Below are 417,266 nucleotides of genomic sequence, written 5' to 3'. Positions count from 1 at the left end.
CCTCCCCGTCTTCCGGAGCTGCGCCTCCAGCCTCTCGTGCAGGTACAGCTGGGCCTTGTTCAGCTTCAGCCGCGGCAACGCCGCCCCGGACACCTCCTTCGGGCGAATCCGCAGGCACTTCTCCGCGTAGTGCGGGAAGTCGTCCTTCAGGCGCTGACGGATGGCCTTCTCGCGCGGCGACAGCTCCTCTTGCGCGTCCTGCGCCACGGGCCGCCCACCACGCCCCCTCAGCTCGCGTGGCTGACGGCGCCGGGCCACCTGCGTCCGGAGCGAGGGACTCTTCCGCGCCTGCCGGGCCGCGCTCACTCCAGCTCCCCCAGCGCTTCCTCGTGGCTCTTCTTCACCTCCGTCAGCTCCAGCTTGTCGGTGAAGAGCTTCAGGTACTTGCCCAGCAACTCCAGCGACTTGTCCTTCGGCCAGAGCTTCAGTTTCGTGATCGTGCCGACTTGGACGCGCTCATCGCCCTTCCCCGCGAACAGCGCCTCCACCTCGATGCTGGAGATGGCCCGGCGGAAGTCCTCGGGCATGTCCTTCAGCGGCAGCACCGCCCCGCCCTCGCCCCCCCCCTGGCCGATGTCGGAGAACGCGAGGCGCTTCAGCTCGCGCAGCACATCGGCGACCTCGACCAGGACCGCGTCCTGAACCGCCTCCTCGAGCGCGGCCTGGCCGGACTCCACAGCCGCCAAGACCTTGGCATTTCTCAACAGGCGGGAGCCCTGCGACTCCGCCGAGTCCTTGGAGTACCCAGCGCGGATGGCGGCCTGCGTCGAGTTGGAGTCCTTCAGGTACTCCCGGACGAAGGCCCGCTGCTTCGCCGTCAGCGCATGCGAAGGCCCGGACGGGTCGGCCCTAGGATTTCCAATGTCGCGATGGGTGGAGCGCTCTCGTGCCACGTCCCCATCTTTGGAACTCACGCGGACGGCGTCCGTCCGTCGCAACGAGACGCTCCACCATTCGAACGCTAGAAAAAACTCGCTGTCAGGGCCCGCGACCCCTCTCGTCACCACCTGCATGGTCTGCTTGACCTGCATGGCCTGCTTGACCTGCAATGAATGCAGTGTCACTATGAGCGAAAGGAGCTACACGATGTCCACCAACGGTCTTGACGGTGTTCTTGAGCGGTTCGCCGCTATCGCTGGGGGTACGCATGTCCCGGGGCCCACGGAGCGATTCGAGTCGTACGCGGTCAGCAACTTCCGGGGAGGTATCGGGAAGACGACCCTCACCTTCAATCTCGCCTTCGAGCTCTCCCGGGAGAGATCGACGTTGTTGCTCGACCTCTGTCCCCAGCGCAGCTTTTCCGAGCTTCTTCTCGGAGACGACGTCGATCATTCGGGCCCCACCGTCTTCGACGCCCTCTTGCCGAAGGTGATGCCCGGCACCGACGAGCCGGACTACCAGGAGCTGATCCACCGCGTTTCAGTTACCTGCCCCGCCTTCAAGGGGGGCAAGGCCTGCTCGCTGGTGTCAGGTGCCAAGGAACTCTTCCTCTTCCCGTCGAGCTTCTACAACGCCCTAAATCAGGTGGCGTCGCTGTCTGATGGGAAGAAGATTAAGCAGGGCAGCAACCGGATTCTGTCTGCTCTCGCTGACGTCATCGACGAGGTCAAGACAACCACCAAGGCGTCAAAGACCCTTATCGATACGAGCCCGTTCTTCGGCGGAGGTACGCACCTCGCGTGGTCTGCGGTCGAAGCGCTCATCATTCCAGTCCGCGTGGACCAGCAGTCCATTGATGCACTGGAGCTCACGCTGGACATGCTGAAGAACCCGACCATGGACTTCATGCGCCTGAACGAACGAGCCGGTCGAACGTCGGTCCCGAAGGTTCATGCCATTGCGCTGACCCACTGTGGGTGGGCTCGTCAACAGGAGTTCACGCCTGACCAGTCGACCAAGGCGTTCGTTTCGAAGGTTCTCGACATCGCGCATGAGAATTCGGATCTCTTCTCGGCCCCCAATCCTGCCGACTGCATCTTCCTCATGGATGACTTCCACTCGGCTGGACGCATTAGCGGTAACAAGCGGATCCCGCTCTCGCATCTTGAGGTCGGGAAGTTCTTCACGATTGAGGGGATGCGCCTCCAAGTGAACGATTCGCTTGATCGCTACGTGAACGAGGTTCGCGCTCTCGCCGGCATCCTCTAACAGTCGCGTGTATCGCCGCTTCCGGCGAGGTACTTGCCGGAAGCCGGCAGCATCAGCACGCGCATCCCGGCCCCTGGTGGCACGTGTTCCCCTTCGGGATGCACGAGTCGCCACACGGCTTGCTGGTGCTCCCGCAGCGCCTGCAACACGTGCCGCCGCCGCTCCCTCCTCCCCCGCTCGAGGAGGATTCACAGGTGAAGGAGTCGCGATCGCATGGCCTGCCCCGGGGGCAGTTCTCGAAGAGCGCCCAGGAGCCACCAGCCGACGACGGTGCGCACCGAGGGACGTCCCCCTCGCCGCACGTCAGCGTGCCCACGCCGTCGCAGGTGTCTCCGACCTTCGTCTCCATGTCGCAGCCCTGCAGCGTCAACGCGGCCACCAGCAACACCAACAGCCTGGTCATGGTCCCCCCGTCAGGTGCATGGAACGAGCGCATGCTTCCATCAGCGAGCGCGCCCCACAACCTGGGGTCGCCCAGGGTGCAGGGACGGGTCTTATTGCCGAGTCGAGGCGCCACCAGCGGACAGCGTTACGGATCGTCCATCATGTCGTCCAACTGTCCCTGGGCCAAGTCTCGGTAGTACGGCACCACCTCGACGGCCAGCACGTCACGCATCTGCTGTCGGGCGCTGTCGAAGTCCCCTTCCCGCTGCAGGCGCCACATGACGTGGAGAGCATCCGTCAGGCGATTGGAGCCGTCGGTGATGCGCCGAGCAGACTCGCGCAGGAGCTCCATGGCCCCGCTCTCCGTCGCCAGTGCAGCCTGAGCGTCGCGGATGGCCACCTCTTTCGCCGTTCTCAGAAGGAGTGCGCGCACATCCTCCGTCAACACCAGTGGAGCACCAGCGCGCAGCACCTGGTGAGAGAGCGCGCGGAACGGGTCCCAATCGGGGCGATCAGCCATGGGGACTCACTTCCTCTTCCGCTTCGGCTCGCACATGTCGATGGGCCATTCGTGTTGGCCTTCGCACCGACGCATGCAGTCATAACAGGGACCAGAGAAAAGTCCGTCCTGGCAGTCGCCGTAGGCCCGAATACACCGCCGCTTCCATTCCGGGAGGGACTCATTGTGCGAGTCGTCCCACTCCGCTGGGTTGGAGGCAGCTTGGCCTCCTGCCATCAAGGTGGCCGCCTCGGATGCGGTAAGCCCACATGCCTCGGGATTGCCCCGGCTCTTCTGGAGACAGCACGAGACGGTGTCCGTGCAGGCCGCCTGCGCGTAGTAGTCGCGGCGCGCCGAAGAGTGCGCCGAACCGGAACACCCTGGGGTCAGGAGTGCCCATGCAAAGGCACACAATGTCCCCGCAAGCCGCTTTGACATGAATTACAGCCTATTCAGCCCAGTCAGACCTGTCTATGTCGTCTTCACTTCGGGTCGGGCTTTGCCGCTTCCCCGGCCACAGCTCGAGCTGGCCCTCCGCAGGCTTCTTCCGTGCCCGCGGTGGCGGGGCTGGCTCTGGGCGCAGCAGCAGTCCGCGGGAGTAGGAGATGGAGGCCTTCCGGAGCCGGTCCTTCGCCCGCGCGAACTCCTCCTCGTCGTCTCCCGCGTCCGCGTACGCCAGAGCGGCGGCGGTGAGCCTGTCCCAGGGGTTGGCGTACGTCTCCGCCAGCGGGGTGGACAGGGGCTGGCCCCGCGTCGCGCGCTTAGCATGGGCGTGGCATAGCTTCCGGCGTAGCGCAGCCTCGCGCGTGCATCCGTCCACCGTGCAGGGCTCGGAAGGACACGGCGTCATGCCCCATGGCCCTCCTGGGCAGTCGACACCGGGGGCGGCACGCCCAGGCGCTGGCACAGCTCCCGGACTCCCGCGCGGAGGGCGTCGAGCTGAACCGCGAGGCGCAGGCGCCCCACCTCGAAGTCCACACGCGCCTCGGCGGCCAGCTCCGCCTCGCCCTCTCCGCCCGCGGCAGCACGGCGCGCGTCCTTTTCCAGGTGCCAGTCGTGGATGTAGGCGTTGAGACAGGCGGGCGTCCTGCACACGAAGCGCTGCAGCCCGACGAGCTTGCCCTCGCAGTACACGCACAGCCCGGCCGGGACTTCCGCGCGCAGCACACGGATGAAACGCGGCTTCTCCTTCACGGGCCTCCCCGGGTGGCGCTCGCGCTCGCGACGCCGCCGGGTGGCGCGCCTCCGACACCTCGGCCCGCAGTAGTCCCGGGGGTTGTCGGCGACCAGGGCGGCGGCGCAGTTCTCGTCGGCGCAGACTCGCGGGCGCGGCACCTCCGCACACGGCGTCACGGCGTGCCTCCCCTCCGGTACGCGGGCGTCACGAGGTCCGCCCAGGAGCGGGCCTTCCCCTCCGACTTCGTCGCCTTCATGGTGGCCGTCCTCGCCTTCCTGGGCGCGCGCGCGGGACGCGCCCGAGGCGCCAGTGCCACAGGAGGCGGCGGGGGCGCCACAGCCTCCTGTGCGCGGACGGCCGCGATGAGCTCGTCCTCGCCCCAGGACAGCTCCACCAGCACGGACGGCTCTCCCTGCGCTTGTGCGTACAACCACCGCACCAGGGGTGAGGCATCGTCCAACCGGAGCTGCCGGGCCACCTCGTCGCGGACGCTCTTCAGCGCGGCAGGGAGGTTGTCTCCACCGTCCAGGAGCTGCGGCGAGACGCGCGTGAGGCGCACCGCCAGCACCACGGGCCCCGTCCACCCGGGCCATAGCAGCTCGAGCGCCTGGCGCTGCCCCTTCGCCCGCCGCGCGCGGGCCATGTGGTGCTCCCGGGTGTTGGTGGGGTTCTTCGTGCCCACCGGCACCTCGAAAACAAGGCGCGAGCAGCTCACGCGTCCCCTCCCTTCGGCGCCCACTGGCGCTCGACCGCGGCGAACAACTCGCCCACGCGCGCGTAGACGTCGTCCCACACGTCCCGGGCGATGACGGTGCCCTCGGGGAGGACGCCGGCCGCGGCCTCGAGCCCGGCCACGGCCTCCGACATGGCCTGGGTGTGCGGGTTGCCCAGGCGCTGCTGCTCGGCGACGTAGGCGCGGGAGACATGGGCGACGACGGCGGCGTTGCCCGCGTTGTACGGCCCGGCGGCAAGTCGCGGCGGGTGCCTCTGCGTGCTGGCTCTACTGCATCTGTTCATGGGTGCCTGCCTTCCCCGCGCACCGCGGCACGAACCCGGACTCGAAGGCCCGCCAGTGCTCTCCGAGCTTCTTCTCGCCCAGCACCAGGGCGCGGCCGTGCCGGTACAAGTACAGACTCTTCGTGAGCGAGTCGCGCACGCGCTCCGTCTCGCAGTGCTCGCAGCGTTGCACCGGCAGACCGCCCCACATGGACTCGGTCGCCTTCCAGCGGTGGCGTGTCTTCACCGCGCGCCTCCCGTGTCCGCCTGCTCCGCCAGCGAGCGGCACCCGCGCGTCCCGTGGACGAGCCCGCCCAGAGCCACCATCGTGAAGAACACCACCAGGAACCAGCTCCTCTTCGTCACGACGTGCCTCCCTCCTTCGTTGGACTGCCTTCACTCTGTGATGCGGATGCGGACACACCAGCTCATCGTGAGAGGACCTCCAGCACGACACGCACAGCCCACTTCCCGGGCGCCCCGCGGTGCCGCTCCAGCAGCTCTGCCAGCACCTGGGACTTCCACTCCTCCGCCGGTAACCACCCGCCCGCGCTCCCTGCGTTGCAGTCGTAGACGGACAGCACCCCACCGTCCCGGTGCAGGCCCACCCAGTGCGTGTGCCGGTACTGGGCGCGCTCCGGCGCGCTGTCCCACGTGCCCCGGAGCTGGAGGAAGGCCACCCCGTGGACGTCTCCGCGCGGCATGCCCTGCTGGACGCGGTGGTGCAGCCCCTGGGCGGCGAGTGCGGCCGCCATGCTGGTGGGCGTCGTCCAGGGCTTCGCGGGGAAGCTGGGGGAAGGCCGCGCGCACCAGGCGCAGGGGCACGCCCAACACCGCGGCGAGGGCGGAAGGCCCGCAGTTGGCCTTCCACGCGCCGTTGGCCTCGAGGAGGTCCGGTGGTGAGTAGAGCTCACGGCACGGCGTCATGCGGCGCCTCCTGGTGGAGCAACTCGGCGGCGGGGCTGCCCTCCGCGCGCAGCTTCACGAGCGCGTCCTCCAGCCGGAGGAAGGTGTGGATGGCCCGGGTGGTGACGTCGTAGACGGCGACGGCGTCCTGGGTGCCCAGGCGGACGAGGTGCCAGCTCCTGGACTCGGACTGGCTCCACAACCGCCGCGCGCGCCCGCCCTCGATGTCGTCCACCAGCCGGGCCAGGGCCCGCGAGGTGAGGGCAACGCGGAAGCGGATGGAGGCGTGCCGCTTCGCGCAGCGGGCCGCGCCCCGGGCACGTGCGTCTGTCGTCATGGGAAGCACTCCTCGGAGAGCAACGCGCCGTCGGGCGAGAGGAGCAGCGTGCGCCCTGGCCAGCCCTCGTCACGGCAGAGGCTAACCATGTGCCGCGTACCTCTTCCGAGGCCCGGGTCCGTGTGCGCGGCCACCCAGCCCACGGTGTAGCCGCGCCGTGCGTACCCGCGGAGGGCCTCCCGCATCAGCTCGTTCCGCGCGCGCCCCGCGCGCCTTTCCATGCCCTTCCAGTCCGCGCGAAAGCGGTCCACGCCCTCGCGGCGGAAGCGGGGCCACTCGACGGACGCCGCCACCTCCCACAGCCAGTCCGCGCCGAAGGCATCGGGCGCGTCGTCGCGTCGCGGCTCCCCTGCTCCGTGAACGAGCTGCACCTCCGACGCGCGGGCGAAGCGCCGGACGTACGCGCGAAGCGCCGGCAGGTGCGCCAGCGTCAGGCCCGAGGAGCCGCAGACGAGGAGTGCCCGGCGGCACGTCATGCCCAGCCTCCTACGGGCCAGATGGAGCGCCACCAGCCGAGCATGGCCCTGTATCGGCGCATCATGGACACGAGCCACCGCGCCTTCGCGAACTCGCGCGCCCCGTGGCGCCACGCGCGGAGTCGGCGCGCCTCCCGGGTGTTGTGAGCCCAGATGAGGTCCAGCAACACGAAGAGGAGCGGGCTCAAGGCGTCCCCCCGCGGCGCAAGTCGCGCGTGCCGCAGTCGTGCAGCAGGAAGGTGCCCTGGCGGCACATGCGCGAGACGACGCGGGCGCCCACGTGCTCGGAGAAGTCGCTGCCGGCACGCTCGGCGTCGCGCCGGACGGAGAGGTTGGTGGTGTAGGCCGTCACCATGCCCGGCCTGTCCCGCCGGTCCACGAGCTCTTCCAGCAACTCGCGGTGGCGAGGCCCCACCACCTCCCCCGGCAGTCCGCCCAAGTCATCCAGCACCAGCACGCGCGCGCGGTGGGCACGCTGGAGGAGGAACCTGTCCTCCGTCTCGTAGTCGCTGACGCGCTTGAGCTGCGACCAGCGGAGGAAGAGCCCCGCGGACGCATCCCACTCCTGCAGGCGCTGGCCCGTGCGCGTCTCCGTGCGGACAGCCGCGTGGAAGAGGTGACACGCACCCGTCGTCTTCCCAACGCCAGTGCCCCCGGACAGCAGCAGGGTGCGCAACCCCTGCTGGAGGAGCTGGCGCGCGGCGCGGAGGGCGGGCGTCTCCAGCACCTTGTCCCCGGAGAGGGCCACCACCGCCTCCGCCGGCGCGCCGCACAGCTTCAGGTGCAGGGGCCACGCGTCCACCTGGGCGGCCTGGTGCCGTGCCCGCTCCGCAGCCTCGAGCCGCTGGAGCTCCAGCTCCCGTTGCTTCCAGCCCGCCTCGAGCTGGCCCAACCCCGGGGCGGAGTGTTGCCGGGCCTGCGCCATGCCCCTGCGCAGCAGGTCCGCCAGCCGCTGGGGGCCCTGCCGCTGCGCCGCGGGCGTCTCGTTGTCGCTATTCATAGGCTGTCTACCCTCCCTTCCTCGTAGTCGTTGTTGTTGAGCGGGCGCCCCGGAGCGCGCGCGGGCGCGGCCCTCTCCTCGGGCGCGGCGTTGTCGTTCCACTTCCGCGCCAAGTCAGTCAGGTGGTCGCAGCGCTGCTTGAAGCGCGCGCGCAGCCCGTTGCTCAGCCGGCGGAGAATCTCCGGGACGCCCCCGGCGCCGGCCAGGGAGAGCAGCGTCCGGGACGCGTCGTCGTCCGCGCGGCCGCGCCAGTGGTAGTCGCAGCCCTTCGCCTCGCGGAAGACACGCGCCACCCCGTCCGGAAGGGACTCTGCGGGCGACTCCTGCTGGGGCGGCAGCTCGAATGGGAGGGTGTCTCCGGGCTCGGACACCAGGGCCGGGGGCGCGGACGGCACTTCCTCCTCGTCCTCTTCCCCCGGGACGACGAAGCGCAGCCCGACCAGGCCTTGGGCGGCCAGGAGCGCCTGCAGCACGGCGCGGTAGTGCTCCTCTGCCCACCCGCGGGCGAACCTGTCCCTCACCTCGACGACGAGGTGCCCGTCCTCCACCGTCACCGGGCGCGCGGACTGGAGCTGCTTCAGCGCCTCCACCATCCTCCGGGCCTTCAGGACATCCAGGACGCGGCCCCATGCGCGCACCGCCTCGGTGCCCTCGGGCACGTCCTCGAGGCACACGGAGACGCCGGGCTCCTCCTCGGGCACAGGCGCCTCCGGCAGCGGGTCCAGACTCCATGCGCCGCTGAGGAGCTGCTCGGCCACCTCCGCACCGGCGCGCGTCCGTCCCAGCACCCAGACGACGTTCGCGCGCATGCGGCTGTCCAGCTCGCCTCGGCACACCGGGGAGCGCGGGACGCGGGCGAACACGTCCCGCCACACCGCGAGGGGGTGGCGCGCGAGGGCAGACAGCGCGTCGTCCAGCATCTGCACGGAGGTGCGCTCACCCCAGCCGTAGAAGCCATGCGGCGCCACCAGCGTGTTCCAGGCCTCGCGCAGCGCCCGGACGTCCGGCGGGAGGCTCTCCGGCTTGCGGTGCTCGCGCAGCTCCAGCCCCATGTCACGCTGCGCCTGCGTGACACCGCGCCGCGCGCCCCTCCTCTTCCCGGCTGAGGGAGGGGGAGGAAGGGGTGAATTGTCGGCTGTCACGCTGTCGCGCTGACTGTCACGCTGGGCGTCACGCTCCCGTTGGAGCCGCTTCCTCAGCGTCGCAGGCTTCGGAAATTCTTCGGCTTTTCCCTCCCCCCCTCCCCCCTCCACCAGTTGCGTCACGCTGGCTGTCACGCTGCTGGAGGGGGTGTCACGCGGACTGTCACGCTGCATCAGCGTGACAGGGCTTGCGGGCTGCGTGACAGGCGCGACGACGGGCGCGGAGATGGACTCGGCAGCCGGGGGCTGTGCAGGGCGCGCACCAGCCCACGGGGCCAGCAGCGCGATGGCCTGGCGCCAGCCTTGGTCGACGCCGGCCGCGTAGCTCTCCGCGCGCAGCCGGGCCTCGCGCTCCGCCAGCAGCTGCGCGCGCAGCTCTGCCACCTGCTGCTGGGCGCAGGGGCACGCCTCGGCGAAGAAGTCGGGCGGCACACCCGAGTCCTCGCCGCGCGCGCGGGCGCCACTCCCCGGAGGGGGAATCACCTGCTGGGCCTGCGCCTCGGAGACGAGCTGGCCGCTCAACAGGCGCACCATGCCCGGCGGCACCTCGGACTCCGGCGGCGTGAGGGGGTTGCAGGCGGGCATGACTACGGGACCTCAAGGTGGACGGGCACGGAAGGAAGAAGGGGCGACGGCTGGGTGCAGCAGAACGGAGGGATGGGCTGGTGGCTGCACCCCGTGCGGAAGGGGGCGCCGTGCATGCACCTGGGCCACGTCGCCGACTCCCGGAAGTACACCGGCGCGGGCGTGGGCGAGTGGTACGCACGTCGCCCCATCTCAGTGAGCGCATCCCCTGCCCACTGGCGGTGGCACTCAGGACACACAGTCAGGCGCAAGCAGCGACTCATGCGGCACCTCCGAGTGGCCACAGGGAGCGCCACCAGCCGAGGCGAAGCAGGGCCCGCCGAACCTCTCGGCGCTCAAGCACGAGACGTCGGCGGTCCCCGGCCTGCCGGCTGATGTTCGCGTTGCCGCGCCACCACACGACGAGCGACTGGAGACCATCGTCAGCTAGCAGGAAAAGCAGCACGAGGTCGCGGCTCACGCTGCCCTCCGGTTCTTGAGGAAGGCCTCGGCCAGGCGCCGCACGCGGTGCTCATCCGTCTCCAGCTTCTCCATGAGGCTGGCCTGCGGATCGCGGATGCCCTCCATCTGGTCGCGCTTGATGCCCAGCACGTCGGCCACCACGGGGTCCGAGCCGCTGTCGGAGACGAGGAAGTGGGCCATGACGGGGTCCGCCTGCCCGTCGCGGTGGACGCGCCCGCACGCCTGCTCGTGGACACCCGGGCTCCAGTCCAGCTCGCCGAACACCACCGTGCGGCAGGACTGCTGCAGCCCGTCCAGGCCCGCGCCCGCGCGCAGCGACATGATGAGGATGGGCGTCGCCCCGGACTTGAAGCGCTGAGCCTCCGCCTCCTTCTGCGCGGGTGACTCCTGGCCTGTGAAGATGGCCGGGGAGAACTCCCGGAGGCGCTCCTGCCACAGCCGGTACACCTCGTGGTGCCAGCCGTAGAGCAGCACGCGCTCGCCGTTCTCAACCAGCATGCGCACGAAGTCCGCGACGAAGGGGGCCTTCGCGATGCCCGTGGCCTGCCGAAGGCGCCAGGAGAGCTCTCCGGAGGCGTGCAGCCTGTCCTCGGGCTTCACCCCGCCCTGCGCGAGGATGATGCGCGCCAGCTCCGCCGCCTTGTCCTCGACGGCGTCCAGCACCTTGGTGTCCGAGTCCACGGTGTGGAGGACGCGCGTGAGGGCGGGCAGCTCGCGGCCCACGTCCGCGCGCGTCCGGCGAAGCATGAGCCCCGTGTCCCGGAGGTACGTGCCGAAGGCCCGCGGGTCCTTGAAGGACAGCTTGTCCTCCACGCCCGTGCACCACTCGCGGCTGAACTCCTCGCGCGTGCCCAGCAAACCGGGCTTGAGCGCGTCGAGGACATGAAACATCTCCCCGCCGTAGTTGTAGATGGGGGTGGCCGATAGGCCGATGACGAAGCTCGCGCGCTCAGCAAGGTAGTGCGCAGCGCGGTACTTCTCCGAGTCAGGCCCCCGGCGCAACTCCTGGCACTCGTCGAAGACGATGGTGCGCACGCCCGCGCTGACCAGCGTCTCCGCCCAGCCGGACAGCTTGTGGTAGTTGAGGACGAGGACGTCCGGCCACGGCAGCTTTCGCCCGCCCCTCCCCTGCGTGACTTCCTCCGGCGTCGCCTTCTTCGCGACGTGGACGCGCAGCCGGGGCAGGAAGCGCGCCAGCTCCCGCTGCCACTGGCGTGGCAGGTGCGTCAGCGTCACCACCACCGCGGGCAAGGTGCGCGTGTCCGTGAAGGCCGTCAGCGCGCTGGCTGTCTTCCCCAGTCCCACGTCGTCCGCCAGCAGCAGGTGCTGCATGCGCAGGAACATGTCCGCCGCGCGCCGCTGGTACTCGCGCGGAGGGACATTCATTTGGAAGTCAGGCGCCTGGTACTCCGAGGAGAGCAGCTCGGCGACGGCGGCTTCACGCCGCGCATGCTCCCGCGCCCCGCGCTTGAGGAAGGCCTGCGCGTCCTTGCCCACCACCTCCAGCGGGTAGCGCTGGATGAACCACTCCAGCTCCCGCGCCGTCTCCTCCGTCGCCGCGAGCAGCACCTCGCCCACGTCGCCCTTGTTGGCCCTGTCGAAGACGCGCTTGATGCGCAGCGACACGTGCGGCTCGCACTGGATGACCCAGGCAGGCCTCTCACCGCCGCGCGCGCCCAGCTTCCGACTCTCCAGACGCACAGTCCCGAAGCACTTCACAGCAGACCTCCTCGCAGTACAGCGACACGGACGGGCTTGCCGCGCAGGTGCGCCGGCAGGCCGTCATGGTGAGAACGGGTGGTGACGAGCAGGAGGCCGTGGACTTCCTCCCGCTCCGCGTAGTCCAGGAGCTGCCGGGTGACGGCGGAGATGCTTCCCTCCACCTTCACCTCGAGCCCCAGGTGGCCCAGCAGGAAGTCGATGCGGCCCGCCTCGCCCAGCGTCACCTCGCGGTGGAACGACACCCCCGCGCCGGCGAGGACCTGCGCCAGCGCGGACTGCAACTGCGCCTCTCCGGTGCAGCGGTAGCGGTGGGCCAGGACGAGCGAGCGCAGTTGGCCCAACTCCTCGATGAGAGGCGTGCTCATGCCGCCCTCCTGCGCACAGCGGCGCCGCCGACATTCGCCCGGACGACAGCCGCCGCCGCGTCCGGGCACACGCTATTGCCGATGAGGCGGACCTTGTCTGCCTTCGACGTGGCCGCGCTCAAGTCGTAGCCCTCGGCGTGGTCCCCGAACTGGGCACGGAGGAGTTCGCTCGGCTCCAGCATCCGGAGGCCGATGTCGACGAGCTGGTAGTCGACGGAGGCGACCGTCACCAAGCCGAGGCGGGCCTTGGTGGTGATGGTCCGGAGGGGCTCCGTCAAGCGCTGCCCTTCGCTCCCCTCCCCGTAGTACGCGGACAGGAAGGCGCGGACCTCGCTCACGTGATTGGGAGCCGCAGCCTCGGGGCGCTCGAACGCGACGGCCGCGAGGTGATGGTGGTCCTGGGTGGTGATGGTGTCCAAGGGCCCGTCAACGCGGATGCCCGGCGATGCGTGTCCCCCGTAGCCCTTCGCGACGAAGGATGCCGCGAGGCGATGCTCTCGGAGGAAGGCGCTCACCAGGGCGTGCTTGCGCCCCTGGGCCATGATGGTGCCCAGCGGCGCGTGCAGGTCCAGCGTTCGCGCGGCCTGCCCCTTCCGCTCCCCATAGCCAACCTGGATGAGCGTGGGCGCGACGAGCGCGTGGCGAGCCTTCGTCACGATGGTGGAGAGCGGCTCGTCCACAGGACGCGCGGTGTCCCGCGTGCTCTGTTGGTCGATGGTGAGGACAAACGGCGCGGGATTCTCGAACACGTACTTGCGGATGCCCTGCGCGACGCGCCGGAGCGTGTTCGGCACGAGCGGCTTCCGCCGTCCGAAGATGCTCTGGACGGGGATGGACCAGTCGATGCACTCAGCAGCGGTCCGCACGGGCAGGAGCCCAGGCCCGTGGGTCGGCGCAGGCCAGGAGACGGGGAGTCCGTCCCGGCGTGCCACGAGGAAGAGCCGCTTTCGCTTCGTCGGCGCCCCGTGCTCGCTCGCCGTGATGAGTCGCCAGTCGACGCTGTACCCGATCAGCCGCAACTCACCGACGAACCGCTGGAAGTCCTCACCCGCGCGCTCGGGGATGGGCATATCGATGAGCTGGTCCCCTTCCTTGAGGACGCGCCCGTCGGGCATGACGTAGCCCACCGTGTACAACGGGCCCCAGTCGACGAACTCCTCGACGTTCTCCAGGAATATGAACTGCGGCTCCACGTCGCGCGCGTAGTGCGTCACGACGAAGGCCAGCGAGCGGATGTCCTTGCGCCTGGGCTTGGCACCCTTCGCCTTCGAGAAGTGGGTGCAGTCCGGGGACGCCCACAGAATCCACACGCGCTTTCCGCGACGCTTCGCGAGCGCAACCACCTGCCGCGGCGGCGTCTTCCACACGTTCTCCGGCCTGCAGATGGTGGTGGTGTGGTTGGCCTTGTAGACGGCCATCGCCACCGGGTCGTGGTTGAGGGCGATGTCCGGCTCCCGTCCGACGGCAGCGGCGATGCCAGTGCCCGCGCCACCGCCACCGGCGAACAGGTCGATGATGAGCCCCTGGTCCGTCATGGAGAACTCCGGCGGAGCGCGGTGACCACCAGGAAGGCTCCGCCGAGGAAGAGGACGAGGGCCACCAGCCCCCACCCTCCAGCTCCGACGTACGCGCAGGCGCGCCACTCAGCGTGGGCATGCGCAGCGGCAACGCCACACAGGGCCGCGGCAAGGGTGGCGAGGAGGAGACGGCGGCTCACCACCGGCCCTCCTTGAGGCGCTCCACCTTCGCGCGCTCGTCTCGGAGGCGAGCCCGCCAGAAGGAGCGAATCGCGTCATCGAAGGCGAAGGCGTGCTCAACGAAGCGGGCGCCGCGCACCGTGGCCTTGCCGCCGCAGTACGCGCACTCCATTGCGCACTCGGGGATTCCAGCCTGGCCCTGCTGGAGAGCCTCATTCAGCGCAGCCGAGGACACCGGCACCATGGCGGCGTTGCCGCACGCCTTGCACTTCGCGATGAGAGTCGAGTCGTCGGACAACCCTCCGAGCGCTACGAGCCCCCGGTCATCAACTGCACCAGGAGCTCGCCGAGCGCGCCGCATCTCGTCCCGCACGCGCACCAGGACGTCTTCGCGCAACGTCCACAGCCCCTGGGCCCCGCGGCACGGCACCGGGGTAATGGGCGTCGCATCCGCGAGCCACAGGCCCGTGTCGCCCATGTACCAGCGGCTCTCCCGGTGCTTGGTGCCACGTGTCACGGCCTCCACACGCGCCACGCCGATGATGGCGCCCGCCGGGTGCTCGTTCTCCGGAGGCACGACGAGGCCGAACTCCTCAGCCATCGCCTGCGCGTTGTCCTCGTCCCACGTCTTGCCGTTGTGGATGGCCAGCCAGGAGTCCACTGGCGGCGCGGGGAAGTTCGCACCACGGTTCTCCACGTCCTTGCCGGCGTGGAAGATGGCCCATCCCCAGGGCCGCCACAGCGTGAGTCCGCGGATGCGCTCAGCCATGCCCGCCCCCCTCCCGCGCCGGGAACAGCACCCTGGCCACGGACTCGATCTGGCCCACCTGCGCGGCGGAGAGCCCGCGGTACGTGATGAAGGAGCGCAGCCCAGCGCTCACGTCCCCCTCCTGAGGAGCGTTTTCCGGCGACAGCAGGGCCACCAGCGGCACGGCCAGTGCTTCGGACAGGGCCACCAGCGTCTGGAGGTGCGGCGCACGCTCGCCGCGCTCGAGCATGGACAGGTACGAGACGCTGATGTCAGCCCGCTCCGCGAGTTCCTCCTGAGTCAACTTGCGCTCGGCGCGCTGCTTCTGGAGGTACTTCCCCACCTGCTTGACCAACGACTTCGTGTTCTCGTTCACGGAGACCTCGGGGTAGTGCTGGCGCGCGCGCGGTTGCTGGCGCGGCGCACCGGAGGGAGAGACAGCGCTTCGACAGGGGCGGCGCTCACCAGTCCGATGCCGGCGAGCGCCAGGAAGTCGACCGCAGCGAGGAGCCAGCAGGCGCCGGCCTCGCGCGGGTGGTACTGCTGGAGGCTCGCGCCCAGCCACACCAGGACACCGGCGGACACCGCGAGCGCAACGCAGAGGGCGACGACGAAGGCGGGCTTCATGGTGCCCCCTCGTTGACGCGGTTGTACTCGTCGAAGCGCGCCGTCTGCTCTCTCAGGCACCGAGCCCGTGCGGCACGACCGTCCTCCGTCACCCGGAGGCTCCGGTGCCGGCGCTTCCGCAGCGCGACGAGCCCCCGCGCCGCCAGACGACGCAGGACGTCCGCCGCGCCGTTGGGGGACTTCCAGCCGAAGCGCTCGGCCAGCTCGTGGACACTGGGCGGCTCTCCGCGCGCGGCGATGAAGGCGCAGGTGTAGACGAGGACGGCGAGCTGGAGGCTCGTCGGCTGACCGCGCGCGGAGCCGTGCTCCGGCAGCGGCCGAGGGTTGCACGCCGTCATGCCACCCTCCTCTCCCACGCGGGCGTCATGGACGCGGCCCAACGGACGGCGGCCTTCTCCGCGTCGTTGAGGAGCTGGTGCGCGCGCTGCTTCGTCGCCCCCAGCTCCGCTCCGATTTCCTCGAGCGTGTCCCCCTGCAGATGCAGCAGGTACGTCTGCACCGCCTTGACGCGCGTGGGCTCGCGCAGCCCGGCCCGGAAGTGCAGGCACATCCGCTCGCCGATGGTGGCGCCCAGGCGGTGGGCTTCGGCCAGCCGCTCCTGCGACGGGGCGACGGTGGCGCCGAGCACGTCGTCGAGCGGCACGTACTTTCCAGCCACGGGCCTGCCGTCCTCGTCACGGACAGCGCCAACGAGGGACAACCAGCCGCGCGCCACGTCTCGGCGGATGTGCCGCTTGGCGAAGGTGCGGTAGCTGGCACCACCCTCCGGGTGCCAGCGCTGGGCCGCCGCCATCGCCCCCATCCACGCGTAGGTGGAGAGGTCATCCTCGAAGCCGCGCGCGGCCTCATGACGACGGACGAAGGAGTGGACGCACCACCAGACGACCTTCTCGGCCGTCAGCACCAGCTTCTGCTCCACCTCGGTGAGCGGGCGCCGGGTGTACTTCGCGGAAGGCTTGCTCACGGACGCCTCCTCACCGGGCGCCGGCCCAGGCTGAAGCTGCGGGGCGTCCTCGCGCGGCGAAGCTCTCCCACCAGGGCAGCCCTGGCGTCGTCCATGGCCTCCCCGCGGGTGGCCGCGTGCGCCTCCACCTCGGCGCCGGAGGCGCGCAGAGTGACGACGTGGCCCAAGGGACCGCGCGTGGAGATGCTGGCGAAGTGGGCGGAGCAGCTCATCGCGCACCGCCCTTCAGCGCCGCGAGCAGCCCCTCGGCGAGGGTGCGCACAGCCTCCTCAGCCATGCCTTGGGCCTGAAGCAGCGTCCCGGTCTCGGCCATGAAGCCGCTCGTGATGAGCCAGCCACGCCCACCCTGGGACGACGCCCCGTCGTGCAGCCCCCAGCGCCACAAGTCACTGCGCCGGGCTGGCGGGTCGACGTAGAGGGTGTGGCGAGGCCCGCACGCCGCGCACCGCGAGGCGCCTTCCGGGTCCCAGTCGAGTGGCCGCCACTCCAGCCGCAAGTCCTTGCGCGTGTAGCGCTTCATCCGCGGACTCACGTGGCACCTCCCACGCGCACCACCAGGGCCGTGCAGTTGTCACGGCTGCCCGCGTCCAGCGCGCGGCGCACCAGCACCGCGGCCGCCCAGAGCGCGCCGAAGGTGGGCAGCTCGGCCAGCACCTCGCGGAGGGCGTCGTGCTCGAGCGTGTCGCCCACCCCGTCCGTGACGAGGAGCCACACGTCTCCGGGCATGGACTCCAACACCTGGACGTCGGAATCCGCCGAGCAGTCAGGGGACGTCGCGCCCAGGCAGCGATTGAGGACGTGCCGCTCTTCCCGGTGGTCCTCGGTGAGCTGCTCCAGCGCGCCACCGCGCAGCCGGTACACCCGAGAGTCACCCACGTGGGCCACCACGGCCTGCGTGCCCGACAGCACCAGCAGGGCCAGCGTCGTGCAGCCTCCGGTGCCCAGCACCACTCGGTTGGCGGCGGACACCGCGTTGCGCGCGAGGGCGTCCAGCGCGGGCGCCGCCTCGGCCGTCGGGAGCTGCGCGAGCCCCACCACTGAGTCCACGGCGGCCTGACTGGCCACGTCCCCGTTGGGGTGCCCGCCCAGCCCGTCCGCCACGGCGAAGACGGACACCACGGGGCCCACCTCGTGGCCCAGGGCGTCTTCCTGGTTGGTGCGCGGCCCGCGCTCCGTGCAGCCGGCCGCGTCGAAAGAAAGGCGCTCAGCCATGGCTGGCCTCCATGTCGGCCACGCCGCGCGCCTGGGCGTCTTCGATGCGCCGCTGCCCCTCGTTGCGGCAGGCCCCGACGAAGGCCGCGCAGTAGGAGGTGCTGGCGTCGGGGTTGTCCTTCCGCGCGCAGGCCAACTCGTCCGCGCCGGCCAGCGTGTTGCTCATGTCCCGCCAGCACACGACGCACCCACTCCGGGGGCGCTCGCGCACCAACTCAACCAGCACCATCAGCGTCCGGGGACGGGCGAAGACGTCCCGCTGGCGCGACGTGAGGTGCAGCCACGCCACAGCGCCGAACGCGCCGGCCGGCGGTGCGGCCACGATGCGGCGAGGGGGCCTCGTTGCGCGAGGCGCGCGCATGCCATTCTTCAGGTCGACGGCGGCGCTCATCGTGCGCCCCGCCTCTTCGACTTGGCGCCCGGCGCTGTGGACACACGGGCCAGGTTGCGCAGAGCGACGACATAGGCCTCGAGCAACGAGCCCGCCTCGGCGGGCTCGGCCGCGTCGTGCTGCACGCGCCAGCGGCCGTCAGGGGTCCGCTCCTGGACGGTGGTGAAACGGTCGGGGACGGTGCCCGACGTCGCGGACGTGGGGACACTCCTGGCCTTGGACATGACAACTCCTTCGGGAGATGCGAACGACAAGAAAGGGGGGAGGGATGACCCGCTACTGGCGCGTGACGCCGAGCAGAACCAGACACGTGGGGCAAGACCGCCAGGATGCGGTCACGCCGTGCTCACGGTGGTACAGGGGCATCAGCACCGGCAGTGCCGCCAGGAGCGCAGAAGCAGAGGGCGCCTGCGTGTTCGGCGCGTGCTCAACTGCGCTCAACTGGACCGGCACTCCATCAACAACATCAACAGCCACGGCATCGGAAGTACCCGAAATGACGCCTCGGGCAACTCCATCAATCTCAGTCAACTGCTTGACTTTCTCCAAGAAGATGAAGGCCCTGGGCCTCCGGCGCGGCCAATCCGAGACGTAACCCCAAGCGTCGTCACAAATGTTTCAGCGCCACCATGCTGAAACATTTTCAAACACACTGTTGTCTCAAGCCCCTCGCGCGACGCCTTGGGGCCCCGCGGACATGCCCACGAGTTGGGCGATGAACTCGCGGCGGCTGCGGACCCTGGCCTTGGTGAAGATGGCCTTCAGGTGGTCCTGCACCGTCGCCGGGGTGATGGCCAGCGTCCGGGCGATGGTGTCCGTGGTGTGCCCCTGGGCCACCAGGATGGCCACGTCCTGCTCACGGGCCGTCAGCCCCAGGCTCATCAGGGCCATGGGCAACACCTCCGCGGGCGTGGCGGGCGCCACGACGATGGCGACCTGCCCGTCCGGACGCCCCTCCAGCAGGGACGCATGCAGCGTGAGCCACTGCCCCGTGCGCGTCCTCACCCTGGAGCGCGACGGCACGTCCCTGCGCCCCGCCGCGCCCAGGCCCCGGGCATGCTCGGCCACGGTGATGACCCCGGACGGCACCCCCGTCGACGACGGTGACGTCTCCGCGAGCTCCGCCAGCACCGCCTCCGCCCTCGGGTCCGCCGACATCAACTGCCCCCGGGGCCCCAGCACCGCGATGCCCGGCAGCGGCTGCCCCTCCCCCTTCGGCACCGTGCCCTGGTACGAACGCCACAACATCTGCCCGATGTGCGCGGAGAAGCGCTCCATCATCCCCAGCTCCCGCTCCGTGTAGGGCCCCCGGTCCGTCGCGCGGAGGAACGTCGCCGCGCCCCAACACCCCGAGGGCAAGTCGAAGTTCACCCGAAGCTCGTCCCCGAAGCCGAAGGGCGCGATGAGCTCGCGGTAGCGCGCGCTCTCGTCGAGCTTCTCCCCCGCCGCCCTCCGCAACGAGCCCACCCGCTGCCCGGACGCCCGCAGCCCCGCGAACGTCAAGGGCTCCGGCGCCCACAACTCCAGATACGCCGCCCGCTCGAACCCCCGCGGGTCCAGGTTCTCCATCACCGTCGACGTCACCAGCCCCGTCGCCGGGTCCGTGCCATGCCAACAACTCGCATCCACTCCCAGGGGCTCGCGAAGCAAGACATTCAGCCGCGTGAACAACTCCCCCAAGGGGAGCTCCGCTTCGGACAGCTCACGCAAGGCGCCCAACAACTCTCGCTCCATCCGGGAACGCGTCACCATTCCCTGACAATATCCAGCCCAGACAAGAATTCCCCACTTTTCTGGGATAGACGCGCCCGACGGGGCCAACGCACCCTGTCGGCAATCCCTGTCCCTCGTGGAGGAGCCGTGCGCAATCACCCCCGTGGTCGCGTGACGATTCGCGTTGTCGCCCGGAGTGCGGCCTTGGCACTCTGCGCGTCTGTCCCCGCGGATGTGAGCCCCCTGACAGTCCTGCATCAACAACAACAGCAATACTGCATGAAGCCAGCCATCGGGACTCCCGGCGGCAATGTCAGCGCCGCGCCTTGTCATGCCTCGGGGCTCGACTGGGAATTCGAGCCGGTGCGGGGAACCCAGGCCCACCGGGAGCGCATCCGGAATGGAAGTTTCTGTCTGGGTGCTCGCGGGCGACGTCTGGTCTCCGCGCGCTGTGATGACAGTCTCGAGCAGCAATGGGTCATCACCCCGTTCGAGACACCCGGCGCCCCTCCGCCTCCGGGGTTCCGGGGCATCCAGCTGAAGAGCGCCGCGACGGGGGAATGCGTGGAGGGGGCGCCGGAGCCCGTGGGAGGGGCGCGCATCCGCCTCCACCCGGAATGTCAGCCGCACCCCTCGCAGCAATGGAACGTCCATCGCTCGGTGTTCGAGCGGCTCCTCGTGGAAGCGCCCCCCGAGGCCCCCCGCGCCCCGCGACGAGCACTCCTGGCGTCCGGCCAGAGCGAGCGCCTCCAGTTCTACGCGGACGAGGGCCGCACCCTCCTGGTGGGATGGCGCGGCAGGGATTGCCTCGGTGCCCAGACGTCCTGGGGCGTGTCGTCCCCCCATGAGACGCGCGTGACGGCCCCCTGCCCGCACGAGGCAGGGGCCCTGGAGTGACGGCTCAGAGCGGTTCGGCCGCCGCGCAGCTCGGCGACGCGCTCTCCGCCACCTGACGCGTCAAGGACTTGCGGCTCGCGTCGGTGAACGGGGACACGCCCATCACCAGACACGTCCGGTAGAGCAGCGCCTTGCTCGCGGGGAAGGCGTCGATGGCCGTGCTGAAGTCGTTGTTGAAGTACACCGAGGTGAACGCCGAGCCGTAGAACGGGCTGGAGCCCCAGGCGAACTTCTTGCCCGTCACGCCCGTGGCCGCGTTGAGCCCGCTGTACTGCGCGGACTGGAACGGCCACTCGCCCGCGGAGAAGCCGTCGCTCAGCAGCGCCCGCCCCGTGGCGGCCTTCGTCGCGCCGTTGTTGGTGCTGTAGCCGCCGTAGACCAGCCCCGTGTCCTGGCCCAGCTTCAGCTCGACCAGGCCCAGCTCGTACAACACGCCCGTACCCGAGTGGCGCGCGAGCAGCGCGTGGTACTTGCGCGTGGCGCCGATGGGCTCGTTCCACGTCCAGTTCGCCTGGGTGGTCAGCACACCCGCCACCGGTGCCTGCGTGGTGAAGTGGTTGCGCGTGTCGCCCCACTGCACGTTGCTCAGCGGCGCCTGCGGGTCGGCGTCCGCGAACTCGACGACACCGTAGGGGCCTCGCATATCGAACGAGAGCTGCCCCGCCGTCGCCTCGCCCAGGTCCAGCCGGATGTCCAGGCGCGGGAAGTCGACGCCCTTCTGGAAGACCCAGCGCAGGGTGAGCGGCACCAGGAACTTCTGGTGGGACGCGGTGGCGGCCGGCGTCGCCGCGGTGACGTCCGCCATGGCCACCCGGGTGCCCCACTTCGGATAGGTCGTCGTGAAGGTGTGGCTGGCGGAGGTGCTCGCCGGGAGGATGGACGAGGGGACACCCCGCACCGCGAAGCCATACCCGAGCGGCGAGTCGTCCTCGCCGTTCAGCCCCGCGATGGTGCCGGACGCGCCGTTGTCGAACTGGCGGTACAGCTCATGGCCCACGAAGTAGCCGAAGCCGCGCTCGCCGCCGCCCGTGCCATCCACCGTCACCGTGCGCCAGTCGGCGCCCGCGGCGACCTGATAGGTCATCTGGACCGCGTACCCGCCATTGCCCGCGGCGGTCTGCCGCTTCAGCGACAACGTCCTCGGGCGCCCCTTCGAGTCCGTCCACGTGTAGCGGTCCACGTCGACGCCCCCCACCACGGCGGACTCGCGAGAGACACCGTCCCCCTGCTCGAAGGCGGGCACCTCGGGCCCCGCGTCCGGGGTGCCCGCGTCCGGCGTCCCCGCGTCACCACCGCCGGCATCCGGGCTGCCCGCATCGTCCTTCGAGTCACTGGAGCCGCAGGCACACAGACACAGCGCCGTCGCCAGGAGCGTCACCTCGAGCCACCGCTGATTCATTCGCATCCGTCGCGGTTATCACGCCTCACGGTGCGTCGACATCCGCCGACCGGGACGTGAAGAAATACACGCAGCGCCCGAAGGAATCCCGCCCTCGACGTTGCGCGCGGCGCCCGTCTTCGAGGGCAGCCTGACGCCCTACCCCAAGACCTACAACCAGAGCACCTGTCCCTGAACCTCACGCGCTTCGAGCACGGCTGACCTCGGCCCTGCTCGACGTGCTCACGGCACGCCGAGCAGGCGCAGCCCCGCCGCGGTCGCCGCCGCGGCCACCACCACCGCGATGAAGGGCAGCCGCAGACACGCGAGCACCGCGCCGACGAGCACCCCCGTCGGCCGGGCCCACCCGGCGAGGCCTCCCTGTGCCAGCAGCGTCGACGTGGCCACGAGCGCCGCCAGCATCGCGATGGTCGCCAGCGCCATCCGCTCCTGCACCCGCGCCGACAGCTTCAGCCGCTCGCTCAACAGCGGCCCCGCCACGCGAAAGCCATACGTCCCCAGGGCCAGCACCAGAATCGGCAGCAAGGTCATCGCAGCGCCACTCCCACGGCGAGAATCGACAGAATCACCGGCAGCCCCATGGGCAGCCACGGCGTCAGCACCAACGCGATGAGCGCGCCCACCAGCGCCACCTGGCGCGCCTTCGCCGCCCGCTCCCTCGCGCCCGCCTCCGCGTCCTGCTCCCGGGGCGGCAACAGCGATGGCAACAGCAGCGCGACCATGCACGCGGGGAACGCCGCGTCGAGCCCCAGCGACTCGGAGCTGCCCACCACGCGCCCCGCCCAGCCGCCCAGCACCACGCCCGTGTTCCACCCCACGAACAACATGCCACCGCACAACCAGTAGGCCGCCCGACGCCGTCCCGGCTCCCGCTGGGACAGGGCGAAGGCCACCGACTCGTCCACCATCAGGTGCGCGCCCAGCAGCCGCGTGGACCACCGCTTCCCCAACAGGTCCGCCACCGCCAACCCGAAGGGAAGATGCCGCGCGTTGAGCAACAGCCCCGCGACCACCGCCGCCGCCGGACTGCCCCCCGCCGCCACCATCCCCACCACCACGAACTGCGCGCCGCCCGCGAACACCACCACCGACATGAACAGCGCCATCCACACCGACATCCCCGCCGCCACCGCCAGCGCCCCGAACGACACCCCCACCACGCCCGACGCCAGCGCCACCGCCCCCACGTCCCGCACCAACACCCGGTCCACGTTCGCCATGCATCTCAATCTGGACAGAAGCCGCCCGTTCGTCAATAAGAACGACCATGCCGGTAAAACGAACACCCAAGCCCCCTCGTCCGCTGGACGCCATCGCCGTCGCCCTGCGCCGGGAGCGTGAGCGCGCGGACATGTCCCTGTCGGAGCTCGCGCGCCGCGCGGACATCTCCAAGTCCACGCTGTCGCAGCTGGAGTCGGGCGCCGGCAACCCGAGCATCGAGACGCTCTGGGCCCTGGCCGTGGCGCTGGGGGTGCCCTTCAGCCGGCTGGTGGACCCGCCCGCTCGCGAGGTGCGCGTCATCCGCGCGGGCGAGGGCGCCGCCATCCGCTCCGAGCAGGCCCACTTCACCGGCATCATGCTGTCCGCCTGCCCGCCCGGCGCACGACGGGACCTCTACGTCATCACCCTGGAGCCCGGCTCCGCCCGCCACGCCCAGGCCCACATCCCCGGCAGCGTCGAGCACCTCATCGTCAGCAAGGGTCGGCTGCGCGCGGGCCCCTCGGACCACCCGGTGGAGCTGGCCCCGGGCGACTACGCCACCTTCCCCGGCGACGTGCCCCACCTCTACGAGGCCCTCGCCCCCCACACCGTCGCCGTCATGGTGATGGAGCACGTGTAGGCGGGTGAACCGCGACTCCGAATCCCTGGAATCTCGGAGCTGAACCGCCGGGCCAGACATGGGAGACTCCGGGGCGCATGAGTACGGCCCCCATCCTCGGAATCGACTTCGGGACCACCAACACGTCGGCGGCCTTCTTCGACAAGGCGGGCAAGCTGCGGCTGGTGCCGGTGACGGACAAGAGCTTCACGCTGCCCTCGGTGGTGTGGTTCCACGCGGCGGACAAGGCCATCGTCGGCCACGCGGCCCGGCGGCAGATCATCGACGACCCGCGGCACACCGTGTTCGGCGCCAAGCGCTTCCTGGGCCGTCGCTACCAGTCCGAGTACGTCACCCAGCACAAGGACAAGTACGCCTTCGAGCTGGTGGAGGCGCCGGACGGGTACACCGCGGTGACGATGTACGGCAAGCAGACGTCGCTGACGGACGTCACCCACCTGGTCATCAAGCAGATCCTCACCCTGGCCACGCACGCGGCCGGCGAGCCCTTCAAGGAGTGCGTGCTCACGGTGCCCGCGCACGCGAGCATCCGCCAGCGCGAGGCGGTGCGGCAGGCCGCCGAGATGTGCGGCCTCAACGTGCGCGCCATCATCAACGAGCCGACGGCGGCGGCGCTCTACTACGCCAACCTGCGCAACCCCGAGCAGACGGTGATGGTGTTCGACCTGGGCGGCGGCACGTTCGACGCCACGCTGCTGGCGGTGCAGAACCGGGTGGTGAAGGTGCTCGCGACGGGCGGCGACGCGTTCCTGGGCGGCGCCAACTTCGACGAGCGCATCGTGGAGCTGCTGGTGGCGGACTTCCAGCGCCAGCACGGGTTGGACCTGCGCGGCAACCAGGTGGTGATGCAGCGGCTGGTCTTCGCCGCCGAGTCCGCGAAGATGGCGCTCAGCACGCGCGAGTCCACGGTGCTCCGCGTCCCCTGCATCGCGCAGAAGGACGGCGGCTTCATCGACTTCGACTACACGCTGACGCGCAAGCAGTTGGAGGAGATGGTGTTCCAGCTCATCGAGCGCACCGCGTCCGCGTGCGACGACGTGCTGGAGCGCGCCAGGCTCAAGGCGGAGCACATCGACGAGCTGGTGCTGGTGGGCGGCCAGACGCGCATGCCCGTCATCCGGCAGCGCTTCTCCCACTTCAAGCGGCTGTCCTCCGACAAGGAGGTCAACCCGGAGCTGGGCGTGGCGGTGGGCGCGGCCATCCTCGGGCGCAACCTGGCGCGCGGAATCACGGGCCTGTCGGACGTGGTGCCCATGCCCATCGGCATCATGGTGCCCGGCGGCGCCCAGCACGAGGTCATCCCCGCCAACACCCCCGTGCCCGCGACGAAGTCCGTGACGCTGGAGCTGCCCCTCATCCCCGGCCCCATCTCCGTCGCCCTGTTCGAGTCGCTCGACACCACCACCGTGGACCGCGAGCTGCTCGGCACCGTGCGCATCGACCTGGACTGGCGCACCACGCACAAGGGGCCCACCACCCTGGAGCTGCGCATGGGTCAGGACTTCGTCCTCGCCGCGGCCCTCGTCTCGCCCCAGGGCACCCGCCACCCGCTGCCGATTACCGATTTGCGCGCCCCCAAGCGCGCGTCCTGAGCCAGCCCGGGCGGGGAGCAGCTGTCCCCGCCTCCCACCCGGCGCTGACGACGTGGGCTACGTGCAGTTGCCGTTGTAGCCGGGGCCTCCGAAGTAGAAGTACCGGCCCCAGCCGCCCGGGTTGCTGGACTGGCTGATGTCGTAGCAGTTGCTGTCGTTGCGCCACGCGCTCAGCGAGGTGGGCTCACGATAGACATTGCCCGTGTCCACATAGAGGATGTTGCGGGTGTACGCGGCGTGGCTCCAGCCCGCGCCCGGGTACGCGCCGCTGCCCATGTCCGTGGACGTGTGGAGGTTGAGGTTGCGGTTGTCGATGATTTCGCCGCCGAAATCGATGACGTCCGCCCGGTCCGCCAGGCCCGCCGCGTCGAAGCGCGCGCGCGGGTAGTAGCCCACCCACGTGTCCTGGAACTTCAGCCACCAGGCGCCCGTGGTGCCGTCCTTGAACCACATCAACTTGAACTCGTACTGGGCGCCGCCGGCGACGCTGTAGTTGTCGAAGCCTCCGCCGATGAAGACGGACGTGTTCGTCTGCACGAACGCGCCACAGCTCAGGTTGTAGCAACCCCCGCTGCCGTAGTTGTCCGGCGTGAAGTAGATGAAGAGGCGCGAGCGGTCATCGCCGTAGAGGTCGCGGTAGCGCTGCCAGCCGACCTCCACCGTCTCCAGCGATGCGCCCGAGCCGCGCACCACCCACATCTGCGACAGGCTGAACTCGCTGCTCAGCTCCGTGTACGGGCTCCACAGGTTGAAGATGGCCTCCGCGCCCATGTTGTTCACCCACTGGGACGTGTGCGCGTACTGGTGCAGGTCCGTGGGGCCCGCGCGCAGGGACGGCGTGGGCGCCTGCTCGGAGCGCCGCTTGCCCGTCTCCACGGAGACGTTGCCCGTCAGGTGGCTGGGAATCTTGCGGCGGAAGTCGTCCAGCGACTCGAAGCGCTTGAGCGTGTCGAGCGTCAGCTTGACGATGGGCACGCTGCCTTCCGGGCAGCGCCTGCGCGCGCCCGTGGCGTCCAGCTCGTCCGCGCGGCCCTCCAGCGTCGCGGGCTCGGCGCGCCACTTCGCCGCGAGCGAGTCCCCCGGCGCCACCGGCCGCTCCGGACGCGCGATGGGCTCGGTGCCCGGCGCCAGCTGGATGCGGTGGTTCTCCATGCCCGGCTGACGCAGCGCGGGCTGCGCGTACAGCGGCACGCAGTCGATGGCCTCGCCGCCGCGACTGGTGAAGCGATGCACCACGTCCTTCTCGTCATAGAGCGACTCGGCGTAGGCCTTCATCCGGGCCAGCTCCGCCGTGTCCCGCACGCGCTCAACCAGCGCCGTGCTTCCCGTGGCCTCGGGGGCGGCGACCTCGGGCTCCGCGACACCTCCGCACGCCAGCGCGCCCAGCATCACTCCCGACACCGAGCCCAGACGCCAGCCACGCGACGACCTTCGCTGCTCGTTCATGCAATGCCCCTCTTGGTTGGTGCAATGCCCGGCCTGTTTCGTGGCGAGGCATGGAATGAACGCCTGTCATGGAATCCTTCGTTTGGAGCCTTTCATGTCTCACGAGGGGAGGTGCGGACACGCAGGAGGAGGAACGGCGGGATGGGAAGATTGGCGCGGGACTGGAGTCCGAGCCGGGGCTGAGTGTCGGGGCTTGGACATCCGTCCCGAGGACGTCAGCCCGCACGGGGCGTCCCAGCCAGACTCGGGACCATGACCTCTCTCAATCCCTTGCATCGTGTCGTGGTGGCGGTGGTCCTGGCGGTGGCGGCACTCTGGGCCTGTGGTGACGAGCCCAAGGCGGCGTCTCGAATAGACGCCGCCGCGTCCACGGATGCACCGGCGTGCGCCTTCGTCGACAACACGCCGCCCGACGTCGCCCGGCAGTTGGAGGGCGCGGTGCTGACGCCGCTCGGGGCCGCGCGAAACCACGAGGAGGACGGGAAGAGAATCTCCACCCTCTCCGTCCGCGTGGAGTTTCCCACCGCCTCGCACTCGGCCTCGAACGTGCCGCCCATCGTGATTCCCGGTGGCGAGGGGACCATCATCTGCACGGGGACGTGCATCGGCGGGAACGGGTGCCCTCCTCCCACGGGTTGCGTCGCCGTTCCGACGGGATGCTCGCAGCTCAACTGCGGCTTCTGCGACGGGGGCTGCTCCAAGACGACGATCTTCATCCCGTCCGATGCCGGCACCTCCGATGCGGGAGCGTCGGACTCGGGCACTCCGGACGCGGGGCCGCCGAACCTCCAGTAGTCGCAGGCTCGCGCCGCGCGTCGACAGGGACGGCGCGGCGCGGGCGGACGCCTCCGCTCAGGCGCCTTCCGCGCGCGAAATGAGCTCCTGGACCATGGGCTCCAGCCAGGCACCGCGCTCGATGATGTTCATGTGCGTGGTGTTGGGCAGCACGGCCAGCTTCGAGCCGGGGATGAGGCGGTACATCTCCGCCGCGTGCTTCAGGCGGGTGAAGTCGTTGTCGCCGAGCGCGAGCAGCACCGGCGCGCGGATGCCGTTGAGCTGCGCCGTGCTCCAGCCCTTCCACTCGGTCAGCAGGGTGTTCAGTCGGGCCAGCACGGACTCGAAGCTGGACGGGTCCGGGTTGTACTTGTCGAAGTTCGTCTTCCACGACACGAAGTCCGCCTCGGTGGGAAGGAGCGGAATCAGCTCGGGCGAGGGCACGTGCGTCGGGTCTCGCTGCATCTTCACCAGCTCGGGCAGCATGCCCTCGAGCGTGTACGTGACGCTCAGGAGCGTGGCGCTGGCCACGACCTCGGGATGGTGGACGCACACGCCCGTGGCGATCATCCCGCCCAGGCTGTGGCCCAGCAGGTGGGCCCGCTTCACGCCGAGGTGCGCGAGCACGCCCACGACGTCCTTCACCATGCGCTCCAGCTGGATGGGGCCCGGCCTGTCTCCCGTGTGGCCATGCCCCTGCATCTCCATGGCGATGACGGGGCGGCTCCGGGCGAAGCGCGGGAGCAGGTCCTTCGTGAAGGCCGTCTCGATGGCCAGCATTCCGCCCGGCAGCAGGACGAGCGGCGTCTTGCCTCCTTCGAGCGAGCCTCCGTGGACCTCGAAATAGACCTTCAGGTCGTCGACGGTGGCGTAGCCACCCTGCTGCGGCTTCGTGTTCATGGCGTGTCCCCGGCAAGAGAGTCCAAGACTCGCGACACACGCGGCCCCGGCCCCCAGGATGAAACGGCGGCTGAGACCTTCCCGACCCCGGTCCTTCATCGCGAATCCTCCGATGTGTTCGACTTCAGGAGGCGAACGAACGGGGCCCGCGCATTTCGACAGGGGATTTATTTTCCCGCGGCTACGCGGCCACCCGCTCCACGCAGGCCGGCACGTCGTTCGTGGGGGAGTTGACCACGCGCGCCACCTCGTAGGCGTCCAGGCCGTCGTCCGCCACGGGCACCAGCAGGGGCAGCAGGACGGAGGACTCCTGGGGCTCGGGGCGCAGCCACACCTCCTGGGCCGGGGGCGGCAGGATGACGGGCATCCGGTCGTGGATGGGCGCCATCAACGCGTTGGGGCTGGTGGTGATGATGGTGCAGGTGCGCAGTACCTCGCCGGTGTCCTGCGCCGTCCACTCCTCCCACAGCCCCGCGAGCGCCAGGGGCTTGCCGTCCGCGCGGTGGAAGTAGAAGGGCGTCTTCGGCTTCGTGGACTGCTTCCACTCGAACCAGCCGTCCACCAGTACCAGGCAGCGGCGGCGCTTGAGCGCGCTGCGGAAGCTGGGCTTCTCCGCCACCGTCTCCCCGCGCGCGTTGATGAGCTTGTTGCCGATGCTCGCGTCCTTCGCCCACGAGGGGATGAGCCCCCAGCGGAAGGCGTCCAGCATCCGCGCTCCGTCATTGGGCACCACGGGCATCAGCTGCGTGGGCGCCAGGTTGAAGCGGGGGCGGTCCACCGCCATGCGAATGCCGGCGAGGCCCAGCTCCACCACGAGCTGATCAGGAGAGGTCCGAACGGTGACACGGCCGCACATGGGTGGGGAGTATCACCTCGTCCGGAGGCGGACCCAAGCAACTCATGCGTGGCACCGGCGCTCGGTCGCCGTCCGGCGGTGCGCGCGGGGCCCGGGAATGAACGTTCGTCCTCGAGTCACCAGAAGAAGCGCATCGGGGCGACACGGGCCGGGGGGCTTGAACTACATACGCGGGCCATGACCCGCCTGACCCGCCTGTCCGTCTGCGTCGCCGCCTCGCTCGTCGCCTGCACCGAGCGCACCGCCACCCCCGCCGGGCCCGTGGACGCGGGGGCTCCCGCCTCTGCCGTGGCACCCACCCAGCCTGTCGTTCCCGACGCGCCTCCCGTCGCTCCCGGTACGGCGGGGGGCGCGGTGGACCTGGCCGACGCGGGCACGCCTGACGCGGGCCCGGGTGACGCCGGGGCGCTCGCGCAGGCGTCGGGTGGCACGGACTGCTCCGCGGCGAAGCTGAAGGCCTCCACGAAGGCCGCGCCGAAGCCGCCCCTGCCTCCCGCGGTGGAGAGCATGCGCACCCGCATCATCGCCGCCGCGCGGGCGTGCGACTACGCGGAGCTGGGCAGGCTGGTGGACGAGAAGGGCAAGAGCGTGCGCTTCAGCTTCGGCCCCGACGAGGACGCGGTGGCGTTCTGGAAGCAGGAGGAGGCGAAGGGCGAGCCCACCCTCGCGCGCATCGTCCAGGTGCTGGAGCTGCCCTACGCCCAGGAGGGAGACCTCTACTACTGGCCCTCCGTGCACATCACCGGCTTCAAGACGGAGAAGGACGTGAAGATGCTCGCCGGCGTCTACCCGAAGGCCGACCTCGAGAGCATGCGCAAGGAGCTGGGCAGCTACCTGGGCCTGCGCGTCGGCATCGACAAGGACGGGGACTGGCAGCTCGCGGTCGCGGGCGACTGAGCCCGGCGCTCCACCACTCGCCGCTCCGGGCGCGCACTTCGCCGCGCCCGTCCCGCCATTGGCTGCAAAGGCACCGGGAGCCCACGGGCGCCTCGGCATCCTGGGGGCATGAGACGAACCACTCCGCTGCTCGTGCTCCTCGGCCTGTTCCTCGCGTCCTCCGCCCTCGCGGCCGAGGACGTCGCGCGTGCCCACCTGCGGGCCTCGCTGGAGGCCATGGGGGGCGAAGCGAAGCTCCAGGCCCTCTGCGCGCTGCGCATCCAGGGCATCGGCCACTGGAACCTGATGGAGCAGTCCGAGCGCCCTGCCCCACCGTGGCTCGTCAGCTACGAGCAGGTCGACGAGGTGCGAGACCTGCGACAGCGTCGGCTGCGGATGAAGACCGAGGGCCGTGGCTCCCCGGGGCTCGAGGACTGGCAGGGCGCGACGATGGTGCTGTCCGACGGTGTGGTGATGATGGAGCGCGGCGGCCAGCGACGTCCCGCGGGAGGGGCCCAGTTGCAGGACCTGAACGAGCGGCTCGACTTCGCGCCCGAGCGCATTCTCTTCACCGCGCTGGCCGCGCCGGAGCTGCGCGCGCTGGCGGACACCCGGCTGCAGGACGTGCCGCACCACGTGGTGGCGTTCCGCCATGGCCACGCGCGGGTGAAGCTGTATCTCAACGCGCGGACGCGGCTGCCCACGATGGTGGAGACGCTGGACGCGCACCCGTCGGACTTCTTCTGGAGAGTCTGGGGTGATGTGACGACGCGGTTGTTCTTCCAGGCGTGGTCCCTGGAGCCGGGCGGGCTGCGCCATCCACGCCACTGGGAGTGGGAGCGCAAGGGGCAGGCCTACCACAGCTTCACCGTGACGCGGCTGGAGCTGGCTCCGAAGGTCTCCGAGGAGGACTTCGCCATTCCCGAGGACGTGAAGAAGGGCTTCGCGGCGCGGGGGCGGATGACCGCGGATGACCTGCCGCTGGGTCGCCCCGACCGTCCGGCCGTCGAGCTGGCGCCGGGCGTCGTGCATCTGCCTGGCGCGTGGGATGTCACGCTGGTGAAGCAGGACGATGGGCTCGTCATCATCGAGGCGCCCATCTCCTCGGGCTACTCGGCGCGAATCCTGGAGGAGGCCCAGCGTCGCTTCCCGGGCGTCAAGGTGAAGGCGGTGGTGTCCACGAGCGATGCATGGCCTCACGTGGGCGGGGTCCGGGAGTACGCCGCGCGCGGCATCCCGCTTCACGTGCTGGACCTCAACCGGCCGCTCCTGCAGGGGGTGCTCACGGCGCCTCGGACCCTCGCGCCGGACGCGCTCGCCCGTGCGCCTCGGGCCGCCTCGCTGGTCAACGTGGGGCAACGCGTGAAGCTCGGCGCCGGGAGGAACCGGTTGGAGCTGGTCCCCGTGCGCACGGAGACCGGGGAGCGGATGCTCTTCGTCGCGCTTCCCGAGCACCGGCTGCTCTACACCAGCGACCTGGTCCAGCCTCGCCCGGACGGGACTTTCTTCAACGTGCAACAGGTCTCCGAGACGATGGAGGTCATCGCGCGTGAGCGGCTGGAGGTGGCCCGTGTCTTCGGCATGCACCTGGGCGCCACGGACGTGTCCGCGCTCGCGGCCGCGGTGGAGAAGCAGAACGCCGTGGTCTCCGAGGTGAAGCCCTGAAGTGAGGCGCGTGTGCGAGGATGGCGAAGAACGCACGGGGGCGCATCCGCCATGAACGACACGATGCTGTTCACTCCGCCGTGGATGGGAGTCCTCGAACCCAAGGTCCGGGGCTTCCTCCAGCAGCGCGGTGTCCTCCAGTCGCGCACGGTGCCCATCGACACCGTGTGCGCGGAGCTGGAGGGCCTGGGCTACCAGGTCCACGACTACGCCCAGGCCGTGATGACGTTCATGGACGGGCTCGACGTGCGTGGGGTCGACCATCGCCACCTGAGGTTCGGCGCGAGCGATGCGGCGGATGGCATCGACGGATTCTGCATCCCCGACGTCAAACGGACCCTGTCCGCCACCGCGTGTCCCGTGGCCACGAGCGACTTCGCCATCCTCTTCGTGACGGCGGAGGGCGGCTGGTGGCTCCTGGATGAGACGTGGATCCTCTACATCCGGTTGAGGGACTTCAACGACGTCATCCGGCTCATCCTCTTCGGCGAGCGGAGTGTCGGGACGCGGGTGACACTCGAAGGAGAGCAGATTCCTCCCGCGTATCGACGGGACGTCTAGCGAGCCCGTCCGAGCCTGCGCTCCAGTTCCTCGCGTCGACTCCGGCTGACCCGCAGGCGCTGGCCGGTGCTCAGCACCACCACGAGTTCCGTCGCCGAGTCGTGATGCAGCTCGCGGATGCGCTCCACGTTGACGATGACCGAGCGATGGATGCGCACGAAGCGCTCCGCGTCGAGCCGGGCCTCCAGTGACGCCAGGCTCTCGCGCAGCACGTGCTCCTTGTCGCCCACGTGCAGCGTGACGCAGTAGTCGTCCGCGCCAATCCAGTCGATGTCCGACACCGGCACGAGCACCGAGCGCGCCCCCACCTTCACCACCAGTCGGCTCGGGTGCTCGTCCTGTGGCGGAGTGTCGTCCTCCTTGGGAGGAGCGTGCCCCGTGTCCGCGAGCAGGGCCGCGAGCTTTCGTCCCAACGCCAAGGCCTCGTCCTGGCGCAGTCGTTGCCGCGCCCGGCTCAGCGCCTCGTCGAAGCGTTCGTCCGCAAAGGGCTTCACCAGGTAGTCCACCGCGTGCATGTCGAAGGCGCGCACGGCGAAGGAGTCGAACGCGGTGATGAAGATGACCGCGGGCATCCGTGTCACGCCCACCTCGCGGATGACCCCGAAGCCATCCAGCTCCGGCATCTGCACGTCGAGCAGCACCAGCGCGGGCTTCAGCGCGTGGATGGCGTCCACCGCCTCGCGCCCGTCGCGGCACTCGCCGCACACCGTCACGTCCGGATGCCGCGACAGGGCCTGCCGGAGGCCACGTCGGGCGAGCGGCTCGTCATCCACCAGGAGGACGGCGAGCTCAGCCACGCGAAATCTCCGCTCCGAAGACCATGGCCCCGCGATGCGCGCCCCCGTCCCCTGGCGCCGTGCCCATGCCAACGCTCCTTCTCGGGAGGACGCTGTGCCCAACGACGCGCGGCCGCGTTTCAGAAACGGCGTTCATGCCTCCGCTGCCCATTGGGAGGACACTGAGCTCAGCCATGCGCGGCCCCCCGCCCTGAAGGAGCGTCCTCGCGCTGGAAGGGCAGCCACACGGTGGCCACGGTCCCCACGCCCTCCGGCGACACCGCCACGCTGACTCGCCCCGCCGCCCCGTAGAGTTGGGACAGCCGCGCCCGGGTGTTGGACAGCCCGATACCCGGGCTTCTCTCCATATCGAAGCCGACAGGCAACCCCGGACCGTCATCCGCCACCATCAGCTCCAGCGCCTCGCCGTGGCGCCGGGCCCGGATGCGCAGCGCTCCCGCCGCCGTGCGGGCCGACACACCGTGCCGGATGGCGTTCTCCACCAGCGGCTGGAGCACCAGGTGCGGCACCCGCGCGTCCATCAACGCCTCGTCCACATCCCAGTCCACCCGCAGCCGGTCCTGGAAGCGCAGCCGCTGTATCTCCAGGTACCGCTCCAGCACCGACAGCTCGTCCCGGAGGGACACCTCCTGCGTCGCGCCCTGCTGGAGCAGCCGGCGCAGGATGTCCCCTAGCAGCACCAGCATCCTCGCGGCCGTGTCCTTCTCCCCATCCCGCACCAGCACGACGATGGCGTTCAGGGTGTTGAACAGGAAATGAGGATGGAGCTGCACCTGGAGCGCCTGGAGCCGGGCCTCCGCCAGCTCGACGGCGAGCGCCGCGGCCTGCCGCTCCCGCTCACGCTCACGCCGCCGGGCCGCGAGTGACTGCGCCACCCCCACCGTCGCGACGTACGTCATCGCCATCATCGGCAACCAGCCCAGCGCATAGCGCGCCAGCATCCCCCCGAAGGACGCGCCTCCCATTCCCGCGCCGAAGGCCCGCTGGCACACCGTGTACACGAGCGCGAACAGCCCGCTCACGCCCAGGCACGCCAGCACGTGCCCCGCCCAGGCCCCCGCGCGGAACGGCCGCCCCAGCGGCAGCCGCCGCGCCAGCGCGAAGACCCACGGCGTGGCGGGCACCCACACATACCAGCCGGGAAGCTGCGACAGGAACGCGCGCCACGGCTCCATCGGCCGGGGCGACGACAGGCTGAAGAAGTACGTCTCCAGCGCGGACAGCGTCCCCGGCACGCTCCAGACCGCGACGAGCCCCAGCGCTCGCCGCCACAGGGGGGCAGGTGTCTCTTCCATCGGCGTCACGGTGCCCCGAGTCTAGCGGAGTCGCACCGCGCCACCCATGTCCATCCACGCGAGCCGGGAGGCGGCAGCCGCGACGCACCCTCGCTTGCGAGTCGCCCGGCCGGTGCCCACTTGTCCTCCGAGGAGGACTGACACATGGGACTGGGAAGAACGAAGGCGGTGCCCACGCTGGCGGTGACGGACCTGAAGGCGGCCCGGCGCTTCTACGGCGAGGTGCTCGGGTTCGACGAGGTCAAGGAGATCTCCGAGGAGGGCGCGGCCATGTACCGCGTGGGCGGTGAGTCCTTCCTCCTCGTCTACGAGCGCTCGTCACCGTCCGGCTCCACCGCCACTGCGTGCTCCTTCGCCGTGGAGGACGTGGAGGCCACCGTGGACGAGCTGCGACAGGCGGGCGTGAAGCTCGAGGAATACGACATCCCCGAGATGGGCATCCAGACGAAGAACGGCATCGCGACCATGGGCGACTTCAAGTCGGCGTGGTTCAGGGACCCGTCGGGGAACATCCTGGCCATCGACGACTCGCTCGCCCTGATGGAGCGACGGGGACGGCAGGCGCGCACGAGCGCTCCTTCGGAAGGGCTGCACGCCTGAGCGGCACCGGGCACCCCGCTAGGTCGGCAGCTTGATGCCGGACAGCCGCTGGTACAGCGCCACCGCGAAGCCGTCCGTCATCCCGGAGATGTAGTCCGTGACGCACAAGAGCCGCTGGTACATGGACAGCCGCGCGAGCGCGTCACCGATGTCCTCGCTGGTCAGCGGCTTGTCCGGCCGCTGGAACAGCTCCAGGGGCAGCAGCTGCCGCAGCTTCCTCTCCTCCCGGTTGGGCGTGTCCGTCACCACCGCCTGCGCGAACATGTCCAGCAGGCCGCCGAGCGTCTTGAAGCCGGCGCTCTCGATCTGCAGCACGCGCTCACTCTCGTAGCCCTTGCGACGCGTCAGCTTCTTGATGGCGTCGAGCGGCCCGCGGATGTCGTCTCGCGCGGAGACGAGCGGCTTCTCCCACTCGCCCTCCTCCATCTGCTCCACGTGCTCCAGGAACACGCGGACGCTCGCCTGGATGAGCACGCCAATCACCCGCGCGCGCGCCTGCGCCAGGCGCGTCTCCAGGTGCGCGGGTGGCAATCGCGTCGACTTCTCCGGGGGAGGCAGCACCTGGTCCAACAGCTCACAGGCCACATCCATCGGCACCAGCCCCAGCTTCGCGGAGTCCTCCAGGTCGATGACCGCGTAGCAGATGTCGTCCGCCGCCTCGACGAGGAAGGCCAGCGGGTGGCGGGAGAAGACGCCCTCCTCGCGCTCGGGCAGCCCCGCGGCACGGTAGGTCTCCAGCGCCAGCACGTGGTCGTCCTGGAAGTAACCGAACTTCTTCTCCGACACGCGCGCCTTGTTCGCCTCGCGTCCGCCTGGGAGCACCGACGGCCGAGGGTACTTGCTCATCGCCCCCAGCGTCGCCGCGGTGTAGCGCAGCCCGCCCCGCCGCTCGCGCGACTGGAGCCGGTTGAGGATGCGGAAGCCCTGCGCGTTGCCCTCGAAGCTCTCCAAATCCCTCCACTCCTCCGCCTTCGTGAAGGGGCTCGGCTTGCCCGCGAGCGTCTCACCCGGCTTCGCCAACCGCTGCGACACCCAATGCTGGATGGCCGCCTCGCCCGAGTGGCCGAAAGGCGGGTTGCCGATGTCGTGCGCCAGGCACGCCGCCGCGACGATGGTCCCCAGGTGCGAGGGCTCCACCTTCACCCCCTGCGACTTCAGCCCCAGCCCCGCCAGCTGTCCCAACGAGCGCCCCACACACGACGCCTCGATGCTGTGGGTCAACCGCGTGCGCGTGTAGTCGCTCGTCGACAGCGGGAAGACCTGCGTCTTGTCGTGCAGGCAACGGAACTCGCTGGAGAAGACGATGCGGTCGTAGTCGACGTCGAACGGCGTGCGCTCATCCAGCGGCAGGGACACCTCACCCTCGGGCGCCTTCTCCACCCGCGCCTCCACGGGCTTCGGCTCCGAGCCCACCCGGTGTCCCGACAAGAACCGCTGCCACCGCTCCGTCCGACTTCTGCCGCCCACTGAAAGTGCCTCGCTGCCGTCCCTTGGAGAAGGACGACGGGAGCATGCTGCTCCGCCCGTACGCGGAGGCAAGTTTCATGGGACGGGTGGGCACGGCGCCGTTGTCCCACCCGGCGAGCGGACGGCGCCCGGGTCGCTCGCCGGGCCTCGTGACGCTGGACGGACGCGCGTGCCCTGGGCAGCCTGCGCCCGGTTCCCTCCTCCAGCGGAACCCAAGGAGTCTCACCGTATGAAGCTCAAGGCGTTGTGCATCGCCGTGTCGCTGTTGGCCCTCCCGGGTGTGGCCGCCGCGCAGAGCCCCTTCGACAACCTCAAGAAGGCCGCGGGTGACGCGGGCAAGTCCACCGTCGAGAAGCGCGTCAACGCCAAGCTCCTCGAGGAGGGCCAGAAGAACCAGTGCAGCTTCAAGACGGGCACCGCGGAGCTGGCCGCCGGCTGCGAGGACAAGCTCAAGAAGCTGACCAACGCCCTCATCGACGCCAAGAAGCAGCTCACCGCCGGCGGGGTGAAGAGCTACAAGTTCGAGGTCTCCGGTCACACCGACTCGACGGGCGACGCGGCGAAGAACAAGAAGCTCAGCGAGCAGCGCGCGGAGGTCATCGTCAAGGAGCTGGTCGCCCGGGGCATCCCCCGCGGTGAAATCGTCGCCGTGGGCCTCGGCTCCGACCGTCCCCTGGTGAAGCCGGACAACACCGAGGCGAAGAAGGCGAAGAACCGCCGCTACGAGCTCCAGGTCCGCCTGTAGCGCACGGACTCAGGACGACAGCCGGGCGGGTCGCGGCGCTTCGTCTTCCCCGGTCCGCGCGTGGGGGATGAAGGTCATGGCTCGCTCGGCCAGCGCGGTGATGGTCAGCGAGGGATTGACGCCCGGGTTGGCGGAGATGGCCGAGCCGTCCACCACGTACAGTCCCTCGTAGCCGAAGAGCCGGTGGCGATGGTCGATGACGCCCGTCGCCGCCGAGTCTCCCATGCAGCAGCCGCCGAGGATGTGCGCGGTCGTCGGGATGCCCAGCACCGTCTCGCTCACCATCGTCATCGGATAGCCGTCCAGCTTGTCCGCCACGCGGCGCGCCAGGTCGAACGCCTCGGGCATGTTGGACGTGGGCGCGGGGCCGGACTGCAGCCCGGTGGACAGCCCGTTCTTCAGCAGCCGACCGCGCCGCATGCGCAGGTGCCCCTCCAGCGTGCGCATGTAGAGCAGGATCAGCGTGCGCTTGGCGAAGTCCGGGACGAACCACGCCTTGAGGAAGCGCAGCGGGTGGCGCGCGAGCAGGCCCACCAGCCGCGCCATCCGACCCAGCATCGACTTGCCGGGCACCTGCGGCGCCATCAGCAGGCGGAAGAAGCCGGAGCCCTCCGAGAAGCGCACGGGCTCCAGGTGCGAGCGCTCGTCGGTGTGCAGGATGGAGCCGATGGCGATGCCCTTCGACAAGTCGTGCTCCGGGCGACCGCTCACGATGCCGATGAGCGCCTCGGAGTTGGTGCGCACGCCGTCGCCCAGCCGGTCCGACAGCCGGGGCAGTCCGTCCTTGTGCTCCTTGAGCCGCAGCAGCAGCGACAGCGAGCCCAGCACGCCTCCAGCGAAGATGACGTTCTTCGCGGTGAGGCGCAGGGTCTCGCGTCCGAAGAGGCCGGCGCCCTTCTTCGCCTCCACCTCGTAGCCACCGTCCGGCAGGGGCCGCACCCACGTGGCCTCCGTGTCCGCGTGCAGCGTCAGGCCGCGCTTCTCCGCGAGGTAGAGGTAGTTGCGGTCCAGCGTGTTCTTCGCGCCGTGGCGACAGCCGAGCATGCACCCGCCGCAGGACGTGCAGCCGGTGCGCTCGGGGCCCTCTCCGCCGAAGTACGGGTCCTTCACCGTGACGCCCGGCTCACCGAAGTACACGGCGACGGTGGACGGCTCGAAGCCCGGGCGGCCCAGCTCCTGGCCCACCTGTTCGAGTACCCGGTCCGCCACGGTGCCGCGCGGGTTGGTGGTCGCGCCGAGCATCTTGCGCGCGGTGGCGTAGTGCGGCGTCAGTTCGTCCTTCCAGGAGGCCAGGTGTCCCCACGAGGAGGCCTGGAAGAAGTCGTCCTTCGGGATGGGGAGCGTGTTGGCGTAGACGAGCGAGCCGCCTCCCACGCCCACGCCGGACAGCACCGTGACGTGGCGGAAGAAGCTCATCTGGAACAGGCCCCGCCAGCCGAGCTGGGGCATCCACATCCAGCGCTTCAGGTTCCAGTTCGTCTTCGGGAAGTCGGAGGGAGCCAGCCGCCGCCCCTTCTCCAGCATCACCACGCGGTAGCCCTTCTCGGTCAACCGCAGCGCGCTGACGCTGCCGCCGAAGCCCGAGCCGATGATGAGCCAGTCGCAGTCCATGCGTCTCCCGTCCTTCGCATTCCCCGGCATCGGCACTCGCCGAGGGCACTCTATGCGAAACACGCTGGGGAACCGCGACTCGCGAAGCACGCTGCCGCCGCCGTGGCGCCCGCTCGTCCTCCGGGCCGGCGCCACGAAGCGGGTTTTCCGGGACGCTCTCCTGCCCAGGCCCGCGTCACGGCCGTGCCACTCACCGACGCCCTGGGCCGCTCGGCGACTCCCGCCACCGTCCGAAGAGGACGTCACACGGCCCTCCAGGGGCGCGCTACCAAGAGCACCGACGTACCGAGGACCTTGGAGGCACAAAGCCATGAAGCAGCACTTCAGAAGCGCAGTCGCGGTGGGCGCGGTCCTCGTGGGAGGCGTGCTCGCTTCCGGGAGCGCGCGTGGAACCCCCGCGAGCACGCAGGACGTGGTGGGCGCCCGGCGCGCGGTGGAGCTGTATCTGGAGGGTCACGCGACGGGCCAGGTGGCCCCCTTCCGCGAGGCGATGCACGACGAGATGAAGATGTTCCTCAACCGGGACGGCGTGCTCGTGCGCAGGACGGCCGCCGAGTACCTGGCCGGCGTCAGCGGGAAGCCCGCCGACGACGAAGCGAAGCGCAAGCGCCGGCTGGTCAGCCTGGACGTCACCGGCGACGTGGGCGTGGCCAAGGTCGAGCTCGACTACCCGGGCGCCTTCATGACGGACTACCTCACCGTCATCAAGACGGACGGGGGCTGGAAGATCATCAACAAGGTCGTCCACGTCCAGAAGCGGTAGCCCCCCGCCTGCGGCTGGGCGCGCGAAGTTTGTGTTTGCCGGGATGGCTCACCACAAGAGGGGCGCGAAAGATTCCCGCGGGTCATTTCCCTCCCGGGGAAGTGGCTCGGGCGGACGGCCTACGGTCGGCGCATGGCCCACGACGTCTTCATCACCAGCCTGGGGAAGTTCCTCCCGGGCGAGCCCATCCCCACGACCAGATGGAGGACGACCTCGGCAAGGTCCGGGGCAAGCCCTCCCGGGCCCGCGCCCGTGTCCTCGTCCAGAACGGCATCACCCAGCGCCACTACGCCCTCGACCGCGAGCAGCGCACCGTGCTGTGCAACTGGGACCTCGCGGCGAACGCCGTCCAGGATGCGCTGTCGCGCTCGCCCATCACCCTGGGAGAGATGGACCTGCTCGTCACGGCGTCCCCCAGGGCGACCGGGTACTGCCGGGCTTCGCCAGCCAGGTGCGCCGCGCGCTGGGTGGCCCCGCGTGTGAGGTGGCGTCACTGCATGGCATCTGCTCCAGCGGCATGCAGGCCCTGCGCGCGGCGGCGCTCCAGGTCGGAGGCGAAGAAGGCCGTCGTCTGCGCCAGCGAGCTGGTGAGCCGGCTGCTCAAGGCGCGCCACTACGAGGAAGTGACGGCGTACCCTTCGAGGGATGGAGGAGATACGGCGGAGCTTCTCCAACGACGACCTGGATGCCGGGCTCACCGTCTCCTTCATGTTGCTGCTGGCGACGGTGGCGTTCGGGGAGCGCTCCGCGCTCGCGGCCCGGCGCTCGGCGACACCCACGGCGAACGAGACGCCCTACGTCCCCGTGACGGCGGTGGAGGGGCCCTGAGATGACGACCTGGGTGGAGGTGCCGCGACGTGGCTGGCGGCAGGCCGTCCGGGTGGCTCGGCTGATGATTGGGGTGCCGGACTCCGAGGCGTATGCGCCGCACCTGCGTGCGCATCATCCAAGCGCCCCATGATGACCTACGAGGAGTTCTTCGACGAGCGAATGGCGGCGCGCCACCGGGCGCCCCTGTCCCAGGGAGCCCGAGCGGGTCACCCGCCGTGAGGTGCGAGCACGGCGGGTGACGTAGTCCCTCACCGCCGCGCCGCCACAACGCGAGCGCGACGGGGAGCCGGTACGCCTACCGCCGCGTCGCCGTCTTGCGAGCACGACGCGCGGCGGGCGTGTTCGCCACGTACTGCCGACCTCTCCGCGAGGCCGTGCGCTTGCGGCGCTCCGTGGCCTGCTTCTGACGCGCGCTGAGCCGTGACCACGCCTTCTTCGGCAGATAGCGCGCCGTCGTCGCGCCGCGGCGCGCACGCGTGCCACCGGTGCTCGTCTGCCAGGCCTCGCGCGTCCACGTCGTGAGCGACTTCTGGCTCGTGGCCTTCCGTCCGCGATATCCACCGCCGGCCTTCACGTATTCTGCGGCCAGCAGCTGGGCCTTGCGCGCACTCCACTGTCCCGCGCGCCCGCCTCGCGTCCCCGCCATGAGGCGCTTCTTGAGGCGCTCCCTCAGCGCGGGCCGGGTGTACCGGCTGCTCGTCGAGGCACGCGCCCCGGACGCCACGCGACGCCGGGGCGTGGTGGTGGCACGTCGAGGCTTCGACATGCGCGTACGAGAAACCATCCGCTTCTTGGGCATCCCACGGGTGCGCGACGTAGCGCGCGAGCTCTTCTTGGCGACCATCCAGTCTCTCCCCCTCAGTGACTGCACTGCGCGCCTCAGTTGGGGACGGCCAGCGCACCTCGCAATCACCCTGTCTTGCCGCCTGCTCCTCGCGACGAGGGCACGTTCCCTCTCCTGCCCTCGCTCCAGTTCAATCCTTCACACCCGCCAGCGCCGCGGGGCGGAAGAGCGCGCAAGCCCGCACCGGCTGCGGCGGGTACTTCCCCGGCAACAGCGGGCACATGATGAACACCGAGGTCCGTGACTGGACGTAGCGCGGTGGCGCGGCGCAGCGATGGCAGAGGCTGTCCGGGAACGGGAGCGACTCGGGAGGGGGTGTCGTCATGGGCTCTCGACGGGAGGTGAGCCGCTATAGCGCGGACTACGCGGCCAAGGCGCTGGTCGCGCAGGGCGCGGGCCAGGGCTACGACTGGGAGAAGGGCATCGACTCCGGCAAGAAGTGGGCGGACCTCAACCCCGAGCAGCAGGGCGAGCTCATCCAGGACGCGTACAAGCAGGGCTACTTCGACGGCAAGCGCCCCTTCATCGGAGAGAGCGGCAAGGACCACACCGCGTATCTCGACGAGGCGGTGAAGCAGATGCGCGCGGGCAAGGGAGACCCGAACTGGGACTTCTCCAAGGCCACGGGCAAGTGGAACGAGGTCAAGGACGCGGTGGTCGACGGCGTGAAGGACGCCGGGAAGAAGGTCTGGGACACCGTCACGGAGCCGCTCGAGCGCGTCAAGGACGGCATCCTCGACCGGCTCCCCTGGCGCTGAGGCTTACGGCACCGCGCCTGACGCGGGGCTGTCCGCCGGTGGGTTCGGTTCACGAAGCCACCGCGCGGCGGCCTGTGCGACGTCGGCCGGAATCGAGTGGCCTCCGGTGAACTCGTGGAACCGCACGTCGAAGCCCGCCGAGCGCAGCTCCGCGCCGATGCGGCGCCCCTCCTCCACGGGGATGGCCTGGTCGGCGTCGCCGTGGGCGATGAACACGCGCGGCACACCGCGAGGCTCCGCCGCGTCCACGAAGCCCGGCGCGAAGGCCACGATGCGGGAGAACACGTCACCGTTCAGGATGCCCAGCGACAACGCATAGGACGCGCCATCCGAGAACCCGGAGACGCTGACATGCTCGGGCGCCACCGCGTAGCGGGAGAAGACCCGCGCGAGCGCCATGTCGATGAAGTCCAGGTCCGCGCCGCCCGTGGCCAGCTTGTGGTCCCACGTCACGCCGCGCGACTCCGGAATCACCAGCAGGAATCCCTCCGACTCCGCGACGGGCGCCAGCGCCTGCAGCATCTGCCGCGCGTTCCCCTTCGCGCCGTGCAGCAACAGCATCAGCGGCGCGGGCTGCTCCGGACGATAGGTGCGAGGCACGTACACGAGCCCGTCACGCGCGCCTCCCAGCCCCAGCGGTTGCTCCCCGACCGCCGCGGACACGTCCGACACCGGGCCCGGACGCGAGCGCACCCGCCCATCCGTGGACACGTGGGCGATGGGCCCCGTCGCCGTGGCCTCACCCGCTGGCGCCACGCTCCGGGGCGCCACACAAGCCACGAGCCCCAGGCACATCACCACCACGAGCCAACGCAGCGAGGGCTCTCGCGGCGAGCGGACCTGAGACCTCCTCGTCGGCATCTTCACGGCGCCTCCTTCGCGGTTCCGACTCCGGGCGGAGGGGTTCCTCGAACGCGTCATCAGCAGGTCCTCGGTCAGGGGCAGCGAACACAGCGGGCGATGCTTCCCATCCAACACAGGAGCCCACGGGCTCCACGAACACTTCGTCTCTCATCCGCGGGCCGGTGAGCCACCGCGAGCCCCAGCATGCGCCCTCCGGGAGCGCGGGCCCGAGCGGTCCTTGCGCCAGGGAGGACACCCACGCGCATGGCGCGCCGCGCCTTGCCACGCCCTTCACCAGAGCGGCGCCATGTTCTCCACGTACTTGAATCCCGTGCCCGTGTTGAAGACCACCACGGACTCCTCGGGAGTCACCTGCCCGGACGCATGGAGCTTGCGCAGCGCGGCCACGCAGGCGCCGCCCTCCGGCGCCGCGAAGAGCCCCTCGGCCGAGGCCAGGTCCTTCGTCCCCTGGACGATTTCGGCCTCCGTGACGGAGACCGCCGTCCCCCCGCTCTCCTTCACCGCGCGCAGGATGAGGAAGTCGCCCAGGGCCTTGGGTACGCGAAGGCCGTGCGCATGCGTCGTCGCGCCCTGCCACATCGGCGCATCGGGCCTGCCCTCCTCGTGGGCCTTCACGATGGGCGCGCAGCCCTCCGCCTGCACCGCCACCATCCTCGGCCGCTTCGAGTCGATGAGGCCCATCGCCTCCATCTCCTCGAACGCCTTCCACATGCCGATGAGCCCGGTGCCGCCGCCCGTCGGGTACAGGATGACGTCGGGCAGCGTCCAGCCGAGCTGCTCCGCGACCTCGTAGCCCATCGTCTTCTTGCCCTCCACGCGGTAGGGCTCCTTCAACGTGGCGCACTCGTACCACCCATGCTCGCGAGCCAGCCCCGCGCACACCTTCCCCGCGTCCGTGATGAGCCCGTCCACCGTCTCGACGTGCGCGCCATAGGCCCGCGTCTCCAGGAGGAAGAGGCTCGCGATGTCGCGAGGCACGAAGACATGCGCCTCCAGGCCACCGCGCGCCGCGTACGCCGCCAGCGCACTCCCCGCGTTGCCCGCCGAGGGCAGACACACCGCCTTCGCTCCCAGCACCTTCGCCATCGACACCGCCGCCGACAGGCCGCGCGCCTTGAACGAGCCGGTGGGGTTGCCGCTCTCGTCCTTCACCCAGACCTGCTTCATCCCCAGCCGCGCCGACAGCCGGGGCGTCGCAAGCAGCGGCGTCCAGCCCTCGCCCAGGCTGAGTCGCTGAGCGGGGTCCGCCACGGGCAGCACCTCGTGGTAGCGCCACATGGAGCGCTCCCGCGTCGCCAGGGCCTCGCGGCGCAGCGTCTTCGCCGCGCGCTCCAGGTCATAGCGCGCGAACAGCGGCGCGTCGCAGGTGGTGCACAGGTTCAGCACGGCGCCCGGCGCATACGTCCGGTCGCACTTCGTACAGTCGAGTCGGAGGACGGACATGGCCCTCCGACTCTACGGCGAACCCAGGCCCGTGGCCTACCGTGCGTCCCCGGCCGTGTTCACCGGGGGCAGCCACTTGCGCAGCAGGGCGGGCGCGGTGGAGCGGTAGATGTTGTCGTGACGCAGGTCCGGTCGGGGCTCCACCTCCCACGTCAGCCCGGCGGGTGCGCTCGCCTGGAGGATGTCGTTCAGCCGCGCCACCGCCGGGACGATGTCCTCCGTCTCGTTCGCGGAGGAGACATACAGCCGCGCGCGCAGCGACGGGTGCTGCGCGAAGAACGTCCCGGCCTGCTTCACCAGCGCCTCGCCGTTCCACCAGAGGCTCGGACTCAGCGCCAGGTACGTGTCGAACAGCTCGGGCTGGAGGAAGAAGGTCTCCATGATGAACAGGCCCGCGGCCGACTCGCCGATGATGGCCCGCTCCTCGGTCACCCGATAGCGCCGGGAGATGTCGGGGAGCAGCTCGTCGCGGATGAACGCGCGGAACGCCGCCGAGCCACCCGAGACAGGGATGAGCTCCCGGTCACTCGCGAGCTCGGTGGGCCCCGTCATGTCGCGCCTGCGCACCGTGTTCTCGATGCCCACGACGATGAGCGGCCGCATCTCCCCCGCGCGGATGGCGGCGTCCACCGCGGAGGCGACGTGCGGGAAGTCCTCCTGGAGCCCACCGTCGGGCATGTACAGCACCGGGAAGCGAGCGTCCTTCGCCGTCTCGTAGCCGGGCGGCAGGTAGACGGTGATGCGCCGCTCCTCCTTCAGCACCGAGGAGGACAGGAGGTACAGCTCATGCGGCGGCACCGGCTCCGGCGCGACGGGTGGCATCCGCCGCACGGAGCAACCCGCCAGGAACAGGCTCAGCCCCACATACGCCATCCATCGTCGCGTCATCATGATGTCCCCCACCCGCTTCAATCCTGGAGCTCCAGCCACACCGGCGCGTGGTCCGAGGGCTGCTTGCCCTTGCGCGCGTCGCGGTCCGTGTCCGCGCCCGCCAGCCTGGGCACCAGCGGCGCCGACACGTAGAGGTGGTCGATGCGCAGGCCCAGGTTCTTCGGGAAGCCGAGGTTGCGGTAGTCCCACCATGAGAAGCGCTGCGTGTCGGGGTGCAGCTTGCGGTACGCATCCGTCAGGCCGAAGGCACGCAGGCGCTGGAGCGCGTCGCGCTCCTTGAGCGTGAAGAGCGTCTGCCCTTCCCACAGCTTCGGGTCGTAGGTGTCGATGTCCTCGGGCGCGACGTTCCAGTCACCGCCGAGCACCAGCGGCTCGTCCGGCTGGTGGCGCGTGTCCAGGTAGCGGCGCAGCCGGCCGTACCACTCGAGCTTGTACTCGTACTGGGGCGAGTCCACCGACTGCCCGTTGGGCGCGTACGCGCTCACCACGCGGATGCCCTTCACCGTCGCGGCGATGAGGCGCGCGTGCGTGTCATCCACGCCGTCCGACAGCCCCTTGACCACGTCGCGCGGCTCCTCCTTCGCCAGGATGGCCACGCCGTTGTAGGTCTTCTGCCCGTGGAGGGCCGCGTGGTAGCCGGCGTCGCGCACGGCCTCCAGCGGGAAGTCCGCCTCGGTGCACTTGAGCTCCTGCAAGCATACCACGTCCGGCTGCGCGCTCTTCAGCCACTCGAGCAGGCGCTCCTGCCGGGCCCGTACCGAGTTCACGTTCCAGGTCGCGATTTTCATCGCGGGCACCGTCGCACGGCACCCACGCCCCCGCCACGCTTTTCCCCTCCTCGTGCGGCTACGCGGCCACACCCCGTCCCATGCTCCGGGGCAAGGGCCCTGGCACGCGCATCGCAATGACTCCGGGTGGGAGGACGCCCACAGGTGTCCTCCCGGAGCGCCCTTCCCGGACGCCCCGCCTGGAGTCGAGGTCGCCATGAGCCCGAGGACGAAGAAGACCTCCCGCCGCACCCTGGGTTTCGCCCTGCCGCCCACGCTCAAGAAGGCCCTGGTGCCTTCCTGCCTCGCCGCCCTGGGCCTGGCCGCGTGGACCGACGTCCCCCTGCCCGCCACGCTGCGCCCCTGGCTGGCCCTGGCCGAGCACGCGCGCACCCGCGATGCGGTCATCCCCGTGGACCTCGCGCCGGCGTTCGCCGAGGCGCCCCTGCCCATCCCGGCCACCCTCCCGGCCGCCGAGGAGCTCCCGTCCACGCCCGCGCCGCGCGTGGCGGTCGAGGACGCCCTGGCCCTGCCGCACGAGCACACCCGCCGCGTGGACCACCTGGGCCGCGCCCGCGCGCTCAGGGAGCTGGGGGATGTGTCCGGCGCGCTCACCGAGGTGCGCCGCGCGCTGCACGATGAGCCATCCGACACGGAGGCGCTGATGACGACGGCCCGGCTGGCGCGGCTGCAGGGCCAGTCGGAGCTGGCGCTCGTGGCCTACGCGCGGCTGGGGAGCCTGATGCCCGAGGAGGCCGGCGCGCTCATCCAGCAGGCCCGCCTGCTGGTGTCCCTGGGGCGCCACGCGGAGGCAGTGCGCGTGGGCGAGGAGGCGGTGGTGCGCGCGCCGGAGGACGCGGAGGGCTACCAGGTGCTCGGCCGGGCCCACCTGGCCTCGGGCGAGCTGTCCCCCGCCATCCTCCGCTTCCAGCAGGCGGTGCACCTGGAGCCGGAGCACGGCTACGCGCTCAACAACCTGGGCTTCGCCTACCTGCGCGCGGGAGAGGACGCGAAGGCCGCGGAGGTGCTCGCGCGGGCGGCGGAGCTGCTGCCCCACGTCGCGTACGTGCACAACAACCTGGGCGTGGCCTGGGAGCGGCTGGGCCGCAAGGAGGAGGCCCGGGGCGCCTATGCCCAGGCCACCCGACTGTCGCCCCGCTACGTCCAGGCGCGCGTCAACGCGGACCGGATGAACCGCGTCGCCCGGGCGGACCTGGCCCCGAGCGACACCCGGACGCCGGAAGCCCTTTCACCCCTGCCCGAGCCGCATTAGTGCCTCCCCGCCTGGAGACCGACCTCCAGGCGGGCGTCGGGCCGGTTCCCGCCGCCGGCCCATCGGTCTAACGTGCGGCCCCCGTCGAGAAGCACATGACCCTGGCCCCTGTGATGCCCACTCCGCCCGAAGCCCCGCAGCCCTCCACGCCGCCGACCGCGCCCGAACCGCCCCGCCCCGGGCTGGGGGCGCGCCTCTGGAAGTGGACGAAGCGGCTCTTCATCACCGGCGTGGTGGGGCTCGTCCTGGTCCTGCTCGTGTGCGTGGGCGCGTACGTCTACTACAGCCGGGATTTGCCCTCGGTGGACGCGCTGCGCACGTACGAGCTGCCGCAGGTCACCAAGGTGACGTGCGCGGACGGCAAGGTGTGCGCCGAGTATGCCTACGAGAAGCGCACCGTGGTGCGCGTGCAGGACCTGCCTCCGCACGTGCGCGACGCATTCCTCGCCGCCGAGGACGCGGACTTCTACAAGCACGTGGGCCTGGACCCGTTCGGCATCCTCCGCGCGGCCATCAAGAACCTCATCCCCGGCAGCCGCAAGTCCGGCGCGTCCACCATCACCCAGCAGGTGGTGAAGAACCTGCTGCTGTCCCCCGAGCGCAAGCTGTCGCGCAAGATTCGCGAGTGGATCCTCACCCCGCGCGTCGAGGAGGCGCTCACCAAGGACCAGATCCTCAGCCTCTACATCAACCAGTCCTACTACGGGCAGCGCCGCTACGGCGTGGAGGAGGCCGCGCTCTATTATTTTGGCAAGCGCGCCAAGGATTTGAGCGTGGGCGAGGCGGCGGTGCTGGCGGGCACGGTGCAGATTCCCCACCGCATCAACCCGGTGACGAACATGACGCGGGCGAAGTCGCGCCAGCGCTATGTGCTGGGGCAGATGGCCGCGCAGGGCTTCGTGCCGCGCAAGGTGGTGGACGAGGAGCTGGAGAAGCCCATCGTCCTGGCGCCGCGTCCGGAGCAGGCCGTGGGCCCGTACTACGCGGAGGAGATTCGCCGCACGCTCATCGAGCGCTACGGCGAGCACGCGGTGATGCAGGGGGGCCTGCGGGTGGACATCGCCATGGTGCCCAGGCTCCAGGTCGCCGCCGAGCAGGCGGTGCGCGAGGGCCTGGAGGCGGTGGACCGTCGCCAGGGCTACCGCGGTCCCAAGGGCACGCTGGAGGACGCGCAGTGGACGCGGCTTCGGGCCATGGTGCTCACCCGCATCGAGGAGGCCGGACGTCGGCAGAAGGACCAGGGCTATGTCGCGGACCTGGAGCCCCTGGCGCGCGTCACCGCGCCGGGAGAGCCCCCCAAGGAGGTGGCCACCGCGGAGGCGGACGTGGACGGCGCGGAGGAGCAGCGGCCGGAGCTGACGCCCGAGGACGAGGCGCCTCCGTCCGAGGAGGAGCTGCTGGTGCGCGCGGTGCGCCTGAAGCCGCTGGAGGAAGGGCTGCGGTTGACGGGCTACGTGACGGAGCTGGACGAGAAGCGCAACGTGGCGCGCGTGGACCTGGTGGGCCGCACCGCGGAGGTGGCCTTCCCGGGCGTGAGCTGGGCGCGGCAGAAGGGCAAGGGCTCGCCGAAGAAGATTGGCGACGTGTTCGAGAAGGGGCAGCTGGTCTTCGTGCGCGTGCTGAAGGCCCCGCCCGCGCCAGCCTTCGTGGAGGCGACGCTGGACCAGGTGCCCGTGGTTCAGGGCGGCCTCGTGGTCATCCGCCCCGACAACCGCAACGTCGTCGCGCTGGTGGGTGGGTATGACGCGGAGCGCTCGTCGTTCAACCGCGCCACGCAGGCCCGACGTCAGCCAGGCTCGTCCTTCAAGCCGTTCCTGTACGCCGCCGCGCTCGCGAGCGGACGCTACACGCCGCTCTCCAAGGTCAACGACGCCCCCGAGACCATCCGCGACCCGTACACGGGCAAGGCGTGGAGGCCGCAGAACTATGACCGCCAGTTCGAGGGGCCGATGACGCTGCGCCAGGCGCTCACGAAGTCGAAGAACACGGTGTCGGTGCGGCTCATCGAGGCGCTCACCCCGCCCACCGTCATCGACTTCGCGCGCCGGGCGGGCATCCGCTCCGCGATGCCGGAGAACCTCACGCTGGCGCTGGGCACGGGCGAGGTGACGATGCTGGAGGCGGTGAACGCGTACGCCACGCTCCAGGCCAACGGGAAGCTGGCCGAGCCGCTCATGCTGCTGCGCGTGCGGGACTCGCGCGGCAAGCTGCTGGAGGACCACCAGCCCGCGTTCGAGGAGACGCTGCCACCGGCCGTCGCGTACCTCACCACGTCGTTGATGCGCAGCGTGGTGGAGGAAGGCACGGCCAAGGCGGTGCGCGAGCTCAACCGTCCGGCCGCGGGCAAGACGGGCACCACGCAGGAGAGCAAGGACACGTGGTTCTCCGGCTACACGGCGGACTGGGTGGCCAGCGCGTGGGTGGGCTTCGACGACAACTCGCCCTTGGGTGGCAGTGAGACGGGTGGTCGCGCCGCGCTGCCCATCTGGTTGCAGTTCATGCGCGTGGCGCACGAGGGACTTCCCGCGCGCGAGTTCGAGGTGCCTCCTGGAGTGCTCCAGGTTCGCATCGACCCCGCGACGGGGCTGCTGGCCGGCTCGTCCGTGCCGGGGCGACTGGAGCCGTTCCTCGAGGGGACGCAGCCCACCGCCGAGGCGCCGCCGCCCGGACAGGTGACGACGGATGAGTTCTTCCTCGACGACGGCAGGAAGGGTCTGTGAGCCGAACTCTCGTCCTCGCGCCGCTGCTGGCCTCGCTGGCGGCGGGCGCGGCTCCGGCCTCGGTTGGTGAGCTGGCCCCCGCCGTGCGAAGGCTGCCGCCCGAGGCTCCCGCTGCCATGTCGGTGTTCGAGGGAGCAGCCTCTGCATCTGCTGGTGGGGGCGCTACCGCCGTGGGCGCCTGGCCCGCGCTGTCCTTCGTGGCGGCGGGCGCGGCGTCTTCCTCCGCGGAGGGCACATCCGCTGTTCAGCGGCTCGCGGGTGAGCTGGCCACCGCCGTGCGGAAGCTCCCCGCCGAAGCCCCCGTGGGCCTGTACCTGTCGGGAAGCTCGGCGGAGCTGCGGCGGGCGGTGGGCAGTGTGCTCACTTCACGGCTCGCCTCGGCGAACCTCGCCCCCGTCCTGGTGGATGCGCCGAGCGCCGAGGCCGCGGAGTCCGTGGCCCGGGCGCAGGGTGCTCGCACACTGGTGCGGCTGACGCTGGATGTGGAGGCTGGCGCCCTGCGGGCTCGTGGCGATGCGCTGGGCACGTGGGTGAACTTCTGGTCGGGCCGGGTGCCGACGCGTCCGGCGAAGCCCTCGGGCGCGCTCGTCGAGTCTGTGGACGCGGACGCGGAGGTGCTCGCGCTGGCCTCGGTGGGCGCTCCCGCGACCACGCCTCCCGCCGCGGGGGTTCGGAGTGTGCGGTTGTTGGGCGCCGTGCTGGCGCGACTGGAGCAGCCCATCGCCGCGCTCGCCGCGGGCGACCTGGATGGTGATGGGCGGGATGAAATCGCGGTGCTGACAGAGGCGGAGGTCTCCGTCTTCGACGCGGACGGACGCCTGTTGGCTCGACGCGAGCTGGACGGCCTGCCCTTCTCGAATGCGCCCACGCGAGAGCCCTTCGGCGCGCTGGCGGTGCTTCCGGGGCCGCCCCGCCTCGCCGCCTGGAGCACCCGGCGGTCGCAGGGTGAGCTGCTCGTGCTCGACAAGGGGCGTGGGACGCTGCGGCCCGTGGGGACCTTGGACAGTGCCCCGCTGGGCCCCGCCGAGCGCGGGAGCTTCGTCCCCGGACAGACGGCGTTCCAGGCCGAGGTGAGGCTGGCGGACGGCAAGCCCGTGACGCTCTCCGCGCCCTTCACCACCGCCGGCTTCGCGTCCCCGAGGATGTTGTTCGTGCACCCGGATGGCACGGGCTCGCTCTATTCGCGCGCGGGGACAGCGCCCACGCGGTTGAGCGGACTGGGAGCGGGCAGCGCGCTGGGGGACCTGGATGGAGACGGCACTCCGGAGCTGCTCACCACGTCGCCCTTGTTGCAGCCCTCACCGGATGCGCTGCGGGTGCACGCGCTCAATGGCGCCGACCCCACCGTGCATGAGCCGCTGTGGCAGGGGGCGCTGCCTCCAGGACGCGCGCTGTACGTGGTGACGGCCAACCTGGACGGCGATGCGCGTCGGGAGGTGGTGGTGGGCCTGTTGAAGCCGGATGGCACCGGTGAGCTGTTCCTCCTTCGCCAGGGTGCCCCATGACGCCGCGTCTCGCGCTCGCCAGTCTGGTCCTCCTTGGCGCCTCGCCCTCGCTCGCGGCGGGGCGGACGCGCTATGGCGGAGAGGTGCGCATGGCCCACGCGGGGCCGCCCGAGGTCGGGGAGCCGTCGCTCGCGGACACGCCGCTGGAGGCCACGTTGCTGGGCCTGCTGTCGCGCCCCGTGTGCACGGTGACGCCGGAGGGCGAGGCCCATCCCGCGCTCGCCCGGGAGATGTCGCGTCCCACGCCGCAGGTCTCGCGCCTGACGCTGCCCAACGCCGCCACGGCCGGAGCGCTGGCTCGCGCGTGGATGCGGCTGTCCAGCGCGGAGGGCGCCTCGCCGTACCGTGCGCTGCTCTACCCGCTGCGGGGCGAGGGGCGACAGGTCAACGCGAGCGACGCCACGCTGGAGCTGGCGCTGTCGTTCCCCTGGCCCGACATGGAGCGCGCGCTGTGCCATCCGGCGCTGGCCGCGCCCGTGTCTGGCACTCCGGCGGGGCCGTTCTCGTCGGCGGGGCGCGGCGCGCTCGATGCGCAGACCCGCTGGCCTCGTGGGAGGCCGTACCTGGACCGGCTGCTGCTCACGGCCACCGATGAGCGGGGACTGGCGCGCCTGTGGTCCTCGCGACAGGTCCAGGTGGAGCTGGGCGTCTCGTCCGAGTCCGACACCGTGTCGGGCGCGATGCTGTACGCGACGTACCTGGCGTTCTCGCCCCGTCGGCTCCCCGCCGACTTCCGCCAGGCGGTGGAGAGCTCCATCGACCGCGAGGACCTCACGCGGCTGTTCGTGCATGGACCCGCTGTGCCCATGCCGCACCTGCTGCCTCCCGCGCTGATGCCGCAAGGTCCTCGCTCGCGGCCCACGGCGCCTCCCTCGGGCCCGTCTCGCAAGGTGACGCTCATCTACGACACGGCGCTCGAGGACCAGCGCGCGGTGGCCGAGCGCATCCAGGTGAAGCTGCATGAGCGGGGCTACACCGTGGCCCTGGAGCCCTTGTCTCGAGCGGCCCTGCGAGCGCGGTGGGCCAAGGGCGACTTCGAGCTGATGCTGCATGCGCTGATGCTGCCGCCCGCGCCGGGGCCCGCGCTGGCCGTGGTGCTGGACGCGGGTGGGCGCAAGGACTTGCTCGGCGTGGAGCTGCCCGCCATCGGCGCCCTGACGGACATGGCGGCGCGCGACGCGAGGGCCCGTGAGCGTGCGTTGGCGCTGGCCGCGACGCTGCCCCTGCTGCCGCTGTATGCACAGGGTCTGGGCGTGCGCGCCATGCCGGAGGTCGGCGGGCTGGTGATGGACACGCAGGGCCTGCCGACGCTCGACGGCGCGTTCCTGCTGCCCGCTGAAATGGCCTCCATGGGAGGGCGCCCGTGAGCGTGACGCGATGGGCTCTCCGCGCGGGTGAGCGGCGAGCCGGCGCAGCCGCCATGCGGTGGCGCATTGCCCCAGTCCACCGAGCGCGTCGCGCAGAGAGGCCATCGGTGCGCTCGGCACGACCTCCACATTGCGAAGGTGCGCGGCAACCGAGCTCCGCGGACGTGCATGGGGGCGGTCCTGCTGCCCACGGAGGGCTCCGCGATAGGACGGCATCCATGCACATGTCGCGATGCCCGAGTGGCGTGGATGAGCCACACGCTTGGAGGAGCCACTCTTGAGACTGAGGACCCGGCTGGCGCTCGCCTTCGCGCTGCTCGCGTTGGTTCCTCTCGCGGTGGTCGTCCTCCCCACGCTGTCGCGCCTGCGTGACACGCTCTCGCGCGAGCTGGATGCCCGCATGGAGGCGGCCACCCTCAGCGCGAAGGAGTCGCTGGAGCGCTCGGCCGCGACGGCCCGCCGCGCGGTGGAGGAGCTGGTCGAGAGCCCCGCCATGGAGGACCTCGCCCGCGAGGCGCGCGAGCGCCCCACCCGCGCCATCCAGGCCGGCACGGCGGAAGCGCTGATGAAGACGCGCGGCCTGACGGTGCTCGCACTCTTCGACCGAGGAGGCACGGTGCTCTCCTCGGGCCACCTGCCCGCGCGGCGCGGAGACCCGGACCCCGTCCTCTTCGCCGTCACCCGCGAGTCGTCCCCCAAGCCCGTCCCCGTCCGCGTGGAGGTGCGCACGTCGTCGGGGCTGCGGCAGATGCCCGCGCTCGTCACCGCGCGGCCCATCGACTACGGAGACCTGCGCCTGTGGGCCGTGGGCGGCGTGCTGCTCGATGACAGCCTGGCGCAGCACCTGGCGCGACTGACGCAGGCCCAGGTCACGCTGGTCTCGGGAGAGAACGAGCTGGCGCGCGCCGGCACCGCGCTGCCGCCCACGGTGGCTCGGGAGCTGCCGTTGGGGGACACGGCCACGGTGCGGCTGGTCTTCAGTCGCGCCGCCGCGCGCGAGGCCGAGGAAGGCGTCATGCGCGCGTTCGTCCTGCTCGCGGGCCTGGGCGGTGCGTTCGCGGTGCTCCTGGGACTGCTGGTGTCCCGGTGGATGACGAGGCCCGTGGAGGCACTCACGGAGGGCGCCCGCCGCGTGGCCGAGGGCGCGCTGGACGTCCAGGTGACGGCGGATGCCACGGGCGAGGTGGGCGAGCTGGTCCGGACGTTCAACCACATGACGTCCGAGCTGAAGGCCACCACGGAGCGACTGGTGGCCAGCGAGCGCATCGCCGCGTGGCAGGAGGTGGCGCGGCGGCTCGCGCATGAAATCAAGAACCCGCTCACGCCCATCCGCATGTCGCTGGAGACGTTGCTCGCCGCGCAGGAGGCACGTCATCCGCGCTTCCCGGAGCTCTTCAAGGAGAGCGCGGGCGTGGTGCTGGAGGAGGTGGACCGGCTGCGTCGCATCGTCGACGAGTTCAGCCGGTTCGCGCGGATGCCCAAGCCGCAGCTCGCGCCGGTGGACCTGTCCGAGCTGGCGCAGAGCGTGCTCGCGCTCTACGCCACGCCGCCCGAGGGCATCCAGATTCTTCCCGTCCTGCAGACGGGCGTGGTGGCGCGGGTGGACCGGGACATGCTGACGCAGGTGCTGGTCAACCTGGTGAAGAACGCCGAGGAGGCCATGGCCGGCAAGGGCGGCAACCTGCGCGTGCGCGTGAAGGGCACGGACACCGACGCGCTCATCGAGGTCGAGGACAGCGGGCCGGGCATTCCCCTCGAACACCGGGCCCGCATCTTCGAGCCGTACTTCACCACGAAAGATGGAGGCACCGGGCTCGGGCTCGCCATCGCGGCGCGCATCCTCCAGGAGCACGGCGGCAAGCTCGAGGTCGGCGGAGAGCCGGGTCAGGGCGCGCGCTTCAGCGTCGTGCTCCCCCGCGCCGAGAGCATCGGGACCGTCAGCGCCCGGTAGGCCAGGCGCCTCGAGCCACCGCCCAGCGCGCGGGCCAGGGGACACGAGGCCTCGCGCAGGCGTGGCCCTCGCGACGCACTGCATGTGTGGAACAAGGGGCGGCGAGCCTTCTGCCTCGAATCGATACGAAACGCGCGGACGTGCCTGGAGCCCAACGCACCGGACACGAGCCGCCGCGTGCCGCGGCCCCGGAAACGTACGAAGCCCGAGGCAACCCGCGCCTCGGGCTCCGACTGTCACCTCACGGTGAGCGCCGCGCTCAGTCCTTGACGGGCGTGGCCTTGAGGGCGGCCTTGCCCTCCTTCACGTAGACCTGGAAGCGCACCGTCTTGCACGCGTACTTCTGGACGAGCTGCTCCTTGTTCTTGCGCAGCTTCTGCACGAACTTGTCGTACGTCAGGCCGTCGGCCGGCTCGCCACAGCGCTCGCGCGTGGTGACGAACTCGCGGAAGACCTCCTGGAAGTGCTGCTCCTCGGAGAGCGCCACCGCGGAGTTGCCCGAGGGCCCCGCGCCCGGCAGCGGAATCGCCGCGGCAGCCGCCCCACCCCGCGCCGGCAACGGAATCGGAGCGTCGGGAGGACGCGCGCTCGCCTGGAGCAGCTCGCGAGGAATCGCCGCGACGCGCGTCGTCTCCGGGTTCTCCGGAGACTGCGCCGCCGCCAGCGCGAACGGGTTGGCCGCCTGCTGCAGCGAGTACGCCGCCGTGGGCTGGTCCTCGAAGGCGAACGCCCCCCGACGCGGCGACGCCGGCGACAGCGACTCCCCATTGGGCTCCGGCTCGAACGGCATGGACGACGCGGAGCCGAACGGCGTCGCGGGCGGCACCGCCGGAGGAGGCGGCGTCGAGGCAGGAGGCGCCGGGAACGGGAACGGCTCCGCCTGGGCGAACGGGTCCGCCCCACCGAACGGGCTGGACGGAGCCGCCGAGGGAGGCGGCAGCGCGAACGGGTCCGCCATCGGCGCGGGCGCCGCGGGAGGAGGCGGCAGCGCGAACGGGTCCGCCCCGAACGGCTGAGCCGCCGCGGGCGCCGGCGCCGCATGGGCGAACGGATCCGCCCCGAACGGCTGGGCCGCGGGAGGAGGCGGCGCGGAGGCGAACGGGTCGGGCAGCGGCCCCGGCGTCGGCACGGGAGGCAGCGGCGAGGACGCGAACGGGTCCGGCAAAGGTCCCGGCGTCGGAGCCGCGGCCACCGGCTGCGGCGGGGGCGGCGTGGAATGCGCGGCGGGCATGGCCGCCGGAGCGCTCGCCGCCATCGCGGCCGACAGGCTCAGCGTGTCGGAAGAGCCCTGGACCTCGTCACCCGAGGCCCGAGCGCCTCCCATCATCGCCGCCCACACCAGCGTCAGCACCAGCAGGCCCGCCAGGGCGAAGAGCGCGCTCTGCTGATAGTCCGCCAGCGCGCCCAGCACCGCCTGCGTCCCGGCCACGGAGAACACCTCCACCGAGGTCCCCTCCAGCGTGCGGCGAGAGGCCACCGCCAGCGGCGCCTGACCGCCCATGACGTCGCCGTCCGTGAGCATCGGCAGCGCGACGGGCCCCAGGCTCTTCACAGCCCCACGGCGCACCACCACGCCGTTCGTGTTCGCGGCCACCTGCGCGAGCGAGCCCTCCGCCAGGAGCTTGTCCGGCCCGAAAGCCGTCACCGAATCACCCTTCACCAGACCGAGCGCCGTGACGCCCGAGGCCTGCACCGCGGCCTCCAGCGCGCCCTCGTCGAACAGCGGCGCGCCCACCACCAGCGTCACCGCCGGCTGCACGCCGAAGTCCCCGCCCCACAACACCGGCACCGCGGCGAACACGTGGGTCGTCCCCAGCGCGTCCACCACCGTGGTGCCCGCCTTCACCAGCGCCGCGACATCCAGCTTCGCGCTGTCGGAGGAGGGCTCCCCGCCGACAACGGCGTGGAACGCCGCGTCCGGAGCGGCCAGCGCCACCACCGCGCCCTTGAGCTCCTTGGGCAGCACGGCCTCGGCGGCGGTGCGGACGGCGGAGAAGCGCTCGGCGGTCAGCGGCTGCAAGCCCGCCTTGTCGTCCTCCTTGTCCTTGTCGCGAGAAGAGGCGCCGTACTGGGGACGCGCGGGCGTGGCGGGCTTAGGCGGCTGCAGCGCGTGCACCGCGCTCGCCACGTCCGGCGTGGCGGCCAGCTTCAGCGCCAGCGCCTGGACCTCCGCGCGACGCGCATCCACGCGGCGCGCCACCTCCGTCACGCCCGAGGCGGACTGAGCCGTGGCTCCTTCCACCGCGCGCGCGCGAAGCGGTCCCGACAACATCGGGAGATGAGCAAGCCCCAGTCCGATGACCAGGAACGCGAAGAGGAGGAACTTGAGGCGGACCATCGCCGTCCTTTAGCCCATGGGTGAAGGGTTCCGCTTATAGCGTTCACCATTCGGACCCAGCAAGATTCGGACAGCGGACAACTGGGGCCCGGCCGCCTGGCCCACAGCCAGGAAGACCGGGCCCTACACCCTGATACGTGTTGCGCTAATAGGTGGGCACGTTCGCCGCCACGTCGTCGGGCAGCCCGTCCGTGCGCACCTCGCGGCGCCGCTCCACGGCCTTGCGCACGCTGCGCTCCAGCCGGTCACGCGCCGCGTCGATGGCCTGGAACAGCGTCTCCGCCGTCTCCGTGACGTGGATGGCCGCGAAGTTCGGCATGCGCACCGTCGCCCGACACTCCTTGTCCACCCCGCCCTTCGGGCCGTTGATGTCCACCAGCGAGATGTCGATCTCCGCCGCCTCGTCGTCCGCGTACCGCTCGATGTGGCTCACCAGATGTTCCTGCAGATAGTCCCTCAGGGAATCCGTCAGGGTCAGATGCACGCCCCGCATCAACACCTTCATGGCATCACCTCCGGGGCCAAAGATGGACAGTCCCCGGCGGATGGACAGCCCATTGCCCCGCGGTGAGGGGCGCTCTTCCGGCCGCCTGCCCTCCGAGCGGCGCGGCGCGGGTGGCGCGGCCTTCGCGGCGGACGTTTCCGACAGGTGCCAGGGTTACCCAGACGCATGGGTGCCGAGCGAATCAAGGTCCTCCTCGTCGAGGACGACGCAGACAGCCGGGAGCTCCTCGCGGAGCTGCTCGAGTTCGACTTCGACGTCGTCACGGCGAGTGACGGCCTGTCGGGCTGGAGGGCCTTCGAGAGCACGCATCCGGACGTGGTGGTGACGGACGAGTCCCTGCCGGGACTGACGGGCACGGAGCTGGCCCGGCGGGTGAAGGCCCGCTCCGCGCGCACGCGCGTCATCCTGGTGTCGGGCTACACGCAGGTGGATGGCGCCGAGCACTGCGACTTGATGCTGCGCAAACCCATCGACGTGGAGCGGCTGAGCAGCGCCGTGGGCAGGTTGGGGGCGGAGGCCCGCCACTGGTCGGGCGACGACGCCCGGCAGTGAACGGAAGGATGGGCCCCAGGTGCCGCGACGGGACAGCGGCCCTACCATGTCCCTCCAGGACATCCACGGGCAGGAGGGACGGACATGAGATACTGCACCAGCTGCGGCTCGGAGTACCGGGATGACATCGAGCAATGCTCGGACTGCCCGGGCAGCCCCCGGTTGGTCGAGGCCAGCGAGATGAGCCGGCGAGGCCTGCCGCTGCCCCACGAGCTGGACCAGCGCGTCTTCGCGCGCGCGGGCACGACGGACAACCCGCTCATGGTGGAGGTCTTCACCGGGATGCTCGAGGAGCGGGACATCCCGGTGCTCGTGCGCGCGGGACGCTCGGGCGTGGTGGACAAGCTGACCACCGGGAACCTGCTCCCCTGGTGGGAGATTCTCGTGCCCGAGGAGATGCGGGAGCGCGCGGCGCTGCTCATCGAGCGGGAGCGAGCCCAGGAGGCCGCCACCAATGACGAGGCCGCGCGGGCCGCCGAGGAGGAGGAGCGGGAGACCGAGCGCTCCTCGCCCCCGCCGCCCGCCTTCTGACGGCCCCGTCAGGGTGAGCGCACCACCGCGCTGGAAGGAGCGCTGTCCGGCCTCCGCGCCTCGAAGAGACTCACGCCGGTGACCTTCCACTTCGCGTAGCGCGAGTTGCGCGTGAGGAAGGTCTCCAGGTCCTCGTCCACCACGCGGTTGTAGCCGCCGCGAGAGGCGTGACGCAGGAAGGTGCGGTGCTTGCGCTGCACCACGAAGCCCAGGTGGGTGATGCGCGTGGCCTTGAGGGGCAGGTCCTCGCGCATCACCACGAGGATGGTGCCGGAGGGGATGTCGCGCGCGTGCGCCATCACCTTCTCCAGCGGAATCATGTCCAGCGCGAACGTGCCCGTCGGCTGACGCTCCCGGGGCAGCTGGAGCGACTGCGACGAGCGCGACTGCCAGGTGGTCTTCGTCAGCGTCTTCGTCACGCTGACGGTGTCCTCACCGCCGAGCGCGCGCGTCACGTCGCGCAGGAAGCCCTTGCGGATGTTGTTGGGCAGCCACTGCGCCTCCATCAGGTGGTTGCGGTCCTCGTACGAGGGCGTCCGGGCGTAGCGGATGTGCTCGAGCAGCGCGCCCACCTCCGGCTCGGAGCGCGCCAGCCCCAGCGCCATCGACTGCTCGACGAAGGTGAGGCAGTCCACCGCGTCCAGGCGGAAGGTCGGGTCGGGGTCCACGCCCGAGCCCTCGCCCAGCGGGGACAGCACGTAGGGCGTGTTGATGAAGCGCGCGCTCATCGACAGGAGCCGCTCGGAGAGGGGCGCCTCCGTCGCCTGGGCCACCAGGGCCGCGAAGCCGCTCGCGTCCAGGCCCGTCCAACCGTTGGCGCGCGCGGGCGTGGCCGTGGCCGCCTGGGCCGCGGCCGAACCGGATTCCACCAGCCGCGCGGCTCCGGGCGCGACGTCCTGCTTCGAGGAGGCCCCCGGCGCCTGGGTGAACAGCGCCGAGGCCAGCACCACCGCCCACGTCATGGCGCCACGCCCGCCCTTCGCAGGATCACCTTGCGGCGATCATCCGGGAGCTGGAGCGTCTCCAGCTCCTTCTCGTACGCCAGCTTCTCGTCGTTCTTGGCGTTCCACGACGCCAGCACCAGCCAGTCCAGCATGGACGGGTCGCCGCCCTGGTAGAGGATGCGCGCGGCGCCCGCGGCCAGCGTGCGGTCCTTGTCCTCCAGGAGCGGCTTGAGCGCGGGGCTCGCCTTCTTCGCCACCACGCCCTCGAACAGCTCCAGCCCCTGGCGCCGCTTGAAGCGGTCCGAGTCGCCGAGCAGCTTGTTGGCGAAGGCGAAGCCCTCCGGGGCGCCCAGCCGGCACAGGCCGCGCGCCGCCGCGAAGCGGGTGCTCTCCGAGTCGTTCTCCAGGAACTCCTTGAGGGACTTTGCCTGCTTCGCGTCCCCGGCCTCGCCGGCGGCGGCCAGCATCGCGGCGCGCACCTCCAGCTCCTGCTCCTCCTTGGCGGCCGCCATCAGCGCCTTGCCCACCTTGGGGTTGCGCGAGGCGCCCAGCGCGCGGGCCGCGTCCCGGCGCACGCCGCTGCTCTTGTCGTTCAGCAGCGGCAGCAGCACCTGCACGTTGCGGCTCTTGAGGCGGGCCAGGCCCTGCGCGGCGTACATGCGCACCGTGCTGTCCCCGTCGCCGGCGAGCTTCACCAGCGCGGGCTCCGCCGAGCGCGTGTCCAGCCCCGCGAGCACCGCGACGAGGTTGCGGCGGACCCGCTCGTCCAGGGCGCGGCGCAGGGCCTCGGTGATGAGGTCCGCGGCGAAGGGCTCCTCGCGCAGGTAGCGCAGGCGGGAGACGGCGGCGGGCACGGCGCCGCCCTGCAGGACGGTCTGGACCACCTTCTCCGTCTCGGCCTGGCGCTCGGCGCGCTTCGCGGCGGATGCCTGGGCGGACAGGGCCAGGGGGGACACGAGCAGCGTCAAGAGCAGCAGGAGGCGGGCGGGGAGGACGGGCGGGCGCACGGGAGGGGGACGATGGCAAGCCATGCGCCGGCCGTCAAAGTCCCTGGCGCCGGGCCGCCCCCCCACCAACAGGGTCTGCCCGATTCTTGACCCCCCAAGAGGCGATTGATACGACCGATGCCTCTGTCCCTCCTCTAGAGGCGCCACGCTATGAAGAAGCTGACGGTGCTGGTGTCGGTGGCCGGGGCGCTCGCCGCATGCGGCCCCGTGAAGTCCACCGCGAACATCCTCGACGCCGAAGTCCAGATTCAGGCCGCGCGCACGGCCGGAGCCGACAAGCTGGCTCCGTACGAGTGGACCGCCGCGAACCTGTACCTCGACAAGGCGCGTGAGGAGGTTGGCTACTCCGACTACCAAGCCGGCGTGGACTTCGCGGTGAAGGCGTCGCGCTTCGCCAACGAGGCGCGCGAGAAGGCCATGTCCGTGTCGGGCAGCAGCGACACCGGCGAGAGGACCCCGAACCCGTGACGCTCCGAGTGCTCCCGATGACGCGTCCCTGTCTTGTAGCGCTCCTGTCCCTCCTGCTCGCCAGCTGCGTGAGCGGCAGCAAGATTCGCGCGGACACCCAGGTGCTCGCCGCGGACGTCGAGCGCGCCCGCCGCAGCGGCGCCTTGCGCTGCGCGCCGGTGGAGCTGGCCACCGCGGAGGCCCACCTCGACTTCGCCAAGGGCGAGTTGAGCCAGGGCAACAGCGGCCGTGCCGCCTCGCACGTGCGGCTGGCCGACACGGCGGTGGACCGGGCGCTGGAGCTGTCGAAGAGCTGCGGCCCCCGGCAGGTGCTGGTGCGCGAGCGCCCCGAGGCCCCGCAGGCGACGACGCCGACGACGCCCGAGCCCCAGAAGCCGCCCCAGGTCGTGGTCCGCATCGAGGAGACGGACAGCGACGGCGACGGCGTGCTGGACAAGGACGACCCCTGCCCCGACCAGGCCGAGGACAAGGACGGCTTCCAGGACGAGGACGGCTGCCCGGACCCGGACAACGACAACGACGGCGTGCTCGACGCCAACGACAAGTGCCCGCTGGAGCCCGGCGTGCTGGAGAACCAGGGCTGCCCCGCGCTCGCGCCGACGGACCGCGACGGCGACGGCATCAACGACAACCTGGACAAGTGCCCGGACCAGCCCGAGGACAAGGACGGCTTCCAGGACGAGGACGGCTGCCCCGACCTGGACAACGACAATGACGGGGTCGTGGACATCCAGGACAAGTGCCCCAACGAGTTCGGCCCCATCCAGAACCTGGGCTGCCCGGACCGGGACAACGACGGCGTCAACGACGGCCAGGACAAGTGCCCGGACGAGCCCGAGGACAAGGACGGCTTCCAGGACGAGGACGGCTGCCCCGACCTGGACAACGACGCCGACGGTCTGGCGGACGCCCAGGACAAGTGCCCCAACGAGGCGGGCCCGCCGGAGAACTCGGGCTGCCCGGACAAGGACACGGACAACGACGGCGTGGTGGACCGCCTGGATGCGTGCGTGGACGAGCCCGGCACCAAGGAGCAGCGCGGCTGCCCGAAGCAGTACAAGAACGTGGTCATCAAGAAGGACCGCATCGAGATCAAGAAGCAGATCCTCTTCTCCTCGGGCTCCGCGAGGATCCTCGGCAACAAGCAGAACAACGGCATCCTCGACGACGTGGCGCAGGCGCTGCGTGACGCTCCGTGGATCGCCAAGGTCCGCATCGAGGGCCACACCGACTCGCTGGGCAAGGACGAGGCGAACCTGAAGCTGTCCCAGAAGCGCGCCGACGCGGTGATGGCGCAGCTGTTGCGGCGCAACATCGACCCGGGTCGGATGGAGGCGGTGGGCTTCGGTGAGACGCGGCCCATCGGCCCGAACACCACCAAGGCGGGCCGCGCGCAGAACCGCCGCACGGAGTTCAACATCATCACGCAGTAACTTCCGCTCCACGCGGAAGCAGGCACAGCGCCTCCCGGGCTTCGTCCCGCGGAGGCGCTTGGCTTTCAGGGGTGTGTCACCGCGCGGGACGGACCGCCCCTCGCGAGGACCCAAGGCGCCTGCCGCCGCGCCTGCGTCCTGGGGCCCGTCACCGCGCGGGGCGGGCATCCCTGGTGATGACGCGGGGCCTTCCAGGCGCGGCGCCCACGGCAGGGCCCGCGCCGTCATCCCGGGCGAGCGGCTGGCTGGAGCGCCCGAGCATGAGAAGGGCCTCAAACCCGACATCGGGGCCGTCATCGGATGAGCGCGGTGGCCGCGGGGCGGGCCCCCTGTCCACAGGGCCCGATGGCCCGGGAGTCAAGCCTGGTGCAAGCCAGCTCTCGCGCCGGCGGCGATATCGGAACAGGGCGGACAGCGCCGCCTCGACGCCTCCAGCTCAGTCGTCCTTGAGCAGCTCGTGGAGGACCTCGGTGGCGTACGCGCCCCGGGGCAGCTCGAAGGTGAGCCACAGGTCTTCACCCTCGGGCGTCAGCTCGGGCGAGCCCAGGCGGACGCGGTACGGCCTGCGCCCGCCCTCCGTCTCGCCGCCGCCGCGCTTGAAGTCGTCCAGCGTGACGCCCTCGCCCGCGAGCAGCCTCGCCTCCACCTCCGCCACCTCGCCCGCGGAGGCCGTCATCTTCGGGCCGAACAGCGGCCCCGCCGGGCTCACCTCGAACGCGGCGACGCGAGGCCCGTCCACCTCCGGCGCCTCACACACGAAGAGGCCACCGGTCTCCTCCTTGCGCAGCACGTCTCCCAGCAGGGCCGTGGACAAGGTGCCCGCGCGCACGCGGTCCGCGAGCGCCCGGTTGAAGATGCGCGACTGGAAGGCGGAGAGGTAGAGCTTGCGCTGGAAGCGCTCCGGCCGCTTCGGCAGCCGCTGCCCCAGCACCAGCAGGCGCCCCAGGTCCGCGTTGTCACCCGCGCGGCCGAAGCGCTGCTCGCCGAAGTAGTTGGGCACGCCGCCCGCGGACAGCCGCGTGAAGGACTCCCGCGCCGCGCCCACGTCGCGCACGCCGCGCAGGCGCAGGCGGAAGCGATTGCCCTTGAGGTGCCCGGTCCGCAGCTTGTTGCCGTGCCGTCGCGACCACAGCACCTGCACGCCCTCCAGCGCGAAGTCGCCCAGCTTGGGCTCCGCGCGCGCGGGCACCGAGATGAGCTGCCGCGTGACGGCCTGCCGGTCCTTCATGCCCGCGACGCCCACGTCGTCCTCGGACACGCCCAGCACCTGGGACAGCGCGCGCACCACCTCGCGCGTGTCCCGGCCCCGCTTCTCCAGCCACAGGTAGAGGTGCTCGCCCTCGCCCGAGGGCTGATAGGCGGGGAGCTCCTCGACCTCGAAGTCCTCGGGGACCAGCTTGAAACCACCACCACAGCCGGGGACATCCGCCGTCAACCGCGGCCAATCCGAATCCGTCGTCACGAGCCCTCGAGCGTCGCCAGCAGCTTCTTCACACGACGGGCGAGGTCCTCGTCCGCGCGCGACTCCAACAGCTCACCGGCCTGGAACAACAAGAAGAACATCACGTCGCTGAGCGCCTGCTTGAAGGAGGCCAGCGGCTCGGAGCCCAGCTGCGCGTGGTGCCGCTCGAAGGACTCCATCAGCTTCGCCTCGGCCAGGCTGCCGTCCGCCTGGAAGGACAGCCCCTCCAACACCGGCGAGGACGACAGCGCCTGCCCGGACAGCGCGGCGTTGGCGGCGGCGATGAACTCGCGGTCCATGCCCTGCTTGGCCACCTCGTCGCGAATCTCCCGGAAGATGAAGTTGAACACGCGCGCCGCCGGACGCGGGTCCACCGCGGGCGCAGCGCTCGCCGCGGGCTTGCCCTGCGCGGTGCCACCCTGCCCCACCGACTGCCCCGGCGTCGGAGCGCTCCCCGTCGCGACGGCCACGGGCACCAGCAGCGGCTTGTCCGTCACCGACGCGAAGCCGCCCTCGAGCAGGCGGAAGACGACCTTGGTGATGTCGAACTCCGACAGCCGCGCCGCGTGCCCCAGCTCCAGGATGGTGCGGCGCCCGTCGACCAGCCCCAGCACCCGGTCCTCGTCCTCCTCCAGCTTGCCGTCGGAGCCGCGCTTCTTGGCCACGTACAGCCGGCCGTGGGGGATGCGCTTCCGGAAGTGCGCCATCTCGTCGATCTTCCGGATGCTGTCCATCAGCAGGCTCTGGGTGGAGAGCTGGATGGAGTGATTCGCCTTCTCATCCACCGGCTGGTCGATGAGGAAGAAGCTCCCCTCCCGGCACAGCACGATGGCGTGGAAGATCTCACTGACCTGGTGCGTGACGCACTTGAAGAGGTCATGCGCCTGCAACAGACCCTTCTCCACCAGCGCGCGGCCCACCTTGGACGGAGGCTGGCCCTTCAGCGCGGCCTCCACCTGGGGACGCTCCACGTAGCCCAGGCGCACCAGCACCTCGCCCAGCCGGTCCGCCGGGTCATCCGACGACGCGCCCCGCACCTCGCCGTCGCGGAACGTCACCGAGCGCTCGCCGCCGGGCGAGTGCACCCGGATGATGCCGCTCCAGCGCGACTGGCTGAGGAAGGCCATCAGGTCCGACAGCGGGAAGCCGCCCGCGTCGCCGGAGAGCACCACCCGGGGCGCGGGGATGCTGCCGCCCTCGCTGGGCCCCCGGGAGAAGATGAGCAGGTCCGGCGCCGTGGGCATCAGCGCGTACGTCCCCGAGCGCCCCGCCAACGGAGAGGGGCTCTGGCGATCCTCGGGGACGAGCTGCCCCGCGTCGATGCGGAACCGTTGCGTCATCTGCCGCGTCAGTCAGCCGCCCAGGCGTTCTTGTTCGTCACCCACTCCAGCTCATCCTCCATGCTGTGGGTGAGCAGCTCCTCCTGGATGAAGCTCAAATCCAGCGCCCGGCCGTTGAAGTACACCGTCGGAGTGCCCGACAGCCCGGCCGCGCGGCCCTGGTTGCGGAAGCCCTCCAGCTCCTGCTTGTACGAGTCCGACTTGAGCACCGCCGCCAGCCGGTCCTCCTCCAACCCCAGCTTCTTCGCCAGCGCCACCAGGGCCTCCGGCTTGAGGTTGTCCTGGTTCTCGAAGAGCGCGTCGTGCATCTGCCAGAACTTGCCCTGATCTCGCGCCCACAGCGCCGCCTGGGCCGCCGGCACGGCGTTGACGTGGTTGGACAGCGGGAAGGGCAGGTAGCAGAAGCGCACCTGGGAGGCGTTCTTCTTCGCGAAGGCCTCCAGCACCGGCCGCGCCTTGGCGCAGTACGGGCACTCGAAGTCGGAGAACTCCACCACCGTCACCGGAGCGGACGCGGAGCCCATGCACATGCGCTCGTCCACCTTGAACTTCGCGCGCTGCTCGCGGAAGGCGCCGTAGTACTGGGACAGCTGGACGATGACCTCCGTGGCCGGGCTGCCCTCGGACACCATGCGCGCGGCCACCCGCGCCATGCGCTTGGCGTGGCGGCAGCCGGTGTGCGACTTCAGGCAGGCCCCCAGCGTGTGGGGGCAGCCGCAGTAGCAGAACTCATCGCTGAGGACCGTGGCCAGCTCCCGCTTGGAGGCCGCCGACAGCGAGGAGAAGTCCATGCCGGGGATGCCCAAGAGCGCCTGGGAGGGGTCCGCCGGCGGGGCCGCGGGCTCCGGGGGAGGCGCGGGGGGCCGGGCCTGGGCGGCCGGAGCGGCGGGCGCCTGGGTGGAGGCGGGCGCGGAGCCCTCCGGGTTCTTGCAACCCGAGCCGGTCAGCGCCACGGCGACCAGCAGGGGAACGACAGGCTTCCAGCAGGAGAGGAGCACGCGGCGGGTCTTAGCCACGCGCGAGGGGCTTGTAAAGCAACGCAAGCCTTGCCAAGGAGGGCCCCTTGCCCATGCCCAGAGTCCTGCTGCTGCACACCGGAGGCACGTTGGGGATGGCCGGAGGTCGGCCCTCCGCCCTGCGCCCCGCCGCCTTCTTCAAGACGCTCAAGGCCCGCGTCCCGGAGCTGTTCCAGCTCGCCGACATCGAGCTGCAGCTCTTCAGCAACCTGGACAGCTCCGAGATGCAGCCCGAGCTGTGGCAACGCATGGCCACCCACCTGCACCACCAGCTCCAGGACTTCGACGGGGCCGTGGTGACCCATGGCACGGACACGCTGGCCTACACCGCCAGCGCGCTGTCCTTCATGCTGCGCAATCCCCCCTGCCCCATCGTGCTGACGGGCTCGCAGCGGCCGCTGGGCGAGGTGCGCTCGGATGCGCGGCTCAACCTCATCGACGCGGTGCTCTCCGCGGTGAAGGGGCCGCGCGAGGTCACCATCTGCTTCGACTCGCACCTGTACCGGGGCAACCGCACGCGCAAGGTGAAGGTGTCCGAGTACGACGCCTTCGAGAGCCCCAACTGCCCGGTGCTGGGGACGCTGGGCGTGGACGCGACCTTCGAGCCGGGGCTGCGCGCCCGGGGCCCCTTCAAGCTCTACGAGAAGCTGGACCCGCGCGTCTTCATGCTCAAGGTCTATCCCGGGCTGGACCCGGCCCTGCCCCTGCAGCTGTTGCCGCACGTCCGGGGGCTGGTGCTGGAGGCGTACGGGGCGGGCAACTTCCCCATCGCGCCCGAGCTCGGACGCTCGCTCATGCCGCTGTTCGTCCAGGCGAAGGAGCGCGGCGTGCCGGTGGTGGTGGTGAGCCAGGCCCACCGCAACGGCGTGGACCTGAGCCTGTACGAGTCCGGGGCGGCGTCCCTGGCGCAGGGGGCCATCGGTGGCGCGGACATGACCCCCTCCGCGGCGCTGGTGAAGCTGATGCAGGCGCTCGCCTACCACCCCCGCTCCCCGGAGGCGCTGGCGCGGTTCATCCAGACGCCGGTGGCGGGGGAGCTGAGCGTCGGACGGAGGACAGTCGAGCCGGAGGTGCCCAGCCGGCCCCGGACGACGCGGCGGATCCACGCGGGATGAGCGATTGGGCCGCGTGGAAGCCGGCAGCATGCTTGCCGCCATGAAAAAACGGCCCATAAGATGGGTGTTGCGATGTCCGAGGAGAAAACTTCCGTCCATTCCATTTCGGACCTGCTGGGCAACGCCCAGCGGCAGAGCGCTTATTTGATTGTCATCAGCGCCAAGTCCGCGGCGGGCATCGGCCGGATGTTCAAGCTGGACCGCTCCGAGGTGGTGCTGGGGCGCAGCTCAGAGGCGCAGTTCCAGGTGGAGGACGACGGCATCTCCCGCAAGCACGCCAAGGTGGTGGCGCTCGGCGACGGGCGCTTCCAGCTGATGGACCTGGCGAGCACCAACGGCACCTACCTCAACGGCCTGAAGGTCAACGCCGCCCCGCTGTACGACGGCGACAAGATCCAGATCGGCTCCAACACCGTCCTCAAGTTCTCCATCCAGGACGAGCTGGAGGAGCAGTACCAGCGCAGCATCTACGAGTCCGCCACCCGCGACGGCCTCACCCGCGTCTACAACAAGAAGTACTTCCTGGAGACGGTGCGCAAGGAGTTCAGCTACTGCCTGCGCCACCGGGTGCCGCTGTCGCTGGTGCTCTTCGACGTGGACCACTTCAAGAAGATCAACGATGCGTACGGCCACCCGGCCGGGGACTACGTCCTGACGCGCATCGCCCAGCGGGTGACCGACACGGTGCGCACCGAGGATCTGCTCGCGCGCTACGGCGGCGAGGAGTTCGCGCTGATGCTGCGCGAGTCCGCCGAGGACCAGGCCCTGGCGTGCGCCGAGCGCTGCCGCCACGCGGTGGACAAGGCCGACTTCGTCTTTGGCGGCACGCCCATCAAGGTGACCATCAGCCTGGGCGTGGCGACGCTCCTGGACTCGGACTTCTCCCAGCCCGAGGACCTCATCGCCGCCGCGGACAAGTACCTCTACCGCGCCAAGCGCGCGGGCCGGAACCGCGCCGACGCCAAGGCCATCAGCGGCCCGTGAGTCGTCACCGTCGGGCGCGGGGACGCCCCCTCGCGCCCGGGCACCACTGACGTCGGTGCCCGAAGCCTGGCTTGCCATCGCCATCAGGCGCGGGGTTCGCGCTCTCGCCCGGACGTCTGGCCGCGCTTCTGACGTCAGTTCCCGAAGCCCAGCTTGCGCAGGCCCGCGCGGGACACGTGCTTGACGTGGGTGTCCGCGTCGCGCGCCGCCGCGTCGGAGAGCGCCGCCGCGGCATGGGGCCCGCCCAGCCTCCCCAGCGCGAGCGCCGCCGCCACGCGCACGTCCGACACCGGGTCCTCGCGCAGGCACGTGGCCAGCACCTTGACGTGGGCCGCGCGGCCGATGGCCTCCAGCGCCCGGGCCGCCGCGGCGCGCACCACCGGGTGCTCCGAGCCGAGCAGCTCCGCGGCCATGTCCCCCCGCGCCGACTGGCGCTGCCCCGCCACCACGTCCAGCGCGGCGGCGACCACCTCCGGCGAGCCGTCATCCAGCGCGCGCTCGGTGGCGTCCATCACCTCGGGCTTTCGCACCGACAGCGCGCCGAGCACCCGCACCGCGCCCGCCCGCACCACCGGCTGCGAGTCCTTCAGGAAAGGCGTCAGCGCGTCCAGCCGCAGGCTCTCACCCTCGCGGCAGTCGGAGAGCGACGTCAGCGCCTGGCCCCTGAGCGGCGCGGGCATGCGCGAGTCCCGGGCAGCCTCCAGGAAGAAGCTCCCGCAGCCCTTCTCCCGCTCCATGGCCTCCAGCCACGGCCGGGCCACCTCCAGGTCCTTGCCCTCGAGCCGGCGCTCGGCGGCCACGCGCAAGGACGTGCCCTCCGACTGGGCCATCCGCCGCGCCGCCGAACCCCGCACCTTGCGGTCCACGTCCGTGAGCGCGCGCTCCAGCTCCTTGCGCGCCAGCGGCCCATAGACGCCCAGGGCCAGCACCGCCGCGTCCCGCCGCTGGGGCTCGGGCGCCGTGAGCTCCGGCTGGAGCGACTCCAGCTCGCGCGAGTACACGGCGAACAGCCGGTTCACCAGCACCTCGTCCGCGGGCCGCGCCTCCTCCAGGAGCAGCCGCCCCACCGAGGAGTCCAGGCGCAGCGCCACCGCCTTGAGCGCCGAGGCGCCAATCCCATCCGTCTCCTCGGGCCGCGACGCCGTCGCGTCGAGCAGCACCCGGGCGGGCCTCCGCCCCAGGAAGGCCCCCAGGTGGGCGAGCGCGGTGCCCCGCTCGCGAGGGTCCTCCGAGTACAGCTCCACCTCCAGCGCCTGCCGGATGGCCTCCCGCCGCGCCCACACCCGCGCCGCCGCCTCCGGCCCCCGGGCCCCCGCGTCCCGCAGGAAGGTGGCCGTGGACTGCCCCGCCTCCGCCGCCGCGCGCGCCGCGGTGAGGCAGGCCGCCAGGTCCGAGGACGCGGGAGACCCCGCCACCCACTCGGCCAGCACGCGCTTCTCCGTCAGTTGCCGCGCCTTCGCGTCGGCGCGCACGGAGGCCCAGCGCACGCGCCAGTCGCCATCCTTGCGGGAGGAGGCCAGCGCCTCACGTGGGACGGGCCGGATGTTGCCCAAAGGCGCCACCCAGGAGTCCACCCGCCCGCCGGACAGGCACGAGCCGCACACCCGGGCACGCAGGGCGCGGTCCGCCACATGGCGCTGGCAGGAGTTCCAGCAGTCGGTCGTCCCGGTGCCACCACGCTGACCGGTCGCCAGCAGCACCATCAGGAGGAGGGCAGGGCTCACGCAGGCGACACTCTAGTCCAACCGCGCGCGGCTTTTCCCGCCAGCGTCCTTGCGTTTTACCGGCCACTGGGACATACCGCTCCCCCTTCGAAGTACGCACACATTGACGCATGGCGGAAGGAGGTGAACGCATGCCCGGTATCCGAGTGAAGGAGGGAGAGTCCATTGAGAGCGCCCTCAAGCGCTTCAAGAAGGCCACTGAAAAGGCCGGAATCCTTTCCGAGATCCGCAAGCGCGAGCACTACGAGAAGCCTTCCGTGAAGCGGAAGAAGAAGGCCCTCGCCGCCAAGAAGCGCGCGGTGAAGAAGGCCCGCAAGTCGTTCTAGTTGCGAGGCCGGCGTGTGAGCCGGGGCGCCCCCCAGTCAGGTGCCCTGGCTCCCGTCGTCTGAAATCCCCCGAATCCCAGCCAGCGGAGTTGCGAATATGGCCACCCTCAAGGAGCGGATCGACGCGGACCTCAAGGACGCGATGCGGTCCAAGAACGAGCTGCGCACCACCGTCATTCGGGCGATCAAGAGCGCCGTGAAGTACAAGGAAGTGGAGCCCGGTGCCTCCGCCCTCGACGACTCGGGCGTGATGAGCGTCATCACCGGCCTCATCAAGAAGGGCCGCGACTCCGCGGACCAGTTCAAGGCCGCGGGCCGGCCGGAGCTGGCGGAGAAGGAGGAGGCCGAGATCGCCGTCCTCCAGAGCTACCTGCCCCAGCAGCTCACCCCCGACGAGCTGGTCGCCGCCGTCCAGGCCGCCATCGCCGAGGTGGGCGCCAAGAGCGCCAAGGACATGGGCGCGGTGATGAAGAACCTCTCCCCCAAGCTCCAGGGCAAGGCCGAGGGTCGCGCCATCTCCGAGGCCGTCAAGGCGGAGCTCGCGAAGCTCGCCTGAAGTCCCCTGTCCCACCCCTCTGGAGGCCACCCGGCGCAGGCGGTGGCCCCCTGGGGTGGAAGGCCCGGGGTGAGCGGAAACTTGCTCCCCCGGCCCCCCGTCATTAAGTGCCTGGGCCAGCCCATGGTGTACCGCCCCTGTCCAGGGGAGGTACCCAACGGGCCGTAGGAGCCCCAACGTGTCCCCACACCCTCACGACGCCTCGCGCCTCCGGTCCTCCGCCCTCGTGGGCGGGGAGAGCCACCGGGTTGGCGGCCGGACGGGCGACGTCAGGCCCGGCTGGCAGGATGCCGGCGGTGCGCCCGCCCTGACGCGGGCCCATGGGTGGGCGACATGATCCCGGAGCACAAGATCCAGGAAATCCTCGAGCGGGTGGACCTGGTGGGCCTCATCTCCCGGCACGTGGAGCTGAAGAAGGCGGGCCGGGAGTGGAAGGGGCGCTGTCCCTTCCACCAGGAGAAGACACCTTCGTTCTACGTGGTGCCGGAGAAGCGCTTCTATTTCTGCCATGGCTGCCGGGCCAGCGGCGACGCGGTCTCCTTCGTCCAGCGCTACCTGGGCAAGACGTTCCTGGACGCCGTGCGGGACCTGGCGCGCGAGCTGGGCATCGACCTGGAGGCGCAGCAGGACCCCGGGCTGCGGGAGCGGCAGCAGATCAAGGAGGCCACGGACCTGGCCGCCGAGCACTTCCGCTCGCTGTTGTGGCACCAGGAGGAAGGCCGCTCCGCGCGGGCCTACATCGCCAGCCGCGGGGTGTCGGATGAAACCGCGCAGGCCTTCGGGCTGGGCTGGGCGCCCCACGCGTGGAGCCTGCTCGCGGAGCGCTGCCAGAAGTCGGGCATGCTGGAGTGGGCCATGAAGGCCGGGCTCGTGCTCAAGCGCAACACGGGGGATGGCTGCTTCGACTTCTTCCGCAGCCGGCTGATGGTGCCCATCCGCGCGCCGGAGGGCAGGCCCATCGCCTTCGGTGGCCGGCTGGTGGGCGCCGACGAGGGCCCCAAGTACCTCAACTCGCGCGAGTCGCGGCTCTACAACAAGAGCGAGACGCTGTTCGGCATGGACCTGGCGCGCGACGAGCTGCGCAAGCGCAAGGCCGCCATCCTCGTCGAGGGCTACTTCGACTGCATCGGCCTGCACCAGGTGGGGGTACGCCACGCCGTGGCGCTGTGCTCCACCAACCTCACCGCCGGCCACATGCAGCTGCTCAAGCGGGCCGAGGCGCGGGAGCTGGTGCTGCTGCTCGACGGAGACTCCGCGGGGCTCGCGGCCGTGGAGCGGCTCGCGGGCCCCCTGCTCGCCGCGGGAGCGACCGCTCGTGTGGCGCTGCTTCCGCAAGGGGATGATCCAGACACCTTCGCGCGTCGTGTGGGGCAGGACGGTGTGGAGTCGCTCATCGACGGGGCGCAATCCCTCACCACGTACCTGTTCGCCACCCTGCTCCCCCAGGGAAAGGCGGCGACGTTCGAGGAGAAGATGACGGCTCTGGAGCGACTCAAGCCCGTGGCGGCGCAGGTGCCGGTGGGGCTGGTGCGCTCCTCGCTCTTCGCCGCCCTGGCCGAGCACTTCGGCTGGCGCGCCCCGGACGTGGAGGCCGCCCTGCGCAGCAAGGTCCCCACGCCCAAGCCCGCCTCCTCCCACCCGGGTGCCCCCGACGCCGCGCCTGCCCGCCCGCTCCCCGAGAAGCCGCCTCCGCCCATGGAGGCGCTCTACGTGGCGGCCGTGCTGAGGGAGCCCCGGCTGCTCGGCCGCGACCTCTTCCGCGTGTGTGACGAGCTGTCGCACACCGGCCTTCGAATGACGCTCATGCACGCCACCTCCGGGCGGGGCTCCAACGACGCCCTCTATGAGGCCTCCGAGGGCGTGAAGCGGGCCATCGAGACCTCCTGGCGCCAGCTCCCCTCGGAAGGACAGGAGCTGGAGCAGGCGTTCTCCACCATCTGCCAGGAGATCATGGTGCGGCGCATCAACGAGCGTCTTGCTTATATAACCCGTGCGACGGAGCAGACGCTGGGCGCGTTCGACCTCACGGAGGAGACGCGCCAGCTCCAGGCGGAGCGGGTGGAACTGCTGGCGCTCAAGAAGCGTGTCCTGGAGGAGCTCAAGCCGGCCTCCGCGGGAACAAAGGCGCCCATGCAACCGGTTTGAGTTCGCGTTTGTAAGAAACCCTGACTTTGCGGTAGATCGGCCGGCTCGCCCCAGGCCTCAAGCCCCTGAATTTCTTAAGGAGAAGTACCCGAATGCCGACGCAGAAGCCCTCGAAGGCGTCCGTGAAGCCCACCAAGAAGAAGGTGGATCCGGTGATCCGCAAGAAGAAGGCTCCGGACAGTCCCGCGGCGAAGGGCGCTGGGGTGAAGGCGGGCGAGGAGGAGAAGGAAGTCCTCGAGGCGAAGGAGGCCCCCGCCGAGGCCGTCGTCGAGAAGAAGAAGAAGAAGGGCGTCGCCGCCGTCTCGGAGGACGTGGACCCCGAGGAGGCCGCCGAGGAGGCCGCCGCCGCCGTCGAGGTGGACCCGGACGCCGTCGAGGACGACGTCGAGGAGGACCCCGTCGCCGAGCGCAAGGAGGTCAAGGACCTGCTCGCCCAGGGCCGCGAGAAGGGCTTCCTCACCTACGACGAGGTGAATGACGCGCTGCCCGCCGACATCGTGTCGTCCGATCAGATCGACGACGTGATGAGCATGTTCGGCGACAACGACATCGAGATCGTCGACGCGCAGAAGGCCGCGCAGAACAACGAGATCAAGCCCACCGTCACCGTCGAGGAGGAGAAGGAAGACGTCGACGAGGACGAGAAGGACGAGGACGACGAGCCGGGCGGCAAGTCGAACGACCCGGTGCGCCTGTACCTGCGCAAGATGGGCAGCGTCAGCCTGCTCACGCGCGAGGGCGAGGTGGAGATCGCCAAGCGCATCGAGGAGGGCGAGAAGGAGGTCCTGCGCGCCCTGCTCGCCTGCAAGGTCGCCGTCGAGGAGATCCTCGACATCGGCAACAAGCTGAAGACGGCCAAGCTGCGCGTGCGCGACGTCATCAAGGACGCTCCCGAGGAGGCCCAGTCCGAGGGTGCCGAGGAGGCTCCCGAGGAGGTCGGCGAGGGTGACGCCCCGGCGCAGCTGGCGCAGAGCGAGCTCAACAAGATCGAGCAGATCTGCAAGCAGATCGAGCGCTTCCGCAAGTTCGCCAAGGACTGCGACGTCCTCGAGGAGGAGCTCGCCTCGAAGAAGAAGCTGACCGAGGTGCGCAAGAAGGAGCTCAAGCAGGAGATGAAGGACCTCCGGACCAAGATGATGGAGGTCCTGGAGGAGATGCGGCTGAACAAGAAGCAGGTCGACCGCATCGTCCTGAATCTCAAGTCGCTCATCGAGCGCGTCGAGAAGGCCGAGGACGAGCTGCGCGACCTGGAGCGCCGCTACGGCATCTCCATGAAGGAGCTTCGCCCGCAGCTGAAGGAGTCGCGGGAGAACCCCAACATCGGCAAGAAGCTGCAGAAGCAGCTCAACCTCACGCCCGAGCAGCTCGAGGTGCTGGACCGCGACGTGCGCACCGCGGTGCGGAAGATCAAGAAGGTCGAGGAGGAGGCCAACCTCCCCGTGGATGCGCTGCGCCGCAACTACGACGCCATCCGCCTGGGCGAGAAGCGCGCCGAGCGCGCCAAGAGCGAGCTGGTGGAGGCCAACCTGCGCCTCGTCGTCTCCATCGCGAAGAAGTACACGAACCGCGGCCTGCAGTTCCTGGACCTCATCCAGGAGGGCAACATCGGCCTGATGAAGGCCGTGGACAAGTTCGAGTACAAGCGCGGCTACAAGTTCTCGACCTACGCCACCTGGTGGATTCGTCAGGCCATCACCCGCGCCATCGCGGACCAGGCCCGCACCATCCGCATCCCGGTGCACATGATCGAGACCATCAACAAGCTCATCCGCACCAGCCGCTACCTGGTGCAGGAGATTGGCCGCGAGCCGACGCCGGAGGAGATCGCGGAGAAGATGGAGCTGCCGCTCGACAAGGTCCGCAAGGTCCTCAAGATCGCCAAGGAGCCCATCTCCCTGGAGACGCCGATTGGCGAGGAGGAGGATAGCCACCTGGGCGACTTCATCGAGGACAAGAGCCTGGTGTCGCCCGCGGACGCGGTCATCAACATGAACCTGGCGGAGCAGACCCGCAAGGTGCTCGCCACGCTGACGCCGCGCGAGGAGAAGGTGCTGCGCATGCGCTTCGGTATCGGCGAGAAGAGCGACCACACGCTCGAGGAGGTCGGCCAGGACTTCGAGGTGACGCGCGAGCGCATCCGTCAGATTGAAGCCAAGGCGCTGCGCAAGCTGCGCCACCCGAGCCGCTCCAAGCGCCTGCGCTCCTTCGTGGAGAGCTGACGCGGACGACAGGCCCCAAGGCCTGAAGCAAGAAGGCCCCCGCTCCCATTCGTGGACCGGGGGCCTTCGTGTTTCTAGAGTCCCGCGCGGCATGGCGCTCTTGAGACCAAGGACGAAGACGCGGGTGAAGCAGGCGGAGACAACGCCGAAGCGTGCGCCCTTCACGGAGGCGGTGTGGCGCACGGTGCGCTCGATTCCGCGCGGAGAGGTCCGCACCTACTCCCAGGTGGCGCTCTATGCGGGGCGGCCGGGCGCGGCGCGCGGCGTGGGGCGGGAGATGGCGATGCTGCCCACGGGGAAGGAAGTGCCCTGGTGGCGGGTGACGCGCGCCGGAGGGGTGCTCGCGCCCATGGTGGCCCAGGAGCAGGCGAAGCGGCTGCGCGCCGAGGGCGTCGTGGTGGAGCAGCGAGGGCAGACGTTCCGCGTCAAACGGGCCGAGGACGCGGCGCCCAAGGCCAGACGCTGACACGGGGCCGGGTGGTGCTTGCCAGACCTGTGTGCGCGGAGTTATGCCCAGGCCCACGCGGGTTGCACACGCATGAGGGCCCTTAGCTCAGCGGTTAGAGCTGTCGGCTCATAACCGATTGGTCCCTGGTTCGAATCCAGGAGGGCCCACTCCCCTCACCTTCCGCGCGGCAGAGACGTCAGCGCGGTGGAATGCCGTCGCCATGCGCGTGGTCCACTGGCAGCCCCAGGCGCGTGTATGAGAACACCAGCGACGTCTCGATGCGGCTCACCTCCGGCCGGCTCGTGAAGGACAGGATGGTCAACCGTCTCAGGTGGTCGGTGTCCCGGCACACCACGTGGACGAGGAAGTCCGTGGTGCCGCCGAGGCAGTAGACGGCCACCGTCTCCGGCAGCGAGCGCAGGTGGTCTCCGATGTTGCCGAAGGCCTCGCCGACATGGAGGCGGAGCTGGACGGCGATGAGCGCCTGCAGGCCGAGCCCCAGCGCGTTGGCGTCCAGGTCCGCCTGATACCCCTTGATGACGCCTTCCTCCTCCAGCTTCCGCACCCGCGTGAGGCACGACGAGGGCGCGAGCCCCACCTGCGCCGCCAGCTCCTTGTTGGACAGCCGAGCATTGTTCTGGAGGGCGGTCAGAATCGCGCGATCGATTCGGTCGAGCTGGGGCATCGAGGTCTCCCGGACGAATTCCATTCGATGGAGGGACGACAATCCGCACTCATATTCTGTCTTCATGCCCAAGAACAGAATCGGTGTGCTCGTCTTCCTCGTGGCGGGCCTGGCCTCCGCCGCGACTCCCGCCAACCCGTTGCTGGAGCCCTGGACGGGCCCCCATGGCGGAGTGCCCCCCTTCGACCGGGTGAAGGTCGAGCAGTTCGAGCCGGCGTTCGAGGTCGCGATGGAGGAGAACCGGCGCGAGCTCGCCGCCATCCTCCGCACGAAGGAGGCGCCGACCTTCGAGAACACCATCGCCGCGCTGGAGGACGCGGGGCGGACGTTCACCCGCGTCTACGAGGTCTACAGCGCCTGGTCCAAGGTGATGAACACGCCCGACTTCCAGCAGGTCGAGCGCACCCTGGCGCCCAGACTGGCGGCCTTCTGGGACGAGCAGTCGCAAGACCTCGCCCTCTTCCGGCGCGTCCAGGCCGTCCACGACTCGCCCGAGATGGCGCGGCTGACGCCCGAGCAGCGGCGCCTCGTCCAATACTACTACCGGGACTTCGCCCGCTCCGGCGCGAAGCTCGAGGCTCCAGGCCGCAAGCGCATCGCCGAACTCAACCAGCGCTTCGCCGCCCTCTACACCTCCTTCCGTCAAAACGTGCTCGCCGACGAGGCGAACGCGGTGGTCATCGACGACGAGGCGCTCCTCGCGGGACTGCCGGAGTCCCTGCGCAAGGCCGGGGCCACCGAAGCCGCGGCACGCGGCCTGAAGGGCCGGTGGGTGGTGTCCAATACCCGCTCGGCCGTGGCGGACTTCCTCACGTACCTGGACGACAGGGCGCTGAGGGAGAAGGTGTGGCGCAACTACGACAGCCGGGGTGACCACGGCGACGCGCACGACAACAACGCCATCGTCCGCGAAATCCTCACCCTGCGCGCCGAGCAGGCCCGGCTGCTGGGCTTCCCGACCTACGCGCACCGGCAGCTCCAGGGGACCATGGTGGCCACACCCGAGCGCGCCATGAAGCTGCTGATGGACACGTGGGCTCCATCCGTCGCGCAGGTGCGCGCGGACGTCACCGCGATGCGAGCGCTGGCGCGGCGCTCCGGCGTGACGGAGGACCTGGCTCCGTGGGACTACCGCTACTTCGCGGAGAAGGTGCGCAAGGCGAAGTACGACTTCGACGACACCGAGGTGAAGCCCTACCTCCAGTTGGAGAAGCTGCGGGAGGGCATGTTCTGGGTGGCCGGCGAGCTGTTCGGCTACACCTTCGCGCCCGCGGCCCACGTGCCCGTCTACCACCCCGACGTGCGAGTCTTCGAGGTGAAGGAGCGCGCCAGCGGGCGTCACGTGGGGCTCCTGTACTTCGACCCCTATGCACGCCAGGGCAAGTACAACGGCGGACAGACGGACCCGTACCGTGTCCAGGAGCGGTTCCGGGGAGAAGTCACCCCCATCGTGACGAACAACCTGCCCTTCGTGAAGCCAGGGCCTGGCGAGGCGGCCCTGGTCGGCTGGCGCGACGCCCAGACGCTCTTCCACGAGTTCGGCCACGCGCTGCACGTGCTGAACTCCAACGTGTCCCATCCCTCGCTGAGCGGCGGCCGCGTGGTGCGCGACTACGGGGAGTTTTCGGGCAAATTGCTGGAGCGCTGGGTGGCGACGCCCGAGGTGCTGGGACGCTTCGCGGTACACCACGAGACAGGCAAGCCGATGCCGCCGGCCCTGCTGGCGAAAATCCAGAAGGCCGCCACGTTCAATCAGGGATTCTACCTGGTGGACTTCCTCACCTCCGCGCTGGTGGAGATGAAGCTGCACCTGGCGAAGGAACAGCCCCTGGACCCGGACGCGTTCGAGCGCGACACGCTCCGGCAGCTCGGGGCCCCGGCGGAGGTCGGCATGCGCTTCCGGATGCCGCACTTCACGCATGTCTTCGAGGGCGACTCGTACGCCGCCGGCTACTACATGTACCTCTGGGCGGACGTGCTGGCCGCCGACGCGTTCGCGGCCTTCAGACAGGCGCGGCGGCTGCACGACCCCAAGGTGGCGGCGCGGCTGCGGCAGCACGTGTTCTCCGTGGGCAACACCGTGGACCCGTTCGAGAGCTACCGCGCGTTCCGCGGCCGGGACGCCACCAGCGAGGCCCTCCTGCGCGAGCGCGGCATCCGCTGACACCCGGCGCCTCGCGCCCACCTGCCCGGAAACAATCGCGGCAGGCCCTCTTCCAGGAGGGCCCGCCGCCATCCACGTGAAACGCAGGGGCCGGACTACCCGCCGTTCAGCCCCACCACCTGCACCGGCGTGACGCGCCGGACGGTGAAGCCATCTCCCAGTCGGCCGCCATCACCACTGCCCCAGGCCCACACCGTCTCATCGGAGCGCAGCGCCAGCGAGTGCAGGCGGCTCGCCGACACCGACACCACGCCCGTCAACCCCGACACCTTCACCGGGCTGCGGCTGTCGTTCATGGACCCATTCCCCAGCTGGCCGTCGTAGCCGCTGCCCCACGCCCAGACGGTGCCATCCGAGAGCACCGCCAACGAGTGCGCGTAGCCCGCCGACACCGACACCACGCCGCTCAGCCCCGGCACGCGCACCGGCGTGTGGCGGTCCACCGTGGTGCCGTCTCCCAACTGGCCATTGGAGTTGTCACCCCAGGCCCAGACACCGCCGCTCGCATGCACCGCCAAGGTGTGGTTGTCCCCGGCTGAGAGACGGGCATGGACCTGCAAGCCCTGCCGCGCGACGTTCAAAGGCTCCTGGGCTCCTGCCTCGGCAGGGGCCTGCCCACACGCCACCGCCAGAATCAATCCAAGCCAGGCCACCGACAGCCGGCCGGCCCACCTGTTCGCACCGTCTCGCATCCGCCAACCCTGTCTTTGTTTCACGACACGTTGAACTGAATCGCCCAGGGCACCCACGGATTTTTGGAAATGGATTCGGCCCGAGCGGAGCCTCGTGGGCCCTGTCACCACTGGAGAACGCAGGCCGCGGAAATGTCGCGCGCGCACTCCGCGAAAGCCCATCGACCGCGCCTTCATCAACCTGCGTGAGGCGCATCTGGAGTCGTCATGGGCGGCTCCGGGCGAAAGGCGATGGCCGCCGCATCGCCACCACCAGGTGTCACAGGTTCGCCCCCACCCACGAACAACAGCATCAAGGCCATGAGACCCAAGAGGCCTGCTCACGTTGTCATGGATGGGGCCATTCCGCGTGGCGGAGAGGCGGCGCCTCAGGGACCTGGGGGACAGAGCAGGTCGACCGACTTGATGCGCATCGCGCCATCCACGTTCGGGTCCTCGGTCTGGTCTCCGATGGCGAGGGTGCCATTCGACGTGAAGTTGATCCGCGTGAGCTTCGCGACACCGTCAACCACCGGGAACGCCGCGGACTGCGTTTCGTCCGCCCACCCGATGGCCGCGCCGTCCAGGTAGGCCATCTTCGACCGCTCCACGGCGGTGCCGAACGGGGGAGTATTCCAGCGGCCGGTCATCGAGCCGACGCCCCCGCCGCAGCCGTTGTGACACGGAACGCTACTCAGCCTGTGACACGCGACGCTACTCACCGAGAAGTCAATCAACACCCATTGTGAATACGACCTGGGACAGTCAGGCTGCATGTGCAACTCATTGACGGAGGTCACACATGTCCCCCTCGCAGTCGGGCCTGATTCGTTGCACGTCGAGGCTTTCATTGCTCGGGTTCCTCGCGACCCTGAGCGTCGTCACCTGGAGCACTCCCGCCCAGGCGCGCACGCCCGGCGGTCTCATCGGCGTCGGATATCAAGGCCACATCGGCCCACCGGAGTGGGTGGAGCGGAGCTGCAAGTACACGGCGGTCCACTTCCCCTGTCACTGCCCACCCCCTACCGTCGCCAACTTCGACACCGCGAAGGGCTGCTCCAACGAGAGCCAGGAGTGGGCCAATCGGGACGCCTTGAACTCCTGCATCAGTCTCTGCGCGAAGGCTGCCAAGGATACTCCGGGCGCCGGCGGCGGCGTCAACGGCGGCGTCCTGGGACGCCCGGGGAGCTCGACGAGGGGCGGCATCTCGATTGACGGCGCGGGCACCGTGGCGGCCCTGGGGGCGGAGGGCTTCGTGGCGTTCATCCCCTTCCGCACGGAGCCCCTCTTCGGCACGAAGAAGGAGCAGCTGGCCGACGCGGTCGCGGAAGCCACGCGCGTCCCCTGGGTGTTCCTCGATGGCATGGGCGAGTCCATCTCGTGGGAAGACCCGCACGGCTCGGCGGCCTTCGTCCAGGCCTACTGGAACGAGCACGGCGCGCCCCGCCCCATCGGCCACTGCAAGCACTCCCTCCAGGTCTCCTGTCCGCTCGAGAGCGTGAAGCTCGGTGACAGCCTCCAGGTCTGCTCGGGGGAGAGCGAGGAGGACGCCAAGACCATCGCCGAGACGAGCTGCGCGCCCCTGCGCTACGACGCGCTGAGCCGCACCTGGAAGGCGTGGGGCCTGTTCGGCATCCCCGACGAGGGGCCGTATCGCGTGCCGACCGCCACCGTCCTCGCCGTGGGTCCCCAGAAGTTCCTCGGCTTCATGCCCGCCAGCCTGGAGGCCGTGGGCCCCTACGAGGACTGGAACAAGCTGGCGGAGGAGCTGCTGGAGCGCACGGAGGGCACCACCGTGTGGCTCGCCGGCCCGGTGAAGTACTACTCTCCCCAGGAGTAGCGGCCCACCTCGGCCCGCCTCGCGGCTCCTGCGCGAGGCGGGCCCCCACACGGTGCGGCGCGGCCTGTCACGGGGTAGGAGACTCGTACGTCCTACGCTCCAGGATGACCATGACCACGCCCCCTCCCCCGCCGACCGTCGAAGACCTGCAGCGCCACCGCCCGCGGCTGCTGGGGCTCGCCTACCGGATGCTCGGTGAGCTGGCCCCCGCGGAGGACGTGGTGCAGGACGCCTTCCTGCGCTGGCACCAGGAGGGCTCGCGGGACATCCAGAGCGCGGAGGCATGGTTGGTCACGGTGGTGAGCCGGCTCGCGATCGACCGGCTGCGCCGCGCCGCCACCGAGCGCGCCGCCTACGACGGCCCCTGGCTTCCAGAACCCGTGCTGACCGAGGTGACCACTCCGGAACAGACCGCGGAGCGCGCCTCGGACCTGTCGGTCGCGCTGCTGGTGTTGCTCGAGTCGCTGAAACCCGAGGAGCGCGTGGCCTTCCTGCTGCGCGAGGTCTTCGGCGAGGAGTATGAGACGCTGGCGCGGGTGCTGGGGCGCAACGAGCCGGCGGTGCGGCAGCTGGTCCACCGGGCACGCGAGCGGGTGCGGGAGGGCCGTCCGCGCTTCCCGTCCCCACCCGGGGTGAAGGAGCAGCTCCTGCAGCGCTTCCTCTCCGCGCTCGGCACGGGAGACCAAGCGGCGCTGGTCTCGATGCTCGCTCCAGGCGTGACGTTCACCAGTGATGGAGGCGGCAAGGCGTACGCGGCGCGCAAGCGCATCGACGGCGCCGACCGCATCATCCGGATGTTGCTCGGGCTGCGGCAGAAGCTGAGCGGCACGATGGAGCACCGCATCGTGTCGCTCAACGGGCAGCCCGCCGCGCTCACCTTCCGCGACGGGCTGCTCTTCCACGCCACGATGCTCGACGTGGATGGCGAGTACATCCGCGCCATCTACCGGGTGCTCAACCCCGACAAGCTCCAGCGGCTGGAGCGCGACGCCATTCACCTCGCGTGAGTCACGGCCCCGGGTGGTGTGCGCAAGGGCACGGCGATGCGGTTGAGCGCGTTGATGAGCGCCACCTGTGCGACCAGCGCCGCGAGTGAGGCTTCATCGAACGCCGCCCGCGCCGCGTCCCACACCGCGTCCGGTACGCCCTCGGGACCCAATCGGGTCGCAGCCTCGGTGTAGGCGAGCGCGGCCCGCTCCGCGTCGGTGAAGAGCAAGGACTCGCGCCAGACGACGACCTGGTGGAGGCGCTCGTCGGATTCCCCCAGGTGGCGCGCTTCACGCACATGCATGTCCACGCACAGGACGCAGCCGTTGTGCTGTGAGGCGCGAATCTTCACCAACTCACGGATGCTCGGAGCCAACGGGCCCTCGCGGAGCGCCGCATCCACGGCGAGGAAGGCGCGGTAGGGCGCGGGGGCAAGCCGGGCGATGTCCAAACGGGGACGCGGGTGTGACGTGTCGTTTCGAGGTGTCTGCATCGGATGGTCTCCTGATGGGTTCGCCCCAAGAGACGCGCGACCCCATTCGCCCGTGACAGCCCGCCGAACCGACGCTTCCTTCCCCCAAGGCGCCCACGCCCCCTGCCCCGCCCCGGCCCAAACGGTTGCCTGCGGCAACCACTTACACCAACCAACCCCAGCCTCGGCACGCCACCCAGATTGATTGCCTCAGGCAACCACTCTCACACCCACCCTTGCCAGCCCATTGAATCCATGCTTTTCTTGATATGCCTGCATCAGTGGCGGGCGCAAGCAGCACACCCTCACCTGAAAGGAAGAGCCATGTCTGTCATGGGACTGCGTCGTCTTGCCCTGTGGGCAGGACTGGTGTTGATGGCCGCATGTGGAGGCCCCCTCCCCGAGGACGTGGACTCCTCCGAGTGGGTCTCCCAAGAGGAGATGTCCCAGGAGGAGCTCTCCCAGGAGGACCCGGACCTGGAGAGCGCGCTTTACGAGAACGCTCAGGCGACCTGCCCCTACCAGGGTGGCGAGGCGTGCAGTTGGAAGCCCATCTGCGCTGCCTATTGCTGTGATGGCTCGCGGCACCGCCGGTATCTCGCGTGTGGCGAGTGCACCGCCTTCTCCCTCAACGTGTGCGCCTCGCGAGGCGGGCTCTGGCGCATGGAGTGGCACGAGATCTGACCACCTCCGCCATGGTCACGGTCTCACCCGCCATCGCGCATTGATTACCCAGCGGAAGCATGGGGTCGCGATGGGATGTCGCGTCCCCTCGGGGGTGGCTCGCGCCAGCGGGCCATCCGCCCGCGCACGCACCTGGAGTCGCCACCCTGGGAAGAAGTTTTCCCATCCCCCTCGGGCATGCGCATTGCTGCGTATCCGGCGACGGCGGCGAAAGTCCGGGAGGATGGATGCACGGCGGATGGCGATGGGCAACGGCAGTGGGCATGGCGGTGTTCCTCGGCGCATGCGGTGAATCAGCGGACCTCGACTCACCCGACGGCCCCGGTCCCTGGCCGATGGACGCGGTGAAGGACTACGCGACGGCGTTCGGCATCGGCGCGGGGGTGCGGAGCATCGGCGTCGACGAGGGCCACAACATCTGGCTGCTGAAGGGCGACGAGATTGGCGTGCTGCGTCCCGGCGACACGGCGCCCACATGGACGCGCGGAGTGGGACAGGCGGAGGGAGGCTTCGGGCGGGATAAAAAGGCGCTCGGCTCCACCGTCATCTGCGGGGGTGAGGCGGGGCGTGCCTACGTGGGCTACCACACGTACGAATTACAGCCGGAGATACCGGACAAGCCCCACGCCTACATCCCCGCTCCTGGGGAGCCGCACTACACCGAGGCGCGCTTCGCGGAGTACCAGAAGGGCGACCTGGACGCGGTGCGCGTGGAGTCCGACGGCACGGTGGTGCTGGAGGAGCACCTGTGGCGCAGCGCGGGTGTGTCGGGTGGCCAGCAGCAGCTCGGCATCCGCAACACCAACGACTTCCACTACGACGAGGACCGCTCGGTGCTCGCCTGCCAGCGGGTGATGCGCGGCAGGGACCGGGGTGATGTCTACATCGGCACCAACCACGGCGTGACGTTGATTCGAGACCTCACGTACAACAGCCACCGCCACGCGGCCTGGTATCTCGAGACGCCTCGCGCGGACGGCAGCGTGTCCCAGTCGCTCCAGGCGGGGTTCAACTGGGGGCTCGGCATCGGACCTGGCGGAGAGGTGCTGGTGGCCAACGACTGGCTGGTGGGCATCCTGCAGCCGAACGGCGTGCTCGCGGACTTCGACCGGGAGCTCACCTGGGAGGGGCCGGTGCCCTGGAGCTACAAGGGGCACAACGCGCAGCTCAACAGCCTGGAGGCCTTCGACCACTGGCGCGCCATCGCTCGCACGAAGGCGGGGACGACCTGGGTGGGCAGCCGCGACTTCGGCCTGTGGCGCATGGAGCAGACGGACCGCTCCAGCGCGAACTACACGCGCATCACCACCCTGCCCTCCTCCAACGTGACGGCGCTCGCGGCCACGGATGGGGGCATCGTCTACGTGGGCACGCAGGACCAGGGCCTGTGGCGAATCGAGGAGGATGGGGCGACGCTCACGCGCGTGGAGACCGTGAACGGGCGACAGGTGCTCCAGCTCGTCTACGACCCCACCGTGGCACCGGCCATGCTCTATGCGCTGACCGACCAGGGGCTGACCGTGCTGCGGGAGTAGCACGCCCGGGTCGAGCCACGCGTCACGAAGCCACGAGTTCGCGCGTCGCGGGCTGCCTGCGTGACATGAGGTAGGCCACGCCGAGGTTGGGGACCCAGCAGAGCCACGCGACGATTCGGTAGGCCGTGACGAAATCGCCCAGCGCGTGGACCAGCACGGGCATCCACAACCTCAGCGTGACCGCCGCGAAGCAGGCCGCGAAGCTGTAGGTCATCATGAGCCGGTGCTCCTCGACCCGCCGGTTCCTGATGAGCCACCAGGCAACGGCCGTCGTCGCCAGCCAGATGACGCCCAGGCTGACGAAGCCCGCCGCGGCGACAATGCCTCCCGTGGCGAAGAAGCCGATGTACACGCCCGCGAGCCCGCTCAGGAAGACGGCCCCGACGTAGACCTTCCCGAGGACCCGGTGTGTCCTCGGAGACCTGAGCCGCAGCCTCGCGACGAACTGCGTCCAGCCGACCGCCAGCGCGAGCCCGCCCATCCCGATGTGGATGTAGAAGGCCGCGTTCCACACGACGTCCATCAGCAACGCCTCGTCCTTCGAGCCGCGAATCCCGAAGCTCGAACCCGCGAGGAAGTAGCTGACGGGGTACAGCCCCACCGCCACGCAGAGGAAGCCGAAGAGGAACCAGCGTGCCTTGCGTGTCATCGTGGAGACCCAGGGTTCGACGTGGAGCGGCGCCGCGCGAGAATCCATCGCCCCCGGTTACGGACCGCACCCCGCTCCATTGCATTTCACTCCTGAGCAGGGGGCGCACGCAGCTCCATCCGCAGCGGCTGCTTGCCCGCCCACTCACCTCGCAGCAGGTTCTTCCCCACCTCCAACCGCAGGCTCGCCGCCGGGTTGCCCTCCGCATCCCGCTCCTGCAGCTCCAGCTTCCCGCCCTCCACCCGGCCGTCCAGCTCGATGGGCTTGCGGTGCTTCTCGTAGAAGTACACGCCGGAGACCGAGTCGTCCCTGTGCCGCTCCAACATCATGACGATGGGCAGCTTGCCGATCCGCCCCCGCAGCACCTGGCCGAAGACGTCGCCGGACACCCCCTGCCCCTCTCCCAACAGCGCCCTCTTGCCGTAGGCCGTCAGATGGGGACGCAGCGAGGCATACGGCAGCGCCAGGGTGACGCTGTCGACGTCGTCGAGCGCACGTGAGGCGTGGTTGCTGCAACGCTCCGCGGTCATCCGCGCTTCCGTCCCGGTGAACTCCCAGCGCTCATGGAACGTGCTCCGGGTGCGCTCCTCCTCCGCGTTCGCCTCGACGCCCTCCAGGCACTCGCGATTGAACGCGAGGCGCTCCTCCAGGTCCTCCACCGTGCCGCTCGCGGGCGCCTTCTTGTTCGACGCCTTCAGCTCCCGCTCATGCTTCGCAATCTGCTCCCGGTAGAGCCGCAGCTTCTCCTTGTTCATGCGCAGGACCAGCGCGCGCACGCCAGCGGGGGTGAACAACTCCCGCGGAGTCAACTGACGCCCCGTCCGCACATCGAAGCCATAGGCCACGCTGTACGTCTCGCAGTAGGCCCCGCAGCCCTCGATGTCGAAGTGTATCGTGAGCAGGCGCCCATCGTTCCGCGTCACAGTGAAGCCCTGCTCGGAGAGCCCCGACAGGTCCAGCCCGTCGGCCGGCAGCCGCGCCTCCACCTTCGTGGGCGTCAACGCCTTGAACCGACCGATGAACAAAGCGTCGTTGATGTTGGCGGCCACCTCCGGCTTCTCGTGCGTGACGAACGCCATCTGGAGGTCCCCCACCGGGAAGACACTCTCCGCCCCCGGCTTGGGGATGACCGTGAGCGAGCGCACCTCCACCCCCTCCGCCCAGGCCCTCCCGGTGAGCAGCACGGCCAGGACGGGGAACAGCAGGAGACCCACGGGAAGACGCTTCATCGGGAGACCTCGGACAGGACGACCACGCCGGCATCCTGCCTCAAGGCCCCGCCGGAGCGCATCCCAAGGAGCGCGCCTCGAGTCATCAAAGGATGTTCACGACCTTGGCCGGGGTGTATCAGACCACCAATCCCAGACACATCGTGTCGACACGGGACGTGCGACACGCCTTGATTCACTCCACTTCGGGCGCCGCCTCATCCAAGGACTCGCGAGAATCACGGGCCGGCTGAACCCGTAGCCGATACGCACCTTCGCGGGTCCGCGCGGGAAATGCCCGCTGTGCAAGTCGCCGGCCAGGGTGGCCTCGAACCCGGGCTTGGCGCGCCCTGCGGCCAGAGTCCCCTTCGTGGCGCAAACACTCCCGAGCCCTGGGACAACGGCGCCCTGAGCCACCCCGTGGACGGGCACACTCCTCGGTTCTCCCCATCCCGAGGTCCTTCCGTGACACGCACCTATCGCACCCTAGGGCTCCTTCTCTCGACGTTGTGTCTCGCATCGCTGGCGGGTTGCGACGAGGACACACCCTCCCCGCCCGACGCGGGCCAGGACGCGGGCCTCGATTCGGGCTCCGACTCGGGACACGACGCGGGTCCCTCCGAGGACCCCGACGCGGGGCCGGACGCGGGCGGCGACGCGGGCCCCTATGTCTGGGATGGCACCTACGTCCCGCTCGAGGAGACGGGCGACATCGAAGACAAGGGCCTGCTGGCCACCTGCAAGTACGACCCGAGGACCGTCCCCGCCACCATCTGCAACGAGTTGGACCGCGCCGACCTCTTCGACTTGTCGCCATGTGACCTGACGACGCTGGGCGCGCTCCCCCAGGCGGGCATCTACCAGGCCGAGCTGCGGGGTGAGCGACTGCTGGCGGACGGCGGCACCCGCATCGTCCCGGCCGGGACCGGCTTCCACCTGAAGGACGATGGCGGGACGAGCACCCTGTATGACAACCCCCTGCTCAAGCTCGACATGGAGGGAGACCGCTTCGTCCTGCAGGGCCAGCAGGCCCGGACCCAGACCGTCATCAACCTGACGGGCTGCGAGACGAAGGCGCCCAACATCCTCACCGGCTGCTTCGCGTATTGCTCCCGCGGCAGGTTCTCCTTCGGCGGCACCTTCGAGGCCCACCGCGTGGCGCTGCAGGACGCCGAGCCCGAGTCCTCGGGCGGGCTCGAGCTGTTGTCCGAGCGCGCGGTCCCCACGGGCCACGCCGTGGACGTCCACGTCGCCAAGGGCCACGCCTACGTCGTCTCCACCTCCTTCCGGCAGGAGCAGGGAGGACTCGCCGTGTTCGACGTGAGCAACCCGCGAAGCCCCGTGCAGACCGCCGCCATCAGCCTGCCCGGGGACAACTTCTGGAACAGCGTGTGGGCCAAGGGCGACGCGCTCTACATCGCGAGCAGCGCCTCGGGCTTCATCGTCTACGACATCTCCCGGCCCGCCGAGCCGCTCTTCGTGCGCAGCGTGGCCACCGGTGGCTCAGGAGGCGCGCACACGGTGCTGGTCGAGGGCAACTTCCTCTACGCCATGGACCCCATCTCCGGGACCTTCATCTACGAGCTGACCGACCCCTTCGACCCGGTGCTGCGCGCCGTCATCCCGGGAGGCCCCCATGACGCGTTCGTCTACGAGGGGCGGCTCTACCTGAGCGACTCCTTCGACGGCTACGCCATCCACGACCTCTCCAACCTGGAGGACATCCGCGAGCTGGGCCGCTTCACCCGTCCGGACGGCTTCTCGCACCACAACGCGGTGGGCACCTTCGGCGGGAAGACCATCGCCTTCGAGGGCGGCGAGTTCAACGCCTCCCACGTGCGCGCGCTCGACGTCAGCGACCCCGCGAACATCGCGAAGATCGGCACCTACAAGCTGCGGCGGGTGACCTCCATGCACAACCTCATCCTGCGCGGCAACCTGCTGTACATCGCCTGGTACCACGAGGGCCTGCGCGTGGTGGACGTCTCCAATCCCACCCAGATGCGCGAGGTGGCGCACCACCATGTCTTCCGGGAGGCGGACCCGCGCCGGGCCGACAGCATCTTCGAGGGACTCTTCGGCGTGCGCCTGCCGGGCGACGGCTACGTCTACACCGCCGAGTCCTCGCGCGGGCTGATGATCTTCAACGAGCTGTGAGCCTTGCTGGCCCCCGGGGTGAGCCCGGGGGCCGGAGGCGAGGCGCGCCGATATCCCAGACATCGGCGGCCGCGACGGACGGGTGGGGTACGCTGCGGCCCGACTCCGTCAGCGAAGGTACCGCCATGACCGCGCAGCTCCACGACACCGTCGAGTACCGCAAGCACGTCTTCGAGCTCGCGGGCATCCAGGGCACGGACCTGTTCGAGCCCTCCGCCCACGGGCTGAGGCCCTGGGCCATGTCGACGGCCTGTCAGCGGGGCTTCCTCTGCCGCTACCGCGTCGCGGACAAGCGGCTGCTGCTGGAGGAGCTGCGCATCGGCTTGTCCGCCCAGGAGGAACAGGCCGTCCGGGAGGGCCACGGCCCGGCGCTGTCCGGGCAGCTCGCCACCTATTCCAGCGAGACGCACGAGCGGGTCGTCTACACGCGCCTGCGCGCCCCCGTGGCCTTCACCGGGGGCCTGTTGCTGGTGGACGGCTTCAACCGACGCGCGCCCTTCCACGAAGGGCTCCACCCCGCCTGGGGGCGCAAGCGCGCCCAGGAGCTCCTCTTCGAGGGAGGCCGACTGGTGGAGGAGCGGGACTGCGACGGAGTGATGGCGCGGGTGCACGAGCAGGCGCGCGAGAAGTCCCTGGAGCTGGAGCTCGCGCCCCACCGGGCGCTCGTCGCCCAGTGGCTCGCGGATGCGTTCCGCAGGAACTACGGCGCGGACTGAGCCGGGGCGCGCGCTGTCGGACCTGTCTCAGTTGCAGCCCTGGCCGGTCAGCCAGTCCACGCCCCGGGTCCGCGAGGCCGTGCCGCCCGAGCCCCCTCCATCCGTGTTGGAGAAGGACAGCGCCACGCTCGCGCCCGACGTCTGGTTCCTGATCTCCATCGTCAGGGTGTTGGGAATCAGCGCCGTGGTGTTCGGATAGCTCGCGCCGATGGTGTAGCGCAGCCGGCCGCTCGGCAGGCTCCCGCACTTGGCCATCTTGTTCTCGAGCTGCAGCCAGTTGCCGCGATTGAAGTTGGCATCCTGCGGCACCAGGTTCGCCCGGCCACCCCAGCCCCCCAGCTGCGAGCCGATGAGGTGCCCCCCGTCGTAGTCATTGCTGGGGTTCTCCGCATCGCCCCACTGCCCCACGCTCGTCTGACAGGCGTCGATGCGCGGCGCCGCGACGATGGCCGGCAGGTTCTTGTACGCCCGGCTCGGACGGCCCGCGGTGTCCAGGAAGTAATACTCGCCATCGAAGTCGTGCCAGAGGTTCCGGTCACTCGACGGGAAGTACTTCGGACAGTCCCGGATGGCCGCCCCGGTGACGTCCCCGTGGCGCACGTAGCCGACGCCGTACGGCGCCAGCGCCCCACGTATCTGCTCCTCGGTGTGGCTGTCGAAGAAGGCCATCAGGCCACCAGGCCCACCGAAGTCCTGCTCCAGCTGGCCGACGACGTCATCCCCGCCCAGCTCCAGGCCGGGGTCTCCACAGCCGCCGAGCCACAAGACAGACACCACCGCAACGGAAAGCTTGCTCAGGATGCGCATCCTCTTGGCTCCCTCTGGGCCGACCTGCGTGACATCGGGCAGCGTGTTGACCAGGAGACATAGAACCGAAATGCGTGAACTTCCAAAAAACTGAGAAGAACCGCGCCGCCCCTCCTCCAGCGCTCGTTGGCACCCGACGCTCACGGCTTCCGCCGCAGGTTCAAGGCTCCAACAGCACGCGACAGCGCGGTAGGCCGAGGTGTGCGGGCCCACGCACCGCTCACGTGCATGTCACGTCATCGCGCTTGCGAACATGCTTTCAATGTAAAACGAGAAAGCATCATTCCCCCTCCACGCAGCCCCCAGCGGCGTGAACCTGTTCGACCGGGAGAGACAACAATGCAAACACAGGCAAGCAAGTGCACAGGCCCAGGGTGGCCCAGGCCGCTCACGCTCGTGAGCGTGGCGCTTCTGCTCATCACGGGTTGTTCGACGCCGCCGACGGAGCCCTCGGAGCTCGCGGGCTCGAGGGCGGGCGCCGTCATCCAGGATGCCAACTTCGCCGACTCGGTCTTCGTCACCGGCCTGAGGGGTCCGACCACGATGACCTTCGCGCCCGACGGGCGCCTGTTCATCTCGGAGAAGAGCGGAGCGCTGCGCGTGGTCCAGAACGGCCAGCTGCTGGCGACGCCGTTCATGACGCTCGCCGTGGACACCGGCAACGAGCGGGGCCTGATGGGCGTCGCGTTCGACCCCAACTTCGAGAGCAACAACTATCTGTATGTCTATTACACGTCGGTGGACGGCACCATCCACAACCGGGTCAGCCGCTTCACCGCCAACGGCAACGTGGTGGTGCCCGGCAGCGAGCTGGTGCTCGCCGACCTCCCGACGCTCGACGCCGCCAACCACAACGGCGGCGCGGTGCGCTTCGGGCCTGACGACAAGCTCTACGTCTCCGTGGGCGAGAACGCGGTCTCCTCCAACTCGCAGAGCCTGAACACGCCGCTAGGGAAGATGCTGCGCTTCAACTCGGACGGCACCATCCCCACGGACAACCCATTCCACGCGACGGCCACCGGGCTCGCGAAGGCGACCTGGGCCATGGGGCTGCGCAATCCGTTCACCTTCGACTTCCAGCCCGGTACGGGGCTTTTGTTCATCAACGACGTGGGTGAAGGCGGCTGGGAGGAGATCAACCGCGGCCAGGCCGGGGCCAACTACGGCTGGCCGATGACGGAGGGCTACTTCACGAACCGCCCGGGGCTCACGCAGCCGTTCTACGCGTACCCGCATGGCCCCGGCACGGCCGCCGGCAACTGCATCGCCGGGGGAGCCTTCTACAACCCGCGCGTCTCCGCGTTCCCCGGTGCATACCTGGGGCAGTACTTCTTCGCGGACTACACCAACGACTGGATTTCGCGCATCAACCCGACCACCGGCGCCGTCTCCCTGTTCGCGACGGGCGTCTCGGGCCCGGTGGACCTCGATGTGGGTCCCGACGGCGCGCTCTACTATCTGGCGCGGGGCACGGGGCAGGTGGGCCGCATCGCGTACACGGCCGCGCTGCCGCCGACCATCGCGCAGCAGCCGGCGGACCTCCTGGTCTCCGTGGGCACCCCGGCGAGCTTCACGGTGTCGGCGAGCGGCGAGCAGCCCCTCACCTACCAGTGGCAGCGCAACGGCGTGGCCATCTCCGGCGCCACGTCGGCGACCTTTACGCTGAGCGCCGCGCAGCTCACCGACAACAACGCGCGCTTCCGCGTGGTCATCACCAACGGGATTGGGACGGCCACCAGCACGGAGGCCGTGCTGACGGTGACGTCCAACAAGCCGCCGGTGGCCACGATTCTCACACCGGCCGTGGGGACGACCTACACCGCCGCCACGAACCTGGTGTTCTCCGGCTCGGCCAGCGACGAGGAGGATGGCGCGCTGCCGCCGAGCGCCATGACGTGGAGCATCGTGTTCCACCACGACACCCACACGCATCCCGCCATGCCCGACACCACCGGCATCGCGAGCGGCGACTGGCCCATCCCGAACATCGGCGAGAGCTCGGCGAACGTCTGGTACCGGGTGTGGCTCACGGTGCGGGATTCGATTGGCCTCACCCACACGACGTATCGCGACGTGCACCCCGTCACCGTCCCCATCACGGTGAGCAGCGTGCCTGGCGGGCTGCAGGTGTTGATGGACGGCCGGCCCGTCCCCTCACCCCACGCCACGACGGGCGTGGTCGGCGTGCTCCGCTCGGTGGGCGTCGAGTCCCCGCAGTTCGCGAACGGGAAGCTCTGGGCGTTCTCGTCGTGGTCGGACGGCGGCGCGCAGTCCCACGCCTTCACCACGCCGGCCAGCGAGGTCAGCTTCACGGCCACGTTCACGGAGACCGCGAGCGGCAGCTGCTACCGCATCCAGAGCGAGCGCAGCGACAAGTGGCTCGCGGTGGATGGCGCTGGGAAGGTCGTGGCCAGCAGCACGGCGCAGACGGGCGGGCAGATCTTCCAGCTGGTCCCGGTGGGCTCACGGTTCAAGCTCAAGGGGACGGGTGACACGTTCATGACGGTGGTGGACAACCAGCTGTCGATGACCGGCAACTTCACCAGCGGGGAGTCGTTCACGCAGCACCCCTGTGGCTATGGCGGGCGCACGCGCGTCGGCTTCCAGGCCTCGGTGGGGACGGCGCCCCACTGGAAGGAGACGACGCCGGATGGGCCCATCCAGAGCGGCGACGGTGGCAACGGCGGCGCCTGCAACCCGGCGGATGGCGGCACGTGGGAGGGGTTCTATCTGGAGCCGGTGGCCTGCTCGGGTGGCACCACGAGCCCGGTGTGCGGCAACGGCGTCCTCGAGAGCGGCGAGCAGTGCGACGACGGCAACACCCAGTCGGGTGATGGCTGCAGCGCGACGTGCACCCTCGAGAGCGGCAGCGCGGGCTGCGTGCGCATCCAGAGCGAGCGCAGCGACAAGTGGCTCACCGTGGATGGGGCGGGCAAGGTGGCCGCCATCAGCACGACGCAGGCCGGGGGCGAGGTCTTCGAGCTCGTCACCAGCGGCACGAAGTACAAGCTCAAGGGGGCGAGCGGCGCCTACGTGGCGGTGGTGGCGGACCAGCTCACCGTGAACGCCACGCTCGGCACCGCGGAGGCGTTCACCCGCCACGCGTGCGGCACCTTCGGCGGCCGCAATCGCTACGGCTTCGAGTCCTCGACGGGCACCGCGCGCAACTGGAAGGAGAACACGCTCGCCGCGCCCATCCAGAGCGGCAACGGCGGCAACGGTGGCATCTGCAACCCCACCGACGGCGGCTCGTGGGAGGGCTTCTATGTCGAGCCCGCGACCTGCCCGGTGACGGGAGGCTGAAGGCCCACGTCCCGGGGAGGCCCGCTCAACCGCGAGCCTTCCCGGGGCGCAGCAGCGCCCAGCCCAGGCAGATGCCGTAGATGGCGGCGGAGCCGTGGACGGCGAACGCGTAGGCGAACGACACGCCCTGCCCCATCACCGTCAAGGCATCCGTGACGGGCATCACGATGGAGGCGACCACGAAGATGCCCGCCGCCTTGCGCTGACGCGCGGCCACCAGGCCGAAGAGCGCCAGCGCGATGCCGAAGTCCCGCCCGGCCTTGACGCGCATCCACGCAATCGCCTCCGTGCCCGTCAGGGGCAACCCGAAGCCACGAGCGGCTTCCACCGGGTTCAGCAGGCCGCCCACGCTGAGGTAGAGCATGAAGCCCCCCAGGAGCAGCGTGAACAGGGCCGTGGGGGAACCGAGCCTCCAGGACAAAGGCGCTGACGTCGTATCCATGGCATCTCCTCGTGCTTCGAGCCGTGTGTTCATGCGGAAAATCTGCCGCCCGGGGCTCGAGGTCGCCATCTCCGGCCGTCTCGATTCTTTGTCTGGAACGCTCATCACCTGAGCGCCTCGGGCAGCCCACGGCTATACTGGAGGCATGGACCCCACCCCTGGCTCCGACCTGCTCGGGCAGATCCTGGAACACACGCGGCTGAGGGGACGACTCTACTGCCGCACCGTCGCGCGGGCCCCCTGGGGGCTGCGCATGGCGCCCACGCGGACGGCCACCCTGCACCTGGTCGTCGCGGGCACCTCCGTCCTCGTCCAGGGAGGCGAGACGCTCCCCCTGGGCCCCGGAGATGTCGTGCTGCTGCCGCGCGGAGACGGACACGCGCTCGCGGACTCGCCGCGCAGTCCGAAGATGGCGCTGGAGACCTGGCTTGAGACCCGGAGCGAGGACGCCTCCGCCTATGTGCTGGGAGGCTCCGGCGTGGAGTCCCGCCTGCTCTGCGGCTCCTTCGCGTTCGACGACCCGGGCGCGCACCCCGTGCTCCGCCTGCTCCCCGAGCGGGTGCATCTGCGGGGCGCGTCCGAGGAGGCACGGGCGCTGCTGCCCACCGTGGCCCTGCTCGACAGCGAGGCCTCGCGGGGCGAGCGCGGCTCGTCGCTCGTGGTGTCCCGGCTGCTCGACATCCTGCTGGTCCAGGTGCTGCGCGCCTGGGCCGAGACACAGCCTCCCGGCGGCGCGGGCTGGCTGGGTGCGCTCGGGGACAGGACGCTCGCGAGCACGCTGGGCTGGATGCACGCGGAACCTGGACGGAGCTGGACGGTGGACGAGCTCGCGAAGCGCGCCGGCACGTCACGGGCCACGCTGGCGCGTCGCTTCACCCACGCGGTGGGAATGGCGCCCCTGGAGTACCTCACCCAGCTGCGGATGCAGGAGGCGTCGCGCCAGCTGCGACAGGGCCAGGAGGGGCTCGCGGCCATCGCCAGCCGGGTCGGCTATGAATCGGAGTTCGCCTTCAACCGCGCGTTCCGCCGACACATGGGCGTGCCCCCTGGCGAGTACCGGCGGACGGCCCAGGGATGACGCGCGAGTTCGGCGCCGATGGGTCAATACCTTCGCCGGCGGCACCACGATGCGAGCGGTGACGTCCCGCTCGGACTACGTCCTCAAACCCGACCACTCCTTCCAGTTCAAGGACGTGGGGGGCTCGGGGCCCGCGGGGGCGATGACCTTCGGCACCGAGTCGGACACGGGGACCTGGAGCGTGAAGCACGACGTGCTCACACTCGCCGGGGCGCAGCGCCCACGCCGCGACCTCCTGATTGGCGCGGCGCGCACGCCCGAGGGCAAACGCACGCTCTTCCTCATGCCCGAGCACTCGGGCTGGTCCCTCCAGCCCGGAGCCATCGGCATGAGCAGCGAGCTGTACGTCGAGAAGGAGTGAGGCCTCCCGCGGGGCCGCGCGGGAGCCCTCGGTCGTCACTGGATGAAGAGGACGAACGTCTCCCACGCGCCGATGGCGGAGCGGTTGGCGTTGACCGCGCCCGAGGCATTACCGCCACCGCCGTTCTCCGCCACCACGTACTGGCCATTGGAGGCCTGGAGGGCCACGCGGTCCCCGGCCTGGAAGCGGCTCCTGCCCTCCAGGTTGATGAAGCGGAAGGTCTCCCACCCCTGCGCCGCCGCGCGGTTCGCGTTGACCACGCCGCCACCACCGTTCTCCGCCACCACGAACTGGCCGTTGGCCGCGCGCAGGTTGATGAGGTCGTTGTTGAGCAGCTCGCCGCCGTTCAGGTCGACGTAGCCGAAGCGCTCCCAGTCACCGATGGCCGTCCGGTCGGCGCCCACGAACGTGCCGCCCCCATTCTCCGCGACCAGGAAGTTCCCCGTGGCGGTGCGGAAGGACAGCCGCGTGCCCGCGGCCTGCGGATACAGCGCGAGCAGCGCCGTGACGTCGCTGCCCGTGAACTCGCCCGTCTCCGCCGAGCGGAAGCACGAGTTCATGATGGAGCCCCCCACCGACGCGGTGGTCGGCGTGCCCGGGATGTGGATGGCGCCGACTCCGCCATCGCCCTCGTTGCCTCCCGTCCCGCAGCTGATGGTCCGGTTGTAGAAGTCCGTGTGGCGGAAGCCGAGGGTGTGCCCGAGCTCGTGCGTGATGACGTGCTCGATGACGTCGACACCGTACTGGCTGAGCCGTCCACCGATGGTGATGGAACCGAATGGCAGGCCATTGGCCGGGAACCCCGCGACGCCTCCGTTCATGTTCGGGTCGAGGTTGGCCTGGATGGTGAAGCTGCAGCCGGTGCTCGGCGCGCGCGCCATCGTGAAGCGTGGGGAGCGCTCGTTGTAGTTCTGGATGGCCAGGTCCAGCGCCGTGCTGAACACCCCGGTGAAGGCGGGGCCGTTGACGCAAATCCTCGTCACGGCCGCGCCGACGAGGTTCGTCGTGCGGTACTGCTCCTCGGAGGAGTCGGAGGCCGTCGACAGCTCGCGCGAGGCCTCCAGGGTGACCTCCGCGTCCCTGCCGACAAAGACCGTCTCACCGACGACCTGGATGTCATTGGCGGGGAAGCCCGCCTGAATCAGGTTGTCGACAATCTCCTGCGTGGGTGCGGGCTGCTCGCCACAGCCCCACGACAGGACACTGCTCGCGGCGATTGCGAAAACGAGAGACTTCAAGGACTTGGGGGTTGGAGACACGGGGCAACTCTTCGTGAAGGCTGGGCGACTGAAACATGCGGCTGCTCGAGCCTTCTCGCGAGCAGGCCGCCATCGCCCTATCCCTCTCCCCACGCCCGCCGCGACGAAATCGCGTGAGCCGGGTGTCCACGTGTCGACTGGCGCTCACGGCGTCACGACGCCACGCAGCCAGCTTCCTCGACTTCACAATGTATCGGTATCGCGGTCCGAGAGCGGACGCCCCCACGTCAGCTCGCGCGCGCGTAGCGCCCCGGAGACTGGCCCACATGGCGACTGAAGGCCGTGGTGAAGGTGCTCGCCGAGCTGTAGCCCACGCGCTCGGCCACCTCGTGGATGCTCAGCTCCCGGCCACACAGCAGCCCCCGCGCGACGGCCATCCGCCAACCGAGCAGGTACTCCATGGGCGCCAGCCCCACGGTGTGCGAGAAGCGGTCGAAGAACGCCGAGCGGGAGAGCGCCGCGCTCTTCGCGAGCTGCGCCACGGTCCAAGGGCGTGACAGGTGACGGTGCATCTGCCGTATCGCGGGCGCGAGCCGCGCGTCCGCCAGTCCGCGGAGCAACCCCGGAGGCATGTCGTCGCCCGACGTCGCGCGCAGCGCTTCGATGAGCAGCAGCTCCACCAGCCGCGTCAGCACGAGCTCTCGCCCCGAGCGCTGCTCGCCTGTCTCATCCCCGACGAGCCGCACCAGCATGGAGAGCCGCTCCACGCCGCGCACGTGCACCACGGCCGGGAGCAGTGACACCATCAGGGCCCCGTCCGGTGAATCGAAGACGAAGCAACCACCGAGCAGACGCACGTCCGGGCGCCCTCCCCGTCTGCCATGGCGCACCTCGCCCCGGGAGACACGGCGACCTTGGGGTCCACACGCTCGGCCATCACCGGCTCGAACCCGGAGATGGTGAAGCCCGGCGTCGCCGGCAGCAGGACGAAGTCGCCCTCCTGAAGCGCGATGGGCGCCTGTCCGTCCACGGCGAGCCGACAGCTTCCTTCCAGCACGGCGCGGAAGCTCGGCTGGCCGAAGTCCGATTAGCGGACGCCCCAGGCGCCGGCGCCGCTGATGCCCTTCGAGAAGACGGCCCTGGGCTGGAGCAGCGCGATGACTTCCGACAGCGGGGCGCTCATGGACTGGACTCTAGCAAAAGAAATCCGGACGCCGTGTGGTGGAGCGTCCGGGAGGCCGCGCGTACCTTGGGTTCATCGACGCCGCGAACCGCGGCAGGGAGTCGACATGACGGCAATGTACGAAGTCACGGGTGGATGCCATCAGGAGGCTCGCTCATGAAGACGGTGCTCATCACGGGGTGCTCCTCCGGCTACGGGCTCGAGACCGCGCGCCACTTCCTCGGCCTGGGCTGGAACGTCGTCGCCACCATGCGGACACCGCGGTAGGACCTCCTCCCGGCCTCGGAGCGGCTGCGGGTGGTGCCGCTCGACGTGACGAAGCCCGGGAGCATCGCCGCGGCGCTGGAGACGGCCGGCCCCATCGACGTGCTCGTCAACAACGCCGGCTCGGGCAGCCGACCGTTGTGACGCGCGAGTCCGACGTGGCGGAGGCCGGCTGGCGCGCCGTGAACGACACTTCAGGGGCGCTCCGTTTCCCCGCAGGCCCCGACGCGGTGGCCCTGGCCCTGGCCCGCTCGGCGTAACCGGGCTGCGGGCCGGTCCCCGCCCGTGTTTCATGAAACAGACATCCGGCGGCCGAGACACCTGGCCCGCCACCTCCCCCGCATCGCCCCAGGAGGACCGGGACGGATTGCACCAAGGTCAACTGGTTGGAGTTGCAGGCAGGACACAAACTCTCTCAATGAGTCCTCCAGGACTCGAATCCCACCTGTCTGGCCATGCGACAGGAGCCTCACCGCTCCGCCGCGGGCGCCAGGGGACTCACGGAGAGAGGAGACGCTTTGAGGCTCTCGGAATGGCTCAGTGGGACCCGCCCCAGGTCATGGCGCGGCTTCGGCATCCACGTGCTCATCTTCGTGGCCGTCGCCGCGCTGTTCACAGGATTCTGGGCGTTGAACAACCGCCCCGTATCCGCGCCGGACTGGCCGGAGCGCATCTCCGGCTTCACGTACTCGCCCTACCGGCTCGGCGAGAACCCGAGGAAGGGCCGGTACCCCACCGAGGCCGAGCTGCGCGCGGACCTGGTGCAGCTGAGCCAGTGGACCGACCACATCCGCATCTACACCGTCCAGGGCTCCCAGGCGGAGGTCCCGAGGCTGGCCGAGGAGCTCGGCCTGCGGGTGACGCTGGGCGTCTGGATCTCCGACGATTTGGAGCGCAACGAGCGGGAGCTTGAGAAGGCCATCTCGCTGACCCGCGCCCACCCGAACATCGTGCGCGTGGTGGTGGGCAACGAATCCATCTATCGCCTGGACGTCACCTTCGACGAGCTCGTCGCCTACCTCGACCGGGTGCGCGCGGCCGTCACCGTCCCCGTGACGACCAGCGAGCAGTGGCATGTCTGGCGGGGGATTCCGCAGCTGGCCGAGCATGTCGACCTCATCTCGAGCCACGTCCTGCCCTACTGGGAGGACGTGTCGATGCAGGCCGCTCCGGGCTACGTGCTCGAGCGCGTGAGCCTGCTGCGGGAGATGTTCCCGGACAAGCCCCTGCTGCTGGGGGAGGTCGGCTGGCCGAGCAACGGCGGCGTGCGCGGCAGCGCGGTCCCCTCCGGCGTCGACCAGGCCGTCTTCCTGCGCACCATGGTCGACCTGCTCAATCGACACGGCTACGACTACTTCGTCATCGAGGCCTACGACCAACCCTGGAAGGACAGCATCGAAGGAGCCGCCGGCCCCTACTGGGGCGTGTTCGATGCCTTCCGTCAGCAGAAGTTCAACTTCGTGGGCCCCGTGGTGGCCGTCCCGAAGTGGCGCTCCCTGGCGCTCGCCTCGGCCATCCTCGCGCTCGTCACCCTGGTGCTGCTGCTCATCGACGGCTCGGCCCTGCGACAACGCGGCCGCACCTTCCTGACCGTCACGGCCTACTGCTTCAGCACGGCGCTGGTCTGGATGGGCCATGACTACAGCCAGCGCTACCTCCACGGGGTCGGCCAAGCCGTCAGCCTGCTGCTGCTCCTGAGCACGTTCGGCGTCCTCCTCGTCCTGCTCACCGAGGCCCACGAGCTGGCGGAGACCGTCTGGGTCCCCAAGCGCCGCAGGGAGTTCATCCCCGTGAGGGCGGACCGGGCCTACCGGCCGAAGGTGTCGGTGCACGTGCCCTGCTACAACGAGCCGCCGGAGATGGTCCGCCAGACGCTCGACGCGCTCGCCGCCATGGACTACCCCGACTACGAGATCCTGGTCATCGACAACAACACAAAGGACCCGGCGGTGTGGAGGCCCATCGAGGCGCACTGCGCGCGGCTCGGCAGGCGCTTCCGGTTCTTCCATGTCGCCCCGCTGGCCGGGTTCAAGGGCGGCGCGTTGAACCACCTGATTCGGCACACGGCCCCGGACGCCGAGGTCATCGCCGTCATCGACTCGGACTACCGCGTCGAGCGCGACTGGCTCAAGCACATGGTGCCCCACTTCGCCGACCCGCGAATCGCCGTGGTGCAGTCACCCCAGGACTACCGGGACCACGACGAGAGCGCCTTCAAGCGGCTGTGCTACAGCGAGTACCGGGGCTTCTTCCACATCGGGATGGTCACCCGGAATGACCGCGACGCCATCATCCAGCACGGCACGATGACGATGACGCGCCGCTCGGTGCTGGAGGAGCTGGGCTGGGCCGAGTGGTGCATCTGCGAGGACGCGGAGCTGGGCCTGCGCGTGTTCGAGAAGGGCTACTCGGCCGCCTATGCGCATCAGAGCTACGGCAAGGGACTGATGCCCGACACGCTGGTCGACTACAAGAAGCAGCGCTTCCGCTGGGCGTATGGCGCCGTGCAGATCATCAAGCGGCACGCCGCCATGCTGCTGTGGGGCGGCAGGAGCGAGCTGACGGCGGGCCAGCGCTATCACTTCCTCGCCGGCTGGCTGCCGTGGCTCGCGGACGGGCTGAACCTCTTCTACACGCTCGGCGCGCTCGTCTGGTCGGTGGTGATGGTGGTGGTGCCGCACCGGGTGGCGCCGCCCATGCTCATCTTCACGATTCCGCCGCTGGCGCTGTTCCTGTTCAAGGTCGGCAAGACCTTCTTCCTCTACCGGCGCGCGGTCGGCGTCGACTTCCGGGACGCGCTGGCCGCGGCGCTGGCCGGGATGGCGCTCTCGCACACCATCGCCAAGGCGGTGGTGTATGGGTTCTTCACGAGCACCCTGCCGTTCATCCGCACGCCGAAGAACGCGGACCGCCATGGGCTGTGGATGGCCCTCTCCGAGGCGCAGGAGGAGCTGGCGCTGCTCGTCCTGCTGCTGGGGGCGGCGGCCGGCGTCTACGCGGTCCACGGGCTGACCAGCCGGGGCCTGTGGTTCTGGGAACTCCAGCTCCTGGTGCTGTCATTGCCCCATCTGGCCACGGTCATCATGGCCGTGCTGTCCAGCCAGGGGCAGCAGCAGCGCCGCGCGAGGCTCCCGCTCGGAAGCAGGAGCGTGCCGGCGGGCCACTGAGCCCACGCTCAGGGCTTGCGCCACCGGATGTCGATGCCCTTCACCCAGGCCTCGCCCCGGCCGTCACCCCGGTCCTCGGCGCGGAACACCAGCTCCCCGGCCTCGGCGTCGAAGACGAACTGCCGCGGCTGCGCCTGCGCGTCATGCACGTCGAACGTGCCGAGGACCCGCTCGCCCTGCTGGACGACGAGCCGCCCACACCACTCGTGGGCGTGCGCGTCCAACGTGAGCGTCCCGGGTCGGGCGAGCGAGAACTTCGCCGACTCGTGGGCGGCCGCGAGGACGAAGAGCATGCCGTCGCGCTTCGTGTAGTTCCCACCGAGGCCCTGGGGAGGGTTCGGCTTGCGCAAGAGGGACAGGCAATCCAGCTTCGGATTCCCACCCCAGTCGATGACCTGCTGCGACACGACGGACAGGCCCTCCTTCTGCGCGTAGTGCGCGAAGAGTTCCTGGCTCATGAAGTTGCGGATGCCGGGGTTGTCCATCCACCGCCCGCAGGGGTTCGCGGTGTAGTTCGAGTGGTGGATGAACGCGTGCGCGTCCGGCGCCAGGACGCGGAAGAACTCGCGCAGGTAGGCCCGCACCACGTCGCTGTCGAAGTGGACCATCGCGTCGAAGCAGTAGGCCAGCGTCAAGGAGCCGCTGCGCAGCGCCGCGAGGCTCGAACCGTCGTTGACGACGAAGGATATCTTCGAGTCCCGGCCCGCGAAGCGGCGACGACAGAAGTCGATGTTCTCCGGGTTGATGTCCACCACATGGACGCGCTCGGAGAGCGGCAGCAGGAATTCCGTGTTCCGGCCATGGCCCGCCGCCAGGTCCATGGTGGAGGTGAAGTCACACGCGCTGATGACGGGCCAGATGAGGTTCTTCCAGGCCTCCGGCATGAACGCCTCGACCTCGTCGTAGTACGCGTGCTCCTTCCAGTCGTCTCCAACCTCCTTGGCCAGTACGGCGACTCCCTCTTTCGACATGGATGTGGCTCTCTCCCAAAGGTTGGACGCCCCAGCAGACACAATCCGCCTCGGCGCAGCAAGCGGCCTGGGCCGTTCACCACTTGACAGCTGTGCCCCTCCATTCCAAGAACACTGAAGTGCTGCACGCATCGCGAAATGACCCCGACCCCGCGGTGGAATCAGGGCGTTGACCTGGATGCGACTTCAGGGAGGCGGGGCGCGGGTTGCGTCACGGCGAACATCGATGCTTGGCTTTGATTTCATGAACACACGTCGTGTCGGGGGGACCGCGGCGCGTTGCGCCCTGGTGGCGCTCTGCCTCCTGGGGCTGTCCTGCGTGAAGCGCCCGGTGGACTACGCCCGCGAACATGCGCAGACGCTCGCGCCGGCGAAGCTGGAGTCCACGGCCAAGGCCACGGTGGGCGCCGTCCGGAAGCTCCGGGTCCGTGTCTACGCGGATTCGGATTACCGGGAGCAGGTGGTGCGCTGGCGCAGCAGCATCGTGTCCCAGTTGCAGCGCGCGAGCGCGGTGGTGCGGGGCCCACTCGGCGTGGAGTTCGAGCTCGAGTCCACGCGTGAGTGGGCGCACCGCGGCGTCGAGGGCGAACTGGGGGGCTCGCTGAGCGCGCTGGAGTTGGTGGACCCGGGAGAAGGCGTGGACCTGGTCGTGGGGCTCGTCTCCACGCTCAAGTTCTACACCGCCTCGCACCATGAGCTGGGCATGGCGCGGCTGTTCGGACGCCACTTCGTGATTCGGGAGATGGGCAACCCCGACGAGGTCCGCGCCATCATGGAGGCGCTCGTGCACCTGCCCCAGGACGAGCAGCAGACGCTCTACCAGCAGCGCAAGCAGCACAAGGAGACGTCCGTCTTCCTCCATGAGTGGGCGCACACGCTGGGAGCGTTCCACGTGCACGACTCGCACTGGATGATGTCCCCCAACTACGGCTCGAACCAGGGCGCCTTCTCGCCGCAGACCCTGTCCTTGCTCGCCACCAGCCTGAGGCATTCCTCCAAGGCCCAGCACGACGAGGCGGCCGCGCTCGCCTGGGCGACCGAGCTGTGGGAGTTGCTGACGTCGACCTCCTGGCCGGAGTGGGAAGGGCCCCAGAAGGACGCCATCGTCGACTGGCTCGCGAAGGTCCGCGCGGGCGCCGCGCCCCTCACCCAGCAGCCTCCCAAGGCGAGCACCCTGTCCGCGGACGACCGGCGCCTGCTCGACTCCATCCTCGCGCTCGACAAGGAGGGGCGCGTCGAGGTCGCGGCGCAGCAGATGGAGCCCCTGGCGCGCTTCCATCCGGAGGACGCCCACATCCAATCGCTGGCCTGCTACCTGGGCACACGGGCCGCGCCCACGCTGCCGGCGACCCGGGAGAAGTGCGCCTCCGTCGCGGAGAAGTTCTCCAAGAACCCCTCTCCCCTGTTCCAGCTCGCCGTCCTGGACGCCCAGCAGGGCCGCCACCTGGAGGCGCAGGGTCACCTCGTGCGAGCCCGGCAGCGGATGGAGGCGGACCCAGGAACCACGCCGGACGTCTGGGGAGACCTCGCGGCGCTCTTCAAGCAGACCTCCTCGCTCACCTGGACCGAGCAGGCCCTCGCGAAGACCGGCGACGAGTCACGCACCCGGGCCGTACGGAGCTGGACCGTCCAGACCCGGCGGTGGATGGCCTTGCCGGTGGACCCTTCCGTGAGCGGCGTCGCCGTGGAGCGGGAGGGTGAGCTCATCCGCGCGGCGAAGGACGTGGAGGCGGCCCTGGACAAGGGGCCCGCGGTGAAAGCACCGACGCGCCTTGCCTGGCTGAAGCGGGAGTTTCCACGCGCGGCCGTGCGGCACGTGCTCGACTGCGAGATGAACCTGCGCGCAGGCAGGCTGGGGCCCGCGAAGACATCGTGCCGGAAGGCGGTCGCCGCGTATGACGAGGCGGTGCAGGCGCACTTCATCCTGGGCTGGATGGCCTCCATGTCCGGCGCCCGCGCGGAGGCGCGGACCCACCTGGAGCGCGTGGTGACGCTGGAGCCCCTGCACACCGAGGCGTGGCGACTGCTCGCGGAGCAGTACCGCGCCGCCGGCATGCAGGAGGCGCTGAAGACACTCCAGGGCCACTATCGCGAACAGTTCGCCCAGGAGCTGCGCTGAGACGCCCCGGGCTCCGGCCAGCCGCGAACACGAGGACACACGGCCGACTTCAACCGCGCGCCGGCCCGTCCCGGCGACGACGGCTCAGCCCCAGCACCAGCAACATCAACAGCGCGGACAGCGAGAACAGGCCGGACACACGAGAACGAACGGAGCCAGGAGGGTGCAGGGTGACTCCCTGAACGCACCCACGTGATTTGCTTCGCCCGAAAAGGCGCCCGCTACTTCGGCATCTCGGTGGGGGCCTCGCCGAAGGTCCGCCCCCTCTGGTCCCCCAACCAGAAACCGCGGTACTCGAGGCCGTACTGGACACCCCCCGAATCGAGGAACACGGGGACCGTCTTGCCGTCGGTGTCACGGGCCTCGAAGTCGGCGTAGTGGTTCTCCAGCCCCGCCCCCGCCTTCACCCGCAGGGACCTGGCGCCGCTGAGCGGCACCTCGAGCCGGCCCTTCACCTCGTTGACGGCGGGCCCGTTCGCGTCGAAGAACACATACAGCGGGCCGCTGAAGCCCTTGGGGACGATGAAGTGCACGGGCTTCGCGGTGCGCGCGGCCCACCAGGACGCGGTCAGGTCATCGAACACCACCGCGAACAGCCCCACGCCGCCCACCACCACCAGCACCAGCCCGATTCCGACCGACGCGGCCATCGACAGGTTGAAGAGCTTCTTGATGAGCAGGGCGACCCCCATCCCGACAGCGCCCCCCACGACCACCAGGAACAACATGCCCAGCATCACGCCAATGGCCATCCCACTGTCCGGACCGTTCACGTCGCACGACTCCTCGCCCCCTCGGGCTGCAATGGGCACGAGGTTATACGCAAACCGTGACACTGGGGATGACACCCCTCGGGAGACATGAGTCACCCGTGACTATCCAAGAGCCTCTGTCTTTGGGTTGAATGGCAGGATGGCCCCAGCCGCACCCCAGCCGCCGCCCGACTCCCGGAGGCGGGGCGTCGCGAAGAACCTGCTCTTCGTCATCGCCTGTCTGCTCGTGGGTGGCTCGGCGGCCTTCGTCGTGCTGCACCAGGACAGGCCCCCGGACGGCCTCCCCATCCCCGAGGTGGCCGTGCCGAAGGCCGAGGCGCCGAAGGACCCGCCCCCCGTCACGAAGCCGCTCACCGGCCCCTATCGCGACCCTCGAATCCCCCAGCGGATGCCACCAGGAGACGAGCTGCGCCGGCCCACCGAGGACGTCTGGTGCGAAGGCCTGTCCGTGGAGCGCTGCGACGACTTCCCCAAGGACTGCGAGCTCGCGGCGTATTGCGACGGCGTGAGGTTCTGCAGGACCCAGCCGATGTATCCGAACAAGGCGGAGTGCGCGGAGGAGGGCGTCCTGGGCGCCAGCGTGGCGTGCTGCCCCGGCCTCGTGCCGCGCTGTGGCGCCCTGGAGCACCACGTCGGCCCCAGGTGCGACCCCATCGAGGGAACCACCCTGGAGTCGGTCTGCGTGCGCTGCGGCGATGGCGTGTGCGGGAAGTTCGAACAGGTCTGCAACTGCCCGGAGGACTGCGCCCGATGAGCCTCGTCCATGTCCAGCGGCTCACGCCCGTGACGCTCGTCGTGCTCCTGCTCGGCGGCTTCGCCGACGCGCGTCCCAAGTACCTGTCCCAGGCCCGCTTCATCGAGGACACGCCGGTGATGCAGGCGGCGCTCGACGGGGATGCGGCGCGGATGAAGGACCTGCTCGACAACAAGTCGGCGGTCAACATCACGGGCCATGTCACGAATGGCTACCCCCACATGACCCCGCTGATGGTGTCGGGGGAGAAGGACGACGTCGCCCTCGTCCGGATGCTGCTGAAGGCGGGCGCGGACCCGCTGCTGCGAGTCCCCCGACACGACAACAGCGCCTGGCCTCCCTTCGGCTGGTCCGCGCGGTGCTTCGCGCGCTCCACGGGTGCGGCTCGCGCGGAGAAGCTGCTGGTGAAGGCGGGCTCGCGCGGTGACGAGGCGTGCCTCGTGGAAGCGGACTTCCTGGCGGCCGTGGCCAAGGAGCAGGTGCGGAAGGTCGAACAGCTGGGCCAGCGCGCGAAGGGGCGCATCCAGCAGCGCGTGCTCGCGGACGCGCTGAGCCTCGCCATGGACCAGAAGAGCGTGCCCATGGTCCGCGCCATCGAGGCGTCCGGGCTCTCCCCCCGGGGAGGACTCAACCTCAACATGGCCGTGCCCGCCGGCACCGACGTGTCGATGCGCCCCGGCTCACGCGTCACCATCACGCCCCTGCCCGCCGTGGAGGTGGCCCTGCGAGAGGACGACGAGAAGGCCCTGCTCGCCCTGGTGAAGAAGGGCGCCGCGCCGCCTCCGCTCTCCCAGCTCGTCGAGAAGCGGATGCGCTCGGTGGTGAAGCACCTGCTGAAGACGGGCGCCAATCCCAACGACACGCTGCCCTGGTCGGACACCGCCCTCATCAAGGCCGTGCAGGCCCGCGATGGGGACCTCACGGAGGCCCTGCTCGCGGCTGGCGCGGACGTCAATCTCGCGGGGGCCAGCGCGGCCACGCCCCTGCTGACCTCGATGCAAGGCAATGAGCCCGTGGACACCACGCTCGTGCGGCGCCTGGTGGAAGCGGGAGCGGACATCGACAAGAGCGACAGCACCCGGCCTCCCTTGCAGCACGCGGCGGGCATCTGCCTGCCGGACATCGTCTCCCTGCTCCTCCAGCGCGGGGCCCGGTGGAACCGGCCTCCGCGCGGCGGCACGGGGCTCTACGAAGACGCGCTGCGGCCTCGCGCCCCCTGCACCGAGGAGGACACCCTCCGCGTCGTCCAAGCCCTCCGCGCCGCAGGCGTCCTCATCCACGCACAGGAGCTCCTGGACCCGGGGTACTTCCACGAGCGCGCGCGGCAGTCCCCGGCCCTGGGCGCCGAGCTCTTCGCGGCAGGACTGGTGCCAGAGCGCAAGCAGCCGAAGCCCCGTCACCCGGAGGGCAGCCCCCTGCGAAACCTGGAGGACCTGGGTAGGGCCGTTCGGACCACAACGCCTCTCATCGAGTGGGAACGCTACAACCCCTGGCTCTGGGGAACGTGAGACCGGTGTGCGATTGACGCTCCCTGGCAATGGGCGACATAGACCCGCCCATGCCGACAAAACTGAATAGATTTACATCACTGTTTATCCTGGCAGTGACCTGCATGTCCGCGCAGGCGTTCGCCGCGACGCTGAGCTCCGCGTCCTCCACCGTCTTCACCTTCCCCAATGGGACGTTCGAAATCCCGGCGCTCGCGGCCTCGCCGGGCTACCAGTACGCCCCGGCGGGCTCGGGCTGGACGTTCGTCGATGGCGCGGGCCTCACGCGCAACGGCACCGCCTTCACGTCGGGCAACCCCAGCGCGCCGCAGGGCGCCCAGGTGCTGCTGCTGCAGGGCGTGGCCTCAGCCTCGCGGGCGGTCAACATCCCCGCCGGCTACTACGTCTTCAGCTTCGCCGCCGCGCAGCGCGGCAACATTCCGAGCACGCAGCGGGTGGAGCTGCGAGTCAACGGCGCCACGGTGCTGGGCGTCACGCCCGCGGGCAGCACGTACCAGCGCTTCACCACGGGCCCGGTGCTGCTGGGCTCGGGCGCGCACACGGTGGCGATGCACGGCACCAATCCGCAGGGCACCGACAGCACCGCCTTCGTGGACGACCTCACGGCGACGCGCGTGCGGGACATCGTCATCAGCGGCTTCGAGTCCCCCGCCCTGCCCGCCTCGCCCGGCTACGCCTACACCCCCACGGGAGGCCCGTGGTCCATCAACCCGGGCGCGGGCCTGGCCCGTAACGGCAGCGCCTTCACGGTCTCCAATCCCAACGCGCCCGAAGGGAGCCAGGTGCTCTTCCTCCAGGGAGACTCCTCCGCGTCGACGTCGGTCAACATCCCCATCACGGGCCACTACCGCCTGCGCGTCAGGGCCGCGGCGCGCGCCAACAGCCCCACGATGCCTCCCGCGAAGAACCTCCTCGTCAGCGTGGCCGGCACCCAGGTCGGCGAGTTCCGCCTGACGGCGACGCAGTACGTCGAGCAGGTGTCCATGCCCATCTACCTCGCCGCGGGGGCCACCGTGGTGAGCCTGGCGGGCCTGGACACGGCGGGCGGCGACCACACGGCGCTGGTGGATGACCTGCGGATGGAGCTGGTCCACGACTGGAGGGACCCGCAGGTCTGGGGCGGCGCGGTGCCTGGACCGAACGACACCGCCACCGTGGGGGCCGGCAGCGCCGTGTGCCTCCGGGGCTCCGTCAGCACGACGTCCATCACCGTCGGAGGGGAGCTGCTCGGCGTCCAGAACCAGGGCTTCGACGTCACCACGCGCTACGTGATGGTGATGGGCAGCGGCGCGAAGCTCGAGGTGGGGCAGGAGCTGACGCCCTTCCCCAACGCGGGCGTGTTCACGCTCGTCGGCGCGCCGGCCGACCCCGACGTCATGGGCATGGGCAACAAGTTCCTCGGCGCCATGAGCTCCGGCGTCATCCGGCTCCACGGCGAGGAGCGCGTGAGCTGGTCCCAGCTCGGCGCGAACGCGGCCGCGGGGAGCACCTCCCTCCTCCTCAAGCAAGCGGTGGACTGGCGCGTGGGAGACACCCTGGTCGTGGTCTCCAGCCACCTGAACCCGAACGAGGCGGAGAAGCGGACCATCACCGGCCTGTCGGAGGGGAACACCCGGGTGGCGCTGTCGAGCCCGCTCACCTTCGCGCATACCGGCGTGGTGAAGACCTATACCCAGGGCTCGCGCACGTGGACGGCGGATCTGCGCGCGCAGGTGGGCCTGCTCACCCACAACCTCAAGGTCCAGGGAGATGCCGCCTCCACGGCCACCCGACACGGGGGCCATGTCATGGTCATGACCGACGCGGCCGCGTACATCAGCGGCGTCGAGCTGTACAACATGGGCCAGAAGAAGCTGCTCGGCCGCTATCCGTTCCACTGGCACATGCTCGGAGCAGCGGGGGCGGGCCAGTACTTCAAGAACTCCAGCATCCACCAGTCCTACAACCGGGCCATCACCATCCACGGCACGGAGAGCACGCTGGTGGAGAACAACTTCTTCCATGACCACGTCGGGCACGGCGTGTTCCTGGAGGACGGCAGCGAGCGCTTCAACGTCATCAAGAAGAACGTGACGCTGCTCACCCGGCGCCCCGCGCCCGGCGACCAGCTGACGCCCTCCGACAACGAGTTCGTACAGCTCCAGAACCGCACGCCCGCCAGCTATTGGATCACCAACCCGCAGAACACGTTCGAGGACAACGTCGCCGCGGGGACCGAGGGCACGGGGTTCTGGTTCGCCTTCCCCAAGAAGCCCATGGGGCAGTCCGCGACCGATGGGCGCTTCAGCAGCATGGAGCCCTGGCGGCTGCCGATGATTTCGTTCAAGGGCAACAGCGCGCACAGCACCGGCTCCGGGTTCGACATCTTCGACGGGCTGTCCCCCACCCACGCCATCCAGCCCAACCTCGGCTGGGATGACCCGGCGCTCCACCTCATCGAGGACAGCACCTGGTACGCGAATGACCTGGCCATCTACACCGGCATCGGCGCGGGCGGCCCGTCCGACAACCTGGTCTTCCGCAACAACATCTTCGTCGACAACCACACCGCGGCGATGATGGCCAGCTACAGCACCATCGACCAGAGCCTGTTCGTGGCGAACTCCGGTGAGTCGCTCTACACTGGAGCGCAGCATGCCTACCGGGTGTACGACGGCGCGGGCCAGGTCCGGGACTCGCACTTCGTCGGCTGGAACGCGGCCAACGCCAACCTCCTCATCAACACCGGCGCCGCCATCAAGCACCCCAACCACCTGTTCACCGGGAACACGGTGTCGCCGGCGGGGACGCCGCGCATCAGCCTGGGCAACTACGACCTGACGCCCAAGGCGAACACCGACGCCAACGACAACGAGCACCCGCGCTTCTGGTCCATCGCGCTGCGCGACCTCACGGGCGGCATCAGCGGCAAGCCGAACACCACCATCGTCTCCAGCCATCCCTTCATGCGCGTGGGCGACGAGTTCCGTCCCGCGAACTGGGAGAACGCGTACCGCAGCGACCACCGCTTCGTGCTGTCGCGACTCACCTATGGCGTGTCCTTCGAGCAGACGCCCGACGTCGCCGTCACCCGGGAGAAGGTGGGGACGCCCACCGCGCACGTCTATTACATCCACGGCTATCGGGAGTGGCACCAGCTCCCGTTCCTGGTGAACGAGGGCTTCGAGTACACGTATGCCTATGCGTCCCTGCCCTCCGTGAGGACGGTGGCGATGAACATGGAGGACGCCAGCGTGGGCGACACCTACGTCGCCCGGTTCAAGGACTTCGGGAAGCTGGGGGGCCTGGGTGTCGCGTCGTCGCAAGCGGGCTTCGGCTCGCGCACCTCGCTGGCCAACCTGCGGGCCTCGGCCAACTCCGCGTACTTCGTGCAGCAGGGCGGGGACCTGTACATCAAGGCGGTGGCCACCGGGAGGGCGCAGAACTTCGTCATCCACTGGAGCACGGACTTCGCGGTGCCGCCGCTCGACACGGACGGGGACCAGATGTCGGACGCCGCCGAAATCGTCGCGGGTCGCCACCCGTTCGACGCGGGAGACCTGGGCGCCGAGTTCAACGCGGCGGGGGACGTCGAGGGCTGGAGCGCATCCGCGAACGTCTCCGGGCTCGCCGTCACGGGGGGCGTGCTGACCGGGACGGGCTCGGGCACCGGCGACGCGCAGGTGGTGAACACCGCCTATCACTTCCGCGCCAGCCGCGTGGCGAAGGTCCAGGTGCGGATGCGCGCGACGCAGAACACCACGCTGGAGCTCTTCTTCGCCACGGCCACCCTGCCCGGCTTCTCCGGCACGCGCGCGACGAGCACCGTCTACACCGGCAACGGCGCGTACCAGACGCTCACCTTCGAGGTGGCGGGACATGTCGACTGGACGGGCACCATCACCGACCTGCGCCTGGACCCGGTGAGCAGCGTGGGAAACCCGTTCGACATCGACTGGATTCGCGCCGTGCCCGCGCCCGGCGTCACCCGGGACTGAGCCGGACCGGGTGACGCGCGGTTTTCTTCGCCTTGCGCGTCACGAAATCGGACGTGGGGGGTGCCCCGGGAAGGGCCTTGTCGCGCACGGTGGGGCGTCGCCGTGCGAGGGGAAGTCCCGGGATGCACCGCCGGCCACCCTGCGCTCGCGAGGACCGACAGCGCGGCCACCAGGAGGCCCTCCCCGGCTGTTTTCCGAGGGGTGTCTGGCCATGTCGCGCGTCACCTCGCGCGCGGTGGGAAGGGGGTCATCAATCCCGTCGTCGCCCTTGGAGGGAGCGTGCATGATGAACGCGCGCCCCGCCCGGCTCGTCGAGGAGGTGCTCCGCGTGTGGGCGGGGCACGCTCCAGGCTCGCGTGTGGTGGCGGGTCGAGGAGACAGCGGACATGACGACGGAGCGCGGGATGGACACGGAGGTGGTGGAGCGGCTCGTGCGCGAGGAGTCGTTCGCGAACGAGACCTTCGTGGGGCTCGACCTGCAGGGCGTGGTGCTGACCGACAAGGAGTTCTATCGCTGCACGTTCGAGAACTGTCAGCTCCAGGAGAGCCGGTGGAAGGGCTCGCGGCTGGAGAACTGCGCGGTGCGCGGCAGCAACCTCACGCGGGCGCAGATGCCCTCCACCGCGCTCCGGGACGTGCGCTTCGAGGGCTCGAAGCTGATGGGCATCGACTGGAGCAACCTCGCGTCGAACCCTGAGTTGGGGTTCGTGGAGTGTGGCCTGTCGTATTGCTCGTTCGTCGGGCTGAGCCTGCGGAAGACGGACTTCCTGCGCTGCATCGCGCGGGAGTCGAACTTCTATGATTCGGACCTGACGGACTCGGACTTCACCGGCACCGACCTGAGCGGCAGCAACTTCCGGGGCTGCATGCTCGCGCGCGTGGACTTCCGGGAGACGGTGGGGACGTTCCTGGACCCACAGCACAACAAGCTCAAGGACGTGAGGGTGCCAGTGGAGACGGCGGTCGCGCTCGCGCGGAACCTGGGCATGTTGGTGGCGGGCTTCCACGACGAGGCACCCAAGCGCGCGCCGAGGAAGGCCCGGTAGGGACTCAGGGGCGGCCCGCGCGCTCCAGGAGGGGCTCGAGCACCGCGGCCAGGTCTCCCATCACGTTGATGCTCCCCGTGAGGTAGCGACGTGTCTGGGGGAGGTAGAGCATGAAGCTCTGGTAGCCCGCGGTGGTGCCCAGGTGGCCGAGGGCGACGACGCCCTGGGACTCGAGCCGCATCACGCCGAGCCCGTAGCCCACCAGACGTGACTCGGGCTCGGGCGCGGACTGGAACGCGAGCATGGACTCCAGCGTCTGCTCGCGCTCGAAGAGGGCGCCCGCGCGCAGCTTCTTCCAGAAGGTGAGCAGGTCGGCGACGGTGGTCTCCAGCGCGTGGCCACCCGAGGCCCCGGCCATGGAGGGGTCGACGACGGTGAGGTCGGCCATCTCCTCATCCATGGGGACGTAGCCGCGTGCGCAGGGCGCGGGGCAGGACAGGTCTGCGGGCTCGGGCGCACGGGTGTGGGAAAGGCCCGCGCGCTCGATGACCCGCTCGCGGACGACCTCGCGCCAGCCGCGGCCCTCCACGGCGGAGAGGATTTCGCCGAGGAGCACGTAGTTCGTGTTGGAGTAGCCATATTGGGAGCCGGGAGGGAACGCCGGGGACTGCGCGCCGGAGATGCCGAGAATCTCCTCGAGCGACCAGACGTGCTCCGGGTCCATGACGATGGCCAGGTTCGTCTCTTCGGTGACCCACTCGGGGATGCCCGAGCGGTGCGCGAGCAGCATGGCCACGGTGATGGAGGAGGCGTTCGCGATGCGCGCCGTCACGCTCGCGGGCAGGTGCTGCGTCAGCGTGTCCTCCAGGGTGAGCTTGCCCTGCTCGACGGACTGGAGCACCGCGGTGGCCCGCGAGAGCATCACGAAGAGAGGGAGCGTCTGCCACGAGCGAGGACTGCTGTACTCCAGAAGTGGATGTGCATACACAAGCAACACCGCGTCGCACCAGCGATGTCACCACTCACGTGTAACCAGACCCGCCACAGTTCGAGGCGACCATGTGGCCCGGAAGGTGACACCGCAGCGAGTCCACGTTCCGTAGTCTGAGTGCACTTGCAATGGCATACCCGATGCTTCGTGGTACGAGCCCCGCGCAACCCCGCGCGGGACTTCCCCTCGAGGCTCTTCATGCAAAGGTCCGCCCCTCCCCTGCTCAGGCTGTGCACGCTCGTGCTCACGCTCGTGCTGCCCACGGTCTCCCACGCCGCGGTGGTGACGTTCTGCGCGGGAACGCTGGCGAACTCCGGCCAGAACTTCGTGAACTACAGCGGCACCTCGTCCGGGCTCGCGACGGGGATGTACCGGATGACCCTGTCACAGTCCGGCGCCTTCACCGTGCAGAACCTCCAGGCCGCCTGGAATGGCATCGCCGTGGGCGCCTTCCAGCCCATCTCCGGCTCGGCGACCGTGTCCCTGAGCGGCATCATCCCCTCCGGACTCGCGCCGGGCCAGAGCGTCACGGTGACGCTCTCCATCCAGAACATCATGGGCCAGCTCATCGACCAGAGCACCACCACGGTCGCCGTCAACGGCCAGAGCCCCGGCTGGAACAAGGTCTGGACGGCGACGAGCCAGGGCGGCGTCGCCGCCTATGCGAAGCACTATGTCGGTGACTTCGATGGCGACGGCGCCGAGGACCTGCTCGGCGTGGACACCAATGGCTGGATGACGATGTTCCACTACCGCAACGGCGACTGGCAGTGGGGCTGGAGCAACAACGGCTCCCCCAGCGCGGGCGGCGGCATCTACGACTATCGCAACAACCTGGTCATCGGTGACTTCGACGGGGACGGCAAGGACGAGGCCCTGGGGGTCGCCTCCTGGGTCACGCTGTTCCACTTCGACAACGGCACCTGGAACTGGGGCTGGAGCAGCTACGGCAGCACGTCCGACCAGCTCTTCGCCCACTCCAACGGGGGCGGTTACCTCGTCTCCGGCAACTTCGACCTGGCGGCTCCCGCCCAGAAGGATGAGCTTGTCGGCGTGAGCGCGAGCGGGTGGATCACCCTCTTCCGCCTCAACGCGGCGGGCACGGGCTGGGATTGGCTCTGGAGCACCCAGGGCAACACGGCGCATGGCATGTACGGCTACCGCCACCACCTGCGCAACGGCGGCGACACCAACGGTGACGGCAAGGAGGAGCTGCTGGGGCTCGCCAGCTGGGCGACGACCTTCCACTACGTCAACGGCGAATTCGCGTGGGGCTGGAGCACGTACGGCGCCAACCACATCGGTGGCGTGGGCTATCCGCAGGGCCCCCAGGACGCGCTCCTGACGGGCAACCTCGACTCCGTGGATGGACGGGACGAGTGGTTCTTCATCCAGGGGGGGCCGACGGCCTCCTGGGCCATCACCGAGGACTGGGCCGGCAGCGGCTTCTCCTGGAACTGGTCCAACCACAACTTCACCCCGGCCGCGCCCTTCATCGGTGACTGGCCGCTCGCGAACAACGGCGGCAGCAACGCCAGCTACCTGCTGGTCCGCGCCGTCGCCGGACAGCCCAAGCACCTGGTCGCGCGCCGCACGTTCTGCGCCCACCGCGACATGCGCATGTACGTGATTTCCAACCCCTGGGCCAACTACTGAACCAGACGCGGGACACCTGGAGCCGGGGCCCATGCGGGCCCCGGCTTCGGCTTGTTGCCCCTCCGGCGAAAGACTCATCTCGACAGTCCCAAGTAGGGGCCCGCCTGGACAACGACAAGGGAAAGGAAGAATAGTCACCCGCAAAGGCAGTCGAACCTGCGCGAGGCCCCATGAGCGCCAGTGGACGCGTCTCGGTCGGACACCCTGTGGACGTCGCGTCAGGGGTTCTCTTCAACACCTGGCTCGACTTCGCCATCCCAGGCACGCTTCCGCTCGTCTTCGAGCGATTCTATAGCACCGCGCTCATCACCCAGACCGCCGAGGCGCCGCTGGGACCCGGGTGGCGCCATGGCTTCCAACACGAGCTCCGTCAGACATTGGAGGGGTTCGCCTATCTCGACCCGCAGGGGGTCGAACACCCGCTCGAGGACTCGAAAGGCAGCTTCGACACCTGTGGCAAGCTGCTCAGCCCTGCGCATCAGATGGAGCTGCGGGGCACCCGAGACGACCTGGAACTCCAGCACTACGGCGGCCCGCATCCCCAGTGGGTCTTGCACTTCAGGCGCCGCCCCAAGTCCACGCGCTACCGATTGGAGACCCTGGGGCTCAGTCCCCAGGCCCGATTGCGCTTCGAGTACAGCTCCACGGGCCCGCTCAAGCGGGTCATCCATGCACGCTCGGGTCGCGCGCTCCGCCTCGAATCCACCCCGCAGGGCCGACGAGGGGCCGCCCTGGAGCAGGCTGCCCCGCAAGCTTCGCATCGTCTATGCCTTCACCTCGGCCCTCGCCTATGCGGACGAAACCTCCGACGCCGAAGACCCTCCTGTCTTCGAAGTGCGACCGGAGTCACCCACGCCGGTGATGTCGTGCCCCAGCTATGTGGATGCCGTGGTCCATGCCACCATCCTGTGGGTGATGTCGCTGCGCAGGGCCCTGGTGCTGCCCGGTCCCCCGTTGAAAGGACCCGCCCCCTTCGCACCGCTCTTCACCGGCCTCTGGGAGCTGGGCGATGGCGTCTGGGGATTGGGCCACGACCCACGCCACCTCCACGGCAAGCCGCCGCCTCCCCAGGCCTTGACGAACTTCGTCTTCCGCTCGTTCGCCCACTACGTCGACTTCGCCCTCTCGGTGCCCACGGAGCAGCTCCCCACCCTGGGCCCTCCCGGCTCCGGCTTCACCTTCATGACAGACGGAGGCAAGGAGCTGGAGCCCGAGCACCCCACCCTGCCAGGACTGCGAGCCTTCACCTCCCAGTCGTCCCCGCGGGAAGCGCCGCGCCATCATGCCTTCGGCATCATCGACGGGATGCATGTCTGGATATCCCGGCATCCCCCCTCCCCCACGCTCAGCGTGCTCGTGGAGGCGCAACACGGCCCCCAGATGCTGGAATGGCTCAAGGCCCACAAGGCTCGTGTCCGGCAGAAGGTTGCTCCGAACAAGGACCCCTGGGCGGGCCCCCCACCTGAAGCACCCGCGCCCTCCACACGGGCCCCTCGGAGCAAGCGCCCCGCGAAGGCCCCTGCCGTCTCTGAGGAGGCCCTGACCATCCGTCAGGAGGCGACCGGGTTGCACCAACTGCTCGCCACCCGGCTGAAGGACTTCGCGTCGTCTCGCAGGGACGTGGAGCTGGGCGACAAGGAGCCCGCCACGCTCCGCGCCTTCTGGGAACCGGTGGGCTGGTCTCCGCTCTTCGCCGGGTTCCTCGGTGAGCCGGAGCTCGCCAAGGGCCGCAAGGAAGTGAAGCGGCTGCTGACCGAGTACCGCGCCTGGAGCGACACGTTCCGGCTCGACCTCGAGGACCTCCCCAGACAGTTCCGGCTCGCCTACGAAGACCCTCAGGGCGTCGGCTTCGCCATCACCGACGAGTCGACCCATCCCGAGCGGCCCTCCATGCTCGGAATCTCGGCGGACCGGGGCACGCTGGAGCCCAGCACCCCTGACTACCTGAGCTGGGCGGGCACGCAGCTGCTCTCCCTGGCCTTCTCCGACTGGCTTCACACGACCTGGCGGAGCAAGCCTTCACCGGACCAGTTGCCAGGGGCCACCCAGCCTTTTCCCAGACTGTCTCCCGGCACCCTCCAGCTCACCGAGGACGTGTGGGCCCTCCCCTCCGAGGCCTGGTCCCAGCGTCCCGGGGAGCGACTGGTCTTCCGGACCTTCGACGCGCTCATCCCTTGGATGACCCACGCCCAGGGGCTTCAATCCCTCTCATTCGAGCCACTCCCTGGCGACAGCATCCCGCTCCGCACGAGCCCGGGTGCCAGGGAGCTTCCCGCGACGGTGAAGCACCTGCCCGGCCTGGAACCGGGACGGTCCTACCGCGCGGGCGCATGGGAAGACATGAACATCCTCCTCGAATCGAAGGGGGCCACCGTCCGACTGGCGACCTCGCCTCGTGACCATGAGCGCCTGTCCATCCTCGTGAAGGAGCGCGGCTGGCGTTGACGGCGGGGCGGCGCGATAGAGTCACGGCATGACGTACCTGGACCACGCGGCCTCCACGCCCGTGTATGAAGCCGCACTGGAAGCCATGTTGAGCGTGATGCGCGAGGGCGCAAGCAACCCCTCCTCCGTGCACGCGGCGGGACGCAAGGCCCGCGCCGCGCTGGACCAGGCCCGCATCGAGGTGTCCAGCTACCTGGGCTGCCTCCACGCCGAGCTGCGGTGGGAAGCCAGCGGCTCGGCCGCGCTGGGACGCGCCTTGCGCTCGGCCCTGTCCCTCTGCTCGGGCCCCCTCGTCTCCAGTCGCCTGGAGCACCCCGCCGTACGAAACGTCGTCGAGGAAGCCGAGTCCTCCGGCCGTGAGGTGCGCTGGCTGTCCCAGCCGGGCGGAAGCCTGACGCCCACCGTCGCCGCTCCGCTGCTCGAGGGCGCCGCCGTGGTGGCCCTGTCCGCGATGAACCAGGAGCTGGGCACCGCCCCCGACCTCGCGCCGCTGCTGGCGCTGGCTCCCAGCGCCTGGTGGGTGGTGGACGCGGTGCAGGCGGCGGCCTGGAGAGACCTCCGCCCCCTGCTCGCGCCTCGCGTCTTCCTCGCCTGCGCCTCCCAGAAGCTCGGAGGACCTCCGGGTGTCGCGGTGCTGCGCGTGCCTCGCGAGCTGGCCTTCGCTCCCGCGGGCCGACGCGAGCCGCGCTTCCCCGAAGCCCCCGGGACACCGCCCTGGATTGCCGCCATCGGCATGGGCGCGGCCTGCCGCGTCCGCGCCCCTGCCCTGCGCGAAGGACTGCCGCGAGCGAGGGCCCAGGCGGAGCGGCTGCTCGCGGGGCTCCAGCGAAGCTGCCCGGACCTCGTCCACAACACGGGGCCCGACTGGGTGGGCCCCATCCTGGATGTCTCGGTGCCTGGCGTGGAGGCACGCAGGATGGAGACCGCGCTCGACCTGCGCGGCCTGTGCGTGGCGAGGACCTCCGCGTGTCAGCAGGCGCGCGTGGTGGCCTCTCCCGTGGTGGCCGCCGCGTTCCCCGGGGCGCCATGGCGCGCGGACTCCGCCCTGCGCTTCAGCCTGGGACTCCAGACCTCCGAGGAGGACCTCGACGCCGCGCTGGAGGCCTGGAGCTCGGCCCTGTCGGAGCTCCGCCCCGCGACGTCCACCGGGAGCACATGAAGTCCCGCACGCGCCGGTGAGGGGAATTCCGGGCGAGCTCCGTTCAGGGACAAGGGACGAGCCCATTCCGGGCACCTTCCCCGAGAAGGAGCTTCCGTCCATGTCGCCGATTCCATCCCGGCGTCTCGCGCTCGTGTGTCTCTCGTTGGTGGCCGCCACGGCCTGCATGACCGGCCCGCACAACGGCACCACCACCGGGGACCCGGTGATTGGCGAGACCTTCCGGTTCGAGGGCTACTACCCCGAACCCAACATCCCCATCTCGCTCCAGGTCATGAACAATCCAGGCCTGGACCCGACCCTGGACTCCAACTGGACCCAGTTCGCCACGGCGACGACGGTCACCACCCCCACCTCGTTCAACAGCACCGACCCGCTCTTCCACTGGAGCGTCACCGCCGCGCCGGTGCCGCACATCGGCTTCTCGCTGCGCTGGTCCACCGGCGGCCTGGTGAAGGTGCGCGCGGTGGCCAAGGACCCCGACGGCGACACCACGCTCTACACCTTCGACGACATCACCTACCCGGACTGCTTCGCCGCCAACGTCAACGAGCCCTGGAACGTGCTCGGCACCGAGTGCCAGGGCGTGGGCCTCAACCGCTCCGCGCTGGTCTCCACCCGCAACAGCCCCGTCGACGCGGCCCCGGGCGCGCGCACGGTGTTCCTGGGCAAGAAGCAGAGCAACCTCCCGAGCGCGGCCGCGGAGGAGGCGGAGACGCTGCAGTACTACGCGCAGATCCAGGCGCCCGCGACGCTCGCCGCCTTCCGCACGAAGTTCGGCTTCCCCAACAGCGAGGTCACCGCGACCTACTACAACGACGGCGACCTGGGGATTGGCCGGGAGATGCACTGCCGCTCCTTCCCCGTGCCGTCGCAGCCCAATGGCGTCGCCTGCTACGTGAGCAACTACGCCGAGCAGCTCAACGGCGTGCCCGTCTTCGGCGGCAGCTCCGCCATCGCGCTCGCGGACGCGGTGAGCCGGACGAACGAGTTCGCCACCGTGGCCATGGTCTTCACCCCGCCCGCGAACACCGCCAACAGCGTCCAGTTCATGGTGTACGACGCCCAGGGCGCGCTGGCCCCCAAGGCGCAGCTCGACAACGCGGCCGACAACACCTTCGTGCCCGGCAACTGCCTGACGTGCCATGGCATCCGGGCGACGTACAACCCGGTCAACAACTCCGTGTCCGGCCAGGCGAAGTTCCTGCCCTTCGACGTCTTCAGCTTCCGGTACTCCAACGCCCCGGGCTTCACCTACGCCGAGCAGGCCAACGCGCTGCGCTCCCTCAACGACCTCATCACCAGGACCTCGCCCACGGCGGCCATCACCGACTTCATCACCGGCATGTACGCGCCCAAGGCGGTGAGCGACGTGACGGCGATGGCCAATGACACCTACGTGCCCCCTCAGTGGAAGCAGACGAAGCAGAAGGGACTGGCGCTCTACAACGGCGTCGTGAAGCCCTACTGCCGCACCTGCCACATGTCCGCGGGGGACGGCAGCGCGTTCCTCGACCAGGCCGTCTTCGAGGCGTACGCGCCCATCATCAAGACGGAGGTCTGCGGCTCGGGCACCACGCGCACCATGCCCCAGGCGGAGCACGTGATGCGCAAGTTCTGGAAGAGCGGCGCGCGCGCCTACCTCGACCTGGGCCTGGACCTGCAATCCCACTGCAGGCCGTAGCGCCCACACGCCCCGCTCCGGAAGGCACCGTCCCTCCGGAGCGGAGGTGTCACAGGGACTACGGCCCCGTCAGCCGGCTGAAGGTGAACGACGGGCGGTTCCACGTCCCACCCGGGAAGCTCAGCGACAGGGACGAGGACACGGCGCCGGGCGCTCCCACCGAGCCGGAGACGGAGAGCGTGCCCACGGGGATGGACGACGTGGACGGCGTGCCGCCGCAGCCCGGGCAGAGGTTCGTGCCGGTGACATATGTCAGCGGGAACGACAGCGTCGTATACGGGCTGGTCGCCACGCCCTGCACCCACACGGGCGTGCTGCCCTGATAGACGGTGACGTTGGCGAAGTGGGTGTTGCCCATGCTGTGGACCGTGGCGCCCCAGCCGGACTCGGTCGCCTGGTACCAGGCCCCCGTCAGGTTCATCACCGGCGTGCCGCTGGCGAACGCGAAGAACTGCACCGGCTCACTGCCCGACAGCGCCCCCAGGCTCCAGTGGAAGGTCCACGCTCCGGCGCTGTGCGTGAAGCGCATGCCGCCCACCGTCGTCAGCGTCGCGCTCGAGCCATTCCACGACGCGCGCAGCAAAGCTCCCCGCCACTCGCCGGGCTCGGCCTGCAGGTGGCTCACGTACCAGATGGGGGTGCCCGAGGCAGTGTACGTGTACCAGGTGACGTAGAGCGCGTCGGGCGCGGTGTGCTGGATGTCCAGCCCGTTGCCCGGGCGCGAGGCGTTGTACCAGGTGCCCTGCTGGGGGCGCGGCGGCAGGTTCGTGTAGACGGCCGCGGCCGCGTTGATGAGGCCGGAGCCGCAGTGGGAGCCACAGCCCGGAACCAGCGTCGCCGTGCTCCTGAGGCGCGCGGCGACCTGCGCGGGGGTCATGGACGGCTTCTGCGACAGGATGAGCGCCGCGAGGCCCGCCACGTGCGGCGCCGCCATGGACGTCCCGCTCAGGTAGCGGTGGCAGTAATCCCCTGTCAGCAGCGCGCCGTGCGGCTTGCCGATGGCCCAGGGCGCGACAATCTGGTCCGTGCCCGAGTACGGGTCCCACGTGTTGGGGTCATTGGCGGGACAGCCGATGCCCTCGCCGAAGAAGCCGGAGCTGGCGGTGCCGCCCGGCGCCATCAGGTCCACCCGGGAGCCCCCGTTGCTCCACGCCGCCCGCGTGTTCGTCTTCGTGGTGGCGCCCACGGCGAGCACGCCGTTGCAGGAGGCCGGCGTGACGTTCGCGGCCTGGAAGCCCTGCACGCCGTCATTGCCCGCGGCGGCCACCACCACCACGTTCCTGGAGACGGCGTAGCTCACCGCGCTCTGGATGTCGGGATAGTTCGAGCAGGGATAGATGGCGGAGGGATTGCCGGCGTCATACGCCGTGCCGAAGCTCATGTTGATGACGCGCGCGCCGTGGTCCGCCGCGTACCGGATGGCCTCGTCCACGGTGGCCAGGGTGACGCCGTTGCCCGTGTTGGAGACCTTGACGGGCATGAGCTGACAGCCCCAGCAGATGCCCGCCCCGCCCACGCCGTTGTTCGCGCGCGCCGCGAGGATGCCCGCCACGTGGACGCCGTGGTGGTAGGTGTTCGTGTCGTAGGGGTCCGCGTCCCCCTCGCCGAAGTCGTAGCCCGGGGTCCACGCGCCCTGCAGGTCGGGGTGGTCCAGCCGGCCCGTGTCCAGCACGGCGATCTTCACGTTGCCCGTGACGGTGTTCCACGCCGAGGGCAGGCCGATGGCCGGGGCGTTCCACTGCAGCGGGTAGAGCGGGTCCGACGGCGTGGCGAAGAACTCCAGGTACAGGTTCTCGTGCGCGTACTCCACGCCCGGGTCCTCGCGCAGCGCGGCGATGGCCTCCAGCGTGCGCGCCTCCTCCTCCGCGATGGACGCCGCCGGGCGCCCCGCCTCCGGCTCCAATGACATCACCACCGCGCCACTCGAGAGCGCCTGGACGTGCGTGGAGCGGAACCCTCGCACGGTGGGGAGCGCGTCACCGGAGAGGCCCCGGACCGAGTCCTTGAGCTTCACGATGGCCTGCCCCGGGACGAAGCGTCGCTTCGCGGCGCTCGGGGCCGGCGGCGCCTCCGGGGGCGCGGCGGGTTCGGCGCCACAGGCGCTCCACAAGAGGGATGTCAGCATCAGCGGGACAAGACACACGCGTGCCAGGTTCGTCACTCGACCTCCACTGAGAGGGGATGGAAGAGACACCAAGCCAGACGGACACGACGTGGGTCAACCCCGCGCCAGGGTGGAAATCCTTATCATCCAGAGCAGGGCCCCTCACCCCGAACGGGGCATGGCACGTCCCAGGTCGCGTCCAATCACAGCCATCCGCCCATCCCTCAAGTCGCGCCCCCCCGAGGGGCGGCGCCCCGGTCAAGCCGTGCTTCGGCGTGAGGCCTCCCGGGTCTGTTCCACGGCGGCCAGGAGCGCCACCTTCGCTACGGCGAGGTGACACACCGTCACCTCGGAACTCGGGAGAACATGCATCCAGCACCTTGTCGCGGCACCGGTTCTCTCGCAGGCTGAGCCACGCAATACCCATCTTCAGACACCCTCCAAGGAGCAGCGGCGATGAACGTTCGCGGTTCGATGTGGATTCTGGGTTGTGGCATCCTGCTCTCATGCGGGGCTCCGATGCAGGACGAGGAAGCGGAACCGCTCGCCACGCGGAGAGAGGGGCTGTCCCAGGTCTTCACCCAGCAGGTGGACTTCACCGCGGCCACCGGGGCCACCTTGCTGCCATTCCCCGTGAATGCGTTCGACGCGTACCCCGACCATCCGTCGGGCGCCGCCTCCAGTTGCGTGCGGACGCCGCCGGGGGTCGACCTGCCGTGGGGCGCCAGCGCGCCCACCGTCAACGTCCTGGCGCCCCGCGCCAGCACGAACAACTGGCTCTGCTTCGTCGGGCCCGGCTGGAACCACAACAACACCAACCCCCTCCCCGTGAAGCCCACCCTCATCGTCAACGGCGAGGACGACTTCGAGCTGGCCTTCCTCAGGCCCGTCTCGGCGGTGGGACTGGAGTTGCTCACCAACCATCGGGCGGTGCACAAGGTGACGTTGACCTTCACGGACGCCACCCAGGAGGTCATCGAGGACGCGGCCCTCGACACGAACACCCACACCTTCGAGTTCGTGGGCTTCCAGTCGAGCAAGCCCATCCGGTCCCTCTTCGTCGACACGACGGGTGGCGCCTCCGAGAACGAAGGCATCGCCGCCATCTGGACCGCGCCCTGAGGTCCACTCCAGCGCCCGGAGCCACCCCGCTCCGGGCGCTGCCGCGCACGGCCGTCAATCGAACTCGAGCGCCCGCTGGAAGTCGGCGGGGTTGGAGGCCGCGCTCTGCGCCGTCTCCAGGGTGATGATGCCCTCGCGGTACAGCTGCGTCAGGTGCTGGTCGAAGGACTGCATGCCGAACATGTCGCGGCCCTTCTCGATGACATCCTTGAGCTCGCTGGCGCGGTCATCCCGGATGTACTGCTCCACCGTCTTGGTCTGCACCATGATCTCCAGCGCCACCGTGCGGCCCTTGCCGCTGGCGCGGGGCAACAGGCGCTGGGAGATGGTCCCCTTGAGGCAGTCCGCCAGGCGCATGCGCACCATGGTCTGCTCCTCGGCGGGGAACACCGACACCAGGCGGTTGATGGTGCGCGAGGCGTCCGTGGTGTGCACCGTGGAGAGCACCAGGTGGCCCGTCTCCGAGGCCTTCAGCGCGATGTCGATGGTCTCCGTGTCGCGCATCTCGCCCACCAGGATGACGTCCGGGTCCTGGCGCAGCGCCGCGCGCAGGGCGATGGCGAAGCCCTTGGTGTCCGGGCCGATCTCCCGCTGGGAGATGGAGGACTTGATGTTCTTGTAGATGAACTCGATGGGGTCCTCGATGGTGAGGACGTGCAGGTTCTCCGTGCGGTTGATGTGGTCGATCATCGACGCCAGCGTGGAGCTCTTGCCCGAGCCCGTCGCGCCCGTCACCAGCACCAGCCCGCGCTCGTTGCCTGCGATCTTCTTGAGCACCTGCGGCAGGCCCAGCCCGTCGATGGTGGGAATCTCATCCGGGATGATGCGCAGGATGCACGCCAGCGAGCCGCGCTGCCGGTAGATGTTGACGCGGAAGCGCGCGACCCCCGGGAGGCTGTACGAGGCGTCGCACTCCTGCAGCTGGTCGATCTGCGGCTTGATGGCCGGGTCGGAGATGACGTGGATGGCCACCTGGCGGGTGTGGTCCGCGTGGAGCTTCTCCATCTTCAGCGGGCGCAGCACGCCGTTCACCCGGTAGATGGGCGGGTCGCCGGGCCTGAAGTGGATGTCCGAAGCGCCGTTCTGTACGCCAACCGTCAGGAGCTTGTTCAGTGTTGCCAGGTCCAGGTGAAGACCTCTCGGATGTGGAAGGCTTTGACTCTAGGCGAACCCGCAAACCCTGCCCACGGTGGGCATCGGTGCGCGCCAGACGCCCTTGTCAGCGCTGACCCGCCTGGGTTGGGGAAGATTTCAAGGCCTCGCCCTTCCCGAATGATTGCCCAGACACCCCGCCCTCCCCTGGAGCCCCTCGCATGAGAAGCCTTCAACGCCTCACTTCACCTGCCCTCGTGGCGGGACTCCTCCTGCTCAAAGCCACGCCCGTGCTCGCCCAATCCCTGCACTCCGAGCGCGGAGGACTCCACACCAGTCCGCTCGCCCATCGCGCATCCCTCACCGCGACGACGCTGGACCCGCTGCGCTCGCTGGCCATCTCCGACCACGCCACCGTGTCGCCCATCACCGCGCGCCGCGTGTTCGAGCAGCTCGTGCGGCAGGCCGGGGGTACGGGCTTCACCGCGGAGCAGCTCTTCCGCCAGCTCTGGGACACGCAGAACCCCGCGCCCGGCCAGCCGGACCTTCCCGGAGGTCCCCATTGCTCCGACGACGGGAACACCGTCAACGGCGCGCCCTATCCCTGCCGGACCCTCGAGGGCACCGAGGCGAGCACCACGACGGCCGCGCTCGACCGGTATGTGCTCGTGGGCCTCTTCAACCGCTTCGACCTGGCCCCGGTGGACGGCGCCCACTGCGGCGAGTACCGCATGTCCTTCGCGCGGTTCGTCCCGGCCCCGCAGGTGCGCTCCCGCAACCGCTTCATCCTGGAGGGCGCGCTCCCCAATCCCTCACCCGAGCTGGGGCTGGAGGGTTGCCGTCCGGTAGCCCAGGCGTGGGCAGCACTCTCCACCCTGGAGGACGCCGCCGAGCGGCGGGCGCTCTTGGACGCGCTCTTCTTCGAGGGCCTGGCCCCGGGAATCCCGCCCGTCATCCACCCCCAACACTATGGGGACAACCCCGCGGGCCTCGGGCAGGTGCGCGTCAACATGTTCATGCAGGCGGGCATCGGCGCGCCCAACCCGTGGATGCTGCGCGAGTTCAAGCTGAAGCGGCAGTGCGACGCCACGGGCTGCACCTTGCGATTCCTCCCCACCACGGTGAAGTCGACGCCCCGGGGAGACTTCTTCAACCTCCAGAATACCCACCCCCTCGCGGTGGCCTTCCGGGACTTCTTCGTCACCCAGGTGGAGGCCCTCGCGGTGGATGACTTCAACCGCTTCAACTACGCCGTCCCGGACGTCTTCAACGCCGCGCAGAGCAGCTCCATGCCGTCCTTCGGCAGCGTGGACGACTTCCTCGCCGAGTTCGACAAGACCGCCGCGCCCACCCCCTTCACCGACGCGCTCCAGGCCGAGCTGCTGCGCATCGGCAGCCCGCTGACGCCCCGTCACCTGGTGGCCCGCGCCCAGGCGCTGTCCTGCGGCGGCTGCCACGACCTCAGCCGGGGCACGGAGCTGGGGGGAGCCCCGGGCGTCTTCCCTCTCGCCTTCCTGCGCTTCGTCCAGACGCAGGACATCCTGTCCCCACTGCCGACGCCCGGACCGGACTCGCACTACCCCCTGTCCCCGTCCCTGACGACGGCCTTCCTCCCCTTCCGCCAGCAATTGCTCGGCGCCTTCCTGGACACGCCCGCGCTGGACGCACGCGTCGTCACCACCGAAGGGGCGCTCGAGGTCCAGGCCGGCCAGCCGTTCCAGGGAACGGTGACGCTGGAGAACACCGGCACCACGGCCTGGAGCGACCGCGGCGGCCTGCGCGCCACGTCGCTCGACCAGACCGCGGACCTGGGACTCTCCCCGGGGGAAGCCATCCACCTGGGGCAGCGGAAGACGTTCGTCTTCACTCACACCGCGCCGACGTCACCGGGACGCACCACCTACCGGTGGAGGCTGCACCGCGACGGCCAGGCCTTCGGCCCACCGCTGTCCTTCACGGTCGACGTCCCCTGAGGCCCGCGCGCCAGGGGCCCCGCGCCTACTGGATGGTGATGGGGATGTTGTAGAGGAAGCACACGGGGACCTTCTGGGGCTTGTACTCCCAGCCCGACTTGAGCCCCTTGATGATGTCCTCATCCGCGCCGGGCACGGACTTCACCGGCGTGACCTCATAGACGCTGCCATTGGTGGCCACGCAGACCTTGTAGATGCCCTGCAGCGTCTGCCCCCGGTGGCCCTGCTTGAAGACCTCCGACAGGCGCGGCGCCGTCTGCCGCACCACGTCCCGCTGGATGACGAAGGGCGGGACGTTCTTGGGCTTCACCGGCTCGGCCGGCCCCGTGCCACCCACGGCACCGCCCACGACGCCGCCCACCACCCCACCCACCACGCCTCCGGCGACACCGCCCTCCACCCCACCCTCCACGCCGCCTTCCTCTGGCGCCGCGGGCTCCGGCTCGGGCTCCGGCTCCACCTCGACCGGCTTCTGCTCGACAACGGGTTTGACCTCAACCGGTTGACGCAGCTCCGTCTTGGGCTTCTTCACCTCCGTGCGGGGCGTCGTCTTGCGCGCCGCGGGGGGTGGAGGAGGCGGAGGGGGCGGAGGCGGGGCCTTGACGAGGTTGAGCACCACGTCGATGGGCTCCTCCGTCTCGAGGACCATGGGCTTCACGAACAACACCAGCGCGGCCACGACTCCGACGTGGACCGCGACGGAGAAGGCGGCGAAGCCGAGGATGCGTGAGGAATGAGGGTCGGTCTGCTGCGCGAACATGCCGGGCACGCCTTACCACAAGCCCGACAAGAGTCGTCGGGATGTAATCCTGCTGCATCAGCAGAATCGTGTGAGTGTCATGGAGACGGCACGCAACTGATACCTCTGGACCGGCCACTCGTGCTAGAGGGCCGCCACCTCGTCCCCATCCCCAGAGGTATTTTCCGTGCAGACAAAAATGAAGTGCGCGCTCGGGCTCGTGGCAGCCCTGAGTGTGTCCTGTGGTGAGTCGACCGATGAGGTCGGCGACCGTTACCAGGGCGTCATCGATGCCTCGACGCTCGACACCAAGTTCCGGCCGACCAGCGGCAACTACCGGCCCACGACGGCCCGGGTGCGGGGCACCAACGTGCCCTTCTACAACCTGGGACAGGTCGCCACCGAGCGCAAGGACGACCGGGGCGTCATCACCAACGCGGGCGTCCCCGTGGACGCGGACGGCCGGCCGTACGTGCCCGCCGCGCGCGCGGTGAACACCTCCTATGAGTTCGCCGAGGGCTGTGTCACCGGCAAGGCGGACTTCGACGTCCGCACCGACAACTACCCGGAGACGGTGCAGTGGCCCGTCTTCACGAACCTGCCGCTGACCGTCACGGGCAACACGACGCCGCCGGTGGTCCCGCTGGTGAAGGTGACGCGCTGGAACGGCACGTCCTCCGAGCAGTGCAACGCCATCAAGGACGCGGCCTCCCTCACCAAGGGGAACTTCGGCGGCGGCGCGGGCGACACGACGATTGCGCTGCGCGCCATCATCGACGTGTCCGCGAACCTCAACCCGCTGCGCGCCGACTCCGCCTTCACGTCCCAGGGCGGCTGGTACCGCGGCCTGCAGCTGGCGTACCTGGACGGCGGCGAAATCCCCGTGGATGACCAGGGCAACCTGAAGGTGATGGACGGCGTGCTGGTGAGCCCGCCGACGGGCGCGCCCACGTCGGAGACGCCCGTGTACCTGTTCTCCGCGCTCCCGGGCGAGGAGGGCTGGTCCCCGGTGGTGCGCCTGCGCACCTTCACCGCGACCACCGCGAAGCCCGCCTCCAGCTACACCGGCCTGTGCACGGACGTGTGCGCTGAGACGGAGCTGAACATCAGCACCCTCACCCGGTACTCCGGCGTGCTCTTCGCCGTCGGGAGCTCCCTGTGAGCGCCCCTTCCCCTGTCCCGAGCCCCTCCATGAAGACGCTTGTTTGCCGTGCCGGTGGCGCGCTCGCGCTGCTGCTGCTCGCGCTGGTCGCGAGCCTCCCTTCCCCCGCGCTCGCCGCCGGCCAGAACTACGGCCGCATGGCCGGCTATGTGTATGACCCGACGGGCGCGCCGCTCGCCGAGGTGCCGCTCACCGTCACGGGCCCCGCGCTGCAGCAGCCCCAGTCGCGCACCAGCGGCGAGGACGGCCGCTTCGAGTTCGACACCCTGCCCCCGGGCGAGGGCTACGTCCTCGAGGTGAACGTCCCAGGCTTCGCCCCCATCAAGAAGGCGGGCATCACCGTCCTCTTGGGCCAGGCCACGCAGGTGGACGTGAAGCTGGAGGTGTTCACCGAGCAGGCGGCGGTGGCCACCTACGAAATCGTGGAGAAGGTCAACCCCATCATCAACCCGGACTCCGCGCAGATGGGCGCGGTGATGACCGCGGAGAAGGCGGCCACCTCGCCCGTCTTCACCCAGGTGCAGGCCATGCCGCAGCTGGTCGCCGGCGTGGGCAACGGCAACGCGCCCAGCCTGCGCGCCGGCCTGTCGCGCTACGGCAAGTTCTTCATCGACGGCATGGACACGTCCGACGTGGTGGACGGCAGCATCAGCTCCCCGATGAGCTTCTACGCGGTGGAGAACTTCGAGGTCATGACCGGCGGTCTGGACGCACAGTACAACTCGCTGGGCCTCATCCAGAACGTCGTCAGCAAGAGCGGCTCCAACAAGTTCACCTACGACGTGACGATGATTCTGTCGCCGGCGTGGGCCAACGCGAAGTACCGGGGCGCGGCCAACCAGAACCCCAACGTGGCCAACTACACCCAGAACGAGGTGCCGCTCTCCGAGACGGCCTTCTACAGCCCGCTGGTGGGCGTGGGCGGCCCCATCATCAAGGACAAGCTGTGGTTCTACGTCTCCGGTCAGTGGAACTTCTCCAAGCGTGACACGCCGCTGGGCGAGGAGAGCCGCACGTCCGACACCCAGACGCGCCTGGCCCGTCTGAAGCTCACCTGGCAGCCCACGACGAAGGACCGCCTGTCCCTGGCGTTCAACTACGACAACAACACCATCACCAACCAGGTCTCCACCACGTTCGTGACGCCGGAGGCGGAGACGCAGGTCGACCGCGGCGGCTTCTTCGCCATCGTCAACTACGACCGCAACATCTCCGACAACGTCCTCTTCCAGCTCCAGACGGGCCTCACCTACAAGGACATCTGGAACGGGCCGATGAACGAGGACTCGCAGGACATCGCCCACATCTACAACAGCACCACGTACCGCAACGCCGGCGCGCTGCGCAACGAGGTGGGCAACCTGGTCACCGAGAAGCGCATGCGCTACCAGTTCGACCCGACGCTGCTCTTCAAAGTGAAGAACCACCAGATGAAGGCGGGCTTCCAGTTGAGCTACCTGAGCGGCGACAAGACGGCGCAGGTGATTGGCAACCAGCGCTTCAACGACCGCAACGGCGAGTGCAACCCGGACGACCCGGAGACGTTCGCCTTCTGCAACGAGCGCATCGACTTCTACAACAGCGAGGGCGTGCGCGGCCCGCTGACCACCGAGGCCGGGACACTCATCTCCGGCGCGTTCGTCCAGGACCGCTGGAACGTCAACCGCTACCTGACGCTGGTGGCGGGTCTGCGCGCGGACGTGGGCCGGCTGTACGGTGACAACAACCAGTTCATCACCAACCTGGTGGGCATCGGCCCGCGTCTGTCCGCGACGGTGGACCCGTTCGGCAACCGCACCACGCTCATCAAGGCGCACTACGGCCGCTCCAACGAAGTGGGCGACGTGTTCATCGCGCAGCACGCCAACCCGGAGCTGCTCCAGGTGCGCTCCACGTTCGCCAACGGCGCGTTCGCGGACTGTACGCCGGACACCGTGGGCAACCCGCAGTGCAGCGTGGCGGGCGGGGCGTCGGGCCGCTTCTTCGACAAGACCAACCACACGCCGCCGCACGTGGACGAGCTGGCGCTCGGCCTGCACCACGCCATCAACGAGGGCGCGGTCATCGGCATGGACCTCACCTACCGCAAGTACTCCAACATGTGGGTGGACGAGGAGGTCAACCGCATCTGGGACCCGTCCGGCACGCGCGTGGTGGACTACGCGGACGGCATCAACCACACGGTGGTGAAGATCCACAACCCGGACGACGCGTGGCGCGACTACCGCGGCATGGACCTGTGGGCGCAGGGCCGCACGGGCCCGTGGGACCTGCTGGCCAGCTACACCCTGGCGTTCAGCAACGGCACGGTGGGTGACTACTTCGACGGCTACGGCGCCAACCCGCGCTTCAAGCACTTCTTCGAGGGCCCGTCCCCCGAGGACATCCGCCACACGCTCAAGGGCGCCATCGGGTACACCACCCAGTTCGGCCTCGACTTCGGCGTGCGCTTCAACTACCGCACGGGCGCGCCCATGTGGATGTTCCAGGAAGGCTCCGTGGACCGTCAGCGCGTGGTGCGCTCGGACCGCGGCACCGGTCACTCGTACAACACCAGCACGGGCATCCCGGACTTCAATGACCCGGCGGCCATCTCCGAGCTGCGTCAGCCGAGCCAGTTCCTGTTCGACGTCCAGGCCCGCTACGACCTGAACCGCGTCATCAAGACGAAGGAGACGAAGATGGAGCTCACGCTCATCTTCTTCAACGTCCTCAACAACAGCGACGTGACCTTCGTGCAGGAACAGTGGCGCGCCACCAACAACCGGTTCGGCACCGCCACGGGCCGCCGCAGCCCGATGCAGGCCGAGCTGCTCTTGCGCGTGCGCAACTAGCCACATCGCCGCACCACACGGGGCCCTCGCTTCCATGCTGGGAGGCGAGGGCCCTTGAATCAGACGGGGCCGCGTTCTAGAGGGGCGTGTGACTTCCGCCCTCCGTCCGCTCCGCCTCGGGCTCCTGTCGGCCCTCGTCGTCTCCTGCGCCTCGCATCCGCCCGCGCCGGAGGCTCCCCCCACGGCCCCCGCCGCCGTCAAGGTCGCGCCCGAGCCGGTGCGCCTGAGCGTGGTGGGCACCAATGACTTGCACGGCTGGGTGATGCCGTCGCGCGGGAGCCTGGCGGATGGCACGGCGGTGGAGCAGGGAGGGCTCGCCACGTTCGCGGGCTACCTGTCCATCCTGCGCGCGGAGAACCCGGACGGGGTGCTGCTGCTGGATGGTGGCGATCTGTTCCAGGGCACGCTCGCGTCCAACCTGACCGAGGGCGCGGTGGTCATCGACGCGATGAACACGCTCGGGTACGTGGCCTCCGCGCTGGGCAACCACGAGTTCGACTACGGCCCGGTGGGGCCGCGCTCGGTGGCGATGGAGGGGGATGACCCGTTCGGCGCGCTCAAGGCGCGCATCACCCAGGCGCGCTTCCCGATTCTCGGGGTGAACGTCACCGACGCGCAGACGGGCGTGAGCCCCACGTGGCTGGGGAACACGGGCACGCTGCTGGTGGAGCGGCGCGGGGTGAAGGTGGGCATCGTGGGGCTGGCGACGCCGCACACGCCGGAGGTCACCAACCCCGTGAATGTGGCGAGCCTGCGCTTCGCGCCGCTGGTCTCCTCAGCGCTCGCGGCGGCCAACGATTTGCGTGCGCGCGGGGCGGAGGTGGTCATCGCGATTGCGCACGCGGGCGCTGTGTGCAAACGGCAGGACGACCCTCGGGACATCTCGTCGTGCGACCGGGGCGACAGCGAAATCATCGAGATGCTGGAGGCCCTGCCGGAGGGCACGCTGGACGCGGTGGTGGCCGGGCACACCCATCAGCCGGTGGGGCACTTCGTGCGGGGCACGCCGGTCATCGAGACGTCGGGCCGGGGCCGGGCGTTCGGCCTGGTGGAGCTGTTCGTGGACCCGACGACGCGCAAGGTGCTGACCGAGCGCACCACGCTGCAGGGCTCCGTGCCGGTGTGCGAGCGGGTGGAGGCGACGCTCGGGACGTGTGACGAGCGCAAGTTGAAGGACCGCAACAAGGTGGAGCTGGTGCCGGCGACGTTCCGTGGGCAGCCGGTGGTGGCGGACGCGGCGCTGGGGACGCAGTTGGCCGGGGCGCTCGCGAAGGTGGAGGAGATGCAGAAGCGCCCGCTGGGCGTCAACGTGCCGGCGAAGCTGACGCGCGACTACGACGCGGAGAGCCCGCTGGGCAACGTGCTGGCGGACGCGCTGAACCAGCTGGGCATGACGGGCATCGCCGTCATCAACAGCGGCGGGCTGCGCGCGGACCTGCCCGCGGGCGAGCTGACGTACGGGGCCGTCTTCGAGGTGCTCCCGTTCGACAACACGCTCTCGGTCGTCACCCTCACCGGGGCCCAGCTGACGAAGCTCCTGGAGGGGGCCTACTCGCGCAAGGGAGGCACGCTCCAGGTGGCGGGGCTGAAGGTGAACCTGGAGCAGTGCAACGGCGTGACGCGGATGGTCTCCGTCACGAAGGCGAACGGGAAGCCCCTCGAGCCCAACAAGCTCTTCCAGGTGGCCATGCCGGACTTCCTCGCGCGGGGTGGCAGCGGGATGGACGAGGTGCTCAAGACGCTGCCGCCCGGGAGCGTCAACCTGGGCGAGCAGCAGGCGCTGACGCTGCGCGACGCGCTCGTGGAGCACTGGAGGAAGCGGGGCAAGCCGCTGGTGGCGCCGACGCCCGGACGCATCCTGCGTCAGCGCGCGGCGACGGGCTGCGCCGTGAAGGCCTCGGGTCGGGACTGAGGTCGTGAGGCAGGGCGCCGCGACGTCGGCGGCGCCCCACCGAAGGCTTTTCACGCCCCCCGTTCAGGTGGCTGCAGCCCTGAACGAGGAGTCCCCCGACATGTCGAGCCACCCCGCCCCGCGCTCGCGGGCCATGCTGTCCTCCGCCCTGTGCACCCTGCTGCTCGCCGCCTGTGGTCCCCAGGGCACCGAGGCGCCTCCCGCCGAGGCCCCCGCGCCCGAGGCCACCGAGCAGGGCACCGTCCTGCACGAGCTCAAGCTCAGCAACACCCGCAGCGTGCGCTTCATCGAGTCCGCCCCGGGCGAGGTCTTCGTCGCCGAGTCGGGCCACATGGACCTCGACGCCGCCCACCTCCGCGAGGCGATGAAGACAGACTCCACCCAGGGCCAGGAGCTGGCGGACGTCTACCTCGCGCTCGTGCCCGGAGCCACCCGTGAGGACGTCCCCGCCGCCCTCGTCGCCGCCCAGGGCCGCGTCGCCATGGCCCGCCACCTCCAGGAGCGCGAGGCCGCCCGGAGCGAGGGCCGCGCCGCGGCGAACGCCCCGCTCGCCGAGGGGCCCTCCGCCCTGAACACCGAGCGCGGCCCCTTTGCCGCGAGCCTCAACGACACCTGGGATTGGGTCGGCGACAAGCAGTGGTTCACGAGCAACTTCTGTGCGACCACCGCCACCCAGGGCCGCACCTGTATCACCGACTACTGGTACGGCTCGTACAGCGGCGCGAAGGACAACACCGTCTACTTCCGCGCCGTGGGCCTCGCGGCCGGCTTCGACTCCACCGCGTACTTCTATACGCAGTACAAGTCCTGCGGCTTCTGGCCCTGGGATGGCTGTGAATGGAAGGTGAACTACAGCACCACCCTCCAGGCCCGCCACTACATGATGGTCACCTGGGACACGGGCCCGCGCTCGCGCTGGGCCGGCATCGACCAGAGCTCCGACCGCGTGTACCTCAGCACCATTTGGAGCACGTCGTCCTCCACCCCGCCGCCCGCGCAGGAGCCGTGCACCGTCTACGCCCGCGCCCACGCCACCACCTGCTACAACCTGGACGGCACCATCTCCTCCATCTCCAACACCCTGTGCGGTGACGCCTGCGCGGGCACGTACGCCACCGCCTCGCAGTGGGCCACCCAGGCCCTCGGCACCCAGACGTGCCTGGGCGCCTACGCCGGCTGCTGCCTCTACTACGTCGACCAGAACTTCAACCGCTGCGGCGGGTGAGTTGTCTGGGCTTGCTCCCCGGCGACCTGCGATGCTCCCGCCATGGAACGCTTCGTCCAGGTCGCCGAGGGAGTCTCGCTGTGGGTCGAGTCACGCGGGCCAGAAGACGCGCCCGCCATCCTGCTCATCATGGGCTCCACCGCGTCAGGCCTCGTCTGGCCCGACGCGCTGATGGACGCCCTGGCCCGACACCACCGGGTCATCCGCTATGACCACCGGGACACCGGCGCGTCCACGTGGGCCTTCGACACCCACCCCTACTCCGCGACGCGCATGGCCGAGGACGCGCTCGCCATCCTCGACGCGCTCGGAATCTCCCGCGCCCACGTCGTGGGCATGTCGCTCGGCAGCATCCTGACGCAGTGGCTGATGGTCGCCCATCCCGAGCGACTGCTCAGCGCGGCCCTCCTCGGCTCCGCCGCCCTCCAGGGCGCGCCCGAGCTCCAGGACCTGCCCGCGCGAGCCCCCATCGACCCCCGCCTGTTCGAGTTCTGGGGCCAGATGTTCGCGCCCCGCGAGCGCGAGGCCCAAATCGAGTGGCGCGTGGAGAACTGGCGCCGGCTCCACGGCACCGTGCTCCCCTTCGACGCCGAGGAGTTCCGCGCGCTCGAGCGGCGCCTCATCGACCACGCCGGCCGCCACGACACGTCCACTGCACACGCGAGGGTCGACCCCACCGGGCTCGCGCGCGGAGCCGAGCTGCCCCACGTCACCGTGCCCACGCTCGTCATCGACAGCCCGGAGGACCCGACGAACCCTCCGTCCAACTCGCGCTTCCTCGCCCGGACGCTGCCCCACTCCACCCTGGTGACGCTGGAGGGAATGGGGCACACGATTCCGAAGGCCATCGTCCCCGCGCTCGCCCAGGCGCTCCTGGGCCACGTGGAGGCCGCGGCGGCCTACCCCTTGCGCAACCCCACCACCTCGCCGTAGCCGCCGGGGATGAAGAACTGGTGCGTCTGCATGCCCATGATGCGCAGGGCCGTGGTGACGACGTCCGCGGAGCGGGGCACGCGCTTCTGCGTCTGTCCCGTCTCCTCGATGATGTCCACCGGGGTGCCGAGCCCGCGCGTCGTGTACGTGCCCACCTGCCGGTTGTGGGCCACGTTGCCACCGGCGAAGACCACCGAGGTGTACGGGTGGTGGTCGTCCGGCAGGCTGTAGCTGCCGTCACTGCCGCGTGACGCCCAGCTCCGCCCGAACTCGCTCATCACCAGCACCAGCGTGTCGTCGAGCAGCGTCTTGCCCGGCTTGCCCGGGGCGGGCGTGGCCTTCATCTCGCCCAGGAAGCGCGCCACGCAGTCCATCAACCCGCGGCCATGCGCGCAGCTGTAGGCATGCCCGCCGCCGTTGTGCGTGTCGAAGTCGAGCCTGAGCGACACGTGCACCGACGTGGCCAGGTCCGACTTGAGCAGGCGCAGCGCTATGTCCATCCGCGGGTCCAACCCCACCAGGTGGAAGTTCGCGTTGCCGAACGTGTACGTGAAGGACTCGCTCAGATAGCTCGACAGGTACGAGGGCCGGTTCGTCTTCAGCGCGTCGATGCCCTTGGTCTTCTCCAACACCGACACCACGTCCGTCGCCAGCACGCGCGAGACGCTGTTCAGCGAGCCGTGCAGCCCCTCCAGGTAGTTGTCCACCTTCGCCGTCGAGCGGCCCAGCCGGGGCCTGGCCTGCCCCAGCGAGTAGCGCTCCACCGTGGTCGTCTTCAGCTGGGCCCCGGTGGGCTCGCCCTTCGCGTTGAGCTCCGGCCCCTCGGTGCGCGCCTCCAGCCCGTTCCACCAGGCATTGTCCGCCGCCTTGCCGGAGAGCATCGGTTTGAGCGCGTCGATGGACGGCACCCCCACGGGCCCCGCGTGCGACGGCAGGCCCATGCCGGACGGCATGCCGCGCTCGCCCGCCACCACCACGAACGGCAGCGGCCGGCTCTCCCGGTGCCGCTCGTACAGGTGGTTGGCGATGACCGAGTGCACCGCCGGCGCCCGGTAGTCCGCGCCCGCCACGCCGCACATCGCGGAGATGAAGGCGCTCGCGTGGTCATTGGTGCCCTGGTCGATGCCGTGCAGCACGCTCAGCTGCTCGTGCAGCGCATAGTGCTGATAGCCATACATCAGCGGGCTGAACGAGCCGCGGGCGGCGGGGTTCGCCGGGTCCCACGACTGCCAGGTCCGCAAGGGCTTGTACGGGCCGTTGGGGGCCGCCAGGTCCACCACCTTGCTGGCGTCGAAGAAGACGGGCTCGCTGCTGAAGCCCGCGGGCGCCGGGACGCAGAGCGGAATCTCCGCGTCCTCCATCGGCGTGAAGTAGTACGCCGGACGGAAGCCGCCCGGGACATAGAGCACCACGAGCCGCGAGGGGACATCCGCGTCCGCGGCGTGCGCGGTGCCGGAGCCCAAGAGCCCCGCCTTCTCCAGGAGCGCCAGCTGGCTTGCGCCCAGGGCCCACTTGAGCAACGTGCGTCGAGAGGTGTTCAGCATGGGGTCCTCGGCTCAGTACGTAATCCACAGCGGGTGACGGATGAGCGCCGCGCAGGTGCCCACCCAGGCCAGGCGCGTGTTCTGCGCCTCCAGCGGGAGGTAGACCTGCTCGTACAGCTCCTTCAGCTCCGCGTCCGTGGGCGGCTGCCCGAGCATGCGGAGGTAGAGGTTGCGCAGGTTCTTCCGCACCGCGTCCGGGTTCTGGGTGGACGTGTCCGCGAGCGTCACGTAGCGCAGCACCGCCTTGTTGTTCTGCTTGTCCACCGCGCGCCCGCACCAGGCCTGGGACATCTGCACCAGCGCCTGACCGGCGGAGGGGCCGAACATCGGGTTCTTCTTGCGGTACTCCAGGGAGTTGCCGCCGCCCAGGGCCTCGTAGCGCTCCGGCGCGCGCGAGTCGGAGACGTACTCGCCGGAGATGCCGGGGGCCCAGTCCCCGGGCCACACGAAGAACTTGTTCCAGTTCACCACGTAGGCCCGGTTGCGCCAGTCGGGGTTGCTCGTGCTCACGAAGTCCTCGAGCGTCAGGCCCAGCTGGTCCATCAGGCTCACCACCATCTCGTCCGCGGCCAGCCGGCGGACCTGGAACTCCTTGGGGGACGGCGTGTCCATCGGCTCGGGCGGCGCCTTCAGGTCCCGAATCCAGTCCTCCACCTGGGCGATGGTCATGGTGACGCGGCCATTGGCGACCAGCTGCTCGTAGGGCTGGCCCGGCGGCATCTGCGCGTAGCTGCCCGGGGCGTTGCCCTTGAGCATCTTGATGAGCAGGCTGCCCTCCGGGTCGCCGCGCTTCACGAAGCGCTCGTCGTAGACCAGCCCGCTCTCGAACGCGGCGAGCGAGGCGAAGAAGGGCTTGTTGCCGTTGATGTGGCAGCCCTCGCACGCGGGCGCGAGCGCGAGGCGGACCGCGTCGTTGTCGCTCGCCGCGGCGCAGGTCCCCGAGTCCGGCTCATCCGAGCTGCCCTGTCGGTACGAGCTGTCACCGAAGCAGGCGCCCAGGTTGAGCGCGAGCACCGCCAGCGCGGCGGCGCACACGAAAGAAGTCGGCGTGCGCATCACAGGCCCCTCCGCAGCTCGGACTGCTCGAACAGGTAGCGGATGAAGGGGCGCAGCTTGCGCTCCCCCGCGACGAACTCGCGCGCGAGCTTGTCGATGAAGCCCTTCTCCGTGGCCGGGTTCAGCTCCCGGCCGATGAACATCGCGTAGAGCTTGCGCGCCGCGCAGCGGTCGAACTCACCCGAGCGCACCAGCAGCTTGCCGAAGCCCAGGGGGCCCATGGTGCCGTCGCCGTGCTGGCCCAGCAGCGTGTACGACTCCGGCATCGTGTCCAGCAGCACCGCCTCCGGGTTCGCCTTGAGCTCTTCGGGCGTGACGGGCGTGAGCACCGTGTTCGGCAGGAAGGCGTTTTTCCACCGCAGGCCCGGCGCGTTGCCGGTGTGCGGGTACTTGCCGGACAGCCACTCCGCGGTGACGCGCTGGTTGCCCATGCCGCCGATGAAGGGCCAGGGGACGTAGTAGCTGGGGAACGGCGTGAAGTCCCAGCGCTTGAAGGCGATGGCCGCGGGGTCCAGCGTCTTGTGGCAGTGCAGGCACGTGCCGCCCGTGGCCGGGTCGATCTCCAGCGGCGGGAAGTGCACGTCCGCGGGGGGAGGCGAGAAGTTCTGGCAGGCGAAGATTTCCAGGAAGCGCGCCGCCCGGACCCGCTCGCGCGGGAACGAGGACATGGAGCCCATCATCGTGAGCACGCCCGCGGCGGGCAGCCCCAGGGGCGCCTCCGTCGTCGTGCGCGGGTCGAAGCGGTAGGTGCGCTCCATGCCGCCAGAGCGCGACTTGTCGGGCGTGAGCGCCAGGTGGAAGGGCTCGAGCTGCTCGACGACGAACTCCCGCCACGCCTGCGGGTCGTTCGGCGTGGGGTGCATCGGGTCGCGCGGCTCGTTGCCCACGTCCGGGCGCCACCAGGTGGTGTTCTGGTCCACCACGGCGTTGCCCATCTGCCGGCCAAAGCGGACGTACAGCGCCCGGAGCCAGTTGGTGCCGACGGTGTAGTTGCCGACGACCAGGTCCGACAGCGGGCGGTCATGCCACGCCAGGTGCGCGAACAGGCGCGCGGGCTCCTCGTAGGGGTGGCGACGCTGACCGTTGAGGCTGCCGGTGCCCCCGGACCCGAGGCCCGCGAGCGGCGAGCACCAGATGAGGTTCGGTCCGCAGCCACAGCCCCGGTTCAGCGCCGGGTCGTAATAGCCGCCGGAGGCGACGCCGCAGTCCAGCACCTTGCCGGTGCGGGTGTCGGTGACGGTCTTGGTGTCACCGCCCGCCTTGCCCAGCACCTGGACGGTGGTGCCCGGAGCCCACCAGGGCTCGACGGTGTGCACCTCCGGGACGGCGGGATTGCCAGCGCCATCCTTGTCCTGGCACTGCTGGTTCGGGTTGCCGCTCTCGAACTCGTTGACCGCGTAGTACGCGCCCGGGTGCAGGCTGTTGTCGTCACAGCGGTGCAGGTGCCCGGACATGTCGCCCTGGTACGCGTCCCCCTGGGCGCCGGTGGTGAAGGCGCCCACGGTAATCCACTCGTGCCCGAAGCGGACCATGCGCTCGTAGAACTTCGGGGAGGCGAGCACCTCGTCGAGCGTGGAGCGCAGGAGCGTCGCGCGAGCCGCGGGCGTCGCCGCCGCCTCCATGGCCTCGTACTGCTCCAGGGTCGGGGTGGTCCCGGTGAGACCGAGCACGATGCGCCGCAGCACGCGCGTGTCGCTCATCGGGTCTTCGGGAGGGTCCTCCGGGGCCGTCGGCTCGGGCTCACATTGCTGCGCATGCGCGTCGGACACGATGAGCCCGGACATCGCGAACAGCACGCCCGCGAGGGCCGCGCTCTTCAGGTGCAGGTGCCAGTGCATGCGTGCGACGGTAGCATCGATTGTCGCAACGACACACAGCAGAACCCTGTCTGTCATTCAGCGAGAATGAGGGGTGGACTGCCCTCCACACCTGATTGTCTTTCCGGCCCCCCGGACGTGAGCCGGGCCCCCGCTGAGGTGGACTCCCCACCACACCTGGGGCTCCGGGCCCGCGCTCCCCGGAGTGCGTGGAGGTGTGTCTCGCGCACTCCGAGGGGACGAAGTCGCTACGGCTGGGGGAGCTCGCGGAAGACGAGCAGGCCTCGCGAGGAGTCCGCCGCGTACACATACCCGTCGCCGGGGACGCGGATGCCGAGCAGTCCCTCGAAGGGGCTGTCGGTGCGGTCCGGGTCCGAGTCTCGGAAGGAGTTGTAGTGCGCCACCTGCCGGGGCCTGGTGGGGTTGGACACGTCCAGCACGCGCACGCCGTCGTGGTACCAGGCGATGTAGAGCAGGTTGCCGCGCAGGATGATGTTGTGGATGGAGGTGAAGGGCCGGTGGGTGCGGAACTCGCCGATCTTCACGATGCGCGCCGGGTCGGTGACGTCGAGCACGCGCAGGTGGGAGTGCTGGAACTCACCGCCCTCGAACGCGAGGGTGCGGCCGGCGAAGGTGCCCACCGCGCTGTGGTGCGCGAAGCTGAAGTCCGGACGGACGTACCCGCCCAGCTCGCGGACGTCGTCCAGGTTCGTGACGTCCATCACGAAGTAGCCGCGATACGACTCGCTGACGTAGAGGCGGTTCTCGTACACGAAGGCGTCATGGGGACCGCCCAGCGTGGCCACCTCCGGCGAGGCGATGACGGTCCGCAGCTCGGGCGCCAGCGGGTCGGAGATGTCGTGCACGAACGTGCCGAGGCTGGGGGCCATGGAGTAGAGCCGGTCGCCGTCGACGAGCACCGTGTGCGTGCCCGTGGCGCCCGTCGTGAAGCTCCGGACGAAGCGGGGGTTGGCGGGCTCGGAGATGTCATAGACGAGCGTCCCCGAGTCGTTGCTGGCCACGTACAGGGCATCGCCCTTGGCCCAGACGGCGTTCCAGTAGTTGTCGTGGGGCAGGGAGAGGGTGGTCTTGAGGACGGGGGCCGCGGGGTTGCTGACGTCGAAGACCGAGAGGCCGCCCAGCCGGACCTGCTTGGGGATGGAGACGACATAGGCGTGCCCCTTGGTGACGTAGAGGTCCAGGGGGTGGCCCAGGGGGGTGTACCCCTCGCCGTGCAGCGCGAGGCCGCCGGAGGACTCGGGCTCACCGCCCCAGTGGGAGACCCGGTGGGCCTCGAAGGTACCCGCGCGGGCGAACCGGTTGCGGTAGCAGTAGGCGAAGCAGCCGGTGATGAGGTCGGGCGACTTCTGCTCACAGCCCAGATAGGTGACGGTGGCGAGCCCGTTGGCCGAAGCGCCGCGGACGTGGAAGCGCCCGGGGCCCGTGTCCTTCACGGCCAGGGGCTGGGCGAACATGGTGCCGCCATCCTCGGTGAACCGGATGCCCCCGATGTCGGTCAGTCGGTAGCCTCCGTCCGGCACGTGCCGCCCGTCCCGCATCGGCGCGAGGTAGATGGCCCCGGGCTCGACGTCGGTGAGCGTGCCCAGGTCGCAGCCGGAGAGGTCGAAGCGCGACAGCTCCGTGCAGGCCAGGCCCCCCGCATCCCGGGTATCGACGGTGCACGGGGCATAGGGGCCCGGGTCCTTGAAGTCTCCGTGCTCCTCGAGCTCGGTGTAGGTGCCGTCCCAGGCGTCGGAGCCGGCGTCGGGGGTGCCGGCGTCCGCGGGCGGCCTCGGGTCGGAGTCGTCGTCGCAGCTGGAGAGGCCCGGCGACGACAGCAGGAGACAGGTGGACAGAAGGGCGCGGAGTGACGGCGTCATGTGAGGGCCTCCCGGAAGGCCGCCACGTGACAGCGGCGGCCTTCCGGGAGGAACGTCACGGCCCCTCATCCCCCCTCAGGGAATTTATTACTGACAGTTCGGCGGTCCCATGCACGAGAAGGTCAAGAACACCTCCGCCGAGGCGGACTCTCGTGTCGCGAAGCACTCGCCTCGCTCCTCCACCGCGTTGCAGACACCCCGGGGACACTGCGCCGCCGCGGCCGCCCGGGCGTCGTCGCTGGCCCTGAGATAGGCCCCGGCACACCTGGGGTGGGTGCCGCCCCCCGCGACCGAGTGCCTCTCGGGCTGACAGGTGCAGGCGGTGACGGCGGGACACCAGGTCCGCACGCCATCGCACTGCACCCAGCCCCCATTGTCCGCCCCCGAGGCACAGATGCCGCTCGCGGAGCTGCACGACACCGCGGTGTTCGTGCACTGCTGCGTCACCTGACAGGACACCGCCGCCTCGCTGCTCTCCAGCACGAGCTCGTCCCCGGTCGGGGCGTCGCCGCCACACGCCGTCAACGTCGCCACCAGGAAGACCAACCCCGCCAGGGGCACATCGAATCGCATCCGCATGCAGGCACCCTCCCATCCTCATCGAATGGTCAATGACACACACACCGACGCTCCCACGCGTACCGATGAGCGTCGAAGGCACGCGGAGTCTGCACGCGCGCACGAGGGCGGAACAATCCCACGTTCCTGGGAGGATTCCGCCCTCGATGGCGCTGCTCAGTACATCTTCAAGTCATACGTCGGGGTGGGCCGCCAGTCGGAGCCAGCGGGGACGGTGCGCGTGTCGGTGACCTTCACGGCGTAGACGCCCGGCGCCACGTTGACCGACGTCCGGAACATCCTGCAGCTGGGCGTGAGGTCGGAGCAGACCAGGGTCTGCGTGCTGGCCAGCAGGGCCCCCAGGGTGCGGGTGGCGAAGTCATAGGCATGGACATCCACCCGAAGCTCTCCGGTGTTGCGCAGGTTGTAGACCTCCACCGTCAAGAGCTGGTGGAGGCTCGTTGCCCCGAGCACCCAGTCCGCGTCCTGCGCCTTGTGGAAGGTGTGCCCGAGCTGCGGCGTCCCCACGTAGGACGAGGCCGTGGTGTGGGAGTTATCGCTCTCGTACGCATCCGGCGGCGCGACCAGGCAATTGGCGGGCGGGCTGAACTTGCCGTTGTCGACGCAGACGTTGTTCGAGCAGGAGCAGCCCGACGCGCAGTCCGCCCCCGTCGTGCAGGCGCGCACCGGCGGCACGTCGCAGTAACCCGCGGGAGGAGGCGGACCGAAGCCCCCTCCGGAGCAGACGCCGTTGGTGCAGACACAGTTCGCGCGGCAGTCGAGCGACGTCGAACAGGCGCGCAGCTCCGCCGACTGCGCCTCCACGACCTCCGGCGGCCCCACGGCCTCGGAGGCGCCCTCGACGCTCCCACAGGCCGCGACAAACACAGACACAACACAAAGACACCAACGAACCAGATGCATGAGTCTCTCCTGGGTGGACACAACCAAGGATGGAGACCCGCGAGACGATGCGTCGGCGCAAGGGTCCATCCCGCGAGGGCTTTGACGAATGTCGAGAAACCAAGAGACAGGCCCCGTCCTTCGGGAATCCAGCGCCTCGGTTCACACAGGATAGGGGCTGCCGAGGAGATGACCATTCCCCTGAACAGGGGATAGCCTCGGGAGCATGTCGGACCTCGTCACGTGGCGCGACGCACGCAACGCCTTCCGCCTGCTCGATGAGCTGGGGCAGCTGAGTCACGACACGCTGGCGTGGAGGCGTCACCTGGTCGCCGGGACGAGCACGCTCGTGGGCGCCCAGGTCGGCATGGCGGCGGAGACTCCGGAGGCAGCGCTCCTGGATGCGTCACGACACCAGGGCAGCGTGGACCTGGGGTGGGCCACGGCGTCCGACCGCCGCGTCTGGATGCAGGTCTGCGAGCGTCACGAGGCCGCGCTGGACCCTTCCGACGCCAGAATCGCGCAGCTCGGCGAGGACACCTTCACGGCGCCGAGGCAGGAGCTCGCGAGCGACCGGAGCTGGTATGCGTCCACCATCTTCAACGAGCACTACCGCCCCGCCCGGCTCAATCACTATCTGCTGTCGGCGCTCCACGTCCCCGAGCACCGGGCCATGCACTTCGTCTTCCTCTTCAGGGAGTCCTCCTCGGGTCCGTTCGACGCACGGGAACGCCAGCTCATCCACCTGCTCCACGGCGAGCTGGGGCTCCTGTGGCAAAGCGCCCAGGCCCTGCGGCTCCCCCGGCGGCTCCAACAGGTCCTGGCGCTGTTCCAGGCGGGCCTCGGCGAGAAGGAGGTGGCCGAGCGGCTGGGGCTCAGCCCCGCGACGGTGCATGACTACAGCAAGGCCCTCCACAAGCGGCTGGATGCGCGCAGCCGCACCGAGCTGCTCGCGAAGGCCCGCGCCCTGCCCCGAGCGCCCCGCCTGTTGCTCCAGGAGGAGGACCTTCCCGCCCCGCGATGAGCGAGGGCGGGCCTTCCTCACTGCGCCGCCATCTCCTGGGCCACCAGGGGCGGCACGCCATAGCGATAGTCGAAGTGGTACCTGCCCTCCGCGTCGAGGCGGAAGAGCAGCCAGGTCCACGCCTCGCGCTGCCGCGCGGGGGTGTGCTCCTGCAAGGTGCGCAGCGCCTCCAACGCCTCCAGCGTCAGGTCCACGTCGGAGCGCTGTTCGTGAAGGAAGCCATTGGCCACGTAGATTTCAGAGGTGTCCCCGCCCCACGCGTAGCGCTCGTAGTGCACCTCGACGCGCTCCCAAGGCTCGGGGACGGACTCCAACAGTGCTTCGATGAACCGCTCCTGCAGCTCCAGCATGTCCGCTCCTGTCACCCGCGCACTGTAGACCGGGGCTGGTGGACGCGTGGTGTCGAGCACCGGAGGGCTGGCGACGGACGGGACTTCGAGGAAGCTGCGCTCGACCCACCTGGAGCCGGAGACGCGCCGTCAGGAGCCGCTGCAGCGGATCTGGAGCGGATGGCTCTCCAGCACCATGCACTCGCCGGAGCTGCACGTGAACAGGTCGCAGATGGCCGGGGACTGGACGCAGCGGATGTCACGGCCCGCCCCCAGGTCGAACCAGGCACAGGCGTAGCCCTCCGGACAGGTGAGCTCCACGCCCTCGCACTCCGGCCCCAGGACCTGGTCACCCTTCAACGACAAGGGGGAGTGGGAGGACGGGGGCGGCTCGCCTTCGGGGCCACGACAGCCGGCCAGGAACACCACCGCCACGAGCCACGTCCATCCCGGAACAGACCTGCCCGGCACCCTCGAGAGACCCTTGCTCGACGTCATGTGCGTCGCGAAAGCAAGACAGACGCCAGCAACGAACTCCGGCCGGAGGCCGCTGCCCTCGTCCGGAGCGCACCACGAACGTCACGTGGCCTCGCGTCCGGCCACGTGGAAATCCACGGCCCCCGCCCGCCCCTCTCAGTTTTCCGAGGCACCACGACGTCGAGGACCCGCCCCCGGAGCCCTGCGGCCCCGAGGGCGCAGCCGCGACCGCTCATTCACAGAGGAAGGCGTACTCGTCGTAGTACGACGTCACCACGCCGGACTGGGTGATGTAACCCAAGCAGTCCCCATGCAACGCCCCCGCCCACCGCGTCTTCGCGGCGTCGTGGTAGTACGTCCGGTGGAAGCCCTGGCGCCCCCCTCCCGGCGGCTCGGAGCGCTGCGCCACCGAGGCCGTGGTCTCCGGAGCAACCCCCTCCTCCATCTCGGCCGGTCCACCACAAGCGCCGAGCAGCAACGCGGAGAATCCAATCACCCAACGAGACAGCGTCATCCGGGGCCCCTTGTCGTGAGAACTGTGTCGAAGTTGCAGTAACAACGATATCGAGTCCGGGTCCGCCCCGTCTACCCGGAGAGGGCCGTGAAACACGGGTGAACCGTGGCCGAGCGGACTGTTTCAAGCGAGGGCGCGACCTACACTGGGGCCACTCCACCCTGCCCTCGGATTCGCTCGCACATGAAGCCCACCGTCGGTGACATCTTCGTCGTCTACACCCCTCGGCTCGCGGCCTACACCGCGGTGCAGGTCACGGCTTTGAAGCAGGAGGGGAAGGACGAGCTGGCCTGTGTGCTGTCCCTGGATTGGGTGGGGCCCGAGCTCCCGGACGCGGCGGCGGTGGCGGCGATGAAGCCCATCGTCGTCAACTTCTTCTTCTGGAAGGAGCACCACGTCCACGTCTGGGCGCCCATCGACGTGCCGCATGGCTTCGTCCACGTGGGCAACCGGCCGCCGCTGCTCACGGAGAAGAGCGTCAGCTACAGCCACTGGCCCACGGGCCGCCACATCTTCAGCCAGCATCGTTGGGAGACCATTCCCCAGGCCACCCGGGACCTCTTCAAGCAGACCATCGCCAAGGAGGACCGCAGCGAGCTGGTGACGCTGGGCGGCCTGGAGCTGCGCCGCACGACGCAGCGGCTCGACACGGACCGGCTCCGCGCCGTCTCCGACCTGGCGGTGTTCGAGGCGCTGCCCATCCTGACGTCGGTCAACGCGGATGCACCTGCCACAGGATTGTTCGACTTCATCCGGCGCAGGCCCTTCGTCTACGAGTCCCAGGTGACGAACCACGGCCAGCGCGTGGTGGACGTGCGCGGGGCGCGGCTGAGCCGATTCGTGCTGGACGTCACGGGGGTCCAGGAGGTGTATCTCAACGACGAGCTGGAGACGCTGTCGCTGCTCGGAGAGGCCTCGCCCGGGCTGAGGATCCACGCCGAGGCGGACGGGCGCTGGCTGCACCTGCACACGAAGGACACCTCCTGGGTCTGGTCCGGGCTGGATGCCCTGGACGAGCTGCACGTGCATTCCTTCCGGGAGCTGGATGCCGGGAGCATCGTCCGCCGCTTCCCCAAGCTCACGGAGCTGCGGGCCACGGGCGCGCCGGGAAACCTGCGCGACACGGCGGAGCTGGGCGCGCTCACCGGGCTTCGCGTGCTCATGTTCAACGAGGTGTTCGGGATGTCCCCCGAGGAGTTCCCCGGGCCGGAGCGCTTCCCCGACCTGGGGCGGCTGTGGCTCACCAGCCTCCCCGCCGACGTCGCCGCCAGCGTGAAGAAGGCCTACAAGGCCGCCGCGCAGCGGGGCGTGGATGTGTCGGTGCGACAGCCGCGCAAGCCCGAGTGGCTGGCGGAGAACCTGGACAATCCCTTCCGCCACTGGGACGGCGAGGACAACATCCCCCCGGCCAAGGCGAAGAAGGCGGCGGCGCTGTATCGCCAGGCGCGCTCGGCCGCGCTCGCGGCCACGCCCCAGCACGGCGGCTCACCGTCCGCGCTCGTCTCCGCGCTCACCCCCATCGTCAAGGACTACACCGAGGGCTTCAACACGCTGGATGCGCGCCACGCCTTCATCTTCACCGTGGAGCGAGAGCACATCCACGACGCGCTGATGGGCATCCTCGACGCCGTGGATGGGAAGCTGAGGGCCGCCGGTGACGCGTCCGTCGTCCCCCTGGACCGCGACGCGCTCGTGGCGGTGATGGACTCGGTTCGCGACTTCTAGCGGGTCCTGGCACCCGCCCTGTTCTCCATGGTTTTCTGTCTTTTCACCTTAGACGCCGCGCACGTAATGGGAGACACGCCCTGGAAGGCCTCGGGGCACCCCATCCGTCGCGGCAAAGGGAGACGACATGAAGAGGGCAGCATGGAGAACGACCGCCAGCAGCGGTCTGCTGATGCTGGGTTTGATGGTCACAGGGAGCACCGGCTGTTCCGGCGGTGATGGGGCGTCACCAGCGACCCACCTGGGCACCAGCACGGGTTCCCTGGTGAATGGACCGGACCTGGTCATCACCGACATGGTGGTGCCGCCGAGCTTCCGCGCCAGCAACTATCCCTACTCGCAGGCGCCGAAGGCGAAGGTCACCGTCTGCAACCAGGGCACCTCCCACAGCGACTCCACGGAGGTGGGCTTCTACATCTCCATGGACGACGTGCTGACGTCCCGGGGGCCCAGCGCGCCGCCTGTCCCCGTCACGGACCAGGCGCAGGTGGGCAACGCCTGGGTGCCGAACCTGTATCCCAGTCAGTGCGCCACGCTCACCGCGGACCTCTGGCCCCACCTGCCGCCGGACGCCAATGGCCTCCAGGGGGCCTACTACTTCGGCGCCCTCGTCGATGAGTTCGAGAACGTGGCGGAGACGCGCGAGGACAACAACGCGTTCATCCACGGCCTGGTCGGCTTCGGCGACAAGTCGGACCTCGTCATCACCGCCATGAAGGTGCCGCCCAGCCTCCACATCGGCTGGCATCCTTCGTCGCAGCCCGTGACGGGCACGGTGACGGTCTGCAACCAGGGCACGCAGGACAGCGGGTCGACGCAGGTGCGGCTGTACCTGTCCATGGACGACGTGCTGACGGCGATGGGCCCCAACGCGCCGCCCAATCCGCCCATGGACCAGTCGCCGCTGGGCTTCGTCCCCGTGCCCTCGCTGTTCGCCGGGCGCTGCGCCACGGTGTCCACCCAGCTCACGCCCCAGCTGCCTCCGGACGCACAGGGCAACAACGGCGCGTACTACGTGGGCGCCATCGTCGATGAGGACGCGAACGTCCAGGAGCTGCGCGAGGACAACAACACGTTCATCCACGGCCTCGTCGGCGCCGGCAACGGGTCCGACCTGGTCATCACCGCCATGGTGGTGCCGCCCAGTCTGCACAACAGCGGATACCCTTCGTCGCAGCAGCCCAAGGGCTCCGTGACGGTGTGCAACCTGGGCACGCAGCCCAGCGGGCCGACGCAGGTCCGGCTCTATCTCTCCATGGACGACGTGCTGACCGCCATGGGCCCCAACGCGCCGCCGCAGCCCGTCACGGACCAGGCGCCGCTCGGACATGCTCCGGTGCCCTCGCTCTTCCCTTCACAGTGCACCACCGTCTCCACGAACCTCTCGCCCGCGCTGCCTCCGGCGGCCCAGGGCCTCGAGGGCGCGTACTACGTCGGCGGCATCGTCGATGAGCAGGACGACGAGCAGGAGCTGCGCGAGGACAACAACGCGTTCATCCACGGCCTCGTCGGCTTCGGAGTCCAGGCGGACCTGGTCATCACCCGCATGGAGGTGCCGCCCAGCCTGCGCGGCAGCAGCTACCCCTCCTCGCCGGCCCCGAAGGCGAAGGTCACCGTCTGCAACCAGGGTACCTCCCACAGCGACTCCACGGAGGTCCGGCTCTACATCTCCATGGACGACCAGCTGACCTCCATGGGCTCCGGCATGCCGCCCTATCCCGTCACCGACCAGGTGTACGCGGGCAGCGCCTGGGTGCCGAACCTCTACCCCACCCAGTGCGTCACCGCCTCCGCCACGGTGACGGTCTGCAACCAGGGCACGCAGGACAGCACGTCGACGCAGGTGCGGCTGTACCTGTCCATGGATGACGTGCTGACGGCGATGGGCCCCAACGCGCCGCCCTATCCGCCCATGGACCAGTCACCGCTGGGCTTCGTCCCCGTGCCCTCGCTCTTCCCCGGACACTGCGCCACGGTGTCCACCCAGCTCGCGCCCCAGCCGCCTCCGGACGCGCAGGGCAACAACGGCGCATATTACGTGGGCGCCATCGTCGACGAGGACTCGAACGTCCAGGAGCTGCGCGAGGACAACAACACGTTCATCCATGGCCTCGTCGGCGTCGGCAACGGGTCCGACCTGGTCATCACCGGCATGGTGGTGCCGCCGAGCCTCCGGAACGGTCCTGCTTCTTCCGTGTCGGCCTCGGTGACGGTGTGCAACCAGGGCACGCAGGACAGCGGGTCGACGCAGGTCCGGCTCTATCTCTCCATGGATGACACGCTGACCGCCATGGGACCCAACATGCCGCCCTACCCCGTCATGGACCAGGCGCCGCTCGGAATGGCCCCGGTGCCTTCGCTCTTCGCCGGACGCTGCGCCACCGTGAGCGTCCCGCTCTCCTCCGTGATGCCTCCGGCGGCGCAGGGCCTCGAGGGCGCGTACTACGTCGGCGGCATCGTCGATGAGCAGGAAGACGAGCAGGAGCTGCGCGAGGACAACAACGCGTTCATCCACGGCCTCGTCGGTGTCGGCCACAGGGCCGACCTGGTCATCACCGGCATGGTGGTGCCGCCCAGCCTGCGCACCAGCGGCCCCTCCTCGCCGACCCCGACGGCCTCGGTGACGGTCTGCAACCAGGGTACCTCCCTGAGCGACTCCACGGAGGTCCGGTTCTACATCTCCATGGACGACCAGCTGACCTCCATGGGCCCCAGCATGCCGCCCTACCCCGTCACCGACCAGATGTACGCGGGCAGCGCCTGGGTGCCGAACCTGGCCTCCGGCCACTGCACCACCATCACCACGGACATCTGGCCCAACCGGCCTCCGGACGCGCAGGGCCATGACGGCGCGTACTTCATCGGCGCCATCGTCGACGAGTACGAGAACGTCCAGGAGCTGCGCGAGGACAACAACACGTTCATCCATGGCCTCGTCGGCATCGGCAGCAAGGCGGACCTCGTCATCACCGGCATGAGCGTGCCGCCGAGCTTCCAGTTGGACGGGTTCCCTTCGCAGACCGTGACGGGCACCGTGACGGTGTGCAACCAGGGCACGGAGGGCAGCACGCCGAGCCACGTGCAGCTGTACCTGTCCATGGACGACGCGCTGACGGCGATGGGCGCCAACTCGCCGCCCTATCCGCCGATGGACCAGTCGCCGCTGGGCTACGTCCCCGTGCCCTCGCTCCTCCCTGGGAACTGCACCACGGTGTCCACCCAGCTCACGCCCCATCTGCCTCCGGACGCCTACAACACCGAGGGCGCCTACTACGTGGGCGCCATCGTCGACGAGGACGCGAACGTCCAGGAGCTGCGCGAGGACAACAACATCTTCATCAAGGGGCTCGTGGGCGTCGGCAACAAGGCGGACCTGGTGGTCACCGCGCTGACGGGTCCCTCCTTCGTCCGGATGGGGAACTCCTTCACCGCCACGGTGACGGTCTGCAACCAGGGCACCCAGCCCAGCGACCCGAGCAGCGTGCACCTCTACACCTCGCTCGGCACGGTGCTCACCCCGGACTCGGTGCAGCCCGCGCCGGACCAGGCCCTCCTCGGGGTCGCGAGCCTCAACTCGCTGAACCCGAACAGCTGCAGCACCCAGCCGCTGACCGTGTCGGCCAACCTCCCGCCCGGCGCGATGGGACTGGCCGGCGCCTACCACCTGGGCGCATTCGTGGATGCCACCGAGTCACTGCACGAGCTGCGTGAGGACAACAACACCCGCGTCACCGGGCTCATCGTCACCCCGTAGCGCGCGACACTGAAGCACCGCCGGGCATCCCACGACACGGGATGCCCGGCGGAGGGTCTCACTCAGGGCTCATGGCACAAGGGGTCGCCATTGCACGGGTTGGGATTGGGGTTCGTCGGCCCGCCGCAGTACGGGGCGATGTACCCATCGCAGTTGTTGTCGATGGTGTCCCAGCAGGACTCCGCCTGTCCCGGGTTGATGGACGCATTGCTGTCGTGGCAGTCGATGCCGTTGTTCGTGTAGCCCCTCGGACGGTTGCACGCGTACTGCCAATGGCCGCCGTGCCCGTAGCCGTCCCCGTCCTGGTAGCGAGTGGTACGCCCCCGCCGCGACCCGCGCCACCGACTGCCCGCCCGCGAGCGAACCGCGCTGGGTCCGCGACTCCGACTCCGACGCGTCGATGGGCAGCGTCTCGCCACAACCCATCCCCAATGCCAACAAGGCCGCCCGACACCAGCGGAACCCTGGGGGTCCTGCTGCCACTGTCTGCCTTTCAAGAGCGCCACTCCTGACACACCTCGGCCTTCCTCCCGAGACCGGGGTATCCGTGGGGGAATCAAGACATGGGAGGGCCGGTGACCGTAACCCAAGCATCGACAATGAAACACGGGTGAGCCGTGACACCCGAGCCAGGTGTCAGTCCCCCAGTTCCGAATGACCCGGTGTGGAAGGAGCGCCGAGGCGCGCTACTGGGCCGAGAGGACTTCCGGAGGGATGGGCTCCAGCGGCACCATGACGAAGCGCTGCGCGGAGTCCACGGAGACCACGCCCTTGGCAAGGGTGGCCATCTCCCCCGCGACGCGGCGCCAGCGGCCCTCCTCGACGAGGAACTCGCCGCGCCCCACATAGGACATCTCCATGGTGGCGGGGATGGGTTTGGCCAGCGCGGGGTTCTCGTAGCGGCCGGCGTGGCGCTCCGCGACGGTGAAGTCGATGACGGCCACCGTGGTGCCCTCGGCCTCGCGCTCCAGGGACACCAGCTCCACGCGGTTGATGGCGTCACTCTCGCCGTTCCAGTTCTTCCCCATGTCGACCAGGTCGGCGCTGTGGGTCCACACGTCGCCCACGGACACCGGGCGCGACGGCAGCTCCACCATGAAGGCCACCAGGTTGCGGTGCTCGCGCTTCAAGTCGCTGGTGACCAGCCCCGAGGGCGTGAGGGTGGCCCGAATCTGCACGCCGCCCTCCATGGCCTTCAGCTGCCGGGCCAGCTCCTTGGCCTCCTTCGACGCGCGCTTCGTCTTGGGAATCTCCATCTTCGTCACCACCACCCGCGCGGCCACGTCACCCGAGGGCTTCGGGGACAGCACGAGCGCCATGGCGGACTGGGTCGGCTGCGCCATCTCGAACAGCTTCTTGCGCTTGCCGGCGGGCTCGCCCCGCAGCCGGACGCCGGAGATGTCCACCTTCATGGTGCTCGACTTCGGGGACATCGTGTCCATCGTGTACGAATAGCCGAGCGAGGACGGCGGCACCTTCCAGCGGAGCGTCACCGGCGCGCTCCCCCCGGTCGGGGACGCCGCGACGGCCCACCCTGGCACCAGCATGGACAGGGCGACCAGCAACGTGACGCGGCATTCCAGAGACCTGGGCATGACACCATCATCAAGCGTGCGCGGGTGTTTTCGATAGTCCCCGCCCGCCACGAGCCTCGCCGCCGTCTGGCACTGGCATTGCTTTATCGTGAGGGGCGCGGTCCCGTGGCCACGCTCGCCCGTCATTCCCCCAACCCGCATGAGGCCGCAATGCCACGCCGTGGCAGTCTCGCCACCCTGCTCCTGGGCCTGGCCGTGTCGTGTCCGCTCCAGCCGGCGCCCCCACTCGCCCCCCGCGTCGTCCTGTGGGCGTGGGAGCGCCCCGAGGACTTGAGCTTCCTCGCGAATCCCTCCGTCGAGGTGTCCGTCCTCCTGGCGACGCTGGAGCTGCGTGCGTCGCGATGGCGCACCCACTCGCGCCAACAGCCCATCCGGCTTCCGGCCGGCAAGCGCCCTCGCGGCACCATCCGCCTGGAGATGCGCGACGGCGCCTCACTGGCGCACTACTCGCCCGCCCAGCTGCGCGGGGTGGCCCAGCGCCTGGTCGACCTGGCCCGCGCCCGGGACGTGTCCATGCTCCAGATCGACTTCGACGCCCGCGAGTCGGAGCAGGCGGCGTATCTGGCGTTGCTGCGCCAGACGCGCGAGCTGCTGGGCGCCTCGCGTCCCTTGTCCATCACCGGGCTCGCCTCGTGGTGCACGCAGGGGAGCTGGTTGGAGCAGGCCCCCGTGGACGAGGTCGTCCCCCAGCTGTTCCGCATGGGCCCGGAGGGGCCCACGTGGCGCGCCCGGTTCGCGCGCGGCGGCGCGGCGCCGTGTGGCCGAAGCGTGGGCCTCGCGCTCGACGAGCGACACCGCGCGCCCTCCGGCGTGGACACGCTCTACCTCTTCAACCCCCGCCCCTGGACGTCGGAGTCGCTCGCCCAGGCACTGAAGGACCTGACGCCATGAAGCCCCTCCTCGCGCTCTGCCTGTGGCTCCTCCTGTTGTGGCCCGCCGCTCCGGCCGAGGCATGTGGTCCCGGGGGTGATCAGGCCAGCATGTACTCGCATCCCGACGCCCCCTTCGAGCGCTTCGCCGCGGGGCACCTGGAGATGCTCGCGGGCACACACCACCCCATGCACCTCGCCTATGCGTGGCGTTGGATGATGGGGGTGCCCACCACACCCGAGGAACAGCGCGCGGTGGTGGACACCTGGAAGCGCATGGAGGGCGAGCTGGAGCGCGGTGACACCTCGAAGGAGCAGGGGGTCTGGAACGAGGCCAGGTCGCTGGCCCTCCACTCCCTCGGCCTGGACTCCGCGAGACTCACATCCCCCCGCTCCGACATCCCGGAGGAGGAACGTCACATCCACGGCGACGCGTTCGAGCGCGCCGCGGAGACCGTGGGGACCTTGTCCCGGCTGTGGCGAAAGCACCCGGCGCTGCTGCTCGAGTGGGTCGACGCCCAGAACGCAATCTTCGCGGGCTCCTGCCAGCCCCTGCCCGCGATGAGCGCCGAGGACCTCGATGACGTCGGGCGCCCCGTTAAACCCTCCGCGCCGGTGCAGGCCCGCCGGCAGGCCGAGCGCGACTACCAGGTCGCCGCCTCGCACCTGTATTGCAGCCGCTTCGACGAGGCCCTCGCCGCGTTCCAGGCCATCGAGGGACACCGCGACACCCCCTACCGGGCCCGCGCCGCGTATCTCGTGGCCCGCACGCAGGTGCGCCGGGCCCTCAAGGAGCACAGCCCCTGGGGCAGCGGACAGCCCGAGGAGGAAGCCCGCTTCATGGCTCGCCTCGACGAGGCGGATGCGACCATCACCCGCATCCTCGCGAGGCCCCGACTGCGCGCCGTCCATGCGCAGACCCGGCGCCTGCGCAGCCTCGTCCGCTCCCGCACGCAACGCGAGGCGTGGGTCTGCACGCTGCCGACGCTCGTGCTCCAGCCCGGCACGGGGTCCGCGCTCGCGGCGGAGCTGGGCGACTTCGACCTGTCGTTCGAGCCGGGTCGCAAGTGTCCGTCGAGCCCCGCGCCCACCCAGGAGATGCTCCAGTGGATTCACGTCATGCAGCAGGCCGCCGAGACCTGGACCCCGGAGCAGGAGCAGCAGAAGCGGGAGGCCTATGTCGTGGCGCTCGCGAGATGGAAGCAGACCCACCTCGCCCCCTGGCTCGTCGCCGCGATGCTCAAGGCGCGGGGAGACTCTCCGGAGGTGGGCACGCTGCTCGTCGCGTCGGCCCGGGTGCCCCTCTCCGCCCCCCAAGGGCTGACCCTCGCGCTGCACACCGTGAGGCTGCTGCGGGAGCAGCGATTGCTGGACGCGGCACGCGAGCGCCTGGCCGCCGTGCCACTCGAGCAGGTGCGGGCACGTCCCACGAGCAACAAGTTCGTCCACGCTGAGCGGCTCCTGCTCGCCACGAGCTGGGAGGCCTTCCTGGGCATCGCCCTGGAGCGCGTCGCCGAGGAAGCACCGTGGACCCGCCCCGCCCTGGCCGACGGTCGGCTGGAGCAGCCCGCGGCCTTCAGCTACGCGGCGCTCTCCCTCCTCAACACGCCCATCACCGCGCGTCGCCTGGTCGCGCTGAGCTCTGACGAGCGGGTGCCCCCGGCCCATCGCCAGCAACTGCGATGGACCGCCTTCGTGCGAGCCGCCATCCTGGGCGATGATGAGACCCTCCAGGCCCTGGCGACAATGCTGGCCGAGTCGGAGCCCACCGCCCGGAGCGAGCTGCGCGCGATGCTCGGCAGGACGACCGTCGAGGAGCGGATGTTCGAGGCGCGGCTGCTCGTGATGGGGCTGCCCGTGCTCTCGGTCACCCTGGTGACCGACCCGAGGCGCATCTGGCACCCCGGCCTCACCACCTTCACCTCCGGGAAGGACAACTGGTGGTGCACACTGTACCCGGTGCAGGCGACACCGTTCTCCTTCGTGAGTGAGGAGGAGCGCGTGACGGCGGTCTCGGAATGGCAACGGATTGTCGAGGCGGGGAGCGCCGTGGTGTACTTCTCGAAGGTCGCGCTCGCATGGGCCAAGGAGCACCCGAAGGACCCTCGCTCGCCCATCGCCCTGTACCGCGCCGTGCGCGCCAGCAAGCGGGTCTGCAACCAGAACACCCCCGAGGCCATGGCCGCCTTCCGCCATCTGCACCGGCACTACGGCAAGAGCACCTGGGCCCAGCAGGTGCCCTATGTCTATTAGCGCCCCGTCACGGCCGGTCCGTCACTGAATCGTGGAGTTGGTGACGGTGATGGGCGTGTCCGAGTGATTCGAAATCTGGGGGTGCGTCACGTACCAGGAGCCGCCCAGGTTGTTCTGGATGACCGAGCGGTCGATGCGGATGTCGCCCGAGTGGTCATTGCTGACGAAGAAGATGGCGCTGCCGTGCGCGTTGACCTCGTTGTGCTCGATTCGCGTGCCGCACAGGGACAGCGTCATCCTGTTGCCGTCGTTGTAGATGGCGCCGCCGCTGCCGCCACCCGGCGTCCCTGGGCGCGAGGGATTGGCGCCGTTGCCGATGGCCCGGTTGTGGGAGAACAGGCTGTTGATGACGGTCCATGACACGCCGATGCTGCTGATGCCGCCGCCGTTCGAGCAGGCCCCGCCATAGCCCGCCTTGCCTCCGAAGGTCGTGTTCACCACGTACACGGGCAAGTCATTGTACTGGTCGAACACACGGAGCGCGGCGCCGCCCACGTCGGGGCCCACGTCCGCGCACGCGTTGTTGAAGAAGCGGGAGTTGATGACCTTCACGCGGCCACCGCGAACCCAGACCGCGCCGCCGCCGTCGAACTCCGTCTCGCTCTTGGAGCTGGCGTCGATGAAGGTGAGGTTCTGGAGCGTCAGCCGGGGGTGGTCCTGGTTGTCGCAGTGCGCGGTGGTCCAGACCTGATTCCTGTCACAGGTGTTCATGTACAGGATGCGGTGCCGGCCCGCGCCGCTGAGCGTCACCAATCCCTTTCCGTCGATGACGATGTCCGGCCCCTTGTCGTTGAAGACCTTCGCCGTCCGGTCGAGCGTGAGCGTCACCGGCTCCGGCCCACAGTCGAAGGTGATGACGCCGCCCTTGGCCACGGCGTCGATGAACGCGGCGCTCGTGCAGCTCGCGGGCGTGCCCGTGCCGACGACGGTGGTGGGCCTGGAGACATCCGCGAGCCCCGCCTCCGCGGGCACGCCGCAGGTGGCCTCCGCGTTCGGGTTGCCGGCCGGCGGACCGTCCTTGGGATTGGTCAGCGGGTTTGGGACATCCACGCCGGGCGAGTCGTCGCTCGAGCAGCCCGGCGCGACGATGAGCGCGACGCCCAAGCCGAGCACCGCGCAGCGAGCAGACCATCGATGACGCCTCTTCGGATGCATGGGGTCTCCAGGTGGCGGTTGGGGGACCCCGCCTCGGCGCGAGGATACAATCCTTGGAACCGCTACGGCGCGAGGACCTTCACGCGCATCCTCTCCCTCCTGGAGCAGCACCTCCGAAGAAGCGGTGCACGACCAGGAAGCGAGGCTGCTTCCGAATAGACAGGGGATGACCCTCTCGCGCCGAGTCCTCACCGCCTGCGTGCCGCTGCTCTGCGCGGGCTGCGTCACACCCTACCAGCCGATGACGGGCTCGGGCGGCTATCACGACATGGAGGTGGCCCCGGGCGTCATCCAGATTGAGGTGCGCGGCAATCCGCAGACACACCTGGGCACGCTGCAAGGCTACTTCCACCGGCGGGCCGCGGAGCTCTGTGGGGGGCGCGAGTACGACTGGTCCTTCGACACGGGGAGCCAGGGCGGGCCGCTCCTTTTCGTCGGGAAGAGCTCCAGTACGTCCATCATCGTCACGGATTCTCCCGTGAACCGGCGGCACTGGGTGAAGGGCACCATCCAGTGCCGCGACGCCGCGCGGGCGAGCTCGGACGTCGCGCTGGAGGCGGCGGTGCCTCTCGAGGAGGCCCCGCCCAAGCCCTGAGCCCCGCCGCTCCGTCACGCCTTCGCGGGCTTCTGCTCGCGCGCGCCCTCGTCGCGGCCGTGCACGGCGGCCGGAGGGCTGGTGGCCTCCACCGCGGAGAAGGTCTCCAGAATCTTGTACGTGTGGCTGGCGCCGCGCGGCACGAGCCACGAGTCACCGGGGTTGAGCAGGATGAGCTGCCCCTCCAGATGCAGCTCCGCGCGGCCCTTCAGCACGAAGCCCACCGTCTCGTAGTCACGCGGCGCGGCGGGCTTGGGCTCCCCTGGCGGCTCGTCCTCCCACAGCCGCATGGACAGCCGCACGCCGGAGGCCAGGTACTTCTGCCCCATCTCTCCCCGGGGCGAGTGCCGGCTCTCCACCTTCTTCACGCTGGTATCCCCCATGGCTCGCGTCCCCTTCGCCCTCGGGCGTCTGGCGGCGGATGCGCCGCGCGTTCCCGTCGAAGGTAAGCCCCGACGCCCGGCCCGACGCGGCTGGCGCCCACGCCCGCCTGCCCCGCGGCCCTGAGCCCGCAAAGACGAAGGCCCAGCCTCCCCTAGGGAAGACCGGGCCTCGGGCTCACTCAAGGGTGGCCAGGATGACGCGATTAGCCCGCCGCGCGGACGTTCTGGGCCTGCAGCCCCTTGGGGCCACGGGTCACCTCGAACTCCACCTTCTGCCCCTCCTGCAGGGTGCGGAAGCCATCCATGTTGATGGCGGTGTGGTGGCAGAACACGTCCTCACCGCTGTCCTGCGCGATGAAGCCGAAACCCTTGGCGTCGTTGAACCACTTCACAGTACCGAATGCCATGTGACCTTCTTCTTTCTGCTAGACGGCGACCCGGGACCAGCCGGACCGCCAGTGCGGGGCGGACATCGCTCCGACACTGAAGCGAGAATCTACCTCAAGGACCGTTTTGTCCACCCGACCCCCACCCAGCGGGCAGGCGGTCGTCGGCCAGAGGACAGTCCCAGGGGCTGAAAATCGCTCCAGAGGTCAACAGGCCACATTCGCCCCTTCATCCCGGGACGGTGCGAAAGCCCTTCACGTTTCTTCACGGGGCCCCGGGCGTTGGCTTCACACCCGCCCTCTACCTTCCTGCCCATCCAAGACGGAGGCGCGCCATCCCGGCCCGCTCCGCTGGGAAGGAGCAGGACCTTCATGTTCGGATTTCTGTTCGGCTCGGCCTGTCTGGCCGGCCTCATCTACACCGTGCGGGGTGGCCGAGGCTGGCGCCACCATGGACCTCGGCGGGGAGGTCGCTTCGGCTGGCGGATGCGCCTGCGCTGGCTGTTCGAGCGGCTGGAGACCTCTCCGGGCCAGGAGAAGGTCATCATCCAGGCGACCGAGGAGCTCACCGAGGCCTTCGACAAGCTGCGTGACGAGGTGCGCCCCAGCCGCGCCGCGATTGGCACCGCGCTCAGGGGGGAGCACTTCGACGGCGCCGCGCTGCGGGAGCTCTTCGCCCGCCACGACGTCGCGGTGGACAACGCGCGCAAGACGCTCCAGGGCGCGCTGTCGCAGGTGCACGAGGCACTGGACCCGCGCCAGCGCCGTGAGCTGGCGGACGTGCTCGAGCACGGCTGGGGCCATGGCCACGGCGCGGGCCCCGGGTGGCACGGGCGCCGCTGCGGCGGGCACCAGGGCTGGCGAGGCGATGACCACCCGATGGTCTGAAACCCTCTCACACACGAATCGAGGAACCCCATGTTCATGATGCGACCCCGCCGCGGCATCCTCATCGTCGTCCTCACCCTGGGAGTCATCGGAGGCTTCATCTCCGGCTTCCAGAGCCTCTCTCGCCACCACGGTCCCTGTCGCGGCGACAGGGGCGCGGAGCGCTGGGGACGTCGAGCGCCCGCGGCCAACGGGCCCGAGTGCCCCCCGGACGCCACCGCGACCGCCGGCTCGCCGTCCTCCACCACGACCCAGGCTCCAGCGCCCGGGCCGCGTTAGTATCGACTCCGTCCATGTCCACACGCGTCCTGCTCATCGACGATGACACCCGCATGTATGAACTGCTCGCGCAGTACCTCGGGCAGAACGGCGTCAGTGTGACGCATGCCCCGGATGGGGGGCGGGGGCTCGCCGCGCTGGAGGCCAGTGCCTACGACGCGGTGCTGCTGGACGTGATGATGCCGGGCATGGACGGCCTCGAGGTGTGCAAGCGCATCCGCGCCAAGAGCCGCATCCCCGTCGTCATGCTCACCGCGAAGGGTGACGAGACGGACCGCGTGGTGGGGTTGGAGCTGGGCGCGGACGATTATCTTCCCAAGCCCTTCAGTCCCCGGGAGCTGCTGGCGCGCTTGAGGGCGGTGCTGCGGCGCTCGCAGCCGTCGGCGGTGGCGGACCGGTTGGAGGCGGGCGGATTGTCCATCGACGTGGCCGGGCGCGAGGTGCGAGCGGAGGGCAAGCTGGTGGACCTGACGGGGCTGGAGTTCGACCTGCTGGTGGCGCTGGTGCGCCGCGCGGGCCGCGTCATCCCCCGGGACGCGCTGCTGGGTGAGGCGGGGCGCAGCGACACGGTGGTGGGCGAGCGCACGGTCGACGTGCACATCTCCCACTTGAGGCAGAAGCTGGGCGACATCGGCACGCGGCTCATCAAGACGGTGCGCGGCGTGGGCTACGTCTTCGCCAAAGAGGGCCTCTGATGGGCCACCGGGACGACAAGGGTGGCAAGGGCGAGCCGAGGCGCTCCTCCCCCTGGCGCCGCGACGACTGCGGCCCGTGGGACTTGAGCTGCGAGGAGGCCGAGGAGTTCTCACGCTGGCTCCACCGCGAGGTGGAGGAGGCACGGGCCCAGGGACAGGGTGGACAGTGGGCGAACGACGACTCCGCGTCGGACAAGCGTCCGGGCTGGGGACGACGTCCCGGGGGTTGGGGGAAGCATCCCCGGCACGAGCACATCGAGCGGTGGCGGCGACACCATCAGGCGCGCTGGAGTCACTGGCGCATGAGCCGGTTGGGCCACTTCGTGCGTTCCCGGCTGCACCGGCGCCTGTTCATGTGGTTCGGGTTGACCATCTCCCTGACGGGCCTGGTCGTGGGCCTGGTGTTCAACATCGTCGGAGGCACCACCTGGAAGCAGGAGATGGTCCGGCTCAAGAACTTCGCGAGCCACCGCTTCGAGGAGGTCTGGGACGAGCCCGCGCGCAGGGAGGCGCTGGCGCAGTCGGTGGCGCGGGACCTGGACATCGACGTGGAGCTGAAGGACGCGTCGGGCAAGCTGCTCGTGCTGGCCGGAGGGCTGTGCAACAGCACCGAGATGTCCCTCCCGGTGGTGCGCGGAGACACCACGCTGGGGCAGGTGCGGCTGTGCTACGGGAGCGAGCGCGCCAAGAACAAGATGAAGTTGATCCTCCCGCTGGTCGCCGCGTGCCTCATGCTGTGGATGGCCTCGGGGAAGATGGCGCGCAGGCTGGCCAAGCCCGTGGATGCGCTGGTGCAGGCCACCAAGGCGCTGGGCGCCGGACGGCTCGACGCTCGCGCCGAGGTCCTCCCCCACGCGACGGGTGAGTTCACCGTGCTGGCGGTCGCCTTCAACGACATGGCGGGGCGCATCGAGAAGCAGGTGGCGGACCAGCGCGAGCTGCTCGCGGCGGTGTCGCACGAGCTGCGCACGCCGCTGGCGCGGATGCGCGTGCTGACGGAGCTGTTGCGCGACGGCGGCGGGAATCCCAAGACGCTGGACCAGGTGGACCGCGAGGTGGTGGAGCTGGACGCGCTGGTGGGCGAGCTGCTGGCGAGCTCGCGGCTGGACTTCGGACAGCTCACGCCCCGGGTACTGGATGGGCGCACGCTGGCGAGTCAGGCGCTGGAGCGCGCGGGGCTGCCGCCCGAGCTGCTCGACTCGGAGCTGCCGGAGGCGGTGCTGGTGGGCGACGCGACGCTGCTGGGGCGCGCGCTGGTCAACCTGCTGGACAACGCGCGCAAGCACGGCGGCGGCGCGAGCACGCTGCGGGTGGAGGAGCGCGAGGAGGACATGTGCTTCTGCGTGGAGGACCGGGGTCCGGGGCTCCTCCAGGGTGAGGAGGAGCGCATCTTCCAGCCCTTCTACCGGAAGGACCGGGGCGGCGAGGCCCGCGAGGCGGGCTCACTGGGACTGGGGCTCGCGCTGGTGCAGCGCATCGCGAAGGCCCACGGTGGCGAGACGTTCGCGGAGAACCGCGAGGGCGGTGGCGCCCGCGTGGGCTTCACGGTGAAGAAGGCGGGGCCGCCGGGCTCGCTGGAGCAGCCCGCGGCGTAGGCGGGGCCTCCTCGCGAACGTGGCGAGGAGCCCTTTCCATCGAAGCGGACCCTGCGTCGTGCGCGAGGCCCGCGCCGCGAGGGGCCTTTCGTCTCGCGGAAGGCGCCCCTCCCAGCCCTACTTCTTCGCGGACGCGTCCTCGGCGGTGAACGCGAAGGCGACGGTGGCCGGCGCGTCGTCCTTCACCGTGACTTCGGCGCTCTTGGTGCCGAACGTCTCGTGCCACGCCTCCAGGGTGTACGTGCCCGCGGGCAGGCCCTGGATGGCGAAGGTGCCGTCCTCTCCCGTGGTGGCGAAGAACGGGTTCGGGTTGCTCACCACGAACGCGGTCATCCACGGGTGCACGTCACACTTGAGCTTCAGCACGTCATCCGCGGCGGGCACGGACTTCTGCACCGGCGCGCCCGAGGGCGGCTGGGCCACGTTGAAGGCCGACTTGGTGCCCACCACGCCGCGCACGTTGTGCAGCGTGCCGTCGCTGTTCTTGAAGACGACGGGCTGCCCCGCCACCGCGCCCTGCACCCGCGGCACGTAGGTGCACTTCGACTGGTCCACCACCACCGGCTCGCTCGGCACCGTGGAGGCCCCCGGCACAGCGCCTCGCACGCGCACCAGCACGTTGCGCAGCTTGCCGTCCTTCACCAGCACCGCCTCGTCCTTCGACGCCCGCCCCTCACAGGCAGGGTCCGCGCTGGGCGGCAGGTCCGCCGCGACGGGCGCCGTGCCCGTGAAGGTCACCGTGCCCTTCACCTCGCCCTTGCCCACGGGGACGTTCGTCGTCTGCCCCGGCGCCTGGATGGGCGTGGCGGCGTGCGGCGCCTTCTCCTCGGGCGCGCGAGCCGCCTGGGCGGGCGCGGCGGGCGGAGGCGTGGCCGGGGCCTCCTCCTTCTTGCAAGCGGGCAGGGCCAACAGCCCCGCGGCTCCCAGCATCGACAGGCCGAGCGTGCGCAGCGTCATGTGCAATCTCCTCGGTGAACCGGTACTTCGTCCGCGCTCCCTCGTAGTCAAAGGACGCGGACCTGTCCAACGGCCCGTCCGCGCTATTCGCGCCGGCTGACGCTCGCCGCCGCCAGCCCCAGGAACACCGCCGCGAACGCCAGCAGCACCGGCACCTCCCAGCCCGCGCCGGACAGGGGCGAGCCCACCGCCACGGACGCCTCGGCGCCGTACAGCGCGCGCCGCACGCCCTCCACGGAGAAGCGCATCGGGTTGAGCACCATCACCCACGACAGCCAGGTGTCCGCGCCCTTCAGCGGGAACATGGCCCCGGACAGCACCCACATGGGCAGCATCACGATGCTCATCACCGCGTGGTAGCCCGCGCTCGAGCGAACCCACCACGCCAGCGACATGCCCATGCCCGTCAGCGCCAGCGCCGACAGCACCATCACCGCCACGAGCAGCGGCAGGTCCAGGGTGGCCGCGCTCACGCCGGCGAGCGGCGCCAGCAGCAGGAACAAGGACGCCTGCATCAGGGCAATCGCGGACGAGCCCAGCGCCTTGCCCAGCACCACCGCCAGCCGGGAGCCCGGCCCCGCGAGCACCGCCTGGAGGAAGCCCTCGCGGCGGTCCTCGATGACCGTAATCGTGGCGAAGATGGCGCTGAACAACAGCACCATGGTGACGACGCCCGGGAAGAAGAACTGCTGGTAGCCCAGCCCCTGCGCGCCCTCGACGCGGAACGAGCCCGCGAAGCCCGAGCCGATGACGAACCAGAACAGGATGGGCTGCGCCAGCGCGCCCACCACGCGGCTGGGCTGACGGAAGAAGCGCACCACGTCGCGCGCCATCAGCACCCGCACCGTCGCCCACTGCAGCGCCAGCGTGCCCGGCGCGCCCGGTGCCCGCGCGTCCTCGGCCACGGGGGGCGGCTGCGCGGTGGAAACCTCGGCGTTCATCGGCGTCTCCTCGGCGCGGCCTCCACGGCCGGCACGTCGGCGCCCAGCGCGCGCCCGGTGAGCTGCAGGAACACATCCGCCAACGTGGGGCGGCGCAGCGCGACGGACGTCATCCGCCCCGCCGGGAAGGACTCCACCAACCGGGGCACCAGCGCGTGGCCCTGCCGGGCCTCCACCTGCACCCGCCCCTCCACCACCTTCGCGTCCACGCCCAGCTTCTCGCGGACCTCCCGGGCCAGCGTCTCCGGCTCGGGCGCCTCCACCGTGAGGAGGTCCCCGCCCATGCGCGCGGCCAGCGCGGCCGGCGTGTCACACGCGACCAGCTTCCCCGCGTCGAGCACCGCCAGCCTGTCGCAGACCTCGGCCTCGTCGGCCCGGTGCGTGGTGAGCAGCACCGTCAGCCCCTCCGCGTCGCGCAGCCGCTTCAGGTGCGCCCAGAAGGTGCGGAAGGCGGCCTCGTCCAGGCCCTGCGTGGGCTCGTCCATCAACACCACGCGGGGCTGGTGCACCAGCGCGCGGGCCAGCTCCAGCCGGCGGCGCATGCCCCCGGACCACGTGCCCACCCGCTCGTCGCCCCGGTCCAACAGGCCGATGAGCCCCAGCATGGACTCCACGCGCTCGCGGGCCCGCTCGCCCGTCAGCCCGTACAGCCGGGCCCCGAGCATCAGGTTCTCCCGCGCGGTGAGCAGGTCATCCAGGCTGCCGCGCTGGAAGATGATGCCCATCTGCCGGCGCAGCGCCGGGTCGCTCAGGGACAGCTCGCGGCCGGCGAAGCGCACCTGCCCCGCGTCGGGCGCGAGCAGGCCCGCCAGGATCTGGAAGGTGGTGGACTTGCCGGCGCCGTTCGGGCCCAACAGGCCCAGGATTTCGCCGGGCCGCACCGACAGCGTGAGGCCGTCCACGGCCACGCGGTCCTTGAAGCGTCGGGTCAGCCCCTCGAGGTGGAGCAGCGCGGGTGGAGGGGTGTGAACCGAGGTATCAGGCATGGGCGGGCTTTCCGCCGGCTGCCCCGCGCGCCTAGCCGCGGGGAACGCGGTCCAGGCTCAGCGCCGCGAACAATCCGGTGAGGTAGATCAACGAGAAGATGAACGTCTGGCGCGCCCAGGGCTTCCCCAGCCGGCGGAAGAACCCCCACGCCCCCACTCCCAGGAAGCTCAGCCCCAGGCCCACCGCGGCCGCCAGGTACCAGGAGCCGGCGATGTGGAGCTGGAAGGGCAGCAGCGTCATGGGCACCAGCGCCACCAGGTAGAGGACGATCTGCGCGCGGCTGGACTCGTCGCCGCGCTCAATCGGCACGGACTTGAGGCCCGCCGCCGCGTACTCCTCCTTGCGGAACAGGGCGATGGCGATGAAGTGCGGCATCTGCCACAGGAAGAGGATGGCGAAGAGCGCGAAGCCGCCCGCGTCGATGCGGTCCGTCACCGCCGTCCACCCCATCAGCGGGGGCAGCGCGCCGGGGACGGCGCCCACCAGCATGGCCGCCGAGGTGCGCGCCTTGAGCGGCGTGTACGCCAGCACGTAGCTGAGCAGCGCGAGCAGGCCCAGCGCCGCCGTCAGGAGGTTGGCGCCCAGGGCCAGCGCCGGCAGGGACACCGCCGCCAGGGAGATGCCGAACCACAGCGCCACCGCCGGCTCCATGCGTCCGGAGGGCAGCGGCCGGTTCTGCGTGCGCGCCATGAACTTGTCGCTGTGGCGCTCCCAGTAGCAGTTGAGCGCGTTGGCCGCGCCCACCGTGCCGGCCGTGGCCAGCAGCGTCACCAGGGCATGGCCCGTGGACAGGGGACCTGGGGCCAGCCACATGCCGCCGGCCGTGGTGATGAGGACCAGGCTGGAGAGCCGGGGCTTCATCAGGGAGATCAGGTCGGACGCGGTCGTCGACACGGACTCGGCACGCGCGCTCAAGCGGACTCCAGGGGAGAGCGTGACAGGGACGCTGCCGACGCGGGAACCGCCCTCCCATACAGGCACCACCGGGGGGTGGGCAAGGACACGTCACCACGACGCGCCGGCCACGAACGGCCGCCCGCCCGGCGCCACACCGTGGCTCGGGCTCGCGTCCTCGTGTCTTGAAGGGTTCGGGAAGGCAAACACCCGGGGCATAGCCCCACTCGCGGGGGCCATCAACCCGGGGGGGCCGGGGCCGTGCGCGCCCTGCTGGCCGCGCGCATCAGCCCCACTTGTCCGACCTGCTCAGCCCCCGGTGAGGGTGCGCGCCGCGGTGGCGTGCTCGCCGCTCGGCTCGCGCTTGAGGTACTCCTGCGCCAGCATCTTCGCCTTGGGGCCCTGCTTGGCGTCCTTGGAGAGCAGCGTGGCGTAGAAGTAGTACGCCGGGGAGAAGGCCTCGTCGGCGTTGAGGGCGCGCTGGTACGTCTCGTCCGCCTTCGCCGCGTCGCCCTTGCCCTGGTAGACGCGCGCCAGCTCCGTGAGCGCGATGGCCGAGCGCTCGGGCTGGCCGACGAACTCCTGGCTCGCCTTCTCCAGCTGCGTCTGCGCGTTCGTCCAATCGGAGCGCTCGCGGTAGATGGCACCCATGGCCAGGCGGGCCTCGGGGTTCTTCGCCTTGGGGTCCTTCACCGCGCGCTCGTACTGCTTGAGGGCCTCATCCAGCTTGCCCTGGCGGCGGTAGGCGTTGCCCAGCATGACGACCAGCTTGGGGCTGTCGCCCATCGTCTTGAGGGCCGTCTGGAGCGCCTCGGCGGCCTCCTTCTCGCCGCCCTGCTTGCCCATCAGGGCCTTGGCCAGCTCGACGTGGAACTGCGCGCGCGAGCCGTCCACGCGGATGGCCTTGCGGATCTCCTCGGCGGCCTGGTCGAAGCTTCCCTCGGTCAAGAGCCGGCGGCCCTTGATGAGGTGCAGGTCCGGGTTCTGCTTGTCGAGCGTGAAGCCCGTCTCCTCGCTCTTGAGCATCTCCGCGCGCGCCTTCTGGGCGTCCAGCGGCACGCCCGTGGCCTCCACCAGCTTCTGCTGCATGTCCGGCTTCTCGTTGGGCAGCGACGCGGAGACGCGGCTGACCAGGAGCGAGCGCGCCAGGTGCGCGGCGGCCAGCTGACGGGGCGACGGCGGGGGCTCGGCGTCCAGCAGCTTCTTCAGCATGGACTGGACCAGGGGGTAGTTGGGCGAGTCCTGGTCGAGCATCAGGAGGGAGCGGCCCAGGAGCGACTCCGGGTGGTCCTTCTCGTAGCGCAGGGCCAGGTCGTAGTTCTTCCAGGCCGTGTTGTCCTGGCCCAGCCGGCGGTACACCGCGCCCAGGCCCGAGTAGATGCGCGGGTCGTCGGGCGCGAGCACCTGGGCGCGCTCCAGCGAGTCGCGGCCGCGGTCCAGGTCACCCGCGTTCATCTGGATGAGGCCGAGCGTCAGGTAGAGCAGCGAGCTGGAGCGCCCCTGGGCGTCCAGGCCCTTCACCGTCTCCTCCAGCTTGCCCAGGGCCTCCTTGCCCTTGCCGCCGTAGGTCTGCACCAGCGCCTCCGCGGCGATGAGGTGCGAGCTGACGTCGCCCGCCTTCATGCCCGCGGCCAGGTGCTCCTCGGCGCGGCGGCGCGCGTCGTCACCGCCGCCGTGCTCACCCCAACGGATGGCGTAGGCGTACGCCAGGTAGCCGTGGGCCAGGCCGGAGTCGGAGTTCACCTCCAGCGCCTTGTCGGCCGCCTCACACGCCTTCTTGTAGCTGTCGAAGGAGTCGCGCTTGAGCAGCTCCGCGGACGCCTCCAGGTGCTTCTTCAGCTCCCGGGCCACGTTGCGCGTGTGCCGCGTGTACATCATGTAGCCGGGGATGAAGAGGACCAGGGCGCCCAGCAGCGCCACCGTCACCCACTTGCCGCGTCCCCCACCCTGAGACGAATTGCGACGGCCGCGGGGCGAGTCGTCCTCGTCGTCGTCCTCCACCTCATCCACCACCACCGGCTGGGGGCGGCGGGGCTGGGCGGGGGCCGGACGCTGCGCGGGCGACTCGGCACGCACCGGGGCCGAGGAGCCCGAGGGCGCGCGCGGCGTGGCCGCGGGCTTGGGCGTGGGCGTGGGCGCGGAGACAGGCTCGGCCGTGGCGGCGACACCGCTGGCCAGCGACGCGGCGGACTGCTGCGTGGCGCTGGGCGCGAGCACCGGCGGCGCGGCGACGGGCGCCTGGGGCGCGGCCGGCCGCGGCGGGTCGATCTTGTGCTGCTGCAGCAGCGTGACGGTGTCCGGGTCTCCCGGGTCCACGCTGTACGCCTTGAGGAGGTTCGCCTTGCCAGGCTCGGCTTCGCCCGTCTTCAGCTGCAGGGCGCCGGCCATGCGCAACGCGCCCTTGTCCTCGGGCTGGACCTGGAGCGCGCCGAGCGCCTCCTCCAGGGCCTTCTTGTCCTTGCCCTGCTCCGCATACACACGGGCGAGCAACAAGCGAGGGTCGGCGGCGTTCGGATGCGCCTTGACGCCCTTCTTGCAGACGACCATCGCCTCCATGAAGCGACCCATGCTCAGGTACGCTTCGGCTAGAGGCTTGTAGGCGGCGGACGAGGGGTCGGAAGCGAACGCGTGTTCGAGCTTCGCGAGCTCGGCCGGGCTCAACGTCTTCGAAGGGGAGGTAGACATTACCGGGGGGAGGGACACCGGGCGGAAAGGGTACGCCTGAGAAGAGGGGTTTTTATGGCATCCGCTGCGCGGCACGTCAATCGCACGGATGAGACCTGAAGGCTTGCGCTTGACAGCAGGGAAGGGGTCCGGTACTAGCCCGTTCACCTTCGGCGGCCCAAAACGCCGGGGCGCAGCACGCAGGGCCATTTGTGGGGGTGTAGCTCAGTTGGGAGAGCGTCGCGTTCGCAATGCGAAGGTCGTCGGTTCGATCCCGTCCACCTCCACCATGCAGCAAACGAAGGGCCTCACGGGAAACCGTGAGGCCCTTTGCATTTGGGGCTTTTCGAGCAACTGCCGAATTGCAAAGCAGGCGGGCTTTGTTATCCGGAGCCGATGACTGACCCGTCCGCCTCCCTGTCGTTCTTCGCGCGGTTCTGGCTCGCCTGGCTCTGCTTCTGGCGCTGCCTCGTCTCCGGAGACTTCGCCCGCGCGGTTCTGCCGGCCAGCCGGGCCTACGACGCCGGGCAGCTGAACCTGCTCCCCTCCGGTGAGGCCACGCCCGCCACCCCGCCCCCGGCGGTGAAGCCCCCCGAGCCGCCCCCTGCCCTGCCGCCCGAGCGCGAGCACGCCAGCGCCCTGACGCTGCTGGCGATGCTGCAACGGGAGGGTCGGCTGGTGGACTTCCTCCAGGAGAACGTGGCCGCCTACTCGGACGCCGAGGTGGGGGCCGCGTGCCGCACCGTCCATGAGGGGTGCCGCAAGGTGCTCGGCCAGTACTTCACGGTGAAGCCGGTGCTGCCCGAGTCGGAGGGCGCGTCGGTGACGGTGCCCGCGGGCTTCGACGCCCAGCGCATCCGCCTCACCGGAAACGTGACGGGCACCCCGCCCCACCACGGGACGCTGCGCCACCATGGTTGGGTGACGACGGAAGTGAAGTTCCCGGCGGTGAGCACCGCCATGGACCCGCGAGTGCTTGCCCCGGCGGAAGTCGAGCTCGCCTGAGCGTCACCCGGCGGACAGGCAGACCGGACAAAAGGGAGCCCCCCAGGAGTTCAAGCCCGATATGGCCCGCTATTCCATCGGCATCGACCTTGGCACCACCCACTCGGCGGTGTCGTACTTCAACCTCGAGGACGGCAAGCCTCGGGGCCGCTCGCAGTCCATGCTGCCCATCCCGCAACTGACGGCGCCCGGCACCCTCGAGGCCCGTCCGCTGCTGCCCTCCTTCTTGTATCTGCCCGCGGCGCAGGAGTTCCCGCCAGGGAGCCTCGCGCTGCCGTGGAACCCGGACGCGTCCTCGGTCATTGGAGAGCTGGCGCGCTCGCACGGGGCCAAGGTGCCCACGCGGCTGGTGTCCTCGCCCAAGAGCTGGCTGTCGCACCCGGGCGTGGACCGGCGCTCGCCGCTGTTGCCCTGGCAGGCGCCGGAGGACGTGCAGCGCGTGTCCCCGCTGGATGCGTCCGCCCGGTTCCTGCGCCACCTCAAGGAGGCGTGGGACTCCACCTTCGCCCCGGGGCGCGAGGAGGCCGACAACCAGCTGGCCCGTCAGGACGTCATCGTCACCGTCCCCGCCTCGTTCGACGCGGCGGCGCGCGAGCTGACGCTGGAGGCGGCCAAGGCGGCGGGAATCGAGCACCTCACCTTGTTGGAGGAGCCGCAGGCCGCGCTGTACGCGTGGCTGGAGGCGATGGGCGAGACGTTCCGCCAGCAGGTGAAGCCCGGCGAGGTCATCCTGGTGGTGGACGTGGGCGGCGGCACGTCCGACTTCTCCGTCATCACCGTGAAGGACCGGGACGGCGAGGTGGAGCTTTTGCGCGTGGCGGTGGGCGACCACATCCTGCTCGGCGGCGACAACATGGACCTGGCGCTGGCGCACACGCTCAACCAGCGCCTGGCGGCCGAGGGCAAGAAGCTGGACCCGTGGCAGTTCAACGCCCTCACCCATGGATGCCGGCAGGCGAAGGAGACGCTGTACGCGGACACCTCGCTGGACAAGGTGCCCATCTCCATCCCCAGCCGGGGCTCGTCGCTCATCGGCGGCACGCTGCGCACGGAGCTGACGCGCGAGGAGCTGGACCGGGTCCTCACCGACGGCTTCTTCCCGGTGACGCCGCTGTCGGAGCTGCCTCGCACGGCGCGGCGCACGGGCCTGGCGCAGATGGCGCTGCCCTACGCGCAGGACGCGGGCGTGTCGCGGCACCTGGCGGCGTTCCTCACCCGGCAGGCGCAGGCGCTGAAGTCCAGCCACGACGCGCCGGTGGACGTCGGCGACAAGTCCTTCCTGCACCCGACGGCGGTGCTCTTCAACGGTGGCGTCTTCAAGGCCGGGCCGCTCAAGGCGCGCGTCATGGAGGTGCTCAACCTGTGGTTGAGGGCGGACGGCGGCGAGCCGGCGAAGGAGCTGGAGGGCGCGGACCTGGACCTGTCGGTGGCGCGCGGCGCGGCGTACTACGGCTGGGTGCGGCAGGGGAACGGCCTGCGCATCCGCGGCGGCACGGCGCGCGCGTACTACGTGGGCGTGGAGTCGTCGATGCCGGCGGTGCCGGGCTTCGAGCCTCCGGTGAAGGCGCTGTGCGTGGCGCCCTTCGGCATGGAGGAGGGCACGCAGGCGGACGTGCCGCCGCAGGAGTTCGGGCTCGTCACGGGGGAGCCCACGAGCTTCCGCTTCTTCTCCTCCTCGATGCGGCGCGACGACCGCGTCGGCACGATGGTGGAGGACGTGGCGGACGAGCTGGCGAAGGGGGAGATGGAGGAGCTGGCCCCCATCGAGACCACCATGCCCGGACAGCCCGCGGCCTTCGGCGACCTGACGCCCGTCAATCTGCAGGCGGCGGTGACGGAGGTGGGGACGTTGGAGCTGCGGTGCCTGGAGAAAGGTGGCGACGGGCGTTGGAAGCTGGAGCTCAACGTCCGCATGAAGGAGTAGAACGCCGACCGGCAACCGGAGGTGTATGCGAATCGTCGGCATCGACCTGGGCACCACCCACTGCGCGGTGGCGTCCGTGGACCCCGCCCGGGGCGCGAGCGCGCCCGTGGAGGACTTCCCCGTCTCGCAGCTCGTCCGACAGGGGGAGGTGGCGCCGCGCGCGCTGCTTCCCTCCACCGTGTACGTGCCCGCGGGCCACGAGCTGAGCGCCGAGTCGCTGCGCCTGCCCTGGGGTGACGACGGCGGGCCGTGGGTGGTGGGAGAGCTGGCGCGCTGGCAGGGCTCGCGCGTGCCGGGCCGGCTGATTGCCAGCGCGAAGAGCTGGCTGTGCCACCCGGGCGTGGACCGCTCCGCGCCCATCCTCCCGTGGGGCGCGCCCGCCGACGTGGCGAAGCTGTCCCCGGTGGACGCCAGCGCGCTCCTGCTCACGCACCTGGCGCGCGCGTGGGACTTCGCGCACCCGGAAGCGCCGCTGTCGCGGCAGGAGGTGGTGATTACGGTCCCCGCCTCGTTCGACGAGGCCGCGCGCGCTCTCACGGTGAGCGCCGCTCGCAAGGCGGGGCTGGAGAAGTTCACGCTGTTGGAGGAGCCCCAGGCGGCCTTCTACGACTACACCGCGCGCCACCGCTCGGACCTGGAGCAGACGCTCTCCCACGTCCGGCTGGTGCTGGTGGTGGACGTGGGCGGCGGCACCACGGACTTCACGCTGGTGCACGCGGGCGTGTCGCCCGAGGGCCCCATGCTGCGGCGACTCGCCGTGGGCGACCACCTGATGCTGGGTGGCGACAACATGGACGCGGCGCTGGCCCGGCGCGTGGAGGAGAAGCTCTTTTCGGACGGGCGGCGGCTGTCCGCCACGCAGTGGACGCAGGCCATCCAGGCCGCGCGCACCGCGAAGGAGGCGCTGCTCGGCAAGGCGCCTCCGGAAAAGTACGGCGTGTCGCTGGTGGGAGAGGGCAGCCGGCTGTTGGGTGGAACGCTGTCCTCGGAGCTGTCTCGCGAGGAGGCCCACGCGCTGGTGCTGGATGGGTTCTTCCCGCGCACGCCGCCCACGGAGCGGCCTCGCCGGGCCGCGCGCATGGCGCTCCAGGAGCTGGGCCTGCCGTACGTGCAGGACGCGGCGGTGACGCGGCACCTGGCGGCGTTCCTCGCGCAGCACGCGGCGGCGGGCTTCGCGGCGCTGGGCGAGACGCCTGCTTTCGAAGGCGCCCTCCCCCGCCCCGACGCCATCCTGCTCAACGGCGGCGTCTTCAACTCGCCCTGGATTTCGGAGCGGCTGGTGGAGGCCGTCTCGGGGTGGTGGCCGGACGCGCCGCGCATCTCGCTGTTGCGCCACGAGTCGCTGGAGCTCGCGGTGGCGCGGGGCGCGGCGTACTACGGGCTGGTGCGGCGTGGGCATGGCCTGCGCATCGGCGGTGGCGCGGCGCGCGCGTACTACGTGGGGTTGCAGCGTCCCGCGGACAGCGCGGAGCAGCCCGCCTTGTGCCTCATCCCTCGCGGCTTCGAGGAGGGACAGAAGGTGGACCTGGGCGAGCGCCCCTTCACGCTCACCCTCGGCAGGCCCGTGCAGTTCCAGCTCTACTCGACGACGAGCGACCGCATCGACAAGCCCGGGGATTTGGTGCCCCTGGCGGAGGACCTGAAGCCGCTGCCGCCCATCCACACACTGCTCAAGGGGGCGGCGGGCAAGGTGGCGGAGGTGCCGGTACACCTGCAGGCGGCGCTGACGGAGATTGGCACGCTGGAGCTGTACTGCGTCTCCGACGTCGCGGACGAGCGGTGGAGGTTGGAGTTCGAGCTGCGCGGCACGGGGGGCTCGCACGAGCTGACCGTCACCGAGTCCATGCCCGCGCGCTTCGTGGAGGCCAAGGACAACATCGAGCGCGTCTACGGGAACAAGCCACTGCCGTTGGGGCCCAAGGACGTGAAGCAGCTGGGGCGGACGTTGGAGAAGGCGCTGGGGCCGCGCGAGACGTGGCGGGTGCCGGTGCTGCGCGAGATGTGGAGCACGCTGTACGCGGGCGCGAGCAAGCGACGACGCACCGAGGACCACGAGCGCGTCTTCTACAGCCTCACGGGCTTCACGCTGCGCCCGGGCTTCGGGTATCCGCTGGACGGCTGGCGCGCGGAGCAGACCTTCAGCCTGTTCGACGCGCTGGTGCAGCACCACACGGACAAGGCGGTGTGGACGGAGTTCTGGGTGATGTGGCGGCGCATCGCCGGTGGGCTGACGGAGGCGCAGCAGCAGAAGCTCTACGCGTACCTGCAGCCGCACCTGTCGCGGAAGGTGCCCCCGAACGCGCCCGCCGCCGGGAAGCTCAAGGGCATCCAGCCCGAGGGGTTGGAGGAGATGGTGCGCACGGCCGCCTCGCTGGAGCACCTGTCGCCCGGGGACAAGGCGGAGGTGGGCCGGTGGATCGCCGAGCGGCTGAAGGCCGAGGCGAAGTCCGGTGGCCCGTGGGCGTGGTCCCTGGGACGGCTGGGCGCGCGGGTGCCGCTCTACGGCAGCAGCCACAAGGTCGTGGACGTGGAGACGGCCGAGGCGTGGCTGACGCTCCTGCTGGAGCTGGACCTGCGCAAGATCGACGGTGCGCCGTTCGCGGCGGCGCAGCTCGCGCGGCTCACCGGAGACAGGACGCGGGACGTGGACCCGGGCTTGCGCGAGCGCGCGGCCCAGGCGCTCGTCGCGGCCAAGGCTTCCGAGACGTGGGTGCGCATGGTGCGTGAAGTCGTCGCGCTGGAGGCGGCGGACGAGGCGCGCGCGCTCGGCGACACGCTGCCCGCGGGACTCCGACTGTCCTGAGCGGCGAGGTGGCTCCACGGGCACCGAGCCCCGTGCGAGCCGAAAGGACTCCCTCACGGGTCGGTGCGGGGCACGCGACCTCGTGGGAGTCCTCGCTGGAGCCTCGACGGGGCGATCAGCCCCGGATGTCCGGGAGCACGTCGGACGAGGCGGGCTCGGCGACGGCCTTGGGCGCGGCGCGCTCGACGACCTGGAGCACCGGCGTCGGCTCCGAAGGCGCGGCGGCCTCACCCTTGCCCGCCTTGGGCTTCTTGGTCCCCGCGCCCGAGCGGCACGTGCGGCACCAGGGCTGGTTCCGGATGGCACCGTCCGCCATCTTCCGCAGCCCGAACTGGGCCAGCGGCTTCAGCGTACGGCACTTGATGCACATCAACGAGATGAGGACCTCGTGACCATCCGCGTCGTAGACGGCGGACTTGCGCCGCTTGCGCGGCTGCGGCTGCCCCGGTTCACGCGGCTTCGCCTTCTCCGGCGGAGGCGTCATCATCGGGGTCACTTTGTAGAGCATGTCAGTCCCTCCCGCTCTCGGGGGCCCTCGCACGCAGTCCCTGATGGGGCCACCTCGGCACGGGCACTCGCGAGCCATAGAGTAAGGTGCCTTCCCTCCGTTGAAAACTGATCCCAGGCCGAAAATTCGGCCCGGGAGCGTTTTCATCGAAGTTTCCAAGGGTTGGACGGCCCCGTTCACTCCCAGCGGATCAACCCCCGGGCGAATTTTCAGCCCTGGCTCCCTCAACGCGAGGCGGTGGGACACGCCTCCGCGACACCGCTGTAGCGCACCCGCCCCAGAGTGGGCGTGGGCAGGACACCCCCGTGGGAGCGGCCGTAGGCGATCAACGCCTCGCGCAGGTCCATTCCCTGGAACGGGGCCAGCTCCGCGCGCTCGGGAGGCAGCGGCCGCGTCACGCCCTCCACCCCGTCCCCACCCCGCGCGAGGAAGTCCGGCACCGCCACCCGGTAGCGCTTCTCGGCGACCAGGGGTTTTCCGCCCTCCAGCGTGACGGACAGGAGCCGCCCCGGCCCCGGGCAGCGCGCCAGCGTCAGCTCCAGCCCGGACACCGCGAACACCGCGCCCCGGTCCACGCCGTGCGCCAGCTTCAAGAGGAGCTCCAGCTCCGCGCCGGTGAGCGTCAGCACCGCCACCGTGTTGTCGAAGGGCAGCGCCTGGTAGACGTGGCCGAAGGACAGCACCCCACCCGGCAGGTCCGCGCGGATGCCACCGGGGTTCATCACCGCGGCGTCCGCGCCCACCGCCTCGCGCAGCGCGTCCGCGACGACGTTGCCCAGCGCTCCCTCCTCCGTGAAGCCCCGGGCCAGCGGCGACGCACAGGACACACCCGCTTGCCGCCGCTGCGCCGCGTCCACCTGCGCCAGCGTGGGCGCGAGCAGCGCCTCCACGTCCGAATCCGGGCGCACCTCGGCGCCCAGGAACCTCGACGGCACCAGCGTCACCTCGGCGCGCTCGCGCAGCCGCCGGCCATCACAGTCCCCATGGACCGCGTCCACCTGCGAGCACAGGGGAATCGCCGCCTGGATGCGGGTGAGCGACGGCTCCACGCGTCGGCGGACGGGGTCGACGAACAGCTCCACCACGCCCACCGAGCGCGCCAGCCCCGTCGTCTCGATGACGGGCACGCCCTGGATGAAGTGGCCCATCACCTGGTGCGTGTGCCCCGCGACCACCGCGTCCAGCGTGCCCGGTGGCAGCGCGGCCAGCATGTCGACAATCTCCGCGTCGCCGCGCTCGCAGCTCGACGTGTCGCGCGGGTTCGACAGGTCCGGGCAGTGCCCGCCCGCGTGCGCCACCGCCACCACCACGTCGGCGCCGCGCGCGCGCAGGGAGCGCGACGCCTCCAGCGCCGAGGACGCCAGGGGCAGAAAGCGCAGTGAGCCGACGTTGGCGGGGTTGGTGACGCTCGGCGTGGACTCCGTGGTGAGCCCCAGCACGCCCACGCGCACGCCCTTCACGGTGAGCAGGTGCGTGCCGTCGTTGCCGAGCCACGCGGGCGTCCTGCCCGTGGCCGCGTCGCGGAGATTGGCGGACAGCATGGGGAAGCGCGCCTGCTTCACCCGGGCCTTCAGCGCGCCGAGCGGATCCTCTCCCGGAGTCAGCGCCATGGGCGAGGCGCCCACCGGGCCGTAGTCGAACTCGTGGTTGCCGATGGCCGCCGCGGTGAAGCCCAGGTGGTTGTAGACGTCCACCACCACGGCGCCCTCGGTGAGGTTGGAGGCCAGCGTCCCCTGGAAGAGGTCGCCACCATCCAGCAGCAGCACGCCGCCCGGATTGTCCGCGCGCAGTCGGGCGACGTACGCGGCGAGGGTGGCCGCGCCGCCCTCCTCCACCACGCGCCCGTCGGAGAGCCGCGTGCGGTGCGGCTCCACGTTGCCATGGAAGTCGTTGAGGCCCACCAGGGTGAGCCGCACGGGCTCGGCCGGGGACGCGGCGGGCGTCGGGGTGGCGGGCGTGCCGGCGCAGGCGGCGGCACAGGTCGCGAGCGCGACGAGGAAGGGACGCGGTGAACGCATGAGCGTCCGCACTTCACCCCGCCGCGCGCCGTGATTCAACCGCGCTTCAGCGCTCGCGGCGACGACGCACCGACAGACCCAGGGCCAGCAGCCCGAGCACCACGCTGCCAGGCACCGACGCGGTGGCGCACGAGCAACCCGACCCGTCGTCCGCCTCGGGGAAGCCACCCCCTCCCGGGATGCCAGGCCCGGGCCCACCGCCCCCACCTCCACCGCCGTCCGAGCCCGCGTCGGAGCCGCCATCCGTGCCGCCGTCCCCCTGCGAGGGACGCGTGTCGATGCGCAAGGGCGGCGTGAAGGCCTGCGCCACCTTGTCCCAACCCACCAGCTTCAGGTTCTGCTGGTTGCTGTTGTCGGAGTCCTGCGCGACGAACAGGCCATCGAGGAACTCGGGACCCACCGGCTGCGCGGACACGGCCAGCGCGAACGGCGACTCCACCGCGCCGATGCCGCCATCCCCCGCCACCATCTGGAACGAGCCCAGGAACGCGTACGTGCGGCGGTCCAGCACGCCGAACGAGTTGGAGGTCGTGTCCGCCGCCAGCAGGTAGCCCTGCGCATTGGCGCCACGGTAGAGCGCGAGCCGGCTGACGGAGCCCGACAGGTTGCGGCCCGTGCCCGTCAGCGAGGCCACCTCGGTGCGGCTGGTCCCCCCGTCGGGCTCCGCGTTGTAGCGCCAGATGGCCACGCCGGACTGGACCACGTACACGTAGCCCAGCTCCTCGTCCGCCACGAGCCCGGTGATGGCGCCGCCCACATCCAGCGCGTCGCGCGCCAGCGTGGCCGACATCCCGCCGTCCTCACCGGACAATTCGAACTGCAGGAGCGAACCGGACGGGTTGCCCGCGAACACATAGAACCGACCGGAGGAGGGGCTGCGATAGAGCGCCACGCTGTTGAACTGCGTGCTGTTGTTGACGAGCGGCGCCACGTTGATGCGCTCCACCTTGTTCGTCGCCCGCCGCCCATCCACCCGGTAGGCCGACAACCCGTTGACGCTGTTCGCCGTCACCGCGAGCGACAGGGTGTCGTTGCCCAGACGGAAGCCGTCACGCAGGGAGATGCCCAGCGTGGGCCCATCGAAGTCCGACTCCACCTGTTGACCATCCAACCCGAAGGTGAAGAGGCCGGAGTTGGCATTGTCATACGCCGTCAAGAGCAGGCTGTCGGTGCCCCCGTCCGCGCTGCCCACCCAGATGGCGACGTCGCGCAGGTTCGCCCCGCTGGCCCCGGGGTCCGGCGTCGTCTGACGGACAGGGGACACCCGCACGGGTTGGGCGGAGGCGGCCGCTCCACTGAGGAACGCCGCCAGGGCGAGGATGAGAGGGTGACGCATGACCGGGCTCCAGGCAGGTGGGTCCGCCGTAACTTCGCACGCGGAGGATGCCTTTCAAGTGCGAAGGCTTCGGGAACGGTTGGCTCCGGCCAACCGTGTCGAGTACAAAGTGCGTCTTCCAGCCAACAGCGAAAAGACCATGGCGACCAAGCGCGCACTCATTACGGGCATCACGGGGCAGGACGGCAGCTATCTGGCGGAGCTGCTCCTTTCGAAGGGCTACGAGGTGCACGGAATGGTGCGCCGCTCCTCCGAGGAGAAGTTCGAGCGCATCCAGCACCTGCACGGGAAGATCCAGCTCCACCAGGGTGACCTGCTGGACCAGTTCTCGCTCGCGGCGCTGCTGAACCTGGTCAAGCCGGACGAGGTCTACAACCTGGCGGCGCAGTCGTTCGTGCCCACCAGCTGGAACCAGCCGGTGCTCACCGGTGAGTTCACCGCGCTGGGCGTGACGAAGATGCTGGAGGCCATCCGCCACACGCGCCCGCAGGTGCGCTTCTACCAGGCGTCCTCGAGCGAGATGTTCGGCAAGGTGCTGGAGGTCCCCCAGACGGAGGACACGCCCTTCTACCCGCGCAGCCCGTACGGCGTGGCCAAGGCGTACGGCCACCACATCACCGTGAACTACCGCGAGTCGTTCGGCCTGTTCGCGGTCAGCGGCATCCTCTTCAACCACGAGTCGCCGCGCCGGGGCCTGGAGTTCGTCACGCGCAAGGTCACGTACAACGTGGCGCGCATCAAGCACGGCCTCCAGGAGAAGCTGCCCATGGGCAACCTGGACGCCAAGCGCGACTGGGGCTTCGCGGGTGACTACGTGGAGGCCATGTGGCTGATGCTCCAGCAGGAGAAGCCGGCCGACTACGTGGTGGCCACCAACGAGACGCACACGGTGCGGGAGCTGGTGGAGATCGCCTTCGCGCGCGTGGGCCTGGACTGGCAGAAGCACGTCTTCATCGACCCGGCCTTCGTGCGCCCGGCCGAGGTGGACCTGCTCATCGGTGACCCGGCCAAGGCCAAGAAGGAGCTGGGCTGGGAGCCCAAGGTGCGCTTCAAGCAGCTGGTGGAGATGATGGTGGACGCGGACCTGGAGCGCGTGAAGGCGGGGCAGCGGTAGATGCGCATTCTCGTCACGGGAGCGGATGGGTTCGTCGGCAGGCATCTGTGCGCGCTGTTGCGCGCCTGCGGCGATGAGGTGGTGGAGGCCCACGGGCCCCGCGGCGAGGGTGTGAGCAGCAGCGCCCTGCATTTCGACGTGGCCAACGAGGCCGCCGTGAAAGCGGCCGTCGCCGAGGCCCGGCCCGAAGGCGTCATCCACCTGGCCGGCTTCAGCTCGGTGGCCAAGAGCCACCACAACCCCTCGCGCGTGTTCGCGGTGAACACGATGGGGGTGGTGAACCTCCTGACGGCGCTGCGCGAGAACGCGCCGAAGACGCGCGTGGTGCTCGTGGGCTCGGGCGAGGTGTACGGCCCGGTGCCGGAGGGCACGCGCGCCCCCGAGAGCACGCCCGCCGTGCCGCTGAGCCCCTACGCGGCCTCCAAGTCCGCGGCGGAGCTGGCCGGCGTGCAGTTCCACCGCAGCTACGGGCTGGAGGTGATGATGGCCCGGCCCTTCAATCACCTGGGCGCGGGGCAGGACCCGACCTTCGTCGTGCCCTCGTTCGCCTCGCAGATTCGCGCCATCGGCCTGGGCACGGTGGACCCGGTGCTGCGCACGGGCAACCTGGACGCGGTGCGGGACTTCTCGCACGTGCGTGACGTGGTGGAGGCCTACCGGCTGCTGCTCGACAAGGGCGAGCCCGGGCAGGCGTACAACATCTGCTCCGGCGAGGGCCGCACCATCCGCAGCCTGCTGGAGGAGATGCTCCTGCTGGCCGGCGTGGACGCGCGCATCGAGTTGGATCCGGCGCGCCTGCGCCCCTCCGACATCCCCAGCCTCGTCGGCTCGCCCGACAAGCTGCGCGCGCTGGGTTGGGCGCCCAAGCTGACCGTGACGGACGCGCTGCGCGACGTGCTCGGTCCCAAGGTGCCCGGCGCCCAGCGCGCCTGAGTCCTCCCCGAGACGCCTGTCAGGATGCCGGGCCCCTGGTCGTTGGTGTAAAACCAACACGAACCAGGAGGCTCGGCATGGCAGGCACGCGGCGGCAGGACAGGTTCACCTTCTTCTGGACCCAGGAGTCCCCGTTCTCGCAGTGGCATCCCTGTGAGTTCCTGGTGGAGGGGGCCCGCTACAACTGCATGGAGCAGTACATGATGGCGGGCAAGGCGCGCCTCTTCGCGGATGAAGAGATGCTCGCGCGCATCATGGCGTCCGCGTCTCCCAAGTCGCAGAAGGCGCTGGGCCGCAAGGTGCGCGGCTTCGTGGAGGAGACGTGGGTGAAGGAGCGCGAGCGCATCATCTACGAGGGCAACCGCGCGAAGTTCACGCAGAATGCCGCGCTGCTGGAGGTGCTGCTCGCGAGCCAGGGCACGGAGCTGGTGGAGGCCAGTCCCATGGACCGCATCTGGGGCGTGGGGCTCGGCATGGATGACGCGCGCATCATGGACCCGTCCCAGTGGCGTGGGCTGAACCTGCTGGGCAAGGTGCTGACGCGCCTGAGGGATGACCTCATCGCGCAGGGTGTGGTGGCTCGCTAGCGCTCCACATGGGCCCAGGCCTCCAGCCGCCTGTCCAGGGCGGTGAGGGTCCACAGGTCCGCGGGATTGTCGGAGCGCACCGCGTCCAGGGCCGCTCTCAACGGAGCCCTGGCGCGCGCCTCGCCCCACTCGGACAACACGCGCAGCGCCATCAACGAGGGCTGACGCGAGAGCAGTCCGAGCAGTTCCTCCACCACGCGAGGGCTGCGCTCGTCGGCGAGACGCTGCACCGACTCGTGTCGCTCCTCCGGTGTCGAAGCGGTGTCCCTCAGTCGCTCCGCGAGCGCGTGGAAGCGGGCCTCGTCCAGCAGCTTGCGCGGGCCCGGCGTGTCCCAGTGCTCCACCGTGACGCTCGTGCGCGCGAACGCGACACACTCGCGGCGCAGGCCGTCGTCGTCGAACAGACCCATGAGGCGCTCGGGCGCGGGCCGCCCGCCCACGAGCAGCCCCGCCGCGCGCTCCGCCAGCCCGTCCGCGACGCCGAGCAGGTGCACCCGAATCACCGTGGCCTCCGCGTCGGCGCGGACCTCGACGGGCACCCGCTCCGACTTGAGGAACACCTCGGCGAGGCCGCGCTGGGACACGTACCAGCGATACTCCAGCCACACCGCGCTCGGACGCTCGACGAAGCGCGCGTCCTCGGCCTCGACGAGCCGGGGCGCGCCTTCCGCCACGCCGCCGAAGCAGCGCTCCAACAGCGCCAGGGCCTCGGTGAGCTTCATGTCGCGTCCACGCGCATCAGGCCGGCGCTCCCGCTCAGAACGAGTACGGCACGGGCGCGGACACGCCGAGCAGCGACAGGTCCACCGTGCCGCGCGTGTTGCTCTGGCCGGACTGCGCCTGGGCGATGGGGCTCACGTCGAAGCGGAGCTCGGCGAACTTCATGGCCTTGCAGCGGTCCCCATGGCCATCGTGAATCAGGACCAGGTTCGCCACCGGCGTGGCCCCGGCCTTCGACTGGAGCTGCCCGTCCCAGGCCAGCTCGTACGTGTGCTCGGCGCAGCCGCCCCCGTGCGCGACGTTGAGCGTCAGCACGTTGCCTTCGAGCTTCGCGTTCTCGATGTTGATGGGGTCCTGGGGCTGAGGGTCCGCCTTCACCACGAGCGGCGTGGCGTCGGTCCGATTCGCCGGGGACGCCCCCTCTTCCGCGGGCGTCTCCGTCTCCGGAATGGCCACCGCGTCCTGGGGCACCGCCGGCTCCGCGGGCTCCTGCCGCGTGGACTTGCTCGCACAGCCGATGAGAAGACCGCTCAACACGAGGCCACTCCACATGAGCTTCCGCATCCGCATCCTCCCGTCACGACTCCTCGGCGGAGCCCGATTGCCCGCCGACCCGACACACGCTTGCGAGCCTCAGCGTCGGAGCGCGGCCTCGTAGGCCGCCAGCGTCCCCTCGGCCGTCCGTTTCCAGGTGAACTCCGCGGCCCGCGCGCGGCCCCGCTCCGCGAAGGCCCGCCGCTCCTCGGGGGAGCGCAGGAGCCGGTGGATGGACTCGGCGAGCCCCTCCGCGTCGTCCGGGCGCACCGCCAGCGCCGCGTCGCCGCAGACCTCCGGCAGCGAGCCCGCCGTCGAGACGATGGCGGGGGTGCCCAACCGCATCGCCTCCAACGGAGGCAGGCCGAAGCCCTCGTAGCGCGAGGGGAAGACGAACAGCGCCGCGCGCCGCATCAGCTCGTAGAACACGGGCTCGGCCTGATAGCCGAGCGGACGGATGTCGTGCCCTTCCGCGCGCAGCCGCGCGATGCGGGACTCCACGCGGCCGGAGCCGAACCAACTCTGCCCCGCGAGCACGAGCGACGCGGGCCGCCCCTGCGCGCGCAGCCGCTCCATCGCATCCAGCACCAGGTCCACGTTCTTGCGGACATCGAGCGAGCCCGCGTAGAGCACGTAGTCCCTGGGCAGCGCGAGCGAGCGCAGGTAGTCCGCGCTCGTCGCATCCAGCACGGGCGCGCTCACGTGGTCCACGCCGATGGGGACCACCACCGCGCGCGAGGCGACCTCGGGGAAGCGCTCCAGCAGGTCATCGCGCGTGCGCGCGCTGATGCACAGCACCTGGTCCGCCAGCAGCAGGCTGCGCGACAACCACAGCCGGAACTGCCACCGGAACTTCGCGGACACGGTGTCCGGCATGATGAGCGGAATCAGGTCCAGCACCGTGAGCACGTAGGCGGTGCCGGGCACGCGCGTCAGGGGCAGGTTGAAGTTGCCCAGCGCGTGGTAGAGCGCGGGCCGCGAGCGCTCGAGCAGCTTGGGCAGCCGGGCGAGCGTCCAGGCGGTGCGGCCGCCGTTGCCCCTCGGATGGTCGCCGGAGTCGCGCGCGCCCAGCTTCTCCAGCGAGACGCCTCGGGCCTCGAGCGCGCCAGCGAGACAGCGGGTGTACAGGCCGATGCCGGTGGTGGGCTCATCCCAGAGCGTGGCGTCGAAAGCGATGGAGCCGATGGACACGGGGCGCCTCATAGCACGGCCGTGTGATAGGCAGGGCGCGCATGGCGATCCACCAGTTGATAGCGAGCTTCGTGCCCGGCGACGCCACCGGGCAGGCCGCGCTGCACCTCCAGCTCCTCCTGCGCCGACTGGGCGTATGGGGCGGCCTGTACGCCGACGAGGTGGGCGCGGGTCTGGAAGGGCTGGCGAGCCCCGCCTCCGAGCTGAAGCCGGCGCCGGATGACCTGGTGCTGTACCACCACGGCATCGCCTCGCCGCTGAGCAGTCGCCTGATGCACCTGCCCTGTCGCAAGGGGCTCGTCTTCCACAACATCAGCCCCGCGCGCTTCTACACGGGCCTGTCGCTGGAGAACGCGCTGCTCGCCGGACGCGCGCAGCTGGCCGCCATGGCGCCCTTCGTGGACGTGGCCATCGGCGTGTCGGACTACAACGCCGCGGAGCTGCGCGTCGCGGGCTATCGCAACGTCCACACGGTGCCGCTGCTCATCGAGCCGGAGCGCTTCGGGCCCGACCGCGCCGACGCGAAGCTCCTGAGCAGGCTGGCGGGCCCGGGGCCGGTGCTGCTCGGTGTCAGCCGGGTGATGCCGCACAAGCGCTTCGAGGACCTCATCGCCCTGCACCGCGAGGTATTGCGGCTGCGGCCCCAGGCGCGGCTGTTGATGGTCGGCGGCTATGAGCCGGGCAGCCGCTACTTCCGCTCGCTCGAGAAGCAGGCCAAGGGGCTGAGCGGGGTGAGCTTCCTGGGGCGGCTGAGCCACGCGGAGCTGGTGGCCGCGTACCGCTCCGCGTCCGTGTTCGTGTCGATGAGCGAGCACGAGGGCTTCGGGGTTCCGCTCATCGAGGCCATGGCGTCGGACGTGCCCGTGCTGGCGTACGGCGCCGCCGCGGTGCCGGAGACGCTGGGCGGCGCGGGCATCGCGTTCGACCAGAAGCGCTTCGCCTTCCTCGCGGAGCTGGCGGTGGACCTGAGCGAGGACCTCTCCCTGCGTGAGCCCGTCATCGCGGGCCAGCGTCGAAGGCTGGAGCACTTCTCCGCGCCCTCGGTGCAGCGCGCGCTGTCCCGAGCGCTGGAGCCCTACCTGCCGGCGCCGCGAGTCCGTCGGGCGGCGCCGAAGCGGCCCCGGGTGGCGGTGGTGGTGCAGCGGTACGGCGAGGTGACGGGCGGCGCGGAGATGCTGGCCGCACAGGTGGCCGAGCGGCTCACGCCGCACTGGGACCTCACGGTGCTGACCACGTGCGCGAAGAACCACCTGTCCTGGGAGAATCACTTCCCCGCGGGACCGGACCGGGTGCGCGGCGTGGATGTGCTGCGCTTCCCCGTCACGCGCGTGCGCAACATCCGGGGCTTCAACGGGCTGTCGCGCAAGCTCTTCGACAAGAGCAACGAGCGGCTGCGCGAGGAGCAGTGGGTGGCCGAGCAGGGCCCCCTGGCACCGGGGCTGCTCCACCACCTGGCCTCCACGCGCGACGCGTATGACGGCTACCTGTTCTTCACGTACCTGTATGCGCCCACGGTGTGGGGCATGCCGCTGGTGGCGGACCGCTCGCTGCTCGTGCCCACCACGCATGACGAGGCGCCCATCCGCTTCGATGCGTACCGCGACGTCTTCGAGCTTCCTCGCGCGCTGCTGTGCCTGACGCCGGAGGAGCTGACCATCATCGAGAAGTACTTCCCGAACCACGCGAGGACACGCGTGGTGGGCGTGGGCGTGGAGCGGCCCTCGGCGGACGGGGCGCGCTTCCGACAGAAGCACGGCGTGCACCGCGACTACCTCCTGTACGTGGGCCGTCAGGAGCCGGGCAAGGGTGTCCCCGAGCTGCTCGAGTTCCATCAGGCCTTGAAGCACCGGTACGCGGACGCGCCGGACCTGGTGCTCGCGGGGGACGCGCACATGTCCCTGGAGGGCGATGGCGTGCGATATCTGGGGCGCATCCCCGAGCAGGACAAGCACGACGCGCTGGCCGGAGCGCTGGCGGTGGTGGTGCCGTCGCGCTACGAGAGCCTGTCGCTCCTGACGCTGGAGGCGTTCGCGCAAGGCACGCCGGTGTTGGTGAACGGGCGCTCGGACGTGCTGGTGGGACAGGTGGAGCGCAGCGGCGCGGGGCGCGCCTATACGGACCTGGCGTCGTTCATCCAGGGGCTGCGCGAGGTGGGCGAGGCGCGCAAGGCGCTGGGGGCGAAGGGGCTGGCGTACGTGAAGAAGCAGGGATGGCCGCAGGTGGTGGCCACCTACCGGGACGAGCTGCAACGCATCCTCGAGGAGAAGCACCGATGAAGCTGCTGGGACGCGACATTCCCGCGCGGGAGCTGCTGGCCCGCATCGAGGAGCGCCTGCGAACGCGCGGGCTGCCCACCTCCGAGCCGGTGGAGGTGCCCGCCGAGGGCGTGGAGCCCCGGCTGGAGCCGCTGACGTTCAACCTGCACGCGCTCGAGGAGAACGCCGACGCGACGCGCGCGCTGCCGCTGCAGACGCACCGGGGCGGCGTGGGGCAGCTCGTCGTGGTGGCGAAGTGGGCGTTCCGCAAGTCGTGCCAGGTGTTCATCAACGAGGCCCTGGGACGGCAGCGCGTGTTCAACGGGCACGTGCGTGACTCGTACGCCCAGCTCTCCGCGGAGGTCCTCCGACTGCGCCGCGAGGTGGAGCAACTGCGCGCGCGACAGGCGAGCACCCCGGTCGAGGAGTCGCGAGGCCCAGTGACGTCGGGTACTCCGGAAACGGCGCCACGCCCCTCGCTGACGAGGAGCACGTCCAGAACGGAGAGACAGGGGTCACACGCGCCGACGAGCGTCGAGCCGCCTGCTCCACGGCCTCCGCGCGCCGCCGGAACGGCGCACACCGACGAGGGGCCAGGCGCGGACAAGGTCATGCAGCAGAAGGGGACTTCGACCTCGCGGAGTCACGAAGCGAAACAGGGTCGTGAGGCGACGTCGTCGCAGGACGGGCATGGCGCACGGAGCACGCCGCGCGATGCCGCGGAGGTACTGCCCAAGCCTCGCACCACCAGGACGGAGACCGTGACGTCGGCGAAGGAGCAGACGCCACCGACCGACAAGTCGGCTCGCCCCAAGGATGGCGCGAAGTCCCGTCGCCCCAAGCGACGCCGATAGAGCACCGCGCTCCATTGGGTTCCTGGGGCAGCGCGAAGCCTCGCCGCCCCATGCGATGTCACCGCGCTCCTGGCGGCGCCCAGAGCGCGCCGAGCCCTCCGGTCCAAGCGGCGCCGCCAGGACACAGTGCGGCGCCAGGCCCCGCCACTCCCCGCGGTGCGGTGGAGCCACGGCGCGCCTCGGGTGACTCGAAGCCGCATCCGCGCCAACCCGGTGCACCTCGCTCACCGGGCGAGGAGCCTCCATCGGCGTCGCGCGACGGCCCGTCCGGAGGCCATGACCGATACAGCAACCCCGTTGCGATTCCCGCTTCGCCCAAGCACGGAGTCCGGAGGGCCTCCTGAAGTACCGGCCCACACGCCCGCCCCCCTCGCGTTGACGCCCCTGCCCCACCGTGCTCAAACCGGCGCGTGGGAGCTCCGTCCATCAGCGTCGTCATCCCCGCGTACAACGAGGGGCAGCGCCTGCCTCGCTTCGTGGCGTCGCTCACCCACGTCGCCCTCGGGCAGCCGACGCCGCGGGTGGAGTTCCTCGTCGTCGACGACGGCAGCGCGCCCGAGCACGCCACCCTTCAGCGAGCCAGCGTCGAGCAGGCCCAGGCCCGGCTCTCCGCCGCGGGCTCGCACCACCGCTTCACCTACGTCGCCGCGCCTCGCAATGGCGGCAAGGGCTCCGCCATCCGACTCGGCTGGCGCCATGCCTCCACTGACTCCACCTGGCTCGCGTTCCTGGACGCGGACGGCGCCATCAGCGCGGACGAGCTCTTCCGACTGGTCCGCCTGTCCGACGCCCCCGAAGCCCAGGCCGTGGATGTCCTCGCCGGCTCACGCATCCTCATGGCCGGCCGCCGCGTGGTGCGAAACCTGGGCCGGCACCTGCAGGGCCGCATCTTCGCCACGCTGACGGACATGAACTTCGGCCTGCACTTCTACGACACGCAATGTGGCGTGAAGCTCATCCGCGCCCGCGTGCTGCACCCGCTCCTCGACGTGCTGCGCGAGGAGCGCTGGCTGCTCGACGTGGAGCTGCTCGCCCTCCTCAAGCGCCAGGGCGCCCGCTGCCTGGAGGTCCCCATCGACTGGGAGGACTTCGGCGGCTCCAAGGTCATCCCCGGGCTCGACGCGGCCCGCATGTTCTGGGGGCTGTTCAAGCTCCGCCGCCGACTGGACCACCTCACCCTCCCCGCTCCGGGCTCGCGCGAACCACTCCCCGCGAACCTGCCCCCCACTGATACCCGGTGACAGCCGCAGCGGAATGGCCGGGCCCCGGGTGCGATACGCCCTCCCCAGGGCGACATGTCGGAGGGGTACGGAGCACCCTCTCCCGAAGGGCGAGCGGCCGGCGGGCCGTCCGAGCCACCCGCCCCTCGTCGGGCCAACCCATTGGCCTCATTCCAACCCACGAGCGTCCCGGTGCGGGCCGCGCGGGCCCTGGCGCATCCTGCCGACGGCCCCGACCTGTCCCGGAGGCCAGCAGATGGAGGGCGGCTGATGTCCGCCCTTCGCGTTACAACCCCAGGGAAGCCACTTGCTCCCATCGCCCGGTTTCACGCGGCGTCGCGAGGCCGCTTGCTTTCCGGGCGGCTCACCGCGAAATAGGCCCCGCACGCGAGCCGTTGCTCCGGGTTCCTCCTACACCTTCAGTGATATGCGCGCCCTGACCGACCTGCCCAATGACCCTGGCCCCTCCCTCCAACTGGGCCTGCCGGGCTTCACCTTCGAGGACCTCTACCGCCCGCGCGGCCTGCGCCGGCTGGCCCAGAGCTTCGACGCACGGCTCGCCGAGGACGAGCCGGAGCTGTTCCAGGCGTTCGACGCCTATCGCAAGTCCCAGGGCAAGAGCCTCACCGGCCCCGCCGAGTCCGACCTGCTGGTGCGCGTGGCCCGCCACATGTCGCGCTTCGTCGCCCGGCTCTTCCGCGTCGAGTCCGAGCTCGACAGGCTGATGGGCCACCTCAAGGGGGAGCTGCCCCTCTTCGACTTCAAGCGCGAGTTCATCACCCGCCGCGTCTTCAAGAAGGGCGCCCCGGACCGCCCGACGCTGGCCGAGTTCCCCTCGCTGGACGGCCGCATGCGGCGGATGCTCCAGCTGGGCTTCCCGGAGGCGCTCTCCACCGGCGACTTCGAGCGCGGGCTCGCCGAGTCCGTCCTCAGCCTGATGGAGCTCGAGCGCCTGTTCTCCGGCAACCTCCCCGCCGAGCAGCAGGAGAAGGCCCCTGCCCTGCGCGAGCGCTGGACGGCCCTGCGCGCAGCGCTCGTGGCGACCCCGGAGGGCCGCGAGGCGTTCGGCTCCAGCCTGGTCACCCAGGGCGATGACGCCGCGGAGCTGCAGGCCGTGCGCGCCCTGCTGTCGCTGGCGGACCGCTGGACGTACGCGCGCGCGCTGCACCCGGAGACCAAGGACCAGTTCCACGCGTGGCCCACCCACCGCGTGCCCAAGCCGCTGGTGTTCGACCAGCTGGTGCATCTGCAGCGTCCGGACGCCGAGCTGCCCGAGGCCACCGAGGGCCTGGAGCACCACCTGCGCCACCGCGACGGCTTCAAGCTCACCGACCGCCGGGGCACCCAGCGCGACGTGATGAACGAGGTGGACTACTGCGTGCTCTGCCACGAGCGCCAGAAGGACTCCTGCTCCACGGGCTTCCCCGCCAAGGACAAGGTCGCCGAGGGTCACAGCTACAAGAAGAACCCCCTGGGCATCCCCCTCACGGGCTGCCCCCTGGACGAGCGCATCTCCGAGGCCCACCTGCTCAAGCGCGAGGGCAACTCGCTGGCGGCGCTGGCCATGGTGACGCTGGACAACCCGATGTGCCCGGGCACCGGCCACCGCATCTGCAACGACTGCATGAAGGCCTGCATCTTCCAGAAGCAGGAGCCGGTGAACATCCCCCTGGCGGAGACGGCCGCGCTGACGGACGTGCTGGACCTCCCGTGGGGCTTTGAAATCTACGGCCTGCTCACGCGCTGGAACCCGCTCAACGTGCGCCGGCCGTACGCGCTGCCCTACGTGGGCCGCAACGTCATGGTCGTGGGCCTGGGCCCCGCCGGCTACACGCTGTCGCACTACCTGCTCAACGAGGGCTTCGGCGTCACGGGCGTGGACGGCCTCAAGATCGAACCGTTCTCCGACGAGCTGGTGGGCCGCAACGGCCACGCGCTCACGCCCATCCGCGACTGGCGCTCGCTGACGCGCGAGCTGGACGAGCGCGTGCTCGAGGGCTTCGGCGGCGTGTCCGAGTACGGAATCACCGTGCGCTGGGACAAGAACTTCCTCACGCTCATCCACCTGACGCTGGCCCGGCGCGAGGGCTTCCGCATCCACGGCGGCGTGCGCTTCGGTGGCACGCTCACCATCGAGGACGCGTGGGAGCTGGGCTTCGACCACGTCGCCATCGCCGCCGGCGCCGGGCGCCCCACCATCATCGGGATGAAGAACAACCTCATCCGAGGCATCCGCAAGGCGAGCGACTTCCTCATGGCGCTGCAGCTCACCGGCGCCTTCAAGAAGGACTCGCTGGCCAACCTCCAGGTGCAGCTGCCCGCCATCGTCATCGGCGGCGGCCTCACCGGCATCGACACCGCCACGGAGCTGATGGCGTACTACCCGGTGCAGGTGGAGAAGGCGCTCGCGCGCCACGAGAAGCTCGCCGCGGAGCTGGGCGAGGAGGCCGTCTTCGCGCGGCTGGACGCCGAGGAGCGCGCCACCTACCAGACCTTCCTGGAGCACGGCCGCGCGGTGCGCGCCGAGCGTGAGCGCGCGAAGGCCGAGGGCGGCACGCCCGACTTCATCAAGCTGGTGCGCGCCTGGGGCGGCGTCAGCCTGGCCTACCGCCGCAGCCTCACCGAGTCCCCCGCCTACCGCCTCAACCACGAGGAGGTGACGAAGGCGCTGGAGGAGGGCATCCGCTTCATCGAGCGGATGAGCCCCGTGGAGGCCATTCCGGACGCGACGGGCGCGGTGCGCGCGCTGCGCTTCGAGCGCATGGTGACCGTCGACGGCAAGCTCAAGGGCAGCGGCCAGTTCTTCGAGCTGCCCGCGCGCACGGTGTGCGTGGCCGCCGGCACCTCGCCCAACGTCACCTACGAGCGCGAGTACCCGGGCACCTTCCAGCTCGACGAGGGCGGCGACTACTTCCAGGGCCACGCCCTGGTGGAGACGGCGGACGGCTTCACGCTCGAGCGCGTGGAGGCCAGCGAGGACCTGGACGCCAGGGTGGGCTTCTTCACGTCATACGCGAAGGACGGCCACTTCATCTCCTTCTACGGCGACAACCACCCCACCTACGCGGGCAACGTGGTGAAGGCCATGGCCAGCGCGAAGGACGGCTACGGTGAGGTGGCCCGCCTGTACGCGAAGGAGGTGGCCGCGCTCGACTTCGACGACGAGGTGGCCCAGGCCCGCCGTGACGAGCAGCGCGCCGCGCACTTCGCGAAGCTGGACGCCGCGTTCAACGCCACCATCGTCGCCGTCAAGCGCCTTACCCCGACCATCGTGGAGGTGGTGGTGAAGGCGCCCTACGCGGCCAGCCACTTCCAGCCCGGCCAGTTCTACCGGCTCCAGAACTTCGAGCGGAACGCGCCCGTGGTGGACGGCATGCGCCTCACCATGGAGGGCCTGGCCCTCACCGGCGCGTGGGTGGACAAGGAGAAGGGGCTGATGGGCACCATCGTGCTGGAGATGGGCTCGTCCTCGCGCCTGTGCTCCGCGCTCACCCCGGGCGAGAGCGTGGTGCTGATGGGCCCCACGGGCGCGCCCACGGAGATTGGCCACAACGAGACGGTGGTGCTCGTGGGCGGCGGCCTGGGCAACGCGGTGCTCTTCTCCATCGCCCGCTCGCTCAAGGCCGCGGGCTGCCGCGTCGTCTACTTCGCCGGCTACCGGCTCAAGTCGGACTCCTTCAAGCAGGACGAAATCGAGGCGGGCACGGACCAGATTGTGTGGTCGGTGGACACCGGGGAGACGATCGAACCCCGGCGCCCGCAGGACTCGGCCTTCCGAGGCAACGTGGTGCAGGCCATGCTGGCCTACGCCGAGGGCAAGCTCGCCGCGCCCTCGCTCATCCCGCTCTCGGAGGTGGACCGCATCATCGCCATCGGCTCGGACCGGATGATGCGCGCGGTCGCCGAGGCCCGGCACGGCGTGCTCCAGCCGTACCTGAAGCCGGACCACGAGGCCATCGGCTCCATCAACTCGCCGATGCAGTGCATGATGAAGGAGATCTGCGCCCAGTGCCTCCAGCGGCACGTGGACCCGCGCACCGGCAAGGAGACGTGGGTCTTCTCCTGCTACAACCAGGACCAGCGCCTGGACCAGGTCGACTTCGTCAACCTGAACCAGCGGCTGCGCGGCAACACGGTGATGGAGAAGGTCGCCGACCTGTACCTGGCGCAGCTGCTCAAGAAGGCCCCGCACCTCAAGCGCGTGTGAGGGGCCTCGCGCGTCTTCACCGTCGTGTGCCGGTGAAGACGCGCAGCATCTCCTGGTAGTTCTTCATCAGCTCGTCCTCGCGCGTGAGCACCACGTCCACGTTGGCGTCGCCGTACTCGCGGCGCACGTCGGTGAGCTTCTGGAAGGACTCCACCTGGCGGCGCATGGAGGCCACCTGCGCGGCCAGCTCCTCGCGCTGCTCCGGCGGCAGCTTCTGCTGGAGCTCCTCCAGCTTGCGCAGCTCGTCCTCGTACTGGAGCGTGCGCCCCAGCTGCCGCTGACCGATGACGGCCGTCACCACCTGGGCCAGCCCGTTGATGTCCGCCACGCTCAGCCCCGCGGACGCCCGGGCCTCCGCCTCCGCCTTGGCCTTGGCCTCCACCACCTTGAGGCCCGCGCGCACCTCCGCCATCGCCTCCGGCGTGCCCGCGTCCACCAGCACCCCCAGCCCCTGCAGCCCCTTCACCTGCGAGCCGTACACCTCCAGCATCCGCCGCTGGTAGGCCACGTAGGCCGTCAGCTTCTCGGGCGTCACGACATAGGCCGCGCCGACCTCGGCCGCCTCCAGGGCGTCCAGCCCGGCGGCGCCCGCATCCTCCACCCCGGGTGCCTCACTACCCGCGGCCCCATCCTTCTTACATCCCGAGAGGGCCAGCGCCCCCGCCAGGACCCACAGCGCCTTGCGCATCCGGACTCCTTCCCTGAAGAGACGGCTCGTCAGCCTCCGCGTGTATGCTGCGCGGACGCGTGCGGAGGAGGGCGGCCCCCTCTTGTCTGTCACGTTGAAGGTTGTTCAGGCCACTGAACAATCGCCGCATTACCTTTGACCAACCCGGCGGCGGTCGTGTACGAACCGCGGTCCGGTTGCTCCGGTGGAGGGACTTTGAGGATTTTCCTGGTTAGGCACGGCGATGCGGACGCGGAGATCCCCGAGGGTCTCGGCGATGAAGCACGCTGGCTCACGGCGAAGGCGCGAGCGAACACGGCGGCACACTTCGCATCGTTGTCCGAGCGCATGGGGCCCATCAGCCTCATCCTGACCAGCTCGCTGGTTCGCACGGTGCAGACGGCGCAGATCCTCTCCATGGCGATGAAGTACGAGGGGCTGCTGCAGGTGCACAAGAGCCTGCTGCCGGACATGCCCGTGGGCACGGTGGACTCGCTCATCAAGGAGCACGAGGGCGAGAACCTGGTCCTCGTCGGCCACCAGCCGACCATGGGCGCGCTGGCCGCTCACCTGCTCGGGATGCAGTCGTTCCCCAAGCCCGTCAACCCGGGCACTGTCATCGCCCTGGAGCGTGCCGAGGGTGAGAACGCGCAGTACAAGCTCCTGTTCTACGCGGCCCCCGGCCACCCGGTCCTCGACGTCATCCAGTGAGGGCCCCCGGTCGGCCATGATGGACGAAGCACGCTACAACCAGCTCGTCGCCGCCGTGTTCAAGCGGATGCTCGCCGCGGCGGATGCCATCGACCCGGACGTCCTGGAAGCCGAGAGCACCGGTGACATGCTCACCCTGACGGCCCGCTCCCGGGAGAAGTGCATCGTCAACACCCAGCGCGCTGTGAAGCAGATCTGGGTGGCGGGTCAGGGCCAGGGCATCCACTTCAGCTATGACGACGCCACGGGCACCTGGCAGGACGACAAGGGCCGGGGCCTGGAGCTGTTCCGCTTCGTCGCCGACGTGGTGCACCACATCAGCGACGTGGACTTCGTCTACCCGTCCTGATTCCGGCTGGCGTCGCTGGCCACCTCCACCCAGTCGCCTCCCGCCGCCTGCGCGCGTCGCAGCGCGTCTCCCGCGTCCTTCAGCATCCCGCCGAAGCTGATCTGCTGGACGGGAGCGCCCGGCCCCGCGCCCTTCCCCGCCGGAGGCTCCGACACGGAGACACCCACCGAGGCCGTGCCCGCGGGCAGCGAGGTGACGCCCTTGAGCTTCTCGCGCAGGCGCTCGGCCACCACCCGGGCTCCCGAACGGGGTGTGTGCGGCAGGAAGACGACGAAGCGGCTGTCCGCGAAGGGCACCGCCACGTCGATGTCGCGCACCCCCGCCACCAGCAGGCCCAGCGTCTCCGCCAGGGCGCCCTTGCGCGCGGCCGGCGCCAGCGATGAGGCCCGCTCCTGGAAGCGGTCCAGCTCCACCATCAGCAGGGCGATGGGGTAGCGGTAGCGGCGGCTGCGCTTCACCTCCATGAACATCAGCCGCTTGAGGAACTCGAAGTCCGCGGACGTCGCCCCCACGGGGGCCTGCGGCGCGCGCGGCGCTGGAGGCTCCACCGGCGCCGGAGTCACGGGCGTCGCAGCGGCCTGCGGCGCGCGCCGGGCCTCTTCGCGCTGCACGAGCAGCGACACGCACGTCAGCACCGTGGCGCGCTTGAGGGGGCCCACCAGGCTGCCGTCCGCGCCCGACTGCAGGGCGCGCTCGTCGGCGTGCTCCTCGTCCGGCGGGTACATGAGCAGCACGGGCGCCGTGAGGCCCTGGGCGCGCACGCCCCGGCACAGCGCCTCGCCGTCCAGCGCTCCCGTGCCGGAGGCCAGGAGCACGGAGGGCGGACGCTCCCGGGCGGCGCGCAGCGCCTCGTCGACGCTGGCCACCCACGCCACCTCGTGGCCGGCGCCCTCGAGGTACCGGCGCAACACACCCGCCACCGGAGCGGCGGGCTCGGCCAGGAGCACGAAGGCCATCAGACCGACATGACCTCCTTCTCCTTCGCCTGGACGATGGAGTCGACCTGCTTGACGCCGTCGTCGGTCTCCTTCTGGACCTTCTCCGTGATTCGCTTCTGGTCGTCCTCGGTGATCTTCTTGTCCTTCAGCTGCGTCTTGAGGACTTCGTTCGTGTCGCGGCGGATGTTGCGGATGGCGACCTTGTGGTCCTCACCCTTGGTCTTCACCTGCTTGGCGATCTCCTTGCGGCGCTCCTCGGTGAGCGGCGGGAAGGGCAGGCGGATCATCTCCCCGTCGTTCATGGGGTTGATGCCGAGGTTGGCCTCACGCAGGGCCTTCTCGATGTCCTTCAGGACGCTCTTCTCCCACGGCTTGATGGTGATGAGCCGGGGCTCCGGGGCGTTGACGCTGGCCACGCCGGACAGGGGCGTGGGCGTGCCGTAGTAGTCCACGCGGACGTTGTCGAGGATGGCGATGTTGGCGCGCCCGGTGCGCACCTTGGTCAGCTCGCGCTTGAGGTCCTCGAGCGTCTTGTTGATGCGCTCCTTCAGCTCTTTGACGAGGTCGTCGCTCATTTGCGTGTTCTCCTTGAACTCTGGAATCGGGATGAGTGCGTGACGTCAGGCCCAGACCGTCTCACTGCCGCCCACGACGGTACCAATCTCACCGCCGCCCAGCACCGCGCGGCGGATGTTCCCCGGCACGGTGAGGTCGAAGACGATGATGGGCAGCTTGTTGTCCATGCACAGCGAGATGGCCGTGGAGTCCATCACATTGAGGTTCTGCTTCAACACATCCATGTACGTCAGCGAGCGGTAGCGGCGCGCGGTGGGGTCCTTCTTCGGGTCCGCGCTGTAGATGCCGTCCACCTTGGTCGCCTTGAGGATGACCTGGGCGTTGATTTCCATGGCGCGCAGCGACGCGGCCGTGTCCGTGGTGAAGTACGGGTTGCCCGTGCCCGCGGCGAAAATCACCACGCGGCCCTTCTCCAGGTGGCGCACCGCGCGCCGGCGGATGTAGGGCTCGGCGATCTGCTCCATCTTGATGGCGGACAGCACGCGCGTGTGCAGGCCCTTCTTCTCCAGCGCGTCCTGCATGGCCATGGAGTTGATGCACGTGGCCAGCATGCCCATGTAGTCCGCGCTGGCCCGGTCCATGCCCTCCGTCGCCCCGGCGACGCCGCGGAAGATGTTGCCTCCGCCAATCACCAGGGCCACCTCCACGCCCGCTTGCGCCAGCTCGATGACCTCATCGGCGATGGCGCTGAGTGTGGGTGGGTGGATGCCGTACTTCCCCTCTCCCATCAGGGCCTCGCCCGAGAGCTTGAGGAGAATGCGCTTGTATCGGAGCGGTTGGGTCGTGTCGGAGGACATGCGCGTCCGCTTCTATCCCCCGGATTGCGGCATATCAACGCCCGAGTCGGACAAGGCGGCCACACCGTCCACGGCCAACGCCCCAAGGGCCCTGGGAAGCCCTCCCGGGGCCCGAAAAGAGGAGGGCCGCGTCCCCCGGCTCCCCAGCAGGGAGTCGGAAGGGTCGCGGCCCTCGGGGCCAACCAGGAGGACCTCCGAGCGAGGCCCTGGGGAATCAGCCCTGGCCCAGCGTCTTGGCCACTTCGGCGGCGAGGTCGTCCTTCTTCTTCTCGATGCCCTCACCCACCTCGAAGCGGACGAAGCGGCGCACGGAGACCTTCTCGCCAATCTTCGCGGCGCGCTCGGTGATCATCTCGCCGACCTTCTTCTTGTCGTCCTTCACCCACAGCTGGTCCACGAGGCAGACCTGCGTGTAGTACTTCTCCATCTTCCCGACGAGGATCTTCTCGAGCATCGCCTCGGGCTTGCCCTGCTGCTTGAGCAGCTCGCGCTCGATCTCGCGCTCCTTCTCGAGGTTCTCGGAGGGCACTTCCTCGCGGCGGACGAACTTGGGGTTGGCGGCGGCGATCTGCATGGCCACCTCCTTCACCAGGTCCTGGAAGTCCGGGTTGCGCGCGACGAAGTCGGTCTCACAGTTGACCTCCACCAGCACGCCGATGCGACCGCCGTGCACGTAGGTGCCCACCAGACCTTCGGCGGCGACGCGGCCTTCCTTGCCGGCGGCGCGGGAGATGCCCTTCTTGCGCAGCCACTCCTCGGCCTTCGTGAAGTCGCCGCCGGACTCGGCCAGCGCCTTCTTGCAGTCCATCAGGCCCGCGCCGGTCCGCTCGCGGAGGTCCTTCACCATCTGGGCGGTCACTTCGGCCATGTTCTTCTCCTGCCTCCGCCACCACGTGGGCGCCATGCGCCGGGCGGAGCATTGATGTTCAAGGGGTACGGCGTACGACGGGAAACACGGACGGCCGGGTGACAGGCGTTCTGCTCCGCCACCCGGCCGCCACGAAGACACTGGAGTGAAACGGGGGGATTACTCCGCCGCCGTCTCGCCCGCGGCCTCGCCGCCCTCGGTCGCGGGCTGCTCGGCGACGGCCGGCGCGCCCTTCATCTCGACGAGGGGGCCACGGCGCTCGCCGCCACGGTCACGGTCGCCACCACGGCGGTCGCCGCCGCGGTCATTGCGGCGCGGGCCACGGCGGTCATCACGCTCACGGCGGTCGTCACGGCCCTCGCGCTCCTCCTGCTCGTCGCGCTCCGCCGCGCCCGAGGCACGGTAGCGGGCCGCGCCCTCGATGCAGGCCTCGGCGATCTTCGACGTGAAGAGCTTGATGGAGCGGATGGCGTCGTCGTTGCCGGGAATCACGAAGTCGATGCCGTCCGGATCGCAGTTCGTGTCGACCAGGCCAATCACGGGGATGCCCAGGCGGGTCGCCTCGTGGATGGCGATGTGCTCCTTCTTCGGGTCGATGATGAAGACGCAGCGGGGCAGCTTGGACATCTCCTTCACGCCGCCCAGGTTCTTCTCGAGCTTCTCGCGCTCGCGCTCCAGCGAGGCGACTTCCTTCTTGGGCAGGCGCTCGAAGGTGCCGTCCTCGGCCATCTTCTCCAGCGTCTTGAGCCGGTCGATGCCCTGCTTGATGGTCTTGAAGTTGGTCAGCGTGCCACCCAGCCAGCGGCTGGTGACGAAGAACTGACCGGCGCGCGAGGCCTCCTCGCGGATGACGTCCTGCGCCTGCTTCTTGGTGCCGACGAAGAGCACCGAGCCACCGCGGGCCGTCACGTCCGCCACGAAGCGGAAGGCCGAGCGGGCCATGGTGACGGTCTTCTGGAGGTCGATGATGTAGATGCCGTTGCGGGCACCGAAGATGTACGGCTTCATCTTCGGGTTCCAGCGCTTGGTCTGGTGGCCGAAGTGGACGCCGGCCTCCAGGAGCTGCCGCATCGTGATGCCGCCGGCGGCGGCCATGGCCTGCTGCTGGTTCTGCGTTTCCTGCGTGTCGATCGACATGTTGTTTCTCCGGTTCATCCGCCACACCCGATGCGAAGCTCCGGCCGTGACATCCGAGAGGGGCCGCTCCTTTTCGGAGGGGCTCACCCACGGTTGCACCGGCGACCGGCACGGGCGTGTGTGAAGTGGGTACGACTCGGGGTAGATACCCCCACCCCAGACTACGAGGCGGGGCGTCCTTAACAGAACCCTTCCGGGCGGCGCAAGCTTCGCCTCACCGTCCGTGCCGGGAAGCAGGCGGAAAGCCCCCTCCCCTGCCCTCCAGGCGCCCTCCGTGTCCCTGAAACACCACCGGCGCGGACCACCGCCCGGACCTCGGGGCGGCGCCGCGCCGGCGCGTGGGACACCGTGGGAGCGACAGGCGGCCTAGACGTTGGCCTCCGCCGCGCCGTGGCACTTCTTGTACTTGCGGCCGCTGCCGCAGGGGCAGGGATCATTGCGGCCCACGCGGGGGCCCTGCTGGGCCGCCGGAGGACGGGCCGCCTGGGCGACGGAGGCCTCGTCCAGCTTGCCCTCCGCCGTGCCGCGCCCCTCCACCGCCTTGCGCTGCTGCTGGGCCAGCTGCCGCTGGATGCGGACGGCCTCTTCCTCGGCGCTGGTGGCCGAGCGCGGCTGCACGCGCATGAGCTGGGAGACGAACTGCGCCTTGATGGAGGCCAGGGTCTGGATGAAGCCCTGGTAGCCCTCGCGCTTGTACTCCTGCTTCGGGTCCTTCTGGCCGTACCCACGCAGGCCGATGCCCTGGCGCAGGTGGTCCATGCCCAGCAGATGCTCCTTCCAGAGCCGGTCGATGGTCGCCAGGTAGTTGTACTGGAGGAAGCGCAGGAAGTTCTCGCCGAACTCCTCGTCGCGCTGGCGGAAGACCTTCTCCGCCGCCCGGTAGATGTGGTCCTGGAGCTCGTCGCGGTTGCCGACGTTGTCGAAGTTCATGTCCAGGTCGAACGTCTCCTTCACCGTCCTGGTGAGGGAGTCCAGGTCCCACCCGTCCGAGCTCTTCGTCGGCGCGTACGTGTCCACCGTGGAGACGATGACGTCCTCCACCGCGTCCAGCACCATCTCCTTGAAGTCCGCCCAGCTCACCATCCGCTCGGAGCGGCTCTTCACCCGCGTCTTGGGGTCCTCGGTGAACTCGACGAGCGGCAGGCCCGCGCCCGCGGCCAGCACCTGACGACGCAGCTTGTAGATGGTGCGCCGCTGCTGGTTCATCACGTCGTCGTACTCGAGCAGGTTCTTGCGGATGTCGAAGTTGTGTCCCTCGACGCGCTTCTGGGCCCCCTCGATGGCGCGGGTGAGCCAGATGTGCTCGATGACCTCGCCCTCCTCCATGCCCAGCCGCTCCATCAGCCCCTGGATGCGCTCGGAGCCGAAGATGCGCATCAGGTCATCCTCGAGGGAGAGGAAGAACCGGCTGCCACCCGGGTCACCCTGACGACCGGCGCGGCCACGCAGCTGGTTGTCCACGCGGCGCGACTCGTGACGCTCGGTGCCGATGATGAACAGGCCGCCGGCCGCCATCACCTCCTCGCGCTCCTTCTTGGTCTCCGCCTCCAGCTTCGCCTGGGTGTCGGCGAGCTTCTGCTCCCACTCGGCCAGGGCCTGCTGATACGCGGCCTGCGGGTCCGGCTGGGCGACCGCGCCCTCGACGGGGGCCTGCGGGGCCACGGGCGGAGGGGCCTCCGGCGGGGGGCCCACGGCCGCCTTCGCCAGCACCTCCGCGTTGCCGCCCAGGAGGATGTCCGTGCCGCGGCCGGCCATGTTGGTGGAGATGGTGACCGCGCCCTTGCGACCCGCCTGCGCGACGATGTCCGCCTCGCGCTGGTGCTGCTTGGCGTTGAGCACGTTGTGGGGGACGCCCCGCTTCTTCAGGAAGTTGGACACCACCTCGCTCTTCGCGATGGAGACCGTGCCCACCAGCACCGGCTGCCCCACCTTGTGCAGCTCTTCAATCTGCGCGGCCACCGCCTCGAACTTCTCGCGCTCCGTCTTGTAGACCACGTCCTGCTGGTCCTTGCGGATGTTGGCGCGGTTGGTGGGGATGACGCGCACGTCCAGGCTGTAGATCTTCGCGAACTCCTCCGCCTCCGTGTCCGCGGTGCCCGTCATGCCGGACAGCTTGGAGTACATGCGGAAGTAGTTCTGGAACGAGACGGTCGCCAGCGTCTGGTTCTCGTTCTCGATCTTCACGCCCTCCTTGGCCTCGATCGCCTGGTGGAGGCCGTCGGACCAGCGGCGGCCCGGCATCTGGCGGCCGGTGAACTCGTCGACGATGACGACCTCGCCGTCCTTCACCACGTAGTCCTTGTCGCGCTTGTAGAGCGTGTGCGCGCGCAGGCCCTGCTCGACGTGGTGGAGCGTCTCAATCTCCCCCGGGTCGTACAGGTTGGAGACGCCCAGGCGCTTCTGGAGCTTGTCGATGCCGTCGTCCGTCAGCGACACGGAGCGGTGCTTCTCGTCCAGGGTGAAGTCCTGGTCCGGGACGAGGCCGGGGATGACCTGGTCCACCCGGTAGTACTTGTCCGTGCTGTCCTCGGTGGGACCGGAGATGATGAGCGGCGTGCGGGCCTCGTCGATGAGGATGGAGTCCACCTCGTCGACGATGGCGTAGTTCAGCTCGCGCTGGACGTAGTCCTGCAAGCGGAACTTCATGTTGTCGCGCAGGTAGTCGAAGCCGAACTCGTTGTTCTGCCCGTACGTGATGTCCGAGCGGTACGCCTCCTGGCGCTGCTTGTCGGACAGCTCGTGGAGCACGCAGCCGGTCGTCATGCCCATGAACTTGTAGACCCGCCCCATCCACTCCGCGTCGCGGCGGGCGAGGTAGTCGTTCACCGTCACCACGTGCACCCCGCGCCCGGACAGGGCGTTGAGGTAGCTGGGCAGCGTGGCCGTCAGCGTCTTGCCTTCACCGGTGCGCATCTCCGCGATGCACCCCTCGTGGAGGAACATGCCGCCGATGAGCTGCACGTCGTAGTGGCGCTGGCCGATGACCCGGCGCGAGCCCTCGCGGATGAGCGCGAAGGCCTCGAACAGCATGCTGTCGAGCGGCCGTCCGTTCTGGATCTCCTGCTTCAGCCGAGCCGTCTCGGCAGGAAAGTCCTCGTCCTTGAGGGCCCGCATCCGGCTTTCCAGCTCGTTGATGCGGATGACCTTCTCGCGGGCCTTCTTGAGCTCGCGCTCATTCTTGGTCCCGATGAGCTTCTTCAGCGTCCATTCGATCATTCGTTGACTCTCTCGCGGCCGGAGAATCCTCGAAGGACGGCGGCGAGTGAAGGGAAATCCCTGGAGATGTAAGGGAGGGCTGGTGGGAAACCACGCGCGCCTCCGTAAACTTCCTCTCGGCCGGTTGCCCAGCGCGCATCGGTTCAGAGTAAAGCGGAACCGAGCCCACGCAATGTCCCCTTCACGAAATCCCCGCCGCCGGCCTGTCCGGGGCGCTTCCTCCAAGCCCCCCGCGCGCCGCCCCGGCCCTCCGCCCTCCAGGAAGCCCTCCCCCCAGAAGGCCCAGGCCGCCCCAGCGCGCCCCACGCCGCCCCCCGCCCCACCGAGGGCGCGGATTCCCTCCATGCCCGCACAGACGCAGCCGCCGGTGGCCGGGCGCTGGCTGTGGACGTGCCGGGCGGGCTTCGAGTCGCACCTCTTCGAGGAGCTCGCCTGGGCGGGAGCGGCGCCCCGGCTGCTCGGAGATGCCCTGGTGGAGAGCGAGCGGAGCCCGAGCCCTCCTCCGGCCTTCGCGCGGGCGGGCTACCAGGTGGTCGCCTCCCTGCCCCCTGGCGCGCCCGAGGTCCTGGCGGAGGCGGCGGCCCGGTCCATCGGCGCCCTGCCTGGGACGGGGCCGTGGCTTCTCCAGTCCTTCACGCCCGACAGCCCTCGGGGCAATCCCCTGGCGACGACGGCGGAGGCGCTGGAGGCGGCGGTGAAGGCGCGGCTCCCCTCGGAGCGGCTGCTCGAGGATGGGGCCCGGGCGAAGGAGGCGGGCGCGCGGCTCGTCTCGCTCTGCGTCGCCCCGGATGGTGTGACGGTGGTGGGCAGCGTCTTCGCGCGGGAGGCCTTGTCGCTGGCCCCGGGTGGACGCCGGCGCATGCGCCGCGAGGTCGAGTCCCCCTCCCGGGCGGCCATGAAGCTGGAGGAGGCGCTGGACGGGCTGGCCTTCGAGCCCGGGCGCGGCGACGTCTGCGTGGACCTGGGCGCGGCGCCAGGTGGGTGGACGCAGCGACTGGTGTCCCGGGGCGCGCGGGTGGTGGCGGTGGACCCCGCGAAGCTGATGCCTGAGCTGGCGTCCCATGGCCGGGTGAAGCACGTGCAGGAGAGCGCCTTCGCCTACGCGCCCGAGGAGCCCGCCGACTGGCTCTTCTGCGACATGGCCTGGCGCCCGCTGGAGGTGGCGCAGCTGCTCGCCAAGTGGGGGCGCCGGGGCTGGGCGAGCCATCTGGTGGCCAACATCAAGCTGCCCATGAAGGACAAGAACCCGGTCCTCGTGCGCGTGCGGCACACGCTCGTCGAGGAGGGCGGCTGGGAGGGCCTCACCGTCCGCCAGCTCTACCATGACCGGGACGAGGTCACGGTGACGGCCCACCGCCTTCGCTGACAGTCGAGCGGGAAGCGCCTGCGCGAGGGCGCGCGACGCGCTAGAGAAGCGCCTGAGATGCCCTATCCGCTCGACGACGCCACCGCCACCGCCCTCATCGCCTTGTATCCCTGGGTGCTGACCCGCTCGCCCCAGGCCCCCGTGCAGGCCGCCGTCGAGGCCCTGCTCCAGGCCGAGCAGGCCCGGCGCGGCCATCCGGACGCGAAGACGGGCGCGCTCCAGGTGCCCGCCCTCACCCAGGGCAGCCTCCTGAAGGAGGAGTACGACCTGTCCACCCACGCCCACCACGACGGCTGGCGCGTGGGGGCCGTCATCGCCGACGTGAAGGGCATGATTTCGCACAACGCGCGCTTCGGCTTCGGCGTCGGCGACGCGATCCTGCGCGCCACCGTGGAGTCGCTCGGTGCGCAGTACCCGGGCGCAAAGGTGATTCGCCTGCACCCGGATGCCTTCGCGGCGCTCCTCGTCCCCACCTCGCAGCTCACCGTGAAGGAGGACCTCGCGGGCCCCACCCACGAGCGACTGGTCCAGGACGTACGTCGCGTGCTGCCCGAAGGTACGCCCGACTCCGAGGTGCCGGAGTGGACGGTGAGCCTGCTGGAGGTGACGGTGGACGCGCCCTCTCACTGGCAGGTGCTCGGGCCCCTCATCTGGGCCGAGCTGGAGCGCGCGCACGTCATGCAGCGCAGCGGCAGGGCCGAGGGGCTCCAGCGTCGCCGGCTGCGCCTGGACGCCTCCATCCCCGGGCAGGCGACGTTCCTCTGACGGGAGGGACGCGTCGCTGCGGCGCCACGCCGCACATCGGGAGCACGGCCTCGGAGTCGAACTCGTCTGGACGCGTCCATCCCCAGAGAGGCCACCTGCCGCTCACGGGACGGACGCGTCGCTTCTGGCGCCGCATTCCCATCCGGCACACGGGCTCCGAGTCGAATCTGGAGGAAGGAGCGGCCCGGTGCCTCCACCGGGCTTCGCGGTCTCATGGGGACTCTCGTAAGCCCGCCTTCCGAGGACCGCGCTTCGGAGCACCTGTCACCGGGGCAGACCTGCCAGGGTCCGGCGTCCCGCGCGTGTCACGTGCTCCCAAACCACCTGCCCCGAACAAGCCGCCCGGGGCCCTGCGCGCCTCGGGCTACTCCTCGAGGATGAACTTGCGCGGGTTCTGCGGGATGCCATTGACGCGGACCTCGTAGTGCAGGTGCGGTCCGGTGGAGCGGCCCGTGTTGCCGACCGCGGCGATGAGCGCGCCGCGCTTCACCCGGTCACCGGCCTTCACCAGCATCTTCGCCAGGTGGCCGTAGCGCGTCTTGATGCCGTAGCCATGGTCCACGACGATGACGTTGCCGTAGCCACCCTCCAGGCCCGCGAACACCACCGTGCCGTCCGACGGCGCGTACACTTCCTTGCCGTGCGGGGCCGCGATGTCCAGGCCCGAGTGCATCACCCGGTCGGCCGTGTACGGGTCCACGCGCTGACCGAAGTCACTCGTCACCCAACCGCGCGCCGGCCACACCGACGGCGTGGAGGCGAGCAGCGACTTCTGGTCCTGGAAGTACGCCTGCAGTTCCTGGAGGCTCTGCTCCTGCCGGGTGGCCTCCGCGCTCAGCTTGTCCAGCCGCCCCATCAGCAGCTTGGGCGTCTCCGTCGTCGTCAGCTGGGTGAACTGGGTGTCCGTCGTCGGCACCCGCGCTTCCGGCTCCGTGGGCCCCATCGCCAGGTTGCGCTGCGGGTCCGACAGCAGCGTCATCGCGCGCAGCTTCTGGTCGAAACGCTCCACCCGGTCCAGCGTCGAACCGATGTGCTCGATGCGCTCACGCACCGACTTGAGCTGCGAGCGCAACGTCAGGTTCTCATCCCGGAGGATGCGGTTCTCCGAGGCATCCGCGGCGACCTGGAAGTAGTGGATGCTCGCGCCCGCGCCCAGTCCCACGACCAACATCAGCCCCATCCCCACCTGCATGAGGAACGAGCGCTGGATGGTGTACCGCTTCACCGGCGCGTCGTGGTCCGGGATCACCATCAACGTGAAGGACTTTTTCGCCACGGGACAGCTCCCTGCTTGCGTGGGACATCCGGCGCCAGAAGCTAAGTCGCTCCCCGGCGCTCAACACCTCCCCCCACCGCCACACCCCTCCAGCTCCGTCACCTGACGGCGTCTGTCAGGATTGGAAACGTTTGGGCAGCTACCATTCAGCTTCCAAGAGTGTCAAGGTCAACAGAGACCTGACGAGGTGTTTGCCGGCCACCACTTCGTGAGTCGCCGTCAGGCGGCGACCCGCACCAGGATGACGGTGATGTTGTCGTCGCCGCCGCGCTCGTTGGCGAAGTCGATGAGGCGCTTGGGGATGTCCTCGAAGGACTTCGCCTGGGCCACCACCTCGTGGATTTCCTTGTCCTCGAGCATGTTGGCCAACCCGTCCGAACACAGCAGGAACACGTCGTTGGGCTCCGAAACGAGGCCCATGACGTCCACCTGCACCTCCTCCTCGAAGCCGACGGAGCGGGTGATGATGTTCTTGTAGCGGGAGTGCTTGGCCTCCTCCGGCGTGATCATCCCGGCCTTGATCTGCTCGTTGACCAGCGAGTGGTCCTCGGAGATCTGCTGGATGAGGTCGCCCCGGATGAGGTAGGCGCGGCTGTCTCCCACGTGCGCGAAGAAGGCATGCTCCTCGCGGACCACCAGGGAGATGACGGTGGTGCCCATGCCGGACAGGCGTGGGTCCTCCTGCGCCGCCGTGTAGATGGCCAGACACGCCTTCTCCACGGCCGTGCGCAGCGCCTCCGGAATCGGTGAGTCCTGGAGGTGAGGCACGGAGAGGAAGGGGTTGTCCTTTCCTTCCCGTGCCCGGCGCAGCTCCTTGTCGATGGTCTCGACGGCGATGCGCGACGCGGTACCACCTCCCGCGTGACCGCCCATGCCGTCCGCCACGACGTAGAGCTGGAGCTCATCGTCGATGAGGAAGCTGTCCTCGTTGTGGTTACGCTTCCGCCCGACGTCCGTCAGGCCAGCGGAAACGACTTTGAGGCGGGAGGCCGCGGTCTGCCCTGCGGTGTTGGACACACCAAGGATGCTATGTGAGACCCAAGGATGGGGCAAGGACACGGATGACCTTGCAGCGCGTCAAGCCGTCCGCCTGAGGCGTCCCCGGGGTCCTCCCTCGGGTCCGGACTCCCGGCGGGTCCTGGGCGCCCCCAGGGAACGGTGGGCCGAGCGCACCAGGGCCTCCGCCGCCCCCAGCGCCTCGCGCGTCACCTCCACGCCGGACATCATCCGGGCCAGCTCCCGCGTCCGTTCGCTGCCCGCCGCCAGGACCGTCACCTGGGAGACGGTCCGCTCGCCCTTCACCGCCTTGCGGATGAGCAGGTGCGCGTCCGCGTAGGCCGCCACCTGCGGCAGGTGGGTGATGCAGAGCACCTGACGGTGGCCGCTCACCTCCTTGATCATCCGCCCGACGACGTCGGCAATCGCGCCGCTGACGCCCGCGTCCGCCTCGTCCAGCACGTACGAGCCGCACGCGTCGCTGTCCGCCAGGGCCCGCTTCAGGGCCAGCAGCAGTCGGCTCGCCTCGCCGCCCGAGGCCACCTTCGCCAGGGGCCGGGCGGGCTCGCCGGGGTTGGCGCTGAAGAAGAACTCCACGTCGTCCAGGCCGTCCGGACGCAGCACCTCTCCAGGCGTCACGCGCACCTCGAAGGCCGCCTTGCCCATGGCCAGGTGCCCCAGGCCCTCGCGCACCTGCGCGGAGAACTCCACCGCGCTCTTCGTGCGGGCCCGCGACAGCGCCAGGGCCGCCTTGCGCGCGCGCTCCTCCACCTTGCGGCGCTCCGAGGCCAGCTCCTCCAGCACCTCCTGGCGGTTCTCCAGCGTGCCCAGCTCGGCCTCGATTTCGCCGCGCTTCTTGAGCACGCCGTCCAGCGTGGCGCCGTGCTTGCGGCACAGCCGCTTCAGGCCATCCAGCCGCTCCTCCACGTCCCGCAGGCGCGACGGGTCCGACTCCAGGCCCTCCACGTACCGGTTGAGCCGCCGCTGCGCCTCCTCCAGCTCCGACAGCGCCGTGCTCAGCGACTGCGCCACGGGCGCAAGCGTCGCGTCGCACTTCACCGCGTCGTGCACCAGCCCCAGCGCGCGGCCCACCGTCTCCAGCGCCGAGGACTCGTCGCCGGCCACCAGCAGCTCCGCCTCCGCCCCGTGGCGCTTGAGCTTCTCCGCGCTCGACAGGCGCTTGCGCTCGGCGTCCAGCCGCGTGTCCTCGCCCGCCTCCGGGTCCAGGCGCGAGATTTCGTCGAGCTGGAAGCGCAGGAACTCCGCGCGCTCGCGCACCTTCGCCTCGTCCCCGCCCAGGGCCTCCATGCGCGCGTCCACCTCCCGCAGCGCCTGGTACTCCCCGAAGTAGGTCGCCAGCGGCGCCTCCATCTCCCCGTACCTGTCCAGGAGCACCCGGTGCAGGCCGGAGTCGAAGAGGCTCACGTGCTCGTGCTGTCCGGCGAGGTCCACCGCCCCCCGCGTCAGCTTCCCGAGCACGCCCACCGTCACCAGCGCGCCGTTGACGTAGACCTTGCCCCTCCCGGTGCGCCCCAGCACCCGGCGCACCAGCACCTCGTCCCCGAGGTCCGGCAGGCCCAGCTCCTCCAGGCGTGTGCCCAGGACTGGCGTCCGCGCGAAGACGCCCTCCACGGACGCCTCCTCGCAGCCGGCGCGGATGACATCCGCGTCCGCCCGCCCTCCCAGCAGCAAGCCCAATGAATCCACGAGGATGGACTTGCCCGCACCTGTCTCACCCGTGAGGACGGTGAGGCCGGCTCCGAACGCCACCTCCACCTCCTCGATCACCGCCACGTTCGAAATCCGCAGACCCAGCAGCACGCGCGCCCTCCAATGTCCGTACGACGGCCCTGGCACTGAACACCCTAACAGGTCCCCCTGACACTGCACAGGCATTCAGCCCAACCGGACGGACGGAGGGCGGGTGAGGGCGGGGCCCGTTGGAGCCCCAACCCTTTGTTCCGACTCAGGTCTCGGTGAAGAGCTCCTGGATGTCCTGCTCGGTGAGCGTGCGGGCCATCTCGTCGCCCTCCCCACCGAGGACGCCCGCGGCGAGGTCGCGCTTGCGACGCTGCAGGGAGAGGATCTTCTCCTCCACCGTGCCGCGGGTAATCAGCTTGTAGCTGATGACCGCGCGCGTCTGGCCGATGCGGTGCGTACGGTCCGTGGCCTGGTCCTCGACGGCGGGGTTCCACCACGGGTCGAAGTGGATGACGTAGTCGGCCGCCGTGAGGTTGAGGCCGGTGCCGCCCGCCTTCAGCGAGATGAAGAACAGGGGCGGTCCGTCCGGGCGGTTGTACTCGTCCACCTTGCCCATGCGGTCCTTGGTGCGACCGTCCAGGTAGAGGTAGCGCAGACCCTTCTTGTCCGCCTCCTGCTTGAGCAGCTCCAGCATCTCCGTGAACTGGCTGAACACCAGGGCGCGGTGGCCTTCCGCCACCAGGTCCTCCACCAGCTCCAGGAAGCGCTCCACCTTCGCGCTGGGCGGCAAGAGCGTCCCGGGAGGCAGCTTGAGCAGGCGTGGATCACAACACACCTGCCGCAGGCGCATCAGCGCGGCCAGAATCGACACGCGGCTGCGCTTGAAGCCGACCTTCTCGATGCTCTCGCTGACCTTGCGTTTGCTCTCCTCCATCACCTCCCGATAGAGCGCGGCCTGGCCGGGCTCCATCTCGCACCACGCGACGCTCTCCGTCTTCGGCGGCAGGTCCTTGGCCACCTCCGTCTTCAAGCGGCGCAGGATGAAGGGCTGGATGCGGCGGCGCAGCCTGTCCCGGGCCGACGCGTCGTTGGCCACCTGGATGGGCTGCTCGTAGCGGTCTCCGAAGCTGTCCGCGCTGCCCAAGAAGCCCGGCATCAGGAAGTCGAAGATGCTCCACAGCTCCGACAGCCGGTTCTCCAGCGGCGTACCGGTGAGCGCCAGGCGCGTGTCGCTCGGCAGCGACTTGCACGCCTGCGCCGTGGCGCTGTCCGCGTTCTTGATGTTCTGCGCCTCGTCCAGGATGACGAAGCGGAAGCCCACCTGGGACAGCTGGTCCAAGTCGCGTCGCACCAGCGCGTAGGACGTGAGCACCAGGTCCATGCCCTTGAGGTCCTCGGCGCGCTCCTTGCGGTCCTGCCCGTGCCACACCATGGCCTTGAGGCCCGGCGTGAAGCGCTCCGCCTCGCGCTCCCAGTTGGCGAGCACGCTGGTGGGCGCCACCACGAGCGACGGCTTGCGGCCCTCCTCGTTGGCCATCTTCTGCAAGAGGCTGAGCGACTGGACCGTCTTTCCCAGACCCATGTCGTCCGCGAGGATGCCGGACAGGCCGTGGCGGCGCAGGAACCAGAGCCAGGACAGGCCCGCCTCCTGGTAGTGACGCAGCGTCGCCTGCAGCCCGTCGGGCACCGCCACCTTCGGCACGCCCGCCGTCTCGCGCAGCTCCAGCATTGCCTGGCGCGCCTTCGCCTCCACCTCGGTGAACTCCCCCAGGTCCGCGAGCAGGTCCAACGCCACCGCCTGGTGCAGCGGCAGCCGCGTGCGCGAGCGGCCCGGCATGGCGCCCGCCTCCTCCAGGAGGTCCGCCACGCGCTTGAGCTCGACGGCGTCCGCCTCCGCGAAGGTGCCGTCCTTGAGCGGCACGAAGCGCCGCCCCGAGTCCAGCCACATGCGCACCGCGCCCAGGTCCACCGCCTGGTCGTCGGTGACGAACTCCGCGTCCAGGTCGAACCACTGCACGCCGCTCATGCCCACGCGGATGCGCGGCTTGAGCTTGGGACGCAGCCGCACCTTGGGCGCCTGCACGCCGAAGCGCTCCCACTCCGCCGGCAAGGACGCCAGGCCCCGCGCCCAGAACTCCAGCGCCACGTCACCCGTCGCGTCGAAAGCCTGCGACTGCTGCTCGAAGCGCAGGCCCAAATCGAGCAACTGCTTGCCCGCGGCGCGCTCCAGGTCCTCGCGGCGGCGGTACAGCTTGCGGCTGTCCCCGCCCACGCCGCTGGCGTAGCCCAGGTGCGTGGCCGTGGGGGACACCGGCGCCGTGGTCTGCCCGTAGCGCGCGGCCAGCTGCACCTTCACCTTCTCCGGGTTGCCCTCGAGCGTCAGCACGAAGTGCGGCTCGACCGCCTCGTCGACCTCGATGTCGTCCGCCTTCAGCGACATGCGGAAGCGCGGCAGGTGCGCGGCGAAGAAGGTCAGCACCCGGTCCAGCTGTCCCGAGGGGAAGGACATGTTGGGCTCGAGCAGCCACTTGCGCAAAAGGCGCGGCGGGAAGTCCGGCTCCACCGGGTGGAGGTTCTGCGCCTGGATGACCCAGGTGCGCCGCCCCGACAGGATGATGACGTCCTTGAGCGAGAAGCTGCCCCCGTCCGGGAACAGCAGCTCGATGCGCGCCGTGGCGCCGTCCGGCCGGGACTCCAGCCGGATCTGCGGGCGCACGGGCGTCTCCGTGTTGATGAGCGCGGTGCCCCGGTAGATGACCCGGCGCTGGCGCAGGATGTCCATCACCTCGCTCAGGTCCTCGTCGGAGAGCACCAGGCGCGAGTCGTAGCGGTGCTCGTGGCGGGAGAGCGCCATGAAGACGCGCTCGTCGGCCGGGGACAGCCGCCCGCCCGTCTGCAGCGTGCGCTTGACGTGGATGGGGCCCTTGGTCTGCGCGTCCTGACGACGCACGTCCACCACCCACTGACGGGTACCGGCGTTCGTGTTCGCCGCCGTCAGCCGGTAGAAGAACTCGTAGTCCGGCTGCGAGGACAGGCCCAGCCAGCTCTCCACCTTGGCGAGCGCCGGCAGGTTCGCGGCGTCCACCGGAGGCGAGTCCGGCTCGATGGGGACCTCGTTGTCCACGACCTCGTTGCTGGCGCCGGACGCGGTGGCCTGTGGCTGCTGCTCCACGGGCTGGGGCGCCACCGGCTGCGGGCGAGGCGGAGGACGGAAGCGCGCGGCATAGATGAGCGCCGCGGCGACGACGTGCTTGCAGTGGGGGCCATCCGCGTTCCACGACTGACAGGTGCAGGTGGACGTGGCCTTGCCGTCCCCCAGCGCAATCACGACTTCATAGCGCTCGCCGGTGGAACCGGCGACCTGCGCGCGGATGTGGTCCCCTTCGCGCTGGAGCCCGAAGACGCGGCGCGACTCCGCCACCTCCCGGCCCTTCTTGAAGATGGTGGGTTGGACTTCGGCCTTCAGGGCCCTGAGCCACTGGGTGTCCTGAGGAGGGAGGGCGTCTCGGATGTCGGCGGTGGATTGCACGGCTGGCACAGGCCCCAGGCTCCTAGCGCCGGGGAACCCCTGCCACTAGCACAGCAAGGGGGCTCCCGCTCGCGGGAAATGTGGATGAGTCCGCCAGCGGAAGCAGCCACCGGCATCAGGCTATGAGAGCATCAACGTTCGCCATGACCCGGACCGTCCGCCCCCGTGTCTTCGTGACCCGCCAGCTCCCCGGGGAGGCCCTCGGGCGACTGGGCAGGCTCGTGGACCTCCACGTCTGGCCCCAGCAGCTGCCACCCTCCCGTGACACCCTGCTCGCCGAGGCGGCCCGCTCCCAGGGGCTCGTCACCCTGCTGACGGACCGGGTGGACGCTCGCCTGCTTGCCCAGGCCCCCAGCCTGCGGGCGGTCAGCAACGTGGCCGTCGGCTACGACAACATCGATGTACCGGCCTGTACGCAACGGCGGGTGGTGGTGGGTAACACCCCCGGCGCCCTCACGGAGACGTCCGCGGACTTCGCCTTCGCGCTGATTCTGGGCCTCGCCCGGCGCGTGGCGGAGGCGGACGCCCATGTCCGGGCGGGGCACTGGCGCACCTGGAGCCCCACCCTCCTGTTGGGGACGGATGTGTACGGCGCCACGCTGGGCATCGTCGGCCCCGGGGCCATCGGCTCGGCGGTGGCCCGGCGCGCGAGGGGCTTCGGGATGCGCATCCTCTATGTGGGCCGCGAGCCCAGGCCCGCGCTGGAGCAGGAGACGGGGGCCCGGCGGGTGGACAAGGCCACGCTGCTCTCCGAAGCGGACATCCTCACCCTGCACGTGCCGCTGACGCCCCAGACGCGGCACTGGGTGGGACGCGAGGAGTTGGCGGCGATGAAGCCCGGGGCGCTGCTCGTCAACACCGCGCGCGGCGGCGTGGTGGACCCGGACGCGCTCGTCGAGGCCCTGCGCGAGGGCCGCCTGGGCGGCGCGGCCCTGGATGTGACGGACCCCGAGCCGCTGCCCTCGGACAGTCCGCTGCTGGGCCTGCCCAACGTCCTGCTGGCGCCCCACATCGCCAGCGCCACACACGCCACCCGGGGGCGCATGGCCTCCATGGCGGTGGACAACCTGTTGGCCGCGCTGGACGGACAGCGGCCTCCTCACTGCGTCAACCCCGAGCTCTTCCCATGACCCTGCCCGCCGCGAGCCTCGCCGACACCACCCTCGTCGATGACCTGAAGGCCCGTCTGCGCGACGTGCCGGACTTCCCCAAGCCCGGCATCGTCTTCAAGGACATCACCCCCGTGCTGGCCGACCCGAGGCTGTTCGGCCGCGTCATCAACGCCATGTCCGCGCCCTTCCGGGGACAGCACATCTCCAAGGTGGTGGGCGTCGAGGCGCGGGGCTTCCTGCTGGGCGCGCCCATGGCCCTCGCGCTGGGCGCGGGCTTCGTCCCCGCGCGCAAGCCGGGCAAGCTGCCCTATCGCTCCGTCGTCGAGCGCTACTCGCTGGAGTACGGCGCGGACGGCCTGGAGATACACGAGGACGCCCTGGCCCCGGGTGAGCGCGTGCTGGTGGTGGATGACGTCCTCGCCACGGGCGGCACGGCGGAGGCCACGGGGCGGCTCGTGAAGCGGCTGGGTGGAGAGCTGGTCGGCTTCAGCTTCCTCATCCACCTGGGCTTCCTCGACGGTGGCAAACGCCTGGCGCCGACGCCCGTGACGAGCCTGCTGACGTTCTGAGGCAAGGGCCGACCCGGGCCCCCGCCCCTTCCCCGCTCGCCTGCTGCGACGCTCCATTCAGGTGTCCACCCTCTGACGAGAAGCCTCGTTCCACAGGGGGAGACATGCCCGAGGTGCGCTCCACCGGCGATGCCCGCATCCGCTTCGACGACGTCGGCGAGGGCGAGCCCACGCTGCTCTTCATCCCCGGCTGGTGCACGCGCCGGGAGGTCTTCGCGCCCCTGGTCCCCCTTTGCTCCGCGCGACACCGCATCCTCTGTGTCGACCTGCGGGGCCACGGCGACTCCGAGCAAGGCGAGGGCGACTTCGACAGCGGCACGGTGCTCGAGGACCTGAAGGCCGTGGTGGAGGCCAGCGGCGCGAAGCAGGTGGTGCCGGTGACGGTGTCCCACGCGGGCTTCTTCGGACTGGAGCTGCGCCGGGAGCTGGGCGCGGAGCGGGTTCCCCAGCTCGTCCTGCTGGACTGGATTGTCACCGAGCCGCCACCGCCCTTCCTCGCGACGCTGCGCGGCCTCATGTCGGAGCGCTGGGGACGCACGCGCGACGCGCTGTTCAAGGAGTGGACGCGCGGCGTGGAGCACGAGGACGTGCTGCGCGTCATCCACGAGGACATGCTCGAGTTCTCCGAGGAGATGTGGGCCCGCGCGGCACGCGAAATCGCGGCGGCCTATGCCCGGGAGGGCTCGCCCCTGCGGGCGCTCGCGGGACTGAATCCGCCCACGCCCACGTTGCACCTGTACGCGCAACCGGACGCGCACGACTACCTGGAGACGCAGGTGGCCTTCGCAGTGCGGCACCCCTGGTTCCACGTCATGAAGCTCCCCGCCGTCAGCCACCTGCCCTCGCTGGAGGTGCCGGCGCTGGTGGCGACGGGAATCCAGGCCCTCGTCTCGGGGCGACACACCGCGGTCCAGACGGGGGACCTCTCCACCCCACGGTGAGCCCACTCCATCCCGAGGACGGGTTGACGACTTCCGCTCGCCTGTTTATAAGTTGGTCACACAACCAACAAACAAGGCCACCATGCCCCGTCCGTCCAACACCGAGGAGCGCCGCCAGCAAATCGTCGCCGGCCTTTTGCGCGTGATGTCCGAGCGGGGCTACGAGCGGGCCTCGGTCAACGAAATCGCGAAGGCGGCGGGGCTGAGCCCGGGGCTGGTGCACTACCACTTCAGCGACAAGCAGGAGATTCTGCTCGTCCTGGTGGAGCAGCTCGCGGCGCGGGGCCGTGCGCGGGTGGCCGCGAAGCTCGCGAAGCTCGCGCCCGAGGACACCCGGGGCCGCGTGGACGCGTTCGTGGACGCGTTCCTCTCGCTGGGGCCCGACGCAGATGCGAGCGCGGTCGCGGGCTGGGTCACCATCAGCGCGGAGGCCATCCGTCAGCCCGAGGTCCGCGCGGCCTATGAACAGGTGGTGCGCGCGGACCTGGAGCAGTTGGAGTCGCTGGTCGCGGCGAGCGTGGGCAAGCGCAAGGCGCGGGCCCTGGCGGCGGGGCTCTTCGCGGCGGTGCAGGGCTACTTCGTGCTCTCGGCGAGCGCGCCGGGCCTGGTGCCCGCGGGTACGGCCGCGAACACCGTGAAGCGCATGGCCGCGGGTGTGCTGGATGGGGAGGAGGCATGAGCCCGCTCCTCCCACACTGGACCGGTGGCCGGGAACCCGGCGTTGCGCGATGCGACGACACCCATGCCACGGGGCCCACGCCCGTCGCGGCCCTCGCTCGGCGCATCGCGGCGACAGGCTGCCGCGACACGACGTCGCGCGATGCCATGTCCGCGCGGAGGCTCGCATGAGCGCCCTCCCAACCCCGCCCAGCGGGCGCGGACAACGCGAAGACACGCTCACACCTTCGACGATGCTCCCTGGAGCGAGCCTCGTCGCGAGCCCCGACCTGGGCACGGTGACGAAGCTCGGGCTCCTGTCGAGCCTCTACCTCTCGCAGGGCCTGCCCTTCGGCTTCTTCACCCAGGCGCTCCCGGTGCTGCTGCGCCACCAGGGCCTGTCGCTGCCCGCCATCGGCCTGTCGCACCTGCTCGCGCTCCCGTGGGCGCTGAAGTTCCTGTGGGCGCCGTACATGGACCGGCACGGCTCGGCGCGCTGGGGCCTCAGGCGCGGCTACATCCTCCCGCTCCAGTGCCTGAGCGCGGGCCTGCTGCTCTCGCTCGCGCTGCCCGACACCACCGTGAGCACGCAGGTCCTGTTCGCCGCGGTGCTCGGCGTCAACCTGCTCGCGGCCACGCAGGACGTGGCGACCGACGGGCTCGCGGTGACGCTGCTCTCCCCTTCCGAGCGCGGCTGGGGCAACGGCGTGCAGGTGGCCGCCTACCGCGTGGGCATGATCCTGGGCGGCGGCGTGATGCTCGCGGTCTTCGATGCCGCGGGCTGGCGCCCCACCCTCGTGGCCCTCGGCCTCATGCTGCTCGTCGCCACCATCCCCGTGGCCCTCTACCACGAGCCTCCCTCCGAGCCTCCACCCCGCGTGAGCCTGGGCCTCGGCTGGTGGGTGCGCCGCCCGGGCGCGGGGACGTGGCTCGCCCTGCTCGTCGTCTACAAGGCCGGTGAAGCACTCGCCACGGGCATGCTGCGCACCTTCCTCGTGGACCGGGGCCTGACGCTCACGGACATCGCGTGGTTGCTCGGAATCGTGGGCTTCACCGCGGGACTGGTGGGCGCGCTCCTCGGCGGCAGCCTCGTGGTGAAGCTCGGACGCAAGCGAGCCCTGCTCTTGTTCGGCGTCATCCAGGCCACCGCCGTGCTCCTGTACGCGCTCGTCTCCAGCGGCACCGTGTCGGGCCTGCCCTGGCTCACCGCCGTCTGCGCCGTGGAGCACGTGGCCAGCGGCATGGCCACCGCCGCCGTCTTCACCGCGATGATGGACGTCTGCCGTCCCGACCACGCCGCCACCGACTACACCGTGCAGGCCTCGCTCGTCGTGCTCGCCACCGGCGCCGCTGCGGCCCTCAGCGGCTTCAGCGCACAGGCCCTCGGCTACACGGGCCACTTCCTCCTGGCCGCGGCCCTCTGCGTCGCGGGCACCCTCTTCGTCACCATCGCCTTCCCGAAGTCACAAGCGCTCACGCCCGGAACACCCGAGGTGTCGCCATGACCATCGCCGTCTACGCAGGCAGCTTCGACCCCGTCACCGCCGGGCACCTGTCCGTCGTCCGCCAGGCCGCGCGACTGTTCGGCCACGTCGTCGTCATCGTCGCCATCAACCCCGCGAAGAACACGCTCCTGTCCCCCGACGAGCGCGTCGCCCTGGTGCGAGAGGCCGTGGCCCCCCACCCCAACGTCACCGTGGCGTGGACCGAAGGGCTCATCGTCGACTACGCGCGGGCCATCGGCGCCAGCGTCCTGCTCCGCGGCGTCCGGGGCGCGACCGACGCCCAGTTCGAGACGGAGCTCGCGCACAACAACCGCGTGCTCGCGCCCGAGCTCGCCACCCTCTTCCTCCCCGCGGAAGCACACCTCGCCGAGGTGAGCAGCAGCGGCCTCAAGGCGCGCGTGCTCCGGGGCGAGGACGTTTCCGACTTCTGTCCTCCCGCCGTCGCGGCGAAGCTGCGCGAGCGTCTCCACCCGTCCCACCGGAGCCAGCCATGAGCATGACTTTCATCCCCCTGGGTGTCGGTGACGCCTTCTCCGCGCTCCACTACTCCTCGTGCCTGGCCGTGGAGGTCGAGGACCAGGTCCTCCTCATCGACTGTCCCCACCCCATCCGGAAGATGATGCGCGAGGCGTCACTGACGTCCGGCGTCCCGCTGGACGTGGACCGCGTCAGCGCCGTGGCCCTCACCCACCTGCACGCGGACCACTCCTCGGGCCTGGAGGGCCTGGGCTACTTCTCCTTCTTCATCCTGCGAAAGAAGCTGGAGCTGCTCGCGCACCCGGACGTCGCCGAGCGCCTGTGGGAAGGCCACCTGGCCGCGGGCATGGAGTGCCTCATCGAGAAGCGCGGAGAAGCCCCCAACCCCAAGCACTTCGAGGACTACTTCGAGCACACGCCCCTCTCCACCGAGTCGGCCGTGCGCCACGGGCCCTTCCTCATCGAGGCGCGGATGACGTACCACCACGTGCCCACCACCGCGCTGCGCATCCACGCGGGCGGGCGGTGCCTGGGCTACAGCGCGGACACCGCCTTCGACGAGGGCCTCATCGACTGGCTGTCCCGCGCGGACCTCGTCATCCACGAGACGAACTACGGCGTGCACACGCCCTACGAGAAGCTCGCCGCGCTGCCGGAGGGACTGCGCGCCCGCATGCGCCTCATCCACTACCCCGACGACTTCGACACGGCCGCGAGCGTCATCGAGCCGCTCCAGCAGGGCCGCCGCTACACCGTGTGAGGAGCTTCCAGGCGCCCCAAGTGACTCCGGGCGCCCGGATGCGTCCTCCACGCGCTACTGCGAGAAGATGAGCAGCGAGTAGGGCCCGATGGCGAAGGACGCGTTGTTGCCCATGCCGTCCTTGCCGCCACTGTATGCCGTGGTGTTCGCCGACGGGGTGTTGCCGAAGTCACCCGAGTACCCGTTCCAGTCGCTGTTGAAGCGCAGGTGCCAGGTGCCGGTGCGCGGGAAGCCGATGTTGTAGCTGTTGAACGTGGTGCTGCTGAAGTTGGCCACGACGATGACGTCGTCGCCCGGGCCACCGTTCTCCCACCGGTGGTAGGCAATCACCTTGTTCGTGTTGTTGATGTGGTGGACGTTGAGGCCACCCCCGCGCAGGCCGCGCGTGTTGTTGTTCCAGTTGCGGCGCAGGCGGATGAGGTCGCGGTAGAGGTTGTGGATGCCACCGAAGTCGGTGAGCTTCTGCCAGTCCACCGGGTCCTGGTCGGAGAAGAAACCGTTCTCCAGAATCTCCTGCCCCTGGAAGATCATCGGGATGCCCGGCGACGTCATGGTGATGCCCGCGGCCAGCGTGGAGCGCTTCTTCGACGCCCAGCTCCCCGCGTTGCCCGGCCAGATCTCCTCCGGCACGCGGCTGTGGCCGTTGGCCACCTCGTCGTGGCTCTCCGAGTAGATGATGCGCGCGTGCGTCCGGCCACTGAAGCTCTGGCCAATCGCGGCCGCCACCGCGCCCATGTTCCGGTTGGCGTCGTTCTGCTCGATGACCGCCGCGCGGATGGGGTGCACGAACTCCGCGGACCACTGCGCGTCGAACCCCGCGCCTCCCGCGAAGTCGCCACTCGCGTTGTCGGTGATGGAGTTGCCGCCACCGAAGTCCTCGGCGATGGAGATCTTGTAGCCGTTGCGCGTGTTGATTTCGTTGTTGATGGAGCGGAACACCTGCCACGCCGACGGGATGTCACCCGTGCCATCAATCGTGCGCATGTACTTGGTGGCGTCCCAGCGCAGGCCATCGCCCCGGAAGTTGTCGAGCAGATTCATCATCGAGTCGCGGATGTAGGCGCGCACCTCGGCACGGCCGTAGTCCGGGCGGGTGTTGCCCCACGGCGTCACCTTGCGACCGTCATCGAAGAAGTACTCGCCGCCGTTGTTCAGGCAGTTGCCGCTGAAGCACCACATGGGCAAATCACTCGGCCCCCAGTGGTTGTGCACCACGTCGAAGATGACGCCGATGCCGCGCATGTGCGCCTCGTCCACGAAGCGCTTCATGTCGTTGGGCGAGCCGTAGGCGCTCTCCGGCGCGAACGGGAAGGCCACGTTGTAGCCCCAGGAGAAGTCGCCGGCGAACTCGTACGCCGGCATCACCTTCACCATGTTGATGCCCAGGTCCTGCAGGTAGCCGAGCTTCGCGATGGCGCTGTTCCAGTTGCCCGGCCCCCAGCCCGGCGAGTCGTGGAAGGTGCCCACGTGCATCTCGTAGATGACCATCTCGTTGAAGCCCGGCGTGCTGAACTGCTGCGCGTTCCACCAGTACTCGCCGTGGTCGTAGATGATGCTCGCGCCCGTGGAGTTCTCCTGCCACGCCGCCCGAGGGTCCGCGCGCCACGCGTCGCTACCCCAGGCGTTGCGCGTAACGAACTTGTACTTCTGGCCCTTCACCGCGCCCGCCACGTCGCCAGAGAAGTTGCCGTTGCCCTCGCCGCCCAGCTCAATCCAGCCCCAGCCGCTGAAGTCGCCCGCGACGAAGACCTTCTGCGCCAGCGGCGCCCACGTCCGGAACGTCACGCCCCCCGAGTAGATGGTGGCGCCCATGCCCGGTCGCCCCGAGGGGCCGAGCCGCTGAACGACCTCCGCTGTCTCCTCACCGGAGCGCTGTTGATTCTCGAGCGCGCTCTCGCCGCAGCCCAACAAGCCGGCCAACAGCAGCGCGCTCCACGTGTTGTGTCGCATGGTGACGACCTCCCTAGGGTTGTTCAGGGCGGGTCCTAGCAATCGCAGTGAAGTACGGGCAAACCGGCTTCATCAGATTTCTGCAACTTTCACCCATGACACACTGCGGCGGTTTTCCTGGCTGTCCTGGGATGGTCGTGACTCAGGGGCCTGAGGTGAAGGCGGGTGTGCTCGCGTTCGTCGCGTGAGTGCGCTACTCCGGCGAGCCCGGCGCCGTGCGGGCGCCCCTGGAGAACGACTCGCGATGACGACGACGACAGCGCTGGCCCGACGTGGGGCCCTGCTCCTGCCGCTCGCGCTGCTCCTGACGCTGGCCCCGGGCCTCGGCCAGGGCGCGGCGCCCGCGGGCACCACGCGCCTGACGTTGCTCCACCTGGCGGACGTGTACCAGGTGCAGCCCCAGCAGGAGCACGGGGGCCGGGGGGGCCTGGCGCGGGTGGCCACGCTGCGCAAGCGGGTGCTGAGCGAGTCGCCTGCCCCGCACGTGCTGACGCTCCTGGGCGGCGACACGCTGTCCCCGTCGGTGGAGTCGTTGCTGGAGGTGGACGGCAAGGCGCTCAAGGGCCGGCACATGGTGGACGCGTGGAACGCGCTCGGGCTGGACGCGGCGGTGCTGGGCAACCACGAGTTCGACTTCGGTGACGACGTGCTGAAGGAGCGCATCCGCCAGTCGCGCTTCACCTGGCTGGGCGCCAACGTCGTCGACGGGAAGACGGGCGCGCTGTTCGAGGGCGTCAAGGCGTACGAGGTGCGGGAGCTGGGTGGCGTGCGCGTGGGCCTGTTCGGCGTGGTGCTGCCGGAGACGAAGACTTCGACGAAGGCGGGGCCCGACACGCTGTTCACCGACTTCTGCCAGGCGGCGCGGGAGGCGGTGGCGAAGCTGCGCGAGGACGGGGCGCAGGTGGTGGTGGGCCTGACGCACCTGGAGCTGGCGCAGGACCGGCAGCTGGCGAGGTGCGTGAAGGTCGACGCCCTCCTGGGCGGGCATGACCACGTGGGCGCGAATGACCGCACCACCGGCACGCCCATCTTCAAGGTGCCCGCGGACGCGCTGGAGCTGGGCCGGCTCACGCTGGACGTGGACACGGCCACGGGCAAGGTGCGCAAGGTGTCCTGGGCGCGGCTGCCCGTCACGAAGAAGGTGCCCGAGGACGCGGAGTTCAACGCGGCCATGAAGCCCTATGAGGCGCTGTTCGCCAGGCTCGCGGAGCCGGTGGGCAGGACGCCCGTGGCGCTCGACGCCCGCGGCACGCAGGTGCGCTCGCGCGAGACGAACCTGGGCTCGCTCGTCGCGGACATCTTCCGCGAGGCGGCCGGCGCCGAGGTGGCCTTCGTCAACGGGGGCGCGCTGCGCGCCGACACCATCCTCCCCGCCGGCACGCTCACGCGCAGGGACCTGCACGCGCTGATGCCCTACACCGACGAGCTGGTGGTGGTGGAGATTCCCGGCGCCACGCTGCGCGCCGCGCTGGAGAACGGCGTCAGCCTGAGCCGCGAGGACGCGCGCCCCGGCCGCTTCCTCCAGGTCTCCGGCATGCGCTTCACCTTCGACGCACGCAAGCCGCCGGGCTCGCGCGTCGTCGACGTGAAGGTGAACGGCAAGCCGCTCGACGACGCGGCCACGTACCGGCTCGCCACGCTGAGCTTCCTCACCAGCGGCAAGGACGGCTACGACATGCTCAAGGGGCTGCCCTCCACGCCCGCGATGAAGGACGGGCGCACGCCGCTGGACCTGCTCGCGCAGGCGCTGCGCACGGGCAAGCCCGCGCCGCGCGCGAAGGCCGAGGGCCGCATCATCCGGCTGGATGGCGCGACGCTCTCACGCGATGCGCGCCGCCCCGCGCCTCCCCTGAAATAAACCCTGGGCGGAATTCGCGCGCCCACACATCCACTTCCCGACAATCTGACCGCCCGAAACCTGGGTGGATTTGGCCCCGTGTCTGGCGATGAACGCGAGGGATTGCTCCACTCGCGCGCCGGCGGAGCGCCCCCGCCGCATCTTCCGACTCGGCCAGCTTGTTTCCGGGAGCGCCCCCAGCCCACCCCCACCCGGGAGCGCCCATGGCCGAGTTGGAGACATTCCGTTTGCCGCACGTCGTGAGTGGAAGTGAAACCGATGTCGCGCTCGGGCTCGCGATGATTCGCGCCTGGCGACGCGACGGCATCTTCCAGATTCGCATGAGCCCCGCGCAGGCGGACAAGGCCCGTGACGCCTTCGAGCTGAGCCGGCGCTTCTTCCGTCAGCCGCTGGAGGAGAAGCAGCGCTGCGTGAGTGACTCGACGTACTCGGGCTACGTCGCCTCTGGCGAGGAGCTGACCGCGGGCGAGGCCGACTACTCGGAGGTCTTCACCGTCTGCAAGGACGTGCCCCTCACCGACGCGCGCGTGCACTCCGGCTGGCCCTGCCATGGCCCGGCGCCCTGGCCGGACGAGGCCTATCGGCTGGGCATGACGGCGCACACCGAGGAGCTCGGCTCCGCGGGCGAGCGGCTCCTGCGGCTCACCGCGCTGGGACTGGGCCTGGACATCGACGCGCTCACCGCGCTGACGAAGGACGGCTGGCATCACATGCGCGTGCTGCGCTTTCCCGCACGCTCTCCCGCAACGACGCGAGGCATCGGCGCGCACACGGACTACGGCATGCTCGTCATCGCCGCGCAGGACGACGTGGGCGGCCTGTGGGTCCGCCCGCCCGTCGAGGGCGAGCCGCGCAAGCGCAACTGGCTGCAGGGCGAGAGCTCCGCGGGCATGTACGAGCACGACGAGCCGTGGACCTTCGTGAAGCCCGTCCCCGACGTGCTGACGGTTTTCCCCGGAGACATCCTGCAGTTCCTCACGCGGGGCTATCTGCTGTCGACGCCGCACAAGGTGGTGCTCGCCTCACGCGAGCGCTTCGCGATGGCGTACTTCCACGAGCCCCACTTCGAGGCCTGCGTCCGCCCGCTGAAGGACCCCACGCGCGACGAGTTCATCCACTACGGCACGCACTTCACGCACATGTTCATGCGCTGCTACCCGGACCGCGTCACCACCCAGCGCATCCTCGACGAGGACCGGCTGACGACGCTCGCGTGGCTGCGGGAGGAGGCCGTCCAGCGCACCGCCCCCGTGGAAGAGGTGCCTCGACGACTCGCCGCGGGCTGACACGTCAGGGCGAAGTCCAACCCCGGAGCCGGTAGACGACGCGCCCCGCGAGCTCCCGGAGCACGTCCGTGCTCTGCGACAGCGCTCCGGCGCGGGGCAGCCACCCGAGCCGGCCCATGCGGAAGGCCGGCATCCTCGCGTCCACCGGCAGCGTGTCCGGGCGCAGGCCCACCGCGGCGAAGCACCCCTGCGCCCGGGGCATGTGGGCCGCGCTCGTCACCAGCAGCAGCCGCTTCCAGCCGCGCTCCTGGATGATGCGCGCGGACTCCACCGCGTTCTCGCGCGTGTTGCGGCTCTGGCCCTCGGTGACGATGCGCTCGGCGGGGATGCCCCAGTCCTGGAGCATGCGCGAGAGCACGTCCGCCTCCACCACCGCCGTGGGGCGCGGGTCCAGCGAGCCGCCGGAGATGAGCACGAAGCGGGCGTGTCCCTCGCGCATCAAGTCATAGCCCCGGAGGATGCGCTCCGGCGCGGCGTTGAACTCGAGCCGCCCCGAGCGCTCCATCGCGGAGGGGTCCAGTCCTCCACCCAGGACGATGACGGCGTCGTAGGGCTCGCCGGGCTGGAACGTGTCGTGGGCCCCCTCCTCCACCTGGTACGTCAAGAGCGTGGACATCGCCTCGGTGGAGAAGACGTAGAGCACCCCGACCCCCGCGACGAGGAGCCCTCGGGCGAGCGCGGGGCGCAGCCGGGGCAGCCGGCTCACGAGGATGAGCAGCAGCGCCCAGGTGAGCGGCGCCAGGAACAGGTCCAGCACCTTCGAGAGGAACAGGAACACGGAGCGTCCGTCAGCGCTCGCCCCAGTGGAGCTTCTGCCGGAGGATGGAGAAGTAGGCCACGCGCGGGTTGCGCACCAGGTTGACCCGGTTGGCCGAGCGCACCACCTCGATGCAGTCACCGCCCTGCAGGCCGTGGCCCGTCTGTCCGTCCAGCGTCAGGTACGTGTCGGCCGTCTCGCTGCGCAGGGTGATGCGGATGGTGCGGTCGGCGGGCACGACGATGGAGCGCTGGGTGAGCGCGTGCGAGCAGATGGGCGAGAGCACCGTGCAGTCCACGGACGGATGGACGATGGGGCCGCCGGCGGACAGCGAGTACGCGGTGGAGCCCGTGGGCGTGGCGAGGATGACGCCGTCCGCCTTGTACGTGGTGATGGGCACGCCATCGATGGAGGTCTCGTGGTCGGCGATGCGCGCCAGCGCGCCCTTGTTGATGACCACGTCGTTGAGGATTTCGTCCTCGATGAGCACGCGTCCGCCGCGAATCAGCCGGCAGGTGAGCTTCATGCGGGAGTCCACCTGGAAGCGGCCCGCGAGCACTTCCTCCAGCGTGGTGAACAGCTCCTCGACGGGGACCTCCGTCATGAAGCCCAGGCTGCCCAGGTTGACGCCGAGGATGGGCACCCCGCGTCCGCCGAGCAGCCGCGCCGCGTAGATGAGGGTGCCGTCCCCGCCGAGCACCACCGTGAGGTCCGCGCGCGCCGCCAGCTCGCGGTCCTCCACCCGGGGCCAGCCCAGCTCGTGGGCCAGGGAGCGGTCTCCCAGGATGGTGAGGTGCGGGTAGGTCTCGCGGATGCGGGACGCCAGGGCCACCGCCTCGGGGTTGTCCTTCTTCGCGACGATGACGAGGGTCTGCACGCAGCCTGCTTCATAATCCAGCCAGGCGCCCGGGCGCTCCCCTGAATTGTCGAAGGCCCCGCCCACCGGACAGACGCCCCGGCGTGCCCGCCTCCGGGGCGCTAGCTTTGAGGGGTCCATGGACCTCTTCGAACACGCGGGACAGAAGGAGCAGGCCCGCCGGGCGCCCCTCGCCGAGCGCATGCGGCCGCGCGCCCTGGATGAGTTCGTCGGTCAGGAGCACCTCACGGGCGAGGGCCGGTTCCTGCGTCGGGCGCTGGAGGCGGACCAGGTCCCGAGCCTCATCCTCTGGGGCCCTCCCGGCACGGGCAAGACGACGCTCGCCTGGCTGGTGGCGCGCTCGACGGGCGCCGCGTTCGATTCGGTGTCGGCGGTGCTCGCGGGGGTGAAGGACATCCGCGAGACGGTGGCGCGGGCGCAGGAGCGCTGGAACCTGCATCGCCAGCGGACGTTCCTGTTCATCGACGAAATCCACCGCTTCAACAAGGCGCAGCAGGACGCGCTGCTGCCCCACGTGGAGAAGGGCACGGTGACGCTCATCGGCGCCACGACGGAGAACCCCTCGTTCGAGGTGAACGCGGCGCTGCTGTCTCGCTGTCGGGTCGTCACGCTGCGCGGGTTGGAGGACGAGGAGCTGGTGGCGCTCCTGCGTCGGGCGCTCTTGGACACGCGCGGGTTGGGAGGACGGGTGACGGCGGACGACGACGCGCTGGAGTTCCTGGCGGCGTCGGCGGGCGGGGATGCGCGCAAGGCGCTGACGGGGCTGGAGGTGGCCGCGGCGCATGCGGGGGCACACGTGGACCGCAAGGCCGCGGAGGAGGCGCTCCAGCAGAAGACGCTGCTGTACGACAAGGGCGGCGAGGAGCACTACAACGTCATCAGCGCCTTCATCAAATCGATGCGCGGCAGTGACGTGGATGGGGCGCTGTACTGGATGGCGCGGATGTTGGAGGCGGGCGAGGACCCCATCTTCCTGTTCCGGCGCATGGTCATCTTCGCGTCGGAGGACATCGGCAACGCGGACCCGCGCGCGCTGAGCGTGGCGGTGGACGCGCTGAGGGCGTTCCAGTTGGTGGGCCTGCCGGAGGGCACGCTGCCGCTCACGCAGGCCGTCACGTACCTGGCGCTGGCGCCCAAGTCGAACGCGGTGCTGACGGCGTACACGTCCGCGCGCGAGGCCGTGACGAAGGAGGGCGCGCTGCCCGTGCCGATGCACCTGCGCAACGCGCCCACGAAGCTGATGAAGTCGCTGGGCTACGGCGGCGGCTACAAGTACCCGCACAACTTCGAGGGCAACTACGTCCCCGAGGACTACCTGCCCGACGAGCTGCGCTCACGGAGCTTCTACACGCCGACTCGCAACGGCGAGGAGGCGCGACTGGCGGAGCGGTACGAGGACATCCAGCGCCAGCTCGCGGAGCGTGCGCGTGAGCCGGGCGAAGACGAAGGGTGAGGCCTCTCGTAACGAACAGGCGCCGGTGAGGGAGTCCCTCACCAGCGCCAGGAGTTCATCCAGTTCGTCCCGTCGCGACTACGACGCGGCCTCGAGCGGCTCAGCGCCCTCGTCGTCCTTGAGGACGCGCGGCTTCATGGAGCGGCCCGCCACCTCGTACTGCTTGAGCAGCCGGCGGAAGTTGGAGCGGTCCACGCCCGCGGCGCGCGCCGCGCTGGAGACGTTCTGGTTGTTCTTCTCCAGGAGCGCCGACAGGTAGCGCCGCTCGAACGCCCGCATCGCCAGGCGCTTGGCCTGCGCGTACGGCAGGTGCGCCAGGCTGAACACCTCCACCGCCGAGTCGGCCTGAGGCGCCGACTGGAAGCCGGGCGGCAAATCCTCCACGTCGATGACGTCATTGCCCGTCAGCACCACCGCGCGCTCGATGACGTTCTCCAGCTCGCGCACGTTGCCCGTCCAACGGTTGCAGGTCAGGGCCTCCATCGCGCGCGGGGAGATGCCCGTCACCTTCTTGTCCGCCTTGGACGCGTACAGCTTCAGGAAGTGGTGCGCCAGCAGCGGCACGTCCTGCGGACGGTCCCGCAGCGGCGGCAGGTCGATGGTGATGACGTTGAGCCGGTAGAACAGGTCCTCGCGGAACTTGCCCTGCTCCTTCGCCCGCGACAGGTCCACGTGCGTGGCCGCGATGACGCGCACGTCCACCTTCACCGGCTCGTTGGCGCCCACCCGCTTGACCTCGCCCTCCTGGAGGACGCGGAGCAGACGCACCTGGGTCGCCGGCGGCACGTCGCCAATCTCGTCCAGGAAGATGGTGCCGCCGTCGGCCGCCTCGAACAGGCCCTTCTTGTTGCCCGTGGCGCCCGTGAAGCTGCCCTTCACGTGGCCGAACAGCTCGCTCTCCAGCAGCGTCTCCGTCAGCGCCGAGCAGTTGACGGCGACGAACGGCTTGTCCTTGCGCGAGCTGCGGTAGTGGATGGCGCGCGCCACCAGCTCCTTGCCCGTGCCGCTCTCACCCTGGATGAGCACCGTGGCCGTGGAGTGACTCACCGTCTCCACCAGCTTGAACACCGAGCGCATCTGCGGCGACTGACCGATGAGGTCCTCGAACTGGCTGCGCACGGTGAGCGCCTCTTCCAGCGCGCGGGTGCGGTCCTTGAGCGCCTTGCGCTCGGCCGCCTTGGCCACCGTGAGGCTCACCTCGTCGATGTTCTCGAACGGCTTGGTGAGGTAGTCGTACGCGCCCGCCTTCACCGCCTCCACCGCCGTCTCCACGGTGGCGAAGGCCGTCATCATGATGACCTCCACGTCCGGACGCTCGGCCTTGATGCCGCGGAGCAGGTCCATGCCGGACAGGTTCGGCATCTTGATGTCCAGGACGACGACGTCGATGGTCGGGTCCTTGGCCGCCGTCAGACCTTCCACCGCGTCATCAATGGCCACCACCGGGTGGCCCTCGCGCTGGAGAATCTGCGTCACGGCCTTGAGGACGACCGAATCGTCATCCACGACGAGGACTTTGGCGCGCTTGACTTGGTTCACGGCAACCTCTCGAGCTGCAGGGGAATGGGCAGGAAGACGGTGAAACGGGAGCCGGCGCCCACCTGGGTGTCGACGTGGAAGCTGCCCCCGTGGTCCTGGACGATGCGGTACGCGATGGACAGGCCCAGCCCGGTGCCTTCACCGGGGGGTTTGGTGGTGAAGGAGGGCTCGAAGATGCGCGGCAGGTGCTTCTCCTCGATGCCGCACCCCGTGTCGGTCACCGCGAAGAAGCAGCGGTCACCCTCACGGCCCGTCTCCAGCTTGAGCTGGCCTACACGCTCTGGAAGCGCCTGCAGGCCGTTCTGCAGCAGGTTCAACACCACCTGCGCGAGCGTGCCCGGGTCGCCATAAACCTTCGGAAGCCCGTCCTTCAAATCGAGCGACAGCTCCGCGCGCGGCGTCGTCTTCAGCTGCGCCCGGAAGAGCACCGCCGCGTCCTCCACGCACCGCGACAAGTCGAACAGCCGCCGGTCCTCCACGCGGCTGTGCCGGCTGAACTTCAGCAGGCTCTCGACGATGCGCTTGCACCGCAGCGCGCTCTCTTCAATCAGCCCCAGGGACTCCAGGTCCGCGTCGCTGCGGCCCGCGTCGCGGGACATGAGCTGGGCGAAGGCCAGGATGCCCCCCAGCGGATTGTTGATTTCATGCGCCACGCCCCCCGCCAGCTGCCCCACCGCCGCCATCTTCTCCGTCTCGATGAGCCGGCGCGTCATCGCCTGCTCCTCGGTGACGTCGCGATAGGTGCACACCACCCGCTCGTCCCCCGCCATGGGGTAGGCGGCCACCACGTACGTCCTGCCCCCCTGCTGCACCTCTCCGCGCGCGCCCTTGCCGCTCTCCATCGCCGCCGGCAGCGGGCAGCCCGTGCACGGCTCGTTGCGACCGAAGAGATACCGGTAGCAGGCCATGTCGGACGGAATCTGCTCGATGGAGCGCCCCGCCACGTGCGCGTACGCCAGGTTCGCCCGCCGCACCGCGAAGTCGCGCCCGCGCACCACGCACAGCGGCGTCTCCATGCAGTCGAACGACAGCTCCCACTCGCGCTTGGCCTGGCTGAGCATCCGCGTGCGCTGGGCGACGCGCTCCTCCAGGTCCGCGTTGAGCAGCTTCAGCTCCGCGTTCTGCGCCGTCGTCACCCGGTACAGCCGCTCGTTCTCCGCCTGCAGCGCGTACTGCTCGAACGCGCTCTTGACCGTCAGCACCAGGTGGCTGTCGTTCCAGGGCTTGGAGATGAAGCGGAAGATCTCCGAGCGGTTGATGGCCTCTTCGATGGCCTGCTGGTCCGCCTGGCCGGTGAGCATGATGCGCTGGGCGCGCGGCTCCTGCTGCTTCACCCGGGTGAGGAACTCCACCCCGTTCATGCCCGGCATCCGGAAGTCGGAGATGACGACCTCGGGGCGGAACGCCTCCACCGTGCGCAGCGCCTGCTCCGCGTCCGTCGCCGTCTCGATGTCCCAGTCCCCCCGGCGCAGCACCCGCCGGATGGACTTGAGGATGTTCTCCTCGTCGTCCACGAGCAGCAGCCGCCCGCGCGGCGCTGCTTCCGTCTGAGTGATCTGTGCGGCGAGGGGGCCCATGGGATTCTTTCCGTCCCATGACATTTGCAATGTGTCTGCCAGCCGGTGGGGCGTCGCAAACCCATGGAATCACGGGATGATTCGACTCCCCGACAATCGAGGAGCGGGGTCATCCTAGACTCCCCCCATCCTTATGGGTCAATACCAACCCAGGGTCTTTGACCCAGGTCACTCGCCCTGCGAGGGATTGGGCGGCAACAGGGGCATTTGAGAATGGAGACAGACCCTGTCCCTGCCCTCCGCCTTGGCCCGGTAGAGGGCCTCGTCGGCGGTGAGCAGCAGCTGCTCGGGGCTGAGGACGGTGCGGTGGGGGAAGCTGGAGAGGCCCAGCGACGCCGTCACCCGGAGCGAGCCCTGGGGCCCTACCTGCAGGGTCGCCAAATCCTTGCGCACACGCTCCGCCACGGTGAGCGCGCCCGTCAGGTGGGTGCGCGGCAGCAGGACGGCGAACTCCTCGCCTCCGTAGCGGGCCACCAGGTCCGTCTCCCGCACGCTCTGCTGGAGCGCCGCCGCCACCTCTCTCAGGACGCCGTCCCCCGTGGTGTGGCCATGCCTGTCGTTGACCTGCTTGAAGTGGTCCAGGTCCATGAGGATGAGCGACAGCGGGTCATCGTAGCGCTGGGCCCGGCGGAACTCCTCGCGCAGCCGCTCCTGGAAGTGGCGGTGGTTGTGGACCCCCGTCAGCCCGTCCGTCGAGGACAGCCGCTGCAGCTCACCCACCTGGTTGGATAGCTGCGAAAATCGGGCGTGGACCGTCAGGCACCGGGCCACCCGCGCCCGTAATTCTTCCACGTCCCATGGGTCGAACATGACCTCAGCGCCGCGGGTGAGCGCCTCCAGCCAAGACTCGCGAGGTTCCCGGGGGGTCAGAACCATCACCGGAGGACCTGGCGGGCCCTCCTGGCCCAGCAGCTTGTCGAGCCAGTCACCGGTGACCTGTCTTCCGCCCACCCACACCACCAGGTCCACCTCCCTCGCCAGCCGGCCCACCTCCGGGCCCGGGGAAATCAGACGGAGGCAGTAGTCCTCCGGACCGAGGGCCCTCGCGAGGCGGGCCAGGGTTGACTCCGCTTCATCCACCACCAGCAGGGTATGAGGCCTAGAGGTCACAGTGTCCCCGTAAAATGGTGATTCCACGGTAGCACAGGGGTGTTCGCGAGTGGGAGCCCCCTGATTGATTTAGGACCCGGGCCTTGCTACCGAGCCGCCCGGAATCCCCTTCTCCGAGCATCGAGGTCCGTCGTGGCCAAGTACCCCAGCATCAGCCTCTTCCTCCCCGCATGGAACGAGGAGGACTACGTGGAGCGGGCGGTGAGTCGGGCGCTGGAGGCGCTGCCGCAGCTGACGGACGACTTCGAGATCATCGTGGTCAACGACGCGTCGACGGACCGCACGCAGGAGATTGCGGAAGGGATGGCGAAGCGGATTCCGCAGCTGCGGGTCATCAACCATCCGGTGAACCTGAAGCTGGGTGGGGCGATGCGCACGGGGCTGGCGGCGTCGACCAAGGACATCGTCGTCTACTCGGACATCGACCTGCCGTGGGACCTGCGGGAGCTGGAGCGCTCGCTGCACCTGATGGACTACCTGGAGGCGGACATGATCTGCGCCTTCCGGTTCGACCGCACGAGCGAGGGCCCCAAGCGCATCGTCTACTCGTTCGTCTACAACATGCTCATCCGGGCGCTGTTCGACATCCAGATCAAGGACGTCAACTTCAGCTTCAAGGTGATGCACCGGCGGGTGCTGGAGTCGATGGAGCTCAAGAGCCAGGGCTCGTTCATCGACGCGGAGCTGGTGGTGAAGGCCATCCGCAAGGGCTTCCGCGTGTTCCAGATGGGCGTGGACTACTTCCCGCGCACGCGTGGCGTGTCCACGCTGGCCTCGCCGTCGGTCATCGTGAAGATGGTGAAGGAGCTGGTGAAGCTCTACCCGGAGACGCGCAAGCCCGCGCCGCCGTCGCAGCCGGTGCGCCTGCCGCCGTCGGTGCAGCCGCTGCGCACCGCGAACAGCCGCTCGGCGCGGGGCTGAGTCGTCCGTGAGCACGCGGCCCCGGCGCCTCATCGTCAACGCGGATGACCTGGGGCTGCACCCGTCCCTGGACGCGGGCATCCTCCGCGCGAACCGCGAGGGAATCGTCACCAGCGCCACGCTGCTCGCCATGGGGCCGACGGCGCCCGAGGCCGCGGCGCGTGCGCGCGGGCAGGGGCTCGCGGTGGGGTTGCACCTGGCGCTGTCCACGCGGCTCGAGCCCGCGGCGGGCGCGCACCGGGTCCCCACGGTGGCGCCTGACGGGCGGCTGCGTGCGAGCTGGGCGGAGTTCGCGAAGGCGTGGCTGACGGGCAAGGTGCGGCGCGCGGAGGTGGAGCTGGAGCTGGAGTGGCAGCTTCGGCGCGCGCGGGAGCTGGGCGTGGTGGTGGACCACCTGGATGGACACCAGCACCTGCACCTGCTGCCCGGCATCCGGCCGATGGTCGAGGCGATGGCCGCGCGGGAGCGGCTCCCCGTGCGCTGGCCGGACGCCCTGCCCCGCGCGCGGTGGCTGCGCACGCCGGGCCCCGCGCTGAAGACGACGCTGCTCACGGTGCTGGCGCGCACGGCGCCCCGGGCTCGGCACGGCGTGCGTAGGGTGAGCGCGGGCGGCGTGTTCGAGGCGGGCCGGTTGGATGAGGCCGCGCTGCTGGCGGTGCTGGACGCGATGCCGGCGGGAGACTTCGAGGTGGGCTGTCACCCTGGCGAGGGCACACCGCAGGTGCCCGAGGACCCGGCGTGGACCTACGGCTGGCAGGCGGAGCTGGAGGCGCTCACGAGTGCCCGCGTGAAGGCGCGGCTCGCCGAGCGAGGCATCCAGCTCCACTCCTACGGGACGCTCGCTTCCGCGACGTAGAGCACGTGCGATGGCGTGGATGCCCCGCGCCTCCGCTGCGCATGGTTGCGCGCGTTGCAGCCACCTCGCATGAGCAACGCGCGCCTCGGTGCGATGGCGCTCTACGGCTCGGCGTATTCACCTCGCCCCTGTGCCCGCCGAGGGGACTCCGCCTCCGCGGACGTAGCGCCCACAGGACGTAGTGGCGCCCGACGCCACGACGCCACCACCGCGCGCACCGTGAGGCCCCAGCGACTACGGAGCACTCGCCTCCGCGACGTAGAGCACGTGCGGTGTGGTGTAGCCACGTCCCAGGTCCACCACCTCGCGCACCGTGAAGCCCGCGTCCTCCAAGAGCGCCCGCATCGCCGAGCGAGGCTTGAGCACCATTCCTCCGCTCGCCTTCGTGCGCCCCAGGAGCGACACCATCACCCACTCCTGCGCCAGCGCCTTGCGGTGCTTCCAGGAGCCATCCCCCTCCACCTCCTTCAACAACAAGCGCCCGCCAGGGCGCAGCAGCCCGCGCGCCGTGCGCAGGAAGCCGGGCCACTTCTCCTCGGGCAACAGGTAGAGCACGTCGCACACCACCGCCGCCTCGCACGTCCCCGGCAGCGCGGGCGCCAGCACCTCCTCCAACGTCCCCTCCGCGAGCTTCACCCGCGGCAGCCCCGCGAGCGCCTCGCGCGCCCACCCCACCTTGCGCGGGTCCGGATCCACCGCGTGCACCTCGCGCTTCGGGTCCGACAGCGCCAAGAGCGCGGACAACAACCCGTGTCCACAGCCGATGTCCGCCACCGTGCCACCGGCGGGCATGCGCTCCACCACCGCGAGCAGCGGCGCCGAGGACGCACGCGCATGCACATGGAACCGCTCGGCCGCGGGCAGCCGGGAGTACAACGCGAGGGCCTCGTCGAGGAGCGTGCTCATGAGATGTAGTAGTCCGCGCCGAACGCCCACGACAACACGAGCAACGACACCGCGCCCACCGCCAGCGCCCCCTGGAGCACGCGCGGCCGCTCACGCAAGAGCATCGCCCCCGTCAGGAACACGGGGAACGACGACAGCAGATACCGCCCCATCCCCATGAAGTCCTTCGTGGACCACGCGGGCAGCCCGACGATGGCCAGCACGTAGACGGCGTACCCCCACCCGAGCAGCTTGCGCGTGGGCCACACCAGCGCGAGCGCCAGAAGCGTGAAGAACGCGTGTGCCGCCAGCCGGAACGCCTCGCGCTTGTCGGTGGGGTTGAGCACCACGTGCTCGAACCACGACACCTTCAGCCACGTCCTCCACCCCGGCGTCTGCGCCCACCCCGCCGCGCCCTGCACCTTCACGAAGGCGAACGGGTCTCCGAACTGGTGCCACAGGTAGAGCATGTAGCAGCCGAACCCCACCCCCGAGAGCACCGGCAGGAAGTCCACCGCGGTCCACTTCTCGCCCCGCGCGTGCTTCCACTCGAGCCTGCGAACCAGGAGTCCCAGCACCACCGCGGGCGCCACGGGCCGTGCCGCCGTGGCCACCGCCGCCACCAGCACCGCCGGCCCCAGGTGCCCCTTCTCCAGGAGCACGAAGGACGTCACCACCAGCAGGACGAACAGCGCGTCCGAATACATGGCCCCGTAGAAGTACATCGTGAACGGGTACATCGCCATCAAGAGGCCCGCCTTGAGCGCGGTGTCCTCGTCCGCGAGCAGCCTGGCCCAGCGCGTGAACATCACCAGCGCCAGCGGGCCACACAGCAGCGTGATGAGCACCCCCGCCTGATAGACGTTGGGCCCCAGGGTCTCCACCGCGCGGATGAGCAGCGGGTAGAGCGGGAAGAAGGCCACCGAGCTCTGCTCGCCCGGCGTGTACTGGTAGCCGTCCTGCGCGATGCGCATGTACCAGCTCGAATCCCACGCCACCCAGCCCATGGTGACGTACTCGTCGAGCCGCACGACGGGGTTCTGCGGATTCTTGTGGAAGTAGCGCCACGCCCCGGCCGCGGCGGCGGCGCTGCAGAGCAGGACGGCGACCAGGACGACCAGGGCGATGGTGCGAGACGCGGAGCGGGCCATTCGGCCGGCAGGCTGGTCCCAGAACGCCGCCCCGGTCAAGCACCGGAGCGGCGGGAACCCACGCCTCAGCGCGGGTAGAACGTCTTGCCTTCCTTGACCATCTCCACCAGGAGCGGCGCGGGCGTGAAGCGCTCACCCAGCTTGTCCTGGTAGTGCTCCAGCTTGCGCAGCACCTCCGAGAGCCCCCGCGCGTCCGCGTAGTGGAACGGACCGCCGAGGAACGGCGGGAAGCCCAGGCCGAAGATGGCCCCCACGTCGCCGTCGCGCGCGCTGCGGAGGATGCCCTCGCCCAGGCAGCGGATGGCCTCGTTCACCATCTGCAGCACCAGCCGCTCCGCCATCTCCGACGCATCGAAGCCCTTGCGCTCCTTGCCGTGCGGCAACAGCCCGTAGACGGTGGGGTCCACCTCCTTCTTCTTTCCGTTCTCGTAGAGGTAGAAGCCCTTCTGGCTCTTGCGGCCCAGCCGGCCGTCGGCCACCACGCCGTCCAGCGCCTTGGGCGCGGCCATGCGCTTGCCGAAGGCCGCCTCCATGATGGGGCCGACCTTGTGGGCCACGTCGATGCCCACCTCGTCCAGCAGCGTCATCGGTCCCACCGGGAAGCCGAACTCCACCAGCGCCTTGTCCAGGGCGGCGATGTCCGCGCCCTCGGCCAGCAGGTACGCCGCCTCGTTCAGGTACGGCGCGAGGACGCGCGAGGTGTAGAAGCCCGGCCCGTCGTTGACGACGATGACCGTCTTGCCCTGCTTGCGCCCCACCTCCACGCACGTGGCCGTCACCCAGTCCGCGGTGCCCGCGTGGGTGATGATCTCCAACAGCGGCATCTTGTTGACCGGGCTGAAGTAATGCATGCCGATGACCTGGGCGGGCCGCTTGCTGCCCTTGGCCAGCTCGGTAATCGGGATGCTGGAGGTGTTGGACGCGAAGATGGCGTCGGGCCCGGTGACGGCCTCCACCTCCGCGAGGATGCGGTGCTTGAGCTTCAGGTCCTCGAACACCGCCTCGATGACCAGGTCCGCCGACTTGAAGCCGCTGTAGTCGGTGCCCGCGGTGATTCGCGCCTGCTTCGCCGCCGCCTCGCGCCAGGTGAGCGAGCGCTTCTTCACGCGCTCATCCAGGATGCCCTGCACCTGCTTGAGCGCGCGCGCCACACCCGCGTCGTCCTTGTCCTTCACGCGCACCTGCGCGCCCTGCAGCACGCCAGCCACGTAGGCGATGCCCCCGCCCATCAGCCCGCCGCCCAGCACCGCGACCTTCTTCACCTCGCGCGGCTTCACGCTCGCGTCCGACGTGCCGTTCTCCTTCTTCAGCGCCGTCGTCGCGAAGAACACCTCCACCAGCCGCTTGGAGACGTCCGACATCACCAGCTCGCCGAACGCCTTCGCCTCGGCCGCCAGCCCCGCCTCGCGCCCGGACTCCAGGCCCGTGCGAACCACCCGCAGGGCCTTCTCCGGAGCGGGGTACTTGCCGCGCGTCTTCTTGAGCAGCTGCTTCCGGGCCGCATCGAAGAGGACCTTGCGCCCCAGCGGGTTGTCCTCCAGCGCCACCTCCGCCCACAGCTCCTTGTTCGCCAGTCCCTGGAAGAAGCCCGCGAGCCCCTTCTTCTGCCCCACTGACTTCAGCCCCTGGCCGTGCGCGCGCACCGGCTTGAGCGAGCCCGCCGCCAGCTCCCTCGCGCGCTGCACCGCGATGGCGCGCAGGATGGGCACCGGCACCACCTCGTCGACGATGCCCAGCTTGCGGGCCTTCGCCGGCTTGACGTTCTTGCCCGTGAGGATGAGGTCCAGCGCCGCCTGCGCGCCGATGAGCGCGGGCAGCCGCTGCGTCCCGCCCGCGCCCGGAAGCAGGCCCAGCTGCACCTCCGGCAGGCCGAGCGTCGTCTTCGCGCTGTCCGTGGCGATGCGGTAGTGGCACGCCAGCGCCCACTCCAGCCCGCCGCCCAGACACGCGCCGTGGATGGCAGCCACGACAGGTTTGGGGAAGGCCTCCAGCCGGTCGAACCCCGCCTGCCCCTGCTGGCTCATCGCGGTGGCCTCCTCCGCCGTCTTCAGCGTCTGGAGGTAGTCAATCTTCGCCCCGGCGACGAAGCTGTCCTTCTTGCCGGAGATGAACACCAGGGCCTTCACGTCGGCCTCGCGCTCCGCCTCGTCCAGCAGCCGGGAGAACGCCGCGCCCACCTCCGGGCTCAGCGTGTTCACGGCGGAGTCCGGCAGGTCGAACGTGACGACGGCGACGCCGTCCTCGACATGGAGGGAGAAGCCCTGCTTCGCCTGAAGCTCTTCGAGTTGGATGGCCATCACGCACGCTCCAGGACCACCACGGCGCCCAGGCCGCCGGCGGCGCAGACGGTGCACATCACCGTGTTCTTGTTCCGACGCTTCAGCTCGTTGAGGGCCTGCGTGACGATGCGCGCCCCCGTCGCCCCGAAGGGATGACCGATGGCGATGGAGCCGCCCGTCACGTTCAGCCGCTCGCGGTCCACCTCCCCCACCGGCTCCGCCCAGCCCGCCTTCTTCGCGAAGCTCTTCGACGCCAGCGCCTGGAGGTTGCTCGCCACCTGCGCGGCGAACGCCTCGTGCATCTCGACGAGGTCGATGTCCGACAGCTTCAGCCCCGCGCGCGCCAGCGCCGTGGGCACCGCGTACACCGGGCCCTGCAACAGCTGGTCGCCCGGGTCCGTGGCCGCGTACGCATACGAGCGCAGGTAGCCCAGGGGCTCGTAGCCCAGCTCCCGCGCCCGCTCCTCGCTCATGAGCAACAGCGCCGCCGCGCCGTCCGTCAGCGGCGACGCGTTGCCCGCCGTCACCGTGCCGTACTTCCGGTCGAACACCGGCTTGAGCTTGCCCAGCGCCTCCAGGCTGGTGTCCTCGCGGATGATGTTGTCGCGCGTGGCCGTCTGCTCGTACTTCGGCGGCACCGACACGTGCATCACCTCGTCGTCGAAGCGGCCGTCCTTCCACGCCGCCGCCGCGTTCTTGTGCGACGAGAGCGCGATGCGGTCCTGCTCCTCGCGGGAGATGCCGTTCTCCTTCGCCATCTTCTCCGCGCTCTCCCCCATGGACAGGCCCGTGGAGTACTCGGCGATGGCGGGCGGCACGGGCACCAAATCTTGCGCCTTGAGCTTCTGGAAGGGCTTGAGCTTCTCGCCCAGCGAGCGCCCCTTGGACGCCGCCGCCAGCGCGTGCGCCAGGGGCCGGCTGGTGAACACCGGCGGGTCCGACATCGCCTCGGTGCCCCCGGCGATGGCCACGTCCGAGTAGCCCAGCGCAATCGCGTTGCCCGCCGTCGTCAGCGCCTGGATGGACGTCGCGCACGCGCGCGTCACCGTGGCCGCTTCAATCTTGAGCGGCAGCCCCGCCGCGATGACCACCTCGCGCGCGATGGACGGCCCCGTCAGCGTCGGAATCACCTGCCCGAAGACGAGCTGGTCGATGACGTTCGGGTCCAGGTCCGAGCGCTGCACCAGCTCCTGGACCACCATCCGTCCCAGGTCCAGCGCGGTGAGCCCGGAGAACACCGTGCCCGCCTTCACGAACGGCGTCCGCAGCCCCCGGACGATGGCCACCCTCCGGTGACTGTTGCGCTTCTGGCTTGCCATGTGTGCCTCACCCTCCTGGACGTCGAGTGGGGCACTTCTAATGAGCGCTGATGCGGCGCGTCAACCCTCTGTTGATTCAAGAGTCAATCCGCGAGCACTTGGCGCGCTCCCTCCTCCAGCGAGGGAGCCACGGGGCGGAGGGGGTGAGGCCTCCGCCCCGTGTGCTTCGGTCGTCCCTCACTCACGCGAGGGACACGCCTTCGCTACTTCTTTCCGTCGGCCTGCGGTCCCAGGACGATGTCGAAGCGGACACCGCCCGCCTCCTCGACCTTGTCGGGCTGCTCGGGGCTGGCCGAGTGCTGCACCACCTCGACGGCGAAGCGGCCCTGCTCCACGGCGGTGCCCTGCGAGACGAAGCGCACGTTGACGTGGTGCGCGCCGTCCGGGTCCAGCCACAGACCGTCCAGCCGGGCGCCCTGCGGATTGACGATGCGCACGGTCTGCTCGCCCACCACCTCGAAGCCCTGGCCCTCGTGGCCCCAGCGGTCCCACAGCTCGGTCGGCAGCGTGACGAGCACCTGTCCACGCTCCAGGAAGGACGGCAGATCCACGTCGCCGTTGCGGATCTCCAGGTGCGCCAGGCTGGGCCTGTCGCGCAGCAGGTTGCGCACGCGGAAGTCGAAGTCACGCACGGGCGCGAAGGGCGACAGGTTGACGACGTTGACGTTCTTCCACGCCAGGTTGTTGTTCCAGCGCGTGTTGTTGAGCGTGTTGGAGTTGGTCGCCTCCACCAGCGTCATCGGGTCCTGCGAGGACACCCAGCGCGTCAGCAGGCAGTAGTGGCCCGGCGCCGGCACGCCGTTCCACGGCACCATCACCTCCACGTTGGCGCCCGGGGCGATGCCCGCCACGGAGATGGAGCCGATGGGCGCCCAGTCCATGGGCCACAGCGCCGCGCCACCCGAGCCCGTGTAGTAGACGTGCAGCGTGCCGCTGGCCGTGTTGCCCACGGGTACGAGCGGGCCGTTGTTGCGCAGCGTGACGTAGACGTAGTTCGTCTGGCCGAACTCCGGGTTCTGGTGGCCCACGCAGCCGGCGTTCTGGCACACGCGGATGTCCGGGCTCACCCAGATGGGGTCCACCGTCGGCGTGTTGCCGAAGTCGCCGCCGTTGTCCTTCGAGTACACGTCCACGCGGCACTGCGTGACGACGAGCGTGACGAAGTCCACCGCCGAGTCATCCTGGGCGAAGACGTCCACGAAGCCCTGCGCGTTGAGGGTGGGGATGAGGTTCACGCCGCCGGGCAGCGCGGCCAGGTTCAGCGAGACGGTGCCGGAGCCGTAGAGCGGGATGCCCAGGCTCGCCAGCGACGCGCCCCAGCCCGTGGCCAGCTGCGTGCCCGCGGGGCCCATGAAGAGCAGGCCCATGGAGTCGTTGGTGTCACCGTTGCGCACCACCATGCGCAGCGTGGCGCCACAGATGGGGCCCAGCCGGCGCAGGTTGGTGAAGGTGGTGGCGAACCACCGGTCGATGCTCATGTCGTCGAACGGACGCGAGCCGGGATAGGTGTAGTTCGCGGCGATATAGTTGAGCATGCCCGTGCTGGGCGACACCGCCTCGGTCGGCGCGGCGAAGTTGTCCGCGATGCCGTGGGTGAAGGTCTGCGCGCGCGCGGCGCCGCCCCAGGTGACAGCCAGAAGGGCGAGCATGCTGAAGACGGTGCTGAAGTGGACTCGGGGATGAGGCGAAGACATGGAGCTCCTCGGGGTGTGGCGGGTTCGGCCGCGCCAGGCCACGTCGGAGAACTCCAGGTCGAGAAGAAGGAAGGGCGCGCCGCGGCCGGCCACTGAGCAACCGCCATGCCCTCCCGTCCGTCAGAGGATGACGCGCCGCTCGAGGACCTCGCGGCGAGACATTCCACGCCACAGTCCGAGCGGACTGTGGCGTGTCCGGTTACGCCCGCGCGCGTGGAGGAGCCACGCCGACATGCGGGAAACCGCTACGGCTTGAGCGTGCCCTGACGCAGCGCCGTGCCCAGGCGGTGCACGGCCTCGACGGCGAACTTCGCGGCCTCCGGGTCCGTGGGCGGGAGGATGCCGTGGCCCAGGTTGAAGATGTGCCCGACGGGCCCCGCGCGCAGGAGGATGTCCTTCACGCGGCCCTCCAGCTCCTCGCGCGGCAGGAACAGGTGCAGGGGGTCCAGGTTGCCCTGCACCGCGACGTCCGGGCCCAGCACCTTGCGGCCCTCGTCCATGGGCAGCGTCCAGTCCAGGCCCACCACGTCCGCGCCCGTGCTCTTGAGCAGGGACAGGTGCGTGGACATGCCCACGCCGAAGACGATGACGGGCACGCCCGTGGCCTTCAGCTCGGACACCATGCGCTGGAGGTACGGCAGACAGAAGCGCTCGTAGTCCCACGGCGACAGCTCGCCGCCCCACGAGTCGAAGATTTGAACGATGCTCGCCCCCGCCTCGACCTGCATCTTGAGGTACGGGATGAGCGTGTCGGTGAGCTTGCCGAACAGGCGGTGCGCCAGCTCCGGCTGCTCGAACATCAGCCGCTTGATGAGGATGTAGCTCTTGGAGCCGCCGCCCTCCACCATGTACGCGGCCAGCGTGAAGGGCGCGCCCGCGAAGCCGATGACGGGCACCGAGTCGTTGAGCGCCTTGCGCGTGCGGCGGATGGCCTCCGCCACGAAGCCCGTGCCCTCCACGGGGTCCGGCACGCCCAGCTTGTCGATGTCCGCCGCGGTGCGCACGGGGTTCGGGAAGTGCGGCCCCTTGTCCCCCAGCTCCAGGTGGATGCCCATGGCCTCCACGGGGATGAGGATGTCGGAGAAGATGATGGCCGCGTCCACGCCCAGCCGCGTCACCGGCTGCACGGTGACTTCGGCGGCCAGGTCCGGGTGCTTGCACAGGTCCAGGAAGGCGATGTTGCCGCGGATGGCCCGGTACTCGGGCAGGTAGCGGCCGGCCTGGCGCATGAGCCACACGGGCGTGGTGTCGGTGGGCTGGCGGCGCGCGGCGCGGAGGAGTCGGTCGTTCACTTCGGGCTCTCGGTCAGTCGGTGCACAGCTTGGAGGTCGACATCGCCAACAACGGCGGACAGAAGCGGAGGAAAGGCGGCCCCTTCACGGAGCGCTGCTCCCACGCCACGGGCACCTGCACGGGGCCCTCCTCCGTCTTCAGCTCCGGGACGAAAAGCAGGCGGTTGGGGCCGCCCTCCCAGGAGAACTTCCCCGGGCCGTCCTCTCGCACGAGCTTGTACTCGAAGACCCCGCCCTCGGGCAGCGACAGAGTGACGGCGCCGGCTTCCGGGCGCAGCGAGCGCTCGGGCTTCCAGCCTCCCAGCTCCGGGCCTCCGCCCACCACCCTTACCGCCGCGTCTCCCGTCTGGAGCACCACGGTGCGTCGAGGCCCCTCCCCCTTCCACCCGGTCCGAGCCATCTCCACCAGCGCCGCGTGGCCGCCCGGCGTGGCCGCCTTGAGCCGCACCAGCGACACCTCGCCCGGCTTCACCTCGACGTGCCAATAGGCCGACTCCGCGAGCCGCCCCAGCATGGAGCGCTTTCCCGTCAGCGGCTCGATGCCGTGCCCATCCCCGAGCCCCGAGGGCAGGAACGCGACACGCCGCTCGGTCCCGGAGTTGATGCCGACGAAGAACGCGTCATCCGGCGTCACGCGGACGTAGGCGAAGAAGTCCTCCCGGGCGGCGAGCACCATCGTCTCGCCACGCTGGAGGGCCTCACTGCCTCGACGCGCTTCCAACAACCGGGCAATCCACGCGCGCAGCGGATGGTCCGCGGTGAAGCGCATGTCGCCCCGGTTCTCCGGCTCCTTCGCGCCAGTGAGCCCCTCTTCGATGCCATACGTCAGCGCCGGCACGCCGCGCGCCGTGAGCTGCACCGCGAGCGCCCGCTTCACCTTCTCCACATCCCCGCCACACTCGCTCATCACCCGGGGCAGGTCGTGGTTGTCCAGGAGCGTCACCAGCGACTGGGGAGAAGGCTGGAACCGGTCGTTGAACAGGATGGCGCCCAGGTGCGAAGGAGAGCGCCCCCGGCAGAAGACATCCACCAGCGCGAAGGCCAGCGGGAAGTCGAACATCGTCCCGAAGCGGCCCTCCTTCATCACCCGCGCCAGCAGCACCGGGTCGCCGTCGAGCAGCTCGCCCAGCAGCAGGAAGTCCTTGCCCGCGTGCGCGCGCAGGTCATCGTTGTAGCGGGCCCAGAAGTCCATGGGCAGGTGCTTGACGGCGTCCAGCCGGAAGCCCGCGGGCTTCACCGTGTCCACCCACTTCAGCGAGTGCGAGAGCAGGTGCTGGTAGACCTCCTCCTGCTCCACCGCCAGGTCCGGCAGCCCGTGCACGTCGCGCATCACCAGCTCGCGCGAGTCGTTCCAGTTCTCGATGGGCCCCAGCCCGTGGAACCACGTCGGCTTCTCGCGCGTGAGCCGCGTCTCCGGGCCCACGTGGTTGAGCACCACGTCCAGCACCAGCCGCATGTCGCGGCGGCGCAGCTCCGCGGACAGCTCCTTCAGCAGGGCGTCGTCACCGAAGCGCGGCTCCACCCGGCCGAAGTCCTCCACCCAGTAGCCGTGGAAGGCGCCGTACCCATGGAACTTGTCGGTCCGCATCTGGAAGACGGGTGAAAGCCACACCGTGCGGACACCGAGCGCCTTGAGCCCGTCCAATCGGTCGATGACGCCACGCAGGTCTCCGCCGTGAAAGGCCTGCGCGTCCTTCGCATCCACCGCCCCGTCGTTCTTCACGTCCCCGTTGGCGAAGCGGTCCACCATCACGAAGTAGATGGCGTCCCCTTCCGGCGGCGTCCACTGGCCCCGGTACGGCTGGGGCGCGGGCTTGGGCGGAGGAGGCGGCTCGGTGGGCGTGCTCGTGCCCGGCTCGATGCCCTCTCCGGCCGGCGCCGACAGACCGGGCACCAGCCCCGGGCCACCGTCCGTGGACGGCACCAGCATGGGCGAGGCGAGGAACGAGTCGAACAGCGCGCCCGCCTGCCCCGAAATCTGCCGGGCCACCTCCAGTTGCGCGTCATCCTCGCGCTGCTGGTCGAACTGGAGCGCGGCGCCGTAGTCCGCCGAGTCGCTCGTGGCCTCCAGCGAGGACGTGGCGCGGTTGGCCGTGGTCTTCACGTACACGTCCCACGAGAAGCGCCCGCCCACCTGCCCGAAGAACGTCACCCGCGTCTCCACCAGGAGCAGCAGCGGCGCATCCCCGGCGCGGGCCTTGAGCATGGCGAAGCGGCGCTGCGTGTCCGTCACCTTCGCGAACTCGGCGGCGTACTCGTCGTAGGGAACTTCACGCGCCTGGAGGTTTCTCCTGGCCAGCACCTCCGCCACCCGCTGACGCACGCCCTCCGGCACGTTGGCCACCGCGCCGCGCCGCGCGTCGTCGCGGATGTACGCCACCGCCACCACCGTCCCTTCCGGCGCCAGCACCGGAGGCCCCTGCCGCTTCAGGCAGCCCGAGGCCACCAGCGCGAGGACCAGGGACCACAACCACCGCTGTCTCAGAACCATCCTTCGGCCTCGATGGCGACCACCGAGTGCCAGTGGCGCTCGGGGCCGACGTACTGGTTGTACTGGTTCAGGCTGTCCACGAACGAGTTGCCGAACGCCGCGTGCTGCGACGAGTACTGCAAGCCGTAGAGCAGCCGCAGGCTGGGGCGCGCGTAGATGCCACGGCCGGTGGGGTTGAGCACCACGCCCACCTTGCCCTGCCACGTGTCGCGCGTGTCGCTGTCGCCGAACTCCAGGCCGCGCGCGTCGGGGATGCCGCGCGTGCTGGTGAACACCGAGTCCACGTGGTTGCGGTACGCGTTGCCGTTCTGGCTCTTCTCGCGCGCGATGCTCGTCTCCATCAGGAGGTGCACGCGCTCGGTGAGGAAGTACTGCAGCCGCACCACCGTGGACGCGATGATGCGGTCGTCGTCGCCCGGCTTGATGGCGTTGTCGTTGTTGTAGGCGTAGCCCAGCCACACGCCCCACAGCGCCTCGAGCTTGTCGGGGATGAGCTTGATGTACGCCTCGTTGCCGAGCGACGCCTCGTAGCGCTCGTCGGTCTGGTCCGCGATGAACACCGTCCAGTCGCGGTTGCGGTAGCGCTCCGTGTAGCCCTGCTCCGGGTGCTTCTTCTCGAACGTGAGGTAGAGGTTGTCCCAGATGAGCGGCCCCAGCCCGCCGAAGCCCACGTAGCCGATGGCGCGGTAGGACAGCGCGCTCCTGGGCGCCAGGTCCGGCACCAGGTAGTCCTCCAGGCCCGGGTTGGCCTCGAAGTAGCGCTGCACCACCTCCCGGCGCACGTAGTCCTCGTAGTTGACGTACTCCGAGCGGTAGAGCGCGTTGCGGTTGCCCCGCACCTTGGGCTCGTAGCCCAGCTGGCCGCGCAGGCCGACCTCCAGGTGCCCGGGAATCAGCCGGTAGCGGAAGGACGCGGCGCCGGTGAGCACCGTGTTGTACTTCTGGGGCCTGAGCGTGTAGCCGCTGTCACCCACCGCGAGCAGCACGTCGTAGCGGTCGCCCTGGTACGTGCCGGACAGGCCCACCGTGTCCCAGAGCAGCGTCGCCGGGCGCTGGTCGTAGATGTGCAAGTCATTCCAGCGGTCCTCGAGCGTGCCCAGCTGCCACGTCACGCGGTCCAGCAGGATGTTGCCCGCGCGCACGAAGAGGTAGTCGGCGCGGAAGTTGAGGAACGAGCCGTTGCCCGGGTCCGCGGAGCGGAACGAGGTGCCGGAGAAGCGCGAGTGCACCTCCGCCCAGACCTCGTCGGAGCCCGGCGCGGCCTGGAGCACGTCCAGGCGCAGGTTGAGCTCACCGTAGGGGCTCTCGTTGAGGAGCCGGCCGTAGAGCCAGTAGTAGCCCAGCTGGCCGGAGCCGCCCGAGAAGTCCGGGCGGGTCATGATGCGGAAGTAGCCCGCGGCGCCGAAGCGGTCCCTCGTGGCGTCGGCCAGGGTGACGAGCGGGATGAGGAGCAACAGGAGGGCGCCGAGGCGCGCTGGCAGGACTCGCATGGACGGGCCCCGCTTATAGCGCACCTCGCCTGCCTGCCCCTACTCCGCGCGCAGGACGACGATGGTCCGCTCCGGCACCCCGTAGGTCGCCCCCGTCACCGGGGACGGCGCGTCCAGCCACGAGTTGCCCGTGGCCCTCGGGTCCAGGCCCGTGGCGGACAGGTACTCGGGGCTGTCGAAGTACGCCTGCGTGTCGATGAGCCGCTTCCACTGACGCCCGGGCGGCAGGGTGAACTCCACCGCGCGCGGCTCCATGTTGATGAGCACCACCAGCTCCGGGCCGTGCGTCGTGTCCGGGTAGTGCATCATCAGCTGCTTGGTGTCCCAGCCCACCTCCTCGCTGTTCTGTGCGCTCTTCCACACCAGCGGCGAGCCCTTCTCGTAGTCGGGCGGCGCGAAGGCGTAGGCGTGCTCCTTGCGCAGGCGGATGGCGGCCTTGACGAACTCGTACATCCGGTGGCGCTCGTCGCGCGCGAGGTACGCGCCCCACTGGTACCAGTTGAAGGGGTTGTCCGCGCGCGTGGAGTAGGCGTTGTTGTTGCCCAGCTGCGTGCGCATCCACTCGTCGCCGCCGAGAATCATCGGCGTGCCGTGGCTGACCATCATCGCCATGAAGGCGTTGCGCATCATCTGCCGGCGCATGCTCTCCGCGCGCGCGTCGCCGATGGGGCCCCAGTTGCGAGAGCGGTTGTGGTCCTCGCCGCTGACCTTGTCGCAGAAGGGGCTGTTGGGCGTGTCGCAGCACACCGGGTTCAGCGGGCCGCACTTGTTCTGCTTCACCTCGTAGGCGAACAGGTCGTAGAGCGTGAAGCCGTCGTGCACGGTGATGAAGTTCATCGAGTGGTACGGCCGGCGCCCGTTGCGCACGTACCACTCCTTGCTGCCGTACATCAGGAACGCGCCGTCCGCGGAGCCGGGGCGCCCGCACAGCGAGCCCTCGTTGGAGTTGAGCTTCCAGTCGTCGCGGTTGATGAACGCGCGCCACCAGTCGCGGAAGCGGCCGTTCCACTCGTACCAGCCGTTGCCCGGCTGGGTGAGCGAGTTGGGGAACTCGCCCATGGGCATGCAGTACCAGCCGCCCGCGCTCCACGGCTCCGCGATGATGCGGGTGTTGTACTTCTGGAGCACCGGGTCGTCGATGATCTCCTGCAGCACCGTGTTCTTCGGGTCGTCCCAGCGGTTGTAGTCCTGATCTCTCTCGCCGAGGATGGGCGCCAGGTCGAAGCGGAAGCCGTCCACGTGCAGCTCTTCGACGTAGAAGCGCAGGCTGTCGATGATGAGCTTGCGCATGGGGCGGTGGTTGGGCCGCGTCTGGTTGCCCACGCCCGTGTTGTTCCAGTACGTGCGCCGGTCGCCGTTGAGCCCGTAGTACGCCTGGTTGTCGATGCCGCGGAACGAGTACAGGCCCGCGACCTCCGCCGGGTCCAGCGAGTCCAGCGGCTCACCGGGCAGCACGTCGTCGGACTCCAGCTTCTCGCGCCACAGCCCGCCCTCGCCGGTGTGGTTGTAGACGACGTCGACGATGACCTCGATGTCGCGCTTGTGCAGCTCCTCCACCATCCACTTGAACTCGTCGATGACCTGGTGGGGCAGCTTGTGCGCGGCGTAGGAGACCTCCGGCGCGAAGAAGTTGATGGTCTGGTAGCCCCAGTAGCCGCCATCCAGCGGCTTCTCGTGGATGGGGAGCAGCTCCACGGCGGTGATGCCCAGGTCCTTGAAGTAGTCGGCCTTCTCGCCCATGCCCCGGTAGGTGCCCGGGAAGCGCACGCCGCTGGCGGGGTCCGCGGTGAAGCCCTTGGCGTGGACCTCGTAGACGATGAGGTCCTGCCACTTGTGGCCCGCCCACTGCTCGTCCTCGCGGTTGGCGCGGTACTGCCGCTCCAGCTCGCCCCACTGGTAGCCGCTCTGCACCAGCACGCTCTTGGCGGAGGCCGCGTACGTCACCTCGTTGCGCGCGGGGCCGCTGGCGGTGCTGCCCTTGCTCCAGTCGTGGTCGCGGTGCAGCGCCTTCGAGTACGGGTCCGTGAGCAGCTTGTTCGGGTTGAAGCGGTTGCCATACACGTCCGCGTCCGCGCGGAAGCCGTGGATGGAGCCGGGGAACCAGCGCGGATCGAACTCCCAGTTGGGACCCCAGGCCCTGAAGCCGTAGTGCTGGCCCAGGCCCACGCCCTCCACGTAGACGTTCCACACGTCGCCGTAGCGGGTGAGCTGATACGTGCGCGAGGGCGAGTTCACCTCCGGGTCGTCGAACAGGAGCAGCTCGATGCGCGTCGCGTTCTCCGAGTACAGGGCGAAGTTGACCCCCTGATCCACGAAGGTGGCGCCCATGTGCTTCAGGGACTCCACGTCCTCCACCGTGTAGCTCGGGGCACGCGCCTCGCTGTGATACAGCCGGACGTAATCGCTCTCGCTGCACCCGAGGGCGAACAGCAGCGAGACCAGGGTCATGCCCCTCGGAAGGGACCAGCGGGGAGTGCTCATGCGGTGGGGTAGACCTCGACGAACCAGGTGCCGGCTTCCATAACAAGCGACTTCCAGGGCTGACAAGGCGGCCATCCCCGCCCCGTCCCCCTCCGGGCATTGGTACGGACACCGGAAACTTCCGGATGACTTCCGTCGAGAATAACGCACTGCGCCCAACCGGGGAGGTTTGGGGAAAGCGCGAGGCTCCGGGTAAGGTGCGCGGCCGTTCTCCCCCCATTTTTCCGAGAGCGTCTTGTCCGAAGTCACCCTGAACGGCATCAAGAAGTCGTTTGGCTCCAACCTCATCGTGAAGGGCGTGGACCTTCAGGTGGGACAGGGCGAGTTCCTGGTCATGGTGGGCCCGTCCGGCTGCGGGAAGACGACGCTCCTGCGGCTCATCGCGGGGCTGGAGCAGGTGGACGCGGGCGAGGTGAGCATCGGCGGCAAGCGGGTCAACGACGTGCCGCCGAGAGACCGCGACGTGGCGATGGTGTTCCAGTCGTACGCGCTCTACCCGCACATGACGGTGCGCGAGAACCTGGCCTTCGGCCTGACGCTGCGCAAGCTCCCCCAGGCGGAGATCGACTCGCGGGTGGCGGAGGTCGCCTCGATGCTGGAGTTGGGGCACCTGCTGGAGCGCAAGCCCAAGGCCCTGTCGGGTGGTCAACGTCAGCGCGTGGCCATGGGACGCGCCATCGTCCGGCGGCCCCAGGTGTTCCTCTTCGACGAGCCCCTGTCCAACCTGGACACGGCGCTGCGCGTGCAGATGCGCGGAGAGCTGGCGCGGCTGCACCGCCGGCTGGGCGCGACGATGATCTACGTCACGCACGACCAGGTGGAGGCGATGACGCTGGCCACCCGGGTGGCCGTCTTCAACGGCGGCGTGTTGCAGCAGGTGGGGCCGCCGCTGGAGCTCTACAACCGCCCGGCCAACCGGTTCGTGGCGGGCTTCCTGGGCTCGCCGTCGATGAACTTCCTGGAGGCCCGGCGCGACGGCGGAAGCCTCGTGGGCAAGGGCTTCACCCTGCTGAGCCCTCAAGATTTGCCGCAAGGTGGTGAGCGGGTGCTGGTGGGCCTGCGGCCTCAAGACCTGCGCGTGGCGGCGCTGGGGCCCCTGTCCGGCACGGTGGACGCGGTGGAGCGGCTGGGGTTCGACGGTTACGCCTTCGTCACGACGGAGGCAGGGCACGTGGCCGCGCGCTTCGACAAGGGCACCCACGTCTCTGTGGGAGACAAGGTGGCGCTCGCGCCCGTCGCCGACGCGCTGCATGTCTTCAGCGAGGACGGCGCCAAGGCTCTGCGCCACCCCACCCAGCGCGAGACGCTGGAGGTGGCGTCTTGAGGAGACTCTGTGCCATGGTGCTGCTCGCGGCGACCTGGTGCGCGCACGCGGCGGAAGGCCCGGCGCCCCTCAAGCTGTGGCACGCGTACCGGGGCGGGGAGGAGACGGCGCTGCTGGAGGCGACGAACCTCTTCACGAAGGAGACGGGCGTGCGGGTGGACCTGCTCGCCCTGCCCTATGACGCGTACGCGGCCAAGCTGACCAACGCCATCCCCCATGGCGCGGGCCCGGACGTCTTCATCTTCAACCACGAGCGGCTGCGCAACTTCCACTCGCAGAACCTGGTGGCGCCCACGGCGGGCGCCTTCCAGCGCGAGGACTACTTCTCCAACACGGTGGAGGCGCTGGAGGTGGATGGCCAAGTGTTCGGCTATCCGATGTCGCTCAAGTCGCTGGCGCTCTACGTCAACACGAAGCTCGTGCCCCGGCCGCCCGCGACGACGGCGGAGCTGCTGGCGCTGTTGCCCACGCTGTCCAACCCCGCGCAAGGCCGCTTCGGCCTCGCGTACGAGAGCGGGGACTTCTACTTCCACGCGCCCTTCCTCTTCGGCTTCGACGGCAAGCTCTTCGACGAGGCGGGCAAGGCGAGCTTCGACACGCCGGGCATGGCGCGCTCGCTGGCGTTCGTGAAGAAGCTCCAGGACGAGAAGCTGATGCCCCAGGAGGTGAGCGGGGCGCTGGTGAAGACGCTCTTCAACGACGGCCGCGCGGCGATGATCATCAGCGGCCCCTGGTTCGCGGGGGAGATTGCCCCGTCGGTGTCCTACCGCGTGGTGGCGCTGCCCACGGTGAGCGAGACGGGCACGCCCCTGCGTCCCTTCCTCGGCGTGGAGGCCGCGTTCGTCTCGGCCCGCACGGAGCAGGCGCCGCGGGCGCACCAGCTGGCGCGCTTCCTGTCGCTGGGCGAGGCGTCTCGGGTGCGCACCACGGTGGGCAGGCAGATCCCGGCGGACGTGCAGGCATACCAGCTCCAGGCGGTGAAGGACGACACGCTCATCTCCTCGTTCCGCGAGGCGGCGGTGAACGCCACGCCCATGCCCAACACGCTGGAGATGGCCCGGGTGTGGGAGCCGATGAAGCTCACCCTGCGCGCGGTGCTCCAGGGCGGCGCCCAGCCCGAGGACGCGGGCGCGCTGGCGGACCGCCGGTACCGCGCGCTGCACCGCGAGCGTCCCCCCGAGGCCAACCCCGTGCCCTGGCTGGGGCTCGCGGGGGTCATGGCGCTGGGTGGCACCGCGTGGGTGCTGCGCCGGCCCGCGCCGGGGATGACCTTCCGGCAGCGCTACCCGGACGTGGCCCGCGCGGCGAGGTACGTGGCGCCCGCGGCGGTGGGCCTGCTGGTGCTGGTGTTCATCCCGTTCTCGGTGGGCCTGGGCCTGTCGCTGTTCCACCACGACGCGGGCCAGTACACCTTCGTGGGCCTGGCCAACTTCGTCGACATCCTGGCCAGCCGTGGCTACAGCATCACCGAGCCTCTCTCGTTCTACTTCACGCTGGTGGTGACGCTGCTGTGGGCGGCGGTGAACGTGGTGCTGCACGTGAGCATCGGCCTGGGGCTGGCGCTCCTGCTCAAGGACCCGCTGCTCAAGCTGCGCGGCGTGTACCGGGTGCTGCTCATCATCCCGTGGGCGGTGCCCAACTACATCACCGCGCTGATGTGGAAGGGCATGTTCCACCAGCAGTTCGGGGCCATCAACGGGCTGCTCGTGGCGCTGGGGCTGGAGCCGGTGAGCTGGTTCACGCGCTTCTCCACCGCGTTCGCGGCCAACGTGGCCACCAACACGTGGCTGGGCTTCCCCTTCATGATGGTGGTGGCGCTGGGCGCGCTGCAGTCGATTCCCCCGGAGCTCTACGAGGCCGCGGAGGTGGACGGGGCCAGCCGCTGGACGCAGTTCCGGCACATCACCCTGCCCCTGCTCAAGCCCGCCATGCTGCCAGCGGTCATCCTGGGCAGCGTGTGGACGTTCAACATGTTCAACATCATCTACCTGGTGTCCGGAGGCGAGCCGGGCGGCGCCACCGACATCCTGGTCTCCGAGGCGTTCCGCTGGGCCTTCCAGCGCAACGAGCAGTACGGCTTCGCCGCGGCGTACTCGGTGCTCATCTTCGTGGTGCTGCTGGGCTGGTCCGTCTTCACCAAGCGGCTGATGCGCACCGAGGAGGCGGCGTGATGAAGAAGCCCTCGGGCCTGAAGATGGCCTTCATCCACGCCGGGCTGAGCCTGATGTGCATGGTGACGCTCTACCCGGTGCTGTGGGTGGTGAAGATGGCGCTGTCCCCGTCGGACGGCCTGTCGCTCACGGCCAACCCCTTCCCGGACGCGGTGACGTTCGACCACTTCCGGGAGGTGCTCCTGAGCACCGACGTGCATGGCCGGTGGGTGTTCGGCAGGCAGGTGCTCTCCAGCATCATCGTGTCCGGCGCGACGACGGTGGTGGGGCTGACGCTGGCGGTGACGGCGGCATACGCGCTGTCGCGCTTCCGCTTCCCGGGGAAGGAGGGCGGCATGCAGGCGCTGCTCATCACCCAGATGTTCCCGGCGACGCTGATGCTGGTGCCCATCTACAGCATCCTGCAGAAGCTGCGGCTGCTCGACAGCCTCACCGGGCTGGTGCTGGTGTACGCCACCACCGCCCTGCCCTTCTGCATCTGGATGTTGAAGGGCTATTTCGACACGCTGCCGCGCGAGCTGGAGGAAGCGGCGGTGATGGACGGGGCCTCGCCCCTCCAGGTGTTCCTCCGTGTGGTGCTGCCGCTGGCCCGCCCCGCGCTGGCCGTGACGGCGCTGTTCTCCTTCATGACGGCGTGGAACGAGTTCGTCCTCGCCGCCACGCTGATAAACGACCCTACCCGCTTCACCCTGCCCGTCGCCCTCCAGCGGTACGTGGGCGAGTACAAGGTGGAGTGGGGCAAGTTCGCCGCCTGCGCGCTCGTGGTGTCCGCGCCGGTCATGGCGTTGTTCTTCGCTCTCCAGAAGCACCTCGTCGGCGGGTTGACCGCCGGCGGCGTCAAGGGGTGATGGCCGATGTCCCGTTGTCTGCGGTCCCTTCTTCTCGTGTTGCCGTTGCTCGCCGTGGCCTGTGGTGATGACAAGGAGGGCAACCAGCCCTCCGAGCAGACCGCGCCCACCGTGAGGGAAATCACCCCCTCGGGCGGTCCCATCGCGGGCAACACGCTCATCAATGTCTACGGGTCCGGCTTCAAGGACGGCGCGAAGCTCTACCTCGGCGAGCAGGAAGCCCTGCGCGTCGTGGTGGTCAACGCGTTCCGCATCTATGGCTACTCGCCCACGGCGACCACCGCGCAGGTGGACGTGCGGGTGGTGAACCCCGACGGCGCCTACGGCGTGCTGGTGAAGGGCTTCACCTACGAGGGCCCGCCGGGCAGGAACATCGACCAGGCGGAGGTCATCAACGGCAACACGGAGGCGGTCAGCGGCGGCCAGCCGGTGGGCGTGCTGGTGCGCGGCGCGATCACGGTGGCGGGCCTGACGCGCGGCGTGGGCCAGGGCGGCGGGGTGCGCGCGCAGGTGGGCTTCGCGCCCGCGGACTCGGCGCTGCTCCAGCAGGACAGCTACACCTGGGAGGAGGCCACGTACGAGGGCGACTCCGACAGCGGCGAGGCGGACATCTACAAGGGCAACGTGCTGCTCCAGCCGGCCATCGGCGGGGAGAGCCGCGAGTGGGTCATCACGATTCGCTTCTCCATCGACGGCGGCACCACGTGGGTGATGGCGGACGGTGACGGCATGGCCAACGGCGTGGCGGAGAACATGCTGCGCCGGGTGTTCATCTCCCGGCCGCGCGTGGACTACTGCAAGCTGGGCCCGGACGGGAACCGCGCCAACCCGGAGCTGTTCTACCGCCCCACGGACACCACGCTGCTCAAGGTGCAGGGCCAGGTGTACGCGGCGGGCATCACCCAGGGCGCCGGCGCGGGCTCGGGGCTGGTGGCGCAGCTGGGCTACGGCCCGGTGGACACCGACCCGCGCGACTCCGCGGCGTGGACCTGGATTCCGGCCGTCTACAAGGCCGAGCACGGCAACAACGACGAGTGGGAGGCGGAGCTGCCCAACCCCGGCACCGAGGGCCAGTACAAGCTCGCCTTCCGCTTCAGCATCAGTGAGAACGCCTGGCGTGTCTGTGACGCGGACGGCGTCAACGACAGCACCGAGGGCGAGCTGACGTTCAGCCTGGCCAAGCTGGGCACGCTCACCGTGGGCACCGAGGCGCCGAAGCCGCCGGTGGGCTGGTGCAAGATTGGCGAGGACCAGAAGGACCCGGAGGTCATCAACTACCAGACCACGCAGACGTCGGGCTTCAAGACCGTCTACGCGCAGGTCTACATGGCAGGGGTGACGGACAAGGTGGGCGCGGGCCCGGGCCTGTCCGGTCAGCTCGGCTGGGGGCCGGCGGGCGAGGACCCGCGCACCTCGCAGCTGTGGAACTGGTCCACGGCACTCGCGTTCAACAAGGACAACTTCCAGGTCAACGACGAGTGGAAGGCCACGCTGCCCAACCCGGGCACCAACGGCGAGTACCGCTACGCGGTGCGCTTCAGCGGCAACGGCGGCCCGGTGCGCGTGTGCGACGGCAACGGCGTGGATGACGGCGGCCAGGAGTTCGAGCTGGACAAGCTGGGCCAGCTCACCGTCACCGGCGAGGTGGTGGTGCCCAAGGTCATCGGCTTCTGCAAGCTGGGCCCTGCGGACAATCAGACCCCGGAGACGGTGACGTACGCGTCGGGCGCCGCGGGCACCCGCAAGGTGCTGGCGCAGGTGTTCGTGCAGGGCGTGACGCAGGGCGCGGGCGCCGGCGCGGGAATCGTGGGGCAGCTGGGCTGGGGCCCCGCCGGTGAGAACCCGGCCACGTCCGCGCAGTGGAACTGGACGACGACGGCCGCCTACAAGGACGAGTCCGGCAACAACGACCAGTTCGAGACCACGCTGCCCAACCCGGGCGCCGAGGGCAGCTATCGCTTCGCCTACCGCTTCAAGGTGAACGACGGCGCGTACCTGCTGTGCGACTCGGACGGCAACAGCGGCGGGGCCACGGGCTTCGACCCGGAGAAGACGGGCACGCTCACCGTGAGCGCGGCGCAGGACATCTCCGTGGGCTGGTGCAAGCTGGGCGGCGAGTCCAACGAGCCTCCCCCCAACGAGGTGTACCAGGTGGGCCAGGCGCCCATCGACATCTACGCCCAGGTCTACATGGAGGGCGTCACTCCGGGCACGGGCGGCGGCGCGGGCATCCAGGGCGAGGTCGGCTACGGCCCGGAGACGGACGAGCCGACGGCGGCGAGCTGGCAGTGGACCACCACGGGGACGAGCTTCAACCGTGAGTCCGGGAACGGAAACAACGACGAGTGGAAGGCCGCGCTGCCCAACCCGGGCACGGTGGGCCGCTACAAGTTCGCCATCCGCTTCAATGTGAATGGCGGCGCGTACCGCTACTGCGACGCGGACGGGCTGGGCAACGGCTTCTCGCTCGAGCAGGCCGGCACGCTGACGGTGCAGGCGCCGGCGGCGGCGGACTTCTGCCGGCTGCAGAGCGTGAGCGGGACGACGGTGGGCAGCGGCGCGGCCGTCACCGTGACGGGCCGGGTGCGCCTGGCGGGCGTCACCAACGGCGCGGGTGCGGGCGCTGGGCTCCAGGTGCAGGTGGGCCTGGGCAACGCGGACGTGGACGCCTCCGCGACTCCCGCGGCCTTCTCCTGGAAGGCCGCGGCGTACGCCCGCGAGGCCGAGGGTGAGGCGGATACCGACGAGTTCTCCACCAGCATCCACCCGGCCTACACGGGCAGCCGTGCGGTCAGCCTGCGCTACTCCACGGACGGTACGGCGTGGACGTACTGCGACAAGGACGGCAGCGACGTGGGCGGGTACACCCCGGGTCAGCAGCACGCCCTCACCGTCGGCAACCACCAGGACATCGAGTACTGCAACCTCCAGTGGCCCTTCTCGGTGACCGTGGGCCCCAACCCCACGACCATCTATGGGCAGGTCTACAAGGCCGGCGTCACGACCGAGAGCGGCGCGGGCGTCGGCCTGGTGGCGCACCTGGGCTACGGCGATGCCCAGCAGGACCCGGGCGTGGGGGGCTGGACCTGGATTGCCGCCCCGTTCCTCAGCGAGGAGGGCGGCGGCAACAACGACCAGTTCTCCGCTGAGCTGCCGGGCAACCTCCCCGCCGGCACCGTCTACGCCTACCGCTACGCCCTCAACGGCGGTGCCTACTGCTTCGGCGACCGGAATGACCGGGATGGCAGCGGCAACGGCTTCCAGGCCGCGGACGTGGGCGTCGTGAGCGCTCCCTAGGCGGATGACTCACCGACCGCACGGGCGATTTCACGCTCCGCGCGGTCGGTGACGGAATGATCAGGGCCTTCGAAACGTATGCTTGACAGTGGAGGGAGCCCTTTATAAAAGCCCCCCCGTCGCAACGCGGAACACGCCCTCGGGCGGATAGCTCAGCGGCAGAGCGTCGCCCTTACAAGGCGAGGGTCACAGGTTCAATCCCTGTTCCGCCCATAGTTGTGGGGAGTTAGTTCAGTTGGTTAGAACGCCGGCCTGTCACGCCGGAGGCCACGGGTTCAAGTCCCGTACTCCTCGCCAATAAGAAGGCCCCCAAGTCCTAGTGGCTTGGGGGCCTTCACCTTTTCGGGCTCCCGACATCGCGACGCACTCCGCTCCAACCGCGTCGATGGCCGCGCGGCTCGGATGTGGTGGCGGAGCAGCTCGACGACGAACCGCCCAGCGGCTCCACGATGGCTCGCGGGCCGGTGGACTCCCGCGACGAGCAGCACGCTCACGGCAACCCAGTCCAGCCCCAGGCGCATCACGGTTGCTACGTTCGACCGGAGGCCCGCGGCCTGCCCGACCACCACGGAGGCTGCCCATGCAGCCACGGGACGAGTGTGGCGCGCAGCCGCCGACAGTGGCCGTGGCCTCGGTGTTCGCCGTCAATCGGGACAGCGACGTCGCCACTGCATAGGCATTGAAACGCGAGCGTCCGCGTTACATCGATACCCGCGTGTACCGTGACGGCGCTTCGACTGCAGTGCTCAGCATGCTCGAGCAGCGTGAAGTCAGCTCGACGGCTCGCCCGGAGTGCCCGCCAGTGAGCGGTGAACATTCACGTATAGTCGAACCACCTGAGCCGTGCTACGCCAGCCACGACATGCCTAGAGCCCGTCGCGTTTCCCCCTCCCCCCGAAACACCCGCTCTCAGCCCGCGCGCGGCGCTCCCTCGGCGACGCCGTCCCTGGATGAGGCCTTCCAGTCCATCGTGCAGGGCGCCGTGCAGGAGTCGTTCGCCTCGCTGGTGGCCTCGCTGCGCCGCCTGTCCGAGCGCATGAGCGGGCAACCCATCACCACGCCGCGCGCGGCCCCCAAGGCCCCCGTCGCGCCCCAGCCTCCTCCCAAGGTCGAGGCCGTCGTCGAGCAGCCCGTCGCCTGCGCCGTCATCGGCTGTCGCCAACCGGTCCGCACGCTCGGCTACTGCTCGGCGCACTACCAGAAGCGTCGCCAGATGATCGCGACGGGCCGGCTGCACTCCGCCTGGGTGGAGCACGCCGCGCCGCACTCCCTGCCGGATGTCATCCTGTCGCGCCGCCGTCGCTCGGAGTCGCGTGAGGAGAAGCCCACGCCCGCGGCCACGCCCGCCGCTCCCGCGGGTCCGCGCGTCTGGGTTCGCAAGAAGGGCCAGACGGCCGCCCAGGGTGATGATTCCACCAATCCGGCCACGCTGGCCGCGGCCCTGCGCGCGTCCGACGGCACCGACGCGGCGGACACGGTGAAGCGCTGGGCCGAGGAGTTCCTGGCGAACAAGCGTCGCAATTAGTTGCACGGACGCACGAAGGCCCCGTGCTCACCCGGAGGAATGCGTCCCTCGCTTCGCGAGTCGAGACGCTCCGAAGGAAGCGCGGGGCCTCACACCACCGGGCACAGTCCCGGGGGACACCCACGGCGACTTCCCAACCACAGCCAAGATAGACACGGTCGACCGCCCATCCCCGGGGGCCCGGCCCCGGAAACGAGCATCAACCCAGGCTCAGGGACAGACGTAGGACTCTTCGACCCAGTCCCCGCACACGCTCTTGCGGCACAGCGTGTAGTTGCACGCGTCACCCATGTAACCACAGCAGGCGACGTCCGCGTCCGCCGTGCCCGAACACGTCACCCGCTTGGCTTCCTTGTAGGTCTCCGGCGACGTGTTGTCGTCGCACGAGTCCGAGTCACTGCCACATCCCGCCAGCACCAGCAGCGGGACCGCCCACAGCATGCAAATGAGTCTTCGCATGCTTCGCATTGGAACATGTCGACGGCGCGGAGCGCCAGCGAACCTGGGTGAAGGCTGACCACTCCTTGCGCCACGAAACCATTTCTTGTGTCTCGTTTTCAGAGAACACAGCACATCAGGAATTCGTGAGCGCCACGCCTGGCTCGAAAGCCTGTCAGAAACGGGCCTGGAGCATCACCGTGGCACCCCACGCGCTCGCCTTGATGAAGACGGGCTGCGCCACCCCCGTCACGTCGTCTCGGAACTCCGTCTGGTTGGGGTCATTCACGTAGGAGATTTCGCCCACGACACCAGCCACGCGTCCCAGGTCCCATCTCGCCGTGGCCTTCAGGGTGAGAACCCTGGCGCGGTCCTCGCCGACCGGCAGCACCTGGAACTGGTTGCGTCCCTGGACGATGAAGACCCGGTCCACCCCCAGCGCCTCGGCGGAGCTGAACGCCGCCGGCAAGGAGACACGCGCCAGCAGGCCGGGCGTCAGGCCCCAGTCTGGCAGGTGGTAGTCGACGCCCAGCGAGCCGGAGACCTCGACGCGAGGGTCCGCGTCGCGCGGGAAGGCCATGAACGGAGGGAAGCCGGGCCCATCCATCTGGAGGAAGCTCGCCGTCCGGAACCAGGTCAGGGCATGGAAGCGCCACGCCCCCAGTCGCAGCCGTCCATCCAGGGCCGCCGCCTGGGATGTCTCGGTGAGCTTGCCGAAGCCGCCGTCCCCGTCCTCCAGGTCCTGGGAAATCAGGCTGCCCTCCAGCGAGAGCGACGCGGAGACCCCCGTCGAGGACGCCGAGGGCGTGAAGAACCGCTCGAAGAAGGTGGGGTCCCCCCGGAAGAGCGACAGGTCCACGTTGTCGCCGATGGGCTCGCCCCGGCTCCAGAACACCCGAGCGGAGCCACCTCGCAGGATGACCGACAGCTCACGCCCCATGTTGGCCAGCCCGGGACTGTCCCCCCGGTCGACGTACATCCCCTCCAGCTCCACCCGCAGCCCGGGCGCGAGCTCGACCTGTCCGCCCGCGAGCACCGCGTAGTGCCGCGCCCGCTCCAGCTCCCACGTCGTCAACTCCGCGGACTTGAGCGCCACGAAGGCCGCCCAGCGCTGACGCACGAGCCGCAGCTCCACCGCGGGCTCGCTGCTGCTGTCACCGGAGGGAAAGACGTCCCGCCCCCACGTCACCGGGTAGACGGAGCCCAGGTACACCCGCGTGGAGCTCAGCGGAAAGACACTCAGCGCCAGGCTCTCGTCAGCGGCCCAGGCGGCGGGACGGTAGCGCAGCCGGAAGTTGCTCCCATTGTCCGCGAAGCTCACGCCCTGCGCGTTGTTGGCGTTCACGAAGAACGACAGCTCCGCCTCCGCGCGCAGCCCCGCCGTCAGCTCCGGCGAGCGCGCATCCAGCGCCGCGTTCCAGCTGGTCGTGGAGCCCGAACGGTCCACGTTCGGGTCACTCGCCAGGAAGGACAGACGGGCCTGCCACGAGGACGCCTCCGGGGTTGACTCGGACACCTGGGGCACGGTCGACAACAGGGACAGCAGCAAGAGCGAAGGAGACATGGCGCGCCGCCTCTATCACGCGCGACAGGCCTTGTCCTTTCGCGGTGCGGAATCCACCGCGCTCGCGCGCTTTCGCTTCGCGAAACAATCCCAGCCATGTTTCGCGAAGCGGAACAAATCATGAAATAACTGAACAGATAGAAAAATAAGATAGACACGACTCCGGATGCGCCGCTTTGATTCCGGATGGGACGCCCGCGCCTGGCTTGCGCGGCGCTCCCATGACTGTCGACAACCACGAGGAGAAGTCATGAAGAAGAGCGAGCTGAGCTTCCGTCTTGGATTGCTGCTGGCCCTGGCCTGGTCCTCCGCCGCGGGGGCACAGACGTTGAGCAGTTTCTCGGCGACGTACCGGGGTGGTGGCACGTCGCTGTGTGGCTCCACGTACAACCTGCGCGGCCAGGAGCCCGCGGCCTCGGGCAAGTACCCTGTGTTCATCTACACGGTGGGCACCACGGAGAACTATGACCACTCCTCGGCGCTGGCGGCGGTGGAGGAGATGGCGCAGCGCGGCTATGTCGCGGCCACCGTCGAGTACGACAACGCCACGTTCGGCTCGTGCTCCACGCTGACGGCCCGCTCGCGCTGCATCTTCGACGGCAGCCGGTCCACCAGCGCGGTGGGCACGCTGTGCTCGCGCGCCAAGGCGGACTGCTCGAAGGGAATCGTGGTGGCGGGCTTCAGCCAGGGCTCCGTCATGGCCATCCTCGCCAAGAACCACGACTCGCGCGTGCAGGCCGCGTATGGCCTGGGCGCCGGCGTCCAGTACTCCATCTACAACCTGTCCTCCTGCGTCGCCAATGGCAACCGCGCACTGCCCAGCAGCCGCCTGCGCATCATCAACGGCGAGCAGGACGTCTTCGTCGGCCCGACGGAGGCCCAGGTGCGCGCGCAGAACACGGACACGACGGGCTACTCCTGCCCGCTGGCCACGTCCTGCCTGCAGAGCAACGGCAGCGGCTGGTACATCATCAAGGACAGCCAGGTGGGCGACCTCAACGCCGACCACTGCTACATGCGCACGGGCAGCTGCGTGGGGCTCCTGCTCGACTCCACCTGGCGCTCGGGCAGCCAGCCCTGGTCCCTGCGTCCCAACCTGAACTGGTTGACCCAGTTCACCACGCCCTGAGCGTGCGCTCTGTTGAGTAATCCATCCGCGCCCGCCTCGCGCGTCCCGAGGCGAGGCGCGGCTGTGTATGCCTCACGCCATGACCTCCTCCCCGAGCATCCTCATCCTGGGCGCGAGCGGCACCACCGGACGACGAGTCACCCGGCTGCTGCGCGGCCAGGGCCACACCGTGAGGGCCGCCTCCCGGCACTCCGACATCCGCTTCGATTGGACGGATTCGAGCACCTGGGAGGCCGCGCTCGGCGCGTCCTCGCGCCTGTACCTCATGGCGCCCCATGAGCAGCCCATCCCCGCGGAGTTCGTGTCGCTCGCCGTGTCCCGGAGCGTGCGCCGCATCGTGCTCCTGTCGAGCCAGGCCATCGAAGTCATGGGGGACGAGCGCCTGATGGCCGCCGAGCGGCTGGTGCGCGGCGCGGGCGTGGAGTGGACCCTGGTGCGCCCCGACTGGTTCAACCAGAACTTCGACGAGGGCTTCTTCCGCCCGTCCATCCTCGCCGGACGCATCGCCCTGCCCGTCGGGGACACGAAGCAGGCCTTCGTCGACGCCGACGATATCGCCGCCGTCGTGGCCACCGCCCTGACGGAGGACGGCCACGCGGGCCGGAGCTACAAGCTCAGCGGCCCCCGGGCCCTGGGCTTCGCCGAGGCCGCCGCCATCATCGGCCGCGCCGCCGGACGCGCGGTCCACTTCGCCGGCGACCCGGACACCTACCGCGCCGAGCAGAAGACGCTGGGGCTCCCCGACGAGACCATCCAGGGCGCCATCCAGGCCTTCTCCGCCCTGAAGGAGCGCGGGGACGCCGCCCCCACCGACACGGTGCGCGCCGTCACCGGACGGGCCCCCAAGCCGTTCGAGACCTACGCCGCCGAGGCCGCGGCCTCCGGCGCCTGGGCCCCTTGACAACCGACACCTCCAATCGCACGATTCAATCAACTGATTGAATCCCCTCCGGGAGGCACGGGCGAGCCATGCCCTGGCCTCCCGTGCTCGAGAGCCGCGCGCCCGGGCCCTGTCGACGCCGACGTGTCACCTCGCGCCGCCCGCGCCCCGCCCTCCGTCTGTCTTCACCTCTCCGCGCGGGAATCATGTCTGTGATTTCCACCGGGCGATGACAGAAATAAAGGGCCACGGTGTTCGAGCCTGCAATCCCTCACAGGAGATTGCACACCATGGGTTTCACCCTGAATCGACGTTCCCTGCTGCACGTGGGCCTGGGGCTCACCGGCGGGCTCGCGCTGCTGCGCGCGCCTTCCGCCCTGGCGGCGCCGGCCTCCACGCCGGGCACGACGCCCCCGGCCGAGGAGCCCCAGCGGCCCTGGTACGAGCTGGGGTTGCTGGAAGACGACCCCGTCATGCAGAACCAGCTGCTGCACTTCCTGGCCGCGACCTACAGCGCCCAGGCGGACATCGGCGAGGTGCTGGACACCGCGACGCGCATCGACGTGAGCGATGACTGGAGCTGGCCCACCGAGTGGGTGAGCACCGCGGACCGCCTGCGCGGCATGGCCGAGGCGAGCCTTGCCCGTCACCACAAGACGAGCGCCGGCCACGCCTACCTGCGCGCGGCCAACTACTACCGCGCCGCGCTCATCCACCACCCCGAGCCCAGCCACCCGAGCGTGCTGCAGACGGGGCGCCGCGCGGTGGACGCGTACAACAAGGCGCTCGTCCTGCTGAAGATGCCGGGCACCCCCGTGCGCATCCCCTACGAGAACACCACCCTGCCCGGCTACCTCTTCCGGGCGCGGGGCACGCGGGGACCCGCGCCGCTCCTCATCTTCCAGCAGGGCCGCGACGCCTGGCCGGAGGAGTCCAAGTACGTGGTGGACGCCGCGCTGGAGCGGGGCTACCACTGCCTGCTCGTCCACGCCCCCGGCCAGGGCATGGCCATCCGCGAGCAGAACCTGCCGTTCCGCCCGGACTGGGAGAAGGTCATCACGCCCGTGGTGGACTTCGCGGTGCGAATCTCCGGGGTGGACTCCCGCAGGATTGCCCTGCTCGGCTGGAGCATGGGCGGCGCCCTGGTGCCGCGCGCGGCCGCCTTCGAGCGGCGCATCAAGCTGCTCATCCCCAACCCGGGCGTGCTCGACTGGGGCCAGTCGCAGTTCGACAACTTCAACGGCTACTTCCCGGAGCTGATGGCGCTGCTCGACACGGACCCGGCCGCCTTCGACGCGGCCATGTACCAGCTCATGACCCAGGTGTTCCTGTACCGCTGGTACATGCGCGACGCCATGCACAAGCACGGCGCCAGCTCCCCCTCGGACCTGATGTTCAAGCTGAGGAGCTTCACCAACCGGCCCGTCGTCGAGCGCATCCGCTGCCGCACGCTCGTCATGGACGGCACCGCGGAGGCGTACTCCGGCGGCCAGGGGAAGCTGCTCTTCGACGCGCTGACCTGCCCCAAGGACTACCTGCTCTTCACCGAGGAGGACACCGGCCTGTTGCACTGCCAGGAGGCCGCGCAGGCCGTCGCCAATCACCGCATGTTCGACTGGTTCGACGAATACATCTGAGCCCTGAAACGACGACGTCGGGCCAGGAGCGAACCTGGCCCGACGTCATGGACAGCCAAGGCGCGAAGCGGTGATTAGAACCGGAACTGCGCGCGCACGCCGCCGTTGATCCACCCGTGGATGGCCTTCTCCTCGATGTCCTGCGACTGCTCCTCCTCCTCGCCGTCGCCAGACAGGGAGATGGACGCCGACGAGTACTGGCCCACCGTCGCGGTGATGTAGGGGCCCACCGAGAACTTCGGCGAGATGCGGAAGTCGACGCCGCCCTGCGCGGAGATGAACTCGAAGCCCTTCACGGACGTCTTCGCGGAGATCTCCTGGCCCAGGGCCTCGGCCGAGACCTTGGAGTTCAGGATTTCGTAGCCGATGCCCACGCCCACCCAGGGGTCGACCATCGGCGTCGCGTCGAAGTGATAGGCCGCGTTGACACCGAAGCGCAGCTGGGTGGCGCTGCAGCTCACGCCGTCGACGCTGCAGGGATCCTCCTCGCCATCCTCGGTGTCCGTGTTGAGCGAGCCCAGGCCGTACTGGAAGAAGGCGCCCAGGTAGAAGTTCTTGTTGAAGAAGTAGCCCGCGTTGAGCTCCAGCGGAATCACGCTCGAGACCAGGTCACCCACCGGAGCGCCATCACCCTCGCCGTTCGGGTTCCCCGCCAGGTCGCCGTACGGAACGGCGAAGCCCGCGCGCAGGCCGAGCGCGAAGCCCTTGCCCTCACCCGCGGACGAGTCCTCGCGGACATAACCCTCTTCGGAGTAGCCCTCCGCAGCGTCATCCTGCGCGAACGCGGGGGCGGCGATGAGAGCGAAGGACATCGAGCACAGCATCATCTGGGTGCGGCTGGTCATGAAGGTGGTCCCGCGAAAAGTGATGTGAGTTGCCCCACACCGTCGAGGTGTCGGACGCGTGTAGAGACGCCCGGAGGCGTCACTTATTTAAAACGGACGGGACATAAAAGGCCGGGTTTCAGGAGACCCAGGCATTTTTCCAGTCCACACGCCTCACATCGCGAGACTTCGTTTCACGGCCAAGAATCTTGACGCGGCGGGCACACTCCCGGAGTGAAACGCCCTTTTTCCGCGTCGCGACCCATGCAGCTTCAACGCATCAGGTCGCGACGAAGTTCTTCCAGCCCCGCAGATAGTCGATGAAGCCCGGGGAGACGCCCTCGGCCCGCAGCAGGTCGACGGAGAGAGGCGGCTGGTGGATGGGCGCACCGCGATGGATGCGCTCGGGCCAATCGTGGTTGGCGATGGCGGAGCGGCCCAGGACCACCGCGTCCGCGCCGCGCGACAGCTGCGCCTCCGCGTCCTCCTTCGTCCAGATGGCGCCGGCGACGACCATCTTCACGCGCGCGGGCACGGCCCGGCGGAACAAGTCCGTCGCGTGCTCCTGGGGGCGCTTGGTCGTGTTGAGCCCCGCGCGCCAGAGCGACAGGTGGAGGATGTCCATGCCCTCGTCCGTGAGCATCCGCGCGACCTCCAGGCTCTCATCCAGGTCCAACCCACGCGCCTGACCGAAGTCCTCGGGTGACAGGCGCACCGCGAGCACCAGCGAGGGGGCCGCCTTTCGCACCGCGGCCAAGGTCTGACGGATGAGGCGCGAGCGGTTCTCCAGCGAGCCACCCCAGCGGTCCGCGCGGCGGTTGTAGGTGGTGCTCAGGAATTGCGACAGCAGATAGCCATGCGCGCCGTGCAACTCCACCGCGTCGAAGCCCGCCTGGGCGCAGCGCCGGGCCGCATTCGCGAAGGAGGCGATGACGGCTTCAATCTCACCTTCCGTGCCCTCACGGCACTCGTCCGCGCCGCCGTGCGCGCTCGCGCTCCAGCGCGGCATCCCGCTCACGGTGGGGTCCGCGCGCAGACCTCCGTGGAAGAGCTGCGCGGACAACAGCGCGCCGCCCTGGTGGACCTTCTCGGCGAGCCGGCGCAGGCCCGGCAACATCGCGTCGTCGTGCACGCCCAGCTCGCCGGCCCAGGCCTTCCCGTCCTGCTGGACGTGCGCCGCGCAGGTCTCCACCAGTCCGAAGCCACCTTGCGCACGACGCTCCAGGAAGTGGAGCTCCGCGTCGGAGAGGGTTCCGTCGGCATGGCTCTGCTTGTTGGTGAGCGGCGCCAGCCAGACGCGGTTGCGCGCGACGACGCCTTCTCGCAGCACCAGGGGGTCGAACAGTCCTGCCATGTCTCGTGTCTCCGGGGGTTCCAAGCCGGCGGGGGACCGGGCGGGCGGACAGTCGCCCTCCCGAGGCGGCTACGCTCCGACATTTCGTGTCCAGACTTCGGGAGATGGCGGATACCACTCAATCGGGGTCTCCGAAGAGAGGCCCGCGCACATTCCTGTCCAACAATGGGCTGTCGCTCGTCCTGCTCGCCGCGTTCCTCCTGTGCTGGGTGGGGCAGGCCGTCTCCGGCTTCCTCCATCACAACGAGGAGCAGCGCCAGCATGGGCAACCCGAGGCGCGGTTCGGCGAGCACCTGCGCTCGGGCGACTTCCTGGAGGCCACGTTCGAGAACCGGGAGAGCGAGTTCTTCCAGATGGGCGCCTTCGTCATCCTGGCGGCCTTCCTCAAGCAGCAGGGCTCTGGTGAGTCGAAGGACCTGAACGGCGGCAAGAAGGAGGAGGACAAGGATTTGGAGCCCCAGGAGGGCTCCCCGGCGCCGCTCCATCGCGGAGGGCTGGTGCTCAAGCTCTACAGCCACTCGCTGTCCATCGCCCTCTTCTCGCTGTTCATCGTGTGCTTCGGCCTGCATGCCGTCACCGGCGCCGCGGCCCGCAACGAAGAGGCCCTGGCGCACGGTGAGGCGGCAGTCACCGTGCTCCAGTACCTGGTGTCCTCCCGGTTCTGGTTCGAGTCCTTCCAGAACTGGCAGAGCGAGTTCCTCTCCGTCGCGGCCCTCGTCCTGCTGTCCATCTGGCTGCGCGAGAAGGGCAGCCCCGAGTCCAAGCCCGTCAACGCGCCCCACGCCCGGACCGGGAAGTAGCGCCTTTCGTCAGGCGGGGGACTCGAGGCGGCTTCGCAGCTCGCCGCTCGTCACCGTGGGGGTCCCATGGGGCCCCACCCACGTCCCCGCCTCGGTGGGCGAGTACAACGCGGGCCGCGAGTACAGCGTGCGCAGCGCCTGGACGTGGGGATAGACGGTGGAGGCCTCCGGGCTCAGCTCCCGCAGTCGCTTGCGCAACAGCGGCGCGAAGCGGGGGCTCATCGCCGGGAAGATGTGGTGCTCCTGGTGATAGCTGAAGTTGAGGTGGGCCCAGTCCATCACCGGGTGCGTCTTGACGCTCGCGGTGTTCACGAAGGGGTTGTCGTGCTCCTCGGACGCCGGCTGCAGCCAGTGGTTGGTGGCGATGTAGACCATCAACGTGATGTTGGCGACGACGAGGGGGAACACGAGCGCGAAGAAGGCTCCGCGCGGCCCCATGGCCCAGCCCAGCGCCCCCCAGCCGAGCACCAGGAGCACCGTGAGGATGCGCTCCTTCGCGCGGTTCATGCGCACGTGGCGCAGGTGGGGCTGGTCGATGTGGTGCCACAGGAAGGCCTGCCCCTGCGCGGTGAAGAACAGGCTGAAGCTGACGTAGCTCAGCCAGGTGCCGGAGCCCGGTGAAATCGCGTGGAACATCCGCGCGAAGCGCTGGGTGCCGAGGTCCGGCTGTCGCGGGAGGATGTCCGGGTCTCGCTGGTGGATGTTCGCGGCGCTGTGATGTGCCTGAACATGCCACGCGCGCCAGTTGCCCGGCGTGACGAGGAACGGGCCGAAGCCGACCCAGCCGATGACGTCCTCCCAGCGCCGGCTCCTGAAGACGGCGTGGTGCAGCGCCTCGTGGGCCGCGAGCCCCACGGTGGTGACCATCTGTCCCAACACGAAGGAGAGCGGGAGGCAGGCCCACCAGGGCAGCCCGCCCCAGGCGAGCAGCCACATGGAGGCCAGCATCACCGGCACCAGGGCCAGCGCGATGACACCCCGGTGGGGTTGAGGTTCGAAGGATTCGGCGGGCATCACCCGGCGCAGCTCCGCGCGGAGCGGCTTGGGGTCATCGAACGGCAGGGCAACCGGCGACGGTGTGGAGGAGCTCATGGGGTCCATTCCGTGGAAAGGGTTTCAGGCCATGGGGCGCGCGAGGCCGCCCTCGAGCAGCATCCGCAGGCGCCCCGCTTCATCGACCGCCGCGACGGTGCCGCACTGGAGGACGTCACCTTCCAGTCGCGGGCGCAGGGCCTTGAGGGAGAGCTGGAGCGGCGCGCGGCTCCGCCCGTCCACCAGCTCCCGGTCGAACGTCGCGCGCTGGAACTGGATGGGCGCGAAGACGTCGTTCGACACACCGTGCACGTGCATCGCGCTCAAGCGCAGCGCCGCGTCCAGGACGAGCGCGGGCACGGTGGCCCCCGCCTCCTCCCGCCGCGTCGGCAGGCCGAGCTTCGCGAAGCGCGCCGCGGGCTCCAGGCGGATGTCCTCCAGGCAGTCGAACATCTTGCGCAGCTCGATGGGACCGCCCGGGGCGCAATGAGGGTCCTCGACCAGGATGCCTCGCCCCGAAGGCGCCGCCGCGTCGAGTCCCGGCACGCCCTGGGGTGGCTGCCGGGTCAGCGTGAAGCGCGCCTCCGCGTAGACGAGGTCACGCTCGAGCACCACGCCGGAGGCGTGGACGATGTCCCCCAACAGCCGCACCCGCACACCATGCACCCCGGGTTCATCGACCCACGGCGTGCACTCGGCGCGCAGGGCCTGGTGGCCGCCGGGCCGCACGCGGATGAAGCGTGAGAAGCGGACGTCCTCGATGGTGACGGTGTTCAGCTCCGGCAGCCGGTCTCCCACCGCGGCCCGGAGCATCAGGTCCAACGCCCAGGCCCCCGGGAGCGTGGGCGTGCCGCGCACCAGGTGGTCCTCCAGGCACGGCACGCTCGCGGCGTCGACCCGCACCTCGCGGACGACGGGGCGCGGCGCGGTGGCCCCCGCGGAGCCTTCGGGGAGGAGTCGCAGGCCGTAGAACTCGCGCTCGTTCTGGGTGAGCTGCACGTTGATGGCCTCGCGCGGCTGGCCGTCCACGAGCTGGAGGAACAGGGCCTCGCCCTCCTCGGCACGGATGCCTCGGAGCTTGCGGCTGGCGCCGAGCACCCGGTACTCGGAGCCCCGGGTCATCCCGATGCCATCCCAGGCGAGCCACCCCACGCTGCACCAGTGTGCGCGGGGGTTGACGTCGTCCACCCAGGCGCAGAGCCGGTCCAGCGCCTCGTTCGCCGCGCCGTAGTCCGCCTGTCCGTCATTGCCGATGAAGCTGAAGGCGGACGTGAGCACGTGGAAGGGCACCGTGCGTCCGAAGCGACTGGCGCAGGCCGCGTGCAGGTGGTGCAGCCCGAGCAGCTTGGTGTCCAGGTTCGTTCGCAGCTCCGCGAGCCGGCGGCGGTTGAGCTTCTTGGAGGTCTGCGTGCCCGCGCCGTGGACCACGAGGTCCAGTCGGCCGAACTCGCGGACGAGCTCGTCCATGACCTTCGCCACGTCCTGGGGACGGGTGACATCCGCGACGCGGTAGACGGTCCGCCCTGGCAGCCGGGCGAGCCCCATGAGCGTGGAGCGAAGCTCGCGGGCGGCCAGGTGACGCTCGAAGCGCGCGCGCAGCTCCGGCATCCGGACGCCCCACGTCGTGGCCAGCTCGTGGGTGTAGAACTCCCGCTCCAGCGCGGGGAGTTGCTCGTCCGTCGCGACGAGGATTCTCTCGGGCGCCGCCTCCGGGTCGCTCCGGCCCAGGAGGACCACCGTGCAGCCGTAGCGCTTCAACAGCGCGCCCGCAAGCACCGCCGTGACGCCACGGCCGCCGCCTGTCAGCAGGACCACGGAACTCGAGTCGAGCAGGGCCGGTCCCGAGGACGGTGACGAGGTGGGGCGCAGCCTGCGCACGCAGCGCGTCTCGCCGTCGAAGCAGACCTCGACCGACGGGCCTTCCTCGTCCTCCTCCGAGCCCAGCTCGAGGAGCGCCTGGTCCAGGGACTCGGGCAGCAGGGTGCTCGTGGTCGAGATGGCCCGGACGTTCCTGGCCGGGACTTCCCTCGCGATGGACTTGAGCAGCCCCGCGAACAGCCCCGTCACGGGATGCAGGACACGCCGAGGTCCCAGCCCGCCCATGCAGAGACTCGCCAGCTCGACTTCTCCGGCGACGAGCTTCTCGTAGGAGCGACGGGCCGCGAGGAACAGCAGCTCGAGTGCCTCGTGGCGCAGGGCGGTCTGCTCGACGACCTGGGGCTCGTCGCCACCGTGGACACGCGTGACGGCGAGGATGAGCTGGGGCTCGAAGCCGAGGGCCTCCAGTCCCGCCTCGGCGATCTCCTCGCTCGACAGGTCGATTCCGCGCACCCTGCCCTTCGTGCTCGTCGCGGGGCCCGCGAAGAGGATGAGGTGGTCCGACACACCGAGCCGGCGCGCCTGCTCCTCCAGCTCATGTGCCAGGGTTTCGTCTCCCGCGATGAACAGGACCCGTCGCCCCGTGAGCACCGAGGTCCGCGTCACTCGCGCTGGATGCTCGACGAGCACAGGGGCGTGGTAGCCGATGGACGCACTGAGGTCGAAGCCACTCGCCTCTGCCTGGGGCGCGGACGCATCCACTCTCGCGCTCACGGCTTGAGCCCTCGCTACCGTCTCACCCACCTTGGAGGTCGACATCGCGGCGGCTGGGTGCGAGGTCCTCGCTGTCGAGGCCGCCGCCTCATGCCGAGCCCCCTCGATGCGCGGGTTCTCCATGACATGAGTTCGCGCTCCGGTGACACGTGCCTGCGGAGGGATGAGCTCCACCGACAGACGCGTGCCCTTCGCCGCGTCCGGGTGGAAGCACAGCGTCCCCGCGCGTCCCTCACTCGCCGCCTGCACCGCGCGCAGCACCGCGAGCCCCTCGCTCGCCGAATGCGCTGACAGTCGCGTCACGGCGTCCTCTCGTACAGGCTCCGAAGAGGACAGGCGCAAGCCGCACATCACCTTCAGCCCTCGCTGTGCGGCCTTCTCGGCGGTGGTGACCGCCAGCAACATCACCCCCTCCGACGCGCTCGCCGCATCCACCGCGCCCGGCCGGAGCACGTTCGCGCTCCCGACGAGGACCAGCTCGAAGCCCGTCTCCAACACGTCCCTCGCGGCCTTCAGCGCCTCGGCCAACGAGGCCGCTCCCGCGTCGATGACGAAGTTGGGCCCCTTCGTATCCAGCGCCCCCGCCACCCGCCCCGGCGTGACGTTCGCCATCATCCCCTGGAGCGTGTAGGGCCCCGACGGCCGCACACTCCCCAGCACCGTGTCGTGCAGCGCCTCCGCCAACGGAAGCAGCGCCGCGCGCTCCGGAGTGCCCAGGACGAGCTCGCGAAGCCCACGCCGCGTCGACGCGGCCAGCACCCGCTGGATGGCCTCCACGCCCCTGCGCGTCTTTCCCTCGAGCCCCAGCACGATGGCCGTTCCCGAGCGCAGCCCGTCGAAGCCACCCAGCTTCTCCACGAGCGCGCTCGCCGCCGTGAGCGCGAGCCCCTGCGTCAGGTCCATGTCCTCGGCGATGTCCGGCAACAACCTCAACGAGGAGGGCAGACGGAACGCTCCGACCTCGAAGCGCGTCCCCACCTCCGACGGCACGCCCACTCGCGGCGTCCCTCGCGCATCCGGGTACACGCCCTCCGCGGCGACGACCACCAGCTCGCTCATCGACCCGGACCGCGTCGACACGGGCGACGCATCGCCTCGGTACTCCTCGAGCACCAGGTGCGCGTTCGTCCCCCCGAAGCCGAAGCCGTTCGTCGCGGCCCGCCGGGGATTCGCCCCGTTCTCCGGCCAGGGCTGCTCACGCTGACTCACCTCGAAGTCCGCGCCGAGCGCGCGCAGCGCGTCGCCAGGCCGCTCGAAGTTCGCCTGCCTCGGGAACAACCGGTGCTCCAGCGCCTTGCACAGCTTGATGACCGACGCGGCGCCGGCCGCCCAGCCCACGTGTCCGATGAGCGCCTTCACGCTCGCCAGTTGGATGCCCGCGCGCTTGCCCGCGAAGACCCGGCCGATCGACTTCAGCTCGGTGGCGTCTCCCGCGGGCGTCGCGGTGCCGTGCGCCTCCAGGTACTGGATGGAAGCCGGGTCCACCTCCGCCGCCGCATAACAGGCGGTCATCGCCGCCACCTGTCCCTCCACGCGAGGGACATTCGCGGAGCTGCTGCGGCCATCGCTCGACAACCCCGTGCCTCGGATGACAGCGCGAACAGGCAGGCCCCGCGCGAGCGCATCCGACAGGCGCATCAGCCCCACCACCCCCGCGCCCTCACCGAAGATGACGCCATCCGCGCTCGCGTCGAACGGCCTGCTCCCCGTCGCCGACAGCCCGTTGAACTGCGAGAAGAGGCAGTTGTTGCCAGGCCCCGGAGAGAAGACTCCTCCCGCCAGCACCAGGTCCGCCTCCCCTCGCTGGAGCGTCTTCATCCCCAACGCGATGGCGTAGAGCGAGGACGCACAGGCCGCATCCAGAAGCACCGTGGAGACACCGCGCCCCACCACGTCCGTCACCACCGCCTGGAGCGTGGGATGCGGTGCCAGCTCCGACGAGCGGGCCTCGACGCCCATCACCTCGCGCGCGGCCCGGGACAGCAGGGCCACGTCCGCGCCATGCATCCCCTTCGCGCGCAGCAGCGCCTCGCCCGCCTCCAGACTCAGCGCGGCGTCGTACTCGGAGGAGCCCTCCGCCGTGGAGCCGAGCAGACACTGGATGCGCTCCGGAGCATGCGCCCCGAGGCCCTCCATCGACTGGGCCAGCGCGATGGCCAGCAGCTTCTGCTCGCGGACATAACGCCGGAAGCGCTCCGGGTCCGCCCCCTCCGGCGCCACCAGGTCCTCGTCACGCACGGCTCCCGTGAGCAACGTGTAGGCCCGGTCCGGCGTGCCCACCGGCCCGATGAAGTCCGTCACCAGCGACGGCTCGCGGGCCCCAGGGTCCACGATTCCACTGATGCCCTGCCGGATGTTGCGCCAGAAGGATTCGGGGTCCTTCGCGCCTCCCGGCAACATGCAGCCGAGCGACACGATGGCAATGGTCGCATCCGCCTTCGGCGGCTCGCTCTTCACGGGAGCCGACGCCACCGGCTCGGAGCGAGGCGGCAGCAGCGCGGAGATGGCGCGCACGTCGAGCGGCCCCGTCGGAACCGGGATGCGCTGGACGATGCGCGCCAGCCGTCCGTCCGTGCCGCAGTCCAGGAAGCGCGTGCACCCCGCGCTCGACAGCCGCTCCACCGCGCCGAGGAAGTCGAACGGCTTGAGCAGGTGCGCCGCCAGCGCCTCCGCCAGCTCGCCCGGAGCTCCCGCGTACACGCGCCGCTCGATGGGCGAGTAGATGAGCCCCCGCGGCGTCTTCATCTCGACCCGCGACAGCGCGACCCGAAACGCCTCCGCCGCGGGCCGGAGGCCTGGATGGTGGAAGGGGTACCGGCTCGACACGAAGGTGAAGCCCTGCCCTCGCTGCTCCAGGTGGGCTCGCAGTCGCTCCAGCTCCCAACGGGCCCCCGCCACCACCGTCTGCTTGGCGTGGTTGCGCCCCGCCACCGTCACCCCCGTGACGCCACTCTCGACCAGCGCACGCGCCGTGTCCGCCTCGCCCAGTGCTACGGCGGCGAGTGTCCCCAGGTCCTCCGGCACCGTCTCGAGCGCGAGGACCCGCAGGCACACGACCTCCGCGCCGGAGCGCAGGTCCATCGCCCCCGCCGCCGTCATCGCGGCAATCTCCCCGAAGCTGTGCCCGACGAAGACGTCCGGCGCCGTGCCCTCGCGCATCAACCACCGCGCGCCGAGCACACCGGACAGGAAGATGCCGAGCTGGTCGAGCCGCGGCTCCTGCTCCAGTGCGTGACGCACCTCGGCCGCGTCCCGCGCCTCCACCAACGGGCGCACGTCGAACCCGTGTCCTCGGGCCACGTCCACGACGGACATGAGCTCGTCGCGGAGCTCGGGCTGCAGGGACTTGAGCCGCGCGAACAACTCCGGCTCGAAGGACCCCTGCCCCGCGAAGAGGAACGCGGTGGCCCCCGTCGGCAACTGGAGCGTGGGGCTCCGCGCCGGCTCCACCGCGACCGGAGCGCTCGCCACCAGGGCATCGACGTCGACCAGCCTGGAGGTCCCCAGCGAGGCCGGGTCCTCCAGCAGACGCCGGGCCAGCGCACGCACCGGCTCGGAGAACAGCTCCTGGATGGCGGAGCCGCCCTTGAGCACGCGCTCGCGGAAGCTCTGCGCGGACGCGGGCTCGAACATGTTCGACAGCGACTCGAAGCAGGGGCGGAACGAATCCGGGAAGGCGCACAGGGCGCCGGTGGCCCTGTCCGCGCAGAGGACCGTCTGGTAGCCGCACGCCACGGGCGTCCCGTCCCGCTTCAGCGTCCGGAAGCAGAAGCGCACGCCGACCTCGCCCCGCTCCTCGAACGTGGTCAGCACCACGAGGCTGTCCCCCAGGTTCGCGGGCGAGAGGTTGCGCGAGTACCCCTCGTAGGTGAGCAGGAGCACCCGGTCGAAGTCGCGCCGGAACTCCGGCACCTCGAAGAAGTGCGGGCTGAAGAGCAGGTGCTCACGGCCCGCGCACTGGAACTTGAAGTTGGTGAGGAAGTGATGGCTCCCGTAGGCCATCGTGTCATCGAAGTGGATGACGTACGGGACGGCGAAGTAACCCATGGCAGGTCTCCCGAGCGAAAGGGTTCAGGCGTCCAGGGCGAGCTGTGCCCGGTCATCGTGTCCGTGGGTTCGCGCGGGCCTCGAGGGCAGCAGGCCATCCACCGTTCCGGAGAGCCCACCGTCCACGACCCAGACCGCGCCGTTCACCCGCTGCGTCCTGGAGCCCAGCAAGAGCTCCGTCACGTCCGCCACGTCGTCCGCGGTGCAGAGCTGTCCTCCCGGCGTCGCGGCCTCCCAGCGCGCCACCCGCCCGGGCGCATCCGGGAACATCCCCAGCAGCTCGCCGTGCACCGGGCCCGCGGACACGCAGTTGGTGCGGATGCCCTCGGGGGCCAGCTCCGCCGCCAGATACCGGGTGAGCGACTCGACCGCGGCCTTCACCACGCCCTGGCACCCCAGGTCGTGCATGTACCGCTGGGACATGGACGTCGACATCGTGACGATGGCCCCGCCCCCGCGCCGCGCCATCAGCGGGCGGGCCCGCATGGCGCACTCGTACGTCCCGGTGACGCAGGTGCGGAACGCCTTGTCCCAGTCCCGGGGCGCAATCCGGTCGAACGGACCGATGAGCCCGTTGGACGCGTTGCACACCAGGAAGTCCAGCCCGCCGAGCCGCTCGCCGATGGCGGAGAACAGCCGCTCCAGGTGCTCCTCGTGCGCGACGGAGCCCCACAGGTGCAGCGCCTTGCCGCCCGCCGCGAGGATCTCCTGCGCGGTCCGCTCCCCATCGTCACGCGAGTGGAACGAGTTGACCACCACCGTGGCCCCCGCGCTGGCCAGGCGCATGGCGATGACCTTGCCGATGCCCTTCCCCGAGCCCGTGACGAGCGCGACCTTGCCCTCGAACGGCAGCGGCGGCTGGCGCCTGGACGGCGGTGCGACCCGCACGGGCGCCTGCTCCACGGGAGGGCTCGTCACCGTCGCCGCGCCCTGCTGGGAGCGGATGGCCTCGCAGATGGCGGAGAGGGTGCGCAGGCGCTGGGACGGCTTGGGCGCCACCTCCCAGCCGAGCTCCTTGATGAGCACGGCCACCACCTCCGCCTGCTTGACGGAGTCGATGCCCAGCTCGTCCTCCAGGTCGGCGTCGAGCGTCAGCAGCTCCTCCGGATAGCGCGTCACCCGCGCGAACACGGCGCGGACCTTCGACTCCAGGTCCACCGACGCGCCCCCCACGGGCCGCGGCGTGGCGGCCGCCTGGACGCGAGCCGCGACCGACGCCCTGGGCGTCGCCTCCGCTGCGACGGGAGGCGCCACGACGGGCGCGGACTCCGCGAGCAACGAGGCGACGCCCTCCGCGATGGCCCCGAGCGTGCGCGCCTTCGCGCCCCTGGGCAGCCGGTCCGCGGAGAGGTTGAACTCGCGCGCCACGACGGCGGCGATCTCCGCGAGCTTCACCGAGTCGATGCCCAGCTCGTCCTCGAGCGAGGCCTCCGCCGTGAGGATGTCGAGCGGATACCGCGTGACGGACGCCGCGCACTGACGAATCCGCTCCAGGACCTGAGCGGAAGAAGGAATGCCCTGCGGGGATGACGGAGACATGCTGAACCCTCACGATTCTGACAACGCATGGATGAATGAGACACGTGCGTTGTGCATGAGGGGTCTGACATTGCGTGTCCGAACCCACGGAGCGTGAAACAATGACAACCATGAACGGACGTTCGTGGTGTCCGTGCATGGGAATGAATTGACGCTACCCGGGTTTCTTCCCGCAATGCGGGCCGCGCCCGCGAGGGGCATGCGGGTGAACCCACGCATGCGCTCTCAAGCGAGCGTTCGCTCGTCCATGGCCATACATGGCCTCATGGACAATCCAGACACACTGAAACACAGCCATCGTCAAATGGCCGTGCGGGCGACAAAAAAAGACTTGCACGGGCCCGCGAGGTTCCCGGGGCCCCGTGCCTTGGGGTGTGGTGGTGGGGCGAGGCGCTCAATTCTTGGCGGTCGCCTCACGCAACCGCTCTTCCTGGGCCCGCAGCTCCGGCGTCATCGCCTCGCCGAAGTCCTCCATCTCGAAGACCTGGCGGATTTCGATCTCGGACTCGCCCAGCATCGGGTTCGGGCAGCGCTTCACCCACTCGATGGCCTCCTCCTTGGACTTCACCTGGAAGAGCCAGAAGCCGGCCACCAGCTCCTTCGTCTCCGCGAAGGGCCCGTCAATCACCGTGCGTGAGGTGCCGTTGAAGCGAACGCGCACGCCCTTCGAGCTGGGGTGGAGCCCCTCGCCGGCGAGCAGCACCCCGGCCTTCACCAGCTCCTCGTTGTACTTCCCCATCTCGGTCATCAGCTTCTCGTCCGGCATCACTCCGGCTTCCGAGTTCTTGTCCGCCTTCACAATCACCATGAATCGCATTGCGTGCTCCTTGTCGTTCCGAGGTTCCGCGCCGGTTGCGCTCCGGCTTCATTGCTTCGTCGAACCGGCGCACGGGAGATCGACACGGCCTCGATTTATTTTGAGGACCGCCGCCAACCCCCTGGAATGACTCGCCTCTTAGGACCTTCTTCCGAAAATAGGGACGGAAATGGGCCTCCGCGCGGGCGGGGCCGCGCGAGGGCGCCGGAAGCCGGAATCGAGGTTTGACCCGAAAAATGGGCTCCGCCTCTCTCTGGCGGGGGGTGCCTCCGGGCGCCTCTTCCCCCAGCTGAAAGGCAGATGCCATGCAGCTTCCAGGACTCCTCCACCGGGCGGGCCTCACCGCCTTCGTGGCCCTCACCACCCTGCTGTGCCTCCTGCTCCCCGCGCACGTGCTGGCGGCGGACCGGGGCGCATGGGCGCCCAACACGCCGTACACGGTGGGCGACATCGTCTCCTATTCCGGCAAGGGCTATGACTGCCGGCAGTCCCACACGTCGCTCGTCGGCTGGGAGCCGCCGAACGTTCCCGCCCTCTGGCTGGAGCGTACGGGGAATCCACCGCCGGACACCCAGGCGCCCTCGGCCCCACCTTCGCTCACGTCCACGGCGAAGACCCATGAGAGCGTGTCGCTGTCCTGGGGCACGTCCACGGACAACGTGGGCGTCACCGGCTACGAGGTCTTCACCAACGGAGGCACGGCCGCGTCGGCCACCACGTCGGGCGCCACCAGCGTCACGGTGACGGGCCTCTCGGAGAACACCACGTACACCTTCACCGTGAAGGCCCGGGACGCCGCGGGCAACCGCTCGGCCGCGAGCAGCGCGCACAGCGTGACGACCTCTCCGCGGCCCCCGGTCGACACCGTGCCGCCGTCCACGCCCGGCAGCCTGCGCTCCACGGGCGTGAGCAACAGCAGCGTGTCGCTGAGCTGGAGCGCGTCCACGGACAACGTGGCCGTCACCGGCTACGAAGTCTTCGTCAACGGCGGCGGCAGCGCCTCGGCCACCACCACGGGCGCCACCAGCGTCACGGTGACGGGCCTCAACGCGAACACGACCTACACCTTCACCGCGAAGGCGCGCGACGCGGCGGGCAACCGCTCGGCGGCGAGCAACAGCGTGTCCGCGACGACGACGGGCACGCAGCCCACGGGCAACAAGCTCATCGTGGGCTACTGGCACAACTTCGACAACGGCTCGACGAACATCCGCCTTCGCGACATCTCCGCGAAGTTCAACGTCATCCAGGTCGCCTTCGCCGAGCCCGTGGGCGGCGCGGGCTCCGGCAACATGGCCTTCACGCCGTACAACTCGAGCGTCGCGGACTTCAAGGCGGACATCGCGCTGCTCAAGAGCCAGGGCCGCAAGGTGCTCATCTCCATCGGCGGGGCGAACGGCACGGTGCACCTGGACGACGCCACCGCGCGGCAGAACTTCGTCACCACGATGCAGAACCTCATCACCACGTACGGCTTCGACGGGTTGGACCTGGACCTGGAGGGCAGCTCGCTGTCGCTCAACGGCGGGGACACCGACTTCCGCAACCCGACGACGCCGCGCATCGTCAACATCATCCAGGCCACGCGCCAGTTGCTCAACCAGAACGGCACGGGCTTCATCCTCACCATGGCGCCCGAGACGGCCTACGTGCAGGGCGGCATGTCCGCGTACGGCGGCCCCTGGGGCGCGTACCTGCCCGTCATCCACGCGCTGAGGGACAGGCTGACGTACCTGCACGTGCAGCACTACAACACCGGCACCGTCATGGCGCTCGACGGCCGGGCCTACGCGCAGAGCACGCCGGACTTCCACGTGGCCATGGCGGAGATGATGATTCAGGGCTTCCCCGTGGGCGGCAACACCAGCGCGATGTTCCCGGGGCTGCGCGCGGACCAGGTGCTCATCGGCCTGCCGTCGTCACCGCAGGCGGCGGGCGGCGGGTACACCACGCCGGCCAACGTGCACAAGGCGCTCGACTACCTGCTCAAGGGCCAGTCCTTCGGCGGCACCTACGTGCTGCGAAACCCCGCGGGCTACCCCGGCTTCAAGGGCCTGATGACCTGGTCCATCAACTGGGACCAGTTCACGAACTTCGAGTTCTCCAACAGCCACCGCGCGTACCTGGACACCTACCCGTAGGCCCGTCTCCCACGGACCCGGCGCAGGCGAGGATTGCGCCGGGTCCGCCGCGGCGCTAGGGAGGCGGTCCCCGTATGTCCGCGACCGCCGACCTGCTCGAAACCATCCAGGAGGAAGCGCGCCCGGAGACCTGGTCCGCCGGCATGGGCCTGGCCCGCGCCGGCGCCGTCTCGGTGCAGTCCGTCGGCGAGGAGGAGACGGTGCTGCGCGTGCGCGCCACCGGCCGCCCCGCCCCCGTGACGACGGTCCTCTATCCCGAGGACGAAATCTGGGAGTGCGACTGCCGGGGGAAGCATGACCCGTGCGAGCACGTGGTCGCCGCCGCCCTCTTCCTCCACCACGCCGCGCAGAAGGGCGCTCCGCCCCGTCCCGCGGCTCCCGCACGTCCCGCCGCGCCCGCGCGACCCATGGCGTCCGCGCGGCCCTCGGCGCCCGCTCGTCCCACGACGGCCCCAGCGCCCGGTGCGCGGCCTGGAGCGACGGCCAAGCCGGAGCGGCTGGTGTACCGCTTCAAGCGCGTGGACGGGGGCCTCCAGCTGGAGCGGCTGGTGGTCCGTCCGGACAACACCGCGCGGCTGCTGGCGCGCAGCCTGTCCTCGCTGCTGACGAACCCCGTGGAGGCCGCGCGCATCCAGGTGGAGCCGTGCGACCGCGTGGTGGACGCGCTGCTCGCCAGGCCCACGCGCGGCGCGCTCCCGCCGGAGCGACTGGATGCGCTGCTGCGAGCGCTGGAGCCCGCGCGCACCATCCTCTTCGACGGGATGTTGATGTCCGTCTCCAGCGAGCTGCTCCTGCCCCGCGTCACCGTGGAGGACCGGGGCGAGCAGACCGTGATGAAGGTGGACAGGGACCCGCGCGTCACCGAGGTCATCAGCCCCGGCATCGCGGTGGGCGGCGGCGTGCTGTTCCGGCTCGGCGAGCAGTCCCTCTCCGGTTCGCGGCTGGAGAAGCTGCCGCAGGAGCGCGCCTTCTCGCCGGACCAGATGGGCGAGCTCACCGGCAAGGTGCTGCCGGAGCTGGCCAGGCGCCTGCCGGTGGACGTGAAGAGCAAGCGGCTGCCGGCCATCGACCGCACGCTCAAGCCGCGCATCTCCCTGGAGCTGGACCCGCTCGAGGGCGGGCTCTCCGTGTTGCCCACGCTCGTGTACGGCTCGCCGCCCACGGTGCGCATCGACAACGGGCGCATGGTGTACCTGAGCGGCGCGGTGCCCGTGCGCGACGAGGGCGCCGAGCAGAAGCTCATCCACGGCCTGCGCGACGAGTTGAACATGGTCCCCGGCCGGCGCGTGGCGGTGCAGGGCAAGGAGGCCGTGCAGCTCGCCGACAAGCTGCGGCGCTGGCGCGGCGGGCTCACCGGCGACGCGGCGCGCTTCGTCAGCCCGGACGTGAAGCTCAAGCCCGTGCTCGGCGTGCAGACGGGCACCACGGAGGTGGGCGCGCCGAGCGTCGGCGTCTCGTTCAACTTCGAGGTGGAGGGCGCGGGCCCGGACGCGCCGCGCATGGTGGACGCGGCCGCGGTGATGAAGGCCTACGAAGAGGGCCTGGGCCTGGTGCCGCTGGAGGGCGGAGGCTGGGCGCCCCTGCCCACCCAGTGGCTGAAGTCGCATGGGCAGCGCGTGACGGACCTGCTGGCGGCGCGCGACTCGAATGGCCGCATCGCCAACCACGCCATCCCCCAGCTCACGGACCTGTGCGAGGCGCTGGAGCACCCGCCCCCGCCCGGCCTGGAGAAGCTGGCGCCGCTGGTGAAGGGCTTCGAGAAGCTGCCCGAGCCCCACCTTCCCCAGGACCTCACCGCGAAGCTGCGCCCGTACCAATTGCACGGCGTGAGCTGGCTCACCTTCCTGCGGCAGGCGGGACTGGGCGGCGTGCTCGCGGACGACATGGGTCTGGGCAAGACGCTGCAGACCCTCTGCATGATTGGGAAGGGCACGCTCGTCGTGGCGCCCACCAGCGTGCTGCCCAACTGGCACGCGGAGGTGCGGCGCTTCCGGCCGTCGCTGAAGGTGTCCGTGTACCACGGCCCCGGCCGCTCCCTGGACGAGACGGCCGACGTGACGCTCACCACGTATGCGCTGCTGCGGCTGGACGCGGAGGTGCTGGGCGCGAAGACGTGGGACATGGTGGTGCTCGACGAGGCGCAGGCCATCAAGAACCCCGACAGCCAGGTGGCGCGCGCGGCGTACGAGCTGGAGTCGAACTTCCGGCTCGCGCTCAGCGGCACGCCCATCGAGAACCGGCTCGAGGAGCTGTGGAGCCTGATGCACTTCACCAACCGGGGCCTGCTCGGGGGGCGCAAGGACTTCGAGGAGCGCTGGGCGCGGCCCGTCTCGGACAACCTCAAGGGCGCGGCCGAGCGGCTTCGCGCGCGCATCCGGCCCTTCGTGCTGCGCAGGCTCAAGCGGGACGTGGCGCCGGAGCTGCCGCCGCGCACCGAGTCCGTCCGCCACGTCACCCTGAGCGAGCACGAGCGCGCCGTCTATGACGCGGTGTACTCGGCCACTCGGGAAGAGGTGGTGTCGCAGCTGGAGGCCGGCGGCAGCGTGCTCAAGGCGCTGGAGGCGCTGCTGCGCTTGCGGCAGGCCGCGTGCCATCCGGCGCTCGTCCCGGGTCAGCACGCGAAGTCGTCGTCGAAGGTCCAGGCGCTGGTGGAGGCGCTCGCCACGGCGGTGGAGGACGGGCACAAGGCGCTCGTCTTCTCGCAGTGGACGTCGATGCTGGACCTCATCGAGCCGGCGCTGCGGGAGGCGGACATCGGCTTCATCCGCCTGGACGGCGGCACGTCCAACCGAGGCGCGGTGGCGGAGGCCTTCCAGGACCCGAAGGGCCCGCCGGTGATGCTCATCTCCCTCAAGGCGGGCGCCACGGGCTTGAACCTCACGGCGGCGGACCACGTGTTCCTGGTGGACCCGTGGTGGAACCCCTCCGTGGAGAACCAGGCCGCGGACCGCGCGCATCGCATCGGCCAGCAGCGACCCGTCATGGTGTACCGGCTGGTGTCCCAGGGGACGGTGGAGGAGAAGATCCTCACGCTCCAGGACAAGAAGCGCGCGCTCTTCGAGTCCGCGCTGGGAGGCGCCTCCGGTGGCGGCGCCGCCATCACCCGCGCGGACCTGATGCAGCTGCTCGACTGAGGTGGTGGGCCTCGGCTCGTTCGAGGCTCGCGACGCACTGGCGCGGAAGAATCTGCCGCGTCGCTCACGAAGGCGGTCGACCGCACCATGGGACTCGACCTGGCGGTGCGACCGGTTCTTGGGAGCGCGACCGCTACTCTCGACAGAGTCCCAGTTCGGCCCGCGCCTCGCGCGTCTCCAGGGCGTAGGCCTTGCTCCAGGCGCCCAGCTCCTCCCACGCGCGCCTCGCCTGCTCGCAGCCCTCCTCAGTCGCTCCCGTCAGCCGCAGCGCCCGCGCCAGGCGACGACGCACCCTGGGCACTCGCGCGGAGACCACCTGGCGCTGCGTGAGCGAGGCCAGCGCCGTGCGCAGCGGAGGGAGTGCCTCCGCGGGCTGGCCTCGCGCGAGCTGGACGTCTCCCAGGAGGAGCAGCGCCTCGATGCGCTCGGATGACGAAGGCCCCAGGTCCTTCTCCATGCCCACGAGTGCCTGCTCCACGTGACGCTTCGCCTCGTCCACCTGCCCCAGGAAGAGGAGCGCGTCCGCGAGGGCTCGCAGCCCCGTTGCGTCCACCTCGCCCTTCGCGACGAGCGGCTGCTGGAGCGCGACACCTCGCGCATGGACACCTCGCGCTTCCTCCTGGCACCCCAACAGCCGCAGCAGCCGGCCCACCTCGTGGAGGTCCAGGGCCACCTCCGGATGAGCGGCACCGTAGACCCGCTCCCGGTGCGCCAGGACGCCTCGCGCGTGGGTGAGCTCCCGCGCGCGCTCGCCCTGCTCGCCCAGGACCCCGAGCCGGTTCGACGCCAGGCCCATCAACACCGGGCTGTCGGCGGCCACGCTCTTCTGCGCCACCGACCAGCTCTCCTCCGCGGCCTCGCGTGCCTGGGCGCCGTGCCCCCATTCGAAATGGACGAGCGCCAGGTTCGACCAGGCCCGGGCCACCGAGAGGTTCGCATCCCCCAACGTGTGACGGAGGATGTCGAGCGCGCGGTGGAGGACGACCTCCGCCTGGGACAGCTCCCCCAGCATCGCCAGCGTCCCGCCCAGGTTCACCAGGGCACGTCCGGTGTCCCGGTGCGTCGGTCCGAAGTACGCCTCGTGGAGCCGCACCGACTCCTGTTGCCAGTGCCTCGCCTCCATGAAGCGCCCCTGCTTCCGGGCGAGCATGCCCAGCCGTCCGCTCAGCTCCGCGTGCGCATGCGTCCGCCCCTTCGCGCTGGCGGCCTCCAGCGAGGCGCGCAGCAGCGGCTCGGCCTCCGCGAAGCGCCCCTCCTGCTCCAGCAGCTCCGCCTGCACGTGGTCCAGCAGCGCATCCAGTTCGGCGTCCCTCAGGGACTCCGCCACGGCCCTCGCGCGATGGAAGTAGGGCCAGGCCTCTTGCGTGCGCCCCAGGCTGTACCCGTGCAACCACGCCTGGGACTTGAGCACCCGCCCGAGCACGCCCAGGTGTCGCCCCGCCTCGGCCGCCAGCGAGCCCTGGGCCAGGGACTTCCGGGCCTCGTCGAACGCCCCCGCGTCCTCCTGCAGGAACGCACAGAGTTGATGTGCCTCCGCTTCGAGCGGCCGGTGACGCGTCGCGAGCGCGCGCTCCCGCGCAGGCAGTGCAATCTTGAGCGCCTCGGGCGTGTGGCCCGCGAGCAGCTCCGCGTTCGCGCGCGCCAGCTCCACACGTACCGCGTCCACCTCCGCGCGAGCCTTCGGGTCCTGCGGAAGGGAGACCGCCTCCTGCAACGTGCGCACGTCCGCGCAGTGGACCACGCCGCCAAGCGACGTCCCGAGTCCGAAGCCTCGCTCCACCGTCCGCGCGTCCGCGCCCTGGAGCGCCACCGTCAAGCGCGACAGCTCGTCCAGGCGCTGGTCCAGACACGTCATCCGCAATCCCAGCGCCGCCTCCGACTGCTCGCCGAAGACCCGCGTCGCCTCGCACGCGGATTGATGCGCGTGTGTCCAGTCGCGGGTCCACCGGTCCAGCGAAGAGGCCACGGCCTGGAACGAGGCCTCCGCCGAGGCGTCCCCCGTCCGAAGGAAGGCCTGATGCACCGACTCGCGCACGGGCACGTCCCAGACGCCCACGAGGTGCCGCTCGCTGCCATGACAGACCTCGCTGGAGTCCTTCGAGGACGGCCCCAACACGAGGAACCCCAGGCCCACCACTCCACCCGCGAGCACGGCCACGGCGGCGCTGCGCTTCCAGGCGCCGACCTCGCGCGAGAGGTGTGCGCGGAGGACCTCCATGGACTCGAAGCGTCGCGCCGGGTCCACCGAGAGCCCTCGTCGGACCACGGCCACGAGCCACGAGGGCAGCCCGCGTTTCTCGGGACGCACCTCCATGCGCCGCATGGACGCCAGCAGCTCGTCGCGCGTGTTGCCCTCGAAGGGGCGCTGTCCGTTGAGCGCCTCATAGAGCGCGACGCAGAAGGAGAACTGGTCCGAGCGCGCATCCCCGCGCTCGCCGCGGAGCTGCTCCGGCGAGGCATACCCGGGGGTCCCCAGGAACACGCCCGTGAGGGTGAGCGCCTCGCCGCCGGTGACGGCGGGGCCTTCCGCCCGAGAGGACTCCTGCGCCGCCGCGTTGGACAGACCGAAGTCGGTGATGCGCACCTGCGCGTCACGCGTGAGCAGGACGTTGTCGGGCTTGAAGTCGCGGTGGGTGATGCCCAGCGCATGCGTGGCCGCGAGCCCATCGGCGGCCTGGACGAAGCGCTCGAGAATCTCCCGGCGCGTGCGCGTCTTCCCCGCGAGCCACTGGCGCAGCGTGCCGCCCTCGACCAGCTCCATCACCAGGAAGAGCTGCCCCTGGAACTCACCGACGTCGTGCAGGTGGGCCACGTGGGGGTGCGACAGCCGGGCCATCGTGCGGGCCTCGCGCTCCAGTCGCTGACGTGCCTGCCCGAGAGAGCCCTCCCCGAGCCTCGTGAGGTTCAGCAGCTTGAGCGCGACCTTGCGGTCCAGCTCCGGGTCGTAGGCCGCATGGACGCGGCCCATGCCGCCCTCCCCCAGGAGCCCCAGCACCACGTAGCGCCCCACGCGCGCGCCCGTTCCGACCCATGGGGCAGGCGTCTGCAGGCCACTCAGCGCGGCGAGCACGCTCCGACACTCCGAGCACCCCGCGACATGCTCGCGGACGCGCGTCGTGCGCTCGGGGTCCAGCTCACCCCTCGCGTAATCGGAGAGCGTGTTCTCGTCGGGACAGCTCACGGCTTCGCCTCCAGCAGGCCCGAGAGGCTCAAATCCAACCGGCCTTGGATGGCGCGCATCAGGCTGTCCACCTCCGGCCCGGGCAGCGACAGGCGCTCGGTGAGCGCGCGTCGCGTGCGCTTCTCCAACAGGGACTGCACCGCGGAGAGCCGGCGGGAGAGCGTGGACTTGTGCAGGCCGAACAACGCGCCCATTCGCTCGAGGGACAACCGTTCGACGAAGTGCAGGCGCAGCAGCTCGCGGTCCTCGTCATCCAGCGACGCCACCGCCCGGACGAAGGCCGCGCGCACGTGCCCTCGGGCCTCCTCGCGGACGAAGCCCAGCTCCAGGCCTCCAGGCGCGGGATGCGCGGCGAGCACCTCGGCATCGACCAGCGATTCGTCTCCGAGCGCCTTGCGCATCCGCAGCGCGAGGCGCACCGCGGAGATGCTCACCCAGTGCAGCAACGGTCCCGAGCCCGCGTAGCCGAGCAGCCGCGAAGGCGCATCCGGGCGAGGCATCAGGAGGTTGGCGCGCAGCACCTGAAGCACCTCATCCGCGAACATGGGCGAGGGATGGATGCGCGACAAGGGGACGTGCAGCTCGCGGAAGACCTCCTGCTCCAGCAGCGCACGGGCCGCGGGCACGCCCTCCGCGCACGCGAGCGCGAGCGCGAGGTCCCGGCTGTGCAGCCGCTCCAGCGTGAGCCTCGGGTCCGAGGCGCGCGCGAGCTGCGCACCGAGATGGCTTGCGAAAGCGCGTGACTCGGGCGCGGCGTCACCGAGGGCCGTGGCCTCGGAGACAGCGCGCGCCACGGCCTCCCGGGCTCCTGGTGATTCGCGCAGCCGCGCGGCGGACAGCTCGCCAGCGGACCGCAGCACCGCATCGAACGGCTCGGAGTCAGCCCCATGCATCCCAAGCACTCCTGTCATCAAAGCCGCAAGTCGACGGAGCCAGGGCCTCGCGCATTCAGACCTCGCGCACGAAGGATGAACCGGGGTCCACGCCACCGAAAAATACCACGGAGGCCCAGGGCCTTCGAACGTGGCGTCTTTCTCCGCGGGACTGAGCCCCGCTCGCGTCCCACGGATGAAACGACCCACACTCCAGGAGAAGCGTCTCGCGACTCCGAAGACGGCAGGAAGGCGAGCCGGGCCCCAGACGTGAGTCCCCACGAGCAACACCTCAGGAGATGCTTCGCTCCGAGCCACCACTCGGGTCTTCGCCTCCGTCTGGTGCCCCCTCGGGGGGCACCCGTCCAACGGGCCTCATGCACCGCCTGAGGTGTGGCCCACCTGGACCGCCCCGTCTGACAACCCGCTCGCAGGGCCGCCCGTCTCCAGTGAGCCTCACGCACCCGGGGCCATCTCACGAGGCTTCGTCGCTCCCCCGCTGTTCGTTGCTCCCTCCCGACATCAGATTCGGTAGGACCCCCGGCAGGAGCCCACTTCATGAGCCGACCCCGCCGTCCCTCCCATGCAGGCACGCCCAGCGACCGCCCGACAGGCTTCGTCCGCGTCCGTGGCGCCCGGGAGCACAACCTCAAGAACGTGGACGTGGAGATGCCACGCGACGCCCTGGTGGTCTTCACCGGCGTCTCCGGCTCGGGCAAGTCCTCGCTCGCCTTCGGCACGCTCTACGCGGAAGCCCAGCGACGCTACTTCGAGTCCGTGGCCCCGTACGCCCGCAGGCTCATCGACCAGGCGGGCATCCCGGAAGTGGACGCCATCGAGGGCCTCCCTCCCGCGGTGGCCCTCCAGCAACACCGGGGAGCGCCGACGACGCGCTCGTCCGTGGGCAGCGTGACGACCCTGTCGAACTCACTGCGCCTCTTGTACTCGCGCGCCGGCACGTACCCAGCGGGCCAACCCCACCTGGACTCGGACGCGTTCTCCCCCAACACGCCCGCGGGCGCCTGTCCGAACTGCCATGGCCTGGGCCGCGTGTACGAAGTCACGGAGCGCTCGCTCGTCCCCGACGACTCGCTCACCATCCGCGAGCGGGCCATCGCCGGCTGGCCTCCCGCGTGGCACGGGCAGAACCTGCGCGACATCCTGGTGACGCTCGGCTACGACGTGGACCGCCCCTGGCGCGAGCTCCCCAAGAAGGACCGCGACTGGATCCTCTTCACGGACGAGCAGCCCACCGTCCCCGTCTATGCGGGCTTCACGCCGGCCGAGACGCGCCAGGCCCTCAAGCGTAAGTCACCCCCCAGCTACATGGGGACCTTCAGCAGCGCGCGGCGCTACGTGCTCCAGGCCTTCGCCACGACGCAGAGCCCGCTCATCAAGAAGCGCGTGTCCCAGTACATGGAGAGCGGCGAGTGCCGCGTCTGCCACGGCAAGCGGCTGCGTCCCGAGTCCCTGTCCGTCACCTTCGCGGGCCTGGACTACGGCGAGCTGTCCCGCCTGCCGCTCAAGCGCGTCGACGCGCTCCTGCGCCCCTTCTCCGACGGCACCGCCCAGGGCCTGAAGAAGCTCACGCGCGAGCACCCCGAGAAGGCGCTCGTCACCGAGCGCATCGCGAAGGACCTGGTGGAGCGCCTGCACGTCCTGATGGAGCTGGGGCTGGGCTACCTGTCGCTGGAGCGCGCCACCCCCACGCTCTCACCCGGTGAGCTCCAGCGGCTGCGGCTGGCCACCCAGGTGCGCTCCAACCTGTTCGGCGTGGTCTACGTGCTGGACGAGCCCTCCGCGGGCCTGCATCCGGCGGACACCCAGGCCCTGCTGCGCGCATTGGACTCGCTGAAGGGCTCGGGCAACTCGCTGTTCGTGGTGGAGCACGAGGTGGACGTCATCCGCCACGCGGACTGGGTGGTGGACGTGGGCCCCGCCGCTGGCGAGAAGGGCGGCGAAATCCTCTACAGCGGCCCGCTGGACGGGCTCCAGGAGGTGGAGTCCTCCCAGACGCGGCGCTACCTCTTCGGCGAGCAGACCACGCGCACGCACGCGCCCCGCGCCCCCAAGGGCTGGCTGCGGCTGAAGGACGTGTCGCGCAACAACCTGCACGGGCTGGACGTCGACTTCCCGCTGGGTGTCTTCACCACCGTGACGGGCATCTCCGGCTCCGGCAAGTCGAGCCTGGTGAGCCAGGTGCTGGTGGAGCTGGTCGCCACGCACCTGGGCCACGCGCCGCCCGAGGAGGACGAGGAGGGCGAGCCCCTGGAGCGCTCCGAGGTGAAGACCACGGGCGGCCGCATCGTCGAGGGGATGGAGGGGCTGCACCGGATGGTGCGCGTGGACCAGAAGCCCATCGGCCGCACGCCGCGCTCCAACCTGGCCACGTACACGGGCCTGTTCGACCACGTCCGCAAGCTCTTCGCCGCCACGCCCGCCGCGCGCTCGCGCAAGTACGACGCGGGCCGCTTCTCCTTCAACGTGGCCAAGGGCCGCTGCGAGACATGCGAGGGCGAGGGCTTCGTGAGCGTGGAGCTGTTGTTCCTGCCCAGCCTCTATGCGCCCTGCCCCACCTGCCACGGCGCCCGCTACAACGCGAAGACCTTGGAGATCCGCTACCGCGGCAAGAACATCGCCGAGGTGCTGGGCATGACGGTGGACGCGGCGCACGCCTTCTTCACCGAGGAGCCCCACGTGGCCCGCGCGCTCGGCGTGCTGCGCGAGGTGGGCCTGGGGTACCTGCGCCTGGGACAGCCAGCCACGGAGCTGTCCGGCGGCGAGGCCCAGCGCATCAAGCTGGCCACCGAGCTGCAGCGGCCGCAGCGAGGGCACACGCTCTACGTCCTGGACGAGCCCACCACGGGCCTGCACCCGGCGGACGTGGACAAGCTGATGACGCAGTTGGAGGGCCTGGTCGACGCGGGCAACACCGTCATCCTGGTGGAGCACGACATGCGCGTCGTCTCCGCCAGCGACTGGGTCATCGACATGGGGCCGGGGGCGGGAGACGAGGGTGGGAGCATCGTCGCGGCGGGCCCTCCCACGAAGCTCGCCCGTTCATCGACGAGCCGCACGGCGCCGTTCCTCACACTAGGATGACCGTCCCCAAGCGCCCTGACGGGCGGAGGTGACGGTTCATGAGACGCTGGCTCGCGCCGTTCTGCATCGCGTTCGTCCTGCTGCTGGGCTGCGACCCGGCCGACCCCGTCAAGCCGGGCCGGCCCTCCACGGAGACGGACGCGGGCACACAGCAGCCGCCGCTCACCAAGAGCGTCAAGCGAGGCCTCGCCTTCGACCTGGCCACGCCCGAGGACCTGGCCGCGGTCTCCCCGGGCGTGAGCTGGTGGTACAACTGGAGCCCTCAGCCGCACGCCAACGTCCCCACCGACTTCCGCACCCGCTACGGGATGGACTTCATCCCCATGCTGTGGAACGGGAACTTCGACGCCGCGCGCATCGAGCAGATGCTGCGCGCCAATCCCCACATCCAGTACCTGCTCCTGCTCAACGAGCCCAACCTGACGGACCAGGCCAACATGTCGCCGCAGGCCGCGGCGCGGCTGTGGCCCCGCTACGAGAGCGTCGCCGCCAACACCGGCGTGAAGCTGGTGGGCCCGGGGATGAACTGGGGGACGCTCGCCGGCTACTCGGACCCGGTGGTGTGGCTGGATGCCTTCTACGCCGCGTATCGCGCGGAGAACGGCAACCGGGAGCCCCGCATCGATTACCTGGCGTTCCACTGGTACGACTACGGGCTCGACGGGCAGCTCAACCGGCTGACGAAGTACGGCAAGCCGTTCTGGGTCACCGAGTTCGCCAACTGCCACCAGCAGCGGGACGGCGCGCAGATCGACTCCGTGGCGAAGCAGAAGGCGCAGATGACGGAGATGGTCGCCGTGTGCGAGCGGCGCGCGGACGTGTTCCGCTACGCCTGGTTCACCGGCCGCTGGACGAACGACCCCTGCTTCGCGAGCCTGCTGGGCCCCAACGGCGTGCTCAACGAGCTGGGCCAGCACTACCTCTCGCTGCCCGCACAGTGAGCGGGTGCTGGAGGCTCAGCGCTGCGTCAGCAGCGTCATGGACTCGTACTGGCTGCCCTCGAGCTGGAACGCGCCGGGGGCCTTCGAGTCCTTCTCCAGCTGGTTCTGGATGCCCTTGGGGAGCTGGGCGTACAGGTCCTGACCGAGCAGTTGCTCGATGCGGTCCACCGGCACGCGCGCGTCCTCCAGCAGCGGGACGATGGCTTCCTTCTTCGAGGGGCCGTCCTTCAGGTTCGGCACCATGTACGCGAACATCGTCAGGTTGCCGTTGGGCAGCTCCAGCAGCACCGTCTTGAAGTTGTGCGTGGGGACGGCGATCTTCCGGTCCTTCGCGCCCGTGGTCTCCACCTGGTCCTTCGGCAGGGGCTTGCCCTTGTCGTCCAGGAACAGGTTGCCCGTCACGATGTAGGCCTTGCCGCCCGTCTCTTCCACCAGGCCGTGGATGGCCTTCTCCAGCGTGCGCCACACCTGCTGGTTGTGGTTGCCGTACTGGGGCGCGATGTTGGTCATCTGGTGGCTTTCGTTCATCGCCTCCTGCGTGGGCGAATCCTCCGCGGGCTTCATGTGCCCACGGTCGAAGCCGGTGTTGTTGTAGTCGGAGTCGGTGATGCCCGTGAGCGGCAGCGACGGGTCTCTCACGAAGGTGCTCTTGTTGCGGTTCACCTCCACGGGCGTCTCGTGGATGTCCGCGGCGGAGAGCATGTGGCTGACGAAGGTGGGCAGGTTCTTGCCCTCGTCCAGCATCAGCCGCGAGTACTGCTTCACCATCTCCAGGCCCTTGCCCGCGCCTCCCTTGGGACGCAGCGGGTCCACCTCACCGGCGGCCTCCGCGACGCGGCTCTGGAAGGCGGCCATCTGCTGGTCGGGCACCCACTTCGTGCCGTCCACCTGGTTGGCCTTGGACTTCTGGATGTAGGCCGCGAGCTCTTCCTGGCTGACCTTGCCGTCGCCGTTGCCGCCCAGCAGGTCGGCGCGCTTGGCGAGCCCGTCCTGCCACTTCGCGTCGAAGGCATCCACCTTCACGGAGCCACCGGCCTCGGTGAGCTTCGCGTCGAGCGCGGCGCGGCCCTGCTGGAGCGCGGTGGAGGTGAGGTAGCGGCCGTCGGTGGGGGCGGTGAGGTAGGCCTGGATTTCAGCCGCGGAGACCTTGCCGTTGCCTCCGCGCGTCTTGGTGCCCGCCTGGTCCGCCGCCTTCAGCAGGCCCGCCTCCCAGCTCTGGTCCGTCCAGCCGAACCTGGTCTGCAGCTCGGTGATGGAGACCTCACGGGCGCTGGAGCGAGCCCAGGCGCTGGTGTCCTGGGGCTTGAGGCCATTGACGGGCGCGGACTCGGTGGACACCGAGGGCGACGGGGTGCTGGCACGAGAAGTGGGTCGCAGCGTCGTCATGGCGGTGACTTCCTTGGGCCGACCAGGGGCTGGCGCGGAGTGAGGCCCGGCCTCTCTATCGTCGGCCCGACGGGGTGCCCGGTTGCGTCATGGCCCCACATTTCTGTCACGAAGTCGTGACTACGGCTTCTTGCCCTGGGACGCCTGGACGGTCCGTGCGTCCGCCTTCGCCTGCTGGAGCGTGCCGACGATCTGCGCCTCGGCCTGGAGGCGCTCGACGTAGTCGGCGGCGAGCCCCGCGCGCTCGGCGGCCAGGGCCAGCGTGACGAGGAAGGCCTCGCTGATGGGGCCCTGGGGGGAAGGGGTGGCCCTGGGCGGGGGCGTGAAGGCGTGGGCGGAGAGCAGCGCGCCGGTGGCGGTGCGCACCTTGACGGGGCGGGAGGTGGAGGCCTCGGCGATCACCGATTCCAGCCGGCTCACCGCGTCCCACGCCTCCGGGGAGAGCCGGCGCAGCACGCCGGGGAGCTTCTTGCCCGGGGCATCCACCAGCCGGGCCACCTTGCCGCCCCAGGCCAGCGAGGGCACGTCGTAGACGACGTCCACGTCCAGGGCCTCGGCCAGCTCTCCGTCCGGCAGCGCGGGCAGGACCGGCAACCCCGGCAGGCGCTCACGCGCCGTCACCGGGGACAGGTCGACGGAGTAGGCGAACCAGGAGCGCGGCGAGGGCGTGGCGGCGGGCATGGTGTCGAGTCTCGACGGGGCGAGGCCCCGGGACAAGCCCCCGTGGGTGTGGGCCGGGGCGTCGGGCGCGAAGCCTGGTGGGGTGAGCGCCAGGGTCGTGGGCCCGCAGCGACGACGCATTCCGGCGCAACACCGGGCGAGCGCACGACCGGGCGGAGGGCCTCAGCGACGACGCCTTCCGGGGCTACACCTGGCGAGCGCGCCACCGGGCGAGGGCGTCAGCGACGACGCCTTCCGGAGCACCACTGGCGAGCGCGCGACCGGGCGAGGGCGTCAGCGACGACGCCTTCCGGAGCACCACTGGCGAGCGCACTACCGGGCGGAGGGCGTCAGCGACGACGCCTTCCGGAGCACCACTGGGCGAGTGCGCCACCGTGCGGAGGGCGTCAGCGACGACGCATTCCGGAGCACCACTGGGCGAGCGCACTACCGGGCGGAGGGCGTCAGCGACGACGCCCTCCGGGACGAGGCAAGGAGGGCTACTCCTCGGTCGTGCGGTTCGCGGCGAGCTCGATGACGTTGACCATCAGGTCCTTCACGCGACGGGGCTTCTCGCCACCGTTGTCGCGGAGGATGAGGTCGATGTCGTCCTCGGGCTCGTGGTACTCGGGGATGAGGTCGCCGCCGCCCTTCGGATTGGACAGGCCCTCGAAGAGGAAGAGCACGTCCTCGCCCTTGCGGCCGAAGACGGCGCCGTCCTGACGGTCCCGGTACATGTTGATGTCGCGGTTGATGCGGTCGAACGGGTCCGGCAGCTGCGCGTTGGCCTGCTCCACCACGTCACGGAAGTAGTTCGCCTGCCCGCGACGGTCCGTGTCGACGACGGACAGGCGCTGGTCATCCCAGCGGCCCACCATGTCCACGTTGATGACGCCGGTGATCTGCTCGGTGCCCAGGCCCGGAATCGGGTGGTCCACGAAGTACTGCGAGCCGACCAGGCCCTTCTCCTCCGCGCCCGTCCAGATGAAGAGCACGGAGCGGTCCAGCTCGCCGCGCTTGGCGGCCTCGGCCAGCTCCGGCACCGCCGCCATCAACACCGCGCTGCCGGACGCGTTGTCGTCCGCGCCGTTGTGGACGTTGCCCCGACGATCCGTACCCACGTGGTCCAGGTGGGCCATCACCACGATGACCTCGTCCTTGTGGGGCCCCGAGCCCGGCAGGAGCGCCATGGTGTTGACCGCCTGCCCGGACTCCGTCGCCAGCGAGCGCAGCTCCTCGACACTGCGCAGGCCGCCGTCGCGCGCCGGCGCGAGCGGCTGGCCCTCGGCCTTCATCGCGCTCTCGTACTTCTTGTTGAGCATGGCCAGCGTCTCCTGGGGCATGCCCTCCTCCAGGTAGAAGCCCTCCTCGAAGAGCTTGTGGCCGAACTCCTTGTGCGCCTTGTGCCCCTCGCCGCCGTGCACGTGGTTCTCGCCCGGGTTGCCCAGGAACGAGTACACGTCGAAGCGCTGCTGGTACGGGTTCTCGGGGCTGTTCACGTTGGGGCCGACGAGGCCGTACTTCTCGACGTGGGCCTGCACGTAGGCCGACGCCGCGTCGAGCCCGGGCGACGGGCTGTCACGCCCCTGCAGCTCGTCCGAGGCCAGGTACGCGATGTGCGTCATCGGGTCCGAGTCCGCGACATTCGGCGCGGGCTCGGTGGGCGTCTCCGGCGTGGGCTCCACCGGGCCCTGGCACGGAGGCGGGGGCACGGGAGCGGGCAGCTGCGGGAGCGGCTGGGGCACCGGCGCGGGAAGCTGCGGTAGTTGCGGCGCGGGGAGGCGGGGCAGCGGCTGGGTGGAGCCGGTCTCGAAGCGGTCCTTGTTCCAGCTCAAGTCGGGCGCCTTCGCCTTGTTCTCGGGCGGCGGAGGGGCCTTCGCGGCCGGGGCTCGCGACGACGCGGTGGGCAGGGGACGAGGCGTGTCGCTGATCTTCGAGGCCATGGTTTGGGGGATCCCGATGGAGAGCGTGAATGGCGCGCTTCGGGATTATCGCCACAGTGTGCCTCCAGGTTGCGAGGAGACCTCACTTCACCGTGATTTCAGTGGGTTGTATCAACACATGTTTCAGCGGCGGCGGATCACCGGGCCCCGAGGGCCAGGGTGGTGGGCGCGCAGGGCGTCCACGAAGGCGCTCAGCGCCGGCTCCCGCTCCCCTGCCCGGGTCGCCACCGCCCAGTCCAGCCAGAGGCCCCGAGGGCCGACGCGCACGGCGTGCAGCCCGCCCTCGGCGAGCCACGGCGTCACGGCCCACCGGGGCAGCACGGTGACGCCCAGGTTGGCGCGGACCATCTCCAGTGCCACGCCCCCCGTCATGGGGATGAGCGTCGCCTTGCGTGGCGAGAGGTTGCCCGCCTTCGCGAGCGCCCGGCCCAGCGGCGTGTGCGCCGCGAGCGCGCCCGCGTCGACCCAGACGTGCTCCTCCGCGAGGGCCCGGACCTCCACCTCCTTGCGACGCGAGGTGGCCCACGCATGCTCCCGGCCCACCACGGCGACCAGCTCGTCCCGGAAGAGCGGCTCCACCTGGATGCGGGGACCGGGCCGGGCCTCACCGGCCACGAGCGCGACGTCGAGCCTGCGCGACAGCAACCACTCGGTGGGCGCCTCCCCCGCCTCGGCGACGATGGTGACCTCCAGCCCGGGCCAGTCCCGGGAGAAGCCGCGCAGGAGCTCCGGCAGCCAACGGTAGGACTGCAGACACGCGGTCGCCACCCGGAGCGTGCCGCTGGCGCCGCTCAACAGCTCCCGCGTCTCCGCCTCGGCCCGGACGAGCTCGCTCAGCACCGAGCGCGCGGCCTCGGTGAGACGCCTGCCCGCGGAGGTCGGCTCCAGCCGTCGCCACTGACGATGGAACAGCGGCCCCCCGAGCCGGTCCTCCAGCTCCCGCAGTTGCTGGCTCAACGCGGAGGCAGACAGGTGGAGCTTGCGTGCGGCGGCGTTGAGGCTGCCCAGCTCCTCGATCGCGGCGAGCAACAAGAGGTGACGTGTCTCCACGAGCGGGCTCGGCATCGATTCAGCCTGCCTTAACACTGCCTCCGAAACAACGCGTTCGACTGAATCGAAGCCAGCTCGCATCTTCGCGTGACGGAACACCCCGCCGCGAGGTCCGGGTCTGGCTCGCGCGCCGGGAGGAACACCGACCCGAAGGATGGATGGACACCATGAATCGTCACCTGCGCACGTCACTCGCGGCGCTCCTCGTCACCCTGCTCGGCTGCGCGGGCTCGACGACGGGCGGCCCCTTGGCTTCCCGGTCCACGTCTCCGAGCACATCGAACGTCGAGGCGTATCCCGTCGAGCACCTCGCGGTGCGCTCGCTCATCGAGCGCTTCGCGGACGCGGCCAACCATCAGGACTGGAAGACCATGGAGTCGCTCTTCACCGAGGACGCGGTCTGGGAGGTGAAGGCCGCGCCGCCCATGGGCTGGACGTTCGAGGGACGCAACGCCATCCGAGAGGGCATGACGGGCAATACCGCGCGCGTCGAGCTGCGCGTCATGAGCGTCACGCCCATCGTCGTCCACGTGCAGGGCCCCGAGCGGGCCACCGCGCGCTCCACCCTGGACGAGGTCCTCCGCGTCAGGCAGACGGGCAAGGACCTGCGGGTGGTGGGCACCTACTCCGACCAATTCGTGAAGCAGGACGGCCAGTGGCGCTTCGCCCGGAGGACCTTCGAGTTCCGCTACGAAGAGGAGCTCGGCACCCCCACGGGAGGTGCGCGCTGAGCGCCGCGTCGACACCACGCGTGGCGCTGGGAGGCTGAGCGACGGGCTCGGCTCAGAGGTGGCGGACCTCGGTGGGGGGCTTCGTGAAGTCGTCGTCGCGTCCGTTGACGTAGGTGATGGGCGAGCGCATCAGCTCGTCCACGTCCACGTCGTCCAGGCAGTTGACCTTGATGGTGTAGTACTTGCCCAGCTCCGTGTCGTCGCCCCAGCCGAACGCGTGCACGCCGCAGTGCTTGCAGAACAGGTGATGGAGCTGCCTGGTGCGGGACTGGTACTCGGTGAGCGCGGACTCACCGGCCAGGAGCCGGAAGTCCTCGGGGCCGATGACGGATTGCCACAGCCGCGCCTTGGTGCAGATGGAGCAGTTGCACTTGTAGGTGCCCTGGCTCAGGTCGACATCCGCTTCGTACCGGACCGCTCCACAGTGACAGCCGCCGACGTACGTCTTCTTCACGAGTGACGCTCCTCATGGCCCCAGCCACGAGCCCCTCCCTCCCGAGAGCCCCGCCGCCAGCCCCCTCTCGTGGGGGCTTTTCCGTTCCGGCGAAGCAGAGCACGAGACGGCGCCCGGGCCACGGCCGGATTTCGCCCGACCGCGCCCTCCTCCACGAGGGCGACATCCGGGACGTCGTCACGCCAACGACCCGCCGCGCGAGCGTCGCATACCGTCGACGAGGCCCGGGGCGGCACGTCCGACATCCGACGGAGGACCGGGCGCCCGAGCGCTCGTCATGCGCGCCCACCCCACCGCGTCCGTGCCCCGGCACGGACAGTCCGGAGCTACTCTCCGGCCGCGCGCACCCGACCTCATGGACCTCACGCTCTGGGCCACCTTCACGCTGACGATGGCGCTCTTCGCCATCACTCCGGGACCCGCCGTCTTGCTGGTGGTCTCGCAAGCGATGTCGCGGGGCTTCCGGGCGGGGATGAGCGCGACGCTGGGCATCCAGGCCGGCAACGCCGTGTACTTCCTCGTCTCCGTGGCGGGCCTGGGCGCCGCGCTGGCCACCTCGCGAATCGCCTTCAACGCCATCCGCTACGCGGGCGCCGCCTACCTCGTCTACCTGGGCGTGAGCACGTTGTGGGCCGCGAAGCAGAGCCTCACGCTGGCCGAGCGCCCCAAGCCGCCCCTGTGGCAGGGCGCCTTCGTGCAGGGCTTCGCCAAGCAGCTCGCCAACCCCAAGTCCATCCTGTTCTTCGGCTCGCTGCTGCCGCAGTTCGTCCAGCCGGGCCCTCACGCGGGGCTGCAGTTCACCGTGTACGGCGTCTCCTGCATCGTGGTGGAGGTGCCGGTGCTGGCCGGGTACGCCTGGCTGGGCGTCGCCGGAGGCCGCGTCTCCAGCTCACCGCGCGCCCAGGTCTGGCGGGAGCGGCTGTCGGGCCTGGCGCTCATCGGCATCGGCGTGGTGCTCATCACGATGCGTCCGCCGGCCTGAGGCCCACGCACGGCGCCCTCGGACCCGGGGCGCCGTGCCGGACGTCCTCTCAGGGCGACGGCGTCGACTCGGCGGGCGCGTCCGCGGGCGGCTCCTTCAGCGCCTCCAGCTCCCGCGCGTTGGCCGCGCGCGTCTTGGGCTTGCCCTTCTCGATGCTGATGAGCGTGGCCTTGTTGCCCAGGACGCACGCCAGGGTCTCCCCCAGCGCGGGGGCCTTCTTCACCGCGTCGCAGCGGCCCACGTAGGCCACTTGACGGCGCGCGGGCTCGATGCCGAACGCCATCGCGAAGAACTTCCCCGGGGTACCAGCGAAGGGGCCTCCGGACACGAGCGTCACCCAGGTGTCCTTCAGGAGCTCCGGCGTGTAGAGCACGTCGTAGCTCTCCGGCTTGCACTCGCGCTGGGTGCTCCCGGCCTTGCAGCGCTGCGCGCCCCGAATCTTCTCGAAGAGGCCGTTGTCCACCCGCGCGGTGAACATGGGCGCGGGCAGCTCGTAGCGCACGGGCCCGGCCTTCTCCAGGCCCGCGCAGGTGCGCTTGCCATCCGTCGCGGAGACTCGCAGCGTCAGCGGCATCTGCTGCGTGCCCGTGGACGAGGTGAGGATGAACGCGGTGCCCGTCTGCGCCAGGGACTCGGGGACGGTGACGGAGAAGGCCCCGATGAAGTCCGAGGGCCCCTCGTCCGAGTCGGTGAGCAGCAGGTGCAGTGAGCCGCCCACGCCCACCGGGAGCCAGGCCCCCGAGCGCGTCTCCTCCAGGAAGAGGCTGTTCCACAGGAGGACGCTGGCGTCCTCCTGCTTCGGGCCGATGACGACGGGCGAGGCGCCCTCCACGTCGACCGCCATCGCGGTCAGCTCCGGGTCCGCCGAGGAGCCTTCGTCCCACGCGGAGCCGCTGGCGTTGGTCGACTCGACCTTCGCCGCCAGCGGGGACACGAACAGCTCCTTGCACGCCCGATAGTCCTGCGCCCACGCCTGCGTGGAGACACAGAGCCCCAGCAACAGCCACCCTCGCATCATGCTTCCTCTCACTCCAGCCTGGGCGTCAGCGCCTCGGCTATAGCCCCAACGCGTATACCTTGTTCCGGTCCACCACGTAGACACGGTCCTTCACGATGACCGGGTCCCGCAGCGCGCCGCCGTCCGACGTGCCCACCAGCGACAGCTTGGTGGCGCTCCACAACGTCGACAACGTGGAGACGGCGACGACATGCAGCCCGGTGCGCGAGGTGATGACCAGCGTGGGGATGCTCACGCCCGAGTCGTCCTTCGTCCCCGACGCCGCCGCGATGCTCGTACTGCGCCTGCCCGCGAAGGGCGTGGTGGAAAAATCCAGCAGGTCTCGCCCGTAGAACGGGACGACGACGTCATACACCCCCGTCAGCGTGGTCGTCAGGGGCGCGCCGCCGGAGAGCGCGTCGAAGGAGTACAGGACGGTGCCCAGGTTGGAGCCGGAGGTCTCCTGCGCCGCGAAGATGGCCCGTCCGGCCACGAGCACCGGCGCCTGGAAGCCGGTGAGGTGCGAGGCGGGGAGCGGCGCGGAGCGGAAGAGGCTGGCGCCGTTGTAGCCCGCGTTGCGGATGTTGAACGTCACGGTGCCGGTGGCCGGGTCCCGCTCCAGCAGATAGATGCGATTGCCCGACACGCTGATGTGGCTTGCGGGCTCCAGCGCCACGCGGGGCCAGCGCGCCGTGCCCGTGGCGACATCCCAGCCATACAGGCCCGTGGCGAAGGGACGGGGCTCGGTGGCGGAGCAGTTGGTGGAGCACTGGAAGTTGTAGAGGGCGGCCAGGTAGATGAAGCCGCCGTCCGCGGCGATGGAGCCCAGCCGGTCCTCGGCCGTGTCCCACTGGTGCTGCGGGAAGACGCGCGTGCCGCCGTAGTAGCCGTAGGTGTTCAGCTCCAGGAGCAGGTTGCCGCGCTTGTCGAAGGAGCGCAGGCCCAGCTTGGGGCCGTGGTAGTGGAGCTGGTTGTAGACCCACAGGCGCGTGCCGTCCGACAGCGACTGGCCCCAGCTGTCGTTGGGTGCCTGCTCGTACTCGGCATAGGGGATGGTGCCTCCGGAGTAGTAGTTGGCGCCGAACTGCTGGCTCCAGGTCCGGATGCCGTCGTCGTTGCGGACGATGCCCTCCTTCGCCTCGAAGACACCGCCGCCCACGTTCTTCTCGTAGGTGAACATCGTCGGCCAGTGGCCCCGGTTGTCATTGAGCTGGCGGTCCACGCTCCACACGTTGGCGCCGGTGTCCACGGCGAGCTTGTCCAGCGCGGGGCTGCCGCCGGAGCCGACGTAGTTGGGATTGGAGTTCCACGTCAGGTAGACGCCGCCGGTGTTCGCCACCACGCGCTCGACGCCCTGCACCGTGCGCCCGACGCCGGCGGTCGGTGCGTACTCCCAGAGCTTGCGCAAGGGATGCCACGCACAGCCGTCGGAGGTGGAGGAGCGGCGGGCATCATGCCCCAGCGTCGTCCAGGCGTTGGTTCCCGTGCACGGTGGCACCACGGCGGAGGTGACGACTCCCGCTGTCTCGGCTGGCGGGGGCGGGGCCTCCGTCCCCGGGCCTCCACAAGCGACGAGCCCCACGGCGGACCCCATCAGCACCACGCTTCGTGTCTTCAGCGTCATGGCACGACCTCCCCGTTTGTGGGCCCACGCTAGCGGTTCACGACACCGCTGTCCCCACCTCCCCCTTGCCCGCTTGCAGCCGGAGGGGCTGGGCACGGCCATACGTGAGCGAGCGCCACAGCCACTCCACCGGTCCGAAGCGGAAGCGCGAGAGCCACAGGTGGCTGAGGACAATCTGGAGCGCGAAGATGCCGAGCGACAGGAAGATGACGCGTGACGGCGGCAGCTTCGTGATGAGCCCCAATCCCCAGCCGTTGTAGATGAAGACACTGACGACCGACTGCATCAGGTAGTTCGTGAGCGCCATGCGGCCCACGGGCATCAGCACGGCGAAGACGCGCTGGACCCAGCCACGCCGGGACAGGAGCGCGAAGATGGCGACGTAGGCCGCGCCCAGGAAGAGGCAGCCGAGATCCTGCACCTGGTTGAGCAGGATCGACGTGTCACGGCTCATCTGGTCCATCAACCCCAGCGAGCGCAGCCGCCAGAGCACCAGCCCCAGGCCATTGCCGATGACGCCGAGGAAGAGCCCCCAGAACAACAGGCGGTGGTGCACGGGCCGGTTGCCCTCGATGTCCTGGAGCAGCAAGAGCCGCCCCGCCAGCAGCCCGAAGAGGAAGCGGCCCAGCGCGAAGCTCATCCAGACGAGGCGGTTGGGTTGAAGGAAGGTCTCCACGTTGAAGCGCATGCCGCCGAGCATCGCCGTCCAGAGCGAGTCACTCGAGTACGCCTCCAGCAGGCGCGTGCGCGCCGCCAGCTCCGCCGCGCGCGTGGCCGTCGCCGCGGCCTTCGCGGCCTCCGCGCCGTGGAGCCATATCGGGATGTGGTGTGAGAGCAGCTGGACGGTGCTGGGTATCACCGCCATGCACAGCACGGCCCAGATGAGCACCGTCCTGTTGGAGGCGTTGCGGAACAACAGGAGCAGGAAGCCCACCAGCGCGTAGGTGTGCAGGATGTCGCCCACCCAGATGACGTACTGATGGAACAGCCCCAGGCCCAGGAGCACCAGCAGGCGCCGGGCATAGAGCCGGGTGATGGAGTCGCCCCGCTTCTCCGCGCGGGACATCTGGATGCTGAAGCCCAGGCCGAAGAGGAACGAGAACAGCGTCACGAACTTCTGGTTCACGAAGAACAGGTAGAGGTTGTTGATGACGGTCTCGAAGAGCGGCGCCGTCAGCGCTCGCGCCTCCTGGGGCGGCATCAACACCCGACCACTGAACCAGGCCGCGCTGTTGGAGACGAACACACCGCAGAGGGCAAAGCCTCGCAGGGCATCCAACAGCGTGACGCGCTCACCGACGTCCACCGGGCGAGCCTCGGCGGAGGGCGGCGAGGAAACGACAACGGGCTCGGACATCGCTCAAGCAGATGTCCGAGCCCGTTCGTCGTCAACCGGGACTTGCTACGTGAGCACCATCCAGCTCGACCCGAGGTCGACTACCCCCGGCGCGGCGAGTTCGACGCGCACCAGCCATACCCGCGGCGCTCGCACTCGACGCGCTCCCGACGCTCACGCTCCAGCCGGGCCAGACGCTCACGCTCCTGACGCTCGCGCTCCAGTCGGGCCTGGCGCTCACGCTCCAACCGCGCCTGCCGTTCGCGCTCGACGCGGGCCTGACGCTCACGCTCCAACCGCGCCTGCCGCTCACGCTCCAACCGCGCCTGACGCTCACGCTCCTCACGCTCACGCTCCAGTCGGGCCTGACGCTCACGGTCCGCGCGCGAGACGTTGCGCTGCCCCTCCGCCCACTCCGTCACCTTCTGCGTCGCGACGGGGGAGGCACCATGAACCGACTGCGCGAGGACGGGAGAACCCATCGTGAGGGAGCACACCACCAGGACTCGCATCAGCTTGCTGTTCATGACGACCTCCTTCGCAGCGGGTTGCGCCGCGCTCTGTACCTTCTGACGCGCCTCCCTCGGGTCTATTCAGGATCCGTCCCCCGCACCGGGCAGGGCACACACGGAGTCCAGGCGCCACTCGGGACGGCATGGGAAACAACGCCACGCTGCGTCCTGGCGGCGGCCTCGCATACATCCACCTCCTCACGGTGAGGGACGACGCGAGAGGCATCGCCCTCATCGCCGCACATCTCGCACGGAGGCGTCGGAGGACCACCGGGTCGCCAGCCGTCTGTCCTCCTCGTGCGAGGAGCCCGCCGAGGTGCTTCGGTGCACCTTCGCGCCCGGCGCGCGCAGGAGCCTGAGCACCTCCGCAACCTCGCGTGGCTGGCAGTCGGCCCTCGTTGCGCGATGACCGCGCCGAGGTGCTTCAGCCTCAACTCCTCATGCCCCCCGCACGAAAACGCCGGAGTCTCGGCGACCTCGTGCCGCGAAGACACAGGACAGACGCCTGACGTGATGCCGTACCGGGCCTATCGTGCAGGCAATGGCTGCTCAGCCCTCCGCGCAGCCGGGCGTCTTGTCCGGGTCCGGGAAGGGATGCTCCCGGTGGGGTGCCTCGTCATCGTCACCTTCCGCCACCCCGGGCGTGTGCCCGGGCACCTCCTCCTCGTAGCCCGTCTCCCGCGCCGTCCTGCCCTCCGAGGGGTCGCCCGCGCGTTGGCGCTCATCGATGTCCGGCATCACGTCCTCCTGGGTCGTCCTCGCGAAAAAGATAGGCAGTGCCGCGCACGAAGACGGCGCGCCGGGCGATGATGCGCGGCACAGCGGAGGCGGCGGCATGGGCACACACCTGGGAAGCACCTTGCGACAGTGGAAGGACCACGCCTCGCGGCTCGTCCAGAACACCGTCTCCCTGGCGGCGACGGTGTACGTCACCCTCCGGCCCGACCGCGCGGGGAGCGAGCGGGCCCAGCAGAACGCCGAGCGGCTCATCGCCGCGTGTCGCGAGTTCGAGGCGCGACGTGGCCGGCTCCCCGAGGCGCTGTCCGAGCTCGTCCCCGACCTGCTGCCCGAGCTGCCCCGGGCGAAGTTCGACGGCCCGCACTTCGGCTTCACCTATGACGTGACGCAGCAGCGCCACGTGCTCGGCTGGACGGACCGGCTTCCCTTCGGCCGCCCCTACTACGTCTTCGAGGAGGACCGCTGGGGGTATCTCGACTGACACCCGTCCGGAGGGCGTCCTCCACGCGTGACACGGTGTTGGGCTAACGTCCCCCGACATGCGCGTCTCGCGACTGTCGGCCGCCGCCCTGTTGCTGTGCCTCGCCATGGTGGGTTGTGAGCGCAAGGCCTCCACGGCCCCGCCCTCGGCCCCCCAGCCCGCGACGACTCCCGACAGCTTCGCCAAGGCGGGCCTCACCGCGCCCGCGACGGTGCCCGGTGTCATCGAGCCGGGTGAGGTGGACGTCGCGGAGCTTCGCGACGCCCTGGCCAACCCCACGCTCCTCGACGACGAGGCGATGGAGCGCCTGCTGAACCACCTGCGGGCCGAGAGTGGCTTGCCTCCAGACACCACCGGAGAGCTGCTCGAAGGAGCGCCCGGAGGCGCGCCGCCCAGGCCACAGGCGCTCCGAGCGGCCATCCCGCCTCCCGCCGCCGCACCCGCGCCCCGAGAGGCCCAGGAAGCTCTCTCCCTCGAGAGGCGAACAGCGGACGCCGTGGCCCGTCAGGCCGTCATCCGGTCGCGTGAAGCCATGCAGGTCATCCGCGGGAGCAGCGGTGGCGGTGGCGAGCTCACGCAGGAGCCTTCCAAGAAGGAGCGGGCCGACGGCGCTCCACCGCCCACGAACCTGCCCACGCCCGTGTTGCCCAAGGTGGACGCGGCGCCTCGCGCGGCCAAGGTCCTGGTGCGTGACGAGTCCGGCCGCTACCAGCCGCTGAAGACCCGCGCGATTCGCGTCGTCACGTACATCCAGGGCGCCCGCGCGCGCACGGTGGTGGACCACCTCTTCGAGAACGACACGCCCCACGCGCTCGAAGGCACCTTCTACTATCCGCTGCCCGGAGGCGCGTCCGTCGCGGGCTTCGCGCTCTACTCGGGCGCCGTCGCGGTGAACGCCCCTTCCCTCTTCCAGTCCTCGGACCTGCTGCCCGCGCTGGGCGACGGCACCGCCGACCTGGAGCGCCTCACCGCCGCCGCGCCTCCCAGTCCGAAGGGCGCGAAGCGCTCATGGGGCGAGGTGCAGGAGGCCCGCGTCGTCGAGCAGAAGCGCGCCCGCGAGGTCTACGAGGACATCGTCCGCGACAACGTCGACCCCGCGCTGCTCGAGTGGGCGGGCGCCTCCACGTTCAGCGCGCGCGTCTTCCCGCTGCCGCCCCGCTCGCTCAAGCGCGTGGTCATCGCCTACGAGCAGACGCTCATCCACGACGGCCAGCACCTGCGCTACACGTGGCCCCTCCCCGTCGGCGCGGGCAAGGACGTGCAGGTGTCCGCGCGCGTCCACGTGGACCCGACGCAGGTGCGGCAGGAGCTCGTTGCTCCCGACGCCAAGGGCAGCGCTCGAATGCTCGGCGCGTGGCGGGTGCATGACTGGCCCCAGCTGAAGGGTGACGGAGCGCTGTCCGTCGCGCTCGCGCCGAAGGACGCCGACGCGGACGTGCTCGTGGGCAAGGACGACGCGGGCCTTCCCGGCCAGGCCTTCCATGCCCGCGTCCGTCTGCCCGCGAAGCTGACGTCGACGGCCGAGGGCCCGCCCACCGGGCGCGCCGTCCTGGTGGTGGACACCTCCCTCTCCACCGAGGACGGGAACGCCTGGGCGCTCCAGGCCGCCACCCTGCGCGCGCTCCTGGAGAAGGACACCACGCTGAAGGAGTACGCGGTGCTCCTCTTCGACGTGCGCCCCCGCTGGCTGCACGGCACGGGCTGGAGGACGAACGACGCCGCCCGCCGTCGGGAGACGTTCTCCGAGCTGGAGCGCGTGTACCTGGAGGGTGCGTCGCACGTGGACGGGATGCTGGCGGAGCTGGACCGTGCCGGCGCTGACTGGCTCAAGCCCGCCCGGCCCGGCACGCGCGTGACGGCCCTCCTGCTGTCGGACGGCAACGTCACGTGGGGCCCGAGCACCGTCGAGTCGCTCATCTCCCGGCACACCAGCGCCGAGTCGCTGCGGTGGGTGACGTACCGCTTCGGTGAGGCCGCGGTGAACACGGAGCTGTTCGACGCGCTCGCCCGGGCCAGCGGAGGCCGGGGCGTGTCGGTGCTCTCCGGAGCCCAGGTGGATGCCGCGGCGACGGCGCACCGGGCCAGTCCCGTCGTGCTCTCCCGCGTGGAGGTGAAGGGCGCGCCGGTGAAGGACCTGGTCATCGCGGGCCGCCCGCACCTGGTGTTCCCGGGCCAGGAGCTGCTCGTGGCCGGGCGGCTGACGGAGCCCGGGGCCGCGGCGCTCGTGGTGTCCACCCGCGCGGGCGAGGAGGAGAAGACGCTCGAGGTGCCCCTGCCTCGCGACACGAACAGCGCGTTCGCGCCTCGCGCCTGGGCGGACCTCTTCGTCGCCCGACTCGTCTCGCTGGACGACGTGCGGCTGGACCGGATGGTGGTGGCGCTCAGCCAGCACTACCACCTGGCCAACGCGCGCGCGTCCATGCTCGTGCTCGAGACGGCGGCCGACTACACGCGCTTCGCCCTGAGCGACGAGCGCGTGGAGCTGACCGACCTGGAGCTCCTGCGCAAGCGCGAGCAGGACCAGCGCCGGGATGCGCTCGTGGGGCTGGACCTGGACGCCGTCCCCAAGTCGGGGCGCGCCGTGGTGGACGCCCTGACGCGGCAGCGCGCGGCCCTCGCGCCCACCCATCCGCGCCAGCCCTTGCGCGACGAGCCCTACGCGGGCGGCGAGGCCCGCCTCACCGCGGAGCTCACGTACCGCAAGGCGCGTCGGGAGAACCGGGACGATGTGACGCTGTACGAAGGCATCGCCCGGGAGCGCGCCTTCGCGGGTGACACCGGAGGCGCCGTGCGGGCCCTCTCGTCCCCCGTGGAGCTGCGCCCCAAGGACCCGGAGGCGCTGCGACTGGTGGGCTACGGCCTGCTCGCCCTGGGCCAGTACGCCGCGGCGACGGAGCTGTTCGAGCACCTGCGGCTCAGCCGCACCTTCGAGGGACAGGCCTACCTGGAAGAGGCGCTCGCGCTGGACGCCGCCGGCCGCTACGCCGAGGCCGCGCGCAACTACGAAATCCTGCTCGCCCGCCCCTTCCCGCGGCACCCCGGTGAGCTGAGCCTGGTCGCGACGTACCACTACGGCCGGATGCTCTCCGCGCTGGCGCGACACCCGCGCGCGGAGCCCATCGTCCAGGAGCTGCGCGCGCGCCTCGCCGAGCTTGGGAGCCCCGGGACGTCGGGCATGTACGGCGACGCCTTCTCCCGCGCACCCATCGGCTATCAGCTCACCACCCACTGGAACTCGGACCAGACGGACATCGACCTGTGGGTCATCGAGCCCGACGGCGAGCGCTGCTACTACCAGCACAAGCAGACGCGGCTCGGAGGCCAGCTCTACTGGGACATCACCGATGGACTGGGGCCGGAGCTGTACCACGCGCGCAAGCTGGTGCCGGGGCCCTATCATGTCGTGGTGCACTTCTACGGACACCGCGCGCCCAAGCTCGCCGTGCCCACGGCCGTGCTGCTGGTGAGCGACAGGAACGTGTTCTCCGTCGACGAGCCGACGCAGCGCCGCTTCCAGCTGCGCATCCTCCCGAAGAAGGATGCGAAGCTGCTGCTGCGCCGCGAGGAGTTCATCTCCCGGAAGACGGCGACCATCGCCACCCAGCCCCCACCCTGACGTCTCCCCCCGCGAGGTCCGGCATGAGTCACCATCGCAAACCCCGAGGCCCCATCGGTCGCGTCGGAGGCCTGCGCCGCGTCGAGGGCGCCGACGCCATCCTCCGCGTCCGCGCCCTCGAGCGCGTCTCGGGGCCCCAGCGCGTCGAATCCAACGACGTGGCCCGACGCTCCTTCGCCGAGGCGCTGGATCGCGCCTCGCGCGGGCTGCACAGCCCGGAGCCCCTGCCCACCGTGCACCGCCCTCCGCCTCCCCCCGCGCGACGCACGCGCGAGGAGGACGAGCCGATGACACCTCCGGAGCCTCCTCCGGAGAGCTTCATGGGAATCCTGTGGTGGAAGATGCGGGGCCACCGCTAGCGACCCGCAGTCCCCGTCAGAAGGTGAAGCCGCCACCGAAGTAGGGGCCGTGCATCCTGTCCACGTGGGCCACGCCGTCCACAGTCCCCAGGTCATCCAGGTACAGGCCGCGCCAGCCGCCGCGCAGCATCAGGCTGCCCAGGTGCAGGGCCAGGCCCACCGTGGCGTCGACCTGGAGGAACGGCAGCGGCGTCAGCTGCGCGCGCGCCTCGAAGTCCAGCGGGGAGAACAGACATGCCTCGAAGGACAGCGCCACGCTCGGGCCCGCCAGGGTGATGTCCGGGGCGTGGGCCGTGCTCAGGCCGCCCTCCGCGCGCAAGCGGAGCGCGTCGTGCACCACGAAGGCATACGTCAGGTGCGCCGACACGAGCATGAGGTCGTCCTCGCCCGGCGTGCCGTCATCCGTGGGCTGCTTCAGCCACATCATGCGGGTCTCCACCCCGAAGCGCTGGCCTTCCAGCCCCGCGAGCAGGTCCACCCCGCGCACGTCGTCGAGCATCACCAGTCGCTGCGCGCTCAGCCGGAAGGACAGCGGCACCGCGTGCCGTCGCCCCGCCAGGAGGGGCTGGGACGTCTCCGGGTCGAGCCGCTCCGACAGGTGCGTCCCCGTGTTGGCGATGGTCCGGGCGGCGCCCTGGAACAGCCCGCTGAGCAGGCTCGCCACGATGCCGCCCGATTCGTCGTCTCCTTCGTCCGAGCAACAGTCATCGTCGGTGAACGCGTCGCGCGAGCGGGGCTTCTTCCCGTCGTCATCGTCGTCCTCGGTGCCGATGGCCGAGGCCTCGTGCGTGTCCGGGTCCGCGCTGGAGTCGTGCGTGCTCGACTTCGAGTCGCTCGGGGTGTTTTTCTTGCCGAAGCGCGCCTCGGCGGCGGGCGCCCAGACGAGCCCCGCAAGCACCCCCAGACACCACAACGTCTTGATTGGGAACACGCCCGCTCCCGCGTCGATGGACGCGGACCGGCCACCGCGCGGAGGGCATTCAACCGCGAGCCGGGGTCTGATTGTCAATCAGCCCCGTGGCGGCGCTTCAGCGACGACGGCGTGGAACGGATTGGGCCCCGAAGGTGTCACACGCCTCCAGGGTGCCCTGCGTCAGGCCGCGCTTGAACCACTCGACGCGCTGCGCGGACGAGCCGTGGGTGAACGACTCGGGGACGACGTGCCCCTGGGCGCGGCGCTGAAGCGTGTCGTCGCCGATGGCGGACGCGGCGCCCAGGCCCTCCTCCACGTCACCCGCCTCCAGAATCTGGCGCTCGCGCTGGGCATGGTGCGCCCAGATGCCGGCGAAGCAGTCCGCCTGGAGCTCCTGGAGCACCGACAGCGCGTTGCCATCCTCCGGCGACGCGCGCTGCCGCGCGGCCTGCACCTGACGGGAGATGCCCAGCAGGTTCTGCACGTGGTGCCCCACCTCGTGCGCCACCACGTAGGCCTGCGCGAAGTCGCCGGGCGCACCGAAGCGGCGGTCCAGCTCGTCGAAGAAGTCCAGGTCCAGGTACACGCGCTGGTCCGGCGGACAGTAGAAGGGCCCCACCGCGCTCTGCTGGAACCCGCAGGCCGAGCGCACCGCGCCGGTGAAGAGCACCAGGCGCGGGTCCACGTACTCGACGCCGTGGGGCTCCAGGAGGCCGGGCCAGGTGTCCTCCGTGTCCGCCAGGATGACGGAGACGAAGTCCTTGAGCTCGGCCTGCCGCGGGTCATCGGGTACGCCCGAGCCGCCCGTGCCGTAGTCGCTGGACGGCCCGCGTCCACCGCTCGGCGTGGTGACGACCGACGGGTCTCCCCCGAGCAGCATCACCAGCAGCGCCACCACCAGCGACGCCGCCCCGCCGCCCACCGCGAGCGGGCGTCCCAACCCCGCCCCCCGCCGGTCCTCCACATTGGAGCTGCGACGTCCTCCCTGCCACCGCATGCCTGCCCCCTCGCGGATGTCTTCCTGTCCAGGCAAGGTAGTCAGCGTCGGAGCGGGAGGACGCAGGGCCCCGCCTGCCTCGCCTGGGTGGACGGACACCAGGCGAGGGAGCACGCCGCCCGTCAGGGTGACGACAGGGCCTGGAGCATCGGCAGGACGCGGCTCTTGTCCGCGACGACGCCCACCACCAGACGCTTCACGCAGCCGTCGAACTCCTGCTTCACCTGCTCGGCCGTCACCGCCTGGAGGTGCGCGGGGCGCTGGGCCAGCGACTCCGCGGGGAAGCCGCGCACGCGCGCGTCCAGGAGCGACTGGACCCACGACTCCGAGGAGACGAACGACACCGCGTCGCGGGACAGCAGGCGCTTCCTGGCGCGCGCCAGCTCCGCCTCGTCCACGCCCTGGGCGAACGACGCGAGCGTGTCCTGCACGGCCTTCGCGCCCTCCGCCATGCGCTGCGCGTCCACCAGTCCCTCCACCAGCAGGTGCGAGGCGCCACCGCGTCCCAGCCAGGTGCTGGCGCTGAAGCCATACGACGCGCCCTGGCGCGCGCGCACCTGGTCGAAGATGCGCCGGCCCACCAGCTCCGCCATCACGTCGTAGCGCGCCGCCGCCTCCGGCGTGGCCGTGGGCAGCCGACACGCCAGCTGCAGGTGGCCCTGCGTCGCGCCGGGGCGGGACGTCACGAGCGTCCGGGGCTTCGCGGCGGGCGACGGCAGCCCCGGCGCGGCGGGCACCTCCACCGGCGAGGCCGGCCCGTGCTTCCAGCCGCCCAGGTACTCGCGCACCAGCGGCTCCACCGTCGCCACGTCGAACTCACCCGCGATGACCACCACCGTGTTGGCCGGACGGTAGACGTCGCGAATCCAGGCGGTCATGTCCTCCTCCGACACGCGGGACAGCTCCTCGCCCGTGGCGTGGCGCGAGTAGGGGTGCGGCTCGTAGAGCAGCTGCATCAGGTCCCGCTGCGCGCGCTCCTCCGGGTGGGAGTCCAACGTCTTGCGCCACGGCACCAGCTGCTCCTGGAGGAACCGCCACGCGTCATACGAGGTCCGCGTGGAGGAGAGCTGCTCGGCCAGCATCGCGAGCATGTTGCCGACGTTGCCGGACGTCCCGGCCACCTCGAAGCGCTGGTGGTCCCGGTGCATGCCGCCGTGGACGTGCAGACCCCAGTGGCTCGCGTTGCCCTCGAACCAGGACTCGCGGAAGGAGCCATACTCCGCCATCTCCGCCACGCCCGCCTTGGGCCCGTACGTGCGCCCTCCGCCCAGCACCGCGCCCACGCGCACCACGGGCAGGCCCGGCCGGGGCGCGAGCAGCACCTCCATCCCGTTGTCGAGCTTCAGCGTCCGCACCGGCGCGGACAGCGCGGCCTGGGCCGCCTGGGCGACGCGCTCGGAGCGGGCGCTCGCGGGCGGCTCCTCCGGCAGCGCCACGGGCGCGGCCACCACCGCGCCGCCCGACTCACCGGGCCGCACGAGGATGACGCGCGCGCGCTCGCGCTGGAGCCACTTGTAGGCGAAGTCCGTCACCTTGCCGCCGTCGAGCGTCATCAGCGCCCGCTGAGAGCGCGTGTACCCGCGCGCATCCAACATGAAGTGCGTCAGCTCCGCCCGGCGCACGGTGCGCGACAGCAGCTCCTCGGACTCCAGCACCATGCCGGTGATGACGTTACGGCGCAGGGCCTGGAAGTCGTACTCGCGGCCGAGCACCGCCCCCGCCTGGCCGGCCTCCTGGCTCCACGTCCACTGGACCTCGTCCAGCATGTTGTCCGCGGACCTGCGAGGGTGGCTGCCCTGGGTGAGCACCACCCTCACCACCAGCAGCGACGCGCGCGTGCCGGGCAACAGCATCGTGGAGAACCCGGCGATGTCACCGTCCCGCCGCATGGAGCCCCCCAGGCTGCGGCCCAGGTTCACCCGCACGAAGTCGTGGATGGCGCTCGCCTCGTCGAAGGAGCGCGGCAGCACCCAGGAGATGTACAGCTCCGGAGAGCCGACGGCGGCCTGGTACTCGGGCATCTGCGCGGGCGCGGCGCGCAGGGGCGGCTCGGACACGGGGGGCATGCGCGAGTCCACCGCCAGCGGGGCCCCGGTGCCCACCCACTCCGGGGGGAGGTTGTCGAGCAGCACCGCCTCCACCCTCGCCAGGTCCACGTCTCCGGCGATGACCAGCGTCGTGTTGTCCGGCCGGTAGTGGGCGCGCGTGAAGCGCTGCGCATCCGCCAGCGACAGGGCCGTCAGCGACTCATGCGTGCCGATGACGGGGCGCGAGTACGGGTGCTCCGGTGCATAGACGGACGCGTGCACCCAGCTGAAGACCTGGCCCACGAAGCCCGTCTCGTTGCGCTGGCGCAGCTCGTTGCGCACCACCTCCCGCTCCACCGCGAACATCTCGGGTGTGAGGCCCGAGAGGGGCGCGGACAGCCGCTGCCCCTCCATCTTCACGAGCAGGTCCAGCGACTCCTTGGGCGCCACCGTCTGGTACACGGTGTGGTCCATGCTGGTGAAGGCATTCGAATAGCCGGCCGCCGCGTCCTCCAGCCGGGTCGACACCGAGGGGCTTCCCCCATGGCGCGCGCGGAAGGCCAGGTGCTCCACCACGTGCGCCAGGCCCTCCTTGCCCATCGGGTCGCCGGAGCCGCCCACGCCCACCAGGGCCACCATCGCCACCACGGGCGCTCGCGGGTCCTGCTCCACCACCACGCGAAGCCCCGACGGCATGCGGAAGTCGCGCAGCGGGAAGGACACGTCCCGCATCACCACCTGTCCGCGCTGCGGCAGCGTGGAGCACGCGCCCAGCACGACGCAGAGCACCCCCACGACAGCCGACACCACCCTCCGCCCACGCGGAGGATTCCCAACCTGGATTTGTGAGCTCATATGAAGCGGACTCGCGCGACTGCGGGACAGACACACCGCGCCCCCTCCGGGCGCCAGCCCCAGGTCCATAGACCAAAGGCAGCCTGGAGCGCCATCAGCGCCCGGTCTGGAATCACTGTCACGCGGAGCCACTCACCGCGGCGGCGACGTGCTGGCTGCCCCAATGCGCGACGCCGAGGATGCTCTCCATCGGGTTGACGCCCAGCGCGGTGGGGAAGACCGAGCCATCCACGACGAAGAGGTTGTCACAGTCCCAGTAGCGCAGCGTGCTGTCCACCACGCTCGTCTCGGGGCTCCCCCCCATGGCGCACCCTCCCATCTGGTGGGCGCTGAGCACCGAGCACTCGAGCGGGGCGTAGGGCGCGTCATCGAGCAGCGGGATGTCCTGCTCGCTCCGCATCACCACCGGCTTCGAGTGCGGGCTGAGCACCACCTCCGCCCCGGCGGCGAACTGGATGCGCGCGGCGACCTTGAGCGCCTCTCGGAAGGCCTCCCAGTGCAGCGCCGTGAGGGGATAGTCCACCTTGAAGCGCGAGTACTCGCCCGCGCCGCGCAGGGCCACGGTGCCGCCCTCGTCCCCGGGCTGGACGCCATCCAGGCAGATGGAGATGAGCGCGTTGGCGTGGGGCAGGCCCGCCATCAAGTCCTGGTGCCCCGCGCCGAAGCCGTTGAGCGCCACCGCGCTCAGGAGCGGCAACAGCGGGGGGACCTCCAGGAGCCACCCCATCCGCCCCTGCCCCCGGTCGATGAACTGCCGCGAGTACACGGTGAGCGGCGCGCCCGAGTACGCCTCCACGCGCTCGCGGAAGCGCGCGTTGGACACGACCACCGGATGCAGGAACAACCGCTTGCCCACCCGTCCTCGTCCGGTGAGCCCGCTGCGCAGCAGCAGGCCCGGCGAGTTGATGGCCCCACCGCACACCGCCGTCACCTTCGCCTTCACGGTGAGCCGCCTGCCCGTGGGCCGGTTCGTCCTCGGGTCGAGGATGTCCCCGTGCACGGCCGTCACCCGGCCGCCGTTCGTCTCCAGTCGCCGCGCGCTGACGTTGGCGTACAGCCGCATGCCCCGCTCCACCGCCTCCGGGATGAGCGTCACCAGCGTGGACTGCTTGGCGTCCGTGGGACAGCCCAGTCCACACGCGCCCAGCGACGCGCACGCGCGCACGTTGCGCTTCACCGTGCCTCGGCCATACCCGAGCGCGCCCAGCCCGTCCCAGAGGATGCGGTTGTTGCGATTGGCCTGCTCGATGGGCCAGTCACGGATGTTCAGCCGATCCTCCAGCCAGTCCCAGTGCGGCGCGAGCGTGGCCGCGTCCAGGCCCTTCACGCCGTGCGCGTCGCGCCAGTGCTCCAGAATCTCGGGCGGCGTGCGGAAGCATGCGCACCAGTTGACGGCGGTGCCGCCGCCCACGGTGCGCCCCTGGTAGATGCCGATGGACAGGTCGTCCGTCGCCCGGTTGCCACCCTCCTGGTAGAAGGTCGCGTAGGCCTTGGCCTCCTTCAGGTCGAAGTCGCGACGGGTGTGGTAGCCGCCCTCCTCCAGCATCACCACGTCCAGCCCGCGCCGGGCCAACTCCAACCCGAGCACTCCGCCGCCCGCGCCGCTGCCCACCACGCAGACATCACACGTGAGCGCCTGGTCCCCGGTCAGCTCAGCTCCCGTCCGGATGCGTCCCGTCATGGCGTGCCCCCTCCCGAGCCCGCGAAGGGTCCATCCTCGGGCCCACGCCACACCGGCGCGTCCGCGACGTGGAAGCCCTCCGGCGCCGCGTAGCCCGTGGCGGCCATGGCGGCCGGGTGCGAGTAGTAGGCGGCGTAAAGGAGCCCGCGCAGCGCGTGGTAGCCACCGCGGCGGAACACCAGCCGCGACGTCCTCCAGGACTCGAGCACGGCATCCTGCGCCTCGGGACCGAGCCGCGAGAACGGCGTGACGCGTCCGGTGAAGAGCAGCCCCGCGAGCGCGTTGTCGAACAGACCCACCACCGCCTTCACCTCGTTCGCGACGGCCGGGTCCAACCCCGCCAGCAGCCCATCCACCAGGAAGGCCACGCGCACCGTGTCCGCGTCCGGCCAGCCGTCTCGCGGTTGGAAGGCGCGGCGGGCCATGGCCTGGAGCGTGGCGTACTCGCGCGCGCCGAGCACCTTCAGGCCCTCGGGCGGAAGGGGCAATGACAATCCCTCACGCGTCCACAGGAAACCGCCGCCCCCCAGCGCGAGCAGCGCGCCTCCGAACAACCCTCGCTTGAGCAACCCTCGGCGCGACAACGAGGGCGGCCCCACAGGAGACGGGGACATTCATCCTCCGGGACGACACGGGTACAGGGGCGTGACGAGACGGACGGGACTCTAGCGCGCGGCCCCCGCCGCGACGCAATCACTCACGTGTCCCAGGGGTCACGGCGCGGGAGGCGAAGGCTTCGACTCAGGAGCAGGCGGCGGAGCGGCGGGAGCGGGCGCATCCCTCAACACCTGCCCCGTCAATTCCTTGCGCGTGGTGGCGTCGGCATAACCTTCCACCACCAATGCGCTCAGGTCGAAGGGGACGCCCTGCGCCTTCTCGACCTTGTTGGCAATCGTCTCCAATGCCTGACGCGTCTGCTTCTCCGGGTAGGGCACGCCCACGAAGATGCGATTGGCGGCGTTGGCCACCTCGAAGGTGTAGAGCTGGGTGAAGCCCGCCTGCCACGTGCGGAGCATGGAGGGGAACAGGGGGTTGGGCGGGTATTCCCAGACGTTGCCCACCACCGCGCCACGCGCCGTCAGCCTCGCCCGCACGGCGGCGAGGAACTCCACGGTGCCCAGGTGCTCGGGGATGCTGTCGGGGCCGTAGGCGTCCAGGAAGATGAGGTCGTACGCAGGCCGCTTCGCCTCGATGAAGGTCCGGCCGTCCGCCACGTGGGCCTTCAGGCGCGCGTCCTCACGGAAGCCGAAGAAGCGCCTGGCCACGTCCACCACGTCCGGGTCGATGTCCACCACGTCGATGTGCGCCTCGGGCAGCACCGCGCGCAGGAACATGGGCATCGCGCCGCCGCCCAGGCCCACCACGAGCACGCGCTGGGGCTTGGGTACGAAGGCCAGCGCCACCATGGACACGCGCGTGTACGCCAGCTCCAGCTTCTTCGGCTGCCCGGGCCACACCACGCTCTGCAGCGCGCCGGAGTCATCGAACTGGAGATAGCGCCGGCCCTCCCGGTCCTCCGTCACGGTGATGAGCGTGAAGGGTGACTGGCCGCGGTGCAGCTCCGTGCGCGGACTGGAGGACGAGCACGACAGGAAGGCCAGCACCAGCAGCACCAGCCGAGGGGTGAACCGCCGCATGCCCGCTCCTTGCTCTCACGATTCAAAGTAGCACTTCCGTCAGGAAAACCAACGGGTTGACGCGCCAGTACCCCCAGGTTCACCTTGCCGCCCATGACGCACGCCCCGCACGCTCTCGCCGAAGCCGACCAGGCCCTCATCGCCGAGGAGGAGGCGCTCCTGTCGCGCGTCCAACAGGCGCTCGAGGCGGCGCGGCAGAAGGCCGGACGCACGCAGGAGAACCGCCTGCTCGTCGCGCAGCTCCAGGCCCTGCGCGAGGACGCGGCCACCGCCGCCGAAGCGGACCTGCCCCACCTGTTCTTCCAGATGGACCAGACGCGCGCCCTGCTGGACCGGCAGGAGTCCGCGAACCTGCCCGACGCCCAGGCGCCCTACTTCGCGCACCTGCGGCTCGTCGGCGAGGCGGGACCGCGCGACTACCTGCTCGGGCGCACCACCTTCGCGGACGTGGGCGCGGGCGTGCGGGTCATCGACTGGCGCTTCGCCCCCATCGCCCGCGTCTTCTATTCGTACGAGGAGGGCGACGCGTTCGAGGAGCAGTTCGGTGAGCGGCTGTCCGAGGGCACCGTCGAGGTGCGCCGGCTCGTCGTCATCGAGAAGGGCGTGCTCACGCGCATCATCTCCGGCGCGCGCGTGCTGGAGCGCGCCGCCGACGGCACGTGGCGCTCGGTGGGGCGCGACTTCACCTCGCTCCAGGCGGGAGGCGCGGGCACGGCGGCACGTCCCGGCGCCCTGGGCACCGGCAAGGGCGCCCGGCGCGTCGAGGATGTCTTCGGCGTCACGGCGCTGCTGGACGCCGAGCAGTACGAGGCCGTCACGGTGGAGGCGGGCCAGCCCCTGCTGGTGCTGGGCAGCGCGGGCAGCGGCAAGACGACGGTGGCGCTGCACCGGCTGGCGAAGATCGCCTTCGACGACGCGGAGCGCTTCCCGCAGTCGCGCATGAAGCTCATCGTCCCCGAGGAGGGCCTGGCGCGGCTGTCGCGGCGGCTGTTGGCGCCGCTGGGCCTGGGGCGCGTCACGGTGGAGACGCGGGACGCGTGGCTGCTGGCCGCGGCGCGCTCGGCGTTCGACCTGCCGGGCATCAAGCTGAGCCCGGAGACCCCGCCCCTGGCCGCGCGCCTCAAGCGCCACCCCGCCCTGCGCCGCGCGCTGCTGGCGCGCATCGGCGCGCCGAAGACGGAGGCGGGCACCACGCTGGAGCGACTGCACCGCAGGCTCGCGGACGCCTACCTGGACCGGCGCTTCCTGGAGGAGGTGGTGCGCGCGGCGAAGGGCGAGCTGCCCTTCACCGCCATCGACGAGGTGCTCGAGCACACGCGCCTGCAGCGCTCCACGCCGCTGTCGAAGGAGCTCAAGGACATCACGGACCCGGACCGGCTCATCACCGTGGACGGCAAGGCCATCGAGGAGGACACGCCCTACGCGCTCGCGGGCACGGTGGACCTGGAGGACCTGCCCATCCTCATGTTCCTCAAGGCCCAGCAGGGCCCGCTCGGCCTGGAGCGCCTGGCCCACGTCGTCCTCGACGAGGCGGAGGACTTCTCCCTGTTCGAGCTGTTCGTGGTGCGGCGGCTGCTGGGCAAGGGCAGGAGCTGCACGCTCGCGGGCGACGAGCTGCAGCAGACGGACGCGGGCTTCGCGGGCTGGCCGGAGGCGCTGGACGAGCTGGGCATCCGCGACGCCGCCACGTGCCGGCTGCAGGTCTCCTATCGCTGCCCCGCGCCCGTGGTGGAGCTGGCCCGGCGCGTGCTCGGCACCCAGGCCAAGGCGGAGTCCGCGTCGCGGCCCCAGCGCCCGGGCGCGCCGGTGGGCTTCCACCACTTCCCCGTGGAGGCCCAGGCGCAGCTCTTCATCGGCGAGGCCTTGAGGGACCTCGTCGCGCGCGAGCCCCACGCCTCCGTGGGCGTCATCGCCAGCAGCCCCGAGTCCGCGGACGCCGTGTACCGCGTCGTCGCGGACCAGTCCTGGGCGCGCCGGGTGAAGGACGGGGAGTTCTCCTTCGAGCCCGGCGTGGACGTCACGGATGTGGGCAGCGTGAAGGGCCTGGAGTTCGACTACGTCATCCTCCCGGACGTCACCGCCAGGGCCTGGCCCGTGGACGACGAGACGCGCCGCCGCCTGCACGTGGCCATCACCCGCACGTCCCACCAGCTCTGGGTGGTGTCGTCGGGCGCGCGCTCGCACCTCATCCCGCGGGAGGTCGACGCGGCAGCTCCACGGTGAAGGTGGAGCCCTGGCCGGCCGCGCTGCGCACCAGGATGCGGCCGTCCATGGCGTCGACGATCTGCCGGACGATCCAGAGGCCCAGCCCCAGCCCGCCGTAGTGGCGCTCGCTGGCGAGCCGCTCGAAGCGCTGGAACAGCCGCGACTGCGCCTCCACCGCGATGCCCACGCCCTCGTCGCGCACGAGCAGCCAGGCGCGCTGCTCGTCCACGCCCACCTGCACGTCGATGGGGCGGCCCCGGCCATACTTGATGGCGTTGGACAGCAGGTTCTGGATGACCTGCTCCACGCGCAGCTTGTCCCACGAGCCGGTCGCCGTCGGAGGCGTCTCCAGCCGGAGCGCGCACCCCGCCCGGGCCAGCTCCTCCGCGTAGCGCGGCACCAGCTCTCGCACGAGCGCCGCCAGGTCCATCTCCTCGCGCTCCAGCCGCAGCTTGCCCGCCGTGATTCGCGAGACGTCCAGCAGCTCCCGCACCAGCCCGGACATGCGCGACAGCTGCCGCTGCACGGACAGCACCTTGCTGGAGATGGACTCGGACGCCACGTCCCCGATGCTCGCCGGGTGCGCCTCCAGTTGCCGCCGGAGCGCCTGCACGTTGAGGGTCAGCGAGGTGAGCGGCGTGTTCAGCTCGTGCGAGGCCACGGACAGGAACGAGTCGCGCGCCCGCACCGCCTCGTGCGCCTCCGTGTAGAGCCGGCCGTTGTCCAGCGACGTGGCCGCGCGCCGGGCCAGGTCCTCCGCCAGCCGCACGTCCGCCTGCGTGTAGCGCCGGCCCTTCTCCGTGTTCACCAGCGAGAGCGCGCCCAGCACCCGCCCCCGGCTCATCAACGGAACGATGATGTACGCCGACATGCCCAGGGCCAGCGTGGCCCGCCCGTGCGCTTCGTCCTGGAACGCCCGCGCGACGATTTCCGGCCGCAGCTCCGCCACGTACTCCGTGGTGCCCGTGCGCAGCACCTTGCCCACGCCGTGGGGCGCGTCCATCAGGATGGGGTAGCGCGCGTGGTACGCGCGGGTGGCCTCCACCATCTCCGGCCGCACGTGCGCCATGGCCACCCGCCGCACGCTCCCGTCCGGCATGGGCACGTCCACGCTGCACCCGTCCGCCAGCGGCGGCACGGCCAGGTGCGTGAGGCGCTGGAGGATTTCGTCGTGCTCCAGCGACGAGGTGAGCACCTCGCTGGCCTGCGCCAGGAAGGCCGCGTGCCGCTGCGCCCGGCGCGTCTCGTCGTAGAGCCCGCGGAGGATGGCCTCCTGCTTCTTCTCCGACGTGTTCTCCCGCGAGAAGACGTAGACGCGGCCCCGGCCCCGGAACAGGCGCAGCACGAACCAGCGCTCACGGCTCGCGAAGTGCCACTCGAACTCCTCCGGCTCGCCCGTGGCCGCCACCCGGTCGAAGCGCTCCTGGAGCTGCTCGCGCAGCACCTCCGGGTACGCCTCCCAGGGCATGCGGCCGAAGAGCTCCTCGCGCCGGCCACCGAAGGCGCGCTCCAGCGCCGGGTTGGCGTAGAGGCACACCCCTTCCAGGGAACAGATGGCGACGCTCTCCGGGAACTGGTCCCACAGGGCGGTGTCGTCGCTGGCAGGCCCCTCTGCGGTCAAATGGTGTTCCACGCGCTCGGTGCGGATGCGGGTCAAGGCCCCTGCTCCCGCTTAACACTTCCCTCGTCCCGGCCCACCGGCTCCTCCCACGCGTCTGCTCGTCAGACAACACTCCAAGGCCCCGGAGTGCAAGTTTCAGGGCCTGTCCAAGGGCGGCGCGGGAAGCGGCAGGCGGACGCTGAAACAAGCCCCCTTGCCCGGCGTGCTCTCCACGGACACGCGCCCTCCGTGAAGCTCCACCAACTGCCGGGAAATCCAGAGCCCCAGACCGAAGCCCGGCCGCCGCGAGTCCAGTCGGGTGAAGCGCTGGAACAGCCGCGCCTGGTCCTCCTCGCGGATGCCCGGGCCCCCGTCGCGCACCCACAGGAGCGCGAAGCCGCCCTCCGTGGTGAGCACCACCTCGATGGGCGTCCCCGCCGCGTGCCTGAGGGCATTGGTGAGCAGGTTGGTGAAGACCTGCTCCACCCGCGTGCGGTCCCACGCGCCCACCACGCCCGGCGGGGCCCGCACGTACAAGTCACAGCCCGCCCGCCGCACGTCCTCCTCCATGCGCTCCACCGTGCCGCGCACCAGCGCGCCCAGGTCCACCTCCTCCAAATCCAACACGGGCCGCTGCGTGGACAATTGCGACACGTCCAGCAGCGTGGCGATGAGCCGGTCCAACCGGCGGCACTGGTCCTGGACACGCCCCAGCCTCCGGGGCACGTCGTCGGGCGTGAGCGCCCCCACCTGCGCGGAGCGCACCAGCCCGTCCACGTAGAGCCGCAGCGAGGTCAGCGGCGCGCGCAGCTCGTGCGAGGCCACGGACAGGAACTCGTCGCGAACCCGCAGCGCGGCCTCCAGCGCCGCCGTGCGCTCCGCCACGCGCTCCTCCAGTTCCCCCGCGGACCGGTGCACCTGCTCCGGAGAGCCCGCCTCGGGCTCGCCCGCGCCGGGCGCTCCCGTCCGACTCGTCTCCACCGCCATGCGCCAAGTCCTAGCGCCAGGGGGGCCATGGCTCCAATCCGCCCCCCGCACGCGCCAGCCCGCAAGCTTCCACTACCCAACACGCCCGCGTCAGGGAGGCGTCTGCTCCCCCTGCTGCTGCTGCTGTTGCTGGCGCCACTGCTGGCGACGCGCCTCCTGCGCGCGGCGGTGGGCGAGCGCGTCGGCCTCCTGGCGCGGGTACTCCGACAGCCGGGTGCGGTGCATGTTGATGCTCAGCTCGTACAGGCCCCGGTCGCGGTCCGGCAGCTCGTCCCCCTGCTCCTCCAGCACCGTCGTGGCGAAGAGCAACATGTCCTCTGACACCTTGCGTCGTCGTTCGTAGTACTGCTGGATTTCCGCCTCCGTGGCGTCACCCGCCTGCACGCGGCCGAAGAGCTCGTTCCACCGCCGCGTCTCCTCCTCGCGCTTGCGGATGAGCTCCGGGTCCTTCGTCGGCGCGCCCAGCTCCCAGTACAGGTTGTCGGGCAGCCTCGCGCGCAGCGCCTCCAAATCCAGGGGATAGGGCTTGGGCTGCTCATCCTCCGGCTCGGGGGCCTGGAGCGCCGGGGGAATGACGCTGCTTGTCATTCCTGGCGGCTTCACCGGCTCCGGCGCGGGGGTGGGCGGCGCGGGCGGAGGGGTGGGCGCGGCGACGGGGGCTTCCGGCTCGGGCGGAGGCAAAGGCGCCTCTTCCCAGAGGGAGAACACGAGCGCGGCCACCAGCGCCCCCCCCGCGAGCCCCGCCAGCCAGCCCATCCGCTTCGACCCCGCTTTGTCGGACATGACGCCCGAATACCGCGCACCTCGCACACATGGCAACCAACGCTTGTCATGCCGCAATGCATCACAAACCAGGCGGATGCTCGAAACATGAAACAACACATTCAAGACTGACTCGGGTGTCAACGTGGGCTATAGACCGGACTTCCCCCCAAACCCGGAGGAGCCTGCATGAAGCGCGTACTCGTGGCGTGCCTCGCTGTCGCTGCGCTGATGGTCCCCAGCGCCGCCCGCTCGGAAGTCATCGTCTCATCCATCGTCAGCGTGCTGGTGGATGGCGGCAACAACTACAACTGGCAGAAGGTGGAGCTGCCTGGGACGAAGTGTGGCAATGGCTCCCAGTTCAAGTTCTTCATCCACAAGACGAACTCGCCCAACCTGCTGATGCTGCTCGAGGGCGGCGGCGCGTGCTGGGACTACGACACCTGTAGCGGCCGCGCGGGCCTGTTGGGCGCGGCGAACCCCAACGGCATCGCCGACGACTACATCACCCAGTTCACGGCGAAGTACGTCTCGCCGCTCGTCAACGGCGCGGACCCGGGCCTGCCGGGCCGCAGCAAGACGAACCTGGTGACGAACGGCTGGAACATCGTCTACGTGCCGTACTGCACCGGCGACGTGCACATCGGCAACAACGTGAAGACGTACGTGGACCAGACGGGCGCGAACCCGCCGCTCACGTGGCACCACAACGGCTACACCAACACGCTGGCGGTGGCGAACTACGCGAAGACGCAGTTCCCCAACGTGCAGAAGTTCCTGATGACGGGCTACAGCGCGGGCGGCACGGCGACGTCGGCGGGCTACTACTTCGCGCGGCGCATCATCAACCCGGCGCGGGGCTACCTGCTCAACGACTCCGGCCCCATCTTCCTGGCGCCCAACGCCAACTTCAAGTCGCGCGCCCTGCACGACAAGATTCGCGAGTCGTGGAACCTGAACTCCGTGTTCGGCCTGCTGCCCGCGTCGTTCAGCCAGAACGACTTCGGCACCATCAACCGCATGGTGGCCACGGAGTTCCCGAACGACCAGCTGGCGTACACGGGCTACACGCGGGACTACAACTACTCGCGCTTCTCCTATGAGCGCTTCCACACGCCGAACGACAAGGAGTCCGTGCACGCGTACTGGAAGACGGACGAGGCGGCGCTGGTGACGGAGCTGAGCAAGTACAACAACTTCAGCTACTTCATCCCGCACGAGCGCGCCATCAACTCCAGCCACTGCAGCACCATCATCACCTTCATCGGCGCGCACGCCTGCCAGCAGATGGAGAAGAAGAAGTGGTACGAGTACATCTCCGCGCCGTGGCAGTCGTGGACGTGCCGCAGCGAGTTCGTGGGCATGGACGTGTTCCTGCAGCGCTTCGTGGGCAACAACCAGCGCGTGCGCATCTACGAGCCGCCCAACGGCTACAACGCCGAGGACCCGGGCATGGGCATCGTCGCGCCGCTCATCAACGGCGCGCTCGGCGGGTAATCCCTTCCGAGGCGTGAGGTGACTGGCGGCGGGGCGGCGGAGGCGACTCCACGTCCCGCCGCTGGTGTTTGGAGGGACAAAGGCGCTAGAGGCCCAAGGCGCCATGGACAACCTCACCCACGGGCTGCTCGGACTGGCCATCGGCGCGCTGCGCCGCCCCGACGTGCGTCCCGGCGCCCCGGAGCGGTCGACGCCCACGGACCGGGCGGTGCTGCTGGCGAGCGTGCTGGCCGCGGAGCTGCCGGACCTGGACACGCTGCTGGCGCGGGGCGACGCGGTGACGGTGGCGCTGCACGCGCACCGGGGGTTGTCCCACTCGCTGCTCTTCACGCCCGTCGTCGCCCTGGGGGCCACGCTGGTGGCGCGGGCGGTGTTCCGGGGCGCGCGGTGGACGCCCGTGCTGGTCACCAGCCTGGTGTCGGTGGTGTTCGCGCACCTGCTGCCGGATTTGTGGACGGGCTGGGGCACCCGGGTGCTGCTGCCCTTCTCGGACGCGCGGCTGAGCCTGGACTGGACGGTGGTGGTGGACCCGTGGGTGACGCTGCCGCTCGTCGTGGGCGCGGTGGTGGCCTGGCGGCGGCGGGCGGTGTGGCGCAAGGCGGTGCTGGTGGGGCTCGCGTGCTCCATGGCGTATGTCGGCGCGCGGGTGGTGTCGTGGGGCGTGCTGACGGGGCGCGTGGACCGGGCCTATCCCGAGGCCCAGGCGGTGCGCGTCTTCCCTGCCCCGCTGTCGTTCCGCACGTGGCGGTACGTGGCCCGGCTCCCGGGCGACGTGCTCGCGGCGGGGGAGCTGTCGCTGTTCGGGGAGCCGCGCGAGGACCGCCGGGTGGAGGCGCCGGTGGAGGTGCTGCCCGCGGACCTGAAGGCCATCCCCACCGTGCGCGAGGCGCTGGCGTGGGCGCGCTTCCCCGTGGTGACGGTGGTGCCGGTGGAGGGCGGGCGCGAGGTGCGCATCGCCGACCTGCGCTACCACCTGCGCGGCGAGCCGACGCTCACGTTCGTGGTGCGCGTGGACGCGGGTGGACAGGTGACGGACGCGCGGCTGGAGCGCGGAGGGAGCGCGTCCGAGCTCTTGCGGCGGTGGCGTGGTGAGGATGCGCGCGAGGCACGCCCCGACTGAGGCGGAATCATGCGCTCGGGCGAAGGAGGCCGCGACTCGCGCACCGAGGCGGCACGCTCGCCCCCGGAAAGAGCCTCGCGGCGGGGTGGTGCTTCCCGCCGCGAGGAAGGACCGTCAGGTCAGCCCCGACAGGGGCCCCTTGAAGTCCTGATGGCCGAAGGTGTTCACGTTCACCCCGAAGGCCTGGGCGATGGACACCAGCAGCTTGTTGTGCGCGACGGCGCCCGGCAGCGGCGTGCCCGGCCCGCCCCAGTTGCTCAGCGGGTTGGAGCCCGCCGGACGCAGCCGCAGGAAGCGGCCCATGCGGAACTTCCCGCCCGCGCCGCCCGCGAGCACCGTGGGCACGCGCACGTTCATGTGCCCGGACGCATCCCCCAGCTCGTTGCCCCAGAGGATGAGCGTGTTGTCCAGCGCCGTGCCGCTGCCCTCCTGCACCGAGGCCAGGCCGTTCATCAGGTACGCCACCTGCTCGGCGTACCAGCGCTGCACCTTCACCATCTTCCCGCGGATGTCCGAGCGCAAGGGCTCGTCCGTCACGTCCAGGCGGTGCGCCAGGTCGTTGTGCGTGTCCTCGTGGATGCCGAGCCAGGGCATCGACGGACCGGGAATCGTCAGCGTCGCCACGCGCGTCAGGTCACACGCGAAGGCCCGGACGATGAGGTCCAGGTGCAGCTTGGTCAGCGTCGGCATGTTGTCGAGGTTGCCGAGCTGGCCCAGGTCGAACGCCGGGGGCGCCGTGCCGCCGCTGCACGCGGCCTCCGCCGGCAGCGGCTCCTGCTGCGCCGGCGTGGGCGTGGTGCTCAACGTGCCCAGCCGCCGCTCGATGTCGCGCAGCGACTCCAGGTGCGTCTCCAGCTTCTGCTTCTCCGCGCCCGCCAGCCGCTTGCTCAACCGGGTGGCGTCCTTGATGAGGTAGTCCAGGAGGCTCTTGCGACGCGCGGTGTTCTGCGCCACCTCGCCCGGGTCCTGCGAGGGCGACGGCGCGTTGCCGAACAGGCGCTGGTAGACGCCCGCCGGGTCTCGCTCGAAGGGCACGCGGCCCCCGTTCGGCGTGAAGCTGATGCTGTTGTAGACGTGCTGGCCGCCGAACTGCTCCCAGGCGTTGAGCTGGATGGAGCGGAAGCGCGTGGCGCCACCAATCTGCGCCGCCAGCACCTGGTCCAGCGAGGCGTTCTCCGGCAGGTCGTCACCACTGGCGGTGTTGACCTTGCTGCCGGTGAGGAACGTGAGCGGACCGCCCTCGTGGCCCGTCAGGCCGTGCTCGTAGAGCACCTGGTAGTCCAGGCCGTCCAGCACCAGCAGCTTGGAGCGGTGGGCCTGGAGCGGCTGCAGCATGGAGTTGGGGAAGTCGAGCGTGAAGTCCGTCTCCCCACCCTGCGGGTTCCAGTACTCCGGAAGGCACCCGTGGGCGGTGAAGATGGCGATGAAGCGCAAAGGCGGAGTGGTGGCCTGGGCGTACGCGTCCGTGGTGCCGAGCAGGTTGGCCAGGGGCAGCGCCGCCGTCGAGCCCGCCAGGGCCTGGAGCAGGGAGCGTCGGGAGAGATTGCGGAGCATGGTGGCTACTCGGGGGAAGTGGTGCGCCGGTGGACGAAATAGGGGGAGCGGACGAGCGCCACGAGCGCGTCGCCCAGCTTCAGCTTCGGGTCCGCGCGGAAGCTCCTGCGCATGTCCTCCAGCGTCCTGGCATCGACGGTGTCCTCGTCGCGGCCCATGACGTAGCGGAACAACTGCAGCGGCACGCAGTTGGCCACGTCCGGGCTCTCCGACAGGAAGCGCGCGAGCGCGGCGCCGCCGGTGAACGGGTGCGTCCCGTCCTCCGTGACGACCGAACCATTCGCGTCCACCGGCAGACCGTTCTCCTCCGTGCGGTACTTGCCCAGCCCGTCGTAGTCCTCCATGCCGAAGCCGATGGGGTCCAGGTCGCGGTGGCAGCCCGCGCAGGCCGGGTTGTTGGTGTGCGCGGCGAAGCGGGCGCGCGTCGTGGCGGTGGGGTCCACCGCGGGCGGGATGATGATGATGGACGGCGGCGGCGGCGGCACCTCGCGGCACAAAAGGCGCGTGAGGACGAACTTGCCGCGGCGGATGGGCGAGCTGGAGTCGAACAGCGCGTACGTCGTCAGCACGCTGGCGTGCGTGAGGATGCCCACGCGGTTGGCCGGCAGCGGCACGCGGCCGATGGTGCCATCCGGCGTCAGCGTCGTGCCGTAGAACAGCGACATGCGCCCGTCCGCGAACGTGTAGTCGGCGCCGAGCAGCGTCTTGATGGACGCCTCCTCGTTGGCGAGCACGTGGTCGATGAACGTCAAGGTCTCCCGGCGGCTGGAGTCCTTGAACGCCACGCTGAAGTCCGGGAACACCTGGTTGTTCTTGTTCAGGCTCTCCAGGCCGGACAGGCCCAGCCACTCGATGATGAAGCGCTGCAGGTACTGCTGGGACTGCTTCGTCTTCAGCAGGCGGCGCGCGTGCGACTCGCGCACGTCCGCGGACTTGAGCACGCCCGCGGCGGCGGCGGCCGTCAGCTCCACGTCCGGCGGCGAGCCGGTGATGGCGAACGAAATCGCGGAGGCGATCTCCTGCTGCGTCAGCCACACGACTTGATTGGCGGGCGCGCCGGACTCACCCAGCTCCGTGCGGTACAGGAAGGACGCCGACGTCAGCACGGCCTGGATGACGTACTCGGCCGCGGCCTTGGGGCTCGTGTCCTTGCGGACCGCCTTCCACAGCTCGAGCAGGTCCGTCTCCTCCTCGGCCACCACGGGGCGCCGGAAGGCGCGGGCTCCCAGCGCGCGGATGAACGCGCGGGCGCAGTCCTCCTCGTCCTTCCCCGCGGCGCACTCGTACTCGCTGGCCAGGTTGTTGGCGGCGACGGGCCCCCAGTTGCGCTCCGCCGCGCTGTCGAGCTGGTCCGCGAGCAGCGGCGTGACCTGCAACCGGTCATGCGTGGTGAAGCCCAACAGCGTGTCCTCGGGCGCGAACAGCTGCGCCATGGGCACCGGCGAGGGGTTCTTCACGATGGAGTAGACGCTGTTGTCGTACTCGGCGCGGGTGATGCGGCGCACGCGCGCGGGGGCTGCCTCCGTGACCTCTGGAGGGTCTCCGCCGGATGAGTTGCCTGAGCAGGAGGCGGTCACCAACAACAGCGCCGCGGGGAGGCAGTAACGGATGATTCGCATACGAAAGGCACCCTCTGAGCCAGCAGCCCCTGGAAACCCCCTCTTGAAGCGCCGGAACGCAGCGGAGTCTAACCGCGCGCCCTGTCGCGTCCTCCGGACTTTTTGGTGAGTTCAGTGAGGGCCGCGCTCCACGCTCTTCCAAGCCTGCGAGAAACACTCCCGCTCGCCCGACAGTGGCCTACGTCCACATCGCGCTCCACACGCGCAAAGCCTGCGTGCATGGAGTGGGAGTGGACCCACGCGACACCTGACCACCCACACGCGGCGCACCGGGTGGCTCGTGCTCCGAGCGGACGAGCACGCCGCGCGCGGGCGACAGGGATTGACTCAACCTGGACGCACGCGGTGCTCGACGCCCGAGGAGCCCGCGACGACGAGGTCCGTGACGAGGTTGAGGAACAGGCCGTGCCCCACGACGCCCGCGCGCGAGTCCAGGCGCGCGGCGAGTGACGCGGGCGTGTCGATGGGACCGAAGGCGCAGTCGAGCACGAGGTTGCCCTGGTCCGTGTGGAAGGGGCTGCCATCCGCGCGAGTGCGCGGTGTCACGCGCGCGCCGAGCGACTCCAGGAACAACTGCTGCGAGCGCCAGCCGAAGGGCAGCACCTCCACCGGCACGGGCCAGTGCGTGCCGAGCCTCGGTGACAGCTTCGCCACGTCCGCGACGATGACGAAACGGCGGCTGGCCTGCGCGACAATCTTCTCGCGCAGCAGCGCCCCGCCGCCGCCCTTGATGACGGACAGCTCCGGAGCGACCTCGTCCGCGCCGTCGAGGGTGACGTCCAGCACCGGCTGCGCGTCCAGCGTGGTGAGCGGCACCCGCAGCTCCCGCGCGAGCGCCTCGGTGGCGAGCGAGGTGGGGACGCCGAGCACATCGAGCAGCAGCCCGCGCTCACGCCGCGCCGCCAGCGCGCGCACCACGAAGGCCGCGGTGCTGCCCGTGCCCAGGCCCACCCGCATGCCCGCACGGAAGAAGCGCTCCACCGCCGCCTCCGCCGCCTCGCGCTTGTAGCGCGCCGTCTGCTCGGCCGCGTCGTCCGCCATCACCCGCTCCTTCCTCACCTCGCGAGAGAAACGTACAACGCCCCCCTCGCGCCCATCAGGGACAACCTGCTTCCCACCCCGCACGGGGACAGGGTGGGAGGCAGCCCGCACGGGCCCGCACCGAGCGCTCACCTGGCGGGTGGTGAACGGATGGGGCTAGAAGCGGAACACGGTGGCGTCGAAGCCGCCCGCGTTGACGTTCCCGGGCAGGCTGCCCCAGGAGTAGCCCACGACGTACACGCCGCCGTCGGCGCCCACCGTCACCGCCTGGCCCCGGTCGGAGGCGCTCGAGCCCACCTGCCGCGTGCCCAGGGGCTTGCCCGCGGTGTCGTACGAGCTGACGAACACGTCGCTGCCACCCAGCACGACGTTGCCGTCCAGCGCGCCCGACGTGTGCCCCACCAGGTGCACGCGACCGTCAGCCCCCACCGCCACGCCCTGTGCGTAGTCCGTCGTGGTGGTGCCCAGCTGCCGCGTCCACTGCTTGTCGCCCGCCTCGTCGTATTTCACCAGCACCGCGTCGTAGGTGCCCACGCGGACATTCCCGTCGAGCGCGCCGAAGGTGTAGCCGGAGACGTAGGCCGCGCCGGACGCATCCACGGCGACCCCCGTGGCGTAGTCGTCACTGTTCGAGCCGAGCTGCCGCACCCACGCCTGGTTCCCCGCCACGTCGTACTTCGCCAGGAACAGGTCCACCGTGTTGTTCGTGGACGTGACGCCGTCGAGGCTGCCCTGCGTGTAGCCGGCCAGGTAGATCTCCTCGCGCGAGCTCACCGCCACGCCCAGGGCCACGTCGCCGCGCGAGCTGCCGAACTGGCGCATCCAGTACGGATTGCCCCCGGTGTCGAGCTTCGCCACCACCACGTCGTAGTTGCCCGGCGTCGGCGTGCCGTCGATGCGGCCCAGCGAATAGCCCGCGAGGAAGAGGCCGTCCTGTCCCGACGTGCGCGTGACGGCCAGGCCCGTGGCGAAGTCATCCGTCTGCGTGCCGTCCTGCCATACCCACTGGAGCACGCCCGACGCGCTGAGCTTCAGCACGAAGAAGTCCGTGCCGCCCTTGTTCACGTACGGCAGGAAGCTGCCCCAGGTGTAGCCGGCGACATAGACGTTGCCCGCCGCGTCCGCCGTCACCGCGAGCGCCCGGTCATTCATCGCCGTGCCCACCTGATGCACCCAGTGCACCTTGCCGTCCGTGCCCTGCTTCACGACGAACACGTCCTGTCCGCCCGCCGCCGGCGCTTCGCCGAACTGCCCGCCGGTGTGCCCCGCGACATAGACGGCGTCACCGACCGAGGCCACGGCCAGCGCCTGCTCATCCGCGGCGCTTCCGAGCTGTCGTTGCCAGACGGGTGCGTTCAGGGCCTGCGCACTCGCCAGCGGTGCTCCCAGGATGGCCACCGCGCTCGCGACCGCACCTGCGCCACACCACCACTTCCGAACCATGGGCGACTCCTCTCGAGATGAAGGTTCCGCCCCGTACTCTGGCGCGGGGGAAGGCCCTGGCGCATCTCGCAAAGGACTCCGCACCTCCTGTCCGAAAGGTGCGACGCGGAGCGTTGTGCACTCCGCGTCCTTGCGGGGGCGCGCCGACGCGTGCCCCCCACTTCACAAGCTCAGATGTTCCAGCTGCCTCGGACACCCAGCATGACCGACCCGTACGGGCCGTCGTCCGCGTAGCCGAGCGGCGACGTGGTGGTGGGCAGCGGCGAGGGCAGCGTCAGCGTGGTGTCGCCCGAGCGCGTCGTGTAGCGCCCGACGGTCGCCGTCAGGAACGGGCCGAACGACAGGGAGTGACCCAAGCGCCACTTGCCACCCACCGTGACGTTGGCGAACTCGGGGCCCCGCGTGCTGCTCTTCAGCTTCAGGTTCGCCGCGAGCGGGCCCTGCGGTCCCTGCACCTGCGTGGGGCCGGAGTTCTCGTTGCGCAGGATGACCATGCCGAAGCCCAGTCCGACGAACGGGTCGAACGAGGCCGTGGGCGAGAAGTGATACTGGACCTGCGGACCGAAGCGAAGCTGCGAGGCGGCGCACTCCCAACCCTCGAAGCAGGAGTACGGATTCTCCTTGGTCAAGATGTGCGTGTAGCTGCCGTAGGCGCCGATGAACCAGTTCGGCGTCACCCGGTAGCCCACCTCCGCCACCACGGGCACCGCGCCGTTGGCCGCGTCGCTGAGCTTCACATCACCGATGGTCTGATTCAGCCGCAGACCATTCTTGTAGACATACCCCACGCCTGCCTGGAACCCGAGTCCGACGGTGACTTCCAAACCTGTCGGCGCACTGTACGTCGCGACTTCCTGCGCGCTCGCGCCCGCCGAACCCAGTGCAACCGCTGCCGCCAGGGCCCAACTCAGCCTTCCCGTCATAAACCCCTCCGTCGAGTGGAGCGTTGAATCTAGAACAAGCCGCATCTCACAAGTAAGCCGCGTTGCGTCAGGGTGACAGTTGTGACGGTGGGTCAGCGATGACTGTCAGGGACGTGCACAATGCGGGGCATGAACGTCACCCTCGAACAGGCCCGGGCACTGGACGCATTGGCACGACACGGCACCTTCGCGGCGGCGGCCCAGGCGCTCGGAAAAGGGCACACGGCGGTGCTCTACACCCTGCGGACGCTCGAGGGACAGACGGAGCTGGAGCTGTTGGACCGGCGGGGCTACCGCACCCGGTTGACGGCCGCGGGCGAGCGGGTGCTGGAGCACTGCCGCAAGTTGTTGGCAGTTGAGCGCGACCTCGAGGCGACATGTGCGGAGATACGCGCGGGGTGGGAGCCCACGTTGCGAATCGTCTTCGACGGCGTCTTCCCGGCCGAGCCGCTGTTACGCGTAGTGAAGGCGCTGAGGGCGGAGGGCGCGGGCACGCGCTTCCACGTGTCGTCGGAGTTCCTCGCGGGCGTGGAGGCGGCCTTCACGCGGGACGACGCGGACCTCATGGTGTCGGTGCTGCCGCCCGCGCTGCCGGGGCTGAAGAGCTACGCGTTGCCGGAGCTGGAGGCGATGCTCGTGGCCCACCGCTCCCATCCGCTGGCGAGGCGGCGTCGCGGCGTCATCAGTGAGGAAGAGCTGTCCGAGCACCTGCTGCTCACGGTGCGTGGCTCGGACCCCCGGCTGCAGTTGAGCACGGTGTCGCTGGAGCTGCGCTCCACGGTGCACCTCAACGACTTCGCGGCGAAGAAGGCGGCCATCCTGGAGGGCCTGGGCTACGGGTGGCTGCCCGAGCACCTCGCGTCGAAGGAGCTGCGGCGCGGAGAGCTCAAGCTGCTCAAGCCCGCGAGCGGCTCCACGCACGCCTTCCTCCCCAAGCTCCACCACCGCGCGGGCGTGAGGCTGGGCCGCGCCGCGCGCCGCGTGGTGAAGGCGCTCACCGGCACCGAGCCGCCGCAGTAGCGCTACTTCGTCGCCGTGGTGCAGTCGCCCGACACGTTCGTCGCCGCGCGGCCGTCCACCATGTTGTCGCTGAAGACGTTGTCGTCCGTCACCACCAGCTCCACGCCGCCGCTGCCGCGGTTGCACACCACCACCGCGCCCGCGCCCGCGCGGTTGCCGACGAACCGGTTGCCGCGCAGGGTGAGCCCGCGCGTGCCCACGTCCTCCAGGTAGACGGCCGCCGCCGGTCCGCGCGTCACGGTGTTCCCCACGAAGACGTTGCCCTCCACCAGGTCGTTGTTCGGCTGGAAGTAGTGCAGTGCCCCGCCGCCGCCCAGGTCGTAGATGCCCTGCGCGTTGGGCCACGCGAGCAGCGGGCGCTGCGCGAGCGAGCTGTCGGTGGCGCCCCGGTAGGCCTCCAGGACGTTGTCACGGAAGGTGTTGCCGCGCACCACCGAGTCACGCCCGTGCGTCACGCACATCGCCCCGCCGCCCGCCATGGAGGACGTGCCGTCCTGCGCGAAGCGGTCCACGTCCCGGGTGCGGTTGTTCTCGAAGAGGGAGTCCTCCACGCGCGAGCCCACGGTGAACATCAAATCCAGCGCGCCGCACTTGGCGGACACCTCGTTGTCGCGGAACACCGCGTGGCGAATCGTCACCGGCCCCGGGTAGTAGGCCCACAGCGCGCCGCGCGTCCGGTCGCGGTTGCCGTTGTAGTCGTTCTTCTTCACCTTCTCGAAGACCATGTGCTCGAAGACGGGGTCGCCGTCGCCCACCGAGCCGTCTCCGAAGAAGTTCATCCCCCACCAGCCGTGGGGATTGGTGGAGGTGAAGAGCACGGGCTTGTCCGCCGTGCCGCGCACCTGGATGCCGCCGTACACGCGCACCTCCACGCGGCCCTCGTGGTGGTTCATCACGCTGTCGGCCGCGCCGGGGTCCACGTCGGCTTGCGTGACGTCGGGGCGACCCATGAAGTCGAGGATGACGCCCGGCTCCACCGTGAGCACCTGGCCCTTGGGGATGGTGACGACGCCCTCTGCGTCCCCGACGACGCGGTAGGGAGAGCCCGCCTCGGTGAGCGTGCCCGCCAGGGTCCCCGTCACCACGGTGCCGCCGTCTTCAGGGACCACGATGACGGGCCCTCCGTCACCGCCACCCGGAGTCCCTCCGTCCTCACCGCCGGGCACCACGCCGGGCTTCTCGGGCGTGGAGGAACACGCGGTGAAGGACAACCCCAGGACCACGGCCCACAAGAGGCGCTTCACGGACTCGGAGGCGGACAGGTGCATGGCTTCGCGCGCTAGCACGGCGCCGAGGCGCGCCGCAAACCGCGCCCGGGCTGATAGAAGCCCGCGCCATGGCGAACGACCTCCTCGTGCTCTCCTATTCGGGCTGTTCCACCTGCAAGAAGGCGCTGAAGTGGCTGGAGGCGAAGGGCCTCTCCCCTCGCGTGCGCCCCATCGTGGACGAGCCCCCCACCCTCGCCGAGCTGGACGCGTGGATTGCGAAGAGCGGCCTGCCCGTGCGCAAGTGGCTCAACACCAGCGGCCTGAGCTACCGGGCGCTCGGCAAGGCGAAGGTGGACGCGGCGAGCGAGGCGGACGTGCGGGCCTGGCTCGCCGCCGATGGCAAGCTGGTGAAGCGGCCGGTGCTCGTCACACCCTCGGCGGTTCTGGTGGGCTTCCAGGAGGAGGCCTGGGAGCGCGTGTTCTCCCAGCGAGGCTGAGGGCCGAGCAGCCGGGCGGGCGGACGTGCGCCCGTCCCTCGCGAAGCGCGGCCGCGCGTGAAGATTCCTCTCCATGGAATCCAGCACCAGGCGTCCGCTCGGAGAAATCCTCCTGGAGATGGGGGTGCTCAACCGCGCCCAGCTCCGGGTGGGGCTGGTCCACCACCACGAGACGCATGTCCCCCTGGGACGCGCGCTGGTGCGCGAGGGCGTGTGCACCGAGGCGGACGTGCTGCGCGGCCTGTCGGCGCAGCTCGGCGTGGGCGCGGTGGACCTGGACCTGCAACCTCCCGAGCGCGGCATGGCGGACCTGCTGCCCGCGCGCATCGCCCGGCAGTATCGCGCGGTGCCCCTGCGCGTGGAGCTGGTGCCCATGGAGCAGGGCGAGCGCGAGGTGCTCCACATCGCCCTGCCCGCCCCCGTGTCGCTGGAGGCCGTGGACGCCGTGCGCGCCGTCACCGGCAAGCCGCGCGTCGAGACCTACGTGGCCTCCGACCCCGCCATCACCCGCGCGCTCTCCGAGCTGTACGGCTTCGAGGAGCCCGCCGAGCCCGCCGCCACGCCCGCGCCCGCCCCCGGTGGGCACCTGCTGCTCTACGGCTGGCCTCCCGTCACCGCCGTGCTCATCTCGCGGCAGCTGGCGCGCAGCGGCTTCCAGGCCCGGGTCGCGACCCCACTGGAGGTCCTCCACACCAGCGCCAACGACGTGGTGCTCGCGCCCCTGCAGGCCATGGAGGGACTGTTGGCCGACGAGGTCCACATCGAGGGCGCGCTCATCGTCCACGGCACGTCGGACGACGAGGGCTTCGAGCGGGCGCGGAAGCTCGGCGCGCGGGGCTTCCTCGCCAATCCCCGCGACGAGCAGCTGCTCCTGCGCGCGGTGCGCCGGCTGATTCCCGGCGGAGGCTCCTCCATCTCCGGTGAGTCCGGCTCGTCACACCACTCGCACTGACGAGGGTTCGGCGCGCTACCCCTGGAGCAGGCCCAGCGCGTCGAGCACCTCGGGGTACACCTTGCTCGCGAAGTAGCGCCCGCCCGCGATGGTGAAGTGCACGCCGTCGCTCATGCGCAGCTTCATCGGCTTCCTGAAGCCCTCGACGCGCGCCTGGAGCAGGGCCTTGCCCTTGGCGTCCGTGAAGTACGGGCGCGTGTCGACGTAGCGCGCGTCCGCGCGGGAGCCGATGACCTCGCGCTGGAGGCCCCGGATGAGGCCCAGCTTCTGCTCGAAGCGCTTGAGCCCCGTCGCCGGCAGCTCCAGCCAGATGATCTTCCGTCCCGGCGCGGCGAGCACGCTCGCGAAGGAGTCGATGCGCTGACGGTACGCGTCCTCCCACTCGGGCTTGCCCCAGTGGACGGGCTTCTTGCCATCACGCTCCAGCAGGGACTGGCCATCGTTGCCCCCGAGGATGACCACCACCACGTCCGGCTGGTGGCGCTTCACCTCCTCCTCGCCCACGGCCATCCAGTCGAAGAAGTCCGGTCGGGCCAGCCCCGTGGAGGAGCGGGCGCGGCGCGACGCGCGAATCGTCGGATGCGCCTCCAGCCGGGCGAGCAGGTAGTCCCCGAAGCCCGTGGCGATGAGGCTGTCACCGAGCAGCAGCACGGAGCGCGGACGCTTGGCCGCGGGAGCCGCCGCGTCAGCAGGCGACGCTGGCGCCGCGAGCACGGCCTCGGACGCGGGGCCCGCATCCGGTCCGGAGGGAGCAGCCCAGGAGAGCCCGGTGGAGAACACGACGAGGACGACGAACCAACCCGTGAAGCGCTTCCGCATTCGGGCCGCACGCTAGCGGCACACCGCCGTCAGGTACACTCCCTTTCACGACGCCTCCCGGGGCCCACCGCCCGACTCACGCCGCCGACACCTTCGGGGTGGACGTCAACCTCGCGAGCCACGGCGCCAGCAGCTCCGCGCAGGCCTCCGGGTGGGTGAAGTAGGGCACATGCCCCGCCCCCTTCAGCATGTGGTGCGGCGTCCCTGGCGGAAGCGATTGCAGCAGTCGCTCCACGGTGGAGGGGGGCACCAGCACGTCCCTGTCCCCCTGGATGCAGAGGCAGGAGACGTCCAGCCGTCGCAGCTCGGGCGGGTGGGCCTCGCGTTGGATGGCGAGCGCGCGATGCCACGTGGTGCCGCGCTCCACCACCGTCGTGGGGACCACCTCCGCCACCTGCCCGAAGGGAACCGGCTTCCACGCGGCCAGCCCCGCGGCGACCACGCCGGGCCGTGCCCACACGGCGATGGGGCCCATCATCCCGATGAGCAAGCCACGCACCCCCAGGTGGGTGGTGCGCGTGAAGGCGCCCAGGAAGGCCACGCCGCGAGCGACGCCCGCCGCCGCCAGGTGCGCGGCCACCATCCCACCGAAGGAGCTGGCCACCACCGCGTCCACCGGGCCCGCCGCGTGCGCCACCTGTCGCGCGAGCGCGCCCGCGCCCACCGCCGCATGCGCTCCTTCCGGATACTCGACGAGGACGGGACGACAGAGGGGTGACAGCGCCTGGGCGAGCGCGCGGAAGCCGGAGCCTCTCGCCCCCAGGCCGGGCAGCAGGAGCACCCTCGGCCCCTCGCCTTGTCCCACCTCCGTCAGCTGCACGTCCGAGCGCATCTCATTCCCTCGCGGTCGCGGCGGGGAACAGCGTGACGACGCCGCTTCTGCCCGCCTCCAGCGTGGACACCTCCGGCTCCGGGGCGGGCTGCTCCCGCGCCAGCCCCAGGAAGGTCCGGGTGCGCTCATGTCGGGGCCGCTCCAGCACCTGCGCGGGAGGGCCCTCCTCCAGGATGCGCCCGCCGTGCAGCACCAGGACGCGCGAGGCCAGCTCGCGCGCGAAGCGCATCTCGTGCGTCACCGCCACCAGCGTGAGCCCGTCCTCGCGAAGCCGCGACAACAGCGCCACCAGCTCGCCCACGCGCTCCGGGTCCAACGCGCTGGTGGGCTCGTCCAGGAGCAGCGCCTCGGGCTCCATCGCGAGCGCGCGGGCGATGGCCACCCGCTGCTGCTCACCGCCGGACAGCTCGGACGGGTAGGCCTCCTCGCGGTGGGACAGGCCGACCTTCGCGAGCAGCGCGCGTCCCAGCTCCGTGGCGCTCCTCGCGTCCAGGCCCCGCACGTGCCGGGGCGCCTCGATGACGTTGCCCAGCGCGGTGCGGTGCGCGAACAGGTGCCACTGCTGGAAGACGAAGCCCACGCGGCGGCGGATGTTGGAGACGGCGGCGCCGCTCGCTCGCGACGCACTGGGGCCGAGCACGTCGTCCCCCACCCGGATGCTGCCCGCGTCGAAGGGCTCCAGCCCGTTCAGGCACCGCAAGAGCGTGCTCTTGCCGCCGCCCGAGGGGCCCACCAGCGCCACCACCTCACCCGGCGCGAAGGCCGCGCTGATGCCGTCCAGCACCATGCGCCCCTCGTACCGCTTGCACAGGTCCTTCACTTCAATCATCCGCGCGCCAACCTCGCTTCCAACCGCCTCGCCAGGAGGGACAGAGGGTAGCTCATCGCCAGGTAGAGCGCCGCGCACAGCGCCCCGGGCAACAACCAACTGCGAACATCCACCGCGGTAATCGTCATCCGCTTGGTGAGCTCCACGACGGAGATGACGGACACCAGCGAACTGTCCTTGAGCAGCGCGATGAAGTCGTTGGTGACGCTCGGCAGCGCCACCCGGAAGGCCTGCGGGAACACCACCCGGCGCAGCGCCAGCGGCGTGGACATGCCCAGCGCCAGCGCCGCCTCCATCTGCCCCCGGGGCACCGCCAGCACCCCCGCCCGGTACACCTCCGCCTCGTAGGCCGCGTAGTTCAGCCCCAACCCCAGCACCGCCGCGCTCAGCGCGTCCAGCCGCAGCACGCCCGCGAGCCCGTAGTACAGGACATAGAGTTGCAACAGCACCGGGGTTCCACGGAACACCTCCACGTAGAAGGACGCCATCCCCGACAGCCACCGGGGCCCGTACAGGCGCACCAGCGCCAGCCCCACGCCCAGCGGCACCGCGAGCGCCATGGCGCCCACGGACACCACCAGCGTCACCAGCGCCGCCTGGAGGAACATCAGGCCCTGGCCCCAGCCGAGCTTCGCCGTGCTCGTCTGCGACAGCACCTCGCGCGTCTGCGCGTCCGTCCACTCCACCATCTTCTGCTGCTGGGCGCTGTCGATGTTCCACCGGGCGAAGATGCGCCGCAGCTCCCCCGAGCGCGCCACGTGCCCCAGCGCCACGTCCAGCGCCGCGCGCAGGTCCTCGTCCCCGGGCCGCACCGCGATGGCGTAGTAGCCCTCGCCCACGTCGCCCACCACGCGCAGCTGGGGCCTCGGCTGGCCGTAGCGCTGGGCGATGAGGTCGTCCATCAGCACCGCGTCCACCCGCCCCTGCTCCAGGTCGATGTAGGGCTCCTCCACGCCTTCGTACGGCACCGCCTGGATGCCCTCGCGCTGGAGCAGGTCCCACGCCTGCGAGTTGGCGAGCGTCCCCACCCTCCTGCCACGCAAGGACGAAAGCCCCGTGACGCTGTCGTCCTGCCGCCGGGCCAGGAGCCGCAGCTGGAAGATGAAGTACGGCCGGGTGAAGAGGATGCGTCCGCTGCGCGCCGGGGTGACTTCAATGCCGTTGAGCGCCACGTCGAACGAGCCCCGCTCCAGGGAGGGGATGAGGCTGGACCAGTCGTTCTGCACGAAGCGCGCGCGCACGCCCAGCTCCCGCGCCAGCGCGTCCGCCAGCTCCACCTCGAAGCCGCGCATGCGCCCGGGCACGTCCGGGTCCTCCATGGCGTACGGCTCGCCGCCCTGCGCGTCCGCGCCCCAGCGAAGCTCGCCTGCCCTCCGCACCCGCTCCAGCCCGGGCTCCTCCCGCTGGACGCAGGACGTCAACACCACCGCGAACACGAGCAGCGCCCCGCCCCTCCTCCACACACCGCTCACATCCATTTCAGGGACTCCCACTCTGTAGCAGGTGCAGGTGTGACCCAGTATTCAGGTCCTGACACTTTCTCCGGGACTGCGTACTAGAGTGTCGCGACAGAGGAGCCAAGGCGTCATGGAAGCATACAAGGTGCTGGTGGTGGACGACGAGCCGCAGGTGGCGCACGCCTTGAGGCGGCTGCTGCGGCGCGAGGGTTTCGACGTCCAGCTCGCGTTCAACGGAGAAGAGGCGCTCGAGCGGCTGAAGACCTTCAGCCCGGACATCGTCCTGACGGACTTCCGGATGCCGGGGATGACGGGCAGCGAGCTGCTCCAGCGCATCAAACGCAGCCACCCGCTGGCGCTGCGGCTCATCATCTCCGGCTACGCCGACTTCAAGTCGGTGGTGGCGTCGGTGAACGAGGGCGAAATCTGCCGGTTCATCAGCAAGCCCTGGGATGACGCGGAGCTGGTGACGTACCTGTCGGGCCTGCTGCGCCACCGCGAGACGATGGCCCAGCTCTACGCCCCGTTCCGCGCCGCGCCGCAGGGTGTCAGCGCGGAGGTGAGCCCCACGGACGCCGCGCTGGTCCTGAAGGTCCAGGTGGCGGACCCGTCGTTCCCCGCCGAGCAGGCCGTGTCCATCATCGAGCGCTTCGCGGGCCTGCTGGCCGACGACAGCCTGAAGGTGGTGGGGGGCTTGCTGGAGCGCTTCGGTGGCCGGCTGTCCTTCGTGGCGGAGGTGGGCGGGCCGCAGCGGCTGCGCCTGGAGCTGCCCATGCGCGCCCAGAGCGCGCCGAGTGTTCGACCGGGGCTGGGCGAGGCGTGATGGCCCCGGAGGTCGACGCGGATTGGGTGAACAGCCGCCTCAAGCGCTTCACCCTGCTGGCGTGCCTCCTCATCCACGGTCTGCTCATCGTCAGCCTCTGGGGGCGCTGGCACGAGGTCCTCGTCGTGACGGTGGCCTTCGCGGGGGTGACGGGGGCCAACGTGGTGCTCGCGCGGGGGTTCTTCTCGCGGCACACCCAGGCCGCCGAGGCCACGCGCTTCACGCTGAACATGGTGGGCACCGTGTTCTACGGCGTGGTGAGCGACTGGGCGCTGCCCGTGTGGCTGTACCTGCCGCTCAACGCGCTGTGGGTGGACCGCTTCGCGGACTCGGGCGCCCGGCGCCGGCTGGGGTTGATGCTGGTGCTGGTGGCCGGCGCGGCGCTGTCGGACGGGGCCGCGCCCGAGGTCGCCGCCAGCTTCGTGCTGCTGTCGGTGCTCACGTACGCGCTCTCCGAGGGCCGCGTCTTCCTCACGCACTCGACGCTGCGCGAGCTGGCGCGCCAGCACGACGAGCTGGCCCTGGCCCACGAGCAGCTGGAGATGGCCCACCGGCGCGCCCGTGAGCAGGAGCGGCTGTCCAGCCTGGGCATGCTGGCCGCGGGCGTGGCGCACGAAATCAACAACCCCATGAGCTACGTGAAGAGCAACGTGAACGCGCTGCTCATGGACCTGCGCGCGTGCAAGAACCTGCCGCCGGAGCTGCAGGAGTACGTGGACGACGTGCTGCCCGCCACCGCGGACGGCATCCGGCGCGTCGTGGCCATCGTCGCGGACCTGCGGCGCTTCGCGCGTGGAGACCCGGGCGCGCTGGAGGAGTACGACCTCAACGAGGAGATCGCCGTCGCGCTGCGCATCACCCGCACGCAGGTGCAGTCGCGCTGCGAGGTGGAGGTGACGCTGGGCGACTTGCCGCGCCTGCTCGGACGTCCTGGGCAGCTGGCGCAGGTGGTGGTCAACCTCCTGATGAACGCCGCGCAGGCGATGCCCTCGGGCGGACGCATCTTCCTGAGCACGCGCATGGAGGCCGACGAGGCCGTCCTGTGCGTCCAGGACTCCGGGCACGGCATGACGCCCGAGGTGCGCTCGCGGCTGTTCCAGCCCTTCTTCACCACCAAGCCCGCCGGTGAAGGCACGGGCATGGGGTTGGCCGTGGTGCACGGCATCATCACCTCGCACCAGGGACGCATCGACGTGGAGACCTCGCCCCAGACGGGCACGCGCTTCACCGTCCGCCTCCCACGCATCCCTCCGCTCGCCATGCACCTGCCCGGACTGTCAGGCGGAGTCCCCACCCCGCCGAAGTCGCATCCGGACACGGCCTGAGCCCGCACGCGACTGTCCATCGAGAGCGCCATGTCCTCCTCGCCGCCCGCCTTCGCCAGCCGCTTCGAGCCTCGCTACGTGGAGGACCCGTATCCGCTCTACGAGCGCCTGCGCCACGAGTCTCCCGTCCACTTCAGCGAACAGATGCACCTGTGGGTCGTCTCCCGCTACGAGGACATCAAGGCGGTGGTGCTCAACCCGGACGACTTCCTGTCGGCCAACGCCTTTCGCAACCCCGTGCCGCCCGCGCCGGAGGTGCTCGCGGTGCTGGCGGAGGGCTACCCCCAGGTCCCCGCGCTGGTGGATGACGACCCGCCCAACCACACGCGCATGCGGGTCATCGTCAACAAGGCCCTGGCGCCGCATCGACTGAGCGCGATGGAGGCGCGGGTGTCCGCGATCGCGACGGAGCTGCTGGACGGCTTCGCCCACGAGGGGAAGGCGGACCTGGTGGAGGCGCTGGGCTACCCGCTGCCCGCGCGCGTGGTCGGCGCCATCATGGGGCTGCCGGACTCGGACGTGACGCGGCTGAAGCAGTGGACGGAGGACCTGGTGGTGATGTCCGCGGGCAACGCGCCCGTGGAGCGCCAGGTGGAGTGCGCCAGGGGGCTCGTCTCCATCCAGAAGTACCTAGCGGAGCACATCGCCGAGCGCCGACGCGCGCCCACCGATGACCTCATCAGCGCGCTCATCGAGGCGCGGTACGAGGACACGCCGCCGTTGAGCGACGTGGAGCTCATCAGCCTCATCTCCATGCTGCACTTCGCCGGGCACGAGACGACGTCGAACCTGCTGGGCAACCTGCTCGTGTGGGTGCTGCGCGCGCCGGAGCGGCTGCGCGAGCTGCGGGACGACCCGGGCCGCATCCCCCGGGCCATCGAGGAGACGCTGCGGCTGGACGCGCCGGTGCAGGGGATGATGCGCACCACGCGCCGCCGGGTGACGCTCGGCGGCGTGGAGGTGCCCGAGGGCGCGCGGCTGCTGGTGCTCTATGCGTCGGGGAACCGGGACGAGACGGTGTTCCACGCGCCCGGCGAGGGGGTGCTCCGCCGTCCGGACGTGGGCAAGCACCTGGGGTTCGGGATGGGCATCCACTACTGCATCGGCGCGCCGCTGGCGCGGATGGAGGTGCGGCTGGCGATGGAGCTGCTGTTGAAGCGGCTGCCCGGGCTGCGACTGGCGCCGGGCGAGGCCGTCCGCTACCTGCCCAACTTCCTGCACCGGGGCCCGCGGCAGCTGCTCGTCGAGTGGGACCCGGCCTGAGGTTGTTTCAGCGCTTGAGCGCGGCGTCGATGTGCGTGGCGAAGGTGTCGAGCGACTGCGCCCCCGTCACGCCGGTGCCGTTGATGAAGAAGGTGGGCGTGCCGACGATGCCGCGGCGCTGGGCCTCCAGGCGGTCGGCCTCCACGTAATTGTCCCAGGCCTTGGTGTCGAGCGCGCGCTTGAAGCTCGCGAGGTCCAGCCCGAGTGCCTTCGCGTACTTCTCCAGCGAGGCGCGGTCCAGGGCGCCCTGGTTGTCGAAGAGCACGTCGTGCATCTGCCAGAACCTGCCCTGCTCGTGGGCGGCCATGGCGGCGGCGGCGGCGAGCTTCGCGTTCTCGTGGCGGGGCAGCGGCATGTGGCGGAAGACGATGCGGATCTTGTCGCCGTAGCGCTCGCGCAGCCCCTCGACGGTGGACGCGCCGCGCTGGCAGAAGGGACACTGGAAGTCGCTCCACACCTCCACCGTCACCTGGGCGTCGCGGGGCCCCAGCGCGGGGGCCTCCGAGCGCGGGGTGGCGGAGATGAGCTTGGGCTGGGCGCGGGCGGCCTTGGGCTGCTTGTCGCAGTCGGGGGTGGGCTCGTCACCGGCGAGGGCGGGGTTGAGCGAAGAGAACACGACGGCGGCCGCCAGGAGGGCGGGAGCGCGGAGCTTCATGGTGGACCTCTGGAGTGGGATGGATGCGGCACGCCCGGCGTCCTGCCTGGAGGCCTGGCGTGACGAGGGGCGATGCCCTCGCACGCAAGGAGTGACGCGAGCGGCGCGGGAGTTTCAGCGCCGTGTTATTTCCCGCGCACCATGACGACCGAGCGCCTCGATTACGCGGACCCCTTCCTCCATCGATTCACCGCGCGGGTGGTGGGCCACGGCGCGTGGAATGGCGCGCCCTCGGTGGTGCTGGACCGCACGGCCTTCTATCCGGAGGCGGGTGGACAGATGGGGGACCAGGGCGTGCTCGGGGGGCTGCCCGTGCGCGACGTGCAGGTGGACGACGCGGGGGTGGTGCATCACCTGGTGGAGGGCGTGCTGCCCGCGCCCGGTGAGGCGCTGGAGGGCGTGGTGGATTCGGAGCGGCGGCGCGTGCACATGTCGCTGCACACCGGGCAGCACATGTTGTCGCGGGCGCTCTTGGACCTCGCGGGCGCGGCCACGGTGTCGTCGCGATTGGGGGCCACGTGCACCATCGACACGGACCAGGACACGCTGGACGAGCAGCTCGTGGCGAAGGCGGAGGCGCACGTCAACGCCATCATCGACGCGGACCTGCCCATCCGGGCCTTCTTCCCCACGCCGGAGGAGCTGGCGGCGCTGCCGCTGCGGCGTGCGCCCAAGGTGACGGACAACATCCGCGTCATCCAGGTGGGGGACTTCGATGTGTCGCCGTGTGGCGGGACGCACTGCACGCGCACGGGACAGGTGGGGATGGTGCGGGTGCTGGGCGTGGAGCGCTACAAGGGCAAGGGGCGGGTCCTCTTCTCGGCGGGGCCGCGTGCGCGGCGCGAGCTGTGGGAGGAGGCGGGGGTGCTGCGCGCGATGAGCCGGGCGTTCACCTGTGGACCGGCCGAGGTGCCCACGGTGGTGGAGAAGCTGCGGCGTGAGCTGACCGAGGCCCGCGAGGCGTTGGGCGCGGCGCGAGCGCGGCTGGCGGAGCACACGGCCGTGGAGCTGGCGCAGGCACTGGAGGCGTCGGCGGACAAGCAGGTGGTGGCGGTGCTCGACGGCGCGGGGCCGGAGCAGCTGCGCGCCGTGGCGGCGAGGCTCACGTCCCGGTCGGAGGCGGTGGTGTTCCTCGCGGGCCGCGCGCCCGAGGGGCTGGCCGTGCTCATCGCGCGGGGCAGTGCGTCCACGTTCGGCTGCGGCGCGTTCCTGAAGCGGGCGGCGGAGGCCGCGGGAGGACGCGGGGGTGGACGCCCGGAGCACGCCGAGGGACGGCTTCCGGCGAGCACGGATTGGGCGGCGCTCGTGGCGTCCCTGCGGGGCTGAAGCAGGCCCCACCCCACCTCCGGGGCGGACCGTGGGAGCGGAAATCACCCTCCCCCTCCCTGGACATGAGTCTTTTCCACCCGCACCCACCCGCAACGCATCGCGTCACAGCTCGCTCCATCCGAAGGGATTTCCTCCGACGCGTTCACATCGTACGGAGGGGGCGCTCCACCGGTGGAACGACATGAGAAGATGGGTGTAGGGGTTCGCGCCACGATGGACGACGGGCAGCACCGCCAGTTCGATGCTTTCGCACGCTCGCGACGACCGGGGCTGCTTCGCCTTGCCCGACGCCTGTGCTCCGGGGGTGGAATCGACCCGGAGGACCTGGTGCAAGAGACCCTCGAGCGCGCCTACCGGAACTTCGACCGGCTGGTGGCGGAGAACCCAGGCGCCGTCAGCGTGTGGCTCAGCACCACGCTGAGCAACCGCTTCCTGGACCATTGTCGTCGCAGACGCACCGAGGTCCTGGGGGCCCCCGCGCTGCGTGTGGTGCAGGACACGGAGTCCTCCGGCGAACCCGCCGCCCTGGAGCAGTGGGAGCAGGTCAGCCGCGAGGACTTCCAGCGGGCCATCGACAAGCTGCGGCCTCCCCATCTCCAGGAGGCCTACCGGCTCCACGTGGCGGGACTTCGATACCGGGCCATCGCTCAGCGGTTGGATGCGCCCGAGGGAACGGTGGGACGGTGGCTCAGCGAGGCGCGGCAGGCTCTGCGGGGGCTGCTGACCCCTAGCGCCGCCTCGAGTGAAGGCAGGGCCAGACCATGACCGAGCAGTGCGACAGACTGGAGTCCTTCATCGACGGTGAGCTGGCCCCGGCGGACGCGGAGAACTTCCGTCACCACCTGACCGGCTGCACCGCGTGCGAGACACGGATGAAGGAACTGCTCGCGCTCGAGCTCCTCGCCGACGACGCCCTGCACGAACCCGGGGACTCCACACTGGCCTTCGTCCCCCCACCTCCCCAGCTCAAGCGGCGCAGGAACTGGATGATGGTGGTGCCGCTGGCGCTGGCCGCGGGCCTGGCGGCGTGGGTTCTCGTGACGCGGACCGACTCGTCCCCCACTTCCCCCGAGCTGTGGCTGGGGCAGGACCCGGGCCGCACGCTCGAGGCCCGCCTCACCCATCCGGGCGCCGACCGCCATCGCCCCTACGAGGTGATGCGCAGCGGCGGCAATTCGCCCCGCGCGCTGTCTCTGCGCGAGCTGGCGAAGCTGGAGGAGGCCGGTGACGAGCGAGGCATCGCCTCCGCCTACCTGCTGCGCGGAGACCCCGCCCAGGCCGCCGCCTTCCTCGACAAGCTGCCCGCCTCCCCCGACCTGGACTCGGACCGCGCGGCGCTCGCCCTCCAGCGCGGCGCCCACGAAGAGGCCCTCGCCCTGGTGGACCGCGCGCTGAAGGCGAAGCCCGGCCATCCCCAGGCGCTGTGGAACCGCGGCCTCGCGCTCGAGAAGCTGGGCCTGTCCCTGCAAGCCGCCGAGGCCTTCGAGCAGGTGGCCGCGCAGCAGGAGCCGGGCTGGAGCCAGGAGGCCGCCGAGCGCGCCGCCGACCTGCGCCGTCAAGAGGACACCCAGCGCAAGGGCTGGAAGGGCACCAAGCAGGACTGCGACCAGATGGTGTCCGGCGGCCCCGTGCTCGCCCAGGCCCAGGTGGAGCAGCACCCCGGCCTGTCCCGCCTGTGCTTCTACGATGCGCTGCGCACCGCCACCTCCCCCGAGCGCGTCGAGTCGCTGCGCCCCCTGGCCCGCCAGCTCGACGCCGTGGACGGCGGAACCCACCTGGAGGACGCCCTCCAGCGCGCGACCCGCTCGGACTTCTCCGCGCGCGCGCCCTTCGTCGCGGACTACGTGCGGCTGACGCGCAACGAGCTGTCCCCGGCGCAGCTCGACGCCTTCCTCGTGAAGCTGCGCGAGGCACGGCAGGACGACCTGCTCCTGGGCGCCCTGCTCTTCCCCAAGGACCTGCGGCAGCACGAGCGTGAGTACCGCGAGCTCGCGCTGGCCACGAGAGACCCGTGGTTCGCGCTGCTCGCCGAGGAGCGCCAGGCGCGCGCCGACATCCAGCGCGGACAGATTCCCCAGGCGCGCACGCGGCTGACCGAGGCCCTGCGCACCTGTCCTGACGGCGCGCGCTTCAACTACCGCTGCCTGGAGCTCGAGCGGAACCTGGCCCTCGTGGAGCGGCAGCTCCACCGCCCCGTCGAGTCCCGTGCGCACGGCCTGCTCGCGCTCGCCCGGGCGCGCGCGGGGCACGAGTGGACCAAGGAGTGGCGGCTGCTCCAGGAGCTGGGCCAGGTGGCCCTCTTCCACGGAGACCTGTCGCTGGCGCGCGCCTACCTGGAGGAGAACATCCAGCGGCTGCCCGAGCGCTGCGCGGACCACGAGTCGGCCTACGTCAACCTCGCGCTCGCCTTCCACCGCACGCTCGACTTCAACGGCGCCCGGGAGCAGCTGGACCGCGCCGCGCGCTGCGGCAACCCACCCTCCCTGGCGCGCGCCTTCGCCATCGCGGACCTGGCCCACACGCAGGCCCGCCGCGCCGAGGACACCGAGGTGCTGAGCCGGGGCCTGGAGGCGCTGCGAGCCTCACCGGCCCGACTGGAGACCGCGGGCGAGGGCGCGATGCTGCGCCACATCGAGGGCCGCTTCTTCGTCGAGCAGGACCGCCGTCGGGGGCAGGCGCTGCTGCGTCAGGCCATCGAGGAAGCGGCGCCGCTCGTGGGCTCGGACGTCAACGCCCGCAAGGCGCGCGTGTACAGCTTCACGTCCCTCATCCTCGACGCCTCCCGGCACGAGGAGCTGGAGCGGGCCATGGCCCTCTTCGCCGAGGAGCGCGCCCTGCCCCTGCCCGAGCGCTGCGCGCTGGGCGTCACCGTGGACGACGAGCGCACGGCCCTGGTGGCCCGCGACGCGTCGGGGCGTTGGGTCGGCCACTTCGACACCCAGCGCCGTGAGCGGCTGGAGAGCGTGGAGGGGCTGGTCCCCGAGCGCCTCGCACAGGCCCTGCGCGACTGCCCCCACGTGGACGTGCTCGCGCGGCCGCCGGTGCTCGGCAAGCCGGACCTGCTGCCGCCGGACATCGCCTGGGCCTACCGTGTCGGAGCGACCCCCGACGAGCCCACCGGACAGCCCTCGCGCCGGCTGGTGGTGGCGGACGTGCATGCCCCCGCGGAGCTGCACCTGCCCTCGCTGCGCGCCTGGCGCCCCTCGGAGGACGACGACGCGACGCTGGCCACGCTGCGAGGCGCCTCCGCCACGCCGTCGCAGGTGCTGCGGGCGATGCGCGAGGCCACGGAGGTGCAGATTCACGCGCACGGCGTCGTCGACCCGAGCGCCGCGGATGGCTCGCTGCTCGTGCTGTCACCGGAGGCGCAGGGCGGCCGCTACGCGCTGACGGCGTCGGACCTGCACGGTGAGCGGCTGCGGGGCCGGCCCGTGGTGCTGCTGGCGGCGTGTCATGCCGCGCACAGCAAGGCGTACTTCCATGAAACGTTCGGCCTGCCGGTGGCGTTCGTCGAGTCCGGGGCCCGGGCCGTGCTCGCCGCCACGCAGGAGATTCCCGACGCCGAGGCGTCGGACTTCTTCGAGCCGGTGCTGGCGCGCATTCGCGAGGGGCTGCCCGCGGCCCGCGTCCTTCGCGATGCACGTCAGGACTGGCTCCGCAGTCGGGGAAGCGCCTGGGTCCGCCAGGTGCTCCTCTTCGAGTAGTTGCCTCGTCTCATCCCAGAGTCTCGAAAACCCATGAAGAAAGTCCTCCTGTTGGTCCCCCTGCTGCTCGGCGTCGCGGCGTGCCGCCACATCGAGACGGTTCCGTCGACCGAGCAGATTCAGCGCAAGGCGCCCAAGGGCGCGCTCGTCCGCGTCATCCTCCGCGACCGGGCCAACCCCCAGCGGCTCACCACCTACGTGGTGGACGTCAGCCGCAACGAAATCGTCGCCCAGTCCAACCGCGACCCGTCCTCGACGCGGGGCGCCCAGGGGGAGACCTCGTCCGAGAAGGCCACCACGGACGGCGACACCTCCGCGATGCAGTCGGGAGGACCGCTCTACGTCGGCGACGTGGAGCTGCTCACCGACTGTGTCCCCCAGACGGACAAGGAGGGCTGCCTGAGCGTCGCCGACCTGCATGACGGAGACCCGGGTGGCGCGTCGGGCGGCGGCGGCGACCCCACGGGCCACCAGCAGCTGGTCGAGAAGGTGAAGCGGCTGGCCGCGCTGACCTACTGGTCCACGCTCGAGGTGGGCATCCCGACCGTCAAGCGGACGGCGGCCCCCGGACGCGTGAATCAGTAATCACGTGAGGCGCTGAGGACAGGAGGCTCCGGTGTCGCGAAGGTGCGGCGCCGGGGCCTTCGTCGTTTCAGGCGGACCTGCCACCCTCGGTGGGGGCCAGGCCCGAGAGCGTCTCCACGTAGGACGCGGCGACGCGCAGGAAGCGCGCGCCCTTCACGCCGGTGAGGTACTGGCGCTTCATCGCGCGCGTGGCGCCCACGTAGAACATGGCGCGGCGGATGCGCTCGTTCTCCCGCGCGTTGCGCTCCTTGGCGCCGGCCATCCAGTTCTCCACGGTGTCCAGCGCGTCCAGGCCCGCGAAGAAGACGACGGGGCACTCGTGGCCCTTGCAGGAGAACACGGTGGTGGCGCGCACGTGGTCCACGCCGCTGACGCGGAAGTCCGTCACGTCGCGGCCGCCCTTGCCACCGTAGGCGTGCGCGGGCACACCGGCCCGGTTGAGGGCCTCCGTGTACTGCGACGGCATGACGGGCGCGACGACGAGGATGTCGCCGGGGTGCACGCCCTCGTCGCGGATGAGCCGTGCCACCTCCTTGGCCACCTGACGGGCCTCGCTCGCGCCGGAGGCGAAGCCGCGCACCTGGGGCAGCACGCCGCCGCGCTCGGTGGACTGCACGCGGTAGAGGCCCTCCAGCGTCTCCTCGGGGAGCCACAGGAGCCCCTCGCGCGCGAGCTCCCCGGCCTTCATGTACTCGCGCATGCCCGGGTCGCTGGTGCCGTGCTGGCGCAGCGGGTCCAGCACCACGTTGAAGGCCACGTCGAGGATGTCGCGCGTGGCGCGGAAGGTCTCCTTGAGGATGCGGGTGCGGCCCCGGAAGGACAGCCCTTCCGGGAGCTGCTCCTTGAGCGCGTCGATGGGCACCTGGCCGTAGACGTTCTGCGAGTCGTCCATGAACAACTGGAGGCAGCGCACCCCCTTGCCGTCCTGCGACGCGCGCGGGCGGACCAGGGCGTGGAGCATGGCGAGCGCGCGGGCGTCCATGTCCTGGGCCTCGTCGACGAAGACGCCGTCGAAGGACTCGGGCTCCACGCGGCGCAGCGCGCCCACGTGCTTCACCGTCACGCGGGCCCGGAGCGCGCGCACCCGCTCGCGGCCGGCGCGCTGGGCAATCGCCTCCACCAACAACTTCTCCACCAGGGGCGAGAGCGCGCGGTTGAAGAACGAGACGAGCACCTGGGTGTCCTCGTGCTCCAGCAGATAGCGCGCCACCCAGTGGGCCAGGACGAACGTCTTGCCGCTGCCCGCGACGCCGCGCACCAGGTGGTGGCCGTCATCGAAGCGCCGCTCGAAGAGGGACACCTGCTCCTGGGTGAACAGGGGCCGCGTGGGGCGCGAGCCCTCGATTTCCCCGCCGAGGCTGGTGGGCGCGGCGGGGAGCGGTGGCGGCGGCGGGGGTGCCTCGCGCGGCAGGGGCAGCGCCTCCAGTCGGAGCGGCGAGCCGGGGAGGACGCGCAGGCGCGGCAGGAGCGAGAGGAAGCGCTGGGGGATGGTGGCTCCCCGGGCCTCGTCGCGCGAGGCGAGCACCAGCAGGTAGTCGCGCGCGCGGCTGGCGGCCACGTTGAGCATGGGCACCAGCGTGTGCGGCGGGAAGGGCCGGCCTCCGGCCACGGTGTCCACGAGCACCACGTCGTACTGGGTGCCCTGCTGTCGGTGGATGGTGGAGGCGCTGAACGCGTCGCCCCGGAAGCCCGCGGAGTTGCCGAGCCTGCGCAGGAGCGAGGCCTGCGCGCGATAGGGCGTGACACACAGGACGCTGAGGCCGGCGCGCACGGCCTCGCGCGCGAGCGACACGGCGAGCTCGGCGGACAGCTCGCGCTGGTAGCCGGAGCCCGTCTCGCCGCGGCCGTGCGTCAGGCGCTTCGCGTCGCGGCTGAGGCCATCGAGCACCACCCAGCCCGCGCGTGTCCCGGCGAACGCGGGCACGGGTGGGGCCTTCTCGGCGCGGGCCTTGACGATGTCACCGTCCTCGAGCGCGCCGCCGTAGCAGAAGTGGCTGACGACGCGGGCGATGTCCGGGTGCATGCGGTGCTGGGTGCGCAAGAGCAGCACGTCCGGGCGCGCGGCGTCGCGCACCGCGTCCTCCAGGTGGGACAGGCCGCTGGCGCGCAGCCACTTCTGGGAGCCGCGTCCGGCGCCCTCGGCGGCGCGGCTGACGGGGCCGATCTGCTTGGGGTCTCCGGCGAGCGTCACGCGCTCGGCCAGGGGGGCCATGAGCGCGGTGGCGGCGCGGGTCACCATGCCGGCCTCGTCCACCACGAGTCGCGCGAAGGTGCACTTGCCCTCGAGCTCCGACACCAGTCGCAGGGCGCGGTGGACGGTGAGGACCATGAGGGGACAGTCGCCCTTCTCCGCCTCCTTGAAGGTGGGGTCCTTCATCTTGCCGCGCAGGCCGCGCAGCTCCGCCTGGAGCTTGGCGAGTTCGTGCGCGGGGCCGCCGCGGACACGCTGGAGGTACAGCTCGCGCTCGCGCTCCTCGATGCTCGCGCGCAGCTTGCCGCCCTTGGTGTCCTCGAGGGTGACGGTGGGCAGCTTCGCCAGGGCGTCGCTGGCGCCGGTGCCGCCGCGGAAGATGCTGCGCGCCAGGGGGCGCAGGGGGATGGGCTGGCGCTCCAGGAGGGCGCTGACGCGCAGGACGAGCTCATCGGCGGCGCGGTTGGTGGGGGCCACCGCGAGGATGCGCTCGTTGGGGAAGGCGCGCAGGGCGCGGGCGATGAGGTCGGCGACGGCGGTCGTCTTGCCGGTGCCGGGAGGTCCCCAGATGCAGCCCCAGGGCTGGGCCCAGAGGCGGTCGGTCGGGAGGAGCTCGGCGTCCTGGGGACGCGGGGTGGGCGCGGGCTCGTCTCCGCTGGCGCGGCGCAGGGCCTGATGGAGGGCGGGTTGACGGTCCTCGTACGCGGATGCGGCGGTGCAGAGGGCCTCGGCGAAGTCATAGGGCCGATAGCACCAGCGGTCGGCGGCGAGGGCGCGGCGGTCCACGTCGTCACCGTGGTCGGGGGCGGCGAAGACGCGGCCGGACTCGAAGTCGAGGTGGACGACGTCTCCGCCGAAGACGCACTCCTCGCCGAGGAAGCCGAGCAGCGAGCCACCGGACCAGTCCGGGTCCGCCGCGGGCACGGGGACGAGGGACAACACGCCGGGGCCCTGCAGGGAGACCTGACGCGCGTCCTGGAGCAGCTTGGCGCGGTACTGGCTGCGCTCGGAGAGGAGCGCGTCGCTCAGGTCCTCGGGGAGGTATTCGGGAGGACGCCAGGCCTCGCGGCGCTTCCCGGTGGCGACGGCGGCCTGGATGACCTGGCGCTCGGACGCGGTGACATCGGAGGGCGCGGCGACGTCGCGTGCGGGTGGCTCCTCGGGTGAAGGGGCGTCCGGGCGCGGAGCGGGAGGCTTGGGGCGCTGGGACCTGGCGCGGGAGAGGACCAGCAGCGGATTGGGCGAGCGCGGGATGTCCTCGGGCACGGGGCGGGAGGACGGGGGTGGGACGGGCGCGTCGTCGTACTCGACGTGAAGCTCTCGGACGGAGTCATCCTTCCGTGGCGCGGGGCGCCCTTCGGAGACCTCGTTGTGCGTCCGGTGCGTCATGTCGGCGAGCCCCGGGCCCCTCGGCCCAGGCCGGGTACGGGCGCGCGAAGGTAGGGGAGGCGTGGATCCACGTCAATGCAAGCCCCAGGGGCGAGGCTGTGCGCTCACGTACGGCTGGCTCCCAGCAGCCGGCCAGGCGCGGGGCGCCGAGGGGAGTCAGTCGAGAAAACGTCGCCACCAGCAGTGGACTTCGTCTTCCGAAAAGCCACGCCACGCGAGTGCGTATCCCGGCCTGAAGGGCTCCAGGACAGGCTCCAGCACACGCGCGAGTTCGCGATACGCGGGCAGGTCGTCGCCCTTCGAGAGGTCCCCCGACGCAGGGCCCGTGCCGAGGGTCACCACGACGGTTCCTGCGTTCCCCACTTCTCGAACCGTGGTCCCCGGTGACTGGAGGCGACCTCGAAGCGACTCGCGACCTCCAACAGCCTGAAGCAACGAGGCGCCCAGGAAGTTCAGCCAGTGCACCCCCTCCACATGTCGCCCCACGGTCAAGTGAGCGTCCACCCTGGGAACATCCACGCCTGGGTATCGGCGAAGCTCTTCACTAACGAGCGGCAGGACCTTCCGCCGCGCGCCTGCGAACTCCAGCGCGAGCCCCGCATGACCCGAGGCAAGAGGCAGGACCGAGGCCAACGACATGGCCAGGTCCCTCACGCGTCCTGGGCCATGCAGTTCCAGGTACTCCGTGGGCAACGTGGCGCTCAGCACGCTGACACTTCCCTCCAGCGGTGTCTTCGACGGGAGCCGAGCCAGATAGCGGAGTGAGTACCCATCGAAATCATCACCCGTGAGGGTCCAGGAACACTCCGCCTGAAGTCGGGTCATCCGCTGGAACGAGTCGGAGTCTTCGGCAAGCTCTTCGATGAAGCGAAAGGAGGCACTGGGCCGCAGCGAAGCCTGGACCTCTCCCCATCCCGCTTCCGTCAGGGGAAACGACTCCCCATCCGAGTCCCAGGCACGCGTGAGCACATCCCCCACCGCATGCCGGTAGAGGGGCAGTACCTGTTCGACCCCGGCCCCCAGTTCCACATGGTCATGAGGCAGGTAGAACACGATGCGCACCACGTCCCGGGCCAGCAGACGCGCATCTTCGGCATCCGAGTCGACCAGACGAATGCGTGGGTAGGCCTCAGTCACGGCTGACTCCGAGTTGAGGCGTGATGATGGCCGGTGGGCAGTGTCCACCCAGTGCCTCGTACCGTTCCAACTGCTGGAGAAGCTCGGGGCTGGCAAGCGGATTGCTCTTGCTGGCCTTCGTGCAAGGGAACTTGAAGTCGTAGACACACTGGACGCGACTGGGCTCCTTCGCGAAATGAATCACGACATCCGGACGGAGTGAGCCCACCCATCGTTCCGTCAGGACGGGGCGCCCCGTCCTTGCATCGAACCCATAACGAGGCTCCACCGAGACATTATCGGGGAAGAGTCGCGACAGCTCACGCCGAACGCAGGCAAATGCCGCTGCGTGTTTCATCGTCCCCAGTTCCATGCGGCGCCTGAGCGGCTTGCCATCGATGTATCGGACCACCCGCTCACACTCCGCATCATCCGGCTTCTTCCCGGGTCCGTATTCGCGCTCGTTGACTTCCTGGTCCGCCGCCTTGGAGCACTGGACCAAGAGCTGCTCGATTCGCGCCAGTTCAGCGGCGTCCAATATCCGCAGCGCCGTGCCCACCCCTCTGGCCGCGGTAACAGAACGTCCGACGCCTGGAAGGATGGCCTCGCTTCCCGTTTGGGAGTAGCAGGCGGGATTCCGCATGCAGCCGCTCGTCGCCGAGTCCAGGCTCTGCTCATAGCGAGTCACACCCTCGGCACCCGACGGCCCTACACCGCTCCGAGGCGGAGTCGCACACGCTACGAACAGCAGGAACGTCACGCCCCAAGCCCTCAGGCTCATTGTCAGAACGCTCCCACTCCAAGGGAACCACGCCGAGCGCCCCCCTTACCGTGTTTTCCCGGGTGGCCGTGTGCCGGGTTCAGGAACGGCCTCTCCCAGAAGCCCCACCGGGGCCTCGCCCCATCCCCCACCCAGCAAGGGTGTAGGCCCTCCACCCCTCTTGGGTGTACACCCACGCCCCGCCCTGTTTGCTTCGGGCGCCCGGGGGTGTTTAGGAGAGAAGCCCCCCGCCGACGCCGCCCCACCGCCATGGCCCAGACGACGCGTTACGCCCATCCCTTCCTGCCCATCACCCGCGCCGACATGCAGGCGCGCGGCTGGGAACAGTGCGACATCATCATCGTGACGGGAGACGCGTACGTGGACCACCCGGCGTTCGGCCCGGTGCTCATCGCCCGCTTCCTGGAAGGCCGGGGCTTCAAGGTGGGCCTCATCCCCCAGCCCGACTGGCACTCGGCCGAGCCCTTCAAGGCCCTGGGCCCGCCGCGCATGTTCTTCGGGGTCGCCGCCGGCAACCTCGACTCCATGCTCAACCGGCTCACCGCGCAGAAGAAGAACCGCTCCGCCGACCAGTACAGCCCCGGCGGCCGCACCAACTGCCGGCCCGACCGCGCCACCATCGTCTACGCCCAGCGCTGCCGCGAGGCCTACCCCGACGTCCCCATCGTCCTCGGCGGCATCGAGGCCAGCCTCCGCCGCATCGCCCACTTCGACTATTGGAGCGAGAAGGTCCGCCGCTCCATCCTCTTCGACGCCAAGGCCGACCTGCTCGTCTTCGGCATGGGCGAGCGCCCCATCATGGAGGTCGCCGACCGGATGCGGAACGGCGAGCGCATCCAGGACATCCGCGACGTGCGCGGCACCGCCTACCTCATCAACGACGAGGAGATGCGCGCCCACGAGGCCGACCCCGCCCGCCGCGCCGCCGACCGCAAGACCGTCGTCCTCCCACCCTACGAGGCCGTCGTCTCCGACAAGCAGGCCTTCGCGGTCATGAGCCGCGACTTCCAGATGGAGACCAACCCCGGCAACGCGCGCCCCCTCGCGCAGCGCCACGGCAACCGCGCCATCTTCATGAACGCCCCCGCCCTCCCGCTCGAGGACGGCGTGGGTGACACCGCCGCCGGCAAGGCCACGGTGGCCATGGACGAGCTGTACGACCTGCCCTTCAACCGCGTCCCCCACCCCATCTACAAGAGCGAGGGCATCCCCGCGTACGAGACGGTGAAGCACTCCATCGTCCTCATGCGCGGCTGCTTCGGCGGCTGCACCTTCTGCTCCATCACCGAGCACGAGGGCCGCGTCATCCAGAGCCGCTCCGCGGAGAGCGTCCTGCGCGAGGTGCGCGCCCTGCGCCGCATGGGTGACTTCCGCGGGACGATTACGGACCTCGGCGGCCCCACCGCCAACATGTACAAGCTCAAGTGCAAGAGCGAGGACATCGAGAAGCGCTGCCGCAAGCTGTCCTGCGTGCACCCGGGCGTGTGCGAGAACCTCCAGACGGACCACGGCCCGCTCATCAGCCTGATGAAGGACGTGCGCGAGGAGGACGGCGTCAAGCACGTCTTCATCGCCAGCGGCGTGCGGTACGACCTGGCCGAGCGCTCCCCCGAGTACGTCAAGGAGCTCGCCGCGCACCACGTGGGCGGCCAGCTCTCCGTGGCGCCCGAGCACGTCTCGCCGCGCGTGCTGGAGAAGATGAAGAAGCCCGGCATCGAGAGCTTCGAGCGCTTCCAGCAGATGTTCGCCTGCGCCAGCGAGGAGGCCGGCAAGGAGCAGTACGACATCCCCTACTTCATCAGCGGGCACCCGGGCTCCACCCTGGAGGACATGGTGGACCTGGCCTTGTGGCTGAAGAAGAACGGCAAGCGCCCCCGTCAGGTGCAGGACTTCATCCCCACCCCCATGGCCATGGCGACGGCCATGTACTTCACCGGCATCGACCCGCTGAAGATGGAGCCCGTCTACACGGCCCAGGGTCTGCGCGAGAAGCGCCTCCAGAAGGCGCTGCTCCTCTACTGGAACCCCGAGCACTGGCCCCTGGCCCGCGAGGCCCTGAAGCAGGCCGGCCGCGCGGACCTCATCGGCCGTGGCCCGCATGCGCTCGTCCCGCCGGAGACTCCCGCCGAGGCCGCTCGACGTCAGCGCACCGAGGAGCGGGATGGGCGCGAGCTGGACGACGCGCCGCGTGAGTCCCAGGCCCCCGCGCCCCGAGGTCCGCGCCGTCCCGGTGGCCCACGCCCCCACGGCTCCAGGGCCCGCTGAGCGAAAAGCGGCCGTCCAGCCGACCGTTTGAATAAACGGCGGTGACGTTCGTCGGGGGGCCACATGCTCCCCTTGATTGCCCTGTTGCTGTTGACCGCGGCGCCGCCGACGCCGCCCCAGGTCACGCCCGAGCCCAAGCCGCCCCCGGAACAGCCCAGACCCCAGTGCATCACCGCCCAGGGGCGCGAGCTGTGCGGCTTCCAGTGCAGGACCAGCGGCTCGAAGGCGGGCTGTGCCCAGACGCCCTATGGGACGTGTCAGGTCCTCCGCGACGAGGTCCACTGCTGGGACCCGCCACGGGTGGCCATCCAGCATCCGCCCCGCACGCCGGTGCGCCCCGAGTGCAAGGCGGTGCGCGGCAAGGTCGACTGCGGCTTCAACTGCCGCATCTTCAATGGCGAGGTGGCGTGCAACTCCACGCCCTACGGGCTCTGCGACACGCACTTCGGCAGGCTGGTCTGCTGGGACCCGCCCGACAGCGTCATCCATGAGTACGCGCAGGCCATGCCCGCGGCCCGCTGCCTCAACGCCTCCGAGGCGATTGCGTGCGGCTTCGACTGCAAGGCCAGCCGCACGGAGGTGCGCTGCACCAACACGCCCCGAGGCGTCTGCACGCTGAACGACCAGCGGCTCACCTGCTTCGACCCGCCCTCCCTCCTGCACTGTGACCACAGCAACCCGCCGCCGCCGCCCAACTGACGGCCCCGTCCCAAGCGGAGTGCTCGCCTCCTCGCTCGCGTGGCTACGAATCCCTGGGGCTCCACGCAGTCTCACGACGCGAGACAAAACCGGTGCGCACGCGCGCAGAGCTTGCACGCCCCGGTTGTGGCACCATTGACGTCGCATCCACTCCCGCGATGCGTGTCGTCTCACCATGCGCACCCCGTTTCTGTCTTCGTCGCGCCGACTCGCGAGCTTCGCGTTCATGGGGCTGTGCCTCATGCTTGGCTGCACCCGCGCGCCCCCGCCGCCGCTCGGGCACGCGGCCTACGTGTGGCAGCGGGACTGGAGCCCGTCGCTCGTCGAGTCCCTCACGCGGATGCCCCCGGAGCTGGGCGCGCTGCGCGTGCTCGCGAGGGAGCGCTCCGGCGACACACGCGCCCCCGTCTCCATCGCGGTGGATGTCGCGGCCCTCGCGAGGACGGGGCGCGACGTCGTGGCGGTGATGCGCGTGGATGGCACCGCGCCCCTCGACGGCATCTCCCTGGAGGAGGTCGCCGCCATCGCCCGCGACTGGAAGGCGCGCGGCGTGCGCGTGCGCGGCGTGGAGCTGGACCATGACTGCGCCACCACCGCCCTGCCCGCATACGCGGACTGGCTCGCGCGTGAGCGGCGCCTGCTCGGCGAGCTGTCCCTGTCCATCACCGCCTTGCCCACCTGGGCCGGCGCGCCCGAGCTGGAGCGCCTGACATCCATCCCCGACGACGTCGTCGTCCAGGTGCACGCCATCCGCGCCCCCACCCTCTTCACCCCCGAGGAGGCGCGCGGCTTCATCGAGCGCTGGTCCCAGGCCACGCGCAGACCCTTCCACGTCGCGCTGCCCACCTACCGCGTGCGTCTGCGCGACGGCACGCCCCTGGTCTCCGAGCCTCGTGAGGTCTCGCGCTTCCTCGCGCAGCTGCGCGCGCGACCGGTGCAGGGCGTGAAGGGGCTCGTGTGGTTCCGCTGGGGCCACGCGGGTGATTCGGAGGCCTGGAGCCCGTCCACGCTGACCGCCGTCCTCCGACAGGAGCCGCTGACGCTCCAGGTGGAGTCCCGGCTGGTGGACGCGGGCGGAGGCACGCTCGACATCGTCCTCGAGAACACGGGCCGCCTGGACGGCGAGGCCCCGGCCCGGCTCACCCTTTCTGGAAACCTGGAGGTCCTCGACGGCGTGGGCGGCTATGCCCCGCGGGGGAGCTCACTCGTGGCGCGCAAGCCTCCCCGCCTGCGCGCCGGCGAGCGACGCGTCGTCGGCTTCGTGCGGGGAAGCGAGGTGTCCCTTGTGGCTCCGTAGCCTGCTGTCCGCCGTGGTCATCCTGGTCGCCCTGACGCCCATCCGCTCCGCGAAGGCCTGTGGCCCCGGCTTCCAGGACCGCCTCCTCGCCGACCGCGCGCTCACGCTCGGCGAGCTGCCCGGTGGGCTCTTCGCGCTGGAGGTCCACCGGCTCCTGCCGAAGCCCTCGGACGCGTTCGCGGTGAACGAGTTCCCCGACGAGCCCCCCGACGCGCGTCAGGGCGCCGGGGCCCGGGAGACCGCGCTGTACGAGGCCGGCGCCAAGGCCTTCACCGCCGGAGACGCCGTGACGGCGCGGGCGCGCTTCCTCGAGGTGCTCGCGCTGCCGGCCGCGGAGCGACGCCGCTTCTCCACCTTCGCCGCGTACATGCTGGGCCGCAACGCGGGCGCCGGCTTCGAGGACGACGCGAAGTACGGCTTCGAGCTCACCCGGCAACTGGTCCGCGAGGGCTTCGACGACCCGCTGGGCCTCGCGGTCTCCAGCCTGGGCATGCAGGCGCGCGTGCTACTCCAGCGTGGGGACGACGTGGGCGCCATCCACCTGTACGCGGAGCAGGCCGCGCACGGCAGCGGGAGCGCGGAGGTGTCGCTGCTCTTCGTCGCGCGCGCCCTCGCCCGCAACCCCGAGCGCCTCCAGGTCGCGCTGAAGGACCCGCTGGCGCAGCGTCTCATGGCCACCTTCGTGTGGACGCGCGGTCGCGAGTCCGCGTGGTCCGAGGAGCCCTCGGCCGGAGGGCTCGGCGCGGTGCTGGACGCGCTGGCCGCGGTGCCGGACCTCGCGGGCGCGGACCGGCTGGCCGCGGGCGCCTGGCGCGCGGGCCGCTTCGACCTGGCCGAGCGCTTCGTCGCCTCCGAGCAGACCCCGCTGGCCTCCTGGGTGAAGGCCAAGCTCGCGCTGCGCCGGGGCGACGCATCCTCCGCGGAGACGTACCTGGCCGAGGCCGTGCGCGGGCTTCCCGAGCGCGAGTGGTGGCATGACTGGTACCTGGACGACACCAACCGCCCCCTGTGCCGCGCGGAGGGAGAGCGCGGCGTGCTCGCGCTGACGCAGGGCCAGTTCACCCGCGCCGCCGAGCGACTGTGGGCGGGCTGCTCCTGGCCGGACGTCGCCTACGTCGCGGAGCGGACGTTGAGCCTGGAGGAGCTCCAGCGCTTCGCGGCCACCCACCCTCGCACGGAGAAGAGCCACTGCGACCTGGTGCCGGAGTCGGAGCCGGAGTCACCCGACAGCGTCGAAGACGGCAACACGTCGCTCGGGATGCCCGAGCGGCTGCACCTGCTGCTCGCGCGGCGACTCCTGCGAGAGGGCCGGCACGACGAGGCCCTGGAGGCCTTCCGCGGCACCGCGGTGGAGGACGCGGCGCGTCGGTACGTGGAGGCGCTGCGCCGCGCCGACAGCGCGTGGGACGACCTGGACCGGGCCGAGGCGCTCTTCGCGGCGGCCAGGCTCGCGCGCTCCGAGGGCATGCGCCTGCTGGGGACCGAGGCCGCGCCGGACTGGGGCTGGGTCGACGGCAACTACGACGTCTCCCGCTATGACCGGGACGACGAGGAAGGGGACGCCACCGAGGACGAGCAGCGGGCCCGCGCGATGTTCCCCCGCGCGTCGCTCATGGGCGCGGAGGAGCAGCGGCTCTCGGCCCTCCACGGCCCTCCCCTCACCGAGCGCTTCCACTACCGGCACGTGGCGGCGCGGCTGGCCCAGCGCGGCGCGGAGCTGCTGCCGCCGCGCAGTCAGGCCTACGCGATGATGCTGTGCCACGCCGCGCTCCACGTCGCCAACCGGGACCCGGCGATGTTCGAGCGCCTGTACCTGACGTACATCCGCAACGGCGCGCGCATCGACGACGTGCAGTGGTCCTTCGGGGCGTCGTGCCTGGAGCCGAACTTCGCGAAGGTCCGCGCCGAGCGCCCCTTCTACGCCCAGGCCCTGCCCCAGCGGCACCGGGTCAAGCTGATGGTCGGCGGGGGCATGCTGCTGCCGACGGTGATGGGCGTCGCCTTCTTCCTGCGCCGCAGGCGCCGCGCCCCCTCCGACTGAACCGGGCACTTCAGCGCGCGCGGAGGATGGCGCGCGCCGGAGCCCCGTCGCCCCCCGCGATTCGCAGCGGCAGACACACCAGCTCGTACGTCCCCTCATGCACCTGGGACAAGTCGAGCCCCTCGATGATGCAGATGCCCGCGTCCAGCAGCGCGCGGTGCGTGGGAACGCCCTCGTCCGGGCTGCCGATGGACAGGTAGTCGATGCCCACCGTGCGCACCCCCAGCTCCGCCAGGTAGCGCGCGCCCTCGAGCGACAGGTACACGAAGTCCGGCTGGAAGGGCTGGGAGGGCCACCGCCGCGCGGAGTTCGCCGTCTTGAAGAGCAGCCGCTCCCCCGGCTGGATTGCGTGCGCCTTCAGCTCCTCCACCTGGATGGCGCGCGCGTCGCGAATCTCCAGCACGCGGGCCACGCCCATCAGCCGGTCGAAGGACAGCGCGTCCACGCCCTCGGCGCCCTTGACGAAGTGCACGGGTGCGTCGACGTGGGTGCCCGAGTGCGCGCCGAAGGACAGGTCCGACACGTTGGCGTCGTCCCCCTTGTCCAAGTCCTGCGAGCGGGTGATGCGCACCTCGGGGTTGTCCGGCCAGTGAACCATGCCGTCGCGCAACGGCACGGAGATGTCCACCCACGGCGACGCAGGGGCGGAGCGGCTCGTCTCGGCAGCGGTCTCCATGACTCTGAATCCTGGCCATCCCCCGCGCGCCGCGCCGACGGCCACGGGGCCCGGCCCCCTGCTCGCCCCGAGGCCGGACGAGCCGCCACCCGCACCTCGCGAATAACGAGACAGCCGAAGGCGCGAAGGTCCGCGTCGAGCGTCCACGCAGGGACATCCGACCACCTTTTCTCCTCGGGAGGGGTCGGCTAGGGTGCGCCGCCCTTCACGGTTCACAGGAGCACAGAAGATGCCGAGGACGTCCCAGGAGCAGACCCAGGAGCGACACGCGTTCCTGCTCACCCTCTTCCGCCAGCAGCCGGACATCAGCAGCAAGGACGCGCTGGAGTCCTTCAAGACGAAGTTCGGGGCGACCATCAACCTGAAGACCTTCAACCAGCTGCGCGCGGAGGCCGAGGAGGAGGTGGCCGCCGCCGCCCCGGTGGCGGCCGAGGAGCCCGAGGTCGAGGTGGACAGCACGCCCGAGCCCACCGTCGATGACGCCGCCCTGCAGCTCAAGGCCGCCGCCAACCCGGAGGCCCTCAACGGCGCCGCCGCCCCGGCCAAGAAGCCGAAGGCCAAGGGCAACGGCCCCAAGAACGTCTTCGTGGACGCGCCCAAGGAGCACCTGACCTTCCTGGAAGGCATCGTGCAGCAGCTCCAGGAGGCGGGCGCCGCCAACGTCCGCATCGACCACTCCACGGACCGCTGGATGGTCCTCGTGGTGGACGCGAAGTAGGCCCCGACGGTCCGGGCTCCCCGTCGAACGTGGGGGCCCGGCGCGTCAGCGACGCAAGAGCTCCAGGGCGCGCTGGAAGTCCGCCGGAAGCGCGGCCTGGACTCGCACCAGCTCCCCGTTCAACGGGCCCGGCAGCTCCAGCTGGAATGCATGGAGCGCCTGTCGGCCCAGGGCCTTCGCCGCGGGGTGCTCGCGGGCGGCCTCGGTGCCGTAGAGCGAGTCCCCCAACACCGGGAAGCCCGCCTCGGAGAGCTGCACGCGAATCTGGTGCGTGCGCCCCGTGTCCAGGTCCACCGCCAGGAGGGCGGCCCCCGCGAAGCGCTCGCGCACCTCGAAGGAGAGCGCCGCCCTGCGCGCGGAGTGCACCCGGGTGGTGAAGCGGCGCGGGTCCTTCGGGTCTCTCGTGTAGGGCCCCTCCAGGCGCCCCTGCTCCGGCGGGTGGCCCAGGACGAGCGTCCGGTAGCGCTTGTCCACCTGCTTCTGCTGGAAGGCACGCAGGAGCGCCGCCGCCGCGGTGTCCGTGCGCGCGAAGGCCAGACACCCGCTGGTCTCCCGGTCCAACCGGTGCACCACGCCGGGCAGCGCCTGTCCCTCCACGTCGAAGGGTGGGCGCTGGCTCGCGAGCAGGTCCACCACGGAGGCCGCGCGCCCCTCGGGCTCCACCACGAGCCCGGGCGGCTTGTCGATGATGACCAGGGCCGCGTCGTCGTGGAGCACCGCCAGCGCGGGCCCCTCGACGGGCGGGCGCGTGGGGGCCTTGGGCTCGGGACGCTCCAGCTCGATTTCCTCGCCGCCCCACAGCTTGCGCGTGGGCTGACACTTCTTGCCGCGGATGCGCACCCCGCCCGACGCGATGAGGGCGCGGGCGCGCTCCAGCGAGAAGCCGGGCACGTGCTTGGAGACGAAACGGTCCAGCCGCTCTCCCGCGACCTCATGCGGGACGAGGAGTTTCTGCTGCGCCATGTCCACCCCGTCCCTCATGCGCCGCGGGGAGTCAACGCCCACGTGGCGCCACCTACCCCTGGAGTCCCCCTACGCTCCGCCCGCCGCGCGTGTCACACCCGGAAAGGCTCGCGATGCGACAGGCCGGGTCGCGGCTGACCAGCGAGGCCGATGACTTGTCATTCGTTGACTTTCAGACACGGAGCGTATGACAGTGTTTATCCGGGCTCGAACCAGGCCCGCTCTGAGGGGGAGCTCATGGATTTGACGCACAGTCGCATCGCGACACGTCTCGTCGTTCTCGCAGGATGCCTGTCTTTGCTGCCCGGATGCCCGTGGGTCATCAAGCCCACGCCCAAGCCCAGGAGCATCGAGGAGCAGCGCGAGGTCGTGATGGCGGCCTTCCAGAAGCGTCCGCCTCACGAGGACTTCGTGATGCTGGACCTGGCCGATGACGACCAGTACGAGTACGCGCGCCACCGGCTCCAGGAGGCCGCCGCCGCGCAGGCCACCCAGGGCGGTCAGGACACGCCGGGGCCGACGGTGGCCCGCGACTTCGCGCGCGCGCTGAAGACACTGGAGATCGCCCGGGCCAAGGCGGTGCGGGGAGGCCCGCGCCCCAAGCCCACCGACTGGGACTGCGACCACTTCATCCACGTGAACGACTCGCGCACGTTGGGCGGTGGCAAGGTGCAGCAGGCGGACAAGGCGCAGGACCAGCGGCCCTCGTTGATCCTCAACCCCTACGCCACGTGCGCGGGCGGCGCGACGCACGTCTTCACGGACGTGACGGCGTACGACAGTGATTTGTCCGGCAAGAAGCTGACGGTGCTGGCCAAGAGCGCCAACGAGGAGCACAACGACGGCAAGACGTTCGACGACACGGCGGTGTCGGTGCGCCCGTCGATGGCGCCGGAGAGCAAGGTCGTCGTGGAGTCGCTGATGGTGGCGCACAACGACCAGACGGGCGAGGAGCACGTCTCGTTCGCGAGCCTGGACACGACGCTGGCGCCCGAGCCGGTGAGCTTCACGATGGACCACCCGCGCTTCGCGAGCAACGAGCCCCGCTCGAACATCAACCTCACCACGTGCCAGCTGCGCGGCGGCGCGGACTGTGACTACGCCATGGTGACCAACGCCCAGGGCACGCTGGCACCATACCCCCAGACCCCGGTGGGGCTGGCGTTGCGCAAGACGGGCAACCCCTGGACGGGAGACCCCGCGGCCTACTTCCCGTTCCAGACGGGGCAGACCTTCGACATCACCAACATCTACGTCCCCACGCAGCTCACGTTCGACGCGGGCGCGATGTCACAGCCGTGCACCATCCAGGCGATGAAGAACGGCCCGACGACGACGCGGATGCGCCTCATCAAGACGGACTCGGGCGGCACCTGCACGACGCTCGCGGACCTGTCGGACCTGTTCGCCATCAATGGGAAGACGGCGAGCATCCAGCGGCTGGTCAACCTGTCGCAGAACACCACGGCCAATGGTGGCACGGGCTGCACGATGGAGAAGATCGTCAACGAGCCGGTGGTGATGTCGATGACCCTCTACTCGATGGCGACGTGTGGCGGCGCCGCCGCGGTGCCGCGCCTGACGACCTTCACGAGCACGGCGCTGCCCACCAACCCCTTCAACCTCAACGTGCTCAACAGCTGCATGGCGGAGGGCACGAAGGTGACGCTCGCGGACGGGACGCGGGCCCCCATCGAGACGCTGAAGGTGGGCGACAAGGTCCGCTCCAACGCGAGCGGCCGGGTGCTGACGGTGCAGGACTTCATCTTCGGGCGGGAGCCCAAGCCGCTGGTGCGGCTGCGCGATGACCAGGGCCACGACGTGCGGCTGACGGAGAAGCACCCGGTGCTGCTCACCTCCGGGCTCGTGGTGCCCGCGGACAAGGTCCAGGTGAAGGACCAGGTGCGCACCGAGTCCGGCACGGCCTTCATCACCGCCACCGAGCGCGTGCCGTACGACGGCAAGGTCTACAACCTCAAGCTGGGCACGGCCGAGGAGCTCGAGTCGCTCGGCCCCAACGAGCGGACCCTGTTCGCCGATGGCGTGCTCGTGGGCGACGACACCATGCAGCGCGAGCTGACCTCGCCGCGCCGCGCGTCGGCCACGCCGTAGTCCCCTGCGTCGGGGTTGAGGCGCATCTCCACCCCGACGTGCTTTGTCGCGCCGCGGTCGCCGCTTCGGCCATGACGGCCGCTTTGTCGCCCTCGGCGCGAGTCCTCGCCGAGCCCGTGAACACGCCGGGAGCGCGCCTTCGTCCAGGCGTGCCGCCGGAGGCCCAGGACGAGCGAGCCACGGGAGGCGCGAAGCGGAGGCAGGGGGCGCTGCATTTCGCCAGCGCGCGTCAGCCGAAGGCCGAGAGCCGCGATGCCGCCAGGATGGCCGCCGCGGTGCTCCTGCCCGAGGCCGCGGCGCCCTCCATGTAGCCCTGGGCCTCGTAGAACGAGCTGGTGTGCTCGCCCGCGAAGAACAGGTGGCCCACGGGGGGCGCCTCGTAGCCCGCCAGGCTCGTGAACTGTCCCGGGCCGTAGGCCGTGTAGCTGCCCAGCGTGAAGGGGGAGCTCGGCCAGTGCTCCAGGTGCGCGAGGATGCGCCGGTCCACGCCGCGCTTCACCGCGCTCGCGGTGCCCGGCACCACCCGGTTCATCGCCGCCACGAAGCGCTCGGCCTCCAGCGCCACGTTGCCCGGGTCCATCGCCGCGCCGCGCGCTCCGCTCGCGTAGTCCGTCAGCACCGCGTCCCTCGTCGTGGCCCGGCTCGGGTTCGTCTCCCACGTCGCCTGGTGGTGCATCAGGTCCGAGTACGTCGCGCCGCTGCCCCCGCCCGCGCGCCACACCGGCCCCTGGTAGCCCACCATCATCTTCGCGTTGGTGCCGTAGCCCAGCTCCTGGATGACCTTCGTCTTCCAGGGCGGCAGCCCCAGCGAGCCATCCAGCGCCACGCGCCGCAGGGTGGTGAAGGGCACGGCAAGCACCACGACGTCATAGGTCGCGGTGAAGTTCCAGGAGTCCCGCCGCAGCGACAGGGCCAGCGCTCCCGCGGGCGTCCTGCGTACGGCCTCCAGTCGCTCGCCCCAGCGGACCTGACCGGGCAGGCGCGCGGCCAGCTCGCGAGGAATCTGCTGATTGCCGCCGAGCAGCCGGTAGCGCTCATCGCTCTCGCCATAGGGCTCGAAGCGGCGACACTGCTCCGTCCCAATCAGGAACAGCAGGTTGAGACAGCTCAGCGTGTCCGCCGTCCGTCCATACTCCGCTTCGTACGCGGCGATGATGGCGGCCGATATCAGGGGCCCCGCGTCGCGGGACTCCAGATAGGTCATCAGGTCCATCACGTCGAAGGCGCGATCCACGGGCGTATGTCGCGCGGCCGTGGGCGCGTCGGAGAGCCGTGACAGGTCCTGGCGGATGGCGGCGATGAGCGGGCAGTACTCCGCCAGGATGGCGGACTCCGCGTACCGCTGCCCTCCGAAGAAGTACGTCACCTCGCCGTGGAACCGCGCGAGGTCCTCTCGCTCCAGATGGAACTGGCGCGCGTAGCCCAGCATCGTCGTGTGTCCGGAGTCGATGAACTCCCCACCCCGCTCCACGACCTGTCCCGGGAACGTGATGGGTCCGCCGAACGCGCCGCCCATCGAGCACACCCGGCCACCCGTGCGCTCACTCGCCTCGTGCACCGTGGCGATGACGCCCGCGCGCCGCAGCTCGTAGGCACACGCGAGTCCGGCGAGCCCCGCGCCGACGATTCCCACCCGCGGCGATGGGAGCGCATTCGCCTCCCGCGCCCGCGCGCTCCCGACGGCGAGCCCCAGCCCCAGGGCCGTCAGCCCCTTCAACACGGAGCGGCGGTCCACGCCGCGCCGGGCCTCGGACGGAAGGGTGACCTCGCGTCGCGTGATGGAAGCGGCGAGTGCCTTCCGGGTGGTCTGGCGGAAAGAATCGAAGAGCGCGGTGCGGGGCATGCGGGGCTCCAGGAGGTGCGAGGACGACTGCCCTCTCCTTCCGGGGCCCGCCTTCTGGCGCAGCGCCGACCTAAGGCGTGCCCTTCACCGGACACCCCGAATGTGAAGCAGCGCGCCCTTTTCCGACGCACCCAACCCCGCTAACGCCGCCCGCACGCAGACAGCGTCATGCCCAGGGCCCCATGCGTTGCAGAATCGCCGACCGCCCGGTGCCTTGTTCGTGGCTGTACTTCCGCGAATTCGACGACGGGCGCGGGCATCCGACGTTGCCTGTCGTCGCTGATGAAATCTCCGTGGATGCGGAGACCTTCGTCGCGAGCCTGGCGTCCTCCTATGAAGACTACGCCCAGGATGACAAAACCCACGGGGCGCGGGAGGACGACGAGGACATCCTGCGGTTGCGAGCACTCGGGTGGCCGCCCCTGACCGGGTTGGTCGAGCGGCACGCCCACGTCCTGGAGACCTTCATCGCCAGACACATCGGTTACGACGTCATCCAGTGCCTGTTCCCGCCCGCGGCGGGAGCGAGTCCCCGCTACCTGATTGACAGTGTCGAGCGCGCCCGCATCGCTGCCCAGGTCATCACCCTGAGGGGCCGGGCCATCGCCGTCCCCCGCGCGACAGCCACGTCCTCATGACCCGGCGTGGCTCGCGCGCCCCACCCCGCGTCGGCCTTCCGCGTTGCGCCAGCCCGTGTCGCGGTGAGGCCGCCCACCGTTGAGCCGGTGCTTCGACTTGCGCCGAAGGAAGCTGCTCGCATCCGCGCGGCGGTAACAGGTGAGGAGGCGCTCGTCGTCGCTCACCAACACAATCCAGCCACGCGCCTGCCGCGCGAGAGACGAGTCGCGCAGGGCCCGCGAGAGGTCTCGCTCCAGCACCGTGACGTGCGTCGCTCCCGCCGCGCGGACCCGCAGGCCGTAGTCGAGGATGAAGTCCAGGACCTCCTGACGCAGCATCCCGCGCGCGCTGTGCTCCAGGAACGTGAAGGTGGGGAGAGTCGGGCGGGAACTGGACGGGCGACACCGGGCCATGGGGCTTCCTCCTGTTGCCTCCCCTCCTCTTCACATGCCGTTCCAAGCCACCCCCTACGAGATTCCAGGGGGTTGCGGGCTCAACGCCCGGGCCGCGCGAGACATTTCGTCAATGCGCCGCCGCCCGCGTGACAGCGCGACGCACGCCCCTCCGTCACTCCGGCGGAATCAGCACCGCAGGCTCCACTGTGCTCCCGCGCCGCCAGGACTCCCACCCACGAAGCAGCCGCGGATACAGCGCGCGGAAGGCGACGAACCACACGACGCCCGCGAGCAGGTCGACCGCGTAGTGGTAGCGCAGCACCAGCGTGGAGACGAAGAGCAACACCGCCACCGGCAACATCCCCCGGAAGCGCCACGGATGCGCGAGCCTGTCGTGCGCGAGCAACACCAGCGTGATGTACACGTGCAGGCTCGGGAACAGGTCGTAGGTGGACGAGCCATGGGACACGACGGCCGCGTTCAGCCAGGTCACCCACCCTCCCTCCACGGGCACGGTGAACAGCTCGGGATACGCCGCCACGGGTCCCACCGCGGGCACCAGGTAGTAGCCCACGAGCCCCGGCACGTAGGCGGAGAAGACCTGACCGAAGAACGCCTCCGCGCGCTCCCGCGAGCCCACCACCGCCCACGCCATGGACAGGTGCAGGTAGACGTGGAACGACAGGTAGCTCGCGCTGAACACGTCGTTCACGGCCGGCGAGCTCCAGCGCTGCAGCCACACCGACGGCGTGCTCCCACCGAACACCCACGCGTCCAGGCCGAACAACACGGCATCCCTCGTCGGAAGCCCGAGCGCCGGGAGGGTGTCCTTCACCGACGCATAGAAGAAGAACGTCGCCGCATAGGCGCACAGCAATCGGACGCGGAAGGCGTGTCCCCAGCGCTCCAGACGCGCGAGCCCCACCACCGCGAGGATGAACAGGAGCGTCGCGCCGAGCACCTGGAGGAAGACCGCCGAGCCCGCTCCCGCGACGACGAGGAGCCCACACGACAGCACGACCCCGAAGCCCGCGAGCAACCCCTCGTGCAGGAAGGGACGCTCAGACATCCGGGGACGCGGCGCGCCGGGCCTCGCGCATCAGCGAGCCACTCAGCACGCCGCGGACGAACGAGAAGTACGACGGGATGAAGGGCGCGCCCTGCGCGACGAGCCCGGCCCGCAGGGACTGGTGCAGCACGGGCAGGTTGTACCAGGGCACCCGCGGATACAGGTGATGCTCCAGGTGGTAGTTCTCGTTGCACATGAAGAAGCGCGTCACCGGATTGGAGAGGATGGTCCGCGAGCCCCGGACCGGATGCGTATTCTCCGTCAGGAAGGTGTGCTGGCTCATGCCCCGGATGTTGACCAGCGTGTTGATGATGACCATGGGCAGCACCCACGCATGCAGCAACACCTGCCACGGCACGAAGCGCGCCGCGAGAACACCCGCCACGAGCACCACGGCGACCTCGAACGCAATCCATCGCCGCTCGGGCGGCGTGCCATGCTTGAAGCCCAGGATGGGAATCATCGTGATGTACGCGGGGTAGCCGAGCAGCAGCCGGCCCAGGTGCATCGCCAGCTCCAGCCAACGCCGCCCCGTGTAGTTCGCGTAGTGGTCGGGGTCCAGGCCACCACCCAAATCGCGGTGGTGCCGCAGGTGCAACACCTTGTAGGCCGCGAAGTTCTGGAGCACGGGCCAGGCACACAGCATCCCGCCCAGTCGATTCAGCCAGGGCCGCGAGGACAACCCACCATGCACCGCCTCGTGGGTGAACAGGCTGATGCCGTGCAGCGCGGCGGCCGAGACCAGGTACAGCGGCAGCCGGACGAGCCAGCTCGCCACCGAGTCACCGTCCCTCGCCAGCAGGACGACGAGCCACGCAGACACGCCCTGGAGCAGGAGGAACAGGACGAGCCGGGGCAGATGACGGGCGTCGACCCGCTCCAGCTCGCGCAGGGACTCGGGGGACAGCACTGCGGAGGGCGTGGGCATGGCGCGTCCTGATGACTTACAATCCCGCTCCGAGTCGAAGCAACCCTCGCCCCCCACCCGGCCTTGAGCGCACCTCTCCCTCGTCTGAAGTTCGCCGTCGTCCGCGAAGACCCGGCGCTGGAGCAGGCGCTCATCGAGCACACCCGGGCCCGCGCGCTCCTCACCGTCGCCTCCGGCGGCTGCACCCTGCTGACGCTGGCGAAGGACAACCCCACGCTCGAGCTGGTGGGCTTCGACTTCAACCCGAGGCAGTTGGAGCACGTGAAGGAGAAGGCGCGCTGCCTGGGCACCGCCGCGCCCCAGCACTTCAACGTGCTCTCCAACGACGCCGCGGGGCTGAATCAGCGCGGCGAGTTCGAGGGGCTGTTCCGCACGCTGCGCCTCTTCGTGGAGGAGTTCGTCGCGCCCCGCCGCGAGCTCAACACGTTCTTCGACCCCGGCGTCCCCGAGTCGGAGCGCGAAGCCTTGCGCGCCGGCTGGTTCGCGTCGCACTACTGGCCCGTGGCCTTCCAGCTCGCGTTCGCGGACCCGCTCCTGCACGCCATGTTCGGCCCCGCGGCCACCCAGCACGCCCGCCCCGGCTCCTATCCCGGCTACTTCCAGGCGCTGTTCGAGCGGGGACTGCGACGCGAGGACGCCTGCCGAAATCCGTATCTGCAGCACGTGCTGCTCGGCGCCTACCGCCCCGGCGACGCGCCCGGCTACCTGCGCGCCACCGCGCCGCTCCAGGTCTGCCTGGTGCAAGGCTCGCTGCCGGACGTGCCCGACCTGGGCCGCTTCGACGTCATCTCCCTGTCCAACATCTTCGACTGGTCCGATGACACGCTCGTCGAAGCGTGGGCCACGCTGCTGTCGCGGAAGGCCCGCCCCGGCTGCGCCGTGCTGCTGCGCCAGCTCAACAACCAACGCGACCTGAGGCGCTTCTTCGCCCCTGCCTTCGAGTTCGACGACGCGCTCGGCGCGCGGCTCCAGGCCCAGGACCGCAGCCTGTTCTACGAGCGCGTCGAGGTCGGGTTCCGACGGACGTCGGGCACATGAGCGGCATCCGCTACGTGGTGCTCCGGCCCGACACGCTCGGGCCCTATGTCGAGCGGCTGCGAAGGCTGGAGCGCGGAATCGAGTACCCCATCGCCGACGGCGCCGACCACTTCTTCATCGACCACGGCCCCGAGTACCACCCCTTCTTCTCGTCCATGGGGGAGGCGTACTTCCTGCTCGCCCTGCGCGGCGAGGAGCTGCTCGGCTCGGTGACGGGAATCCTGCGGCAGGTCCACCGGGGCCCCCGCGCCCTGCCCGGGTTCTACATCTGCGACCTCAAGGTCGCGCCCCACGCGCGCGGCTCGGGGCTGGCCCGAGGACTCATCCTCCGGGGGCTCACCCACCTGTTCCGAATCCCCGCCCTGCGCGGCATCCGGTTCCTCTACGGCGCCGCCATGCGAGGCGCGCGGGGCGACGTCATGCGCACCGCGCGCGGCTGGAACCCGCTGCGGATGGGACGCCCCCAGAGCCGGCTCGCGCTCTACTTCACGCCGCCCGCGCGCCTGGCCACGTTGGAACTGGCGGACGCGCCCGGGTGTCCACGGGGTGAGGGGCTGGTGCTCGGCCCCGCGCCAACCCGCCGGCTCGAGGGCGCGGGGTGGTGCACCACCTCCGGGAGCAAGGACCTCCAGTTGATGTCGACACAAGCCCCCTGGCCGCTCGTGCACCTGGCCGCGCCGCCGTCGGCGTGGACCCGGGGATGGGGGCACTACCTCAAGACCTGCGGCGAGGAGCTCACCGCGCACAGCCCCCAGTCGCTCGCCTGCTTCGTCATCGACGAGCGTCTGGAGGACCACGTCCGCTGGCTGCGAGGACAAGGGGTCTCCCCTGACGCGGCGTGCACCGTCTACTCTCTCGACCTCACCCGCCTTAAAGGGTCCCCGGCATGGGTGCACCTTCCCTCCTCCGAAATCTGAACCTGCGCCACCACGTCGGCGCGCTGAAGGCCGAGTGGAACGCGAGGGAGTCCTCCGCCTACCTGCGCGCGCTGCGGGACGGCACCTTCGAGCGGGGGGACTTCGCCGAGACACAGCGTCAGTTCTTCGCCGCGGTGGCGCACTTCACGCGGCCCATGGCCGTACTCGCCAGCCGGCTTCCCCGTCCCGAGCTGCGCCTGCCGCTGGTGGAGAACGTCTTCGACGAGCACGGCCGGGGCACGCTCTCCCACGGCCATGAGCACACGTTCCGCCTGTTGCTCGAGCGACTCGGGGCCTCGCTCGACGGGCTCCACGACGACACGTCCTGGCCGGAGGTGCGCAAGTTCAACGTCGCGCTGACGGGCATCGCCGCCTTCGAGTCCACGCACACCGGGCTCGCGGTGTTCGGCATCATCGAGGACCTGTTCAGCGGCATCTCCCTGGAGCTGGGGCAGGGCATCGTGGCGCGCGGGTGGCTCGCGGCGGACCAGGTGGTGCACTACCCCACGCACGCGACGCTCGACGAGGAGCACGCGGACGGGTTCTACCGCCAGCTCGACGCGCCCTTCGCGAGCGACGCCTCGGCCCGGCGGGACATCCAGCAGGGGCTCCTGCTCGGAGGACACCTCTTCCTCGGCCTCTACGACGACCTCCACCGCGCCCGCCGTCGTCGGGCGTGACACGGCCCGCCCGCGTCCACCCTGGCCGTGACGCCCGGGTTGGGCTAGCAGGAGGCCATGCCCCTCCTCGCCCTCGTCCGTCATGGCCAGTCCCTATGGAACCACGAGAACCGCTTCACGGGCTTCGTGGACGTGCCCCTCACCGAGAAGGGCCGCGAGGAGGCGCGCTCCGCCGCGCGCTCGCTCCAGGGACTCACCTTCGACGTCGCCTACACGTCCGGGCTCACCCGCGCCCAGGAGACGCTGGCGCTCATCCTGGAGGCCCTGGGCCAGCGCCCCCCCATCATCCGCGACGCGGCCCTCAACGAGCGCAACTATGGCGACCTGCAGGGCCTCAACAAGGCGGACGCGGCCCAGCGCTTCGGAGAGGCCCAGGTGAAGCTCTGGCGGCGCTCCTACGACGTGCCGCCGCCCAACGGCGAGTCCCTGGAGATGACCGCCCGCCGGGTGCTGCCCTTCTACGAGCGCGCCATCGGCGGCGACCTGCGCCTGGGCAAGAACGTCCTCGTCGTCGCGCACGGCAACTCCAACCGCTCCCTGGTCATGAAGCTGGACCAGCTCACCGGCGAGCAGGTGGTGGGGCTGGAGCTGGCGACCGGGGTTCCCCTCCTCTACGAGCTGTCCCCCGAGGGAACGGTGCTGTCCAAACGAACCCCCTCTCCCTGAGGGTGGGGGCCTTGTCGACAGGGCGGAATGAATGCGAAGAGGGACGGCTCGTCCGAGATGTTGAGTACACGAACAAGGAAGCCCCGATGAAGGCCCTCGCGCTCGCAGTCGCCCTGCTGTCCGCCTCCACCTCCTTCGCGCAAGACGCGGCCGCCGAGAAGTTCCGTCCGCCCCCGCCGGGCCGGCCGATGCCGCAGCCCCAGCCGCAGCCGCAGCCGCCGAACTACCCGCCGCGCCACAACCCGGGGCAGAACTACCCGCCGCAGAACCACACCGGCACGCTGGTGGTGGTGGGCCGCGAGGAGCTGGCGCAGAAGCTGGCGCGCCTGGAGAAGCTGCTCGAGGACATCGAGGACCGGGCCGACCGTGACACCCGCGCCAAGGTGCGCAAGGCCCAGGACGTGCTCGACGGCGTGGCCCGCCACGTCGAGGAGGCCCCGCTGCTCGCCACGGTGATGCCGCGCCCGCCGCCCCCGCCGCCGGAGCCGATGGTCCGGCCGATGAGCGACAGCGCCTTCCAGCGCTGGTACGACGCCATCTCCCGGGAGACGTTCACCGACGACAAGCTCCGCGTCCTCCAGATGGGACTCCAGGACAACTACCTGCTGGTCTCCCAGGTGCAGCGGCTGATGGAGCGCATGCAGTTCAGCGACGACAAGATCAACGTCCTGCGCATCGTGAAGCCGCGCATCCTGGACACGGAGAACAACTACCTGCTCTTCAACGCCTTCACGTTCTCCGCCGACAAGAAGCGCGCCCAGGACATCCTGTCCGCGCGCTGAGCCGAAGCATCCAAGAGGCACCGGGGCGTCGCGGGGAATCCCACCGCGGCGCCCTTCGTCTTTCTAGGGCCGCGTGAGCAGCTCCAGCAGCGCCTTCGCCTCCGGGGAGTCCACCTCGCCGTGCACGGCGGCGAGCACCCGCCCCTGCTCATCCAGCGCGAAGGCATACGGCATGCGACTGGACGGCAACGACAGTCGCTTGCCCATGTCTCCATTCTTGTCGAGCCAGGTGTCGGACCAGACCGCCTCCGGGACCTTCTTCCGGGCCTTCTCGCGCACCGTCCCCAGGCCCACGAAGAAGGGCAGCTTGAAGGAGAGCAGCGAGGCGCGGTGGACCGAGTCGGGGACGCCAAGCGCGGCGGCCTCGTCGAACCAGCGCCGCATCGCCTCGCCGCCGTCCTTGTCGGTGAGGACCACCAGCAACGTGCGCCGGCCGCGCCACTCCTGGCTGCTGTGCTTCTCACCCCGCAGGTCCTCGGCGGAGAACGCCGGCACCACCTCGCCCTGCTTCAGCGCGGCGCTCGCCAGCGTCGCGGCCAGGAGCGCGCCCACGAGGCATGCGCCCTTCAGGCCCCGTCGAACCGTCCTTCGCTCCAGGCCCGCCATGCCCACCTCCCCATCGCGCGCGAGGGCGCCAGGAAGAGGTGGTCATTGCCCGGCGAGCACGCCAGGGGAGCGGACGCCCGCGAGGCCCGCCTGCCCGCCCTCCTACACGGTCCGGGAGAAGCGCGGTCGCTCGGCCCGGGCGAGCCGGGCATCGAACACCATGGCCACGTTGCGCACGAACAGCCGCCCCAGCGCGGTCAGCTCCAGCTGCGAGCCCGAGCGCACCAGCAGCCCGTCCTCCTCGAACGTCCCGAGGCGCTCCAGCTCCGGCGCGAAGTCGCGCACGCCCTCTTCGCCCAGGTCCACCCACGCGTTGCACATCAGCTGGGTGATGACGGCGCGGCGCTTGCGGTCGTCCTCGGTCAACAAGAGCCCGCGCTCCGTGGCCAGTCGGCCGTGGGAGATGCGCTCGTAGTAGGCGGGCAGCGCACGGACGTTCTGCGCATACGCGCCCGCCACGTCGCTGATGCCCGTGCTGCCCAGCGCCACCACGTCCGAGGCGGCCTTCACCGTGTAGCCCTGGAAGTTGCGCCCCAGCCGTCGCTCGGAGAGGGCGCGCGCCAGCTCGTCCTCGGGCACCGCGAAGTGGTCCATGCCGATGGCCTGGTAGCCCGCGCCCACGAAGCCCGCGTAGGCCGCGCGGAACAGCTCCATCTTCACCTCGGCGCTGGGGAGCGCGTCCGCGGGCATCCGCTTCTGGTGCTTGAGCACGTCCGGCATGAAGGCGAAGGAGTAGACGGCCAGCCGGTCCGGACGCATCGCCAGCACCGTCTCCAGCGTGCGCGCCCAGCCCTCCGGCTCCTGGTACGGCAGGCCGTAGATGAGGTCGAAGTTCACGCCGGTGAAGCCCAGCTCCCGCGCGTGGTCCAGCAGCGCCCGCGTGCGCTCGGGTGTCTGCAGCCGGTTCGTCACCTCCTGCACGCGCGGGTCGAAGTCCTGCAGTCCCATGGACAGCCGGTTGAAGCCGAGCTGCCGGAGCAGCGACACCTGGCCCGACGTCGTCACGGACGGGTGCACCTCGATGGCGACCTCCGCGTCCGGCAGGAGCGTGAAGCGGCGCATCAGCTCCGTCCACAGCCGCTCCAGCTGCTGCTCGGTGAGGAACGTGGGCGTGCCGCCGCCCCAGTGGATCTGCGACAGCGCGCGACGGGGGCCCAGCTGCTCGGCCACCAGGTACAGCTCCATCACCAGGTGGTCCAGGTACCGGTCCGCCGCGCTCGAGTCCTTGCTGATGACCACGTTGCAGCCGCAGTACCAGCACAGGCTGTGGCAGAACGGCAGGTGGACATACAGCGACAGGGGCGAGGCTTCGTCCTGCGCTCCGGCGACCCGCAGCCGGGCCTCCAGCGCCTCCGGCCCGAAGTCCGGCCGCCACTCCGGCGCGGTGGGATAGCTGGTGTAGCGCGGCCCGGAGACGTTGTACCGGCCCAGCAGCTCCGGCGACGGACGGGGGACTCCTGGAAGCATGTCCATGCCCCTCGTCCCAATCCAAGGCGCGTGCCACGTCGCGCGCCCGCAGAACGGAGGGCCTCGCGCAGAATCCGCGGAGGCCCCCGGGTGACGCGCACGATTTTCGTCCGCCGCCTCAGCGGGCCTTGGACGGCGGTCCCAGGAAGCGCGCCTCCATCCGCTTCACCTCGCCCGACGCGGAGTCGGCCACCTCGACGATGAAGTTGAACGGCACCTCGGTGCTGCCCTGGGGCGCCAGGATGAACAGCGGCACCCGGAAGCTCTCCAGCGAGCCGAGCTTCACCTGCGACTGCGGAATCACGCCCCGCGCGGACGGCGGCGCCTGGATGGACAGCGTGAAGGTGGTGGGCTCCGGGTTCTTGTTCACCAGGTGCAGCTCGAACTGGTTGCGCACCTGCCCCTCCTCGACGAGGTAGGGCATCCCCTGGAAGCGCAGCAGGTTCGCCTCGAACGGCACACGGCGGGCTAGCGTCCACACCAGGCCCACCACGGAGGCGACGAACAGGAGGCCATACAGCGCGAGCCGGGGGCGCAGGATGCGGCGGGGCTCGCCCGCCAGGCCCTTGAGCGAGTCGTAGCGGATGAGCCCGCGCGGCCGGCCAATCCGGTCCATCACCTCGTCGCACGCGTCGATGCACTGCGCGCACGCCAGACACTCCATCTGCAGGCCGTGGCGGATGTCGATGCCCGTGGGGCACGCGGTGACGCACCTGCGGCAGTCCACGCAGTCGCCCCGGGGCGGCGCAGCGTGCGCGGGGAGCACCTTCACCATCCGCCCCCGGGGTTCGCCCCGCCGCGTGTCATAGCCGACGATGAGCGAGTCCCGGTCCTGCATCGCCGACTGGAGCCGGCCGTAGGGGCACACCACGACGCAGAGCTGCTCGCGGAACCACGCGAAGTTGAAGTACAGCGCGCCGGTGACGGCCATGGCCCAGGTGAAGGCCACCGGGGACGTGGCCGGGCCGCTGGACACCATGGACACCAGCCCGCCCGCGGACACGAAGAGGCTGAGCGCCGCGTGCGCGACGAGGAGCGACACGCCCACGTAGGCCCCGTGCTTCGCCGTCGCGCGCGCCACGCGCAGAGGCGTCCACGGCGAGGTCTCCTGCTTGAGCCGTCGCTCGCGGGGCCCGTCGAAGAGCCGCTCGATGGGACGGTAGAGGCCCTCCAGGAACACCGTCTGCGGACACGCCCAGCCACACCACGCGCGGCCCAGCCACGCGGTGACGAACAGCAGGCCGAACCCCAGCGCGGTGCCCAGGAAGAGCACGCGCCAGAAGTCCTGCGCGTTGTACGTGGCGCCGAACAGGTAGAAGCGCCGCGCCGCCACATCCAGGTGGACGGCGGGATGTCCCCCCACGTCCACCAGGGGGAGCGCCACGTAGATGCCGAGCAGCACCGCGAACATCACCCGCCTGCGCGTGATGAAGCGCCCGCTCACGTCCGAGGGATGGATGGCCTTGCGCGAGCCATCCGCGTGGATGGACGACAACTGGTCGATGCGCGGAGGGCCGTCTCGCTGAGGTGCTGTCGCCATGACGTGGGTTCCTGGTGGAGCGAGAGGACTACGGCGTCTCCGGCTCGCCCTGCGGGGCCTTTCCCCCCGGCGCGTTCGTGCCCTTGAGCGTCAGCAGGTACGCGGTGACGGCCTTGACGCGCTCGGCGCCCAGGGTGCGCTCCCACGCGGGCATGCCCTTGGCCACGGCGCCGTCGGCCACCACCTTGTGGATGGCCATGGGCGAGCCGCCGTGCAGCCAGAAGCCGTCCGTGAGGTTGGGGCCGATGAGCCCCTGCCCCTGCGCGCCGTGGCACGCGGCGCAGTTGGCCTGGAACACGCCCTTGCCGTTCTCCAGCGACGTCGGGTCCTTCACCAGCGCCAGCAGCAGCTCGTCGGAGGCGGGCGTGTTGCTCGCCATGCGCTGGGCATGCTCCGCGGACTCGGCGGCGTACTCGCCCAGCTGGCCGGGGCTCACCTCGGCGACGTGGTACCAGAACCAGTACCCCGCGCCGAAGACGAGCGTGGTCCACAGGATGGCCAGCCACCAGTTGGGCAGCTGGTTGTCGTGCTCCTCGATGCCGTCATAGACGTGGAGCACCGGCGACTTCTCGTCACTCATGGCCGCCCTCCCCGCGCTCCGACAACGGCAGCTGCGACAGCGCGTCGAAGTCCTGGCTGCGGCGCGCCCCGAAGACCCAGGCGCACACGCCCAGGAAGACGGCGATGAACAGGACGAGCGCGAAGAGCGGCAGCTCTTCCAGCGTCATCCCCTGGTAGAATTGCTTGTACATCAGCGGCTCCCTTCCTGAACGCCCGCCGCCGACGCGGTGGGCGCGACATCCGACGGCGCGGGCACGTCCTGCGGTCCACGGCCCAGGCGCTGGAGGTAGGCCACCAGGGCCACCATCTCCGAGTCCCACGCCAACTGGACCCCCTGCGTGGCCAGGTCCGCGGCGATGGCCTCACCCTGCGCCTTCTGCCGCGACTCGGCCGCGTCCACCTCCGCGTTCGTGTACGGCACGCCCAGCTTCTGCATCAGCGTCAGCTTCCTGGGCGCGTCCTTCACCTTGATGGAGTTCTCCGCGAGCCACGGGTACGCCGGCATGTTCGAGCCGGGGCTGGTCGCGCGCGGGTCCATCAGGTGCGTGTAGTGCCAGAGGTTCGGGTAGCGGCCACCCACGCGGTGCAGATCAGGCCCCGTGCGCTTGCTGCCCCACTGGAACGGGTGGTCGTAGATGAACTCCTCCGCGCGCGACACGTCGCCGTAGCGCTGCGTCTCCGCCACGAACGGGCGAATCATCTGCGAGTGGCACGTGTAGCAACCCTCGCGGACGTAGAGGTCGCGCCCCTGGAGCTCCAGCGGCGAGTACGGCTTCTGCGCCTCGCCGTGCGCGGGCACCGCCTGCTGGATGAGGATGGTGGGGAGCAGCTCCGCCACGCCGCCGATGAGGATGGCGATGAGCGTGAGCACGGTGAAGGCCAGCGGGCGCCCCTCGATGAGCGCGAACCAGGAAGGGCGGCCCGCCTCGCGGTCCCTGCGGGTGACGATCCAGGCCAGCTCCCCCAGCACGATGATGCCGCCCATCAACACCAGCGCGCGCACCGGCTTCGCCCAGCCCAGGAACATCGTCACCGTGAGGATGGCGATGGCGAAGATGAGCGGACGACCGGTGATGACCTGCACCCAGGCCGGCGCCGTCGGGACGGGCACGGGGGCGCCCGCGTGGTGCGACTCCTCGCCCACCACCACCGTGGTCTCGCCGTCGACGGCCTTGCCCGAGCGGGCCGTCTTCCAGAGGTTCCACGCCATCATGCAGAAGCCCACCAGGTACATGGAGCCGCCGACGAAGCGGACGATGTACATGGGCCGGATGGCCAGCAGCGTCTCCACGAAGTTCGGGTACATCAGCGTGCCGTCCGGATTGGTGGCGCGCCACATGAGGCCCTGGCTGATGCCGCTGACCCACATCGACACGATGTAGAGGAGGATGCCCACCGTCGCGAGCCAGAAGTGCGCGTCCGCCGAGCGCGTCGAGTGCAGCTTCGTGCCGTACAGCCTGGGCACCAGCCAGTAGAACATGCCGGCCGCCATGAAGCCGTTCCACCCGAGCGCGCCGCCGTGCACGTGGCCGACAATCCAGTCCGTGTAGTGGCCCAGCGCGCTCACCGACTTGATGGAGAGCAGCGGCCCCTCGAACGTCGCCATGCCGTAGAACGTCACGGCCGCGATGAGGAACTTCAGGACGGGGTCATCGCGCAGCTTGTACCAGGCGCCCTTGAGCGTCAGCAGGCCGTTGAGCATGCCGCCCCACGACGGCGCCCAGAGCATCACGCTGAAGACCATGCCCAAGGACTGCGCCCAGTCCGGCAGCGCGGTGTAGAGCAGGTGGTGCGGGCCGGCCCAGATGTAGATGAAGACCAGGGCCCAGAAGTGGATGATGGACAGCCGGTACGAGTACACCGGCCGCTCCGCCGCCTTGGGCAGGAAGTAATACATGATGCCCAGGATGGGCGTGGTCAGGAAGAAGGCGACGGCGTTGTGGCCGTACCACCACTGCACCAGCGCGTCCTGCACGCCGGAGAAGACCGAGTAGCTCTTGAGGCCATCCAGGGGCAGCGCCAGGCTGTTGACGATGTGCAGCACCGCCACGGTGATGATGGTGGCGATGTAGAACCAGATGGCGACGTAGAGGTTCTTCTCGTTTCGCTTCGCCAGCGTCCAGAAGAAGTTGATGGCGAACACCACCCAGATGAGGGTGATGCCGAGGTCGATGGGCCACTCCAGCTCCGCGTACTCCTTGGAGGTGCTGATGCCCAGGGGAAGGGTTATCGCCGCGGCGACGATGATGAGCTGCCAGCCCCAGAAGTGGATGTTGGAGAGCAGGTCCGACGCCATGCGCGCCTTCAAGAGGCGCTGCGTGGAGTAGTAGACGCCGGCGAACATCATGTTGCCCACGAACGCGAAGATGACCGCGTTGGTGTGCAGGGGGCGCAGGCGGGAGTACGTCAGGTAGGGGATGCCCAGGTTGGCCTGCCACCACGCGAGCTGGCTGGCCACCAGCGCTCCCACCGCCATGCCCACGATGCCGAAGATGACCGCCGCGATGATGAAGCGGCGGACCGTGGTGTCGTCGTAGACGATTCGCTGTTGTTGCACGGATTCACTCCTGGGAAGCCGAAGGCGAGGTCCGCTCGTCGGACGGCCGCGCGGGGCGGGCGCTGTCCTCCTCGAGCGGGAAGAGCGCGAGCCGGTCCGCCTGCTCGTGGTCGCGGTGGCGCATGCTGTAGACGAACAGCAGCACCGAGCTGGCCACGAGCATCAGGCTCACGAAGACCTGGAGCACGAGCACGTTCATGCGGGCACCTCCGTGGGGCGAGGGAGGCCCGCCGCGTCGCGCCGGGGTGCACGGGGCGCGGACAGGCTCCACACGGTGAACAGGACGGTGGCCAGGCTGGTGGCGGGCATCGCCACCGCGGCGCGCAGGGGCGTCATCCAGCCCACCAGGCACACGGCGACGGCCACCACGTTGTAGCCGATGGCCAGCGTGAGCAGCCGGCGCACCACCTGGTGCAGCTCGCGCGACAGGCGCAGGGCCTCACGCAGGGACGCGAGGCCCTCGCCCACCAGGAAGAAGTCGCTCTTGCCCGGCATCACCGGACGGTCGATGGCGGGCGTACCCGCGCACAGGGCCCGCTCGAAGGCGAGGCTGTCGTTGACGCCGTCGCCCAGGTACAGCGAGTCCGTCGAGCCCAGCCGCGACACCGTGCACGCCTTGTCCTCCGGACGCAGGCCGCCGAGCGCCCGCGCTTCGGGGACCCCGAGCGAGCCCGCCAGCTCGCGCACCCGCGCGGGAGCGTCGCCGGAGATGAGCCACACCGCGTGGCCCTCGGCCTGGAGCGCGGAGACCTCGCGGCGGGCGTCGGGGCGCAGCGCCTCACGCAGGGGGAAGGCGGCAACGGGAGTGTTGTCGCGAAAGAGCACCGTGCCACGTGCACCACCCACCGAGGCCGGCGCCGGAGTGGTCCCGGCAGCAACACTGACCGACTGCGTGGTCAGCGGCGCGAGGCCAGCCACCTCCGACACCTCACCGCCACGCGCGGCGCGCCAGTCCGCGCGCCCCAGCCGCCACGACACGCCGTCTCGCATCCACTCGAGTCCCTGTCCCGGGTGCTCGATGACACGGGCCTCCGGCACGAAGCGGGCGCCCGTGCGCAACAGCGCCTCCGCCAGACACCGGCTCACCGGGTGGTTGCTGCGCGAGGCCAGGTTGAAGGCCACATCCCGCGCCTCGTCGTCGAGCGACTCCACCACGCTCCGGTCCACCAGCTCCATCCGACCGAGCGTCAGCGTCCCCGTCTTGTCGAACAGCACCTGACGCACAAGCGGCAGCCGGTCCAACAGGTCCGTGGCGCGGATGAAGAAGCCCTCTCGACGCAGCCGCGCCTGCACCAACTCGTACGCCAGCGGCGTGGCGATGCCGATGGCGCAAGGGCACGTCACCACCAGCAGCGCCACCGCCACCTCGAGCGCCTTGTCCGGCCCCGACGGCCACCACAGCGCGAGCCCCAGCGCCGACACGGCCAGCACCGTCACCACCCAGCGCCGCGACACCGACTCCCAGAAGCGCGTGTGCCCCGCGCTCCGCCCCGAGCCCTCCGGAGGACGCCGCAACAGCGCCACCAGCGGCGAGTCCTGGAACGACTGCGTCGCCAACGCCCGCACCGCCTCGCGCCCCGCGTTGAACGCGCCCGCCGGCAGCGGCTGCCCCGCGAGCACCTCGCGCTCGTCCGGCTCTCCCGTCATCCAATCCGTGGAGACCCGCGCGCGGGCATCGAGCAGCTCCGCGTCCACCGGCACCAGGTCGCCCGGCGCGATGACGAGCAGATCCCGCTCCTCCACCTGCGACACCCGCACGGTGACGAGCTGGTCCCCTTCCTGTCGGCGGACGAAGAGTCCCTCGGCTCCATCGTCCTCGAGCAGGAAGCGACGGTTGCGCTCCAACACGCGCTGCTGGAGCCAGCGCCCCACCAGCATCAGCGTCACGAAGGTGTTGAGCGTGTCGAAGTACGCCAGGTCTCCCCGCCCGCCGCGCGCCTGCACCAGCGACGTGCCGAACACCAGCAGGATGCCCAACGCAATCGGCAGGTCCAGGTGCGGCACGCCCCGACGCAGCCCCTGCCATGCCGAGCGGAAGAACGGCCAGCCGCCCACCAGCACCACCACCGTGGACAGCCACAGGCTCAGCCGCGTGAAGAGCCCGAAGAGCTCGCCGTCCTCGGGCGCGAGCCCCACGTAGAAGCTCACCGAGAACAACATCACGTTCATCGTGAGCGCCACGCAGATGCCCAGTCGGATGGGCAAATCCAGGCTCGCCGGCGCGGGCCGCTTGCGACTGGGCCCGAACAGGTAGCCGAAGCCCTCCACCGCGCGCAGGAAGCCCGCCACGTCGAAGGCACCACGCCGCCACTGCATCCGCGCCTTGCCCAGCGCCGGGTCCACCGTGAAGCCCGCGCCTCCGGGCTGGCGACGGAACAGCTCGTTCATCAACCACACGCAGGCCGCGCAGTGGATGCCTTGCACGTCCAGTTCGAGCGAGCACAGCGCGCCCGGCGCCGCCTCCGCCTTCGTCACCAGCGGCTCCAACCACGCAAGCCCCCGCCCCCGCGCGGGCTCCGCCGCCGGCGACGTCTTGCCACCCGTGAGCTGGTAGTAGCGGGTCAGCCCCTGCGACACCAACAGGCCATGGACCGCCTCACAGCCCGCGCAGCAGAACTCGCGCGAGCTGGCGCCCTCCGGAACGCGGCTGCCACAGTGGAGGCAGAGGGCCTCGTCGGGCCGGGTTTGCGCGGGATCAGCCATGCAGGCTGTCACCTTGCGAACGGCATGCCTGTTGCGAAGGAGTCGTGCATGGCTCTCGACACCTCGCTGCTGCTGACGGCGCTGACTCCCACTCCCACGCTGGTGGCGGGTGCGCTGGGAGCACTCACGGTGGGCCTGACGGGAAGCGTGCACTGCTTCCTCATGTGTGGACCGCTGGCGTGCGCGGGCCTGCCCGCCCTCCAGGGCCCTGAGCGACGTCGAGCCCTGCTCGCCTATCAGGGCGCGCGCCTGGCCGCGTATTCGCTCGTGGGAGGCCTGCTGGGCGCGCTGGGCGGCGGCGTCACGAGCGTGCTCGCCGTGTCCACCCGCCCGTATCTGCCCTGGCTGATGGCCGCCGCGCTGGTGGCCTCCGCGCTGGAGGTGGGAAAGCGCCTGCCTCCCCTCCCAGGGCTCGCGCGGCTCACGGGCACCATCGCGCGATGGAGCGCAAAGTTTTCGTCGACGGCGCGAGCGGGCGCAATGGGTGCGGTGACACCGCTGCTCCCCTGCGGCCTGCTCTACGGCGTGTTCGCGGTGGCGCTCGCGAGCGGCTCGTTCAGTGGTGGTGCGCTGGTGATGGGCGCCTTCGCGCTGGGCGGGCTTCCCGCGCTGCTCGGCGCGCAGCTCCAGTCGAGCCTGTGGAGCCGTCGGCCGCGGCTCTCGGATTTCCTGCTTCGTCGGGCAATGCCGCTCATCGCGGCGGCGGTGCTCGTCATGCGCGCGGTGGACACGTCGCCGCACTGCCACTGAGGGTCGCCGTCCCGCGCTTGTCGTGGGCCCCTGGCTCGGCGAGGCTCACCTCCCCTCTCTTCCGCCGAGCTGACATGACCGCGCCACGCCTCCTCGCCGCGTTGCTGCTGTTGTCCACGGGCTGCACCACGTCGCGCACCGCCACCGCGGAGGCACCGTCGACACAGGCCGCCCCCACGCTCGCGCCCGCGCAGGTGGCGCTGCGGAGCTTCGTCGACGCGCACTTCGACGAGCAGTTCCGCCGCTTCCCCCTGTCCGCGACCTCGGCCGGCGTGCACACGTATGACGGCGAGCTGCGGGGCTTCACCGCCGAGGAGCGCGCGTCGCACCTGGCCTATCTGAAGGACCGGCTCGCGGCGCTACCGAAGACCGTGGACCGCCGCGCGCTGCCCGCGCAGGACCGCGCCGACTACGACATCCTGGAGAAACACTTCCGCGCGCGCATCCTCGACTACGAGGTGGTGCGCTCGTGGGAGCGCAACCCCAACGCGGCGCTGGGACAGGCGTCCAACGCGGTGTTCCAGCTCATCAACCGCGACTTCGCGCCGCTGGAGGAGCGGATGCGCTCGGCGGTGGGCCGCATGACGAAGGTGCCGGAGCTGTTCTCGGCCGCCCAGGCCGCGCTGAACAACCCGCCGCGAATCTGGACCGACATCGCCATCCAGCAGGCGCAGGGCACTCGCGCGCTCTACGCGCAGACGCTGCCCCAGGCCTTCGCGCCCGTGAAGGACGCCGCGCTCAACCAGGCCTTCCAGCGGGAACAGGCGCGGTGTCTCGCGGCCATCGACGCGTACATCCGCTTCCTGCGCGAGGACCTGCTGCCGCGCTCGAAGGGCGACTTCGCGATTGGCGAGGACACCTACCGCCAGAAGCTCCTCTACGAGGAGGGCGTGACGGAGAGCATCGACTCGCTGCTCGCGTGGGGGCACGCGGAGATGAAGCGCACCCAGGCCCGGTTCCGCGAGGTGGCGGGCCGGCTCGGTCCGGGCAAGGCGCCCATGGACGTGTACCGGGAGCTGAGCAAGGAGCACCCCACTCCCGCGGAGCTGGTGCCCACCACCACCGCGACGCTGGAGGATATCCGCGCGTTCCTCATCCGTGAGCGCATCATCACCGTGCCCAGCGAGGTCCGCGCGCAGGTGGCGGAGACGCCGTCCTTCAACCGCTCGCTGTCCTTCGCGAGCATGAGCACGCCGGGCCCGTTCGAGCAGCGCGCGACGGAGGCGTACTACTACGTCACGCCGCCGGACCCGACGTGGAGCGCCGAGCAGACCGAGCAGCACATGAGCTTCTACAACCACCACGCGCTGCCGCTCGTGTCCATCCACGAGGCCTATCCCGGACACTACGTGCAGTTCCTGTGGACCAACCGGGTGGAGTCCAAGGTGCGGCGGCTGCTCGGCTCCGCGTCCTTCTCCGAGGGCTGGGGCCTGTACACCGAGCAGATGATGCTCGACGAGGGCTACGGCGGACGCTCGGGGCCGGGCGCGGACAAGCTGCGGCTGAACCAGCTGGCGCTCTACCTCCAGCGGCTCGCGCGCTACGTGGCGGGCCTGTCCCTGCACACGCGCGGCATGACGTACGAGCAGGCGGTGCGCCTGTTCGAGGAGGAGGCGTTCATGACCAGGACGAACGCGGAGCGCGAGGCGCGCCGGGGGACGTCCGACCCCACGTACCTGGTCTATGCGCTGGGCAAGAAGATGCTGATGGACCTGCGCGAGGAGGCGCGCGTGAAGTGGGGCAAGGACTTCTCGCTCCTGCGCTTCCACGACGAGGTGGTGTCCTACGGCTACCCGCCCGTGCCCATCGTCCGCCAGCTGCTGCTCGGCGAAGAGTAGCGCCCTCGAGCGCCAGCAGCACTCGAGGCGCTGCATCAGGTGACGCGTGACGGGGCTGGGAGCTCCCAGCCCCCACGCTTCACGCCACCGACTCGCTGCGACGCTCCGGGGGCAGCGTGGGCTCCAGGACGACAAGCCCGTAGCGACTCGAACCCTGGTTCTCCGAGGCGAACCTGCTCTGTCGCTGCACGCAGTCGCTCACCTGCTGGGCGGCATCCGGGCCGGTGAAGGTCTGGGTGAAGGTGCCTCCCTGCGGCGCCGACATGCCCGCCATGACCCAGTTGCCGGGCGCGGACTGGTGGATGCGGTACTCGTCCTCGGAGACGCGCTCCACGATGACCCAGTGCCCCGTCGCGTCGCCGTTCGACGTCCCGTCGCCGTTCAACGGGCGCATGACGATGGCGCGGGACTCCCCCACGGGAATGTCCGCCAACGAGGTCAGCGTCGGCGGGGAGTCCATCGAGGTATCCGTCTCGGAGGTGAAGGTCTCCACCGCCTTGAAGTCCAGCGACTCACCGGTGGAGGATACCGGCAGGCTCACCGCGAGGCCTGCCTCGGGAACCTGCTGCCCCACGACTTGCGCCCAGACGGCCTCGGAAGAGGTCTTCTCGTAGTCCGCCGCCGCGCCGTCCCGTGTCGCCTGCGAGGACCACCCCGGCACGGCGGCCCCCAGGAAGTCCCACGCCAGCGTCGCGCACCAGTTGGCGTTGTCATCCTCGCGCACCGCCTGCGCGTCCGGCTCGATGAGGTAGACGGAGTCGTCCTGGCGCCGCACCTCCCCCAGCCACGCGTATCGCTCATACGGCACGTCGACCGGGCTCCACGTCTCTCCGTCATTCAGGAAGGCTTGCCCTGCCTCGGGGTCCCAGGTCGGACGCGTCGGCTCGGGCGTGGGCGTCTGCGCCTGGAGCAGGTGCGTCATCGCGACGCTGGAGGTCCCACCGTCCAGCAGATGGGCCCTGCTCCTTCCCCTCGCGCCCGGAGTGCCCACGAATTCATCCACGGGCCCTCGCACACCGCCCGTCTTCACCGGGACCTCGGACGACACCTGAGCTCGGGCCTCCCGCGGCGGGACGTACACCCGTGCCTGTGGTGACGACTTCACGCGCCAATCACTCATCTCCCCCTCGCTTCTCCAGCCCCCCAAGGGCCGGCTCATTCAAGCCACGTATCTACCACGGGCAGTGAACAAGAAACACACGAACGAGCCCACCCGCCGACGCGGAGAATGCCCGGGTCCCCGCGAGCGACGCCTTGGTGGGCGCAGGCACCTGCCGCGGCTCGGGTCTCTCATCGGGACTCCCTGGGCCGGCGCGAAGGCCTCCCACAGGAGGTCCTCACTCCAGCAGGCGCAGGGCCACGGCCTGACGCAGCACCTCGGCGAGCACGTCCATGCCGGGCAGCGAGCTCACCGTCCGCACCGACACGTTGTTCGTCGACGTCTGCGTCGAATCGCCCACCACGAAGGGAAGCGGACGTCGTCCCAGCCGCAGGAGCCGCTCGTCGTGGAAGGCCTCCGGTGCCCGCTCGCACAACCTCCGCATCAGCACCGTCATGTTCGCGATGCGCGAGGGTTGCATCGCCGGGCCCAGGCAGGAGAACTCCATGCCGTGCTCGCTCAGCAGCGCCCCCTGGCCGTCGCGAGAGAAGACGTAGATGACCTGCGTCGTCTCCTCCGACTCCTGCCGCACTGTCTTCGCCCCCGTGCGCGGCAGCATCAGCCCATGTGAGGCGATGGCCAACCCGTAGGCCTTGGCCACCTCCATCTTGCTGGGCTGCTCCTTGTGCTCGCTGCGCGTGCGCACGGAACTCGCGCCTCGCAGCACCACCGCCACGTCACGCCAGCTCCAGGACTGCGCTTCACCGGAGCGCGCGCTGAACGTCACCGCGTCCTCGCCGAACGTCACCCGTCGCGCCGCGAGCCACTCACGCCCCAGCCCCTGCTCGTCCACCGCGAGCACCGCGAGCCCCTCGCTCCGAAGCGCCTCCACGAGCGCCTCCGCCGCCTCGGGCGCGAGCCGCGCCAGCAACGCCGGCGCTTCCGGCGCCAACCGCATCCGCGCCTCCGCCAGCGCCATGCCCGTCACCGCCGCCAGCGCCTTGGCCGCAGACTGCATGTCCGGCGCGGCCTCCACGAGTGCCACCACCTTCATGTGCCCACCTCGCTCTGACGGCAGTGGAGCACGTTTCGCCGCGAAGGGCATGAGGGGCGCGCCCACCTCCACCCCACCGTGATGCCCCCGCTGCCCGAGCCCACCTCCGGCCAGCTCGCCCCCCTGAGAGCCGCTCGACTCAGGAGCGTGAGCCCGCCACGCGGGGCCACGCGTCCTGCGCCACCGGCTCGCGCGCCAGCTCCGCCAGCTCGGTGGGCTCGAGCACCTGCCGCAGCTCGATCTGCGCATCGTCGCTTCCGGGCAGGAGGGGACACCGGCGCGCCCACTCCAGCGCCTCCTCGCGCGTCTTCACCTGAATCATCCAGAACCCGGCAATCAGCGCGTCGGACGAGGCGAAGGGCCCGGTCGTCACCGTCCGCTTGCCTTGTGAGAAGTCGATAAGCGCGCCGCGTGACGAGGGATGAAGTCCCGCCGCGTCGAGCAACACCCCCGCCCGCACCAGCTCATCGTTGTAGCGGTCCATTGCGGTGATGAGCGCTCGACTCGCCGGGCCTCCCGACTCCGTCTCCAGGCGGGCCTTCAACAACAGGATGAATCGCATCGTCGCGCCTTTCTGCGGTGCACACGCCACGCCTCCTCGCCCGCTCTCGCGGGTGTCGAGCCGTGGCTCCATCTGCGCGACGAATGAGACATGTCGAGATCGACACACCTGTGTTGCCCACCCACGCCCCAGGTATGCCACCCGGTGAGCGCGCGGAGGGCGTGGGCGCCGCGTGAATTATCCGGGCATTTTCGCACGCCGGGATTCCCCAGCAATGCCAGGAGGTTGCGCCGTCCAGCGCGGGAAAAACGAGGGTCGTGTCGATCCCCCGAAAGGCCGTTCGTCGCCCTTTTGAAGCCGGGATTCCAACCCACCCCCCAGGGAGAACTCACATGGCCAAGATCATTGGCATCGCTATCGTCATGCTCATCGTCGGGCTGGTTGCCTTCATCGCCACCCGTCCGGACTCGTTCCTCATCGCGCGCAGCCGAGAGATCCAGGCGCCGCCGGAGGCCATCCACGCGCTCATCAACAACTTCTCCGAGTGGCGGCAGTGGTCGCCCTACGAGAACGTCGACCCCAACATGACGCGCAGCTACGAGGGCCCCGCGGAGGGCGTGGGCGCCACCTATGCCTACCAGGGCAACCGCAACATCGGCTCGGGCAAGATGACGATCCTGGAGAGCAAGCCCGGCGAGCTCGTCGCCATCCGCCTGGAGTTCATCGAGCCCTTCGCCGCCGTCAACCGCGCGGACTTCACGCTGCGCCCCGGTGAGAAGGGCACGCTCGTCACGTGGAGCATGTCCGGCCCCAACACCTTCATGGGCAAGGCGATGACGGCCTTCGGCTTCATGGAGTCCTTCGTGGGCGGTCAGCAGGAGAAGGGCCTGGCGGACCTGGAGACGGCGGCGAAGGAGCTGGCGCGCAAGTCCACCCAGTCCGCGCGCAGCGAGGCCTCGCCCGCGCTCGCCCACTAAAGCCGCTCCTTCCCCACGCGTCCCCAGGGCCGTTCCCTGGGGAGGACACCTCGATGATGCTGATGATGCTGTTGGGACAGCTCGGCTCAGCCGCGCTCCAGCACCGCCGCCACCGCCTGCCCGCCACTGGTGCACAACGTCACCAGCGCGAGCGACTTCCCCGTGCGCTCCAGCTCGTCCAGGGCGGTGCCGACCAGGATGCTCCCCGTCGCGCCCAGCGGATGGCCCAGGGCGATGGCGCCGCCGTTGACGTTGACGCGGTCGATATCAATCTCCAGCGCCCGCGCCGTCTGTAGCACCACCGCGGCGAAGGCCTCGTTGACCTCCCAGAGGTCGATGTCCCGCGCCTTCAGCCCCGCGGCGTCCAGCGCCTTGCGAGACGCCATCGCCGGCCCGGTCAGCATCAGCACCGGGTCGCTCCCCACGGCGGACACCGAGCGGATTCGCGCCCTCGGCTTCAGGCCGTGCGCACGCACGTAGTCCTTCGACGCCACCAGGATGGCGCCCGCGCCGTCCGCGATTCCGCTCGCGGTGCCCGCGGTGTGCAGGTGCCGCACGGCGCCCGCGCGCGGGTAGGCCTGGAGCGCCAGCTCGTCGAGCGTCTCACCGTTCGGGCCCTCGACGCGCGCGCCGAGCTGCGTGAAGGCGGGCGCGAGCGCGGCCAGCTTCTGGGCCGTCGTGTCCGGGCGCGGGTGGTCATCCGCCGCGAGCAGCACCTCGCCCGTGTGCGGGTCCTTCACCGGGAACAGGCTCCGCAGGAAGCGCCCCTCCGCCTGGGCGCGCGCCGCGAGCTGCTGCGAGCGCAGGCCGAAGGCATCCAGCTCCTCGCGCGTGAAGCCCTCCAGCGTGGCGATGAGGTCCGCGGAGATGCCCTGGGGCACCTGGAAGAAGCGCCGACGCAGGTCGACGTTGCCGCCGTCCGTGCCGCCCCCGTCCGCGTTGAGGCCGTAGCGGCTCATCTGCTCGACGCCGCCCGCCACAACCAGGCGCTGGGCCCCGGAGGCCACGCCCATGGCCGCCACCGACATCGACTGGAGGCCGGAGCCACAGAAGCGGTTGAGGCTGAAGCCCGGAATGGAGAGGGGCCAGCCGGCGGCGAGCACCGCGTTGCGCGCGATGTTCGCGCCCTGCGCCTCGATTTGCGACACCGCCCCCACCACCACGTCGTCCACGTCCGAGACGTCCACGCCGGTGCGCAGCGGCAACTGCTTCAGCGTCTGGGCCAACAGCTCCTGCGGGTGCAGCCCGCTGAGCGCTCCCTTCCCGGGCCTCGCCCGGGCACGCGGAGTCCGGACCGCATCCAAAATGTAGGCATCCATCGACCAGCCCTCCATTCACGGGCGACGTCGCGCCACCCTGTCTCAACAATATTATGGACATAATATGGTCGCAACCCGGAGGTGACGAGGAAGCGGACGGAGCTGGATGGGAGGCGGCGCGCACCCCATGACGTGTATAATGGTGTACAGCGAGGTGAGAGTCGGATGCCGCATCCCCCGGAGCAGAAGCAGTCCACGCATGAGCGAATCCTGGAGGCCGCTGGAGGGCTGTTCCGCCAGAAGGGCTTCCTGACGACGAGTGTGGACACCGTGATGCGCGCGGCCGGGCTGACGGTGGGCGGCTTCTATGCGCACTTCGGCTCGAAGCAGGCGCTGCTCATCGAGTCGCTCCAGCGCATCATGAGTCGCCAGCGGGTGGACTGGCCGCAGGGGCTGGAGGACCTGAAGGGCGCCGAGTGGCTCAACCACCTGGTGCGCCGCTACCTCTCGCGGGCCCACCGGGACGCGCCGGTGCCGCCGTGTGCCCTGCCCGCCGTGCTGTCGGACGTGGTGCGCGGCGAGGCGGAGCTGAAGCAGGCGCTGGCGGAGGAGCTGAACCTGACGGTGGAGAGCTTCACACCGCACCTGTCCTCGGACGAGCGCGCCACCGCGCGGGAGCGGGCCCTGGCGACGTATGCGCTGTGCGTGGGCGCGCTCACGCTCGCGAAGGCGACGGCGGGCAGCCCCATCTCCGATGAGGTGCTCAAGGCGGCCCGCCGCGTGGCGATGCTGTCGGCGGAGGACTCGCGGGTCGCGGAGAAGAGCGACCCGAAGAAGTAGGAGCCGCGGGCTCTGGAGGCTGACGAACCGCGGGCACTTCTCCCGGACGAACAGCGCGTGTCCGCCAAGGACTCGCAGGCCCTGGAGAAAAACGTCCTCACGAAGCGGGGGCGTTGTGACCGGGCAGTTGACGCCCGCGGAAGAGAGCACGCGACGGTATCTTCCGCGAACGCGGGGAGACGACCGGCTGCGTCGTCGGGGGTCACCCTGGCGCCAAGCCGCTTCAGCGCTTGTCGCGACCCTGACTCAAGGTCGCGACGCTCGAGGCATCACGGGGTGGAGCCGCGCGTCACTCCGGGGTGGCGGCACGCAGCGCCACCGGGTGTGTCTTCAGCCATTCCTGGCAGCGCTGGATGCGCTCGGCCGACGCGGGCAGGTTCATCTGGAGGAGCAGCTGCCGGTAGGGCTCGAAGCTCTCGGGCGTCCAGGTGGTGAGCGCCTTGAGGTCCGCGAGCGCCACCATCTCCTCCGCCGAGCGCCCTTGAGCCTCCTGCCTCGCGGTGAGGAGCGCGGCCAGCGACATGCGCGCGGGCTCGGCCTCGAAGGCGATGGCGGCGTCCGCGTACCAGGCACGCAGGGCCTCGTCGACCGTGGCGTCCTGGGACTTCTGGCGCATGCGGTTCAGCATCCCCGCGAGGAAGACCTCGTCCAGCGCGCCCTTCACGCCGCGCAGCAGCGCTGTCACGGCCTCGCGGCGCTGCGCCGGCTCCGCGCCCTGGGGCAGTCCCTTCAGGGCCTGCATCGGCTCCCAGAGGACACAGGTGAGCCAGAGCTCCTCCTCGGGCGCGAACACGGGCGGAGTCGAGGGCTCACGCAGCTTCGCCTCCACGCGCGCCGCGCGCTCCTTGGCCTCGCGGGCGATGCGCTCGGCGAGCCCGGGGTCCTCCTTCACGTAGTCCACCAGCGCGTCCACGTCGCCGTCGCGGGCCTGCTGGAGCGCCTTGCGCGCCTCCTCCGACAGCGAGCCCTCCGACATCCCGCTCGCGAGCAGCTCGTACTTGGCCAGCCACTCCTTGTGGCGCGTGCTCCACTCGCGGAACTGCACGTCGAAGACCACGTCGAGGATGGGGTTGTTCTCGGGGCGCAGGCGGCTGGACGCCTTCGAGGCGCCCGCGATGACGGCGCAGGCTCGCAGCGCGCGCTGGTCCTCGGCCGGGAGTCCGGGCTCCTCGCTGCGCGCACGCAGCACGGCCGCGAGCCGGTCCAGGAACGACTTCGTCGCCAGGACCTTCACGGTGCCCACGAGCAGCTCCCGGTGGGCCTGGTTGGCGTCCAGCGTCTCCACCTCGGAGATGCGCGCGAGCTCCTGGCCCACGTGCTTGTCGAACGCCTCCGCGTCGAAGCGCAGCCCGGGCCCGGGCCCCCACTCCGCGAGCAGCTTCCCGAACCGGTCCAGCGCGACGGCCAGGTAGCTCACGTCCGGGTTCTCGAGTTCCTTCCGGACAGCGGTCTGCCCCGAGGTGGGGGCAACAGGCGGCGCGGCGCGGGCGCGGTCCTCACTGGCGTGGCAGACCTTGTACTTCTTGCCACTGCCACAGGGACACGGGTCGTTTCGGCCGGGCTTCTTCTGACTCAAGGGCTGCGCCTCTCGGCTCGCGGGGGCGAGCGGTGGAATCCGCGCGCACCGTAGCAGGAGGCCCCCGCCCCGGGCAGCCTGCTGGCGACGCCCTGTCGGGAACCGAGCCAGGACCTTGGACGTCTCGACAACACCGGGCCGGGTCCTCTCTGATGCTCGGTGAGGTGACACACATGGGGAAGCAGGGGCTGTTCATCGCGGTGGCATCGACGGTCGTCCTCCTCGCGGCCTCGGGCCAGGCGCGGGAACCCGGGTCCACGCCGAAGGCAGGGCCTGGCTGCGCGAAGACGGTCCCCCTCACCGCGAAGCTCGTCGAGGACGCGGCCGAGTCAGGTCTCCAGGGCGTCGAGTCGCGGGACGACCTCCTCATCGGAACGTTGAGATACCTGCGGGAGCCGCGCGAAGCCGCCGAGGCCGCGAGCGGAACCGTCCTCTTCCTCAAGGGTCCGAAGGGCTGGCGCGCGGTCCTGCCTCAACACGAGGAGAACGAGGTCGGGCTCTATCTCGCAGCCCAGGGCCGCAAGCTCGTCGTCGTCACCCAGCGGCAGATAGGAGACCCAGGGCAGTCGTTCACCGTGGTGGTGACGAGCAATGACTTCGCCACCTCGACGTGCGCCACCCTCCCCATTCCGCGCGAGCTGAACCAGCCCACCTGGAATGGCGAGTACCTCTCGCCGCATGACCTGGACCTCGACTCGCGCGGACGGGGCGTGCTCATCGGCTCGGCGTCGCTGGAGCGACAGGAGGAGCCGCCACGCACGCTGTGGTTCAGCTATGCCACGCGCGACGGAGGCAGGACCTGGGGCGCGCCCCGCTCACTCCCGGGTCAACAGGACGCGCCCTCCGGCACGCTCGCTCCGGCGCGGCGAGTCGAGGCCCCTGCCCTCATCGCGGACCTGCGCGCGTTCGTGGAGGGGCAGGCAGCACCGAGCGATGTACAGCAATGACCTCACACGGGGACGGCGTCCACAGCGCAATCGAGGCCGGTGAACCTTGCCGTGAGTCCAGGCAACAACCGTCCCGCGGGGCCGGGCTCGCAGTGACGTGCAGCGGAACCTCGTGCCAGTGAGTGCAGGCAGCAGTGACGCGCGCTCGTCCTGAGAGAGCACCCCGCGGAGCCCCGCTGTCCGCCGGGAGGACCGCCCCTCCCTTCGAGCGACTACGGATAGACGCCCGCGGTCAGAGCCCCACCGGGCGGTCAGCCTTGAAGTTGGAGCGCTCGGCCTCGGTCAGAGACACTCGTTGCCCGCATCCGTTCCGCGCCGAGAGGACCCCCGCCTCCAGCACGGCCGCCACGGCCACTGCCTGCGCGGGCGTCACCGGATTGAGGCCCGTGCCACGCACGGCGTCCCGAATGCCCGCGTAGAACTGGCGATAGTCACCCCGAGGAGCCGTCGTTCCTCGTGACGCGCCCGTGGGCCCCAGGATGAGACGCCCGGGCCAGACATCCTCGCCCCAGTCCTTCGCGCCCGGCAGTTCGCCAGCGATGAGCCGGTCGGCCTGGGTGTCCATGCCGTGCTTGAGCCAGGAGCCCTTCGTCCCGTGCACCGCGAAGCGAGGCATTCCGCCCGCGATGAGCATCGACGCCTGGAGCACGACGTGGCGCTGGGGGTACTGGAGCGTCACCTGACACCAGTCATCCACGGTGGCGTTGTCACGGTGGATGGCCAGCAGGCCGTGCACGGTGTCCGGCAATCCGAACAGCTGCAACGCCTGGTCCACCAGGTGCGGGCCCAGGTCGAACCAGATGCCCGCGCCGGGGACGGGCTGCTCGCGCCAGCGCTGGCGCACCTCGGGCCGGAAGCGGTCGAACCGGGACTCGACGTGCGTCACCCGGCCCAGCGTGCCTTCGGCGAGCAGCGCTCTCAGTTCGAGGAAGTCGCTGTCCCAGCGTCGGTTGTGGAACGCGGACAACAGGCGCCCCTGGGAATGCGCCAGCGCCGCGAGCGAGCGCGTCTCCTCCAGCGTCACCGCCATCGGCTTGTCGACGACCACGTGTTTGCCCGCGCGCAGGGCCGCCTGGGTGAGCGGGACGTGTTGCTCGTTCGGTGTGGCCACCACGACCAGGTCCACGTCCGGGTGCGTGGCCGCGTCGATGGCCGAGGGGAGCACCGTCACGCCCGGAAGGTCCGCATGGACGGCCTCGGGCCGGCTGGACGCGATGACGTGCAGCGAGAGCCCCTCCACCGTGCGAAGCAGCGGCGCATGGAAGGACTTGCCCGCGAAGCCGTAACCCAACAGGGCGACGCGGAGCGGAGGCTGGGAACGCGCGGGCTCACTCATGGCGACCGGGATTGAAGCACATCATGTGCCCCTCATCAGGGCAGAGGTCACCCACAAAAAAACGAGGCCATCCGCCTGAGGAGGAAGCGGATGGCCTCGCCGCCGCGGTCACACGGGCCCCAAGGTTCCGGAAGGAGCGGGGCCAGTCCCCGGGAGCCGTGTTCGCGGACTTGATTCACTCAGCCCATCAAGTGTGGTGATGCAGGCTCTCCACCAGGTACGGGTCTCCCACCGGCAACATCGGCGACGTGCGCACCGCGCGCGTGACGGCCAGCGTGAACAGCGCCGCCACGCCCACCAGCCCGGCCAGCTCATACAGGCCCAGCACCGGACCGTGAGGCTGATGCGCCGGCGCCACCATCAGGTACAAATCCAACCAGCGCCCCACCAGCAACACCCCCGCGACGCGCAGCAGATGCGACGGGTTCATCTTCGCCGGACGCGGCAAGAGCAACACGAACGGCAGCGCCCAGTTCAACACCACGTTCGCGTAGAACGGCACCTCCCACCCACCGTGCATCCGCGCGATGAAGTACACCGTCTCCTCGGGGATGTTCGCGTACCAGATGAGCAGGAACTGCGAGAACCACAGGTACGCCCACAGCGTCGCGAAGCCGAACATCAGCTTCCCCAAGTCATGCAGGTGACTCGCGTTGAGCTGCGGCAGCGCCCCTGCCCTGTTCAACAACACCGCCACCACCGTGATGGCGCAAACGCTGGAGCTCAAGAGCCCCGCCACGTTGTAGAGCGCGTAGATGGTGCTGAACCAGTGCGGCTCCAGGCTCATCAGCCAGTCGAACGCCGCCAGGCAGAAGGTCAGCGAGAACAACACCAAAAACACCGCCGACACCGTCACGTTGCGCCGCGTGAGCGCCTCGCCAGGCTGAGCATCCTGCCGCAGCGAGTTGCGCCGCAGCATCCACGTGAAGGCCACCCACAGCGCCAGCATCACCGCCATGCGAATCGCGAAGAACGGGACGTTGAGGAACGCCTCCTTCTGATGCAGCAGGTGGTCCGTCTCCATCACCCCCGGCTTCGCCCACGGGTACAGCGTCGTCGCGAAGGGCAACAGCGCCAGCATCGTCGCCGCGCCCCAGGGCACGTACGACGCGAACGCCTCGGGGATGCGCTTGAACACGGTGAACCACCCCGCGTTCGCCACGTACATCAGCGCCAGGAACACCGCGCCGCCCAACCCGAGGCACAGGAAATAGAAGCCATTGGTCAGCAGGCTCGTCAGCGCCCGCTCCCGGGCCTGCACCAGGCCGAGCACCAACACCCCCAACCCCGCCCCCGCCGCCACCTGCGCGGCGCGGTGGAAGACGGGCGAGACGGCGAAGCCGCCCTGCGACTCGGGGCCGTGGGCCTGAACGGGGGCGCTCATGGCGTCTCCTTGCGCGCCGTGCGCGCGGGGTTCTGCAGCGAGCGGAGGTAGTGGACCAGCTTCCACCGGTCCTCCGGCGCCACCTGGGAACCATGGGCCGGCATCAAGCCCTGCCCATGCGTGATGATGTGGAAGATGCGACCGTCCGGGAGCGCCATCGCGTGCTCCGCCAGCAACGACGGCGGCACCGGGAAGCGCGCCGTCACCGGCCCATCCCCCAATCCCCCCGAGCCGTGGCACGGCGTGCAATAGCGCTGGAACGCGGTCTGCCCTCGCGCCAGCACCTCCGGCGACGCCGGATACGGATTGCGCAGCTCGCGACCCGCCTTCTCCGCCGCTTCCGTCCCGGCCGTCAGCTTCAGCGGCACATGCCCGCGAGGCACCGTGCCCTTCGCCGGCGTCAGCAGCGTCTTGCCGTCCGCCGTGTTCGGGTTGCTCGCGAAGCTGTCGTACGGCACCGAGGACACCATGTCCGGCGCGTACTCGTAATTGGGGCGCGTCTCGTCCTGCTCGCACCCCGCCAGGGACAACACCCCCAGCGTCGCCGCTCCCACCCAGGTCCGCTTCACGACGGCACCTCCCTCACATCCGTGGCCACCGCGCCGTGGCGACGCATCAAGTCCTCCGCCGCCTCCAGCGACTCCGGCGTCTGACGCGGCGCCACGACGATGGCGAACCGGTCATCCGTCACCCGAGGCAACGTCGGCCGCTTGTTCCCCGGGAACAGCTTCGTCCTGAAGAGGAACGCCGCCACCGTGGTCAGCGCGGCGAACAGCACCGTCAACTCGAACGTCACCGGGATGAACGCGGGGAACGAGTTGAAGGGCTTGCCGCCCACGTTCAGCGGCCAGCTCACCACGCTGGTGTAGAGCTGGAGCGACATCGCCAGCGTGGCGCCCGTCAGCCCCGCGCCGAAGCACACCCACGTGAGCCGACTGGGCCTGAGCCCCATCGCGTCATCCAGGCCGTGCACCGCGTACGGCGTGTACACGTCCCGCAGGTCATGGCCCGCCTCGCGCACCGCGCGGGTGGCCTCCAGGACCTGCTCCTCCTTCTCGAAGTAGCCGATGAGAACCGGGGCACTCATACGGGGACATCCTTCCGGGTGGCGATGGCGAGCGGCGGCGTGTGCCGGCCCGAGGTGTCTTCCGTCGGCGCCTCGTGCGCGGCGGCGGGACGCGACGGAGGGTGGGCCGCCCCGTGTCCGGGCTCGCTCCTGGCGAAGCCGAGCACGCTCTTCACCTCGCCAATCGAGATGATGGGCAGCACCCGGACGAAGAGTAGGAACAGCGTGAAGAAGAGGCCGAAGGTCCCGATGAAGGTCCCGACCTCCACCATCGTCGGCGTGTACATGGACCAGCTGCTCGGCAGGAAGTCGCGGTGCAGGCTGGTGACGATGATGACGAAGCGCTCGAACCACATGCCCACGTTGATGACCAGGGACAGCGCGAAGATGGCCGCGGGCGAGGTGCGGATCTTCTTGAACCAGAACAGGTGCGGCGACACCACGTTGCACGTCACCATGATCCAGTAGGCCCAGGCGTAGGGGCCGAAGGCGCGGTTCATGAAGGCGAAGCGCTCGTACGGGTTGCCCGAGTACCAGGCGATGAAGAACTCCGTCGCGTACGCCAGCGAGACGAGGCCACCGGTGACGATGATGACCTTGGTCATGTTCTCCAGGTGGCGAATCGTAATCAGGTGCTCGTAGCCCAGCACCACCCGGGTGATGATCATCAGCGTCAGCACCATCGCGAAGCCGCTGAACACCGCGCCCGCCACGAAGTACGGCGGGAAGATGGTGGTGTGCCAGCCGGGAATCACCGATGTGGCGAAGTCCATCGACACGATGGTGTGCACGCTGAGCACCAGCGGCGTCGCCAGGCCCGCGAGCAGCAGGTACACCGTCTCGTAGCGGCTCCACGTGCGGTGCGAGCCCGTCCACCCCAGCGACAGCACCTTGAAGACGGCCTTCTTCACGCCCGCCTTCAGCCTGTCGCGCACCGTGGCCAGGTCCGGAATCAGGCCCACGTACCAGAACACCGCCGACACGGTGAAGTACGTGGAGATGGCGAACACGTCCCAGAGCAGCGGCGAGCGGAAGTTCACCCAGAGGCTGCCGCGCGTGTTCGGATACGGCAGCACCCAGAAGGCCAGCCACGGGCGGCCCATGTGGATGACGGGGAAGAGCGCCGCGCACATGACGGCGAACAACGTCATCGCCTCCGCCGCGCGGTTGATGCTGGTGCGCCACTTCTGCCGGAAGAGGAAGAGGATGGCGGAGATGAGCGTGCCGGCGTGGCCGATGCCCACCCAGAAGACGAAGTTGGTGATGTCGAACGCCCAGCCGATGGTCTTGTTCAAGCCCCACACGCCGATGCCCGTGCCCACCTGGTACGCCACGATTCCCGCGCCGGTGCCCAGGACGGACACCGCGATGGCGAACGCCGCCCACCACTTCCACGTGGGCGCGCGCTCCATGGGCGCGCAGATCTCCTCGGTGAGCTGACCCAGGGTGCGCGGCTCGCTGACCAGCGGCACGCGCAGCGGGGACAGATGCTGGTTGCTCATGTTCCGCTTCCCGACCCGGTGTTCCGGATCTTCGTGAGGTAGGTGATGGACGGCCCGATGTTCAGCTCCTCCAGCAACCGGAACGCCCGCCCGTCCTTCGCCAGCTTCGCCACCCGGCTCTCCGGGTCATTCAGGTCCCCGAAGTGGATGGCCTTCGCCGGGCAGCTCTGCTGGCAAGCCGTCTGGATGTCGCCGTCCCGGAGTGGCCGGCCCTCGCGGTTCGCCGTCGCCTTGCCCTCCTGGATGCGCTGCACGCACAAGGAGCACTTCTCCATGACGCCGCGGCTGCGCACCACCACGTCCGGGTTGAGCACCATGCGCTCCAGGGGCTCGTCGTGCGGGTAGTCGAACCAGTTGAAGCGCCGCACCTTGGTGGGGCAGTTGTTGGCGCAGTAGCGGGTGCCGACGCAGCGGTTGTAGACCTGCTGGTTGAGCCCCTCCGACGAGTGCACCGTCGCGAGCACCGGGCACACCGTCTCGCACGGCGCGTTCTCGCAGTGCTGGCACATCATCGGCTGGTGCACGACCTGCGGATTCGCCGCGTCGCCCTGGTAGTACCGGTCGATGCGCATCCAGTGCATCTCGCGCTGGCGCAGCACCTCGTCGCGCCCCACGCTGGGGATGTTGTTCTCCGCCTGGCAGGACACCACGCACGCCGAGCACCCCGTGCACGCGCTCAGGTCCACCGCCAGCGCCCAGCGGTGGCCCTTGTACTCGTGGCCGGACCACATCGAGAGCGAGTGTCCGCCGTTGCCACCGCCGTGGCCGCCGTGTCCCTCGTTGCCCGCGCGCGGGTTGGCCAGGAACGCGGCCAGCTCCGCCTCGCGCACGTGAGGCCGCCCCTCCAGGCTCGAGTGCGTCTGGGTGAGCGCCAGCTGCTGCCGCTCCCCCGTGGCCGCCACCGTCGCCCCCGGCACCGAGCGGCGCACGCGCCCGTCCACCACCGCGGCCAGCGAGTAGACGCGCTCCCCCACTCCGTCGCCGATGCGCCCGGCCCGCGTGCGGCCGTAGCCCACCGCGAGCCCCAGCGCGCTGGGGTGCGTGCCGGCTTGAATCAGCACGGGCAGCGAGACCGACCTGCCGCCCACGCTCACCTTCACCACGTCGCCGTCGGACAGGCCCAGTTCCTTGGCGCGCGCGGGTGAGATGAGCGCGGGGTTGCCCCAGGTCGCCTTGGTGATGGGGTCCGGTACCTCGTGGAGCCACGCGTTGTTCGCCATCGCGCCGTCGCGCAGACCGACCGAGGGGAACAGCACCAGCTCCCACTCCACCGAGGGACGCGCCACGCCGGCGAGCACCTTCGCCACGCCCTCCTCACGGAAGGTCAGCGGCGCCGCGGGCACTGACGACAGCGTCACGACACCCCGGCGGACCGAGTCATCCCAGAAGTGGGCGAAGTCCGTCCCTGTCGCGCCGGCCCTCGGGAAGACCTCCGCCTCCCAGCGCGCGCGCAGGAAGTCGTGGTGGGCCTGGGCCGCGCCGGCCCACGTCAGCAGGGACTCCACCGCGTCACGCGTGTCGTGCAGCGGCGACACCGCGGGCTGCCGCAGCGACACCACACCCCGACGAGGCTCCGCGTCGCCCCACACCTCCAGCGCCGTGGAGGCCGGAGCGTGCAGTCGCGCCAGCACCGCCGTCTCATCCAGCCGGTCATTCAGCGCCACCGTGAGGGGCACGTTCTTCAGCAGCGCCCCCAGCGCGTCACCGCGCGCGTCGGTGTGCGCCGGGTTGACGCCGAGGAAGAACGCCGCGCCCACGCTCCCGGCCCCCAGCTCCGCGAGCAGCTCGCCGTACGACAGCGCCTTCTCGTCCAGCGCCACGCCGTCCCGGGGGAGCACCGTGGTGCCCTCGTTGCCGAGCAGCACGTTCGCCGTCGCGGCCAGCACCTGGCCCGCCACCTCGTCGCCACCACACACCACCAGCGACTCGGTGCGGTGGGCCCACAGCGCCTCGGCCAGCTCATCCAGCGAGGCAGGCTCCAGCCTGGAGGCAGGCAGCGACTTCAGCCCCGGCACCTCGCGGCCCGCCTTCACCGCGAGCCTGCGCACCACGTCACCCAGGGCCAGCGTCACGTCGGACGGCGCCACCACGAAGCGACGGTCCGCCGCCGCGCCGGTGAGCGTCATCACCGGCTCCACCTGGAAGTGGCGCGCCATCGCCTTGCGCGTGGCCGCGTCGCGCGCCTCCGCGTACTGCCGCGTGAAGGCCACCGGCGACACCCACGTGCCCAGGAAGTCCGCGCCGAAGCTGGCGATGACCTTCGCCCTGTCGAAGCGGTAGTCCGGCACCACGCGGGCACCGTGCGTGACGCGGTACGCATCGCCCAGCGCCGACAGCTCGCCCAGGGGCTCGTAGCGGACCGTGCGCGCCGTCGGGTGCGCGGCGAGGAAGCGCGACACCGCGGCCTCCGCCGTGGACCCCATCACCCAGGGCAGCACCAGCCGGATGGCCTTGCCGTCCTCGGTCGCCTTGGCGAGGCCCTTCTTCACCTCGGCGTCCAGGTCCGTCCACGACACGCGGCTGCTGGCGCGCGAGGGGAAGCGGGCGCGGCTCGCGTCGTAGAGCGAGAGCACGGAGGCCTGGCCCACGGCGCACACGCCGCCGCGGGACACGGGGTGCTCGTCGTTGCCCTCGACCTTGATGGGGCGACCGTCGCGCGTCTTGAGCAACAGGCCGCAGCGCGCGGGGCACGCGTCGCACGTGGACGCGTACCAGAGCGCCGTGCCCGGCGTCACCTCGTCCGGCCGCGACACGTAGGGGATGAGCTTCTGCACCGGCGCGCGCTGGCAGGCCACCATGGCCGCCGCGGCGCTCAGGCCCATCATCTTGAAGAAGTCACGACGGCTGCTCGCATCCGGAGGCGCGGCGGCGACGCCCACCGGAAGCTCCTCGGCGAACTCGTTGCGCTGCGTGTCGAGCCACGAGGCATCCGTCGCGCGCTCGGCCAGGCTCTGCCAGTACTGGGGAAGTTTGTCGGACATGGCGCGGGGGTCCTCAGCGGTGGCAGCTCGAGCAGTCCGAGGGCGGCTGGAGGGTGCGAGGGGTCTTCGAGGGCTCGGGAAGCGGCTCACCGGACATGAGGGCCAACAGCTCCCCCTTGCGCGGCGCGGAAGCGATGGGCGCCGTCAGTCCTTGCGCGCCCGTCTTGCGGTGACAGTCCAGACACCAGCCCATCGTCATGGGCTCCACCTGCTCCACGCGCACCATCTGCTCCACCGCGCCGTGGCAGGTCTGGCACTTCAGGCCCGCGGTGACGTGGCTGGCGTGGTTGAAGAAGGCGTGGTCCGGCAGCCGGTGCACGCGCACCCACTGGATGGGCGCGTTGGCCGCCACCGCGGCGGCCACCTTCTGGACTTCGGGCGAGTCCTTCTTCACCTGCGTGTGGCAGTTCATGCAGACGCTGGCGGACGGCACGCCCGCGTGACGGCTCTGCTCGGCGCCCACGTGGCAGTACTGACAGTCCAGCTCGTACTGGCCCGCGTGGACCGCGTGCGAGAAGGCCACCGGCTGCGCCGGCATGTGGCCCTGCTGGTTGTTCACCGGCCCGCTGCACCCGCCCAGTCCCAGCGCGAGGAGCGCGCCGGCCTGGCCGAGCCCGCGGATGGATGCGCGGCTCATGGCGTCTCCTCCCGAGGCGTGCCGAGCAGGCCCGGCTCCACCGACTCCTCCGCGCGCTGGGGCACCGTCGCGCGGTTCATCCGGATGAAGGGCGCCAGCGCCAGCAGCACGAAGCCCAGGAGCACGTGCACCTGGTAGACGGTCGGCGCCGTGAGCATCCGCGTCGCGTCCGGCTGGAACGTCATCAGCGAGCGCACGTACGGCACACCGATGTGCAGGTACCAGGCGGTGCCCCAGCGCAGCGCCACCGCGATGTACACGGCGGTGAGCACGTGCGCGAAGAGCAGGCCCAGCGTGAGCGCGGGCGTCCACTGCCCCGCCTTCGCCTTGCGAAGCCCCAGCGACGCGAGCCCCCAGGCCAGCAGCATCGCGCCGATGAGCTGCAGCGACTCCAGCGTGAACAGGCGCGCGGGAGAGGCGTTGAAGGCCTGCATCGCGCGAGGCGCGGCCAGCCCCAAGAGATGGAAGAACGCGACGATGGCGACCCCCGCCAGCACCGCGCGCCCCGCGGACGTCCAGGGCGTGGTGGGCGGCGCGGGCTCGCGCGCGGTGACCCTCCAGATGGTGCCCGCCAGGGCCACCCCGGCCGCCGCGTACGGCAGGGCGTTGAAGAGGAACGCGTCGCTCACGACTGACCTCGCGTGGACGGAGCCGAGAACATCACTCCGATGAAGCCCAGGACCGCGGCCATGCCGACGAGCCCCAGGTAGAAGAAGTCACGGTCCCCCCGGGGACGGCTGCCATCGCGGGACACGTCCGCGAGGTACGCCTTGAGGGCGTACTGCTCCTCCTCGTCGAGCGGCGCCTTCGCGTAGAGCGGCCCCATCATCGGCCCCTCCAGCTTCGCCAGCGCCGGACGCATGCCCTTCTCGCCCATCCGCGCGAAGGCGAAGGTGAGGTTGGGGCCCAGCGTGCCGCCGCCCGCCACGCCCAGCCCGCGCACGTCGTGGCAGCCGATGCAGGCCGCGCCGCCGTTCTTCAGCGACTCCGCGCCCTCGAAGAGCCGGCGGCCCCGGGCAATCTCCTCCGGCGTGGCGTCCGTGCCCATCTTCTCCGCGGGCGAGGGCTTGCAGCCGCCCTTCCCCTTCTGCGTGCAGTCGCGGATGAAGGCGTAGAGGCTGTCGCGCTCCGCGTCGGAGAGCGCCTGGTCCGGCATGCGCACGCCGTTGAACTTCGCGAGCAGCTCGGTGGCCACCGGGTCGCCCGAGTCGATGAGCGCGCCGGGGCTCTTGATGAAGCGCGTCACCCAGGCCTCGTCGCGGCGCTCCAGCACGCCGTGGAGGTCGGGGCCAATCCGGTCGCCCTCGCCCATCGAGTGGCACGTGGCGCACCGCTGGGTGAAGAGCTGAGCGCCCTGGCGCGCGGCGCCCTGCGCCAGCGCGGCCGGCGCCGCCAACAGGGCCAGGAGCGGAATGATGGGGACGAGCGTTCGCTCCTGACGCGGCCGTCCTCCCAGCTCACGTGTCCGCATTGCTGCGTGCCCCTCCTCGCGGGGAGGCCGGGCTCATTGCCCGGCACGCGGCGACGTCAGTGCAACGCGAAGGCCAGGATGATCCACGCCCCACAGCGGCGCGAAGCTCCGGAAATCAAGCGAGCGGTGCGCAGCATTTGCGCGCGGCGACACACGCCGACGCACTGTTTGCCAGCAGGCATCCCGAGAGGGCTCGCGGTGCCCGCGCCAGCACGCGCGCGGCGCACTTCATGACGAAGAGGGCCTCACGGCGGCGAACCTTGCGCTCGGCTCCCCGCGAGATGGAGTCCATGCCCCCGCCCTGCTGAAACACGAAGGCCCCGAGGCGAGAGACGCCTCGAGGCCCGGGCCCACGCGGGGAGCACGAGGCTCCACCCGCCTGGAGCGGCACATCACATCGCGGTGGTGGTGAACACGCCGCGGCCGATGGCCATGATGCCACCGATGATGAAGAGCACCGCGAGCCCCACGCCCGCCAGCGGCAGCGCGTAGCCCGGCTGGGGACGCCGGCGATTCACCGAGAGCAGCGCCTGCGCGGAGCCGGCCGCGAGCACCATCATCACGATGTGGCCGATGAGCGCCGGGTAGTAGAAGCGCGTCACCAGCACGAGGATGCCGAGCAGCACCTGGAGGTGCAGCAGGCCCGCGAAGGAGGAGCCGAGGATGCGGCCTCCCTTGTCGAACGGGCGCTTCGTGGCGAGCCCGAAGGCGAAGTAGGCGATGGCCAGCACGCCCGCGAGCAACACCAGATAGCGGAGCCCGGAGTGGGCATAGAAGAACATTCGGTCCATGGGTCTCTCGGGGTTTAGCTCAGGAAGGGTCCGGCTCGGGAGTCTTCTTCGTGCTGGGCGGCAGGGGCGGCGCGGCGATGTGCTCGCGCGGCGGCAGCTCCCCGGTGAGGCTCTTGAGGAAGGCCACCAGGTCATCCACCTCCGCGTCCGTCAGCGTCCGCGCCAGCTGGTGCTTCGCCATCAGCCGCACCATCGTCGGCAGCTCCTCCACGCTGCCGTCGTGCAGGTACGGACCGGTGCGCTCCACGTTGCGCAGCGTGGGCACGCGGAACTTGCCCCGGTCGTCCTCGTTCTTCGTCGCGTCGAAGCGCCCCGCGTCCTTCAGGCCCGGGTAGTCCTCGATGAGCCCCAGCTTCTGGAACGACGTGCCGCCCACCGCCGGGCCGTTGTGGCACGTGGTGCAGCCCGTCACCACGAAGAGCTGCAGGCCGCGCTGCTCCGCCTCGCTCAGCGCCGAGTGCTGGCCAGCGAGGTACTGGTCGAAGCGCGACGGCGTGGTCAACCCCCGCTCGAAGGCCGCGATGGCGCGCGCCGCGTTCGCCAGCGACACGGGCTTCCTGTCGCCGGGGAACGCGTCACGGAAGCGCGTCACGTACTCCGGCATGGAGGAGAGCGTGGCCACCACGCGGCGCTCGTCCGGCATGGCCATCTCCACCGGGTTCAGGATGGGGCCGGACGCCTGCGCCTCCAGCGTGTCCGCGCGCCCGTCCCAGAACTGCGCGATGTGGCCCGCCGCGTTGTAGACGGTGGGCGAGTTGCGAGAGCCCTTCTGCCCGCGGTGCCCGTCCGACAGCGCCTTGTTGTCCACGCCGTAGGTGTCCAGGCCGTGGCAGGTGTTGCAGGAGACGTCGTGGTTCTTCGACAGCCGGGGCTCGAAGAAGAGCATGCGGCCCAGCGCCACCTGGGCCTCGGTGTCCTGGGGCACAGGTTTCGCGTCCTTGGCCGGCGGCGTCGGGCGGAAGAAGTGCGAGAGCTGCTCGGGCGTCATCGGCTTGGGGCCCGGGGGCTTCGGCGCGCTCGCCGTCGTGGACGGCGCGACGGGCTCCTGCTTGCGCTCACAGCCCGACAACGCGCCCAGGGAGGTCAGCGTGAGCAGGGTGACGAAGCGGGTTCGGGACATGACGCACTCCAGGGGGTGTGGACGGCCCGGCACGCTATCAGCCCCGCCTCCGGCCGGGGCCCGCGTCTTTGTGACGCACCCCGCCCGCGCTTCCCGCGTCCATCAGCCCGTCAGACGCCTGCGCTCCGCCGCTCCCCTGCTCCTCGGACGAGGAGCCCCTGGGTGCGAGGCCGCGCCCTGGCCGCTACCTCCCGGGAGCGACAGCTTTGACGGGCCGCTTTCGCTTCAGCGCCCACGCAGCGGGGCGTCCACCGGGTGTGGCAAGCCCGGAGCGCCCCGGCTCGACGACTCGGAGGATGGATGCGGGATGAAGACGGTGGAGACGCGAACCGGGACGTCGATGTCCTCATCTGCCGCAAGTGCCTGATGCGCGGCGCGCGCAGCGGGGGCGGCGTCGAGCTGCCGCGCTGGCTCCAGCGCTCGCTCGCCGACCGGGGGCTCGCCGATGAAGTCCGCGTCATGCCCACCGGCTGCCTGCGCCAGTGTCCTCGCGGCAAGGTCACCGTGCTCATCACGGGGGGCCACGCCGAGCAGGGCAGCGCCATGATGACGGTGGAGCCGCTGCTGGAGCGAGAGCCCCTCCTGCGCCTCGTCGAGGCCCGCGCGCGTCCCGACCAGGACCTCTTGTCCCCGTCGCGTCCCGAGGACGAGCACGACGGGCGGAACGGCCCGTAGCGAGCCCCGCGCCTGGGGGCTGGGCGTGGGGCCGAAGAGGAGCCGGTCCACGAGCCACGACACGCCCAGGCCCGTCGCCGTCCCCGCGGCGTCCCAGGCCAGGTCCTTGAACGAGAAGGTGGTGCCCCGCCCCAGGTCGTACAGCTCCTTGCCCACGCCCACGCCCATCGCGAGCCCCGCGCCCGTCCAGAGCCGCGCCTCGGGCGGCTCGAAGAGCAGCGCGCCCGCGCCGTAGCCCACGCCCGCGAGGACGAAGCAGGCCGCGAAGTGCTTGGGCTTGTCCGGGCCCAGCCAGTCATCCCCCGACGCGGCGCTCGCGACGGGGCTTGCCAGCAGCGCGACGAGACAGGGGGCGAACCCGCTCCGGTTGGAAAGCTTCATGAGCAGGGATGTAGCACCCCACGGACCGTCCAGGTGGCCTGTCCCTGGGTGTGGGGATGACCTCGCCGGTGGTGCGTTTTCGAGACGAGTCCAGCACATCGTCCTATGCTCCGGGTCGCGTGAACCGACTCGGCCCCTCGTTCACCTTCCAGCAGCAATCGAACCGGCACCCCGGGCTCGACGGGGCGCGCGGTCTGGCGGTCCTCGCGATGGTGCTGGGACACACGCTGGACGCGCTGCTCTCGGCCGAGGCGCGCCTGCTGCCGTGGGTGCAGCACTACTGGGCCTTCCGCGGCGTCACCGCGCCCCTGTTCCTGCTGGTGAGCGGCTGGGCGGTGGTGGCCGCGCTGGGCACCCGGCCCAACGCCGCGCGAGACACGCTCGGGCGTCGGGTGCGCCGCTCGCTGTTGCTGCTGTTCCTGGGGTACTTCCTGCACTGGCCCGGGTGGCACGCCGTGCGGGACATGGGCTGGACGGACGCGATGGTGTCGCACGTCCTCACCTTCGACGCGCTCCAGTGCATCGGCTTCGCGTTGCTGGTGGGCTCGGTGCTGCTCGCGCTCGTGCCCGCGCAGGGCGGCCGGCCGTTGGTCCTGCTCGTGCTCGCGGTGGGCATCCCGCTGGTGAGCGCCACCACGTGGAAGCTGGGCGTGGGTCTGCCGGGCGCGGTGCAGCAATTCCTGGGCAGCGCCGCGGGCAGCCGCTTCCCCTTCTTCCCGTGGGCGGGCTACTTCTTCGCGGGTGCGTTCGCGGCGTACGCGCTGCACCTGCTGCGTCCGGGCTGGCCGCAGGGCCTGGCGCTGCTGGCGCTCGGCGCGGGGATGCTCGGGCTGACGCGGATGACGACCGCGGACTGGACGCCCGCGAGCGCGTGGCTGGTGGCGTACCGCGTGGGTCAGGGGCTCCTGGTGCTGGGCGCCGTCAACCTCGCGCCCGTCCGGTTGAGCAAGCTGCTGGCGCCGTTCGGGCGGCTGTCCTTGTGGATCTACGTGCTGCACCTGCCGGTGGTGTACGGCTGGGCGGACATCGCGGGCCTCGCGGGCCGCATCGGCCCCCGGCTCGGAGTCCCCGCCGCGGTGGGCATCGGCGTGGCGCTGCTCGTGACGTGCGCGGTGGTGGCGTGGCTGGGCCGCTGGCTGACGGAGCAGGCCCGTCCGTGGCGCGCCGGCTCCACCACGCTCAACGCGAGCCTGAGCGGCACGCGCATGAGCCCGCGGGCCTGAACGCCGGCCTCAGTGCCTGGGCTCGTCCTCGGTGAACTCCGCGTCCACCTCCGCGCGTGACGCGCCGGAGCGGATGCGGCCGGGAGGTCCCTTCGACGCCGTGTCGGACCAGGACTCGGGGAACGGCGTGCCGCCCCTGGGCTCCCCCGGGAACGGACCGGGGAACCCCACGCCGCCAATGGTGGTGACCTGGAACGAGCCGTCCCGCATGCGGCGCTCGACCGCGCGGCGCAGGCGCGCCGTGACGAACCGGCGCACCGGAGGCAAGAGCAGCGACAGGCCCACCACGTCGGTCAGGAAGCCCGGCACCAGCAGGAGCAGGCCGCCGAGCATCACCAGCGCGCCGCTGAACAGGCCCTCCTCCGGCACCTGCCGCATGGCGAGCGCGTCGCGCCACCGACGCATCACCCGGCTCCCCTCGCGGCGCGCGAGCCAGGAGCCCACGAGCCCCGTCAGGAGCACGACGGAGAGCGTCGGAAGGAAACCCACCTCCCGGCCGATGGCGACCAGCAGGTACAGCTCCACGAAGGGGAGAATCAGTGCGAGCAGGAAGTACTTGAACACGCCCCCAACCTAACGCCGAGCGGCCCCTCGTGCTGGACAACCCGACGGCAGGGGCGGCGCCCCTCCCCTCGCCCGCTGTCTACCTGCCGCCGAGGCTCCCAATCATCGAGTCCACCAGCAGGTACAGGAAGAAGAAGGCGCCGATGGCGATGAGGAAGAACCTGGCGCCGGGCTGGAAGCCGCGCGAGCTCTCGCTCGTGGCCGGGGTGAACGACATGGAGCCCACGGACATGGAGCCCTCGTAGCGGACCGTGCGCAGGTACTGGTCCACCACCACGTGGTCATCCGTGGCCGCGAGCGAGCGCCCCAGTTGGGGGTCCACCAGCCGCGCGCCGGCCGCGCTGGCGATGCCAGCGGCCTCGGCCACCACCTCGCGGACCAGCTCCGTGCGCTCGGACAAGGGGATGTGCAGCTCGGTGGCCACCACCCGTCCGCCCTCGCGCAGCTCGCCCACCTCCACGTCCCCGTGCTCGAGATGCCAGAGCCGGTTGCCGTCCGGACGGGCGCTCACCCGCCGCTCGGAGAGGAGGCCATCCACCCGCGCCGCCTCGTAGGGCGTGCCCGGCGTCTTCGTCTGTAGGAGCAACTCGTATCTCACGCGGGTTGCGAGTATACGCCGCCCAACGCCATGCCCACCTCTTCCAAGCCCCCCTCCGGCCCCCATCGCGGCGGCAGACCCTCCTCCCCGCCGTCCGGACAGGGCCGAGGCCGCCCCCACCACCGCCCCGAAAAGGTGGCCCCGGACCGCACCTCGCCCGAGCTGGGCCCGGATGGCCTGCCCCAGGTCTCCCTGCTGCGCCGGGGCGTCGAGCGCTGGCAGGCGGGCCACCCGTGGATCTACCGCGCCGACCTCAACGGCGACCCGGGCCTGCAGGGCGGCGAAATCGTCCGCGTCACCGACGGGCGCGGCTGGTTCATCGGCAAGGCGTTCTACTCGCGCCAGTCGAAAATCTCGCTGCGCTGGCTGAGCTTCGACGACGTCGCGGTGGACGAGGACTTCTTCCGCCAGCGCCTCCTGTCCGCCCAGGCCCTGCGCAAGAGCGCGCTGCCGGGCGAGACGACGTACCGGCTGGTGCACGGCGAGGCGGACGGCATCCCGGGCCTGGTGGTCGACCGGTACGGCGACTACCTGAGCGTGCAGTTCCTGGTGCCCGCCACCGAGCAGCGCAAGGCGCTCATCGCGGACCTGCTCGAGGCGCAGTTCAAGCCGCGCGGCATCGTCAACCGCTCGGACGTGGGCGTGCGCAACCTGGAGGGCCTGACGCCGGAGAAGGGCCTGCTGCGCGGCGAATTGCCCCCGGGCCCCATCTCCTTCGACGAGGGCATGGTGCGCGTGCGCGCGGACCTGCTGGAGGGCCAGAAGACGGGCGCGTTCCTGGACCAGAAGGAGAACCACGTCATGGCGGCGCAGTACGCCGCGGGCGAGGCGCTGGACTGCTTCTCGTACGTGGGCGGCTTCGCGCTCCAGCTCGCCACGCGGGCCCAGAGCGTCACGGCGGTGGAGATTTCCGACCAGGCCGCGGCCCAGCTGCGTGAGAACGCCCAGGCGAACAAGCTCTCCAATGTGGATGTGGTGGCCGCCAACGCGTTCGACTTCCTGCGCGACGCGGTGGACGACGGCAGGAAGTTCGACACCATCGTCCTGGACCCGCCGTCGTTCGCGAAGAACAAGGACGCCTTCGCCGCCGCGGTGCGCGGGTACAAGGAGATCAACCTGCGCGCCATGCAGCTGCTCAGGCCCGGCGGGCACCTCATCACCGCGAGTTGCACGTACCACGTGGACGAGCAGGCCTTCGAGGACATGCTCGCCTCCGCCGCCGCGGACGCGAAGCGGCGCATGCAGATCATCGAGCGGCGCGGCGCGGGCAAGGACCACCCCGTGCTCGTGAACCTGCGGGAGACCCGCTACCTGAAGTGCTACGTGCTGCGCGCGATGTGAGCGCCCGGCGCGCGGCCAGAGGGCGAGGACATGCGGAGCCGGGACTGGGATGACGAGGAGGAAGCGCCCACCACGCGGGGCTCCCACCAGAAGGAGCGCGCGCTCAAGGAAGTGCGCGCCATCTTCCGCCAGGCCGACGCCGCCTACGGCCCCTTCTCCTGCCCCGCCAGCGGTGAGTGCTGCCAGCTGTCCCGCACGGGCCGCCAGCCCTGGCTGTGGCTGCCCGAGTGGGAGCTGCTCACCCAGGGCCGCCCCCTGCCGCCCGCGCGCGAGGACGGCGGCTGTCCCTACCTGGACGCGGCCGGCAAGCGCTGCACCGTGTACGCGGACCGGCCCTTCGGCTGCCGCACGTTCTTCTGCGAGCGCATCCGCGGCCCCGCCCGCCAGCCCGCCGAAACCGTGGGGGCGTTGCTGGAGCGGCTCGAGCGCGTCTCCCAGCAGCGCGAGCCCTCGCTGCGCGCGCCCCGGCCCCTGCTCGAGTGGCACGCCGAGGCCCTCGCCCGGGCGTCAACCAAGACACCCTGACGGGTCATCCCTACCCACCCCACCGCTCCGGGTCTGCATTGAATCCCACTCTTGGATTCAAGCTATTGAGGCAATTCCAGAAGTTCAGAGACACATGACGCATGTATCAGTGTGAACTCGCTCGCCGACGAGGCCATGATTGTGCCGGCAATCCGGCTGCGGAGGCGTGGGCGTGCGGAGAAGTCTGACTGCGAGGACGAGGGGGAACGGAGACCATCCGGTGGCCGGTGGAGCGTCCTCGTCGTGATACCGCCGCGTTGGCTCGTCGCACCGCAGGAGTACAAGGGCACCCTCACGGCGTCGGAGGCCGCGGAGGCGATGGCCCGGGGCGTGCGGGAGGTCTCTCCCGAGGTGGTGCTGGACCTGGCGCCGCTGGCGGATGGCGGCCCTGGCACCGTGGAGGCGTTGCTGTCGGGGACGCGTGGCGAGCGCCGCGTGTGCCGGGTGCATTGTCCCCTGGGCAAGCCGATGGAGGCCGCGTGGGCGCTGCTCGAGGACGGGCGCACGGCGGTGGTGGAGATGGCCGCGGCCTCCGGGCTGGCGCACCTGGAGCCCAATCCCGTCAGCGCGAGGAAGGCGTCGACGTACGGCGCGGGTGAGCTGATGCGGGCCGCGCTGGACTCGGGCTGCGAGCGGCTCATCATCGGACTCGGTGGCAGCGCGACGACGGACGGCGGCACGGGCGCGCTCACGGCGCTGGGCTATCGGTTCCTGGATGCGAACGGACATCCGCTTCCGCCCGGTGGCGCGGCGCTCTCGGCGCTCGCGCGGGTGGACGCGAGTGGACGCCATCCCCGGCTGGGCAAGGTGGAGCTGATGGGCGCCACGGACGTCACGTCGCCGCTGCTGGGCGCGGATGGAGCGGCGCGGTTGTTCGGTCCGCAGAAGGGTGCCGACGCGCAGGGCGTGGAGGAGTTGGAGGCGGCGCTCGCGCACTACTCGCGCGTGGTGGGGGATTTGTCCGCGGGCTGGCCGGGCACGGGCGCGGCGGGAGGCTTCGGCTTCGGGCTGGTGGCGCTCGCGGGCGCGCGGCTGGTGCCCGGGTACGAGCTGGTGGCGCGGGCACTGGGGCTGGAGCGGCGCGTGCTGCTCGCGGAGGTGGTGCTCACGGGCGAGGGACGCTTCGACCGGCAGACGTCGCTGGGCAAGGGCCCCGGGGGACTGGCGCGACTGGCGCGTGAGCACGGCACGCCGGTGGAGCTCTTCGCGGGCTCGGTGCGCCGCGATGAAGGCGTGGAGCTGGACCTGTTCCACACGGTGGTGGACCTGAGCACCCAGGCGCGTCCCGGCGCAACGGCGGCGGAGGTGCTCCAGGAAGCCGTGGCGCGCTGGACGGCGGCGCGACTCAAGACGACGCGCTGAGGCCGGGGCGGAACCTCGGACTCGCGTGACGGGCCCAGGCGACTGGCGTGGGCCCGACGCACGCGGGACCGGATGTGGGGTACCCCACCGGATTCGCGGCTCAAGGCGGCGCGCGGAGGCTCACGCACGCGACCAGGCCGGGGGGCACCTCGGACGCGCGTGACGGGCCCAGGCGACTGGCGTGGGCCCGACGCACGCGGGACCGGATGTGGGGTACCCCACCGGATTCGCGGCTCAGTCCTCCAGCGGGTCCGTCGTGCGCACCACGCGCATGCCCGCCGCGCGAAGCTCCTCGATGGCCGCATCCGCCATGCGCGGGAAGTCGAGCGCGGGAGGCAGCGGATTCAGCGGCGGCGCGGGCACCGGGCTCATCGCATCCACCAGGATGTGCACGCGCCCCATCCGCGAGCGGTCCGTGCGCTCGATGTGCTCGCGCAGGTCGCGCAGGGTGGACAGCACGCAGTGCGACTTGGCCTGACCGAACACGTAGACGCGGTCGAACGTCATGAGCCGCTCGAACAGGCGCGTGTTGAACTCGCCCACGCGCTGGCCCTTCACCTCCGTCACGTCCGGCGACAGCACCGAGTAGTTCTCGGTCAGCGGGTGCTCGCCCTTCAGCTCGAAGTGCGTGGGCGTGTCGCGCACCAGGGCGTGGAACGCGCTCGCCTCGTAGAACGCGGGCACCAGCGCGTGGCTCAGTCCGCCCAGCAGCGCGTGGTACGGCCAGATGGTGTGCACGTAGCGACCTCTCGCCTCCAGTCGCTCGCAGTACTCCAGGCTCTCCGCCTCGAAGCGCGTGGCGCGCCAGCGGCCCGCGCGCACGTCCGCGGCGGTGATGGACGTGAGCGGCGGCGGGGGCTTGCCCTCCGCGTCACGCCACCACGCGGGATGGAAGATTTGAAAGACGCGGTGCGTGTCGAGCGAGAACACCAGCTCCGTCACCCGCCCCAGGTTCGCGTAGAGCCAGCGCAGCGTGCGCTGGGTGTCCTCCACCGCGCCCGGGACGAAGAGGCTGGCGCCGGGCGTGCAGAAGGCCACCTGCACGTCGATGCCGAAGGCCGCGATGCGCACGCGGTCCTCGCTCGCCGGACGCACGCGGTGCTCGGCCGCGTAGCGCAGGGCCTCCTCGGCGACCTCTCCGGTGCGCTCCAGGTAGAGCTGTCCGGCGCGAGCGTCGTCGTGGAACCGGGGAATCGGCAGCGTCATGGGTCGTCCTCAGCGTCCCTTGGGGAAGTGCTTGCGCGTGAGCTCCTCGACGAGCGCGCGCGTGGCCTGCGTCTGGGAAATCTTCGCGGGCTCCGAGTTCACCTCCAGCGCCCCCACCAGCGAAGGCGTCTCGGGCTCGGCCTCCATCAGCGGGAAGTACCCATCCGGCACGGGCTCGCCCTCCTGTCCCACCAACCCGATGGGCCCGGAGCCGTGGCGGCGGCGGAACAGGACGGGCGTGCCGGGGATGCTCTGCTTGCCCTCGGCCAGCTCGTTGCCGAACTTCATCACCGGCTGCGGGCCCGTCTGCGACAGCTTGTAGATGGCGGCCACCTTGTCGCGCGTGAAGGGACACTCCATGGTCCGCGCGACGATGTGGCCTCCGTAGCCGTAGAACTGCGAGCCCGGCTCCCAGCCCACCTGTCGACGCAGGTCCTCGAACTCGCGCGTGGCCTCGGCGTCCAGGCCGTCCTCGAGGATGTTGACGGGCTTGATGCCGATGTCGCGCGCGCGCGTCACCGCGTACAGGTACTGGAGCTTCTTGTTGCCCGAGTCGAAGCGGATGGAGTCCCCCGCGCCCGGCTCCTCGCGGATGAGCTGGAAGGCGGCGGGGATGCCGGAGGTGAGCGTGTCGAAGGTGTCCAGCAGGTAGCTGGAGCGCTGCGGACGGCGCTCGCGCATGGCGCGGAAGGCGGCATCGTCCGAACCGAAGCGCTGGATGTGCTCGTGGCCCATGGTGCCCACGGGAATCATCCCCAGCTTGCGCGCGCCCTCCACGTTGCTGGTGCGCGTCACCCCCACATCCTTGCAGGCCCGCAGGGCCAGCTCGTGCTGCTGCTGGCAGGTGGCCGCGCGCAGGCCCACCTCGAAGATGCGGGCCGGGTCCTCCACCGCGTCGATGAGCTCCTTCACCGTGGCGCGCACGCGCTGCAGGTAGCCCTCCGAGTCCACGGTGATGGGCACCGGCTTGACGCCCACCGCGTCGAGCGTCTCCAGGGCAATCGCCTTCTGCTCGTCGCAGGTGACGCGGGCGAGCGCGCGCGCCAGTCCCTCGCGGTCCGTCAGGGCCTGGGTGGCCACCTGGATGCGGAAGTTGAGCTGGAGCAGCAGCGGCTCCACCCATGAGACGAGCGCGGAGGGACCGGTGACGGTGAGGATGGGCTCGCGGGGGAAGAAGCACGCGCCGCGAGGGATGGCGCGGACGGAGAGCTTCTCCTTGCGGAGGATGGCCGCCTTGAAGCCCACGCCCATCTCGTAGTCGTACTTCGCGAGAAAGTCGTAGTCCTCGGGCTTGGGCTCGGGCAGGAGGGCACGCACATAGGCGGCCAGGTCCAGCGGCATGACCTGGAGGCCACCCTTGCGGTGTGAGTAATAGAACGTCTCCCGGCGCAACGGCCAACCGGCCTCCGCCATGCTGAACTTGTAGCCATCCGTCGCGAGCAGCGAGGTCGCCATCCTGGGTACCTTCCTCCGATGTCACAGGAGACTACGCGCGCCATGATGGGTTTCCTACCCTTCCACCGCGCTTTCCCAAGCACACCGGGCAGGCGTGATTAAACCTGGGACCCATGTCGCCGGCCCCCTCCCGACGCCTCCTCCCCGCGCTCGTCGCCAGCCTCGCCCTGCATGGGCTCCTGTGGCTGGGCGTCGACAGCGTTCCGGAGGGCGCCCTCCGAGGGCCTCGTGCGCCCCAGCCCCCGCGCCCCGCGCTGGAGTGGGTCGAGGTGGAGGTGCGCTCACCGCCCGCCCCGCCTCCAGTCCCCCCGAATACGCCACCGGAGGACCGCCGGGGCGATGACGGCGATGCCGTTGCGAACGCCCGCGCGCCTCTCCCCAACGCATCCATTGGCGGCGCCCGAAGCGGTGACAGCGGCGCGGCCCCACGGAGGTCCGAAACCAGCCCTCCTCGGCCCGACAAGACCGCACGAGCACCTGAGGCCCCTCCAGCGGATTCCGACCGAACCGACGGCGCCGTCGCACGCGCCACCCCGGCCCCGAAGGAAGGCATCGTCCGAGCCGCGCCCCAGCGCGACGCGAACACCCTGACCGCGGACGCGCCGCGCCCCGATACTTCGGGTGCCCTGTCCGCCCAGCCTCGCGATGACAGCCCGAGCGGGGAGCTGGCCGACACGCGAGCCATCACGAACCGTCCACCTCCGGCCGACGCGCCCCTCATGGCGCAGGCCCCCAGCGAGAACACTCAGTCAGCTGAGTCTTCCGACGTGCCGCGACAGGCTCCACACGGTGACATCCCGCGCGCGGCGCCCACCGACGCGCGGCGCGAGGGAGCACGCCTGCTGCTCGCGGCCCGGACCCAGCGCGTCTCCGCGTGGCGCAGCGAGGAACAAGCGCCCCAGGAGCGTGAGCTCCGAGGCGCCCGTGAGCCCACCTCCCCCCAGGCGCTCGTCGAGGAGCTGGTCGCCGAGGGCGTCGGCCGGGGCAAGGTGGACCGGGGGCTGGTGCATCCCTACTTCAGCCAGCTGGGCAAGACACTGCTGGGCCTCTGGGACGCGGACCGCGCCGTGAAGGAGCATGGCCTCCAGGGCTACTTCGACATGGGCATGGAGCGCAGCCGCGCGTACGGCCGCGTGTGGGGCGAGCGCGCCGCCAACTACGGCGCCACCGGTGCCTTCGCCGCGAACAAGCCCCTCGAGGAGGACCGTCGCCGCCCCGCGAGCCAGGTCGGAGACCCCACGCTGCGCATGCGCCAGGAGCTGCGCGAGAAGATGCGCGAGGAGTTCCGGGCCACGCGCCGCGCCCTCATCCGCGTCGTGCAGGACCCTCAAGGACGCCTGCTCGACGTCGAGCTCGTGGAGCCCAGCCACCAGCCCGAGGTGGACAACGAGGCGATGAAGGACGTCCGCGCCGCCGCCCAGAAGCTCCCGCCCCCTCCCGCCGAGGCCGTGGGCAAGCGCGAGCGAATCACCAGCCTCTGGGAGTTCGAGCTGATCCTCTCCATCAGCCCGCCCATCCCCATCTTCACCTTCGAGTTCGACGAGGCGCTCGGCTTCATCGACACGCGCCTGCCCCTGGACAAGCGCATCTACAAGCGCGTGCGGCTCGTCGAGCTGCGCTGAGCCGCTAGAGACAGTCGATCAACCCGTCATAGAGCGTGGTGCTCGTGCCGGGCAGCGGCGCGTCCATCGGCTCCGGCCCGGACAGCGCCTTCAACAGCGCCGCCATCGTCGTGCCCGGCACCAACGGGCTCGTGCAGGCCCACGTGCGCGCCTCCGTGGTGATGGCCCCCGACCTGACATCGATGTGCTCGTAGCTGCCGCCGAACACCCAGAGGCACTGACCGATGACTCCCGAGCGCTGCGCCACCGAACAGCGGAACACCACCGTCTCGATGTTGCTGTAGTCCCCCTCGCAGAACGTGTCCCCGCAGATGTCATCGAAGTTCTTGCGCAGGTTGGCGCGCAGCTGGAACCAGGCGCGGAAATCCTCCTCGGAGCTCAGGTACTCCACCACGTCCACGAACGGCCCGTGCTCCTTGCCCGGAACGAATGCTCCCGGAGGCCCACGTGCCCCCGCCAACGTCGACAGCCCCAACAGCGACAACAACCCCCACGAACGAATCCGCATCACGACGACCTCCGGATGGTGCCGTTCCACCCCACCCGGCCGTGACGCGTTTTTCAAGTAAAGCAGTGTTCACAATTTATCCAAGATGACGTGGAGTGACGCCTTCCAGAAAGGCAGGCCGGCATGCCGTCACCTCTTCGTCGTGTATCCGAAGTGCTGGTGTCCACCCTCGTCACCGTGTCCCTGGGGCTGCTCGCGGGGTGCGGCGAGGGGTATTCGGAGGATGACCCGTTCGGCGAGGCGCAGCGGGCGCTGCTCAACGGGGTCGGCTCGACGGCAGCGCGCGCGGCGCTGACGAAGCGGTGGGCGCCCATCCACTACCAGGACGTGGACGTGACGGGCTCCCACTCGCTGGGCGGCAAGTCGGACTTCCTCACGCGCGTGGACTTCGACGGGGACTGGAGCGGGACGAACAACTGGGACAACACGGGCTCTCGGCTGTTGTCCGCGCACGCGTACCAGTCCGTCGTCGAGACCAGCTCCCACTGGTACCTGCTCTACCTGTTCTTCCACCCGCGCGACTGGTCCGACAACATCTTCGACAGCGAGCACGAGAACGACGGCGAGGGTGTGCTGCTCATCGTCCAGCGCGACGGCAGCGAGTACGGCGCGCTCGTGGGCGCGGTGACGGTGGCGCACAAGGACTTCTTCTCCTTCGTTCCCACCGGCAGCCCGCTCGGCTCGGGCGCGGAGAGCGTGGACGGCACGCTGTCGCTCGCGTCCTTCGAGGGCGTGCTCCATCCCATCACCGCGCAGGAGGCCAAGGGCCATGGCCTCAAGGCGTGGCCGGCCTACGACATCGTCGGTGACGGCGTGAAGTACTTCCCCTCCCTCACGCTCGCCGAGCAGCCCGCGTCCGCCACCGCCGCGGACGTGCGCTACAAGCTGCTCGACTTGTACGGCGGCGAGGGGCTCTGGCAGCGCCGCGAGCTCTCCACGCTCTTCTCCGGCTGGGGCACCTTCCGCGGCGACACCAGCGGCGGCTGCGGGCTCGTCGCGGGCAACTGCTCGTCCAACTCCGCCAACGCGCCGTGGGGCTGGGACGACGGGAATGACGGCCCGGTGCTGCGAGGAGAAATCGCCACGGACCCGGCGAAGCTCGCCGCGCACTACTTCAGCCCGTCGTCACAGTTCTCCCGGACGTACACCTTCAACCCGTACCAGGGCATCGGCACGGACCCGAACCAGCCCTGAGTCCCAATCACCGAGGAGCGGACGACACCGCCCCGCTCCCCGGTGAGGCACCGTCAGGACGCGCGGCTCTTGCGCGCCACCGGACGCCGCGCGCGGCTGCGCACGGGCGTGGTGGGCGCGTTGCCGTAGACGCGGTCGTAGTCCTTCATGCTGCGGCGGATGACCTCGAGCGCCTCGGGGCGGTCATACACCTCCGCGATTTCGACGCTGCGCTTGCCCTCGCCGGGAATCTGCTTGTAGGTGAGGAAGTAGTGCTTGAGGCGGTCGAGCAGCGGGCGCGGCAGCTGCGCGATGTGCTGCAGCTCGCCGTAGACCAGGTCGGACTCGAGCACGGCGATGATCTTGTCGTCCGCCTCGTCGCCGTCGACCATCCGGAAGCCGCCCACCGGCACCGCGCGCACCAGGAGGTTGCCGTTGCTGACCACCTTCTCCGTCAGCACGCAGATATCAATCGGGTCGCCGTCGCCCTTGATGTCGCGCATGCCCGTGCGCTCGGCGCAGCGCTTCGCCACCAGCTCGTCGCAGAACGTCTGCGGGATGAAGCCGTACAGCGTGGGGCACTGGCTGCTGAAGCGCTGCGGGCGGTCCAACATCAGGATGCCCGACTCCTTGTCCAGCTCGTACTTCACCGCGTCCGTGGGCACGATTTCGATGTACGCGGTGACGACCTCCGGAGCGTCGTTGCCAGGGGTGATTCCGTGCCAGGGATGAGATGCGAACGACTTCTGAGGTGCGGGCTTCTTCATGTAGGTACGTCTCCCGAGCGTCGACACGCCTCGGAGTAGAGTTGCGCGACCGCGTCCTCCAGTTGGCGCGTGAGCGCCTCGCGGTCCTGAATCGTCAGGCCTTGCGTGGTGATGGGCGCTCCCACCGCCAATGCCACGCGCTGTCCCCACCGCACGGCCCGTCCTCCCTTGGGAAGGATGAGCCGGGTCCCTGACACGGCCATGGGCACCACCGGCACGCCCGCCTGGATGGCGAGCGTCGCGGCCCCCTTCTTGAACGGCCGCAGCCGACCGTCCTCACTGCGCGTGCCCTCGGCGTAGAAGAGCACGCTCACCCGCTCGCGCAGCGCCGTCACGGCCTCCTCCAGCCGGGCCCTGTCTTGACTGCTGCCGCTGCGCACCACGGGGATGTTGCCCGCCAGCCGCAGCGCCGAGCCGAACACCGGAATCTTGAACAGCTCCGCCTTGGCCACGAAGCGCGTGTGCTTCTCCAGGTAGGCCAACCCCAGCGGCGCGTCGTAGTGCGACTGGTGGTTGCACACGAAGACGACGTGGCCCTCCGTCGGAATGTGCTCCAGGCCCACCGCCTCGTGACGCACGCCCGCCGACGCCAGCACGCCCTGCGCCCAGAGCTTCAGGAGCTTGTCCGCCTCCCGATGCGCGCCGGCCACCGACAGCGCCGATATCGCCGACGACGCAGCGCCCGTCAGCCCCACTGCTGAAACACCCGCGAACGCTGTCCGGACGATGTCTCGAATCACACGAACTCGTGGGCGGGGAACAGGAGCACATCCGAGATGCGCTGGACCCCGAGCAGCAGCATCAGGATTCTGTCGAGCCCCACGGCGATGCCCGCCGAGGGTGGCATTCGACCTACCGCGTCGAGGAACCGCTCGTCCAGAGCATACACGGAACGTCCCAGTCTGCGCCGCAGGTCCTGTTCCTCGAGCAGGCGGGCGCGCTGCTCGGCCGGGTCCGTCAGCTCGCTGAACCCGTTCGCCAGCTCCAAGCCCTTCGCGTACAGCTCCACCCGCTCCGCCACCGCCGCGTCCCCGGGCTTGAGCCGTGACAGCGCCGCCATCGACGCCGGGTACTCGATGAGGAACGTCGGCCGGTCGAACCCCAGCCCCGTCTCCACCCGCTGCAGGAACAGGTGGAAGAACACGTCGTCGAAGCTCTCCGCGTCGCCCGTCCGCACGCCGATGGCCTCCGCCGCCCTCTTGAGCGAGGGCCCGTCCGAGTGCACGCGGATGTCCACCCCGGTGGCGCGCAGCACGGCGTCGCGCACGGTGAGCCGCTCGTAGGGGGTGCGCGTGAAGAAGGCCGGGTCCGCGCCTGGCTCACCCTCCGTGGCCGAGCGCCCCGCCTCCGCCAGCGCCCCCTCCAGGTCCGCCATGATGGCGTGGTAGTCCGCCTGGGGCCGGTAGAACTCCAGCATCGTGAATTCCGGGTTGTGCGTGGTGGAGACCTCGCCGTTGCGGAACACCTTGCAGAGCTGGAACAGGGGGCCGGCCCCGTCGGCGAGCAGGCGCTTCATCGCGTACTCGGGGCTGGTGTGGAGGTAGAGCGGGCGCTCGACGCCCACGTTCGTCTCCGGGACGAAGCGGGCCTCGAAGGCGTTGATGTGCGGCTCCATCCCGGGGGTGGGGATGAGCAGCGGGGTCTCGACTTCCAGGTAGCCTTCTGCCGCGAAGAAACGTCGCAGGGCGGAGTAGAGGGCCTGGCGTCCGCGGGCGGCCCGCCATTGAGAAAGGTTGGGCATGGGCGGGCCGGAAGTAACATGAGGCCCCACATGCACCCAAGGATTCCCCTCCTCCTCGCAGTCGCCTGCTGCCTGAGCGCCTGCCATAAGGCGCCTCCCGCCGACAACCGGCCGCCTCCGACGGAGGAGCAGCTGCTGACTGCGGACGTCCGAGCCCTGGCCTCACGCGCGGAGACGCTGCTCGAGGCCCAGCACCGCCTGGTGTGGGTGTTCTGGACCGAGGGCCGCCACGTGGACGTCTCCGGGACGTACGCGGGGCAGGAGGACCTCTTCACGCTCGACAACATCCGGAAGCTGGACCGGCTGCGCCAGCTCACCCAGGACCCGCGCGAGGTGCGCGCCCTCACCGCGCTGCACTCGCACTTCGCGGGCGAGTACCTGTCGCACGCGCTCGCCGAGCAC

Annotated in this window: 351 protein-coding genes, 4 tRNA genes and 1 pseudogene (1 of these 356 cut by a window edge); 154 read left to right on the top strand and 202 right to left on the bottom strand. The window is 70.4% G+C overall.

The annotated features are described in order from the left end of the window. Together K8625_RS05560 and K8625_RS05555 are read right to left on the bottom strand one after the other, a co-directional pair. A partial coding sequence (locus K8625_RS05560; RefSeq protein WP_223782040.1) for a hypothetical protein occupies window positions 1–306 on the bottom strand: 306 nt, incomplete at its 3' end. Continuing rightward, window positions 303–1,031, bottom strand: coding sequence for a terminase small subunit (locus K8625_RS05555; protein ID WP_223782039.1), 729 nt, complete (start codon window positions 1,029–1,031; stop codon window positions 303–305). The genes K8625_RS05555 and K8625_RS05560, both read right to left, overlap by 4 nt. A 55-nt stretch (window positions 1,032–1,086) precedes the next feature. Here K8625_RS05555 and K8625_RS05550 point away from each other — a divergent pair, with 55 nt between their 5' ends. Further along, window positions 1,087–2,148: a ParA family protein gene (locus tag K8625_RS05550; protein WP_223782038.1), complete on the top strand. Its 1,062-nt coding sequence runs from the start codon at window positions 1,087–1,089 to the stop codon at window positions 2,146–2,148. A 529-nt stretch (window positions 2,149–2,677) separates the two neighbouring features. Here K8625_RS05550 and K8625_RS05545 read toward each other — a convergent pair. From K8625_RS05545 to K8625_RS05420, 26 genes are all read right to left on the bottom strand, one after another. Beyond that, on the bottom strand, window positions 2,678–3,052 hold the full coding sequence (locus K8625_RS05545; RefSeq protein WP_223782037.1) for a DUSAM domain-containing protein: 375 nt from the start codon (window positions 3,050–3,052) through the stop codon (window positions 2,678–2,680). 825 nt (window positions 3,053–3,877) lie between these two features. Beyond that, a complete protein-coding gene (locus K8625_RS05535) occupies window positions 3,878–4,384 on the bottom strand; it encodes a hypothetical protein (RefSeq protein WP_223782035.1) in 507 nt (168 codons plus the stop codon). Then, window positions 4,381–4,923 carry a hypothetical protein gene (locus K8625_RS05530; RefSeq protein WP_223782034.1) on the bottom strand — a complete coding sequence of 181 codons (543 nt, stop codon included), beginning with the start codon at window positions 4,921–4,923 and terminating at the stop codon, window positions 4,381–4,383. Before K8625_RS05530 ends, K8625_RS05535 begins: the two co-directional genes overlap by 4 nt. Then, entirely contained in the window at window positions 4,920–5,225 is a 306-nt protein-coding gene (locus K8625_RS05525) for a hypothetical protein (RefSeq protein ID WP_223782033.1), read from the bottom strand. The genes K8625_RS05530 and K8625_RS05525 overlap by 4 nt, the downstream gene beginning before the upstream one ends. Next, a complete protein-coding gene (locus K8625_RS05520; protein ID WP_223782032.1) occupies window positions 5,209–5,451 on the bottom strand; it encodes a hypothetical protein in 243 nt (80 codons plus the stop codon). The genes K8625_RS05525 and K8625_RS05520 overlap by 17 nt, the downstream gene beginning before the upstream one ends. Further along, window positions 5,448–5,570: a hypothetical protein gene (locus K8625_RS43650; RefSeq protein WP_255665439.1), complete on the bottom strand. Its 123-nt coding sequence runs from the start codon at window positions 5,568–5,570 to the stop codon at window positions 5,448–5,450. The genes K8625_RS05520 and K8625_RS43650 overlap by 4 nt, the downstream gene beginning before the upstream one ends. Window positions 5,571–5,632: 62 nt before the next feature. Next, window positions 5,633–5,959, bottom strand: a complete 327-nt coding sequence (locus tag K8625_RS05515) for a hypothetical protein (protein WP_223782031.1) — start codon at window positions 5,957–5,959, stop codon at window positions 5,633–5,635. 155 nt (window positions 5,960–6,114) lie between these two features. Beyond that, window positions 6,115–6,447, bottom strand: a complete 333-nt coding sequence (locus K8625_RS05510) for a hypothetical protein (RefSeq protein ID WP_223782030.1) — start codon at window positions 6,445–6,447, stop codon at window positions 6,115–6,117. Further along, window positions 6,444–6,923, bottom strand: a complete 480-nt coding sequence (locus K8625_RS05505) for a hypothetical protein (RefSeq protein WP_223782029.1) — start codon at window positions 6,921–6,923, stop codon at window positions 6,444–6,446. The genes K8625_RS05510 and K8625_RS05505 overlap by 4 nt, the downstream gene beginning before the upstream one ends. Continuing rightward, window positions 6,920–7,111 (bottom strand): hypothetical protein, encoded by a 192-nt coding sequence (locus K8625_RS05500; protein WP_223782028.1) that lies wholly within the window; start codon window positions 7,109–7,111, stop codon window positions 6,920–6,922. The genes K8625_RS05505 and K8625_RS05500 overlap by 4 nt, the downstream gene beginning before the upstream one ends. After that, window positions 7,108–7,923 (bottom strand): hypothetical protein, encoded by an 816-nt coding sequence (locus tag K8625_RS05495; protein WP_223782027.1) that lies wholly within the window; start codon window positions 7,921–7,923, stop codon window positions 7,108–7,110. Before K8625_RS05495 ends, K8625_RS05500 begins: the two co-directional genes overlap by 4 nt. Continuing rightward, on the bottom strand, window positions 7,920–9,650 hold the full coding sequence (locus K8625_RS05490) for a hypothetical protein (RefSeq protein WP_223782026.1): 1,731 nt from the start codon (window positions 9,648–9,650) through the stop codon (window positions 7,920–7,922). Before K8625_RS05490 ends, K8625_RS05495 begins: the two co-directional genes overlap by 4 nt. A 456-nt stretch (window positions 9,651–10,106) precedes the next feature. Next, complete coding sequence (locus K8625_RS05485) at window positions 10,107–11,831, bottom strand: DEAD/DEAH box helicase (protein ID WP_223782025.1); 1,725 nt, start codon at window positions 11,829–11,831, stop codon at window positions 10,107–10,109. Continuing rightward, window positions 11,828–12,199, bottom strand: a complete 372-nt coding sequence (locus tag K8625_RS05480; protein WP_223782024.1) for a hypothetical protein — start codon at window positions 12,197–12,199, stop codon at window positions 11,828–11,830. The genes K8625_RS05485 and K8625_RS05480 overlap by 4 nt, the downstream gene beginning before the upstream one ends. Next, complete coding sequence (locus K8625_RS05475; protein WP_223782023.1) at window positions 12,196–13,734, bottom strand: DNA cytosine methyltransferase; 1,539 nt, start codon at window positions 13,732–13,734, stop codon at window positions 12,196–12,198. Before K8625_RS05475 ends, K8625_RS05480 begins: the two co-directional genes overlap by 4 nt. 178 nt (window positions 13,735–13,912) lie before the next feature. Continuing rightward, window positions 13,913–14,665, bottom strand: coding sequence for a hypothetical protein (locus tag K8625_RS05470; RefSeq protein WP_223782022.1), 753 nt, complete (start codon window positions 14,663–14,665; stop codon window positions 13,913–13,915). Then, on the bottom strand, window positions 14,658–15,020 hold the full coding sequence (locus K8625_RS05465; protein ID WP_223782021.1) for a helix-turn-helix transcriptional regulator: 363 nt from the start codon (window positions 15,018–15,020) through the stop codon (window positions 14,658–14,660). Before K8625_RS05465 ends, K8625_RS05470 begins: the two co-directional genes overlap by 8 nt. Continuing rightward, on the bottom strand, window positions 15,017–15,271 hold the full coding sequence (locus tag K8625_RS05460) for a hypothetical protein (RefSeq protein ID WP_223782020.1): 255 nt from the start codon (window positions 15,269–15,271) through the stop codon (window positions 15,017–15,019). The genes K8625_RS05465 and K8625_RS05460 overlap by 4 nt, the downstream gene beginning before the upstream one ends. Further along, entirely contained in the window at window positions 15,268–15,609 is a 342-nt protein-coding gene (locus tag K8625_RS05455; RefSeq protein WP_223782019.1) for a hypothetical protein, read from the bottom strand. The genes K8625_RS05460 and K8625_RS05455 overlap by 4 nt, the downstream gene beginning before the upstream one ends. Then, complete coding sequence (locus tag K8625_RS05450) at window positions 15,606–16,235, bottom strand: hypothetical protein (protein WP_223782018.1); 630 nt, start codon at window positions 16,233–16,235, stop codon at window positions 15,606–15,608. Before K8625_RS05450 ends, K8625_RS05455 begins: the two co-directional genes overlap by 4 nt. After that, complete coding sequence (locus K8625_RS05445) at window positions 16,232–16,447, bottom strand: hypothetical protein (RefSeq protein WP_223782017.1); 216 nt, start codon at window positions 16,445–16,447, stop codon at window positions 16,232–16,234. Before K8625_RS05445 ends, K8625_RS05450 begins: the two co-directional genes overlap by 4 nt. After that, window positions 16,444–16,767: a hypothetical protein gene (locus K8625_RS05440; RefSeq protein WP_223782016.1), complete on the bottom strand. Its 324-nt coding sequence runs from the start codon at window positions 16,765–16,767 to the stop codon at window positions 16,444–16,446. Before K8625_RS05440 ends, K8625_RS05445 begins: the two co-directional genes overlap by 4 nt. Further along, on the bottom strand, window positions 16,764–17,447 hold the full coding sequence (locus K8625_RS05435; protein WP_223782015.1) for a PP2C family serine/threonine-protein phosphatase: 684 nt from the start codon (window positions 17,445–17,447) through the stop codon (window positions 16,764–16,766). Before K8625_RS05435 ends, K8625_RS05440 begins: the two co-directional genes overlap by 4 nt. Further along, complete coding sequence (locus K8625_RS05430) at window positions 17,440–17,838, bottom strand: hypothetical protein (protein WP_223782014.1); 399 nt, start codon at window positions 17,836–17,838, stop codon at window positions 17,440–17,442. Before K8625_RS05430 ends, K8625_RS05435 begins: the two co-directional genes overlap by 8 nt. Beyond that, entirely contained in the window at window positions 17,835–18,062 is a 228-nt protein-coding gene (locus K8625_RS05425; protein WP_141330909.1) for a hypothetical protein, read from the bottom strand. The genes K8625_RS05430 and K8625_RS05425 overlap by 4 nt, the downstream gene beginning before the upstream one ends. 436 nt (window positions 18,063–18,498) lie before the next feature. Beyond that, window positions 18,499–19,590 (bottom strand): response regulator transcription factor, encoded by a 1,092-nt coding sequence (locus K8625_RS05420; protein WP_223745494.1) that lies wholly within the window; start codon window positions 19,588–19,590, stop codon window positions 18,499–18,501. 240 nt (window positions 19,591–19,830) lie between these two features. Here K8625_RS05420 and K8625_RS05415 point away from each other — a divergent pair, with 240 nt between their 5' ends. Further along, the gene (locus K8625_RS05415; RefSeq protein WP_223782013.1) at window positions 19,831–20,448 is read left to right on the top strand and encodes an RICIN domain-containing protein; all 618 of its coding nucleotides are present in this window, start codon (window positions 19,831–19,833) and stop codon (window positions 20,446–20,448) included. Window positions 20,449–20,452: 4 nt separating this feature from the next. On the opposite strand, the gene K8625_RS05410 is transcribed toward K8625_RS05415, so the two are convergent. The 3 genes from K8625_RS05410 to K8625_RS05400 form a co-directional block, all read right to left on the bottom strand. Beyond that, window positions 20,453–21,853 (bottom strand): hypothetical protein, encoded by a 1,401-nt coding sequence (locus tag K8625_RS05410; protein WP_223782012.1) that lies wholly within the window; start codon window positions 21,851–21,853, stop codon window positions 20,453–20,455. 216 nt (window positions 21,854–22,069) lie between these two features. Continuing rightward, window positions 22,070–22,378, bottom strand: coding sequence for an AzlD domain-containing protein (locus K8625_RS05405; RefSeq protein WP_141330903.1), 309 nt, complete (start codon window positions 22,376–22,378; stop codon window positions 22,070–22,072). Continuing rightward, entirely contained in the window at window positions 22,375–23,067 is a 693-nt protein-coding gene (locus K8625_RS05400) for an AzlC family ABC transporter permease (RefSeq protein WP_223745490.1), read from the bottom strand. Before K8625_RS05400 ends, K8625_RS05405 begins: the two co-directional genes overlap by 4 nt. 47 nt (window positions 23,068–23,114) lie before the next feature. Here K8625_RS05400 and K8625_RS05395 point away from each other — a divergent pair, with 47 nt between their 5' ends. Together K8625_RS05395 and K8625_RS05390 are read left to right on the top strand one after the other, a co-directional pair. Continuing rightward, a complete protein-coding gene (locus K8625_RS05395; RefSeq protein ID WP_223782011.1) occupies window positions 23,115–23,687 on the top strand; it encodes a helix-turn-helix domain-containing protein in 573 nt (190 codons plus the stop codon). Window positions 23,688–23,764: 77 nt separating this feature from the next. Further along, window positions 23,765–25,279: an Hsp70 family protein gene (locus K8625_RS05390; RefSeq protein WP_223745488.1), complete on the top strand. Its 1,515-nt coding sequence runs from the start codon at window positions 23,765–23,767 to the stop codon at window positions 25,277–25,279. 57 nt (window positions 25,280–25,336) lie between these two features. Here the strand turns inward: K8625_RS05390 and K8625_RS05385 are convergent, their stop codons facing one another. Further along, window positions 25,337–26,725 carry a neprosin family prolyl endopeptidase gene (locus K8625_RS05385; RefSeq protein WP_223745487.1) on the bottom strand — a complete coding sequence of 463 codons (1,389 nt, stop codon included), beginning with the start codon at window positions 26,723–26,725 and terminating at the stop codon, window positions 25,337–25,339. Between the two features lie 252 nt (window positions 26,726–26,977). Here K8625_RS05385 and K8625_RS05380 point away from each other — a divergent pair, with 252 nt between their 5' ends. Then, window positions 26,978–27,520 (top strand): hypothetical protein, encoded by a 543-nt coding sequence (locus K8625_RS05380; protein ID WP_223782010.1) that lies wholly within the window; start codon window positions 26,978–26,980, stop codon window positions 27,518–27,520. A 57-nt stretch (window positions 27,521–27,577) separates the two neighbouring features. On the opposite strand, the gene K8625_RS05375 is transcribed toward K8625_RS05380, so the two are convergent. Then, window positions 27,578–28,399 (bottom strand): alpha/beta fold hydrolase, encoded by an 822-nt coding sequence (locus K8625_RS05375; RefSeq protein ID WP_223782009.1) that lies wholly within the window; start codon window positions 28,397–28,399, stop codon window positions 27,578–27,580. Between the two features lie 181 nt (window positions 28,400–28,580). Beyond that, a complete protein-coding gene (locus tag K8625_RS05370) occupies window positions 28,581–29,255 on the bottom strand; it encodes an SOS response-associated peptidase (protein WP_074955898.1) in 675 nt (224 codons plus the stop codon). A 177-nt stretch (window positions 29,256–29,432) separates the two neighbouring features. Here K8625_RS05370 and K8625_RS05365 point away from each other — a divergent pair, with 177 nt between their 5' ends. The 3 genes from K8625_RS05365 to K8625_RS05355 all read left to right on the top strand — a co-directional run bounded on the left by K8625_RS05365 (window position 29,433) and on the right by K8625_RS05355 (window position 32,357). Continuing rightward, on the top strand, window positions 29,433–30,152 hold the full coding sequence (locus tag K8625_RS05365; protein ID WP_223782059.1) for a hypothetical protein: 720 nt from the start codon (window positions 29,433–29,435) through the stop codon (window positions 30,150–30,152). Window positions 30,153–30,260: 108 nt separating this feature from the next. Continuing rightward, window positions 30,261–31,796 (top strand): MBL fold metallo-hydrolase, encoded by a 1,536-nt coding sequence (locus tag K8625_RS05360; protein ID WP_223782008.1) that lies wholly within the window; start codon window positions 30,261–30,263, stop codon window positions 31,794–31,796. A gap of 51 nt (window positions 31,797–31,847) precedes the next feature. Beyond that, complete coding sequence (locus K8625_RS05355; protein WP_223782007.1) at window positions 31,848–32,357, top strand: hypothetical protein; 510 nt, start codon at window positions 31,848–31,850, stop codon at window positions 32,355–32,357. Here the strand turns inward: K8625_RS05355 and K8625_RS05350 are convergent. Together K8625_RS05350 and K8625_RS44110 are read right to left on the bottom strand one after the other, a co-directional pair. Continuing rightward, complete coding sequence (locus K8625_RS05350; protein WP_223782006.1) at window positions 32,354–33,154, bottom strand: response regulator; 801 nt, start codon at window positions 33,152–33,154, stop codon at window positions 32,354–32,356. The two genes, K8625_RS05355 and K8625_RS05350, sit on opposite strands and share 4 nt — an antisense overlap. Before the next feature lie 167 nt (window positions 33,155–33,321). After that, a complete protein-coding gene (locus K8625_RS44110; protein WP_305070861.1) occupies window positions 33,322–34,449 on the bottom strand; it encodes a sensor histidine kinase in 1,128 nt (375 codons plus the stop codon). A 144-nt stretch (window positions 34,450–34,593) separates the two neighbouring features. Here K8625_RS44110 and K8625_RS05335 point away from each other — a divergent pair, with 144 nt between their 5' ends. Beyond that, window positions 34,594–35,049: a VOC family protein gene (locus tag K8625_RS05335; RefSeq protein WP_223782005.1), complete on the top strand. Its 456-nt coding sequence runs from the start codon at window positions 34,594–34,596 to the stop codon at window positions 35,047–35,049. Window positions 35,050–35,067: 18 nt separating this feature from the next. Here K8625_RS05335 and dgt read toward each other — a convergent pair whose 3' ends face one another. Beyond that, on the bottom strand, window positions 35,068–36,462 hold the full coding sequence (dgt, locus tag K8625_RS05330; RefSeq protein WP_370640308.1) for a dGTP triphosphohydrolase: 1,395 nt from the start codon (window positions 36,460–36,462) through the stop codon (window positions 35,068–35,070). A 283-nt stretch (window positions 36,463–36,745) separates the two neighbouring features. Here dgt and K8625_RS05325 point away from each other — a divergent pair, with 283 nt between their 5' ends. Beyond that, complete coding sequence (locus K8625_RS05325) at window positions 36,746–37,261, top strand: OmpA family protein (protein WP_141325585.1); 516 nt, start codon at window positions 36,746–36,748, stop codon at window positions 37,259–37,261. Window positions 37,262–37,270: 9 nt separating this feature from the next. Here K8625_RS05325 and K8625_RS05320 read toward each other — a convergent pair whose 3' ends face one another. Further along, window positions 37,271–38,872, bottom strand: a complete 1,602-nt coding sequence (locus tag K8625_RS05320; protein WP_223745476.1) for a GMC oxidoreductase — start codon at window positions 38,870–38,872, stop codon at window positions 37,271–37,273. Between the two features lie 310 nt (window positions 38,873–39,182). Here K8625_RS05320 and K8625_RS05315 point away from each other — a divergent pair, with 310 nt between their 5' ends. The 3 genes from K8625_RS05315 to K8625_RS44385 all read left to right on the top strand — a co-directional run bounded on the left by K8625_RS05315 (window position 39,183) and on the right by K8625_RS44385 (window position 40,596). Continuing rightward, window positions 39,183–39,635: a nuclear transport factor 2 family protein gene (locus K8625_RS05315; RefSeq protein ID WP_194869192.1), complete on the top strand. Its 453-nt coding sequence runs from the start codon at window positions 39,183–39,185 to the stop codon at window positions 39,633–39,635. 645 nt (window positions 39,636–40,280) lie between these two features. Continuing rightward, window positions 40,281–40,463: a hypothetical protein gene (locus K8625_RS05310; protein WP_223782004.1), complete on the top strand. Its 183-nt coding sequence runs from the start codon at window positions 40,281–40,283 to the stop codon at window positions 40,461–40,463. A gap of 1 nt (window position 40,464) precedes the next feature. Next, window positions 40,465–40,596, top strand: a complete 132-nt coding sequence (locus tag K8625_RS44385; RefSeq protein WP_267700114.1) for a CstA-like transporter-associated (seleno)protein — start codon at window positions 40,465–40,467, stop codon at window positions 40,594–40,596. Window positions 40,597–40,761: 165 nt separating this feature from the next. Here the strand turns inward: K8625_RS44385 and K8625_RS05300 are convergent, their stop codons facing one another. Together K8625_RS05300 and K8625_RS05295 are read right to left on the bottom strand one after the other, a co-directional pair. Further along, window positions 40,762–41,232, bottom strand: a complete 471-nt coding sequence (locus tag K8625_RS05300) for a hypothetical protein (RefSeq protein WP_223745474.1) — start codon at window positions 41,230–41,232, stop codon at window positions 40,762–40,764. Window positions 41,233–41,440: 208 nt separating this feature from the next. Then, window positions 41,441–41,635, bottom strand: coding sequence for a hypothetical protein (locus K8625_RS05295; protein WP_223745473.1), 195 nt, complete (start codon window positions 41,633–41,635; stop codon window positions 41,441–41,443). On the opposite strand from K8625_RS05295, the gene K8625_RS05290 reads away from it, so the two are divergent. After that, window positions 41,634–42,068, top strand: a complete 435-nt coding sequence (locus tag K8625_RS05290; protein ID WP_223745472.1) for a hypothetical protein — start codon at window positions 41,634–41,636, stop codon at window positions 42,066–42,068. The two genes, K8625_RS05295 and K8625_RS05290, sit on opposite strands and share 2 nt — an antisense overlap. A 3-nt stretch (window positions 42,069–42,071) precedes the next feature. Here K8625_RS05290 and K8625_RS05285 read toward each other — a convergent pair whose 3' ends face one another. The 4 genes from K8625_RS05285 to xth form a co-directional block, all read right to left on the bottom strand. Continuing rightward, window positions 42,072–42,929 carry an alpha/beta hydrolase gene (locus K8625_RS05285; RefSeq protein WP_223745857.1) on the bottom strand — a complete coding sequence of 286 codons (858 nt, stop codon included), beginning with the start codon at window positions 42,927–42,929 and terminating at the stop codon, window positions 42,072–42,074. 273 nt (window positions 42,930–43,202) lie between these two features. Then, window positions 43,203–44,375 (bottom strand): threonine synthase, encoded by a 1,173-nt coding sequence (locus K8625_RS05280; protein ID WP_223745471.1) that lies wholly within the window; start codon window positions 44,373–44,375, stop codon window positions 43,203–43,205. A 36-nt stretch (window positions 44,376–44,411) separates the two neighbouring features. Next, window positions 44,412–45,263 (bottom strand): alpha/beta hydrolase, encoded by an 852-nt coding sequence (locus K8625_RS05275; RefSeq protein WP_141325605.1) that lies wholly within the window; start codon window positions 45,261–45,263, stop codon window positions 44,412–44,414. Between the two features lie 20 nt (window positions 45,264–45,283). Beyond that, the gene (gene xth / locus K8625_RS05270) at window positions 45,284–46,054 is read right to left on the bottom strand and encodes an exodeoxyribonuclease III (RefSeq protein ID WP_141325594.1); all 771 of its coding nucleotides are present in this window, start codon (window positions 46,052–46,054) and stop codon (window positions 45,284–45,286) included. Between the two features lie 196 nt (window positions 46,055–46,250). Between xth and K8625_RS05265 the strand changes: the two genes are divergently transcribed. From K8625_RS05265 to K8625_RS05245, 5 genes are all read left to right on the top strand, one after another. After that, window positions 46,251–47,306 (top strand): tetratricopeptide repeat protein, encoded by a 1,056-nt coding sequence (locus tag K8625_RS05265; protein ID WP_223782003.1) that lies wholly within the window; start codon window positions 46,251–46,253, stop codon window positions 47,304–47,306. 95 nt (window positions 47,307–47,401) lie between these two features. Next, window positions 47,402–50,026 (top strand): penicillin-binding protein 1A, encoded by a 2,625-nt coding sequence (locus tag K8625_RS05260; RefSeq protein WP_223782002.1) that lies wholly within the window; start codon window positions 47,402–47,404, stop codon window positions 50,024–50,026. Between the two features lie 116 nt (window positions 50,027–50,142). Beyond that, window positions 50,143–51,531 carry a VCBS repeat-containing protein gene (locus K8625_RS05255; protein ID WP_255665497.1) on the top strand — a complete coding sequence of 463 codons (1,389 nt, stop codon included), beginning with the start codon at window positions 50,143–50,145 and terminating at the stop codon, window positions 51,529–51,531. Continuing rightward, window positions 51,528–52,898: a peptide ABC transporter substrate-binding protein gene (locus K8625_RS05250; RefSeq protein ID WP_223782000.1), complete on the top strand. Its 1,371-nt coding sequence runs from the start codon at window positions 51,528–51,530 to the stop codon at window positions 52,896–52,898. Before K8625_RS05255 ends, K8625_RS05250 begins: the two co-directional genes overlap by 4 nt. A gap of 277 nt (window positions 52,899–53,175) precedes the next feature. Further along, on the top strand, window positions 53,176–54,849 hold the full coding sequence (locus K8625_RS05245; RefSeq protein WP_223781999.1) for an ATP-binding protein: 1,674 nt from the start codon (window positions 53,176–53,178) through the stop codon (window positions 54,847–54,849). 259 nt (window positions 54,850–55,108) lie between these two features. On the opposite strand, the gene K8625_RS05240 is transcribed toward K8625_RS05245, so the two are convergent. Both K8625_RS05240 and hpf read right to left on the bottom strand, forming a co-directional pair. Then, window positions 55,109–57,187, bottom strand: a complete 2,079-nt coding sequence (locus K8625_RS05240) for an MXAN_5187 family protein (protein ID WP_223781998.1) — start codon at window positions 57,185–57,187, stop codon at window positions 55,109–55,111. A gap of 145 nt (window positions 57,188–57,332) precedes the next feature. Next, window positions 57,333–57,692, bottom strand: coding sequence for a ribosome hibernation-promoting factor, HPF/YfiA family (gene hpf / locus K8625_RS05235; protein WP_223745463.1), 360 nt, complete (start codon window positions 57,690–57,692; stop codon window positions 57,333–57,335). Between the two features lie 165 nt (window positions 57,693–57,857). On the opposite strand from hpf, the gene K8625_RS05230 reads away from it, so the two are divergent. Together K8625_RS05230 and K8625_RS05225 are read left to right on the top strand one after the other, a co-directional pair. Beyond that, the gene (locus K8625_RS05230) at window positions 57,858–58,244 is read left to right on the top strand and encodes a response regulator (protein ID WP_223781997.1); all 387 of its coding nucleotides are present in this window, start codon (window positions 57,858–57,860) and stop codon (window positions 58,242–58,244) included. Window positions 58,245–58,328: 84 nt separating this feature from the next. Continuing rightward, complete coding sequence (locus K8625_RS05225) at window positions 58,329–58,775, top strand: DUF2007 domain-containing protein (protein WP_223745461.1); 447 nt, start codon at window positions 58,329–58,331, stop codon at window positions 58,773–58,775. Window positions 58,776–58,783: 8 nt separating this feature from the next. Here the strand turns inward: K8625_RS05225 and K8625_RS05220 are convergent, their stop codons facing one another. Both K8625_RS05220 and K8625_RS05215 read right to left on the bottom strand, forming a co-directional pair. Further along, window positions 58,784–59,737 carry an N-acetylmuramoyl-L-alanine amidase-like domain-containing protein gene (locus K8625_RS05220; protein WP_223781996.1) on the bottom strand — a complete coding sequence of 318 codons (954 nt, stop codon included), beginning with the start codon at window positions 59,735–59,737 and terminating at the stop codon, window positions 58,784–58,786. Beyond that, on the bottom strand, window positions 59,734–60,750 hold the full coding sequence (locus K8625_RS05215) for a HEAT repeat domain-containing protein (RefSeq protein ID WP_223745459.1): 1,017 nt from the start codon (window positions 60,748–60,750) through the stop codon (window positions 59,734–59,736). The genes K8625_RS05220 and K8625_RS05215 overlap by 4 nt, the downstream gene beginning before the upstream one ends. Before the next feature lie 126 nt (window positions 60,751–60,876). Between K8625_RS05215 and K8625_RS05210 the strand changes: the two genes are divergently transcribed. Beyond that, window positions 60,877–61,194 (top strand): DUF4398 domain-containing protein, encoded by a 318-nt coding sequence (locus K8625_RS05210; protein ID WP_223745458.1) that lies wholly within the window; start codon window positions 60,877–60,879, stop codon window positions 61,192–61,194. A gap of 17 nt (window positions 61,195–61,211) precedes the next feature. Beyond that, the gene (locus tag K8625_RS05205; RefSeq protein ID WP_223745457.1) at window positions 61,212–62,627 is read left to right on the top strand and encodes an OmpA family protein; all 1,416 of its coding nucleotides are present in this window, start codon (window positions 61,212–61,214) and stop codon (window positions 62,625–62,627) included. Window positions 62,628–63,063: 436 nt separating this feature from the next. On the opposite strand, the gene truD is transcribed toward K8625_RS05205, so the two are convergent. From truD to K8625_RS44100, 3 genes are read right to left on the bottom strand one after another with little or no spacing between them, the layout of a single operon-like run. Next, the gene (truD, locus tag K8625_RS05200; protein ID WP_141333014.1) at window positions 63,064–64,089 is read right to left on the bottom strand and encodes a tRNA pseudouridine(13) synthase TruD; all 1,026 of its coding nucleotides are present in this window, start codon (window positions 64,087–64,089) and stop codon (window positions 63,064–63,066) included. Then, entirely contained in the window at window positions 64,086–65,429 is a 1,344-nt protein-coding gene (locus tag K8625_RS05195) for a DUF4388 domain-containing protein (RefSeq protein WP_223745456.1), read from the bottom strand. Before K8625_RS05195 ends, truD begins: the two co-directional genes overlap by 4 nt. Window positions 65,430–65,437: 8 nt before the next feature. Then, window positions 65,438–66,445 (bottom strand): DsbA family protein, encoded by a 1,008-nt coding sequence (locus K8625_RS44100; RefSeq protein ID WP_370640298.1) that lies wholly within the window; start codon window positions 66,443–66,445, stop codon window positions 65,438–65,440. A gap of 53 nt (window positions 66,446–66,498) precedes the next feature. Between K8625_RS44100 and K8625_RS05185 the strand changes: the two genes are divergently transcribed. Then, window positions 66,499–67,560 carry an asparaginase gene (locus K8625_RS05185; RefSeq protein WP_223745455.1) on the top strand — a complete coding sequence of 354 codons (1,062 nt, stop codon included), beginning with the start codon at window positions 66,499–66,501 and terminating at the stop codon, window positions 67,558–67,560. Window positions 67,561–67,632: 72 nt separating this feature from the next. After that, entirely contained in the window at window positions 67,633–68,544 is a 912-nt protein-coding gene (locus tag K8625_RS05180; protein ID WP_046715247.1) for a GGDEF domain-containing protein, read from the top strand. Window positions 68,545–68,678: 134 nt separating this feature from the next. Here K8625_RS05180 and K8625_RS05175 read toward each other — a convergent pair whose 3' ends face one another. Next, entirely contained in the window at window positions 68,679–70,268 is a 1,590-nt protein-coding gene (locus K8625_RS05175; protein ID WP_223745454.1) for a HEAT repeat domain-containing protein, read from the bottom strand. A gap of 131 nt (window positions 70,269–70,399) precedes the next feature. On the opposite strand from K8625_RS05175, the gene rpsU reads away from it, so the two are divergent. The 6 genes from rpsU (at window position 70,400) to K8625_RS05145 (ending at window position 76,129) form a co-directional block, all read left to right on the top strand. Further along, the gene (gene rpsU / locus K8625_RS05170) at window positions 70,400–70,594 is read left to right on the top strand and encodes a 30S ribosomal protein S21 (RefSeq protein ID WP_002614080.1); all 195 of its coding nucleotides are present in this window, start codon (window positions 70,400–70,402) and stop codon (window positions 70,592–70,594) included. Window positions 70,595–70,691: 97 nt separating this feature from the next. Beyond that, on the top strand, window positions 70,692–71,150 hold the full coding sequence (locus tag K8625_RS05165) for a GatB/YqeY domain-containing protein (RefSeq protein WP_223781995.1): 459 nt from the start codon (window positions 70,692–70,694) through the stop codon (window positions 71,148–71,150). Between the two features lie 333 nt (window positions 71,151–71,483). Further along, entirely contained in the window at window positions 71,484–73,295 is a 1,812-nt protein-coding gene (gene dnaG, locus K8625_RS05160; protein WP_223781994.1) for a DNA primase, read from the top strand. A gap of 92 nt (window positions 73,296–73,387) precedes the next feature. Next, window positions 73,388–75,514 (top strand): RNA polymerase sigma factor RpoD, encoded by a 2,127-nt coding sequence (gene rpoD, locus K8625_RS05155; protein ID WP_141325686.1) that lies wholly within the window; start codon window positions 73,388–73,390, stop codon window positions 75,512–75,514. Between the two features lie 91 nt (window positions 75,515–75,605). Then, window positions 75,606–75,980 carry an MGMT family protein gene (locus K8625_RS05150; RefSeq protein WP_223781993.1) on the top strand — a complete coding sequence of 125 codons (375 nt, stop codon included), beginning with the start codon at window positions 75,606–75,608 and terminating at the stop codon, window positions 75,978–75,980. A 76-nt stretch (window positions 75,981–76,056) separates the two neighbouring features. Beyond that, a tRNA-Ile gene (locus tag K8625_RS05145) sits at window positions 76,057–76,129 on the top strand. Window positions 76,130–76,158: 29 nt separating this feature from the next. Here the strand turns inward: K8625_RS05145 and K8625_RS05140 are convergent. Beyond that, a complete protein-coding gene (locus K8625_RS05140) occupies window positions 76,159–76,647 on the bottom strand; it encodes an Lrp/AsnC family transcriptional regulator (RefSeq protein WP_223781992.1) in 489 nt (162 codons plus the stop codon). A 64-nt stretch (window positions 76,648–76,711) separates the two neighbouring features. Between K8625_RS05140 and K8625_RS05135 the strand changes: the two genes are divergently transcribed. After that, a complete protein-coding gene (locus K8625_RS05135; protein WP_223781991.1) occupies window positions 76,712–78,811 on the top strand; it encodes a M3 family metallopeptidase in 2,100 nt (699 codons plus the stop codon). Between the two features lie 95 nt (window positions 78,812–78,906). On the opposite strand, the gene K8625_RS05130 is transcribed toward K8625_RS05135, so the two are convergent. Beyond that, the gene (locus K8625_RS05130) at window positions 78,907–79,503 is read right to left on the bottom strand and encodes a hypothetical protein (protein ID WP_223781990.1); all 597 of its coding nucleotides are present in this window, start codon (window positions 79,501–79,503) and stop codon (window positions 78,907–78,909) included. 368 nt (window positions 79,504–79,871) lie between these two features. Next, window positions 79,872–80,078 (bottom strand): hypothetical protein, encoded by a 207-nt coding sequence (locus K8625_RS05125; protein WP_223781989.1) that lies wholly within the window; start codon window positions 80,076–80,078, stop codon window positions 79,872–79,874. 206 nt (window positions 80,079–80,284) lie between these two features. On the opposite strand from K8625_RS05125, the gene K8625_RS05120 reads away from it, so the two are divergent. Together K8625_RS05120 and sigJ are read left to right on the top strand one after the other, a co-directional pair. Continuing rightward, the gene (locus K8625_RS05120) at window positions 80,285–81,322 is read left to right on the top strand and encodes a hypothetical protein (protein WP_223781988.1); all 1,038 of its coding nucleotides are present in this window, start codon (window positions 80,285–80,287) and stop codon (window positions 81,320–81,322) included. Window positions 81,323–81,432: 110 nt separating this feature from the next. Then, complete coding sequence (sigJ, locus tag K8625_RS05115) at window positions 81,433–82,329, top strand: RNA polymerase sigma factor SigJ (RefSeq protein ID WP_223781987.1); 897 nt, start codon at window positions 81,433–81,435, stop codon at window positions 82,327–82,329. Here the strand turns inward: sigJ and K8625_RS05110 are convergent. Continuing rightward, entirely contained in the window at window positions 82,317–82,802 is a 486-nt protein-coding gene (locus K8625_RS05110) for a carboxymuconolactone decarboxylase family protein (RefSeq protein ID WP_223781986.1), read from the bottom strand. The genes sigJ and K8625_RS05110 overlap by 13 nt on opposite strands. Before the next feature lie 303 nt (window positions 82,803–83,105). Between K8625_RS05110 and K8625_RS05105 the strand changes: the two genes are divergently transcribed. Continuing rightward, window positions 83,106–83,465, top strand: a complete 360-nt coding sequence (locus K8625_RS05105; protein ID WP_223781985.1) for a hypothetical protein — start codon at window positions 83,106–83,108, stop codon at window positions 83,463–83,465. A 263-nt stretch (window positions 83,466–83,728) separates the two neighbouring features. Continuing rightward, on the top strand, window positions 83,729–85,000 hold the full coding sequence (locus K8625_RS05100) for a hypothetical protein (protein ID WP_223781984.1): 1,272 nt from the start codon (window positions 83,729–83,731) through the stop codon (window positions 84,998–85,000). A 22-nt stretch (window positions 85,001–85,022) separates the two neighbouring features. Here K8625_RS05100 and K8625_RS05095 read toward each other — a convergent pair whose 3' ends face one another. Then, window positions 85,023–85,649, bottom strand: a complete 627-nt coding sequence (locus K8625_RS05095; protein ID WP_223781983.1) for a DUF2306 domain-containing protein — start codon at window positions 85,647–85,649, stop codon at window positions 85,023–85,025. Window positions 85,650–85,735: 86 nt separating this feature from the next. Beyond that, complete coding sequence (locus K8625_RS05090; RefSeq protein WP_223781982.1) at window positions 85,736–86,878, bottom strand: hypothetical protein; 1,143 nt, start codon at window positions 86,876–86,878, stop codon at window positions 85,736–85,738. A 444-nt stretch (window positions 86,879–87,322) separates the two neighbouring features. Between K8625_RS05090 and K8625_RS05085 the strand changes: the two genes are divergently transcribed. Beyond that, window positions 87,323–89,014 carry a hypothetical protein gene (locus K8625_RS05085; RefSeq protein WP_223745435.1) on the top strand — a complete coding sequence of 564 codons (1,692 nt, stop codon included), beginning with the start codon at window positions 87,323–87,325 and terminating at the stop codon, window positions 89,012–89,014. 125 nt (window positions 89,015–89,139) lie between these two features. After that, window positions 89,140–89,730 (top strand): hypothetical protein, encoded by a 591-nt coding sequence (locus tag K8625_RS05080; RefSeq protein ID WP_223745434.1) that lies wholly within the window; start codon window positions 89,140–89,142, stop codon window positions 89,728–89,730. A 27-nt stretch (window positions 89,731–89,757) separates the two neighbouring features. On the opposite strand, the gene K8625_RS05075 is transcribed toward K8625_RS05080, so the two are convergent. Further along, the gene (locus K8625_RS05075; RefSeq protein ID WP_223745433.1) at window positions 89,758–90,537 is read right to left on the bottom strand and encodes a DNA/RNA non-specific endonuclease; all 780 of its coding nucleotides are present in this window, start codon (window positions 90,535–90,537) and stop codon (window positions 89,758–89,760) included. Window positions 90,538–90,933: 396 nt separating this feature from the next. On the opposite strand from K8625_RS05075, the gene K8625_RS05070 reads away from it, so the two are divergent. Further along, window positions 90,934–93,840, top strand: coding sequence for a PQQ-dependent sugar dehydrogenase (locus tag K8625_RS05070; protein WP_223781981.1), 2,907 nt, complete (start codon window positions 90,934–90,936; stop codon window positions 93,838–93,840). Between the two features lie 25 nt (window positions 93,841–93,865). Here K8625_RS05070 and K8625_RS05065 read toward each other — a convergent pair whose 3' ends face one another. After that, window positions 93,866–94,282: a DUF4267 domain-containing protein gene (locus tag K8625_RS05065; RefSeq protein WP_223781980.1), complete on the bottom strand. Its 417-nt coding sequence runs from the start codon at window positions 94,280–94,282 to the stop codon at window positions 93,866–93,868. A gap of 145 nt (window positions 94,283–94,427) precedes the next feature. Between K8625_RS05065 and K8625_RS05060 the strand changes: the two genes are divergently transcribed. Together K8625_RS05060 and K8625_RS05055 are read left to right on the top strand one after the other, a co-directional pair. Then, window positions 94,428–95,360 (top strand): AraC family transcriptional regulator, encoded by a 933-nt coding sequence (locus K8625_RS05060; RefSeq protein WP_223781979.1) that lies wholly within the window; start codon window positions 94,428–94,430, stop codon window positions 95,358–95,360. Between the two features lie 58 nt (window positions 95,361–95,418). Next, the gene (locus tag K8625_RS05055) at window positions 95,419–95,721 is read left to right on the top strand and encodes a hypothetical protein (RefSeq protein ID WP_223781978.1); all 303 of its coding nucleotides are present in this window, start codon (window positions 95,419–95,421) and stop codon (window positions 95,719–95,721) included. A gap of 35 nt (window positions 95,722–95,756) precedes the next feature. On the opposite strand, the gene K8625_RS05050 is transcribed toward K8625_RS05055, so the two are convergent. From K8625_RS05050 to K8625_RS43640, 3 genes are all read right to left on the bottom strand, one after another. Continuing rightward, window positions 95,757–96,959 carry a M57 family metalloprotease gene (locus K8625_RS05050; protein WP_223745428.1) on the bottom strand — a complete coding sequence of 401 codons (1,203 nt, stop codon included), beginning with the start codon at window positions 96,957–96,959 and terminating at the stop codon, window positions 95,757–95,759. A gap of 248 nt (window positions 96,960–97,207) precedes the next feature. After that, entirely contained in the window at window positions 97,208–97,777 is a 570-nt protein-coding gene (locus K8625_RS44380; protein ID WP_370641876.1) for a helix-turn-helix domain-containing protein, read from the bottom strand. Continuing rightward, window positions 97,726–97,977: a cupin domain-containing protein gene (locus K8625_RS43640; RefSeq protein WP_370641875.1), complete on the bottom strand. Its 252-nt coding sequence runs from the start codon at window positions 97,975–97,977 to the stop codon at window positions 97,726–97,728. The genes K8625_RS44380 and K8625_RS43640 overlap by 52 nt, the downstream gene beginning before the upstream one ends. Before the next feature lie 282 nt (window positions 97,978–98,259). Between K8625_RS43640 and K8625_RS05040 the strand changes: the two genes are divergently transcribed. Both K8625_RS05040 and K8625_RS05035 read left to right on the top strand, forming a co-directional pair. Continuing rightward, complete coding sequence (locus tag K8625_RS05040; protein ID WP_223781977.1) at window positions 98,260–98,370, top strand: SDR family NAD(P)-dependent oxidoreductase; 111 nt, start codon at window positions 98,260–98,262, stop codon at window positions 98,368–98,370. Between the two features lie 515 nt (window positions 98,371–98,885). Further along, window positions 98,886–101,534, top strand: coding sequence for a glycosyltransferase (locus tag K8625_RS05035; protein ID WP_223781976.1), 2,649 nt, complete (start codon window positions 98,886–98,888; stop codon window positions 101,532–101,534). A gap of 8 nt (window positions 101,535–101,542) precedes the next feature. On the opposite strand, the gene K8625_RS05030 is transcribed toward K8625_RS05035, so the two are convergent. Continuing rightward, complete coding sequence (locus tag K8625_RS05030; protein WP_223781975.1) at window positions 101,543–102,505, bottom strand: class I SAM-dependent methyltransferase; 963 nt, start codon at window positions 102,503–102,505, stop codon at window positions 101,543–101,545. Window positions 102,506–102,749: 244 nt separating this feature from the next. Here K8625_RS05030 and K8625_RS05025 point away from each other — a divergent pair, with 244 nt between their 5' ends. After that, window positions 102,750–104,624: a hypothetical protein gene (locus K8625_RS05025; RefSeq protein WP_223781974.1), complete on the top strand. Its 1,875-nt coding sequence runs from the start codon at window positions 102,750–102,752 to the stop codon at window positions 104,622–104,624. A 221-nt stretch (window positions 104,625–104,845) separates the two neighbouring features. On the opposite strand, the gene K8625_RS05020 is transcribed toward K8625_RS05025, so the two are convergent. Then, on the bottom strand, window positions 104,846–105,397 hold the full coding sequence (locus K8625_RS05020) for a hypothetical protein (protein WP_223781973.1): 552 nt from the start codon (window positions 105,395–105,397) through the stop codon (window positions 104,846–104,848). A 139-nt stretch (window positions 105,398–105,536) separates the two neighbouring features. Here K8625_RS05020 and K8625_RS05015 point away from each other — a divergent pair, with 139 nt between their 5' ends. The 4 genes from K8625_RS05015 to K8625_RS05000 all read left to right on the top strand — a co-directional run bounded on the left by K8625_RS05015 (window position 105,537) and on the right by K8625_RS05000 (window position 112,682). Next, the gene (locus K8625_RS05015) at window positions 105,537–106,151 is read left to right on the top strand and encodes a hypothetical protein (protein WP_223781972.1); all 615 of its coding nucleotides are present in this window, start codon (window positions 105,537–105,539) and stop codon (window positions 106,149–106,151) included. After that, on the top strand, window positions 106,148–107,659 hold the full coding sequence (locus K8625_RS05010; RefSeq protein ID WP_223781971.1) for an ankyrin repeat domain-containing protein: 1,512 nt from the start codon (window positions 106,148–106,150) through the stop codon (window positions 107,657–107,659). Before K8625_RS05015 ends, K8625_RS05010 begins: the two co-directional genes overlap by 4 nt. A 104-nt stretch (window positions 107,660–107,763) precedes the next feature. After that, a complete protein-coding gene (locus K8625_RS05005) occupies window positions 107,764–111,636 on the top strand; it encodes a G8 domain-containing protein (RefSeq protein ID WP_223781970.1) in 3,873 nt (1,290 codons plus the stop codon). 386 nt (window positions 111,637–112,022) lie between these two features. After that, window positions 112,023–112,682, top strand: a complete 660-nt coding sequence (locus K8625_RS05000; protein ID WP_223745419.1) for a pentapeptide repeat-containing protein — start codon at window positions 112,023–112,025, stop codon at window positions 112,680–112,682. 4 nt (window positions 112,683–112,686) lie between these two features. On the opposite strand, the gene K8625_RS04995 is transcribed toward K8625_RS05000, so the two are convergent. Further along, complete coding sequence (locus K8625_RS04995) at window positions 112,687–113,619, bottom strand: serine hydrolase domain-containing protein (protein WP_223781969.1); 933 nt, start codon at window positions 113,617–113,619, stop codon at window positions 112,687–112,689. 192 nt (window positions 113,620–113,811) lie between these two features. Here K8625_RS04995 and K8625_RS04990 point away from each other — a divergent pair, with 192 nt between their 5' ends. The 5 genes and pseudogenes from K8625_RS04990 to K8625_RS04970 all read left to right on the top strand — a co-directional run bounded on the left by K8625_RS04990 (window position 113,812) and on the right by K8625_RS04970 (window position 120,557). After that, window positions 113,812–115,269 (top strand): VCBS repeat-containing protein, encoded by a 1,458-nt coding sequence (locus tag K8625_RS04990; RefSeq protein ID WP_223781968.1) that lies wholly within the window; start codon window positions 113,812–113,814, stop codon window positions 115,267–115,269. 170 nt (window positions 115,270–115,439) lie between these two features. After that, window positions 115,440–115,676, top strand: a pseudogene (locus tag K8625_RS44375) (DUF6531 domain-containing protein); the annotation flags it as partial. Window positions 115,677–115,938: 262 nt separating this feature from the next. Beyond that, window positions 115,939–117,714, top strand: a complete 1,776-nt coding sequence (locus tag K8625_RS04980; protein ID WP_223781967.1) for a hypothetical protein — start codon at window positions 115,939–115,941, stop codon at window positions 117,712–117,714. Window positions 117,715–117,742: 28 nt separating this feature from the next. Then, a complete protein-coding gene (locus K8625_RS04975; RefSeq protein ID WP_223781966.1) occupies window positions 117,743–118,873 on the top strand; it encodes a cysteine desulfurase family protein in 1,131 nt (376 codons plus the stop codon). A 100-nt stretch (window positions 118,874–118,973) separates the two neighbouring features. Continuing rightward, window positions 118,974–120,557: a hypothetical protein gene (locus K8625_RS04970; protein ID WP_223745413.1), complete on the top strand. Its 1,584-nt coding sequence runs from the start codon at window positions 118,974–118,976 to the stop codon at window positions 120,555–120,557. Window positions 120,558–120,615: 58 nt separating this feature from the next. Here the strand turns inward: K8625_RS04970 and K8625_RS44095 are convergent, their stop codons facing one another. Beyond that, window positions 120,616–122,718 carry a S8 family serine peptidase gene (locus K8625_RS44095; protein ID WP_370640296.1) on the bottom strand — a complete coding sequence of 701 codons (2,103 nt, stop codon included), beginning with the start codon at window positions 122,716–122,718 and terminating at the stop codon, window positions 120,616–120,618. Window positions 122,719–123,117: 399 nt separating this feature from the next. On the opposite strand from K8625_RS44095, the gene K8625_RS04960 reads away from it, so the two are divergent. Further along, window positions 123,118–123,783: a hypothetical protein gene (locus K8625_RS04960; RefSeq protein WP_223781965.1), complete on the top strand. Its 666-nt coding sequence runs from the start codon at window positions 123,118–123,120 to the stop codon at window positions 123,781–123,783. Between the two features lie 54 nt (window positions 123,784–123,837). Here the strand turns inward: K8625_RS04960 and K8625_RS04955 are convergent, their stop codons facing one another. After that, window positions 123,838–124,884 carry a type IV pilus twitching motility protein PilT gene (locus K8625_RS04955; RefSeq protein WP_223745852.1) on the bottom strand — a complete coding sequence of 349 codons (1,047 nt, stop codon included), beginning with the start codon at window positions 124,882–124,884 and terminating at the stop codon, window positions 123,838–123,840. Window positions 124,885–125,096: 212 nt separating this feature from the next. Here K8625_RS04955 and K8625_RS04950 point away from each other — a divergent pair, with 212 nt between their 5' ends. Beyond that, entirely contained in the window at window positions 125,097–126,848 is a 1,752-nt protein-coding gene (locus K8625_RS04950) for an NBR1-Ig-like domain-containing protein (protein ID WP_223745411.1), read from the top strand. Window positions 126,849–126,873: 25 nt separating this feature from the next. Here the strand turns inward: K8625_RS04950 and K8625_RS04945 are convergent, their stop codons facing one another. Then, a complete protein-coding gene (locus tag K8625_RS04945) occupies window positions 126,874–127,608 on the bottom strand; it encodes a PaxA (protein ID WP_223745410.1) in 735 nt (244 codons plus the stop codon). 199 nt (window positions 127,609–127,807) lie between these two features. Here K8625_RS04945 and K8625_RS04940 point away from each other — a divergent pair, with 199 nt between their 5' ends. From K8625_RS04940 to K8625_RS04920, 5 genes are all read left to right on the top strand, one after another. Next, a complete protein-coding gene (locus K8625_RS04940) occupies window positions 127,808–128,749 on the top strand; it encodes a hypothetical protein (protein ID WP_223745409.1) in 942 nt (313 codons plus the stop codon). A 29-nt stretch (window positions 128,750–128,778) separates the two neighbouring features. Further along, window positions 128,779–131,583, top strand: a complete 2,805-nt coding sequence (locus K8625_RS04935) for a TonB-dependent receptor (RefSeq protein ID WP_223745408.1) — start codon at window positions 128,779–128,781, stop codon at window positions 131,581–131,583. A gap of 88 nt (window positions 131,584–131,671) precedes the next feature. After that, entirely contained in the window at window positions 131,672–133,495 is a 1,824-nt protein-coding gene (locus K8625_RS04930) for a bifunctional UDP-sugar hydrolase/5'-nucleotidase (RefSeq protein ID WP_223781964.1), read from the top strand. Between the two features lie 100 nt (window positions 133,496–133,595). Beyond that, the gene (locus K8625_RS04925) at window positions 133,596–134,720 is read left to right on the top strand and encodes a hypothetical protein (protein WP_223745406.1); all 1,125 of its coding nucleotides are present in this window, start codon (window positions 133,596–133,598) and stop codon (window positions 134,718–134,720) included. A gap of 42 nt (window positions 134,721–134,762) precedes the next feature. Further along, window positions 134,763–135,653, top strand: a complete 891-nt coding sequence (locus K8625_RS04920; protein WP_223781963.1) for an alpha/beta fold hydrolase — start codon at window positions 134,763–134,765, stop codon at window positions 135,651–135,653. On the opposite strand, the gene K8625_RS04915 is transcribed toward K8625_RS04920, so the two are convergent. From K8625_RS04915 to K8625_RS04890, 6 genes are all read right to left on the bottom strand, one after another. Then, on the bottom strand, window positions 135,620–137,197 hold the full coding sequence (locus K8625_RS04915) for a DUF1501 domain-containing protein (RefSeq protein WP_223781962.1): 1,578 nt from the start codon (window positions 137,195–137,197) through the stop codon (window positions 135,620–135,622). The genes K8625_RS04920 and K8625_RS04915 overlap by 34 nt on opposite strands. Before the next feature lie 12 nt (window positions 137,198–137,209). Then, the gene (locus tag K8625_RS04910; RefSeq protein WP_223745404.1) at window positions 137,210–138,253 is read right to left on the bottom strand and encodes a hypothetical protein; all 1,044 of its coding nucleotides are present in this window, start codon (window positions 138,251–138,253) and stop codon (window positions 137,210–137,212) included. After that, the gene (locus K8625_RS04905) at window positions 138,253–140,091 is read right to left on the bottom strand and encodes a DUF1549 domain-containing protein (RefSeq protein WP_223781961.1); all 1,839 of its coding nucleotides are present in this window, start codon (window positions 140,089–140,091) and stop codon (window positions 138,253–138,255) included. The genes K8625_RS04910 and K8625_RS04905 overlap by 1 nt, the downstream gene beginning before the upstream one ends. A gap of 227 nt (window positions 140,092–140,318) precedes the next feature. Then, window positions 140,319–141,950: an LVIVD repeat-containing protein gene (locus K8625_RS04900; protein ID WP_223745402.1), complete on the bottom strand. Its 1,632-nt coding sequence runs from the start codon at window positions 141,948–141,950 to the stop codon at window positions 140,319–140,321. A gap of 87 nt (window positions 141,951–142,037) precedes the next feature. Beyond that, the gene (locus tag K8625_RS04895) at window positions 142,038–142,529 is read right to left on the bottom strand and encodes a hypothetical protein (protein ID WP_223781960.1); all 492 of its coding nucleotides are present in this window, start codon (window positions 142,527–142,529) and stop codon (window positions 142,038–142,040) included. A gap of 156 nt (window positions 142,530–142,685) precedes the next feature. Next, window positions 142,686–143,402: a hypothetical protein gene (locus K8625_RS04890; protein ID WP_223745400.1), complete on the bottom strand. Its 717-nt coding sequence runs from the start codon at window positions 143,400–143,402 to the stop codon at window positions 142,686–142,688. Window positions 143,403–143,637: 235 nt separating this feature from the next. Here K8625_RS04890 and K8625_RS04885 point away from each other — a divergent pair, with 235 nt between their 5' ends. Next, window positions 143,638–144,435, top strand: a complete 798-nt coding sequence (locus tag K8625_RS04885) for a LuxR C-terminal-related transcriptional regulator (protein WP_223781959.1) — start codon at window positions 143,638–143,640, stop codon at window positions 144,433–144,435. Window positions 144,436–144,452: 17 nt separating this feature from the next. Here the strand turns inward: K8625_RS04885 and K8625_RS04880 are convergent, their stop codons facing one another. From K8625_RS04880 to K8625_RS04870, 3 genes are all read right to left on the bottom strand, one after another. Then, window positions 144,453–144,785, bottom strand: a complete 333-nt coding sequence (locus K8625_RS04880) for a hypothetical protein (protein WP_223745398.1) — start codon at window positions 144,783–144,785, stop codon at window positions 144,453–144,455. A gap of 129 nt (window positions 144,786–144,914) precedes the next feature. After that, window positions 144,915–145,262 (bottom strand): hypothetical protein, encoded by a 348-nt coding sequence (locus K8625_RS04875; protein WP_223745397.1) that lies wholly within the window; start codon window positions 145,260–145,262, stop codon window positions 144,915–144,917. Window positions 145,263–145,473: 211 nt separating this feature from the next. Next, complete coding sequence (locus tag K8625_RS04870) at window positions 145,474–145,755, bottom strand: hypothetical protein (RefSeq protein WP_223745396.1); 282 nt, start codon at window positions 145,753–145,755, stop codon at window positions 145,474–145,476. Window positions 145,756–145,938: 183 nt separating this feature from the next. On the opposite strand from K8625_RS04870, the gene K8625_RS04865 reads away from it, so the two are divergent. Both K8625_RS04865 and K8625_RS04860 read left to right on the top strand, forming a co-directional pair. Further along, a complete protein-coding gene (locus K8625_RS04865) occupies window positions 145,939–147,480 on the top strand; it encodes a gliding motility protein (RefSeq protein WP_223781958.1) in 1,542 nt (513 codons plus the stop codon). Between the two features lie 127 nt (window positions 147,481–147,607). Beyond that, on the top strand, window positions 147,608–151,234 hold the full coding sequence (locus K8625_RS04860) for a CARDB domain-containing protein (RefSeq protein ID WP_223781957.1): 3,627 nt from the start codon (window positions 147,608–147,610) through the stop codon (window positions 151,232–151,234). Between the two features lie 62 nt (window positions 151,235–151,296). On the opposite strand, the gene K8625_RS44370 is transcribed toward K8625_RS04860, so the two are convergent. Both K8625_RS44370 and K8625_RS04850 read right to left on the bottom strand, forming a co-directional pair. Beyond that, a complete protein-coding gene (locus tag K8625_RS44370) occupies window positions 151,297–151,653 on the bottom strand; it encodes a putative metal-binding motif-containing protein (RefSeq protein WP_223745393.1) in 357 nt (118 codons plus the stop codon). 267 nt (window positions 151,654–151,920) lie between these two features. Then, window positions 151,921–152,829, bottom strand: coding sequence for a hypothetical protein (locus tag K8625_RS04850; RefSeq protein ID WP_223781956.1), 909 nt, complete (start codon window positions 152,827–152,829; stop codon window positions 151,921–151,923). A gap of 150 nt (window positions 152,830–152,979) precedes the next feature. Here K8625_RS04850 and K8625_RS04845 point away from each other — a divergent pair, with 150 nt between their 5' ends. Then, on the top strand, window positions 152,980–153,720 hold the full coding sequence (locus tag K8625_RS04845) for a DUF3142 domain-containing protein (RefSeq protein ID WP_223781955.1): 741 nt from the start codon (window positions 152,980–152,982) through the stop codon (window positions 153,718–153,720). Continuing rightward, entirely contained in the window at window positions 153,717–155,951 is a 2,235-nt protein-coding gene (locus tag K8625_RS04840) for a hypothetical protein (protein WP_223781954.1), read from the top strand. The genes K8625_RS04845 and K8625_RS04840 overlap by 4 nt, the downstream gene beginning before the upstream one ends. A gap of 21 nt (window positions 155,952–155,972) precedes the next feature. Here K8625_RS04840 and K8625_RS04835 read toward each other — a convergent pair whose 3' ends face one another. Then, window positions 155,973–157,106, bottom strand: a complete 1,134-nt coding sequence (locus tag K8625_RS04835) for a hypothetical protein (protein WP_223745389.1) — start codon at window positions 157,104–157,106, stop codon at window positions 155,973–155,975. Window positions 157,107–157,272: 166 nt separating this feature from the next. On the opposite strand from K8625_RS04835, the gene K8625_RS04830 reads away from it, so the two are divergent. Next, window positions 157,273–157,701 carry a hypothetical protein gene (locus tag K8625_RS04830; RefSeq protein ID WP_223745388.1) on the top strand — a complete coding sequence of 143 codons (429 nt, stop codon included), beginning with the start codon at window positions 157,273–157,275 and terminating at the stop codon, window positions 157,699–157,701. Between the two features lie 14 nt (window positions 157,702–157,715). Here the strand turns inward: K8625_RS04830 and K8625_RS04825 are convergent, their stop codons facing one another. Continuing rightward, window positions 157,716–158,084: a cupin domain-containing protein gene (locus K8625_RS04825; protein ID WP_223745387.1), complete on the bottom strand. Its 369-nt coding sequence runs from the start codon at window positions 158,082–158,084 to the stop codon at window positions 157,716–157,718. 203 nt (window positions 158,085–158,287) lie between these two features. Further along, window positions 158,288–158,491 carry a cold-shock protein gene (locus K8625_RS04820; protein ID WP_046715299.1) on the bottom strand — a complete coding sequence of 68 codons (204 nt, stop codon included), beginning with the start codon at window positions 158,489–158,491 and terminating at the stop codon, window positions 158,288–158,290. A gap of 351 nt (window positions 158,492–158,842) precedes the next feature. Here K8625_RS04820 and K8625_RS04815 point away from each other — a divergent pair, with 351 nt between their 5' ends. Genes K8625_RS04815 through K8625_RS04800 form a run of 4 tightly spaced genes read left to right on the top strand, consistent with a single transcriptional unit; the run spans window position 158,843 to window position 161,927 of the window. Beyond that, window positions 158,843–159,358 carry a periplasmic heavy metal sensor gene (locus K8625_RS04815; RefSeq protein ID WP_223745386.1) on the top strand — a complete coding sequence of 172 codons (516 nt, stop codon included), beginning with the start codon at window positions 158,843–158,845 and terminating at the stop codon, window positions 159,356–159,358. Between the two features lie 36 nt (window positions 159,359–159,394). Beyond that, on the top strand, window positions 159,395–159,637 hold the full coding sequence (locus K8625_RS04810; protein ID WP_141328574.1) for a hypothetical protein: 243 nt from the start codon (window positions 159,395–159,397) through the stop codon (window positions 159,635–159,637). A 14-nt stretch (window positions 159,638–159,651) separates the two neighbouring features. Further along, on the top strand, window positions 159,652–160,332 hold the full coding sequence (locus tag K8625_RS04805) for a response regulator transcription factor (RefSeq protein WP_046715302.1): 681 nt from the start codon (window positions 159,652–159,654) through the stop codon (window positions 160,330–160,332). Next, on the top strand, window positions 160,332–161,927 hold the full coding sequence (locus tag K8625_RS04800; protein WP_305070632.1) for an ATP-binding protein: 1,596 nt from the start codon (window positions 160,332–160,334) through the stop codon (window positions 161,925–161,927). Before K8625_RS04805 ends, K8625_RS04800 begins: the two co-directional genes overlap by 1 nt. 117 nt (window positions 161,928–162,044) lie before the next feature. Here the strand turns inward: K8625_RS04800 and K8625_RS04795 are convergent, their stop codons facing one another. The 5 genes from K8625_RS04795 to K8625_RS04775 all read right to left on the bottom strand — a co-directional run bounded on the left by K8625_RS04795 (window position 162,045) and on the right by K8625_RS04775 (window position 168,391). Further along, window positions 162,045–162,884 (bottom strand): carboxypeptidase regulatory-like domain-containing protein, encoded by an 840-nt coding sequence (locus K8625_RS04795; protein WP_223745385.1) that lies wholly within the window; start codon window positions 162,882–162,884, stop codon window positions 162,045–162,047. Between the two features lie 83 nt (window positions 162,885–162,967). Next, window positions 162,968–163,825, bottom strand: a complete 858-nt coding sequence (locus K8625_RS04790) for an ABC transporter permease (protein ID WP_223745384.1) — start codon at window positions 163,823–163,825, stop codon at window positions 162,968–162,970. Further along, window positions 163,822–164,811, bottom strand: coding sequence for an ABC transporter ATP-binding protein (locus K8625_RS04785; RefSeq protein ID WP_223745383.1), 990 nt, complete (start codon window positions 164,809–164,811; stop codon window positions 163,822–163,824). The genes K8625_RS04790 and K8625_RS04785 overlap by 4 nt, the downstream gene beginning before the upstream one ends. A gap of 31 nt (window positions 164,812–164,842) precedes the next feature. Further along, window positions 164,843–165,727, bottom strand: coding sequence for a heme o synthase (gene cyoE, locus K8625_RS04780; protein ID WP_223745382.1), 885 nt, complete (start codon window positions 165,725–165,727; stop codon window positions 164,843–164,845). Between the two features lie 288 nt (window positions 165,728–166,015). Next, window positions 166,016–168,391, bottom strand: coding sequence for a tetratricopeptide repeat protein (locus tag K8625_RS04775; protein ID WP_223781953.1), 2,376 nt, complete (start codon window positions 168,389–168,391; stop codon window positions 166,016–166,018). 193 nt (window positions 168,392–168,584) lie between these two features. Here K8625_RS04775 and K8625_RS04770 point away from each other — a divergent pair. The 4 genes from K8625_RS04770 to K8625_RS04755 all read left to right on the top strand — a co-directional run bounded on the left by K8625_RS04770 (window position 168,585) and on the right by K8625_RS04755 (window position 174,102). After that, window positions 168,585–168,660 (top strand) — tRNA-Ala (locus K8625_RS04770). A gap of 106 nt (window positions 168,661–168,766) precedes the next feature. After that, the gene (locus K8625_RS04765) at window positions 168,767–169,375 is read left to right on the top strand and encodes a DUF2760 domain-containing protein (RefSeq protein ID WP_223745380.1); all 609 of its coding nucleotides are present in this window, start codon (window positions 168,767–168,769) and stop codon (window positions 169,373–169,375) included. Between the two features lie 61 nt (window positions 169,376–169,436). After that, window positions 169,437–171,299, top strand: coding sequence for an Hsp70 family protein (locus tag K8625_RS04760; protein WP_223781952.1), 1,863 nt, complete (start codon window positions 169,437–169,439; stop codon window positions 171,297–171,299). A 25-nt stretch (window positions 171,300–171,324) separates the two neighbouring features. Next, the gene (locus K8625_RS04755; protein WP_223745378.1) at window positions 171,325–174,102 is read left to right on the top strand and encodes an Hsp70 family protein; all 2,778 of its coding nucleotides are present in this window, start codon (window positions 171,325–171,327) and stop codon (window positions 174,100–174,102) included. A 115-nt stretch (window positions 174,103–174,217) separates the two neighbouring features. Here the strand turns inward: K8625_RS04755 and K8625_RS04750 are convergent, their stop codons facing one another. The 3 genes from K8625_RS04750 to K8625_RS04740 all read right to left on the bottom strand — a co-directional run bounded on the left by K8625_RS04750 (window position 174,218) and on the right by K8625_RS04740 (window position 177,964). Continuing rightward, window positions 174,218–174,610 carry a hypothetical protein gene (locus K8625_RS04750; protein ID WP_141332656.1) on the bottom strand — a complete coding sequence of 131 codons (393 nt, stop codon included), beginning with the start codon at window positions 174,608–174,610 and terminating at the stop codon, window positions 174,218–174,220. Between the two features lie 224 nt (window positions 174,611–174,834). Then, the gene (locus tag K8625_RS04745) at window positions 174,835–176,628 is read right to left on the bottom strand and encodes a bifunctional UDP-sugar hydrolase/5'-nucleotidase (RefSeq protein ID WP_223781951.1); all 1,794 of its coding nucleotides are present in this window, start codon (window positions 176,626–176,628) and stop codon (window positions 174,835–174,837) included. Between the two features lie 46 nt (window positions 176,629–176,674). Then, a complete protein-coding gene (locus K8625_RS04740; protein WP_223781950.1) occupies window positions 176,675–177,964 on the bottom strand; it encodes a myxosortase-dependent phytase-like phosphatase in 1,290 nt (429 codons plus the stop codon). A gap of 139 nt (window positions 177,965–178,103) precedes the next feature. Here K8625_RS04740 and gmd point away from each other — a divergent pair, with 139 nt between their 5' ends. The 3 genes from gmd (at window position 178,104) to K8625_RS04725 (ending at window position 180,598) form a co-directional block, all read left to right on the top strand. After that, window positions 178,104–179,078 (top strand): GDP-mannose 4,6-dehydratase, encoded by a 975-nt coding sequence (gmd, locus tag K8625_RS04735; RefSeq protein ID WP_223745375.1) that lies wholly within the window; start codon window positions 178,104–178,106, stop codon window positions 179,076–179,078. Continuing rightward, window positions 179,079–180,011: a GDP-mannose 4,6-dehydratase gene (locus K8625_RS04730; protein WP_223745374.1), complete on the top strand. Its 933-nt coding sequence runs from the start codon at window positions 179,079–179,081 to the stop codon at window positions 180,009–180,011. A gap of 77 nt (window positions 180,012–180,088) precedes the next feature. Then, the gene (locus K8625_RS04725) at window positions 180,089–180,598 is read left to right on the top strand and encodes an NADAR family protein (RefSeq protein ID WP_223745373.1); all 510 of its coding nucleotides are present in this window, start codon (window positions 180,089–180,091) and stop codon (window positions 180,596–180,598) included. Here the strand turns inward: K8625_RS04725 and K8625_RS04720 are convergent. From K8625_RS04720 to K8625_RS04710, 3 genes are all read right to left on the bottom strand, one after another. Further along, complete coding sequence (locus K8625_RS04720; protein ID WP_223745372.1) at window positions 180,595–181,320, bottom strand: hypothetical protein; 726 nt, start codon at window positions 181,318–181,320, stop codon at window positions 180,595–180,597. The two genes, K8625_RS04725 and K8625_RS04720, sit on opposite strands and share 4 nt — an antisense overlap. Window positions 181,321–181,354: 34 nt before the next feature. Beyond that, entirely contained in the window at window positions 181,355–181,882 is a 528-nt protein-coding gene (locus K8625_RS04715; RefSeq protein WP_223745371.1) for a hypothetical protein, read from the bottom strand. A gap of 69 nt (window positions 181,883–181,951) precedes the next feature. Continuing rightward, entirely contained in the window at window positions 181,952–183,055 is a 1,104-nt protein-coding gene (locus K8625_RS04710) for a glycosyltransferase family 1 protein (protein ID WP_223781949.1), read from the bottom strand. A gap of 29 nt (window positions 183,056–183,084) precedes the next feature. On the opposite strand from K8625_RS04710, the gene K8625_RS04705 reads away from it, so the two are divergent. From K8625_RS04705 to K8625_RS04690, 4 genes are all read left to right on the top strand, one after another. Further along, window positions 183,085–185,319 (top strand): glycosyltransferase family 4 protein, encoded by a 2,235-nt coding sequence (locus K8625_RS04705; protein ID WP_223745369.1) that lies wholly within the window; start codon window positions 183,085–183,087, stop codon window positions 185,317–185,319. Then, window positions 185,316–186,152 carry a hypothetical protein gene (locus K8625_RS04700; protein WP_223745368.1) on the top strand — a complete coding sequence of 279 codons (837 nt, stop codon included), beginning with the start codon at window positions 185,316–185,318 and terminating at the stop codon, window positions 186,150–186,152. The genes K8625_RS04705 and K8625_RS04700 overlap by 4 nt, the downstream gene beginning before the upstream one ends. 410 nt (window positions 186,153–186,562) lie before the next feature. Then, a complete protein-coding gene (locus tag K8625_RS04695) occupies window positions 186,563–187,393 on the top strand; it encodes a glycosyltransferase (RefSeq protein ID WP_141328194.1) in 831 nt (276 codons plus the stop codon). Window positions 187,394–187,799: 406 nt separating this feature from the next. Then, entirely contained in the window at window positions 187,800–191,579 is a 3,780-nt protein-coding gene (locus K8625_RS04690; protein ID WP_223781948.1) for an FAD-dependent oxidoreductase, read from the top strand. Between the two features lie 16 nt (window positions 191,580–191,595). On the opposite strand, the gene K8625_RS04685 is transcribed toward K8625_RS04690, so the two are convergent. Beyond that, entirely contained in the window at window positions 191,596–192,267 is a 672-nt protein-coding gene (locus K8625_RS04685) for a hypothetical protein (RefSeq protein ID WP_223781947.1), read from the bottom strand. Between the two features lie 195 nt (window positions 192,268–192,462). Between K8625_RS04685 and K8625_RS04680 the strand changes: the two genes are divergently transcribed. Both K8625_RS04680 and cyaY read left to right on the top strand, forming a co-directional pair. Continuing rightward, window positions 192,463–192,957, top strand: coding sequence for a histidine phosphatase family protein (locus tag K8625_RS04680; RefSeq protein WP_141328200.1), 495 nt, complete (start codon window positions 192,463–192,465; stop codon window positions 192,955–192,957). Window positions 192,958–192,973: 16 nt separating this feature from the next. Beyond that, window positions 192,974–193,306 (top strand): iron donor protein CyaY, encoded by a 333-nt coding sequence (cyaY, locus tag K8625_RS04675; RefSeq protein WP_223781946.1) that lies wholly within the window; start codon window positions 192,974–192,976, stop codon window positions 193,304–193,306. On the opposite strand, the gene K8625_RS04670 is transcribed toward cyaY, so the two are convergent. The 6 genes from K8625_RS04670 to secA all read right to left on the bottom strand — a co-directional run bounded on the left by K8625_RS04670 (window position 193,294) and on the right by secA (window position 200,838). Continuing rightward, window positions 193,294–194,262, bottom strand: a complete 969-nt coding sequence (locus tag K8625_RS04670; RefSeq protein WP_223781945.1) for a diguanylate cyclase — start codon at window positions 194,260–194,262, stop codon at window positions 193,294–193,296. The two genes, cyaY and K8625_RS04670, sit on opposite strands and share 13 nt — an antisense overlap. Then, window positions 194,262–194,819, bottom strand: a complete 558-nt coding sequence (frr, locus tag K8625_RS04665) for a ribosome recycling factor (RefSeq protein WP_141328206.1) — start codon at window positions 194,817–194,819, stop codon at window positions 194,262–194,264. The genes K8625_RS04670 and frr overlap by 1 nt, the downstream gene beginning before the upstream one ends. 45 nt (window positions 194,820–194,864) lie before the next feature. Beyond that, on the bottom strand, window positions 194,865–195,617 hold the full coding sequence (gene pyrH / locus K8625_RS04660; protein ID WP_223745362.1) for a UMP kinase: 753 nt from the start codon (window positions 195,615–195,617) through the stop codon (window positions 194,865–194,867). Window positions 195,618–195,831: 214 nt separating this feature from the next. After that, window positions 195,832–196,485, bottom strand: coding sequence for a translation elongation factor Ts (gene tsf, locus K8625_RS04655; RefSeq protein WP_223745361.1), 654 nt, complete (start codon window positions 196,483–196,485; stop codon window positions 195,832–195,834). Window positions 196,486–196,644: 159 nt separating this feature from the next. Then, entirely contained in the window at window positions 196,645–197,622 is a 978-nt protein-coding gene (gene rpsB, locus K8625_RS04650) for a 30S ribosomal protein S2 (RefSeq protein ID WP_370640295.1), read from the bottom strand. 366 nt (window positions 197,623–197,988) lie between these two features. Next, window positions 197,989–200,838 carry a preprotein translocase subunit SecA gene (gene secA, locus K8625_RS04645; protein WP_223745360.1) on the bottom strand — a complete coding sequence of 950 codons (2,850 nt, stop codon included), beginning with the start codon at window positions 200,836–200,838 and terminating at the stop codon, window positions 197,989–197,991. Between the two features lie 343 nt (window positions 200,839–201,181). Here secA and rlmM point away from each other — a divergent pair, with 343 nt between their 5' ends. Together rlmM and K8625_RS04635 are read left to right on the top strand one after the other, a co-directional pair. Further along, window positions 201,182–202,204, top strand: coding sequence for a 23S rRNA (cytidine(2498)-2'-O)-methyltransferase RlmM (gene rlmM / locus K8625_RS04640; protein ID WP_223781944.1), 1,023 nt, complete (start codon window positions 201,182–201,184; stop codon window positions 202,202–202,204). 57 nt (window positions 202,205–202,261) lie between these two features. After that, window positions 202,262–202,969, top strand: a complete 708-nt coding sequence (locus K8625_RS04635) for a GGDEF domain-containing protein (protein WP_223781943.1) — start codon at window positions 202,262–202,264, stop codon at window positions 202,967–202,969. 364 nt (window positions 202,970–203,333) lie between these two features. On the opposite strand, the gene K8625_RS04630 is transcribed toward K8625_RS04635, so the two are convergent. From K8625_RS04630 to K8625_RS04615, 4 genes are all read right to left on the bottom strand, one after another. Beyond that, window positions 203,334–204,245, bottom strand: coding sequence for a M23 family metallopeptidase (locus K8625_RS04630; RefSeq protein WP_141322888.1), 912 nt, complete (start codon window positions 204,243–204,245; stop codon window positions 203,334–203,336). 219 nt (window positions 204,246–204,464) lie between these two features. Then, a complete protein-coding gene (locus tag K8625_RS04625; protein WP_046715334.1) occupies window positions 204,465–205,262 on the bottom strand; it encodes a Stp1/IreP family PP2C-type Ser/Thr phosphatase in 798 nt (265 codons plus the stop codon). Window positions 205,263–205,322: 60 nt separating this feature from the next. After that, window positions 205,323–207,062, bottom strand: coding sequence for a DNA repair protein RecN (recN, locus tag K8625_RS04620; RefSeq protein WP_223745356.1), 1,740 nt, complete (start codon window positions 207,060–207,062; stop codon window positions 205,323–205,325). A 145-nt stretch (window positions 207,063–207,207) separates the two neighbouring features. Continuing rightward, window positions 207,208–210,480, bottom strand: a complete 3,273-nt coding sequence (locus K8625_RS04615; RefSeq protein WP_223745355.1) for an SNF2-related protein — start codon at window positions 210,478–210,480, stop codon at window positions 207,208–207,210. Window positions 210,481–210,614: 134 nt separating this feature from the next. Here K8625_RS04615 and K8625_RS04610 point away from each other — a divergent pair, with 134 nt between their 5' ends. From K8625_RS04610 to K8625_RS04580, 7 genes are all read left to right on the top strand, one after another. After that, window positions 210,615–211,601 (top strand): D-glycerate dehydrogenase, encoded by a 987-nt coding sequence (locus K8625_RS04610; protein WP_223781942.1) that lies wholly within the window; start codon window positions 210,615–210,617, stop codon window positions 211,599–211,601. Next, complete coding sequence (locus K8625_RS04605; protein WP_223781941.1) at window positions 211,598–212,152, top strand: adenine phosphoribosyltransferase; 555 nt, start codon at window positions 211,598–211,600, stop codon at window positions 212,150–212,152. The genes K8625_RS04610 and K8625_RS04605 overlap by 4 nt, the downstream gene beginning before the upstream one ends. 104 nt (window positions 212,153–212,256) lie before the next feature. Further along, entirely contained in the window at window positions 212,257–213,093 is an 837-nt protein-coding gene (locus K8625_RS04600; RefSeq protein WP_223781940.1) for an alpha/beta fold hydrolase, read from the top strand. Between the two features lie 82 nt (window positions 213,094–213,175). Then, window positions 213,176–213,772: a TetR/AcrR family transcriptional regulator gene (locus K8625_RS04595; RefSeq protein ID WP_223781939.1), complete on the top strand. Its 597-nt coding sequence runs from the start codon at window positions 213,176–213,178 to the stop codon at window positions 213,770–213,772. A gap of 166 nt (window positions 213,773–213,938) precedes the next feature. Then, window positions 213,939–215,255, top strand: a complete 1,317-nt coding sequence (locus tag K8625_RS04590; protein WP_223781938.1) for an MFS transporter — start codon at window positions 213,939–213,941, stop codon at window positions 215,253–215,255. Next, window positions 215,252–215,749 carry a pantetheine-phosphate adenylyltransferase gene (coaD, locus tag K8625_RS04585; RefSeq protein ID WP_223745349.1) on the top strand — a complete coding sequence of 166 codons (498 nt, stop codon included), beginning with the start codon at window positions 215,252–215,254 and terminating at the stop codon, window positions 215,747–215,749. The genes K8625_RS04590 and coaD overlap by 4 nt, the downstream gene beginning before the upstream one ends. Then, window positions 215,746–216,492: an MBL fold metallo-hydrolase gene (locus tag K8625_RS04580; protein WP_223781937.1), complete on the top strand. Its 747-nt coding sequence runs from the start codon at window positions 215,746–215,748 to the stop codon at window positions 216,490–216,492. Before coaD ends, K8625_RS04580 begins: the two co-directional genes overlap by 4 nt. A 54-nt stretch (window positions 216,493–216,546) precedes the next feature. Here K8625_RS04580 and K8625_RS04575 read toward each other — a convergent pair whose 3' ends face one another. After that, window positions 216,547–218,442, bottom strand: coding sequence for an alpha-amylase family glycosyl hydrolase (locus K8625_RS04575; RefSeq protein WP_223781936.1), 1,896 nt, complete (start codon window positions 218,440–218,442; stop codon window positions 216,547–216,549). Between the two features lie 244 nt (window positions 218,443–218,686). On the opposite strand from K8625_RS04575, the gene K8625_RS04570 reads away from it, so the two are divergent. Together K8625_RS04570 and K8625_RS04565 are read left to right on the top strand one after the other, a co-directional pair. After that, window positions 218,687–220,300, top strand: a complete 1,614-nt coding sequence (locus tag K8625_RS04570; protein WP_223781935.1) for a bifunctional UDP-sugar hydrolase/5'-nucleotidase — start codon at window positions 218,687–218,689, stop codon at window positions 220,298–220,300. Between the two features lie 227 nt (window positions 220,301–220,527). Then, a complete protein-coding gene (locus K8625_RS04565; protein WP_223781934.1) occupies window positions 220,528–221,586 on the top strand; it encodes a 2-oxoglutarate and iron-dependent oxygenase domain-containing protein in 1,059 nt (352 codons plus the stop codon). 4 nt (window positions 221,587–221,590) lie between these two features. Here the strand turns inward: K8625_RS04565 and K8625_RS04560 are convergent, their stop codons facing one another. Beyond that, the gene (locus K8625_RS04560) at window positions 221,591–222,364 is read right to left on the bottom strand and encodes a YdcF family protein (RefSeq protein WP_223781933.1); all 774 of its coding nucleotides are present in this window, start codon (window positions 222,362–222,364) and stop codon (window positions 221,591–221,593) included. 10 nt (window positions 222,365–222,374) lie between these two features. Next, window positions 222,375–223,220 (bottom strand): NAD(+)/NADH kinase, encoded by an 846-nt coding sequence (locus K8625_RS04555; RefSeq protein ID WP_223745343.1) that lies wholly within the window; start codon window positions 223,218–223,220, stop codon window positions 222,375–222,377. A 118-nt stretch (window positions 223,221–223,338) separates the two neighbouring features. Here K8625_RS04555 and K8625_RS04550 point away from each other — a divergent pair, with 118 nt between their 5' ends. After that, window positions 223,339–224,673 carry a replication-associated recombination protein A gene (locus tag K8625_RS04550; protein WP_223781932.1) on the top strand — a complete coding sequence of 445 codons (1,335 nt, stop codon included), beginning with the start codon at window positions 223,339–223,341 and terminating at the stop codon, window positions 224,671–224,673. 78 nt (window positions 224,674–224,751) lie between these two features. On the opposite strand, the gene K8625_RS04545 is transcribed toward K8625_RS04550, so the two are convergent. The 3 genes from K8625_RS04545 to K8625_RS04535 form a co-directional block, all read right to left on the bottom strand. After that, entirely contained in the window at window positions 224,752–226,212 is a 1,461-nt protein-coding gene (locus K8625_RS04545; protein ID WP_141322903.1) for a sigma-54 dependent transcriptional regulator, read from the bottom strand. After that, a complete protein-coding gene (locus tag K8625_RS04540) occupies window positions 226,209–227,789 on the bottom strand; it encodes an ATP-binding protein (protein WP_141322904.1) in 1,581 nt (526 codons plus the stop codon). Before K8625_RS04540 ends, K8625_RS04545 begins: the two co-directional genes overlap by 4 nt. Window positions 227,790–227,957: 168 nt before the next feature. After that, window positions 227,958–228,899, bottom strand: coding sequence for a diguanylate cyclase (locus tag K8625_RS04535; protein WP_223745341.1), 942 nt, complete (start codon window positions 228,897–228,899; stop codon window positions 227,958–227,960). A gap of 132 nt (window positions 228,900–229,031) precedes the next feature. On the opposite strand from K8625_RS04535, the gene K8625_RS04530 reads away from it, so the two are divergent. Then, window positions 229,032–229,820, top strand: coding sequence for a glycosyltransferase family 2 protein (locus K8625_RS04530; protein ID WP_223745340.1), 789 nt, complete (start codon window positions 229,032–229,034; stop codon window positions 229,818–229,820). A 7-nt stretch (window positions 229,821–229,827) separates the two neighbouring features. After that, window positions 229,828–230,676 (top strand): ChbG/HpnK family deacetylase, encoded by an 849-nt coding sequence (locus K8625_RS04525; RefSeq protein ID WP_223781931.1) that lies wholly within the window; start codon window positions 229,828–229,830, stop codon window positions 230,674–230,676. 234 nt (window positions 230,677–230,910) lie between these two features. Here K8625_RS04525 and K8625_RS04520 read toward each other — a convergent pair whose 3' ends face one another. From K8625_RS04520 to K8625_RS04480, 9 genes are all read right to left on the bottom strand, one after another. Next, window positions 230,911–231,582, bottom strand: coding sequence for a class I SAM-dependent methyltransferase (locus tag K8625_RS04520; protein WP_223781930.1), 672 nt, complete (start codon window positions 231,580–231,582; stop codon window positions 230,911–230,913). Continuing rightward, window positions 231,579–232,712, bottom strand: a complete 1,134-nt coding sequence (locus tag K8625_RS04515; RefSeq protein WP_141322909.1) for a mannosyltransferase family protein — start codon at window positions 232,710–232,712, stop codon at window positions 231,579–231,581. Before K8625_RS04515 ends, K8625_RS04520 begins: the two co-directional genes overlap by 4 nt. A gap of 65 nt (window positions 232,713–232,777) precedes the next feature. Beyond that, on the bottom strand, window positions 232,778–235,009 hold the full coding sequence (gene fadJ, locus K8625_RS04510; protein WP_223781929.1) for a fatty acid oxidation complex subunit alpha FadJ: 2,232 nt from the start codon (window positions 235,007–235,009) through the stop codon (window positions 232,778–232,780). After that, window positions 235,009–236,310, bottom strand: a complete 1,302-nt coding sequence (fadI, locus tag K8625_RS04505) for an acetyl-CoA C-acyltransferase FadI (protein ID WP_223781928.1) — start codon at window positions 236,308–236,310, stop codon at window positions 235,009–235,011. Before fadI ends, fadJ begins: the two co-directional genes overlap by 1 nt. A 203-nt stretch (window positions 236,311–236,513) precedes the next feature. Continuing rightward, window positions 236,514–238,004, bottom strand: coding sequence for a hypothetical protein (locus K8625_RS04500; protein ID WP_223781927.1), 1,491 nt, complete (start codon window positions 238,002–238,004; stop codon window positions 236,514–236,516). Between the two features lie 245 nt (window positions 238,005–238,249). Further along, the gene (hemE, locus tag K8625_RS04495; RefSeq protein ID WP_223781926.1) at window positions 238,250–239,296 is read right to left on the bottom strand and encodes a uroporphyrinogen decarboxylase; all 1,047 of its coding nucleotides are present in this window, start codon (window positions 239,294–239,296) and stop codon (window positions 238,250–238,252) included. 13 nt (window positions 239,297–239,309) lie between these two features. Then, window positions 239,310–241,787 (bottom strand): alpha-amylase family glycosyl hydrolase, encoded by a 2,478-nt coding sequence (locus K8625_RS04490; RefSeq protein ID WP_223781925.1) that lies wholly within the window; start codon window positions 241,785–241,787, stop codon window positions 239,310–239,312. Beyond that, complete coding sequence (locus tag K8625_RS04485) at window positions 241,778–243,277, bottom strand: carbohydrate porin (RefSeq protein WP_223745332.1); 1,500 nt, start codon at window positions 243,275–243,277, stop codon at window positions 241,778–241,780. Before K8625_RS04485 ends, K8625_RS04490 begins: the two co-directional genes overlap by 10 nt. Before the next feature lie 39 nt (window positions 243,278–243,316). Then, window positions 243,317–245,725 carry a glycogen-debranching protein gene (locus K8625_RS04480; protein ID WP_223745331.1) on the bottom strand — a complete coding sequence of 803 codons (2,409 nt, stop codon included), beginning with the start codon at window positions 245,723–245,725 and terminating at the stop codon, window positions 243,317–243,319. 268 nt (window positions 245,726–245,993) lie between these two features. On the opposite strand from K8625_RS04480, the gene K8625_RS04475 reads away from it, so the two are divergent. The 7 genes from K8625_RS04475 to K8625_RS04445 all read left to right on the top strand — a co-directional run bounded on the left by K8625_RS04475 (window position 245,994) and on the right by K8625_RS04445 (window position 254,923). After that, window positions 245,994–247,082: an ABC transporter ATP-binding protein gene (locus tag K8625_RS04475; RefSeq protein ID WP_223745330.1), complete on the top strand. Its 1,089-nt coding sequence runs from the start codon at window positions 245,994–245,996 to the stop codon at window positions 247,080–247,082. Beyond that, window positions 247,079–249,253 carry an extracellular solute-binding protein gene (locus tag K8625_RS04470; RefSeq protein ID WP_223745329.1) on the top strand — a complete coding sequence of 725 codons (2,175 nt, stop codon included), beginning with the start codon at window positions 247,079–247,081 and terminating at the stop codon, window positions 249,251–249,253. The genes K8625_RS04475 and K8625_RS04470 overlap by 4 nt, the downstream gene beginning before the upstream one ends. Continuing rightward, window positions 249,253–250,101, top strand: a complete 849-nt coding sequence (locus tag K8625_RS04465; protein ID WP_046715363.1) for a sugar ABC transporter permease — start codon at window positions 249,253–249,255, stop codon at window positions 250,099–250,101. The genes K8625_RS04470 and K8625_RS04465 overlap by 1 nt, the downstream gene beginning before the upstream one ends. Before the next feature lie 6 nt (window positions 250,102–250,107). Continuing rightward, window positions 250,108–253,398, top strand: coding sequence for an IPT/TIG domain-containing protein (locus K8625_RS04460; RefSeq protein WP_223745328.1), 3,291 nt, complete (start codon window positions 250,108–250,110; stop codon window positions 253,396–253,398). A 141-nt stretch (window positions 253,399–253,539) separates the two neighbouring features. After that, window positions 253,540–253,611, top strand: a tRNA-Val gene (locus K8625_RS04455). Between the two features lie 7 nt (window positions 253,612–253,618). Continuing rightward, window positions 253,619–253,695, top strand: a tRNA-Asp gene (locus K8625_RS04450). 673 nt (window positions 253,696–254,368) lie between these two features. Beyond that, window positions 254,369–254,923 carry a cell wall protein gene (locus K8625_RS04445; protein WP_223745327.1) on the top strand — a complete coding sequence of 185 codons (555 nt, stop codon included), beginning with the start codon at window positions 254,369–254,371 and terminating at the stop codon, window positions 254,921–254,923. A gap of 210 nt (window positions 254,924–255,133) precedes the next feature. Here the strand turns inward: K8625_RS04445 and K8625_RS04440 are convergent, their stop codons facing one another. Next, the gene (locus K8625_RS04440) at window positions 255,134–255,364 is read right to left on the bottom strand and encodes a hypothetical protein (protein WP_223745326.1); all 231 of its coding nucleotides are present in this window, start codon (window positions 255,362–255,364) and stop codon (window positions 255,134–255,136) included. 172 nt (window positions 255,365–255,536) lie between these two features. Beyond that, the gene (locus K8625_RS04435) at window positions 255,537–256,925 is read right to left on the bottom strand and encodes a hypothetical protein (RefSeq protein WP_223745325.1); all 1,389 of its coding nucleotides are present in this window, start codon (window positions 256,923–256,925) and stop codon (window positions 255,537–255,539) included. A 250-nt stretch (window positions 256,926–257,175) separates the two neighbouring features. Between K8625_RS04435 and K8625_RS04430 the strand changes: the two genes are divergently transcribed. The 3 genes from K8625_RS04430 (at window position 257,176) to K8625_RS04420 (ending at window position 260,571) form a co-directional block, all read left to right on the top strand. Next, complete coding sequence (locus K8625_RS04430) at window positions 257,176–258,054, top strand: S9 family peptidase (RefSeq protein ID WP_223745324.1); 879 nt, start codon at window positions 257,176–257,178, stop codon at window positions 258,052–258,054. Window positions 258,055–258,133: 79 nt separating this feature from the next. Next, window positions 258,134–258,955 carry an NAD(P)H-binding protein gene (locus tag K8625_RS04425; protein WP_223745323.1) on the top strand — a complete coding sequence of 274 codons (822 nt, stop codon included), beginning with the start codon at window positions 258,134–258,136 and terminating at the stop codon, window positions 258,953–258,955. Window positions 258,956–259,224: 269 nt separating this feature from the next. Next, a complete protein-coding gene (locus K8625_RS04420) occupies window positions 259,225–260,571 on the top strand; it encodes a S9 family peptidase (RefSeq protein ID WP_223745322.1) in 1,347 nt (448 codons plus the stop codon). 74 nt (window positions 260,572–260,645) lie between these two features. Here K8625_RS04420 and K8625_RS04415 read toward each other — a convergent pair whose 3' ends face one another. Beyond that, window positions 260,646–261,416 (bottom strand): autotransporter domain-containing protein, encoded by a 771-nt coding sequence (locus K8625_RS04415; RefSeq protein ID WP_223745321.1) that lies wholly within the window; start codon window positions 261,414–261,416, stop codon window positions 260,646–260,648. Window positions 261,417–261,675: 259 nt separating this feature from the next. Further along, on the bottom strand, window positions 261,676–262,749 hold the full coding sequence (locus K8625_RS04410; protein WP_223781924.1) for an NADH:flavin oxidoreductase: 1,074 nt from the start codon (window positions 262,747–262,749) through the stop codon (window positions 261,676–261,678). A 104-nt stretch (window positions 262,750–262,853) separates the two neighbouring features. On the opposite strand from K8625_RS04410, the gene K8625_RS04405 reads away from it, so the two are divergent. Next, entirely contained in the window at window positions 262,854–263,549 is a 696-nt protein-coding gene (locus K8625_RS04405; protein WP_223745319.1) for a DUF6766 family protein, read from the top strand. 9 nt (window positions 263,550–263,558) lie between these two features. On the opposite strand, the gene K8625_RS04400 is transcribed toward K8625_RS04405, so the two are convergent. The 4 genes from K8625_RS04400 to K8625_RS04385 all read right to left on the bottom strand — a co-directional run bounded on the left by K8625_RS04400 (window position 263,559) and on the right by K8625_RS04385 (window position 273,576). Beyond that, window positions 263,559–264,641, bottom strand: a complete 1,083-nt coding sequence (locus K8625_RS04400) for a fatty acid desaturase (RefSeq protein WP_223745318.1) — start codon at window positions 264,639–264,641, stop codon at window positions 263,559–263,561. A gap of 24 nt (window positions 264,642–264,665) precedes the next feature. Beyond that, window positions 264,666–271,220 carry a type I polyketide synthase gene (locus K8625_RS04395; protein WP_223781923.1) on the bottom strand — a complete coding sequence of 2,185 codons (6,555 nt, stop codon included), beginning with the start codon at window positions 271,218–271,220 and terminating at the stop codon, window positions 264,666–264,668. A gap of 24 nt (window positions 271,221–271,244) precedes the next feature. Continuing rightward, complete coding sequence (locus K8625_RS04390; RefSeq protein ID WP_223781922.1) at window positions 271,245–272,759, bottom strand: SDR family oxidoreductase; 1,515 nt, start codon at window positions 272,757–272,759, stop codon at window positions 271,245–271,247. A 394-nt stretch (window positions 272,760–273,153) separates the two neighbouring features. Next, on the bottom strand, window positions 273,154–273,576 hold the full coding sequence (locus K8625_RS04385) for a YciI family protein (RefSeq protein ID WP_141322932.1): 423 nt from the start codon (window positions 273,574–273,576) through the stop codon (window positions 273,154–273,156). Between the two features lie 305 nt (window positions 273,577–273,881). Here K8625_RS04385 and K8625_RS04380 point away from each other — a divergent pair, with 305 nt between their 5' ends. Both K8625_RS04380 and K8625_RS04375 read left to right on the top strand, forming a co-directional pair. Next, the gene (locus K8625_RS04380) at window positions 273,882–275,717 is read left to right on the top strand and encodes a glycosyl hydrolase family 18 protein (RefSeq protein WP_223781921.1); all 1,836 of its coding nucleotides are present in this window, start codon (window positions 273,882–273,884) and stop codon (window positions 275,715–275,717) included. A gap of 74 nt (window positions 275,718–275,791) precedes the next feature. Then, on the top strand, window positions 275,792–278,851 hold the full coding sequence (locus K8625_RS04375) for a DEAD/DEAH box helicase (protein ID WP_223781920.1): 3,060 nt from the start codon (window positions 275,792–275,794) through the stop codon (window positions 278,849–278,851). Between the two features lie 133 nt (window positions 278,852–278,984). Here the strand turns inward: K8625_RS04375 and K8625_RS04370 are convergent, their stop codons facing one another. Further along, window positions 278,985–282,032 (bottom strand): tetratricopeptide repeat protein, encoded by a 3,048-nt coding sequence (locus K8625_RS04370; RefSeq protein ID WP_223781919.1) that lies wholly within the window; start codon window positions 282,030–282,032, stop codon window positions 278,985–278,987. Continuing rightward, entirely contained in the window at window positions 282,029–282,925 is an 897-nt protein-coding gene (locus K8625_RS04365) for a transcriptional regulator (protein WP_223781918.1), read from the bottom strand. The genes K8625_RS04370 and K8625_RS04365 overlap by 4 nt, the downstream gene beginning before the upstream one ends. Window positions 282,926–283,462: 537 nt before the next feature. Between K8625_RS04365 and uvrA the strand changes: the two genes are divergently transcribed. Next, entirely contained in the window at window positions 283,463–286,006 is a 2,544-nt protein-coding gene (gene uvrA / locus K8625_RS04360; RefSeq protein ID WP_223781917.1) for an excinuclease ABC subunit UvrA, read from the top strand. Window positions 286,007–286,044: 38 nt separating this feature from the next. Then, complete coding sequence (locus K8625_RS04355) at window positions 286,045–286,947, top strand: glycoside hydrolase family protein (RefSeq protein ID WP_223745310.1); 903 nt, start codon at window positions 286,045–286,047, stop codon at window positions 286,945–286,947. Between the two features lie 15 nt (window positions 286,948–286,962). On the opposite strand, the gene K8625_RS04350 is transcribed toward K8625_RS04355, so the two are convergent. The 4 genes from K8625_RS04350 to K8625_RS04335 form a co-directional block, all read right to left on the bottom strand. Then, on the bottom strand, window positions 286,963–288,333 hold the full coding sequence (locus K8625_RS04350; RefSeq protein ID WP_223781916.1) for a DNA/RNA non-specific endonuclease: 1,371 nt from the start codon (window positions 288,331–288,333) through the stop codon (window positions 286,963–286,965). Between the two features lie 120 nt (window positions 288,334–288,453). Further along, the gene (locus tag K8625_RS04345) at window positions 288,454–289,014 is read right to left on the bottom strand and encodes a gamma-glutamylcyclotransferase (protein WP_223781915.1); all 561 of its coding nucleotides are present in this window, start codon (window positions 289,012–289,014) and stop codon (window positions 288,454–288,456) included. A 479-nt stretch (window positions 289,015–289,493) separates the two neighbouring features. Beyond that, on the bottom strand, window positions 289,494–290,936 hold the full coding sequence (locus K8625_RS04340; RefSeq protein WP_223745307.1) for a M28 family metallopeptidase: 1,443 nt from the start codon (window positions 290,934–290,936) through the stop codon (window positions 289,494–289,496). Window positions 290,937–291,059: 123 nt separating this feature from the next. Next, the gene (locus tag K8625_RS04335; RefSeq protein ID WP_223745306.1) at window positions 291,060–292,001 is read right to left on the bottom strand and encodes a LysR family transcriptional regulator; all 942 of its coding nucleotides are present in this window, start codon (window positions 291,999–292,001) and stop codon (window positions 291,060–291,062) included. Window positions 292,002–292,153: 152 nt separating this feature from the next. Here K8625_RS04335 and K8625_RS04330 point away from each other — a divergent pair, with 152 nt between their 5' ends. Continuing rightward, on the top strand, window positions 292,154–292,717 hold the full coding sequence (locus K8625_RS04330) for a nuclear transport factor 2 family protein (protein ID WP_223745305.1): 564 nt from the start codon (window positions 292,154–292,156) through the stop codon (window positions 292,715–292,717). Between the two features lie 52 nt (window positions 292,718–292,769). Here K8625_RS04330 and K8625_RS04325 read toward each other — a convergent pair whose 3' ends face one another. Next, window positions 292,770–293,171, bottom strand: coding sequence for a GFA family protein (locus K8625_RS04325; protein ID WP_223745304.1), 402 nt, complete (start codon window positions 293,169–293,171; stop codon window positions 292,770–292,772). A gap of 355 nt (window positions 293,172–293,526) precedes the next feature. Between K8625_RS04325 and K8625_RS04320 the strand changes: the two genes are divergently transcribed. Then, window positions 293,527–294,153, top strand: a complete 627-nt coding sequence (locus K8625_RS04320; RefSeq protein ID WP_046715388.1) for a LysE family translocator — start codon at window positions 293,527–293,529, stop codon at window positions 294,151–294,153. A gap of 49 nt (window positions 294,154–294,202) precedes the next feature. On the opposite strand, the gene K8625_RS04315 is transcribed toward K8625_RS04320, so the two are convergent. The 5 genes from K8625_RS04315 to K8625_RS04295 form a co-directional block, all read right to left on the bottom strand. After that, the gene (locus K8625_RS04315; protein ID WP_223781914.1) at window positions 294,203–295,171 is read right to left on the bottom strand and encodes a hypothetical protein; all 969 of its coding nucleotides are present in this window, start codon (window positions 295,169–295,171) and stop codon (window positions 294,203–294,205) included. A gap of 37 nt (window positions 295,172–295,208) precedes the next feature. Next, window positions 295,209–296,774, bottom strand: a complete 1,566-nt coding sequence (locus K8625_RS04310) for a hypothetical protein (RefSeq protein ID WP_223781913.1) — start codon at window positions 296,772–296,774, stop codon at window positions 295,209–295,211. 37 nt (window positions 296,775–296,811) lie between these two features. Continuing rightward, window positions 296,812–298,131 carry a DUF418 domain-containing protein gene (locus tag K8625_RS04305; RefSeq protein WP_223781912.1) on the bottom strand — a complete coding sequence of 440 codons (1,320 nt, stop codon included), beginning with the start codon at window positions 298,129–298,131 and terminating at the stop codon, window positions 296,812–296,814. A gap of 80 nt (window positions 298,132–298,211) precedes the next feature. After that, the gene (locus K8625_RS04300) at window positions 298,212–298,637 is read right to left on the bottom strand and encodes an ATP-dependent DNA helicase (protein ID WP_223745300.1); all 426 of its coding nucleotides are present in this window, start codon (window positions 298,635–298,637) and stop codon (window positions 298,212–298,214) included. 534 nt (window positions 298,638–299,171) lie between these two features. Continuing rightward, window positions 299,172–299,360 (bottom strand): hypothetical protein, encoded by a 189-nt coding sequence (locus K8625_RS04295; protein ID WP_141332274.1) that lies wholly within the window; start codon window positions 299,358–299,360, stop codon window positions 299,172–299,174. A 97-nt stretch (window positions 299,361–299,457) separates the two neighbouring features. On the opposite strand from K8625_RS04295, the gene K8625_RS04290 reads away from it, so the two are divergent. Genes K8625_RS04290 through K8625_RS04280 form a run of 3 tightly spaced genes read left to right on the top strand, consistent with a single transcriptional unit; the run spans window position 299,458 to window position 303,816 of the window. Then, complete coding sequence (locus tag K8625_RS04290; RefSeq protein ID WP_223745299.1) at window positions 299,458–299,841, top strand: hypothetical protein; 384 nt, start codon at window positions 299,458–299,460, stop codon at window positions 299,839–299,841. A gap of 58 nt (window positions 299,842–299,899) precedes the next feature. Continuing rightward, entirely contained in the window at window positions 299,900–303,457 is a 3,558-nt protein-coding gene (locus K8625_RS04285) for a hypothetical protein (RefSeq protein ID WP_223781911.1), read from the top strand. A gap of 23 nt (window positions 303,458–303,480) precedes the next feature. Further along, on the top strand, window positions 303,481–303,816 hold the full coding sequence (locus K8625_RS04280) for a hypothetical protein (protein ID WP_223781910.1): 336 nt from the start codon (window positions 303,481–303,483) through the stop codon (window positions 303,814–303,816). A gap of 16 nt (window positions 303,817–303,832) precedes the next feature. Here the strand turns inward: K8625_RS04280 and K8625_RS04275 are convergent, their stop codons facing one another. From K8625_RS04275 to K8625_RS04250, 6 genes are all read right to left on the bottom strand, one after another. Further along, on the bottom strand, window positions 303,833–304,747 hold the full coding sequence (locus K8625_RS04275) for a hypothetical protein (protein WP_223745296.1): 915 nt from the start codon (window positions 304,745–304,747) through the stop codon (window positions 303,833–303,835). 97 nt (window positions 304,748–304,844) lie between these two features. Next, entirely contained in the window at window positions 304,845–305,726 is an 882-nt protein-coding gene (locus K8625_RS04270; RefSeq protein WP_141331514.1) for a neutral zinc metallopeptidase, read from the bottom strand. A gap of 122 nt (window positions 305,727–305,848) precedes the next feature. Then, entirely contained in the window at window positions 305,849–308,560 is a 2,712-nt protein-coding gene (locus tag K8625_RS04265) for a pitrilysin family protein (RefSeq protein ID WP_223745294.1), read from the bottom strand. Between the two features lie 166 nt (window positions 308,561–308,726). Beyond that, a complete protein-coding gene (locus tag K8625_RS04260; protein ID WP_223745293.1) occupies window positions 308,727–310,289 on the bottom strand; it encodes a GMC family oxidoreductase in 1,563 nt (520 codons plus the stop codon). Continuing rightward, complete coding sequence (locus tag K8625_RS04255) at window positions 310,286–310,903, bottom strand: gluconate 2-dehydrogenase subunit 3 family protein (protein ID WP_223781909.1); 618 nt, start codon at window positions 310,901–310,903, stop codon at window positions 310,286–310,288. Before K8625_RS04255 ends, K8625_RS04260 begins: the two co-directional genes overlap by 4 nt. Before the next feature lie 99 nt (window positions 310,904–311,002). Next, a complete protein-coding gene (locus tag K8625_RS04250) occupies window positions 311,003–311,926 on the bottom strand; it encodes a spermidine synthase (RefSeq protein WP_223745291.1) in 924 nt (307 codons plus the stop codon). Window positions 311,927–312,019: 93 nt separating this feature from the next. On the opposite strand from K8625_RS04250, the gene K8625_RS04245 reads away from it, so the two are divergent. Continuing rightward, window positions 312,020–314,149 carry an ATP-binding domain-containing protein gene (locus tag K8625_RS04245; protein WP_223781908.1) on the top strand — a complete coding sequence of 710 codons (2,130 nt, stop codon included), beginning with the start codon at window positions 312,020–312,022 and terminating at the stop codon, window positions 314,147–314,149. On the opposite strand, the gene K8625_RS04240 is transcribed toward K8625_RS04245, so the two are convergent. The 3 genes from K8625_RS04240 to K8625_RS04230 all read right to left on the bottom strand — a co-directional run bounded on the left by K8625_RS04240 (window position 314,112) and on the right by K8625_RS04230 (window position 317,501). Then, window positions 314,112–315,788, bottom strand: coding sequence for an ATP-binding protein (locus K8625_RS04240; RefSeq protein WP_223781907.1), 1,677 nt, complete (start codon window positions 315,786–315,788; stop codon window positions 314,112–314,114). The two genes, K8625_RS04245 and K8625_RS04240, sit on opposite strands and share 38 nt — an antisense overlap. 99 nt (window positions 315,789–315,887) lie before the next feature. Next, entirely contained in the window at window positions 315,888–316,718 is an 831-nt protein-coding gene (locus K8625_RS04235; protein WP_223745288.1) for a sensor histidine kinase KdpD, read from the bottom strand. Between the two features lie 90 nt (window positions 316,719–316,808). Then, window positions 316,809–317,501, bottom strand: coding sequence for a hypothetical protein (locus K8625_RS04230; protein WP_223745287.1), 693 nt, complete (start codon window positions 317,499–317,501; stop codon window positions 316,809–316,811). Window positions 317,502–317,669: 168 nt separating this feature from the next. On the opposite strand from K8625_RS04230, the gene K8625_RS04225 reads away from it, so the two are divergent. Both K8625_RS04225 and K8625_RS04220 read left to right on the top strand, forming a co-directional pair. Then, the gene (locus K8625_RS04225; protein WP_223781906.1) at window positions 317,670–318,977 is read left to right on the top strand and encodes a pectinacetylesterase family protein; all 1,308 of its coding nucleotides are present in this window, start codon (window positions 317,670–317,672) and stop codon (window positions 318,975–318,977) included. Between the two features lie 103 nt (window positions 318,978–319,080). After that, on the top strand, window positions 319,081–320,097 hold the full coding sequence (locus K8625_RS04220) for a metal-dependent hydrolase (protein WP_223745285.1): 1,017 nt from the start codon (window positions 319,081–319,083) through the stop codon (window positions 320,095–320,097). Between the two features lie 114 nt (window positions 320,098–320,211). Here K8625_RS04220 and K8625_RS04215 read toward each other — a convergent pair whose 3' ends face one another. From K8625_RS04215 to K8625_RS04195, 5 genes are all read right to left on the bottom strand, one after another. Next, window positions 320,212–321,651 (bottom strand): DUF1552 domain-containing protein, encoded by a 1,440-nt coding sequence (locus tag K8625_RS04215; protein WP_223745284.1) that lies wholly within the window; start codon window positions 321,649–321,651, stop codon window positions 320,212–320,214. Between the two features lie 5 nt (window positions 321,652–321,656). Continuing rightward, entirely contained in the window at window positions 321,657–323,270 is a 1,614-nt protein-coding gene (locus K8625_RS04210; protein WP_223745283.1) for a DUF1588 domain-containing protein, read from the bottom strand. 327 nt (window positions 323,271–323,597) lie between these two features. After that, window positions 323,598–324,311, bottom strand: coding sequence for a ribose-5-phosphate isomerase RpiA (gene rpiA / locus K8625_RS04205; RefSeq protein ID WP_223781905.1), 714 nt, complete (start codon window positions 324,309–324,311; stop codon window positions 323,598–323,600). Window positions 324,312–324,467: 156 nt separating this feature from the next. After that, the gene (locus tag K8625_RS04200; protein ID WP_223745281.1) at window positions 324,468–325,754 is read right to left on the bottom strand and encodes an SBBP repeat-containing protein; all 1,287 of its coding nucleotides are present in this window, start codon (window positions 325,752–325,754) and stop codon (window positions 324,468–324,470) included. A gap of 170 nt (window positions 325,755–325,924) precedes the next feature. Further along, the gene (locus tag K8625_RS04195) at window positions 325,925–326,677 is read right to left on the bottom strand and encodes an outer membrane beta-barrel protein (protein ID WP_370640294.1); all 753 of its coding nucleotides are present in this window, start codon (window positions 326,675–326,677) and stop codon (window positions 325,925–325,927) included. A gap of 129 nt (window positions 326,678–326,806) precedes the next feature. Between K8625_RS04195 and K8625_RS04190 the strand changes: the two genes are divergently transcribed. Next, window positions 326,807–327,697 carry a LysR family transcriptional regulator gene (locus K8625_RS04190; RefSeq protein WP_223745279.1) on the top strand — a complete coding sequence of 297 codons (891 nt, stop codon included), beginning with the start codon at window positions 326,807–326,809 and terminating at the stop codon, window positions 327,695–327,697. A 2-nt stretch (window positions 327,698–327,699) separates the two neighbouring features. Here K8625_RS04190 and K8625_RS04185 read toward each other — a convergent pair whose 3' ends face one another. Beyond that, window positions 327,700–328,965, bottom strand: a complete 1,266-nt coding sequence (locus K8625_RS04185; protein WP_223781904.1) for a right-handed parallel beta-helix repeat-containing protein — start codon at window positions 328,963–328,965, stop codon at window positions 327,700–327,702. 68 nt (window positions 328,966–329,033) lie between these two features. Between K8625_RS04185 and K8625_RS04180 the strand changes: the two genes are divergently transcribed. Together K8625_RS04180 and K8625_RS04175 are read left to right on the top strand one after the other, a co-directional pair. Beyond that, window positions 329,034–329,402 (top strand): Spx/MgsR family RNA polymerase-binding regulatory protein, encoded by a 369-nt coding sequence (locus tag K8625_RS04180; RefSeq protein ID WP_141328238.1) that lies wholly within the window; start codon window positions 329,034–329,036, stop codon window positions 329,400–329,402. Window positions 329,403–329,475: 73 nt separating this feature from the next. Further along, complete coding sequence (locus K8625_RS04175; RefSeq protein ID WP_223781903.1) at window positions 329,476–330,354, top strand: general secretion pathway protein GspE; 879 nt, start codon at window positions 329,476–329,478, stop codon at window positions 330,352–330,354. Between the two features lie 15 nt (window positions 330,355–330,369). Here K8625_RS04175 and K8625_RS04170 read toward each other — a convergent pair whose 3' ends face one another. From K8625_RS04170 to K8625_RS04155, 4 genes are all read right to left on the bottom strand, one after another. Next, window positions 330,370–331,173 carry a DUF459 domain-containing protein gene (locus tag K8625_RS04170; RefSeq protein ID WP_223781902.1) on the bottom strand — a complete coding sequence of 268 codons (804 nt, stop codon included), beginning with the start codon at window positions 331,171–331,173 and terminating at the stop codon, window positions 330,370–330,372. A gap of 76 nt (window positions 331,174–331,249) precedes the next feature. Then, a complete protein-coding gene (locus tag K8625_RS04165) occupies window positions 331,250–332,005 on the bottom strand; it encodes an alpha/beta fold hydrolase (RefSeq protein ID WP_223781901.1) in 756 nt (251 codons plus the stop codon). Window position 332,006: 1 nt separating this feature from the next. After that, the gene (locus K8625_RS04160; protein WP_223781900.1) at window positions 332,007–332,834 is read right to left on the bottom strand and encodes an amino acid ABC transporter ATP-binding protein; all 828 of its coding nucleotides are present in this window, start codon (window positions 332,832–332,834) and stop codon (window positions 332,007–332,009) included. Beyond that, on the bottom strand, window positions 332,831–334,312 hold the full coding sequence (locus K8625_RS04155; protein ID WP_223781899.1) for an ABC transporter substrate-binding protein/permease: 1,482 nt from the start codon (window positions 334,310–334,312) through the stop codon (window positions 332,831–332,833). The genes K8625_RS04160 and K8625_RS04155 overlap by 4 nt, the downstream gene beginning before the upstream one ends. 109 nt (window positions 334,313–334,421) lie before the next feature. Between K8625_RS04155 and K8625_RS04150 the strand changes: the two genes are divergently transcribed. From K8625_RS04150 to K8625_RS04140, 3 genes are read left to right on the top strand one after another with little or no spacing between them, the layout of a single operon-like run. After that, window positions 334,422–335,114, top strand: a complete 693-nt coding sequence (locus tag K8625_RS04150) for a response regulator (protein ID WP_223781898.1) — start codon at window positions 334,422–334,424, stop codon at window positions 335,112–335,114. Next, window positions 335,114–336,439 carry a sensor histidine kinase gene (locus K8625_RS04145; RefSeq protein ID WP_223745271.1) on the top strand — a complete coding sequence of 442 codons (1,326 nt, stop codon included), beginning with the start codon at window positions 335,114–335,116 and terminating at the stop codon, window positions 336,437–336,439. Before K8625_RS04150 ends, K8625_RS04145 begins: the two co-directional genes overlap by 1 nt. 30 nt (window positions 336,440–336,469) lie before the next feature. After that, window positions 336,470–337,702 carry a cytochrome P450 gene (locus K8625_RS04140; protein WP_223781897.1) on the top strand — a complete coding sequence of 411 codons (1,233 nt, stop codon included), beginning with the start codon at window positions 336,470–336,472 and terminating at the stop codon, window positions 337,700–337,702. A 7-nt stretch (window positions 337,703–337,709) separates the two neighbouring features. Here the strand turns inward: K8625_RS04140 and K8625_RS04135 are convergent, their stop codons facing one another. Further along, window positions 337,710–338,357: a DsbA family protein gene (locus tag K8625_RS04135; RefSeq protein ID WP_223745269.1), complete on the bottom strand. Its 648-nt coding sequence runs from the start codon at window positions 338,355–338,357 to the stop codon at window positions 337,710–337,712. A gap of 141 nt (window positions 338,358–338,498) precedes the next feature. Here K8625_RS04135 and K8625_RS04130 point away from each other — a divergent pair, with 141 nt between their 5' ends. The 4 genes from K8625_RS04130 (at window position 338,499) to K8625_RS04115 (ending at window position 343,975) form a co-directional block, all read left to right on the top strand. Next, on the top strand, window positions 338,499–339,683 hold the full coding sequence (locus tag K8625_RS04130; RefSeq protein WP_223781896.1) for an alanyl-tRNA editing protein: 1,185 nt from the start codon (window positions 338,499–338,501) through the stop codon (window positions 339,681–339,683). A gap of 192 nt (window positions 339,684–339,875) precedes the next feature. Then, entirely contained in the window at window positions 339,876–340,451 is a 576-nt protein-coding gene (locus K8625_RS04125) for an RNA polymerase sigma factor (protein ID WP_141333011.1), read from the top strand. Then, the gene (locus K8625_RS04120) at window positions 340,448–343,390 is read left to right on the top strand and encodes a CHAT domain-containing protein (RefSeq protein WP_223781895.1); all 2,943 of its coding nucleotides are present in this window, start codon (window positions 340,448–340,450) and stop codon (window positions 343,388–343,390) included. Before K8625_RS04125 ends, K8625_RS04120 begins: the two co-directional genes overlap by 4 nt. A 33-nt stretch (window positions 343,391–343,423) precedes the next feature. Beyond that, on the top strand, window positions 343,424–343,975 hold the full coding sequence (locus K8625_RS04115) for a hypothetical protein (RefSeq protein WP_223745266.1): 552 nt from the start codon (window positions 343,424–343,426) through the stop codon (window positions 343,973–343,975). 67 nt (window positions 343,976–344,042) lie between these two features. On the opposite strand, the gene K8625_RS04110 is transcribed toward K8625_RS04115, so the two are convergent. The 3 genes from K8625_RS04110 to K8625_RS04100 form a co-directional block, all read right to left on the bottom strand. Continuing rightward, window positions 344,043–347,555 (bottom strand): AAA family ATPase, encoded by a 3,513-nt coding sequence (locus K8625_RS04110; RefSeq protein WP_223781894.1) that lies wholly within the window; start codon window positions 347,553–347,555, stop codon window positions 344,043–344,045. Window positions 347,556–347,711: 156 nt separating this feature from the next. After that, the gene (locus K8625_RS04105; RefSeq protein WP_223781893.1) at window positions 347,712–348,692 is read right to left on the bottom strand and encodes a type VI immunity family protein; all 981 of its coding nucleotides are present in this window, start codon (window positions 348,690–348,692) and stop codon (window positions 347,712–347,714) included. Further along, on the bottom strand, window positions 348,685–349,314 hold the full coding sequence (locus K8625_RS04100; protein ID WP_223781892.1) for a hypothetical protein: 630 nt from the start codon (window positions 349,312–349,314) through the stop codon (window positions 348,685–348,687). The genes K8625_RS04105 and K8625_RS04100 overlap by 8 nt, the downstream gene beginning before the upstream one ends. Window positions 349,315–349,701: 387 nt before the next feature. Between K8625_RS04100 and K8625_RS04095 the strand changes: the two genes are divergently transcribed. The 4 genes from K8625_RS04095 to K8625_RS04080 all read left to right on the top strand — a co-directional run bounded on the left by K8625_RS04095 (window position 349,702) and on the right by K8625_RS04080 (window position 355,754). Beyond that, entirely contained in the window at window positions 349,702–351,717 is a 2,016-nt protein-coding gene (locus K8625_RS04095) for a YgiQ family radical SAM protein (protein WP_223781891.1), read from the top strand. Window positions 351,718–351,780: 63 nt separating this feature from the next. Then, window positions 351,781–352,416, top strand: a complete 636-nt coding sequence (locus K8625_RS04090) for a hypothetical protein (RefSeq protein ID WP_223781890.1) — start codon at window positions 351,781–351,783, stop codon at window positions 352,414–352,416. Window positions 352,417–352,591: 175 nt separating this feature from the next. Then, entirely contained in the window at window positions 352,592–353,713 is a 1,122-nt protein-coding gene (locus K8625_RS04085) for a DUF3142 domain-containing protein (protein ID WP_223781889.1), read from the top strand. Continuing rightward, on the top strand, window positions 353,700–355,754 hold the full coding sequence (locus K8625_RS04080) for a hypothetical protein (protein WP_223781888.1): 2,055 nt from the start codon (window positions 353,700–353,702) through the stop codon (window positions 355,752–355,754). The genes K8625_RS04085 and K8625_RS04080 overlap by 14 nt, the downstream gene beginning before the upstream one ends. Window positions 355,755–355,764: 10 nt before the next feature. Here K8625_RS04080 and K8625_RS04075 read toward each other — a convergent pair whose 3' ends face one another. After that, on the bottom strand, window positions 355,765–356,430 hold the full coding sequence (locus tag K8625_RS04075) for a cyclase family protein (RefSeq protein WP_223781887.1): 666 nt from the start codon (window positions 356,428–356,430) through the stop codon (window positions 355,765–355,767). 229 nt (window positions 356,431–356,659) lie between these two features. Between K8625_RS04075 and K8625_RS04070 the strand changes: the two genes are divergently transcribed. Beyond that, window positions 356,660–357,148, top strand: coding sequence for a hypothetical protein (locus K8625_RS04070; RefSeq protein WP_223781886.1), 489 nt, complete (start codon window positions 356,660–356,662; stop codon window positions 357,146–357,148). Window positions 357,149–357,193: 45 nt separating this feature from the next. On the opposite strand, the gene K8625_RS04065 is transcribed toward K8625_RS04070, so the two are convergent. Continuing rightward, complete coding sequence (locus tag K8625_RS04065; RefSeq protein WP_223781885.1) at window positions 357,194–358,111, bottom strand: RluA family pseudouridine synthase; 918 nt, start codon at window positions 358,109–358,111, stop codon at window positions 357,194–357,196. 297 nt (window positions 358,112–358,408) lie between these two features. Here K8625_RS04065 and K8625_RS04060 point away from each other — a divergent pair, with 297 nt between their 5' ends. Next, window positions 358,409–360,223: a Hint domain-containing protein gene (locus K8625_RS04060; RefSeq protein ID WP_223781884.1), complete on the top strand. Its 1,815-nt coding sequence runs from the start codon at window positions 358,409–358,411 to the stop codon at window positions 360,221–360,223. Between the two features lie 229 nt (window positions 360,224–360,452). Here K8625_RS04060 and K8625_RS04055 read toward each other — a convergent pair whose 3' ends face one another. After that, on the bottom strand, window positions 360,453–362,066 hold the full coding sequence (locus K8625_RS04055) for an FAD-dependent oxidoreductase (protein WP_223781883.1): 1,614 nt from the start codon (window positions 362,064–362,066) through the stop codon (window positions 360,453–360,455). Window positions 362,067–362,248: 182 nt separating this feature from the next. Between K8625_RS04055 and K8625_RS04050 the strand changes: the two genes are divergently transcribed. After that, window positions 362,249–362,704 carry a hypothetical protein gene (locus tag K8625_RS04050; protein WP_223781882.1) on the top strand — a complete coding sequence of 152 codons (456 nt, stop codon included), beginning with the start codon at window positions 362,249–362,251 and terminating at the stop codon, window positions 362,702–362,704. Here the strand turns inward: K8625_RS04050 and K8625_RS04045 are convergent. The 3 genes from K8625_RS04045 to K8625_RS04035 form a co-directional block, all read right to left on the bottom strand. Beyond that, the gene (locus K8625_RS04045; protein ID WP_223781881.1) at window positions 362,699–363,097 is read right to left on the bottom strand and encodes a hypothetical protein; all 399 of its coding nucleotides are present in this window, start codon (window positions 363,095–363,097) and stop codon (window positions 362,699–362,701) included. The two genes, K8625_RS04050 and K8625_RS04045, sit on opposite strands and share 6 nt — an antisense overlap. Window positions 363,098–363,251: 154 nt before the next feature. After that, complete coding sequence (locus K8625_RS04040) at window positions 363,252–364,148, bottom strand: phosphatase PAP2 family protein (RefSeq protein ID WP_223781880.1); 897 nt, start codon at window positions 364,146–364,148, stop codon at window positions 363,252–363,254. Further along, window positions 364,141–365,076, bottom strand: coding sequence for a fatty acid desaturase (locus K8625_RS04035; protein WP_223781879.1), 936 nt, complete (start codon window positions 365,074–365,076; stop codon window positions 364,141–364,143). Before K8625_RS04035 ends, K8625_RS04040 begins: the two co-directional genes overlap by 8 nt. A gap of 63 nt (window positions 365,077–365,139) precedes the next feature. Here K8625_RS04035 and K8625_RS04030 point away from each other — a divergent pair, with 63 nt between their 5' ends. From K8625_RS04030 to K8625_RS04010, 5 genes are all read left to right on the top strand, one after another. Then, complete coding sequence (locus K8625_RS04030; protein WP_223745250.1) at window positions 365,140–366,114, top strand: DUF3419 family protein; 975 nt, start codon at window positions 365,140–365,142, stop codon at window positions 366,112–366,114. Beyond that, the gene (locus K8625_RS04025; RefSeq protein ID WP_223781878.1) at window positions 366,111–367,031 is read left to right on the top strand and encodes a GNAT family N-acetyltransferase; all 921 of its coding nucleotides are present in this window, start codon (window positions 366,111–366,113) and stop codon (window positions 367,029–367,031) included. Before K8625_RS04030 ends, K8625_RS04025 begins: the two co-directional genes overlap by 4 nt. Continuing rightward, on the top strand, window positions 367,001–367,711 hold the full coding sequence (locus K8625_RS04020; RefSeq protein ID WP_223781877.1) for an iron-containing redox enzyme family protein: 711 nt from the start codon (window positions 367,001–367,003) through the stop codon (window positions 367,709–367,711). The genes K8625_RS04025 and K8625_RS04020 overlap by 31 nt, the downstream gene beginning before the upstream one ends. A 57-nt stretch (window positions 367,712–367,768) precedes the next feature. Further along, complete coding sequence (locus K8625_RS04015) at window positions 367,769–368,377, top strand: 2,3-diphosphoglycerate-dependent phosphoglycerate mutase (protein WP_223781876.1); 609 nt, start codon at window positions 367,769–367,771, stop codon at window positions 368,375–368,377. Between the two features lie 86 nt (window positions 368,378–368,463). Next, a complete protein-coding gene (locus K8625_RS04010) occupies window positions 368,464–369,159 on the top strand; it encodes a DUF4476 domain-containing protein (protein ID WP_223781875.1) in 696 nt (231 codons plus the stop codon). Window positions 369,160–369,222: 63 nt separating this feature from the next. On the opposite strand, the gene K8625_RS04005 is transcribed toward K8625_RS04010, so the two are convergent. The 8 genes from K8625_RS04005 to K8625_RS03970 all read right to left on the bottom strand — a co-directional run bounded on the left by K8625_RS04005 (window position 369,223) and on the right by K8625_RS03970 (window position 378,593). Beyond that, window positions 369,223–369,765, bottom strand: a complete 543-nt coding sequence (locus K8625_RS04005; protein ID WP_223781874.1) for a peroxiredoxin — start codon at window positions 369,763–369,765, stop codon at window positions 369,223–369,225. A gap of 102 nt (window positions 369,766–369,867) precedes the next feature. Beyond that, window positions 369,868–371,232 carry an oxygen-independent coproporphyrinogen III oxidase gene (gene hemN / locus K8625_RS04000; RefSeq protein WP_223781873.1) on the bottom strand — a complete coding sequence of 455 codons (1,365 nt, stop codon included), beginning with the start codon at window positions 371,230–371,232 and terminating at the stop codon, window positions 369,868–369,870. A 118-nt stretch (window positions 371,233–371,350) separates the two neighbouring features. Continuing rightward, on the bottom strand, window positions 371,351–372,772 hold the full coding sequence (gene ccoG, locus K8625_RS03995) for a cytochrome c oxidase accessory protein CcoG (protein ID WP_223781872.1): 1,422 nt from the start codon (window positions 372,770–372,772) through the stop codon (window positions 371,351–371,353). A 28-nt stretch (window positions 372,773–372,800) separates the two neighbouring features. Next, a complete protein-coding gene (locus K8625_RS03990) occupies window positions 372,801–373,352 on the bottom strand; it encodes a cbb3-type cytochrome c oxidase N-terminal domain-containing protein (protein WP_141323792.1) in 552 nt (183 codons plus the stop codon). Next, entirely contained in the window at window positions 373,345–373,524 is a 180-nt protein-coding gene (locus K8625_RS03985) for a cbb3-type cytochrome c oxidase subunit 3 (RefSeq protein ID WP_074950417.1), read from the bottom strand. The genes K8625_RS03990 and K8625_RS03985 overlap by 8 nt, the downstream gene beginning before the upstream one ends. Further along, window positions 373,524–375,890, bottom strand: coding sequence for a cytochrome-c oxidase, cbb3-type subunit I (gene ccoN / locus K8625_RS03980; RefSeq protein WP_223781871.1), 2,367 nt, complete (start codon window positions 375,888–375,890; stop codon window positions 373,524–373,526). Before ccoN ends, K8625_RS03985 begins: the two co-directional genes overlap by 1 nt. Before the next feature lie 4 nt (window positions 375,891–375,894). After that, a complete protein-coding gene (locus tag K8625_RS03975; protein ID WP_046715444.1) occupies window positions 375,895–376,089 on the bottom strand; it encodes a hypothetical protein in 195 nt (64 codons plus the stop codon). Beyond that, window positions 376,086–378,593 carry a heavy metal translocating P-type ATPase gene (locus tag K8625_RS03970; protein ID WP_223781870.1) on the bottom strand — a complete coding sequence of 836 codons (2,508 nt, stop codon included), beginning with the start codon at window positions 378,591–378,593 and terminating at the stop codon, window positions 376,086–376,088. The genes K8625_RS03975 and K8625_RS03970 overlap by 4 nt, the downstream gene beginning before the upstream one ends. Window positions 378,594–378,641: 48 nt before the next feature. On the opposite strand from K8625_RS03970, the gene K8625_RS03965 reads away from it, so the two are divergent. Both K8625_RS03965 and K8625_RS03960 read left to right on the top strand, forming a co-directional pair. Continuing rightward, entirely contained in the window at window positions 378,642–379,343 is a 702-nt protein-coding gene (locus tag K8625_RS03965) for a sulfite exporter TauE/SafE family protein (protein WP_223781869.1), read from the top strand. Window positions 379,344–379,417: 74 nt separating this feature from the next. Next, the gene (locus K8625_RS03960) at window positions 379,418–381,181 is read left to right on the top strand and encodes a DUF885 domain-containing protein (protein WP_223781868.1); all 1,764 of its coding nucleotides are present in this window, start codon (window positions 379,418–379,420) and stop codon (window positions 381,179–381,181) included. Window positions 381,182–381,260: 79 nt separating this feature from the next. Here K8625_RS03960 and K8625_RS03955 read toward each other — a convergent pair whose 3' ends face one another. From K8625_RS03955 to K8625_RS03945, 3 genes are all read right to left on the bottom strand, one after another. Then, window positions 381,261–382,229: a hypothetical protein gene (locus K8625_RS03955; protein WP_223781867.1), complete on the bottom strand. Its 969-nt coding sequence runs from the start codon at window positions 382,227–382,229 to the stop codon at window positions 381,261–381,263. A gap of 289 nt (window positions 382,230–382,518) precedes the next feature. Then, entirely contained in the window at window positions 382,519–383,334 is an 816-nt protein-coding gene (locus tag K8625_RS03950; RefSeq protein ID WP_223781866.1) for a hypothetical protein, read from the bottom strand. A 139-nt stretch (window positions 383,335–383,473) separates the two neighbouring features. Next, window positions 383,474–383,896, bottom strand: a complete 423-nt coding sequence (locus tag K8625_RS03945; protein WP_223781865.1) for a YciI family protein — start codon at window positions 383,894–383,896, stop codon at window positions 383,474–383,476. Between the two features lie 332 nt (window positions 383,897–384,228). On the opposite strand from K8625_RS03945, the gene K8625_RS03940 reads away from it, so the two are divergent. Then, window positions 384,229–384,813, top strand: a complete 585-nt coding sequence (locus K8625_RS03940; RefSeq protein WP_223781864.1) for an SRPBCC family protein — start codon at window positions 384,229–384,231, stop codon at window positions 384,811–384,813. A gap of 86 nt (window positions 384,814–384,899) precedes the next feature. Here the strand turns inward: K8625_RS03940 and K8625_RS03935 are convergent, their stop codons facing one another. Continuing rightward, window positions 384,900–386,132 (bottom strand): acetyl-CoA C-acyltransferase, encoded by a 1,233-nt coding sequence (locus tag K8625_RS03935; RefSeq protein ID WP_223781863.1) that lies wholly within the window; start codon window positions 386,130–386,132, stop codon window positions 384,900–384,902. A 165-nt stretch (window positions 386,133–386,297) separates the two neighbouring features. Between K8625_RS03935 and K8625_RS03930 the strand changes: the two genes are divergently transcribed. Further along, on the top strand, window positions 386,298–386,912 hold the full coding sequence (locus K8625_RS03930) for a TetR/AcrR family transcriptional regulator (RefSeq protein WP_223745230.1): 615 nt from the start codon (window positions 386,298–386,300) through the stop codon (window positions 386,910–386,912). A 289-nt stretch (window positions 386,913–387,201) separates the two neighbouring features. Here K8625_RS03930 and K8625_RS03925 read toward each other — a convergent pair whose 3' ends face one another. Next, window positions 387,202–388,488 (bottom strand): YecA family protein, encoded by a 1,287-nt coding sequence (locus K8625_RS03925; RefSeq protein WP_223781862.1) that lies wholly within the window; start codon window positions 388,486–388,488, stop codon window positions 387,202–387,204. Window positions 388,489–388,661: 173 nt separating this feature from the next. Here K8625_RS03925 and K8625_RS03920 point away from each other — a divergent pair, with 173 nt between their 5' ends. Continuing rightward, window positions 388,662–389,435, top strand: a complete 774-nt coding sequence (locus K8625_RS03920; RefSeq protein ID WP_223781861.1) for a hypothetical protein — start codon at window positions 388,662–388,664, stop codon at window positions 389,433–389,435. A 232-nt stretch (window positions 389,436–389,667) separates the two neighbouring features. On the opposite strand, the gene K8625_RS03915 is transcribed toward K8625_RS03920, so the two are convergent. The 12 genes from K8625_RS03915 to K8625_RS03860 form a co-directional block, all read right to left on the bottom strand. Next, on the bottom strand, window positions 389,668–390,771 hold the full coding sequence (locus K8625_RS03915; RefSeq protein ID WP_223781860.1) for an oxidoreductase: 1,104 nt from the start codon (window positions 390,769–390,771) through the stop codon (window positions 389,668–389,670). 187 nt (window positions 390,772–390,958) lie between these two features. After that, the gene (locus K8625_RS03910) at window positions 390,959–392,155 is read right to left on the bottom strand and encodes a hypothetical protein (RefSeq protein WP_223745226.1); all 1,197 of its coding nucleotides are present in this window, start codon (window positions 392,153–392,155) and stop codon (window positions 390,959–390,961) included. Then, window positions 392,152–392,724, bottom strand: coding sequence for a cytochrome c (locus tag K8625_RS03905; RefSeq protein WP_223745225.1), 573 nt, complete (start codon window positions 392,722–392,724; stop codon window positions 392,152–392,154). Before K8625_RS03905 ends, K8625_RS03910 begins: the two co-directional genes overlap by 4 nt. Next, entirely contained in the window at window positions 392,721–393,242 is a 522-nt protein-coding gene (locus K8625_RS03900; protein ID WP_223781859.1) for a DUF3341 domain-containing protein, read from the bottom strand. Before K8625_RS03900 ends, K8625_RS03905 begins: the two co-directional genes overlap by 4 nt. Then, window positions 393,239–394,723: an NrfD/PsrC family molybdoenzyme membrane anchor subunit gene (gene nrfD / locus K8625_RS03895; RefSeq protein ID WP_223781858.1), complete on the bottom strand. Its 1,485-nt coding sequence runs from the start codon at window positions 394,721–394,723 to the stop codon at window positions 393,239–393,241. The genes K8625_RS03900 and nrfD overlap by 4 nt, the downstream gene beginning before the upstream one ends. Continuing rightward, window positions 394,720–397,704, bottom strand: coding sequence for a TAT-variant-translocated molybdopterin oxidoreductase (locus K8625_RS03890; RefSeq protein ID WP_223781857.1), 2,985 nt, complete (start codon window positions 397,702–397,704; stop codon window positions 394,720–394,722). The genes nrfD and K8625_RS03890 overlap by 4 nt, the downstream gene beginning before the upstream one ends. Window positions 397,705–397,717: 13 nt before the next feature. Then, on the bottom strand, window positions 397,718–398,341 hold the full coding sequence (locus K8625_RS03885) for a cytochrome c3 family protein (protein ID WP_223781856.1): 624 nt from the start codon (window positions 398,339–398,341) through the stop codon (window positions 397,718–397,720). Continuing rightward, a complete protein-coding gene (locus K8625_RS03880; protein ID WP_223745220.1) occupies window positions 398,338–398,970 on the bottom strand; it encodes a respiratory nitrate reductase subunit gamma in 633 nt (210 codons plus the stop codon). Before K8625_RS03880 ends, K8625_RS03885 begins: the two co-directional genes overlap by 4 nt. Further along, window positions 398,967–399,812 (bottom strand): cytochrome c, encoded by an 846-nt coding sequence (locus K8625_RS03875; protein ID WP_141323812.1) that lies wholly within the window; start codon window positions 399,810–399,812, stop codon window positions 398,967–398,969. Before K8625_RS03875 ends, K8625_RS03880 begins: the two co-directional genes overlap by 4 nt. A gap of 392 nt (window positions 399,813–400,204) precedes the next feature. Beyond that, window positions 400,205–400,603: a hypothetical protein gene (locus tag K8625_RS03870; RefSeq protein ID WP_046715465.1), complete on the bottom strand. Its 399-nt coding sequence runs from the start codon at window positions 400,601–400,603 to the stop codon at window positions 400,205–400,207. Window positions 400,604–400,622: 19 nt separating this feature from the next. After that, window positions 400,623–401,723, bottom strand: a complete 1,101-nt coding sequence (locus tag K8625_RS03865) for a cytochrome-c peroxidase (RefSeq protein ID WP_223781855.1) — start codon at window positions 401,721–401,723, stop codon at window positions 400,623–400,625. 225 nt (window positions 401,724–401,948) lie between these two features. After that, window positions 401,949–402,779 (bottom strand): YfiM family protein, encoded by an 831-nt coding sequence (locus K8625_RS03860; RefSeq protein ID WP_223781854.1) that lies wholly within the window; start codon window positions 402,777–402,779, stop codon window positions 401,949–401,951. Window positions 402,780–402,898: 119 nt separating this feature from the next. On the opposite strand from K8625_RS03860, the gene K8625_RS03855 reads away from it, so the two are divergent. After that, on the top strand, window positions 402,899–404,002 hold the full coding sequence (locus K8625_RS03855) for an acyltransferase (RefSeq protein ID WP_324289157.1): 1,104 nt from the start codon (window positions 402,899–402,901) through the stop codon (window positions 404,000–404,002). A 9-nt stretch (window positions 404,003–404,011) separates the two neighbouring features. Here K8625_RS03855 and K8625_RS03850 read toward each other — a convergent pair whose 3' ends face one another. Further along, window positions 404,012–404,566, bottom strand: a complete 555-nt coding sequence (locus K8625_RS03850; RefSeq protein WP_223745216.1) for an FxsA family protein — start codon at window positions 404,564–404,566, stop codon at window positions 404,012–404,014. A gap of 79 nt (window positions 404,567–404,645) precedes the next feature. Then, window positions 404,646–405,152, bottom strand: coding sequence for a hypothetical protein (locus K8625_RS03845; protein WP_223745215.1), 507 nt, complete (start codon window positions 405,150–405,152; stop codon window positions 404,646–404,648). Between the two features lie 42 nt (window positions 405,153–405,194). On the opposite strand from K8625_RS03845, the gene K8625_RS03840 reads away from it, so the two are divergent. The 3 genes from K8625_RS03840 to K8625_RS03830 all read left to right on the top strand — a co-directional run bounded on the left by K8625_RS03840 (window position 405,195) and on the right by K8625_RS03830 (window position 408,392). After that, window positions 405,195–406,505: a class I SAM-dependent rRNA methyltransferase gene (locus K8625_RS03840; RefSeq protein ID WP_223781853.1), complete on the top strand. Its 1,311-nt coding sequence runs from the start codon at window positions 405,195–405,197 to the stop codon at window positions 406,503–406,505. 30 nt (window positions 406,506–406,535) lie between these two features. Continuing rightward, window positions 406,536–407,030 carry a YkgJ family cysteine cluster protein gene (locus tag K8625_RS03835; protein ID WP_223745213.1) on the top strand — a complete coding sequence of 165 codons (495 nt, stop codon included), beginning with the start codon at window positions 406,536–406,538 and terminating at the stop codon, window positions 407,028–407,030. Between the two features lie 243 nt (window positions 407,031–407,273). Further along, the gene (locus tag K8625_RS03830) at window positions 407,274–408,392 is read left to right on the top strand and encodes a glycerate kinase (RefSeq protein ID WP_223745212.1); all 1,119 of its coding nucleotides are present in this window, start codon (window positions 407,274–407,276) and stop codon (window positions 408,390–408,392) included. Between the two features lie 234 nt (window positions 408,393–408,626). Here the strand turns inward: K8625_RS03830 and K8625_RS03825 are convergent, their stop codons facing one another. Next, entirely contained in the window at window positions 408,627–409,598 is a 972-nt protein-coding gene (locus tag K8625_RS03825; protein WP_223781852.1) for a nicotinamidase, read from the bottom strand. A 9-nt stretch (window positions 409,599–409,607) separates the two neighbouring features. Beyond that, a complete protein-coding gene (locus tag K8625_RS03820; protein WP_223745210.1) occupies window positions 409,608–411,053 on the bottom strand; it encodes a nicotinate phosphoribosyltransferase in 1,446 nt (481 codons plus the stop codon). Between the two features lie 767 nt (window positions 411,054–411,820). On the opposite strand from K8625_RS03820, the gene K8625_RS03815 reads away from it, so the two are divergent. After that, window positions 411,821–412,675 (top strand): energy transducer TonB, encoded by an 855-nt coding sequence (locus K8625_RS03815; protein WP_223745209.1) that lies wholly within the window; start codon window positions 411,821–411,823, stop codon window positions 412,673–412,675. A gap of 4 nt (window positions 412,676–412,679) precedes the next feature. Here the strand turns inward: K8625_RS03815 and K8625_RS03810 are convergent, their stop codons facing one another. After that, on the bottom strand, window positions 412,680–413,183 hold the full coding sequence (locus K8625_RS03810) for a hypothetical protein (RefSeq protein ID WP_223781851.1): 504 nt from the start codon (window positions 413,181–413,183) through the stop codon (window positions 412,680–412,682). Between the two features lie 123 nt (window positions 413,184–413,306). On the opposite strand from K8625_RS03810, the gene K8625_RS03805 reads away from it, so the two are divergent. Then, a complete protein-coding gene (locus K8625_RS03805; RefSeq protein WP_223781850.1) occupies window positions 413,307–414,377 on the top strand; it encodes a hypothetical protein in 1,071 nt (356 codons plus the stop codon). A gap of 53 nt (window positions 414,378–414,430) precedes the next feature. Here K8625_RS03805 and K8625_RS03800 read toward each other — a convergent pair whose 3' ends face one another. The 3 genes from K8625_RS03800 to epmA are packed head-to-tail and all read right to left on the bottom strand — an operon-like array spanning window position 414,431 to window position 416,864. Beyond that, window positions 414,431–415,123, bottom strand: a complete 693-nt coding sequence (locus K8625_RS03800) for an inorganic pyrophosphatase (RefSeq protein WP_223745206.1) — start codon at window positions 415,121–415,123, stop codon at window positions 414,431–414,433. After that, entirely contained in the window at window positions 415,120–415,863 is a 744-nt protein-coding gene (locus K8625_RS03795) for a 1-acyl-sn-glycerol-3-phosphate acyltransferase (RefSeq protein WP_046715480.1), read from the bottom strand. Before K8625_RS03795 ends, K8625_RS03800 begins: the two co-directional genes overlap by 4 nt. Next, complete coding sequence (epmA, locus tag K8625_RS03790; protein WP_223781849.1) at window positions 415,860–416,864, bottom strand: EF-P lysine aminoacylase EpmA; 1,005 nt, start codon at window positions 416,862–416,864, stop codon at window positions 415,860–415,862. Before epmA ends, K8625_RS03795 begins: the two co-directional genes overlap by 4 nt. A 30-nt stretch (window positions 416,865–416,894) precedes the next feature. Here epmA and K8625_RS03785 point away from each other — a divergent pair, with 30 nt between their 5' ends. Then, window positions 416,895–417,266 carry the 5' end (the start) of a chromosome segregation protein SMC gene (locus K8625_RS03785; RefSeq protein ID WP_223781848.1) on the top strand. 1,353 nt of this gene lie beyond the right edge of the window, so 372 of the gene's 1,725 nt are visible here — the first part of the coding sequence; it begins with the start codon at window positions 416,895–416,897; the stop codon falls past the right edge of the window.

It is taken from the genome of Myxococcus sp. AS-1-15 (genome assembly GCF_020037055.1).
GTDB classification, from domain to species: domain Bacteria; phylum Myxococcota; class Myxococcia; order Myxococcales; family Myxococcaceae; genus Myxococcus; species Myxococcus fulvus.
Note: the sequence above shows the minus strand (reverse complement) of the source record. Positions and strands in the feature narration are given on the sequence as shown.

What these genes read in the sequence shown, in the direction of transcription:
- K8625_RS04515 (WP_141322909.1), bottom strand. Translation starts at nt 232,712, where the DNA reads ATGGCCCGCTCCGCGTCTCGCACCATCGCCCTGGTCGTCCTGGTCGCC.
- K8625_RS05470 (WP_223782022.1), bottom strand. Translation starts at nt 14,665, where the DNA reads ATGGCTGAGCGCATCCGCGGACTCACGCTGTGGCGGCCCTGGGGATGG.
- fadI (WP_223781928.1), bottom strand. Translation starts at nt 236,310, where the DNA reads ATGGCAAGCCAGAAGCGCAACAGTCACCGGAGGGTGGCCATCGTCCGG.
- K8625_RS05230 (WP_223781997.1), top strand. Translation starts at nt 57,858, where the DNA reads ATGGGTGCCGAGCGAATCAAGGTCCTCCTCGTCGAGGACGACGCAGAC.
- K8625_RS03835 (WP_223745213.1), top strand. Translation starts at nt 406,536, where the DNA reads ATGCGGAGCCGGGACTGGGATGACGAGGAGGAAGCGCCCACCACGCGG.
- K8625_RS04095 (WP_223781891.1), top strand. Translation starts at nt 349,702, where the DNA reads ATGGCCCAGACGACGCGTTACGCCCATCCCTTCCTGCCCATCACCCGC.
- K8625_RS04485 (WP_223745332.1), bottom strand. Translation starts at nt 243,277, where the DNA reads ATGCGAGTCCTGCCAGCGCGCCTCGGCGCCCTCCTGTTGCTCCTCATC.
- ccoG (WP_223781872.1), bottom strand. Translation starts at nt 372,772, where the DNA reads ATGGCGACAGCACCTCAGCGAGACGGCCCTCCGCGCATCGACCAGTTG.
- K8625_RS05550 (WP_223782038.1), top strand. Translation starts at nt 1,087, where the DNA reads ATGTCCACCAACGGTCTTGACGGTGTTCTTGAGCGGTTCGCCGCTATC.
- K8625_RS04705 (WP_223745369.1), top strand. Translation starts at nt 183,085, where the DNA reads ATGGCGATCCACCAGTTGATAGCGAGCTTCGTGCCCGGCGACGCCACC.
- K8625_RS05420 (WP_223745494.1), bottom strand. Translation starts at nt 19,590, where the DNA reads ATGGTGACGCGTTCCCGGATGGAGCGAGAGTTGTTGGGCGCCTTGCGT.
- K8625_RS05495 (WP_223782027.1), bottom strand. Translation starts at nt 7,923, where the DNA reads ATGAATAGCGACAACGAGACGCCCGCGGCGCAGCGGCAGGGCCCCCAG.
- hpf (WP_223745463.1), bottom strand. Translation starts at nt 57,692, where the DNA reads ATGAAGGTGTTGATGCGGGGCGTGCATCTGACCCTGACGGATTCCCTG.
- K8625_RS05280 (WP_223745471.1), bottom strand. Translation starts at nt 44,375, where the DNA reads ATGTCCGTCCTCCGACTCGACTGTACGAAGTGCGACCGGACGTATGCG.
- K8625_RS05400 (WP_223745490.1), bottom strand. Translation starts at nt 23,067, where the DNA reads ATGGCGAACGTGGACCGGGTGTTGGTGCGGGACGTGGGGGCGGTGGCG.
- K8625_RS04195 (WP_370640294.1), bottom strand. Translation starts at nt 326,677, where the DNA reads ATGACGGGAAGGCTGAGTTGGGCCCTGGCGGCAGCGGTTGCACTGGGT.
- K8625_RS03950 (WP_223781866.1), bottom strand. Translation starts at nt 383,334, where the DNA reads ATGAAGGTGGTGGCACTCGTGGAGGCCGCGCCGGACATGCAGTCTGCG.
- K8625_RS04210 (WP_223745283.1), bottom strand. Translation starts at nt 323,270, where the DNA reads ATGCGAATCATCCGTTACTGCCTCCCCGCGGCGCTGTTGTTGGTGACC.
- K8625_RS05185 (WP_223745455.1), top strand. Translation starts at nt 66,499, where the DNA reads ATGCCCAGAGTCCTGCTGCTGCACACCGGAGGCACGTTGGGGATGGCC.
- K8625_RS04540 (WP_141322904.1), bottom strand. Translation starts at nt 227,789, where the DNA reads ATGGGCCCCCTCGCCGCACAGATCACTCAGACGGAAGCAGCGCCGCGC.
- K8625_RS05430 (WP_223782014.1), bottom strand. Translation starts at nt 17,838, where the DNA reads ATGAGCGCCGCCGTCGACCTGAAGAATGGCATGCGCGCGCCTCGCGCA.
- K8625_RS04225 (WP_223781906.1), top strand. Translation starts at nt 317,670, where the DNA reads ATGAAGCGCGTACTCGTGGCGTGCCTCGCTGTCGCTGCGCTGATGGTC.
- K8625_RS04720 (WP_223745372.1), bottom strand. Translation starts at nt 181,320, where the DNA reads ATGAAGCTCACCGAGGCCCTGGCGCTGTTGGAGCGCTGCTTCGGCGGC.
- K8625_RS03965 (WP_223781869.1), top strand. Translation starts at nt 378,642, where the DNA reads ATGGCTCTCGACACCTCGCTGCTGCTGACGGCGCTGACTCCCACTCCC.
- K8625_RS03970 (WP_223781870.1), bottom strand. Translation starts at nt 378,593, where the DNA reads ATGGCTGATCCCGCGCAAACCCGGCCCGACGAGGCCCTCTGCCTCCAC.
- K8625_RS05040 (WP_223781977.1), top strand. Translation starts at nt 98,260, where the DNA reads ATGAAGACGGTGCTCATCACGGGGTGCTCCTCCGGCTACGGGCTCGAG.
- K8625_RS05120 (WP_223781988.1), top strand. Translation starts at nt 80,285, where the DNA reads ATGTCCCCCTCGCAGTCGGGCCTGATTCGTTGCACGTCGAGGCTTTCA.
- K8625_RS05490 (WP_223782026.1), bottom strand. Translation starts at nt 9,650, where the DNA reads ATGCCCGCCTGCAACCCCCTCACGCCGCCGGAGTCCGAGGTGCCGCCG.
- K8625_RS04840 (WP_223781954.1), top strand. Translation starts at nt 153,717, where the DNA reads ATGAAGCCCCTCCTCGCGCTCTGCCTGTGGCTCCTCCTGTTGTGGCCC.
- K8625_RS04125 (WP_141333011.1), top strand. Translation starts at nt 339,876, where the DNA reads ATGGGTGTAGGGGTTCGCGCCACGATGGACGACGGGCAGCACCGCCAG.
- gmd (WP_223745375.1), top strand. Translation starts at nt 178,104, where the DNA reads ATGGCGACCAAGCGCGCACTCATTACGGGCATCACGGGGCAGGACGGC.
- secA (WP_223745360.1), bottom strand. Translation starts at nt 200,838, where the DNA reads ATGATCGAATGGACGCTGAAGAAGCTCATCGGGACCAAGAATGAGCGC.
- K8625_RS03930 (WP_223745230.1), top strand. Translation starts at nt 386,298, where the DNA reads ATGCCGCATCCCCCGGAGCAGAAGCAGTCCACGCATGAGCGAATCCTG.
- K8625_RS04875 (WP_223745397.1), bottom strand. Translation starts at nt 145,262, where the DNA reads ATGACGTCGAGCAAGGGTCTCTCGAGGGTGCCGGGCAGGTCTGTTCCG.
- frr (WP_141328206.1), bottom strand. Translation starts at nt 194,819, where the DNA reads ATGAGCGACGACCTCGTCAAAGAGCTGAAGGAGCGCATCAACAAGACG.
- K8625_RS05000 (WP_223745419.1), top strand. Translation starts at nt 112,023, where the DNA reads ATGACGACGGAGCGCGGGATGGACACGGAGGTGGTGGAGCGGCTCGTG.
- K8625_RS04085 (WP_223781889.1), top strand. Translation starts at nt 352,592, where the DNA reads ATGCGCACCCCGTTTCTGTCTTCGTCGCGCCGACTCGCGAGCTTCGCG.
- K8625_RS03945 (WP_223781865.1), bottom strand. Translation starts at nt 383,896, where the DNA reads ATGCGATTCATCCTGTTGTTGAAGGCCCGCCTGGAGACGGAGTCGGGA.
- K8625_RS04635 (WP_223781943.1), top strand. Translation starts at nt 202,262, where the DNA reads ATGCCCTATCCGCTCGACGACGCCACCGCCACCGCCCTCATCGCCTTG.
- K8625_RS04980 (WP_223781967.1), top strand. Translation starts at nt 115,939, where the DNA reads ATGCACGCTCGGGTCGCGCGCTCCGCCTCGAATCCACCCCGCAGGGCC.
- uvrA (WP_223781917.1), top strand. Translation starts at nt 283,463, where the DNA reads ATGAGCCGACCCCGCCGTCCCTCCCATGCAGGCACGCCCAGCGACCGC.
- K8625_RS04035 (WP_223781879.1), bottom strand. Translation starts at nt 365,076, where the DNA reads ATGCCCACGCCCTCCGCAGTGCTGTCCCCCGAGTCCCTGCGCGAGCTG.
- K8625_RS04130 (WP_223781896.1), top strand. Translation starts at nt 338,499, where the DNA reads ATGACGACCGAGCGCCTCGATTACGCGGACCCCTTCCTCCATCGATTC.
- K8625_RS05100 (WP_223781984.1), top strand. Translation starts at nt 83,729, where the DNA reads ATGGCGGTGTTCCTCGGCGCATGCGGTGAATCAGCGGACCTCGACTCA.
- K8625_RS05405 (WP_141330903.1), bottom strand. Translation starts at nt 22,378, where the DNA reads ATGACCTTGCTGCCGATTCTGGTGCTGGCCCTGGGGACGTATGGCTTT.
- K8625_RS05525 (WP_223782033.1), bottom strand. Translation starts at nt 5,225, where the DNA reads ATGAACAGATGCAGTAGAGCCAGCACGCAGAGGCACCCGCCGCGACTT.
- K8625_RS05390 (WP_223745488.1), top strand. Translation starts at nt 23,765, where the DNA reads ATGAGTACGGCCCCCATCCTCGGAATCGACTTCGGGACCACCAACACG.
- K8625_RS05445 (WP_223782017.1), bottom strand. Translation starts at nt 16,447, where the DNA reads ATGAGCTGCTCCGCCCACTTCGCCAGCATCTCCACGCGCGGTCCCTTG.
- K8625_RS05435 (WP_223782015.1), bottom strand. Translation starts at nt 17,447, where the DNA reads ATGGCTGAGCGCCTTTCTTTCGACGCGGCCGGCTGCACGGAGCGCGGG.
- K8625_RS04825 (WP_223745387.1), bottom strand. Translation starts at nt 158,084, where the DNA reads ATGGGGGATACCAGCGTGAAGAAGGTGGAGAGCCGGCACTCGCCCCGG.
- K8625_RS05360 (WP_223782008.1), top strand. Translation starts at nt 30,261, where the DNA reads ATGAGACGAACCACTCCGCTGCTCGTGCTCCTCGGCCTGTTCCTCGCG.
- K8625_RS04340 (WP_223745307.1), bottom strand. Translation starts at nt 290,936, where the DNA reads ATGGCCTCGAAGATCAGCGACACGCCTCGTCCCCTGCCCACCGCGTCG.
- dnaG (WP_223781994.1), top strand. Translation starts at nt 71,484, where the DNA reads ATGATCCCGGAGCACAAGATCCAGGAAATCCTCGAGCGGGTGGACCTG.
- K8625_RS04290 (WP_223745299.1), top strand. Translation starts at nt 299,458, where the DNA reads ATGGGCACACACCTGGGAAGCACCTTGCGACAGTGGAAGGACCACGCC.
- K8625_RS05395 (WP_223782011.1), top strand. Translation starts at nt 23,115, where the DNA reads ATGCCGGTAAAACGAACACCCAAGCCCCCTCGTCCGCTGGACGCCATC.
- K8625_RS04920 (WP_223781963.1), top strand. Translation starts at nt 134,763, where the DNA reads ATGGAACGCTTCGTCCAGGTCGCCGAGGGAGTCTCGCTGTGGGTCGAG.
- K8625_RS04725 (WP_223745373.1), top strand. Translation starts at nt 180,089, where the DNA reads ATGGCAGGCACGCGGCGGCAGGACAGGTTCACCTTCTTCTGGACCCAG.
- K8625_RS04945 (WP_223745410.1), bottom strand. Translation starts at nt 127,608, where the DNA reads ATGTTCGCGCAGCAGACCGACCCTCATTCCTCACGCATCCTCGGCTTC.
- K8625_RS04310 (WP_223781913.1), bottom strand. Translation starts at nt 296,774, where the DNA reads ATGACGCTGAAGACACGAAGCGTGGTGCTGATGGGGTCCGCCGTGGGG.
- K8625_RS04925 (WP_223745406.1), top strand. Translation starts at nt 133,596, where the DNA reads ATGTCGAGCCACCCCGCCCCGCGCTCGCGGGCCATGCTGTCCTCCGCC.
- K8625_RS05005 (WP_223781970.1), top strand. Translation starts at nt 107,764, where the DNA reads ATGTCCGCGCAGGCGTTCGCCGCGACGCTGAGCTCCGCGTCCTCCACC.
- K8625_RS03885 (WP_223781856.1), bottom strand. Translation starts at nt 398,341, where the DNA reads ATGAGCCGCGCATCCATCCGCGGGCTCGGCCAGGCCGGCGCGCTCCTC.
- K8625_RS04595 (WP_223781939.1), top strand. Translation starts at nt 213,176, where the DNA reads ATGCCCCGTCCGTCCAACACCGAGGAGCGCCGCCAGCAAATCGTCGCC.
- K8625_RS04425 (WP_223745323.1), top strand. Translation starts at nt 258,134, where the DNA reads ATGACCTCCTCCCCGAGCATCCTCATCCTGGGCGCGAGCGGCACCACC.
- K8625_RS04050 (WP_223781882.1), top strand. Translation starts at nt 362,249, where the DNA reads ATGCGTTGCAGAATCGCCGACCGCCCGGTGCCTTGTTCGTGGCTGTAC.
- K8625_RS04380 (WP_223781921.1), top strand. Translation starts at nt 273,882, where the DNA reads ATGCAGCTTCCAGGACTCCTCCACCGGGCGGGCCTCACCGCCTTCGTG.
- K8625_RS04700 (WP_223745368.1), top strand. Translation starts at nt 185,316, where the DNA reads ATGAAGCTGCTGGGACGCGACATTCCCGCGCGGGAGCTGCTGGCCCGC.
- K8625_RS05110 (WP_223781986.1), bottom strand. Translation starts at nt 82,802, where the DNA reads ATGCAGACACCTCGAAACGACACGTCACACCCGCGTCCCCGTTTGGAC.
- K8625_RS04465 (WP_046715363.1), top strand. Translation starts at nt 249,253, where the DNA reads ATGAAGAAGCCCTCGGGCCTGAAGATGGCCTTCATCCACGCCGGGCTG.
- K8625_RS03900 (WP_223781859.1), bottom strand. Translation starts at nt 393,242, where the DNA reads ATGAGTGCCCCGGTTCTCATCGGCTACTTCGAGAAGGAGGAGCAGGTC.
- K8625_RS03805 (WP_223781850.1), top strand. Translation starts at nt 413,307, where the DNA reads ATGCCGTCACCTCTTCGTCGTGTATCCGAAGTGCTGGTGTCCACCCTC.
- K8625_RS04775 (WP_223781953.1), bottom strand. Translation starts at nt 168,391, where the DNA reads ATGTCTACCTCCCCTTCGAAGACGTTGAGCCCGGCCGAGCTCGCGAAG.
- K8625_RS05410 (WP_223782012.1), bottom strand. Translation starts at nt 21,853, where the DNA reads ATGCGAATGAATCAGCGGTGGCTCGAGGTGACGCTCCTGGCGACGGCG.
- K8625_RS05385 (WP_223745487.1), bottom strand. Translation starts at nt 26,725, where the DNA reads ATGAACGAGCAGCGAAGGTCGTCGCGTGGCTGGCGTCTGGGCTCGGTG.
- K8625_RS04810 (WP_141328574.1), top strand. Translation starts at nt 159,395, where the DNA reads ATGATGCGACCCCGCCGCGGCATCCTCATCGTCGTCCTCACCCTGGGA.
- K8625_RS04490 (WP_223781925.1), bottom strand. Translation starts at nt 241,787, where the DNA reads ATGGTTCTGAGACAGCGGTGGTTGTGGTCCCTGGTCCTCGCGCTGGTG.
- K8625_RS05210 (WP_223745458.1), top strand. Translation starts at nt 60,877, where the DNA reads ATGAAGAAGCTGACGGTGCTGGTGTCGGTGGCCGGGGCGCTCGCCGCA.
- K8625_RS05475 (WP_223782023.1), bottom strand. Translation starts at nt 13,734, where the DNA reads ATGACGGACCAGGGGCTCATCATCGACCTGTTCGCCGGTGGCGGTGGC.
- K8625_RS03810 (WP_223781851.1), bottom strand. Translation starts at nt 413,183, where the DNA reads ATGCGGATTCGTTCGTGGGGGTTGTTGTCGCTGTTGGGGCTGTCGACG.
- K8625_RS03800 (WP_223745206.1), bottom strand. Translation starts at nt 415,123, where the DNA reads ATGAAGAAGCCCGCACCTCAGAAGTCGTTCGCATCTCATCCCTGGCAC.
- K8625_RS04285 (WP_223781911.1), top strand. Translation starts at nt 299,900, where the DNA reads ATGCGCGTCTCGCGACTGTCGGCCGCCGCCCTGTTGCTGTGCCTCGCC.
- K8625_RS04845 (WP_223781955.1), top strand. Translation starts at nt 152,980, where the DNA reads ATGCCACGCCGTGGCAGTCTCGCCACCCTGCTCCTGGGCCTGGCCGTG.
- K8625_RS04235 (WP_223745288.1), bottom strand. Translation starts at nt 316,718, where the DNA reads ATGGCGGTGGAGACGAGTCGGACGGGAGCGCCCGGCGCGGGCGAGCCC.
- K8625_RS04500 (WP_223781927.1), bottom strand. Translation starts at nt 238,004, where the DNA reads ATGTCTTCGCCTCATCCCCGAGTCCACTTCAGCACCGTCTTCAGCATG.
- K8625_RS04670 (WP_223781945.1), bottom strand. Translation starts at nt 194,262, where the DNA reads ATGGCCTTCGTGCTCCTGGCCGAGCCCGCCGCTCCGGTGGCGGGTGTG.
- K8625_RS04315 (WP_223781914.1), bottom strand. Translation starts at nt 295,171, where the DNA reads ATGATGCGAGGGTGGCTGTTGCTGGGGCTCTGTGTCTCCACGCAGGCG.
- K8625_RS04100 (WP_223781892.1), bottom strand. Translation starts at nt 349,314, where the DNA reads ATGCGGAATCCCGCCTGCTACTCCCAAACGGGAAGCGAGGCCATCCTT.
- K8625_RS04610 (WP_223781942.1), top strand. Translation starts at nt 210,615, where the DNA reads ATGACCCGGACCGTCCGCCCCCGTGTCTTCGTGACCCGCCAGCTCCCC.
- K8625_RS04400 (WP_223745318.1), bottom strand. Translation starts at nt 264,641, where the DNA reads ATGAGCTCCTCCACACCGTCGCCGGTTGCCCTGCCGTTCGATGACCCC.
- K8625_RS04785 (WP_223745383.1), bottom strand. Translation starts at nt 164,811, where the DNA reads ATGCCTGATACCTCGGTTCACACCCCTCCACCCGCGCTGCTCCACCTC.
- K8625_RS04960 (WP_223781965.1), top strand. Translation starts at nt 123,118, where the DNA reads ATGAACGTTCGCGGTTCGATGTGGATTCTGGGTTGTGGCATCCTGCTC.
- K8625_RS03915 (WP_223781860.1), bottom strand. Translation starts at nt 390,771, where the DNA reads ATGAGTGAGCCCGCGCGTTCCCAGCCTCCGCTCCGCGTCGCCCTGTTG.
- K8625_RS05300 (WP_223745474.1), bottom strand. Translation starts at nt 41,232, where the DNA reads ATGTCGAAGCCTCGACGTGCCACCACCACGCCCCGGCGTCGCGTGGCG.
- K8625_RS05545 (WP_223782037.1), bottom strand. Translation starts at nt 3,052, where the DNA reads ATGGCTGATCGCCCCGATTGGGACCCGTTCCGCGCGCTCTCTCACCAG.
- K8625_RS05510 (WP_223782030.1), bottom strand. Translation starts at nt 6,447, where the DNA reads ATGACGACAGACGCACGTGCCCGGGGCGCGGCCCGCTGCGCGAAGCGG.
- K8625_RS04480 (WP_223745331.1), bottom strand. Translation starts at nt 245,725, where the DNA reads ATGACCCTGGTCTCGCTGCTGTTCGCCCTCGGGTGCAGCGAGAGCGAT.
- K8625_RS04435 (WP_223745325.1), bottom strand. Translation starts at nt 256,925, where the DNA reads ATGTCTCCTTCGCTCTTGCTGCTGTCCCTGTTGTCGACCGTGCCCCAG.
- K8625_RS05290 (WP_223745472.1), top strand. Translation starts at nt 41,634, where the DNA reads ATGGGCTCTCGACGGGAGGTGAGCCGCTATAGCGCGGACTACGCGGCC.
- K8625_RS05025 (WP_223781974.1), top strand. Translation starts at nt 102,750, where the DNA reads ATGAACACACGTCGTGTCGGGGGGACCGCGGCGCGTTGCGCCCTGGTG.
- K8625_RS04430 (WP_223745324.1), top strand. Translation starts at nt 257,176, where the DNA reads ATGAAGAAGAGCGAGCTGAGCTTCCGTCTTGGATTGCTGCTGGCCCTG.
- K8625_RS05335 (WP_223782005.1), top strand. Translation starts at nt 34,594, where the DNA reads ATGGGACTGGGAAGAACGAAGGCGGTGCCCACGCTGGCGGTGACGGAC.
- K8625_RS05015 (WP_223781972.1), top strand. Translation starts at nt 105,537, where the DNA reads ATGGCCCCAGCCGCACCCCAGCCGCCGCCCGACTCCCGGAGGCGGGGC.
- K8625_RS04245 (WP_223781908.1), top strand. Translation starts at nt 312,020, where the DNA reads ATGACGCACGCCCCGCACGCTCTCGCCGAAGCCGACCAGGCCCTCATC.
- K8625_RS03860 (WP_223781854.1), bottom strand. Translation starts at nt 402,779, where the DNA reads ATGAAGCTTTCCAACCGGAGCGGGTTCGCCCCCTGTCTCGTCGCGCTG.
- K8625_RS03910 (WP_223745226.1), bottom strand. Translation starts at nt 392,155, where the DNA reads ATGAGCGCCCCCGTTCAGGCCCACGGCCCCGAGTCGCAGGGCGGCTTC.
- K8625_RS04090 (WP_223781890.1), top strand. Translation starts at nt 351,781, where the DNA reads ATGCTCCCCTTGATTGCCCTGTTGCTGTTGACCGCGGCGCCGCCGACG.
- K8625_RS04160 (WP_223781900.1), bottom strand. Translation starts at nt 332,834, where the DNA reads ATGATTGAAGTGAAGGACCTGTGCAAGCGGTACGAGGGGCGCATGGTG.
- K8625_RS04850 (WP_223781956.1), bottom strand. Translation starts at nt 152,829, where the DNA reads ATGCCCAGGTCTCTGGAATGCCGCGTCACGTTGCTGGTCGCCCTGTCC.
- K8625_RS04990 (WP_223781968.1), top strand. Translation starts at nt 113,812, where the DNA reads ATGCAAAGGTCCGCCCCTCCCCTGCTCAGGCTGTGCACGCTCGTGCTC.
- K8625_RS04330 (WP_223745305.1), top strand. Translation starts at nt 292,154, where the DNA reads ATGAATCGTCACCTGCGCACGTCACTCGCGGCGCTCCTCGTCACCCTG.
- K8625_RS04405 (WP_223745319.1), top strand. Translation starts at nt 262,854, where the DNA reads ATGGCGGATACCACTCAATCGGGGTCTCCGAAGAGAGGCCCGCGCACA.
- K8625_RS03870 (WP_046715465.1), bottom strand. Translation starts at nt 400,603, where the DNA reads ATGGACCGAATGTTCTTCTATGCCCACTCCGGGCTCCGCTATCTGGTG.
- rpiA (WP_223781905.1), bottom strand. Translation starts at nt 324,311, where the DNA reads ATGGCGGACGACGCGGCCGAGCAGACGGCGCGCTACAAGCGCGAGGCG.
- rpoD (WP_141325686.1), top strand. Translation starts at nt 73,388, where the DNA reads ATGCCGACGCAGAAGCCCTCGAAGGCGTCCGTGAAGCCCACCAAGAAG.
- K8625_RS04550 (WP_223781932.1), top strand. Translation starts at nt 223,339, where the DNA reads ATGGACCTCTTCGAACACGCGGGACAGAAGGAGCAGGCCCGCCGGGCG.
- K8625_RS05250 (WP_223782000.1), top strand. Translation starts at nt 51,528, where the DNA reads ATGACGCCGCGTCTCGCGCTCGCCAGTCTGGTCCTCCTTGGCGCCTCG.
- K8625_RS05455 (WP_223782019.1), bottom strand. Translation starts at nt 15,609, where the DNA reads ATGACGGCGTGCAACCCTCGGCCGCTGCCGGAGCACGGCTCCGCGCGC.
- K8625_RS04395 (WP_223781923.1), bottom strand. Translation starts at nt 271,220, where the DNA reads ATGGGTTACTTCGCCGTCCCGTACGTCATCCACTTCGATGACACGATG.
- K8625_RS03825 (WP_223781852.1), bottom strand. Translation starts at nt 409,598, where the DNA reads ATGACGCTGCCGATTCCCCGGTTCCACGACGACGCTCGCGCCGGACAG.
- K8625_RS04345 (WP_223781915.1), bottom strand. Translation starts at nt 289,014, where the DNA reads ATGCCCGCCGCCACGCCCTCGCCGCGCTCCTGGTTCGCCTACTCCGTC.
- K8625_RS04580 (WP_223781937.1), top strand. Translation starts at nt 215,746, where the DNA reads ATGAGCATGACTTTCATCCCCCTGGGTGTCGGTGACGCCTTCTCCGCG.
- K8625_RS04145 (WP_223745271.1), top strand. Translation starts at nt 335,114, where the DNA reads ATGGCCCCGGAGGTCGACGCGGATTGGGTGAACAGCCGCCTCAAGCGC.
- K8625_RS04865 (WP_223781958.1), top strand. Translation starts at nt 145,939, where the DNA reads ATGAAGCCCACCGTCGGTGACATCTTCGTCGTCTACACCCCTCGGCTC.
- K8625_RS05095 (WP_223781983.1), bottom strand. Translation starts at nt 85,649, where the DNA reads ATGACACGCAAGGCACGCTGGTTCCTCTTCGGCTTCCTCTGCGTGGCG.
- K8625_RS04150 (WP_223781898.1), top strand. Translation starts at nt 334,422, where the DNA reads ATGGAAGCATACAAGGTGCTGGTGGTGGACGACGAGCCGCAGGTGGCG.
- K8625_RS03890 (WP_223781857.1), bottom strand. Translation starts at nt 397,704, where the DNA reads ATGTCCGACAAACTTCCCCAGTACTGGCAGAGCCTGGCCGAGCGCGCG.
- K8625_RS04365 (WP_223781918.1), bottom strand. Translation starts at nt 282,925, where the DNA reads ATGCATGGGGCTGACTCCGAGCCGTTCGATGCGGTGCTGCGGTCCGCT.
- K8625_RS05355 (WP_223782007.1), top strand. Translation starts at nt 31,848, where the DNA reads ATGAACGACACGATGCTGTTCACTCCGCCGTGGATGGGAGTCCTCGAA.
- sigJ (WP_223781987.1), top strand. Translation starts at nt 81,433, where the DNA reads ATGACCACGCCCCCTCCCCCGCCGACCGTCGAAGACCTGCAGCGCCAC.
- K8625_RS04570 (WP_223781935.1), top strand. Translation starts at nt 218,687, where the DNA reads ATGACGACGACGACAGCGCTGGCCCGACGTGGGGCCCTGCTCCTGCCG.
- K8625_RS04420 (WP_223745322.1), top strand. Translation starts at nt 259,225, where the DNA reads ATGGGTTTCACCCTGAATCGACGTTCCCTGCTGCACGTGGGCCTGGGG.
- K8625_RS04230 (WP_223745287.1), bottom strand. Translation starts at nt 317,501, where the DNA reads ATGTCCGACAAAGCGGGGTCGAAGCGGATGGGCTGGCTGGCGGGGCTC.
- K8625_RS04260 (WP_223745293.1), bottom strand. Translation starts at nt 310,289, where the DNA reads ATGACGGGACGCATCCGGACGGGAGCTGAGCTGACCGGGGACCAGGCG.
- K8625_RS05555 (WP_223782039.1), bottom strand. Translation starts at nt 1,031, where the DNA reads ATGCAGGTCAAGCAGACCATGCAGGTGGTGACGAGAGGGGTCGCGGGC.
- K8625_RS05370 (WP_074955898.1), bottom strand. Translation starts at nt 29,255, where the DNA reads ATGTGCGGCCGTGTCACCGTTCGGACCTCTCCTGATCAGCTCGTGGTG.
- K8625_RS05205 (WP_223745457.1), top strand. Translation starts at nt 61,212, where the DNA reads ATGACGCGTCCCTGTCTTGTAGCGCTCCTGTCCCTCCTGCTCGCCAGC.
- K8625_RS04255 (WP_223781909.1), bottom strand. Translation starts at nt 310,903, where the DNA reads ATGTCCCCGTCTCCTGTGGGGCCGCCCTCGTTGTCGCGCCGAGGGTTG.
- K8625_RS05225 (WP_223745461.1), top strand. Translation starts at nt 58,329, where the DNA reads ATGAGATACTGCACCAGCTGCGGCTCGGAGTACCGGGATGACATCGAG.
- K8625_RS04305 (WP_223781912.1), bottom strand. Translation starts at nt 298,131, where the DNA reads ATGTCCGAGCCCGTTGTCGTTTCCTCGCCGCCCTCCGCCGAGGCTCGC.
- K8625_RS04900 (WP_223745402.1), bottom strand. Translation starts at nt 141,950, where the DNA reads ATGACGCCGTCACTCCGCGCCCTTCTGTCCACCTGTCTCCTGCTGTCG.
- K8625_RS05315 (WP_194869192.1), top strand. Translation starts at nt 39,183, where the DNA reads ATGAAGCAGCACTTCAGAAGCGCAGTCGCGGTGGGCGCGGTCCTCGTG.
- tsf (WP_223745361.1), bottom strand. Translation starts at nt 196,485, where the DNA reads ATGGCCGAAGTGACCGCCCAGATGGTGAAGGACCTCCGCGAGCGGACC.
- K8625_RS05240 (WP_223781998.1), bottom strand. Translation starts at nt 57,187, where the DNA reads ATGGTCCGCCTCAAGTTCCTCCTCTTCGCGTTCCTGGTCATCGGACTG.
- K8625_RS04410 (WP_223781924.1), bottom strand. Translation starts at nt 262,749, where the DNA reads ATGGCAGGACTGTTCGACCCCCTGGTGCTGCGAGAAGGCGTCGTCGCG.
- K8625_RS04835 (WP_223745389.1), bottom strand. Translation starts at nt 157,106, where the DNA reads ATGCATCCGAAGAGGCGTCATCGATGGTCTGCTCGCTGCGCGGTGCTC.
- K8625_RS04220 (WP_223745285.1), top strand. Translation starts at nt 319,081, where the DNA reads ATGGACAACCTCACCCACGGGCTGCTCGGACTGGCCATCGGCGCGCTG.
- epmA (WP_223781849.1), bottom strand. Translation starts at nt 416,864, where the DNA reads ATGCCCAACCTTTCTCAATGGCGGGCCGCCCGCGGACGCCAGGCCCTC.
- K8625_RS04155 (WP_223781899.1), bottom strand. Translation starts at nt 334,312, where the DNA reads ATGGATGTGAGCGGTGTGTGGAGGAGGGGCGGGGCGCTGCTCGTGTTC.
- K8625_RS04280 (WP_223781910.1), top strand. Translation starts at nt 303,481, where the DNA reads ATGAGTCACCATCGCAAACCCCGAGGCCCCATCGGTCGCGTCGGAGGC.
- K8625_RS03990 (WP_141323792.1), bottom strand. Translation starts at nt 373,352, where the DNA reads ATGAGTGACGAGAAGTCGCCGGTGCTCCACGTCTATGACGGCATCGAG.
- K8625_RS03940 (WP_223781864.1), top strand. Translation starts at nt 384,229, where the DNA reads ATGGCCAAGATCATTGGCATCGCTATCGTCATGCTCATCGTCGGGCTG.
- K8625_RS04760 (WP_223781952.1), top strand. Translation starts at nt 169,437, where the DNA reads ATGGCCCGCTATTCCATCGGCATCGACCTTGGCACCACCCACTCGGCG.
- K8625_RS05310 (WP_223782004.1), top strand. Translation starts at nt 40,281, where the DNA reads ATGGAGGAGATACGGCGGAGCTTCTCCAACGACGACCTGGATGCCGGG.
- K8625_RS04885 (WP_223781959.1), top strand. Translation starts at nt 143,638, where the DNA reads ATGTCGGACCTCGTCACGTGGCGCGACGCACGCAACGCCTTCCGCCTG.
- K8625_RS04795 (WP_223745385.1), bottom strand. Translation starts at nt 162,884, where the DNA reads ATGACGCTGCGCACGCTCGGCCTGTCGATGCTGGGAGCCGCGGGGCTG.
- K8625_RS04070 (WP_223781886.1), top strand. Translation starts at nt 356,660, where the DNA reads ATGCCGAGGACGTCCCAGGAGCAGACCCAGGAGCGACACGCGTTCCTG.
- K8625_RS05150 (WP_223781993.1), top strand. Translation starts at nt 75,606, where the DNA reads ATGGCGCTCTTGAGACCAAGGACGAAGACGCGGGTGAAGCAGGCGGAG.
- K8625_RS04600 (WP_223781940.1), top strand. Translation starts at nt 212,257, where the DNA reads ATGCCCGAGGTGCGCTCCACCGGCGATGCCCGCATCCGCTTCGACGAC.
- K8625_RS04950 (WP_223745411.1), top strand. Translation starts at nt 125,097, where the DNA reads ATGAGAAGCCTTCAACGCCTCACTTCACCTGCCCTCGTGGCGGGACTC.
- K8625_RS04750 (WP_141332656.1), bottom strand. Translation starts at nt 174,610, where the DNA reads ATGCTCTACAAAGTGACCCCGATGATGACGCCTCCGCCGGAGAAGGCG.
- K8625_RS04605 (WP_223781941.1), top strand. Translation starts at nt 211,598, where the DNA reads ATGACCCTGCCCGCCGCGAGCCTCGCCGACACCACCCTCGTCGATGAC.
- K8625_RS04015 (WP_223781876.1), top strand. Translation starts at nt 367,769, where the DNA reads ATGCCCCTCCTCGCCCTCGTCCGTCATGGCCAGTCCCTATGGAACCAC.
- K8625_RS05060 (WP_223781979.1), top strand. Translation starts at nt 94,428, where the DNA reads ATGGACCCCACCCCTGGCTCCGACCTGCTCGGGCAGATCCTGGAACAC.
- K8625_RS05265 (WP_223782003.1), top strand. Translation starts at nt 46,251, where the DNA reads ATGAGCCCGAGGACGAAGAAGACCTCCCGCCGCACCCTGGGTTTCGCC.
- K8625_RS04390 (WP_223781922.1), bottom strand. Translation starts at nt 272,759, where the DNA reads ATGTCTCCGTCATCCCCGCAGGGCATTCCTTCTTCCGCTCAGGTCCTG.
- K8625_RS04905 (WP_223781961.1), bottom strand. Translation starts at nt 140,091, where the DNA reads ATGCACTGGCACCTGCACCTGAAGAGCGCGGCCCTCGCGGGCGTGCTG.
- K8625_RS05325 (WP_141325585.1), top strand. Translation starts at nt 36,746, where the DNA reads ATGAAGCTCAAGGCGTTGTGCATCGCCGTGTCGCTGTTGGCCCTCCCG.
- K8625_RS05105 (WP_223781985.1), top strand. Translation starts at nt 83,106, where the DNA reads ATGTCTGTCATGGGACTGCGTCGTCTTGCCCTGTGGGCAGGACTGGTG.
- K8625_RS04765 (WP_223745380.1), top strand. Translation starts at nt 168,767, where the DNA reads ATGACTGACCCGTCCGCCTCCCTGTCGTTCTTCGCGCGGTTCTGGCTC.
- K8625_RS04935 (WP_223745408.1), top strand. Translation starts at nt 128,779, where the DNA reads ATGAAGACGCTTGTTTGCCGTGCCGGTGGCGCGCTCGCGCTGCTGCTG.
- K8625_RS03935 (WP_223781863.1), bottom strand. Translation starts at nt 386,132, where the DNA reads ATGGATGCCTACATTTTGGATGCGGTCCGGACTCCGCGTGCCCGGGCG.
- K8625_RS05260 (WP_223782002.1), top strand. Translation starts at nt 47,402, where the DNA reads ATGACCCTGGCCCCTGTGATGCCCACTCCGCCCGAAGCCCCGCAGCCC.
- K8625_RS05220 (WP_223781996.1), bottom strand. Translation starts at nt 59,737, where the DNA reads ATGACGTGGGCGGTGGTGCTGGCCTCGGCGCTGTTCACCCAGGCGCCG.
- K8625_RS03985 (WP_074950417.1), bottom strand. Translation starts at nt 373,524, where the DNA reads ATGTACAAGCAATTCTACCAGGGGATGACGCTGGAAGAGCTGCCGCTC.
- K8625_RS04815 (WP_223745386.1), top strand. Translation starts at nt 158,843, where the DNA reads ATGTTCGGATTTCTGTTCGGCTCGGCCTGTCTGGCCGGCCTCATCTAC.
- K8625_RS03840 (WP_223781853.1), top strand. Translation starts at nt 405,195, where the DNA reads ATGCCCACCTCTTCCAAGCCCCCCTCCGGCCCCCATCGCGGCGGCAGA.
- K8625_RS05505 (WP_223782029.1), bottom strand. Translation starts at nt 6,923, where the DNA reads ATGACGTGCCGCCGGGCACTCCTCGTCTGCGGCTCCTCGGGCCTGACG.
- K8625_RS05075 (WP_223745433.1), bottom strand. Translation starts at nt 90,537, where the DNA reads ATGCGCATCCTGAGCAAGCTTTCCGTTGCGGTGGTGTCTGTCTTGTGG.
- K8625_RS05275 (WP_141325605.1), bottom strand. Translation starts at nt 45,263, where the DNA reads ATGACGCGACGATGGATGGCGTATGTGGGGCTGAGCCTGTTCCTGGCG.
- K8625_RS04335 (WP_223745306.1), bottom strand. Translation starts at nt 292,001, where the DNA reads ATGCCGAGCCCGCTCGTGGAGACACGTCACCTCTTGTTGCTCGCCGCG.
- fadJ (WP_223781929.1), bottom strand. Translation starts at nt 235,009, where the DNA reads ATGGCCATCCAACTCGAAGAGCTTCAGGCGAAGCAGGGCTTCTCCCTC.
- xth (WP_141325594.1), bottom strand. Translation starts at nt 46,054, where the DNA reads ATGAAAATCGCGACCTGGAACGTGAACTCGGTACGGGCCCGGCAGGAG.
- K8625_RS04915 (WP_223781962.1), bottom strand. Translation starts at nt 137,197, where the DNA reads ATGCTGAACACCTCTCGACGCACGTTGCTCAAGTGGGCCCTGGGCGCA.
- K8625_RS04215 (WP_223745284.1), bottom strand. Translation starts at nt 321,651, where the DNA reads ATGCTCCGCAATCTCTCCCGACGCTCCCTGCTCCAGGCCCTGGCGGGC.
- rlmM (WP_223781944.1), top strand. Translation starts at nt 201,182, where the DNA reads ATGCCCGCACAGACGCAGCCGCCGGTGGCCGGGCGCTGGCTGTGGACG.
- K8625_RS05130 (WP_223781990.1), bottom strand. Translation starts at nt 79,503, where the DNA reads ATGCGAGACGGTGCGAACAGGTGGGCCGGCCGGCTGTCGGTGGCCTGG.
- K8625_RS04440 (WP_223745326.1), bottom strand. Translation starts at nt 255,364, where the DNA reads ATGCTGTGGGCGGTCCCGCTGCTGGTGCTGGCGGGATGTGGCAGTGAC.
- K8625_RS03820 (WP_223745210.1), bottom strand. Translation starts at nt 411,053, where the DNA reads ATGGCGACCTCGCTGCTCGCGACGGATGGCTACAAGTTCAGCATGGCG.
- K8625_RS05480 (WP_223782024.1), bottom strand. Translation starts at nt 12,199, where the DNA reads ATGAGCACGCCTCTCATCGAGGAGTTGGGCCAACTGCGCTCGCTCGTC.
- K8625_RS04895 (WP_223781960.1), bottom strand. Translation starts at nt 142,529, where the DNA reads ATGCGGATGCGATTCGATGTGCCCCTGGCGGGGTTGGTCTTCCTGGTG.
- K8625_RS04590 (WP_223781938.1), top strand. Translation starts at nt 213,939, where the DNA reads ATGAGCGCCCTCCCAACCCCGCCCAGCGGGCGCGGACAACGCGAAGAC.
- K8625_RS03960 (WP_223781868.1), top strand. Translation starts at nt 379,418, where the DNA reads ATGACCGCGCCACGCCTCCTCGCCGCGTTGCTGCTGTTGTCCACGGGC.
- rpsU (WP_002614080.1), top strand. Translation starts at nt 70,400, where the DNA reads ATGCCCGGTATCCGAGTGAAGGAGGGAGAGTCCATTGAGAGCGCCCTC.
- K8625_RS04175 (WP_223781903.1), top strand. Translation starts at nt 329,476, where the DNA reads ATGGAATCCAGCACCAGGCGTCCGCTCGGAGAAATCCTCCTGGAGATG.
- K8625_RS05515 (WP_223782031.1), bottom strand. Translation starts at nt 5,959, where the DNA reads ATGGCGGCCGCACTCGCCGCCCAGGGGCTGCACCACCGCGTCCAGCAG.
- K8625_RS04685 (WP_223781947.1), bottom strand. Translation starts at nt 192,267, where the DNA reads ATGCGCAAGGCGCTGTGGGTCCTGGCGGGGGCGCTGGCCCTCTCGGGA.
- K8625_RS03975 (WP_046715444.1), bottom strand. Translation starts at nt 376,089, where the DNA reads ATGAACGTGCTCGTGCTCCAGGTCTTCGTGAGCCTGATGCTCGTGGCC.
- K8625_RS04975 (WP_223781966.1), top strand. Translation starts at nt 117,743, where the DNA reads ATGACGTACCTGGACCACGCGGCCTCCACGCCCGTGTATGAAGCCGCA.
- pyrH (WP_223745362.1), bottom strand. Translation starts at nt 195,617, where the DNA reads ATGTCCTCCGACACGACCCAACCGCTCCGATACAAGCGCATTCTCCTC.
- K8625_RS04730 (WP_223745374.1), top strand. Translation starts at nt 179,079, where the DNA reads ATGCGCATTCTCGTCACGGGAGCGGATGGGTTCGTCGGCAGGCATCTG.
- K8625_RS04800 (WP_305070632.1), top strand. Translation starts at nt 160,332, where the DNA reads ATGGGCCACCGGGACGACAAGGGTGGCAAGGGCGAGCCGAGGCGCTCC.
- K8625_RS05135 (WP_223781991.1), top strand. Translation starts at nt 76,712, where the DNA reads ATGCCCAAGAACAGAATCGGTGTGCTCGTCTTCCTCGTGGCGGGCCTG.
- K8625_RS04020 (WP_223781877.1), top strand. Translation starts at nt 367,001, where the DNA reads ATGGGTGCACCTTCCCTCCTCCGAAATCTGAACCTGCGCCACCACGTC.
- K8625_RS04970 (WP_223745413.1), top strand. Translation starts at nt 118,974, where the DNA reads ATGTCGCCGATTCCATCCCGGCGTCTCGCGCTCGTGTGTCTCTCGTTG.
- K8625_RS05140 (WP_223781992.1), bottom strand. Translation starts at nt 76,647, where the DNA reads ATGCCCCAGCTCGACCGAATCGATCGCGCGATTCTGACCGCCCTCCAG.
- K8625_RS04250 (WP_223745291.1), bottom strand. Translation starts at nt 311,926, where the DNA reads ATGCGGCGGTTCACCCCTCGGCTGGTGCTGCTGGTGCTGGCCTTCCTG.
- K8625_RS04805 (WP_046715302.1), top strand. Translation starts at nt 159,652, where the DNA reads ATGTCCACACGCGTCCTGCTCATCGACGATGACACCCGCATGTATGAA.
- K8625_RS04350 (WP_223781916.1), bottom strand. Translation starts at nt 288,333, where the DNA reads ATGACGACGCTGCGACCCACTTCTCGTGCCAGCACCCCGTCGCCCTCG.
- K8625_RS05255 (WP_255665497.1), top strand. Translation starts at nt 50,143, where the DNA reads ATGTCGGTGTTCGAGGGAGCAGCCTCTGCATCTGCTGGTGGGGGCGCT.
- K8625_RS05295 (WP_223745473.1), bottom strand. Translation starts at nt 41,635, where the DNA reads ATGACGACACCCCCTCCCGAGTCGCTCCCGTTCCCGGACAGCCTCTGC.
- rpsB (WP_370640295.1), bottom strand. Translation starts at nt 197,622, where the DNA reads ATGTCGATCGACACGCAGGAAACGCAGAACCAGCAGCAGGCCATGGCC.
- K8625_RS05030 (WP_223781975.1), bottom strand. Translation starts at nt 102,505, where the DNA reads ATGTCGAAAGAGGGAGTCGCCGTACTGGCCAAGGAGGTTGGAGACGAC.
- K8625_RS05415 (WP_223782013.1), top strand. Translation starts at nt 19,831, where the DNA reads ATGAAGCCAGCCATCGGGACTCCCGGCGGCAATGTCAGCGCCGCGCCT.
- K8625_RS04575 (WP_223781936.1), bottom strand. Translation starts at nt 218,442, where the DNA reads ATGCGACACAACACGTGGAGCGCGCTGCTGTTGGCCGGCTTGTTGGGC.
- K8625_RS04520 (WP_223781930.1), bottom strand. Translation starts at nt 231,582, where the DNA reads ATGAGCACGCTCCTCGACGAGGCCCTCGCGTTGTACTCCCGGCTGCCC.
- K8625_RS04460 (WP_223745328.1), top strand. Translation starts at nt 250,108, where the DNA reads ATGTCCCGTTGTCTGCGGTCCCTTCTTCTCGTGTTGCCGTTGCTCGCC.
- K8625_RS05215 (WP_223745459.1), bottom strand. Translation starts at nt 60,750, where the DNA reads ATGGCTTGCCATCGTCCCCCTCCCGTGCGCCCGCCCGTCCTCCCCGCC.
- K8625_RS04180 (WP_141328238.1), top strand. Translation starts at nt 329,034, where the DNA reads ATGGCGAACGACCTCCTCGTGCTCTCCTATTCGGGCTGTTCCACCTGC.
- K8625_RS04910 (WP_223745404.1), bottom strand. Translation starts at nt 138,253, where the DNA reads ATGCGCACGCCGACTTCTTTCGTGTGCGCCGCCGCGCTGGCGGTGCTC.
- K8625_RS04005 (WP_223781874.1), bottom strand. Translation starts at nt 369,765, where the DNA reads ATGGCGGGCCTGGAGCGAAGGACGGTTCGACGGGGCCTGAAGGGCGCA.
- K8625_RS05080 (WP_223745434.1), top strand. Translation starts at nt 89,140, where the DNA reads ATGACCGCGCAGCTCCACGACACCGTCGAGTACCGCAAGCACGTCTTC.
- K8625_RS04165 (WP_223781901.1), bottom strand. Translation starts at nt 332,005, where the DNA reads ATGCGCTCGGACGTGCAGCTGACGGAGGTGGGACAAGGCGAGGGGCCG.
- K8625_RS04075 (WP_223781887.1), bottom strand. Translation starts at nt 356,430, where the DNA reads ATGGAGACCGCTGCCGAGACGAGCCGCTCCGCCCCTGCGTCGCCGTGG.
- K8625_RS04710 (WP_223781949.1), bottom strand. Translation starts at nt 183,055, where the DNA reads ATGAGGCGCCCCGTGTCCATCGGCTCCATCGCTTTCGACGCCACGCTC.
- K8625_RS04010 (WP_223781875.1), top strand. Translation starts at nt 368,464, where the DNA reads ATGAAGGCCCTCGCGCTCGCAGTCGCCCTGCTGTCCGCCTCCACCTCC.
- K8625_RS04270 (WP_141331514.1), bottom strand. Translation starts at nt 305,726, where the DNA reads ATGCGGTGGCAGGGAGGACGTCGCAGCTCCAATGTGGAGGACCGGCGG.
- K8625_RS05165 (WP_223781995.1), top strand. Translation starts at nt 70,692, where the DNA reads ATGGCCACCCTCAAGGAGCGGATCGACGCGGACCTCAAGGACGCGATG.
- K8625_RS04820 (WP_046715299.1), bottom strand. Translation starts at nt 158,491, where the DNA reads ATGGCATTCGGTACTGTGAAGTGGTTCAACGACGCCAAGGGTTTCGGC.
- K8625_RS05180 (WP_046715247.1), top strand. Translation starts at nt 67,633, where the DNA reads ATGTCCGAGGAGAAAACTTCCGTCCATTCCATTTCGGACCTGCTGGGC.
- K8625_RS04690 (WP_223781948.1), top strand. Translation starts at nt 187,800, where the DNA reads ATGCGCGCCCTGACCGACCTGCCCAATGACCCTGGCCCCTCCCTCCAA.
- K8625_RS04745 (WP_223781951.1), bottom strand. Translation starts at nt 176,628, where the DNA reads ATGCGTTCACCGCGTCCCTTCCTCGTCGCGCTCGCGACCTGTGCCGCC.
- K8625_RS03875 (WP_141323812.1), bottom strand. Translation starts at nt 399,812, where the DNA reads ATGCGGACACGTGAGCTGGGAGGACGGCCGCGTCAGGAGCGAACGCTC.
- K8625_RS04870 (WP_223745396.1), bottom strand. Translation starts at nt 145,755, where the DNA reads ATGACGCTGTCTCGTTGGGTGATTGGATTCTCCGCGTTGCTGCTCGGC.
- K8625_RS05285 (WP_223745857.1), bottom strand. Translation starts at nt 42,929, where the DNA reads ATGCCGACGAGGAGGTCTCAGGTCCGCTCGCCGCGAGAGCCCTCGCTG.
- K8625_RS03920 (WP_223781861.1), top strand. Translation starts at nt 388,662, where the DNA reads ATGGGGAAGCAGGGGCTGTTCATCGCGGTGGCATCGACGGTCGTCCTC.
- K8625_RS44110 (WP_305070861.1), bottom strand. Translation starts at nt 34,449, where the DNA reads ATGGAAGAGACACCTGCCCCCCTGTGGCGGCGAGCGCTGGGGCTCGTC.
- K8625_RS04120 (WP_223781895.1), top strand. Translation starts at nt 340,448, where the DNA reads ATGACCGAGCAGTGCGACAGACTGGAGTCCTTCATCGACGGTGAGCTG.
- K8625_RS04045 (WP_223781881.1), bottom strand. Translation starts at nt 363,097, where the DNA reads ATGGCCCGGTGTCGCCCGTCCAGTTCCCGCCCGACTCTCCCCACCTTC.
- K8625_RS04320 (WP_046715388.1), top strand. Translation starts at nt 293,527, where the DNA reads ATGGACCTCACGCTCTGGGCCACCTTCACGCTGACGATGGCGCTCTTC.
- K8625_RS04830 (WP_223745388.1), top strand. Translation starts at nt 157,273, where the DNA reads ATGACCCTCTCGCGCCGAGTCCTCACCGCCTGCGTGCCGCTGCTCTGC.
- K8625_RS04140 (WP_223781897.1), top strand. Translation starts at nt 336,470, where the DNA reads ATGTCCTCCTCGCCGCCCGCCTTCGCCAGCCGCTTCGAGCCTCGCTAC.
- K8625_RS05425 (WP_141330909.1), bottom strand. Translation starts at nt 18,062, where the DNA reads ATGTCCAAGGCCAGGAGTGTCCCCACGTCCGCGACGTCGGGCACCGTC.
- K8625_RS04065 (WP_223781885.1), bottom strand. Translation starts at nt 358,111, where the DNA reads ATGGCGCAGCAGAAACTCCTCGTCCCGCATGAGGTCGCGGGAGAGCGG.
- K8625_RS04190 (WP_223745279.1), top strand. Translation starts at nt 326,807, where the DNA reads ATGAACGTCACCCTCGAACAGGCCCGGGCACTGGACGCATTGGCACGA.
- K8625_RS04055 (WP_223781883.1), bottom strand. Translation starts at nt 362,066, where the DNA reads ATGCCCCGCACCGCGCTCTTCGATTCTTTCCGCCAGACCACCCGGAAG.
- K8625_RS04355 (WP_223745310.1), top strand. Translation starts at nt 286,045, where the DNA reads ATGAGACGCTGGCTCGCGCCGTTCTGCATCGCGTTCGTCCTGCTGCTG.
- K8625_RS03865 (WP_223781855.1), bottom strand. Translation starts at nt 401,723, where the DNA reads ATGTCCCGAACCCGCTTCGTCACCCTGCTCACGCTGACCTCCCTGGGC.
- K8625_RS04040 (WP_223781880.1), bottom strand. Translation starts at nt 364,148, where the DNA reads ATGTCTGAGCGTCCCTTCCTGCACGAGGGGTTGCTCGCGGGCTTCGGG.
- nrfD (WP_223781858.1), bottom strand. Translation starts at nt 394,723, where the DNA reads ATGAGCAACCAGCATCTGTCCCCGCTGCGCGTGCCGCTGGTCAGCGAG.
- K8625_RS04715 (WP_223745371.1), bottom strand. Translation starts at nt 181,882, where the DNA reads ATGCGGAAGCTCATGTGGAGTGGCCTCGTGTTGAGCGGTCTTCTCATC.
- K8625_RS04135 (WP_223745269.1), bottom strand. Translation starts at nt 338,357, where the DNA reads ATGAAGCTCCGCGCTCCCGCCCTCCTGGCGGCCGCCGTCGTGTTCTCT.
- K8625_RS05460 (WP_223782020.1), bottom strand. Translation starts at nt 15,271, where the DNA reads ATGAAGCCCGCCTTCGTCGTCGCCCTCTGCGTTGCGCTCGCGGTGTCC.
- K8625_RS04295 (WP_141332274.1), bottom strand. Translation starts at nt 299,360, where the DNA reads ATGCCGGACATCGATGAGCGCCAACGCGCGGGCGACCCCTCGGAGGGC.
- K8625_RS05125 (WP_223781989.1), bottom strand. Translation starts at nt 80,078, where the DNA reads ATGGCCTACCTGGACGGCGCGGCCATCGGGTGGGCGGACGAAACGCAG.
- K8625_RS04110 (WP_223781894.1), bottom strand. Translation starts at nt 347,555, where the DNA reads ATGACGCACCGGACGCACAACGAGGTCTCCGAAGGGCGCCCCGCGCCA.
- K8625_RS04185 (WP_223781904.1), bottom strand. Translation starts at nt 328,965, where the DNA reads ATGCACCTGTCCGCCTCCGAGTCCGTGAAGCGCCTCTTGTGGGCCGTG.
- K8625_RS04415 (WP_223745321.1), bottom strand. Translation starts at nt 261,416, where the DNA reads ATGACCAGCCGCACCCAGATGATGCTGTGCTCGATGTCCTTCGCTCTC.
- K8625_RS04170 (WP_223781902.1), bottom strand. Translation starts at nt 331,173, where the DNA reads ATGCGGAAGCGCTTCACGGGTTGGTTCGTCGTCCTCGTCGTGTTCTCC.
- K8625_RS05090 (WP_223781982.1), bottom strand. Translation starts at nt 86,878, where the DNA reads ATGAAGCGTCTTCCCGTGGGTCTCCTGCTGTTCCCCGTCCTGGCCGTG.
- K8625_RS04115 (WP_223745266.1), top strand. Translation starts at nt 343,424, where the DNA reads ATGAAGAAAGTCCTCCTGTTGGTCCCCCTGCTGCTCGGCGTCGCGGCG.
- K8625_RS44385 (WP_267700114.1), top strand. Translation starts at nt 40,465, where the DNA reads ATGACGACCTGGGTGGAGGTGCCGCGACGTGGCTGGCGGCAGGCCGTC.
- K8625_RS05320 (WP_223745476.1), bottom strand. Translation starts at nt 38,872, where the DNA reads ATGGACTGCGACTGGCTCATCATCGGCTCGGGCTTCGGCGGCAGCGTC.
- K8625_RS04755 (WP_223745378.1), top strand. Translation starts at nt 171,325, where the DNA reads ATGCGAATCGTCGGCATCGACCTGGGCACCACCCACTGCGCGGTGGCG.
- K8625_RS05375 (WP_223782009.1), bottom strand. Translation starts at nt 28,399, where the DNA reads ATGAACACGAAGCCGCAGCAGGGTGGCTACGCCACCGTCGACGACCTG.
- K8625_RS04025 (WP_223781878.1), top strand. Translation starts at nt 366,111, where the DNA reads ATGAGCGGCATCCGCTACGTGGTGCTCCGGCCCGACACGCTCGGGCCC.
- K8625_RS04740 (WP_223781950.1), bottom strand. Translation starts at nt 177,964, where the DNA reads ATGCGTCACCCTCTCATCCTCGCCCTGGCGGCGTTCCTCAGTGGAGCG.
- K8625_RS04200 (WP_223745281.1), bottom strand. Translation starts at nt 325,754, where the DNA reads ATGGTTCGGAAGTGGTGGTGTGGCGCAGGTGCGGTCGCGAGCGCGGTG.
- K8625_RS05065 (WP_223781980.1), bottom strand. Translation starts at nt 94,282, where the DNA reads ATGGATACGACGTCAGCGCCTTTGTCCTGGAGGCTCGGTTCCCCCACG.
- K8625_RS04790 (WP_223745384.1), bottom strand. Translation starts at nt 163,825, where the DNA reads ATGAACGCCGAGGTTTCCACCGCGCAGCCGCCCCCCGTGGCCGAGGAC.
- hemN (WP_223781873.1), bottom strand. Translation starts at nt 371,232, where the DNA reads ATGCTTCCAGGAGTCCCCCGTCCGTCGCCGGAGCTGCTGGGCCGGTAC.
- K8625_RS04375 (WP_223781920.1), top strand. Translation starts at nt 275,792, where the DNA reads ATGTCCGCGACCGCCGACCTGCTCGAAACCATCCAGGAGGAAGCGCGC.
- K8625_RS04300 (WP_223745300.1), bottom strand. Translation starts at nt 298,637, where the DNA reads ATGAACAGCAAGCTGATGCGAGTCCTGGTGGTGTGCTCCCTCACGATG.
- K8625_RS04880 (WP_223745398.1), bottom strand. Translation starts at nt 144,785, where the DNA reads ATGCTGGAGCTGCAGGAGCGGTTCATCGAAGCACTGTTGGAGTCCGTC.
- K8625_RS05365 (WP_223782059.1), top strand. Translation starts at nt 29,433, where the DNA reads ATGACCCGCCTGACCCGCCTGTCCGTCTGCGTCGCCGCCTCGCTCGTC.
- K8625_RS04860 (WP_223781957.1), top strand. Translation starts at nt 147,608, where the DNA reads ATGAAGAGGGCAGCATGGAGAACGACCGCCAGCAGCGGTCTGCTGATG.
- cyaY (WP_223781946.1), top strand. Translation starts at nt 192,974, where the DNA reads ATGATGGACGAAGCACGCTACAACCAGCTCGTCGCCGCCGTGTTCAAG.
- K8625_RS05010 (WP_223781971.1), top strand. Translation starts at nt 106,148, where the DNA reads ATGAGCCTCGTCCATGTCCAGCGGCTCACGCCCGTGACGCTCGTCGTG.
- K8625_RS04385 (WP_141322932.1), bottom strand. Translation starts at nt 273,576, where the DNA reads ATGCGATTCATGGTGATTGTGAAGGCGGACAAGAACTCGGAAGCCGGA.
- K8625_RS05195 (WP_223745456.1), bottom strand. Translation starts at nt 65,429, where the DNA reads ATGACGCAACGGTTCCGCATCGACGCGGGGCAGCTCGTCCCCGAGGAT.
- coaD (WP_223745349.1), top strand. Translation starts at nt 215,252, where the DNA reads ATGACCATCGCCGTCTACGCAGGCAGCTTCGACCCCGTCACCGCCGGG.
- K8625_RS05380 (WP_223782010.1), top strand. Translation starts at nt 26,978, where the DNA reads ATGACCTCTCTCAATCCCTTGCATCGTGTCGTGGTGGCGGTGGTCCTG.